Raw genomic sequence first — 461373 nt, forward strand, 5'->3', positions numbered from 1 at the left:
GGATGATTCCACGCTCAACACGACCTGTTACTACTGTACCACGACCTGAAATTGAGAACACGTCTTCGATTGGAAGAAGGAACGGTTGGTCAATTGCACGCTCTGGTTCAGGAATGTAAGTATCTAAGTGGTTTGCTAACTCAAGGATTTTTTCTTCCCATTCTGCAACGCCGTTTAATGCTTGTAATGCAGAACCACGTACGATTGGCGTATCATCACCTGGGAAGTCATATTGAGAAAGAAGTTCACGAACTTCCATTTCTACTAATTCTAATAACTCTTCGTCATCTACCATGTCGCATTTGTTTAAGAATACGATGATGTAAGGTACACCTACTTGGCGACCTAATAAGATGTGCTCACGAGTTTGTGGCATTGGACCATCTGTCGCCGCTACTACTAAAATAGCACCGTCCATTTGCGCCGCACCGGTAATCATGTTTTTAACATAGTCCGCGTGTCCTGGGCAGTCAACGTGTGCGTAGTGACGAGTTGGAGTATCGTATTCAACGTGTGATGTGTTGATGGTGATACCACGCGCTTTTTCTTCTGGCGCGTTATCGATTTGATCGAATGCACGAGCTGCACCACCGTAGTGTTTTGCTAATACGGTTGTGATTGCTGCTGTTAAAGTTGTTTTACCGTGGTCAACGTGGCCGATTGTACCCACGTTTACGTGCGGTTTTGTACGTTCAAATTTTTCTTTAGACATTTGTTTAGTTTCCTAGAAAATGCTCTATAAGCCATTCGACTTATAGAGCGGATTGTTACAAAAAATTATTTTTTACGCGCTTCAATTACTGCAGCAGCAACACTTGTTGGCGCTTCAGCATATTTTAATGGTTCCATTGAGTATGACGCACGACCTTGAGTTTGTGAACGTAAGTCTGTTGCATAACCGAACATTTCAGAAAGTGGAACTTCTGCATCGATTTTAACAACGAATTCGTTCGCTTCTTGACCATTAACCATAGCACGACGACGGCTTAAGTCACCGATTACATCACCAACATACTCAGGTGGAGTTTCTACTTCAACTTTCATGATTGGCTCAAGTAGAACCGGGTTTGCTTTAGCGAATGCTGCTTTAAATGCTAAAGAAGCGGCTAATTTAAACGCTAATTCAGATGAGTCAACATCATGGTATGAACCGAAGTGTAAACGTACACCAAGATCGACTACTGGATAACCCGCTAACGGACCAGATTTAAGCTGTTCTTGGATACCTTTATCAACCGCAGGAATGTATTCACCAGGGATTACACCACCTTTGATTTCGTTTACAAATTCATAACCAGGACCTTCTGGATCTAATGGATATAAGTCAATAACAACGTGACCATATTGACCGCGACCACCAGATTGTTTTGCGTGTTTACCTTCCACATCGTTAACACGAGTGCGGATCGTTTCACGGTAAGATACTTGTGGTTTACCGATGTTAGCTTCCACTTTGAACTCACGTTTCATACGGTCAACGATGATATCTAAGTGTAACTCACCCATACCAGAAATAATGGTTTCACCAGATTCTTCATCAGTGTGTACACGGAATGAAGGGTCTTCTTGAGCAAGACGACCTAATGCTAGACCCATTTTTTCTTGGTCTGCTTTAGTTTTAGGTTCTACTGCTACAGAGATTACTGGCTCTGGGAATTCCATACGCTCAAGGATGATTGGTGCGTCGATAGCACATAATGTATCACCCGTTGTTACATCTTTTAAGCCGATTGCTGCAGCGATATCACCCGCACGAACTTCTTTGATTTCTTCACGTTTGTTAGCGTGCATCTGTACGATACGACCAAAACGTTCACGTTTTTGACGAACTGAGTTTAATACTGTATCACCAGAATTAATTACACCTGAGTACACACGGAAGAAGGTTAAGTTACCTACGAATGGGTCAGTTGCAATTTTGAATGCTAATGAAGAGAACGGCTCATCATCGCTTGCTTTACGCTCACCTTGAGTTTCATCTGGGTTGATACCTTTAATTGCAGGAATATCAGTTGGTGCTGGTAAGTATTCAACAACTGCATCAAGCATTGCTTGAACGCCTTTGTTTTTGAACGCAGAACCACAGGTTACTAAGATGATCTCATTTGCTAATACACGTTGACGAAGACCAGCTTTGATTTCTTCTTCAGTTAACTCTTCACCGCCAAGGTATTTTTCCATTAATTCTTCAGTTGCTTCAGCTGCCGCATCTACAAGGTTTTGACGCCATTCTTCACAGTCTGCTTGCATATTCGCAGGAATCTCTTCATAAGTGAACGTCATACCTTGGTCAGCTTCGTTCCAGTTGATTGCTTTCATTTTGATCAAATCAACAACACCAGTGAAGTTATCTTCTGCACCGATTGGTAGTTGAAGAGGAACGGCATTAGCACCTAAGCGAGTTTTAAGTTGTTCAACAACACGTAAGAAGTTAGCACCTGTACGGTCCATTTTGTTTACGAACGCGATACGTGGAACTTCATATTTGTTAGCTTGACGCCATACAGTTTCAGACTGAGGTTGAACACCACCAACCGCACAGTAAACCATTACCGCACCATCAAGAACACGCATAGAACGTTCTACTTCAACAGTAAAGTCTACGTGTCCCGGGGTATCGATAACGTTAATACGATGTTGTGGGAACTGTTGTGACATACCAGACCAGAATGCGGTAGTTGCCGCAGAGGTAATGGTAATACCACGCTCTTGTTCCTGTTCCATCCAGTCCATTGTTGCTGCACCATCGTGTACTTCACCAATTTTGTGACTTACACCGGTGTAGAATAAGATACGTTCAGTGGTAGTAGTTTTACCAGCATCAATGTGCGCACTAATACCGATATTACGATATCTTTCAATAGGGGTTGTACGAGCCATTATTATAACCTTGTTAAGTTTAATATCAGTTTATATAAGGGTAAGGCTTCATCTAGGATGAAGCCCTTAAATTTTAAAAGCGTATTACCAACGGAAGTGAGCAAATGCTTTGTTAGCTTCAGCCATACGGTGAACATCTTCACGTTTTTTCACTGCTGCGCCTTTGTTATCTGATGCATCAGATAATTCATTTGCAAGACGTAAAGCCATTGATTTATCACCGCGTTTACGTGCAGCTTCAACGATCCAACGCATACCTAATGCGTTACGACGAACTGGACGTACTTCAACTGGCACTTGGTAAGTAGAACCACCAACACGACGAGATTTAACCTCAACAGTTGGACGAACGTTTTCAAGTGCAATTTCAAATGCTTCTAAAGGTTCTTTACCTGTGCGTTCTGCAAGTTTGTCTAACGCACCGTAAACGATGGTTTCAGCAACGGATTTTTTACCGTCTACCATTAATACATTAATAAATTTTGCAAGTAACTCTGAACCGAACTTCGGATCTGGAAGAATCTTGCGTGGTTCAACACTACGACGACGTGGCATTGCGAATTTCTCCGTATATTTAATCTTCAGGATATCCAAAACTCTATAAAAATTAACCGCACTTTAAAGTGAGCTAATGTGATACTGGAGTTTCTGATTTAAATTTTTACTAATTTAGACGTTTGGCCTTACTTAACGGAGTTCCATTAAGCTTTAGGACGTTTAACGCCGTATTTAGAACGACCTTGTTTACGATCTTTAACGCCTGCACAGTCTAATGCGCCGCGTACAGTGTGGTAACGCACACCTGGTAAGTCTTTAACACGACCACCACGGATAAGCACAACACTGTGCTCTTGAAGGTTGTGACCTTCGCCGCCGATGTAAGAAGTTACTTCAAAGCCATTAGTTAAACGAATACGACATACTTTACGTAATGCTGAGTTCGGTTTTTTAGGTGTAGTTGTGTATACACGAGTGCACACACCACGTTTCTGCGGGCAAGCCTCTAATGCAGGAACGTTACTTTTTACAACCTTTTTCACACGCGGTTTGCGTACTAGCTGGTTGATAGTTGCCATTAAAAAAGCTCCAGTTTAAATGTTATTCATAATAGAATGTTTGTTACAAAATCTATCTCTCCATCCAATAGACGGAAGAAATAGACGCTGAATTTTAATGGTTTCACCTAGTATTGTCAATATTTAAACAAAAATGGATCGCAGAGGATCGCTTGTCAAAAAAGCTACGCCAAATGAGCGGTCCTTTTAAATTAATTGCCTGTCTTTAGTTGGGGTTTTATAATTTTAACTAAAATAATTTTTGGGCAAAATTTATGTTACGTTCATTCCTCTACCATTTACGTTATTTTTATCATAAAAAGCTTCGACAAACGCATCGTATCTCTCATAAAACCCTAGAATTTATATGTCTACTAATTGGCGCAACATTCGTTGCACTCTTTTCCTTTGGATTCGCAAAACTCGCCGATATGGGACTTGAATTTAACGCTTATTGGTCTGCCAAATATCCTCTCGCCGTTTGGATCGTCTTGCCACTTGGTCTTGCATGCCTTACCTGGTTTACTGCTAAATACACGCCTTATGTTGGAGGCAGCGGTATTCCGCAAGTGATTGCATCTATCAATCTTCCTTATAGTGGCTATAAAACAAAGCTGGTCGAATTTCGTCAAACCATTTGGAAAATTCCACTTACTTTCTTTGCAATGGTTATCGGTGCGTCTGTTGGACGTGAAGGCCCTTCTGTTCAAGTGGGTGCTGCAGTCATGCTCGCTTGGGGAAATTTCTGTCGTAAATATAACTTTGCTTTCCGCGGATTAAGTACGAATGAACTCATTGCCACCGGTGCAGCAGGCGGTCTTGCTGCTGCATTCAATGCGCCTTTGGCTGGTGTCATTTTTGCCATTGAAGAGCTTGGACGAGGCGTGATGTTGCGCTGGGAAAGACGCGTATTGCTCGGCGTATTAGCAGCTGGTTTTATTTTGGTGGCGATTCAAGGCAATAGCCCTTACTTTCCTGCCTATAAAGGTGCAACTGCTATTCATTATTTATATCTTTGGCTTGGTATTTGTGGCGTGGTTTGCGGTGTGCTGGGTGGTATATTTGGGCGACTCCTTGCCAAAGGGCTTGTGGCTCTTTCGCCGATCAAATGGCGAGATTGGATCCGTAAACATCCTATTTATATTGCCTTATTACTTGGTTTAGTGTTGGCTACTATGGGCACCTACAGCGAAGGACAAACTTATGGAACAGGTTATGATGTTGTTGCAAGGGCATTAGAAGGACAACTCGTTTCACCTAAAGTTGGGATACTAAAACTCTTCGCAACGGTTACGACGTATTGGAATGGCATCGCGGGCGGAATTTTTACCCCCTCTCTCACCACTGGTGCGGGTATTGGTACCATGTTATGGGAAATAAGCAACGGCATGGTCGATCAACGTTTCTTGGTCATTTTATGTATGGCAGCTTTTTTAGCCGGCGGCACACAATCCCCAGTGACAGCCAGCGTAGTGGTGATGGAAATGACGGGGGCTCAACCTGTGCTGATTTGGCTCTTGATTTCCAGTATCATTGCCTCCATAATTTCGCGCCAATTTAGTCCAAAACCTTTTTACCACTTTGCGGCTGGACGTTTCCGCCAACGAATGCAGGAACAACAAGCAGAAGATCTTCGCCGTAACAAGATTCAAGAGAAATAAAATATGTCAGAAAATCAACCGCACTTTTATCGTGGACGCTTTTCCGTTGCGCCAATGTTAGATTGGACGACACGTCATTGTCGCTATTTTCATCGCCAATTTAGTAAACATGCGTTGCTTTATACTGAAATGGTTACGGCTCCCGCCATTATTCATGCGAAATACGATCATTTAGATTTTGATTTGCAAGAAAACCCAGTTGCCTTACAACTTGGTGGAAGTGATCCCGCACAGCTTAAACATTGTGCCAAATTAGCTCAAGAAAGAGACTATCATGAAATTAATCTGAATGTCGGCTGCCCTTCTGATCGCGTACAAAATGGTATGTTTGGTGCTTGCTTAATGGCAAAAGCAGATTTAGTGGCAGAATGTATTGCAGAAATGCAAAATGCCGTGAATATTCCTGTTACCGTAAAAACGCGTATTGGCATTGATGATTTGGATAGCTATGAATTTCTCTGCGATTTTATCGAAAAAGTTCATCATGCGGGCTGCCAAGAATTTATTGTTCACGCACGAAAAGCCTGGCTTTCAGGATTAAGCCCAAAAGAGAATCGAGAAATACCCCCTTTAGATTATGAGCGTGTTTATCAATTAAAGAAATATTTCCCACAGTTAACCATTGCAATTAATGGCGGCATTAAAACCATCGAAGAAATGAAACATCATTTGCAATTTGTTGATGGCGTAATGGTTGGGCGTGAGGCTTATCAAAATCCGTCGTTGCTGGGCTATGTTGATCAAATGCTTTTTGATGCTAATGCGGATATCGTCACACCAAGACAAGCGGTGAAAGCCATGTTCCCTTATATTGAAAAACAACTAAGTCAAGGTGTCTATTTAAATCATATCGTTCGACATATGCTTGGTGCATTCCAAAACTGTAAAGGGGCAAGACAATGGCGACGCTATTTAAGTGAAAATGCCTTTAAACAAGGCGCGGGAATCGAAGTGGTCGAAACGGCATTAAGCTTTGTGGAAACCAATTAAGCCTAAAACGCAAAGTGCGTTCAGAATTTAACAAATATTCTGACCGCACTTTTGTTTTCTGAGTATTTAATTAGCACTGATGTTTTTGACGATATGCCACTAAATCTTCAATTGTTAATACCGCATAACCAAATTTTTTCGCAAATTCGATAATTTCTGGTGCGCGAGCCATAGAGCCATCATCATTCGTGATTTCACAAATTACACCTGCCGGTTTAAAACCGCTTAAACGTGCTAAATCAACAGACGCTTCAGTATGACCACGACGGGCTAAAACACCACCTTCTGCCGCACGTAATGGGAAAACATGCCCAGGACGGTGAAGATCTGCCGGTTTTGCATGATCTGCAATTGCCGCTCTGATTGTAGTGACGCGATCTTGCGCCGATACACCTGTCGACACACCTTCTGCCGCTTCAATCGTCACGGTAAACGCAGTTTTATTAACGCTATTGTTATGCTCAACCATCGGTGGCAAATCAAGCTGTTTGCATTGTTCATCGGTGATACATAAACACACGATACCACTGCCATAACGAATAAGTTTTGCCATTTGTTCTGGGGTAATCGTTTCTGCTGGGAAAATTAAATCACCTTCATTTTCGCGATCTTCATCATCCAATACTAATACGCCATTACCTTGTTTGAATACGTTTAATGCGTTAATCACCCGCTCTTCGCTGGTCACACCAAATACAGATAAAATTGACTGATTCATCGTAATTTCCTTTGTTGTTACGTTAAAATTAACCAGAATCAGGGCTGAGAAATGCAAATAAATAGAACGGAAGTGGGAACCCAATCCGTTTTATTCTCTTTCATCCAGACTATACTGTCGGCTTTGGAATTTCACCAAATCTGCTAACCTTAAAACGATCCGAAACAATTTCGTCAAAAACATGATCAAAACTGCCCGCTCTTTTAAGCGCTCGTGGGCTATCACCACCGGTAGGGAATTTCACCCTGCCCTGAGAATGCAGGTCGTAGTATAACGCAAAATTTAGCTGTAAAAAATCATTCAATGAAAAATGTTTTTATTTGCACAAAGATTGCATAAAATAGGACTATTCAGCCACCTCCAGTGGTCATTTAGCGAAGGATACATTATGTCGAACCAACACGATAAAAAAGTGGGTGTGATTTTTGGGAAATTCTACCCTGTTCACACCGGCCATATTAATATGATTTATGAAGCATTCAGTAAAGTAGATGAGCTTCACGTGATTGTGTGTAGCGATATGGAGCGTGACTTAAAACTCTTTTACGATAGCAAAATGAAACGTATGCCAACAGTACAGGATCGTCTTCGTTGGATGCAACAAATCTTTAAATATCAACAAAATCAAATTCTTATCCATCACTTAGTAGAAGATGGCATCCCAAGCTATCCGAATGGCTGGCGAGCTTGGAGTGAGGCGGTAAAAAATCTATTTGAAGAAAAACAATTTAGCCCTACGATTGTTTTTAGCAGTGAACCGCAAGACAAAGCGCCATACGAACAATACTTAGGGCTTGAAGTTTCTTTAGTCGATCCTGACCGCTCTTTCTTTAATGTATCCGCCACGAAAATTCGTACTACTCCTTTCCAGTATTGGAAGTTTATTCCGAAAGAAGTCCGTCCGTTCTTTGCAAAGACTATTGCTATTTTAGGCGGCGAAAGCAGTGGAAAAAGTGTGCTAGTCAGCAAACTGGCGGCTGTATTTAATACCACCTCCGCCTGGGAATATGGTCGGGAATATGTCTTTGAGAAATTAGGTGGCGATGAGCAAGCCATGCAATATTCTGACTATCCACAAATGGCACTCGGCCATCAGCGTTATATTGATTATGCCGTCCGACACGCACACAAAATTGCTTTTATTGATACAGATTTCATCACAACACAAGCATTTTGTATTCAATATGAAGGAAAAGCTCATCCATTCTTAGACTCCATGATTAAAGAATATCCGTTTGATGTAACAATTCTCTTAAAAAATAATACCAAATGGGTGGATGACGGTTTGCGCAGTTTAGGTAGTCAGCAACAACGCCAACAATTCCAGCAATTATTGAAAAAATTACTCGATAAATATAAAGTACCCTATATTGAAATTGAGTCTCCAAGTTACTTAGATCGCTATAACCAAGTAAAATCAGTGATTGAAAAAGTGCTCAATGACGAAGTACTAGATGATCTGCAACATAGCAAACAAATTTTAGCAGAGAAATAAGGTGATTTTATTCGCAGGCGATCCGCACGGAAGTTACGAACATCTTTATCCTTTCGTGCAAGAGAATGACAATGTTGCCCTGATTATTTTAGGCGACTTGCAGCTTTCTTCGCCTGATGAATTAGATAGACTCGCACAACATTGTGATATTTGGTTTATTCATGGCAACCATGATAGCAAAACCGTTGCCGCATTTGAGGCGATTTGGGGGACACATTGGAAATCGCGTAATTTGCATAATCGTGTTGTTGAAATTCAAGGACAACGCATTGCAGGCTTAGGTGGCGTATTCCGTGGACAAATCTGGATGCCACCCAATAAACCGATGTATTTTGACCCCATCCACTATTGCCAATATAGCCCGCAAGAAAAAATTTGGCGTGGCGGTGTACCATTGCGTCATCGCACGTCTATTTTCCCTTCTGATATCGAAGCCATTGAAAACGAACAAGCCGATATTCTAATTTGTCATGAGGCACCGAAGCCCCATCCAATGGGATTTCGTGTGATTAATCAACTTGCTGAAAAATTAGGAGTAAGACACGTTTTCCATGGTCATCACCACGATAACGTCGAGTACAAGACAAATTTTCCTTATAAAATCACGAATGTCGGTTTTAGAAGTGTCGCAGACATACACGGAAATTATTTGTTAAAAACCATTGATGATCGAGAAAAATAACTAAATGAAGCGTTAATTCTTTTTGATAAAAAGAAAAGTTTGAAGAGAGAAGATGGCGCACCCGAAAGGATTCGAACCTTTGACCGCTCGGTTCGTAGCCGAGTACTCTATCCAGCTGAGCTACGGGTGCGTAGTGATGTTTTATTCTTCGTGACCATTTTAACTGATAGAGTCGATTTAAAATGGCGCACCCGAGAGGATTCGAACCTCTGACCGCTCGGTTCGTAGCCGAGTACTCTATCCAGCTGAGCTACGGGTGCAGAATAATAAAACTAAAAACAAATGGCGGTGAGAGAGGGATTCGAACCCTCGATGGAGTTTTTGACCCCATACTCCCTTAGCAGGGGAGCGCCTTCAGCCTACTCGGCCATCTCACCACAATCGGTTTGTGGGCGGTATAATACGTTTTTTTGAAAATAAGTCAAATCATTTTTTGTAAAAGCCGTTTTGGTTGCTTGATTTATCTACATTTTGCATAAATAAAGTGCGGTTGAAAAAACAAATAAATTTCTCACCGCACTTTAATCATATCTAACCTTTTAAAATTGCTCGTAAACGATCGAGCTGACTCGATGTTTGTTGTTGCTTCTGCTCTACCGTCAATTTTGGCTTATCTTTTTCCCATTGCACATCATCTTGCGGTAACTCTGCCAAGAAACGACTCGGCTCTGGGCGAATTAACTCACCAAACTGACGTCGTTCACGACAAAGAGAAAAAGTGAGCGTTTGTTGTGCTCGCGTAATGCCCACATAGGCTAGACGGCGTTCTTCTTCCACATTATCTTCATCGATACTGGTTTGATGAGGCAAAATCCCCTCTTCCATACCGATTAAATACACATGGGGAAACTCTAAGCCTTTGGAGGCGTGCAATGTCATTAATTGCACTTGATCACTCTCATCATCATCTTCACCTCGCTCCATCATATCGCGCAAGGTTAAACGGGTAACCACTTGATTTAAATTCATTGACTCATTCACTTCATCGCCTTTAAGCATATCCTCTACCCAGCTAAACAACGTCGCCACGTTTTTACTCTGCATTTCAGCGGCTTTCGGACTATTGGCATATTCATACAAATATTCTTCGTAATGCAATGAAGAAAGTAAAGAACGCACCGCTGTTTCAGGATCGGAACGTAAACTTTGATCATTCAACTCCACCATCCAACGACTAAATTTTTGCAAGGCATTATAGGCTTTTGGCGTGACTCGTTGCATGAGTTCAAACTCAAAAATCGCCTCAAATAAGCTGATATGTTTTTCCTGTGCCAACTCGCCTAATTTTTGCAGTGTTGCGGTACCAATTTCCCGTTTCGGTGTATTCACGATACGCAAAAAGGCTGCATCATCATCTTGATTGACCAACAAACGCAAGTAGGCCATCATGTCCTTAATTTCAGCTCGAGAGAAAAAAGACGTCCCACCAGAAATTTTGTATGGAATACGGTTTTGCATCAGTACTTTTTCCAATAGACGGGATTGGTGATTCCCCCGATACAAAATCGCATAATCCTTGAATTTAGTTTTACGGCTAAAACGATGAGCAATTAATTCCGCCACAATTCGTTCGGCTTCATGTTCTTCATTTTTCGCTTCAATGACTTGCAGTTTTTCACCTTCACCCAAGTTGGAAAAAAGCTTTTTGTCAAATACGTGCTCGTTGTTATCAATCAAAATATTGGCACAATGCAAAATACGATGAGTGGAACGATAATTTTGTTCCAATTTGATAACTCGCAAATGCGGAAAATCATCACGCAAGCGCACCATATTTTGCGGTCGAGCACCTCGCCAAGAATAAATGGATTGGTCATCATCGCCTACGACAGTAAAACATGCTCGCTCGCCAACCAGTAATTTGATGAGCTCATATTGGCTAGTATTGGTATCTTGATATTCATCCACCAACAGATAGCGGATTTTCTCCTGCCATTTTGACCGCACTTCTTCGTTCTGCCTGAAAAGTAAGGTTGGCAACATAATCAAATCATCAAAATCCAACGCATTATAAGCACGGATTTGCGCCGCATAACGCTCATAACATTTTGCAAAGGTTTGATATTTTGCCTCTTTCGCTAAGGCATAAGCCTGTTTTGGCGAAACCAAATCATTCTTCCAGTTGGAAATAACCGAGATTAATTCTCGCAATAAATCCTTATCTTCCTGCAACACATCTGCCGTCAGTTCTTTGAGTAAGGCAACTTGATCGTGCTCATCAAACAAGGTCATATTCGATTTAAAGCCTAAAGCTTTATATTCCCGTTTGATAATGTCGAAACCTAAGGTATGGAAAGTGGAAACAATCAATCCTTTGGATTTTTCTTTACCAATGGAATGGGCTACACGCTCTTTCATTTCACGAGCGGCTTTGTTGGTAAAGGTTACGGCGGCGATCTGTTTAGGTAAATAACCGCAGTGTTCAATCAAATGAGCAATCTTATTGATGATCACGCGAGTTTTGCCCGAGCCTGCGCCTGCCAGCACCAAGCAAGGCCCACTGACATATTCGACAGCCTGTTGTTGTTGAGGATTGAGTTTCATATCTTAATGCAAATTAATTTGACCACGCATAAGGCAATAATGCGGTATCTAATAAAAATGACAATGGCAAATCTAAAATAGGTAAGCCCCATTTTTGTGCCATCTCTAAATCATAAGCCGCCCCCGCATAAGGTGTGTATTTTTCCGATGGATCGATTAATTTCACCACCGTACCACAACCGGTTAACGCTAAAAGTGCGGTTAAAATCAGAAGTGTTTTTTTCATTCACGACGTGCTTTTAAAGCTAAATAGACGGCTTCCGGCACCAGTTCTTTCACATCACCATGATGTAAATAAATTTCTCGTACAATCGTGGAAGACACAAACGCCCATTTTTCTGTTGGTGGGAAAAACAAACTATCCACACCCTCGGTTAATAAACGGTTTAACGCGGCCAGTTGTAATTCATATTCGAAGTCCGTCGTTGTACGCACGCCACGAATAATGGCGGTAATCTTTTTCGCTTTGATTTCATTCGCGAGTAAATCATAGAATCCAAATACTTCCACATTGGGCAAATGAGCGACCGATTGACGCACCAGCTCAACGCGTTCTTCCAATGAGAACAATGGCTTTTTGCTCGGACTATTCGCCACCGCGACAAAAACTTTCGGGAAAATGACCGCACTTCGCGCAATAATATCTAAATGCCCGTTTGTAATCGGGTCAAACGTGCCAGGGTAAATTACGCTTGTCATTTATTGTTCTCCGAAATATGGGTTAAATAAGGATGAAGCAAATCTAAAAGACGCTGTAATGCGCCACGATTTTCGATTAATACCTCGTAACCTGCATTGCCTAAACGTTGACGCGCTCCTTTCGAATTCAATAACTTATCAATAATCTCTGACAATGCTTTTTCTGTTGAGTTGATTTGCAACACACCTTGCACTTCTAAGAGCGAAGTAAAAACTTCAGGAAAATTGAAGGTATACTTTCCACTCACAACGGGTAATTTAAATGCCAAAGGCTCTAAAGGATTATGTCCCCCATGTTTGACCAAACTTCCGCCGACAAACGCAATATCTGAAATACCATACATCAACATCAACTCACCCATGGTATCACCCAGAATCACTTGGGTATTTTCTGAAGGAATCCCCCCCGTTGAACGACGAATAAAGTGAAAGTTGGCTTTTTCAATTAAATCTGCCACAGGATTAAAACGTTCAGGATGACGAGGCACTAGCAATAACAGCAAATTCGGATGTTTTTTTAATAACAAATGATGCGCATGTAAAATAAGTTCTTCTTCCCCTTCGTGCGTACTCGCCGCAATCCAAACAGGACGATTTTTCACCCAATCTGCACTAAGCAGCGCAATTTTTTTTAATAAGTCATCACTAACGACAAGATCATATTTAATATTGCCTGTTAATCGTAGACGTTCTTTCTCGTAGCCTAACGCTAAATAGCGCTTTCCGCTGATATTGTCTTGTGGTGCAATCAAACTGATTTGAGAAAACATACGTTGCAAACATTGTTTCACTTTCCCATAACGTTTCGCTGAGCGTGCAGAAAGACGTGCATTCGCCACAATGAAAGGAATATTTCGATGAGCCAAACAATCAATCAAATTTGGCCAAAGTTCCGTTTCAATCACAATGAATACTTTAGGTTGAATAAAATCAATAAAACGATGAATGGCATCGGGCAAATCATAAGGCAGGTAACAATGCGTCACACTTTCCCCGAACGCGGCTTTTACTCGTTCAGAACCTGTAGGCGTAACGGTTGTAAACGTTATCGGTAAATGTGGATAATCTTGCTGAATACGCTTTACTAAAGGCGTTACAGCTATCACTTCTCCAACCGAAGCTGCATGAATAACTACGCCATTTTGCGCAGGCTTACTTAATCTTTCATAAAACCCGTAACGCTCACCTAAACGCTTTCGATAATTAGGCGACTTAATACTACGTAGTAGCATAAAAAACAATACTAAAGGCTGAATCAAGTACATCAGACTGGTATAAAAAAAACGCCACATAAAATAAATTCGGTTATACTGAAAAAAATTTCGGCTAGTATAACAAAAAAAGGATCAAAATATGCCAACAATTAGCGTTGCCATGATTGTCAAAAATGAAGCAACAAATCTTGCTCAATGTCTTGATACAGTAAAAGATTGGGTAGATGAAATCATTATTGTCGATTCAGGCAGTACGGATAACACCCAAGAAATTGCGGAACAATATGGTGCAAAATTTTATTCGCATTCTGATTGGCCAGGTTTTGGCAAACAACGCCAACGCGCACAACAATATGCCACCAGTGATTATGTTTTGTGGCTAGATGCCGATGAACGCGTCACACCAAGACTGCGTGAATCCATTCAACAAGCGGTTCAACAAGATGCGCCAAATAGGGTTTATGATATTCCGCGCGTCAGTGAAGTGTTTGGACGTGAAATTCGTCATTCCGGTTGGTATCCTGATTATGTGGTGCGTTTATATCGCACAAATTATGCAGGATATAATGATTCTCTGGTACATGAAAAAGTGGTTTATTCTGAAAACACAAAAGTACAGAAATTAACTGGGGATTTGGAGCATTTCACGTATAAAAGCATTCATCACTATTTGGTAAAATCCGCAGACTACGCCAAAGCTTGGGCAGATCAACGCCAAGCTAAAGGTAAAAAAGCAACATTGTGGCAAGGTGTCAGTCATGCCATCGGATGCTTTGTGAAAATGTACATTTTAAAAGCAGGCTTCTTAGATGGAAAACAAGGATTCCTGCTCGCAGTACTTTCCGCTCATTCAACTTTTGTGAAATATGCTGATTTATGGGAGCGTAACCAGCATTAATCAAAAACAAAAAGTGCGGTCAGATCAAAATCACCGCACTTTTTCTTTATCTAAACTTTTATTACAGAATGAATCGACTTAAATCTTCATTCTCAATCACTTCGCCTAAAGCATCAATTACATAAGCAGCATCAATATTAACAGTTTGACCGTCCATTTCACTCGCATCAAATGAGATTTTATCCATTAAACGCTCCATAACGGTATGCAAACGTCTTGCACCAATATTCTCCGTTTTCTCATTCACACGGAAAGCTGCTTCGGCAATTTTCTTAATAGCATCTTGTGTAAATTCAATGCTCACGCCTTCTGTTGCCATGAGCGCTTTATATTGCTCCGTTAAAGACGCATTTGGCTCAGTTAGAATGCGCTCAAAATCCTCTGCTGTTAATGCTGATAATTCAACACGAATTGGCAAACGACCTTGCAACTCAGGGATTAAATCCGATGGACGCGCCACTTGAAATGCACCCGATGCAATAAAGAGAATATGATCAGTTTTCACCATCCCGTGTTTGGTATTAACCGTTGAACCTTCCACTAATGGCAATAAGTCACGTTGCACACCTTCACGAGAAACATCCGCACCACTGTATTCGCCTTTTTTACAGATCTTGTCGATCTCATCAATAAACACGATACCGTTTTGCTCAACTGCATCAATGGCTTTTTGTTTCAATTCTTCTGGATTAATCAATTTTGCCGCTTCATCATCAATTAAGGTTTTTAATGCATCCTTAATTTTCATTTTGCGTTTTTTAGTTTTATCCGATCCCAGGCTTTGGAACATGGATTGCAACTGATTCGTCATTTCTTCCATGCCTGGAGGTGCCATAATTTCCACGCCCATTGACACACCCGCCGACACATCAATTTCAATTTCTTTATCGTCTAATTGTCCTTCACGTAATTTTTTACGGAAAGCTTGGCGAGTGCTGCTGTTAGTATCGTGGTTTTCGACTTCACCCCATTGATTTTTTGGTGGTGGCAGTAATGCATCTAAAATACGATCTTCCGCCGCATCTTCTGCTTTCGCACGATTTTTCGCAATTTCTTGTTGGCGAACCAATTTCATCGCGCTGTCCGTTAAATCACGGATAATGGAGTCCACTTCTTTCCCCACATAGCCCACTTCGGTGAACTTCGTCGCTTCCACTTTAATGAAAGGCGCATTGGCTAATTTTGCAAGACGACGCGCAATCTCGGTTTTACCCACACCTGTTGGCCCAATCATTAAAATATTTTTAGGGGTCACTTCATGACGAAGTGGCTCTTGTAACTGCATTCTTCTCCAACGGTTACGCAACGCGATCGCAACCGCTCTTTTTGCCTCTTTTTGGCCGATAATATGTTGATCTAATTCGGAAACAATTTCACGAGGGGTCATTTCAGACATAATTTTTCCTTACTTATTCGGTAATTCTTCAATAGTAAAATTCGTATTAGTGAACACGCAAATATCACCGGCAATTTTTAAAGATTTTTCCACAATTTCACGAGCTGATAAATCGGTATTTTCCACCAACGCACGGGCTGCCGATAATGCATAATTACCGCCAGAACCAATCGCTAAAATCTGATCAGCTTCCGGTTGCACCACATCACCAATACCGGTAATGATTAAACTTTCTTTTTCATCCGCTACAATCAGCATTGCTTCTAATTTGCGTAACGCACGATCGGTTCGCCAATCTTTGGCTAATTCCACCGCGGCTTTTAACAAATGCCCTTGATGCATTTCTAATTTACGCTCAAATAATTCAAATAAGGTGAACGCATCGGCTGTACCACCTGCAAAACCGGCTAAAACTTTGCCATTATATAAACGGCGTACTTTACGGGCATTCCCTTTCATCACAGTGTTGCCTAATGAAACCTGTCCATCGCCCCCAACAACCACTTGGCCATTACGACGTACGCTTACAATTGTTGTCATTCTTTTTATCCTTCTTTTAAGAAAAGTTATTCGTTATATGGCGTTCAATTCACCCAAATTCAAGGGGTAATTTTTCTTTGATGCTTTATTAAACAACTATCTCAAAAAAATATGACAAAGATCACTTTTTTAAATAGCAAACGATTGCTATTATTTCACACCCATATTTTAAAGTAATATGATTTGTTACAAGTAAAACAAACTACTTAATGAGGAAAACATGAAAAATTTACTTAAACTTTCTGCCATTGCAATTTTAGCAGCAAGCGCAGTCTCTACTTTTGCATCAAACAAAGAACCTTACACTGAACAAGGTACGAATGCTCGTGAAATGACTGAGCAAAAACCGATTCACTGGATCTCTGTTGAACAATTAAAAAAAGAATTGGAAGGCAAAGCACCAATTAATGTGAGCTTCGACATTGACGATACTGTACTTTTCAGTAGCCCTTGCTTCTATCACGGCCAACAAAAATACTCCCCAGGTAAACATGATTACTTAAAAAATCAAGATTTCTGGAATGAAGTAAATGCGGGTTGTGACCAATATTCTATTCCAAAACAAATTGCGATAGATTTAATTAATATGCACCAAGCACGTGGCGACCAAATTTATTTCATCACGGGTCGTACAGCTGGCGATAAAGATGGTGTGACCCCAGTGCTACAAAAAGCCTTTAATATTAAAGACATGCACCCTGTAGAATTCATGGGCGGTCGCAAGCTTCCAACTAAATATAACAAAACGCCAGGTATTATTGAGCATAAAGTGAGCATTCACTATGGTGACAGCGATGATGATATCCTCGCAGCAAAAGAGGCTGGCATTCGTGGTATTCGTTTAATGCGTGCGGCCAACTCCACTTACCAACCAATGCCAACGCTTGGTGGCTATGGTGAAGAAGTATTAATAAACTCAAACTACTAATCTTTATAAAAAAAGTGCAGATCACAGTGTAATCTGCACTTTTTTATTTCGCCACTAATAAAATTAGTTTTTTGCTGCTGCCGCAGCTTTCACGATGACGGCGAATGCAGGCGCTTTAAGTGAAGCTCCTCCTACTAATGCACCATCAATATCCGGTTGAGTAAATAATTCTGCTGCATTAGCATCATTAACCGAACCACCGTATTGAATGATGACTTGATCTGCTACAGCTTGTGATTTTGCTCCGATATGAGCACGGATAAATGCGTGAACAGCTTGAGCTTGTGCTGGAGTTGCGGATTTACCGGTACCGATTGCCCAAATTGGTTCGTAAGCAATCACTGCACCATTAAATGCTTCTACACCTAATGCGTTAATGACAGCATCAATTTGACGCGCACATACTTCTTCTGTTTTACCCGCTTCGTTTTCAGCTTCAGTTTCACCAATACATAATACTGGTACTAAACCTGCTTCTTTTAATGCACCAAATTTTTTTGCCACAAACTCATCGCTTTCCTTATGGTAAGTACGACGCTCGGAGTGGCCTATGATAATATATTTTGCACCGAAATCTTTCAGCATTTCAGTAGAAATATCGCCTGTGAATGCACCTTTCACATTTACATCTACATTTTGTGCACCTAAAGCAATTTGACTATTCGCAAGAGCTGTTTCTGCAATATCTAAATACATGACTGGCGGGGCAATAGCCACATCACAACCCGTAACCCCCTGTAATTCTACTTTTAAACCGTCAATTAACTCTTTGGTAAACGCTTTGCTACCATTTAATTTCCAGTTACCCATAACTAAAGGACGACGTGCCATTTTTATTTCTCCATATTAATAACATAAGATATGTTTAATATACCAAATTTTGCTGGCATTTCTTTGTGCAAAATCACATTTTAAAAAAATTTTCGCAGAAATGATGATTATTTTGCACTAAAAAGCTACAATCCACATACGGAATCGATAAAAAATAACCAATTTTTATACATAAAGCCCAAATAGGTCTGGTACCATGAAAATTTTCAAAGCAGAACAATGGAATATAAATGTACTTTTACCACTCTTTGAGGCATACCGGCTTGCTAATGGTATGACCAACAATCCCGACCGTACTTTAACTTTTCTCACTAACCGTATACGTTTTAATGAAAGTATCTTTTTTATTGCAGTAAAAGAAAATTCACAACCAGTCGGTTTTATTCAACTTTATCCTCGTTTGTCTTCTTTACGATTGCAACGTTATTGGCAACTCACTGATATTTTCGTACGAGAAGATATGTGCCAGCCTGATATTTATACGGCATTGATTTCAAAAGCAAAAGAATTTGTGCGTTATACGCAATCTAACCGTCTGGTTACGGAATTAGATCCAATACAACAAAGCATGTTAGAAAACGAAGGATTTAAATTAAACACGAAAAAGAATCTATTTGAATTAACTCTCTAATGCACACACTCCTCAATCAATATTGGGATTACTTGCGAATTGAACGACAAGTCAGTCCACATACGCTCATTAACTATCAGCATCAACTAAATGCCATTTTAGCCATTTTGGCAGAAAAAGGTATTGACCAATGGCAGCAAGTGAATCCTAGTGTGGTTCGTCTTATTTTGGCGGAAAGCCGTAAGCAAGGTTTAAAAGAAAAGAGCTTAGCATTACGTTTGTCTGCTCTTCGTCAGTTCTTCAGCTATCTTGTGCAGCAAGGTCAAATGAAAGTGAATCCGGCAACGGGGATTTCAGCGCCAAAACAAGGTACACATTTACCAAAAAATATTGATGCGGAACAGGTTCAAAAATTGCTTTCAAATGACAGCAAAGATCCTATTGATTTGCGTGATCGTGCCATGATGGAATTGATGTATAGCTCAGGGCTTCGATTATCTGAATTACAAGGCTTAAACCTCAATAGCATTAACATCCGTGTACGTGAAGTGAGAGTGATTGGTAAAGGAAACAAAGAGCGTATTGTACCTTTTGGGCGTTATGCTTCTCATGCAATTCAACAATGGTTGAAAGTTCGCCCTTTATTTAATCCCAAAAATGAGGCCCTTTTTGTGAGCCAACAGGGAAATCGTCTCACGCACCGTTCAATTCAAAAACGAATGGAAGCCTGGGGTATTCGCCAAGGATTAAACAGCCATCTTAATCCACACAAACTACGCCACTCTTTTGCCACTCACATGCTGGAAGCAAGTTCGGATTTGCGAGCTGTTCAGGAGCTTTTAGGGCACAGCAATTTGTCCACCACGCAAATTTATACGCATTTGGATTTCCAACATCTTGCTGAAGTGTATGATCAAGCCCATCCTCGAGCAAAACGAAAAAAATAAACAAAGCGCGGTCAAAAATCGTCATCTTTTTTAACCGCACTTCTAAATAAAAAAGCTACCTTTCGGTAGCCTTTATTCATTTTACTATAAGCTAAACGCTTGAATATAAGGAAGTTTACCTTTCTTCAGCATGTCTTCGATACCGCTTTGGTGATCATTTTCACCTAAACCACGTAATTCAAAGGTAACGCCAACACTGTTGTCATAAACCACATGATCGTTACGTTGATTCTGGCGACTGGTGACATAACGTCTCGCCCCTACGCCAACAGACCAACAGCACGAGTTATATTGTACACCCACATATTGCTCAACCGGTTTTTTCAACGCAATGTCTTGATAGTATTTTCCGACAAGCGCCCAGTTATCCGAGACTTCCCATGCGGCTACAACACCGACCTGTTTAATATCTTGTTGGTAACGGTTTGCGGAAGCGCCTAAATTTTGGTTGATATACTCTTTACTTGCGTAACGATAATTTAACTGAATCAGATTGTTCTTCATCGGGTTAAATTCCAAACTGCTATTTGCCAATGATGCTTTATCTAGCAAGGTATCATATTGGTAGCTACCGCGCCAATTCCATTTATCGCTCATTTTCCAGTTAGACTCTAACGCCCAAGAAGAAGAGGATCGTGGTGTACGATTTATGGAATTATCATCAATTTTTGATGCCGTTAAATAATAAACCTGCCCGGCTGAAAGATTGAAACGTTCATTTGTGTTTTGATCATAAAAACGGGTAGTTCCTCCTACCGTCACCTGGTTAGCCGATGAAATACGGTCTAAACCACTATAGCGACGATCACGAAATAAGGAATAATAATCTTGCTGAATTAACGCGGAATCATAACCAAAACCAAGATAATCATTGACCTGTTTTGAACCGATATTACTTTGATCTTTATACGGTCGATACAAATATTGAACTTGAGGTTCAAGCGTTTGTGTATAACCATCGAATAAAGTTTTGTTGTTCGCTAGAACCGTTTGCAACCCTACTTTTAATTGTGGCAATACACGATTGACTGATTTCTGAACATCTTCTGCTACTACAGAAGACCCTTTCTTCTGATTGTAATGCGTTGCATAAAGTTTGGTTTCAATATTCAAACTGCCATATTTATTTGACATGGCACTGGCTAAGCTGGGTTCTGCGTGAAAACGCCACGCCGTCGGCATTAAGGCGCTATCATTATCAAATCGAGCAGCTTGTGAAAACAATTTGAAATCAACCCGTCCATTTACCAAATCATTTTTATAATAATTGAAGTCCATTTGTGGCATCGTACGATACGGCCCAACGGAAACTTCATCAAAAATCTGAAACTGACGAGCTGAAATCGCAAAATTATAGTTTGGCTGATAATACGCAATACGAGCATGTTGGTTGGCATAACCGTCTGTGCTGCTGCCATAATCCGAATCAAAATCAGTGAAGTAGCGGTTATCACTGACTTTAGTATAATCAATATTCAAACGCCAATTTTCAAGAAAAGAAGAGTTGTGATTCCAATAAAATAAATGACGTTTACGACTCTCGCTGATATATTCATCGTAACGATCTCGTCCTAAATATTCGCCCGCAAGCTTACCCTCACCAACCGGTGTTAAATAACGGAACTCACCATTTAATTGCCAGCCACGCTGTGACATATATTTTGGTGCAAATGTAGCATCGTAATTTGGTGCAATGTTCCAATAAATTGGTTGTTTATACCAAAAGCCATCACGACTAGAATGACCGACTGTTGGCATTAATAAACCTGAACGACGACGATCACCAATCGGTAATTGTAGATAAGGAGTATAGAATACTGGCACACCTAATACTTTAAAACGTGCATGCCAAAATTCAGCATATTCTTCTTTAATGTGCTGACGAATCTCAGAGGCATCTACCGCCCAAGCATTATCATCTGGTAAACAAGAGGTAAATGTCGCATTTTTCATTAAGCGATAATCGTTACTTAATTCGATTTCTTGTGCTGTACCGCGACCTTGACGTCCTACAAGTTGGTAATCCGCATTAGTTACATTACCGTTTTTACTATCTAAATTAAAACTCGCATCATTACCTAATAGATTGATTTGATTGTCTTTATAATCAAATCCACCTCGCAAATAAGCCCAACGTTGGGCTTGTTCACCTTCACCAGTTTGTTTAACTTCAACTGAATTACCAACTAAATGTCGGTTTCCTTGTTTCAAATCCACATTGCCTTGATAAATCGCCAGGGTAGGCTGATTAATCTCTGCTTTATCTGCTTCAATATAAACCGGCAAATTATTGGCATCACCTTTCACGACCTCACCAGTAAAATGAGGCACACCAAGTAAACATTGAGCATGCAGATTTGCCAGACTTTGTTGACTATAAAGTGCGGTCAGAATTGAGATTGAAATTAAGGTATATTTTTTATTCATAATTCAGTTTTTATTCAGATGAAATTAAAGAGGATTATACTGGAATATCACTTACAACAACAGCCATTTATATGGTCGTTGACTAACCCCATAGATTGCATAAAAGCATAGCACGTGGTTTCGCCAACAAAGACGAAACCACGTTTTTTTAAGGCTTTAGAAAGTGCTTTCGATGCTTCTGTTTTAGCTGGCACAGATCGCAAATCAGGCACATCATTGACGATCGGTTTATGATTTACAAATGACCAAATAAAATCACTGAAATTTTCACCGCACTTTTCCATCGCCAAATAAGCTTTAGCATTTTTGACAATAGCCTCTAACTTGGCTCGATGGCGAATTAATCCTGTATTTTGCATACAAGCATCAATATCAAGTGCGGTCATTTTTGCGATTTTTTTCGGTTCAAATTGATGAAAGGCTACACGGTAAGATTCACGTTTTTTCAAAACCGTAATCCACGAAAGCCCCGCTTGCTGCCCTTCCAAACAAATTTTTTCAAATAGCTTTTGGCTGTCGAATTCAGGCTTTCCCCATTCATTGTCATGATAATCAATATAAATAGGTTGTTCGCCAACCCAAGGGCATCGAGTCATCATAACATCTCCTTTTTAAGCTGCTCATAAACTGCCACAAAATCTGGCATTACGCCTCGCCATAAATAGAAAGAATGTGCTGCTTGCGCGACCAACATTCCAAAGCCATCGTTAACATTGGTTAAACCTAAACTTTTGCATAATGCGATAAATGGCGTGTCTGTGCCTTTCGCATATTGCATATCATAAAAAGCCAAGCCCAATTTTAAAATTTCAGTATCAACTGTAGCTGTTCCACCACTTAATCCAGCTGAAGTCGCATTAATCACCAAATCATAAGTTTGTAGCGGAATAGCATCCATTGAGGCAGCTTGAATATTGCCGTAAGGCTGAAATCTTTCAGCTAATTCTTTGGCTTTCGAAAAAGTGCGGTTGGCAAGGACAATATTTTGTTGAGCTTGCAAAAGTGGCAATAATACGCCTTTTGTTGCTCCGCCCGCCCCCAAGATTAATACGAGCTGATTTGGACGAAGCCAATTTAAACGCTCCAAATCCGTCACTAAGCCAATCCCATCAGTGTTATCCGCATAAAGTTTTCCATCATCGAGTTTTTTGAGAGTATTGCAGGCTTCCGCCAGTTTTGCTCGTTGACTATATTCGTCTACCAGCTGATAAGCTCGTTCTTTAAAAGGCGAAGTAATATTGCAACCTTTTGCACCATCCTCAAAAAATGCCAAAAGCTGTTTTTCAAAAGTATCAAGATCACCTAATTTTGCAATGTATTCCATTGTTTGATGCGTTTGCGCGGCTAACTGACTTTGAATTAACGGAGATTTACTTTGCGCAATCGGATTCCCCCACACCGCATAAAGATCCATAAATTATCCCTGTCTAAAAAGTTGATTTGTGCGCAAATCTCGAATTTCGGATGGATTGAGTGCACCGCCCACAGTTTCATCTAATACTGGAAAATCTGCACCGAATTGTAACCGCACTTCATCGGCGGTGCGGCAAGGTGGCTCACCAGTCAGATTAGCGCTAGTCGAAGTTAATGCGAAACCCGTCAGTTCGCATAAGGCTTTCACAGACGGGTGATCACACAAACGTACTGCGATGCTATCAAATTTGCCTGTGAGAAAATACGAGGTTGTCGATTTAGCTGACACAATCCAAGTCGTTGGACGTTCATATTTACCTTGCAAGCGAGAAAACTGTTCATCGTTAATCTGTTCAAAATCAACAAAAGGACGGAAAAAATCCAAGCTAGGCGCCACTAAAATCAACCCTTTTTCCACTGGACGTTGCTTTAAATCAAGTAATTTTTTTACCGCACTTTCACTTTGCGGATTACAGCCCAAGCCAAATACAGCTTCAGTGGGATAAGCGACCACTTGATTTTGTCGAAGGGCGTTGGCGATTTGTTCTCTATTCATTTCACTCTTTTACTTTTATTGCTCAAAAATATGACGGCAAGTTTTATTTGCACACTGGAAAACTTGTTTCTCTCCATTTCTCTCTACATTGTCGCTTTTTAACAAGGAAAGTGGGAAATGGCACGTTGGGCAAGGCACGGTATAAGGCTTGGCAGGCAAAGAAAATTTACATTTAGGGAAATTATCACAGCCGTAAAAAATTTTTCCTTGGCGACCCCGACGAGAAATCAAATACCCCGTTTTACATTCAGGACAAGCAATTTTTTCCTCAGACTCAGATTCTTCCCGCACCACAAAATCACATTCAGGATAATGACTACAACCAATAAACATCCCAAAACTGCCTTGTTTCAACTGCAATAAATTACCGCACTTTGGGCAAATTTCATCAAGTGTTTTTAATACTTTATGCTCCGATCGTTGCAAAGGACGCAAATAATCACATTCAGGATAAGCAGAGCAACCTAAAAACAGTCCTTTTTTACCCTGTTTTATTTGTAAAGGCGCGCCGCATTGTGGGCAGTATTCTTCGTGTTTTGTATGTTGGAAAAGACTTTGACTCATACGCTATCCCTATGCTTGTAGCATTGCTTCCAATTCTTCCTGGGCTGCTAACCAATCCATTTCGACTTCTTCCAACGCTTTCTTCACCTCTACTTGCTGTGCCAAAAGTGCGGTCAATTTTTCTTTATTTTCTGCGCTGTAGAGTTCGGAATCAGCCAATTGGTTTTCAATCTCCGCAAGTTTGGAGGCATGCTTATTCATTTTTTCCTCCAATTGAGAGATTTGTTTACGAAGAGGCGCAGTTTGTTGGCGAAGTTCAGCTTCACGGCGTTTTTGTTCCTTACGATTTTGAACCGAATTTTCATTATCACCAACTTTTTCTGAGGCTTTATTTTCAGGCGTGCTGTTTTGTTCACTCAGCCATTTTTGATAGTCTTCTAAATCGCCTTTAAATTCTTCCACCTTTTTATCGTGAACTAAATAAAATTCTTCCACGGTATTGCGTAATAAATGCCGATCGTGAGATACCACTACCAAAGAACCTTCGTAATCCACCAGCGCTTCCGTTAATGCCTGACGCATATCCAAATCCAAATGGTTAGTTGGTTCATCAAGTAACAGCAAATTCGGTCGTTGCCAAACAATCAACGCCAACACCAAACGAGCTTTTTCACCACCTGAAAAGGATTTCACCGCTTGATTTACTTTATCGCCGTGGAAAGCAAAACTGCCCAAATAATCTCGAACCTGCTGCTCCGTTTGCTCGGGAGCAAGTTTCTGCATATGCCAGAGAGCGGATTCATCTGCGCGCAAAGTATCTAATTGATGCTGGGCAAAATAGCCAAGCTGAACACCTTTTGCCAACTGCACTGTGCCTGAAAGTGCGGTCAGTTCTCCCGCTAAAAGTTTAATCAAGGTTGATTTTCCCGCACCATTTTTTCCGAGCAAACCAATGCGCGAACCTGGCACTAAATTCAACTTAATTTTACTTAAAATTTCTACCGCACTTTCTCCACTACCATAACCCGCACTCGCCTGCTCAATCATCACTAAAGGATTCGGTAAGGATAATGGTGGACGGAATTCAAAAGTAAAAGGATTATCCACATAAGCCGGTGCAATCAGTTCCATACGCTCTAATGCTTTCATACGGCTTTGTGCTTGTTTGGCTTTGGTCGCTTTGGCTTTAAAGCGGTCGATATATTTTTGTAAATGAGAGATCTTTTGTTGTTGTTGACGATACATCGCTGTTTGTTGAGCCAATTTAGTTGCCCGTTGCACTTCAAAGGAAGAATAATCGCCCGTGTATTCGTTGAGCTTCTGATTTTCGATATGGAGGATTTTTGTCACAATCGGATCGAGAAAATCACGATCGTGGGAAATTAATACCAAGGTGCCTTGATATTGTACTAACCAACGTTCTAACCAAATAACCGCATCCAAATCCAAATGGTTGGTCGGCTCATCCAGCAATAATAAATCCGATGGACAAAGCAATGCTTGCGCCAAATTCAAGCGCATTCGCCAACCACCGGAGAAGGATTTCACTGGTTGAGCGATTTCTTCTTGGTTAAAGCCTAAACCATGCAATAGAGATGCTGCGCGAGATTGGATCGTCCAAGCATCCAAGGTTTCTAACTGCCCGTGAATACGTGCGATCGCATGGCCATCATTACGTTCATTGGCTTCGTTAAGTTCCTGCTGCAAACGGCAATATTCGCGATCCCCTTGAATCACATAATCAATGGCGGGAATATCCAATGCGGGCGTTTCTTGATTCACCCAAGAGACCCGCCAGTTGGATGGATAAGTGACCTCGCCACCCTCTGGCGTTAATTCTTTTTTTAATAGAGCAAAAAGAGAAGACTTACCGCAACCATTTTTACCTACCAAACCGACTTTTTGTTTCGGATTGATGGTTGCCGTGGCATTCTCGAGCAATTCGGTTTGCCCGCGCTTTAGGGAAATATTATTAAATACAATCATTTTTTCGAATACATCTGAATTTGTGCCTATTTTGCAATATTTTTCCTTTTCTCGGAACAGTCTATTCCAATTTTATCGATATTTCAGCCTGAAAAAACACGTATAATGACGCTCAACAAATCAATCACGAGGAAATAAAATGAAGCTCTCTATTCTTAATCTCGCCCCTGTTAGAGAAGGGCAAACTTATTTGCAAGCGGTTGAGTCTATGGTAAGCCTTGCAAAACATGCTGAGAACATTGGCATTGAACGCTATTGGATTGCTGAGCATCATAATATGAAAAATTTGGTGAGTTCAGCGACCGCACTTTTAATTCAGCATACGCTAGCCAATACGAGGACCTTGCGCGTGGGGTCAGGTGGTGTGATGTTACCGAATCATTCTCCTTATGTGGTGGCTGAGCAATATGGCACACTGGAGACGCTTTATCCAAACCGTGTTGAACTCGGTTTAGGACGTGCGCCAGGAACGGATATGCAAACAGCTGCGGCACTTCGTCGTGGGCGAAACAGTCTGGATTTCCCTGCGGAAATTGCGGAACTTCGTGGTTATTTTAAAGATAGCAACCCTGTTTCAGCTTACCCTTCCGCTGGCTTGAATATACCATTTTATATTTTGGGATCCAGCACCGAAAGTGCCTATCTTGCGGCAGAACTTGGCTTGCCTTATGCCTTTGCTTCACACTTTGCGCCACGCATGATGGAAATGGCGGTAGAGATTTACCGCAAAAACTTCAAACCATCAACTTATCTTGCTGAGCCTTATGTCATTTTAGGTGTGAACGCGATTGTTGCCAAAACCGATAAAGAAGCAAAACAACTGGTGACAACACAAACACTATTTTTCTTAAATGTGGTCACTAACGCACAACAAAATTTACAACCGCCTTTGGCATCAGAGGAAGATGTTTGGAAAGCTCAAATGCACGCCCAAAAGAAACCGCACTTTGGTCCAGTCGATTTCGAGGAGATCCCGATTTACAACCAAGAGCGTGCCGTAGTGGAACAAATGACTGCTTGTTCGCTTATCGGTAGTCCTGAAAGCGTGGATTTTCAACTCAAGCAATTACGTGAACGGTTGCATTTTGATGAAATTATGGCGGTGAGCTATATTTTTGATGAACAAAAACAAGCCCAATCTTATACGATGTTGAAAGCGATTGTGGATAAGCTATCGTGAAAAAAACCTGGCGAGATAATCTCGCCAGGTTTTTATGCCTTAACCATTTTCGTTAACAAGATCTCTTTTAGTTTGTTATATACCCATATCACCCGCTCGGCAACAATCGTTTGATATGGTCGATATAAATAAAGTTGCCATTTTTGCTTTTCAATTTCAGGGAAGAGCTCCACCAATTGACCGTTTTCTAAATAGGGATCACAAATACTGTTGATGAGATAAGAGCACGTGCGTCCAGCCAATGCTGATTGCAGTTCGCTTTGCACATCTGAGGCGAAAAAAATCGCGCGGTTTGGCATAAAGCGTTGTTCAGCATTGATTTGCCACTGCCAAATACGTTTAAGCTTAGGGTCAATCAAACCACTCAGCGGATAATTTTGAGCTAAATCTTGCAGATCTTTAGGAAAATCTAATCGCTTGAGCAAAGTTGGCGAAGCGACAATTTTTTCCGAAAAAGTGCAAATATGCTGCGCCACCCAATCCAACTCGGGTTCTTGACAAATTCGCAAGCCAATATCGATCTGGTCATCCACACTTTTGAGCTTATCAATGCCCACCCACCAGTCAATCGCAATATCCGGGTAAAGCTCAAGTGCAGTTAATAATTCAAACAAAATTTCATCGTTATAAGGCATCGGAGGCAAAGTAATTCTCACGACGCCTTGCATTGCTTTATCTTTCACATTGTTTATGGAAAATAGCCGTTCACCTTCCGCCAAATATTGTGTGGCTTTCGGCAAAAATTGTTCGCCAAACTCTGTTAGCTTGATATTTCGTGTGTTACGTTTAAACACACTTTCACCTAATAAAGCCTCAAGATCGGCGATCATTCTTGTTACCACTTGAGGTGAAACGGCAAGCCGCTGAGCCGTTTCGCGAAAATTTAAGGTTTCAGCTGCGGAGCAAAAATAGCGAAGAGCCTCTAATTTATTCATCATTATTCCTTTTTTAAGAATAGTTTATTCTCATTTTATTGATTTTCAGTTCAAAAAACTAGGCTATACTTCACATCATTACGACAAATAACCTGTTTTAAATTTTCTTTTAACATTAGGAGAACAAAATGGCAGATCTCAAAAGTCCTGTGGCAGACCGTGCAGAACATAATGCGTTTTTCCCTTCAACGTACTCATTAAGCCAATATGTGGCGAAAAAAACGGATTTCGACGGTTTTAAATTCAACAAACCTTACACAGGCGGCAAACACAAAATTTTAATGGTCGCATCAGACGAGCGTTATCTTGAAATGAAAAATGGCAAATTATTCTCAACAGGTAATCACCCTGTAGAAACAATGTTGCCAATGTTACACATTCACCACGCCGGTTTTGAAATTGAAGTAGCAACCCTTTCAGGTAACTCGGTAAAATTTGAAATGTGGGCTATGCCAACAGAAGATGAAGCGGTGATGGGCTTATACGAAACCTACTTGCCTAAATTCAAAAGTCCACGTAAATTAGCGGATATGTTGGCGGAAGTAACTGCGGAAGATTCGCCATACCTAGGCGTGTTCATCCCTGGTGGCCACGCAGCATTGCACGGCTTACCGTTCAGCACCGATATGAAAGCTGTGTTAAACTGGGCGCTTAAAAATGATAAATATATCATCAGCTTATGTCATGGCCCTGCGGCATTCTTAGCGGCAAGCGTGGGCGAAAAACCAGAAGATTTCCCATTCAAAGGCTATGAAATCTGCGTGTTCCCAGACGCATTAGATGAAGGCGCAAACGTGGATATCGGCTACATTCCGGGCAAATTACAATGGTTATTGGCTGAGCGTCTAGAAGCTTTAGGAATGAAAATATTGAATGAAGGCATTACTGGTCAAGTAAACAACGATCGTAATGTACTAACTGGTGACAGTCCACTCGCGTCGAATAATCTTGGTATTTTAGCGGCGAATGAGTTGTTAAAGAAAGTGGGACAATAAGCCTAAATCAAGAAAAAGTGCGGTGAAATCAGATTTCATCGCACTTTTTATTTATTAAGCCGATTTTATGTCTACTGAATTCCCCCTATTAGAAAATAGGCATCAGATTAACAACATTTTAAATCAACGAAAAATATTAATAAGCCGTTTCTATTGGTAAACCTGCCTTCTCCCAACCATCAAATCCCCCAATGACGCTAAACACATTTTCATAGCCTTGCTCAACGAGGAAAGTCGCCACATTTCGGCTGCTTATACCATGATAACAACTCACAATAATCGGGGAATCGAAATCCACCAACCCTTCAAATTGTAAAAAACTTTGGTTGGTTAAATGAAACGCCCCTTTCGCATGGGAATAGGTAAAACGTTGTGGATCCCGAATGTCTACAAGCATGGCGCCATTTTGCATCATTTCCCACGCTTGTTCTGGGCTAATTTCTTTAAACGACATGATTTTTTCCCTTTGCGCGCTGTTTATACACGCCATCAAAAATAATCAGGCTCATCGCCAATACTAAACAAATGAATAACGGATAGCTGTCCGCATCCATTTCCTCTCCAATCAAAAATGAAATAATCACCATCAAAATGGTTTCAACATAACCTAAAAGGCCAAGCAAATTCATCGGCAGCATATTGCTGGCAATAACGTAAGCGATTAATGCCGCACCACTAATAAGCCCGAGTAATACCAATAATCCCCAAATATTAGGATTCGATTCCTGTACGGTGGCAAAATCGGTTTGGAGTGCAAAGTAAACGCTTACTGGTAGTAATGCGATCATTTCTAAACAAAATGCGCCAAGATCGGTATTTTTTAAGGCTTTTCTTAGAGAGAAATAAGTCGTGTAGCCAACACAAATGACAATAGCTTCCCAAGATAAGCCACCTTTTAAAATGATGTTAGAAATCACTCCGATTGCCGCAATTAACACGGCAATGAATTTCAATGTTGAAATTCGTTCTTTAAAAATGATCCGCCCTGCGGCCACCATCACAATTGGCAACAATAAATAACCGAAAGAAACACTTAAGGAGCTACCATTATTGGGGGCCCACAAAAAGAGCCACATTTGATAACCCATTAATGCGCCACAAATAATATAGGAAAGGGCAAAGAGCGGTTGTTGTTTAATGCGTTTTAAATGCTCAACCAAAGCCTGTTTTTGTTTAAACATGATGACGGAAAGGGCAACAAAAGGGAATGTAAACAGCATTCGGTAACCGAAAATATCCGTGCCGCTGAGCGGTTTCAGCAGCGTGGAAAAATAATACATATAGCCAAATAAAAATGAGGCTAAAAGTGAAATGAGTACGCCTCTTAACATAATAAATCCTTAGGTTAATTTTGCTTATTATTTTAGTCTAACATCTCCCAAAATGCACGAATTAGGGGATTTGCTAAATTTCTTTTTTGCACACAAACACCTAAATCAAATGCCTCAATGGGATTGTCTAAATTTAAACGAGACACGTCTTTTGACATAGGGTTATTATCAATCACCACATCCGGCAACATGGCTAATCCAAAACCGAGCGCCACCATTGGCACGATACCTTCATGCCCTGCCACAGTGGCATAAATTTTTGGATGTTTAATGTGTTTGCTACGTAGCCATTGTTCAATACGCTGGCGTGCCATTCCATCTAACGGCAAAATGAAAGGCATTTGCTGCCAATTGATAGGTTCTTCTTGTAATAATTGTGTGGCTAAACAAGCGACTCGTGGTGCAATTAATGAAAGGGAAATATCATCAATCTTATAAAATTCCAATCCCGTCGGTAGATTGTTGGGTTTCCCTGCCAAAGCGAGATCCACTTGTTCTGATTGAATAAATTGCACTGCAGAGGCTGGGTCACCAGTCGTCAGTTGGATTTCAACTTTCGGATAACGAGAACGAAATTTGGCTAACACCTGTGGTAAGTGGCTATATGAAGCGGTTACTGAACAAAATAAGCGTAATTCTCCGCTTAATTCCGATGAATTATCCCGCAGTTGGCGCTTAAACTGTTGCCAGTTTTGCCATTCCGTTTTCGCAAATTGCAGAAATTTCTCACCTTGTTCGGTTAAACGCACTTGTCGATTATCACGAATAAATAAAGGCTGTTCTAATTCTTCTTCCATTCGTTGAATCTGACGTGAAAGCGTAGAGGGAGACATGTGGTTTTGGGTCGCAGTTTTGGCGAAGTTTTTTGTATCACTGAGGTGAATGAATATTTGTAGGTCGTTAAATTCCATAACTTTTTTATCTATAGTAAAAATTAATTTCTTCGTTTTTTTGTAGTGCCAAATCTCCCCCTACCCCTCTTTGCTAAAGAGGGGAATTCTTTAGTCAATTACTGGAAACTGGCTCATTTATATTTTTATATCATAATTACTTATTTGCATATTTCATTTGGATTACCGTAAAAATCAAGCAAAGAATCAAATGTTTTTTCAACATAAAAGAAACTTTAGTTAATCAGTTATAACTAATTCAGTTAGATTATTCATCACACCCATTAGCATATTTGATGTTAATTACTCGCACATCTTTGTATTTTGTAAAGAAATCCCCTCTTTAGCAAAGAGGGGTAGGGGGAGATTTGGTACTACAAAAACAAGAAATTCATTAATAAAAGCTCACCCAATTATTGCCAAAATTGCAACATTACATTCCCATAATATCACTTTACGCAATCATAAAAAATCCTATAATCAAACCACAACAAAAAATATGCAAACACAACATCATACAAAAATTAATCAACATCATACAAAGGATGAAAAATGGCTAACTATTTCAACACATTAAATTTACGCGAAAAATTAGACCAATTAGGTCGTTGTCGTTTTATGGATCGCGAAGAATTTGCAGATGAAGCAAACTTCTTAAAAGGCAAAAAAATCGTTATCGTGGGCTGTGGTGCGCAAGGTTTAAACCAAGGTTTGAATATGCGTGATTCTGGCCTAGATATTAGCTACGCCTTACGCCCTGAAGCAATTGCGGAAAAACGTGCTTCATTCCAACGCGCAACTGAAAATGGTTTTAAAGTAGGTACTTATGAAGAATTAATTCCAACTGCAGATTTAGTCGTAAACTTAACACCCGACAAACAACACTCTAAAGTGGTGGCTGATGTGATGCCTTTAATGAAAAAAGATTCTGCATTCGGGTACTCTCACGGTTTCAACATCGTTGAAGTGGGTGAGCAAATCCGTAAAGACATTACAGTTGTGATGGTTGCACCAAAATGTCCGGGCACTGAAGTACGTGAAGAATACAAACGTGGTTTCGGCGTACCAACATTAATCGCGGTTCACCCTGAAAATGACCCGAAAGGCGAAGGTATGGCGATCGCAAAAGCATGGGCTGCCGCAACTGGTGGTCATAAAGCAGGTGTTTTAGAGTCTTCATTTGTCGCAGAAGTAAAATCTGACTTAATGGGTGAACAAACCATTCTTTGCGGTATGTTACAAGCAGGTTCAATCGTATGTTACGACAAACTTGTTGCTGACGGTAAAGATCCAGCATACGCAGGCAAATTGATCCAATACGGTTGGGAAACCATTACTGAAGCATTAAAACAAGGCGGTATCACATTAATGATGGATCGCTTATCAAACAGCGCAAAATTACGTGCATTTGAACTAGCTGAGCAAATCAAAGAAAGCCTGGGCTTCTTATATTACAAACACATGGATGACATCATCAGCGGTCACTTCTCAGCAACCATGATGGCTGACTGGGCAAACGGAGACAAAGATTTATTCGCATGGCGTGAAGCAACCGGCAAAACCGCCTTTGAAAATGCACCAAAAGCAGACGGTATCAAAATTTCTGAACAAGAATACTTTGATAACGGCGTGTTAATGGTAGCAATGGTGAAAGCAGGTGTTGAATTAGCCTTTGATGCAATGGTGGCAAGCGGTATCTATGAAGAATCAGCTTACTATGAATCACTTCACGAATTACCGTTAATCGCAAACACCATCGCGCGTAAACGCTTATATGAAATGAACGTGGTCATTTCTGATACAGCAGAATACGGTAACTACTTATTCTCTAACGTAGCAACGCCAACTCTTGCTAAAGAAATCATCCCAACCTTACAAAAAGGTGACTTAGGTGAACCAACACCGGCAGTCGCTATCGACAACATCACTTTACGCGATGTAAATGATGCAATCCGTAACCACCCAGTTGAATTAATCGGTCAAGAGTTACGTGGTTACATGACAGATATGAAACGTATCGCTGTTGCAGGTTAATCATTAAATCGATAAAATTTAAGTCAGCTTATTCAATAAGTTGGCTTTTTTTATAATCCCAAGGAATTCATATGAAAAACAACAAAATTTTTAACCGCACTTTTAAAGTGAGCTTGGTGGCTGTGGCGTTAGGATTAGTAAATTCAGCGTGGGCTATTGATTATAAACTATATGAAGGTACCGTATATAAGAATCCGGAAAGAACTGACTCTGAAGTAAAAAATATGAATTTTAATTCAGATTATGGCTATGATTTAACAAATAAAAATAATCTTGCAGATGTATCTTTTCGGCTAAAAAATGGTTTAAAGAATGAGGATTATCCAACAGAATCATTAATTTTCCTCGATCCTCGATTTTCTAATGGATCTACCTCATTAGAAATCAAACCTAATAGCACTTTCACATTATCGAAAGCTTTTCCTGAAAGTTCGGTTTTTCATTTAAGAGATTCAAACCTTAAATTTCATTTCGGTAATATCAATTTATTTGAAGGGCTTTCTACAGTTGATGCAGATGGAGAGCCTGTTTTAGGAAATTCAGCATTTAATCTTCAAGGTAATAGCACCATCGATATTGATTCAGTTAGTATTGTTAGTTCAGCTAAAGAGAGCATAGGCTACCAACTATTTGATAAATCTACAGCAAATATTACCCACTCCTCTATTTTTCTGGGAGAAGATAGCAGCACTGCTATAGGTGCCGAAAACTCAACATTACATATCAAAAATTTAGATATCACGCTACAACCAGTTGGTATCGATAAATCAACGACTATTGCATACGCAGCTGAGAATACTACATTAAATATTGAAGACAGCTTGCTCACAATTGAAACGAAAGGTCAAAGTAAAGGTTTAGGTTTTGTACTTGATGGTGGCGTAACCAACATTACAAATTCTAACATTAAAAATAACACTGGAGATGTGGTTATTTTTACCAATAGACAAGATTCTCGAGATGAAACAAATAATTACGACTCAACTATCGTTAATCTAAAAAATACTAAAGTACCTGATGCAAAAGTGCTTGTAGGGTTAAACATGCCTGAACTAGCCTATACGGACTTAGCTGAAGGTGAAAAGACAAGTTCACCGAGATTTATTTTGAATGCAGATAACTCTCAGTTGAATGGTGTGGTAAAACAATACGACAACAAAAATAAAACGCCTGTTACATTAAACCTCACTAACAATTCTACATGGGGTTTAGTTAATAACTCAGAAGTAACTGACTTGCATTTAAATAATTCAGCCGTTTCCTTAACTAACACCAAAGCGCCTTACGCTGTATTAACTATCACGGGAAATCTTACTGGCTCTGGCACATTTAATCTTTACACCAATATTGAAAATAACAATTCAAATAAAATCATTGTTCAAGGCACTGCTGAAGGTAATCATAAAATTGGGGTAACGAACCAAGGCGCAAATGTTGCTAACGGTAAAGTGACACTTGTCGAAACCCATGGTGGTAACGCTGCATTTAGCTTAACGAACCCGAATAATCGTGTAGATTTAGGGGCTTACCAATACTTCCTCACAAAAGAAGGAAATAATTGGGTGTTAGCGAACTCTAAAAATGAAGTCACCCCAACTCCACCTGTTGCACCAGTTACACCAAGCAAACAAGTGGTGACTCCAAGCAAACCTGCAGTAACGCCTAGCACCCCAGTAGTAACCCCAAGTAATCCAGTAGTACCACCAGCAGTTCTACCAAGCGAACCGTTACTTTCAAACTTAGCAAATGCACAAGTTTCTCTTCGCCAAGCACAATTGCGTTTAGTGGAAGATGATTTAAGTGGCATCCATCAACGTCTAGGCGAAGTGAAAAACGGTGAAAAAGGTAATGTATGGGTTCGTAATGTGAATTCTCGCCAAAAATTAGCCGCACTTTCGACTGGTGAGAGTGAAACTGCTGGCTTTAAACAAAACGTACATAGCTTACAAGTGGGCGCTGATGCTGCTGTAACAGATAATCTCCGTGTTGGTGGATTTGTAGGTCGTAGCCAAGCTAACGTTGATTTCAATGGTCATTATGGTGATGGCAAAGTAAGAAGCAACAGCATGGGTTTATATGCAGCTTACCTTGCAGATAACGGTATTTATGTAGATAACATCGTGAAATACAGCCGTTTACATGCTAACTCAGATCACACTGAAAAACGCCATTACAACGCTTATACTATTTCGAGTGAATTAGGCAAACGCTTTAACCTTGCGAACGATTGGACAATTACTCCGCAAGCACAATTAGCGTGGACGCATATTTCATCACAAGAGAATGAAGATAGCTTATCTTCTGTGTATTCTCGAATTGGTTTACGTGCAGCCAAAGGCTTTGCATTAAGTAATGGTTGGAATTTACAACCTTACGCAGCAGTCAATGCAATTACCAGCAAAAACCGTAATAGCAAAATTCATTACGCAAACAGCGCACTTGATGTTGCAAGTAGCCGTGGACGTTTTGAAAGTGCGGTCGGTTTAAATGCGGGATTTGCCAACCACCGTATTGGTTTAGAAGTGAGCAGTGCAGATGGTAAAAACTTCGATAAACCTTATGCAATTCAAGCAGTTTATCGTTATCAATGGTAATATAAGAGGGCGGAGTAAAATCCGCCTTTTTTCTCTTTTTACTGAATAAATATATGTCAAAATCTTTCTCTTCTCACTCATTTACAACCAAACGAACGGCAAAACCTACTCGTTCATTTAAGCCAAAAGCAAAGCCACTTACATTAGAACAAACAATCGTTGTTTTATTTAATAAACCGTTTGATGTACTGACACAATTCACCGATGAAAGTGGCCGAGCTACATTAAAAGATTTTATTACCATTCCTAATGTGTATGCGGCAGGACGATTGGATCGTGATAGTGAAGGGCTGCTGATTTTAACGAATAATGGTGAAGTGCAACATCGTTTGGCGGATCCTAAGTTTAAAACAGAAAAAACGTATTTTGTGCAAGTGGAAGGCATTCCTGAAGAAACTGACTTAGACAAACTCCGCAAAGGCGTTGAATTGAAAGATGGAATGACGAAACCGGCAAAAGTGCGGTTGATTTCAGAACCAGATTTTCTCTGGCCTCGCAACCCACCTATTCGTGAACGTCAAAGTATTCCAACGAGCTGGTTGGAAATTAAAATTAGCGAAGGGCGTAATCGACAAGTACGTCGAATGACGGCACATATCGGCTTTCCGACATTGCGTCTCATCCGTTATCAAATGAGCCGTTTAACACTTGATGGACTAAGTAATGGTGAATATCGCTGTTTGAATGAAGAAGAAATGCGTGCGCTATTCAAACAACTTCATTTAAATAACGCACGTTAAGATTAGAAACGTTGAGCGGGTTGTGCGTTTTCAACTTGCACAAAAAAGCCTTTATCATTCAAGATAATGCTGTAATTCGTAACATATTTAACGCCATTAGTTCTAACTATAGCGTTACAACTCCGAATGCCTTGTTGTGGGTAAGATTGTGTTTCATGTGCTTGGATAATCTGTTTTACAGTCATTGGTGTATTAGTTGCAATACCTTGCTTGTGGAACGCATCAGATAATACGGCAAAAACTTTTGAATCATTACATCTTGGCACAACAACGGATTTTGTCACGGTATTCGTTGTTTTCTGACTAACAGCTTCCACGCTATTTTCAGTCACTTTTTCAACCGCTTTTGGTTCTGCTTTCTTCACTTCGGTTTTAGCCGCGGGTGTTTTTTTAGCAATCACTTTTTCAGGTTTAGCTGATTCTTTAACTGCACTTTGCTTACTTTTCGCTACCGTCTTTTTGTCTTTTACTGCAGTTTGCTTAGTTTCTTCTACTGGCTGTTTGCCTTTCGTTTTTGTCGACTCTGCTTTAGCGGCTTTATTTGTCGTTTTATTTTTCATTTTTTCTTTTTTCGTTACCGCTTTTTTCGCTTCGGCAATTTTAGTTGGCTTTTTCGCTTCTGCTTTTTTGGCATCGGCTTTCTTTTTCGCTGTTTTGACTACGGCTTTAGGCGTAGTGGCTTTCTTGACTTCCACTTTTTTAACTGCCGTTTTAACTGTCTTCGATTGAGTTGATTTTGCCGTATGATTTGGCGATGCAGCAAAGACCAAAACAGGTAACAAGGCAAAAATCACCGCAAGTAATTTTTTCATCCGTTATTCTCCTTAAACAAAAAGTGCGGTCAAAATTAACCGCACTTTGAAATCATTTATAAATTAAAGATAGTAGTGTTCTACGTAGTTTAATTTATCATCAAGTTTTAACACTAACGGTTGACCGGTTGGGATTTCAAAATCCATGATTTCCGCATCAGAAATACCGATAATGTGTTTTGCTAATGCACGAAGTGAGTTACCGTGCGCCACCACTAAAACACGTTTACCAGAAAGCATTGCTGGTGCAATTTGATCTTCCCAGAATGGTAACGCGCGTTCTAAGGTTAATTTTAAGTTTTCTGCGTTTGGTACCACGTCAGATGGGATGTTTGCATAACGACGGTCGTTATGGGCTGAGTTTGGATCTTTTGGATCTAAATCTGGAGGAGAAATGTCATAAGAACGACGCCAGATATGAACTTGTTCGTCACCGTATTGTTCTGCGGTTGCTTTTTTATCTAAGCCTTGTAATGCACCGTAGTGACGCTCATTTAAACGCCAGTTTTTCACTTGAGGAATCCATAATTGGTGAGATTCTTCTAACACGATGTTACAGGTTTTGATTGCACGAGTTAAAACAGAAGTGAAGGCAATATCAAATTCATAGCCTTTCTCGAACAATTTTTTACCTGCTGCTTTTGCTTCTTCTACGCCGCGCTCGGTTAAATTCACATCACGCCAACCGGTGAATAAATTTTTTGCGTTCCACTCACTGAAACCGTGACGAATGAATACTAATTCCATAAGGATCTCCTAAGTATTAATAAAAAAATGAATGGCTCTGTTATAGCAAAAAATCATTATGTTTAAAAGTAAAAAGGCGGCATTTACTGATCTTTCGCAAAAATTTGCCTGTAAACTTTTAGCCACTCAAAAATAATGCTAGTATCTGAGTTTTATTCCTCCTTTAGTTCTCTCAAGTTTAGATGTATGCAGCAAAGCAATCGTAGAAAAAAAATCTTATCAGCACTGGCCGCACTTTTTGCTTGCGGCCTGCTTGGCTTTTCATCTTTCGCGCAAGGCAACGATCTCAATCAAATTCAAAAACAAATTAAACAACAAGAATCAAAGATTGCTGAACAGAAGCGAGAACAAGCCAAATTACAAGCCAGTCTTAAAAATCAAGAAAGCAAAATTAACAGTGTTGTCGGTGAATTACGCGAAACAGAATTAAGCTTAAAAGAAATTCGCAAGCAAATGGCGGAAACCGAAAAGCAAATCAAGCAATTAGAAAAGCAAGAGCGTGTGCAAAAAGCGAAGCTCGCGAAGCAAATAGATGCCATTTATCGCTCAGGCGTAAATCCTTCTACCTTAGAAAGAATGCTTTCAGAAGATGCGAAAAAAGCCGAACGCATGAAACTATATTATCAGCACTTAAATCAAGTTCGCATTGATATGATTAACAATCTGAAAGCGACACAAGAAAGTTTAGCAAAACAGCGCGAAGCGATTTCAGGGCAACAAAAAAATCATCGCGATCAACTTTCTACACAAAAGAAACAGCAGCAAGAATTACAAAAAGCGCAACAAGAACGCCAATCTACATTAAATGCACTCAACAAAAACTTAACGAAAGATCAGAATAAGCTGGAAACGTTGAAAGCGAATGAAAATGCTCTTCGCCAAGAAATTCAACGTGCAGAACAAGCCGCTCGCCAACAAGAACAACGTGAGCGTGAAGCCCTTGCACAGAAAAAACAAGCGGAAGAAAAACGGACATCAAAACCTTACCAACCAACCGTTCAAGAACGTAAGTTGATTAATAGTACCAGTGGTTTAGGTACCGCAGCTCGTCAATACAGTCGCCCGGTTTCCGGTCCGACGTTACATTCTTTTGGCTCAATCCAAGCTGGCGAAGTGCGCTGGAAAGGTATGGTTATCGGTGCGCCAACGGGTACAGCGGTAAAAGCCATCGCAAGTGGTCGTGTCATTCTAGCAGGTCATCTTAACGGCTATGGTTATATGGTGATTGTGAAACACGGCGATAGCGACTTGAGTTTGTATGGTTTCAACCAAGCGGTATTTGTGAAGCAAGGTCAGCTGGTGTCTGCGGGACAAACCATCGCACAGGTGGGGAATACAGGTGAACTCTCTAAACCAGCGCTTTACTTTGGTATCAGCCGTAAAGGGGTACCTGTGAATCCGGCTGGGTGGATTAAATAATGGCAACATTCTTTCAAAGTGCGGTCAAAAATACGATTATTTTTTCAAGCGCACTTTTCTCTACATTTACTTTCGCACAAGGCAAGTTAGCCATTGTGATTGATGATATTGGCTATCATCCTAAAGAAGATGCAGAAATTTTAGCGATGCCAAAGGAAATCTCCGTTGCGATTATTCCTGCCGCACCCTATGCCAAAATTCGCAATCAGCAAGCGAAAGCGCAAAATCACGATATTCTCATTCATATGCCGATGCAGCCGGTCAGCAATATTAAAATTGAGGAAGGTGGTTTGACTTTAGGCTTGTCCGAAGCGCAAGTGAATGAGCGAGTAAAAAAAGCGAAATCTATTGTGCCAAACGCTATCGGAATGAATAATCATATGGGCAGTGCAGCCACGGCCGATGCCACATTAATGACTTATTTAATGACCGCACTTCGCGAGCAGCATTTATTCTTTTTAGATAGTCGTACTATCGGAAAATCAGTTGCAGGAAAAATAGCAAAAGAACAAGGCATACGTGTATTAGATCGCCATATCTTTTTAGATGACAGTGATAATTTAGTAGATGTGCAACGGCAATTTCAGAACGCAATTCAATATGCACGTAAACATGGCACTGCCATTGCTATTGGACACCCTCGTCCAAATACCGTAGCCGTATTAAAATCAGGAATCAAAAATTTACCCGATGATATTCAATTAGTCGGCATGGGAAGCTTGTGGCGAAATGAAAAAATCTTGCCACCTAAACCATTTATCTTAATTTTTAATGATATTCCTGCGCCAACTTCAGTCGCACCGTTTGAGCCAATCCCTTTATTACGGGGCGTGCCAAAATAACAAAAAAGAGCGGTTAAAATGATCTGACCCCAAAAAGTTAGACTGTTATTTAAAGGATTGTTTTCGATATTGTACCGGACTCAGTCCTTTTAATTTTAGTTGAATCCGTCGGTGATTATAGTAATCCAAATAATCCCTGACGGCATCAACTATCTCCTCTCTACTGTTAAATTCCCGACCATAAAAACATTCTGTTTTTAATCGTCCAAAGAAACTTTCCATTGCGGCGTTGTCCAAGCAATTCCCTTTTCTCGACATACTTTGAATGATGCCATGTTCAGCCAAGATTCGACGATAAGCCACCATTTGATATTGCCATCCCTGGTCTGAATGTAAAATGACACCACAAGCTTTATTTAATCCTTTGACGGCTTGCATTAACATGTCCTCTACTTGCGCCCAGTTTGGGGAATAGCTGAGATTATATGAAACTATCTCATTGTTAAATAAGTCTAAAATTGGGGATAAATAGACTTTGCTCCCATCTTTCGCCTTAAACTCGGTGATATCGGTCACCCATTTTTGGTTCGGGGCCGTTGCACTAAAATCGCGTTCAAGATGATTCGGTGCAATCACCCCTATCGTGCCTCGATAGGTCGTAAATTTCTTGCTTTTTCTTGACCGCACTTGAAGCCCAAGTGTCTGCATTAAACGTTGAACTTTTTTATGATTCACGCCTGGCAAGCAGGCATGAACACGTCGGTAGCCATAATCAGGATGGTTGGCTTTGATGCGTTTAATGGTCTTTTTCAACAACTCATCCTTATCCAGTTTAATCTGAAGTTTAGCAAAAAACGTACTACGCGCTAATTGTGCAAAGCCTAAAAGCCATTTTAACGGATAGCGTGTTCTTAACCTTTGGATAATTTCCGTTGCTCGGCTTCGTCCTGAAGTCTGAGCCTTCTCAACTCCTTTAGGTAGGCTACCTCCGCTTCAAGCTGTAAAATTCTCAGGCGTAAACGGTCTTCTTCAGTTTTGGGTGGCGGTGGCATTTTTGCATATTTGGGTTTCATCGGCGGTCGTCCTGATGGTTTACGGGGAATAAGTCCTTTTATGCCACTTTTTTCAAATCGTTTCAACCATGTCCCGACTAGGGAGTTGGAAGGAATATTGTAAAAACGCGCAGTTTCTCTAATACTCATTTTCCCATTCAAAATAGGTTGAAGAACCTGTAATTTAAATTCGATTGTGTAGTGTTTACCCATAAAAAAATCTGCACCTCAATTGTTGGTTTGTTGAGTCCAACTTTTGGGGTGCAGATCAAAAACTGCTCTTTTTTATCATTTTAAACTTGCCTATCGACTATTTCGTTCAAAGAACAAGACGGTTGCTGCAACACGTGAGTGAACGTTAAGTTTACGAAGTAAATTACGAATATGTACTTTAACTGTTTCTTCAGAAATGAAAAGCTGACCCGCAATTTGTTTGTTCGATAAACCTGTCGCAATTAAACGTAATACATCCATTTCTCGATCGGTGAGTGAATCAATGGGATCAACCGTATGTTTACGCTCTAAAAGTAAATTTTTGATCGAATCGCTTAAAATTACTTCGCCTTGTGCAATGCGTTTAATTTGCTCAAGTAACACATCCGGCTCAGTATCTTTCAATAAATAGCCATCAGCTCCCGCATCGATGAGCGTGAAAATATCATTTTTCGCATCAGACACGGTTAAGATCAAAATTCGTGCGTCAACACCCTCCGCACGCAACCCTTTAAGGGTATCTAAACCAGAGAGGCCTTTCATATTAAGATCTAAAATAATTAAATCCGGTGACTCTTGAATCGCAATGGAAATACCTTCTGTACCGCTTCCTACATCAGCGACAACTTCAAAATTCTCTTCTAATTCAACTAATTGTTTGATACCGCGACGCATCAATGGATGGTCGTCGATAATTAATACTTTTAACTTTTCTTGCATAATTTTCTCCAAGAGATGAGAGGGCGCACATTCTATCGCCTGAAGGCGAAAACGTCCACAGCCTTAGATTATTTCTCAATAGATTTTCAAACGAGGGATTCTATCGGGATTTTACCTATCTTCCAATGCATAGTTGCAGATATATTTGATTTATCTCAAATCATGCTTGTTTTGATTTAGCTAGTCGCAAGTCCTTTTGCTTTTAAATTTGAATGGCATAATACGCATGCCGTTTTCTATCGGATGCAATTGATAAAATTGCGGGTAATTAAAATTCCGTTGCACCATTTTATACGGATTTTTACAACCTTTCGAGCCGAGTGATTGATAAATCTGGTTCACTTCACGAACTTTATCATCTTTTAAGCCTTCGCATTGACGATAAATCTCGAGGCGATTCTTTTCATCTAACAAATAAACATTAAAGCTATTATCGGCATTATCTTCAAAGAAGAACTGTAAAAATCCTTCACTGGCAAATAAATCAATTTCAGGTGGATATCGGCGTGTTTCAGGAATAGTTTCTTTCTCTTCTAACTGAGTTGGTAAAACGTCTTCAAAATTGACCGCACTTTCTTTTCCACCGTCAATCGGTTGCAAGCTAATCCCTTTTTCTTCAAAGAAGAATTGCCAGTTTTTCCCAGCCACTCGTAAACGGGAATGCGTTGTTGGGCGACTATCACCTAATTGAATACTAATGCAACGATTAACCAAGGCGCTTACTAAATTTCGTAATGTACGATTATAATGTTTACTGTAACAAAAAATCTGTACAGAACGAGGTTTATTTACGCCTTGATAAATTTTATTAGAAAGCACCTTTAAAGCTAGCAAAATCGCATTTTGGCCTTCAAAATGTAAGGTTCGAATTTCATTCCACATATTACGGTAAGTGAAATCAATGCTACCGACTAAGCTCTGCTCTAATTGACCAAAACTGAATAAATCACTTGGCGAGATATTGGATTTAAGTTCTTCCACTTGCGCCGTTGGATCATTCACCAAGTTCACCGCAATGAAAAGATCTCGGATTTCACATTGCGAAGAAAGTGCCTCATTTGTCGGTACTTGACCATTTGTATGGGGGAAAAACAATCGTAAATCAGCGACAAAATTACGTAAAGTGAGTTGGTCGATATTTTGACTAATTAAATGTAAATGAGTTTCTGCCGTCAACAAGCGATTAAAATAAGCCCATGCAACAACCTTATTTAAACTTTCCCCATATTCCATTACACGTTCTTTCGAAAACATAATATGATGTGGCGGTTGATTGACCACATACCAACCATCTTTAAAGTGCTTATTGCCATGAATTTCAATGAATGTAAGATGATCTTCCGCTAAATTATGTGAAATTTGAGGATTCAGTAGTGTAATTTTACCGGGTAACTCTTCAAATGCCGTATAAAGTTTACGAGAAAGTACCGTGATATCTTGTGGGATCACGCTAGAATTAATTTTATGTTTGCGTGCAAAATCAACCAGGTTTCGATAACTCATCATCAAGAAACTCACCAAATTATTGTGACTTTCTTTTACCCGTTTGATTTTCCAAGTTGGGCGTTGATCCAATTCTTCAATGCGTTCTTTCGACCACCCCCATTCTTGCGCCATCATTTTCATATAAGAAATACGCCAATTTGATGCGTGGTATAATGCAAAATCTTCCGTTGCTTTCACATAAAAGCAAGAACGAACAAAATCAAGCCGCTTAAATTCTGAATGTGCAATCAAATATTGACTAATTCGCTCTAAAATCGCAATATAAGGATCAAAATGATGAGTAACTGTACGATAACCAGAAAGTAAATCTTCTTTAAATTGACGAGCAATCAGATGCGCATTTGGGTATTCTTGTGCATAGGTTTCTAACAATAAGATTTTCATCACCGATTTATAAGGCGAATCAATACCTTTATAAAGTTGCCACAAGCTTGCGCCAAAATACTCACTCGCAGAGAATTGCCCCAATCCACCAAAATCGACCCAATCATTTAAATTAAGCTCACCAGTCGCGACTAAACGAGCAACCTCTGCCTCATATCGTTTTTCATGCTCCACCCATAAATGGAGCCACAATAATGGCTTACCTGCAAGACGTACCGCAGAACGATAAAATTCTTCCAACAGCAACATATATTGCGCAGAACCGCTATTTTCTTTAGTTAATGGATCGGAATAACGTTCATTACGGAAGCGTTGTTGCGTCATCAAATAGAAGTGCATTTCTACATGAAATGTCGATGCCCATTGGCTAATTTTCTTTGTTTTTTCCGCTAAGCGCTGCTGATCTTGTTTAGACAAATCATCTTGATGGCAGATCCAAATATCTAGATCCGAAGCTGAGGTTTGGCTAATGGAGCCAAAACTTCCCATCACATAAATACCTAAAATCGGTGCAAAAACATCATCAGAATTGACCGCACTTTGCACACTTTCTGCAAGTTCAGAATGTTCTTTTGAAAGAAAATCTTGCTGATAATTGGACAGAATAAAATCGGCGATGCCTGCGGGGGCATCTTCCACATAACCCGGTAGAGTGGGATGATTAAGATGCAACAATAATGGCATCAAAGAGACGATGTGTCGGAAGGCATCTCCAGAGCCCAATAGTGCTCGCTCCAAACGACGTTTGTCTAGTGCGTCAATACTTTTTCGAGCTTCATTGAGATCGTATTTCAAGGCTTCCTACCTATGGCCAAATAACTGGTGTTAATGTATCACTTACCTAATCGGAAATCAAAAATTTAAATGATCTGACTTTTTGCCCTAAAAATGGTAGCATAGGGCATATTTCTATTTAAAATCAGCGGTATTTATGGCAGTACTTAAAACCTTAAAAATTGCAACCCGTCAAAGCCCTTTAGCACTTTGGCAGGCTAATTTTGTAAAAGATCAATTAGAAAAATTTCACCCAACGCTTTCTGTTGAATTAGTTCCAATGGTAACGAAAGGCGATGTAATCTTAGATTCTCCTTTAGCTAAAATTGGTGGAAAAGGCTTATTTGTTAAAGAGTTAGAAAACGCTTTACTTGAAAAACGTGCTGATATTGCTGTTCATTCAATGAAAGACGTTCCGATGGAATTTCCAGAGGGTTTAGGTCTAAGTGTAATCTGTAAACGAGAGGATCCGCGCGATGCTTTTGTGTCTAATACATACCATTCATTAGATGAATTACCCCAAGGTGCTATTGTTGGTACATCAAGCTTACGTCGTCAATGCCAATTAAAACAATTACGTCCTGATCTTGATATTCGCTCCTTACGTGGCAATGTGGGAACCCGATTAAGTAAATTAGACAATGGCGAATATGATGCCATTATTTTAGCCTCCGCTGGCTTAATTCGTTTAGGACTAGCAGAACGCATTGCCTCGTTTATTGAAGTTGAACAATCTTTACCGGCTGCCGGACAAGGAGCAGTGGGTATTGAGTGCCGTAATGATGATGAAGAAGTGAACGCATTACTCGCACCTCTTTCTGATACGACCACAACGACTTGTGTTTTGGCTGAGCGTGCAATGAATACCCGCTTACAAGGTGGCTGCCAAGTGCCAATCGGTGGCTATGCCATTGCGCAAAATGGCGAAATTTTCTTACGAGCACTCGTCGGAGAAATTGATGGTTCAGCGATTATTCGTGCGGAAGGTAAAAGTGCGGTTGAAAATGCCGAAGCATTAGGCGTGACCATTGCTGAACAACTTCTAGCACAGGGCGCAGATAAGATTCTGGCGAAGATTTACTCAGCATAGGAAATCACCATGGCCGTACTAGTTACTCGCCCAGATGAACGAGGAAAAGCTCTAGTTGACCAGCTGAATCAAGCCGGTATGGTTGCCTTGCATTTGCCTTTGCTTTCTATTGAAGCTGGTGCTGAGTTGGCACAATTACCGACGAAACTTAATCAACTAAAAAGTGGTGATTATGTGTTTTTGGTTTCAAAAAGTGCGGTCGATTTTGCGGATAAAACCCTGAAAGATATTGGCTTTAGCTGGCGTCAAGATTTACAATACTTTACAGTTGGACATAGAACGGCACAGTATTTTTCCTGTCAAACTGAATGTACTGTTCGTTATCCAATCACGTCGGAAAATACCGAAGGTGTATTAAATTTACCGCAAATGGCAGAATTAACCGATAAGAACTTGTTAATTTTACGTGGTAACGGTGGACGAGAATTATTACTCGAACAAGCGACACTACGCGGAGCAACTGTTGAGACAGTCGAATGTTACCAACGAGTACCGATTAGTTATAATAAGGAAGAGCAGACCAGTATTTGTATTCGTTCCGGTGTACAAACCTTGGTGGTCACAAGCCTTGAAATTTTACAGGCGTTAATCGAATTTGTGCCTGAAAATGAACAAAGTTGGCTAAAAAATTGCTATTTAGTCACAGTAAGTCAACGCATTGCGGATGTTGCAATACAACAAGGTTGGCATCATGTAGTGGTTTCCGCCGGTGCGGATAATCAAAGTTTACTTAATACCTTACTTAATGAAGTAACTCCCCTTTCTCACTAAGGAAAAGATATGACGAAAGAGAAATTAACCCCAGAAACAACAGATGAAATCCAAGCAGACGAAGTGCAAATTCAAGCTAAAGATCATGAACCTGTTGCACCTCGTACACAAACCGTTGTCAAGAAAACTGGTACGGGATTAAGTTTATTAGCTATTCTCATTGCACTTGGCGTGGGTGGTACAGGTTATTATTTGGGTCAAAAGCAAGTGGATGAATTCCAACAAAAATTGACCGCTCTTGAAGCTCAAATTAATCATAAATCGGCGACTTCGACGTCTGCTGAGGAAATAAAATTTGATACGACACAACTTACTCAATTAGAATCAGCGAATAAAGCAACGCAAGAAAAAATTGCCAAAGTAGAAGAGCTGATAAGTACTAAATCACACGAACTCGTTAGCTTACAATCACAAATTAATAAAGTGAGCGAGCAAGCTAATGCTCAGCAACCGACTGATTGGTTATTCTCAGAAGCGGATTTCTTGCTCAACAATGCACTGCGTAAATTAGTGTTAGATAATGACGTTGACACCGCAGTTTCACTCTTAAAACTCGCTGATGAGACTCTTGCTAAAGTGAATAACTCACAATCCGCAGCAATCCGTAGCGCAATCAATCAAGATCTGAAACAGCTTCACTCCGTTGCTGGCATTGATCAAAATTCGGTTATGCAAAAATTATCACAATTAGCTAATACAGTTGATGAATTATCTGTATTAGATGTCAATTTTGATGATGATCAAAATGCAACAAAGTTATCGAATTCTCTGTCTGATTGGGTTGAAAATGCAGAAAAGAGTGCAAACTCATTCTTAAATCATTTTATTCGCATCTCACCAAAACATGGCACTGATCGTAAAGAATTATTAGCACCGAACCAAGATATTTATTTGCGTGAAAACATTCGTTTACGCTTACAATTAGCGATTATGGCTGTGCCTCGTCAACAAAATGAGCTTTATAAACAATCTTTAGAAGCCGTCGCATCTTGGATTCGTAGCTATTTTGATACTAATGCTGAAGTGACTCAAAATTTCTTAAAATCAGTGGATGAATTATCTGAAGTATCCATCTATGTAGATGTACCAAGCCAATTACAAAGCTTAAGTATGCTTGATAAGTACTTAAATCGTACACCTTTAGATGTACAAACAGTCGAAATTAAAGCAGAAAAAGCGATTGATAATTCACCAACAAAAGAAGCAGTAAAACCGGCACCTGAAGCGAAAGCAGAAGAGCCAAAAGCTGAAGAAAAACCCGCTGAAGCACCAGCTGCACAACCGGCAACTGAACCCCAACAATAAGGATAGATAATGTTTAGAGTTCTCTTTTTAATGATCGCCTTACTTGCCGGATTGATTGCAGGGCCTTACCTCTCCGGTCAGCAAGGTTATGTCAGAATTGAAACGGCAAACACCGTGTATGAAATGTCACTCACCACATTAGTGATTCTCTTCATAGTCGCACTTGCGGTAATTTATGCTTTAGAATGGGCTATTACTCGGTTTTTCCGTCTAAGTAGCAGCACCTACAACTGGTTCTCTCGTCGTAAACGCGTGAAAGCACAACGTCAAACCCTTGAGGGACTGATGAAAATGAATGAGGGTGATTATGCTAAAGCAGAAAAACTGATTGGTAAAAATGCGAAACATTCTTCAGAGCCGGTATTAAATCTGATTAAAGCGGCTGAAGCTGCACAGCAACGTGGCGATGAATTCAGCGCAAACCGTTATTTAATTGAGGCGACGGAACTTACCGGTTCCGATAACCTAGTCGTCGAAATTGCTCGCACTCGAATTTTATTACAACAAAATAAATTACCGGCTGCGCGTAGTTCCGTCGATAGCTTGCTTGAAATGTCAGATCGCAACAAAGAAGTATTAAAACTTGCTGCTGAAATTTATAGCCGCTCTAAAGCTTATCAAGCACTTGATGGCATCTTAGATTTAATCGAAAGTTCTGGATTATTCTCAGCTGAAGAATTTAAAGCCCTTCAACAAGAAACAGAAAATGGCTTGTTAGATGAGAAAATGAATGAAGAAGGCGTTGAAGGTCTGCTTGCATGGTGGGAAGCTCAACCACGCCGTCGTCGCAATGACTTAGAGTTAAAAACAGCTTTAATTCAACGTTTGATTGATTGCAACGACCATGAGTCAGCTTATGAATTCACGCTTGAAATCATGAAGAAATTGGGTGATAACACCCCAATTAGTCATGAGCTTTGCACGCAAATCACTCGTTTACAAGCAGAAGATAACAGCAAACTGCTCAAACTAGTGGAAAAACGTGCAAAACGTGCCGATGAAAGCCAACGTTGTTGTCTCAATCGTGCATTAGGCTATCTTTATGTGCGTAATAACGATTTTGCTAAAGCAGCAGAAGCATTTAAAGAAGTCACTGCTTGCCCAACCGAGCTTCAACCAAATGATGTCATGATGGCGTCTTATGTATTCGAACAAGCGGGCGACAAAGCGGCAGCGGAAAAAATTCGTCAGGACAGTTTAAAATCAGCCATGTCTATTCAGGACAAACCGGCTGAAACACAAACTGAACCAAAAACAGACGAACAACCAACCGCACTTATTGCAAAACGTGATTAAAATAAACAACGACGGGGCTGAATAAAGCCCCGTTTTTTTCATTCCTAATCACCACTTATTTTATTTAAAACCCACTTCTTATTACATTTCATTATAAGTAATAAATTTCCATTCTTTTCTCACCGATTCAAAATTTTTTACTATATCGCCACGCAAACGATTAAATCATAAAAAATGAATTGGGATTATATTTTAACTGTCACACCACGTTTTGTTCATGCCACACTGATGACGCTTCATCTTGCCTTTTGGGGCATTTTATTGTCGCTGGTGATTGGTGTGATTTGTGCAGTGATTACCACCTATAAAGTCAAATCATTAACTTGGCTAGTAAAAGGCTATATTGAGCTTTCTCGCAATACGCCTTTATTGATCCAAGTCTTTTTTCTCTATTTTGGGCTGTCTAAAATTGGCCTGAAATTAGATGGGTTTACTTGCGGCATTATCGGCCTGGCATTTTTAGGTGGAAGTTATATGGCAGAAGCCTTTCGTAGTGGTCTGGAAGCGGTATCAAAAGGACAAATTGAATCAGCCTTAAGTATTGGTCTAACCCCTTTTCAAGCTTTTCGCTATGTGATTTTCCCACAAGCCTTTGCGATTGCGACACCTGCAATCGGCGCAAATTGCTTGTTCTTAATGAAAGAAACCTCAGTGATCAGTGCCGTTGCCGTAGCCGAACTGATGTTTGTAGCGAAAGAAGTCATCGGGCTCGATTACAAAACCAATGAAGCCTTATTTTTATTAGTGGTGTTTTATTTGATCATTCTATTACCGATGTCTCTGTTCATCAGTTATTTAGAACGCCGTACTCGGAGAGCAAAATATGGGGCTTGAGTTATTATTCCAAGGCAGCAACATTGAACGCTTGCTCAACGGTTTATGGGTGACGGCTGAAATTGCATTCGTTTCCGTCTTCTTCGCCTGTATTTTAGGTGTGATTTTTGGCGTAATCATGACAAACAGAAATCCCATTATCAAAGCCATTTGCCGCTTTTATTTAGAATTTATACGTATCATTCCATTATTAGCGTTACTTTTTCTCGCGTATTTTGGTTTGGCAAAATGGTTTGATATTCACTTAGATGGCATTTCTGTATGTATTTTGGTGTTTATTTTCTGGGGAACAGCAGAAATGGGGGATTTAGTGCGTGGTGCATTAACTTCCATTGAAAAACATCAAGTGGAATCAGCCTACGCTTTAGGTTTAACGCCGTTTCAAACCTTTGTGTACATTTTACTTCCGCAAAGTTTAAAACGTGTGACACCAAGTGCGATTAACCTCTTTACCCGCATGGTAAAAACCAGTTCCTTGGCAATGTTAATCGGTGTAGTAGAAGTGATAAAAGTCGGTCAACAAATTATCGAGCATTCATTATTTAGTAATCAATCGGCGGCGCTTTGGATTTACGGTGTCATCTTCGGCTTATATTTTGTGATTTGTTACCCACTATCCTTATTTTCCCGTTATTTAGAAACCCGTTGGGAAAGTTAATTTTAATTAGGAAAACACATGGCGTTATTAGAAATTAAAAACCTCGTCAAAAATTACGGTGATGTAGAAGCCCTCAAAGGCATCAATCTTTCTATAGAGAAAGGCGAAGTGGTCGTTATTTTAGGCCCATCGGGTTGTGGTAAAAGTACTTTTTTACGCTGCCTAAATGGACTAGAGGAAATAAAGCGCGGTCAGATTTTGCTGCAAAATGCAGGCGAGTTAGGTAAAGACATTCCTTGGGTTAAAGCGCGTCAACGCATTGGGATGGTATTCCAAAGTTATGAACTATTCGCTCATTTATCAGTGATTGACAATATTTTGCTCGGTCCTTTAAAAGTACAAAAACGCGATCGTGCAGAAGCTGAAAAACAAGCCGATGAGTTACTTAAACGCGTAGGCCTATATGATCGAAAAAATGCCTATCCACGTGAATTATCCGGTGGGCAAAAACAGCGAATTGCTATTGTACGTTCACTATGCATGAATCCTGAAATTATTCTGTTTGATGAAGTGACTGCCGCTCTTGACCCTGAAATGGTACGTGAAGTGCTTGATGTGATTTTAGGTCTTGCCAAAGACGGTATGACGATGCTCATTGTTACCCATGAAATGAACTTCGCCCGTCAAGTAGCTAACCGCATTGTGTTTATGGATAAAGGGCAAATCATTGAACAGGCAAAACCGGAAGATTTCTTCACGAATCCAACCACGGATCGTGCGAAAACATTCTTAAATATCTTAAATTATGAACCTAGAGGGACAAACTATGAAGAAAACATTTAAAACATTGACCGCACTTTTAGCCACTGCCACCTTAGCATTTAGCTTAACCGCGTGTAATGATAAAGAACCAGCTAAAGACGGAGCAAAAACAATCTCAAGCCTTGAGCAAATACAAAAAGATGGCAAAGTGCGTATCGGTGTATTTAGCGATAAACCACCATTTGGTTATGTTGATGCACAAGGCAAAAGCCAAGGCTTTGATGTCGAAATTGGTAAAGCGATCGGTAAAGACTTATTAGGTGACGAAAACAAAGTAGAGTTTGTTTTAGTAGATGCCGCAAACCGTGCAGAATACTTACTTTCTAAGAAAGTTGATATCATTCTTGCCAACTTCACTGTAACTCCAGCACGTAAAGAAGTGGTGGATTTTGCTAATCCATATATGAAAGTGGCACTCGGTGTCGTTTCAAAAGATGGTTCAGTCATTACTGATCTTGAACAATTAAAAGGCAAAACCTTAATCGTAGATAAAGGCACCACGGCTGATATTTTCTTCACCAAAAACTATCCAGATGTGAAGTTATTGAAATTCGAACAAAATACAGAAACCTTTGAAGCCTTACGTGATGGTCGTGGTGATGCATTATCTAATGACAATACCTTCTTATTCGCTTGGGCAAAACAAAATCCAGGTTATACCGTGGGCGTAAAAAACTTTGGTGATCAAGATGTTATTGCACCAGCTGTTCGCAAAGATGCACCTGAATTGTTAAATTGGTTAAATAACGAAATCCAAATCTTAGGCAAAGATGGTCGTTTAAAACAAGCTTACGAAAAAACCTTATTGCCAGTTTATGGTGATACCGTAAACGAAAGCGATATCGTGGTTGAATATAAATAATTTAACCCAATTCACTTCCCCTGTAATTTCCCCACAGGGGAAGTGAAAACCGCTTTATTTTTGACCGCTCTTTGGAAGATGCGGTGTAAATCTCGCCTTTAATGGCATTCTTTCCTGAATACGTTCCCGATTAATCTGTAACGCCGCCTCTGTGGCTTCATAGTCCAACCATAAACTTGGATCATCGGGTAACGTTTCATTCCAAATATACTGCACATTAAAGCCTCGCGCTTTACATTCCGCATGCAATACATCATACCGTTTCTTTAAAAACGCCAATTTATTAAAGAAAAAGCGCACATGCCCTTCACCTAATTTATATTCCGCAGGCTGTCCTTTCAAATGAAATTTACCTTTCGCCACGGCGTTAGGAATGCGGGTTAATTCACGATGTTCCGCTAAAAGATGCTGATCACAAAGCTCCTCAGGTGGAACAAGATTAATTCGAGTCATAAGCGATACCAAATAAAAAGGAACATAGTACGGGGCGTAAAGGTATTTGTCTATCTCATAATGAGGGCTTCGCAAAAGATTCATTCTTTTTCTTTGATTTTTACATGAGTCAAATCCTTGTTAAACTCACTAAAAATATCGCTATTGAAGGAATCCCTCATGTCTGTCAAAACATTTGAAAAATTGACTGCACTTTTAGCTTTCATCCTGATTTGTTATTAATTGCCGATCCTAGCTTGCTTTCTCGTTATGATGAATTAGCATTTAATGCAGGTACGTTAGAACGCTCTATTATTCTCAATACACAAGATTATGCCTCAATCGTTCAGCCCACATTAGTGGATGTCATAAAAACCGAATAGAGAAAAGATTGGTTGTCTTTCATTTGATTGATACAATGCTTCCGTTTTTCTATTAATTGGACATCTCATGAAAAAATATCTTAAAGCATTTATTCTTTTTCCGTTGATTATTCAAATTATCGGCACTATTGGTCTAATGTTTGCAAACAATGATGCTGATGGATTTCAGTCTTCAGCGATTACCGTCTTTATCGTGGCTGCGGCACCGACTTTTCTCATTGCACTTTGGGCTGCATTTCACCGTTATGCAAGTTATCACGTAAAAGCCATCGCATTGATTTCGGTATTAATTGGATTTTGTTATACCGTAATAGCAGGGCTTTTTTATGCAACGCTAGTGAATGACATGGGATTTGGCGAATGGTTACGTGCAGGAGGATTAGAAATTACCTGCTTAATGGCCGCAGGTTTGGCGCTTTATTCTGTTATGGTATTACCGCTCTTGTTACCGAAAGAACGCCCACTATAAGGCGATTTGAGGCGAATATTGAGCAGTTAAATCCACCAAATCTGCTAATGATATTGACCGCACTTTATTGTTTGACAAAAGTGCGGTTAAATTTCGGGCCAAAACATCTTGCTCCAACACAAAACATTGCCCTTTGCATTGAGTAAACATTTCCCCGTACTTTACCGCTAGCAATACGCCATCTTGCCATAAAACCATCGCATCATTTTCTGTGATTTCAGTCAAATAACGTTGAAGTTCTGTCTCAGAATAATGAGCTTGAGAAAAGGTATAAAGCATAATATTCCTTAAAACGTAAACACTTTTTCTGCTTGACTAAGTTTATTGATCAGCAAAGTGCGGTCAATTTTTTCAGCAGAAATCATGAGCTGTTCAGCTTGCAAATTGTATTGGTCGAGTGAATCGGCACAGACAAAGCGCTGTTCAATATCGTATAAATCTAATAATTTAAAGGTACGAATAAAATCTTTTTGTAGCAATAATTCAGGCTTTTGCCCATCGAGTAAATTTAATACGCCATCATCAATAAAAAAGACACCGATTTCCTCTTCATCACAAAATGCTGTCGCAGCAAGCAAAGCATCTAAACCTTCACGAGAAATCGCGTTTCCATGCGGTGCGGTACGAAATAAGAATGCTAGCTTCATAATGTCACCACCCGATCCGCTTTTAATGCCATCGCCATAAATTCACCTAAGCCTGTAATCTCAAAACCTTCTGCAAGATTCGTATAATCCGTATCTTTTGCTGTAAGCGCATCCACTACGCCACGACGTTGTGAAGCGGCTACACATAAATGCAAAGGAATATGATGTTGCGCTGAAAAGGCTTGCCAAGCTTGCGTGAGATTAAATTCATCATTGGCAGGATAAACCAAGCCATTGCCATTACTCACACCGTCTTGGAAAAAGAAAATTTGGCTAATGGCATGCCCTTTTTCGAGTAAAGCTTGGGCAAATTGATAGGTAAGAAAAGCCCCTTGTTTTCCATAAACGGGACTTTTCACGGCGAGAACATAGTTCATTACTCTTGCTCTTGTTTGATTTGACGAATATACAAATACACGGTGTGGCGAGAAATCGTGAGGCGATCAGCCACTAAATTGATCGCATCTTTAATATCAAAAATGCCTTTTTCGTAAAGTGAAATCACAATCTGGCGGTTCTTATTATTATTCGAAACCGAGCGATCTGCATTCACTTCTTCAATGGTTTTTTCTACCGTTTGTGCCACCAATTCTTCCACTGAACTTGCAAAATTGACGGAAGAGGTTTCATTTTGTTCCTGCGTTGGCATAAAGGACTGCATAAATTGAGAAACCGGCACATCCAAATTAATATTGATACAAAGTAAACCAATAATGCGTTGTTTGCTATTTCGAATAGCGATGGTCACAGACTTCATCAACACATTGCCTTTCGCACGCGTGAAATAAGGCTTAGACACACTCTCACTTTGCATATTACGCAAGGATTTCAGGGCTAAATCCGTAATTGGTGAACCCACTTGGCGATTGGTATTATGCCCATTGGCAATACAAATGGCGGAATGTTCAATGTCTTCCAAAGAGTGTAAGACGATTTCACAATGCTCGCCAATCAATGCGCTCACGCCATCAACTACCGCTTTATAGGAAATCAGAATAGCACGATCTTCATCGGTGAAAGGTTGTCTATCGGTTAGTATCATTTTTCAAATCTGGTAGGGAAAATGACCGCACTTTGGACAAAGTGCGGTTGAATTAAGGATTATTTTTTAGGATTAACGTCTAATACTTCAACTTCGAAGTAAAGTGTTGCATCAGGTGGAATTGAATCGCCTGCGCCTTGTTTGCCATAAGCTAATTCAGGTGGAATCACTAATTCGATTTTACCGCCTTTCTTCACTAACTGAAGACCTTCAGTCCAACCTTTGATCACTTGGTTTAATTTAAACTCAACCGGTTGACCACGTTCAACAGAGCTATCAAATACTTTACCATCTGGTAATTTACCGGTGTAATGTACTTTCACAGTATCTGTTGCTTTAATCGCATCACCTTTACCTGCTTCAGTAATTTTGTAAAGTAAGCCATCTTTAGTGCTTTTTACGCCATCTTTTTTCGCAAATTCAGCGCGGTATTTATCGCCTTCTTCTTTTGCGGCTTTCGCTTGTTGTTCTACTTTTGCTTTCGCTGCAGACACTAATTGCTCTTGAATACCATCTAAGGTTTGTTGAATTTTTTCGTCTTTACGAATATCAACTTTACCTTCTAATGCATCTTTTAAGCCATCTAAAATACGCGCATTGTCGTATTGAATGACTTCTTTTTGAGCCTCCACTAAATCTTTTACTTGGTTACCCATTAATGCACCTACAGCATAAGACGCATCACTTGCGCTTGGCGCTGCTTTATCTTCTGCAAAAACAGAACCTGAAACAACCGCACTTACCATAAGTGCAGCAAGAGAAAGCTTTTGAATTTTCAACATTTTGCTTGATCCTTTATAATAGAAACGGAATAGCGAATAGGTTAAATCGGATTGACCAAATTCACAACATTTTTTTAAAAATTAGAGAAATTTTATGCAAAATCAACAAATTTTAGAAGATCGCATCGCCGAACTTGAAATGAAAATTGCTTTTCAAGAACAACTTTTAGACGAACTCAACCAAGCATTAGTTCAACAACAATTTGATATGGATAAAATTCAACTTCAACTCCGCTATCTCGCCGGCAAATTAAAAGACATGCAACCTTCTAATATTGCCAGCCAAGCAGAAGAAACACCACCTCCGCATTATTAAACAACAAACCGCACTTTAACGTGCGGTTTACTTTTATAGGCTAATAAAGTGCGGTCAGTTTTAACCACATTTACAACCAAACAAAATAAGTCATACTGCCGATGATGGCGATACAGAATAGATTGAGAATCAAACCGACTTTCGCCATATCGAGTTGTTTCACATTTCCTGTTGCAAACACGATAGCATTAGGCGGTGTAGCGATTGGCAACATAAATGCACAACTTGCCCCACAAGCGATAATTGCGGCTAAAGCGATAGGCGGTAAATTCATAGATTGTGCCACTGAAATCACAATTGGCATAATCAACGCTGCACTGGCGGTATTCGACGTAAATTCCGTTAAGAAAATAATAAATGCCGTCATCACAAAGCAAAGTACCCAAAGTGGTTTGGTTTGCACAAACTGAACGATACTATCCGCCATAATCTTACTGGCACCAGAATCTTTCATCACAATACTGAGTGTTAAACCACCACCGAATAAAACGAGCACGCCCCATTCAACACGCTCTTGAATTTCTTTCCAACTCGCGACACCTGAAACACAGATAAAGATCACAACGCATAATGCAATCACCGTATCAAAGTTTTCGATTTTTTTCGGTAACTCAAGGAATGCACTAATCCACGGATTCAAGAGGGAACTGAAAAGTAACATAATCGCCATACCGATAAAGATCAGTAAGGTAATGATATTTTTTCGGTTAAAACTGACTTTCTCAAGTGATGGATTAAAATCCACAGAAAAGTCTGGACGTAAAATCATCCATAAAGAAAAAATCATTGAAGGCACAAGCAATACCATCACCGGGAAACCGTAGCCTAGCCATTCCGTGAAAGTCACTTGAATTTGAGATGCCAAAATCGCATTCGGCGCACTTCCTACTAATGTACCAATACCACCGATACTGGCACTAAATGCCATGCCTAACAATACAAAGGCATACAACCGATGGTTTTTCTCTGCATTGATACCTTTTAACATCCCCATCGTGAGCGGTAACATCATCGCCGCCACAGCAGTGTTGTTAATCCACATGGAAAGGAATGTGGTTATAGTGAATAGATAGGTGATAGAAAGTTTTAAGTTTCCTTTGGCCAAACGGATAATGTAATTCGCAATAATCTTGTCTAGGTTCTGAATTTGTAACACAGCAGCCACCACAAATCCCCCAAAGAACATATAAATAATTGGGGTAGAGAATGGTGCGAGCGCTTTTTGTGTATTAATCAAGCCCAATCCTATGGCCACGACAGGCACCATAAGGGATGTCACGGTAATATTAAAGGCTTCCGTTAACCATAAAATACCAATAAAAATCAGCAAGGCTAGCCCGCGATTCTCTTGAGCAGAAAACGGCAGTATTTTGATTAACACCAACATGAAGACAAAGTCTAAGGCAAGAATAATGAGACTTTTATATTTAGAGAGAAAGGTTTGTTGAGTTTGCATATACAATCTCCTATAAAACGATAGGGGAGATTATTAATTAGCATTTAACCGAAAAAATTGAAACATATATTTAACAAATTTGTGACACGCTTCAAACTATTTTTGTATATACAACAAACCGCACCTAAAAGTGCGGTCTGTTTTGCTTTCGTTTTCTATTGTTGCATACGAGCTTGAATACGTTCTGGCAATCTTAATCCAACGAGAGCAACAAGGGCAATTGTCCAGAATAAGGTCACATATACAAGAGCTGAACCAAGTCCGACTCTTTCACTAAGTGCGGCGGCAATCACAGGAGACACCCCACCACCGATCGCGGCAAAGTTATAGATGAAACCAATACCTGTGCTTCGCATTTCAGCCGGGAAGAAAGTCGCCATATATTTTGGTACTAAACCGGCAATCCCTAAGTTAGTTGCAAGTAAGAAGAAGAGTAACGCACCAAGCGCTAATACATTATTTTCTGGCAAATAGAATACTGGGAAGAGGAAGAAAAGTGATAACAATAAGCTATATACAAAGGTTTTCTTCTCACCCAATTTATCACCGATAAAGCCTGCGATTAAAGTACCGATGAGGATACCAAAGCCTGCCCAGAACATCAGTGATTTCACATTTTCAGCATAGCCGTTTTCTTTGAGGTAAAGTGGAAGCAAGCCCACTACCGGCCAGTTTACGGAGAAAATTGAATAGCAAACTAAGAAAATAATTAAGGTGATTGGTAATTGTTTTTTAGTGAACAGGTCAGTAAGTGGAACTTTATTCACTTTACCCGCTGCTTTCGCTTGTGCCCATTCTTCACTTTCAGGGGCATGACGACGAACATAGAGAACTAAGGCTACCGGTGCTAAACCGATGAAGAAAGCCATACGCCAACCATAAGTTTGAGATACCCAAGGAATCACTTGAGAGGCAAGAATATTACCAATGGAAAAGCCACTCACTAAAAACGCACTGGCTTTTGTACGTAAATGTTGTGGCCAGCTTTCAATGGCATAAGAGGAAGAACACGCATATTCACCTGCCATCCCCATACCGATAATCATACGGAAGATGAAAAGCCAAATATAACTGGTGGATAAGCCGCACAAGAATGTGCCGACGGAATACGTAATAATGGAAACGATCATCGCCAAACGACGACCATATTTATCGGCAAAACTACCAAAAATCGCCCCACCTAATGGACGAGCGACGAACGCTGCAAGTAATAATGTGGATGTTTCCGTTGTGCTCATGGCGAATTCCTTTTGAATATCCAAAAGCACATAAGTGATAAGCATATAATCGAAGCCATCAAAAACATAACCTAACCAAGCCGCAAATAACGCTTTTTTTTGCGTAGGACTGACTTCTTTATACCATGGTAATGATGTTGCCATAACAACCTCCCTTCCTTGTATTTGAGAATTTTGTGGTATAGATCACAGAATTTAAAATTACCGCTAATTTCTGCTTGCATAAATAAAGATAGGACGTATGATGTCTTATGTCAATCGAAGAGAATGAGAGCTGGATCACAAATTCAGAAAATAGATTAGAAAATGAGAACAGAAATGAAAAAAACAAGTAAAAAAGAAGCAAGTCTCGTTTTGCAGGATAAAATCAAATCGCTCATCATTAAACAAAATCTTAAATCTGGCGATTTGATGCCAACAGAAAATGAGTTGATTGAACAGCTTGGTGTGAGTCGTTCCAGTTTGCGTGAAGCCATTAAATCTTTAGAGGCGCTACACATTTTAGACATTCGCCATGGTGTTGGTACCTTTGTGAGTGAATCCTCTCTTGTGCCAATGATTCGCGGATTAAGTTTTCACACCCAACTGAATTTGCATAATGATCATAATCAGCTGATTAATATTTTGGATATTCGGGAAATTTTGGAATACGGTTTTGCCCCGATGGTGTTGGGAAAAATTAGCCAAGAACAGACCGCACTTTTGCAAAAATCAGTGGCCAATATGGAAAAAAATGCCCGTGAGCAAAAATTTTCACCTAAAGATGAATACCACATTCATTTAAAACTTTATGAACCATTAAATAACCCATTACTGATTCAATATTTAGATGCGTTTTGGCAAATTTATCAGCAAGTAGAAAAAGGCTTACCACCACCAATACTTTCTCCTGAAAAATTAGCCATGCAACACCGTGAATTAATTGATGCCGTAGAAGCGCATGATTTGGTGCGCATGCAACGCGCGATCTTGCAATATTTCCAAAGTATTCGCCAACGCTTACAACAAGGAGGGCATGATGCAAACTAATGGATTAAACATCGCCTTAATCGGCTGCGGCTTTTTTGGCGTTCAATTGGCTTCAGCATTTGATAAAGCCCAAGCAAACTTAATTGCAGTGACCGATATCAACCCTTCTCTTGCACAAAAACTCGCAGAGCAATACGGTAGCCAAGCCTTTTTTAGTGTAGAAGAAATGTTGGCAGAAACTAAAGCGGATTTAGTGGTTATCGCCACCCCAAACTATGCTCATTATTCCCCAGCTATCTTAGCGTTAAATGCCGGTTGTCATGTCTTTATTGAAACACCTTTTACCTTAAGCGCTTCTCAAGGGCAACATTTACGCCGTCTTGCTAAAGAAAAAGGCAAATTCATTTTTGTGGGCCATTTAGAACGTACGTTACCTGGCATGTTAAAAGTCAAAGCGGCTTTAGAACAAGGAAAATTAGGCAGAATTACGGTCGCACGAGCCATGCGTCAGCGTTGGATTGAAAACCTACCAAATAAAGAGTGGTGGAAATTAGATGCCAATCTTACGGGTGGTGAGCTTTTCCACCTCATTCATGAACTGGATTTACTCTGTTGGTTATTAGGCGATATTGAGGCGGTCTTTGCTCAAGCCGCTAATCAAGCGCATCTCGATACACCAGATAGCCGCGATGTGTTGCAACTGTTACTACGTTTTGAAAATGGCGTGTTAGGTTCGCTCGAAATGGGTACCGCTTATCGATTACACCAATGGGGCATTCAAATTCATGGTGAAAACGGTGTGATTGAAGTCAATTTCTTTACCTCAAGTGTCACATTTAATTATCTAGATGGAAAAATAGAACACGTTGATTTATTTGATGAATTTGAGGCTGATTTATCTTTACGCGAAAGTGCAAAAGGCACTCAGCAATATAATGTCACCCACGCACCTTGCCAACTTTGGTTAAGCCGAGCGGCTGAAATCGAAGTACAAAGCGTGGTAGAGCACTTAACGCAAGGAAAAACCAGCCCATTAAGTCTATGTTTAACTGAAGCCATCGAAGTTGCAGAAGCAGCGAAGCAATCCATGGTAACGGAAAAACAAATCTCAGTGAAAAAATAAGGAGTTTATTATGATGCGATATGGTGTTGTTGGCGTTGGCTATTTTGGTGCAGATTTAGCCCGTTTCATGAATGAATTTGATGATGCACAAATTACCGTAGTATATGACCCTGAAAATGGTGAAACCATTGCTCAAGAATTACAATGCTTAGCGGCAAAATCTCTTGAAGAATTGGTCACTTCCCCTGATGTGGATTGCGTGATTGTCGCCACCCCTAACTACTTACACAAAGAACCGGTCATTCTTGCAGCGAAAAACAAAAAACATGTTTTCTGTGAAAAACCAATCGCCTTAAGTTATCAAGACTGTGACGACATGGTACGTGCTTGCGAAGAAAATGGCGTTACCTTTATGGCTGGTCACGTGATGAACTTCTTTAACGGTGTTCACCATGCCAAAGAATTAATCAACCAAGGCGTGATCGGTAAAGTGCTTTATTGCCACACCGCACGTAATGGCTGGGAAGAACAACAACCAACCATTTCATGGAAAAAAATCCGTGAAAAATCTGGCGGCCACTTATACCACCATATTCACGAATTAGACTGTGTACAATTCATTATGGGTGGTATGCCAAAAACCGTTACCATGGCAGCCGCCAATGTTGCACACAAAGGCGAAAACTTTGGTGATGAAGACGATATGATTTTTGTCACCATGGAATATGATGATAATCGCTTCGCAGTTCTAGAATGGGGTTCCGCTTTCCGTTGGGGTGAGCATTATGTATTAATTCAAGGGGAAAAAGGTGCGATCAAACTTGATATGTACAATACCAAAGGTACCCTTCGTGTGGATGGAAAAGACACCTATTTCCTTATTCACGAAACCCAAGAAGAAGATGATGACCGTACCCGTATTTACAACAGCACAGAAATGGACGGTGCAATTCAATACGGTAAACCGGGCAAACGCACACCGCTCTGGTTGAGCTCTATCATGAAAAAAGAAATGCGTTATTTAAACGACATTCTTCATGGTATGGAACCAACTGAGGAATTTGTAAAATTACTCACCGGTGAGGCTGCCCGCGCTGCTATCGCTACTGCCGATGCATGTACCCGTTCTCGTTACGAAAACCGCAAAGTTGATTTAGCAGAAATCATCGGTAAATAAAAATAACGTAAAAATAAACCGCACTTTGGTTAAAAAATCAAAGTGCGGTTGTTTTTTTGGAATGTTTTTAAGAAACTTACGGCGATAACCGCTCTCTTTCCCATTTCCCCTCATTGTATAAATAACAAATTCGGTCATGTAAACGACTTGGGCGACCTTGCCAGAATTCAATGCGATCAGGAATCACAAGATAACCGCCCCAATGTGGTGGGCGTGGGACATTTAATGGGTGTTTTGCTGCAATCAATGCGGCTTTCGCTAATAAAGATTTGTGACTAGAAATGACCGCACTTTGCTCGCTGGCCCAAGCGCCAATTCGGCTGGTGTAAGGGCGCGTTGCAAAATATTCATCTGATTGTTCAGGCGAGATTTTTTCAGCTTTGCCCTCAATACGAACAGAACGTTCTAATTCAGGCCAAAAGAATGTTAGGGCAACGAAAGGATTATGCTCTATGGAGCGACCTTTTCGGCTGTGATAATTCGTAAAAAATACAAAGCCTTGTTCGTTCACTTCTTTCAACAGCACCATTCGACTTGTTGGTCGACCGTCTTCGTTGACTGTCGCAACATTAACACCTGTTGGCTCATTTACTTTGGCGGTAATGGCCTCGTTGAGCCATTTTTCAAATTGTTTTATTGGATTGGGATCGCAATCATGCTGAGAAAGCGCCTGTTTGCAATAATCTTCACGAATATCATGTAAGTCCATTTTCTTTCTCCTTTTGCTTGAAAACAAAAAGCCCTTGCAACTGCAAGGGCTAGTATAGTCCGTTAATTATTTACCATCAACACTCACGCCATAAAACGCATCGTAGCCGAATGGACTTTGTACGTAGCCTTTTACGCGAGGACTAAGTGGTGCGAAACCAACAGAATGCGCCACTGGAATCCATGGTGCTTGATCATGGAAAATCACTTGTGCTTGTTTATAAAGCGCTGCGCGCTCATCTTTATTGGTTAAGCCAATCGCTTTATCTAATAAGGCATCAAATTCTGCATTTTTGAAACGAGCAAAGTTTGAATTGCCGGCGTTAGCACTTGCAAGTAATGGAGAAAGGAAGTTATCCGGATCACCGTTATCACCTGACCAACCGAAGATACCTGCCGTTAATTCACCTGCTTTAGCACGTTTTTGATAGTCTGCCCATTCAAATGTGACTGGATTTGCTTTTACACCCACTTTCGCCCAGTCTGCCATCACAAGTTCAGCCATACGTTTTGGATTTGGGTTAGACGCACGTACCACTGGTTGAATCCAAAAGTCCGTTTCAAAACCGTTTGGATAACCTGCTTCCGCTAAAAGCTGTTTCGCTTTCTCTGGATTATACGGATACTCTTGAATTTCGTCGTTATAACTCCAAATTGTTGGCGGTAATGGGTTTTTCGCTGTAATACCTGCTCCTTGATAAACCGCTTCAATAATTGCTTTTTTATCTACAGCATAGTTCAATGCTTGGCGTACTTTCACGTTATCAAACGGTGCTTTTTCCGTATTGAATGCGATATATGCCACGTTCAGCCCTTTTTGCTCCAAAAGCTGTACTTTAGGATCAGTTTTCATTTTGGCTAAATCTGCCACGTTCGGGAAGAGAATTAAATCACAAGAACCTGCTTGTAACTTCGCATAACGCGTAGTGGCATCTGGCACGATGCTGATGACTAAGCGATCAAGTGGTGTACGACCTTTCCAATAGGTTTCATTTGCTACATATTGTGCCGCTTGGTCAGTTTTGTAATCCACAAAAATAAACGGACCTGTACCTACCGGTTTGTTATCGATCGTTTCTGGTTTACCTGCTTTCAGCATCGCATCTGCATATTCAGCGGAATAAATAGAGATAAAATCCATACCCAAGCTTGCTAAGAAAGTCGCATCTTTTTTATTCAAGGTGATACGAATGGTGTTATCATCCACTTTCTCTACTGATTTTAATAAATCTGGGAATTTCATCGCTTTGAAATACGGATAAGTCCCTTTTGATACATTGTGGTAGGGGTGGTTAGGATCTAACTGACGTTGGAAAGAAAAGACCACATCATCCGCATTAAAATCACGTGTTGGCGTAAATTCTTTTGTCGTATGGAATTTCACCCCTTTACGTAAATGGAACGTATAAGTCAAACCATCGTCACTGATCTCCCAGCTTTCAGCCAAGGCTGGCTCAAGGTCAGTTGAACCTTTTTTGAATTCAACCAAACGGTTATACACTTGTTGTGAACTCGCATTGTAGGATGTGCCTTCCATTACCAATGCCGGGCTAAAGCCAAGTGGTGCTTTTGCCGTACAGTACACAAACGTGTTATTGCCCGAAGGTTTTGCTGTTTCTGCTTTCGTACTTTCTTTTGCAGCAGAACCAGATTGATCACAAGCCGCTAAAAACAAACTCGCTGCAATAAGAGTTAAGGTCGCTTTTAATTTCATTAGTTGTCCTTCTTTAATTGGGTCAGATACCCAAACATGAATATAAAATCTTACTTAAGATATAAGCAAATCAAACTTTTACGAAATAAGAAAAAGATCTTTCTTATAACCAATTAGACTAAGGTATTCAAGATCAGCTTTTTTTTCGCAAATGATCCCCGTCTGTTTTGTGCAAATAGCTCAATATCCAAACTAATGCGATCGCAAAAACAGAAGTAGTCAGAAACGTGTAACTGAAAGCATGTTGTAGTGCTTCACCTTCGTTACCAATAAATTGACGATATAACGTTAAAATAATGGATGCCACCGCGATACCAAAGCCGATACCGACTTGTTGTACAATACTCAGTACTGTTGAACCTACACCGCCTTGCTCCTGTGATAGATCGCCAACAGTAAGTGTATTAATTGAGGTAAAAATCATCGACATACAGGCACCGTACCACATCAAATTACATATAATCCACATTGTTGATGATGAGGAATCAAGCCATGACATAGAAACCGTTGAGCCTGCCATTAGAAATGATGATAAAATTAATGTGGTTTTATAGCCTAGCCTATTTAAAATACGCCCAATAAAGCGTTTAAATACAACGGACATTAACGCAATAGGTGCAAGCAACCAGCCCGACACTTCAGCTGAATAGCCAAAGGAAAGTTGGAACATTAATGGCAATAAGAACGGCACAGCCGATCCAGAAAGACGAATAAAAATATTGGCCGCAATGCCTAATCGGAATGTTCTTGTATTGAAAAGAGATAACGGCAAAATGGCATGCTCATTACCCTTCGCATAAAAATAATAAGCTACCAATAATGCCATGCCAATCGCTAATGCACTGTATGTAGTTATTCGATCACTATGACTTTCACCCAGTAAATCAAGTCCGAGCGTTAAACCCACTAAACCAAACGCAAAGAGTAAAAAGCCCGTCCAGTCTAATTTACTTGCATTTCCTTTATAATTTCCCATCACTTTAGCCGCCGCCCAGAAGCCTAACATGCCAATAGGAATATTGATTAAGAAAATCCAATGCCATGACGTATGCTCCACAAGCCAACCACCTAAAATTGGGCCAAGAATCGGGCCGATGAGTCCTGCTGTTGCCATTAAATTCCAGGCATTAATTAATTGATTTTTCGGTACCGTTTGAATAATCGCAAGACGGGCAACAGGCATCATAAATGCCCCACCAATACCTTGGATAATTCGTGCGAGCACAAGAGTCTCGAGAGAGTTTGACATCGCACAAGCTACCGAGCCGAATACAAAGGTAAAAACAGCAGAACGGAAAACAGTGAGCGTACCGAATTTAGCCGCAGCCCAAGCCGTTAAAGGAATAAATAAGGCAACGGCAAGAGAATAGGCGATAATCGCCATTTGCATTTCAAAGACAGGGGTTTGAAGATCTGTTGCAATAGTTGGTAAGGCAGTATTTAAAATAGTCGCATCCAAGCTTTGCATAAACAAAGCCATGGAGGCCACCCAAGCCAGCCCTTTATAATGCTGACGCTCTATTACTGTGTCTTTTTCCACCATTGATAAATAAACTCGGCGATCTGTTCAATGTGATTAATATCTAATAAAGTGCGGTCAGTTTCAAGCGAATAATCCGTTGCTAAAGCCAACACGTTTTCATCTAATTCTGGCAAAGGTTTTGTCATCTCTTGTCGATGCAACAGAATCTTTTGAATAGGTTCTTCTTTAAATCCTTCCACCAAAACTAAATCTGTTAAATGACGATCAAATTGTTGGCTTAAATAAGCTAATGAAACCGGTTCTTGAGGCGTTTCTGTCATTAATGCCCAACGAGTATCACAAGCCATAATAACTTGTGCAGAACCCGCCTCTTTCATTCGCCAACTGTCTTTTCCTTCTTTATCCACATGGGCGTTGTGATGACTGTGTTTAATCACTGAAACACGTAAGCCTTTTTTAATTAATTGAGGAAGCAATTTTTCCAGCAATGTGGTTTTGCCACTACCGCTATAACCTGTGATGCCAAGAAGAGGAAGGGGATTATTCATTGTAAAAACCTTAAGAAAAATGACCGCACTTGATAAAACAAAACCCCGCAGGACGGGGTTTAGCTATTAAAATCCATTAGGTGAAGAAAGTATAGCAAGGGAAAACAAAATAGCAACTTTCTCACGTCTACTGAATTATTTTAGGAATGTCACGCCTTGTACAATTTGCTTAGCCGTAGCGATTGGAAGCTGACCAATAAACGTAATTTCTTTATCGCCTATTACTTTACTATAAATCGTGTAAGCGCCCTGTCTCCACGTATTTTCTTTTGCGGCAATACGATCTGCTTTATTAACATATAATGTAAAAGTGAAAAGCCCATCACTAAATAACGCATTTTCAATCACTTCTTCATTTATAGAATCTTGATTCTGACTCACCAACTCAAATCCTTGTGGTAACCAATCAGGTTTCCAATTGATTCTAAAGGATGATTCCTGCTTACTTTCATATAAAAACGGAGGAATGGAAACTTTATTAAGATAATCGGTTAAACCACGTAAACGGTTATCAATATACAAGGTGACAACACGAAATTGATCTAGTAAATTTCCTTCTCTATCCAACATATCTGCACGTAATAATAACCCATTATCTTCATCTAAAAAAACAAGATATTGATAGCGAAAATCATCTTTAGGCACAATACGAATTGTATCGACAATGCGTCCAGCCACTCGCCCTTTACCCATTTTAATAAAATCATAATACTGATTGAGCTTATTAAAATCAGTACGAATAACGGCAGGAAGAGCATCAACAATATATCCACTATTAATCGTAAACGCTTGAGAGCCTGGTTGAAAATAGCTAACTAAATTATCCCGTTGGATAATTTCTTGCTGTTCTCCATCGAGAGTGACTAGCTGAGCATAAACTTTCTGCTCTTGTTTAATATGACGATAACGAAACGAATCCATATTGGTTGGCGATGTTTGTACAAAAGCAACTTCATAATTTAAATCGCTCATCGCTTGTGACATCTTATTTAATGCCTGAAGAGAATCTTCAGCTAATACCGCAAAAGGCAATAAGCATAAGCCCAAAAGAGTCGTCAATTGAGAAGACATTTTCTTCATAAATAAACCTATCTATAAAAAAATTCACCACGCCTAAGGTGGTGAATTCAATTCATTGCAACAACTATTTAGCTTGATTACTACCTACATTTAAGCTATCTGCATGCATACGACGCTGTAATTCATAGTTTTGCAACATCGTACCAATACGGCGATTTTTTTGCTCAACCTGTTCCGAAGTCGCTACATCTTTGGTCGGAGCGTTGTAACTTACTTCTTGAACAGAATTGTTAAATGGTAAGGTTTGTAAAACTGGGTTTTCAGGTGTAACCGAGGTGCTTTTTGCATTGAATGATTGCACACCTACTACTGCCACTAAACACACACCTGCAGCCACGGCAATTTGTGTCATTGGTGCAAAGAATGCTTTTAATTTTTGCACGAATGGTAAACTGTCAGCTTCTTCTGGTGTTGGTTGAGAAACAGTAATCTCAACGTGTTTTACTTCTTCTAATTCAATTAAGTCAGCCATTTTCGCGGTAAAATCAGCACCTAATAATACTGGTGACTCTTTACGCATAACTGATCTTACTGCGTGATATGCCGCCCAAGATTCTTGTGAATCTTTATCCTGACAGAGTTGTTCCGTCAACTCGGCACTGACTTCTTCTCCATCCATATAGGCTGAAAGTAACTCTTTTTGCATTTTATAAACTCCGACTTTATTTTAACGTTGCATAAGCGGTTGTATTTTGTTCTCAATCACTTCCCGAGCACGGAAAATGCGAGAACGTACAGTGCCTACTGGACAATCCATTATTTCTGCGATTTCTTCGTAACTTAACCCTTCAAGCTCACGCAAGGTAATCGCAGTTCTTAAATCTTCTGGCAAACTGTGAATAGTATCAAACACCACTTTTTCTAATTCGCTAGATAACATTTCATTTTCAGGGGTATCTACATCACGTAGATGGGTTCCCACATCGTAGCTTTCGGCATCTTCAGCCAAAATATCTTCGCTCGGTGGACGGCGCCCCTGTGCCGTTAAGTAATTCTTTGCCGTATTAACGGCAATTCGATATAGCCAAGTGTAGAATGCACTATCGCCCCGAAAGGATTCAATGGAACGATAGGCCTTAATAAAGGATTCTTGTACAACATCTGGAATGTCGTTATGAGAAATGTAGCGGGTTAAAAGTCCGGCCACTTTATTTTGATAACGAGAAACCAATAAATTAAAGGCTTTTTTATCGCCTTGCTGCACTCTTTCTACCAAAGCCTGATCTGTTAGCTGTTCAGCCATATATCTCCTATGCTACGTCTAACACGCCTTCATATATTCAAGACAGCAAGCTATTGTTGCTTTATCAGACAGAGTTAAAATTGAAAAGTTCCTTATGTATAAAAAATTTCAAAAAAATTAACGGACATTCGTTTTCTGCATATCTTGGATATATTCAACCATCGCTTGCACTTCGGCATCGTCTGATTGACTGCCATTAAAAAACCACGAAAAAAGTTGTAAATCCGTGGCGGCAAGTAAACGAATAAAAATATCTTTTTTGTCGTCAGTCAGTTGGTCAAAATGCGCTTTATAAAAAGGCATGATGATTTTATCCAGCTCAAGCATACCTCGACGACAATCCCATTCAATGCGGAGTTTATTGTATTTATCCATAATTTCTCCCTAAATCATTGTAATTATACCTGATAAATGAAAAGTGCGGTTAAAAATTACCGCACTTTTTTAATCTAAGAATTGGCTATTCTGTCGCCTTTGGTTTAATCACCGCGTAAACCACACCGGTTAATAATGCTCCCGTTGCGATTGCACCTAAGTAGAGTAATGGCTCAGAAACAAACGGAATCACAAATAAACCACCATGTGGTGCTTGCAGAGAAATATTTAATGCCATTGAAATCGCACCAGCAGTTGCTCCACCGATAACCGAGCTAATAATCACACGCAATGGATCGGCAGCCACAAACGGCAATGCCCCTTCAGAGATAAAGCATAAGCCTAAGACAAAAGAAGCCTTACCTGCATCACGTTGATTACTGGTAAATTTACTGCGAGCAATCCAAGTTGCAATCGCCATACCAATTGGCGGCACCATACCGGCAGCCATAGCGGCAGCCATTGGAGTATGAACTTGAGAGGCTAACATTCCCACGGAGAACGTATAAGCTGCTTTGTTTACTGGACCGCCCATATCAATACACATCATGACACCGATAATCGCACCCAATACCATCGCATTAACCTCGCCCATGGATTTTAACCAATCGCTTAAGGTCATCATAATTTGTGAAACCGGTGGGTTAATCACATAAATCATGGCAAGGCCAACAATCAAGGTACCAAAGAGCGGGAGAATTAGAATCGGTTTTAAGGAAGTTAAACTTGCCGGCAATTTAATGGTTGCATTTAATCCTTTCACCACATAACCCGCTAAGAAACCGGCAATAATCCCACCTAAAATCCCGGCGCCCGCCGTGGTGGCTAACATACCGCCAATAAGACCTACTGCAAGCCCCGGACGGTCTGCGATAGAAAAGGCCACATAGCCGGCAAATACCGCAATCATCAAGTGGAATGCTGCGCCACCGCCAATATCCATTAAGGCTTTTGGAATACCATGAAAAATTGTTTCATCTTTGAAGGCTTCGATACCAAACATGAAGGAAATCGCAATTAATAGGCCACCGGCAACCACCAATGGCAACATGTGCGATACACCTGTCATCAAATGTTTATAGACACCTTTTTTCTCACCACTTTCTTCAGATTTTGCAGAAGATTTTGCTGTGCCACCTTCGTAAATTTTCGCTTCTTTAAATGCCTTATCGAATTCCTGTGCCGTTTTCTTTAAAGCCAAACCCGTTGATGTACGATACATCGGTTTACCTTGGAATTTATCTAACGGCACATCAATATCGGCCGCAACAAAGACTAAATCTGCTGCAGCAACTTCTTCAGGGGTAATTTCATTACCTGCGCCCACTTGGCCACGGGTTTCCACTTTGACCTGCCAACCTTGTTTTTTTGCATAGGTTTCAATGGCTTCAGCAGACATAAAGGTGTGTGCCACACCCGTTGGGCAAGCTGTAACCGCAACAATATTTTTGACGCCAGAAACGCCGCCAAATCCAACCGCACTTTGAGCCGGTTGAACATAGTCCACTGCTTGATTGAGTGCATTCGTCAGCGTTCCTTCAGGTGAAGCAATCAGCGCGTTTTCATTAGCTAAAAAGACTTTTTTGCCCACAAGATCAGCAGAGTTTGGCAAGCTAGATCCGAAAACAATCGCTAAATCCGCCTCTTTGGCTTGTTCAACCAGAGTATGATCGGCTTTTTTCGCTGCAACGCTCAATGCTTGGCGAAGTAAATAGGCTTTTGCCGCACCCATTTGCGGAGATTGAGTTAAAAACAAATTCATTACATTATCCTTCAATCACAGAAATTTTGACATTCGCCAGAATTGGCTCAAGCAAGGCGATATCGCTCACGCCCACATTGCTTTGTGAAACGGCAAAGGCGGAAACAGCACTTGCAAACGCTAAGGTTTCCGCTTGAGACAGGCCTTTTTCAATACCGTAAATTAAGCCTGCCACCATAGAATCGCCTGCGCCTACGGTGCTCACCACATTTTCACATTTAGGTGGTTGAGCTTGAATCACAGCCTGATCACTCAGCCATAAAGAACCGTTTACCCCCATCGAAATAATCACATTAGCAATGCCTTCTGCTTTAAGTTTTTTTGCTGCCACAATAATTTCATCAAGAGAATTTAACGGATGCCCAATCCACGCTTCCAATTCGCGATGATTCGGTTTCACCAACCAAGGATACGCTTTCAAACCAGCTGTGAGCGCGGCATTACTGCTATCTAATACGACTTTCACACCAGCTTGATGCAACTGATTAAGCCAATCTGCGAACAATTCAGGAGTGACACCACGCGGTAAACTGCCACATACCGCAACAATATCAACGTTTTGGCAATACGCTAATGAATCTGCTGTAAATTGCTGCCAAGCTTCTGGGGTGATTTGATAACCTAAAAAATTTAGATCTGTTACATCCGCTTCGGTTTCCGTAATTTTTACATTAATACGGGTTTTGCCTGCTACACGATGAAATTTGTCTTCCAATCCCTGTTTTTTAAATAAGGTTTCAAAATCACCGACGTTATCTTCCCCTAAGAAGCCACCAACGGCCACCTCTACGCCCAAATCTTTTAATACCTTAGCGACATTGATGCCTTTGCCTGCTGGGAAAATACCGAGAGTTTCAACGGTGTTCACTTCGCCGATTTCAATTCGAGGCAAACGCCCAACTAAATCATAAGCGGCGTTTAAGGTAATTGTTGCTACTTTTGCCATCACTTACCCCCGACCTTCACCTAAACCGTTTTCAATGACTGCACCAATACCGTCAATCGCTTGCTGAGCTTCTTCACCGCTGGCTACGAAACGTAGGCGATGACCTTTCACGACGCCTAATGCCACAATTTTCATCAAACTTTTTGCGCTGACTAATTGGGTGTCACGATCTAAGTTTTGTACCGCAACAGACGCATTATATTTTTTCACTTCATTAACCAGCACGGCACTTGGACGAGCGTGTAAACCGTGTTCATTACGAATCATAAATACCGCTTCAATGGCATCGGCTGGTAAGCCCGTGTTTTCTTCGTGGATTTGTGGTACATGCTCGCTGCTTACTTCAATGGTATCCGGTTCAGCCGGCGGTACGGCAGATACGCTTTCGCCAAGTCCACTCGCAATGATCTTACCTAGGGCTTCAATAGCTTGTTTCGCATCATCACCTTCCGCAATAAAACGTAAGCGATGACCTTGAGTCACACCCAATGCCACGATTTTCATTAAACTTTTTGCACTAACTGGTGCAGTTTCTCGAGTAAGGTTTTGTACCGTAATCTTGGAGATGAATTTTTTCACTTCATTGACGAGCACCGCACTTGGGCGGGCGTGCAAGCCATGTTCATTACGAACAGTAAAGGTGCCAATCACTGCACCTATAGCGATTTGACCTTCAGATTGAGCAGCTGCTACAACTGGCACTTTACCACCATTAAGTGCGGTCAAAATTTGCTGCGTATTACCACTTAATAAAATATTTTGGACTTCATCATCCAATAAACGCGCTAATGTCTCATTGATTTGATCGTTAACCGCCGAAATCGTCAACACACCTTTCACCGCTTTACCATTATGATTAAAAATGGTTTTCGCACGACTGAATGCCAAGGCATTTTTCACATTACCTGATACAGCATCTGTAACCCATAAACCTTTACCTAGTGGCAGAGCAGAATTGGAGACCACTTCAGAAACAAAGCTATTTTCAACCGCACTTTGCTGTTGTAATTTACCTGCATTGATGGCGGTAAGGGTGAGCAAACTTTTAGTTTCAATATCTAGACTGAATGTTTCTTCAGTCATGCTAAAAGAATCGCTTTCACCTAATAAAATGGCACGAAATTTTTCAACATCTGTTAATGTCGCTAACTGTGCTGCAGTGTCCTCATCGCCTAAAACATGTGTTAATTGACGAAGTAGAGCAAGATGCTCATCAGAACGGGCTGCAATACCAATCACAACATAAGCAATATTACCTTCTCCCCACTCAATACCTTGTGGAAATTGAAAAACTTGCACACCGGTTTTTGTCACCATCGAACGGGTTTCTAAAGTACCATGTGGAATCGCAATCCCATTACCTAAAAAAGTAGACGTTTGTTGTTCTCGTCCAAGCATACCTTGCAAATAGCCTTGTTCAACATTGCCAGCTTGCTCTAATGCACTTGCAGCCATTTCAATAGCTTGCTGCTTATTTGTTGCCGTAGCATTTAAATGAATGTTGCTTTCCGAAAGTTCTAACATTCTTGCTCCTTCACATTGATAATTTTCAAAAAAGAAAAACTGCTGATGAGATCACTCATCAGCAGCTCAAATAAATTATTGACTGGTACAGGCTTTAAGTAACATTTCGCTACCTTGAGAAATGTAGGCGTCATTCTCGCCTCGCACTTTGCCATTTTGCAAATCTCGCATTGCATCGTAAATTCCTTGTGTCACACTCAGTGAATCCACTTTTTGCCAACAATTTGCACTTAAACGACTGAAATTAGCTTGCAATGCCTCTGCATGTAGCACACCGCTATAGTAAGCATACACATCAGAATCATGCCCACCCGTATAAAGTTTCTCTTGAATTTGTTTAATTGGCACAACGATACGACCGAGATACCAATCATTTGCACCACTAGCAAAATTATCGACAAAGAAATGTTTTGTTACACGACCTTTATACGTTGCTACAGTCGCTTCATAAGAAGCTGCATAAGATTTTTGGTCAATTTTATCTTTATCTAAATCAATAACCTTCTTGTCTTTGCCCATAAATGGAATATAAGAGGCCATATCTGAAATCGAAGAACAACCTGCTAGCATTACTATCACAAAGAATACCGAGATTTTTTTAAACATTAAATTTTCCTTATTTATAGGCGGTTAAAACTGCCGTTAATTATACTTAGAATGAGGGGTTACGCAAGGTAGCACCTAGCACTACACAGATTCTTTAGTCATGCCATTATCTTTGATAATAGAAACTAAAATTTGATCAATTTTAAAATTCTCAGTATCGATGACTTCAAATTTATATTTATCGTATACGACAAAATCGGTTTTTTTCGGGATTTTACGTAACATATACATCATAAATCCACTGATAGTTTCATAATTTTCTTCATCAGGGAAAGATTCAATATCCAATACTCTCATCACATCTTCAAGCGGTGTTGCGCCATCAATTAACCAAGAGTTTTCATCTCTGCTCACAATTTGTTCTTCTTCGTTAGAAACCAATTCGCCCATTACAATGCTCATCACATCGTTTAAGGTAATTAAACCTACGACAAGCGCATACTCATTGACGATAATCGCAAAGTCTTCACCTGTAGATTTAAATAACTCCAATACCTCATATAATGACAGCGTATCCGGAATGAATAACGCTTTTCGTAATAAACGATTATCAGTTAAATCCACGACTTCCTGTTGAAGATAGAGCGTCAACAAAGTATGTGATTCTACATAACCTAAAATTTTGTCCAAACCATTATCACAGATCACTAATTTAGAATGAGAATCTGCTGATAAAGTGTTCAAGACTTCTTGACGAGTAAAAGTGCGGTCTAAAAACACAATATTTTCACGGGTCGTCATGGTTGAAGATACGGTTCGCTCTTGCATCTCAAAGATATTTTCAATTAAATAATGCTCTTGTGTTTTTAACACGCCTGCTTCTGCACCGGCTTCCACTATCGCGACAATATCTTCGGATGTCATATTATCTTCACGCGTAGTGGAAACTCTCATAAAACGAAATAAGACATTAGAAATACCGTCAAAAAACCATACGATAGGTTTTAAGAAAAAAATAAAGGCTTGCATAATGCCCACAGTCCGAAGCGCCACAGTTTCAGGGTTAATTAGCGCAAGGCGCTTCGGAATTAAATCAGCTAATAAAATAAATGTCGTGGTGACAATAAAAAAGGCAATCCACGATGAAGCCGGCTCAACCCACTCTGCCTTGGTATATTCATACAAAAAGTTTTGTAAATGAAGACTGATCGTCGCCTCACCAATTACACCACCAAGTACAGCGACCATATTTAACCCAATTTGCACTACCGTAATAAAACGGCCTGGATGCTCTTGTAGCTGTAAAACCTTTGCAGCATTAATATTGCCTTCATTTGCTAAAGTTTGTAATTTAATGCGTCTTGCCCCTGCAAGAGAAATCTCTGCCGATGACATAATTGCACTAATAATAATTAACACGATTAAAATAAAAATCGCGGCGGATAAACTCATAATATTCTCTTTATTGATTTAAAAAAAGTGGTCAATATACCACCTGTTTTTGATTCGAAATGTATTTAGGGCGCAACCTGCGCCCTGATAATTGATAGGGCTAGTTTTCGCTGTCAAACCAGCCACGCACAAATTGTACGGAAAGGAAAAGGGTAACTAATAAGAAAGCATAGAATACCCAAGATAAAATTGGATAGCTTGGTGTGATATCTCCACTAATTTCTTTCACCGAAACCGCATTGCGATATTCATCAAACATCGTCATACGCCAACCGTAATACTTGATTTGTACCAATTTGTTTTCATTACCCAAAGCTTGTACTTGAGCCTGCAAGTTGGCAGAACCAAATTTAAAATAGAATGGGAAACCCCAACGAGTATCTTCATTACGATACACCATGATTTTGCCATCATCATTTTGTGTATTAATAAAATACACATCACGAGTTGGGCCATCCGCTGGATTTACCTTAGTAATCGGACCATCTTTATCGACACGTTTGACCTCAACCCCCGTGACTCGAGTGACATCATAGTGGGGAAAAACATAGTTTACTACCGCAAACATCACACCATGAAAACTAAACACGACTAAAAATAAAAAATACTTTAAAAATTTCCGCATAAGACTCCCTGATTTATAATGAAGATTTATTGTACATTAATTTTAAACAAACGCTCGAAGTTTTGTGTACTAATTTGCGCAAATTCTTCTGCTGATAGCCCTTTTAACGCTGCCACATACTCACACACTTCACGTGTATAGGCAGGTTGGTTCTCTTTACCACGATAAGGCACGGGTGCTAAGTAAGGCGAATCGGTTTCAACTAACAAGCGATCTGCCGGTACATAACGAATGGCTTCACGGATACTTTCCGCATTTTTAAAAGTAATAATGCCAGAACAGGAGATGTAAAAACCTAAATCAAGTGCCTTTTTCGCAAAATCCAAGGTTTCTGTAAAACAATGAATTAATCCACCGCACTTTTCTGCATTGTACTCACGCAACATGGCAATGGTATCTTCTGGCGCTGAACGAGTATGAATAATCACAGGTTTATCCACTTCATTGGCAATTCTGATTTGATCCGCAAAAACCGTTTGCTGCAATGCCTTATTATCTGCACTGTAATAATAATCCAAACCAATTTCACCAATTGCAATCACTTTTTTATCTTGGGATAAACGTAATAAACGCTCGGCATCGTAAGGTTCTTCTTCAAGATCTAGTGGATGCACACCACAAGCCAAAGACACATTCGGAAATTTGGCTAATTCAGGATACGCTTTTTCAAAACGGCTTAATGTCACGCCAATGGCGAGTAAATGCTTCACATCTCGTGCATTGGCTTTAGCCACCACATCAGCAATATCTTTGTGTAAATTTTCATAATCCAATGCATCTAAATGGCAATGGGAATCTACGATAAACATAATTTATTTAGTCCTTAAATACGTCAGTAATTAACTTTGTCAAACCATCCAATAACATTAATTCAATATTAACGCCATTAATAGTGAGTAAATCCGATCTTACTTTGTGCATAATTTTATTTGCAGTTAATAATTCAAGGATCGTTTGCTCATCTGCAAATTGCGTTACACCTGTTTTAAGATCAAGTGTTTGCCAGCCGCTTTGAATTTCGAGTTTGTATTTAATGGCATCACTTAAAAACGCTAAAATCCAATCCACTTGCTGTAAAGTGCGTTCTTTTTCAAAGAAAGGTAAAATTTCCAAAGGCGAACGACGACGATAAAACAGCCAAAATTGACGTAGGAAATTCTTTCGTTGTTCAATTAATCCTTGCTGGAGTGTTTCCAATGCTAACAGCGGACGACCCAAATTCATCGCAAGTGCGGTTAATAATTCAGATGTTTCTGCCTGAAATTGAGAAGAAAGCCAAGTTAAGGCTTCCGCCTCCGTTGGCAAACTCACATTCCACACTTGGCAACGGCTGTAAATAGTTGCTAATAATGAAGAGGAAGGTTCTGTTTGCAATAAGAAATACGTATTCGGACGTGGCTCTTCCAAGGTTTTGAGCAATGCGTTAGCCGCTGCTTCCGTAAGACGTTCTGCCTCTTGAATATATACTAATTTATTGCCGTTTTGTTGCGCATGTTGGCTGACAACTTCATTAATCGCCCGCACCTGATCAACACCAATGTCTTTGCCTTCTTGAGAGGCTAAAACATGAAAATCAGGGTGGCTGTGCGCTGCCATTAAATGGCAAGCATGACAATGACCACAAGGTGCATTATCTGGTGTTTGACACATAATGCGTTTTGTTAAAGCATCAAACAAACCTTCAGCACCGAGACCTTGATCAGCTTTAATCAATAATGCGTGATGCCCCAAACCTTCGCTAAAAGTTTGGCTAATTTTGTGATAAGTAGGCACTAACCAAGGATAAAGTTCGCTCATTTTGCTTGTGAAACCCACCAATTTTTGACCGCACTTTGAATATCTGCTTGTACTTGTGCCAAAGGCTGACCTGCATTAATAATGGCGGCTTTTGGATTATTCTGTACCAACTCCAAATAACGTTGGCGAGTACGATGGAAGAAATCCAGTCCTTGTTGTTCAATTCGGTCTAATTCGCCACGACCTCTAGCACGAGCAAGCCCTTCTGCAGGATCAATGTCTAAATACAGTACAAAATCAGGCTCAAAATCGCCTAATACCATATTTTTTAAATTCGCCATCAGCGTTTGATCAAACTGACGGCCACCGCCTTGATAAGCCTGTGAAGACATATCGTGACGATCACCTAACACAATTTTGCCTTCTGCCAATGCCGGCTTAATCACATTTTCTACCAATTGAATTCGTGCCGCATAAAGCATTAATAATTCCGCTTTATCCGTAACAAGTTCTTCTGTTTCATGCTTAATTAAATGGCGCAATTTCTCCGCTAACGGGGTACCACCTGGTTCCCGAGTAAACACAATATCGCTTACACCAAGGGATTTTAATGTATCCATTATCGTTTGCATGGCGGTACTTTTACCTGCGCCTTCCAACCCTTCAATCACGATAAATTTGCCTTGCATTAGTGGGCTCCTTTTTGTTGGTTACGATACCAACGTAAATATTCTTGCACTGCTTTATTATGCTCATTCAGATTACGAGTAAATTTATGGCCACCACTTCCATCGGCAACAAAATAATAAAAGTCCGTTTTAGCGGGATGCGCCACTGCCTGCAAAGCACTTTCACTCACCATCGCAATTGGTGTCGGTGGTAAACCATCAATCATATAAGTATTATACGGTGTCATCGTTTCTAAATCTTTTTTACGAATATTGCCAGTATAGCTCTCACCCATTCCATAAATCACCGTTGGGTCAGTTTGTAATTTCATATTGGCTTTTAAACGATTAATAAATACGGAAGCCACTTGCGGTCGCTCCTCTGCAATCCCCGTTTCTTTCTCCACAATAGAAGCCAAAATCAACATCTGAGACGGATCCGTTAATGGGAGATTTTCATCGCGTTCACTCCATGCTTTATCCAAGGCTTTTTGTAAACGAGTAGTTGAACGTTTTAATAATTCAAGATCAGTCGAATTTGGGGTATAATTATAGGTATCTGGATACAACCACCCATCCATGTTATTCCATTCGTAAACGGCTTTTGTAACGGCTGGAATATCTAATAGAGTCATAATTTCTTTATCACTTTTACCTTGCAAGGTTTGTTTTAAGTGCGGTGCGTTTTCAAGGTTTTTACGCCATTCTTTGAACGTTTTCCCTTCAATAAACTGCACACTAAATTGCGCTTCCTTGCCAGAATTAATCATATCCAATAAATCCTGCAACGTTTTCACGCCTGTTAAAGAATAAGTCCCGGCTTTTACTTTGTTGAGCTGCGGTTGTAATTTCAATAACCAAGGTAATAAATCAGCATTATCAAGTATTTTTTCCTGCTCAAATAAAGTGGCTAGTTTACTACTCGTCGTTCCTCGATCAATTGTCAGCAATTGATTTTGAGATACATTTACTGGCGTATCAACAAAGGTTACCAATTTTTGATAAAACCAAAAGCCAACACCGCCTAAAATAAGCAGAAGAATCAGTAAAAAGACAAAAATTTTTTTCATGCGTCACTCATTTTATAAAAACGACAAAAGGGGCAAAAATGCCCCTTTATTCTAACGGTTTCTGTTATTTATCGAAATATTGAATATCAGCATTTTTACGTAATGCCTTCACCCAGTCTTTGGTCGCTTCTTGTAATTGACTATTCACGATCTGTTCGTAAGCTTTTTGGCGATACGCATCTTCTGTTTTATCGCCATCACGACTGCCCACTACTTCTAAAATATGCCAACCAAATTCAGATTTAAATGGTGCTGAAATGGTACCTTGTGGTGTAGTTTCAACCATTTTTGCAAATGGGCCCACATAAGCTTCTGGGAAGGCATAGCCTAAACTGCCGCCATTCGCGCCAGATAAATAATCTTTAGAGTATTTTAATGCCGCATCAGCAAATGTCGTTTTGCCGGAAATGATATCACGGCGAATACGCTCTAATTCTGCTTTTGCTTGCGCATCATTCAGTAATGGGTTTAATTTTAATAAAATATGACGAACTTTATACTCTTTACCCGTTACTTTCTTTGCATTACCTTTTGCCTTTGCCTCATCGAGCATTTGCTTACCTAGTGCATCTACTTGTTCACGGGTGACATCAACACTATTTTGAATGGCATGATTACGCACACCCGCCATTAACATTTGACGAGAGATTTGTTGTTTAAATGCATTTAGAGAAATACCTTGATAATCTAATGCATCTAAGAATTGACCATAAGTTAAACCATTTCTTTCGGCAATATCTTCCACAATGCGATTTACTTCCGCTTGGTTGACTTTTACTCCCGATTCTTTGATAGCCTTATCTGTCAGTATATCATCAATAATCTTATCTAATGCTGCTCGTTGACTACCTTTTTTACCCATTACTGCGTTTACTTGACTTTGTAAAATGGGTATACCATTCACTGTCGCCACAACGCGTTCTTCTGCTTGTACTTGTGAGAAAGCCAGTAAGCCGATCATCGCAAATAAGAAAGATTTTAACATTGATTTTTCCATTTTAGTTGTCTTTAAAAATAATAGGATAACGTTTCTTAGATTATCAATTTTATTAAAGGTTCACAATAGGCTAACCGCTATTTAGCCAATAGTGCTACACCATAACAACCATCAAGCTTTAATGTACGAACTTGAACTTGCTCCTCTCGAGACGTCGGCACATTTTTACCAACATAATCTGCCCGAATCGGTAATTCACGGTGTCCACGATCGACTAAAATCACCAATTCAATTTTAGACGCTCGCCCAAAATCCGTTAATGCATCCATTGCTGCACGAATCGTTCTCCCAGTAAATAACACATCATCAATTAAAATGACTTCTTTACCCTGAATATTCATATAACTTGATGCACCACTATACACCGGAGTTGGATTTTCAGGTTCGACATATTCTAAATCATCGCGATAAAACGTAATATCCAATTCCATCATTGGCAAAACTACGCCCTTTAATTCCTCAATACGACGTTGAATTAGTTCAGCAATTTCTGCCCCTCGACGTTTAATCCCAACCAAAATCACATTATTGAAATCCTGGTGCTTTTCAATAATTTCATGGGAAATCCGAGAAATGGTGCGTAAAAATCTATCCGCATCAATAATGATTTTTTCCATTTTATCCCTCACTTTTTTACACACTAAAATGTCATAAAAGTGCGGTCAGAAAAATACACATTTTTTAACCACACTTTTAACAGAATACTAACTAAACTCTAATTCTACCGCATTTTCACCCAATAAATTCACCAATTCTGTCAAAATCTCATCAGTTGGCATAATTGACCATTGAATTCCTAAACGCAGTAAGGCGCGACCTTTTGTACTTTGATAATATACGTTAATTGGTAAAGTTCCGCCACTAACAGGCGCTAACATTTCTTTCAGCTTTTTAATAAAACTTGAGCTAATCTGCTCTTCGGACAAGCTTACCGCCAAAGATTTCGCATAACGGGAACGCGCCTCATCTAAGGTCATTAGATCCCGTACTGACATTTTTAATCCACCAGAAAAATCGTCAAAACTCACCTGACCAGATACCACTACAACCGTATCTTTTTGTAGTTTTTCGCCGAATTGGTCTAAGCTTTCGCCAAATAGGGTTAGGTCTAAACGTCCTGAACGGTCATCAATGGTCGCGATACCAATTCGATTTCCTTTTTTCGTTGTAGCAAAGCGAGTTGATACTAATAAACCCGCAGCTGTGCTAATTTGTCCACGGCGATTTGGCGTGAGATCTTTTAATCGCGTAGCGCTGTAATGAGAAAGCTCTTTTAAATAACGACTTACCGGATGGCTACTTAAATACAAACCTAGAGTTTCACGCTCACCATCTAAAATTTGTTTTTCTGTGTAAGGTGGCGTGTGGGCATAAGCATTTTCGACTTCTTCGTGTGTTTCTGTCAGCACACCGAACATATCGGCTTGTCCCATGGCCTCATCTTTTGCATGCTGATCTGAAGCTTTAAGTGCATCTTCTAGATTCTTAGATAACGCCGCACGATGTGGCCCTAACTTATCAAATGCGCCCGACATAATCAGACTTTCAAAGGTCCGACGGTTAATTTTTTTCAAATCAACGCGAGCACATAAATCAAATAAATCTCTGAAAATCCCACCTTCATTACGAGCGGTAATCAATGCATCAATCGGGCCTTCACCTACCCCTTTAATGGCGCCGATACCGTAAACAATCTCACCATTTTCATTCACACTGAAATGATGTTTCCCTACGTTGATATCCGGTGGCGTGACTTTTAAGTCCATACGTAAACATTCATCGTACAAGCCAACAATTTTATCGGTATTATCCATTTCCGAAGTCATTACTGCTGCCATAAACTCAGCAGGGAAATGGGTTTTCAGCCAAAGGGTTTGGTAAGATACCAATGCATAAGCAGCAGAGTGCGATTTATTGAAACCATAGCCGGCAAATTTTTCCACCAAGTCGAAAATCTTCATGGAAAGCTCACCATCAACACCATTTTTTTCAGCGCCTTCTTTAAACACTGAGCGCTGTTTCGCCATTTCTTCCGGCTTTTTCTTACCCATCGCACGACGTAATAAGTCCGCACCACCAAGAGTATAACCTGCTAACACCTGAGCAATCTGCATGACTTGCTCTTGATACAAAATAATACCGTAAGTTGGCTCTAAAATCGGTTTAAGGCTTTCATGTTGATAGTTTGCATCAGGATAAGACACTTCCTCACGACCGTGTTTGCGGTCAATAAAGTTATCCACCATGCCAGATTGTAATGGACCTGGTCGGAATAACGCTACCAACGCGATAATATCTTCAAAACAGTCTGGCTGAAGGCGTTTAATTAAATCTTTCATTCCACGCGATTCCAACTGGAATACGGCGGTCGTTTCAGACCGTTTCAATAAATCAAAGGAATCGGGATCATCTAATGGAATAGCTGCAATATCGACTAGCGGTTTGCCTTCACGAGCAAGGCGGGCATTGATCATATCTAATGCCCATTTGATAATGGTGAGTGTACGCAAACCTAAGAAGTCAAACTTCACTAAACCGGCATATTCCACATCATTTTTATCGAAGTGGGTAACAGGATGAAGCCCCTCGTTGTCACAATAAAGTGGTGCAAAGTCTGTAATCAAAGAAGGGGAAATCACCACGCCACCCGCGTGTTTACCCGCATTTCGCGTTACCCCTTCCAGCTTACGTGCCATATCAATTAGGGCCTTGACTTCTTCATCTGAATCATATGCCACTTGTAACTGTGGTTCAGCCTCAAAAGCCTTGGCTAAAGTCATGCCGGGATCAGGGGGAATCATTTTAGAAATACGATCCACAAAGCCATAAGGATGGCCTAATACGCGCCCCACATCTCGAATTACCGCTTTCGCCGCCATGGTACCAAAAGTAATAATTTGCGATACTGCACCACGTCCATAGGTTTCTGCGACATGATCAATAACGCGATCTCGCCCATCCATACAGAAATCCACGTCGAAATCAGGCATGGAAACACGTTCTGGATTTAAGAAACGCTCAAAAAGAAGATCGAATTCAAGGGGGTCCAAATCGGTAATTTTTAGTGCATAAGCTACCAATGAACCTGCACCGGAACCACGTCCAGGTCCAACAGGAATATCATTGTCTTTTGACCACTGGATAAACTCCATGACGATTAAGAAGTAACCCGGGAAACCCATTTGATTGATCACATCGAGTTCGACTTGAAGGCGCTCGTCATATTCCGGTCGTCTTTCTGCCCGCAATTTTTCATCGGGGAATAAAAACGCCAAACGCTCTTCCAAACCTTCTTTGGCTTTCATCACCAAATAATCTTCCGTACTCAGGTCGCCTGTTGGGAATTTTGGGAGGAAATACTCGCCCAAACGCAAAGTGACATTACAGCGTTGCGCAATTAATACCGTATTTTCAAGCGCGGAAGGAATATCAGCAAATAATTGGCACATCTCTTCTTCTGAGCGGAAATATTGTTGTTCGGTATAACGTTTTGGACGTTTTGGGTCGTCTAGGGTGTAGCCATCATGAATAGCGACACGAATTTCGTGCGCCTCAAAATCATCAGGTCTAAGGAAAATAACATCATTCGTCGCTACAAGCGGCAAATCACGCGCCTCAGCCAGTTTTAATGCGGCCTGAATATAACGTTCCTCATCCGGACGCCCCGTTCGAGAAAGCGAAAGGTAAAAATGGTCAGGAAAAAATTCTTGATAAAAACTGACCGCACTTTCAATTTCGGAGGGATTTTCTTTTAGCAGTTTTTTACCCACATCACCCTGTGTGCCACCGGATAAAACAATCACACCATCACGATGTTCAATCAGCCATTGCAAATCGATATAAGGCAAATCAACATAACCGCGCTGATAAGCTTTTGAAAGCAATAATGTAATGTTTTTATAGCCTGCATTATTCTTGGCAAGTAACGTGAGTGTAAATAACTCCTCACCACATAACTCACTTTTAACATGTACATCAGCACCAATAATCGGCTTAATTCCTGACGAAAGTGTTTCGCCGTAAAAACGCACCACACCACAAAAATTGGTAAAATCAGTTAATGCTAATGCCACCATATTATCTGCCGCACAGGCTTTAACTAACGGCTTCACTTTCACAATTCCATCAATCATTGAAAAATCAGTATGTGTACGCAGATGGACAAAGCGAGGTTGGACTAGCATTCAAATTCCTTGTTAATTAAAAGTGCGGTTAATTTTAACGAGATTTTGTAAGAGGCTCAATAAAGCAAAATGCGAGGTCAAGCCCCGCATTTTAACTTATATTTATGATTATTTTCTAGCCAACGGTGGTACAAAAGTTAAGCCTAAATCCCAAGGTTGTTCAATCCAAGTATTTTGTGGAATATCAATTACGTAGTCATCTACTAGCTCTGCGCCGGCTGGTTTGGCAAATACTGTTACAAATTTTGCTTTCGGATACATTTCACGAATTGCACGAGCGGTATTTCCGGTATCCACTAAATCGTCTACCACAATCATTCCCTCGCCATCACCTTCTGCTCGATGTAATACATTTAATGCACCTTGCTGATCATGATCGTAGCTAGCAATACAAACCGTCTCTACAAAACGAATATTTAATTCTCGAGCAAGTACCGCTGCAGGAAATAAGCCTCCACGACTTACGGCTATAATTCCCTTCCATTGCGTAGCAGGAAGTAAACGTTCCGCTAATTTGCGGGCATGCATTTGGAACATATCCCAAGTAACTACATATTTTTCGCTCATAACAAATACCTTTAACTTTGTCGCTAAATAAAAAATTGTGGCGAATGATAACCTGAAATAGCGTTTTATGCTATGATTTCCGAAAAATTTTTAATGAAAAAAGGAGTTCATTATGTCAGAAATTACCACATTACAACCGCAATTACTTTGGAAATGGTTTGATCAAATTTGTGCGATTCCGCATCCTTCTCACCATGAAGATGCGCTCGCGACCTTTATTGTTAACTGGGCGAAAGAAAAACAATTTTTTGCTGAGCGTGATGAAGCCGGTAATGTATTAATTCGCAAACCTGCCACAGCAGGAATGGAAAAAAGCCAACCTGTTGTATTACAAGCGCACTTAGATATGGTGCCGCAAGCGAATGAAGGCAATCCACATAACTTCGCCCAAGATCCTATTCGTCCTTATATAGATGGCGATTGGGTGAAAGCACAAGGTACCACGCTTGGTGCAGATAATGGTATTGGATTAGCATCCACCTTAGCCGTACTAGAAAGTACCGATATTGCGCACCCTCCGCTTGAAGTGTTGCTCACCATGACTGAAGAAACCGGCATGGATGGAGCCGTACACCTTCGTCGTAACTGGTTAAAATCAGAAATTTTAATCAATACCGACACCGAAGAAATCGGTGAAATCTACATTGGTTGTGCTGGCGGAGTGAATGCGAATATTGAGCTTCCTATTCAACGTGAAAGCAATCCATTCAGCCATAGTTTGCAAATTAACTTAAAAGGTTTGCGAGGTGGTCACTCTGGTTGTGATATTCACACCACACGTGCGAATGCAATTAAAGTGCTAGCACGTTTATTAGCAAAACTCTCACAAAATCAACCGCACTTTGCCCTTGCAGAAATTCGCGGCGGTTCAATTCGTAATGCGATTCCACGTGAAGCCGCTGCAACGATTTGCTTCAATCATGATGTAGAAAGCATAAAAAGTGCGGTCAAAAATTTTGAAGTTTTACTGAAAGAAGAGCTTGCTATCGCTGAACCAAACTTAACCTTAACCGTTGAGCAAGTTGAAAACCCACAACAAACCTTCTCGCTTGAAACCACCCAAAAAGTGATTAATTTGCTGAACATCTTACCAAATGGCGTAATCCGTAACAGTGATGTCATCAAAAATGTCGTGGAGAGCTCATTGAGCATTGGTGTATTAAAAACCCTTGAAAATAAAATCGAAGGCACCATTCTTATTCGCTCATTAATTGAAAGCGGTAAAGAATATGTAAAAGAAACCTTAACTTCACTCGCCAAACTCACGGGGGCGACAGTGGAATTCTCTGGTTCTTACCCAGGTTGGAAACCGGTAAACGACACCGCAATTTTAGCCTTAATGAAAAAACATTATGCAGAAGTGCTTGGCAAAGAGCCTGAGATTAAAGTGATTCATGCAGGGCTTGAATGTGGCTTGTTGAAAGAACATTATCCGAACATTGATATGATTTCTGTGGGGCCAACCATTCGTAATGCGCATTCGCCAGATGAAAAAGTCCAAATTTCAACAGTACAAACATACTGGGAATTACTCACAAAAGTTTTAGCGGAGATTAAATAATCTCTCAGCAAAAAACAGAATACTTATCTGCTCCCCAAAGGTTGAACTAAGCTTCAGCTGATTAAGGAGCAGTTTTTTCAACTAGTTCAATGTATTTAACACTAACTAGCTAAGCACATTATGCATGTCGTTTTGCTGTTGATGTAAATGCAATTTTATCTGGCCGATAACTAATACTCCCATATTGAAACAGACGACCATCAGCCAAATAAGTCGTGCTCGTCACATTTACGACCATGTCATACTCACCAATATTTATCGCATTTTTTTCTTCTTCATTAGCATAACGAAAGACAATTTTTCGTTGTGAGTGGCTAATTTTTAATTTTAATTCGTTTTCCAAATAGTGATAAATAGAGTGTTCTGCAATTTCTCGACTAATAAACGGTACGATGCGGCGATCAAAATAAGAAACCTCATATTCAACGGCCTCTCCATCTATTTCACGCAAACGAGCAATGCGATAAAAATCGATCTGATCGTTGACGTTAAAAATATGCATCAGTTCTTCTTCACCTTGCACAATATACAAGCTAGTTAATGTCGTTTTAACATGGTGTGTTGAGGCACTATTTAGTTCGCTAACGGTTTTAATTTCAGAAAGTATTTGTGGTTTAGATAAGTCATGCTCTAAAACAATTGAATTTCGGCCTTGTTGCTTTTGAATATAGCCATCAATTTCAAGTAAAGAAAGCGCTTTTCGAATGGTATCTTTAGAAAAACCATAACTTTGCATGAGTTCATTTTCACTAGGAAGCTCTTGTAACGGTGCAAAATTACGATTGTTAATTTGGCTTTTTATATCGTTATAAACCTTCTTGTACTTGCTCATTTTTAATCCTTTTATCTACCATTCGTTCCATAGGTATAGCTATAGCATATCATAAAACCCAAAATGTTATACGTATAAAATATGATAAATATCACTCTTTTACGAAAATGACCTGACCTTTTACGTAAAAGTTATTGCGTTAAAATATGTTTAGGTTAGAATGAGCCCAAATGATAACTTCCTAGAGGAAATATTATGCTGACTCGTTCAAGTGGTGTTCTTATGCACATTACTTCTCTACCAAATTCATTTGGGATTGGTAGTTTTGGGCAATCTGCTTATGACTTTGTTGATTTTTTAGTTGAAACTAAACAAACTTATTGGCAAATTCTTCCACTTACCACCACCAGTTATGGTGATTCACCTTATCAATCTTTCTCTGCGATTGCAGGTAATACTCACCTTATTGATTTTGATTTATTAGCCCAAATGGGCCTGTTGAAAGAAGCTGATTATGCTTCAGTCAATTTTGGGGATGATCCAACTAGCGTGGATTATGAACGCATCTTCTATGCGCGCCGTCCGATTTTAGAAACGGCAGTGAAAACTTTTTTAGCGAATCAATCATTCCAAGCTGATTTTAAACACTTCGAGAAAAACAACCGCTTGTGGTTAAACAATTTTGCTGAGTTTATGGCAATTAAAGAGCATTTCGGTAATCAAGCATTGCAAAAATGGGATGATAAAAAAGCCGTTGCACGTGATCCAAGTGCATTGGAAAAATATCGCAGCATGTTGGCGGAGCAAATTCAGTACTTTAAAGTGACGCAATATTTCTTCTTCAAACAATGGACTGAATTAAAAAATTACGCAAATCAAAAAGGCATTCAGATTATTGGTGATATGCCGATTTACGTGGCGGCAGATAGCGTAGAGGTTTGGACAAAACCAGAACTCTTCCAATTAGATAAAGAACGCAATCCACTTGTTGTTGCTGGGGTTCCAGCGGATCAATTCAGTGCAACCGGACAGCTTTGGGGCAACCCGCTTTACGATTGGGAAGAGCATAAAAAACAAGGCTACACTTGGTGGATTCACCGCATTGAAGAAAGCTTCAAAATTTATGATGTACTGCGTATCGACCATTTCAAAGGTTTCTCTGATTATTGGCAGGTAGATGGAAAAGCAGAGGTTGCTAAAGATGGTAGCTGGCAGCCAGGCCCAGGTTATGACTTATTTAAAGCTGTTAAAGAGCAACTAGGTGATTTACCGATTATTGCCGAAGATTTAGGTAATATTGATGATAAAGCCAGAAAGCTACTTGCAGATTGTAACTATCCAGGCATGAAGATCCTGCAATTTGGCTTTGAAGATGTTAGCGGAAAAAGTTTAGATAGCCCGCATTATTGCATTCCGCATTCCATTGTTTATACCGGTACACATGATAATGATGTGACCAATGGTTGGTATAACAGCTTAACTGAACAACAGCAGCAATATATCAATGATTATACGCACCGCCGTGAGGATGAATCGATTTACCAAGCAATGATTCGTCAGCTCTTTGCGACGGTTAGCAATACTGCGATTGCCACAATGCAAGATGTTTTAGATTTGCCAGCCAGTTCAAGAATGAATGTTCCCTCAACAATTGGTGGAAACTGGCAATGGAGAATGCAGCAATCTGATTTAACACAAGATAAAAAAGACTTTTTAGCAAAAATGACCACGTTATATCAACGTGCGAATCAGGAAAAAAATAATGATGAAATTTAGTACATTTGTAAAAAACGAAACCAATAAATCGCTTGAACAATTAAGCGATAAAGACACTTATATTCAATTATTAAATTACGTAAAAACACTTTCTGCAGATAAACCAAAAAACACAGGTAAACGTAAGGTTTATTATATTTCTGCTGAGTTTTTAATTGGTAAATTACTTTCTAATAACCTGATTAACCTTGGTGTGTATCAAGACATCAAAACGGAATTAGAAAGTGCGGGCAAATCATTAAGCCATATTGAAGATATTGAGCCAGAACCGTCTTTAGGAAATGGTGGGTTGGGTCGTTTGGCTTCTTGTTTTATTGATTCCATGTCTACACTTGGCTTAAATGCTGAGGGAGTAGGTTTAAATTATCATTATGGTTTGTTCAAACAGGTCTTTAAAAAGAATGAACAACATGCCGAGCCTAATGATTGGATTGAGGATAGCTCTTGGTTAATTCCAACGGATATTAGCTATGATGTGCCATTTAAGAAATTTACGTTAACCTCTAAATTAGATCGCATTGATATTTTAGGTTATAAGAAAGACACGAAAAACTATCTCAATTTATTTGATATTCAATCAGTGAATTCTAACCTGATTAAAAATGGGATTGAGTTTGATAAAACCGCGATTGAAGAAAATCTAACTTTATTCCTTTATCCAGATGATTCAGATAAAAATGGCGAATTACTGCGTATTTATCAACAATACTTTATGGTATCAAATGCGGCACAATTATTAATTGATGAAGCGATTGCACGTGGCAGTAATTTACATGATCTAGCCGATTATGCCTATGTACAGATCAATGACACGCACCCTTCAATGGTGATTCCTGAATTAATTCGCTTATTAACGGAAAAACATCAGATTAAATTTGCAGAAGCGGTTGAAATTATACGTAATATGGTGGGCTATACCAACCATACAATTTTGGCTGAAGCATTAGAAAAATGGCCACTCGCTTATTTAGATGAAGTGGTGCCTCATTTAGTGGTGATCATTAAAAAATTAGATAAATTAGTGCGTGCCGAGTATAAAGATCCTGCCGTACAAATTATTGATGAACAAAAACGTGTGCATATGGCGCATATGGATATTCACTTTTCAAATTCTGTGAATGGTGTGGCGGCATTACATACAGAGATTTTGAAAAATTCAGAGCTTAAAGCGTTCTATGCGTTATATCCTGAAAAATTCAATAATAAGACAAACGGCATTACCTTCCGCCGTTGGTTAGAGTTTTCTAATCAGCCATTAGCGGCTTATATTAAAGAATTGATTGGTGATGAGTATTTGCATGATGCAACCAAATTAGAAAAATTGTTAGCCTTTAAAGGTGATAAAAAGGTTCATCAACAATTAGCGAAAATTAAGTTTGAAAACAAATTGGCATTAAAAGCGTACCTTAAAGAAAATAAAGGTATTGATTTAGATGAAAATTCTATCATTGATACGCAAATTAAGCGTTTCCATGAATATAAACGCCAACAAATGAATGCGCTTTACGTGATTCATAAATACTTAGAAATTAAAGCAGGTAAATTACCAAAACGTAAAATTACCGTGATTTTCGGTGGAAAAGCTGCACCTGCTTATATTATTGCTCAAGATATTATTCACTTAATTCTTTGTTTATCAGAGTTAATCAATAATGATCCTGAAGTGAACAAGTATTTAAACGTACATTTAGTGGAAAACTATAATGTGAGCGTGGCGGAAAAGCTGATTCCTGCAACCGATATTTCAGAACAAATTTCACTTGCCTCTAAAGAAGCTTCTGGTACAGGGAATATGAAGTTTATGCTTAATGGCGCGTTAACACTAGGCACAATGGATGGTGCTAATGTTGAAATTGCAGAATTAGCAGGCACTGAAAATATCTATACTTTCGGTAAAGATTCAGAAAGCATTATTAAACTTTATGAAACAGCGGGTTATGTTTCAAAAACGTATTATGAAAACGACAAAGAGATTAAAAGAGCGGTCGATTTTATTCTAAATCCTGCCGTGGTGAAATTAGGGAACAAAACACGTTTAGAACGTCTTTATAACGAATTATTGAATAAAGACTGGTTTATGACGTTAATTGACTTTAATGCTTATGTCGAAGCGAAAGAACAAATCTTAGCTGATTATGAAGATCAAGATAGCTGGAATGAGAAAGTGGTTCACAATATCGCAAAAGCGGGCTTCTTCTCATCAGATCGCACTATCGCTCAATATAATGCAGATATCTGGCATTGTGAGGGCTAAGGGGGGAAGCAATGAAACTACTTACCCTGAATGTACACGCTTGGTTAGAAGCTAACCAAGCGGAAAAAATAGAGATTCTTGCTGAGACGATTGTGGAAAAGGGTTATGACATCATTGCCTTACAAGAGGTTAATCAATTGATGTCGGCTCCTGCTATTTCGCCGACATTAAAGCAAGATAACTATGGTGTCATTCTATTGAATAAAATCAATCAACGCGTTGCACAAAAATATTCGTTTTTTTGGAGCAATTCGCATATTGGTTACGATAAATATGATGAAGGCATTGCGTTTTTAACCCGTTTGCCTGTCTATGATGTTGATGCATTTTATTGTAGCCAACATCAACGTCTTGACTCGATTCTCTCTCGTAAAATCATTGGTTTGACGGTGGAATATCAAGGTCAGTTAATTGAATGTTATTCTTGCCATATCAATTTGCCAAATTGCGATGGGGAAAACCAACTCGATAATGTTCGTTATATTGTAGAACGGAGTCAAAGTGCGAATCTTAAAATCTTGATGGGCGATTTTAATACCGATGCAATAAGCGATCAGCAAACTTATCAACAAATTAAATCCTTAGGTTTATTTGATACGTTTGAAATGGCAGAGCAAAAGGATAGCGGCATCACTGTAGAGAAAGCGATTGATGGCTGGAAAGGCCATAGTCAAGAAAAGCGATTAGATTATATTTTTTTAAACCAAGCAAAAAGGGTTTTATCCAGTCAGGCTATTTTTAATGGAAAAAATAAACCGATTGTTTCCGACCATTTTGGCGTAGAAGTAGCTCTCATCTTGTAGGAGAATAGATATGAAAAAAATGCTCAGTTTTGAGTTTTGGCAAAAATTTGGTAAATGCCTAATGGTGGTGATTGCCGTTATGCCAGCAGCAGGTTTAATGGTGAGTATTGGCAACTCACTGCCTTTGATTAGTGACGCAGAATGGCTGGCGCGTGTCGGAAACATTATCGCTCAAATTGGTTGGGGGATTATCGGTAACCTTCATTTATTATTTGCTTTAGCGATTGGTGGTAGCTGGGCAAATGAGCGTGCAGGTGGCGCATTTGCAGCGGGTCTTGCTTTCATTTTAATTAACTTAATCACTGGTCACTTCTTCGGTGTGAAAATTGAAATGCTAGCCGATCCAAATGCTCACGTAAGTACTGTATTTGCAGGCGAAATCCCAGTTGCACATTACTTTGTGAATATTCTAGGACAACCTGCATTGAATATGGGGGTTTTCGTCGGTATTATTGCGGGTTTTGTGGGGGCAACAACCTTCAATAGTTACTACAATTTCCGTAAGTTACCTGAAGTACTCACCTTCTTTAATGGTAAACGTTTTGTTCCTTTCGTTGTTATTTATCGTTCTGTATTAGTCGCTATCGTCTTATCGCTATTCTGGCCTTTAGTCCAAACCGGAATTAACCATTTCGGTCAATGGATTGCTAATTCACAAAACTCAGCGCCAATCTTAGCACCATTTATTTATGGTACCTTAGAGCGTCTATTACTTCCGTTTGGTTTACACCACATGTTGACTATCCCAATGAACTATACGTCATTAGGGGGTACTTATGAATTCTTAACAGGTGTACAACAAGGTAAACAAGTATTTGGTCAAGACCCGTTATGGCTTGCATGGATTTCTGACTTAATTAACCTTAAAGATGCGGGTAATGTAACCCAATATAACGAGCTACTTTCAACCGTGACACCCGCTCGATTCAAAGTAGGGCAAATGATTGGTTCAAGCGGTATCTTAATGGGCTTGACGCTTGCTATGTATATCAACGTAGATGAAGATAAGAAAAAACTCTATAAAGGTATTTTCCTTTCATCAGCACTTGCGGTGTTCTTAACAGGGGTAACAGAGCCAATCGAATACATGTTTATGTTTGTCGCATTACCACTTTATATTGTTTATGCGTTAGTACAAGGTTCTGCTTTTGCCATGGCAGATATCGTGGACTTACGTGTGCATTCCTTCGGTAACATTGAGTTCTTAACGCGTACACCAATGGCGATTAAAGCCGGCATTGGTATGGATGTAATCAACTTTATTTGGGTATCTATCCTATTTGCCGTTGCTATGTTCTTTATCGCGAACTTTATGATTAAGAAATTTAATCTTGCCACAGCAGGCCGTAATGGTAACTATGATGCAAAAGGTTCAGATGAAGCTTCTAGCGATGAGCCAAAAGTGGCAAATGCTAGCGCGCAAGTTATTCAAATCATCAACTTACTTGGTGGACGTAATAACATCGCAGATGTTGATGCTTGTATGACACGTTTACGTATTACCGTACATAATCCAGACTTAGTGGGTGATGAAGCAAGCTGGAAACAAGCGGGCGCAATGGGCTTTATCGTGAAAGGCTCTGGTATCCAAGCGATTTATGGGCCAAAAGCAGATGTTTTAAAATCGGATATTCAAGACGTGCTTTCATCAGGCATTAACATTCCTAAAATGTAATTCTACTTAAATATTGATTTTATCCCCGCTTTCAAAAGTGGGGATAAACCACTATTTGCAAGCACCTGTGCATCGGAACCTATCGCCACGCCTTTAGAGGCTGTTACAAGCGTTTTAACCCCAAGACCGATGGCATTTCCACCATTAACTTTTGTCGCTAAATCGTCTTTACCACCAATCGCAATATCACCATTTTTGACGGCTGTTACTTTCCAACCGATGGCGATAGATCCATTACCTTGCTCTTTAGCTGTACTATTTTTATCTCCTGCCGTCCCCCCTGCAATAGCAATAGCACCTCTGTCGTCAATTCTAACTAACATACTTCGATTATTATTAGCTGTTTTATCAGCTGTTACTGCAGCATAAGCGACATCACAGATTTGAGAAAAAAACAAGGCTAAAACGGATAGTTTAAAAAACTTTCCCGTTGTGGAATTTTTGATGAACTCGAGGATGAGGCTTTCGCTTCCCCTTTTGCTAATTAGGGAATCACTACTAATGATTGAGTTGTTTTATTCCAAATAATCTTGAATACTTTGTTCACTTTTCGATTATCCTGAATAATGATTAAAAATAAATTTATTTACAGTACAAAAAATACATGCTGCATAAATATACACATAGAAATGTTATTTTCGCTCAATAAGGCTAAAAAGCCTACAAGCAGATGAACCGATCAATTCTATGACAAATTAATGAATCAAACAAGAACAGAAAAAATACAATAATGAGAAGGCAGACCGACCGTGATCTTCAAGGTAATAAAAAAACCTATACACCAAGTGTGTATAGGTTTTTTTTATAATATATGCAATGCTTCAATACGTTTTTCTAGCGGAGGATGGCTCATAAAGAGTTCGCTACGTTTGCCGTTAATCATAAAGGCATTAAGTGAACCCTCCATCTCTTGCGGCTCATGAATTTGTTGTAAACGTTGCAATGCCGCAATCATTTTTTCTTTACCTACAAGCTGTGCAGAACCTGCATCTGCGCGGTATTCGCGATAGCGTGAGAACCACATTGCGATAATGCTCGCTAAAATACCAAATAAGATTTCTAACACCATTGAGACTAAGAAGTAAATGCCTGAGCTGCGGCTTTCTTCATCACCATTACGAGAACTTGCTACCACATTGGCAATCACGCGAGATAAGAAAATCACAAAGGTATTCAATACGCCTTGTAATAAAGTCATGGTTACCATATCACCGTTTGCAATATGTGATACCTCGTGAGCCAATACCGCTTCAGCTTCTTCTTCCGTCATGGAGTTTAATAAACCCGTACTAATTGCCACTAAAGAATTGTTTTTAGTTGCCCCCGTAGCAAAAGCATTCGCATCATTAGAATGGTAAATCGCGACATCTGGCATTGGGATGCCTGCTTGTTGTGCTTGACGGCGTACAGTTTCCACTAACCAACGCTCAGCCTGATTACGAGGTTCGGTAATTACTTCAGCCCCCACAGAGCGTAATGCCATGGTTTTTGATAAAAATAATGAAATCAATGATCCGGCAAAACCGAAAAGCATCGCCATAATTAAAATGCCACCTGTACTATTTCCTGCAATACCGGTCACATTTAAAATAATCCCTAACACAAGCATCACAGCAAAGTTAGTCGCTAAAAATAAAAGGATTCGCATCATAATAAAGTTCCTCAATAAAATAGAAAGTAAACACTGCAATAATGGAGAATTTTTTACAAAATTCAAGGTTAAACAAATAATTTATTGTAAATCTTCTAAGGTATTAAAATTTACAAATCGTCCTTCTTGTTCGTCAAATTGGACCGCAGCCGCGCCATTTTTGTTCATAAATTGTAATAAACGACGTTCACCTTCGTTTAAATAAGCGCGTAACTTCTCTTTAAGCTGAACGGACATCAAACAAAATGTCGGGTGCTCACGCGCTTTATCTTTTGCATAAGCCATTAAAGTGCGGTCATTTTTAACCGCACTTTTTAGTTTTTCTAATAAGTTTTGCGGAAAATACGGGCTATCACAAGGCACAAAAAGCACAAAATCCGTTTTAGCTTGTTCGAGTGCTGTTAACATACCACTCAATGGTCCCTGAAAATCAGGCAATTCATCTGAAAATACGGGAAAACCCCATTGTGCATATTCTGTGTGGTGACGATTAGCATTGATAGAAATATCAACCACTTGAGGTTGTAAGCGTTCAATCACATGGCTAATTAATGGTTTATTTTGTAAAAGCTGTAAGCCTTTATCTGCACCATTCATCCTCCGCGCTTTTCCTCCCGCCAAAATAACCGCACTTATTGTGTATTTCATATTTTCTTATTGCCTTATTTGAAGTATGATCTACCCTTATTTTTCTCCATTTAAAAGGAAATAGCAATGAAATGTAAGCGTTTAAATGAAGTATTGGAACTTTTACAACCTTATTGGTCTAAAGACCCAGATCTGAGCTTGTTACAAATTTTGCAAAAAATTGCTGATGAAGCAGGTTTTGATAAACCCGTAGCAGAATTATCTGATGAAGTAATTATTTATCATTTAAAAATGCACGGCACAGATAAACTTGAGCCAATCCCTGGCATCAAAAAAGATTATGAAGAAGACTTTAAAACCGCCTTGTTAAAAGCGCGTGGAATTATTAAATAAGGAAAACAAATGAAAAAAGTTTTATTTTTACTCGGTGCTTTATTTTCATTTAATGCATTCGCAGCCAACCTAGAAGAAGGCAAACAATACGTTCAAGTGAGTCAAACGGCTTCTGCACAACCAGAAGTGATTGAATTTTTCTCTTTCTACTGCCCACATTGTTATGCCTTTGAAATGGAATACCACATTCCAAAACAAGTTGCTGAAGGCTTACCACAAGGCACTGAATTTAAACAATATCACGTTAACTTCTTAGGTCGTCAATCTGAAAACCTCACTCGTGCATGGGCATTAGCGATGGCTCTTGGTGCTGAAAACAAAGTGAAAGCGCCTTTATTCGAAGCGGCACAACAAGATAAATTAAGCTCAATGGACGATATTCGCAAAATCTTCATTGATAACGGGGTTACAGCTGAACAATTTGATAACAACATCAACAGCTTTGCTGTAAACGGTTTAGTAAATAAACAAGTAAATGCAGCGGAACAGTTCCAAGTACGTGGCGTACCTGATTTCTATGTCAATGGCAAATACCGTGTAAACCCTGAAGGCTTAAATTACGACGATTTCGTCAAAGATTATGTAGAAACCGTGAAAGGTTTATTGCAAAAATAAAAAAAAATTGGTTTAATGCCTGCCGTTTTTAAATATAAAGAAGAGAGATGATTTTATGGCTGCTAGTTTCAGTGTTACTCGTCGTTTTTTTGACGACAAAAACTACCCACGCGGATTTTCCCGTCACGGTGATTATACAATCAAAGAATCCCAAGTATTAGAGCAATATGGCCAAGCGTTTAAAGCATTAGATTTAGGTGAACGCAATCCAGCGACACAAGAAGAAAAAGAATTTGTTGCATTTTGCCGTGGTGAACGTGCGCCGGAAACTTTCTTCGAAAAAACGTGGAATAAATATCGTACTCGCATCAACACCACAAAACGTGTTTACACCTTATCGGGTGATGTGAGCGAAGCGGCTTCTGGCGGCGAAGATTATTCTGGCGAATAATACATTTAAAAAGGCAGGCAGAAGCTTGCCTTTTGTTTTTTTATCAATCCCCATGCTTGCCAAGGACTGTGGGATATTTATCATTCAAATGTAAACATCAATGCAACTACCCATTTCCCAATATACCGAACTCCTGCAAAAAAAGACTGAAAAACTGACCGCACTTTTGCAGCCCTTTAACACCCCAGAAATAGCCGTGTTTGATTCGCCGACTAGCCATTATCGGATGCGTGCAGAATTTCGTATTTGGCATGATAAAGGCGATTTTTATCACATCATGTTTGATCAAAGCACATTGCAGCGTTATCGAGTGGATGAATTCCCAATTGCCAGCGAACTGATCAATCGCATGATGAAAACCTTACTGCCATTGTTAAAAACGCAGAAAGTATTACATAAAAAACTGTTCCAAATTGATTATTTGAGCACACTCAGCAATAAAATTATTGTAAGCCTACTTTACCACAAGCAACTCACTGAAGAATGGCAAAGCGCTGCAGCAAACCTAAAAGGTGAATTACAACAACTTGGTTTTGATGTGCAGCTGATTGGTCGTGCGAGTAAACAAAAAATCTGTTTAGAGCAGGATTTTGTCGATGAAGTGTTACCGGTGAAAGGGCGTAATTATGTTTATCGCCAAGTGGAAAACAGCTTTACCCAGCCTAATGCAGCTGTAAATTGCAAGATGTTGGAATGGGCGATTGATTGCACTCAAGGTTCGCAAGGGGATTTATTGGAGCTGTATTGTGGCAACGGCAATTTCTCTATCGCCCTTGCACAAAACTTCCGCAAAGTCCTTGCTACCGAAATCGCCAAGCCATCTGTTGCGGCTGCACAATTTAATATTGCGAAAAATGGTATAGATAATCTGCAAATTATCCGTATGTCGGCAGAAGAATTTACCCAAGCCATGAATGGCGTACGTGAGTTTAATCGCTTAAAAGGCATTGATTTAAAAGCCTATCAATGCAATACGATTTTTGTGGATCCACCACGAGCAGGGCTTGACCCTGACACGGTAAAACTGGTACAGAATTACGATCGTATTTTGTATATTTCCTGCAATCCACATACCCTTTGTGAGAATTTGCAAACCCTAAGCCAAACCCACCGCATTGAAAAAGCGGCGCTGTTTGATCAATTCCCTTATACAGATCATATGGAAAGCGGCGTATGGCTGGTGAGAAAATAAAAATTCAACTGCTTGCTGAAGCGGGAACATCATCAGAATTGACCGCACTTTGTTCCCCTTTTGGTATCGAGCATTGTACTGAAAGTCCGCTTGCATTGGTGCGAACCAAAACCCACCTTGCCCTGCGTAAACTGGATGAACCCAAGTTGGGCGATGTCTTTGTAAATTTCGTGGCTGGTGCGATGGCTCATCGTCGTAAATTTGGGGGTGGACGTGGCGAAGCTGTTGCCAAAGCTGTAGGCATTAAGGGCGCAGAATTGCCGAGCGTGATTGATGCCACAGCAGGACTTGGTCGAGATGCCTTTGTTTTAGCTTCTATCGGTTGCCAAGTGCGCTTAGTAGAACGTCATCCAGTAGTATATTTGCTATTGCAGGATGGACTCAACCGCGCCTATCAGGATGCAGAAATAGGTGAAATGATGCAACAAAATATGCAATTACTAGATGTTCATCATATTGCCAAACTTAATCCACAAACCGAGAGTGCCGATGTGGTGTATTTAGATCCAATGTATCCACATAAGCAAAAATCCGCCCTAGTTAAAAAAGAAATGCGTATATTCCAACATTTGGTTGGTGCAGATTTGGATGCCGATGAGCTCTTGACACCTGCGCTACAATTAGCCCGTAAACGCGTGGTGGTAAAACGTCCTGATTATGCGGAATTTTTAGCGCAAAAAGCGCCCCATGTTAGTCGTGAAACCAAAAACCACCGCTTTGATATTTATATGGGAGAAGCACAATGCTAAAAGAAAGTGCCGTTGTGATGAGCTATGATGCAGAAACCGGTCTTGCTAAAGTGAAATGTCAATCACAAAGCGCCTGTGGGGCTTGTTCGGCTAGAGAAGCCTGTGGAACAGCTTCCCTTTCTGAACTTAACGGAAAACGAGGCGAGCATATCTTCACGGTAGAAACTATCACGCCACTCCGTGCAGGCCAAATGGTAGAAATCGGTCTAGAAGAAAAATCCATGTTATTTTCTGCATTATTAATGTATATCGTGCCACTTTTCACGCTATTAGTTGCAACATTGCTTTCAAGTTATGTCAGTGAAAATGAGCTCATCCGTGCGATTTTTATCTTTATTTTGACTGCACTTTCTTTTGTTATTGTTAAACGATATACCCACAAACTCGGCCAACAAACAGAATTTCAGCCTGTTTTGTTGAGAGTGTTGTACTAAATAAAAAGAACGGCTGAAAACAATTAAATTTTCAACCGCTCTTTTGTACTTAGCTTATTACTACTCGAAAGGCCTACATGAAGATGTAGGCTTTTCTATTAAGATAATAATCTTTGTACTAAAGAAGTATAAATATTAACCCCAGTAAGCAATTGATTTTCATCGAAATCAAATTCAGCTTCATGATGACCTGCTGTGCGATCTGCACCAAGAATGAAGTAAATAGCTTTGCCTCCGTGTTCTTGTACACGTCTACCTAAAATAGTCGCATCTTCACTTGCATTGAAAGCATAATCTGAATTTACGTTATTTATTTGTAGTTGTTCAAGAGATATTTCTTCGATGAGTTTTATAAGTTCAACATCGTTATTCATATCCACTGCTTCACCTACAATTTCAGTTTCATACGCTACATCAAAACTTATGGAGATACCTTTGGCTATTTGCATGACTTGTTCAGTCATGTATTCATTAATTGCTTTATTTTCTCCCCGCACTTCTAATTGTAATTCAGCAGAGGATGGAATAACATTTCGTCCTTCACCCGCTTTTAGCACACCCACATTAATTCTTGTCATGCCTTCACCATGGCGTGCAATACCATGAAGTTGAGTGACTGTATGCGCTGCAGCTAATAAAGCATTATGGCCTAAATGGGGGGCAGCACCTGCATGTGCAGGTTTACCTTTGTAGCGAATATCAATTTTTGTAGTGGAAAGAAAATTTCTTGGATTAGCAATAACTGTGCCTGTATTCGCGCAAAAACTAATGTGTGAAGAAGCAAAATAATCTGCATCATCAATTATGCCACTTTGTGCAATGGCTGCTGCACCTCGAACACCTTCTTCTGCTGGTTGGAATACAATTTTTACTTTTCCAGTGAGTTTATCTTTGTTCTGAGCGATCCATAATGCAACACCTAAACCTATTGTAATATGTGAATCATGTCCACAAGCATGCATAAAACCATCGTTAATTGAGGCAAAACCTTCTTTATTTGGAATATGCTCTGGTGAGCGAGTTTCCGTTACATTCACACAGTCTACGTCAAAACGTAACGCGATGGTTTTCCCTGGTTTACCTGAATCAAATAATGCCACACAACCAGTATATCCTTCCATTTTTTCGAGCCATTTTTTATTAGCTCCATAGGCTTTTGCATTAGCTAAACCTTTATCTACTACTGCTTGTTTTCGTCCACGAACAAAGTCCGGATTTATAATTTGTTTGCCAAGAAAAATTTCAAAACAACCTAAGTCTTCTAAGTAATCCGCAATGCGAGAAGTTGTCCAAAATTCACTCCAGCCAATTTCTGGAAAACGGTGAAATTCACGACGCCATTTAACAAGTTGATTTAAATCTAAGTTCATTTTTTTCTCCTTTAAAAGTCTATAAAAACAGACCGCACTTAAATAAAGTGCGGTCAATTTTTTACTATTTCTACAACATAAATAATGCTAAGAATAAAACAGCAAGTATCATGCCTGGTGCGGTACGTTTTACCATTTCTACTGGACTTACCATAGCAAGGCCTGCACAAACAATAGTTACGCCTGCAATTGGTGAAGCTGTACGACCAATTGCACCAGCAATGGCTGCTGCCATACCAAGATTTACATGAGTGTAGCCGAGTTCTACAGCATGTGGTGTGACGGCACTGTTAAAGGCAATCGCTGCCGCATCCCCAGAACCTGTAATTAAGCCCATTAAGAATGGTCCAATTGTTGCACCCCAACGTACAAATTCGTTGGATTCTTTTAAGAAAGAAATTGCAGCATCAACTGCGCCCGTAGATTTTAAACCTGCTACAAATACACTGGCTGCAATGATGATACCAAGTACGTTTGCATAAGAATTTCCCATACCATTGAAAAATTCTTCAGTAATTTTTACTGGGGAAATTCGAGTGACGATAATGCCGTAAATTGCGCCAATGAGCATCGCTTGAGGCACACCCATTTTAGTCCATTCAAGACCTGGCACTTGTTGTAATGACGTTCCACCAATCACTAAAATAACTAATGGTATTAATGGTGCAAGGGCATAAAGTACATTGACGCCTTCAACAACTTTAATTTCACTTTCTTTTTGTTCTGCAAGATAAGCTTGGCGATGTTGTTCACCATAATCTTTAAAAACAAGCGCAAGAATTGTTAAAACAACAGCACCTATTGCTCCCGCAATCATGTTATATGGTGCATGTGAAAGGTTTACTTGAGCGATAGTTAAGCCTGACATTTCACTAATCATTGCTGAGTGAGAAGAACCTGGGCTCATCATTGATCCAAAAGTCCCTGCTAAAATAGCTGCCCCAGCAGTAGCTGGTCGAACACCCGCACTTTTTAAAACAGGAATTAATGTTGCACCAACCGCAGCTGCACAACCAGCAGCAGAAGGGATAGCAATATTAATGAAAAAGGTGATGACGGTTGCAATCGGAATTAAGAAGAATTTTAATCCGCTTAATGGTTTGGTAAGTAAATGCACTAGATGAGTATCACATTGAGTGTATTTCATTACATAAGCAAAACCCATACTAGAACAGATAGCCATAATTAATCCGCCAGATGTCATGCTTTTGGCAAAAGCATCTAATGCGCCCATTGGATTAAGCGTCAGAATGGACATTATTAAACCAACACCAATTAAAACGGTTCGGGTTTCGGCTTTTTTAATCAGAAAATAAATTGTGGCAATAATGCCAATCACTGCAACGATGGATTTAAATAATTCCATTATATGTTCCCTTTAAGTTAATAAGAAAAAGTTGTATTGATGTCAAATGTGCCACATTCCATATTTTCACTGAAGCACAAAATAGGATTTTCACCCAAAACAGTTGCCATTTCATTTTGTATATGAAGCGCAGAACCTTCAGGCAATGCATATACAAGTGTGGTTGGATTAACGAGTAAAAATTCTGCCAAACGTTCTTCTCGGCTTTCACCATTATGGCCTTGCATTTTACCTGAAATAAAGTGCGGATTAATTTGATGAGGAAAAAGTTGTAATGCTTGAAATGAAGGAGGATAAGTAATCGGCATATCATTAGTTGTCATAATAGATGCGCCCGCTACATTGGCCCCAGCACTCCAACCAAAATAAGGCGTACCGTTATTTACTTTTTCACGAATGATATCAATCAAATTGTGTTCATAAAGTTGTTTTAACAAACAAAATGTATTCCCGCCGCCAATAGCAATGACATCTGCTTGTTCAATAATATCTCGATGCTGTTTGCCACGATGAACGGAAACAATATTCATCCCTAAATCAGAAAGTGCATTTTGCACAGTTTTTTCATATTCATCAAAAGTGCGGCGTACCCCAGCATAAGGCACAAAAGCAATTGTTTTACCATTATAATCAGCCAAGAAATTTTGTAACCAAGGTATGGCATGTTCAAGATAACCTGTGTTCTTGTATTTTGAACTACTGAGCAGTAACATGTTTTTCATTTTCTACTCCTTTTTAGAGGCATTTAGCAATACCGATATTACGCTTAGAAAAGGTTAATTTTCAACGAAAAATTATTATTGTTTGACGAATATCAAAAAATAAACCGTGTCAGGAGAAAACTATGTCAATTAATCTTAATCGTGTTCAAAATTTAATTGAAAAACTGGCTTTTATTTCATGTTATATCAGTGAAAATGAGACCATCCGTGCGATTTTAATCTTTATGTTGACCGCTCTTTCCTTTGTCATGGTTAAACGTTACACCCGAAAACTCGGCCAACAAACAGAATTTCAGCCTATTTTGTTAAGAGTATTGTCCTAAATAAAAAGAACGGTTGAAAACAATTAAATTTTCAACCGCTCTTTTGTACTTAGCTTATTACTACTCGAAAGAGCCTACATTAAGATGTGGGCGTTTCTTTTTTAATTAGCTTGTGATTTTTTAAGATCAAATTTGTAAGAAACAAAACCATACAATGTCCAACCAATAAAGGTCACAATTGAACCATATAACATCGCTTGTTCACCGGCTGCATAAAGTGCATAGATACTATAGAGTGAACCAATAAAGGCAACAAAAACGGTTGTTTTATATTTTTGTGGCGCAACATTTTCCGCTTTCAATAACACTGCGAGAGCAGCCATTGAGAGTAAGTATGGGATGACGTTTGTAACCACTGCTAAGTCCACCAACACGTTAAATTGTTTATTTAATGATGGGCTGATTGTCATTAAAGAGAGTAAAGTTTGTAACGCAGTAATGGTAATCATACCAACAACAGGTGCATCTTTACTGGTAACTTTTTTGAAAAATGCTGGGAAATAACCTTCTTCTGCTGAAGATTTGAATACTTGAGCAATAGTGAACTGCCAGCCTAATAATGAACCAAAGCAAGACATCACCATTAAGCCCATGATAACTTTACCGACAGTTTCATCAAACATATGAGCAAAGGCTAAACCGAATGGCGCTGTTGAATTAGCGAGTTCAAGGTTAGGTACAATACCTGCAATCACGTTAGTTGAAACGATATAAATTACCGCTGCCCCTAAGGTACCACCAAGTACTGCGATTGGTACGTTTTTCTCTGGATTTTCAACGGCATCTGCGTTAGCACAAGCTGATTCTAACCCTAAGAACGCCCATAATGTCATTGAAATAGATACACCGATCGCTTCAAAAGTTGGTACGTTGTGTGGGTTCCAAGAGTTTACATACATTGAACCATCGAACCATTTCCAACCGATGATTGAAATACCTACCACAGGAATAATTACACCCCAAATGGTGAATGAACTGATATTACCGGTGATTCTTGCACCACCAAAGTTAAGAACGGTTGCAAGCCAAAGGGTGAAAATAGTCCATAATGCGATAGAAAGTGGAGAAAGGGTTGCACCTAGAAGCTCTGAACCATAACCCACCGCAGAAATCGCGATTGCTGTATTCGCAATAACTAATGATACACCGTAGGTGTAGTTTGCCATGAAGTTACCGGCTTTACCGAAAGAATATTCCGCATAACCGCCCATACCACCAGATTTTTTACTGAACATACCGCATTGTGCGAATGCGTAAGCTAAGGCTGTTGAACCAACGGCTGTTACAAGCCAAGAAACGATGGAGATAGTCCCAATTTCGGCCAATTTGGTCGGTAACATAATGATACCGGAACCCATCATATTAACCATGGTAAGAATGGTGAGTTGTACCACACCAATTTTATTACTTTTAGCACTCATAATTTATACTCCTACAAGTGCGGTCAAAAAATCAGATGTTTTTAACCGCACTTTTTTGTTTGTGCTGAGAGGGTTATGAAGAAGATCTTCACAACCTCACTTTATTAATAGTCAGTTAAAACATAGCCATATGCACGAGTACGTCCATCAGGGTCTTTTTGTAAGTAAACCCCTTGGATTTCAGGTGCGAAACCAGGTAATGTGTTGATCCCTTCTTCTAATGCAAGGAAATATTGTTGTGCTGTAGTGCTCCATTTTTCTCCTGGCACTACACATAACACACCTGGAGGGTAAGGTAACGCACCTTCCGCAGCCACACGACCAACAATATCAGTCAACGGAACGAGTTCAACTTTGTTACGCACTAACTCAATATTTGCATCATGTGGATTTAATACATATTCTGGTAATGTCGCTTTGCGGAACAAATCTTTTTGAAGTTGTTTTACATTGCGGCTTACATAAAGGTCATGCATTTCTTGGCATAATTGACGGATTGTGTAACCTTTGTAGCGGTCTTCGTTGTTTTTGTACACAGTTGGCAATACATCTTTTAATAAAGAGTCTTGCTTAATGTGTTTTTCAAACAAGGCGATTTGAGCAACTAAAGTTTGCATTTTGGTGAGGGTTTCTGCCGGAGTGAGCAAGAATAAGATTGAGTTCAAGTCACATTTTTCCGGAATAATACCGTTTTCACGTAAGTAGTTAGCAAGAATGGTTGCTGGTACACCAAATTCTTCATATTCACCTGTTTCTAAGCTAATACCCGGTGTGGTAAGCAAGAATTTACATGGGTCAACGAAGTATTGTTCATCAGCATAACCTTCAAATTTATGCCATGTATCTGTTGGGTGGAATTTGAAGAATTCGAGATTAGTTGCGATTTCTTCTGTGTCATAATCTTGCCATTTTTTACCTTTAATTGTGGTTGGAATAAATGGACGAATTAATTCACAGTGATTTAATACTAATTTACGTGCTTCGATACCGACTTTCACACATTCATGCCATAATCGACGACCAGCTTCACTACCTTGAATTTTCGCATTCACATCTAACGTAGCAAATAACGGATAGAACGGACTAGTTGACGCATGTAGCATAAAGGCATTATTGAAACGTTTGTGGTTTACATAACGATCTTGACCTTTAATGTGTTTATCTTTTTTGTGAATTTGTGAAGTTTGTGAGAAACCTGCTTGTTGTTTATGAACAGATTGTGTCACTAAAATACCTGGGTCATTTTCATTTAATTCAAGCAATAATGGCGAGCAGTCTTTCATCATTGGAATGAATTGTTCATAACCTACCCATGCAGAGTCGAATAAGATGTAATCACAAAGATGACCAATTTTATCTACCACTTGACGTGCGTTATAAATTGTACCGTCATAAGTACCTAATTGAATAACAGCTAAACGGAATGGACGTTTTTGGTTTAATTTTTCAGGCGCCACTTCTTTAATTAATGATTTCAAATAATCTTCTTCGAAGCAGTGACTATCGATACCACCAATGAAACCAAATGGGTTACGAGCAGTTTCTAAGTAAATTGGGGTTGCACCCGCTTGAATTAATGCACCATGGTGGTTTGATTTATGGTTATTACGGTCAAATAACACTAAATCGCCTGGAGCAAGTACAGCATTTAACGCAACTTTGTTTGAAGAAGATGTACCATTCAATACGAAGTAAGTTTTATCTGCATTGAATACTTGAGCCGCATATTTTTGTGCATCACAAGCTGCTCCTTCGTGAATTAACAAGTCACCTAATTTTACGTCCGCATTACAAATGTCCGAACGGAAAATGTTTTCACCGTAGAAGTCATAAAGGAAACGGCCTGCTGGATGTTTACGATAGTATTGACCACCTTGATGTCCCGGACAGTCAAAAGCAATATTACCCATTTCTACATATTCACTTAACATTTTGAAGAATGGAGGTAACATTTTTTCTTCATAAAGTTTCGATGCAGTTTCGATTTGACGGCTATAAAGTTTGATGTCATAACCGTTTAAATCTTGAATATGGTAAATAGAATCATAAAATTTTGGATCCACTTGTTGTTCTTCTGTTTGAACAACGAATACAGGAACGCCGAATTTTGTTGCTTGAATTCTATCGAGGTATTCACCTACATCACTTGAACTTAATACGATGGCTGCAACATCTGTAAAGTCTGTTTTAGCAATCTCAACTAATTCTCTATTTGTAGAGAAATATTGTTCAACTTTTGGGCTATATGCAATTTTTAAGTTTGGCATAATGAACTCCTTTATTTATTTTTGACGTAAAGTTACCCAGCATTATTAATTTTAATAATGCAATAGATTTATTTAGAATAAAACAACCCTCTCTAGTTTTTTATTATAAAAACCAAAGTAAGAATATATTTATTTTAAATTAAATAAGATTAAGTTAATTCCTAAAGATATTTCTTACCTGTTCTAGGCAATACAAAAATATCCAGAAATTAATCTGTGGAGACTCTCTAAACAGAGAGAACAACTCTGTTTAGAGAGCCGTGTTGGATGGTTTGTTTTGAGAAGCAAATAAAGAGTATGAGAAACAAGAACGATAAGATGGCATCATAATATGACGAGTGCGACGAATATGAGCCATTAAAGAACGACCTTTTATCGGATTAAACCGTAAAAGTCTTAATGCCTTTGTATGGACATATCTGTGTATATATGTACGAAATAGCATAGAAAAAATCCCTCTTTCTATCTAAACTAACCTTTGTTGGGTACATTCTCTGCTTGTGTAAATATTATGTCAATAATATTTTTCAAAAAACGTGATCATTATCAAAAAAATAAATTTAAATTTTACATAAAAATAAAACTACAAAAGTATGGAAATATTTTATCCTTAAAATGAGATGATAAATAAATATACCAATTTATCTAGATCCTTCCTAAGCTAAACTCGCAACCATTACTGCTTTAATTGTGTGCATACGGTTTTCTGCTTGTTCAAATGCAATGTTCATTGGCGATTCAAATACATCTTCAGTCACTTCAATACCATTAGCTAATTCAGGATATTTTTCAGCAATTTGACGACCAACTTTGGTTTCACTGTTATGGAAGGCAGGTAAGCAGTGCATAAATTTCACTTTTGGATTACCAGTGCGTTTCATTAATTCAGGTGTGACTTGATAAGGAAGTAATAATTTAATGCGTTCGCCCCAAGTTTCTAATGGTTCACCCATTGAAACCCACACATCAGTATGGACAAAATCTACACCTTTCACCGCTTTGTCGATATCTTCAGTTACAGCAATACGAGCACCGCTTTCTTTAGCAAATTTTTCGCACATTTCCACAAGACTTGCTTCTGGTAATAAAGCTTTAGGTCCACAAATACGAACATCCATACCTAATTTTGCACCAATTAATAAAAGTGAATTACCCATGTTATTTCGAGCATCTCCAATATATACATAGCTAATTTCACTTAATGGTTTGTCGCAATGTTCAATCATGGTAAGTACATCGGCAAGCATTTGTGTTGGGTGGAATTCATCGGTTAAACCATTGAATACTGGTACACCAGCATAATCAGCAAGTTCTTGAACGATACTTTGTTTAAATCCACGATATTCAATGCCATCATACATTCTGCCTAATACGCGGGCGGTATCTTTCATACTTTCTTTGTGGCCAATTTGAGAGGAGTTCGGGTCGATGTAGGTAACTTGTGCACCTTGGTCATAAGCGGCGACTTCAAATGCACAGCGTGTGCGAGTGGAGGTTTTTTCAAAGATGAGCGCAATATTTTTGCCTTTTAATTTTTGTTGTTCTGTGCCTGCATATTTGGCTCGTTTCAAATCTCGGGAGAGATCTAAGAGATATTTAATTTCACGTTCTGTGTGATGAACAAGACTCAATAGGTGTCTATTTTTAAGATTAAAAGCCATAGCGATCTCCTTATCGGATGCCATCAATAAATGGCTACCTTACTGTGAATGAAGTGATTTTTAGCGGATCGGATACCCTATTTTTGTCCCAAACGTGAAGTTTTGCAACCAAATTCAATCCTTTATTTGTGATGTTCATCACACTTCATCCTAGAACTTTATATTGCGCTTTCTTTATATATAAAAGAGATTTAAAATCCTGCCGATTCTCACACAACAGGAGTACATATGATCAACAGAAGAGATTTCATCCAACTTGGCGCAAGCAGCATTTTAGCGTTAAGTGCAAGCCGTTTTGCTTTTGCGAAAAGCGACACACAAGTCGATTTACGTATTGTGGCAACGACCGATATTCACAGTTTCTTAACTGACTTCGATTACTACAAAGATGCACCGACTGAGAAATTCGGTTTTACCCGTGCAGCAAGCTTGATTCGTCAAGCTCGTCAAGAAGTGAAAAACAGCGTTTTAGTTGATAACGGTGACCTAATTCAAGGTAACCCAATTGCTGACTATCAAGCAGCTAAAGGTTATAAAGAAGGCAAATCAAACCCAGCTGTGGATTGCTTAAATGCAATGCACTATGAAGTAGGCACATTAGGCAACCACGAGTTTAACTATGGCTTAGATTATTTAGCGGATGCGATTAAACAAGCGAAATTCCCTATCATCAATGCTAACGTAGTGAAAGTCGGTACCGAAGAGCCATATTTCATGCCTTATGTAATCCAAACAAAAGAAGTGGTGGATAGCCAAGGTAAAACGCATAAACTAAACATTGGTTATATCGGTTTTGTGCCACCACAAATTATGGTGTGGGATAAAGCGAACTTACAAGGCAAAGTAGAAACCCGCGATATCGTGAAAACTGCACAAAAATATGTGCCAGAAATGAAACAAAAAGGTGCAGATATTATTGTGGCACTTGCGCACACTGGCCCATCTGACGAGCCATATCAAGAGGGTGCAGAAAACTCAGCATTCTATCTTGCTGATGTACCGCACATTGATGCGATTGTTTTCGGTCACTCTCACCGTTTATTCCCAAATAAAGAGTTTGCAAAATCACCAAATGCAGATATTGCTAAAGGTACTGTGAAAGGCGTGCCTGAAAGTATGGCAGGTTACTGGGCAAATAACATCAGTGTAATCGACTTAACCCTTGCTCAACACAATGGCAAATGGTTAGTGGCTGATGGTAAAGCGGCTCTTCGCCCAATTTACGACGCTGAAAACAAAAAAGCAATTATAGAAAGTGACGCAGAATTGACCGCACTTTTAAAACCTGTGCATGAAGCCACCCGTGAATTCGTGGCGCAACCAATCGGTAAAGCCACCGATAACATGTATAGCTACTTAGCCTTAGTGCAAGATGATCCAACTATTCAAATTGTGAACCAAGCACAAAAAGCTTATGTTGAAAAAGTAGCACCAAGTGTTGCAGCAATGGCAGGCTTACCAATTTTAAGTGCAGGTGCACCATTTAAAGCAGGTGGACGTAAAAATGACCCTACTGGCTATACAGAGGTGAACAAAGGTGAATTAACCTTCCGTAATGCGGCAGATTTATATCTCTATCCAAATACCTTAATTGTGGTGAAAGCAACGGGTGAAGAATTGAAAGAATGGTTGGAATGTAGCGCAGGTATGTTCAAACAAATCGATCCTACAAGTGACAAACCACAATCTTTACTTGATTGGGAAGGCTTCCGTACTTATAACTATGATGTGATTGACGGTGTAAATTATGAATTCGACCTCACTCAACCAGCGCGTTATAATGGCGAATGCAAATTGATTAACCCGAGTTCACACCGTGTAGTGAATTTAACTTACCAAGGTAAACCGGTTGATCCAAAAGCAGAATTCTTAATTGCGACTAATAACTATCGAGCTTACGGTAATAAATTCCCAGGTACAGGCGATGCACACATTGTTTACGCTTCTCCTGATGAAAACCGCCAAATTCTTGCGGATTATATCAAAGCAGAAAGTGAAAAGCATGGCCATGTAAACCCAAGTGCGGATAAAAACTGGCGTTTTGCACCGATTAAAGGTAACGATAAATTAGATGTGCGTTTTGAAACCTCGCCAAGCGAACAGGCAGCGAAATTTATTCAAGATAATGCACAATATCCAATGAAGAAAGTCGGCACTGATGAAGTGGGCTTTGCGGTATATCAAATCGATTTATCGAAATAACAAAAAAGGGCGTGCTCAGCACGCCCTACTTATTTCAAAGTGCGGTCAATTTTGACCTTATTTCTCTTCTTTTGGAAGTCTAATTAAAGCAAAGATCAAGCCTCCCCAAATCACAAGAAGCGCCACAATCATCATTGCAATTGCAATACTTGTCATCTTTATTCTCCTTTTTCTTCAAGATTAAAGTTCTCTTCATTTTTCCATTTTAAGCGAGAAAGAATGAACGAAACGACTACAAGCAAAATTGCCATACCCCAACCAAAGGTATTTACGAACCAACTTGGATAACCTTCATAACCTTCTGTAAATACCTTCGCACCTTCACTAAATAACATAAAGGCAAGAATACCCGTGGTGATGACAATGCATAAACGCCATAAAAAACCGACTTTAAATGAAGAGCTTTGATTTAAGTGGTTGCCTAATAAGCCTAGCTTTTCATTTGCTACAATCACAATTAATGAAACAAATGCGACCGCTACAATACCAAAGTAGTTCACAAATTTATCGAACACATCAAGCATTGGTAAGCCGGTTGTGGTACCGAATAAAATTACTGAAACCACCATCATTGGTAAACCGACGATAAAGGTCACTTTTGAACGACGAATTCGAAGTTTATCTTGTACCGCAGAAATAATTACTTCAATAACAGAGATAAATGAAGTTAATGCTGCAAAGGTTAATGAACCAAAGAACAATACCCCTAACACTTCACCGAATGGTGCTTTATTAATAATAGTTGGGAATGCAAAGAAGGCTAAACCAATACCTCCTTTTGCCACTTCACTCACTTCTACACCTTGTGCGGTTGCGATGAAACCTAATGCTGCAAATACACCGATACCGGCAAGTACTTCAAAACTTGAGTTTGCAAAACCGACAACCAAACCGCTACCTGTCAAATCAGAATCTTTTTTCAAATATGACGCATACGTGATCATAATCCCGAAACAGATGGAAAGAGAGAAGAAGATTTGACCATAAGCCGCAATCCATACACTTGGATTAGATAATTTTGACCAATCTGGGGTAAATAACGCATTCAAACCTTTCTCTGCACCCGGTAGGAATAAAGAATAAACAACCAACGCCACAAACATCACCACTAAAACAGGCATTAAGATGTCTGCAGATTTAGAAATCCCTTTTTTAATACCTAAAGAAAGGACGCCTAATGCTACTAACCATACTGCGATTAATGGGCCTGTCACCATGCCAACAAACTCAAAGCTCACACCATTGCTGATATCGCCCATTTTTAAGAATTCGTGTAGGAAGAAATCAATTGGTTTATCGCCCCAGGCAGAATTAAGTGAGAAGTAGGTATAGCTTGCCGCCCAACCTAATACCACTGCATAGTAAAGCCCGATAATGACATTGACCATCACCTGCCACCAACCAAACACTTCAAAGTGCGGGTTAAAACGACGATAAGAAAGTGGTGCACCACCACGATGGCGATGACCGATTGCGTAATCTAAGAAAAGCAATGGAATACCGGCGGTTAAAAGTGCAATAAGATAAGGGATAATAAATGCACCGCCCCCGTTTTCATAAGTGGTATAAGGGAAACGCCAGATGTTTCCTAAGCCAACAGCGGATCCAATTGCCGCCATAATAAATGCTTTCCGACCAGAGAAGGTCTCACGCTTTGCGTTTGACTGCGCCATATTAAGTTCCTTTTGAATGAAGAAAGATTTCAATATAATGAATTCTAAAACCGAGTCAAGAACTCAATTTAAAGAGAGATTAAATTCAGTGAATTTTTTTCAAATTTAACTGTCTAATCACACAATTAAATTTTTATTTACACCAAACTGAAAAGGAAACATTTATGGATCTCAACAGCATTTTAAATCAAGTTTTAGATGTCGCTAAAAACTCTGCAAGCAAACTTGAAACCGGCAACCAAACTATTGACTCTATCACTAAAGTAGGTGGCGGTGCTGCATTAGGCGGTATTTTATCAATGATTTTAGGCCGTAGTGGTGGTGCAAGTTTAGCAAAATTAGGCTCACTTGCTGTATTAGGTAACCTTGCTTATCAAGCTTACCAAAACTATCAAAAATCCCAACAAAGCAGCCAACCAAACATCTCAGAAAATGCGTTTGATGTATTAAATTCATCAACTCATATCGATACAGGTGAATTAATTTTACGCACAATGATCGCCGCAGCGGCAGCAGATGGTGAAATTACTGAAGATGAAAAACAAACTATTGCAAACGAAGCAGGTAACAACCCTGAATTAGCACAATGGCTTGCACAAGAAATCCAAAATCCAATTTCTATCAACGAAATTGCACGTCTTGTAGGTAACGATACTGCACTTGCAAGCAATGTGTACTTAGCGGCTCGTTTAGTAAGCAAAGATTTATCTCGCAAAGAAATCATTTTCTTAGCAGACTTAGCAAAAGCGTTAGGATTAGACGATGCGCTTGTGGAACAATTAGAAAAACAAGCAGGTTTCTAATTTTACGCAAAGAAAACATCATGTTTTCTGACCGCACTTTTCATTCAAAAACACGATAATGTTTGTTATCGTGTTTTTTTCATTGGTTTTTTCGCGAAAACCTAACCAAAGGCGAAAAATTCCGCTACAATGCAAAACTTCAATATTCATAAAATTATTTAATAATCATAAAAACGGGAAGCAACATGACAGGCGCACAACTCATTATCGAATGTTTAAAAGCGCACGGTGTAACCGATCTTTTCGGCTACCCAGGCGGGGCAATCATGCCAACCTACGATGCAATTTATGACTCAGGTCTTGACCATCTTCTTTGCCGTAATGAACAAGGTGCCGCAATAGCCGCAATTGGTTATGCTCGCTCTACGGGTAAAGTTGGCGTATGTGTCGCAACATCAGGTCCAGGTGCAACCAACTTAGTAACAGGTTTAGGCGATGCCTTTGCTGACTCTGTACCAATCGTGGCATTTACTGGCCAAGTGGCCGCCCCACTTATCGGTACCGATGCTTTCCAAGAAGCCGATGTTTTAGGTTTATCTCTTGCTTGCACCAAGCACAGCTACATTGTGCAATCCATTGAAGAACTCCCCGAAATTATTGCCTCTGCTTTCCAAATTGCACAAAGTGGCAGACCAGGCCCTGTGTTAATTGATGTGCCTCGTAACATCCAAGTTGGCGATGTACCAGAACATATCAAACCCATTGTAAAACCTGTCGTAAAACCGACCGCACTTTCAGAATTAAAATTAGCTGAAGCAAAAGCGTTATTGACGCAAGCGAAAAAACCCGTGCTTTATGTCGGTGGTGGCGTAGGTATGGCAAACGCAACGCAAGCGGTCAGAAAATTCCTACAAATTACCAAAATGCCGTCCGTTTCGACATTAAAAGGTTTAGGCTCAATTGACCCGACCGATCCCGTTTATATGGGCATGATTGGTATGCACGGCACAAGACCAGCAAACATTGCCGTGCACGAATGTGATTTATTGTTAGTGTGCGGTGCACGTTTTGACGACCGTGTGACGGGTAAATTAGACAGTTTTGCGCCACAAGCTAAAGTCATTCATTGTGATATTGATGCAGCAGAAATCAACAAACTTCGTATGGCCAATGTTGCCCTTCAAGGTGATTTAATTCAAGCCTTAGAGGCTTTAAGTATTCCACTTGCAATCGATGATTGGCGTAAACACATCCAAATATTAAAAGCCAAACTCGATTTCACTTATATCGATAACGCAGGTAATCGTCCGATTAACCCGTGGTCATTGCTCAACACACTTTCTCAACGTAAACCTCAAAATGCGGTGATTTGTACTGATGTGGGCCAACACCAAATGTGGTCTGCACAACATATGCGTCATTTCGCACCAGAAAACTATATTACCTCTGCGGGCTTCGGCACCATGGGATTTGGTTTGCCTGCAGCGGTAGGTGCGAAAAAAGCACGCCCTCATGATGAAGTGATTTTGGTGACAGGCGATGGTTCATTGATGATGAACATTCAAGAATTGGGTTCAATCAAACGCGGCAAATTACCCGTGAAAATTTTGCTGTTAGATAACCAACGCCTTGGTATGGTGCGTCAATGGCAAGACCTTTTCTGGAATAAACGCCGTTCTGAAACCATTCTAGAAGATAACCCTGATTTCGTGATGTTAGCGAAAGCCTTTGATATTCCAGCTGAACGCATTGAGCGCGCTGATGATGTAGATGCGGCACTTAATCGTTTATTAAATAGTGAAACTGCCTATTTATTGCAAGTATGTATTCCACCTGAAGAATGTGTATGGCCATTAGTGCCACCAGGCGCATGCAACACAGATATGCTGGAGGAAATTTAAAATGAACCAATATACTTTTGACTTGATCGCTCAACACCGTCCAGAGGTTTTAGAACGCGTGTTACGCGTTATTCGTTTACGCGGTTTCACTGTGACTAATATGGATATGGCATTGGTAGAAACCCAAGTGCAGTTAAAAATCACTGTAAAATCTGACCGCACTTTTGATTTGTTGGTGAATCAGTTGGCGAAATTACCGGATGTATTAGGAATAAAATGATGAAAAAATTTATCTTACTTGTCATTTCTATTTTATTTGTATTTGGATGTACAACAACACAAGAAAAAGAAATATCTAAGCAAACAGAGGTGATTCAAGCCTTTTTTATTGCAAATAATAATATTTATGCTGTAGGAGATTTAAATAGCTATCAGTTCTCTTCTTCTAAATCAGAAGATGTGCGAAATTTCATTAATTTTTTAAATTCTAAAGATATGAAAGCTTTTAAAGAAGCACGCATAGATCGTATTGAAAAAAATAGTGAAGATAACAAAATTAAAGCATTGATATTTATTGAACTTGATAGCAAAAAATTGGCTAAAAAAGAGATAGAAAGTTTATTTAATAAACGTGATGTTTACAAATCATCTCAGGGAAATCCTGACTTACTTTTTGAAATAAGTCATGGTGAGCTTGTAAAACTTCAGAATAAAGATGAGATATTAATTAAAGGAAAGCTATCTAAACCATTAAAAACAAATTTTATTGAATATAAAAAATCAACAAGTTTTGATTATGAAGGAACCACAGATGGAGCTTCAATGGCTTTAGTTTGGGGAGGTGTTGCTATTCTTATGATTCCATTAGCAATTATTACATTACCATTTCAAGCTGTAGATTCTTTATCTAAATAATTGTATTTATAAACTTAATTATATCGAATAATTCAACGAACCCTAAAAATTTACTTGGAGAGATTATTTATGCCAAAACTACGTTCAGCGACCAGTACTCAGGGTCGTAATATGGCGGGTGCACGTGCCTTATGGCGTGCAACAGGGATGAAAGAAAATGACTTTGGTAAACCGATTATTGCGGTGGTGAACTCATTCACCCAATTTGTACCAGGACATGTTCATTTAAAAGACATGGGTCAACTAGTCGCAGCTGAAATTGAAAAAGCAGGCGGCGTGGCAAAAGAATTCAATACCATTGCGGTGGATGATGGAATCGCAATGGGCCACGGCGGGATGCTTTATTCCTTACCAAGCCGTGATTTAATCGCAGATAGCGTGGAATATATGGTTAATGCTCACTGTGCTGATGCGATGGTGTGTATTTCTAACTGTGACAAAATCACCCCGGGAATGTTAATGGCGGCAATGCGTTTAAACATTCCAGCAATCTTCGTTTCAGGCGGCCCAATGGAAGCGGGTAAAACGAAATTATCCGATCAACTTATTCGCTTAGATTTAGTGGATGCGATGATTGAAGCGGCAGATCCGAATGTAAGCGATGAGCGTATTGATGCGATTGAGCGTAGCGCTTGTCCAACTTGTGGTTCTTGCTCAGGGATGTTTACCGCTAACTCCATGAACTGCTTAACCGAAGCTTTAGGTTTATCTTTACCGGGCAATGGTTCTATGTTAGCGACTCATGCTGACCGTAAAGAATTATTCTTAAAAGCTGGTCGTCAAATTGTTGAGCTTTGCAAACGCTATTATGAACAAGATGATGAAAGCGTATTACCGCGTTCAATTGGCACCTTTGAAGCCTTTGAAAATGCCATGAGTTTAGATATTGCGATGGGTGGTTCAAGTAACACTGTTTTACACTTATTAGCGGCTGCTCAAGAAGCGGGTGTAGATTTCAAAATGGCAGATATTGACCGCTTATCACGCGTTGTGCCTTGCTTAAGCAAAATTGCACCAAATACTAATAAATACCACATGGAAGATGTACACCGTGCAGGTGGGATTATGGGCTTATTAGGCGAACTAGATCGAGCCGGATTAATCCACCGTAACACCAAAACCGTGTTAGGTATGACTTTAGAAGAGCAATTAAATCAATACGATATCATTCGTAACAAAGATGAAGAATTACATAAATTCTTCCGTGCAGGCCCTGCTGGTATTCGCACCACGCAAGCCTTCTCACAAGATTGTCGTTGGGATAGTGTAGATGATGACCGTGTAAGCGGTTGTATCCGTAACAAAGAAAATGCGATTTCTCAGGAAGGTGGTCTAGCGGTATTATTCGGTAACATCGCTAAAGACGGCTGTATCGTAAAAACTGCAGGTGTAGATGAGTCTATCTGGAAATTCACTGGCCGTGCAATCGTATTTGAAAGCCAAGAAGATGCGGTAGCGGGTATTTTAGGTGGCAAAGTTAAAGAAGGCCATGTGGTAGTCATCCGCTATGAAGGTCCAAAGGGTGGCCCGGGTATGCAAGAAATGTTGTATCCAACCAGCTACTTAAAATCAATGGGCTTAGGTAAAAAATGTGCTTTATTGACAGATGGTCGTTTCTCTGGTGGTACCTCTGGATTATCTATTGGTCATGCCTCGCCTGAAGCAGCTTCTGGCGGTGCCATCGGTTTAGTACATGATGATGATATTATCGAAATCAACATTCCAAATCGCTCGATTAACCTTAAAATCAGCGATGAAGAATTAGCAAAACGCCGTACCGAGCAAGATGCTAAAGGCTGGCAACCTGCTCACCGTGAACGTGAAGTATCCTTTGCATTAAAAGTATTTGGTCACTTCGCTACTTCTGCGGATAAAGGAGCTGTGCGTGATAAGAGTCTATTAAAATAATCTCTAATCATTCCTCCTCTCATAAAAGAGAGGAGGATAAAAATAAAGAAAAAATTAACCGCACTTCATCATAACAAATTAAGTATCATGAAAAATTTACTTACCAATCCTCAACCCTCTCAATCGGATTATGTTAACGCGATTGTTAAACTTGGCTCCAGAGTATATGAAGCCGCTACTGTAACCCCGCTACAAAAAATGGGAAAATTATCCGAGCGACTACATAATAATATTTGGATTAAGCGTGAAGACCGCCAACCAGTAAATAGCTTTAAGCTTCGTGGTGCTTATGCAATGATTTCTAGCCTTTCTGATGAACAAAAACAGGCTGGTGTCATTGCTGCTTCTGCGGGTAATCATGCTCAGGGCGTTGCTTTGTCAGCGAAACAGCTTGGATTAAAAGCATTAATTGTTATGCCACAAAATACACCTAGCATAAAAGTGGATGCCGTTCGTGGTTTTGGTGGCGAAGTGCTGTTACACGGAGCCAATTTTGATGAAGCCAAAGCCAAAGCCATTGAGCTTTCAAAATCTAAACATATGACATTTATCCCGCCGTTTGATCATCCATTGGTCATCGCGGGTCAAGGCACGTTGGCTATGGAAATGCTGCAACAAGTGGCTGATTTGGATTATGTCTTTGTTCAAGTTGGTGGTGGTGGCCTTGCGGCTGGCGTAGCGATTTTACTCAAACAATTTATGCCGGAAATTAAAGTGATCGGTGTAGAGTCCAAAGATTCAGCCTGTTTGAATGCCGCTTTAGAAAAAGGGGAACCCACAGATTTAGCACACGTTGCCCTGTTTGCTGATGGTGTAGCAGTAAAACGTATTGGTGATGAAACATTCCGCTTATGCCAGAAATATTTGGATGGTATGGTGTTGGTGGATAGCGATGAAGTTTGTGCCGCAATGAAAGATTTATTCGAAAATGTGCGCGCGATCGCTGAACCATCTGGTGCTCTAGGTCTAGCTGGTTTGAAAAAATACGTAAAACAAAACAATCTAGAAGATAAAAACATGGCAGCGATTTTATCCGGTGCCAACCTTAACTTCCATACTTTACGTTATGTTTCAGAACGTTGCGAAATTGGTGAAAACCGTGAAGCTTTATTGGCGGTAACCATGCCTGAGCAACCTGGTAGTTTCTTAAAATTTGCCCATGTCATCGGTAATCGAGCAGTAACAGAATTTAGTTATCGTTATGCAGATAACCAAAAAGCTTGCATTTTTGTTGGTGTGCGAACGACTAATGAAGCAGAAAAAGCAGACATTATTGCTGATTTAACGAAAAATGGCTTTGATGTTGAAGATATGTCTAATGACGACATTGCTAAAACACACATTCGTTACTTGATGGGTGGACGAGTTTCAAACCGTAATGAGCGACTTTATAGCTTTGAATTCCCAGAACAAAAAGGGGCTTTACTGAAATTCTTAGAAATATTAGGTAAACGCTGGAATATTTCATTGTTCCACTATCGTGCGCATGGTGCCGATTACGGTAATATCCTTGCAGCATTTCAATTAGAAGAAAAAGATAACACAGAATTTGAGCAAGCTTTAACACAACTCGGTTATGTTTATGAAGATGTAAGCGAAAGTAAAGCTTATCGATATTTCTTAAGATAGAAACAAAAAGAGCGGTCAAAATGACCACTCTTTTTTATTACCATAAATTTATCGTTTTGATTTAACGAGTTTTTCAGTAAGCTCGTAAGCACGAAGTTTCGCTAACTCTCTAGAAAGTTTCGCTACAAGTAGGTCATGATCTACATCAGAAATATGAGCCACAATATTTTCTTCTGCTTGGCGTTTTGCATTCAAAATGCGTTCAGCATCCAACTCTTCTCCACGAATTGCTACATCAGCGAGTACTGTTACAACTTTAGGTTGTATTTCTAAAAAACCACCTGAAACATAAATAACTTCTTCAGTTTCATTTTTAAGCGTAAATTTGATAATGCCAGGCTTAATCGCAGTAAGTAAGGGAGTATGACCAGGTAAAATACCAAGCTCTCCTTCAATACCCGTTGCTCTAAGTTGTGTTACATCACCTTCAAAGATTTTATCTTCGGCACTCACGATAATGAGTTTTAATGTTGCCATTTTAGTTCTCCTTCAATAACTTGAAGCGATTACATATTTTTGGCTTTTTCTAGCACTTCTTCGATCGAACCTACCATATAGAACGCTTGTTCTGGAATATGATCGTATTCACCGTCTAAAATACCTTTGAAACCACGAATAGTATCTTTTAATGATACATATTTACCTGGAGAACCGGTAAATACTTCAGCAACGAAGAATGGCTGTGATAAGAAACGTTCAATTTTACGAGCACGTGCCACCACTAATTTATCTTCTTCTGATAATTCGTCCATACCAAGAATAGCGATGATATCTTTTAATTCTTTATAACGTTGTAGGATACCTTGTACGCCACGAGCAACGTCATAATGTTCTTGACCCACGACTAACGGATCTAATTGGCGAGAAGTCGAATCCAACGGGTCAACTGCTGGATAAATACCTAAAGATGCAATTTGACGACTTAATACAACGGTTGAATCTAAGTGTGCGAATGTTGTTGCTGGCGATGGGTCAGTCAAGTCATCCGCAGGCACATATACCGCTTGAACAGAAGTAATAGAACCTGTTTTGGTTGAAGTAATTCGTTCTTGTAACACACCCATTTCTTCCGCTAATGTTGGTTGATAACCTACCGCAGATGGCATACGACCTAAAAGTGCCGATACTTCGGTACCTGCAAGGGTATAACGATAGATATTATCAACAAAGAATAATACATCACGGCCTTCATCACGGAATTTTTCAGCCATAGTTAAACCAGTTAATGCAACGCGAAGACGGTTACCCGGCGGCTCATTCATTTGACCATAAACCAAGGATACTTTATCTAATACGTTAGATTCGGTCATTTCATGATAAAAGTCATTACCTTCACGAGTACGTTCACCAACTCCCGCAAATACAGAATAACCAGAGTGCTCAATCGCAATATTACGGATTAACTCCATCATATTTACGGTTTTACCCACACCCGCACCACCGAATAGACCAACTTTACCACCTTTTGCGAATGGACAAATTAAGTCGATAACTTTAATCCCTGTTTCTAATAATTCTGTACTGTTAGATTGTTCTTCATAGCTTGGCGCTGCACGATGGATAGACCAACTTTCTTCTGCACCAATTTCACCCCGTTCATCAATAGGTTCACCCAATACGTTCATAATACGACCAAGGGTTTTTGTACCTACAGGCACTTGAATTGGGTTACCCGTGTTGTCCACTTTTAAGCCACGTTTTAAACCATCAGATGTACCTAATGCGATACAACGAACTACGCCGCCACCTAATTGTTGTTGAACTTCAAGGGTTAAACCTGATTCAACTTTTAATGCATCATAAACTTTTGGTACTGCATCTTGTGGGAATTCAACGTCAATCACCGCACCGATGATTTGAACAATTTTACCTGTTGCCATTACCGTTCCTCTTTTCGTTAAATTGCAGCCGCACCGGCGACAATTTCATTTAATTCATTTGTAATACTCGCTTGACGAGCTTTGTTATAAACTAACTGCAAGTCATTAATTAAGTTACCCGCATTATCTGTTGCCGCTTTCATTGCAACCATACGAGCAGCTTGCTCGGAAGCAAGGTTATCCACCACAGATTGATACACTTGTGATTCTAAATAACGAGTTAATAAGCTATTTAATAACGCTTTAGGATCTGGCTCATAAAGATAATCCCAAGTGTGTTGTCTTTGCTCTAAATTATCCGTTTCTAATTCTGGTAATGGTACTAATTGTTGATAAATAGGGGATTGAGACATCGTATTGATAAACTTGTTATAAGCAATATAAATCGCATCAATTTCACCTTTACGATAGGCCTCAAACATCCCATTTGCAACACCAAGCAATGCTTCCATTGCCGGATTATCACCGAGACCTGAGAGCTGTTCATTAACAGGCAATCCTAGTGAACGGAAGAAATTAATGCCTTTTGAACCAATTAATCCTAATTGAACATTAATACCTTTCGTTTTCCATTGTTTGATTTCTGTTACCACCGTTTTAAATAAATTTATATTTAAACCGCCACACATTCCTCTATCTGTAGAAACGACTAAAATGCCGACATTCTTCACATCTCTTTCTGCTAGAAATGGATGTTTGTAACCAACATTCGCTTTAGAGACATGGCTGATAACATTTCGTATTGTTTCAGAATACGGACGAGACGCTGCCATACGATCTTGCGTTTTACGCATTTTCGAAGTCGCCACCATTTCCATTGCCTTAGTAATTTTTTGTGTACTTTGTACGCTGGCAATTTTGGTTTTTATCTCTTTTGCACCTGCCATTTTATTTCTCCGTTACTTTTACCATGCGCTATTGGCTTTAAAATTATCCAAAATTGTTTTCAATGTGTTTTTAATCTCATCATTGTAATTACCAGTTTTGGTTAATTCAGCCATAAAATCGCCATGAGTACGGTATGCATAATCTAAAAGTGCGGTCTCAAAACTTGCAATTTTTTGCAATTCCACATCTTCTAAATAACCAAACTCAACAGCAAAAAGTACAATGGCTTGTTCAGCCACACTGAGGGGTGCATATTGTCTTTGTTTTAACAATTCAGTAACTTTTTCACCGTGCGTTAATTGTTTACGTGTCGCATCATCCAAATCAGATGCAAACTGAGCAAACGCTGCTAATTCACGATATTGAGCTAATGCAGTTCGGATACCACCAGCTAATTTTTTCACTACTTTAGTTTGTGCAGAACCCCCCACACGAGATACCGAAATACCAGGGTTTACTGCCGGACGAATACCTGAGTTAAATAAGTTAGATTCTAAGAAAATCTGACCATCGGTAATCGAAATTACGTTGGTTGGAACGAATGCAGAAACGTCACCCGCTTGAGTTTCAATAATAGGAAGAGCGGTTAAAGAACCTGTTTTTCCTTTTACTGCGCCTTGAGTAAATTTCTCTACGTATTCTTCATTTACACGTGCAGCACGTTCAAGCAAACGTGAGTGTAGATAGAATACGTCACCTGGATAGGCTTCACGACCTGGTGGACGACGTAACAATAATGAAATTTGACGATAAGCAACGGCTTGTTTTGATAAGTCATCGTAAACGATTAACGCATCTTCACCGCGATCACGGAAATATTCACCCATTGCACAACCAGCATAAGGTGCTAAATATTGTAACGCAGCTGATTCAGATGCTGATGCCGCAACAACGATTGTGTTTTCAAGTGCACCATGTTCTTCTAATTTACGTACTACATTTGCGATTGTAGACGCTTTTTGGCCGATCGCGACATAGATACATTTAATACCTGAATTACGTTGGTTGATGATTGCATCGATTGCTAATGCTGTTTTACCTGTTTGACGGTCACCGATGATTAACTCACGTTGACCACGACCGATTGGCACCATTGAGTCAACTGCTTTATAACCGGTTTGTACTGGTTGATCAACAGATTTACGATCGATAACACCTGGCGCAATAACTTCAACAGGAGAGAAACCATCGTTTTCAATTTCGCCTTTACCATCGATTGGTTGACCAAGTGTGTTTACCACTCGACCTAATAAACCACGACCAACTGGTACTTCAAGGATACGGCCAGTACATTGTACTTCCATACCTTCCGCTAAATCTGCGTAAGGACCCATTACTACCGCACCAACAGAATCACGTTCAAGGTTAAGTGCCATTGCGTAACGGTTGCCTGATAAGGCGATCATTTCGCCTTGCATCACATCGCTTAAACCGTGAACACGAATAATCCCATCGCTTACAGAAACAATCGTCCCTGTATTACGGGCTTCGCTCACTACATCGAATTGAGCGATGCGTTTTTTAATCAATTCACTAATTTCAGTTGAATTTAGTTGCATCTTGTATTCCTCTTATAATTGCAACTCATTTGCGAGACGAGCAAGTTGCCCACGGCTACTTCCGTCAATCACAAAGTCTTCAGTACGAATAACCACACCGGCAATCAGTGAGCTATCTACGTTGCAATTTAATTTCACTTTGCGAGCCAATCTCTTTTCCATTGCAGCTGCAATTTTTTCGATTTGTGTTGCATTCAATGGTTGTGCGGAAGTTACTTCAACTTCTGCAATAGCTTGGTGTTCTTCTACATAATGTTTAAATTCTTCAAATACAGTAGAAATCGCACTCAAACGCTTATTTTCAGCCATTAACCGAATAAGATTTTGCCCATATTGATCCAATTGTTCGCCACAAATAGAAATTACTGTATTAGCTAATTTCTGTGCAGAAAGAGAGCTACTTAAGTAAGCTTTTACCGTTTCATCTTCAGCTACGGCAGCAGCGAAACCTAACATTTCAGTCCATTTTTCGACCGCACTTTGTTCAATGGCAAAGTCGAATGCAGCTTTTGCATAAGGGCGAGCTATTGTAGTTAATTCTGACATAAGCTAAGCCTCTTATAACTCTGCAACTAATTTATCAATAATGTCATTGTTTGCCGCTTCATCAATAGAACGACCCACAATTTTCTCAGCACCAGCTACTGCCAATGAAGCTACTTTTACACTCAATTCTTCTTGAACACGTTTACGTTCTGCTTCTACTTCTGCATAACCTTGTGCAATAATTTTTGCTTTCAGTTCTTCGGCTTCAGCCTTCACTTCGTCTAACACTTCATTGCGACGTTTATTCGCTGCATCTAAAATTTCTTGAGCTTGTACTTTTGCAGCTGAAATTTCTTGTTCAACAAGATTTTTCGTATCTGCCTGCTCTTTTTTAGCTGCTTCAGCTGACGCTAAAGCGTTCGCAATTTGGCTTTGACGTGTTTCAATCGAATTAATAATTGGTGGCCAAACAAACTTCATACAAAACCACACAAAAAGTGCGAATGCGATAAGTTGACCAATCAATGTTGCATTTAAATTCACAACGTCCTCCTTACTATGCTTGTTTTACGTTGATAAGCAAATAAGGTAATTAGTGCAATAAACCGATGAATGGGTTTGCGAAAATGAAAAGTAATGAAATACCAACAGCAATCATTGCAATCGCATCCAAAAGTCCTGCCACGATAAACATTTTAGTTTGTAGGCTAGATGCTAATTCAGGTTGACGAGCAGATGATTCTAAAAATTTACCACCTAAGATCGCAAAGCCGATCGCCGTACCTAATGCAGCAAATGCAAGAAGGATTGATGCACCAATGATTGTCGCTGTAATTACAGTTTCCATAATGTTCTCCAATAGAAGTTAAGTTTAGCCCTAGAGCCGGTTAATAAAAAATTAATGTTCTGCTTTGTTATAAGCAATACTTAAGTAAACCACCGTCAACATCATAAAGATGAATGCTTGTAATGTTATTACCAAAATATGGAAAATAGCCCAAGCAAGATGTAATGGAATTCCTAATGCTGCAATCGCTGTATTAGCAGAATACATCACAGCGATAAGAATAAAGATTAGCTCCCCTGCATACATATTACCGAAAAGACGGAAAGCAAGTGAAATTGGTTTGGCTAATAAAGTGACAGTTTCAAGAATAAAGTTTACCGGAATAAATGCCCAATGATTAAAAGGATGCAGTGTATATTCTTTAACTAAACCACCAAAACCTTTTGATTTAATTGTATAGAAAAGAATAAGAAAGAATACACAGATCGACATACCTAATGTTGAACTGATATCAGCTGTTGGAACTGCTCTTAAATAATGAATACCAAAAAGACCTGCAAATTGAGGAAGAAAATCAACTGGAATCAAGTCAATAGCATTCATAATGAACACCCAACAAAAAATGGTTAAAGCAATTGGCGCAACCACATTACGAGGACCATGAAAATTTTCTTTCACAATACCATCAACCCAACCTACTATTATTTCAACCAAGCATTGCATTTTGCTCGGTACGCCTGTCGTGGCATTCTTTGCAATACGAGAAAAAATAAACAAAAAAATTACTGCAGATACGATCGAGAAAAAGAGCGTATCAACATGAACATTCCAGAAACCATCACCTGTTTTAAAAAAAGACAGATGATGACTGATATATTCAGAAGTTGTTTGTCCAGACATAGTCAACCCTTTGTAAAAAATTAAGATTTATTTAACAAAAACGGAATAAAATTATTCAACGCTAATGCTGTAAAAAAACCAATAAAAAATAATATAAAATGAGAGACTGAAAGCCATTTTAATGAACCTCCCACAAGCACAATAGTGAGTATAAACTTCACTATTTCGCCATAATAAAATGTTGTCAATTTTGCTGAGAACTCTTGTTTTCGAAAAAAAATAATATAAACAAAAACACAAAATGGTGCAAAAGCACAGACAAATCCTAAAGAAAAATCAACCGCACTTTTAGTCCACCAAAGTGTAATGAATAAACTTAATATAACAAGACACGCAGACTCAATTACTATCGCTTTTTTATATCGATTTCTAGCCTGCGTTAAAACTTTAGACATTATCTGATTTTTTTAATATAGAAACTGTTTAATTATACCCTTGCTGTGCAGAGTTTCAACTTTTAAACGACTAAAAAATGTTAAATAAATCACACTTTTAAAAAATTATTCATAAAATGTTCGTAAGAAAAGTGTTTTTTATCGCAAAACGATTAAATGTCGTTCACCTATCAGTTCTGGAACATATAATTCAATCACTTCTTGAATAGTATATTTTTTATTCAATTGATTAATTTCATCTTCCTGATAAATACCTTTTAAAGCATAAAAATATCCATCTTGTTTTGGCAAATGATGACACCAATCTGTCATATCTTTTAACGAAGCAAATGCACGACTTAATACTCCGTCAAATTTTTGTTCAGGTTGGTATTCCTCAACGCGGCTAAGAACAGATTCTACATTTGTTAGTCTTAACTCACGTACTGCATTTCGAATGAAGCTAATACGCTTACCTAAACTGTCTAATAAGACAAATTGCTTAGTAGGATTAATAATGGCTAAAGGCAGGCCTGGCAAGCCTGGACCTGTTCCTACATCAATAAAACGATCTCCTTGTAAATAAGGACTAACAACAATACTATCCAAGATATGTTTTACTAACATTTCTTGTGGATCACGTACAGAGGTTAAGTTATAGGCTTTATTCCACTTATGGAGTAATTGCACCAACTGGATCAGTTGATTTTTTTGTAGATCGGTTACTTGAATTTCTGCTTGAGCCAGTAAATTTTCGAGTTTTGCTTTCATTTTTCTATCTATCTTGTCTGTTTATAGTTATTCTACTTGAAAGAGCGGTTAAAATCCTTAGTGTTTTTATTTCATTAAATAATTTAGCCTACTAATTACATCTTTTTAATTTGTAATATAAAAAATGCGGTGAAAATTCACCGCATTTTTGCTTTCAATACCTGAGAGCTTTACTCCCCGCGTTTTAGCATGCCTTGTTTTTTCAAATTAACCAGAATAATTGAAATTGCTGCAGGGGTAATGCCTGAAATTCGGCTTGCTTGACCAATAGAAACCGGACGATGCTGTTCCAACTTCGCACGTACTTCATTAGATAAACCAGACACTTTGCTGTAATCAAAGTTAGTCGGAATTGCCGTATTTTCGTGGCGTTTTTGTTTTTCAATTTCTTCTTGTTGATGCTCAATATAGCCTTGATACTTAATAGCAATTTCCACTTGTTCTACGGCTTCTCTATCTTCCATTGCCGGTTGATATGGCGTTAAAGAAGTCAAAATATCGTAGGTCATTTCTGGACGGCGCAATAAATCTTCACCGCTGGCTTCACGCACAAGTGGGCTACCGAGCACTTTATTTGCTTCTTCTAAATATTCAGAACGCGGATGCAACCAGATGCTGCGTAAGCGTTGGCGTTCCTGTTCAATATTTTCCATTTTTTGATTAAAGCGCGCCCAACGAGCCTCATCAATCAAACCTAATTCATGAGCAATTGGCGTTAAACGAATGTCCGCATTGTCTTCACGTAATAACAAACGGTATTCTGCACGAGAAGTGAATACGCGATACGGTTCTTTGGTGCCAAGCGTGCAAAGATCATCCACCAATACGCCTGTATAAGATTGATCGCGACGTGGATACCATGCCTCTTTTTCTTGTACGTAAAGACCTGCGTTAATCCCCGCCAATAAGCCTTGTGCTGCCGCTTCTTCATAACCGGTTGTACCGTTAATTTGACCCGCAAAGAATAAACCCGAAATAGATTTAGTTTCTAACGTTGGTTTTAAGTCACGTGGATCAAAATAATCATATTCAATCGCATAACCTGGTTTAATAATGCGGGCTTTTTCCAAACCTTTCATGGAATTCACAATGCCCATTTGCACGTCAAACGGTAAACTGGTCGAGATCCCGTTTGGATATACTTCATTACTGGTTAAGCCTTCAGGTTCCAAATAAATTTGATGTGAATTACGATCCGCAAAACGCATTACTTTATCTTCAATAGATGGGCAATAACGTGGACCGATCCCTTCAATCACACCGGTATACATTGGACTGCGATCCAAGTTATTACGGATCACTTCATGGGTTTGTTCATTGGTATGGGTTATATAACAAGGAATTTGCTGTGGGTGATCATCCACTGATCCCATAAAAGAGAATACCGGTAATACGGCATCACCATGTTGTTTAGCCAATATATCGAAATTGATCGTGCGTGCATCAATACGCGGTGGGGTACCCGTTTTCAAACGATCTACACGTAAATTCAGATCACGTAAACGATGAGAAAGTGTAACAGATGCCGGATCACCAGCTCGGCCACCTGCATAATGTTCTAAACCAATATGGATCTTACCCGCTAAGAAAGTACCGGCAGTTAAAACCACCGATTTAGCGCGGAATTTAAGCCCCATTTTGGTTTCCACACCACAAACGCGATCTTGCTCAATTAAAATATCGGTTACTTCTTGTTGGAAAATATCTAAATTTGGTTGGTTTTCAAGTGCAATGCGTACTGCTTGACGATATAACACCCGGTCAGCTTGAGCACGAGTTGCACGTACAGCAGGTCCTTTACTGCTGTTTAAAGTACGAAATTGAATACCGGCTTTATCCGCTGCGTGAGCCATAAGACCGCCCATCGCATCAATTTCTCTTACTAAATGCCCTTTACCAATGCCACCAATGGCTGGATTACATGACATTTGTCCAAGGGTATCGACATTATGTGTCAATAACAGAGTTTTTAATCCCATACGTGCAGGTGCTAATGCCGCTTCTGTACCAGCATGACCGCCACCAACAACGATCACATCATAATTTTCGGTGTAAAACATATCTCTCTCTTTATCTTTAATTTGATCTTCGATCTAAAAATAGGCGCTATTCTACTGAAAATTACGTGTGCTTGAAAGTAAGAATTCAATCTATGATGAGAGAAGATCAAGTAGGTAATAAATATAAGATCTATTTATATATAAAGATCTTATTATTGTTACTATTAGGATCCGTTGATCTTGTGAGTAAGATCCTTTTCCTTTTTTAAATGAAAGAGTTAGATCATTTTAGATTGTGTTGAAATGTCTTTTGTTTAAGGTCTTTTTCTTGTGGATAATTCTTGATGTTATCCACAAGAAAAACAACCCTTATATTTATTCAGTGGAAAAGAACATTTTTTTGACAGGTTTTATTAAAGTTATCCACAGGTGATTTTTTTTGGATATGGATAAATAAAAAGCGATAAACTTAAATTATCGCTTTATTATGACTAAAGTGCATGAATAAATTGTGGTAGCCAATCTTCCGCAAATTGCTCTTGATCATCAACATGCAATATATCAATTTTTAAACTCTTGCAGATTTTGACCGCACTTTTTTCACTTAACTGTGTTTCGGCTTTATTTACGGCATGACAAAATGTATCGTAATCTGAATTGCCTAAGCCTACAACGGCAAAGCGGAGAGAAGAGAAATCTTTATCTGATGCCGCAATTTGTTCAAAAAGTGGTTTTAAATTATCAGGTAATTCACCTGCACCATGTGTTGAAGTGACGATCAACCAAATATTTTCATCAATCACCTCATCAAGCTCTGGTCCGTGGAAAAGAGTGGTAGAAAAACCTTGTGTTTTTAGCACATCTTCTAAATGCTCCGCCACATATTCAGCGCCGCCCAATGTACTACCTGAAATCAAACAAATATGCATATTGTTTCCTAATAAGAAAAAAGGCTTAGATTTTCTAAGCCTTTATAGTCATTATACGTTGTCAAATTTACCCAACAATGAACGAATGTGTTCTTGCCAGTTACGGTGTTCATTTTTCAGTTGCTCATTTTCATTTCGCAAGGCTTCTACTGCTTGTTGAGATTGATTTTTTTGTTCTTTTAATTCTTCTACTTCAAGTTGGAGTAATTGGATAGTTTCAACAGCTTGTTTAATTTTTTCTTCAAGCTGATCTAAAATTTCTAAAGACATAGTGATTTCCTTTTTAAAATAAGTCTGAAATGACTTTATTCTACCCACTTAATCCTATTTTTAAAAGCTTCTTATAAAAAATTATTAGGCAAACGTTTGCTTAATGATAAAATAACGAGACTTTTTGCATTGGGAGAGAAAAATGAATCGTGCATTAGCTATTGAATTTTCAAGAGTAACTGAAGCGGCTGCATTAGCGGCTTATACTTGGCTTGGTCGTGGTAATAAAAATGCGGCGGACGATGCAGCAGTCAAAGCCATGCGTTATATGCTAAATTTAATCCATATGGACGGTGAAATAGTGATTGGTGAAGGGGAAATTGACGAAGCACCAATGCTTTATATTGGTGAAAAAGTCGGGTCAGGTAATGGTGAACTCATTTCTATTGCGGTTGATCCGATTGATGGCACAAGAATGACGGCAATGGGTCAATCAAATGCCATTTCAGTGTTGGCTGCTGGCGGTAAACGTACTTTCTTAAAAGCGCCTGATATGTATATGGAAAAATTGGTCGTTGGCCCTGAAGTGAAAGGTATGATCGATTTAAGTTTACCGATTGAGCAAAACCTTCGCCGTGTGGCTTCTCGTTTAGGTAAATCCTTATCGGATTTAACCGTGATGGTACTCGCTAAACCCCGTCATGATGAAGTGATTAAGCAAATGCATAATCTAGGTATTCGCGTGATGGCCATTCCAGATGGTGATGTTGCCGCTTCGGTTTTATGTTGCTTACCGGATGCTGAAGTGGATATGGTTTACGGCATTGGTGGTGCACCTGAAGGTGTGGCAGCTGCCGCTGCAATTCGTGCATTAGGGGGGGATATGCAAGCTCGCCTTATTCCACGTAATGAAGTGAAAGGCGATACAGAAGAAAACCGTAAAATTGCCGCTGAAGAAGTTCAACGTTGTGAAGCCTTAGGTGTGAAGGTCAATGAAATCTTAAAATTAGAAGATTTAGTACGTGATGATAATCTTGTTTTTGCTGCAACAGGAATTACGCACGGTGAATTACTCAAAGGAATTTCTCGCCGTGGAAACTTGGCAACGACAGAAACCTTATTAATTCGTGGTAAATCACGCACCATTCGTAAAATCCAATCCATTCATTATCTCGATAGAAAAGATTCTGAAATCTATGAGATTTTAAGAAATTAGTGAAAATAAAAGAGCGGTTATAAAAAACAATGAATTTTTTGACCGCTCTTTTTATTTCTTACAGCATTTTCTTCAATTGATACAAATAAGCTAAGGCTTGTTTTGGACTTAATTCATCTGGATCAAGCTGCTCAATGGCTTCACGTAAAGCATCTGGCTCTGCTTCAAAAGCCAATTCACCTTGATATTGATTTAATGCTCTCAAATGTTGAATTTGTTGATCACCATTTTGTGCTGACAGTTTTTCTAATTGATGCAATTTTTGCTTCGCCAGTTTGATAACGGATTGAGGCACACCAGCCAGTGCTGCAACAGCAAGACCATAACTTTTACTTGCAGCCCCGTCTTGAACCGCATGCATAAAGGCGATGGTATTGTTATGTTCTAATGCATCTAAATGAATATTAGCAATGCTTTCAATTTGTTCTGGCAGTGCGGTGAGTTCAAAATAATGGGTCGCAAATAACGTAAGTGAACGAGTTTTCTTCGCTAACCATTCGGCACAAGCCCAAGCTAAAGAAAGCCCATCATAAGTAGACGTACCTCGTCCAATTTCATCAATCAGAACCAAACTTTGCGAAGTGGCTTGATGAAGAATGTTCGCCATTTCGGTCATTTCCACCATAAATGTAGAACGACCGGATGCTAAATCATCAGAGGCGCCAATTCGAGTAAAAATCCGATCAATTTGCCCGATAACCACGCTATCAGCCGGCACAAAACTGCCTATATACGCCATTAACGTAATTAAAGCCGTTTGACGCATATAGGTACTTTTACCGCCCATATTTGGGCCGGTAATAATTAATAAATGACGCTGCTGATTGAGATTCACAGGGTTAGCAATAAACGGGTCTTTTAAAACTTGTTCCACTACAGGATGACGACCATTTTCAATTTTTATACCAATTTCATCACTAAATTGTGGTGCAACATAATTTAAGGTTTCTGCTCGCTCTGCGAGGTTAACTAACACATCCAATTCAGATAATGCCAAGCTGGCTAACTGTAATTGACCTAAATGTGGCAACAATAAATCAAACAATTCATCATAAAGTTGCTTTTCTAAAGCAAGTGCCGCACCTTTTGATTTTAAAACCTTATCTTCATATTCTTTTAATTCAGGAATAATGTAACGTTCGGCATTTTTTAATGTTTGACGGCGAACATAATGAATCGGTGCTTTATGGGCTTGTCCTTGGCTAATTTGAATGTAATAACCATGCACCGCATTAAAACCAATTTTTAAGGTATCAATACCTGTGCTTTCTCGTTCACGTTGTTCTAAATTTTCTAAATATTGCGTTGCGCCAGCGGAAAGGGTTCGCCATTCATCTAATTCTGGATTATAGCTTTCAGCAATGACGCCACCATCACGAATTAATAACGGAGGGGTTTCAATAATTGCTTTTTGAAGTAGCTCGATTTGCGCAGAAAAATCATCAATTTGCGCAGAAAGTGCGGTCAAATTTGACGATGTTTTTGTATAAATCAGCGATTTTATCGGTTCAATTTGTTCTAATGCAGTACGTAAACGCGTGAGATCTCGAGGACGTGCGGAACGCAGTGCTACACGAGCAAGAATCCGTTCCATATCACCCACTTGTTGCAAATAAGGCTGCAATTCGTGATATAAATCTTGATCAATAATTTCACCAATGGTTTTTTGGCGTTTTAATAGAATGTCTGTTTGACGGATAGGTTGATGAATCCAACGTTTTAATAAACGGCTACCCATTGGCGTAACACATTTATCTAATACCGAAGCCAGCGTGTTTTCTGTGCCACCCGCAAGATTTTGAGTGAGTTCTAAATTTCGGCGTGTTGCGGCATCTAATTGAATATTATCGTTATTTTGAATAACACTGATGCTTTGAATATGTGGCAGAGAAGCACGTTGTGTTTCTTTCGCATATTGCAATAAACAACCTGCTGCTGCCAAGCCAAGAGGTGATTTTTCTACACCAAATGCACGTAAATCTTTCGTACCAAATTGACGATTAAGTTCTGAGATCGCGGTACTAAGTTCAAATTCCCAAATTGGGCGACGACGTAGACCTTTATAATGTTCGATAATGGCCATTTCGGCAAAATCTTCACAATAAAGTAATTCTACCGGATTAATACGCTGTAATTCAGCTTGCAAGGCTTCTTTTGAATGAGGTTCACAAAGCTGGAAACGTCCAGATGTCATGTCTAATGTGGCTAGACCAAATTTTTCTTTTTCCTGATAAACCGCCACAATTAAGTTATCTTGGCGTTCTGGTAAAAGCGCTTCATCACTCACTGTACCTGGTGTCACAATTCGTACAATTTTGCGTTCAACCGGCCCTTTTGATGTAGTGGGATCACCCACTTGCTCACAAATGGCTACAGGTTCACCTAATTGCACTAATTTTGCTAAATAACCTTCTACCGCATGATAAGGCACGCCAGCCATAGGAATTGGATTACCTGCTGATTGTCCACGTTTCGTTAAAGAAATATCTAACAACGCCGCCGCTTTTTTTGCATCATCATAAAAAAGCTCATAAAAATCCCCCATTCGATAAAATAATAAAATGTCAGGATTTTCTGCTTTTAACTTGAGATATTGCTGCATCATCGGCGTATGTTGCTCGAAATTATCTTGTAAATTCATGATGTTATCCAGTTTAAGTTTTTAACTTTTTGTCTAGCAAGTATAGGTTTTATGATAGAAGTAATGTGTTACTTTAAGCTGATTCTAATTTTCTACATCCACACTCAGTACTTCATCTTCTGTTTTTAACAGCGTATAGACATCTTTTAGCATTTCATTATCAATGTTGTAGCATCGCACTTGCAAGCGAACCTCGCCACTTGCTTGGTCTTTGACTGAGATATTTTCAATGCGGTAATCATGTTTCAATAATAAATCTGTCACTTTACTGATGCCGTTAGCAGAACTCAGTTGAATGGCTAAACGAGTACGTTTTTTGTATTTTTTGCGGCGAACATAACGTTGTACAATCGGACTAATACGGATGGCGATTAAAATCATTAAAGTAGCAATAATCGCATCAAAAATAAAACCCGCACCTGTTGCCACACCGATAGCCGCAGCTGCCCAAATAATGGCGGAAGTGGTTAAGCCTGAAATAGCATCATTTTTCTTGTGTAAAATTACCCCTGCGCCTAAAAAACCAATACCACTGATTACTTGTGCGGCAAGTCGCATAGGGTCAGTTCGGATATTATCTGAAACTTGCGCGTAATGTTCAGCAGCTTGAATGGAGACAATCGTGAGTACACAAGTCGTTACCGCAATAATAGCACAAGTTTTGACACCAACCGGTTTGTGTTTAAGTTCTCGTTCTAAGCCAATAATCCCGCCAAGAACAAGTGCGAGTAGCATTTTTCCGAGAATAATTAAATAAGCCATTTGTTCAAAAATAGTTGAAAAAAGAGAGAGATTTTCCATATTAATAATCAATATAAGTAAATAAAAATAGTACTTATTCTACCTGAAAAAAAGGCGTTAATGGGTAAATTTACTTTAATTATCGCCTTTCTGCTTGAAATTGAGTAAAATCTAAGGCTTTGAAAAATGACGATAGCTGAGAATAAATTTATGCAAAAATCAACGCCGAATATTGGCTTTGTAAGTTTAGGTTGCCCTAAAAATTTAGTGGATTCAGAACGGATTTTGACCGAATTACGTACTGACGGATATAACATTGTACCAAGTTATGAAAATGTAGATTTGGTGATTGTGAATACTTGCGGTTTTATTGATAGTGCTGTACAGGAATCCCTAGAAGCTATTGGCGAGGCGTTGGAAGAAAACGGACGTGTGATTGTGACTGGCTGCTTGGGTGCGAAAGAAGATCAAATTCGCCAAGTTCACCCGAAAGTATTGGAAGTGAGCGGTCCGCATAGTTATGAAGCAGTAATGGCTCAAGTACACAAGTATGTACCAAAGCCAGAGCATAATCCTTACACCAGCCTTGTACCAAAACAAGGAGTGAAATTAACACCAAAACACTATGCATATTTGAAAATCTCAGAAGGTTGTGATCATCGTTGTACATTCTGCATAATTCCTTCATTGCGTGGGGATTTAGAAAGCCGTTCTATCACGCAAGTATTGGATGAAGCAAAACGTCTTGCTGATGCGGGTGTGAAAGAGTTATTGGTAGTATCACAAGATACCTCTGCTTATGCAATGGATACACAACGCAAAGAAGGTGGTGTAAAAACGGCTTTCTGGAATGGTATGCCAATTAAAAATGACTTAATGACCTTGTGTAAGCAGCTTGGTAAATTAGGCATTTGGGTACGTTTGCATTATGTTTATCCTTATCCACATGTAGATGATTTAATTCCATTAATGGCGGAAGGTTTATTGTTGCCTTATTTGGATATTCCATTGCAACATGCGAGTCCAAAAATTTTAAAAGCAATGAAAAGACCAGGCAAAATTGACCGCACTTTAGAGCGCATCAAGCAATGGCGTGAGATTTGTCCAGATTTAACTTTGCGTTCAACTTTTATCGTGGGCTTCCCGGGTGAAACAGAAGAAGATTTCCAAATGCTATTGGATTTCTTAAAAGAAGCACAACTTGATCGCGTGGGCTGTTTCAAATTTAGCCCAGTAGAAGGTGCACCAGCTACTGAAATGGCTGACCAAGTGCCTGAAGAGGTAAAAGAAGAACGTTTCCACCGCTTTATGCAGTTACAACAAGAAATTTCGGCTGAACGATTAAAGCAAAAAATTGGCCAAACGCTTGATGTAATCGTGGATGAAATTGATGACGAAGGTATTATCGGCCGTACAAAAGCTGATGCACCAGAAGTTGATGGCTTAGTTTATATTGAAAATCTAAGTGGCACGCCTGTAAAAGTAGGCGAAGTTATTAAAGTCACCATCACTCATTCAGATGAATATGATTTATGGGGAACCTGTTAATTATGAATTTTATTTATTTTTTACTAAAGGAATTTAGAAATGGCAGAAGCACAAAAACAACCAAGTGTTATCCGTTTTGAACAGGAAGTAGCAGCAAAAAACTATGAATCAGCTTGCGTCGAATTGTTGGATATTTTAAACAAAATTGATACTAATTTTGGTGGTATAGAAGGCATTGAAATTGATTATCCTAGCCAATTAAATGATGAATTAGTACAAGATAAAATTAAGCATTTTTGTACCCGTGTAGCGGTAGCAATGAGCGAGCTATTTTCTGATCCTAAATTAGATATTTCTGAAGGTGGGGCGCAACGTTTCTTTACCTTACAACGTTGGATTAATATGATTTTTGCGTCATCACCATTTGTGAATGCGGATCATGTTTTACAAGCTTATAACCGCAATCCAGATAAAACCAATTTATCCGATTTCCATTTAGATAATACGAGATCATCATTAATTAAATTCTGTATTTTCTATCTGCCAGAATCTAATGTGAATGTTAATCTTGATGCTTTATGGAATTTAGATCCAGAGTTATGCGCATCGCTTTGTTTTGCGTTGCAATCACCACGTTTTATTGGTACAGAACAATCGTTTTCTAAGCGTGGTACGCTTTTACAATGGTTCCCTGAAAAATTAGCGACGATTGAAAACTTAAATAATGTGCCAAGTGCAATTTCACACGATGTGTATATGCATTGCAGCTACGATATTGCTGAAAATAAACACTGGGTGAAAAAAGCATTAAACCAAGTCATTCGTCGTCATTTATTGCAAGGTGGATGGACTGACCGCGATGTCACGAAATTAGGTGAGCGTAATGGCAAACCTGTCATGGTTGTATTATTGGAGCATTTCCATTCATCTCATTCAATTTACCGTACGCATTCTACTTCAATGATTGCCGCGCGTGAGCTTTTTCATTTAATTGGTGTGGGTAATGAAGCTGTAGATGCAGCAGGCCAAGCGGTGTTTGATGAATTCCATTTATTAAAAGGTGATAATATTTTTGGTAAATTGAATGAATTAAAAGAGATTTGTGAAAAAAATGGTGCAGCCGTTCTTTATATGCCAAGTATTGGGATGGATTTAACCACCATTTTTGCAAGTAACACGCGTCTTGCGCCGGTTCAAGTGATTGCTTTAGGCCACCCTGCTACGACACATTCTGATTTTATTGAATATGTGATTGTAGAAGATGATTATGTGGGGTCTGAAAAATGCTTCAGTGAGCAATTATTGCGTTTACCAAAAGATGCTCTGCCTTATGTGCCTTCAGCGCTTGCGCCACAATATGTAGAATATCGCTTACGTGAAAATCCTGAAGTCGTAAATATTGGTATTGCTTCTACCATAATGAAGCTTAACCCCTATTTCTTGGCGGCATTAAAGGCTATTCGTGATCGTGCGAATGTTAAGGTTCATTTCCACTTTGCTTTAGGTCAATCCAGTGGTGTGACACATCCTTACGTTGAGCGTTTTATTAAATCTTATTTAGGCAATGATGCGACAGCTCATCCACATGCACCTTATGATCAATATCTTCGTATTTTGCATAACTGCGATATGATGGTAAACCCATTCCCATTCGGTAACACGAATGGCATTATTGATATGGTGACATTAGGTTTAGTGGGGGTATGTAAAACCGGTGCAGAAGTCCATGAACATATTGATGAAGGGTTATTTAAACGTTTAGGTTTACCGGAATGGTTAATTGCAAATACGGTAGATGAATATGTTGAACGTGCTATTCGTTTAGCAGAAAACCATCAAGAACGTTTAGAACTTCGCCGTCATATCATTGAAAATAATGGCTTACAAACCTTATTTACAGGCGATCCAAGCCCAATGGGTAAAGTGTTACTTGAAAAATTTGAGGAATGGAAAGCAGCAAATTTAGCTGAAAAGCCAAAGAAAAAAGTGACTAAATCGACAACCATAAAAGAGAAGACTACAAAGTCTACTACGACAAAGAAAAGTGCGGTCAAATCTGAAGCTAAAACAAAGCCGAAAAAAACGGTAAAGAAAACCACGAAAAAAGCAGATAAATAATCAATAAATCCCCGAAAGGGGATTTTTTATTGAGAAAAATTAAACAAAGCCTCATTTTTTCTAAAAAAGCTTGATTTTGTAGCATAAAGCCTGTAATTAATAGACCCATTCAACACAACATAAAATAAGGAAAAACTCATGAAAAACGTCGGTTTTATCGGTTGGCGCGGAATGGTCGGTTCCGTATTAATGGATCGTATGGTGCAAGAGCAAGATTTTGCCAATATTAATCCAGTTTTCTTCACCACGTCTCAAGCAGGTCAAAAAGCCCCTGTGTTTGTAGGAAAAGAGGCGGGTGAACTTAAAAATGCATTCGACATTGAAGAACTTAAAAAATTAGATATTATCGTGACCTGCCAAGGTGGCGACTATACCAATGAAGTCTATCCAAAATTAAAAGCAACAGGTTGGGATGGTTATTGGGTTGATGCAGCGTCTGCACTACGTATGAAAGATGATGCGATTATCGTGCTTGATCCGGTAAACCAACACGTGATTTCTGAAGGCTTGAAAAAAGGCATTAAAACTTTTGTGGGTGGTAATTGTACTGTAAGCTTAATGTTGATGGCTATCGGTGGTTTGTTTGAAAAAGATTTAGTGGAATGGGTATCTGTTGCAACTTACCAAGCGGCTTCAGGTGCGGGCGCAAAAAATATGCGTGAATTGATTTCACAAATGGGCTTATTAGAACAATCGGTTTCAAGTGAATTAAAAGATCCTGCTTCGTCAATTTTAGATATTGAACGTAAAGTGACGGCAGAAATGCGTTCTGATAACTTCCCAACTGATAACTTCGGTGCAGCATTGGGTGGTAGCTTAATCCCTTGGATTGACAAACTTCTCCCTGAAACAGGACAAACTAAAGAAGAATGGAAAGGCTATGCAGAAACCAACAAAATCTTAGGTTTAAGCGACAATCCAATTCCTGTTGATGGTTTATGTGTGCGTATCGGTGCATTACGCTGCCACAGCCAAGCATTCACCATCAAACTGAAAAAAGACTTACCGTTAGAAGAAATCGAACAAATTTTAGCGTCTCACAACGAATGGGTGAAAGTAATTCCAAATGACAAAGAAACCACATTACGAGAATTAACTCCAGCTAAAGTAACAGGTACATTAAGTGTACCGGTTGGTCGTTTACGTAAATTGGCAATGGGTCCGGAATACTTAGCGGCATTCACTGTAGGTGACCAATTATTATGGGGTGCTGCAGAGCCAGTTCGTCGTATCTTAAAACAATTGGTGGCATAAGTTTACTTTCACTACAAAGGGCGTATTTACTACGCCCTTTTCATTGGAAAATTATGATCAGAGAACCTCATTTTCATCAATTTGCTCTTGCTGAGTTATTGCCTTTTTTTGAGCAATTTCCGACACAATATCTTTCTGGCGAACGAAATATCAAATTGGCTTATCGTCATTTGGTTCAGCCTGAAAGAGCGGTCAGAAAATTGATGATTTTGGTGAATGGTCGAGCAGAAAATATGCTGAAATGGACTGAGTTGGCTTATGACTTTTACCAACAAGGTTATGATGTTTTGCTTTTCGATCACCGAGGACAAGGTTATTCACAGCGTATTATTCCTCAAAAAGGGCATTTAGATGAGTTTCGTTTTTATATTGATGATATGGAAAAAATCATTGAAAAAACGACCGCACTTTATGCTTATCAAGCGCAATATATTCTCGCACACTCCCTCGGCGCTTTGATTTCTACCTATTATCTAGCCAATTACGATCATCATATTAAAAAGGCTGTGCTTTCTTCGCCTTTCTTTGGCGTTCCCATGAAACATCCGTTACGAGATGAAATCATCATTGCAACGATGATGGCATTTGGTCAAGGTCATCGCTATGTTTTTGGCAAAGGACATTACAAACCGGCAGATTTAAACCTTAATGAACTTAGCCATTCTAAAACGCGAATGAAATGGATGAACCGAGTTAATCGAAAACGCGATGCTATTCACTTAGGTGGCCCGACTTTCCGTTGGGTACATTTGTGTTTAAATGCAATCAAAGCGCTCCCTAAAATCATTCCAAGAGTGGAAACACCCGTGCTTATTTTACAAGCGGAAAAGGAAAAAATTGTAGATAACAAAAATCTTGAAAAATTGACCGCACTTTTTCCGTATGCAGAATCCATGCTTGTACCTCAAGCAAAACATGAAATCCTTTTTGAAAAGGATAACGTGAGAAAAGCCGTGCTTGAACGCGTTAATCAATTTCTTCATTCTTAAATTTTCCTAATTAGATTAAATACAAAACATTATATATTGATTTATATAATGTTTTTTTATTTTTATATCATGAGTGTTTAGCCTTTTATTGAGCAAGATCATAGTTTCTTTCTCACTATATGCCTACAATCCATAATACTTATTTGTAGTTATGTTTTTTTTGTCGTTTATATAGTTGGAGTGTCTATGTCAAAAATGAAGAAAATCATCACCGCACTTTGCTTGGCGGGTGTCGGCGCTGTGGCATTGTGGGGAACGCAGTGGGTTATGCATATGGAATGATATGAAAGCCAACGATTCAGAAACCTGTCGTAGCTGCCACAGTTTTGATGCAATGGAGCTTTCAAAACAAACTAAATTAGCAAAACAAACTCATACAGATGCTCAAACAAATGGCCAAACCTGTATTGATTGTCATAAGGGTATTGTTCACTTCCTTCCTGAAGTGCATGGCGATCAAAATGCGCAAAAATCCTCTGCCGTGCAAGGTAGCACTCTCTCTGATGGTTCAGCTATTTTTGCCACTGAAATGGTGAAAGCGACTAATGATAAAGGAAATGAGGTTCGCCTCATGCCTTATGCAGAATTAATGCAATGGAAAGTAAGGCCTTCCAACAACCAGATGTGGTGATTGTGAATGAAGTAAACTGGACGCCAACTGCGCGCATGGCAGATATTGTATTACCAGCAACTACCAGTTATGAACGTAATTCAAACAACCTAAACAGGCTGTGTAAAACCAATAAAAAACGACCGTACTTTGATTGATAGGATCAAAGTGCGGTCTTATTTTTAGTTGTTTTTTCTTGTTATTGTCAGCTCGTTACTATGCTTTGTGCATATTTCTCAGCAAAGCAATTTCCCGCTCTAAGCCTAGAATAATTTTATCTTTTTGTGCCAATAGCTCGTCTTTATGAGAAATAATTAATTGCAATTGTTGAATGGCTTTTTCTAAATTATCATTACCAACAGCGAATAAGAAATTATTTGAATTATTTGAATTTGTTGATTCTGTGACTGAATTATTAAAATAAACTTTTTCAGTTTCCCCATAAGAAAGCAGTTCGCAAATATCCATATCAAACACTTCAGAAATTTGCTCCAAACGTGGCAGATTTGAACGCACTTCACCTCGTTCAATTTTGGCATAACCGGTCACCGACATGCCTAATTTATCCGCCATATTTTCTTGAGATAATTGGTGTTGTTCACGTAATTGACGAATTTTTTCATTAATTTTCATATTCTACTCTCGCAGTGCAAATAGCTACCGCAACTCGGTAACCTTCTGTAATTGTTGGTTAATTGTACACAAATTAGCGAAAAATTATAATTCTTTTGCTTTTTAATCCCTAAATAATTTAAGGAATCCCGTATGAAACTCAAAAATCTTTCAATTGCAACCGCACTTTTACTGGCGTTAACCGGCTGTGGCAGCAGCGGTGGCGGAAACAGCGATAACCCCCCAACTACGCCCAATAACGAAATTCAAAACAACCAAACAACACAAAATCAAGCTAACACGCAACAGGCTGAACTCGATCGTTTAAAAACGCAACTTTCTCAAGCGCAAAATGAAAAGCAAACGGCAGAAGATAAACTTAAACAAGCCGAGCAGCTTTCTGCGCAAGATTTAAATAAAGCAAAAGCAGGTTTACAAAAAGCACAAGAAGAACTTGCAGCAGCACAAAAAGCATTAGATGAAAAACTCTCCTTAGAAAAAATGCTTACTCGTGATGAAGTATTTCAATTTGCATTACATAACGGTTTAAATACTGTTGATTCTAGCGAATTTGCAGATAATTTCAAAAATAACAGCAAATCATTTGTAACTGAACAGCTCGTTGAAGTTCACAAAATTATAGCGCTTAAACGTTTAGCAAGAAGCTATAGCTTATCCGAAGATGAAGTTCGCAATTTTGTAAACGCAAATAAAGACAAAACATTAAATGAAGCAAGAACATTACTTAATGATAAACGTACAGAAAGAGAAAATTTAATCAATGAATTAACTGCCCTTGCAAAGCAAAAAGGTTTAGAGGAGTGGGAAGCACGTAATTTTGCCTACGGTAAAAACTATACAGATAAAGAAAGTGCGGTCCAAGATCTCAATAATTACATTGCTGAGAAAGATAAACGTAAAACCAAAATCGATGAATTAATTAATCTTGCGAAAGAAAAAGGGTTAGATGATTGGGAAGCGCAGAATTTTGCTAATAGTAATATTGAAAATGAGCGAACTAAAGCATTGGAAAATTTAGATAATTTATTAATAGAAAAAGAGCAATCAGCAATTTTAGATGCAAAACGCAATATCATTAGAGAGGCGTATAAAACACCTGAAGGATTTACTCGAAAATATGACCCACAAGAAACTACATCTTCAAACGTTCGAGGAGAAGAATCATCCAAACAAACATCATATATAGATGTTTATAATCAAAAATATTCTATTGTTGTTGGTAAATATGAAGACTATAAAGACCTTAATGATCCGATGTACAATAGAGAAACATATAGCGTTTCTATACAACGCAATTATCTAAATGGAGTGAATACCAAAGATATACCTAATGAAGGTAAAGCGACTTATATCGGGACTGCTTTCACTAAAGATAGAGAAGGAATGCTTACATATAATGTAGATTTTGCCAATAAAAAAGGTGAGGGAAATATTACCGGTTTAGACGGTTTAGGTAATCTAACTTTACATGAAGGTAATTTAGCCGAAATCTACGGCAAAGATTGGGGTAAAGGCATATCTTCTGATATGACTTCTGATAAATGGACAAACATGAAAGGGGAATATTTACTGCTATTTTACGGAAAAAATGCTGAAGAAATTGCAGGTGTAGCCGAATTTGGTAAAGAAAATGTCTCTTATGATGATCAAGAGGTAAAAGAATTATTTAAAGTTGTGCCTAGAAACGGTGAACGTAATCTCCATTATTCTAGTAGCGATAATATCGCTATCGGCTTCGGCGGTACACGTGGCGAAATCCAAAAATAAACTTTTCCTTTAATATAAAAATGCCGTTTGAACCTCGGTTTAAACGGCATTACTTTCTAATCGACTATGAAAAAACTTCCTTATTTTATCATTCTACTTCCCTTAGCTACTCAAGCTGAAACCTTCCAAGCACCACAGCCTGTTTTCTTTGAAAAGAATATTGTGCCGAAAACGGAAGATCCACAGATAAAAACACTGGAGAAATCCACCGCACTTTCAGCACCGATGACATTTGAATCCAATGACAATACTCAAACTAAATTGGAAAAACTGATCAACTATAGTGTGGTAAAACAACAATGGGGAATATTGAAACAAACGTTGCCGCTTTATCAATCGGAACCTCAGCACGATGTCACGCTATATCGTTATGCCCTAGGGGCGATGTTGCGTGCGGAGCGCAACCATAAGCAAGCGATTCGTCTTTATCGGCAAATTGTTGATGAAAAACCGGAACTTGCCTATCCGCGTTTCGATTTAGGCGTGATGTTATTTGAAAATAAACAGTATCGCCAAGCTAAAGCAGAACTTGAGCGCGCTATGCCGGATTTATCTCCGCCTATGCAACAATTCGCCCAACGTTATTTGGCCACCATGAATGAACGCCAAGGCTGGAAAGCAGACGTAGAATGGCAATATACCCAAACCGACAACGTGAATAACGCGTCATCCCAACAAGATATTTTGTTAGGTAAATTGCGCTTTAAAAAAGACAAAGACTCTTTACCACAAAAAGCGCACGGCTTTCGTTACGGACTTGGGTTAAGCCGTGAAATCAATGTCGCCGGTAATCATTTTGTGACCTTAAACAGCCGTTTTGGCGGCGTGTATTACTGGGATAATCAAGATTATAGCGAAAAATCACTTTACGCCGCATTGGGCTATCGTCATCGTTCCGTCTTACAATCTTTAGGATTGACGCCATTTTTTGAGCAAAACTGGTTGGGTGCGCCACGTTATAGCCAAAATTATGGCATTACCGCAGATTTACACCGTGAATTAACCGCACTTTGGTCGCTCTCTGGTACGCTTTCCCACACGCAAAAACGTTATGCGGATGCCAATATTGCACGCCGTCATAACGGCTATATTAACGGCGCAACACTCGCATTAAGTTATCAGGCAAAACCGAATTGGTTACTTTTCGGTGGGATTGAAGGCAGCATGGATCGCAGCAAAGACAAAGCAGAGTCCTCACTTCGTCGAGGTGTCAATATCGGCACCGTATGGCAAATTAAGGATTTTGCTACCCGTTTAAGCCTGCGCTATGTGAAACGTTATTTTCGTGCAGAAAATTTCTATTTCCCAATGAAAAAACGACAAGATAAAGAATATGGTTTTAACGCCTCGCTGTGGTATAACAAAATGCAATGGAAAGGTTTTATGCCTAAATTAAATTATCGTTACCGCAAAATTGACAGTAATATCCCGGAATTTTATTCACGCACTAGCGGAGAATGGTTTGTGTCTGTCGAACGTAATTTCTAAAGGAAGTTACCCAAAATAAAATAGAAAACATGACCGCACTTTGATTTTCGCCTTCAAAGTGCGGTCTCTTTTCAAGGTATTTTCTCTTCACTTCGCTTTGTCCATCTATCAAATCAATTTTTTCTACCTTTCCTCATCACCGCTAAAATGTGATCTATCTCACAGTTTTAAGTCTTGTCTTGTGCTCAAATTGAACCACTGTCCTCTTTTGGGGACAAAATAGTAGAGACCTGACGATGTAAAAAGAGAAGGTATCACTTTGATTGATCACGTAGAAAAAGGAGAAAACAGATGACAAAAGATCTTAATGTCTTTGATAAACACTATGGTTTATTGATCAACGGCGAATGGACAAATGGCTCTGAGGGTAATACCTTAACAGCATATAACCCTGCAAATGGTGAAGCCTTAGCCACCTTTATTGACGCTACGGATGCAGATGTCGATGCTGCAGTGAATGCTGCGAAAGAGGCCTTTAAAACCTGGAAAAATACCAGCGCAACGGAACGAGCTACAATTTTGAATAAAATTGCAGATATTATTGACGAAAATACCGAATTATTCGCTTTACAAGAAACGTTGGATAACGGTAAACCGATTCGCGAAACACGCGCAGCAGATATTCCGTTGGCATCAGATCATTTCCGTTATTTTGCCAGTGTTATTCGCGCCGAAGAAGGTGTCGCAAACCAACTGGATAGCGAAGATTTGTCGTTGATTTTACGCGAGCCTATTGGCGTTGTTGGTCAAATTATTCCATGGAACTTTCCGTTCTTAATGGCTGCATGGAAAATAGCACCTGCATTGGCAGCAGGTTGTACCGTCGTGATTCACCCATCTTCCTCTACTTCATTGAGCTTACTTTCCTTAGCTCAAAAAATTAATCATTTATTACCGAAAGGTGTCTTCAATGTTATCACTGGTAAGGGTTCTAAATCTGGCGAATACATGTTGCACCATACTGGATTTAACAAACTGGCATTCACCGGTTCCACCGAAATCGGTAGAAAAATTGGTGTGGCTGCTGCTGAAATGTTGATTCCATCCACCTTGGAATTGGGTGGTAAATCAGCCAATATTTTCTTTGACGATATGCCATTTGATAAAGCATTGGAGGGCGCACAAAAAGGAATTCTCTTCAACCAAGGGCAAGTGTGTTGTGCCGGTTCACGTATTTTCGTACAAGAAAGCGTTTACGATAAATTTATCGCGGCACTAAAAGAAGAATTTAAGAAAGTTAAAGTCGGCTTACCTTGGGAAGATGACACGCAAATGGGGGCGCAAGTAAACGGAAATCAAGTTAAGGTTATTAGCAAGTATGTTGATATTGCTAAAGAAGAAGGGTGTCAAATTATCCTTGGTGGAGGTAAATCAACCGACCCGGCATTGGCTCGAGGCGAATTTTTCCAACCAACCTTAATTTTAGCGCCTGATAACAAAAAACGTGTGGCACAAGAAGAAATTTTTGGTCCGGTTGCTGTGGTAATCAAATTCAAGGATGAAGCAGATGTAATTAAAATGGCAAATGACAGTGATTATGGCCTAGGTGGTGCGGTGTGGACATATAACATTAATCGTGCGCTACGAGTTGCACGCGCACTTGAAACCGGTCGTGTTTGGGTGAACTGTTATAACCGTTTACCAGCTGGAGCTCCTTTCGGTGGTTATAAAACCTCTGGTATAGGTCGTGAAACCCATAAAATGATGCTTGACGCTTATACACAGGTGAAAAATATCTTCATCAGCACCCGTGAAGAGCGCGAAGGCATGTATTAATCATTCACTTTCTAACCTAAAAAACGACCGCACTTTGATTTGTATCTCAAAAGCGCGGTCAATTATTAAAGAGTTTTAAAACCTCTCAAAAATTAACCGCACTTTTGTATTTTCAAAGATACTTATGCTAAGTAAACCTTATAATTTTACATCTAACTTCGCGTAAGCTCGTTCTACTTTTTCTAATGCTTTTTCTACGGAAATATCACGAGCGAGTAATACACCTAAACGGCGATGGCCATTGACTTCGCCTTTGCCAAAAATACGAATATTGGTGTTTGGTTCAGCTAATACTTCGGTGATATTGCCAAATTGTACGTTTTTCGATTGACCTTCCACCACAATGGCTTTTGAAGCCGATGGGCTAATAAGAGTGATTTCTGGAATAGGTAAGCCTAAAATCGCACGGGCATGTAAGGCGAACTCAGATAATTCTTGAGAAATTAGCGTGACCATACCGGTATCATGTGGGCGAGGGGAGACTTCATTGAAGATAACCTCATCACCACACACAAACATTTCCACGCCGAAAATGCCACGACCACCTAATGCGGTGGTAATTTTCTCTGCTACGTCTTGTGCTTTTTTCAAGGCTGCATCAGACATGACTTGTGGTTGCCAAGATTCTCGATAGTCACCATTTTCTTGACGATGGCCGATTGGTGCTAAGAAGCTGGTGCCGTTGATGTGGCGAACGGTGAGTAAAGTGATTTCATAATCGAATTTAACAAACCCTTCTACAATCACGCGTCCAGCACCTGCTCGACCACCTTGTTGCGCGTAATCCCAGGCTTTTTGTAAGTCATCTTTGGATTTCAAAATACTTTGACCGTGGCCAGAAGAGGACATAATCGGTTTCACTACGCAAGGAATACCAATTTTTTCAACCGCACTTTGGAAGTCATCAAAGTTATCGACAAATTGATAAGGTGAGGTTGGCAATTTAAGCTCTTCTGCTGCTAAGCGACGAATGCCTTCGCGATTCATCGTAAGCTTGGTGGCTTTGGCGGTAGGTACAACATTAAAACCTGCTTTTTCTAATTCAATCAGCGTATCAGTTGCGATGGCTTCCACTTCCGGCACAATGTAATCTGGGCGCTCTTTTTCCACTAAGGCTTTGAGGGCTGCACCATCTAGCATGGAAATCGTATAAGCACGATGTGCCACTTGTTGTGCTGGAGCGTTTTCATAACGATCGACGGCAATTACTTCTACGCCTAAACGTTGTAATTCAATTACCACCTCTTTGCCTAGTTCACCAGAGCCAAGCATCATCACTTTAATAGCATTTGGGGTTAATGCTGTACCTAGGGTTGTCATGTTGTGTCCTTATTTTAAGAAAGATTCATCGAGTGCTAAATCGTCATTTTTATTAATCCCCACACCGCGAGAAATCACATTTTTAGCAATTTTATGTGCTTCTTCTAAAGAATGCTCAGTGTAAGTTCCGCATTGGTATTCATTTAATTCAGGAATTTGGTTTTGATCTTGCACGGTTAAAATATCTTTCATGGAAGCTAACCATGCATCAGCCACTTGTTGCTCGTTTGGAGTGCCGATTAATGACATGTAAAAACCTGTGCGACAGCCCATTGGGGAAATATCGATGATTTCTACATTGTCATTGTTTAAATGGTCACGCATAAAGCCCGCAAATAAATGCTCAAGGGTGTGAATCCCTTTTGGTGGGAGAATTTCTTTGTTTGGAATGCAAAAACGAAGATCAAAAACAGTGATGTCATCGCCCTTTGGGGTACGCATCGTTTTGGCAACTCGCACGGCAGGTGCGTTCATACGGGTGTGATCCACTTTAAAACTGTCGAGTAATGGCATATTTATTTCCTTTTAAATCATTAGTTTGTAAATTTTTTATATGTTTTTACAAATTCTTTGAACTTTTCTTTTTAGCGTCGGTCTTATAAAACAAGCAACTTGCAGTTGTTTTAATAAAATTGGTTCCTTAGGTTATTTGCCCCTTACTTGATAAGGGGCGTTTTTTTATCTGTTGAATATCAATTCGTCGTTATTCTAGCCCACAACCAGGTTATGTACAAAGGCTATTCACGGCTATGACACGAAAGGTAAACTGAAAAAGAGTAGGGCAATATAACGCAGTGCTTTTCCAATCGTCATAAAAATCAAACAACTTAGCCAATTTAAACGAAGCCAACCGGCTACCGCACAAAACACATCCCCGATAATAGGCAGCCAACTTAATAATAAAGTGATGGCGCCATAACGTTGTATTTTGTTTATTATCCACAAAGTGCGGTCATTTTTGCTATTAATTTTTGGAAACCATCGACCAATCCAGTAAGTGGTGAGGCTGCCAAGTGTATTGCCTGCGGTTGCCAGAAAAACAAGCCAAAAAATATCTGCACTTAATAATGAATTAACCAATACTTTTGGTACAGCAAGGGTAACAAAAACAATTTCAGAATTGCCTGGCAGTATGGTGGCACTTAAGAATGCACTGAAAAACATCAGACATAGTCCATAGGTTTGCCAAAAATTAGTCAAAAAGCTGAAAGAAAAAATGTCCCACATTAGGCTTTAATAATCTCGCATGTTCTGACGTCAAAAACATCCATGCCTGCACTTAATCCTGCTTTTACACCAAGATCGGCATCTTCAAAGACGATGCAGCGTGACGGTTCAGCTTTTGCCAGTTCTGCACAGCGTAAAAAGGTTTCAGGGTGGGGTTTGTGCTCTTTCACATCGTCAGCGCTGACAATGGCGTTAAAGTAACGTTCGATATCTAATTTTTGTATCAACATATCAATCAGTCTGCGGTTTGAACCTGACCCGAGCGCAATTGGTTTTTGTTGATAGTAATGACGCACCACGTCAAAAGTTGGGAGTAATTTTGATTCTGTTGGAATCAATTCATAAGAAAGTTTGCGTTTTGCTTGTATCACTTCATTTAAACGTTCTTGTGACATACCGGCATCTTGCATAATGGCTGAGGCGATAGTGCTCACGGTTGCGCCACCTAAATCATACATGATTTGGCTGTTAAAACGATAACCGAATTGTTCCCCTACTAGGTTCCATGCGCGTGCATGCACTGGCATGGTGTCGATTAAGGTGCCATCCATATCAAAAATCAAGCCATCATATTTTTCAAAAAGTCTGTTATCTATCATTTATTGCTTTCCTAGTTCGTAAATTTTTTCACTTTGTTTCAATTTTGTGATCTGTGCACTGGTAATTTTATGAAATAGCGGTAAAGTTATCCTATCTTAAAAAGGAATGTTATGTCGTTACCCAAACAATTAACCCGTTGGAAAATTCGCGGTCAGATTGATCAGGAAGTTATTGATATTATTCTGACTTTGCAAAGTCGCTTAGAGCATCATTGGCGCATTGATGTGTCCATTCCGACTGTCATCACACTCTTATTGCATATTGCCAACAGCCTTGCTCGCTTAAAACGAGGCGGTTGCGTTTCTCCGCTCCATCAATCCTTTTATGATGAAATGCAAAGTGCGGTTATTTTCCCTGATGTTTTAGAAATTCACCTCGATTTGCTTTCTTTTATTCCGCAAGACATCCCTGAAGCCGAACAGAGCTATTATCTCGCCAATATTTATAGCTTGCTGCTGGAGCAAGATAAAAAATAAGGGCATGAAAGCCCTTATTCTATCAGTTAAAAATCAAACTGAGTTCTAAATCTTTGAGTAAATTGCTTTCTAAGCGCAATTCATTCCACACTAACGGATTGTTATCCAGATAATGTTTCTCAAAGGTCAGTTCGCAAGTTTGTAAAGAGCGGTCAATTCTAAGATTAATTTTATCCGTGCTATCTGTCGCTTGGCGGGATTTATTTAAAATCACCGAAATGCGTAAAAGAAGCAGTAAAACAAGGACATCTTCATCTGCATAACGAGCAAAAATTGGTAAATCATTCTTTTTAAATGCACCCGTATGATAACGAACTAAATTCACCAATAAGCGTTGCTGCTCACGATCAAAACCGGGTAATTCCATATTTTGCAGAATATAAGCGGAATGTTTTTGTACATTGCGATGATTAATGACAATACCGACTTCTAATAAGCGTGCTGCCCAAATCAGTAGATTTTTCATTTCATCAGCAAGATACGGTTTTTGCCAATGGGTGTATTGGTTAATTAAGGTTTTTGCACTATTTGCTACGCGATCGGCTTGCGCTAAATCTAAGTTAAATTGTTCGGCAAGTCCTAATGCGGTACGCGTACGGATATCTGAAACTTGGAAGTTTTTTTCTAAGCTGTAAATCACTCCTTCTCGCAAAGCACCGTCAGAGTAGCGCATATTTTCTAAGCTAAAAACGTCAAAAACAGCACTTAAAATGGTCAAGCCTGGCACAAAGATATCCACACGATCAGAGTTTAGTCCCGCAATATTGAGCTCTTCAAAATGGGAAGCTTGTAAGGTTCGTTCAATTAAATTTTGTAAGCGTTCAGCGGTGATGATACCGTTTGGATCAAGGGTTGCAGTAATCACTTGGTACACGGTTTTGATCGTGCCAGATGAGCCGAGTACAGATTGCCACCCAAGTTTGCGGTATTCCCAGCTTAAATCTTCAATTTTATTGACCGCACTTTGGCGAGCTTGCTCGAAGTTTTCTTTTGAAATTTCTCCATTCGGAAAGAATTTTTTGGCAAAGCTCACACAGCCCATGTGACGACTTTCCGCCACTAAGGGGGTGAAATCATCACCGATGATCATTTCGGTCGAGCCACCACCAATATCAATGACCAGTTTACGTCCGTTTTCGGGTTGAGTGTGGCAAACACCCGCATAAATAGTTTTAGCTTCAGTTTGACCGCTGATGATATTAATGGGATAGGGAAAGACAGTGGCAGCCTGGCGTAAAAATTCATCATTATTGACCGCTCTTCGTAAGGTATAAGTTCCGACGACATTCACATCTTCTGGCGCAAAGCCTTGTAAGCGTTCAGCAAAAAGTGCAAGGCAATTTACACCGCGCTCAATGGCTTCTTGGCTTAATACATTGTGCTCGTCTAAGCCATCGGCAAGTCTCACTTTTTGTTTTAAACGAGAAAGCACCTGAATTGAGCCATTGATAATGCGTGCCACAATCATGTGGAAGCTGTTTGAGCCTAAATCAATGGCGGCAATCTCCCTGGCCTCACCTCGGTGATGAGGTTCTGCGAGTTGAGCCAGTTGCTTGTCATTATGCATGTTCTTTCCTAAAATTCAAATTGATACAATAAATCAAAAACTTGGTTTGTGCTAGAAACCGATTGGAAATAAAGCTGCGGCATTAAGCGATAACGTAAAGTCACTTCCGCCAAGCCATCAAACAATCCTACGCCGTATTTCACTTGTAAGCGTTTACCAATATTACCACTAACTTGTACTTTAGAGCTATCACCAACACCGGCAGTGCCTAAGTTTAAGTCTTGAATACCAAAGGCTTCGCCAATACCGCCGACGACTTTACCACTTTTCGCTAAACCTAAGCCAAGTAATGCCGCTCCCACAGAACCACCAGATCCCGCTTCACCACTGTTTTCTAATGAACGACCAGTTAATAAGTAAGAGAGTGCCTGATCTTGTGATTTTGCAGGATCAGAGAAGACGGTGACTTGTGGGCTAGATGCTATACCAATCACTTTTACCCCTGCGGTCACTTTACTGTCTTCCATAGCTTCTGGGTTACGAATCGCTTCAATATTTAACATCGGTTGTGAAGGTAAACCCGCGAAGCTAATTTGTCCTTTACGAATTAATAAATCCTGTCCAAAAGAAGCATAACGACCATTTTTCAGGTTAATTTGACCGAATAATCCTAGCTTACCTTTATCCTGTTTCACAGAAAGTAAACCATCCAAATTCGTTTTTAAACCATAGGCATTTAAATGCACATCATCACCGATTTTAATTTTTAAGTCAGATTGAATTTGCATACCGGATTTGGTTTCTGAAACAAATTGGCGATTGATGAGTTCTTCTTTACTTTTTCTTGGGCCATTTAAAATAACTTCATCTTCACTTACTGGCTCAGCATTGTCCGGTAAGCTTTCAATAGCAATTCTTGCCCATGGGATATCCACGTTTCCACTTAAATCCAAGTGTTTAGGTGACGCTTTGACAACCACATTCGGACTGACTTTTAATTTCGCCATAGACGGAATATCGACTTTGAAATTATCCGCTTGCGCTCTAACTTCTGCCGTCCAGTTATTCATGTTAGCCCAGTTAGCTCGCCCGTTAATATTAAGTTTGCTATCTGGTGTTTGAACATGACCATTTAAGGTTGAAGACGTACCATTAAAGCGGATTGCCACTTGTCCATCAGTCACATCAAAAGGTAGGCTTTTTAGTTTTGTTTTGACATGGCGAAGATCAAAATAACCGTTTAGCAATGGTTTTTCTAAATTGCCACCAAAACTTAAGCGAGAAACCACTTCACCATCCATGCTTTCACCGCTAGAGAGAAGTTGATTCGCTAAAGATAAACGTAAACCTTCAATAGTAAAGGTGCCGCCTAATTGTCGACCTTTACTTAAATCATTAATTTTTAAGTCCGTACCGATTCGACCTTGATTTTGAATATTAATGTTTGATTTCAGGGTTAAATTGTTATTTTGAATATTGGCATTCACGCTTAATTTAGGAATATCTAGCTTAAAGGTGCGGTAGTCTAATTTTTGCGCCACACCAATGTTATTACCTTCTACTGCTACATGTAGTTGTAACGGTTTATCACTGAACCACGCTACTTTACCTCGGCTTTGTAATTGACCTTTGAGCATGTTTTGTCCCATCAATTTATTCACTACATCTAAATTAATACGTTTCAGCTCAAAAGGGACTTCGCCGTTTTTCCCTGCCGTAAATTGTTGTGGAAAACACAAATCTAAATCTTGGTTAACCCAGCAGTGTGATCCGATGGTGGCTTGGATTTTTTTGTTGTCATAGGTCACCGGAATAGTTTGATTCACTTTAAAATCGCCGATGGGTGAGTTTAAATGTACCTGACTTAAATTTCCTTTCCATTGCTGAGAAGTGCGGTCAAAATTGCCGGTGATTTGTAAATTAGCTGCAACAGGTTCACCTTTTGATTTTAAGGTAAGGGTATGATGTTTCTCATCACCTGATGCATTCAAATCAATATTATATAATTTGATGCTATCGCCATAGCGGAAGTTTTCCGCTTTGACGTTAAGTTTACCTTTCACTTGCGGTTCACTGACAACATTACCTTTAATTAAGGCTTTGGATAAGTCTAACCCTTGGAAATGTAAGCCTTGCACCGTTAAATCGGTATTAATGGTTGGTGCCGTAAGCTTACCTAAAATCTGGGCTTTGCCAACGACGGAACCCGCTAAATCTTGCCATAGACCACGTAAATCAGGTGCATTGATATCCAAGTTTAAATCAGATTCTTCACCCAATATACCTTTAGCTGTGAGGTGATTATTACCATAGTTTAATTGTAAATTTGGAATATTCAGTAAAGCGTCATCACTCAACAAGAGACGACCTTTCAAGCTCAATGGTCGAGAAGAAAGACGACCAACTAAATCTACAGTAGGTACTTCTACTTTCCAATTGGCCACCCCAATGTGACCTTGTGAATGAATTTTCCCTGATAATACTGCTGGGATATCTGGAACATAAGGCTTAAGATTCATTTCCTGAAAATTGGCAGAAATATCCCATTGCACCCGATCTTGCCAGTTTGATGAACCTGAAAAATGAGCCGAACCTTCAGGATTATTTAAATTTAGTTCGTTAATTTTGATTTCATACAGCTTACCATCTGCATTTAAGTCAATTTTTGTAGGAGGAATATGATTCAATCCTTCTATTTCTCCAAGCGTTTTAAGGTGATAATTCAATAAGTCACCGGAAAGGTTGATATCAACATCGTTAATTTTGAGCGGTGCGAGGCTATCTGCAAAAGCGTATTGACCTTTTTTCGCTTTTAACTGCAGATTTAATGGCATTTTATCTTCAGCCAGTTTCACATTACCGGTTAAGGTCGCATCAAGTACGCCTTGTGTGGTTAATGAAAGTGCGGTTGTTTTTTTCAATGAACCCGATACATTGAGATCAACTTTGCTAGCAGGCAGAATGGTTTTGTCTTTTGATTTAAATGCTTGGAGATCAGATTTTAATGTGAGATCAACTGGAAAATCCTCATTGAGCTGGAGTTGCCCTTGGCTAGAAAGTGTACCGAGAGAGCTATCAATTTCAAGCTTTTGTAATTTCACTAAATGATCGGTGGCATCCGCTTGCAATTCTACTTTAGGCACAGTGATTTTTTGGGTTTCTTCACCTTTTTCATTGAGTGATTGATATTGCCAGTTTGTACCCAAAACACTTGGAATGTGCATATCAAAAGGCAAGTTCACCGCATTTAAATTACCTAAAAAAGCGGGAGTGAGTTTTTGCTCAATTTGCGCCCAATCAACGGGTTTAGCCGGTTCTTTTTTCTCCGGCTGAGGGGGATTTGCTTGAGTTTGGGTGACCGTTGAGAAAAGCACGTCTGAAATCGTGGTAGGCTCAAGGGTAAGGCCAGATTCATTGTTTAAACTGACCGCACTTTGAAATGACGAAAAGGTAATATTACTTTGATCGAGTTTCATATCAAAGTCAGTGACTGCCACATTTTTCACTTGTACAGAAACCGGGAAATGGATTTTTTCCATTGGACCACTTTCAGTCTGTTTCTCTTCAGAAGGCGGCATAACACTGGTATCAATGACGATTTTAGGCTGCGTTAAGCTGAGATCATCAACAATAATATCACCTGAAAGTAAATGAGCTAAATTCAGTTGTAAGCGCGCTTTAGGGAGAGACACATCTACGCTGGTTGTTTGAAAACGTAAATTCTCTAAGACCAAACCATCTTGTAACCCACCGCTGACTTGTTCAATAGACAAGCTATCGAGCATTTTATCGGCGAGTTGAATAAGTGCACGTTGTCCACTGTCAAAAAAAAGTGCTGTGACTAAGCCTAAAACAGGAACAAAAATGACCGCACTTCCGACACATAAAATTTTACGGTAGGTCTTTTTCTTTTTGATGGGTTGTGTGTTTTGGTTATCTGGTTGTTTTTCTTGTTCAGACATAGTCATACCCTAAATTTCAGCCCCTAAGCCGATATAAAATTGAATATTTTTGCTGTTATCTTTATCTCGAATTGGTGTGGCGATATCAAACTTAATCGCTCCTACTGGCGATGCCCAACGTACACCAACACCTGCACCGTGGCGTAATTCGGTTGCTTTATAAGAGTTAGCTGCTAAGCCAGAATCGGCAAATACCGCACTCCACCAATTAGGGTAAACCTGATATTGATATTCAAGGCTGCCCGCTAACAGATGTGATCCACCCACTAATTTTCCATCGTGATTTCTAGGTGAAATTTTCTTATAACCATAGCCTCGCACGCTACGATCCCCCCCCGCAAAGAAGCGTAATGCTGGTGGAATTTGACGAATATCTGCTGTATTTAAATAGCCGATCTCCGCACGTGTAATGAAGCGATGATTATCCGCGTAGGTTCTAATCCATGCTGTAGAGGCTTGTACTTTAAAGAAATTAATATCAGATATCCATGCCCGATTGCCTAAATCCACCGTAATTTTTTGGGAATCTCCCCAAGTCGGAAATTGCCCACCTTTTAAACGGGTGCGACTAAAGCCTCCCGTTGGATAAAACAAAAAGGTTTTATCAGCAAAGTCTGCTTGTGTAAAGCTGTCGTAACGGACACGAAGACCCGCAAAATATTGCCAGTTTTTACGGTTATTCCAGTAACGTAGTGCCGCAAAGGTAAGTGCTTTCGTATCTGTATCGTTTTTATTTTCTCTTTCATAACCTGTTGAAAACTCATAGTAATGGTGTAATGGATTTTTCAATAGCGGTATTTTATAAGTGGCTTCAAAGGTTTGTTTGGGTGAAGACACATAAAGGTTCGTGCGTAAACTATGTCCTCGGCTATTCATCCAAGGTTTTGTCCAACCGACTTGGACGTGAGGACCTGTATCAGTGGCAAAACCTACACCCAATTCCACTGCATTTTTCTTGCGTGGATAAAGTAACATTTCAATATCGACTAATTTTTCTTCTTCGCGGACATGAGGCTGTAAAAGTACTGAGCTAAACCAGTTGGTAGAAGAAAAATCGTTAGTTAATTCAGATAAATCGCTGACTAAATAAGGCTCGCCCGATTTAATGTTGAGCATATTGTGCAGATAGTCTTCGCGAATTTGGGAATGGTTGAATGTGATGTTGCCGTAATGATAACGAACGCCACTATCAAATAGCATACGCCACCATGCTTCATGAGTTTCTGGGCTGATTTCTAAGCGAGAAATTAGGAATTTTCCGTCAAGATAACCTCGAGCAAGGGCAAGGTTTGAAATGCTACTTTTATAAGTATTGTATTTTTGATGCTCAACTAACTCGCCTTTTTTGGGTAAGTTTTTACGGAGTGCTGTGAAGTTTTCGTCTTCTGCGGCTTCACCTGTAATTTCAACGTCTGTTCCAGCAATTTTGCTTGGCTCACCTGGAGTGACATTAGCAATGAGCAAATCTCGCTGACCTTTGCGTTTTTTCAATTCAAAGGTCACGGAAGAACCATAATAACCAAAGACTCGAAGCCCTTTATCGACAGCATCTGAAACTAATTGTTTATAACGATCTGAGCCATCCATTTCATCTTTATCAATGAGTTTGACATTCATATCCGTATTACGAATGGCACGTTCACCCTTGATTCCGCGGATCTCAATATCCACGGTTTGTTCTGCAAAGGTTGAAAAACTCATCCATCCAAGCAAAAGTGCGGTTATTTTTAATGATATTTTTTTCATTCTACTGGTAGCTAAACTATTAATAAAATTTTAAATAGATGCCTTAGTTTACCGATAAAATAACAGGATTACCAATGCAATTGTGAACGATAAAAGAATTTTAGACGTGATACTATTTACAGTATTAAGATTCAATAATGTGTGACTTCTTTGGATTGTTGAATTTTCTTAATAATGGGCGTTGCTTTGTCGCTCATTAAAAAATCAAATGTGCTTTGTGGCACGAGAGATTTAATGAGACGCCAATTTTTTTGTTGAATAGCTTGACGTACATTAGAGGCACTAATTGCTCGCCCATCTATTGTTTTGCGATTAACAATAATACATTCTATGCCATGCTCAGGCAGTTTTTGCTGCATGGCTTGGTTATAAATTTGTGTGACATGGCTAAAAGGTTCATCTCCCACGTAGCGACGTTGAATGCCAAGTGTTGCGGCAATGCGAGTAAAGATTTGTAAATCAATAGCAATGTGGCTTTGAATAACTGCATCTTCATCCTTTTGAAAATAGCTTGGGAAAGTAGCTTGACTAATAATATAGGAATCACTGTCATGTAAAACGACATTCGATAAATGAGCTATTCCCACTTGAATTAATTTTTTGCGTACCTCGTAAGGAAAAAAACTGCAATCTTCGCTTAGCATAAAGAGGTGGACTAAATCATTTTCAGCCGCTGCTTTTTCAATAAGATATTGATGTCCTAAAGTAAAAGGATTACAGTTCATGACAAGTGCTGCTATTTTAGGCGATAAACTTTGTGTTTTTTTTATGGCACTTTGTAGTTTGGTGAGATAATGTTGAAAACCATTCCGTTTATTTTCCATAAAAACAATTTGATTTGGGATGCGCACAATCTCTTGAAATCCAAGACTAGAAAAAAACTTTGCTGAACAATATTTAGTATAAAGGAAAAGGTGATTATTACCTTGTTCCATTTGTATATTGATTAAGTGGGTTACGATTTGGTTCATTAACCCTTCACCTTGATGCTCATGAGAAACAGTAAGGCAGCGGAGAGTATTGTTATAGCAGCTGCCAGTGGCGATAATGTTCATTTCATCATCAAACATGGCACAAGTATAATCTAAGTGTCTATCTCGACGAATACCTTCATCAATTAATAGCTGATCAATGGCCGAAAGGCTTGCGGTATCCGTTGGCAAGATTTTTCCAATACTATAGTTCATATGTTTAACCAAAAAGTAACAGGACCATCATTGGTGAGGCTCACTTGCATATCAGCCGCAAATTGTCCGTTGGCAACAGTGACTTTTTCTGCACATTTTTGTGAAAAATACTCATACAATTCGTTAGCCAATGCTGGTGCGGCACCTTTTGAGAAACTTGGTCGTAAGCCTTTTTGCGTGTCTGCGGCTAGGGTGAATTGTGATACTACAAGCACTTCACCACCGATTTGTTGCACATTTAAATTCATTTTGTCATTTTCATCGCTGAAAATACGGTAATTTAATACTTTCTCGGCAAGTTTATCCGCCTTGGCTCGGTCATCTTCTTTTTCTACGCCTAATAAAACCAATAATCCCTTGCCGATTTGCCCCACAATTTGACCTTCAACTTCCACTTTAGCCTGTGTTACACGCTGGATTAATGCAATCATTTTACTTCCTCTAAATTTGTTTGATTCGTTGACCGCACTTCTGCAAGCACTGCGGCTAATTGCGCACCTAATAACACTACTGTCCAGCTGATTTGAATCCACAATAACATGATTGGCAGTGTCGCCATGGCACCATAAATTAATTGATAAGACGGGAAGGTGGTGATGTACCAAGTAAAGGCTTGTTTCCCTAAGGTAAAGAAAATCGCCGCAATTAATGCGCCTGCTGCAGAATGTTTGATGCTCACTTTCTTATTTGGCACGACCATATAAATGAGCGTGAAAATGAACCAAGTAGAAAGAAATGGCACAAAGCTGAGGAGTTTTAAGCCAAAAGAGAGCGTTTCAGATTGCTCGAACATGGCTTTAACATAGGAACTTGCCGCAATGCTCGTACCGATTAAAAGCGGGCCGAGCGTTAAAATGAGCCAATAAATAGCAAATGACGTAAAAATCGGGCGATTACTAGTGTCTTGCCAAATACCATTGAGTGTTCGGTCGATGGAGTTAATGAGCATCAATGCCACTAAAATCAAACTCACAATCCCCACGGCACTCATTTGCTTGGAGTTACGGACGAATTCATCAATATATTGTCCCACAACATCACTCGCGGAAGGAGCGAAATTGGTGAAGATGAATTCTTTCAAGGCACCAGTGACTTCGTTAAAAACGGGAAAAGCAGAGAAAATTGAAAACACCACCATAATTAATGGCACGATAGCGAGCATGGTGCTGTAGGTGAGTGAACCGGCAGCTTGCGTTAATTTATTTTCTTGAGAACGCTGCCAGAATAATGCGAAAAAAGACGTTAAGGTCATTAGAGCAAGCCTCCGCAACAATGTTTAAATTTCTTCCCTGAGCCACAAACACAAGGCTGTTTATTGCTTGGGAGCGGTACAGTGGGATCAACAAAATACCAACGACCATCAATTTTTACAAAAAGAGAATATTCGTGATGCACTTGCGGCTGTTCGTTGCCTTGAAAATGTGCTTTAAATTCAACCGCACTTTGTGTTTTGGTTAAGGTTTCGGCTTTGACAATATCTAAACCGAGCCATTGCGTTTCATCAGCCCAATCTTGCAGAGCTTTTTCATCTAATAAGGTTTGTTGGCTTGGCACAGTGGTTTGCACAATATAAGGAATATTTTTGAGCACAAACGCGGAATAGCGGGAACGCATAAGTTGTTCCGCTGTTTCTGGAAACAGATTGTCTAAGTGAAAGCGTCCGCAACAATCTTCGTAAGAAAGCGAAGATTGGCACGGACAAAGTGCGGTCGTTTTAGCCGACATTTTAGGCTGCCTTTTGTAAATTACGTAATTGTGAATGAATAGAACGTTTAAATGCCGCCGCTAGTTCCTCAAGGGCTAAAGCTTCCTCTAATTCTGCATTGCTTGAAGGGGCAGAAAGTAACGTATTTAAGCGACGAATTGTCCATTCAGGATAAGGACGATGTTGCAAGACGAGTTCATCGCCTTGATGGATTTCTCCTTCCTCGATTACACGAACATACCAACCTGTCCAACCTGACTGACGAATCACCTCTCTTGCATGATCATTTTTGGTATTGTGAGATAAACGTTCGCAAGGTTTACGTGGTTGTGAGACTTCTAAAAGCGTGGTGCCAATTTTGTAGCGATCGCCCACACAGACATTATCTTCATGTAAGCCGGATACCACAAAGTTTTCACCATAAATCGCACTACCGTGAAAATCAAACTTTTCACCAAGTAGCGCGTTTAAAGCAGGGAAAGACACATCAGACATAAAAAATAAGGCTTTATCAACACCACCGTGATGGGCTTTTAAACCTACATCGTTACCTTCTGCACCCAGCGTGTGCACTTTTACCATCGGTACCGGTTTTTTACGGATAGCACTTTCATATGAGCTGCCATCAGGAAACGTTAAAGTTTCTATTTGTCCTGTTTTGATAATAAGAATGTTGGCGTTTGACATCTATTTTTCCCGCTTTTAATTAGTTTTGAGAAATTATACCGTAAAATTACTTAAATTTTGACCGCACTTCGTTTTTTCCTTATCATTCCTCTTAAATAAAACCAACAAAGCAAAGGAATCTTTATGCAATATTCTCTCGCGCGTACCGAACAAGGTCAAACCTTTGGTATTACTGCAAAAATGGCAAACCGCCATGGCTTGATCGCCGGTGCTACAGGGACGGGGAAAACTGTCACACTACGTAAAATGGCAGAGGCGTTCAGTGATGATGGTGTGCCAGTCTTTTTGGTAGACGTAAAAGGCGATTTGTCCGGTTTAGTGAAAGCGGGCACATTCAGTGGCAAAGTGGCAGAACGTATTGAGCAATTTGATTTAGGTGGAGAGAGTTATTTAAATGGCTATCCTGTGTCATTTTGGGATGTATTCGGTGAAACAGGCATCCCACTTCGCACCACAATTTCTGAAATGGGACCATTACTGCTTTCCCGTTTATTGAATTTAAACGCGACCCAAGAAGGCTTATTAAACCTCGTATTCCGTGTGGCAGATGATAAAGGTTTGCTACTCATTGACTTAAAAGATTTACGCGCCATGCTTAAATTTGTGGCAGAGAATGCAAAAACCTTCCAAGTAGAATATGGTAATGTTTCAGCCGCGAGTGTGGGCGCGATTCAACGTGCTTTACTGACCCTTGAAAATGAAGGGGCGACCAATCTTTTTGGTGAGCCGGCATTAAATCTTGAAGATTGGTTACAAACCCGTGATGGTCGTGGTGTGATCAATGTTTTAAATTCTGAAAAATTAATTAATTCCCCAAGAATGTATAGTGCGTTCTTGCTTTGGTTGATGTCTGAATTATTTGAACAATTACCAGAAGTCGGCGATCCGGATAAACCAAAATTTGTGATGTTCTTTGATGAAGCACACTTACTCTTTGATGGCGCACCGAGTGTGTTGGTGGACAAAGTGGAACAAGTGGTTCGCTTGATCCGTTCTAAGGGCGTGGGGATTTATTTTGTGACCCAAAATCCATTAGATTTACCGGATACCGTGTTAGGCCAATTAGGTAACCGCGTACAACATGCGTTACGTGCTTTTACACCACGTGATCAAAAAGCGGTGAAATCTGCAGCAGAAACGTTCCGTTCAAATCCAGCTGTTAATGTGGTGGAAACCATTTCAACTTTAGGTGTGGGTCAAGCATTGATTTCATTTTTAGATGAAAAAGGTATGCCAACGCCAGTTGAAGTGGCTTACGTGTACCCACCTAAAAGCCAACTTGCCCCTATTACTGAAGAAGAGCGAGCTACTTGGGTGAAAGACGATGAGCTTTATGCCTTCTATAAAGATTACGTGGATAATGAGTCAGCTTTCGAGGTATTAAATGCTCAAGCGGATTTAGCCGCAGTGCAACAAAAACAAGCCGAGCAAGCTCAGCAAGAGGAAGAAAGCGGTTTATTTGGTAGCTTAAGCCGTATGATTTTTGGAACACAAAAACGCGGGGACAAACTTTCTCCGACAGAACAAATTGTGAATAGCGTGGCAAAATCAGTTGGTCGCAATATTCGTAATGAAGTGACCAAACAAATCATGCGTGGTATTCTAGGTGCATTGAAAAAATAACGAAAATTTGACCGCACTTTGCGGCAAGAATGATAAAAAGGAGATTGTTATGTCTGATGTATTTCACTTAAACCTAACTAAAGCACAACTGAAAGGTGCCACATTAGCTATCGTGCCGGGTGATCCTGCGCGTAGTGAACGTATTGCTAAAAAGCTTGAGAACCCAGAGTTTCTTGCAAGCACACGTGAATACACTTCTTGGTTAGGCTATTTAAATGGTCAACCGGTAGTCGTATGTTCAACCGGTATTGGCGGCCCTTCTACGTCTATCTGTGTGGAAGAGCTGGCTCAGCTTGGTGTGCGTACATTCTTACGTATCGGTACAACAGGCGCAATTCAACCACATATCAATGTAGGTGATGTTCTTGTTACAACGGGTGCTGTTCGTCTTGATGGTGCAAGCCGTCATTTTGCCCCAATTGAATATCCAGCGGTAGCAAATTTTGAATGTACCACGGCACTTTTCAATGCGGCTAAAGAAAAAGGTATTGAGCCATTTGTAGGGATTACCGCGTCTTCTGATACCTTCTATCCAGGTCAGGAACGTTATGATACTTACAGTGGTAAAGTATATCGTGACTACCAAGGCTTATTAAAACAATGGCAAGATCTCAATGTGATGAACTATGAGATGGAATCAGCCACATTATTTACGATGTGTAATGCCCTTGGCTTACGAGCTGGTATGGTAGCAGGTGTGATTGTGAATCGTACACAACAAGAAATTCCAAATGAAGCGACCATGAAAGATACGGAAGATAAAGCAATATCTGTCGTGGTGGAAGCAGCAAGAAAATTGTTAGCGTAATATGTAAAAGGCGTTTTAATAAAAACGCCTTTATTTTTTCATCATATAAAAACAAATGAATTCTGCTCGATTCTAAAAAAAATTTTATCTCAATATTCAATTTTTTCTCAAAATGCTACAAAAATGTGATGCACGTCACAAAATACACTTTCCTTTTCCATTAAAATTTTAAACCGTATTTTTACTAGAAAGGATTCATTATGAGCAGTACAACAAATCTTTCATCAAGAATGAATGGTATGAATAGTCGTTATTCAACCGAAATTAAAAGTAAATATTTAAAATATCAGCTTCATTCTCTGATCGGTGTTTTTATTGGTTATATGTGTTACTACATAGTCCGTAATAACTTCGTATTATCCACTCCCTATTTAGCAGAAAAACTAGAACTTTCTAAGACGCAAATTGGTTTGCTCACCTCATCTTTACTTATTACGTACGGGTGTAGCAAAGGTGCAATGAGTATCTTAGCAGATAAAGCGAACCCTCGCTACTTTATGGCTTTAGGGCTTCTTCTTTGTATTCTTATTAATATTATGATGGGGTTCTCAACAAGCTTCTATTTATTCGTAGGATTAGTCATTTTATTAGGGGTATTCCAGGGGATGGGGGTCGGTCCTTCAATTATTACCGTTGGGTATTGGTATCCACGTAGTCAGCGTGGGCGCGCAAGTACAACCTGGAATGTATCACATAATTTAGGTGGTGGTATTGTTGCGCCTATTGTAGGTGCTAGCCTTGCTTATCTCGGTTCTGAACAATGGGAAATCTCGACTTATGTTGTACCAAGTATCATTGCCTTAATAGGTGTTTTCCTTGTGTTATTTTTTGTAAAACGCCGTCCTGCTGAAGAAGAACTACCAACTGTTGAGGAAATGTATAACGAAGAAACGGTTAATACAAAATTAAAAGGTCATTTATCTGAAAAACCAGAAAACATGACTGCATTCCAAATTTTTTATCAATTTGTCGTTAAAAACCCTAATTCTTGGTATCTTGTTGGTGTTGATATTTTCACCTACATGGTTCGTTTTGGTATGTTAACTTGGATTCCACTTTATCTTCTTAAAGAAAAAGGCCTTACTAAAACAGATATGGGCGCTGCATTTATGATTTTTGAATGGGCAGCTATTCCATCGACGCTCATTGCCGGATGGTTAATTGATAAATTTTTCCGTGGAAAAATTATGTATTTACCAATGATTTGTATGACAATTGTTTTCTTCTGTGTATTTGGTTACATGAACTCAGAATCCATTTTTGCCATTATTTTATTCTCTGCAATCGTTGGCTGTTTGGTCTATATTCCTCAATCCATGGTTGCAGTACAAGCAATGGAAGTTATTCCTAGTTTTGCATTAGGATCTGCAGTAGGGTTACGTGGATTTATGAGTTATATTGTTGGTTCTACATTCGGTACAACATTGTTTGGTTTTGTTGTAGATAAATTTGGTTGGAGTAGTGGATTCTATACCATCATGTGTGGTGCGGTGATGTGTTTTATTTTCTGCTATTTATCTCACCGTGGCTTGCAAAAAATTCTTAATACATAATAAATAAAAAAGGCGTTTTGAATTAAAACGCCTTTTTTAGTGAGCCTTAACTATTTGCCCTTGCAAAAGCAGCCGCTTCAGCGATTAATTGGTCATCAGGTCGAACCCCAGTGTAGCGCTCAAATTGTTCGACAGCTTGTAGCACAATCACTTCTGCACCAGAAATGGTTTGTTTACCTTGCTGTTGAGCAAATTGGATAAACGGTGTTTCAGCAGGAATCGCCACCACATCAAAAGCGGTTTGAGCTTGTTGAATAAGATTTTCAGGAAAGGCGAGATCAAATTCTTCTTTTCCATCCTTCATCCCAATTGGCGTAACGTTGACTAAAATGTCTGCCGATTGATTATCTAAAGATGAGGTATATTCATAGCCATAAAGTGCGGCTAAATTTTTACCTGTTTTTTCATTTCGAGCAAAAATTTTCAGATGCTCAAATCCACTGTTTTTAAAGGCTGCGACAACCGCTTTCGCCATACCGCCACTGCCTCGTACAATCACGCGACTATTTTTATCTAATTGATATTCTTGGATAAGTTTAACAATCGCAATATAATCGGTATTGTAAGCACGAAGAAAGCCTTGCTCATTCACAATAGTATTCACAGACTGAATGGCTTGTGCAGAAGGGGATATTTCATCTAAAAATGGCATGCAGCTTTCTTTAAAAGGCATTGAAACCGCACAACCTCGAATACCAAGTGCACGAATGCCTTTGATCGCATTTTCAATATCTGTAGTGGTAAAGGCTTTGTAGATAAAATTAAGTCCTAGTTTTTGATAGAGATAATTATGAAATGTGGTACCAAAATTACCTGGTCTGCCAGAAAGAGACATGCAAAGCAGGGTGTCTTTATTTATCATTCGGATATCCTTAGATATTTAAATTCATATCATCAGCAGTAAAATATTGATTCATTTCAAAAGCAGGTTTAGCATCTTTATCTTTACCGATAATTCGTGCGGGTACACCCGCAGCAGTAGCACATTCAGGCACGGGTTGAAGTACGACAGAGTTGGCGCCTATTTTGGCATATTTGCCCACTTCGATATTACCGAGAATTTTCGCTCCCGCCCCAATCATTACGCCTTCTCGTACTTTTGGATGGCGATCGCCTGATTCTTTACCTGTACCGCCAAGTGTGACACCTTGCAAGATAGACACATCATTTTCAATCACTGAAGTTTCGCCGACGACAATACCGGTAGCGTGGTCAAACATAATGCCGTGCCCAATTTTAGCCGCAGGGTGAATATCCACATCGAAAGCTACGGAAATCTGATTTTGTAAATAAAGTGCGAGTGCTTTTCGATTTTGATTCCACAAATAATGGGTAATACGATAGCTTTGAATGGCGTGAAAACCTTTTAGATAAAGCAATGGGGTAGACCACAATTCCACAGCGGGATCGCGGTGGCGCACAGCTTTAATATCACAAGCAGCACAATCAATGATATTAGGCTCGGCTTGATAGGCTTCTTCAATAATTTCACGCAGCGAAATTGCTGGCATGATAGGGTTAGCCAGTTTATTCGCAAGCAAATAACTCAAAGCGCTGCCGAGATTTTGATGCTTTAAAATGGTGGAATGGAAAAAGCTTGCGAGCATAGGCTCGCATTCTGCTAGTTCTTTTGCCTCTTGGCGAATGTGTTGCCATACTTCTAGTGTCATTTTTTCTCCTTATTCGCCTTTTCGTGCACGACCCAATAAGCTTAATGCGACGTCTTGTGCACTTTTACCACAAAAGAGCATTTGGTAAATTTGCTCTGTAATTGGCATTTCTACGCCTTGTCGTTGTGCTAATAAATAAGTTTCTTTGGTGTTATAAAACCCTTCCACGACTTGACCAATTTCATCCATAGCTTGTTGGCTATCGGTACCTTTACCAAGCATTAAACCAAATCGACGGTTACGGGATTGGTTATCGGTACAAGTGAGCACTAAATCTCCTAAACCAGACATACCCATAAAGGTTTGTGCATTTGCGCCCATTGCTACGCCCAAGCGAGTAATTTCCGCAATACCACGGGTAATCAATGCGGTTCTCGCATTGGCACCAAATCCCATACCATCCGAAATACCCGCCCCTATCGCAATCACGTTTTTAATGGCACCACCTAATTGAACGCCGATTATATCTTGATTTACATATACCCGAAAATGCTGACTGCAATGAATTCGCGCTTGTAATTCTAAGGCAAACTTTTCATGACTAGAGGCAAGGGTAATCGCCGTTGGCAAACCTTGAGCCAATTCTTTCGCAAAAGTAGGACCTGAAAGCACCGCTGTCGGAATTGCTTTACCTAAGGTTTCTTCCACTACTTCTTGTAGTAATCGGCCGGTGTTGCGTTCTAATCCTTTGGTAGCCCAAATTAAACGATGATCAGGTTTTAAGTGCGGTCGAATTTTTAAGAGAATTTCGCCGAAAGCGTGACTTGGTACCACAATTAAAATGTCTTTCGATTGCTCAAGGGCAGTTTTCAAATCTAATTCTAAATACAAACTTTCAGGAAATTTAATATCAGGCAGAAAGCGACGATTTTGACGTTCCTGTTGCATTTGATGAATATGATCGGGATTGTGCCCCCAAAGATAGGTTGGCGAACCATTACGAGAAAATGAGATAGCGAGTGCTGTTCCATAAGAACCGCAACCAAGAATAGTAATTGGAGATTGGGATGTATTCATTTCAATCACCTTAAAAAAATAAAAGGGCAGACCATATCGCCTGCCCTTATCAAAATTAATGTTGGGTTTCTGGATTTTCTTCTACTTCGGCTGCAGCTTGCTGCTTATTCATGTATTCAATGAATAACGCATCGAAGTTTACCGGAGAAAGGTTTAATGCTGGGAATGTTCCGCGGTTGACTAAGTTAGAAATTAGTTCGCGCGCATAAGGGAAAAGCATATTTGGGCATTGAGATGTTAAGCAGTGCGCCATTTGAACATCTTCTAAACCGCTGATTGTAAATACACCAGATTGTTTCACTTCACAAATAAACGCTACATCACCAGAATCTTCCATGGTCGTTTCTACGTTGATGTTTAACGTTACTTCGTATAAATCTTCGCCCACTTGAACGGCTTCAGTGCTTAAATCAAAGCCAAGTTTTGGTTTCCATTCTTGGTGGAAAATATGAGGAAGATTTGGTGCTTCAAAAGAAACATCTTTTACATAAATACGTTGAATTTGAAGTACGGCTTCTTGTTGTTCTTCAGAGGCTACTTCAGGTTGTTGATTTTGTTCAGACATAGAGGATCCTTACTTATGTTTTTTTACTAATGGTAAATTTGCACCAGACCAAGCCGTTAAACCGTCTTTTAATACATAGACTTTTTCAAAGCCTTGTTTGGTTAAAAGCTCTGCAGATGTGGAAGAAGAAACACCGTTGATATCCACAATGATAACGGGCTTTCCTTTGTAATGTTCAATTTTTCCTACATTTTGATTTTTAATTTCTGTCGGAAGCAAGTTTACACTGTTAATAATATGACCACCTCGGAATTCATCGATAGGACGTAAGTCAATCACAACCGCCTCTTCGTCGTTTATTAAGCGAACGGCTTCTGGATTAGTGATGACGCGATATTTTTGTGTTGCACTTTTAAAAAAGGTGAAAAGTGTCATAAAAAGGACAGCAAACCATGCGATTGTTAAAAAAGTGTGTTTTTGAGCAAATTCAATTGCTTGAGGCATAAATTCTTGCATGTTGTTCTCAACTTAATTTTTGATAATGAATAAGAGTTTATCTTCAGATGAAATAAAGATTTAAGTATAACCGTACTTTGGTTATCTTTCAAAAAAATTCTCAAGTAAACGCAGGGGTGGCGAAAGCTTATACAATCATATGGCTAAAAATGTGATCGGGATCATAAATAGGTTATCTTGGTATTTATTCTCTACCTAATTAGGTAGAGAATGCCGATACTTTAATGAGTTAGTTCAAGGGGAATAAAATGAAATTCAAAAAATTAACCGCACTTATGATGGTTGGATTAGGTTTTTCTGTAGCACAAGCAGCAGAATTACCTAATATTACAATTTTAGCGACAGGCGGCACCATTGCCGGAAGTGGTGAAACTGCAGTTTCTTCTACTTATAAAGCAGGACAACTCAATATTGAGGCATTAATTGATGCAGTGCCTGAAATTAAGCAGCTAGCCAATGTAAAAGGTGAGCAAATTGTAAAAATTGGTTCACAGGATATGAGTGATGAGGTGTGGTTGAAATTAGCTAAAGCGATTAATACACAATGTAAAGACACCGATGGTTTTGTGATTACTCATGGTACAGATACGATGGAAGAAACCGCTTATTTTCTTGATCTGACTGCGAAATGTGAAAAACCGATCGTGTTGGTCGGTGCGATGCGTCCAGCAACAGAAAAAAGTGCGGATGGTCCATTAAATCTTTATAATGCTGTCGTGGTGGCATCTGATAAAAAATCAGCTGGCCGCGGCGTATTAGTAGCGATGAATGATGAAGTATTAGGGGCGCGAGATGTAACTAAAATGAGCACCACTGCTGTACAGACGTTTCATTCACCAAACTATGGCACGCTAGGCTATATTCACAATAGCAAAGTGGATTACGAGCGTTCGCCTGAAAGTAAACATACCGTAAACACACCGTTTAACATAGATAAATTAGACAGTTTACCGCAAGTTGGCATTGTTTATGCTTATTCTAATGCACCAATTGAACCGTTAAATTCATTATTGGATGCAGGCTATCAAGGTATTGTTTCAGCGGGTGTAGGTAATGGTAACGTGAATGCCGCACACTTAAAACGTTTAGAAAAAGCGGCGAAAGATGGTGTTGCAGTGGTACGTTCTTCCCGTGTGCCCACCGGTTATACAACACGTGATGCTGAAGTAGATGATTCTAAATATGGTTTTGTTGCTGCTGGTACGTTAAATCCGCAAAAAGCGAGGGTGTTGTTGCAACTTGCTTTAACGAAGACTAAAGATCCAAAAGTGATTCAGCAATATTTTGAAGATTTCTAATTTAGCAACATAAAATGTGTGGAAAATAATTGCACATTTCTATGCAAGATATTGAAATTTTTTGATCTAAATTATGGAATGCGTACCTATTTATTGTTATATTTACGTACGTTTTATTATATGACAACGATTTTTTATTGACTTAGGGGGTCAGTATGTCTGCAATGTTTTTATTGCAATTTGCCATTGTGCTATTGTGTATTTTAGTGGGCGCTCGCGTCGGAGGTATTGGTTTAGGAGTATTTGGTGGTTTAGGACTGGCCATTCTCTCGTTCGGTTTTGGTTTAAAACCCGCAGGCTTACCAATTGATGTGATGTTTATGATTATGGCTGTAGTTTCAGCGGCAGCTGCAATGCAAGCTGCGGGTGGTTTAAATTATATGATTAAAATTGCGACTAAAATTTTACGTCGTAATCCTAAACATATTACTTTTATTGCGCCAGCCGTGACGTGGTTATTTACATTTTTGGCGGGTACTGGTCATGTTGCTTATTCTGTTTTACCGGTTATTGCGGAAGTCAGCCGTCAAAATGGCATCCGTCCTGAACGTCCACTTTCAATGGCTGTGATTGCTTCTCAGTTTGCAATTGTTGCAAGTCCTATTGCTGCAGCAGTGGTGGCAGTCGTTGCTTATCTTGAACCTCAAGGTATTCATCTTGGTGATGTGTTGATGATTACTATTCCAGCGACTATTTTAGGTCTTTTCTTAGCTTGTATCTTTGTTAACAAAATAGGGAAAGAACTTAAAGATGATCCAGAATATCAACGTCGCTTAAAAGATCCGAAATATGCTGATGCATTCAATTCAACAACCGATACAAACGAATTTGAAGTGAGTAAAACAGCTAAAATCTCTCTTTCCTTATTCTTATGTGGTGCTTTACTCGTTGTGTTAATGGGTGCAGTGCCTTCTTTACGTCCAGTATTTGATGGTAAACCGATGGGGATGGCTCATACGATTGAAATCATTATGCTATCTATTGGGGCATTAATTATCTTTACTTGTAAACCGGATGGCACAGAAATAACTAAAGGTTCCGTATTCCATGCGGGCATGCGTGCCGTTATAGCCATTTTTGGTATTGCTTGGTTAGGTGATACGTTGATGCAGGCACATATGGTAGAAGTAAAAGAAATGGTGAAAGGCTTAGTGGAAACTGCACCATGGACATTTGCTTTAGCGCTATTCGTGTTATCTGTTTTAGTTAATAGCCAAGGCGCAACAGTAGCAACATTATTCCCACTTGGTATTGCATTAGGTATTCCTGCGCCTGTCTTAATTGGGGTATTTGTTGCAGTAAATGGTTACTTCTTTGTGCCTAATTATGGTCCTATTATTGCGTCAATTGATTTTGATACAACGGGTACAACTAAAATTGGTAAATATATTTTCAATCATAGTTTTATGTTACCAGGGCTATTAAGTATGGTCTTTAGTCTAGTTATTGGTTTATTACTTGCAAATGTTTTATTATAAAATTTATAGCTAGCTAAAACGGTGCATATTGTTTTATGCACCGTTTTTTATTTTTTTATGAAACTTATTAATCAGATTTTGTTCTAATAAGTATTCTATTTTTATAAGGAAAACCAATGAAATTATTTAAAATCCTTTTTGCTGCATTAATTGCTTATGTGCCAACAGCATGGTCTGCGGCGGATTACAATATTAAATACAGCTCAAATTATTTAATGCCCGCTTATGTGCATTTTAAGGCTGATGGTTCACAATATTCAGTCAATGCGAAAATTAATATTCCGTTGTACAACATTGTGTTTACTTCTCGTGGTTCACAAACTTCGAGCCAATTTAAAATGGTGAATTATCAAGATGTACGTAATGGTAAGTCTTATGCTATTTCTAAAATTTCGCCAACAATAATTGAATACGGTAAAGTGAAAAATGGATTAGAAACCGAGCCGTTAAAATTACCAACTTTTGATTTATTCACCATGGCATTTCAGTTGAGTTATTACGATAAATTGCCAACCAGCTTCCAAATTACAAATGGTAAAAAACTTTACCCAATGGAAAATGTGAATGTGAAGAAAGTAGAAAAACAGATCCAATATAATAAGCAAACTGTGACGGAAATCACTTATTCATTTAAAACAGGTAATAAGGATATTATGGTGAAGAAATTCTCAGGTGAACAATTTCCACGTTATATCAAATACACCAGAGATGGTGATGATTATGAGTTAGAGTTTGATGAGTTTGTTAAATAACATCAGATGAGAAAAAGAAGCCACGAAAGATTGCGTGGCTTTTTATTTTATAGCTTATTGTGCATACATAAATACTTGAACGAGAAGAAGTATCGATGAGATAACAAACTGACAGCCTACGATCGGCATGACAAATTTCAACCATTTGTTGAATGGAATACCAAGCATTTGTAGCGTGACAAGGACTAATCCTGTCGGTGCGAGGAACAACATAATATATTGTCCCCAGTTGTAAGCCGATACAACAATGTCTCTCGGGATGCCAACGGTATCAGCCAGCGGAGCCATAATTGGCATGGCGAGTACGGCAAGACCTGAAGATGAAGGTACAACTAACCCTAAGAAAATGAAGACCAAGAGCTGACCAATAATAAAGACGCCACCATTCATTCCACCGACAAGATGTGTCATATAATCGAGAATCGTGTCTGAAATCATTCCTTGTTCCAGAATGATATTGACTGCTCGAGCGAGTCCGATAATCAATGCGACGCCGACTAATTCAGAGGCACCATGAGTAAACCCATTTACGACATCTTTTTCAGGCAATCCGCTGATGAACATAATAATAATGGTTATGGCTAGGAAGGAAGCCGCCATTTGAGGAAACCACCAGCCCCCAAACATAACACCCCATACCATGAGAGGAAAGGCGCCACTAAATAGAATCAGAATCAGTTTTCTTCTAAAGGTAAATTCAACGGTTGCATTGGGATCGATATCTTTCATATAGAGATCATAGAAGGCTTGGCGATCGTCATACGTATAAGAAAATTCAGGATTGGCACGCAGTTTTTTACAATACCAATACATGTAAGCAATCACACACGCACCACCAAGAATAAGTCCCAATGTACGAAATCCCATTCCTTCCGTGAATGGAATACCCGCAGCATTTGAGGCAATGACAACGGAGAAGGGATTGATTGTAGAGAATGCCGTTCCCATTGAGGCGGCGAGGAATATGGCACCAACACAGACAATGGAATCATAGCCTAAGGCTAAAAAGACAGGAACAAGAATTGGGTAGAAGGCTACTGCTTCTTCCTCAATGCCACAAGCCGTACCGCCTAACAGCATTAACACACAGACAGCAAAGACAACGGAGAATTCATTTCCTTTCGTTTTTTTGGTGAGAGACATTAATCCGGCATTGAATGCTCCTGTTTTGTTTATCACACCAATCATTCCACCGAGTATGAAGATAAAAATCATAATATCCGCGACTTCAATGGTGCCATCCACCATGGCGTGAATCATATCTGTAATGCCTTTTTCGTGTTGTTCAATGCGTTGATAGGTATCGGGGATAGCAATCGGCTTTTTGATAATGCCGTTGGTGAAATGAGAAAGTTGAATTTTGATATTGAGTTGATTAAGCGTTTGTTCTGTTGCTGGATAGCTTTGATCGGGAATTCCGTGGGTTTTGACAATAAAATGATGTTCGGTGTTGTCGTAGGAAAGTTTAGAGTAGGACCCTGAGGGAATAAGCCAAGTAAGACCAATAGCAATAAGAAGAATAATAAAGAGAATGCTAAATGCAGAAGGGAACTTCATCTTTTTCTTTGATGTTTCCATTATGGAGAACTCCTAGTGTTCGGATTAGTGGATAAGCCGAGCGCGTATTCTACATAAAAAGAACCTCAAAGCAAAGAGTGGTTTTTTATAAAAACAATAATATCAGGGTGAGCAATCGTTTACCTAGGCCAGGCTCGGTTGTAATTAAACCTGGCTTAAGTCTATTTTATTTAGGAAAATTGAGTAATTTTTTCACTCAAATCATCCAACATTTCATAACGTTTTCGATACATAGAACGTTTTTTGCTGGCGATTTCTTCCAGTGGTTTGCGGGTGCTTTCAAGCGGTAATTGCCAATATTGACCTTTTAATTGCCCTTGGTTTTCTTGCCAGAATTCATCGTAATTGAATAGAATTTTACTGCGTGCAGATAAACGGTATTTACCTTGTGAAGTGTGAGGAATACCGATTAATTCATATTGCCATTTTTCAGCTAGTAAGCGGAAAACATTCATCAACATAAACATTGGACGAACACCGTGTAATTCTTTTGTGGTTTGTTTTACCGCTTCTTGCGCCTCTTCATAAGAAGGGCCTTGAATTGAGGCGATAAGTAATTTATTTGGCTTTAAGAAGGTGAAAGAAGCATCATAAATGCTACGCCCATCATTATCTTTTAAGTTAATGGAAAAATAACCTTCAAAAGGATCAATCTGGTTGATATTGAAATAGATACCAAGCTGATCTGTTAATTGTGCCAATAAAAGGGATTTTTCTTGTAGCAATTTTTTACAAAATTCTACGCCCATTTTTTCTTCAAGCATTAACAGACTATTGGTAATGGCATTGAGTCGCTCTGTTGCAGAAAAACGTTTGTCACAATAGGTTGCGAGCAATGCATTAAAACGATATGGATTTTGTTGAAAAAGCGGAATCCAAGTTTGGTTTGTATTTAAGAAATTAACCAATGCATCACATTGTTTTTTAAATAAAAATTTGCGTCCATAATAACGGGCTTTATCCCTTAATTGTTTTTTTAATGGATGATTACAAGAATCGGGCAGTAATTCTTGAAAGGTCGCGAAAGTAATAGTTTGTTTTGCTGTCATAATGGGTAAAGTGCAGTTATTTTTTCAAACGTTTTTATTAGGTAAAATCATGCTGATTTTTAACCGCACTTATTGTACCTGTATTCCATGGTTTTTCCAATTAACCATCAATAAAGGTGGTTCTTTACTTGCCTATTTTTCGATTTCTCCTTAATATGCCAAATCCTACCTTGAATTTATGCAACTCATCCCCATATTCAATGAAATTATAGAATTGATGTAAGAGAGATAACTATGAACGCCAAAAGAACTCAACAACGTACACTTCCTGTATTGCCATTACGGGATGTTGTCGTTTTCCCTTATATGGTGATGCCACTTTTTGTTGGGCGCGCAAAATCGATTAGCGCCCTTGATGAAGCCATGAATGAGTGCAAACAATTATTATTGGTGTCACAAAAGCAGGCTGATTTAGAAGAACCTACCGTTGATGATGTATTCGATGTCGGGACGATTGCCAATATTATTCAATTATTAAAATTGCCAGACGGCACAGTGAAAGTGTTGGTGGAAGGGCAACAGCGCGCGAAAATCAATCAATTAAATGATGGTGAAGACCATTTTTCTGCGGAAGTCACACCGATTGAAACCACGTTTGGCGATGAAAAAGAATTAGATGTGGTGAAGGCAGCCGTTTTAAATGAATTTGAAAGTTATCTGCAACTTAATAAAAAAATCCCTGCAGATGTTTTAGGTGCGCTTCAACGCATTGATGATGCTGATCATTTAGCAGATACCATGGCTGCGCATATTCCAGTGACCGTTCGCCATAAACAAAGCGTGTTAGAACTGGCAGATGTGCAAGAGCGTTTAGAATACTTGCTCGGCATGATGGAATCTGAAGCAGATATTCTTCAAGTTGAAAAACGCATCCGCGGCCGTGTGAAAAAACAAATGGAGAAAAGTCAGCGTAACTATTATCTTAGCGAACAAATTAAAGCGATTCGCAAAGAAATGGACGAAGGCGAAAGCGAAGATACTATTGATGAAGTTGAGCAACTTCGTCAAAAGGTCGAAGCGGCAGGTATGCCAGCAGATGTGCGTGATAAAGTAGAAAGCGAGTTACAAAAACTCAAAATGATGTCAGCAATGTCGGCTGAAGCGACAGTGGTGCGTAGCTATATTGAATGGATGCTTCAAGTGCCATGGCATAAACGTACCAAAGTGAAGAAAGATATCGCAAAAGCTCAACAGGTTTTAGATGCGGATCACTATGGTTTAGAACGAGTGAAAGAACGTATTTTAGAATACCTTGCGGTGCAAGCGCGTTTAAACAAAATCAAAGGACCAATCCTTTGCTTAGTGGGGCCGCCAGGGGTAGGTAAAACCTCACTGGGTCAATCTATTGCGAATGCAACAGGTCGTAAATATGTACGCATGGCATTAGGTGGGGTACGCGATGAAGCAGAAATCCGCGGTCACCGTAAAACCTATATTGGTGCATTGCCGGGTAAATTGATTCAAAAAATGGCAAAAGTTGGTGTGAAAAACCCACTCTTCTTGCTTGATGAAATTGATAAAATGTCTTCGGATATGCGTGGTGATCCCGCATCAGCCTTGTTAGAAGTGCTTGATCCAGAACAAAATACCACCTTCAACGATCACTATCTTGAAGTGGACTACGATTTGTCTGATGTGATGTTTGTGGCAACCTCAAATTCCATGAATATTCCAGGTCCATTGTTAGATCGTATGGAAGTGATTCGTCTTTCTGGTTATACCGAAGATGAAAAACTGAATATTGCGATGCAACATTTGTTACAAAAACAAATTGAACGTAATGGATTGAAAAAAGGCGAATTAACCATCGAAGAAAACGCGATTTTAGATATTATCCGTTATTACACCCGTGAAGCTGGTGTGCGTGGATTAGAGCGTGAGATTTCTAAAATCTGTCGTAAAGCAGTGAAGAATTTATTGGTCAATCCAAAAGTGAAATCGATTACCGTTAATTCAGACAACTTGCATGACTATCTTGGTGTGAAACGTTTTGAATTTGGTAAAGCGGATACCCAAAACCGTGTGGGCGAAGTAACAGGCCTTGCGTGGACAGAAGTGGGTGGTGACTTACTAACCATTGAAACTGCTTCAGTAGTAGGTAAAGGCAAATTAACCTTCACCGGTTCATTAGGCGATGTGATGAAAGAATCTATCCAAGCAGCCATGACCGTAGTCCGTGCACGTGCTGAAAAATTGGGTATCAATTCTGAATTCCATGAAAAACGTGATATTCACATTCACGTACCAGATGGCGCAACACCGAAAGATGGCCCAAGTGCAGGTATTGCAATGTGTACGGCATTGGTTTCTTGCTTAACGGGTAACCCAGTGCGTGCCGATGTCGCGATGACTGGTGAAATCAGCCTACGCGGTAAAGTATTACCAATTGGCGGATTGAAAGAAAAATTACTTGCGGCACATCGTGGTGGCATTAAAACCGTATTGATTCCAAAAGATAACGTGAAAGATTTGGAAGAAATTCCTGGTAACGTAAAAGAAAATCTTGCGATTCATGCGGTAGAAACCATTGATGAAGTGTTAGGCTTAGCGTTAGAAAATCCACCAGAAGGCATTGAGTTCGTGAAAGTGGAAACGAAAGCGAAAGCACCACGCCGTAAAGCTGCGACTAAAACAGCAAGAGCGGTCAATTAATGACTCATTTTTAGGGCTTGTGAAAACAAGCCCTTTTGACTTTTAATTATGCAAAAATTTCCCCCTCTTTCCCTTTATGTGCATATTCCCTGGTGTGTGCAGAAATGCCCTTATTGTGATTTCAATTCGCATGCACAGAAAGGCGCAATTCCTGAACAAGAATATGTGCAACATCTGATCGCCGATCTTGAGGCAGACTTAGAGAAATATCAGGCTAGTATTCAAAATCGTCCACTCCATTCAATTTTTATTGGTGGTGGCACGCCGAGTTTATTTTCAGCGGAAAGTATCAAGTTGTTATTGGCAGAAATTCAACGTCGTATTCCTTTTTCAGAGAATATTGAAATAACTATGGAAGCTAATCCAGGCACAGTGGAGGCGGAGCGTTTTAAAGGCTATGTGGATGCTGGTGTAACACGTATTTCCATGGGCATCCAAAGTTTTAATGACGATAAATTACAACGTTTAGGACGTATTCATAATGCGGAGGAAGCTAAAAGTGCGGTCAGTTTAGCGAAAGTTTCTGGGTTAAAAAGTTTCAATCTAGATTTAATGCACGGCTTGCCAAATCAAGCACTTGAGGAAGCGCTAGATGATTTGCGACAAGCCATTGAGCTTGCTCCACCACACCTTTCTTGGTATCAGCTCACCATTGAACCGAATACCATGTTTGCTTATCGCCCGCCTACATTGCCGGATGATGATGAGCTTTGGGATATTTTTGAGCAAGGCCATCAGCTTTTAACCGAAGCGGGTTATCAACAATATGAAACATCCGCTTATGCAAAGCCGGGCTTTCAATGTCAGCACAATCTGAATTATTGGCGATTCGGGGATTATTTGGCGATAGGTTGTGGTGCACATGGAAAACTGACTTTTCCTGATGGCGATATTTTACGTTTTTCTAAAACGAAGCATCCAAAAGGCTATTTGCGTGGTGAATATCTTTATGAAGAAAAATACGTGGAAAAAAATGACCGCGCTTTTGAGTTCTTTATGAATCGTTTTCGTTTATTGGAAGCCGTGCCAAAACAAGAGTTTGAATATTACACAGGGCTTTCGCAAAGTGCGGTCAAAAATCAAATTGATTTTGCGATCCAGCAGAATTATATTGTGGAAACACCTGATTATTGGCAGATCACCGAACATGGGAAATTGTTTTTAAACGAACTATTAGCGCTTTTCTTAGATGAATAAAATTTTTTCATCATCACGAATAAATTTTTACACTTGTTTATTTAATAGGGTCATATTAAAGTAAAGCAAACGTTTACGTTATTATTCAAAATTTAAAAGGGACAGAGAAATGGATCAACTAGAAATGAAAAAATTAGCGGCACGCGCAGCGTTAAAATATGTTAAACCCGATACGATTGTTGGTGTAGGAAGTGGCTCAACAGTGAATTGTTTTATTGAAGCTTTAGGTGAATTAAAAGATCAAATTCAAGGTGCGGTAGCCGCATCTAAAGCCTCAGAAGAATTATTGCGTAAACAGGGCATTGAAGTGTTTAGTGCTAACGATGTATCCAGTTTAGATATTTATGTAGATGGCGCAGATGAAATCAATCCACAAAAAATGATGATCAAAGGCGGCGGTGCGGCATTGACTCGCGAAAAAATTGTGGCCGCTTTAGCGAAAAAATTTATTTGTATCGTGGATTCCAGTAAACAAGTGGATGTTTTGGGTACGACCTTCCCATTACCAGTAGAAGTCATTCCAATGGCACGTTCACAAGTCGGTCGTAAATTAGTTTCTCTTGGCGGCGCGCCTGAATATCGTGAAGGTGTAGTAACGGATAACGGTAACGTGATTTTAGATGTACATAACTTCGCCATTTTAAATCCAGTGGAAATGGAAAAAGAATTGAATAACGTAGCTGGTGTGGTAACAAATGGTATTTTTGCCTTACGCAGTGCGGATATTGTGATTGTTGGTACACCAGAAGGCGCAAAAGTCATCGATTAATAAAAATAAGGAAGCAAACATGACAAACAAAGTGTCACTCGACAAATCAAAAATTAAATTTGTGCTATTAGAGGGCGTGCACCAAAGTGCATTAGATACCTTGCATGCCGCAGGCTACACCAATATCGACTTTTACAAAAAAGCTTTAGATGGTGATGAGCTAAAAGAAGCGATTAAAGATGCGCATTTTATCGGCTTACGTTCTCGTACTAATTTGACTAAGGAAATGATTGAAGCTGCGCCGAAACTTATTGCCATTGGCTGTTTCTGTATCGGTACCAACCAAGTGGATCTTGATGCGGCAAAAATGCGCGGGATTCCAGTATTTAATGCCCCGTTCTCCAATACACGTTCTGTGGCTGAATTAGTGTTGGGTGAAATTTTGCTCTTAATGCGCAATATTCCTCAGGCAAATGCGGATGTGCATCGTGGTTTATGGAATAAATCTGCCGTGGGCTCTCATGAAGTACGTGGTAAAAAACTCGGTATTGTGGGCTATGGCCATATCGGTTCGCAATTAAGTATTATTGCGGAATCTTTAGGGATGGAGGTGTATTTCTACGATATCGAAAATAAATTACCATTGGGTAATGCTAAACAATTGCACACACTTGAAGAGTTATTGGGTTTTTGTGATGTGATTTCGCTTCATGTACCTGATTTACCTTCAACCCGAAATTTAATGAGTGCTGAACGTATTGCACAGTTAAAACAAGATTCAATTTTGATTAATGCGGCACGTGGTATGGTAGTAGATATTGATGCTTTAGCCGCAGCGCTTGAACAAGGCAAAGTCCGTGGTGCGGCGGTTGACGTATTCCCTGTTGAACCCGCTTCAATCAATGAAGAGTTTGTTTCACCATTACGTAAATTTGATAATGTGATTTTGACCCCGCATATCGGTGGTTCAACCGCAGAAGCCCAAGAAAACATTGGTTTTGAAGTTGCGGGTAAATTTGTGAAATATTCTGATAATGGTTCAACTCTTTCTTCCGTGAATTTCCCAGAAGTATCTTTACCTGAACACCTTGGCACAAAACGTTTACTTCATATTCACGAAAACCGTCCGGGTGTATTAAACAAATTGAACCAAATTTTTGTTGAAGCTAATCTCAATATTGCGGCGCAATTTTTACAAACCGATCCAAAAATTGGTTATGTCGTCGTTGATATCGAAACAGATGATGCGTCTCCGTTATTAGCTAAACTTCGTGAGATTGAAGGCACAATTAAAGCACGAGTATTGTTTTAATGTGAAAAATTAAGCGAAAACTGACCGCACTTTGTGTGGGATAGAACGCAAAATGGGCAAAGTAGGTTATCTTACTTTGCCCATTTTTATTAACTGTTTGCGACTTACATTATTTCATCATAGCATTAAATAGATTGCGGCGATCAGAATTAAATGTCGGCTGTGCGGTTGGGATGGATAAAACCATACGCAAACAATCTTGCGTAAGTTGAACCGCCTGTTCATTAGTCAGATTCGGGTCGAGTGGTGAATGTAAGGAACAGCTTAAATATTGCGGTACATTTTCAAGACTACTAACGGTGAAGGTTAGCGCTTTGTACGGCAGTTGAACAGTGAGTTTATCACCTAATTCACGCGGTTCCCATTGTTGTTGAGGACCTGGCAGAATCACCACACTCATCAGCCACGGGGTTAATACTGTACCAATCCATTGGTCTTCAAATAAAACAAATTTAGGGCAAAAACATTCAATGCCTTTGTGATAGAAAGGGAGATCTTGCATTTCAGGCACAATGTTTTTCATTTCGGTAAGGAAAATATCTGTTGGGTTTTCTTCAAAGCCAGTGACAGAGGTTAAAAGTGCGGTAGAGTTTTCAGGTGTTTTTTCGTGTCGATACATGGTTTATTTTTCAATATTAATAAGATTAAAGCATAGCAGGTGAAATCTTAAAGAAAGTCCCCCTCTTTTCTAAAGAGGGGAATCTAGATTCAAACCGTATTCCTTAATGACTTGATTTAACGTTTCAAAAACCTTTGGCAACACGTTTTGTATTGTTTCCGTCAAACCAATTCCAGATTCTAGCGATTCTGGTTGGATGCCGATGAGGCAAAGGTGTTTTGGGAATTCATCCGTTAATTTCATTGCAGAAAGTACATCACAAATGCCGAGTTGATGTGGTGAAATTTTGCGAGAGAAAAAGGTAGGCACCTGCTCATCATGTAACACGATAATTTCACCTGGTTGTTTGTTAGCAAGCACAGCATCGACAATAATCAAATGCTCACGATTTGCCATCGCATCCAGCAATTCCATGCCACAAGTACCACCATCGATGATGTCAAAGTGCGGTTGAATTTCAAGGCGATTTTCAAGCTCCTGCACAACGCGCACACCGACACCTTCATCGCTTAACAAAATATTGCCAACGCCTAGAATTAACGGCTTCATTACAACACCTTCACTTCAGTCACTTCACCGTTTTCGGTATTAACTACGTGCACGGCACAAGACATACAAGGGTCGAAAGAGTGAATGGTTCTGACTACTTCTAATGGTTTAGTCGGATCAGCAACCGGTGTACCAATAATGGAAAGCTCATAAGGGCCCATTTGGTCTTGTTCGTTACGTGGACCTGCATTCCATGTAGATGGTACAACGGCTTGATAGTTTTCAATGCGACCGTCTTTGATGACAACCCAGTGAGAAAGCATGCCACGTGGTACTTCACCGAAACCAACACCACGGAATTCACCGCTTGCTGGGATATTAGTTTTAATATACGCCGTCATATCACCTTTAGCGATATTATCAATGAGCATTTGCCATTGAGCACTTAAAATATCGTTGAGCGCACAGCAATGTACGGTACGACCGATAATACGTCCAAGGGTAGAATGTAATTGATCGGTGGTTAAAGTATTACCGGTCAATTTTTCATAAATGCCTTTTAATTCATTGAAGTGGTTGACAGTTGGTGTGTCATTCGTAGCTAAACCACACATTAAATAGGCGAGAGGGCCCACTTCGACGACTTTACCGTAGAAAGTTGGGGCTTTTACCCAAGAATATTTACCGTCATCCTGCCATCCGGTATATTTCGGACGAGTTAAACCAGCCCACGGTTCTAATGGTTCATCATCTTCGTACCAAGCGTGTTTACCGCTCTCTTTGATTCCTTTTACAACGAACTCATCTTTTTGTTGGTCGATAGGACGGAAAGTGGATAAATCGCCGTTTTCGATATAACCACCTTTTAACATGAATTTAGAGTTATCTGCATCAATTGGGTATTCTGGTACAGATAAGTAGTTGCCAGATGTTTTGCCTAAGCTTAACCATTCAGGATAGTAAGCCGCAAATACTGCTGCATCTACTTTATACACTTGGTTAATGAAGTCAGTTAAGCGATCGATACAAGCTTTCACGAACATGAGACGTTCTTGGTTTAGTACCGCTTGGGAATCTAAGTTAATTGGGTTTGCTACACCACCAATCGCCAAGTTTTGAATGTGTGGTGTTTTACTACCGAGTAATGCGACTACACGGTTAGCATCACGTTGACATTCAAGGGCTTGCAAATAGTGCGCGACGGCAATGAGGTTGACTTCTGGTGGAAGTTTCATTGCAGCGTGACCGAAGTAACCGTTAGCGAAAATACCAAGTTGTCCACTATCCACTAATGCTTGAATTTTTTTCTGTACATTGCGGAATTCGTTAGCACTGTTTAATGACCATGTAGAGACACCTTTTAGCATATCTGCTGCTTTTTCAGGATCAGCTTGTAGCGCAGCGGTGATATCCACCCAGTCCATCGCAGAGAGTTGATAGAAGTGCACGATATGGTCATGGATACTATGTGCAGCAAGAATCATGTTACGAATGTACTGTGCATTGACGGGAACTTTAGCACCAATAGCATCTTCTACGGCACGTACGCTGATAATCGCGTGTACTGTGGTACATACGCCACAGATACGTTGCATAATCATCCATGCATCACGTGGGTCGGCACCTTTTACGATATTTTCCATTCCACGCCACATGGTTCCTGAGGACCAAGCATTGGTGACGACACCATTTTCAATTTCGCAATCAATACGTAAATGACCCTCAATACGGGTAATTGGGTCAATTGAGATACGTTTTTTTTCTGACATTATTCTGCTCCGCTAACTTTTTTGCTGAATGCCGCTTTTTCGACAATAATTTTTTCTGAGTCTTCGGTATGTTTTTCTTTAAATACCGGCAATACAGGGAATAAACGAATGATTAAAATATATGCACATACTTCAATAGAAACGAAGCCAATTGAAATAAGCAATTCTTCCGCTGATGGGAAATATTGATAACCATTGCCCGGGTTATACATGATAAGCGAGTAGTTCATACGCCATAATGCTGCACCGAGTAACATGCTTAATGCCGAAATAAATAACCAACGGGAATCTGATTTTTTCTCCCCAAGGAAGAGGGTTAGTAATGGTAATACCATCAACCAGACTTCCATCCAGAACATCCATGCTTCAAATTGAGTTAATTTATCGAAACCTACAACCATTTGCAGTTTGTCGTGATAAATCAACTCACCAAAACGCACCGCTAAGAAACAGAAAATTAATCCTGCGGTAACGCGTGCAAGTTGAGTGAATAAATGACGTTCATCTGGCGTTTTTCCTGCAAGACCCGCTTTAACTAAGGAGCCTTCAAAGATCACGATAGAGAAGCCCATAATGAATGCAGTCAGTAAGGAGAGTATCGGTAAAACTTCATAGCTTTGCCATACCGGATGGACTTTATGACCAGCCACAATCATCAAGGAACCCATAGATGATTGGTGCATCATCGGCAATAAGGCACCCAAGGCAATAATGAAAAACATGATTTTATTGAGTTTATTAAACCATTTTTTCAAGCCAAAGAAACCAAGCCATACAGGGGCAAATTCTAGGGTTACCACGATGATATACACCGTCATACAAAACGCCGTTTCAAATAGAACGGAATTTGTGTTGAACTGACCTGGAATGTAGAAATATGGCAAATGCCAATAACGTCCCATATCAATGGTGATAGATAAACCACCAAGGGAATAGCCGAATAAACTTGCAAGCAATGCTGGGCGAACAAGAGCGTGATATTTCCCTTTATTGAAAATGTACACGGTCCAAGCGAGAGCCCAACCACCACAGGCAAATCCTGTACCGACAAGTAAGTCAAAGGCAATCCATAAACCCCAAGGATAACCGCCATTAAGTGCGGTCACGGAACCAATACCAAACACTAAACGTTTTAAAATTAATAAAACGCAAAGCACGGCAAGTGGTGCAAAAAAGAGAATTGCGGCAGAAACAAGGCGACCGCCCACCGGACGTGGATTACTCATGATGCTCATCCTCCGCTTCTTCCATTTCCTTGCGTGCCTGACGCATGGCTTCTTTTTGTGCTGCAATACGCTCAGCAATTTTATCGCCGTGCATATTTTTGTAAGTCATAAAGGTTAGACCCGCAAGTGCCACTAACGGTAAGGCTAAACCGCGATACAAGAAGTGTTGTAAATGCGCGGCACGAGAACCTGTTGAGACTTCATCTAAGTCTGGTAAACCAAGATTAGCAAAAGGTACACTACTTAAGGCGAGCACCTGTGTACCACCACCTTCTTTTTCACCGTAGATGTGATATTGATATGCCGGTACGGTAGCACGGTATTTATCTGTACTGTTGACGCTTTGACGCGGGTAATCATATTCAGTACCACGTAATAAGCTTAAACGACGTTTAGCTTCAGCTAATAATTCTTCACGTGTACCAAAAATAATGGCACCCGTTGGGCAAACATGACAACAACCAGGTAATTCGCCTTTATCTAAGCGTTCAACGCCTTTTTGGTTACAGAGTTCACATTTGCTGATTTCACCGAATGGATTGTCATAGTCGTATTTTGGCACATCAAACGGACAACCTACCATGCAATAACGACAACCAGTACAAATATCGGGATCATATTTTACGATACCGGTTTTTGGATCTTTGGTAAGGGCTTGAACCGGGCAAACCGCAACACAGTTAGGATCAACGCAATGCATACATTGTTTTTTCACGTAAGCATAGCCGTTTTCTGTTTTATCTTTATTTGTGCCGTCACCATCACTCCATACTTGAATCACGTTACGAGTAAATGGAGTGAGTTTGTCGTTATTTGACCAAGTTTGATCACCTTTTGGATTCACAGGTGTGTGGTTTACGTTTTGACATTCAGCTACACATGCTTGACAACCTACGCAAAGGGTAGAGTCGTAAAGCATTCCTAGTGCGCCAGGAATGGGCTCAACCGTTTCCGTTGCCTGCACACTCGACACAGGCAAGGAGGAAGCGATTCCGCCAAGCATACCAGCTTTTAGAAATTTTCGTCTATCCATCTTATTTACCTGTATGTTGTTCTTTCTCTGCGGCTTTAGCTTCGGAACGGGCTTTATGTTGAGCGCTTAATTCGCGTAAGGTCACAACACTCACGCCTGCTAGGATTGCAGCTGCACCACCTAATAAGCCAATGGCGGTCATGGTTGCACCTGAACCTTCGGTATTATTCACATCTGGTTTTTCAACACGCGGTGTTGGGTTTTCTACGCCTGCTAATTGGAAAATACCTTTGGTAAAGCCGACACCTTTTTCGTTACAACCATAGCAAGGGTGTCCGATACCGACTGGCCAGTTATTACCGCCGACATCACAGAATTCTAAAGTAGAGCAGTTACCGTAAGTTTCTGGTCCTTTACAACCGAGATGATATAAACACCAACCGTTGCGGTGACCATAATCGCCGTATTCTTTAGCGAAGCGACCTGCATCAAAGTGTGGACGACGATAGCAGTTTTCGTGAATTAAGCGATCGTAAGCGAATAATGGACGATTTAATTTGTCCATTGCGGGTAGTTTCTTATAAGTAAGAATATAAGCGACAGTTGCAAGGAAGTTGTGTGGATTGGGTGGGCAGCCTGGAATATTAATCACTGGTGTGCCTTTTGGTAATACTTCAGATAGGCTGCTTGCGCCAGTTGGATTGCCACCGCTAGAAGGTACGCCACCCCATGCCGCACAAGAACCGATCGCAATAATCGCTGCAGCACCTTTAGCGGCTTCTTGGATGTGTTCTACAATCGGTTTGCCTGCTACCATACAATAGACGCCGCCGTCTTTTACCGGAATAGATCCATCTACGACTAAAACATATTTTCCATAATACTGTTTAATTGCATTGTGTTTGTTATCTTCAGCTTGTTCCCCAAAGGCTGCAGAAAGAGTTTCGTGGTATTCTAAGGAAATCATTTCCAATACCAAGTTTTCTACTGTTGGGTGGGTCGCACGTAGCAAGGATTCAGTACAACCCGTACATTCCTGCGCACCAATCCATAATACTGGTGGACGTTTAGGTTCGGTTAAAGCAGTGGTTATTTCTGCACTTGCCTTTGAACTTAACCCCATAGTCGCTGCAAGTGCGGTACATAACTTCATAAAATCCCGACGGGAAACTTCTACTAAAGCAGAAAATAATCCATCACTTCGTTGCATATCATCACTCCAATTGGCACGTTATTTGCATGGTTATTTTGTCTATAATATGCCTTGATAAGGTGAATTTATTTGATCATAATCAAAAATATTCTTATTTTTATAATAGAGTAAAGCGTAAACCTCAGTTTGTATTGGTTTCCGCATAAAATGTTTTACTGAAACAAGGGGAGAAAGGGAGATTAATTTGGAATAGATAAAAAAATGGACAAGTAGATTATCTTACTTGCCCATCTTGATAAGTTAGTTATTAGCTATTTGTGCTTTTTTACGCTCTAAACGTAATACACCTAAATGCGTCATATAGCAGCAGAAAATACAGCCAGCTACAGCGAATAATAATAGGTAGAAACCTGCATCCCAACCGAATTTATCAGCCAAAATACCAAATAATGCAGTACCAGAGAAACTACCTAAAATGTAACTTAATAAACCACGTAAACCCGTTGCTGAACCTGCTGCGAAAGAAGGAACTAGCTCGATAGTTTGAAGTGAAGATAAGAACATTGGAACATAAATTAAGCATCCAATAATACCTGCACCGATGGTTACAGTTATTAAGTCACTACCACCCCAGTAAACAAACATTGCTGCGCCCACACCGAATAAGGTGATGATAGCAAGTGGCATACGGCGACCTTTGAAATAAGTATCAGTTAACCAACCTGCTAATAGCGTAGAAGGAATTGCTGCCCATTCAAAGATAGCAAATGCTGTCCCCATTTGAGCTTTAGTGAAACCTTTAGTTTCTAACAAATAAAGTGGTAGCCAGGTTAATACACCAAAACGGATCATATAAGTGAATACGTCGATAAAAGAAACAAACCACACATTAATGTCTTTCACAATGTAATCACGGAAGATTTCCCATGTGGTTAAGTTGACGTTTTCTTCTTTTGTGACAACTAATTCTTCATTTTCACTTTCAAGAATTTTTCCAACTGGTGGTAAGCCTTCATTGTAAGTACGACCCGCACCAAAGATGTAGAAAATAATCGCAACAATAGTAGCAATTGCTACAGGTACAATAAAGTGTGCGGCTTGCCAATGCTCTTGACCCAACCAAGCGATACTTGCACCCGCAATTGGGGCGACTAAACCACCACCTACGTTGTGAGAGATATTGAATATAGCGGTTGTTACACCACGAGATTTACGTGGGAACCAGCTTGCTAGTACGATGTACGCTGGACCAGCACCCATCCCTTGGAAGATACCATTAAGTACACAAAGGAATAAGAATGCCCAAAATGATGCACTGAAGCCCATCATTAAGTTTACTGCTGCCGACATCATTAAGCCGAAAATCATAAAGTGTTTCGGATTTGATTTATCTGCGATTGCAGACATGAAACCTTTACTTAAACCATAAACAATTAACATGGTACCGGAAATAAAACCGATATCTTTTTTGGTGAAACCAAAATCGCTAATTAATTCAGGAGAAGAAAGAAGGAAGTTATTACGTAAAATGTAGAATGCTGCATAACCAATAAAAATGCCAAATAATGCATGCCATCTTAAGCGATTATAACGCTCTCTAATTTCAGTATCAGGAACAGGTGTACCTGGATTAGACTTTAGGAATGAAATCATGTGATAATCCTTTAATTTTTAGTACAACAAAACTCATTTCTATACAAAAAATGAGGTAGCGTCGTAATATAAGGAGAAAAATCGAGATGTCAAATAAAAAAATAACACAAACTTTGATCTGCACCCCAAAAGTTGGACTAACCAAACCAACAATTGAGGTGCAGATTTTTTATGGGTAAACACTACACAATCGAATTTAAATTACAGGTTCTTCAACCTATTTTGAATGGGAAAATGAGTATTAGAGAAACTGCGCGTTTTTACAATATTCCTTCCAACGCCTTAGTCGGAACATGGTTGAAACGGTTTGAAAAAAGTGGCATAAAAGGACTTATTCCCCGTAAACCATCAGGACGACCGCCGATGAAACCCAAATATGCAAAAATGCCACCGCCACCCAAAACTGAAGAAGACCGTTTACGCCTGAGAATTTTACAGCTTGAAGCGGAGGTAGCCTACCTAAAGGAGTTGAGAAGGCTCAGACTTCAGGACGAAGCCGAGCAACGGAAATTATCCAAAGGTTAAGAACACGCTATCCGTTAAAATGGCTTTTAGGCTTTGCACAATTAGCGCGTAGTACGTTTTTTGCTAAACTTCAGATTAAACTGGATAAGGATGAGTTGTTGAAAAAGACCATTAAACGCATCAAAGCCAATCATCCTGATTATGGCTACCGACGTGTTCATGCCTGCTTGCCAGGCGTGAATCATAAAAAAGTTCAACGTTTAATGCAGACACTTGGGCTTCAAGTGCGGTCAAGAAAAAGCAAGAAATTTACGACCTATCGAGGCACGATAGGGGTGATTGCTCCTAATCATCTTGAACGCGATTTTAGTGCAACGGCCCCGAACCAAAAATGGGTGACCGATATCACCGAGTTTAAGGCGAAAGATGGGAGTAAAGTCTATTTATCTCCAATTTTAGACTTATTTAACAATGAGATAGTTTCATATAATCTCAGCTATTCCCCAAACTGGGCGCAAGTAGAGGACATGTTAATGCAAGCCGTCAAAGGATTAAATAAAGCTTGTGGTGTCATTTTACATTCAGACCAGGGATGGCAATATCAAATGGTGGCTTATCGTCGAATCTTGGCTGAACATGGCATCATTCAAAGTATGTCGAGAAAAGGGAATTGCTTGGACAACGCCGCAATGGAAAGTTTCTTTGGACGATTAAAAACAGAATGTTTTTATGGTCGGGAATTTAACAGTAGAGAGGAGATAGTTGATGCCGTCAGGGATTATTTGGATTACTATAATCACCGACGGATTCAACTAAAATTAAAAGGACTGAGTCCGGTACAATATCGAAAACAATCCTTTAAATAACAGTCTAACTTTTTGGGGTCAGATCAAATTAACCGCACTTTTATTTCGCAAAATAGTCAGTTTTTTGCTATAATTCGGCATGATTTTCATTACAAAATAGAGAAAAAATATGTCAGAAACACCGGTTACAGAAAATGCTTATGGTGCATCAAGTATTAAAGTCTTAAAAGGGCTTGATGCGGTTCGGAAACGTCCGGGCATGTATATTGGGGATACTGATGATGGTACAGGCCTACACCATATGGTGTTTGAGGTGGTGGATAATGCGATCGATGAAGCCCTTGCGGGTCATTGTTCCGATATTATCGTGACCATTCATGATGATAATTCTGTTTCCGTACAAGATGACGGCCGTGGTATTCCGGTAGATATCCATCCAGAAGAAGGTGTTTCTGCAGCAGAAGTCATCATGACAGTACTTCACGCGGGCGGTAAATTTGATGATAACTCCTATAAAGTATCAGGTGGTTTACACGGCGTGGGTGTTTCGGTGGTAAATGCACTTTCTGATAAATTGCAATTAACCATTCGTCGTCAAGGTCACGTGCATGAGCAATTCTATCACTTAGGTGAGCCTCAAGGGCCTTTAACCGTTATTGGTGAAACTCAAGCGACAGGTACAACAGTGCGTTTTTGGCCAAGTCCAGAAATCTTTGCAATTACAACTTTCGATTACAAAATTTTAGCAAAACGCTTACGTGAGCTTTCATTCTTAAACTCTGGTGTATCCATTCGTTTAATCGATAAACGAGATGGCACGGAAGATCACTTCCATTATGAAGGTGGTATTCAAGCGTTCGTTGAGTATTTAAATAAAAATAAAAATCCAATTCACCCAAAACCATTCTATTTTTCAGCCGAAAAAGACGGTATTGGTGTGGAAGTCGCATTGCAATGGAATGATGGCGTAAACGAAAATGTTTATTGCTTTACCAATAACATTCCACAACGTGATGGTGGTACACACTTAGCCGGTTTTCGTGGCGCATTAACCCGTAGTTTAAATAGCTATATGGAAACTGAAGGGTTACTGAAAAAAGAGAAAGTGAGCACATCAGGTGATGACGCACGTGAAGGTTTAGTGGCGATTATCTCAGTGAAAGTGCCCGATCCTAAATTCTCTTCACAAACAAAAGACAAATTAGTGTCTTCTGAAGTGAAAAGTGCGGTTGAATCTGCCATGAATGAGCGTATGCAGGAATATTTATTAGAAAATCCAGCCGATGCAAAAATCATTGTAAATCAAATTATTACGGCTGCACGTGCGCGTGAAGCGGCTCGTAAAGCCCGCGAAATGACTCGTCGTAAAGGCGCATTAGATATTGCAGGCCTTCCGGGTAAATTAGCGGACTGCCAAGAAAAAGACCCAGCTCTTTCGGAGCTTTACCTCGTGGAGGGGGATTCTGCAGGTGGTTCGGCAAAATCAGGTCGTGATCGTAAAACTCAAGCAATTTTACCGTTAAAAGGGAAGATTCTTAACGTTGAAAAAGCACGTTTTGACAAAATGCTTTCTTCTCAAGAGGTGGGTACATTAATTACGGCGCTAGGCTGTGGTATTGGCCGCGATGAATATAATCCGGATAAATTACGTTATCATCACATCATTATCATGACCGATGCTGACGTGGACGGTTCACACATTCGTACTTTATTGTTGACTTTCTTCTATCGTCAAATGCCGGAATTAATTGAGCGTGGTTATGTGTATATAGCTCAGCCACCACTTTATAAAGTGAAAAAAGGTAAACAAGAGCGTTATATCAAAGATAACGACGAAATGGTGCAATATGAATTAATGCTTGCGTTAGATGGCGCAGCGTTACATATCAGTGCTAATGCACCAGCAATGAATGATTTAGTGTTCGAGAAATTATTGAGTGAATATAACAATGTTCAAAAATTAATTACTCGTTTAAGTCGTTATTATCCAGAGCCATTATTGCAAGGTTTGGTTTACCAACCACAATTAACTGTTGATTTAATGCGTAATGAAAGTGCGGTTGAAAATTGGGCGAATGCTTTTGTTGCATACTTAACTGAAAACGAAACAGAAGCGCATTTATATTCCGCAAGAACGCAATTTAACAGCGAACGTCAAGTATATGAAGCCGTTATTACCGTACGTAAACATGGTATTGATACAGATTACTTCATCAACTTTGATTTTGTGACGGGTAATGAATTTGCGAAGATTTCTACATTCGGTCAGCAAGTCAATGGCTTGCTTGAAGAGGGAGCATATGTCACTCGTGGTGAAAAAACACAACCCGTTCAATCATTTGAACAAGCGGTCGAATGGTTGATGAAAGAATCTCGCCGTGGCCTTGAAATCCAACGTTATAAAGGGTTGGGTGAAATGAATGCTGAGCAACTTTGGGAAACCACCATGGATCCAAATGCTCGCCGTATGTTAAAAGTATCGATTAAAGATGCTGTGGCAGCAGACCAACTCTTCACCACATTGATGGGAGATGAAGTTGAACCGCGCCGTGAATTTATCGAAATGAATGCGTTAAGAGCAAACTTAGACGTTTAGTCTAATACTCAAAATATCATTAAAAATGACCGCACTTAGGGAAACCAAGTGCGGTATTTTTTTACTTAATATATAAATAAAAATAATTTTCAATTAGATCTATTATTTATTTATATTCTTGACTATAATTTTTACGACTTATATCGCTTAAGGACAATAATACGAAATAGACTCGTTTTTAGTTGTCAGATTGATATCAAAGTACGCATAGTAATGTGCGTACTTCTTTTTTGTTTTTAGGAGCAATCATTATGATGATAGATAAACGCCTAATTAACACGGTGGCCGATAGTAAAAAATGGATTGGCGTCACGGTGTTGTGGAATTGGGTGGCATTAGTTGGCGGGATTATTAGTGCCGTCGTGTTTTCTTATATTTTACAGGCTGCTTATTTTAAAGAGTTGACGATGTCAAGTGCGGTGGGTTTAGGTGTGATTTTAATTGCGGCATTGGCACTGCGTGCTTTTGCGGGTAAAAAATCAGTACAGGCGTCTTATTTTGCCAGCACAAAAGTGAAGCATGAATTGCGTAGCCTTATCTATCGTAAATTGGCTTCTATGCCGCTTAATCAAGTGAATCAACAATCCACTTCAAGCATTATCCAAGTGGCATCAGAAGGTGTAGAACAGCTTGAAATCTACTTTGGGCGTTATTTGCCGCAGCTTTTTTATAGCTTGCTTGCTCCCCTAACTCTCTTTGCTTTCCTGATTTTTTTCAGTTTTAAAACAGCCATTATTTTATTAATTTGCGTGCCGCTTATCCCTATGTCGATCATTGCGGTGAATAAAATTGCGAAAAAACTTTTGGCAAAATATTGGTCGATTTATGTGGGATTAGGCAGCAGCTTTTTAGATAACCTACAAGGTTTAATCACGTTAAAAATCTATCAAGATGATGCTTATAAAGCGAAAGAGATGGATAAAGAGGCTGAGCATTTCCGCAAAATTACCATGAAAGTGCTTACCATGCAGCTTAACTCGGTTTCTCTTATGGATTTACTTGCTTATGGTGGCGCAGCAATTGGGATTTTAACTGCATTATTGCAATTCCAAGATGCACAACTCAGCGTGTTAGGCGTGATTTTATTTATTCTACTTTCCTCCGAGTTCTTTATTCCACTTCGTTTGCTTGGTTCATTCTTCCATGTGGCGATGAATGGCAAAGCGGCTTCAGATAAAATTTTCACATTGCTTGATACGCCAGTGGAAACCCAACAAAGTGTGGTAAATTTTGAAGCCAAAAATAACGTTCAAGTAGAAATTAAAGATCTACATTTTGCGTATTCTGCAGAAAAACCGGCCATTCAGGGTTTGACTTTAACGATTCAACCAAACCAACTTTCTGTGTTTGTGGGTAAAAGTGGTTGCGGTAAATCAACCTTGGTTTCGTTGTTGATGGGCTTTAATAAAGCGCAACAAGGTGAGATTTTGTTTAATGGACAAAACGCCTCAGAAATAGACCGCACTTCTTTCTATCAAAAAGTATCGTTGGTGAGCCATAGCAGCTACGTGTTTAAAGGCACATTGCGTGAAAATATGACGATGGCGAAAATTGATGCCACAGACGACCAAATTTATGCGTGTTTAGAACAAGTGAATCTTGCCCACTTTATACGCGAAAATGGCGGATTAGATATGCAATTATTAAGCCGTGGTGCGAATTTATCGGGCGGTCAGATTCAACGTTTAGCCCTAGCGAGTGCTTTATTACACAATGCGGAGCTTTATATTTTTGATGAAGCGACCAGTAACATTGATGTGGAAAGTGAAGAAATTATTTTGCAGTTCATTCAACAATTTAAACAACAAAAAACCATTGTGATGATATCTCACCGCTTGGCGAATGCCGTGAATGCCGACTGCATTAATGTGCTTGAACAAGGCAAATTGATTGAGCAAGGCACACACGAAACCTTAATGGCAAAACAAGGTGCGTATGCTGAAATGTTCCAACAACAAAAAGATTTAGAACAAATTAGAGAGGTGGCAAATGCGTAAAAATGGTTTTGTTGTGATGGGGCATTTGTTGAAATTAGTGACTCCACTCGCACATATTATGGCGTTTACCATTACTATGGGTACGCTCGGTTTCCTTGCTGCCATCTTTATTATGGTGCTGGGGGCGATGGGGTTAGTGAACCTTTTAAACTTTGATACCCATTTAAGTTTCTCTGGAATTTTGACCGCACTTATCGTGTTGGCGGTGGCTCGTGGCGCATTGCGTTATTTAGAGCAAATGTCAGGACACTACATCGCTTTTAAATTATTGGCATTATTGCGTGACAAAGTGTTTTCTTCTTTGCGCCGTTTGGCTTTTGTGAAGTTGCAAGATAAACAAGCGGGGCAATTAGTGTCACTAGTAACCAATGATATTGAATTGCTCGAAGTGTTCTATGCGCACACTATTGCACCGATTATGATTGCGTTCTTTACTTCTGCGATTTTATTGTTGGTCTTTGCTCATCTTTCAGGCTGGTTTGTGGTTGTGGCATTAGCTGCTTATTTAACGGTAGGTGTGATTCTACCAATTATCACCACCAAATTGGCGCGTGAAGATGGCAGACGCTATCGTGAATTAGTAGGCGAAATGAATGATTTCTTCCTCGATAGTGTGCGAGGTATGAAAGAAATCCAACTTTTTGGCTACGCGAAACAACGTTTAGATGAAATTCAACAACGCAGTCAAAAAATTGATACAGCTTTCGAACGCATTAAAGACCAAGAAGCAAAAGTGCGTGTTTATACTGAAGTAGCAGTATCTGTTTTCAACATTATTATGCTGTTTACTGGTTTAATTTTATTTAGCTTAGATAAAATTGATTTCTCAGCCTTTTTAGTTGGTGTGATTTTATTGATGTCGAGTTATGGTCCTGTTATCGCCTTAAGTAACCTTTCAAGCAACTTATTACAAACTTTGGCTTCAGGTGAGCGTGTATTGAGCTTGCTAGCAGAAGAGCCTGAATTAAAAGACGTAGAAAGTGCGGTAGATTTAAAAGATGTTTCTCGCATTGATGTCGAGAATGTAAACTTCGCTTACGGTGAAGAACAAATTTTATCGGATGTGAGCTTATCTGTGAAAAAAGGTGAAATCTTAGGTATTCACGGTAGAAGTGGTAGCGGTAAAAGTACCTTGTTGAAATTACTGATGCGTTTTTACGATCCTAAATCAGGTAGCATCAAAATTAACGGCGAAACTTTACCGAATATCAACACCCGTAGTTTGCGAGACAATATGGCGTACATTACCCAGCAAACCTATATTTTCAACGAAACCATTGAAGAAAATATTCGTCTTGCGCGCCGTGACGCAACGTTAGAAGAAATTATGGAAGCAGCGAAGAAAGCATCAATTCATGATTTCATTTTAAGCTTACCACAAGGTTATCAAACAAAAATGACAGAATTGGGCGGCAATCTGTCTGACGGTGAAAAACAACGTATCGGTATTGCCCGAGCATTCTTGCACAATGCGCCGATTATTTTGCTTGATGAGCCAACCAGCAATTTAGATAGCTTAAACGAAGCGATGATTTTAAAATCGTTGCTGAATGTGAAAGCGGAAAAATTGATTATTCTCGTGAGTCATCGCCAATCCACCATGGCTATTTGCGATCAGGTGATTGGCATTGAGAATGGAAGAATGTCGTAAGACAGTGAGAAAAAGAGCGGTCAGTTTGATCTGACCGCTCTTTTTTATTTTCTTAATTTCACTAACTCAACTTCGTGATTTTCACCTTTTCTAAGAATGAGATTGGCGCGCTCACGAGTCGGCAGAATATTTTGTTTTAAATTCAATCCATTAATGTTATCCCAAATGTTGCTAGCCGTTTCAATCGCTTCTTGCTCAGAGAGATTAGCGTAATGTTTAAAATAGGAGTCAGGATTTGTAAAAGCACTTTGGCGGAATTTTAAGAATCGCTTAATATACCATTCTTTAAGAAGTTTTTCGTCTGCATCCACATAGATAGAAAAATCTACAAAATCAGACACGAAAGTTTGTCTAGTTTTGCTTGAACCTGTTTGCAAAACGTTTAATCCTTCTAAAATCAAAATATCCGGTTGATCGACAATATTAAATTGATCTGGAATGATATCGTAAGTCAAATGAGAATAAATTGGTGATTTTACTGATGGCTTACCTGATTTGATATCAGCTAGAAATTGAATTAACTTGGCCGTATCATAAGAAATCGGGAATCCTTTCTTTTGTAAGAGGTTCTTTTTTTTCAGTTTTTCCAGCGGCAAGAGAAAACCATCGGTAGTAATGAGATCTACTTTCCGCTCAAAGGGCCAATAGGTGAGCAGTGATTGTAAAATGCGCGCTGAAGTACTTTTCCCGACCGCAACGCTTCCTGCAATACTAATGATATAGGGAACTTTAGGACGTTGCCCGCCAAGAAATCGATTTAAAACTGTTTGGCGGCGAAGGTTTTCATCAATATAGTAGTTGATTAGGCGTGCAAGCGGTAGATAGATAGTACTTACTTCATCAAGAGAAAGCTCTTCATTAAAGCCTAAAAGTGGCTTTAGATCTTGCTCCGTTAATTTTAGCGGAACAGATTTTCTTAATTCTGCCCATTGCTGGCGGCTAAAGTTTAAAAAAGGGATAAATTGTTCAGTAATATTCACGGTGTTTTATGTATAGACAGAAAAACTGGACAAAATATACCCTATAAATGAAGAATGATCATTGATTTTCATTAAAATTGATAAATTTTGTATTCTGGCAATATATTTTTGCTTGTAAATTAGACGAATGATCAAAAAAAACTTTTTTTTTAAAAAAAAAGCTTGTCAGAAGTAAAAAATTCCATATAATACGCCTCACTTGCTTACGACATGCCGACTTAGCTCAGTAGGTAGAGCAACTGACTTGTAATCAGTAGGTCACCAGTTCGATTCCGGTAGTCGGCACCATTCTTAGTAAACAAGTATTCATTTAGCGTGGAGGGGTTCCCGAGCGGCCAAAGGGGGCAGACTGTAAATCTGTTGGCTCAGCCTTCGAAGGTTCGAATCCTTCTCCCTCCACCATTTTCTAAATGAATTCTGATGGGACAGATGAATTTAGGACTGCGGGCATCGTATAATGGCTATTACCTTAGCCTTCCAAGCTAATGATGCGGGTTCGATTCCCGCTGCCCGCTCCAAACGCTGATATAGCTCAGTTGGTAGAGCGCACCCTTGGTAAGGGTGAGGTCGGCGGTTCAAATCCGCCTATCAGCACCAGCCTTAAAAATTCCTCTCTCCTTTATTAAATAGTAATGATTTTATTGGTTAATGTGGTTTAATTTACCCATCGATAACCGTGTCTATTTAGAGGGACTCTTTAAATGTCTAAAGAAAAATTTGAACGTACAAAACCGCACGTAAACGTGGGTACAATCGGCCACGTTGACCACGGTAAAACAACTTTAACAGCAGCAATCACAACCGTATTAGCAAAACACTACGGTGGTGCAGCTCGTGCATTCGATCAAATCGATAACGCGCCAGAAGAAAAAGCGCGTGGTATCACCATCAACACATCACACGTTGAATACGATACTCCAACTCGTCACTACGCACATGTTGACTGCCCAGGACACGCGGACTATGTTAAAAACATGATTACCGGTGCGGCGCAAATGGACGGTGCTATTTTAGTAGTAGCGGCGACAGATGGTCCAATGCCACAAACTCGTGAGCACATCTTATTAGGTCGCCAAGTAGGTGTACCTTACATCATCGTATTCTTAAACAAATGCGACATGGTAGATGACGAAGAGTTATTAGAATTAGTAGAAATGGAAGTGCGTGAACTTCTTTCTCAATATGACTTCCCAGGTGATGATACGCCAATCGTACGTGGTTCTGCATTACAAGCATTAAACGGCGTTGCAGAATGGGAAGAAAAAATCCTTGAGTTAGCAAACCACTTAGATACTTACATTCCTGAACCAGAGCGTGCAATTGACCAACCGTTCCTTCTTCCAATCGAAGACGTGTTCTCAATTTCAGGTCGTGGTACAGTAGTAACAGGTCGTGTTGAGCGTGGAATCATCCGTACTGGTGATGAAGTTGAAATCGTAGGTATCAAACCAACAGCGAAAACAACTGTAACCGGTGTTGAAATGTTCCGTAAATTACTTGACGAAGGTCGTGCAGGTGAAAACATTGGTGCATTATTACGTGGTACTAAACGTGAAGAAATCGAACGTGGTCAAGTGTTAGCGAAACCAGGTTCAATCACGCCACACACTGACTTCGAATCAGAAGTGTACGTATTATCAAAAGATGAAGGTGGTCGTCACACTCCATTCTTCAAAGGTTACCGTCCACAGTTCTATTTCCGTACAACTGACGTAACTGGTACAATCGAGTTACCAGAAGGTGTGGAAATGGTAATGCCAGGCGATAACATCAAAATGACAGTAAGCTTAATCCACCCAATCGCGATGGACCAAGGTTTACGTTTCGCAATCCGTGAAGGTGGCCGTACAGTAGGTGCTGGTGTTGTTGCGAAAATCATCAAATAATTGATGCATTAACTGTAACAAGTTAGATAAAAAGGCGTATCTTTCGATACGCCTTTTTGTTTTTTATCAATGAATATCGTTTTTATGATAGAAAGTGCGGTAAAAAATCGTGTTGTTTTGGTATGATACAGACTCATTTTTTATATAGGTGGTTTTATGCAACAACTTCCATTTAAAGCCGTGGTTTCTGATCTTGACGGTACATTACTCAATACCAATCATGTAATTGGTGATTTCACAATTGAGATATTAAATAAATTAGAACAAAAAGGTGTTGATATTATTTTAGCGACAGGCCGTAATCACACGGATGTTTCTTCTATTTTAGGTAAGATTGGAGCGAAGCATGCTGTAATGATTACTTCCAATGGCGCGAGAGTACGAGACCTAAAAGGTAACCTTATTTATAGCAATAGTCTTCCAGAAGAAATCGTGCTTGAGTTGTATAAAATCCCTTTTGATCGTACCAAGATTTGTATCAATACTTATCAAGATGATGGCTGGTTTATCAATATAGATGTGCCTGAATTAGCAAAATATCACAAGGATTCAGGTTTCATGTATGAGGTGGTTGATTTCACAAAACACCATGGAAGAGGAACTGAAAAAGTATTTTTTATTGCTCGTGATCCGAAAGATCTTGTAGAACTAGAAGATTATCTTAGAACGCATTTTGGTGATAAAACGACGATTGTTTATTCTGCTGTGACTTGCTTAGAGGTCATGAACAAAAATGTATCTAAAGGTGATGCATTAGCTCATCTATTAGAAAATAGAAATTATGGATTAAAAGATTGTATTGCTTTTGGAGATGGTCAGAATGATGTTGAAATGCTTTCTTGGGCTGGTAAAGGTTATGTGATGGCGAATGCCGATCCTCGTCTAAAAGAAGCTTGCCCTGAATTAGAAGAGATTGGGTTCAATAAAGACGAAGCAGTAGCCAAACATCTGGCGGAGCTTTTTGGTATCAAATAAATGTTTCAGTCAATCATTCTTGTGAGCACAGGTGCAGCCATCGGTGCATCCTTACGATGGGGATTAGGTCTTTGGTTGAATTCACTATTTAGTACACTTGCATTTGGTACACTTGTGGCGAACTTTATTGGCTGTTTTTTGATGGGGATTTTAGTGGCAGCCTTTTGGTTATTTCCTCAATTTAGTTCTGAATGGCGATTATTCTTAGTGACTGGATTTCTTGGGGCTCTCACCACCTTTTCTTCTTTTTCAGGCGAAGTAATAGAACTTTTTTTTAAAGAAGAATGGGTAAATGGATTGTTTGTTTTAGTGAGCCATTTAGTTGGTTGTTTAATTTTTACAGTATTAGGGATTTATTTCTTTAGACTCATCAGTCTTCTATTCCATTTTCGATAAAATCGCTAAATTCTTCAGAATAAAATCCATGAGAGAGCATATACTGCCAAATCTTTTGTTTGCTTTTGATTGGTTGAGGTTCTGCATAGTTAGGAAACTTTTTGTGTAGAACCTTTTCTGCTATTTCAATCCAATTAATTTCACTTTCTGTGAGGACTTCATTGATTACCTCTGAAGATACACCTTTAAGTTGACGTAACTCTTGTTTGATACGATTTGCACCATACCCACGTTGCGAACGTGCGTGTAAATAATTTTCAGCAAATCGTTTATCATTTTGCCAGTTTTTTTTCTGGCAGTAAGCAATCGTTTCATCGATCTCATCTTCTGTAAATGCTTTTTCCCGCATTTTATTGCGTAGTTCAAATTCGCTATATTCACGTCGAGCAAGTAAATTAACAACATAGCTCAAGGCAAGAGAAGACATAGAAATTCCTTTTAGGTGAAATACGGTTGAAATGAAAAGTGCGGTCAATTTTGACCGCACTTTTAGTGATTAGAAATCGCTTTCTGCGTCATCATTAGATTGTTCAATATCAGCCATTAATGCTTGTTCTGGGTTAGCGACTAATTCAGCACGAAGCTTCGCTTCAAGTTCGTCTGATTTAGCAGGATTTTCATGTAACCATTTCATTGCATTAGCTTTACCTTGACCAATTTTTTCACCGTTATATGCATACCACGCACCAGATTTCTCAACAAGTTTGTGTTTAACGCCGAGTTCAATCAATTCGCCTGCTTTAGAAATACCTTCTCCATAAAGAATTTGGAAATCTACTTGGCGGAAAGGTGCGGCTAATTTGTTTTTAACTACTTTAACACGAGTTTCGTTACCAATGATCTCATCTCCATCTTTAACTGAACCAGTACGACGGATATCTAAACGAACAGAAGAGTAGAATTTTAGCGCGTTACCACCAGTTGTGGTTTCTGGGTTACCAAACATGACACCTATTTTCATACGAATTTGGTTAATGAAGATAACGAGACAGTTTGCATTTTTGATCTGACCGGTTAATTTACGTAGTGCTTGAGACATCAAACGCGCTTGTAAACCCATGTGTGAATCACCCATTTCACCTTCGATTTCAGCTTTTGGGGTAAGTGCAGCAACAGAGTCCACAATGACCACATCTACCGCTCCAGAGCGCACTAAGGCATCACAAATTTCAAGTGCTTGTTCACCGTTGTCTGGTTGGGAGACTAAGAGCTCTTTAACATCAACACCAAGTTTTGCTGCATAAATAGGATCAAGTGCATGCTCCGCATCTATAAATGCACAGGTTTTACCTACTTTCTGTGCTTGAGCGATAACAGATAAAGTTAAGGTTGTTTTACCAGAAGATTCAGGTCCAAAAATTTCAACAATACGACCCATTGGTAAACCACCAATACCAAGAGCTACATCAAGACCTAAAGAACCAGTTGAAACAGATTCTACATCAAGGGCTTGAGTATCGCCCAATTTCATAATTGAGCCTTTACCGAATTGCTTTTCAATTTGACCAAGTGCTGCGGCGAGCGCTTTTTGCTTTTCTTCTTGAGTTGCCATATAAAACCTTCTTAAATAGAGTTATCTAAATTTGGTTAGATTATATCTGTATTGATGTACAGTATCAAGGAAAAATTTTTCCTTACTGAAAAAATGTGAACTAGATTCCAAGTTTTAGACTAATGTAGTAGCCATAGCCATATCAAAAATACTTATCGTAAATATAGCGTTTATGATAATTACTTATATAAGAATAATTTTAGTTATTATTGATTGTTATTTTACTATCTTCAATGAGTTTAAGTATCTAATTATAAAATTATTTTTCATTATCTAATTACCTATTTAAAAATAAATTTTATATTTGCGATCTATCTCACAAAATTGAAAATTTCTCTTCGTTACACTTAATCGATTATGGTATAACTATTCTATAGAAGTACTTCTTAGTTATAGATAAATAAACTTTACTCTAAGGGGAGCTTTAAAATGAAAATCCTACCGATACCTAATGATAATATTACCAAAGTATGTGATTTGCTAAATCAACTTATTGGAGATGTGACAAGTAAGAATCTATTTACGGGATATGGCTTGTTTCATAAACAAAAAGATATGTTTGCTGTTTGGGTAAACAATAAAGTTTACTTGCGAGCTAAGGATGAGCTTTCAATAAAATTAAAAGGACTTGGATGTAAATCTTTTACAACAAATGAACTCAATAAGCGTTTTGTATTATCTGATTATTATGCTTTAACCGAAAGTATCTTAAAGGATAACGTTCTAATGAGAACGTTGATTATTCTTTCAATTACTCAAATAAGGAAGGAGAAACTCGATTTTGCGCTATCTAATGTTGGGCGAATTAGGGACTTACCAAATTTATCGATAAAGTATGAACGAGCATTAAATAAAGTAGGGATTGACAATGTCGATACTTTACGAAAAATTGGTGCTGAAAATGCGATTGTTCGTTTGAAGAAAGCGGATATTAGTGCAAGTGAAGCTTTTTATTGGCGACTTCGCGGAGCTTTGGAAAATCGTAATTGTGAGTTTTACACTGAAAAAGAGAAGGAAAGAGGCCTTAGTAAACTTAATGAAATACTCTCCGCAAATGGATTTAGACGTTGTAAACGAGCGTCTAAAAAGGTTAGTTAGAGAGTATTACGCAAAGGAATTCATGCCTAAAAAATAATCGGTTAACGAGTTTTTTTAAAAAATCACTTGCAAAGAATTCTGAAATGCCTATAATACGCCCCACACAACGACGCGCTGTTGTGAATCTTAAGAAAAACCAGTGCGTCGTTATTTTTTGCTCTTTAACAATATATCAGACAATCTGTGTGGGCACTTGTTGATTGACTTGTTTTAAAAATATTTTTTAATTTTGAAGTCTTAATAGGTGCTAACTAGAAATTCATAATACTTTTTAAGTAGTGACATTTTATGTCAGCAGTATTGAGCGATTGAACTTGAATTGAAGAGTTTGATCATGGCTCAGATTGAACGCTGGCGGCAGGCTTAACACATGCAAGTCGAACGGTAACATAAAGAAGCTTGCTTCTTTGATGACGAGTGGCGGACGGGTGAGTAATGCTTGGGAATCTGGCTTATGGAGGGGGATAACTACGGGAAACTGTAGCTAATACCGCGTAATATCGAAAGATTAAAGTGTGGGACCTTCGGGCCACATGCCATAAGATGAGCCCAAGTGGGATTAGGTAGTTGGTGAGGTAAAGGCTCACCAAGCCGACGATCTCTAGCTGGTCTGAGAGGATGACCAGCCACACTGGGACTGAGACACGGCCCAGACTCCTACGGGAGGCAGCAGTGGGGAATATTGCGCAATGGGGGCAACCCTGACGCAGCCATGCCGCGTGAATGAAGAAGGCCTTCGGGTTGTAAAGTTCTTTCGGTAGCGAGGAAGGTGGTTAGTTTAATAGGCTAGCCAATTGACGTTAACTACAGAAGAAGCACCGGCTAACTCCGTGCCAGCAGCCGCGGTAATACGGAGGGTGCGAGCGTTAATCGGAATAACTGGGCGTAAAGGGCACGCAGGCGGACTTTTAAGTGAGGTGTGAAAGCCCCGGGCTTAACCTGGGAATTGCATTTCAGACTGGGAGTCTAGAGTACTTTAGGGAGGGGTAGAATTCCACGTGTAGCGGTGAAATGCGTAGAGATGTGGAGGAATACCGAAGGCGAAGGCAGCCCCTTGGGAATGTACTGACGCTCATGTGCGAAAGCGTGGGGAGCAAACAGGATTAGATACCCTGGTAGTCCACGCTGTAAACGATGTCGATTTGGGGGTTGAACTTTGAGTTTGGCGCCCGTAGCTAACGTGATAAATCGACCGCCTGGGGAGTACGGCCGCAAGGTTAAAACTCAAATGAATTGACGGGGGCCCGCACAAGCGGTGGAGCATGTGGTTTAATTCGATGCAACGCGAAGAACCTTACCTACTCTTGACATCCAGAGAACATTCCAGAGATGGATTGGTGCCTTCGGGAACTCTGAGACAGGTGCTGCATGGCTGTCGTCAGCTCGTGTTGTGAAATGTTGGGTTAAGTCCCGCAACGAGCGCAACCCTTATCCTTTGTTGCCAGCGATTCGGTCGGGAACTCAAAGGAGACTGCCGGTGATAAACCGGAGGAAGGTGGGGATGACGTCAAGTCATCATGGCCCTTACGAGTAGGGCTACACACGTGCTACAATGGCGTATACAGAGGGAAGCGAGAGTGCGAGCTGGAGCGAATCTCACAAAGTACGTCTAAGTCCGGATTGGAGTCTGCAACTCGACTCCATGAAGTCGGAATCGCTAGTAATCGCAAATCAGAATGTTGCGGTGAATACGTTCCCGGGCCTTGTACACACCGCCCGTCACACCATGGGAGTGGGTTGTACCAGAAGTAGATAGCTTAACCTTTTGGAGGGCGTTTACCACGGTATGATTCATGACTGGGGTGAAGTCGTAACAAGGTAACCGTAGGGGAACCTGCGGTTGGATCACCTCCTTACCAAAAACGAGAGACAATAAGTGTCCACACAGATTGATTGATATATTGTAGAAAATGAATGAAGAGAGAAAAGTGCGTAAGCAAAGTGTAAGATAGAGTATCTTTATTTGTTGTCCCCATCGTCTAGAGGCCTAGGACATCGCCCTTTCACGGCGGTAACCGGGGTTCGAATCCCCGTGGGGACGCCAAATAAAGATAACTTTATTATCTTCTGTTCTTTAACAACCAGGAAACAAGCTGAAAAACTGAAGAGACTTTCAAGTCCTTAAAGGATAAGAAAAAGTCTGAGTAAGAATAAAATCTTGATTGAACAAAAGCAATCAAGTGTTTAGTTGAAAACACAACATCAAGAATTTTTGAGGTTGTATAGTTAAGTGACTAAGCGTACAAGGTGGATGCCTTGGCAATCAGAGGCGATGAAGGACGTGCTAATCTGCGAAAAGCTTGGATGAGTCGATAAGAGGCGTTTAATCCAAGATGTCCGAATGGGGAAACCCAGTAGATGAAGAATCTACTATCACTTACTGAATACATAGGTAAGTGAGGCAAACCGGGAGAACTGAAACATCTAAGTACCCCGAGGAAAAGAAATCAACCGAGATTTCGTTAGTAGCGGCGAGCGAACGCGAAGGAGCCTGTTAGTGATAATGACAGAGACAGAGGAACAAGCTGGGAAGTTTGGCGATACAGGGTGATAGCCCCGTACTCGAAGTCCAGGTCATGGTACTAAGCTAATGATAAGTAGGGCGGGACACGTGATATCCTGTTTGAAGATGGGGGGACCATCCTCCAAGGCTAAATACTCCTGATTGACCGATAGTGAACCAGTACTGTGAAGGAAAGGCGAAAAGAACCCCGGTGAGGGGAGTGAAATAGAACCTGAAACCTTGTACGTACAAGCAGTGGGAGCCTGAAAGGGTGACTGCGTACCTTTTGTATAATGGGTCAGCGACTTATATTTTGTAGCGAGGTTAACCGAATAGGGGAGCCGAAGGGAAACCGAGTCTTAACTGGGCGAATAGTTGCAAGGTATAGACCCGAAACCCGGTGATCTAGCCATGGGCAGGTTGAAGGTTGGGTAACACTAACTGGAGGACCGAACCGACTAATGTTGAAAAATTAGCGGATGACTTGTGGCTGGGGGTGAAAGGCCAATCAAACCGGGAGATAGCTGGTTCTCCCCGAAATCTATTTAGGTAGAGCCTTGAGCGGACACCTTCGGGGGTAGAGCACTGTTTCGGCTAGGGGTCCATCCCGGATTACCAACCCGATGCAAACTACGAATACCGAAGAGTGATACTCAGGAGACACACGGCGGGTGCTAACGTCCGTCGTGGAGAGGGAAACAACCCAGACCGCCAGCTAAGGTCCCAAAGTCTATATTAAGTGGGAAACGAAGTGGGAAGGCTTAGACAGCTAGGATGTTGGCTTAGAAGCAGCCATCATTTAAAGAAAGCGTAATAGCTCACTAGTCGAGTCGGCCTGCGCGGAAGATGTAACGGGGCTCAAATATAGCACCGAAGCTGCGGCATCAGACGAAAGTCTGTTGGGTAGGGGAGCGTTCTGTAAGCGGAAGAAGGTGAATCGAGAGGTTTGCTGGACGTATCAGAAGTGCGAATGCTGACATAAGTAACGATAAAACGGGTGAAAAACCCGTTCGCCGGAAGACCAAGGGTTCCTGTCCAACGTTAATCGGGGCAGGGTGAGTCGGCCCCTAAGGCGAGGCTGAAAAGCGTAGTCGATGGGAAACGGGTTAATATTCCCGTACTTGGATAAACTGCGATGTGGGGACGGAGCAGGTTAGGTTATCGCACTGTTGGATATGTGCGTTTAAGTTAGTAGGTGTGAAGTTTAGGCAAATCCGGACTTCTTTAACACTGAGAGATGATGACGAGGCTCTACGGAGCTGAAGTAACCGATACCACACTTCCAGGAAAAGCCACTAAGCTTCAGGTTTATCTAAACCGTACTGAAAACCGACACAGGTGGTCAGGTAGAGAATACTCAGGCGCTTGAGAGAACTCGGGTGAAGGAACTAGGCAAAATAGCACCGTAACTTCGGGAGAAGGTGCGCCGGCGTAGATTGTAAGGGCTTGCCCCTGAAGGTTGAACCGGTCGAAGATACCAGCTGGCTGCAACTGTTTATTAAAAACACAGCACTCTGCAAACACGAAAGTGGACGTATAGGGTGTGATGCCTGCCCGGTGCTGGAAGGTTAATTGATGGTGTAATCGAAAGAGAAGCTCCTGATCGAAGCCCCAGTAAACGGCGGCCGTAACTATAACGGTCCTAAGGTAGCGAAATTCCTTGTCGGGTAAGTTCCGACCTGCACGAATGGCATAATGATGGCCAGGCTGTCTCCACCCGAGACTCAGTGAAATTGAAATCGCCGTGAAGATGCGGTGTACCCGCGGCTAGACGGAAAGACCCCGTGAACCTTTACTATAGCTTGACACTGAACATTGAATTTTGATGTGTAGGATAGGTGGGAGACTTAGAAGTAGTCACGCCAGTGATTATGGAGTCGTCCTTGAAATACCACCCTTTAACGTTTGATGTTCTAACGAAGATTACGAAACGTGGTCTCGGACAGTGTCTGGTGGGTAGTTTGACTGGGGCGGTCTCCTCCCAAAGAGTAACGGAGGAGCACGAAGGTTTGCTAATGACGGTCGGACATCGTCAGGTTAGTGCAATGGTATAAGCAAGCTTAACTGCGAGACGGACAAGTCGAGCAGGTACGAAAGTAGGTCATAGTGATCCGGTGGTTCTGAATGGAAGGGCCATCGCTCAACGGATAAAAGGTACTCCGGGGATAACAGGCTGATACCGCCCAAGAGTTCATATCGACGGCGGTGTTTGGCACCTCGATGTCGGCTCATCACATCCTGGGGCTGAAGTAGGTCCCAAGGGTATGGCTGTTCGCCATTTAAAGTGGTACGCGAGCTGGGTTTAGAACGTCGTGAGACAGTTCGGTCCCTATCTGCCGTGGGCGTTGGAGAATTGGTTGGGGCTGCTCCTAGTACGAGAGGACCGGAGTGGACGCACCACTGGTGTTCCGGTTGTGTCGCCAGACGCATTGCCGGGTAGCTAAGTGCGGAAGAGATAAGTGCTGAAAGCATCTAAGCACGAAACTTGCCAAGAGATGAGTTCTCCCTGTTTTTAAGACAGTAAGGGTTGTTTAAGACTAAGACGTAGATAGGTCTGGTGTGTAAGCGGTGTGAGCCGTTGAGCTAACAGATACTAATTGCCCGAGAGGCTTAACTATACAACGCTCAAGGGTTTTTGAGGTTGTGAGATTAAAATAAAAAACTCAGAGAAGAAAGAGAAGAAGAAAGTTTTTAGGTGAATCAGCTTGTTTGGTTGTGAGACGCTAGAGATAGCGGAGCAGAGAGAAATAGAAAAGTTATTAAAGGAATAATCCTGGCGGCGATAGAGCGGTGGTCCCACCTGACCCCATACCGAACTCAGAAGTGAAACGCTGATGCGCCGATGGTAGTGTGGGGTTTCCCCATGTGAGAGTAGGACACCGCCAGGTACTGAATGTAGAACCCCGAGCTGAATGGCTTGGGGTTTTTGTTTATGGAGTTTTCAATATTTTAGCAAAGCGTTGATTCTATGATACAATCATCGCTGTAATTTTTATAAAACAAGAGAAAATATGACCGCACTTAATGTATTAATTTATCCAGATGATCACCTAAAAATTGTTTGTGAGCCAGTTGTCGAAGTCAATGATGACATTCGCAAAATTGTAGATGATATGTTTGATACGATGTACCTAGAAGAAGGCATTGGTCTTGCTGCACCACAAGTAGATATTTTGCAACGTATTATTACGATTGATATTGAAGGTGACAAACAAAATCAGTTAGTGTTGATCAACCCAGAAATTTTGGCTTCTGAAGGTGAAACTGGGATTGAAGAAGGTTGTTTATCTATTCCAGGATTCCGTGCTTTAGTGCCTCGTAAAGAAAAAATCACGGTAAAAGCGTTAGATCGTCATGGAAAAGAATTTACGCTTGATGCAGATGGTTTATTAGCAATCTGTATTCAACATGAGATCGATCATTTGAACGGTATTTTATTTGTGGATTATCTTTCACCATTGAAACGTCAACGTATCAAAGAAAAATTAGTGAAATATAAAAAACAAATTGCAAAACAATAATCAAAAGTGCGGTATAAAATGACCGCACTTTTCCTATCAACGCCATAACGTAGAACATTATGAAACCATTGAATATCATCTTTGCCGGTACACCGGACTTCGCAGCACAACATCTTGCTGCACTCTTAAATTCACATCATAATATTATTGCTGTTTATACGCAGCTAGATAAACCGGCTGGCCGTGGTAAAAAATTGCAAGCGAGTCCTGTAAAGCAATTAGCAGAACAGCATCAAATTCCGGTTTATCAACCAAAATCCTTGCGTAAAGAAGAAGCACAAGCAGAGCTTAAAGCGTTAAATGCTGATGTAATGGTTGTTGTCGCTTATGGTTTGATTTTACCTCAAGCAGTGTTAGATATGCCTCGTTTAGGTTGTTTAAATGTGCATGGCTCTCTCTTACCACGTTGGCGTGGCGCAGCACCTATTCAGCGCTCTATTTGGGCAGGTGATCAACAAACAGGTGTGACAATTATGCAAATGGATGTGGGTTTAGATACTGGCGATATGTTACATAAAGTGTATTGTGATATTGATGTGCAAGAAACCTCTGCCTCGCTTTACCATAAGTTAGCTGAAATTGCGCCGTCTGCATTGATTGATGTTTTAGATCATTTGGAAGAAGGGAAGTTCATTGCGGAAAAACAAGATGATAGCCAAAGTAACTATGCAGAGAAACTTTCCAAAGAAGAGGCTAAATTAGATTGGTCGCTATCGGCAGCCCAGCTTGAACGTAATATTCGCGCGTTTAATCCTTGGCCGATTAGTTTCCTACAATTAACCGATGAGCAGGGTAATGAACAAACCTTAAAAGTTTATGTTGCTGCCGTGTTGCCACATGTAGATAAGCCCGCTGGGACGATTTTAAGTGTCGATAGAAAAGGTATCCAAATTGCCACGAAAGAAGGCGTTTTAAATTTATTGCAACTTCAGCCCGCAGGCAAGAAACCTATGTCTGTGCAAGACTTCCTCAATGGTCGAGCAGATTGGTTCCAGGTTGGTAAGGTTTTAAACTAATGGTATTTCAACGCAAAAAAACGGGAAAATCGACCGCTCTTTCGGTACGCGCTATTGCTGCTCAAGTGATTTTACAGGTTTTAGATCAGGGTAAGTCCTTATCAACATTGCTTCCTGACGTGCAATCGCAGGTAAAACCACAGGATTTACCTTTATTACAGGAAATCACCTTTGGTATTTGTCGCGTATTACCTCGTTTAGAAAATATTATAAAAAAACTATTAGATAAGCCATTGAAGGGTAAAACCCGCATCGTGCACTGTTTGCTATTGGTGGGATTGTACCAGTTACTTTATATGCGCGTGCCCGCTCATGCGGCTGTGGATGAAGTGGTGAACGCCACAAAATCATTAAAATCGGATAGTTTCCGTGGTTTGGTTAATGGTGTACTGCGTCGCTTCTTACGGGAACAAGAGGATATTCTTGCTGTAGTAGATAAACATTGGCAAACGCTTCATCCTGAATGGTTTGTGAATAAACTCAAAAAAGCTTATCCGAATTGGCGTGAAATTATTGAGGCGAATAACCAAAAGCCACCAATGTGGTTGCGGGTCAATCAACAGCAAAATAACACGAAAACTTACCGCACTTTGTTGGAAGAGCAAGAGATAGCAGCGTTTGAATGTGATAATCCACATGCTTTGCGCTTAGCTCAACCACTTTCGGTCACAAAGTTGCCAAATTTTGCACAAGGTGCGGTGACAGTTCAGGATCTCAATGCACAATGGTCTGCTTTGTTGCTTGAGCCACAAAATGATGAATTAATTTTAGATGCTTGCGCGGCGCCAGGTGGGAAGACTACACATATTTTAGAAATGGCACCGCAAGCGAAAGTGATTGCGCTTGATGTCGAGGCTCATCGCTTAAAACGCGTCAAAGAAAATCTTGCCCGTTTGAATCAACAGGCGACGGTTGTTTGTGGTGATGCGACCGAGCCTGAAAAGTGGCTTTCAGAAATAGATTTAAGTGGAGCATCCTTTGATCGTATTTTATTAGATGCACCTTGCTCGGCAACAGGGGTGATTCGTCGTCATCCGGATATTAAATGGTTACGTCAAGAAACGGATATTGTTCAATTGGTTGCCTTGCAAGGACAAATTCTAAAAGCGCTTTGGGTAAAATTGAAACCTAATGGCATTTTGCTTTACGCGACTTGCTCGGTGCTTCCTGATGAGAACAGTCAGCAAATACAGCATTTTTTAGCTGAAACACCCGATGCAGAATTAATGCTATTGCCGTTTGAACAAACGGAAAATACGATTGGAATCCAATTCTTACCACAAGAGAATAGCGGGGATGGGTTCTATTATGCAAAATTGAGAAAACGGTTAGCTTAAATGAATTTGCCTTTAATTGATGTCGTCATTCCTTGCTATAACGCTGAACAAACGCTTGTTCGTGCAGTAGAGTCTGCGTTGCTGCAAGGTAATCTTGGCCGTCTTTGGCTGATTGATGATACGTCTACAGATAATACATTTGTATTAGCCTTACAGCTTGCCGCGCAATATCCTGACAGAATTTCTGTCGAGCAAATGCCGAAAAATAGTGGTGTCGCGATGGCTCGAACTTGGGGCGCAATGCTCTCTGCTAAAAGTGCGGTCGATTTTGTTGCGTTTTTAGATGCGGATGATGCATACGAACCTGGAGCATTGGAAGTGGCTGCGGCAACCTTTCATTTTCAGCCAGATACATCGGTGGTGAGATTGGCGTTAAAACCGATAAATTTAGCCCAACGCTATGCAGAACATCCTAATTTTGATCAAGCATGGCAATATATGCGTATGACCTGCGGGGGAAATATCGTTATCAATAAAGCTTTTTTCTTAGCTTGTGGCGGATTTCCAACACATCAATTATTCCGAGAGCTCGGCGGTGAAGATGGCGCATTAGGTATTGCGACGACTAAAACTGCAAAAGTAGCTACATTATTTGAAGATGTAGGCGTATTGCATTTTTGTCGTGAAGGTATGCATGCAGAACGTTTGCTCGATGGTCTTTTATTTAATAAACAAGATCCTTCGATTACTACAGAAAAAATGGCAGAAGCTGAACAAGTCACAGCGACCATTTGTCGCCGTATTGAGGCATTAAAGTGCGGTCTAAATTCAGCTGAAATTGGTATCCGACCTTTGGTTGTGGAGAGAACAGAATGAAAATAATCATCTTAGGTGCAGGGCAAGTAGGGACAACACTTGCAGCAAATCTAGTGAGTGAAGATAACGATATCACACTAGTCGATAATGAATCCCAACATTTGCAGAATTTGCAAGATAAGCATGATTTACGTGTGGTTAAAGGTTCGCCTTCTTCCCCCAAGATTTTACGAGATGCTGGGGCAGCAGATGCAGACTTGATGGTTGCCGTAACCGCATCTGATGAAACTAATATGATCGCTTGCCAGTTGGGATATACCCTTTTTAATACCCCAACACGTATTGCGCGTATTCGTAATGCGGAATATTTGCGTGAGAAAGATAAATTATTTAATGATGAAAATGTACCAATTGATCATCTGATTTCACCAGAAAATTTAGTTACAGATGAGATTACTCGTTTAATTGCTTATCCAGGTGCGTTGCAAGTGGCGTATTTTTCCAATAATCGAATTAGCATTGTGGTTGTAAAAGCGTATTATGGTGGTCCTTTAGTGGGTTATGCATTATCTGCTTTTAAAGAGCATATGCCACATATTGATTGCCGGATCATTTCAATTTTACGTAATGATAAATTAATTCGCCCGCAAGGTTCGACTATTATTGAGGCGGGAGACGAAATTACCTTCATTTGTGCGACAGAGCATATTAAAGCGGTGATGAGTGAGTTGCAACGCCTTGAGAAAACTTACAAGCGTATCATGATTGTGGGCAGCGGGAATATTGCCTCAGGTGTAGCCAAACAGCTAGAAGATAAGTATCAAGTGAAACTTATTGAGCGAGACGGTGAAAAAGCAAAAGTCTTGGCTGAGAAACTCTCTAAAACCCTTGTTTTCCATGGTGATGCTTCTGACCAGAATTTACTTTTTGAAGAGCATATTGAGAACGTCGATGTCTTTTTATCATTAAGTGCGGACGATGAAGCCAATATTATGTCGGCATTACTGGCAAAGCGTTTAGGGGCGAAAAAAGCGATGGTACTGATTCAACGCATGGCATATATCAATTTGATTCAAGGTGGAACCATTGATATTGCGGTTTCACCACAACAAGCGACAATTTCTGCTTTATTAGGACATGTGCGTAAAGGGGATATCAAAAACGTGGCATCTTTGCGTCATGGTACTGCGGAAGCCATTGAACTTGTGGTACATGGCGATTTGACCACATCCAATGTGGTTGGAAGACAGATTGGCGATATTAAACTTCCAGTTGGTGCAATGATTGCGGCAATTTTACGTAAAAATGAGGTTATCATTGCACGTCGTCAGGTGACCATTGAAGAAGGTGATAGTGTCATTGTTTATATTAATGACAAGAAATCTGTGTCAGAAATAGAAAAATTATTCCAACCGAGTGCATTTTTTATTTAAATAACAATTTACTTTTTAATCTTAAAACCTATAATACGCATTCTTTTAATTTTTAAACCAATATAAAGGAATATTTATGAGTTTTATTAAAGAATTCCGCGAATTTGCAATGCGTGGTAATGTAGTTGATATGGCAGTCGGTGTTATTATCGGTGGAGCTTTTGGTAAAATTGTTAGTTCACTTGTAGCTGATATAGCAATGCCTGTATTAGGTATTTTAACTGGTGGTGTAGATTTCAAAGATTTAAAAATCACGTTAGCAGAAGCGGTAGGTGAAACTCCAGCAGTAACATTAAACTACGGTGCATTTGTTCAAAACGTCTTTGATTTCATCATCATTGCATTCGTAATCTTCATGATGATCAAAGGTATCAATAAAGTGAAAAAACCAGTAGAAAAAGTGAAAGGACCTTCACAGGAAGAATTACTTACTGAAATTCGCGATTTATTAAAAAAATAATAAGAATTTAATGTGAATAAAAAAGGTTGGTATTTTACCAACCTTTTCTTTTACTTCAAATTTAAGCTTTGAGTAACAATGCAACAGCTTCACAAGCAATCCCCTCACTTCTACCCGTAAAGCCAAGTTTTTCTGTTGTGGTTGCTTTAACATTGACTTGCTCAATATCACAATGTAAATCTTCCGCAATCTTCCCTCGCATTGCATCGATATGAGGACGCATTTTAGGGGCTTGTGCAATAATGGTCACATCCACATTACTTACTTTATAGCCTTTTTCTTGTACTTGGCGGAATGCTTCTCGTAATAAAACACGGCTATCTGCATTTTTATATTGCATATCGGTATCAGGGAAGAGTTTACCTATATCTCCTAATGCTGCCGCACCTAATAAAGCATCTGTTAAGGCATGTAAGGCGACATCACCATCAGAATGGGCAATAAACCCAGTATGGTAAGGCACTTCAACGCCACCAATAATTAAAGGGCGATCTTCACCAAAGGCATGAACATCAAACCCATGTCCAATTCGTATCATAGAGTTTTCCTTGTTAAATAAAATTCGGCTAAAGCTAAATCTTCTGGACGTGTCACTTTAATATTATCACTCCTTCCCGCGACTAAGTGCGGTTTAAATCCAGCCAGTTCCATCGCAGAGGCTTCATCTGTAATATTGGCATCTTGAGAGAGCCCCTGTTCAAGTGCATTTCTTAATAGATCGCAACGGAAAAATTGAGGGGTTTGTGCAAGCCAAAGTTCAGTGCGATCTTCTGTTTTAATAATATCTTGTTGTTTATTCGCACGTTTAATCGTATCTACTGCTGGAATGGCCAAAATAGCGCCTTGTTCATCATCGATTTGGAGCAATTTATCTAAATCTTGGTTTGTTAAACAAGGTCTAGCCGCATCATGCACTAACACCCATGCTTGGTTATTTTTAATTGCTTTTAGCCCATTTAGAACTGACTTAGCTCGTGTTTTACCACCTTCAACGAGGGTGATGTTTTGATGAGGAAATAAAGCTATTTCTGAAAGATAGGGATCATTTTTTCCTACCGCAAGAATAACGTGATTGATTGCAGGGTGGGATAGAATGACAGAGAGTGTATGTTCCAGAATCGTCTTGTCTAAAATTTTCAGATATTGCTTAGGTTTATTTGCCTGCATACGGCTTCCAACACCCGCAGCAGGTATGACGGCAATAATTTCACGCTTCATTATTTATGCTCTTTGACGATGTGATAGAACACTTCATTTGGTTTGACCATATCATGATTCATGCGAGCACGTTCTTCAATAGATTCAAATCCCTTTGTGAGTCCTTGAATTTCAGCAGAAACCATTTGATTTCTTTGTGAGAGCTTTTCATTTTCAGCTTTATTCTCTTTGATTTGGGCGGCGACATCTTTGTAATCAAAATAGCCGTTTTTACCAAACCAAAGATCGTACTGAAAGAGCACGAGAATACCCACTAAAATTCCAATGAAAAGACGCATAAATTACCTATTATTTCTGAAAACCTAGGATAGTTTATCGTGAAATGCCGTGAAATGCGATGAAAAAGTGCGGTTAAAAATAAGATGATTTTCGAAATGAGGTCATTGTGCTTATGGGGTAATTTTAAAATAAAAAATGTGATCTATCTCACAAATTAGTTATAAAGTTTGATAAACCCATAGCCACTGCCTGAATAGGCTTGTTATACTTTTGCCTGCCATTATAACGTTTTAACAAAAGGAACAATCAATGAAAACAACATTAAAACTTACCGCTATTGCAGCGATGTCAGCATTTATTTTAACTGGTTGTGCAACTCAAGATAAGAGTGCAGAAGCGGATGCACAGCTTCAGCAACAAGCGGTATTAGGCCTAAACTGGATTCAACAATCAGGCGAATACCAAGCACTTTCTTACCAAGCATACAATGCGGCAAAAGTGGCATTTGATCACGCTAAAGTGAAAAAAGGTAAGAAAAAAGCTGTTGTGGTGGATTTAGATGAAACTATGTTAGATAACAGCCCTTATGCTGGCTGGCAAGTCCAAAATAACAAACCGTTTGATGGTAAAGATTGGACTCGTTGGGTAGATGCTCGTCAATCAGGTGTGGTACCAGGCGCAGTAGAATTCAATAACTATGTAAATACCCACGGCGGTAAAATGTTCTATGTGTCTAACCGTAAAGACAGTAATGAAAAAGCGGGAACTATTGACGATATGAAACGTTTAGGCTTCAACGGTGTGGAAGAATCAGCATTCTACTTGAAGAAAGACAAATCTGCAAAAGCTGCTCGTTTTGAAGAAATTGAAAAACAAGGTTATGACATCGTACTTTATGTTGGCGATAATTTAGATGATTTTGGTGATGCAATCTACGGTAAACAAAATGCAGAACGTCGTGATTTTGTGATTCAAAATAAAGCAAAATTTGGTAAGACATTCATTGTTTTACCTAACCCGAACTACGGTGGCTTTGAGGGTGGTTTAGCAAAAGATTACTTCAAAGGTGATTCAAGTAGCAAAGTGAAAGCACGTTTAGATGCGATTAAAGCTTGGAATGGTCAATAATTCCTATCTTATCATCAATAAACACCCACATGATTGTGGGTGTTTTTATTTCTGTAGAAAAGTGCGGTCTATTTTTGTGTCATTTTTTCTTTATGGGCAGTGAAGTCACCACCTTTGGCAAGCATACGAAGTTGTAAGATAACACGCTCTTTTAACAAATCTTGTTCAGCTTTGGTCATATCTAAGGCATTAGAACCTGCTGTGAATACAATGGTTACCATACCTTCAGCCTGAACATAAGATACATATTGCGAGTAGTGGTTTTTCTTCGCAATGTATTCAGCCAATTCATCAACAAAGTGCTTGATTTCACGAGCAGCTGCGGTACGGAAAGCTTGAGAAGTGCCCGAACTTTCACGTAAGAGCAAACGGAATACGTTGGTACTGTGGGTAATAAACTCAAAAAAAGTTTCCACGGAGACACGGATCACACTACCACCAGCATCAATACGTTTGCGAGCTTGACGCATTAATTGACGGAGGGTTAAACCGGCTTCATCAACCATTTCTAAGCCGAGCTCATCCATATCGCTAAAGTGGCGATAGAAAGAAGTCGGTGCAATACCTGCTTCACGTGCCACTTCACGTAAACTCAGATTAGAAAAACTTTTTTCTGCACTTAATTGATTGAACGCTGCACCAATTAAGGCTCGACGGGTTTTTTCTTTTTGAATAGCTCGAACACCAGCCATTTGGTTTTCCTCAATCTATAATAAATTATTTTTATTCGCTAAAATAGATTTGACTTGTTTACTGACTGCTCGAGCAACACGTTCATAACGATTACGCAATGGCGAACCTGGGCGGTAAACTAAGGCAATGGTACGGGTTGGTTCTGGAGAATGGCAAGGGATATATTTGACGCCTTCGCGTGTTCCCTCATTTAATACCGCAAGTTCAGGCATAAAGGTGATGCCTGCATTGGCTGCCACCATGTTACGCAAAGTTTCAAGGCTAGTTGCCTGGAAGTGAGAATCTTCTTTGGCGCCTGCTGTAAAACAATAATCGAGTGCTTGATTACGTAAACAATGCCCGTCATCTAGCATGAGCATTTCTTGCCCTTTTAAGGTATTCATGGCAATTTTGCTTTCTGATGCCCATGGATGCTGTTCTGAAACTGCTAGTAACATTTTTTCATCAAAAATAGGCACTTCGATAAAGGCTTCAGTTTCGGCTACACGAGCGACAATCGCACAATCTAAGCGCCCAGTCTCCAATTGTTCTAATAATTGGTGAGTTTGGGCTTCGTAAAGAAATACTTCTAAATCTGGGAAAGTTTCTTTCAATGTTGGTACAATATAAGGAAGTAGGTAAGGACCAACAGTTGGGATGAGTCCGATGTGTAATGGTCCTGTCATTTCTTTACCTTGATTACTAGCCATTTCTTTGAGTAATTTTACTTCGCGTAATACAGTGCGAGCTTGATCGACAAGTAACATACCTGATTGCGTGAAGAGTACTTTACGGCTAGTACGTTCAAGTAAAACAATGCCTAATTCATCTTCTAGTTTGCGAATTTGGCCACTTAAAGTGGGTTGGCTAACATTGCAAGAATCCGCCGCTCGGCGGAAATGTTTAAACTCGGAAAGGGCTACTAAGTATTCTAAATCACGGATATTCATAGGGTTCTCACTTTATAGAATATGTCAATTAAAAGGATAGAATTAATTGATTATGACTATATCATAAAACTTGCTATAATGCCTATAAAGTTTTTAGGACAACTTAATTTAACTAACAGAGGAGACACATTATGTCTAATATGGAAGGAAAAAAAGTTCCACAAGTTACATTCCGCACTCGTCAAGGCGATCAATGGGTTGATGTAACCACATCCGAGTTATTTGATAACAAAACAGTTGTCGTTTTTTCATTACCTGGTGCTTTTACGCCAACTTGTTCATCATCTCATTTACCACGTTATAACGAACTTGTGCCTGTTTTCAAACAATATGGTATTGATGATATTTTAGTCGTGTCAGTAAATGATACGTTCGTTATGAATGCTTGGAAAGAAGCAGAAGATGCAAACAATGTAAAATTCATTCCTGACGGTAATGGCACCTTCACTGAAGGTATGGGGATGTTAGTCGGAAAAGATGATTTAGGTTTTGGTAAACGTTCTTGGCGTTATTCTATGCTTGTAAAAAATGGCGTTGTAGAAAAAATGTTTATTGAACCAAATGAACCTGGCGATCCATTTAAAGTATCTGATGCTGATACCATGTTGAAATATATTGCACCCGATTTCCGAGTACAAGAATCAATCGCAATCTTCACTAAACCTGGTTGCCCATATTGCGCGAAAGCAAAACAACTTTTACATGATAAAGGCTTAAGCTTTGAAGAAATCGTATTAGGGCATGATGCCACAATCGTGAGTGTGCGTGCAGTTTCTGGCCGATCCACTGTACCACAAATCTTTATTGGGGGTAAACACATCGGTGGTAGTGACGATTTAGAAAAATACTTTGCTTAATTGATTGTTAGGTAGGAAATTTTTTATATTTTTGATTGTTAGGAACATAATTTGAAGGGAGCACAAGCTCCCTTTTTGTTGTTTGTGATTTTGTTTTTATATTCTTAAGCATTAAAGCCAATGCAGCAAACCGAAACTAAAACAATGTAAAAAATGACCGCACTTAGTAGCAATAATTTTACGGCAAGTTTAGGTTTATGCTGATGTAATTTATAAAGTAAACGCGCAACCAAAACCAAAACAAAGGGATACACCCAAAAGATAATCGAGAAAAGATCGATCTGAAAGTCGCTTAATGTTGGGTTTTTCGCAAAAGCAGTGGAAAGCAGAGAGGCCATAGGCCAGAGTAAAATGGGTAAACAAAATGCCGCGATTCCCCAAGCGAAGCCACTAAATCCTGTCGGCATAGTTTGTTTTTTCATAATGAACCTTATATGATTGACGAAAAATAAAAAGGAATATAACAAATGCCGTCTTTATTTGATAGTGAAACCGATGCGTCAGAAGAGAGAAAAGTATTGAAACGCACATTGAGCGCACAAAAAATCACGTTTATTTTGACCGCACTTTGCGCAGTGATTTATCTCTTGCAGAATGTAGGGTTTGAAGAGCCAATGATGGATTTATTCCATTATCCTGCTTATTCTTGGGAAGATCAGGAAATATGGCGTTATTTCACACATACTATTGTGCATTTGTCGGTACCTCATATTTTATTTAATCTTTCGTGGTTCTGGTTATTTGGTGGTGCGATTGAACGCCGATTTGGTTCTTTCCATTTTTTATTATTGGTCTTAGTGTCTGCTGCAGTGAGTGGCGCTGCACAGAATTACTTTACCGGTCCTGTCTTTTTCGGATTATCTGGTGTCGTGTATGCGGTGTTAGGTTATGTGTTGGTGGTGGACAAATTGCACCCGCATAGCTTTGACTTACCGGAAGGTTTTTTTACAATGTTACTGGTAGGTCTTCTCTTTGGCTTTATTAGTCCGTTGTTTGGTATTAATATAGGCAACGCAGCTCATGTTTCAGGCTTTATCTTAGGATTGGTTTGGGGATTTCTGCAGAGTAAAATTAATAGTAGAGCGTTTAGCTAATTCAACTGTATAGACATTTATATGAAACAATCATTACGCCATCAGAAAATTGTTGAGCTTGTGACGCAAAAAGGCTATGCCAGCACAGAAGAGCTGGTTATCGAATTAGAAGTTAGTCCTCAGACAATTCGACGCGATCTGAATATTCTTGCAGAGCAAGATTTAATTCGTCGTCATCATGGTGGTGCGGCACCTTCTTCTACCGCAGAAAATTCAGATTATATTGAGCGTAAACAATTTTTCCCTTCCCAAAAAAGTGCGATTGCCCGCAAAGTGGCGGAATGTATTCCAAATGGCGCCTCCTTATTTATTGATATTGGTACAACACCTGAAGCCGTGGCAAATGCCTTGTTAAATCATGAGCGTTTACGCATTGTGACAAATAATCTCAATGCTGCTCATTTATTACGTCAAAATGAAACCTTTGATATTACGATGGCGGGAGGTTCTTTGCGTAAGGATGGGGGAATTATTGGTGAGGCAACGGTTAATTTTATTTCGCAATTCCGTTTAGATTTCGGGATTCTGGGTATTAGTGCAATCGACCTTGATGGTTCATTATTGGACTATGATTATCATGAAGTCCAAGTGAAACGTGCCATTATAGAAAGTTCTCGTCAAACGTTATTAGCGACCGATCATTCAAAATTTTCTCGACAAGCCATTGTGCGATTAGGGGAGCTCAAAGACGTGGATTATCTTTTTACTGATGATGTGCCAAAACAAATTGAGGATTATTTAGAAAATAGCAATACAAAGTTAGTGATTTGTAAATAGTCTAAATAGGAAGTGCGGTCAAAAAAATAACCGCACTTTTTTGTAAGCATCCCTGCTTAGCCACTGCTGTTTCGACCAATTCAAAATTAACTCTATTCATGTCAACATCCTTATTGATATAAGATAAAGCTAATTTTGCTGCATATTAAATTGTTAAATTTTAGAGATAAAAACGGACGGCAAATCATTTGACTGCCAATTTTTATTTAGGACTACGGGGAAGGTTTGCTTGAAGCGTCAAGAAAGACAAGAGCTTGATAGATCAAGTAGAGCACATCGAGATCCCTCTCTAAATGTAATTTATTTATACTGCTATTTTTAAAAAAAGGGAATATTAAAATTACAAATATGTGATCGAGATCACAATTTAAATGCAAAAAGAAAGCCACTTATTTTGGTTTAGAAAATAAGCGACTATTTTACTGATTTTTTATCAATTTAAATTCACGGCCCCTTCGTAACCTAGCTGTCGCCAAGCTTCATAAATCGTCACTGCGACTGAGTTGGATAAGTTCATACTGCGGCTATTTGCAGTCATTGGGATACGGATTTTTTGCTCCATTGGCATGCTATCTAAAATAGACATGGGAATACCACGAGTTTCAGGGCCAAACATCAAATAATCCCCTAATTCAAATTGCACTTCGTTATGTGCAGGGCCGCCTTTAGTCGTTAGCGCAAAAAGACGTTGTGGTTTTTCACTTTCTAAAAAGGCTTCAAAGGTTTTATGCTTTTTGATTTCGGCAAATTCATGATAATCCAAGCCGGAACGACGTAATTTTTTATCATCCCATGTAAAGCCTAGTGGTTCGATTAAATGAAGGCGAAAGCCAGTGTTCGCACAAAGACGAATAATATTTCCCGTATTTTGTGGAATTTCAGGTTCGTATAACACAATATCTAACATAATAATTTCCTAATCTTTTTGATACAGGCGATAACTCACCATGCCTGCAGTTTTCTCTTTCAGTAGTTGCCAATTGTCAGGCATGCTAAGCGGTTTGTCTTTTTCTGTTTCCACATAAATCAATGCATGGGGTAACAGCCAATTCTTTTCCTCCAAGAGAGTAATTGCTTGTTCTGCTAAGCCAAAATGAAAAGGTGGATCTAAAAATACCACATCAAAGTGCGGTTGATTTTGCACTTGTTTTAAAAATTCTAAACTATTTTGATTGATTACCTGAGCTTGTTCACTCGTTGTTTTTAGCGTTTGCAAATTTTTCTTTAATTGGTTTGCCACATTTTTATCTAACTCTAAAAACGTCACCTGTTTCGCTTGGCGAGAAAGGGCTTCAAAACCAAGTGAGCCACTGCCTGCAAAGCAATCAAGACAATGGCTATCCACAATGTAAGGCATCAACCAGTTGAATAAGGTTTCTTTTACGCGATCGCCTGTTGGACGCAAACCTTCTGCATTTAAAACCGGTAATTTTCGCCCTCGCCAAAGACCTGCGATGATTCGAACTTCGCCTTTGGCGTTTTGAACTTGCATTTTTTTCATAAAGAAACAGATTTGTAGTGAAAATTGTGCTTAGTTTAGACGATTTTTTGTTAGAATAGTCAATATTTTTTACAGATTTGTGTTTAAGAGAAGAATTTATGTCAGAAGAAAAGAAAAAAGGTGGATTTTGGGCCTCTCTTTTTGGTCGCAATAAAAAGCAAGAAGAACAAAAAATTGAGCCAATTATTGAAGAGCCATCTGTCGAACCTGCCGATGTTTCACCTGAGGAAGAAATTGTTCACGCTGGAGAGAACATTCAATTAGAGCAAGTTGAACAGGAAGAATTACAGGAATTAGCTGAACAACTGCAACAAGATAAAGCAGAAGGGGGCGTTGTTGAGCATCTTGAACCTATCGTAGAACAAGTGATTTCACCTGAAAGTGCGGTCAATATTGAACCTGTTTTAGATACACCAGTGATTGAAACAATTGATGAAGAAACAGTAAAAACAGAAGAAATTGCTACCGTACTTCCTACGGAAGAGCCAACAGAAAGCATTATTGAACAAGATAATGTCATTGAAGATCTTCCTGTGGTTGAAGCCGAGATTGAATCTGAAATTGTTGACGATGTTAAAGACGAATTACGTTCAGATATCAATACCGAAACGCAAGAAAAACCAAGTGAAGGCGGCTTTTTCAGCCGTTTAGTTAAAGGCTTACTCAAAACCAAACAAAATATTGGTGCGGGTTTCCGATCTTTCTTTTTAGGCAAGAAAATTGATGATGATTTGTTTGATGAGTTGGAAGAGCAACTTTTAATTTCCGATATTGGCGTGCCAACAACTAATAAAATCATTAAGAATTTAACGGAGCATGCAAGTCGTAAACAATTACAAGATGCGGAATTACTTTACCAACAACTTAAAGTTGAAATGGCGGAGATCTTAAAACCTGTTGCGCAGCCGCTAGTTATTGATACGACTAAAAAACCGTATGTTATTTTGATGGTTGGCGTGAATGGTGTAGGTAAAACAACCACAATTGGTAAGTTAGCTCGTAAATTCCAAAATGAAGGTAAATCAGTCATGTTAGCAGCAGGGGATACTTTCCGTGCCGCAGCAGTCGAACAACTTCAAGTATGGGGTGTGCGTAACAATATTCCGGTAGTGGCACAAAGTACGGGTTCAGATTCAGCGTCAGTCATTTTTGATGCGATGCAATCTGCCGCAGCACGTAACATTGATGTTTTAATTGCGGATACGGCAGGACGTTTACAAAATAAAAATAATCTCATGGATGAATTGAAGAAAATTGTTCGTGTCATGAGAAAATATGATGAAACCGCACCGCATGAGATTATGCTTACGCTTGACGCAGGTACAGGACAAAATGCGATTAGCCAAGCAAAACTCTTTGATGAAGCGGTTGGGTTAACCGGTATTTCATTAACTAAGTTAGACGGCACAGCAAAAGGTGGCGTGATTTTCGCTATTGCGGATCAGTTTAATTTACCAATTCGCTATATTGGTGTAGGCGAAAAGATTGAGGATTTACGCAAATTTAATGCAGAAGAATTTATTGAAGCATTGTTTGTTCACGAAAATGAAGAATAAAAAGGAATAATAAAGTGATTCGATTTTCAAATGTCTCTAAAGCTTATCACGGTGCGACTCAGCCGGCCTTGCAGGGTTTGAATTTTCATCTTCCTGTTGGAAGTATGACTTATCTTGTTGGGCATTCAGGCGCGGGTAAAAGTACCTTGCTTAAATTAATCATGGGAATGGAAAAGGCGAATGCTGGTAATATTTGGTTTAATGGCCATGATATTACGCGTTTGTCTAAGTATGAAATCCCATTTTTACGCCGCCAAATCGGTATGGTTCACCAAGATTACCGTCTATTAACGGATCGTAGCGTGGTAGAAAATGTGGCGCTGCCATTGATTATTGCTGGCATGAACCCGAAAGAAGCGCATACACGTGCATTGGTTGCGTTAGATCGCGTGGGTTTACGCAGTAAAGCGAATTATATGCCGCCACAAATCTCAGGTGGGGAACAACAACGCGTAGATATCGCACGTGCAATCGTGCATAAACCGCAACTTTTATTAGCGGATGAGCCGACAGGCAACTTAGATGGAGAACTTTCTTTAGGGATTTTCAATCTTTTTGAAGAATTTAATCGTTTAGGCATGACAGTATTAATTGCAACACACGATATCAATTTAATTCAACAAAAACCAAAACCATGTCTTGTACTTGAACAAGGCTATTTACGCTATTAAGGATAAAAAATGACAAGACGTATTGATGCTTCTTTTGGCGTGCAAACTGCCTATACATTGCGTTCGGTTTGTAGCGATTTGTTAAAGTGTAAATTTGGTACATTGCTCACAATTCTTGTTATTGCCGTGTCTTTAACAATTCCAACGGTGAGTTATTTGTTATGGAAAAATTTACATTTAGCGACGACTCAATTTTATCCGGAAAGCGAACTCACAATCTACTTACACAAAAATTTAAGTGAAGAAGATGCTAACTTAGTGGTGGAAAAAATCCGTCAACAGGAAGGCGTGGAATCTTTAAATTATGTTTCTCGCCAAGAAAGCTTAAAAGAATTCAAAAGTTGGTCTGGTTTTGGTGAAGAATTAGAGATTTTAGATGATAATCCATTACCGGCAGTCGTGATGGTGAAGCCGTCTAAAGACTTTAATGCATCTGAAAAACGAGCAGAATTACGTACCAACTTAAATAAAATTAAAGGGGTGCAAGAAGTTCGTTTAGATAACGATTGGATGGAAAAATTGACCGCACTTTCGTGGTTATTTGCGCATGTGGCAATTTTCTGCACGGTTTTGATGACCATTGCGGTATTCCTTGTTATCGGAAATAGTATTCGCTCGGATGTCTATAGTAGCCTAGCAAGCATTGATGTGATGAAACTATTAGGTGCTACAGATCAATTCATTCTTCGTCCTTATCTTTATACAGGCATGATTTATGCGGTGTTGGGCGGATTGGTTGCAGCACTCTTTAGCAGTCTTATTGTAGGATACTTTACATCAGCGGTGAAATATGTAACGGATATCTTTGCGGTGACATTTGAGCTCAATGGATTAGGCATTGGTGAGCTAATCTTCTTATTAGTCAGCTGCTTGATTATGGGTTATGTTGGTGCTTGGATTGCTGCAACAAGACATATTGCAATGTTAGATAACAAACTATAGATTTCATTTATATTAAAGTGCGGTCATTTTTTATCTTGTTTTCATCTGAAAAACATTCGGGAAAATGACCGCACTTTTTTGTATGTGGAAATTAATTGAACAAAAAGCTTGCATAATTAGGTGTTTTTGTGTAATATCCACGGGCTTTCAGATATTGAAAGCCGTTTAATGTAATCATTTATTAAACGAGTATTACGATATGTAATACTAACAATGTTTCCGATTTGGAGACTATATAACAGGTAACTTACACCTCCTTTTCTATTTTGAAGTTAGAATTGTGATTGGTGTTAGTTTTTTATTAGCTAAATTTTATTGGAGCTCTGGTCTAATGCAGAACCAAAGAATCCGTATCCGCTTAAAAGCTTTCGATCACCGTTTGATCGATCAATCTACTGCGGAGATCGTAGAAACAGCTAAACGTACTGGTGCACAAGTTCGTGGTCCAATCCCTTTACCAACTCGTAAAGAGCGTTTCACCGTGTTGATTTCTCCACACGTGAACAAAGACGCGCGTGATCAATACGAAATTCGTACACACAAACGTTTAGTAGATATCGTAGAGCCAACAGAAAAAACTGTTGATGCATTAATGCGTTTAGATTTGGCTGCCGGCGTGGACGTGCAGATCAGCCTAGGTTAATTAAGAGGTTATTACAATGATTGGTTTAGTCGGTCGTAAAGTTGGTATGACCCGTATCTTCAATGAAGACGGTGTTTCAGTACCAGTTACCGTTATCGAAATCGAAGCCAACCGCGTAACTCAAGTTAAAACTCTTGAAAACGATGGCTATACTGCAGTTCAAGTTACTACTGGTTCTAAAAAAGCGAATCGTGTAACTAAACCTGAAGCAGGTCATTTCGTGAAAGCAGGTGTTGAAGCTGGTCGCGGTTTATGGGAATTTCGTACTGAAGGTGATGAATTCACTTTAGGTCAAGAAATCAATGTTGACATCTTTGCAGATGTTAAAAAAGTAGATGTTACTGGTACTTCTAAAGGTAAAGGTTTTCAAGGTGGTGTTAAACGTTGGAACTTCCGTACTCAAGATGCTACACACGGTAACTCTTTATCACATCGTGTACTTGGTTCTATTGGTCAAAACCAAACTCCAGGTCGTGTGTTTAAAGGTAAAAAAATGGCAGGACATTTAGGTGCTGAGCGAGTAACCGTTCAATCACTTGAAGTTGTTCGTGTAGATGCTGAGCGTAAATTGCTATTAGTAAAAGGTTCTGTACCTGGTGCTATCAATGGCGATGTTATCGTTAAGCCAGCAGTTAAAGCATAAGTCTAGGAGATAGAGATGGAATTACAAGTTGTAGGTGCAAATGCACTAACTGTTTCTGAAACTACCTTCGGACGTGAGTTTAACGAAGCTTTGATTCACCAAGTTGTTGTTGCTTATGCAGCAGGTGCTCGTCAAGGTACTCGTGCGCAAAAAACTCGTGCTGAAGTGTCTGGTTCAGGTAAAAAACCTTGGCGTCAAAAAGGTACAGGTCGTGCTCGTTCTGGTGATATCAAATCACCAATCTGGCGTTCTGGTGGTACAACCTTCGCGGCTAAACCACAAGATCACAGCCAAAAAGTGAACAAGAAAATGTACCGTGGTGCTATCAAAAGCATTCTTTCTGAATTAGTTCGTCAAGACCGTTTAGTTGTTGTTGAGAAATTCGAATTAGATGCACCAAAAACTAAAGTTTTAGTACAAAAATTAAAAGATTTAGCAGTTGAAGATGCGTTAATTATCACAGCAAGTTTAGATGAAAATCTATTCTTAGCGGCACGTAACTTATATAAAGTTGATGTACGTGATGTTCAAGGTATCGATCCAGTTAGCTTAATCGCTTTCGATAAAGTGATTGTTACTGTTGACGCTGTGAAACAAATTGAGGAGATCCTAGCATGAGTCAAGAACGTTTGCTAAGCGTGCTACGTGCACCGCATATCTCTGAAAAAGCAACTAACAATGCTGAAAAATCTAATACTGTTGTACTTAAAGTTGCTTTAGATGCGAACAAAGCTGAAATTGCTGCTGCTGTTGCTCAATTATTTGAAGTAAAAGTTGACTCAGTTCGTACTGTGGTTGTTAAAGGTAAAACTAAACGCCGTGGTAACAAAATGGGTCGTCGCAGCGACTGGAAAAAAGCTTATGTAACTTTAGCCGAAGGCCAAAACTTGGACTTCGTGGACAGTGCAGAGTAATCGGAGGAAATTAGAGAATGGCTATCGTTAAATGTAAGCCGACCTCCGCTGGTCGTCGTCACGTTGTTAAAATCGTGAACCCTGAATTACACAAGGGTAAACCTTACGCGCCTCTTCTAGATACTAAATCTAAAACTGGTGGTCGTAACAATTATGGTCGTATTACCACTCGCCACATCGGTGGTGGTCATAAACAACATTACCGTTTAATCGATTTCAAACGTAACAAGTTAGATATCCCAGCGGTTGTTGAACGTTTAGAATATGATCCAAACCGTTCAGCTAACATTGCTTTAGTGCTTTATAAAGATGGTGAACGCCGTTATATCTTAGCACCTAAAGGTTTGTCAGTTGGCGATCAAATCCAATCTGGCGTTAACTCACCAATTAAGGTGGGTAACTCATTACCAATGCGTAATATCCCAGTTGGTTCAACAGTACATAACGTCGAATTAAAACCAGGTAAAGGCGGTCAAATCGCTCGTTCTGCTGGTGCTTATGTACAAATCATCGCTCGTGAAGGCAACTATGTAACTTTACGTTTACGTTCAGGCGAAATGCGTAAAGTATTAGCTGAATGTGTTGCTACAATCGGTGAAGTTGGTAACTCAGAACATATGCTTCGCGTATTGGGTAAAGCTGGTGCTAACCGTTGGAGAGGCATTCGCCCTACAGTTCGTGGTACTGCAATGAACCCAGTAGATCACCCACATGGTGGTGGTGAAGGTCGTAACTTTGGTAAACACCCAGTAACTCCTTGGGGCGTTCAAACTAAAGGTAAGAAAACTCGTCACAATAAACGTACTGATAAATTCATCGTACGTCGTCGTGGCAAATAATTTAAATTAATAAGAGGATAAGCCATGCCACGTTCTCTCAAGAAAGGTCCTTTCCTTGACCTACACTTGTTGAAGAAGGTAGAGAAGGCGGTGGAAAGCGGGGATAAAAAACCAATCAAAACTTGGTCCCGTCGTTCAATGATCATTCCTTCAATGATCGGATTGACCATCGCAGTCCATAATGGTCGTCAGCACGTTCCTGTTTATGTATCTGATGAAATGATCGGCCATAAATTAGGTGAATTTGCACCGACTCGTACATACCGCGGTCACGCGGCAGATAAGAAAGCTAAGAAATAAGAGGTAAATAGATGGAAACTATCGCAAAACATCGTTACGCTCGCACTTCTGCCCAAAAAGCTCGCTTAGTTGCCGATTTAATTCGTGGTAAAAAAGTTGCGCAAGCATTAGAAATCTTAACTTTTACTAACAAAAAAGCTGCGGCTTTAGTGAAAAAAGTATTAGAGTCTGCTATTGCTAATGCAGAGCATAATGATGGTGCAGATATCGATGATCTTAAAGTTGCTAAAATCTTCGTTGACGAAGGTCCTAGCATGAAACGTGTTATGCCACGTGCTAAAGGTCGTGCAGATCGTATTTTAAAACGTACTAGCCACATTACTGTGGTTGTGTCAGATCGTTAATAAGTAGAGGAATAGCAATGGGTCAAAAAGTAAATCCAAATGGTATTCGCCTAGGTATTGTAAAACCTTGGAACTCTACTTGGTTCGCGAATACACAAGATTTCGCCGACAATCTTGACGGTGACTTCAAAGTACGCAAATTCTTAAATAAAGAATTAGCAAACGCTTCGGTTTCACGTATTACTATTGAGCGTCCAGCTAAAAGTATTCGTGTAACAATTCACACAGCTCGTCCTGGTATCGTTATTGGTAAAAAAGGTGAAGATGTTGAAAAATTACGTAACGCAGTGTCTAAAATTGCTGGCGTTCCGGCTCAAATTAACATTGCTGAAGTGAAAAAACCGGAATTAGATGCAAAATTAGTTGCAGACAGCATCGCTTCTCAATTAGAACGTCGTGTAATGTTCCGTCGTGCTATGAAACGTGCGGTACAAAGCGCAATGCGTTTAGGTGCTAAAGGTATCAAAGTTGAAGTTAGCGGTCGTTTAGGTGGTGCAGAAATCGCACGTTCTGAATGGTATCGTGAAGGTCGTGTACCTCTACATACTCTTCGTGCGGACATCGATTATAACACTGCAGAAGCTCATACTACATACGGTGTAATTGGCGTTAAAGTATGGATCTTCAAAGGTGAAATTTTGGGTGGAATGGCTGCAGTTGCGCAATCAGAACAACAACCTGCCGACAAGCCTAAAAAGGCTCCGCGTGGCAAAGGTCGTAAGTAAGGAGAAACGCTAAATGTTGCAACCAAAACGTACAAAATTCCGTAAAGTTCACAAAGGCCGTAACCGTGGTATCGCGGGTGGTACAGAAGTTAGCTTCGGTACATTCGGGTTAAAAGCAGTTGGTCGTGGTCGTTTAACCGCTCGTCAAATTGAAGCGGCTCGTCGTGCAATGACGCGTGCAGTTAAACGTCAAGGTAAAATCTGGATCCGTGTTTTCCCAGATAAACCAATTACTGAAAAACCATTAGAAGTCCGTATGGGTAAAGGTAAAGGTAACGTTGAGTACTGGGTAGCCTTAATCCAACCGGGTAAAGTACTTTATGAAATGGATGGTGTGTCTGAAGAGATCGCAAGACAAGCATTTGCATTAGCTGCTGCTAAATTGCCAATCAAGACCACCTTCGTAACTAAGACGGTGATGTAATGAAAGCTCAAGATTTACGTACAAAAAGTGTTGAAGAGCTGAATGATGAATTAGTGAACCTTTTAGGTGAACAATTCAAATTGCGCATGCAAACAGCCACCGGTCAGCTTCAACAAACCCATCAGGCTAAACAAGTGCGTCGTGATATCGCACGCATTAAAACCATTTTAACTGAGAAGGCGGGTGAGTAATGACTGATAAAATTCGTAGCGTACAAGGTAAAGTTGTTAGCGACAAAATGGAAAAATCTTTCGTTGTTGCTATTGAACGTAAGGTAAAACACCCGTTATACGGTAAATTTATCCGTCGTACAACTAAATTACACGTACACGATGAGAACAACGAAGCCAAATTAGGTGATGTAGTAGAGATTCGCGAATGTCGTCCTCTCTCTAAAACCAAATCTTGGACTTTAGTTCGTGTTGTTGAGAAAGCAGTTATTGCTTAATTAACAAGTTAAAATAAAAGCCAATGGTTTATACCGTTGGCTTTTTTCTTTCCAAAGTTTGCTAAAAAGTCATAAAAATTTGACCGCACTTTAAGCACTCTGATTTAAGCATAAAATTTTAATTGCGTTTCTTGCTTGATTTTGGTAAACTCCGCCACCTATCCGCCATATACCTTTCTAAGGTATGGATAGGTTCGTCCCGAAAGGGTGTATTATTAACTTAACGGAGCATAAAATATGATCCAAGAACAGACTATGCTGGATGTTGCCGATAACTCTGGTGCTCGCAGTGTAATGTGTATCAAGGTTCTAGGTGGATCGCACCGTCGTTATGCTGCTATTGGTGACATTATCAAAGTTACTGTGAAAGAAGCAATTCCACGCGGTAAAGTTAAAAAAGGTGATGTATTAAAAGCAGTTGTTGTGCGCACCAAGAAGGGTGTTCGTCGCCCAGACGGATCAGTCATTCGCTTCGATGGTAACGCTTGTGTAATTTTAAACAATAACACAGAGCAACCAATCGGTACTCGTATTTTTGGACCGGTGACTCGTGAACTTCGTTCTGAGAAATTCATGAAGATCATTTCTTTGGCACCAGAAGTACTGTAAGGAGAAGTGAGAAATGGCTGCAAAAATTCGTCAAAACGATGAAGTAATCGTACTTGCCGGTAAAGACAAAGGCAAGCGTGGTAAGGTAACTAAAGTGTTACCAAACGGTAAAGTGTTTGTTGAAGGTATCAACATCATCACTAAACATGAGAAACCAGTTCCTGCTTTAGGACAAGCTGGTGGTTTAGTGAAAAAAGAAGCGGCTATTGATGCTTCTAACGTTGCGATTTTCAATTCAAAAACAAACAAAGCTGACCGTGTAGGTTTTAGATTCGAAGATGGCAAAAAAGTACGTTTCTTCAAATCTAACAATGAAATTATCTAACAAACTGGAGTAATGCGATGGCGAAACTGCATGATTACTACAGAGATCAAGTAGTAAGCGAGTTAAAAAATAAATTCGGCTACAAATCTGTCATGCAAGTCCCACGAATCGAAAAGATTACCCTGAATATGGGTGTGGGTGAAGCATTGACCGATAAGAAATTGCTAGACAACGCAGTAGCGGACTTAGCAGCAATTAGCGGTCAAAAACCTTTAGTAACTAAAGCTCGTAAATCTGTTGCTGGCTTTAAAATCCGTCAGGGATATCCAATCGGTTGTAAAGTAACACTACGCGGTGAGCGTATGTGGGAGTTCTTTGAACGTTTAATTACAATTGCTGTTCCACGTATTCGTGACTTCCGCGGTTTAAGCGCAAAATCATTTGATGGTCGTGGTAACTACAGCATGGGTGTGCGTGAACAAATCATCTTCCCTGAAATCGATTACGATAAAGTAGATCGTGTACGTGGTTTAGATATCACTATCACAACTACTGCTAAGAATGATGAAGAAGGTCAAGCACTACTTGCTGCCTTTAATTTCCCATTCCGTAAATAAGGCAGGTTATAATGGCAAAACAATCAATGAAAGCACGCGATGTAAAACGCGTTAAATTGGCTGAAAAATTCTTCGCTAAACGTGCAGAATTAAAGAAAATCATTTCTGATGTCAATGCCTCTGACGAAGATCGTTGGGATGCAGTGTTAAAATTACAAACTTTACCACGCGATTCTAGCCCTAGTCGTCAACGTAACCGTTGCCGCCAAACTGGACGTCCTCACGGCGTTTTACGTAAGTTTGGTTTAAGCCGTATTAAGGTTCGTGAAGCTGCTATGCGCGGTGAGATCCCTGGCCTTAAAAAAGCGAGCTGGTAATATACCACTTTATTTTGGAATCGGAGAAAAAGTACAATGAGTATGCAAGATCCAATCGCAGATATGTTGACCCGTATTCGTAACGGTCAAGCTGCGAACAAAGTTGCAATCAATATGCCTTCTTCCAAGCTAAAAGTGGCAATTGCCAACGTATTAGCTGCTGAAGGTTATATCGAAAGCGTTAAAGTTTTAGAAGGTGCAAAACCTGAGTTGGAAATTACTTTAAAATATTTCCAAGGAAAGCCGGTTGTAGAAAGCATCCAACGTGTAAGCCGTCCTGGTCTTCGTATTTACAAACGTAAAGACGAATTACCAAAAGTTATGGGTGGTTTAGGTGTTGCTGTAATTTCTACATCTAAAGGTGTTATGACTGACCGTGCAGCTCGTCAAGCGGGCTTAGGCGGTGAGATCATCTGTTACGTAGCTTAATAGAGGGGTAGGAAAATGTCTCGTGTTGCAAAGGCACCTGTTAATATTCCTGCCGGCGTTGAAGTTAAACTCGACGGTCAGCTATTAACAGTAAAAGGTAAAAATGGCGAGTTATCTCGCGCAATTCATAAATCAGTTGAAGTTAAACAAGATAATGGTCAATTTACTTTCACTCCACGTGAAGGTTTTGTTGAAGCGAATGCTCAATCGGGTACAGCTCGTGCATTAGTTAATGCAATGGTTATCGGTGTTACTGAAGGCTTCACTAAGAAATTACAACTAGTGGGTGTTGGTTACAGAGCTCAAATTAAAGGCAACGCAGTTGCATTAAGTTTAGGTTTTTCTCACCCTGTGGAGCACACTTTACCAGCAGGTATTACTGCAGAATGCCCTTCACAAACGGAAATCGTTTTAAAAGGTGCTGATAAGCAGTTAATTGGTCAAGTTGCAGCAGATATTCGCGCTTATCGCCGTCCTGAGCCTTATAAAGGTAAAGGTGTACGTTACTCTGATGAAGTAGTACGTATGAAAGAGGCTAAGAAGAAATAATTAAGGTAACACTATGGATAAGAAATCAGCTCGTATCCGTCGTGCAGCTCGTGCACGTCATATGATGAGAGAGCAAGGTGTAACTCGTTTAGTTATTCACCGTACTCCGCGTCATATCTACGCACAAGTTATTGCACCAAACGGTTCAGAAGTGCTTGCCGCTGCTTCAACTGTTGAAAAAGCAATTCGTGAGCAAGTTAAATATACCGGTAATAAAGATGCCGCAGCAGTAGTAGGTAAACTTGTTGCTGAGCGCGCATTAGCAAAAGGCGTTAAAGACGTTGCTTTTGACCGTTCCGGTTTTAAATATCATGGTCGTGTCCAAACTTTAGCGGACGCTGCACGTGAAGCTGGTCTACAGTTCTAATGAGGTAAATTGAGATGTCAAACATCGAAAAACAAGCTGGTGAACTGCAAGAGAAGCTAATCGCAGTAAACCGTGTATCAAAAACTGTAAAAGGTGGTCGTATTATGAGCTTTACTGCTTTAACAGTAGTAGGCGATGGTAACGGTCGCGTAGGTTTTGGTTATGGTAAGGCTCGTGAAGTTCCAGCAGCGATCCAAAAAGCGATGGAAAAAGCACGTCGCAATATGATTAATGTCGCTTTAAATGAAGGTACATTACAACACCCTGTTAAAGGTGTTCACACTGGTTCTCGCGTATTTATGCAACCAGCTAGCGAAGGTACGGGTATCATCGCAGGTGGTGCAATGCGTTCAGTGTTAGAAGTTGCTGGTGTACGTAACGTTCTTTCTAAAGCGTATGGTTCAACCAACCCAATCAACGTTGTTCGTGCAACTATTGATGCATTAGCAAATATGAAATCACCAGAAATGGTTGCTGCTAAACGTGGCAAAACCGTTGATGAAATTTTGGGGTAATTGATAATGGCTAAAACTATTAAAGTAACTCAAGTTCGTAGCGCAATTGCTCGTTTACCGAAGCACAAAGCTACCTTGCGTGGTCTTGGTCTTCGCCATATGCACCATACTGTTGAGTTAATCGATACTCCGGCAGTACGTGGTATGATTAACCAAGTTTCATACATGGTTAAAGTAGAGGAGTAAGAGAATGCGTTTAAATACTCTATCTCCGGCTGAAGGTGCTAAGCACAGTGCAAAACGCCTTGGTCGTGGTATTGGTTCAGGTTTAGGAAAAACTGGTGGTCGTGGTCATAAAGGTCAAAAATCTCGTACTGGCGGCGGTGTTCGTCGTGGTTTCGAGGGTGGTCAAATGCCATTATACCGTCGTTTACCAAAATTTGGTTTCACTTCAATGAAATCAGCTGTAACTGCTGAAGTTCGTTTAAACGAATTAACAAAAGTTGAGGGAAATGTTGTCACTTTAGAAACATTAAAAGCTGCGAACATTTTAACTAAAGATATTCAATTCGCTAAAGTTATCTTAGCTGGTGAAGTGAAATCTGCAGTTACTGTACGTGGTTTACGTGTGACTAAAGGTGCAAAAGCAGCTATCGAAGCTGCTGGCGGTTCAGTTGAGGAATAATTAGCAAATGGCTAAACAACCAGGTTATCAAAGCAGAAGTACTAATAGTGGTACTGGTGAACTAAAAAGCAGATTGCTTTTTGTATTAGGTGCACTTATCGTTTATCGTATTGGTTCTTTTATTCCGCTTCCTGGTATTGATGCCGCCGTGCTAGCTCAATTAGTTGAACAACAAAAAGGCACCATCATTGATATGTTAAACATGTTCTCTGGTGGTGCATTGAGCCGAGCATCAATTTTAGCATTAGGTATTATGCCGTATATCTCGGCATCTATCGTGATGCAATTGCTTGCTACGGTTTCACCTGCTTTAGCAGAATTGAAGAAGGAAGGCGCAGCAGGACAAAGAAAAATCACCAAGTATACTCGTTATGCAACGGTGGTTTTTGCTACTATCCAAGCTATCGCCATTTCTACCGGTTTACCGAATATGTTGCCACAGTTAGTGCCAAATATCGGTTTTACTTTTTACTTCACTGCAGTAGTGAGTCTTGTGACCGGAACCATGTTCTTAATGTGGTTAGGTGAGCAAATTACTGAAAGAGGTATTGGTAACGGTATCTCAATTCTTGTTTTTGGTGGTATTGTTGCAGGGTTGCCACATGCAATTATCGAAACAGTTGAGCAAGCTCGTCAAGGACAAATGCATCCTTTAGTTCTTCTACTAATCGCTGCTATTGTTTTTGCAGTAACTTATTTTGTTGTCTTCGTAGAACGTGGACAACGTAGAATTCGTGTTGAATATGCTAAGCGTCAACAAGGACGCCAAATTTTAGGTGGTCATTCAACGCACTTACCATTAAAAGTTAATATGGCAAACGTAATGCCCGCAATTTTTGCTTCAAGCATTATTTTATTTCCTGCTACATTGACACAATGGTTTGGTCAGAATGATAAGTTTGAGTGGTTAAATGACTTATCCATGTTGTTGAATCCTGGACAACCTTTATATCTTCTTGTTTATGCGGTAGCGATTATTTTCTTCAGTTTCTTCTACACTGCAATGCAATATAATCCGCGTGATACAGCAGATAATCTAAAAAAATCTGGTGCATTTATCCCAGGAATTAGACCAGGTGAACAAACATCACGTTACATTGATAAAGTAATGACTCGATTAACATTAATTGGCGGTCTTTATGTAACGTTCGTATGTTTAGTCCCTTATATTATGACATCAGCATGGGATGTTAAATTCTACTTCGGTGGTACTTCCTTATTAATCGTTGTTGTTGTAATTATGGATTTTATCGTGCAAGTTCAGAGTCACTTAATGTCGTCTCAATATGAATCTGCGTTAAAAAAAGCAAACCTTAAAGGTTTTGGACAGTAATTGTTCATTTAAGTAAAAAGGATAAGCAATGAAAGTTCGTGCTTCCGTTAAGAAGATGTGTCGTAACTGTAAAATTGTTAAACGTGAAGGTGTTGTTCGTGTATTATGCAGCGACCCTAAACATAAACAACGTCAAGGTTAATTAACATTTCTTCTTGCAAAGAACCGGTTGAGTAGTTATACTACTCAACTCATTTATGTCCTTGGTATTCTGTTTGAGTATCCTGAAAACGGGCTTTTCAAGATCAGAATACCAAATTAGTTAAAATAATAGGAGTGCATAGTGGCCCGTATTGCAGGCATTAACATTCCTGATCACAAACACGCTGTAATCGCTTTAACTGCAATTTACGGTATCGGTAAAACTCGTTCTAAAAGCATTTGTGCTGCAGCGGGTATTGCTGAAGATGTTAAGATCAGCGAATTGTCTGAAGAGCAGATTGACAAACTGCGTGACGAAGTTGGTAAATTTACCGTTGAAGGTGACTTACGTCGTGAAGTAACACTAAACATCAAACGTCTTTTAGACTTAGGTTGTTACCGTGGTTTACGTCATCGTCGTAGTTTACCGGTACGTGGTCAACGTACTAAAACTAATGCGCGTACCCGTAAGGGTCCACGTAAGCCGATCAAAAAATAGTCGGGGTAAATAAAGAATGGCTAAAACACCAGTTCGTGCACGTAAACGTGTAAAAAAACAAGTTGTAGATGGCGTAGCACACATTCACGCATCTTTCAATAACACAATCGTTACCATTACTGACCGTCAAGGTAATGCTTTAGCTTGGGCTACAGCAGGTGGTTCAGGTTTCCGTGGTTCTCGTAAATCTACCCCGTTCGCTGCACAAGTTGCTGCAGAACGTTGTGCTGAAATCGTTAAAGAATTTGGCTTAAAGAACTTGGAAGTTATGGTTAAAGGTCCGGGTCCCGGTCGTGAATCAACAATCCGTGCATTAAATGCAGCGGGTTTCCGTATCACGAACATCACTGATGTGACTCCGATTCCTCATAACGGTTGTCGTCCACCGAAAAAACGTCGTGTTTAATGGCGTAATAGGATAGTTGGAGAAAGAAAATGGCAAGATATTTGGGCCCTAAACTCAAGCTCAGCCGTCGTGAAGGCACTGATTTATTCCTTAAATCAGGTGTGCGTGCGATTGATTCAAAATGTAAAATTGATACAGCACCAGGTCAACACGGTGCTCGTAAACCGCGTTTGTCTGACTATGGTAGTCAATTACGTGAAAAACAAAAAGTTCGTCGTATCTATGGTATTTTAGAACGTCAATTCCGTAACTACTATAAAGAAGCAAACCGTTTAAAAGGTAATACTGGTGAAAACTTACTAGTATTATTAGAAGGTAGATTGGATAACGTTGTTTATCGCATGGGATTTGCTGCAACTCGCGCAGAAGCTCGTCAATTAGTGAGCCACAAAGCGATTGTCGTAAATGGTCGTGTTGTAAATATCCCATCTTTCCAAGTTTCTGTAAATGATGTCGTTGCTGTTCGTGAGAAATCTAAAAAACAAGCACGTATTAAAGCATCATTAGAATTAGCAGAACAAAGAGAAAAACCAACTTGGTTAGAAGTTGATTCTGCGAAAATGGAAGGTGTGTTCAAACGTGTTCCTGAACGTTCTGATTTATCAGCAGACATTAACGAACATCTGATCGTTGAGCTTTACTCTAAATAATAGTTAAGCTTAAAAGCAAAGAGAGGATAAAATGCAGGGTTCTGTTACAGAATTTTTAAAACCACGCTTAGTAGATATCGAGCAAATTAGCTCTACTCATGCTAAGGTGATCTTAGAACCGTTAGAGCGTGGCTTTGGTCATACTCTAGGGAATGCATTACGTCGTATCCTTCTGTCTTCAATGCCAGGTTGTGCTGTAACTGAAGTAGAAATTGATGGCGTACTGCACGAATATAGTAGTAAAGAAGGTGTTCAGGAAGATATTCTTGAAGTTCTTTTAAACCTTAAAGGTCTAGCGGTTAAAGTACAGAATAAAGATGATGTTATTCTGACATTAAATAAATCTGGAATTGGCCCTGTTGTTGCAGCTGATATCACCCATGATGGTGATGTTGAGATTGTTAATCCATCACATGTAATCTGTCACTTAACAGACGAAAATGCGTCTATTAATATGCGTATTCGTGTTCAACGTGGTAGAGGTTATGTACCTGCATCTGCTCGTACTCATTCACAAAATGAAGATCGTCCAATTGGTCGTTTATTAGTGGATGCTTGTTATAGTCCGGTTGACCGTATTGCTTACAATGTTGAAGCAGCACGTGTTGAACAACGTACTGACTTAGATAAACTAGTTATCGAGTTAGAAACTAACGGGACTATTGATCCGGAAGAAGCAATTCGTCGTGCAGCAACAATTTTAGCAGAGCAACTCGATGCATTCGTTGATTTGCGTGATGTTCGTCAACCTGAAGTCAAGGAAGAAAAACCGGAATTCGATCCGATTTTATTACGTCCTGTTGATGACTTAGAGTTGACAGTTCGTTCTGCTAACTGTTTGAAAGCAGAAACAATTCACTATATCGGTGACTTAGTACAACGTACAGAAGTTGAGTTATTAAAAACGCCTAATCTTGGTAAGAAATCTCTTACTGAAATTAAAGACGTTCTCGCTTCACGTGGCTTGTCACTTGGTATGCGCCTTGAGAATTGGCCACCAGCAAGTATTGCTGAAGACTAGTTTGGTCATAGGTTAAGATTTTTCTGAGAAGGATAAGATCATGCGCCATCGTAAGAGTGGTCGTCAACTAAACCGTAATAGCAGCCATCGCCAAGCGATGTTCCGTAACTTAGCAAGTGCTTTAGTTAGTCATGAAATCATCAAGACTACTTTACCAAAAGCTAAAGAATTACGCCGTGTAGTTGAACCGTTAATTACATTAGCAAAAGAAGATAGCGTTGCAAACCGTCGTTTAGCATTCGCTCGTACTCGTAACATCGAAACTGTTGCGAAATTATTCAATGAATTAGGTCCACGTTTTGCTCAACGTGCAGGTGGTTACACCCGTATCTTAAAATGTGGCTTCCGTGCAGGTGACAACGCTCCAATGGCGTACATTGAGTTAGTTGATCGTCCAGAAGTTGCAGAAGCAGCAGCGGAATAATAATTTGTTATAAAATAAAAAGGCTCACTTATGTGAGCCTTTTTTATATTTCTTTTTCTAAAATTCAGCTTTAGCTTTGAATGTCATTTTTTCACCTGTGATAGGGTGCGTAATCGTAAGTTCTTCTGCATGTAAGCATAAGCGAGGTGATATCGATTTAGCTTGTGGGTGAGAATAAAACTTGTCCCCTAAAATGGGATGTCCAAGTGCGAGCGTATGTAAACGAAGTTGATGCGAACGTCCTGTGATTGGGGTCAGTTTAACTCGAGTACAGTTAGTTGGTAACCGTTCTAAAACTTCATAAAAAGTGACCGCTCTTTTGCCAAATACAAAATCAATGCGTTGGCGCGGGCGATTTTCCCAATCACAAATCATAGGAAGATTAATTTCCCCATTATCTCGTTCTAAGTGTCCCCATACTAAAGCTTGATAATATTTCTTTGGCTCACGTTCACGGAATTGACGTTTTAACTCTTTATCTGCCGCTTTACTTAATGCAAATAGAATAATCCCACTTGTGGCCATATCTAAACGGTGTGCGGGTTCACAAAATCCAAATTTCTCTTTCACTCGGCTCATTGCACTGTCATAGTATTCGGGTTGATTGCCAGGGACTGAAAGTAAACCGCTCGGTTTGTTTACTACGCAGATATGATTATCTTGATAGATAATATCTAAATAAGGTTCTAAAGGGGGATGGTATTCAATAAGTGCCATATTATTCCTTGTTTGTCACTATTACCCGAAGGCTATCTAATCGCCAGCTTGCTTTACTTAACTCTTCCAGAGAAAGCACGCGTTGTTTTTCTAATACATCAATTTCTGCCTGGCGAATATTTTTATTTACAGCTTTTAAGGCGATAAGTCGATTGAGCTCAGAGGTCAATGTTTGATCTGCTAATTTACCGGCTTCTCGAATTTGAGCTTGTGCAATTTCAGTTATTTTGTGATCGCCTAGTTTAATTAATTGCTCAATATTTGGACGAGCCATTTTGACCATTTTATTCGTAATGTTTTTACCTAGCGGCTTAAGTTTATTTTGCAATGTATCAAAATTAACTTGTCCGGCGAGATCGTTTCCTTTGCTATCCAGCAATAAGCGAACAGGTGTAGGCGAAAGAAAACGATTCAGTTGCAAACCTTTTGGTGATTGGCTTTCAATCATATAAATCAATTCAACCAACAGAGTGCCAGCAGGCAGCTGTTTATTGACTAATAATGCCATTGATGCCTTGCCAATGTCACCAGAAGCGATTAAATCAATGCCTTGGCGTATCATTGGATGATCCCAGGTAAGAAATTCTAATTCTTCACGCGCAAGGGCAAGTTGTCGGTCAAAAGTTACTGTAACACCTTCTTCTTTTAATCCAGGAAAATCAGGAACAAGCATGGTGCCCGTTGGTGTGATAACAATGCTGTTTTCACCTAAATCATCTTGTTCTACACCAATAATATCAAATAAATTCAGTGCAAAATCGACTAATTGTGGTGAATTATCTGTTTGAGCGATTTCTGCTGCAAGTCGTTGTGCCTTTTCTCCACCATTAGAATTTAATTCTAACAAACGATCGCGTCCTTTCTCTAAGGCTAAGCGCAATGCTTTTGCTTGTTTTTGCGTTTGGAGAATAAGTTGCTCAAAATCCGCTTTATTTTCTGACCGCACTTTTAGTAACGATTCATATTGTTCAAACAATGTCATGCCAATAGGGCAAGTTTGTTCAAAAGCATTTAAACCTTCATGATACCAACGTGCTAAATCTTGCTGCTCAGAGTTTGCGAGGCAAGGTACGTAAATTTGTACGTCTTGCGTTTGTCCAATACGATCTAAACGGCCAATACATTGCTCAAGTAAGTCAGGATTCTCTGGTAAATCGAAGAGTACGAGATGACAAGCAAATTGGAAGTTTCGCCCTTCAGAACCAATGCTAGAACTCAGTAAAACTTGAGCACCATTATCGGTATCGGCAAAATAAGCCGCCGCGCGATCTCGTTCAATGATTGACATTCTTTCATGGAAAACAGCACTGCGAATGGCTTCTTTTTCTCGTAAAATTTGCTCAAGTTGAATTGCTGTTTGTGCAGTTTTACAAATGACTAAGATTTTTTCATTTCGGTGTGATTTTAGGAAATCAATTAACCAATGAATTTTTTCATCTACTTCAGCCGCATCAATTGTGACTTGGTGATAAACCCTGTGCGGGAAACCTTTTACACCTTGGCGTGTATTGCGAAATAAAATACGGCTTGTACCGTGTCGATCGATGAGATTTTGAATGAGTTCTTGTCGTGCCGCTTGCTTTTCGTCGTCATTATGACAGGCTAAGGCTTTAAATAATGGTTCGACATCCTGCTCATGAAGTAAATTAGAAATATGATTTTTTTCGTCCGCACTTAGCGGCTTCTCTGAGAGTAAAGATTGCACGGCATCCGCAACAGGTTGATAATTTTCCTGTTCTTTTAAGAAGGCTTGGTAATCATAAAAACGCTCAGGATCAAGCAAGCGCAAGCGTGCAAAATGGCTTTCCAAACCTAGTTGTTCAGGCGTTGCAGTGAGTAATAAAACAGACGGAATAGCGTTCGCTAATTGTTCCATCAATAAATAAGCGGTGCTTGGTGCATTTTCAGACCAAGCCAAATGATGCGCTTCATCGACAATTAAACAGTCAAATTCAGCTTCAATGGCTTGTTGTACGCGATGAGGATGTGCTTTTAGCCAATCTAATGCGCAGATAATTAAGCTTTCCGTGCTAAATGGATTGATGGCTTGCTCAGCAAAATCCTCACAACGTTCTTCATCAAATAATGAAAAATGTAGATTAAAACGACGAAGCATTTCGACAAGCCATTGATGCTGCAAGGTTTCCGGTACAATAATTAATACACGTTGTACTTTTTCAGCAAAAAGTTGATTTTGCAAAATCATTCCCGCTTCAATAGTTTTACCTAACCCCACTTCGTCCGCTAAGAGCACGCGAGGATTGATACGATTTCCTACCTCTTGTGCAATATGAAGTTGATGAGGAATTAAACCCGCACGATTGCCTCGTAAGCCTCGCAAAGGCGATTGAAATTGAGCTTGTTGATGCAGAAGGGTTTGATAACGCAACGCAAAATGTTCACTGCGGTCAATTTGTGCTGAAAAGAGGCGATCTTTTGCCTGGCTAAAAGAAATTATCGGGGAAAGTTCTTTTTCATTGACGATAATCTCTTCGCCTTGCGCATTTTTGACTAAATAAAATAAGAGACCATTCATTTCCTGAACATCAAGGACTTCACCTTGCCAACCCGCTTGGTGATGAAGTTGTTCTCCTTTATTTAATGCAATTCGGGTTAATGGCGCTTGTGTCACCGCATAAATTCGGGTTTCATCTGTGGCAGGAAAGTGAAGGGTTACAGAACGGAAATCTAAGGCTGTAATCATCCCTAATCCGAGGCTATTTTCTGTTTCGCTAATCCAACGTTGACCGATTGCAAATGACATCATCTTCCTCTTAATGAATCTCTTAAAATGGGGCGATATTGTAGTCTGATTATAAGGGAAAGCAAGGCATGGACATCTAAAAGCATGAAAAATAAAGTGTGATTTTTCTCACAATAATTAAATTAAATGTCACCTAGGCTTTACTTTAAAAAAGTGCGGTGTAAAAATGACGTACTTTCTCATAAAATAGGAGTGTTCCATGAATTGGACAGAACGACTTAAAGAAGAATTTTTATCCGGTTGGAAGCCTTTTGAAGTGGCATGGGTAGTTATTTTCCTTGCCGCGCAAATTATTGCTTATGTTCTTGCGCCAGATAGCCCATTAGGCATGATTTCGGGTATTGCAGGTATTCTCTGTGTGGTATTGGTGAGTAAAGGAAAAATTAGCAACTATTTCTTTGGGCTTATTTTTGCTTACACCTATTTTTATGTCGCATGGGGAAACAATTTTCTTGGCGAAATGAATACGGTGCTCTATGTGTATATCCCATCACAATTTATCGGTTATTTTATGTGGAAACAACACATGCAAAACGATAATGGTGGTGAAAGTGTAATTGCCAAAGCTTTGACGCCAAAAGGTTGGGCAATTTTACTCGTGAGTGTTGGGATCGGTACATTTTGCTTTGTACAGGCGTTAAAAGCAGCAGGCGGGAGTTCTACGGGATTAGATGGTTTAACCACGATTATCACCGTAGCAGCGCAATTATTGATGATTTTGCGTTATCGTGAGCAATGGTTATTATGGATTGTCTTAAATGTGCTTTCCATTTTACTTTGGGCAGAGCAGCCAGCGATGTACTTAATGTATAGTGCTTACTTACTTAACTCATTATATGGTTATTATAACTGGACAAAGCTCGTCAAAGCGGAAAGCCACTAATCACATCAATTAAAAAGGGCATAGTAATATGCCCTTACATTTTCAAATAGAATGCCTTCGTTAACGCAATAAATGCTTCGGTGTACTGATTGTTTTCGTCATAAATCACCAAGCTATCTTTTACCTGTGGTAAATGCTCTCGGCTAAACGTGAGTAACATTCGTTGTGGATCTTTCCCTATTTTTGTCATGACATCTGTCTGCTTAATACAATAAAGTGCGGTTGAATTTATCAACGTTTTCCCCGCCTCATAAGGCAAGACAAAACTGATTTTTCCTTTTTCGGATAAATAACTTGCCGCCCAATTTAGCCAATCTAAATGACTTTGTTGAACATAACGGGCAAGGGCTCGTTCGTCATTTTTACATTCCACACCTTGCGCAAAATAAGGCGGGTTAGCCACAATTAAATCAAATTGATGTGCTGTTTGTTGGCAATAAGTTTGCACATCTTGGTGTGTTAAATGAAGACGATTGTGCCATGGCGAGGCCTGGAAGTTTTCTTGTGCTTGTTGTGCTGCAAGGAGATCAAGTTCAACGGCTTCAATTTGGCAATGCTCATGACTTTGTTGGGCGAGCATTAATGCAACCAAGCCTGTGCCAGTTCCCATATCAAGAATACGATGACAATCAGACACATCCGCCCAAGCCCCCAGTAAAATGCCGTCAGTGCCGACTTTCATTGCACAATGTTGTTGATTAATATGGAATTGTTTGAAGGTAAAGCTGCTCATAAAATCTTGCGGAAAATGACCGCTCTTTCAGGTATAATCAGCCCCAATTTTAACAAATTAACGCAAAATAATGAATTTATCTCCATTTGAAGAATTCGATCTTTCCGCCGAATTATTAAAAGCCTTAGAAAAGAAAGGCTACACTCGCCCAACTGCCATTCAATTAGAAGCAATTCCTGCTGCCATGGAAGAGCGTGATGTGCTCGGTTCTGCACCAACAGGCACAGGCAAAACTGCTGCATTCTTATTGCCAGCGATTCAGCATTTATTAGATTATCCGCGTCGTAAGCCAGGCGCGCCTCGCATTTTAATTTTAACACCAACCCGTGAGTTAGCGATGCAGGTTGCAGAGCAAGCGGAAGAGTTAGCGCAGTTCACGCATTTGAAGATTACAACCATTACTGGCGGTGTAGCGTATCAAAATCATGGAGAAGTATTTAATTCAAATCAGGATATCGTGGTGGCAACACCGGGTCGTTTATTGCAATACATCAAAGAAGAAAACTTTGATTGTCGTGCGGTAGAAATGCTGATTTTTGATGAGGCGGATCGCATGTTGCAAATGGGCTTTGGCCAAGATGCGGAGAAAATTGCCGCTGAAACGCGTTGGCGCAAGCAAACTCTTCTTTTCTCAGCCACCTTAGAAGGGGAGCTATTAGTTGATTTCGCAGAACGTTTATTGAATGATCCGGTAAAAATCGATGCTGAGCCAAGTCGTCGTGAGCGCAAGAAAATCAACCAGTGGTATTATCACGCCGATAGCAATGAACATAAAATTAAGTTGCTTGCACGTTTTATCGAAACCGAGAAAGTGAGTCGTGGTATTGTATTTGTCCGTCGTCGCGAAGATGTGCGTGAGCTGTCTGAAACCTTGCGTAAACGAGGCATTCGTTCCACTTATTTAGAAGGCGATATGGCGCAAACACAACGTAATAATGCCATTGATAAATTGAAATTGGGAGTTGTTACTGTGTTAGTAGCCACTGATGTGGCTGCTCGTGGGATTGATATTGATGATGTGACGCATGTCATGAACTTCGATTTACCTTATAGTGCAGATACCTATTTACATCGTATTGGTCGTACGGCTCGTGCAGGGAAAAAAGGCACCGCCGTTTCTTTTGTCGAAGCACATGATTACAAATTACTCGGTAAAATTAAACGCTATACGGAAGATCTTTTGAAAGCACGTATTTTAGAAGGATTAGAGCCTCGCACTAAACCACCGAAAGATGGAGAAGTAAAATCCATGTCTAAAAAGCAAAAGGCGCGTATTAAAGAAAAGCGTGAAGAAAAGAAAAAATCAGAGGTGAAGAAGAAAGCTAAACTGCGTCATAAAGATACGAAAAATATAGGTAAACGCCGTAAACCAAGCGCAGAAAAAACAGATGATAAATAATAAAAAAATAACCGCACTTATTAAGTGCGGTTATTTTTTTGACTATTTATTGACTTGGCTACCGATTACGCCACCTAATGCGGCACCACCTAATGTGGTTGCGGTATTACCACCAAGCATATAGCCTGCTGCACCACCGATAGCGGCGCCAGCTGTTGTATTTTTCTGAGTGCGGTTCATATTTCCACATGCTGCAAGAGAAATAACAGTCATCGCGATAACAAGTGATTTTCCAATTAATTTCATAGGATCTCTCCGTGTTTAACATATAAAACTATCTATATTGATAGTAATCCGTAAGACAAACAGAGATGAATGAAAGTTCAAAAATATGCGTTTTTCGATGTTTTTCTGAACAATTAAATATATTGAATGTTAATCTTTAGCTTGATCTAATACTTTCGCTACCACTTTCAAATATTCAATTGCCAATCCATAGTGTCCTGTACTGGCATTAAACACTAAATCTTCACTTAATACACCACAAGGCATATCCTCGGGGATCTTACCGTCCTCATAAGCTTGATAATCTTCTCGCCAATCACCATCAAAATAATAGTGTTCTAAGGTTTTCATTTTTGGTAAGAAGGCTTGCCATTTTTCAAGAAATTGTTCTGTTTCGACTAAGAAACTCTCTGCTTCATTAAGAAGGTTTTCCATTTCTGAAATTTTATCTAAGCGTGATTGAGGTAACATAGGTTTCTCCAAACTAAGGTAAAAATAAACCGCACTTTATGCGAACAAAGTGCGGTGAGTTTATCATGCGTTTTTAGATTTACACATCATAAGTGGTAGATGCTGTGTTACCACCGCGGCCTGTCCAGTTGGTGTGGAAGAATTCACCACGAGGTTTATCAGTACGTTCATAAGTGTGAGCACCGAAGTAGTCACGTTGTGCTTGCAACAAGTTTGCCGGTAAACGTGCTGAAGTATAGCCATCTAAGAAAGTGATTGCAGAGGCCATACAAGGCATTGGGATACCCACTTCGATCGATTTTGCCACCACTTTACGCCAGTCGCTTAATGCGTTTTCTAAAATGCCTTTGAAGTAGCTATCTGAACCTAAGAAGATTAAATCTTGGTTCGCTTCGTATGCATCACGGATGTTACCTAAGAAACGGCTACGGATAATACAACCTTCACGCCATAATAATGCCGTTGCGCCGTAGTTGATGTTCCAGCCAAATTGTTCAGAGGCTTCACGAATCAGCATAAAGCCTTGTGCGTAAGAAATAATTTTAGACGCCAATAAGGCTTTACGCACCGCTTCAATCCACACTTTTTTGTCGCCTTCAACTGGTTGAATTGTTTTGCCGAATAATTGATTAGCGGCAACACGTTGATCTTTAAATGAAGAGACGCAACGAGCAAAGACAGATTCAGTGATTAAGGTTAATGGAATACCGAAATCTAATGCATTGATACCCGTCCATTTACCTGTCCCTTTTTGACCTGCGGTATCTAAGATTTTTTCAACTAATGGTTCACCATCAGTATCTTTATAACCAAGAATATCGGTGGTGATATCAATTAAATAGCTATCAAGTTCAGTTTTTTTCCATTCTGCGAAGATAGCTTGCATTTCTTCATAGCTTAAGCCTAAACCTTCTTTTAAGAATTGGTAAGCTTCACAGATTAATTGCATATCGCCATATTCAATACCATTATGAACCATTTTCACAAAGTGGCCAGCACCTTCACCGCCAACCCAGTCACAGCAAGGCTCACCTTGTTCGGTTTTAGCAGAGATTGCTTGGAAGATAGGTTTAACATATTGCCATGCTTCTTGATTACCGCCTGGCATAATAGATGGTCCATGACGCGCACCTTCTTCACCGCCCGAAACACCCGAACCGATAAAGCGAATGCCTTTTTCGGCCAATGCTTTTACACGACGATTTGTATCTGGGTAGTTAGAGTTACCGCCATCAATAATGATGTCGCCTTCTTCTAAGTGCGGTAATAATGCCTCAATGAATTGATCCACTACATCACCCGCGCGCACCATTAACATCACTTTACGTGGTTTTTCTAATTTAGAAGCTAAATCTTCTAAAGAGTATGCGCCGATAATATTGGTACCTTTTGCCGCACCTTGCAAAAATTCATCCACTTTTGACGTGGTACGGTTATATGCCACAACTTTAAAGCCATGATCGTTCATATTTAAAATGAGGTTTTGCCCCATTACGGCTAAGCCGATAACACCGATGTCGCCTTTTACTGACATTGTTTTCTCCTGTTGATAAGAGGAATCGCCCACTGTAATTTGTTATGATGTTACTGGTAGGCTAATCCTACATTGTGTTTAATTTGATTATTTTTGCATAATGTAATGCATTTCTACATTTTTCGCTTTTGCTGCTTTTTCTAGATCTGCTTTATCGCTTTCACTATCTCCAACAAGGTATAAAGATACATCTTTGCCGACCTTTTCTGCATTATTTAGTCCATACATAGCAACTGCTTTATTCACAGATTGACTGTTCCCTGCAATTCCGATATGTAAATTATCTGTAGCTAAAAGAGATACGAGTCGTTTTCCTGAAGTACCACCTGCGGTTCTAATCGTTGCTACAAGCATTCCATTTGAAACTGGGTTTCCTGCTTCTGGAACTTGAAGCATTACTGAGCGATTATCTTTTGGCATTTGTGCCGCTAACTGATCTAAAGATGGCCCAGATGAACAAGCAAATAACAAAGTTGAAGTAAGTAGTACAAACAATTTTTTCATTTTTGTCTCCATATCATTCTAATAAATTAACTCTTCATCCACGCACTCATGTGTTGCGTAAACCCAATATGCGGATAGTAATCCACCGCTTGCGGAGCAGATAAAAGCACAATTTTGGCTTGTGGGTGCAAGGCTTGTTTAGTGTGTTCAATTAACTGCAAACCGATACCTTGTTTTTGATATTGTTCATCAACCGCTAAATCAGATAAATAACAGCAGTAGGCAAAATCCGTCACCGAACGCGCCACACCCACTAATCGTTCACCATCCCAAGCGGTGACTAATAAATCCGCATGATGCAACATCGCTGCGATGCGTTTTTCATCCTCTAACGGACGGCGTGCCCCTAGCGTTGTTTTATTTAGCAGTGCAATAAATTGTTTAACTGAAATCGGTTCATTCACTTTGTAGTCTATCATTTTGCAAGCCTGTAATATTTGATACTCAACTTGTTATAGCAATTTAGCTGCTGCTTTATCCAAATACCATTCCGTCACCCCATTTTTTGATTTAATTTTGGCAGCAGGGTAAGGCAGATTTTCTGCAGGCGTCGTTTGGATCTCTTTTAAAATGTCCGCTTTGCTTTCGCCAGTGACCAAATAGGTAATGCGTTTGGCTTGTTCAATCAGTTTGGTTGTTTTAGAAATGCGGATTTGACCGCTTTCAGGGTGTTTTGCAATGACAGCAAGGTTTTCATCATCAAAATTGGTTTGATGTGGGAAGAGAGACGCGGTATGACCGTCTGTTCCCATACCTAAAATAATCCAATCAAAAACACCGTTTGGAATGACCGCACTTAATTCTTCTTCGAAACGTTTTAGCTCAAAGTGTGGTTCATTTTCACCACGAATTCGATGAATATTTTCTGCCGGAATTTGAATGTGATCAAATAAAAGTTTTTGCACTTCACCATAGTTGCTTTCAGGATTAGATGGTGGAACCATGCGATCATCACCCCACCAAAAATGCAGATTTTTCCAGTTAATTTGTTCCGAATAAGGCGTTTTGGCTAAGGTTTTGAATAACAACTTAGGTGTTGATCCGCCAGAAAGAGAAATATGCACAGGATGATTTAATTGACTGTAAATCACAAATTCTTGAGCAATTTTATCGACTGCGTGTTGAGCCGTTGGGAAGCTGATAGAGTTCATTGATTTTCCGTTGGGCTTTAGCCCACAATTTATTATATTCGATATTAAGAGAGGTGGGCTTTAACCCACCCTACATTAGATTAATTAAACTTTTTTCTTCATTAAACCTGTCGGTTTACGCCACACTTTACCTTGTTTTGCAATTAATTTATCGGCTGCTACAGGGCCCCAAGTACCCGCTTCATATTCGTGAATACGCCCACCATTCGCTTTGTAATCTAAAATCGGTTGCACAAATTTCCATGCAGCATGCACAGCATCAGTACGAGCAAACAAGGTTGCATCGCCTTTCATCGCATCTAATAATAAGCGTTCATAAGCGGTTAATACTTGTGCACCTGCTAAATCCGCATAACGGAAATCCATTGACACTTCTTTTGCTTCAAAGCCTGCGCCTGGTTTTTTCAAGCCGAAACGCATTGAAATGGCTTCATCGGGTTGAATGCGAATGATCAATTTATTTTCTGGTGCATTTTGGCTGAATACAGGATGTGGCGTAGTTTTAAAATGAATCACAATCTCTGTCACACGTGCCGGCAAGCGCTTACCTGTACGTACATAGAAAGGTACACCTGCCCAACGCCAGTTTTCGATTTCACAACGTAAGGCCATAAAGGTTTCAGTGCGAGAGTTAGCTGGTACGCCTTTTTCTTGTAAATAGCCTTTGACTTCTTTGCCATCAATTTCGGCTGCGGTGTATTGACCAAGCACTAAGTTGTGTTCAACATCATCTTGCGTTAATGGGCGTAAAGAATGCATGACTTTGGCTACTTCATCACGCATTGAGTTCGCATTGATGATTGCAGGAGGTTCCATGGCAACCATGGCTAAAACTTGTAATAAGTGGTTTTGGAACATATCACGCATTGCACCGGATCCATCATAATAACCACCACGCTCTTCTACACCCATTGATTCAGCACCGGTAATTTCCACATAATCAATGAAATTACGGTTCCAAAGAGGCTCAAACCACCCATTTGAGAAACGTAAAACAAGTAAGTTTTGTACAGTTTCTTTACCAAGATAATGATCAATACGATAGATTTGATGCTCTTCAAAGAAACGATGAATTTGAACGTCGAGTTCTTGCGCTGTTTTTTCATCGTAACCAAAAGGTTTTTCGACAATAATGCGCTTCCAACCCTCTTTTTCTGTATTTAAACCGTGAGCTGCAAGGCATTCTGGAATCACACCATATAAGCTTGGTGGCGTTGACATATAGTAAAGGGTATTGCCATTCGTTTGATATTTAGTATGTAATTCTTCTAAACGAGGTACTAATTTACCGTAATCAGCCGCATCAGATGTATTTATGGCTTGATAATAGAGATGGCTACAAAAAGCGTCTAGCGTTTCTGGCGTAGTTTCTTCTGTTTTAAGTAGCGCTTCACGCATTTTTTCACGGAAAGTGTCATTGTTTAATTCTGAGCGCGCGACACCCAATACAGAAAATTGGTTCAGGCGACCAAATTTGAAAAGATTGTAAAGTGCTGGAATGAGTTTACGGTGGGTTAAATCACCAGAAGCACCAAAAATCACGATACAGTTATTATTCGTTTGCATATTATTCCTTATTGTTCCGAGTCGGTTATTTTAAATAATGTAATATATTACTGCACTTTACCAATCGAGCCAATCAATTAAATTGAAAGACAGATGCCCAATTTTGTGTATTATCTGACACCATCACAAAGTTTGGATTAATTAAACTTTCACGCTGGTTATAGGTAAGTGGCTGAAATTGTGGATCGAAAATTCTACCATTGATTTCAGCTAATAAAATTTCAGCGCCTGCAGTGTCCCATTCGCCGGTTTTGCCGAGGCGAATATAGCAATCAACCGCTCCTTCTGCGACTAAGCCACTTTTTAAACTACTTGAACCGACCACCGTAAATTCGCATGCTAAATTCTTCGCTAAAATTGATCGCACTTTTTCTTGTGAGGTGGTGGCACCTACGGCGATTTTTAAAGGTTTTGTGAGATCAATTTTTCGTGGTTGTAAGGCTTTTATCTCTTTGTCGGTTTGTTTGAAAGCCCCGAAACTTTTCATGGCGTAATAAGTGATATTTAGAATAGGAAAGTGAATGACGCCAAGTATAGGTTGGTGGTTTTGCACGAGTGTAATTAAGACCGAAAATTGATCCGTGCGATTAATAAATTGCTGAGTGCCATCAAGGGGATCGATCAACCAATAGGTTTGCCAAGTTTGACGTTGTTCAAACGGAATATTGCAATTTTCTTCTGAGAGAACAGGAATATCAGGGAAAAGAGCGGTTAGTTTTTCGATTAAAAACTGGCTGACAAATAAATCTGCTTCTGTCACAGGTGTGTTATCCGATTTAGTTTGTATTGCCACATTCTGTTGATAAAAACGAGCCAAATGTTTTCCCGCTTCATTGGCGAGCGAGCGGACTTGATCGAGAAGAGATTGAGATAATTGCATAATTTTCTCTTATAAAAATAGGCTATCGGAAGATAGCCTATGGTGATTGATTATTGGGCTTTTTTCGCTCGTAGCACACGAGAAGCGAAAATGACGATACCAAAGATAAATACGGCAAGACCGAGTAATTCACCCATATTATCCCAGTTTTCTAACGCTAAGGCTAATGGCGCTTCAGAACCGCCAGATGTCACAGAAGCCGCGATAATGAAGGCTAAGATAACACCCATTAAGCTTTCGCCCACGATTAAACCGGCAGCGAAAAGTGTACCAAAACGTTCAGCTTTTTTCTCCACTTCAGTATTGTGAGTTCGTTTTGCATAGTTCTTAATATGACGAGAAATAAGCCATGCCATCACGGCACCAACTACAACTGGCATATTAATTGATGGTGGAAGATAAATACCAATACCTACTGCTAAAACAGGTAAGGCAAAGCGACCGTTGCTGGTTTTACGCATAAATGCATCAACAATGATTAACACCACACCCAAACCTACACCACTTAAAATGTAAGTCCACTCTAATTGGTTGGTGAAAATACCTTTTGAAATAGTGGTCATAATGGTTGCTTGTGGTGCAGAAAGTGCTTGTGTTGGATCCATATCTGGACGAGGTAATGCACCCGTGAAACCATAAGCGTGGTATAAAATCTCTAATACCGGTGCAATCACTAATGCACCAACAAAACAACCAATAATCAATGCAACCTGTTGTCTCCAAGGGGTGGCTTCAACTAAAAGACCGGTTTTTAAGTCTTGTAAGTTATCGTTTGAAATGGTTGCTGTGGTTAATACGATAGATGCGGTGAATAAGGTCAATGCGGTTAAGAATTTTTGACCGTCTGCCGTTTCAAATAAACCACTGCTTTTACCAATTGTCACTAAAACAAGTGAAATCACGATAACGGAAATAATTCCGATACCTGAAATTGGGCTAGAAGATGAACCAACTAATCCCGCCATATAACCCGATGCCGCTGCGACGAAGAAGCCAATTAGCACCGCAAGTACAGTACAAACTACCACTAATAACACGGCAAGTTCAGCAGAGATTGGTGCGGCTGCAACGAAGTGATATAAGGAAATCACGATTAATACGACAGTCGCCAACAAAATATAAATAATGGTTTTTGGTGATAAGTCGATATCAATACGATGTTCGGATTGTGCTTGTGAGCCTTTTAACATACGGAAAGAATGAATCATTCCCTCAATCATTGGTTTGAGAAGGATTAATAATGTCCAGATTGCAGCAATACCGATAGTGCCTACACCAATAAAGCGAACTTTGGTTTTCCATTCCGTCATCGCATAACTTACAATAGAAGCATCGGTTGGCATATCACCTGTCGCCGTGAAATAAGGTACAGCTACACCCCAAGCGAGAAATGTTCCAAATAACATTGCAAGACCGCCTACAATACCAATTAAATAGCCGGCACCAACTAATGCGAGAGAGAAGCCCATCGGTAGTTGAAAAACCGCCTTACCATTGGAAAACCAGGCACTTGCACTATCAGACATGACACGTAATGCGTTTGTTAAGAATGCAACAACACTTGCAAAAATACCGCCGTAAGCGATATCTTTTACACCGCTATCGTTTTCATTATTGTTACCTGCTTTTAAAATTTCAGCTGCTGCCACACCTTCAGGATAAGGCAGGTCACTGTTCACCACCATTGCACGACGTAATGGAATGGTAAATAGTACGCCTAAGGTGCCCCCAGAGGCGCAGATAAGTACAGTTTGCCAGAATGGGAATTCCTGCCAGTAACCCATCATTAATAGGCCTGGAAGAACGAAAATAACAGAAGATAAGGTCCCCGCTGATGAAGCTTGGGTTTGCACCATGTTATTTTCTAAGATACTGGAGTCCTTGAAGAATTTTAAAATTGCCATAGAGATTACGGCAGCTGGGATGGAGGAGGCAAATGTCATCCCTACTTTAAGACCTAAATAAACGTTAGAGGCAGTGAAAATCACTGTGATTAACGCACCGAGGAATATTCCTCGAAAGGTCAATTCTTTTAAATTATCATGCAACATAGATTGTCCTATTTATTTTGAAAAATGACTATACATTCTCAAAAAAAGAATATTTATTCAAGTTTTATTTAAAGTTAATCGCTTATGATTAGAATTTATCTAAATTTCTTCGAGTTATTTACGTTTTTTTAAATAATCTCGTAAGGTATAAAGTGCGGTTAAGTTTCTCGCCTCATTAAATTCGTCACTCACCAACAATGTGTCAAGTTGAGATAAAGGGTAACGCACGATTTCTAATGGCTCTGGTTCATCTCCTTCCAGTTGATTTGGATATAAATCTTCACCTAATAAAACGTGCATTTTATGCCCCATGATTTGTGGATTGATCTTCATCGTGCGTAAAAATGTCCATATTTTTGCCCCAAAGCCAATTTCTTCCTGCAATTCGCGATTCGCACTTTGTTCGGGTGTTTCCCCTGTATCCATTCCACCTTTTACAAAACCTAATTCATATTGTTCCGTTCCAACAGCATATTCGCGAACCAGGAGCAGATCCTCTCCATCAATTGCAATCACCATGACTGAATCTCGATTGAAAGGGCGAAAACGTTCGTAAGTACGGTCAATTCCATTGGAGAATTTGAGATCAACAGCTTGAATTTCAAACAGGCGAGATTTTGCCACGGTGGAAATGGAAAGAATATATGGAAGTTGTTTTTTCATGATATTAGCCCTATTATCTTGTCATTGACTCATCATACGCAAAGTGAGAGAAATAGGAAGAGTTATGGTAGAAAATAACGAAGTACGATTAGATAAATGGCTTTGGGCGGCACGTTTTTACAAAACTCGTAGCATCGCGAAAGCGATGATTGAGGGGGGAAAAGTCCATTACAACGGTCAACGAGCCAAAGTAAGTAAAAATGTAGAAATCGGTGCCATGATTAAGTTACGTCAAGGCAGTGATGAAAAAGAAATTGAAGTGATTGCGTTGAATGACCAACGCCGTGGTGCTCCCGAGGCACAACTACTTTACCAAGAAACGGCTCAGAGTGTGAAAAAACGCGAAGAAATGGCATGGGCAAGAAAAAATAATGCACTTTCAATGCCACATCCTGATCGTCGTCCAAACAAAAAAGAACGTCGAGATTTATTGAAATTTAAACACCAAGATGAATACTAGAAAATAAAAATGCAGATCAAGGTGATTTGCACTTTTTTTATCTGTCTGAAACCATTTTAATTTTTAAAAAGCTCCTGGGAATATGCTAAAATTTTTCTGTTTCCAGGAGCTTATTTATGTCAGAACTCACGTCTAATCAATATTTAATCATCATTGCCGTGCTGGTTTTTATCAGCATTGTGATACTTTTTCTATTAAGCCGCAGCAAACGAGATACGCAAGAATTACAACAAGACCTCAATAAAACCATCGGCGATTACAATCAATTAGCTGGGCGTTTTGACTCCTTAAGTGCGGTTAAAAATCAACTAGAACAACAAGCCGTTAAATCCCAAACGCATGCGGAAGGCTTGCAAACTCGCCTTAATGAACGTGATGAAAAAATCCAATATTTAGAAAAAGAATTGGATGAAGAACAGCGCCGACACGATCAAATTGGTGGACAAATCACCGCATTAAAAGAACGCTTTGGGATCGCATCCGCACAAGCCGAAAGCTTGCAAGGTCAATTACAACAAGCGCAAGAAAATGTACTACGAAAAGAACAAGAGCAGCAAAAAACACAGGAAAAATTGACCGCACTTTCACAAGAATTAACGGAGCTCAAAACCACCCTTTCCGAAAAAGAAAAGCATTTTGCCGAACAGCAACAGCATATTGAGCAATCCAAACAACAGCTAGGCGTGGAATTCCAAAATCTGGCTAACCGCATTTTGGAAGAAAAAAGCCAATCCTTTAATCAAACCAATCAAACCGCATTGGAAACCTTGTTGAAGCCTTTCCGAGAACAAATCGAAGGCTTCCAAAAACGAGTCAATGAAATCCATTCAGAATCTGTAAAAGGCAATGCGGGCTTAGAAGCGGAAATCAAAAAGGTATTGGAAATTGGCTTAAATATGTCGCAAGAAGCCAATAATTTAACTTCGGCATTAAAAGGTGAAAAGAAAACCTTAGGCAACTGGGGAGAAGTACAACTAGAACGCGCACTTCAGTTGGCAGGCTTGATTGAAAACGTGCATTACAGTGCACAAGCCTATTTTAAAGATGAACAAGGCGGACGAAACTATCCTGATTTTGTGCTCAATTTACCTGATGAGAAAAATATTATTATTGATAGCAAAATGTCATTGAATGCTTACGAAAGTGCGGTTAATTCTGAGGATGAATTTGAACGTGAGCGTTTACTAAGGGAGCATATTAAAGCCCTGAAAAATCACATTGATGACTTGCATCGCAAGGATTATAGCAATTTAATTGGCATGCGCAGTCCTAATTTTGTCTTGATGTTCATCGCTGTGGAACCTGCTTATATTGAAGCCTTAAAATTAGACCCAAGTCTGTTTAATTATGGCTACGAGAAAAATGTGATTATGGTTTCGCACACGACCCTCATGCCAATTTTACGTACTGTGGCGAATTTGTGGCGTATTGAGCGCGGTAATGCGGAGGCTAGAGAAATCGCAGAAAAAGCAGGCGAAATTTACAACCAGATTTGCCTGGTGGCAGAACGTTTAAACAAACTGGGGAATACCCTTTCTACCGTGAGCAATCAATACAACAGCACTGTCACTGCTCTTGTAGGACAGCAAGGTTTAGTGGGGAAAGTGGAACGGTTTAAAGACTTATCAGCGAAAGCTAACAAGAGCATGCCAAACGTTGAATTGCTCAATAATGACGTGGATTTCACGCGCCTATCCCTTATTACTATGGATAATGAAGAAAAATAAAATATATCTGTTGAATTTTTCTTTAAAAGTGGCTATTTTCTTGCCGCTTTTTTATTTTAATTTTATTTGTGAGGAATTTTATGGCTACGGAACAAAAAGACATCACGGATCCATGTGCAAAATATAACGAACAGACTAGTTTTCTAAGCAAAACAATTTTTGCAAGTCGTTGGTTACAAGTGCCTATTTATTTAGGTTTAATTGTTGTTCAAGGTATCTATGCCTACAAGTTTATGAAAAACTTGTGGTATCTTATCACCAATGTCAATGAAATGGATGCAGACACCATTATGCTTGCCGTACTCAATCTCATTGATGTGGTAATGATTGCTAACTTATTAGTCATGGTAACATTAGGTGGTTATGAGATTTTCGTTTCAAAACTGCGCACGAAAAACCATCCAGACCAACCTGAATGGATGAGCCATGTGAATGCGACCGTGCTGAAAGTCAAACTTTCTATGTCAATTATCAGCATTTCGTCTATCCACTTATTGCAAACCTTTGTGAATGCCTCAAAAATTTCTGAAAAAACGATTATGTGGGAAGTGATTATTCATTTAGCTTTCTTGCTCTCTGCGATTGCGATGGCTTATACCGACAAAATTCTCTACAGTACAAGCCATAAAAATCATTAATAAAAAAATGCGATCAAACTTGACCGCACTTTTTTTGTCTCTAGATTAAGATTAGTGACCGCCACAACCACAGCCACCATGACCGTGTCCGTGATCATGATCGTGTTTATGACCACCGCCACAGCAACCGCCGTGTCCATGATCGTGATCATGGTGATGATGACCGTGACTACCACAACCGCAGCCGTGACCATCTTCGTCATCATGATGGTGGTGGTGATCATGTGCGCCATGTACATGACCGTGAGCAATTTCTTCTAATGTTGCTTCACGAGTACCAACAACTTCAACAGTGAAGTGTAATTCTTGGCCCGCTAACATGTGGTTACCATCAACCACCACTTCATCGCCATCGACTTCCGTGATCACAACAGGAACAGGGCCGATATCTGTGTCAGCTAAGAAACGCATACCAACCACCACTTCATCTACACCTTGGAATACCTCTTTTGGTACACGTTGAACCATGTTTTCATTGTATTCGCCGTAGCCTTCTTCTGGTTGAACACGCACTTCAAATTTGTCGCCAACGTCTTTACCTTCTAAGGCATTTTCAAGACCAATGATTAAGTTATTGTGGCCTTGTAAATATTCTAATGGTTGATTTGCTGGTGCTTCATCAACTAATACACCGTCTTGAGTACGTACTTGGTAAGCGATACTCACAACCGTATTTTTTGCTACTTTCATCTTGTTTTCCTTATTAAAAAAATCGTCATTCATTGTATAGAAAATTATTCTTTAAGCAATGCAATTCGTGCATTCACACTGACTTTAATTTTCTCTTTGCCACTTTGAGTGTAAGTTTCATCTTTTTGATCTGAGTAAGAGAAACTTTTTGCCATCATTGCCTCTGCAGCATAAGGGCGAAAATCATTTGCGGAATCATTGGCAGAAGACACCTCAAGGCTTTGTGTGTGATAACCTTTCATTTGCAAAGATTCTTGAATTAAGAGTGCTTTATCTTTAACTTTCGCTAAAGCTTCTTTGGTTAATTCATTTTCTAAGCTATTTAATTTCTCACGTGAAATAGACGCGTTTACGCGATCAATGGCTAATACGCCATCTAATTCATGCACTAAGGTTGATAACACTTGAGAATCTTTACTTTCTAAGGTTAATTCTGCACGCGTAATCCAGCCTTGTTGTTTGCCTTTATTATCATAGCGAATCCAAGTATTACGAGAATTGTCCTTAATTTCAACCGCGCTTTGTGCTTTTGCGAGATCAATGGCTTTATTCATTTTTTCCGCCATGCTTTTATTGAGCGCGGATAAATCATTGCCTTCCGCTTGGTAAAAAAGGGACACTTGCAATAAATCACGTTCTACTTCTTTTTCTACTTCAACACTAAAGCTAACATCCGTTGGTTGATGAGATACGGCTTCTGAAGCAAAAGAAGTGATAGGTAAGGCAAGCAATGCCAAAAAAAGTGCTTTGAGTTTCATTTTTTATTTAACCTAGGTTGGAATAAAAATTAAGGGCGTTTGATACGCCCTTGTGATTATTAATGTAAACGTTCATCACTATCTTCGACATCTTCATCGTCAAAAAATTCACCATCGTTACCGTATTCATCATCCTTGGCATTCGGATCTTCGAAATACGTGCCCCAGCCATCATAAATGCCTTTGTATTTTTCTACTAATGGTAAAATTTCTTTTTGTTGTGCATCAATAATTTCAGGTTTTAATTCTACTTCACTGATAATGTCAAAACAGAAAATGACCTTGCCATTTTCATCTTCAAATTCTTCTGCTTCTGACACTTCATAGCCCGCTTTGAAAGCATCCACGGCAATTTTTTCTAAGATATCAAAATCATAATGGGCGATGTGATGTTCGATAATATAAAGGGCATCCGGATCGCTACCGTCATTTAATAAATCCGTAATGATTTCACGGGTTTCTTCTTGGAGTTCGTTAAAGTTCGTCATAAGGCATTCCTTTTGTCAGAAAAAGTACGGTCATTGTAGGGGATAAAGATGAAAATGTCGCTAAAAATTTATGCTCATTTCAGTTTGCCTTGAGGGGGCGGAAAGGTTAAAATTCTAGGCAAATAAATTGTGCTTAACATGCCCAGCTGATCACGCTATTTATTGCAGCGAAAAAAGTTGGGCTTTCTTATTTTAGAACGAAAAAAATGGTCAAACATCTCCCTTACTTCACCTTAAAAACACCACCAAAAACAACCGCACTTTTAAAGCAAGAATTTGCTGATTTTATTGTTAAAGAAGATCTGGGCTATGAAATGTCAGGTGAAGGCGAATTTGTGGCGGTAAAAATTCGTAAAACGGATTGTAATACGTTGTTTGTGGGCGAAAAACTTGCCAAGTTTGCGGGTATTTCTGATCGAAATATGGGGTATGCAGGTTTAAAAGATCGTCATGGCATTACAGAACAATGGTTTTGTTTGCAAATGCCGGGGAAAGAAACGCCTGATTTTAGCCAATTTCAATTAGAAGGCGTCGAGATTTTAGATGTCACTCGCCACAATCGTAAAATTCGCACGGGTAGTCTTCAAGGAAATGCCTTTGAGATTTTATTGCGCGGTGGAAAAGAAAGTGATGAGTTAAACGAACGCTTAAATTTTGTGGCGAAATATGGTTTCCCTAACTACTTCACCGAACAACGTTTTGGGCGTGATGGTCATAATCTGACTCAAGCGATTCATTGGGCGAAAGGAGAGATTAAGGTCAAAGATCGTAAAAAACGCAGTTTTTACCTTTCAGCGGCTCGTAGCGAAATTTTTAATTTAGTTGTGGCAGAACGAATTAAACAAAATGTGGCAGATCAGGTTCTAAGAGACGATATTGTGCAATTAAACGGATCGCACAGTTGGTTTAAGGCCGATGAAAATGAAGATTTAGCGGTTTTACAGCAACGTTTAAACGAGCAAGATATTTTATTGACTGCGCCTTTAATTGGCGAAGAAAATTTATCTGCAAGTGCGGTCGAAAATCAAGTGGTTTTAGAACACCAGGTTTTCCAAGAATTAATGAAACAAGAACGAATGAAAGCCGCTCGCCGCCCTTTATTGATGCAGACAAAGGATTTCCATTGGTCGTTTGTTGAAGAAGGATTGAAGCTCTCATTTTATTTGCCGGCAGGAAGTTATGCCACTGCATTGGTGCGAGAGTTAGTGAATATTAAGGAAGAAGAATAATGCGAATTTTAGTCAGTAATGATGACGGTTTTCACGCCGAAGGGATTCAAGTTTTAGCAAAAGAATTACGAAAAATTGCCGATGTGGTGATCGTCGCGCCGGATCGGAATCGCAGCGCAGCATCAAGCTCATTAACACTTGTTGAGCCGCTTCGCCCTCGTCATTTAGATTGCGGTGATTACTGCGTGAATGGCACTCCTGCAGATTGTGTGCATTTGGCCTTAAATGGTTTTTTATCTGGTCAAGTGGATCTTGTGGTATCAGGTATTAATGCGGGTTGTAATATGGGGGATGATACGATTTATTCCGGTACTTTGGCCGCAGCATTGGAAGGGCGTCATTTAGGATTGCCAGCCATTGCCGTCTCTTTAGATGGTCGTCAGCATTATGAAACAGCCGCTCGCGTAGTGTGTAATTTAATTCTGAAATTACATCCTCAATTATTGAATAAACGCGAAGTGATCAATATTAATGTGCCAGATTTGCCCTACGAAGAACTTAAAGGCATCAAAGTCTGTCATTTAGGCTATCGCACATCTGCAGCTGAAGTGATTAAACAAGAAGATCCTCGAGGCGAAAATATCTATTGGATTGGTCCGTCAGGTTTGCCGGAATATGATGGTGAAGGAACAGATTTCCATGCGGTAAAAAATGGTTATGTTTCCATTACGCCAATTCAAGCCGATCTTACGGCTCATCAGTCAATTGCTGCTTTACAAGATTGGCTGGAAAGTGAATAATGTGCCATTTTGAAACGAATTTTTCCCCATTGAACCCATGAAGGATAAGTGAATGAATATTTTTGGTGCGATGTACGATAAAACGATGCAATGGTCAAAACATCGCTTTGCCGTGTTTTGGTTATCCTTTGTGAGTTTTATTGAAGCTATTTTCTTTCCAATTCCACCCGATGTGATGTTGATTCCAATGTCAATGTCAAAACCGAAAAGTGCGTTTCGTTTTGCGCTTTATACAGCGGTCGCTTCTGTAGTGGGGGGAATGATTGGTTATGCTATCGGCTATTATGCCTTTGATTGGGTTCAAGGTTATATTCAACAATGGGGCTACCAGGCTGCTTGGGAACAAGCTATGGAATGGTTTAAAGAATGGGGCGTGTTAGTGGTCTTTGTGGCCGGTTTTAGCCCGATTCCTTATAAAGTTTTCACCATTTGCGCCGGTGTAATGCAAATGGCGTTTATCCCCTTTGTGATTACCGCATTTGTGTCGCGTTTTGCTCGTTTTATTTTAGTGGCAAAACTCGCCGCATGGGGCGGAGAAAAATTCGCCGCGAAATTACGTAAATCCATTGAAGTCATTGGTTGGAGTGTCGTTGCTTTAGCTGTGATCATTTATATTATTTTAAAATAACAGGATGACCTTTTTTATGAATAAATTATGCTTTATTATCTCGAGTGCATTGCTGATTTCAGCTTGTACGGGAGAGCCGAAAAAACAAGATCCCGATGCATTACCCGATGGTATTATGCAACCAGTAGAAGGAACGGGAGCCGTTGCCGGTGGTAGCTTCATGCCGGAAATTGAAAAGAATTCGATGCCAAATCAAATGAAATAAAGAAATAAATTTAATATCAAAGGAAGAATAAATGAAAAAATCGTTTTTATTGCTCCCTGTGAGTATCGCTATTTTAACAGCTTGTAGTTCCAATAGTCCTGCACCAATCGAAAATGTGGATGGCACCCTTTCTCCTGGTGTAATGCAACCTGTCGATAATAATTCTAGCGGTACATGGCAGCCAGAAATTCAACGAAATACCATGCCAAGCACAATGGGCAGCAGTGTACCAACGGGAACTCAAGCACCACAACCACGTTTCCAACCGACTTATCAGCCGGTACAACAGTCTACAGCAACTCAACCACAGCCTGCTCCAGCTCCGGTTCAACCGCAAACAAAAACAGTAACCAAAACGGTTTCTGATTGCACCAGCTCTGGCGCAATTAACGTGCCGCGTAATCCAAATACCAACGCACCAGATTACAGCCAAATTCAAAAAGGTTCATACAAAGGAAATACCTATAAAGTAAATAAAGGCGATACCATGTTCTTAATCGCTTACTTAACGGGTATGGACGTAAAAGATTTGGCGAGCATGAACAATATGAAAGAACCTTATAGCTTAAGTGTGGGCCAAACGTTAAAAATTTCAAATTGTTCAACTAAAACAATCACCACAACGGTTCCAGTGAAAACCACCGCACCAGCGGCACCTGCTGAGCCAGAAGTAACTTATACACCAGGTGCTAATGGCACACAAATTGGTTCTGATGGTACGGTGATTGGTCCGATTAAATCCGGCGTAGGTGGTGCAGTTTCAGCACCCGTTTATACCAATACACCGAGCATGCCAGCAACGACGACTACCACACAAGTGGCGACCACAAATAATATGCCTGTTAATGCGAATGTTGTCGCGCCTATTGCGTCCAATATTGCGTGGCAATGGCCAACCCAAGGTAACGTGATTCAAGGTTTCTCTAATACCGATGGTGGCAATAAAGGGGTTGATATCAGCGGTTCTCGCGGCCAAGCGGTTAAAGCTGCGGCGAGTGGTCGAGTTGTTTATGCGGGTAACGCATTACGTGGCTATGGTAACTTAATCATCATCAAACATAACGATGATTTCTTAAGTGCTTATGCGCACAACGACAAGATCCTTGTGAGCGATCAACAAGAAGTGAAAGCGGGTCAAGAGATTGCGAAAATGGGTAGCACAGGAACCAATGCTGTGAAACTTCACTTCGAGATCCGTTATAAAGGTAAATCTGTGGATCCAGTTAGATACTTACCGAGAAGATAATCTTTTCTCAGAAAAAAGTGCGGTTAAAAATGACCGCACTTTTTGTTATACTCTTACCAATTTTTTCTCAATGCTTAGAATCTAAGGTTAATTCAATGCGTACAAGTCAATATTTATTCTCAACATTAAAAGAAACCCCAGCTGAAGCGGCTATTGTGAGCCATCAATTAATGCTTCGTGCGGGGATGATTCGTCCTCTTGCTTCTGGTCTCTATAACTGGATGCCAACCGGCTGGCGTGTGCTTCGTAAAGTAGAAAAAATCATTCGTGAAGAAATGGATAAAAGTGGCGCACTGGAAATCCAAATGCCAGTAGTGCAACCAGCAGAATTATGGGAGGAATCAGGCCGTTGGGAACAATATGGCCCAGAATTACTACGTTTTGTGGATCGCGGAAACCGTAACTTTGTATTGGGTCCAACACATGAAGAAGTGATTACGGATTTAGTTCGTCGCGAAGTGTCATCATACAAACAACTTCCGATCAATTTATACCAAATTCAAACCAAATTCCGTGATGAAGTGCGTCCTCGTTTTGGTGTAATGCGTTCGCGTGAATTTATCATGAAAGATGCGTATTCTTTCCATGCGGATCATGCTAGCTTGCAACAAACTTATGATGTGATGTACCAAACTTATAGCAATATTTTCAATCGCTTAGGTTTAGATTTCCGTGCAGTACAAGCGGATACCGGTTCTATCGGTGGTAGTGCATCACATGAATTCCAAGTGCTAGCAAACAGCGGTGAGGATGATGTGATTTTCTCTACAGAATCGGATTACGCTGCAAACATCGAACTAGCGGAAGCGGTGGCAATTGGTGAGCGCGCCGCGCCAACGAAAGCGATGGAATTAGTTGATACGCCAAATGCCAAAACAATTGCTGAGTTGGTGGAACAATTCAATTTGCCAATTGAGAAAACGGTCAAAACCTTAATTGTAAAAGGGGCAAACGAAGAGCAACCGTTGGTGGCATTAGTCATTCGTGGTGACCATGAATTAAATGAAATTAAAGCAGAAAAATTACCTGAAGTGGCTTCACCATTTGAGTTTGCAGACGAAGCGGTTATCAAAGCCAAAATCGGTGCAGGTGTGGGTTCATTAGGCCCTGTTAATCTCAATATTCCTGTGATTATTGACCGTTCAGTGGCATTAGTGTCTGATTTCAGTGCAGGTGCAAACATTGATGGTAAACATTACTTCAATATCAATTGGGAACGTGATGTAGCTTTACCAAAAGTGGCGGATATTCGTAACGTAGTTGAAGGTGATCCAAGCCCAGATGGTAAAGGTACCTTATTGATTAAACGTGGTATCGAAGTCGGCCACATTTTCCAATTAGGTAAAAAATACTCCGAAGCGATGAATGCAACTGTTCAAGGTGAAGATGGTCGTCCAATGGTCGTCACCATGGGATGTTACGGTATTGGTGTAACGCGTGTGGTGGCTGCGGCGATTGAACAACATTTTGATGATCGCGGTATTGTGTGGCCAACAGATGAAATTGCACCATTCACTGTAGCCGTTGTGCCAATGAATATGCACAAATCTGAAAGCGTTCAAGAATATGCCGAAGAATTGTACCGCACTTTACAAGCACAAGGTGTAGAAGTGATCTTTGATGATCGTAAAGAACGCCCTGGTGTGATGTTTGCTGATATGGAACTTATCGGTGTGCCACACATGGTGGTGATTGGTGAGAAAAATCTTGTAAACGGTGAAATCGAATACAAAAATCGTCGCACCGGTGAAAAACAAATGATTGCAAAAGAGCAGTTGTTAGATTTTTTGAAAGGACAAATTAAAGCTTAATTAAGTCTTTGATGATGAAAAAAAGGAGATTGAGACATCCACTTCAATCTCCTTTTTTATTATCGATTAGTAATTGTTTGAGGTATTACCAGAAACACCCGTTACAATCGCAATGCCTGCGCTTGCGCCAATTCGAGTAGCGCCTGCTTCAATCATCGCTAGGGCGGTTTGAGTATTACGAATACCGCCAGAGGCTTTCACGCCAATGTTGCCTACCGTTTTCTTCATTAATGCCACATCTTCTACGGTTGCCCCGCCTTTATTGAAACCCGTTGAAGTTTTAACGAATGCCACACTCAATGCTTTACAGATTTCACAAGCTTTTACGATTTCTTCTTTGGTGAGTAAGCACGTTTCTAAAATCACTTTAAGTGGCACGCCATGACAAGCGGTTAATACAGCTTGAATATCGTCTTTTACAGCATCCCATTTATTTGATTTAATCAAACCGATATTAATTACCATATCGATTTCACCCGCACCCGCTTTGATGGCTTCTTGGGTTTCAAACGCTTTGACAGAGGATAAGTTGGCACCAAGTGGAAAACCGACTACCGTACAAATTTTAACGTTTGAGCCAGCAAGTTTTTCTTTGGCTAAAGGAATATAACCTGAATTAATGCAGACGGAATAAAAGCCGTATTGAATGGCTTCATCACAGAGTTTAAGAATATCCTGTTCTGTTTTTTCTGCAGTAAGGGCAGTGTGATCAATATATTGTGCTAATTGTTTACTATTCATCTTTTTTCTCCTGATTTAATTATGTCTCATTAAGGACAATTATTTTTTCGCATAAAAATTTTTAGGTAATTCTTTATCACATATCAGTAAATCGAATTGGTTTAAATCACCAATATATGCTTTTTTTACTTGATTTATTTTTGTATGGTCAAAAACTAATATATTTTTTCTACTTTTTTTCATTGCTATTTTTTTTACTTTTGCTTCATCATAATTAAAACAACTGACACCAAATTCGTTGCTGACGCCAGCGGCCGAAATAAAAGCTTTTGTCGTGAGTATTGATTCGACTTCTGAATTATTGACGGGTGTAAAAAATGAATTATGGTTAGAGTAAATTCCCCCCGCTAATATTACCTCACAATGGCTTTTCTCTTTTAATATAGTAAAGGTATTGAGCGAGCAACAAAGTGCGGTGAATTTTATCTCTGAACTAATTTGTGATGCAATAAATGGAATAGAGGAACCGCAATCAAAGAAAATAATATCACCGTTTTCAACAAGATCCGCAGCCAGTTTACCAGCCACCATTTTTTCTTTCAGGTTTTTCGTTTCTTGTTCAAAAATTAAGTAATTCGTTTCATGATAATTTTTAGGATCTCTCACGATGTGGCCGCCCAGTAAAACTAAAGGACATCCTTCTGTATTTAAGTCTCTTCTTAAGGTCATTTCGGATACATTTAATATATTTGCCGCATCTTTTAATTTTATCGAACTCATTGTCGTTAATATGAATTCGAGGCTTTTTAGTCGAGTATTGCTTTTTCTATCCATCATCATGTAGAACTTCTTATTTTCTTCCTGGTTATCATATCACAAAAATTTTTTCTAGAACTGTGATCTTTGTCACTTTTTTAACATTTTTTGAGTATTATACTATTGTTTAAATAAAATGTTACTTTATTAACAGCTAGAATGGAGGTCGTATGGATATTGCAGTTATTGGTTCAAATATGGTTGATCTGATTACATATATAGATCGGATGCCTAAGTTGGGTGAGACACTTGAAGCTCCTAGCTTCAAGATAGGATGTGGAGGTAAGGGTGCTAATCAAGCAGTAGCTGCTGCTAAGTTAGGATCGAATGTGATGATGTTAACAAAAGTTGGAGATGATTTGTTCGCTGATAACACATTAAAAAACTTTCAACGATATTCCAACATTCGAGCACAGAATTTGCAGTAATCACGGCATCCCGATTTCTTCATGTTACTTTCATACATAAGTAACTCAGCAATGGGTTGCTTTATTTTTTAATTTAATGTTTAAAATAAATAAGATTATTTAATTGAAGCATTTTAAATTCAGCGAGTATTTGATAATAAATTATAAATAGCATAAAATTAATCATATAAATTTTGTCATCTTAAGTACAAATATGAAAGTAGTTCATCAGTATATTTATTCGGTAATGATATTTGCCTGCCTTCCTAATTCTCTTTTTGCTAATCAAACTGCAAACTTCTCTCGCTTAAATCAAATCGATGCAACGCAACAACAACGACAGCAACACATTCAACAAGCACAAGATAAAATATTGCAATCTCAATCTGATGTACGTTTAGATACCACCAATAATGAAAGATTGACATTATCAAACCACGAAATCCCCTGTTACTCGGTCCATCGTATTAGTCTCGTCGATTACTCCACAACGCCTACTTCCTCTGAAAGCCAATTCCAATGGGCGTTTGATAAAGCAGCTCATGATTTAAACTTAATCTTACCACACTGTTTTGGCGGTGAAGGTTTAGGTATTTTAATGAAGCAAATTCAAAATCGTATCATTGAAAAAGGTTATGTTACGACAAGAGTGGTGACCCAAGAGCAAGATTTGCGTTCAGGGACGTTAACACTCACGGTGATTCCAGGTAAGGTGGGGAATACATTAGTTTCCGACAGTGGCAATGTCCCCCGCTTCACACGTTTGCATGCGTTAACAGGACTTACCTTTTCGAAAGGCGATGTTTTAAATGTGAGGGAGATTGAACAATCCCTTGAAAATCTCAAGCGTGTTCCGACCGCCGAAGCCAATATTGAGATATTACCAAGTGAAACGGATGTCGGTGTCAGCGATATTAAAATCAGCTACCAACAAGCATTCCCTTTCCGTATTAATCTTGGTTTAGATGATTCAGGCTCTACTTCAACAGGTAAATACCAAGCTTCAGGTACACTCTCTTTAGATAATCTGTTTTCAGCCAATGACCTGTTTTATACCAGCTTCACCCACAGTTTAAAAAGTAGCGATGACGAAGCCGGAAAGCGTGCGACAAAAAATCTCACATTTTACTATTCTATCCCGTTTGGTTATTGGACACTTTCTGCTTTACAAACCTATAACCGTTACTATCAAGAAGTCTTCGGTGCTTTTAATAATAACTACCTGTATGCTGGTAAAAGTAATACCACTAAGGCAACACTTTCTTATTTACTTTACCGTGACAGCAAACGTAAAACTTCGATTTCAGGCTCGTTTTGGTCTCGCCAATCGCAAAATTATATTGACGGTGCAGAAATTGAGGTACAAAAACGTCGTATGGCAGGATGGGAAGCAGGCATTTCTCATAAAGAATATATCGGTGATGCAACCCTTGAGCTATCGGCAAATTATAAGCGAGGCACTGGTGCAAGAGGCTCGATTGAAGCACCTGAAGAGCTTTGGGGGGAAGGTACATCTCGCCCTAAAATAATGACTGCCTCCATTGAGCTAACCAAGCCATTTATGTTAGGTGAACAACCGTGGCAATATCAAAGTAGTTGGAATGCTCAATGGAATAAAACCCCTCTGATTGCCCAAGACCGTTTTAGTATTGGTGGGCGTTATACGGTGCGTGGTTTTGATGGCGAGTTAACTTTGTCCGGTGAGCGAGGTTGGTTATGGCGTAACGAGTTAGCTTGGAATGTGAATCAGAAAGGGCATCAGCTTTATCTTGCCCTAGATGGTGGACGGGTGATGGGTTGGTCAACCGAATCACAGCTTGGACATCATTTAATGGGTGCTGCGCTAGGCTTAAAAGGTGGCTTCGGTGGATTTTATTATGATGTTTTTGTTGGCAGACCTATCCGTAAGCCTGAGGGCTTTAGAACCTCTGATGCGGTAGCAGGTTTTAATATTGGATACAGTTTTTAATGGCTGATTGTCTTTCATTGGTTATTGATGTTTCGGAGTGAAAAATGAATAAAAAATGTTTCTGTGTAATTTTTAGTAAAACCCTTCAACGCCTTGTGGTGACGTCTGAATTAGCAAAATCAGAAGGTAAATCTACGGAGTCGTCCGCTTTTGGCTTATCGCACATTTTTGCCCAAATCCGACCGCTTACCTTTAGCCTTTATTGTGCATTAGGCTTTGTAGCATTCTCTAATTCGGCATTAGCCAATCTGATTATTCAAGCCGATAAATCCGCCCCAAAAAATCAACAACCGATAGTACTACAAACAGCGAACGGTTTACCGCAAGTCAATATTCAAACCCCGAACGACAAAGGGCTTTCACATAATAAATATGCCAAATTTGATGTTGATACCAAGGGGGCGATTTTGAACAACAGCCGCACCAATGTGCAAACACAGCAAGGCGGTTTGATTACGGGCAATCCTTATTTGGCGAGAGGGGAAGCTAAGGTCATTTTAAATGAAGTCAATTCCTCCGACCCCTCAGTGTTAAAAGGCTATGTGGAAGTAGCAGGCAAAAAGGCGGATGTGATTATTGCCAATCCGTCTGGTATTCATTGCGAAGGGTGTGGGATTATCAACTCTAACCGTGCAACGCTCACAACCGGTAAACCACAGATTAAAAACGGCAACTTAGAAAGCTTTGTGGTGGAAAAGGGTAAGGTCAAAGTATCGGGCAAGGGGTTGGATAACAGCCGAGTAGATTACACCGAGATTATTGCTCGAGAAACGCAAGTCAATGCCGGTCTTTGGTCTAAAAAAGAAGCTAAAGTGATTACCGGTAAGAATACGGTCAAGCAGTTGGAAACTTCGGCAGATTTACAAATTATTCACAACAATCAACCGCTTGCGGATGAACCACGCCCACAGGTGGCGGTGGATGTTGGCGAGTTGGGCGGCATGTACTCGGGCAAAATTCATCTTATCGGCACGGAAACAGGCGTGGGCGTGCACAATGCCGGACATATTGGGGCGAGTGCGGAAACCCTCAAAATTGACAGCGAAGGTCGCATTGTCAATACCGGAACTTTAAACGCCAACCACGCCGTTCAACTAGCAGGCACAAAAGGCATTGAAAACCGAGGTAAAATCGAAAACCGCCAAGGCGACATGACCTTTAACACGGCAGCCGATATTCAACAAGATGGTTCTGTAGTCGCACGTGGCGGTCATATTCATCAAACGGCAAACCAAGCCATTCACCAGCAAGGTGAAACAGTGGCGAAAGGTCATATCACCTATAAGGCACCAAGTGTTACCGCTTCAACGTCATCACTGATTGCCTCAGGTGTTGAAGTCAAAGATAGCGAACAAGGTGAAGTTCGCACACTTGGAAATCAATCGGCTCAAGGTAAGTCGATTACTGTTATCACCACAGGGAAAACCTCATTACAAGGTAAAAATGTGGCTTCGGGCAATATCAATGTCAGCAGTTCGGAAGCCGATTTAGACAACAGCCACACTTCTGCGCATGCAGTCAATATCAATGCATCTCAAGGTAAAATTCAAGCTAACAATGCAATCTTGATTGCCAATGCCGAGTTAGCCTTAATCGCGCCAACCTCGCTTGAAACTCAACATAGTGATGTAAAAGCAGAAAAAATCACGACGAAACAACGTTCATTGAATACAAAAGGAGCTACTTGGGAACAAACGGGCACAGGCGAATTAAAACTGGATGTTGCAGATACATTACACAATAGCGGCGGTACCTTTAAAACTCAAGGGGATTTAACCGTTAATGCCCAAGGCGTGAATAACCAACAAGGGCGTTTGATTGCGAAAGACAAACTGACGATCAATACCGAGCGTGGTAAATTAGATTCGACACAAGGCTTATTGGTGGCAGAGCAAGATATTGCTATCAATTCGGGTGAATTGATTAATGATGGCGGCTTAATTCAATCTAATCAAAATGTTGCTATTAATACCCAAGGACAATCTCTATCTAATAAACAGACCTTAACGGATGCCCAAGATAAGGGTATTGTTGCACTTGGAGAAGTGAATATTCAGGCAGGAAATGTAGTCAACCGACAAGGGCGGATCGTCAGTGTAGGCAAACAGATTATTAATGTTGCCAATGTCGATAATCAGCAAGGTTTGGTTTACACGCAGGACAATTCAACTTTAAATGCGAAAAATCTTTCTAATGATGAAGGTAGTATTCGTGCTGTTAAACAGGCTGATATCACATTATCTGATAATTTAAATCAGCAAAATGGTGCCATTAAAGCTCAGACATTAAATTTGACTGCAAATACACTGAATTCACTCACAAAAAGTGTCATTTCGGCGGATGATCTTAATATCATCACGTCAAATGAATTAAGCAATAAAGATAGCCATATTATTGCGAAGTTAAATGGTGATATTCAAACCGGCAGTACATTAAACAATAAGAATGGAACGATTGGCAGTCAGGAGCGTTCTTTCATTATCAATACGCATCAGCATCGTTTAGAAAACGAACAGGGAAATATTATTGCTGCTCAAAATATTGATATTAACAGCGGGGAAATCAACAACAATCAAGGATTAATCTCAGCAAATGAGATTGCTATTAATAGCAATAATCAGTCAATTAATAATCAAAAAACCGTATTGAAAAAGCAAGGTAGTAAAGGGATTATTGCACAACATTCATTAACTCTGCATTCAAATTCTTTGAATAACAATAATGGGAATATTCTTTCACGCAATAATGTCACCGTAAATACGGCATCTCTCATTAATCATCAAGGTGAAATACGTACACAATCACAGCTTGATTTGCATACTAATACTCTCGAACAGAACAACGGTTTAATCACTGCAAATACTGTTAATTTGGTTGCTGATGCTATTAAATCAAATAAACAAAGCGAAATAAGCGGCAATCAAGTCAATGTGACTGCACAAACGCTGGATAATCAAGAGAGCAAACTGATTGCACGCCAACTAGCACATGTTGATGTAAAACAAGGTATTCAAAATCAAAATGGCATCCTTGCCAGCCTTGGTGAAAAGCTCACGATTAATAGCAATCAATCCGATATAAATAATACGGGCGGCATGGTTTTAGCGCAAAACGGCACACTGAAATTAAATACGAATATGCTTAATAATAAACAGGGGAGTATTCGTGCCAAAATAGCAGAAATTTTTGCGCAAAAAACCTTAGATAATCGCAATACTCTTGCAGATAGCCAGCAAGGTATCATTGCCACTGATTTGAGTTTAAAAGCGAAGCAACTTGATAATCAAGTCGGACGTATTACAGCGTTAAACAGCACCGCACTTCAAGCTTCTGATATTCAAAATCAGTCAGGTGAAATTTTAATGGTAAATGATGGTTCGCTGAATGCAGATAAAATCAATAATCAAGCCGGCCAAATTGCCTCTCTGTCTGCCAATTTAAATATTACGACACAAACAGCATTAAATAATCAACAAGGTACGATCAAGGCAGAAAATATGCTTACCTTGATGACCAAAGGATTAGAAAATCAACAAGGCAAGGTGGTTTCATCCAATCAATTACTGCTCAAAACAGATCAACAACAGATTGATAACCAACAAGGCACCTTATTCGCCAAGAATAAGGCCGATATTCACTCGGGGAATATTAATAACCTAAACGGTCTCATTCGAGCAGACGATTCACTCTTAATTGAGGCTTACCAAAATGTCATTGATAACCGATATACCCAAGATGCTTTAAAGGGAATTGTTGGATTGCGTAGCATGGTTTTACAAGGTGTCACTACGCTATTTAATCAGCAAGGTAAACTCTATGGTGGAAATACGCTTAATATCACGACAGCAGAAGACATACAAAACCAGCAAGGAATTTTTCAAAGTCAGGGAGATTTAACACTCTCTACACAGTCAGTAAATAATCAAGAGGGTAAGATTTCTTCTCATGTAGCCAATATTACAGCGAAAACAATCAATAACCGCGCAAAATCTGAGCAAGGTTCGTTAATTTATGCAGATAAATTAACCCTCAATACCGAGCAGCTTGATAACCAAGGCACAAAAGCAAAAGATAAATCACCGGCACAAGGTATTCAAGGTCAAGATATTGTCATCCAAACGTCAACATTAAATAACCAACAAGGTGGCATTTATAGTGCGAATAATGTCTCTATTACCTCAAATAATCATTTGAATAATAGCGAAGGAGAATTGTTGGCGGTGAACACCGTGGATGTCTTAAACGGTAACAATTTAATGGTAAATAATGAGAAAGGGCTTATTCAAGGTAATAAAACCGTTAATTTAAATGCAACAGGTTTGGCATCTGAAGGCAATATTAAAACAAAGGGCGATCTGAATATCGCATTAAAAGAGAGTTTTATCTTAAATAATGCTTTTGAAGCAAATAATCTAACGTTTAAAACGGAAGGTAACTTCACGAATAATACTGAGCAGAGAGTTGCCAATAAAATGACGATTTCGGCAAATCATATTGAGAATCGTGCCAATGCAGAGCTTTCATCAAATGAGACAACGCTGAATTCAACGAACTTAATAAACCGAGGGTTGATTGATGGCGTTAACACCGTTATCAAGAGCTCAGCCGTAACAAATATCGGCACAGGACGAATTTACGGTGATCATTTAGCAATTAATGCTGCAACAGTCGAAAACTTGGCCGAAACCGTCAATGGAGAGACGAAAGCGGCTACGATTGCGGCAAGAGAGCGCCTAGATTTTGGGGTAAATACGTTAATTAATCAAGATGGTGCTTTAATTCTCTCCTTAGGTAATACCGTGATAGGTAATACATTAGATAAAAATAATCATGCTGTTGGAAAGGCGAATTTAATTCAAAATGATAGTGCAACAATTGAATTGTTAGGCAATGCAGTGGTTAATGCCCAAAATGTGATTAACCGAGATACTAAAATCAAAACTCGAATCAGAGAAGAAAAAGAAACGTTTGATTTATATGGTAAAGAAAATGCTACTACTGAGAAAGTTTCTGAATGGTATCGAGTTGGTGTAGATGGAGAAATGGATCATGCAAACGGGAAACGTAAAAAAAGTGCAACCTTTACGTTTTATGATAGAGACAAAGGGAGCATTTCTTCGCATAAAGGGGATTATTGGCAACGTCGAGAGTTTACCCAAACACGCTATATCCCGGAAATTTATGATGAATCTCCTGCTAAATTCCTTGTGGGCGGAAACTTACACCTTAATAGCGAAAATACACTCAATCAATATAGCCAACTTTTAATTGGAGAAAGATTATATTTTAATGAACAAAATATTTCACAATCAGATGAAAACATTGATTCAAACAATGGAAAACTCGTGAATGAGGATTTCACCGCAATACAGAGTGTAGATGAGCAAGGTTATTTTTATCGTTATAAGCAGGATAGACGGAGATCAGGAAAAGGAAGAAGACATAAAAATTTCTTAGATAGAAAGATACTAAATGTGATTAATGAACAATCTTCAAAAGAGCTGCATTTTAATCTTGTACTCAACACGATCGGCACCCCAATCACATCCAGTACCACTGTGGATGAGAAAACCAAAGTAAAAGATATTCAGTTAGATACAGTCTCTGTTATGTCAAATAGTGCGGAGAGTCCAAATGGGATTTCTATTGAACGATCACCATTAAATCCGTCTATCGGCAAGCATACCGAAATGACACTGACACCGACCATAAATAACCATAATGTGATTAGTTCTGGGCAGGTCATCGCTAAATTACAGACCGCCGTTGAAAAAGTTGATCCTCAAGACTTATCTAGCATGACCATGCCAATGGTAAAAACCCATTTGACAGAAGTGCGTTTACCACAGTCCAGCCTGTATAAAATCAATCCGGATGCTCCGAACGGCTATCTGGTGGAAACTGATCCAAAATTTACTGATCGTAAACGCTGGCTCAGTTCCGACTACATGTTTGAACAGCTTCGTTACAATCACGATAACGTACATAAACGTTTAGGCGACGGTTTCTATGAACAGCGTTTAATCAATGAACAAATTAACCAGCTCACCGGTCGCCGTTATATTGAGGGTTACAATAACGATTTCGCACAATATCAAGCGTTAATGAAGAGTGGTGTGGAATACGCTAAACAATTTAACCTTGCCTTGGGTGTGGGCTTAACGGCGAAACAGATGTCGGAGCTGACGACCGATATGGTGTGGTTAGTTAATAAAGAAGTCACGCTTGCAGACGGACGTAAAATCACCGCCCTTGTACCACAAGTGTATTTAGTTGCACGAGATAGCGATATTAGTTCCCGAGGTGCAGTGATTTCAGCCAATCAAATAGAGGGCAATGTGGGCGAACTAAACAATAGCGGTGTAATAGCCGGACGAGATTTAATCCAGATTCATTCGAGTCAACTGCAAAACGAAGGCTCGATACTGGGGGATACGGTTGATTTATCCGCTCAACAAAACCTGATTAACCTCGGTGGACGCATTGAGGCGGTAAAATCCCTCTCGCTGTCGGCGGGGAAAAATTTAGACATTAGCAGTACGCTTTCCTCTTCAGAAAGTGCTGACGGCAATGTTGCCCGCACGGTGTTAGACCGTCTTGCCAGCGTGAAAGTCACCGGCGCAGGCGGCCATTTGGCATTACACAGCAATGAGAACCTGACGATAAAAGCGGCCGATATTGAAAGCCAAGGCAGCTTAAGCGCAACGGCAGGGAATATGTTAAACGTGACGACATTAGCGGTGCGCAATAAAGAATATTACAACGGCGATGCGGATAACTACTATCGTTTAGCGCAACATTCGGAAGTCGGCAGTAGCCTTAAAGGCAAGGATGATGTAACGCTTGTGGCGAAAAAGGATGTCCGGCTACGCCAATCGAATATCGGTAGTGAAAAGGGCAACGTACTTATTAGCTCACAACAAGGGAATATACAGGTTGAAGCCGGGCGCGAAGAGGAACAACTGGCAAGCGCTTCAAAATCCGTGAGCAGAGGTCGCTTCGGGTTGAGTAAAACGACGGAGATACGTCGTCATGAACACCATATTGAACAATCGGTGAGCAGTAACATTGACGGAAAAACAGTAAATCTTATTGCCTATCAAGGGAATGTGACGGTGCAAGGCTCAAATGTGGTGGGAGAAAACGGCTTAACGGTGCGGGCGAAAAACATCGACATCAAAGAAGCGGAAAACAAATTTTATTCCGATGATTTTCACAGCAAGAAAAAATCAGGCATGTTGGGCAGAGGCCTAGGGGTTACGTTTGGTGCCCAAAAGCAAACGCTAGAAAGCGATAAAACGAAGTTTTATGCCCAGGGCAGCCAAGTGGGGAGCTTAAACGGCAACGTCACCCTCATCGCAGAGAATCATTACACTCAAACGGCAAGTCAGGTGAGTGCAATCAAAGGCGGCGATGTAAATATTCTGGCTAAAAAAGTTGATATTAAAGCGGCTGATGACAAATATGAAACCAATACCAAACAAACCTTTGAACAAAAAGGTGTAACTCTTGCGATTACCTCCCCTGTTATTTCTGCTATTCAAGCAGTACAAGGCGCAGTGCAATCAACTAGACAAGTAGGTGAGAGTAAGCATGGTCGTGTGAATGCGATGGCAGCAGCTAATGCTGGTTTTGATGCTTATCGTGCAGCTGATAGCGTAATGAAAGCTGGCGACTCTATTCAAAAAGCAATGAGTAATAGCGATGTGGATTCCGTAGTAGGGGCACAAATCACTTACGGCCAACAAAAGAGTGAATCACGCACGCATACTGAAGGCAAAACCGCGGCCAAATCTCAAGTGAATGCAGACGGCAAAGTAAATATAGTGGCAACGGGTGCAGGAAAGGATTCCAACATTAATATTGAAGGTTCAGATATCTCAGGCAAACAAGGCACGACTTTGATGGCAGACAATCAAGTAAACATCAAAGCAGCAGAACAAAACCACCAAGAACGTAGCACTAATAAATCGCGTGGCTTTAATGCAGGGGCAGCCATTAAAGTGAGTAATGGTGAGGCTGCCGGGGTTACTTTAGGCGGTAATCACGGAAAAGGCTATGGCAATGGTGATGAAACTACTTATGTTGCTAGCCATGTAGGTGATAGTCAAAGTAAAACCGTGATTAATGCAGGTGGTGATGTCACTCTTGCAGGCAGTCAAGTGAAGGGTAAACGTGTTGAATTGGATGCGAAAAACCTCAATATCGAGAGCTTACAAGATAAATCTCGCTACCATGGTAAACAAATGAATGTAAGTGGTAGTGTGACAGTAGGCTATGGTTTTGCCGCAGGTGGTGGTTTCAGTAAATCAAAAATCAATGCTGATCATGCAAGCGTGAATGAACAGGCAGGAATTTATGCTGGTGATGAAGGCTATGATGTGAATGTAAAAAATCACACAGATTTAAAAGGTGCATTGATTACGTCTACCCAAAAGGCTGAAGCAGATGGCAAAAACCATTTTAGCACTGGCAGCATTACTCATTCAGATATTGAAAATCACTCAAATTATAGTGGCAGCAGTTTTGGTGTGAGTGGCAGTGTGTCAGCTAACTTTGAAACACCATTTGGCGAAAATGGTGCAGCTCAAAGTACAAAACAAGCCACGGATAAAGATGGTAATCTGCTTTATACCGATAAAAATGGCAACAAAACTGTTAATTCTAAAGGAGTAGATGGAAAAGAGAACACCAAGAAATTGGCTGAAGGCAAGGAATCTCTTCAATTCTCTTATGGCATGGGCTATGGTAAAGATTCCGATAGTCAATCTAGCACAACAAAAAGTGGTATTAATACACAAAATATCATTATTAAAGATGAAGCAGAGCAGTTAAAACGTACAGGTAAAACGGTACAAGAAGAAATTGCTGCGATTAAAACCGATATCACTACAGAGAGTGCACCAAGTCAAAGTGGCAAATTAGAGAATCGTTTTGATAAAGATGATGTTCAAAAAGAGCTCGATTTCCAACGTGAGGTGACAGAGAAATTTGGACCAAATGTTGTGGAAGCAGGAAGTTTGCTTGCTAATAAATTTGGCGAAGAAGCGAAAGCGAAACGTAATGAAGCCGCAATTGCGTTAGAAGAAGCAGAAAAAGCCAAGGCAGAAAACAACAACGAAACTAACCGAGCTTTAGTCAAACAAGCACGAGATAATTTTGAGACAGCGAGTCGCAAAGCTAAAGAATGGGAAACAGGTGGAAGTCAACGCCTTATCATTGATTCAGCATTAAATGTTATCAGCACCGCTTTAGCCGGCAGACCGGCAGCGGAGGTGGTGGCTTCAGGATTATCACCTGCGGTGAATAATCAAATTAAGAAAGCGACGACAGATGCAAAAGGTAATGTGAATACCGCGCTCAATTTGACTGCTCATGCACTTTGGGGCGCGGTAGAGGCTTATGCGGGCAATCGTAATGTTGCTGCGGGTGCGGCAGGTGCAGCAGGTGGAGAGGCTGCGGCTCATTTCCTCGCCTCGACACTTTACAATAAATCACCTGAAAAGCTTAGCGAAGAAGAAAAACGTACGGTATCGTCTTTAAGTCAAGTAGCAGCAGGTATTGCTGGTGGTAGTTTATCAGATAGCTCTGATGGGGCGATTATTGCGGCTAAAACGGCGAAGAATGCGGTGGAGAATAATGAGCTCTCAATTCGTGATAACGAGCGCGTGGCTAAACTTGAAGAAAATCTTGATAAACGTGGTTATTTATACCCTGCTGAATTAGAAGAGGCTAAAAAATTACTCAACAAAAGTGATTTAGTGGATTTCTTACTAAGCAAGGCGCAGAAAAATAAAGGTAACCTACATCCTGAATTGAAAAAATATCTTGATACTTACCTTTCAGAAATAGCATGGGATATTGTGCATACTGAAGCAAGAAATGGTGTTCACATTACACATGAAGAAGCAATGAAACGCCTATATGACGTAGATTTATCAAAACAGATGAAGCCTCATTACCCATCATTGGTGAATGCGATAGAAAAAGATAAAGTTTTAAATGGTAACTGGTCAAGAAAGCTTGAGAAATCAAACTTAGAAGCTATCGCACTATTTGGCGGACCGGGCGCTGGCACAGCTTTAGTGAAAGGTGTAACCATGGTTGAGAATGTAGCGGTAAATGTAGTTAAAAATACTGCGATAAATGTAGGTGATAAAGCGTTTGTTGCTGCAGTCAAAGTAGAGAACAAGCTGAATAAGACGTTGCCAGTTGTAAATGATGCACTCAATAAAGCCTATGTAAATGGACAATTAACTTATGCGGATATTGTCGGAAAAGGTGTTAATGGTGCGAGAGAATATGTTCGTACTGGTGTGAAAAATATGGGGGAGCAAGGAACGAAAGTAGCTCTAACTAATGCCGTAGCAGCTGGAGGTATTAAAGCTGGTTTTGAGGCAAATGATTATGCTAATGGGAAGTCGTTAACAAGAGATAACTTATTGAAATCTACTAAAGAGGTTGGATATTCATTCTTTTCAGCTGGAGCAACTACAGGTATGCCAATGCTTCCTGTTATTGGGCTAGGAGTGACTGTTGATTGGGCTAAAGATAGTGGGGACTATGATATTGTTAAAACAACAGGAAGCAATATCTTAAGCTCAGGGCTTGAAAATAAATTTGGACATTATACGGGCTTTCCTCTTATAAAAGAGGCAATGACAAATTCTTTTGAAAAATATTATGAACAATTGAAGGAGGCAAATAAACATGAGAAATGATTTTTTTCTTGTTTTGAAAATGTCATTGATATCAATTTTATTTATGTATGCATTAGCTTTATACAAGTTTAACTTTGATTTTAGTAAGGTTAGTTTATTAGTGACATTAAAATGGTTTCCCTTAATATTGGTTTTGCTTCTATTCTGTTTTTACTTGAGTAAAAATATGAAAAATAAATAATGATTATGCTTTATAAGTTTACTTTTATAAAGTTATGTTGTTTAAAACAATTAAACTTTACGATCTTAATTGTTTAATAATTAGTTAGATTTTTAATTTTTGATTAAGAAAATTTAAAGTATCTAGGTGTAAAGTGCGGTCAATTTTCAAAGAGTTTTTAAAACTTCTCAAAAACTGACCGCACTTTTGTATTTTTAATGATACTTATGTTAAGTAAATCTTATAATTTTACATCCAACTTCGCGTAAGCACATTCTACTTTTTCCAATGCTTTTTCCACGGAAATATCACGAGCGAGTAACACATCTAAACGGCGATGGCCATTGACTTCGTCTTTTCCGAAAAAGTGAATATTACTATTAAACCTAAACTCTGCATTGGTGTATAGTAAAGATTCCGATAGCCAATCTAGCACAACAAAAAGTGGTATTAATACACAAAATATCATTATTAAAGATGAAGCAGAGCAGTTAAAACGTACAGGTAAAACGGTACAAGAAGAGATTGCGGTGATAAAAACCGATATCACTACAGAGAGTGCACCAAGTCAAAGTGGTAAATTAGAGAATCGTTTTAATAAAGATGATGTTCAAAAAGAACTTGATTTCCAACGTGAGGTAACAGAGAAATTTGGACAGAATGTCGTGGAAGCAGGAAGTTTGCTTGCTAATAAATTTGGCGAAGAAGCGAAAGCGAAACGTCATGAAGCTGCAATTGCGTTAGAAGAAGCAGAAAAAGCCAAGGCAGAAAACAACAACGAAATTAACCGCGCTTTAGTCAAACAAGCACGAGATAATTTTGAGACAGCGAGTCGCGAAGCCAAAGAATGGGAAATAGGTGGAAGTCAACGTCTTGTCATTGATTCAGCATTAAATGTTATCAGCACCGCTTTAGCCGGCAGACCGGCAGCGGAAGTGGTGGCTTCAGGATTATCGCCTGCGGTGAATAATCAAATTAAGAAAGCGACAACAGATGCAAAAGGCAATGTGAATACCGCGCTCAATTTGACAGCTCATGCACTTTGGGGCGCGGTAGAGGCTTATGCAGGCAATCGTAATGTTGCTGCGGGCGCGGCGGGTGCAGCAGGTGGTGAGGTTGCGGCTAATTTCCTTGCCTCGACACTTTACAATAAATTACCTGAAAAGCTGAGCGAAGAAGAAAAACGTACGGTATCGTCTTTAAGTCAAGTAGCAGCAGGTATTGCTGGTGGTACTTTATCAGATAGCTCTGATGGGGCGATTATTGCGGCTAAGACGGCGAAAGATTCAGTGGAGAATAACAGCATGGCTGATGACGTTCATCCTAGTGATGAGCGTAAGCAAAACATTGAAATGTATGCCAAGGTTTTATTCAATGGAGATGAAGATAAAGCTAAAGAATATCAAGAAGGCCTAGAGCTTGCTGAAGCTCAAGGGCAAATTGATAGTGTTAAAGAAACAGCAGATGCAGTTGTTAATTTAGATGATACCGTTGTGTCTTTATGGGAAGCAATCTCAAACCCAGGGAAGACCTATAATAATGTTGTGGTCTCGTTGAAAGATTGGGATGAGGCTTATGCGCTTGCCCTTCAAGAGAATCCAAAACTCGCGGGAGAAATGCAAGGCTACCGCCAAGGTAAAATGAAAGGTGTTTCAACTGGAGGAGTGGTTCTAAGTGGTGCGGGATTAGCTATGGTTGAAGGGATCTCTAAGATTACAGATATAGCTAAATCAGGAAAATTAAACTTATCAAGAAAAGGTATACCTAATAGTCAAATAGGTATTCAATGGGGGAAAGGGATTTCAAATCAAGGTAAACCATGGGAAGCTTATGTTCAATCGAAGCTTCCAGATGGCTCAATAAACTTAAATGATATCAAACCTAATTTTAAAACCTTTGATCATCTTCTTCCTGATGGTACAGCAATAAGTTCAAAAACAATGGATACGGTTGGTTCAAAAACTTACCAAAATCCATCAAAAATTACTTATACATTGAATAAGTATGTTGATGATATGATTAACTTCAAACAAGATCAAAAAGGAGAGTTTATTGTTTATGCAAAAAATATTAAAGCAAGAGAATTATATTTAGCAATTCCAGTTAAAACATCAAAAGAGCAGATGAAAGCTATAGATAAATCTATAGAATACGCTAGATCGAAAGGAACTAATATTATTGTTAATAAGGTAAATTGATATGAATAAACCAAAAGCTGTTTCAGTTAGAGTGAATAATGAATTCTTATTAGTGACCTCTATTATTAGAGGGATGATTGGAATGACAGATCCAGATCAAGATTTTGTTTTTAATAAAGTGGATATTACAGACTCATACTTTGGCAAGTTGGTTAAAGAAAAACTTGATGAAAGCAGAGAAGTATCCCTCCAGGAATTTCAGGCTATTTTTAATTCTGAAAAAATGAAAGGACTACAAAAAAATCTCGAAGAGGAGATGAAAAAACGCTATGGATACAAAAATAAAAAATCTATCTATAAGGATATGTCTTTTTTATCTTTAGAACAGGATGATTTATATATAACTATTTCGCCTCTTCATCAAGATTCTTTAGATGGAAGTACAGGGATTTCACTTCCTGACAATTCACCATTAGAATTTAAATATGACAAGAATATTTCAGATGAAGAATTAGGAAAAGCCATAAGACAAGCCTTGACGTATTGTACGAGTATTTATCGGTAAGATATTTCCTCAAAATATAAAGTGCGGTTAATTTTAAAGAATTTTAAAACCTCTTAAAAACTGACCGCACTTTTTGTGTTTTAAAAGATACTTATGTTAAGTGAATCAACTATTATAGCAGGTGTAGATAAATCAAATGGTAAAGTTGTGTTATTACCAGTTAGAGTTCCTAATAAGAAGTAGTCATACGAGGTCAATATGGAAAAATATAAAGTGTTTTTAGGTGGCGATATTGCAAAGACTTACAGTGATGCTAAAAAATTTACCTTGGAACGGGTTAATTCGTTTTCAGATAATTCTTATCTCGTATTATTTCAAAGAATAAAATTAATTGATGAGTTTCGTGGGGATGTGTTTTTTTCAATTGGTTTATTAGATGACTATCATCGTGCATTAGCCTCTAAGCATTTATTAGAAAATGATATTTCAGGATTTAAAGAAAATGCTTCTATTGCAGGTTTCTTAAGTATTTTATCTGAATATGATTTTCAATGGGCGTACAACGGAATTAATACAAATTTCTTTTTTATGAGTTTGCTTTCAGATAATCAAAAGTTAATTGATTATTTAATTAAACATCGTGATGAAATTGTGGATATTTCAGTCCCCTATAAACGTACTGATACCAGACCTTTTTTTAATGCGAACACTTTATTGGCGTTAAGTGGCGATTGGCAATTATTAAAAGAGCGCGCACTCACGTTCTTAAATGATGAGAAAAAAGCCCGTGGTGATTTAAAGCGCATTCCTGATCATGAATTTTATGTGGCACTAGCAGATAAAAATATAAAAGGAATGCAAGAGGCTTTAGATAAATTACTCGAACTTAAGCTTGCTAAACGAGCAGCAAAAGACACACTTTTACATTTTGATTTTTACTTGCAACCGCAAGTTTTAATGTATGCCAAAATCGCAGCAATCCACGGTTTTGATTTGGGTATTGATAGCCCTATAGCGCCAAAAGAATTGATTGATATAAATCCATTAGCAGAATATAAAATTCCTTATGATTTTATGAAATCATTTGATTTTGATGCACCCCATCAAGTTTGGGTAAATTATGTCAAACAAAGAATGGAAGAAGCGAAGCAAAAGAAAGTTGAAAATAAAAAAGGATTTTGGGCTTCGCTGTTTGGTAGATAAGTCGGGAATGATAATAAAAGTGCGATCAAAAACATAAGCAATTTTGACCGCACTTTTGTATTTTCAGAACTACTTATATTTAAGCCAATCTTATAATTTCACATTTAACTTATCGTAAGAGCGTTCTACTTTTTCTAATACAGCCAATCTAGCACAACAAAGAATGGGAAACAGGTGGAAGTCAACGCCTTATCATTGATTCGGCATTAAATGTTATCAGCACCGCTTTAGCTGGCAGACCGGCAGCGGAAGTGGTGGCTTCAGGATTATCACCTGCGGTGAATAATCAAATTAAGAAAGCGACAACAGATGCAAAAGGCAATGTGAATACCGCGCTCAATTTGACTGCTCATGCACTTTGGGGAGCGGTAGAGGCTTATGCGGGCAATCGTAATGTTGCTGCGGGTGCGGCAGGTGCAGCAGGTGGTGAGGTTGCGGCTCATTTCTTAGCGTCAACACTTTATAATAAATCACCTGAAAAGCTTAGCGAAGAAGAAAAACGTACGGTATCTTCTCTAAGTCAAGTGGCAGCAGGTATTGTTGGTGGTACTTTATCAGATAGTTCTGATGGGGCAATTATTGCAGCTAAGACAGCGAAGAATGCGGTGGAGAATAATGCGCTTACTCAAGGCAATATTCATAGTGCTTATCAACGTTTGTTGAATGGTGAAGATATTGAAGTTGTTCTCCGTGATTTAGAACATTTAAGCCAAAAGGAACGAGCTAAATTACTTGCCGATTGTGATGCAGCATGCCGACAAGTGGTGCCAAGCTTATTAATGGCTGCAAATGATTTTTCAGAAGAGCAGGCTATTGCGCTAGGTAGTATCTTATCGAAAATCCCGGCAGAACAACGTTCACGTGTTGATATGCTTGTTCAAGCAGAAAATAGTAAAACGCTTGAGGCTATAGAAAACAGTAAGAGTGATGTGGAAAAACATATTGCTTTGGCTGTTAAGGTAATGAGATTTTTCCAAGCAGAGAATGCTGTTTCGGGAGGAAAGCCAAATAAACCTAAGACAACAAGCATACATAGTGAGAATAAAGATTACTCGAAAGATGTAGCTAATCTAGGAGTAAATCGAAATAAAGGATTAAATGAAAGGATTTCTAATCGCCAAAAAAATCATTACATTGATGAGCAACAAGCAGCTAAAAATGTTCATAAGGTTACTGCGCCAATTGATTTTGATGGGCATATATTAAATGTTGAGATTAATAAAAAAGGAAAATTGGTTGGTGGACATAGTATAGCCAATGGAAATATTAATTTTAAATCGAAGGGAAAACCAAATTCACAAGGAGTATATGAAGCAGAAATTCAGTATATTAATCCTAAAAATCAGAAAGTTTTGACTAAAAAATCAACGATGTTTCCTGATAACTGGTCAGCGAATAGAGTTAAATATGAAGTCGATATGGCGTATAAAAATCGAAATGAATATATTAGCCCTCAAAATGGAAAGGTTATGTGGGAATCAACTACACCTAGTGGTGTTAAAGTAACAGGTTATAAGGAACCTAAAGTAACAGTTTACCCACTAATGAAATAGGAGCTAATTATGAATTTTAAGTTTTATTGGTATATATCGTCTACATGGAAAGATGGTGTTTTGAGACCTCGTTGCTCAATATTAAATGTAGATGAGGCTTTAAATATAGTTAATTTTTTGATTGATGATGAGGGATTAGGTATAGGTCATTTGCAAAAGTGGATAAAAAATGGTCTTGAAGAGATTGATAAAATATCTAAAAAAGAAATTTCTGAATATGATATGTGGGGACAAAGCTTAGGTGCGCTAATCTCATTAGATAAAGTAACTATTTATTGGGGGGATGAAGAATATCCTGATGATTATCTTGAGTTTGACCAATTTAAGATTATTTTATCTAAGTGGTATGACTTCTTACTATCTGAACCCAATATAAGTAATGAAGTTTATTTTTCAGTTTAGATTAGAGGTATTTTATGACAGTCATGATCGGTGGACATTCCGCCTTAGGCAATATACGTGTTGAGCGGATATTATACACTTATCCAAATGGCGTATATCTTGCACAGATTTCCGCCTTTGATAGTGAAACTAATCAATATATTGTGAAGACCAATAATAATGGGGAGACCTTGATGTTTCCTCAAACGTGGACGGCAGATCGTATTAAAGTGGAAATTAATTCTGCTTATATGAATCAAGTAGATGATTTAGATCCTATTCGTAAAGCTGAAGGTATGTGGGTTGGTGTTTCAAATTCAGGCGTGCGTATAGAAGGTTATACCTATCCTGTCGTCACGGCTTTTCCAAGTGCTGAGCAGGAGTGAAGATGAAACTTATTTTTACGTATATTCAGCATAAAGGGCAAATTATTCCAACTTGCTATTTAGAGGAAAATCACCAATTAAATCCATTAACCGGCTATTTGAATGATCCAATGGGGGGACCAAATTATTTCTCTTTTTTAGATCATTCATTGTCAATTTTGACGGATGATACAATTCAAGAATCGGATATTTCTTCTAATTCTTGGGGTGTAGAGTTGATGAACGATGAAGTGAATTTTTATTTTCTCTTTGCTCAAGAAGAGGAGTCTCTTTATCTTACGTTGCCTCGTGGAATAATGATTGATGTGTTGAGGTTATGGCTGATTTTCCGAAGTCAAGAACCCGAAGAAGGCTTAACACAGCGGTTAGAATTTTAAGTTGAAAGTGCGATCAATTTTCAAAGAGTTTTTAAACCTTTCAAAAATTGACCGCACTTTTGTATTTTAAAGATGCTTATTTTAATGAAATCTTATAATTTCACATCCAACTTCGCGTAAGCACATTCTACTTTTTCCAATGCTTTTTCCACGGAAATATCACGAGCGAGTAACACATCTAAACGGCGATGGCCATTGACTTCGTCTTTTCCGAAAAAGTGAATATTACTATTAAACCTAAACCTTGCATTGGTGTATGCAAGCAAAAGGCATTTCTGCTGAATCATTAAAATCAGGTGTTCTAGAAAATCATCAAAATTATTTGCTACAGGCAAAAATTCAGCCTAAACAGCTTGAGAATGAATTAAAAGTTACTAAACCTAAAAATATGACTGTTGATTTATCAGGAAAACCAGTTGAAAAAGTGAAATCTGTTAAATCATCAAATCTTGAATTATAACCGCAGGGGGCATTATGAAATTTAAAGTTACACTTCGTTCATCAGTTCCATTTACTCGATTAGGAGAGTTAAGCAAGAGTATTGAGGTGGAAGCCGAGAATATCGAGGAGGCTAAACGTCGAGGGCATACCTTAATTGCTATGGAAAACGGCAAAACCTACCCTATCTTTGGTGTATCTGTTGAAGTCGAAGAAATTTAATTAAAAAAATTGCCCTGGCGTATCCGCTAGGGCAATTTTTTTACTTTTTCTAATCTTTCAAAATTGATTCAACGATATCTTGTACTTCAGATAAAATATAGTTAGGCACAGATTCAACTTTTTTTGCATTTCTATTTCTAAAATCAACCATTCGAGTTTGGTATGCAATAATCACACCTTGAGTTTGACAGCCAGTTCCACTTAGTGTTACTGCAAAGCCGTTATCTCTAGCAAGAGTTGCATTTCCTTGTGTAATAGGGGCTATCATCATAAATCCTAGTTTGTGAAATTCGCTATTGCTTAATACTAAAGCAGGGCGTCTTTCCCCTTGTAGTTCATTTCCTACAACTGGATTTAAGCAAATGGTAATAATGTCCCCTTTTTTAAATGTAGATCCAGCCATTAAATTTCGTTTCCTATTGGCGTGAGTGAATCCCACTCTTCAACGGTGGGTAATTGTTTAAATGAAGTCATTGCAAGACGTTCATTTAAGGTTAATCGTCTTTTTTCATTTGGATTATTAGGAATAATCACTACTTTAATTGTATTGTTGTTAATTTTTTCTAATTCTAAAAAATCTCCCATATTTAAATTCATAGCATTAGTAAAATCTTTTGGTAAACGGATTGCTTTACTATTGCCCCATTGTTTCACTTGTAGTCTTATATTCATATTGTTCATATAGCTGATAAAACTCTTATCCTTTGCTGCACCAAAAGATAAGCCAAAATTCAGCTTCTCCTTATCATGTTAATTTCCCCACAGGTATCATTTAATGATACAGTGCTAGTATATAATCTTGTTTATTCTTATGTCAAATAAAAAAATTGCCCTGGCGTATCCGCCAGGGCAATTTTTATTATTTCTTATCGAACTCAAATTCGACTTTCTTTTCAGCTTTATTGAGCTTCAATAATCGAGTAGTCTTTGCGTTGTTGGAACACTGGCTCGTCAAAATAAATGATTTTGTCGGCAATAAATGGTTTTACTTTTTCCATAATGACAATTTCTTTTAAGGCGACCGACGTATTTTTGTAGTTGATTGTGCCTAAATCAACAATCTCTTGTGGTAACATCAACGCACGGCGTTCTTTTTTTGGTGTTACGTTACGAGTACGTTTACCTCCTGAATAGGAATAGCTTGTTTCTTTGGTTTTAACTGTTTTATAGCCTAATGTTTCGCTAATTTCTCTTGTCGTTTCATCTACGTCTTTTGGTGGGTAAACAAGACGGATTGTGCAGTTTTTTCGTAGATTGTCAGCTCTCTCTTTGCCATAGAGTTTAGGGCTGCATAATTGAGTATGATCTTGCACTATAATTAAATAGCGCACGTTATAGCCAGCCGTAAAATGCTTCCATTCAAGCTCATAGATGTGATTATAAGGGGCTTGAGAGCATTATCGAGAAAGGACTAACCCCTTTATCTCTAAATTCAGAAAAGGAGTACAAAATAGATTTCTCTTTCAATAAAGAAGAATCTGAAAAATTAGGTCAAAAGTCTTATGATGTTTTGGTAAATGGAGTAAGAGCTGATAATCTTCTAAAGAAAGATAGCCAGCTCTCAAAGGCACTCGAGGGGCTGGCTACGCATAAGGATATGCAGCAAAAAGGCATAACCGCAGAAGCCTTAAAATCAGGAACAATCCAGCCGTTAATGCTGATAATGAATTTAAGGTAAATAGACCTGAAGCAAGAACAATTAACGCCACAGACTCCAAAATTGAGCCTAAAAAGCAAGAGCTTCAGGCTCAAAAGGCTAAGAGCTTTTCTCTATAAATGGAAATCCCCAAAGGGCAAAAACTAGCGTAGTCTGTTTTTGTTCTTTGGGGATTCAGCAACGACCGCAGGGAGGCGGTAGCTATTTTATTTTCTTTTTGTATCGGCTTATTGTTGCTCTCGACACTTCATATTTTTTTGATAATTCATTTATTGATAATTTCTTTTTTATATCTTTTACAAGTCTTTCTTCTATCTTTTCTGATAACTTTTTAGGTCGTCCGCCGATTGCTTTTAAATCTCCTGATTCCACTTTTGCCAGCTTTCCGCCTTGTGTTCTTTCTACAATAAAATTACGCTCTAATTCGGCGAATAACCCCAATAGATGAATCATAGCCATAGTCATCGGATCCTTGCGTTTCGTGGTGTCTATTGATTGATTTAATGCAATGAAGCCGATTTTATTTTCCAATAAAAAATCTAGCATTTTTAAGCATTGGCTTAGGCTACGCCCTAGCCTATCAAGTTTTGTAACTACAACTGTATCGCCCTCTCGAATATAATTGAGCAACTCATTGAGCTGCTCTTCGTTTTTTTCGGCTTTGCCTGAATGCTTACCTGAAAAGATTTTTTTACAGCCAACTTTCTCAAGTTCGGATATTTGCTCATTTAAGTCTTGCTTTAATGTGCTAACTCTTGCGTATCCTATTTTAGCCATTTTTTTTATGTTTTTTTACATTTAAAATAAATTTGTAAAATTCACCGTGAGTAATGTTTTGAGTGCTTGTTCTACCCAAATATGATTTAGCTTCTTCTCCCCATTTTCTCAATATTTTTCTATTCTCTTCATTATTTTTCCAGTTATATTGAGACAAGATATAATCTATTTCGTGATCTTGAGAGAAATTGATGTATTCCCAATCTGATTTTCTAACCATAGTTCCTCCTGTTATTTTTGGTTGCATATAATTATCATCGTGAATAAACTCAAATTTCGATGTTTCAAAAGTTAAAAACTTTTGCGCTACCTATAATATACCTTTTCAAAACTTATACAATATAGTTTTGTGCTAGCCAATAAATTTATTTTAATCTTTCGATATGTTTTTGGGGCTTACCCCACGCTAAAGCGTGCGGTCGGGCTATATTTTTAGGCTTCAGACTGTGGCATTCTGCCTTTGCTTCAACTCTAAAAACTCAACCTCTTCAATGTAGCCAGGAACGCTAAAGCATTCTTGGCTACATATTGAGTTTTCGCCCTTTCGGGTAACTATCCCTAAGCCGATAATTCGAGGACTATTTTTATGCCTCTTATATGCTTTCTATGTGTTTTTTATCCGCTTTTATTCTTTAATCATTCCTTTCATCTGTCGCCTTTTACATCGAGCGGTAGCACGCTCCGCAAGGTTTCGGCAGGAGGGGAGGTAAGGCAGGCTATCCGCTGGTTACTTCCGCACGCCCGAAAATATCAGCCAGCCACGAATCACGCCCAGCAGGTTTACCGCTTCGCTCCATTAAGGCTTGCAGCCTTAATAATCCGCAACTTTTAGCCGGACGGGATTTAACCCGTATTTATACCAATCAATTAGAGAACCAAGGCACGATTTTAGGCGAAACGGTTGATTTATCTGCTCAACAAAACCTGATTAACCTCGGTGGACGCATTGAGGCGGTAAAATCCCTCTCGCTGTCGGCGGGGAAAAATTTAGACATTAGCAGTACGCTGTCTTCTTCAGAAAGTGCTGACGGCAATGTTGCCCGCACGGTGTTAGACCGTTTTGCCAGCGTGAAAGTCACCGGTGCAGGCGGTCGTTTGGCATTACACAGCAATGAGAACCTGACGATAAAAGCGGCCGATATTGAAAGCCAAGGTAGTTTAAGCGCAACGGCAGGGAACATGTTAAACGTGACGACATTAACGGTGAGCAATAAAGAGTATTACAACGGCGATGCGGATAACTACTATCGTTTAAAGAAAGAACAACTTCAGATGGTTCAATTCGGATTGAAAATCATGCTAGTGACCCAGTAGGTAGTATGCCGATTTTATTGGGGGGAAATACTGCAACGACATCTGAAAATAATCTCAATAAAGGTTGGATTGCACGTATTAGCGATATATTTGGTGACAATTCATCAGTACATAATTGCCATGGCTTAGGACAACGGCAATGTATTACTGATGGATATCGAACTGAGGGAGATCTTAAAATGGGAAATGAGCAAACCATTTTTAATTTAAATAAATCAAAAGGAGAATGATATGAAGATTCTATTTTTTATATTTGGTTTGCTAACAATCAATGCTTGTTCTTTTGGAGGATTTCAACCTCCACCACCACATGATCATTGGCGTTTGCATAATTCTAAGATTTTATTTCCAACCTTAGATCCTCAAAGAATTAATAAATATCTTGACAGAAGAGAAAAAGACATGTCGGATTGTGGTATGGATTATGTGGTAGGAGAAAGTGATAATCCGGAGGTAAATCTTTGTTTAGAGAAAAAAGGCTGGTATTTAGAAGGTGGACTAATCTGTGAAGAAAAAACAATGTGGAATAGACCTGCATGTATTCAATGGCGAAAAAAAACATAGCAAACCTGATGCTAAGCCTTGGCAGTAATTAACAAAGGTGTTTAAAAGTGCGGTCAATATTCAGTGAATTTTAAAATCTCTTGAATATTGACCGCACTTTTCTAAAGGCAAGATCTGCCGCTAGATAGCGCGTCTCCTGACGCGTGCTTGAATCTAACTAAAATAGACAAACTGAATAAAGTTGTTAATGAAAATAGTAAAAATCTGAATTAAATCAATTTGATGTTTTAAGCGCGCGTTAGGAAACGCGCACTATCTGAGGCTTTATCCGATGTAATGTCATCAGATATGTTTGAACTTTTGATGAAAATAGGAGGTAAATAAAATGAGATACACCTTATTTCTTCTTTGCTTTATATTAAACGGATGTTGGTATTCAAACGGATGTTTTTATACTCCACAAATGGTTAATTGTGTTGATAAGGGGAAAGAATATCCATTAATTGCAGGATATCAAAAAAAAGAACTACTAGGGCATACAAACTCAAAACAACGATAAAAAGATTTTGTTTCTTGTGGAGGAAGGGATGGTGATATAAATCTACACTACTATCCGCAAAACTATCAAATAAATGACAAAAGATATAAAAATCTTGATGAATGTATGAATACTAAGGGGTATATATATCTTTCTCCCGCTGAATGTGGCTATCAAGATCCTAAGTGGGATAAGGGAAAATGTAACTTATAAAGCATTGAATTTATTATTTAAATAGAGTGTGGTCAATTTTCAAAGAGCTTTAAAACTTCTCAAAAATTGATCTGCACCCCAAAAGTTGGACTATACAATGAGGTCAAAAATGTTGATGCGGCAATTGCATTATTAAATGCGGGAGCGGATAACGTATTTATAGCAAAATATCTGTAATTTTGACCGCACTTTTCTAATCGATTACAATCCACTTATCCTAGCTCATGAAATTTTATTGTGAAAATTAAAACCTTATTAAAAAATGCGATTTCGCTCTTGCTGACGTTAATTATCGTCAGCAGTATTCTCGATTTTATTCGTAAACCCAATATTCCCCCTGAAATCAATGCGACAGCACTTTATGATTTACAGGGGAATGCCTTCTTTTTGCCTCAATTAGATCAAGCTAAGCCGACAATCATTTATTTCTGGGGAAGTTGGTGTGGTTATTGTCGTTATACTTCTCCAGCGATTAATTCACTGTCAGAGGAAGGCTATCCGGTAATCTCTGTCGCACTACGTTCGGGGACAAATAAGGACGTGGAGGATTATTTAAAAACCCATCACTATCAGTTTACAACGGTGAATGATCCGCAAGGCAAGATTGCGGATCAATGGCAGGTGAATGTGACACCAACAATTATTATTTTAAATAAAGGAAAAATGGATTTGGCCACAACGGGCTGGACAAGTTACTGGGGCTTAAAAGTGCGGTTGTTTTTCACAGAGTTTTTTGGCTAAGCGGTACAAAATCTATTACAATACACAGACTTATTTTAAAGAGGGCAGAATTATGATTATCGTAACAGGTGGCGCCGGTTTTATCGGCAGTAATATCGTTAAAGCATTAAACGATATGGGACGCAAAGATATTTTAGTGGTGGATAACTTAAAAGACGGGACTAAATTCATTAACTTAGTGGATCTTGATATTGCGGATTACTGCGATAAAGAAGACTTCATTGGATCTATTATTGCTGGTGATGATTTAGGCGAAATCGATGCGGTATTCCATGAAGGGGCATGCTCAGCGACCACTGAATGGGACGGCAAATACATCATGCATAATAACTACGAGTATTCAAAAGAGTTATTGCATTACTGTTTAGATCGTCAAATTCCGTTCTTGTATGCATCAAGTGCGGCAACTTATGGCGATAAAACTGAATTCCGTGAAGAGCGTGAATTTGAAGGCCCATTGAATGTGTACGGTTATTCTAAATTCTTATTCGACCAATATGTGCGTGCGATTTTACCTGAAGCGCAATCACCGGTATGTGGTTTCCGTTATTTCAACGTGTATGGTCCGCGTGAAGGTCACAAAGATTCAATGGCAAGTGTGGCATTCCACTTAAATAACCAAATCCTGAAAGGCGAAAATCCAAAATTATTTGCAGGCAGTGAACATTTCCGCCGTGATTTCGTTTATGTAGGTGATGTGGCTCAAGTCAACATTTGGTGCTGGCAAAATGGCATTTCTGGTATCTTCAACTGTGGTACCGGCAATGCCGAGTCTTTCGCAGAAGTGGCGAAAGCGGTAATTAAATTCCACGGTAAAGGCGCAGTGGAAACTATTCCATTCCCAGAGCATTTGAAATCTCGCTATCAAGAATATACGCAAGCAGATTTAACGAAACTTCGCGCAACTGGCTACGACAAACCATTTAAAACTGTCGCGGAAGGTGTGGCTGAATATATGGCTTGGTTGAATAGAAAATAAATTATTAATGTAGTAAATCCCCTATAGACTCTCGGTATAGGGGATTTTGTTTAGTATAACTGTGATAAATGTTTTAAATAACGCTCGTAAGCACTTTGATAATTTTTCACCTGTGATAAGTTGGGGTAAGTTTTGGAGTTTTCATCTAAGTGAATGAAGGTTTCACATAAAATTTTTAGTTCTCCTTCTCCATTTGCCCACATAGCTTGAATTGCTCCTCCTAATGCAGCAGCTTCTTCTTCCTGCAAACATACCACTTCGGAATTCATCACATCAGCAACCATTTGCCGCCAAAATGAGCTTTTCGCTCCACCTCCAATTAGGCGAATTTGTGAGGTTTTGAGTCCTGCTTGATGAAATAAATCTAAGCCATAGCGAAGCGTAAAAGTGGCACCTTCCATCATTGCTCGACAAAGATTTTCTCGTGTGAAATTACTTGAATCTAATCCTAAAATACTCGCTTTTGTATTGGGTAAAGGTGGAACTCTTTCACCATTAAAGAATGGCAAAATAGTGATGCCATTCGCACCGATAGGTGCTTGTTGAGCAAGTTGATTTAATTCTTCAATATCAATATTGAGCAAATTCATTAGCTGTTTATTTGAGGAGGTTATATTCATAACACAAACTAGTGGTAACCAGCCATTATTACTTGAACAAAAATTTGCGATCATTGGTGGTAAATTAAGTAATGGCTTTTGCGTATAAGCATACAAGGTACCAGAAGTACCGAGACTCATCGTAGCAATCCCTTCTCGAATATTTCCTGTACCAATTGCTCCCATCATATTATCGCCTCCACCTGTGGAGACGATGACATTATCATTAAAACCAAATAAAGTCGCAATTTCAGGTTTAATCACACCGATTTTTTGTTCGGCAGAAAGTAATTTAGGTAACACTTCATCCATATTTAATTCTGGCGCAAGATATTTGAAGACTTCTCTTTTCCATTCTCTTTTCACAACATCGAAATAACCACTACCGGAAGCATCACCAAATTCAGTGCAGAATTTTCCTGTTAGCCAATAATTTAGATAATCGTGTGGCAGCATAATTTTGCGAATATTGGCAAATTTGTCAGGATAATTTTGACGAAACCAACTCAGTTTTGAAGCTGTGTAACCAGTTTGGCAAATAATACCTAATTTTTCAAATACGGCTGTTTGTCCGCCTAATTTTTCGATCAGTATATCATTTTCCGTAGCGGTTTCTGTATCACACCAAAGCTTAGCCTTATATAGAGGACGATCATTTTTATCTAACATTACTAGTCCATGTTGTTGTCCTGAAATGCCTATTCCCTTCACTAATTTAGGTGAAAAGTGCGGTGAATTTTTTGCCTGTTTCAATGCACTCTGTAATGCTTGTTGTAATGCCTCAATCCACCAATTTGGTTGTTGTTCACGTCTTCCATTGGATTGTGTAATTAATTCATGTTTTGCGTAACCAACTCCAATCACTTTTTTTTGGACAGAATCAAGCACTATTGCCTTTGTCCCTTGTGTACCACAATCAATTCCTATATACATAATGTCTCCTAAAATAAAAAAGTGCGGTGAAATACAACCGCACTTTTGCTTCATTTTTAGCTATAAATAACTTGGTTTACCAAATTTTCCAAATATTCTTGCTGACCTGAAACTGGTTTTGGCGCTAAATCTTTTTGTTGGACTAGTTGCGCAAGTGTTTCAAGTGAAGTTTTTCCTTGCAAAATATGTTGGCCAAGTTCACTATTCCAACCTGCATAGCGTTCATTAACAATTTTTTGTAAGGTTTCCTCTTGTAACATTTTTGCTGCACGTTTTAAGGATAATGCCAATACATCAATTGCACCGATATGAGCGTAAAATAAATCATAAGGATCAATACTTTGTCGGCGAATTTTCGCATCAAAATTAAAACCTCCAGTAGTAAAACCACCATGTTTTAAAATTTCATACATAACTAACGTGTTTTCTTCAACACTATTTGGGAATTGGTCGGTATCCCAGCCTAATTGTGGATCGCCACGATTAGCATCAATTGAGCCAAAAATATCTAATGCACAAGCTGTTGCAATTTCATGTTGAAAGGTATGGCCAGCAAGCGTCGCGTGGTTAGCTTCAATATTAACTTTAATTTCTTTTTCTAAACCAAATTGTTTTAGGAAACCATACACTGTTGCCACATCATAATCATATTGATGTTTAGTTGGTTCTTGCGGTTTTGGCTCAATTAATAATGTACCTTTAAACCCAATTTTATGCTTATGTTCTACCACCATTTGCATAAAACGACCAATTTGTTCACGTTCACGTTTCAAATCGGTATTCAATAAAGTTTCATATCCCTCACGCCCACCCCATAATACGTAATTTTCTCCACCTAAACGTTGAGTGGCATTCATCGCATTAAACACTTGTGTTGCAGCCCAAGCAAAAACCTCAGGATTAGGATTGGTTGCTGCACCAGACATATAACGAGGATTAGTAAAACAATTTGCAGTTCCCCATAAGAGTTTTACACCCGTTTCTACTTGTTTGCGTTCTAAAATATCAACAATATGATGAAAATTTTGTACATATTCCCGCACTGAATTACCTTCAGGTGCAATATCGACGTCATGAAAACAATAATAAGGCACGCCTAACTTATTCAAAAACTCAAAAGCAATATCGGCTTTTTGTTCTGCGCCAGCAAGCAAATTTGGATTTTTCTGCCAACTTCGTTCCAAAGAACCTAGCCCAAACATATCATTCCCATTCCAGCAAAAGGTATGCCAATAACACACAGCTAAGCGTAAATGTTCAGCCATAGTTTTACCTAAAATTACTTGATTAGCATCATAATGTTTAAAAGTAAAAGGATTTGTGGATTTTTCTCCCTCAAAGGAGATTTTTTCAATTTTATCGAAATAGGTTGTCATAACATTTTCCTCTCTAGATGATGAAATTTTTCGTATTTTTGTGAAAAACTAGCTTTTCATCAATTATGTTATTTAATTTTTCTATGTTGATTATTTGCAACTGTGGAGTGGATCACAGTTGTGAAAAAACGTAATAATGGAGAAAGATTTTATAATTGAAAGCCTTTTTTAAAGTGTGAAAACTAACAACTGGAGCAATAACTAGTCCTTCACTTAACTATTGAGGTATCAATATGAAAATCAAATCAGCTTTACTTACCCTTGTTGGTGCATTAACTGTATTTAGTAGTTCTGCCCATTCCAAAGATCTTAAAATTGGTTTATCCATTGATGATTTACGTTTAGAAAGATGGCAAAAAGATCGAGATATTTTCGTAAACAAAGCAGAATCAATGGGTGCAAAAGTATTTGTCCAATCTGCGAATGGTGATGATTCAGCACAAATTTCTCAAATCGAAAATATGATCAATAAAAATATTGATGTATTAGTAATTATTCCTCATAACGGTGAAGTATTAAGTAACGTTATTTCTGAAGCTAAAAAGGAAGGAATAAAAGTATTAGCGTATGACCGTTTAATCAATAATGCAGATTTAGATTTTTATGTTTCCTTTGATAATGAAAAAGTGGGTGAACTACAAGCTAAAAGTATTGTGGCTGTAAAACCAGAAGGTAATTATTTTTTAATGGGGGGATCTCCTGTAGATAATAATGCAAAATTATTTAGAAAAGGGCAAATGAAAGTATTAGATCCTTTAATTGCCAGTGGGAAAATTAAGGTTGTAGGAGATCAATGGGTTGATTCTTGGTTAGCTGAAAAAGCGTTACAAATTATGGAAAACGCATTAACAGCTAATAAAAATAATGTGGATGCTGTTGTTGCATCTAACGATGCTACTGCTGGAGGTGCGATTCAAGCCCTTAGCGCACAAGGCTTATCCGGGAAAGTCGCAATTTCTGGGCAAGATGCAGATTTAGCTGCAATTAAACGTATTGTCAATGGCTCGCAAACTATGACTGTTTATAAACCAATTACGAAACTTGCAGATAAAGCGGCAGAAATTGCGGTTGAATTAGGTAAGAATGAAAAAGTAGAAGCTAATGCAGAACTGAATAATGGCTTAAAAAATGTTCCTGCGTATTTACTTGATCCTATCGCTGTTGATAAACGTAATATTAATGAAACTGTAATTAAAGATGGTTTTCATACTAAGGAAAGTATTTATCACTAACTTTAAGAGGGAAGAGAAAACTCTTCCCTTACCTCTTAGGGAGTTAAGATATGGCATTGTTGGAAATGAAACATATCACAAAAAAATTTGGTGATGTGACCGCACTTCATAATATATCTATTGAATTAGAAGCGGGGGAAATTTTATCTTTATGTGGTGAAAATGGATCTGGAAAATCTACATTAATGAAAATACTTTGCGGTATTTATCCTTGTGGAGATTACAGCGGTGATATTTACTTTTCTGAAAGTGAACTAAAAGCAAGGAATATTAGAGATACTGAAGAAAAAGGCATTTCAATTATTCATCAAGAACTTACTCTCGTAAAGAATATGTCTGTATTGGAGAATATTTTTTTGGGTAACGAAATAACCCATAAAGGTTTGACAGCAGATAATGAAATGTACTTACGTTGCAAAAATTTATTACAGCAGGTGCAATTAGATGTCGATCCCAATACACGAGTAGGAGAATTAGGTTTAGGGCAACAGCAATTAGTTGAAATAGCTAAGGCTTTAAATAAACAAGTAAGACTTCTTATCTTAGATGAACCAACGGCTTCACTTACCGAAAAAGAAACGGAAATTTTGTTAAATCTTATTAAGGATCTTAAAGCACACAATATCGCTTGTATCTATATTTCCCATAAACTCAATGAAGTTAAGGCGATATCTGACAAAATTTGTGTCATTCGTGATGGTGAACATGTTGGTACGAAAGACGCTTCAACAATGACAGAAGATGACATTATCACCATGATGGTAGGTCGGGAAATTACCTCACTTTATCTACATGAACCTCATGAAATCAAAGATGAAATTTTACGAGTAGAAAATCTTTCTGCTTGGCATCCAATCAATACACATATTAAGCGTGTTGATAACGTAAGTTTTAGTCTTCATGAGGGGGAAATTTTAGGTGTTGCAGGTTTAGTTGGTTCAGGTCGTACAGACATGGTGCAATGCTTATTTGGGTCTTATGAAGGTAAGTTTGAAGGAAATATTTTTATCAATCAAAAACAAGTAAATATCAAAAATTGTGCCCAAGCGATTGAACATAAAATTGTGATGGTTCCTGAAGATCGGAAGAAACACGGCATTGTTTCTATTATGGGAGTTGGCAAAAACATTACGCTTTCTTCTTTGAAATCTTATTGTTTCGGAAAAATGGTAGTTAATGAAGCAAAAGAAGAGCAAATAATTGGCTCAGCCATCAAACGACTAAAGGTGAAAACTTTTTCACCAGATTTGCCAATAGGACGACTTAGTGGCGGTAATCAACAGAAAGCGATCCTTGCAAAATGTTTATTGTTAAATCCTAAAATACTGATTTTAGATGAACCAACAAGAGGAATTGATGTTGGTGCGAAATATGAAATTTATAAGTTAATTAACCAATTAGCACAAGAAGGGATTGCTATTATTGTCATTTCATCAGAACTACCAGAGGTTTTAGGCATTAGTGATAGAGTTCTTGTTATGCATCAAGGTAAACTTAAAGCTAGTCTTATCAATACTGCTCTTACTCAAGAACAAGTTATGGAAACAGCAATTAAGGAGTAATCTATGTTTAAGTTAAAATCCGTAAATTTACAAGTTTACATTATGTTAATAGCTATTGCAGTCATTATGGCATTCTTTAGTGTTGCTACTGATGGCGCTTATTTAAGTGCAAGAAATATTTCTAACTTGTTACGCCAAACTTCAATTACTGGCATTCTTGCAATTGGAATGGTTTTTGTCATTATTTCTGCTGAAATTGACTTATCTGTTGGTTCACTTATGGGCTTACTGGGAGGATTTGCAGCTATTGCCGATGTTTGGTGGGGCTTTCCATTACCTGTAACTATTATTGCAACAATTGCTCTTGGTTTAATTTTTGGTATTTGGAATGGTTGGTGGGTGGCTTATCGCAAAGTGCCATCCTTCATTGTTACACTTGCAGGTTATCTCGCATTCCGTGGAATTTTGATTGGTTTGACTAATGGCACAACTGTATCTCCTATTAGTGGAACTATGACAGTTATTGGGCAAGGTTATTTATCAGATATTGCAGGGTTTATCTTAGGTGGTATTGCAGTTATTGGATTTGTTCTTTGGGGAAATTATCAACGTAGAAGTCGCCAGCAGCTTCAGCTGGAAGTGTCTGCATTATCAAAAGATTTTACGAAATATGCTTTGTTTGCAGTAATTGTATTAGGAGCAATTTATTTACTTAATGATTATCGTGGCATTCCATTTCCTGTTTTAGTACTGGCAGTTCTTGCAATCTTAGGGTTATTCCTCTCTCGTAAAACTTCATTCGGCCGCCACGTTTATGCGATTGGTGGCAATATTGATGCGGCAAAATTATCTGGTATTAATGTAGAGAAAACAAAACTGATTATCTTTGCAATGAATGGTGTGTTAGTTGCAATAGCAGGGTTGATTTTAAGTGCTCGTTTAGGTGCAGGCTCACCATCGGCAGGGCAAAATGCAGAACTAGATGCGATTGCAGCTTGTGTCATTGGAGGGGCAAGCTTAGCTGGTGGTGTAGGAAGTGTGTTTGGGGTTGTTATTGGCGCACTTATCATCGCATCGCTTGATAATGGTATGAGTATGCTTGATGTGCCAACTTTTTGGCAATATATTGTCAAAGGTGCCATTTTGTTACTTGCTGTATGGATAGATACTAGTAATAAGAAAAAGATGTAATTATTAATTTTAAACCGTCATTTATAAAATGGCGGTTTTTTAATTTTATAGAAATGGTTACCTAACATACTGCTTTCTAGATGATGAAGTTTTTCATCTTTTTATGAAAAAACAAGTTCTTATCCGTTACATTATTTAATTTTTTATAGTGATTATTTACAATTGTGGACTAGATCACAGTTGTGAAAAAAAGTAATAGATAAAGTAGTTTTAGTAATTTTAATTCTTTTCTTCTTTGACTAAAGTAAATTTTCCTTATGTATCAGGAGGAATAATGAATAATTTTTATAATTTTGATGTGATTATTGATCGCCTAAATACGTTTAGTGCTAAATGGAATGTAGATAATGATATTATTCCAATGTCTGTTGCGGATATGGATATTCCAGCACCTCAAATAATGATAGATGAATTAGAAAAATTTAATCGTTTAGGAATTTATGGTTATACTGAATTACCAGCCGATTATTACAAGATAATCAGTGATTATATTTTCGAACAATATCATTATTCTGTTCTCTCTGAAAAAATTGTATTTTGCCCAAGAATAATCCAAGCCATATCTATTTATATACGAGCATTTACAAAAGAAACTGATGGGATATGTATTCTATCACCTTCATATGGTCCAATATTAAACACGATAAAATTAAATGACAGAAAATTATATCAATGTCCTTTGGTTTATGAGAATAGAAAGTATCGTATTGATTTTAATTTATTAGAGGAATGTTTTGAACATTCTAAAGTATTTGTTTTAATTTCTCCTCATAACCCAACTGGAACGATTTGGAACAAAGAAGTCCTTATTAAAATTATAAACTTAGCTAAAAAACATAATGTATTTATCATTTCCGATGATGTCCACGCAGACTTTACACTAACAAATGACTCCCACTATTTAATATCATCATTAGATGAATGGGTAGCAAATCACTCAATGATCTGTTTATCCCCAGCAAAAACTTTTAATATTCCTGGATTGGAAATAGCTAACCTAATTATTGAGAATAAAGAAATTCGAGAAAAATTTATAAAAGAAATGATGGCATTAGGTATACATAATCCAAATTATTTCTCTATACCAGCTATTATTTCGTTATATAAATATTGTACTGACTGGGTAATCTATCTAAAAGAATACATAAAGAATAATAAGAAGATAGTAAAAGAATTTTTCAATGAGTATATTCCATTATTAGATATTACCGAAAGTGATGGAACTTATTTACTTTGGATAAACTATAAAAAGCTAAGTATAAATGAAAATGAATTAGCTTATTGGATTAATAATTTATCAAGAGTAAAAGTATCTTTGGGTAGTGAATTTGGCAAAGAGGGAGACGGTTTCTTTCGTATGAATGTCGCTATGCCTAGAGAAAAATTATTAGAAGCATTGAATCGAATCAAAAATGGGTTTTGTTTATTAAACAATAGGGAGATTTAATATGAAAACCACTCATCGCACAAGAATGCCAACAACATTAGAAGCTTTTTCACCAATCATTGTGATGCTATTACTGTTAGGGCTTGGGTATGCTTTATTTGATTTGCCAGCTGAGCCATTAATGATTATTTCAACGGTATTTGCTGGTTTTTTAGTTATTAAATTAGGTCATTGCTATTTAGATATTTTAGACGCTATTTCAGAAAAAATAGCTAAAACAATGCCTGCGCTATTAATTTTAATTACTGTAGGATTATTAATTGGAACTTGGATTAGTGGAGGAACAATTCCTATGATGATCTACTACGGACTAAAAGCGATATCACCAGAATATCTTTATGTGACAGCCTTATTCCTTACTGCTATTGTTTCCATTTGTACTGGAACCTCTTGGGGGTCAGCAGGGACTGTTGGTGTGGCATTTATGGGAGTTGCGATTGGATTAGACGCCAATTTGGCTGCTACGGCAGGTGCTGTGGTGGCTGGTGCGTATTTTGGAGATAAATTATCGCCATTATCTGATACAACCAATATTGCATCTGCAGCTGCTGGCGTAGATTTATATGAGCATATCGCTCACTTACTTTATACAACATTACCATCCTTTATTCTTTCGGCTACTGTCTATGTGGTATATGGTTTAAACTACGATTTTTCTAATGTGGCGACTCCAGAAAAAGTAAATACAATGATTCATGAGTTAGAGCAAGTTTATCATTTTAACTTTCTATTACTTATTCCAGTCGCTATTGTATTATGGGGATCTATTACTAAGAAACCGACTATTCCAGTGATGTTATTATCAGCATTTATCGCAATTATTAATGCTATCTTAATTCAAAAATTCTCTCTATCTGATGTGATTAATAGCGCAGTTAATGGATTTGATACCTCAATGATTCACCATACTTCAGTTAGCTCTGATTTAAGTCGTTTGTTGAATCGTGGTGGAATGAACTCAATGATGGGAACACTATTAATTTGTTTCTGTGCATTGTCATTTGCAGGTGTATTACAATTGAGCGGTGCATTAACCGTGATTATTCAAAAATTACTCACCTTTGTTCATTCAACTCTTTCTTTGATTATTACAACGATTCTTTGCGGTTTAACAATGATTGGGGTTACTTGTAATGGGCAAATTTCTATTCTAATTCCAGGAGAAATGCTTAAAGATGCGTATGTAGAAAAAGGATTACATCCAAAAAATCTAAGTCGAACAGCAGAAGATTCCGCAACAATTATTGAACCTATTTTGCCATGGACTGCCGCAGGTGCATATATGGCAGGCACATTAGGTGTTGCAACATTGTCTTATTTACCTTGGGCAATTTTATGTTGGAGCGGTATTATCTTTGCTATTATTTATGGTGCAAGTGGAATAGGTATTGCGAAGCTAAAAAAATAAATGTGGTATTGGATATAAAAATGGCCAGTTATTCTGGCTATTTTTATCTTGAAGCTAAATATCTTTTCTATTATAACTTAAATAGCAATTTCCCATAGATAAGGATATAAAATGACGGAACAATACTACAAAATTGCCCTCTTATTTAATGCAAACAAAGTATATGATCGGCAGGTAGTGGAGGGTATTGGACAATATATTCAGGCATCGCAATGTATGTGGGATATTTTTGTAGAAGATGAATTTATCTATCATACTGATACCATTAATCAACTTTCTATTGATGGCATTATTGCAGACTTTGATGATCCAAAAACTGTTGAATTATTGCAACACACTCTTATTCCTACTATAGCAGTTGGTGGATCTTATAAACAAGCTGATTTTTATCCGCACTTTCCTTATGTAGCAACAGATAATATGGCATTGGTTGAAATGGCTTTATCTCATTTACAGGAGAAAGGACTGTCACAGTTTGCATTTTATGGTTTGCAAGTAAATACTCATAAGCATTGGTCTATAGAACGAAGAGATGCTTTTGTAGAGTTGATGGAGAAAAATCATTACCCTATTTACCTATATGAGGGTGTGCAGGTTCATGCTCAAAATTGGTTGGAAGAGCAACAAAAGCTAATTGTCTGGTTAAAATCTCTTCCTTCTCATACTGGTATTATTGCTGTTACGGATGCGCGTGCTCGTCATTTATTGCAGGCTTGTGAGTACAGTAAAATTGCTGTACCTGAAGAGCTTTGTGTGGTTGGTATTGATAATGAAGAATTGATCCAATATTTATCGCGTGTGTCCCTTTCCTCCGTAGAACAAGGCACGAGAGAGATTGGTTATCAAGCTGCGAAATTATTACACAAATTACTCAATGGTCAAAAAGTTTCACATACCCCTATTTTAATTCCACCGATTACCGTTCACTCTCGAAATTCTACAGATTATCGATCATTAACAGATCCGCTTGTCATTCAAGCAATGCATTATATTCGTCATCGTGCCTGTCATCGAATTAAAGTAGAACAAGTTTTAGATCATCTTGAAACCTCACGTTCTAATCTTGAACAACGTTTTAAGAATGAAATGAATAAAACAATTCACCAAGTCATTCACGAAGAAAAAATTTCCCGAGCAAAGAATTTATTACAACAAACAGATATTTCTATTCAAGAAATTGCTGAGATTTGCGGCTATCCATCAATTCAATATTTTTATTCTGTGTTTAAGAAAGAATTTGAAATGACTCCTAAAGAGTTTCGACTAAATTGTTAAAGGAGCATATTTTTATTCAACTCTGTGCCATAATAACAAGTATTTTTGACCGCACTTTTATCTGAAAGACAGAAAATGAATATTCTAATTATTGGCCCCTCTTGGGTTGGCGATATGATGATGTCGCATAGTTTGTATCAACAACTCAAACTGCAATATCCAACTTGCCAAATTGATGTGATGGCACCGAATTGGTGTAAGCCGTTGTTGGCACGCATGCCGGAAGTACGCAATGCTATTGAAATGCCGCTCGGGCACGGCAAATTTGCCTTGTGTGAACGTTATCGTTTAGGTAAGGCATTACGCAATCAATATGATATGGCGATTGTGTTACCAAACTCCTTGAAGTCAGCTTTTATTCCTGCTTTTGCAAAAATAGCAGTGCGTCGTGGCTGGAAAGGAGAAAGCCGTTATTTCTTGCTTAACGATTTACGCAATCATAAACGGGATTGCCCTATGATGGTGCAACGTTATGTTGCGTTGGCCTTTGAGCAAAATGCGGTACCGAAAGCGGCTGATATTCCTGTTCTAAAACCTTATTTAACCGTTGATCCCACTCAACAAGCAGAAACCTTAAAAAACTTTGAAAAACAGACCGCACTTTTAGGCGAACGTCCGATTATTGGTTTTTGTCCTGGAGCTGAATTTGGTCCAGCTAAACGTTGGCCTCACTACCATTATGCGAAATTGGCCGAAATGCTCATTGAAAAAGGCTATGCAGTGGAATTGTTTGGTTCACCAAAAGATGTGGAAGCAGGAGAACAAATCCGCAATGCATTGCCTGTTGAACAACAACCATTTTGTTTAAATTTAGCGGGACAAACTAATCTGAATCAGGCTGTGGATTTAATTGCTCACTGTACAGCAGTAGTGAGCAATGACAGTGGCTTAATGCATATTGCCGCTGCGACAGACCGTCCGTTGGTTGCGCTTTATGGTCCAACGAGCCCAACTTATACACCACCATTATCTGATAAAGCCGTGATTATTCGTTTAATTGAAGGTGGATTGATTAAAGTCCGTAAAGGCGATAAAGAGGGCGGTTATCATCAAAGCTTGATTGATATTACGCCGGACATAGCATTAGAAAAATTAGAGGCATTATTAGCAAAATGAACCCTCTCCGCATACACTTACAATTAATTGGAATGGTGATTTTATGGGGCGCCTCTTGGCCTTGGGGACGAGTGGTTGCCCAAGCCATGCCGACGTTTATTGCTTCAAGTTTGCGATTTTTTTTCGCCATTATTCCACTCATTGTTTGGCTATATGTGGCAAATCGTTTCAAATATGCTAAACAACTCCGACCTAATCAATGGGTGGGATTATTTTTAACCGCATTGCTTGGAATTTTTGGTTATTCGACTTTCTTTATTTGGGGGTTGAAATATGTACCTGCCGGTCAAGGAACTGTGGTGGTGGCATCTAATCCAGTATTTACGATGTTTTTTGCGATTTTATTGTTTAAAGAAAAATGGAATCGCTGGGTTGTATTAGGCATGATTATTGCGATTAGCGGTTCTTTGTTAGCGATGACAAAAGGTCACCCAACAGATTTTTTACAACATTTTGGATTTGGGCAAATGTTGTTGCTGGGTGCTTTAGTTTGTTGGGTTGCCTATACGTTATTAGCCCGTAAAGTGCTCACGAAAATAGATTCGTTAACTGCTACCACTATTTCTTCAACTCTGGGCTTTGTTATGCTGACTTTAGCGGCGCTATGTACGGAAAATATCACAGATTGGGCAATAGTACTGCAATTAAACGGAGCACAATGGTTCAGTTTACTAGGCCTTGCTTTTGGTGCGACTGTACTCGCCTATGCATGGTATTTTGATGGTGTGAAACACTTAGGTGCAGGCAATGCCTCAGCTTACATTATTCTTGTGCCGATTTTAGGCATTTTATTTTCAGCCGTTTGGTTGAATGAACAAGTGGATTCCTCCTTAATTGTTGGTGGTATTTTAGCCGTATCAGGTCTCGGTATTATGCACTGGGGAAGAAGGTTAATTAAATGAAAGTATGCGTAATCAAAACTTCTTCCATGGGCGATGTAATCCATACTTTGCCGGCATTGACTGATGCGCAGCGTGCTATTCCTAATCTCTCTATCGATTGGGTGGTGGAAGAGAATTTTGCCGAAATTCCATGTTGGCATTCTGCAGTGAATCAAATCATTCCAATTGCCTTAAGACGTTGGCGAAAATCGCCTTTTTCGGCTCAGACCAAAAACGAGTGGAAATCTTACCGCACTTTATTGCAAGAAAATCAATATGATGCTGTGATTGATGCGCAAGGGCTGTTTAAAAGTACCTTTTTTGCGACACGCTTAGCTAATGGCATTAAACATGGCTATGATCGGAAAAGTATCCGTGAGCCGATTGCTTCATTTTTCTACGATAAAAAATATGCGATTTCTTATCAACAACATGCCGTAGAACGTATTCGTCAGCTTTTTGCACAAGCCTTATCTTATCCATTACCGAAAGAGAAAGGGGATTATGACATTGTGCGTCATTTTATTTCTGCAGATTCTATCAAACCTTATGTGATCTTTTTTCATTCTACGACTAGAGATGAAAAGCATTGGCCAGAACATGAATGGCGAAATTTAATTAAAAAACTGACCGCACTTTCAGTTCAAGTGCGTTTACCTTGGGGAAATGAAAAAGAAAAGGCAAGAGCAGAGCGATTAGCCACAGGTTTATCTCATGTGGTCGTTTTACCTAGACTTTCATTAAATGAATTAGCTGACCAAATTGCTAATGCGAAAGCGGTGGTATCCGTGGATACAGGGCTTGCTCATTTAACTGCTGCATTGGATAAAGCGAATATTACGCTTTATGGCGCAACTGATCCGACCTTAATTGGCTGTTATGGTAAAAATCAACATTATTTAACCTCAAACTCAATGGAAAATATTACTTCAGACCAAGTATTTTCTACCCTTAATTTATTAATTAAATAATTGAATATGTATTTATCTGGATTAAATTTAGTTAAAATATTGTTTATTTTCAGATAGTTGTCTAAATTTAAGGTTGACCTCTGGAGTTGTGGTGTATAAACTGGGAAAAGTTCAATTTTTTATTAACTTTATTAAATCATAAGGAAATCGTTATGAAAAAAGCTCTTCTTGCTTTATCTGTCGCAGCATTAGCAACAGGTTCTGCGCAAGCATATAACTTCCATATTGACCAAACGGGAACTGATGTGGACTTTTATGGTTCTTTACGTGTTAAATGGGAAAGCACCTCTAACAAAACTAACTATGTAAATGGTAATGTAACTAAAGAACACATCAACCACGCAGTTGATAATAACGGTTCTCGTTTCGGTTTTAAATTAAAACAAAGCTTATTAGACAACGATTTCTATGTGCTAGGTCGTGCTGAATGGCGTATGCGTGGTGAGGCTCCTTCACAGCATGACTTTGATCATGTTTATACCCATCAACTTTACGCTGGTTTTGGACATAAAAAATTCGGTGAGTTAACTTACGGTAATATGACAACCATTACTGATGATGTAAGACAAACAGATTTGCCAAATACTTATAGCCTATCTGATGGTTTATTAGATACTTCTGCACGTCGTGTCACCCAGTATGTTTATCATGGTAACTACGGTTCAAATAAAGTGAAATTCGGTGCATACTATGGTGATTCAAGCAAACGTAATATGAAAAACCTTGATTTAGTGAATAAACGTAAGAATGCTTGGGGTACAGGACTTATCTTTAACCATAAAATTGATGATATCCAAAATATAACTGTAGCAGCGGGCTTCACTCGTGAAATGGCTAAAAATACTGATAATTCTTCATTCTACCGTAATGCCTATGGATTAGGTTTAGCATATCATTTTGTTCACACTACCTATGGCTTAGATTTAGAGCGCCAAACTATGAATAACCAAGGATATAAACGTATTAAAAACGAAGTACGCACAGTTATTCGTCACAGTTTAAACGAAAATTGGAACGTGTATGAAATGTATGCATATAAAACGCATAAACATAGTCGTAATAAGGACAGATCTCACCAATTTATGGTGGGTACTGAATATTATGTGTATAACCAAGGCTCTTTGAAAGTGAAACCATTCATTGAATGGCAAGCAATTCGTAATAAATTCGAAAACAATACGGTAGATCGTAGTCGTGATTTCAAAACGGTTATTGGTTTACGTGCATATTGGTAATTCATCAATTCAATTGAATAAAACGAGCGGATAGTGAAAGCTATCCGCTTTTCTTTTGGCTTGTAATTTTGATTTTCATCCCCATAATACTGCACAGACTCAAAGTGTGGTAACAAAGCGACATCTTTTTTTGAACATTCACGATTTATGAGCAAAATTGACCGCACTTTTACTCAAAAGAATAAATAGGAACAAATAATGAATTACATTCAAGACAATGACAAACTTTACCGCTACCTTTTCCAAAACCGTGCTGTGCGTGGTGAATGGGTGCGATTAAACCAAACTTTCACTGATACCTTGAATACCCATCATTATCCAAAAGCGGTACAAAGCTTATTGGGTGAGATGATGGTGGCGACGAATTTGTTAACTGCAACATTAAAATTTAATGGCAATATTACGGTTCAAATTCAAGGTGACGGCCCATTAAAATTAGCCTTAGTTAATGGCAATGATCAACAACAGATCCGTGCATTAGCCCGTGTGCAAGGTGATATTCAAGATGGTATGAGCCTTCATGATATGATCGGTAAAGGCGTATTAGTAATTACGATTGCTCCAACTGAAGGTGAACGTTATCAAGGCGTTATCGGTTTAGATAAACCAACCATTACGGAATGTTTAGAAGACTATTTTGTCCGTTCAGAGCAATTACAAACCCAGCTTATTATTCGCACGGGTGAATATGAAGGCAAACCCGTGGCGGCAGGGATGTTGTTACAAATTATGCCAGATGGCCAAGGTATGCCAGAGGATTTCGAGCATTTAACCACATTGGCAGCAACCGTAAAAGATGAGGAGTTATTTGGATTACCCGCCGAAGAATTACTATATCGTTTATATCATGAAGAAGTGGTAGAAGTTTTTGAACCGCAAGCTGTTTCTTTCTTCTGTGGTTGCTCACCTGAGCGTTCAGGAGCAGCATTATTGCTGATTCCAGAAGCTGAAATTGATGAAATTTTAGAAGAGCATAAAGGCAGCATTGATATGCAGTGTGAATGTTGTGGCACACATTATTTCTTCAATAAAGAAGCCATTGATAAACTTAAACAAGCCCAATAAGAAAAATCCCCGTTCATGATGACGGGGATTTTTTTATGGTTGAACTTGTTCCAAACAATGTTTGATAGCGTCTGGAATCGAGCCACCATGATTTTTATTGGGAATAGAAATAAACGCTACGGAATTGCCTTGTTTTTCCAATATTTTTGCTAGTTGATGTGCATTGATTGTTCGCATTTGTTTCCGTTGATTAATACGCTGTAATTGTTCTTCAGTCATATTCGGATCTTCTTCAGGATGCTCTTCATAATAGCCTAATGTAATCAGAATATGTGATGGTTTTTGGCTAATCCATTGCTCATTTTGAGGTAAAAATGAGCCGTTTCCCCACCAAAGAGAAGGGCTTGCCAATGTGTAATGTTGAAATAAATCTGGTTGATGGCAGAGCACGTACAATCCAAATAATCCACCAAAAGAATGACCAAAGAAATATTGTTTTTCTTTATTGATATCGAAATGCTGTTCAATATAAGGCTTTATGTCTTGTTGAATAAAACGTAAAAAATCGGCAGCTTTTCCTCCTTTGGTAAATTCAGCACCTTCTGCAGGAAAAGTGTAGTCTCTAGTGCGTTCTTCAATGACGTAGGCTTTGTCAGAGACATAACCGATACCAACAATAAGCGGGAGGGGTTTATTGGGATTGACAGCATTCACCGCCATTGGAAATTGAGCATTGCCATCTAAGGTGTAAAGTGCGGTCAGTTTTTGCGATGTTTTTGGCGGTACCGCAATAAACAAACGGTAATGTTTGTCTTCAAAGGTAAAATCTTTTTGTTGAATTTGATACATTTTTTTCATGTTTTCTTGAATAGGAGGAATCTTAAAGTCGGGTTCTGCTTGCGTGCTTTGCGTAAAAATTAGCAGACAAAATAAAAAGAGTAAACGCAGAAATGAGAGCATTGTTATTTAATTTTAAGTTGAGAATGGTTATCACTATATCTAAAAACTAAAGATAAAATCAACTTCACTTTATATTTACAACAAAAACACCCTAAAAAGAGGTATAAATTTCCAATAAATGTTCAAAAATTTGATCTAGTTAACATTTTTTTTCTGGCAATTACCCTAAAATAATTACAGGAAAAATTTTTAAACTTTAATTAAGAGGTGAATTATGACTGATGTTAAAAACGTAATTAAAGAACTTGAAGCTGTTGGTATTCATGATATCAAAGAAGTGGTTTATAACCCAAGTTATGAACAACTTTTTGAAGAAGAAACGAAACCAGGTTTAGAAGGCTTTGAAAAAGGTACGCTTACCACAACAGGCGCAGTGGCAGTAGATACAGGGATCTTTACTGGTCGTTCACCGAAAGACAAATACATCGTTTTAGATGATACCACAAAAGATACTGTGTGGTGGACTTCTGATGTGGCGAAAAACGATAACAAACCAATGACTCAAGAAACTTGGTCAAGCTTGAAAGGTCTTGTGACTAAACAACTTTCTGGTAAACGTTTATTCGTGGTTGATGGTTTCTGTGGTGCAAGTGAGCAAGATCGTATTGCTGTGCGTATTGTCACTGAAGTAGCATGGCAAGCGCACTTTGTTAGAAATATGTTCATTCGCCCAACAGAAGAACAATTAAAAACCTTTAAACCAGATTTCGTGGTTATGAACGGCTCTAAATGCACCAATCCTAACTGGAAAGAACAGGGTTTGAACTCTGAAAACTTTGTTGCATTTAACTTAACGGAGCGTGTTCAATTAATCGGTGGTACTTGGTACGGTGGCGAAATGAAGAAAGGTATGTTCTCAATGATGAACTACTTCCTACCACTTAAAGGTGTAGGTGCAATGCATTGTTCTGCTAACGTAGGTAAAGACGGTGATGTAGCAGTATTCTTCGGTTTATCAGGTACAGGTAAAACTACGCTGTCTACCGATCCGAAACGTCAATTAATCGGTGATGATGAACACGGTTGGGATGATGTAGGTATCTTTAACTTTGAAGGCGGTTGTTATGCGAAAACTATCCATCTTTCTGAAGAAAATGAACCGGATATCTACCGTGCAATCCGTCGTGATGCGTTATTAGAAAACGTCGTTGTTCGTGCTGACGGTTCAGTTGATTTCGATGATGGTTCTAAAACTGAAAATACTCGTGTGTCTTACCCAATTTATCATATTGATAATATTGTTAAACCAGTATCTCGTGCTGGTCACGCAACGAAAGTCATTTTCTTAACTGCGGATGCATTCGGTGTATTACCGCCAGTGTCTAAATTGACACCAGAGCAAACAAAATACTACTTCTTATCGGGTTTCACCGCTAAATTAGCTGGTACAGAGCGAGGTATTACCGAACCAACGCCAACCTTCTCAGCATGTTTTGGTGCAGCGTTCTTAACTTTACACCCAACACAATATGCTCAAGTGTTAGTTAAACGTATGCAAGCTGCCGGTGCAGAAGCATATTTAGTTAATACAGGTTGGAACGGTACGGGTAAACGTATTTCAATCAAAGATACTCGTGGTATTATCGATGCTATCTTAGATGGTTCTATTGAAAAAGCGGAAATGGATGAGTTGCCAATCTTTGATTTAGCGATTCCAAAAGCATTACCTGGCGTAGATTCTGCGATCTTAGACCCACGTGATACTTATGCGGATAAAGCACAATGGGAAGCGAAAGCGAAAGACCTTGCAGGACGTTTTGTGAAAAACTTCGAAAAATATGCGACTAACGCAGAAGGTAAAGCGCTTATCGAAGCAGGTCCAAAAGCTTAATTAGATTAGTATCTAGTTAAAATATCGATAAAAATAACCGCACTTTGGTTGATAAATCAAAGTGCGGTTTTCTTTATATTAGAAATTTTTTTCATAGGATAGTAAATTGTAGTATTCCCAAATGTTCTTCTAAAAGATAGAAATTCTGGAGTCTCTATTTGAAGGCAAGGAAAATCTCATTTCGTGAGTTACTATTATTTCTCTCAGAAATATATTTATGATACGGGCAATATTCCCACTACAGTGTTAAAAAATATACTACAGTAAGCTTATATCGACAGATCTTTATTCAACACCAGGGAATAAATGCACGGTACACTTAGTTTTTACATCTATTGTATTTGAATGTTAGCTTAATCTATGGAGAACACTTACGGCAATAATGATGACTAATGAACCTATCCAGAAATTTAGGCTTGGTACGTTATCCCAGAAGAGCCAGTCACAGATGCTGGAGAAAATCACGCCAGTAAAAGCAAAAGGCGTAATGACATTTGCAGGGGCGTATTTAAAGGCGCGAGTGAGTAATAATTGGAAAATAAGACCGAATCCGCCTACCAAAAGCAGTAATGTGAATCCATGTAGTGTTGGTATTTTCCACTGTGCGATGAAAAAGAGTGGTAATAAAATCGAGCCTAGCAAGTGGAAATAAAACACGATATTTTTAGGTGAGTTGTGTTTATTGAGCTCTTGTAAACTGATAAACGCCATCGCAGCCAATACTGCAGCACCTAACGCATAGCCTACATGGATAGGGTTGATATTCATTGAACCGTTGGTCAGCATAATGATGGATACACCAATAAAACCCATAAAACTGCAAGCTAATACTTTTAATGGCGTTCTGACTTTAAAGAAAAACAGTAGTAAAGGCACAAAAAGTGCGGACGTATTCATCAATAAAATCGCAATGGAAATCGGTAAATATTTAATCGCGTAGAAGGTTAGCAACATACTGGCAATGCCGGCGAGGTTGCGCAAAATGAGAAATTTCCATTGCGACATATCGACTTTGAAATCTCCATCTTTAATCAAAAAGGGCAAGAGAAAAACAAAACCAATAAAGAAGCGGGAAAATAAAATTTCACTGGACGGTAATTCATCTGAGGCGTATTTTACAAAGACGCCCATTAAGGCAATGCTGATGTAAGCTAACATCATACAAACAACAGCTTTTTGATAATTATTGCGGAGATGTATGTTTGGCATAAGGGTTCCTTGCACAAAGTGCGGTAAAAAATTGCCTTATTTTGTAAGAAAATGGGCTTGTCTTCGTCTAATGAAATGTAAGCTGAAGATTTTTCTATAATAAGGAAAGAAAATGAAATATACAAAAACATTTCTCATATTGACCGCACTTTTTGGCGGTTTGCAAAGTAGTTTAACGTATGCTGATCACACAGAATCATCAAAGGAGCAAAAAATGACAATGGAAAGCAAACAAGAACAACAAATTATTTATCTTGCAGGTGGCTGCTTCTGGGGATTAGAAGCTTATATGGAACGCATTCAAGGCGTGACTGATGCCGTTTCTGGCTATGCCAATGGAAAAGGCGATACCACGAACTATCAATTATTACATGCGACAGATCATGCTGAAACCGTGAAAGTGACTTATGATCCAAACAAAATTTCGCTAGATAAATTGCTGCAATATTATTTCCGTGTTATCGACCCAACCAGTATCAATAAGCAAGGCAATGATCGTGGCAGACAGTATCGCACCGGCATTTATTATCAAAACGAACAAGATAAAGCTGTTATTGAGGCAGCATTAAAAACCTTACAAAGCAAATATCAAGAACCGATTCAAATTGAAGTAGAACCGCTGAAAAATTATGTGGAGGCGGAAGAGTATCATCAGGATTACCTCAAGAAAAATCCAAATGGCTATTGTCATATCGACATCAAAAAAGCGGATGACCCATTAATTGATGATAAAAAATACCCAAAACCAAGTGATGCAGAATTAAAGCAAAAATTGACCGCTCTTCAATATGATGTGACACAAGGCAAACATACTGAACGTTCTTTTAGTAACGAATATTGGGATAATTTCGCGCCTGGTATTTATGTGGATATCACCACGGGAGAACCGTTATTTTCTTCCAAAGATAAGTTTGAATCTGGTTGTGGCTGGCCAAGTTTTACCAAACCGATTGCCGCTGAAGTGGCGGAGTATCAAAGAGATAATAGCTTTAATATGACTCGCATAGAGGTGTTAAGCCGCAGTGGTCATGCCCATTTAGGCCATGTGTTTGACGATGGTCCGCGTGATAAAGGTGGTTTACGTTATTGCATCAATAGTGCGTCGATTAAGTTTATTCCATTAGATGAAATGGAAAAACAAGGTTATGGCGATTTGATCCCTTTTGTGAAATAAGAGGAAAAAATGAAAAAAGTATTGACCGCACTTTTATTGTTTTTGAGTCCATTGAGTTTTGCTCAAGAAAAGGTGGCTTTGGCTGATGTTCCCTTGAAAACGTTGGATACTCAAACCGTCTCCTTATCGCAATATCAAGGAAAACCGCTTTATATCAAAATGTGGGCATCTTGGTGTCCAATTTGCTTAGCGGGTTTAGCTGAAATTGACGATCTCAGTGCTGAAAAGAATCTTGATTTTAATGTGATTACGATTGCCTCACCTGGACAAAAGAACGAACAAAATAGCCCAAAATTTATCAATTGGTATAAAGGTCTGGACTACAAAAATATTACCGTATTATTGGATGAAAATGGAGAAATTATTAAACGTGCTAATGTATTAGGCTATCCGTTTAATTTACTATTGGATAAGGATTTAAACCTTATTAAAGCACAACCAGGTCATTTGAATTCAGATCAAATTAAACAATTTGTGAAGGAATAAAAAAAGTGCGGTCAGATCATTTTGGACCGCACTTTCATTGAGACATTATCAATTGGTTTTCAATTTATTCCAGTATTTTTCATAAATATCAACAGCCTCACCGACATCTCCTTGCATAATACCTTTTTCAACATTTTCAGCCGATGGGAATAAGGTTGGGTTATTGGCTATTTCAGGTGAAAGCAATGCTTTTACGCCTTCATTTGGCATAGAGAAGCCCATTTTTTCCACCACTAATTTCGCATTTTCAGGACGAAGTAAGAAGTCGATAAATTTATAAGCTCCTTCAGCATTGTTCGCACCTTTTGGAATCGCATAGTTATCCATCCAGAAAACGGCACCTTCTTTTGGATACACAAATTGGAGGCTTGGGTTTTCTTTGTGTGCTAAATAAGCTGAACCGTTCCATAACATCCCGATAGACGCTTCACCTTGTACATACGGCACTTCTGGCGAATCAGAGTTAAAGGTTACCACATTTGGTAACAATTTCACTAAGCGCTCATAAGCCGCTTTGATCTCTTCTTCATTTGTAGTATTTGGTGATTTTCCGTCTAAGACTAATGCGATATGGAACACTTCACGCGCATCACTGGTTAATAATACTTTGCCTTTATATTCTGGGTTCCATAAATCCGCCCAGCTTGTGATTTTGCTTGGATCAATATCATCCGCATTCACGCCGATACCGGTTAAGCCATAAACATAAGGCAGAGAATATTTGTTATTTGGGTCAAATTCCTTATTTAATAAGTTTGCCGGAATTTGTTTAAAATTACTTAATTTGCTGTGATCAAGCTCTTGTAACATATTTTCTTTCGCCATTTTATTGACGTAATAGCTTGATGGGAAAACTAAATCGTAACCGCTGCCTGTACTAGAGGTCAGCTTCAATTTAGCATACATTTCTTCATTACTTTCAAACGTAGAATAAATCACTTCGATGCCCGTTTCTTTGGTAAATTCTGCAACCAAATTGGATGGGACATAGTCAGTCCAGTTGTAAACATACAATTTTTCAGCAGCAAGTGCTGCAGAGGTTGCAGCGAATGCAACGGCAGAAAGGCAAAGTGATTTGATGTATTGAACAGCATTTTTTTTCAATTTATTGACCTCCTCAGGACAATCAAAATAAACCTTAAGTAATTGTTTACTTATATAAACTTTCTGAGTATAGCACCTTTTTTGCAAAAGGTTTGACATATTTTTCTATCAGGGTAAGATTTCCCTTATCTCAATTTTATGTTAATTAATCATCAATTATGCTCGAATTTGCACATCAAGAACACATCAAATCTTATTATCTTGACAGTCGGAATCAAACTTTTGAACTGATGCCTCTCACTCAACAAGAAGAGGCAGATGTTTGTGTCATCGGTGCGGGGTTTTTTGGTTTATCTGCAGCGCTTGAATTGGCGGAAAAAGGTAAAAAAGTGGTTGTCCTAGAAGGTGCGAGAGTCGGATTTGGCGCATCCGGCAGAAGTGGCGGTCAAGCTATCAATGGTTTTGAAGAAGGCATTGATGAATATATTGCTCAAGTGGGCTTTGATAAAGCGAAAAAACTTTGGGATATGTCGCTAGAAGCCATTGATATTATTGATGAACGTATTGCGAAATATGGTATTCAATGTGATTGGAAAAAAGGCTATGCCACATTGGCGTTAAATGAACGTCGTATGGACGATCTCATTGAAATGGAAAAAGCAAGCCACGCAACTTTTGGTTATGACAAAATGCAACTTTGGGATAAAGCCAAGCTTAAACAACATTTAGGCAGTGATATTTATGTGGGTGGTTTATACGATAGCAATTCAGGCCACTTACACCCACTTAACTATTGCTTAGGCTTAGCAAAAGCCTGCTTAGATTTAGGTGTGCAGATTTACGAACAATCCCCAGTTGTGGATTTAGTGGAAAAATCAGGTTGCATTGAAGTCAAAACCGATAAAAGTGCGGTCATTTCTCAAGATGTTATTTTAGCCACCAATGCTTATATTGATGCACTACCGAAGTCCATTCATCACGGTATTAATCGTAAAATCTTACCAGTCGAGAGCTTTATTATTGCGACCGAACCTTTAGATCAAGCTACAGCGGATTCGGTGATCAATAATGGCATGTCTGTTTGTGATAACAATATTTTGCTCGATTATTATCGTTTGAGTGCGGATAACCGTTTGTTATTTGGTAGTGACTCAAGCTCAGAAAAAGATATGGTGCAAATTATGCGTGGCAATATGTTGCATGTCTTCCCGCAATTAGAAAATGTCAGAATTGACTATGGTTGGGCTGGGCCGATTGATATGACACTAAATGCAAGCCCGCATTTTGGTCGTATCTCACCGCATATTTACTTTGCGCAAGGTTATTCTGGTCATGGCGTCGCACTAACAGGACTAGCAGGACGTATTATTGCAGAAACGATTTTAGGCAATGACGAACGTTTAAGTGTTTTTGAAGGGTTAAAAGTTCCATCTTTTTATGGTGGTAAACACCTTAAAAACTTAGCGACTAAAATTGGTGTGCAATATTACAAATTCCTCGATCGCTATCGTTAAACCAAGAAAAGCGAAAGGCGTGTTTGATACACGCCTTTATTGTTTTTGATAATCTTAAGGCTTAATGTCTCGCAAAATTGGATTTTGCATGGAAATCAGAGTTTCCGTTGATTGAATTTCATCAATCAGCTGAATCTTAGTTGCTAGTACGGAATGTAATTCAGCAATCGTGTGTGTCATCACTTTAATGAAAATGGAATAGTTGCCTGTTGTATAATAGGCTTCAACTACTTCATCAAAGGTTTCGAGTTTTTTAATCACCTTGTCATAGTCTTTTGCGCTTTTCAAAATAATGCCGATAAAACAGCACACATCGTAACCTAACTTACGCTCGTCAATAATTGCTTTTGTACCTTCAATCAAACCAGATTGGCGCATTTTTTCTACGCGAACATGAATAGTTCCTGGGCTCACACCAAAGTTTTTGGCCATTTCAGCATAAGGTGTACGGGCATCTTTGGTCAGTACACGAAGAATTTGTCGATCAAGTGTATCGATATTGTGCATAAAACACCCCTGTTAGATCTTTTTCAAAATATCTTCTTTATTTTTGATAATATTCAATATTTGAAACAATGTAAAGAAATTACTTGAAACAAATTGCAATTTTATTGAATAATGCACAACAAATCTTACCGGTTATTATAAAAAGAAGGATAAATATGAAAAAGACGTTTATTTTACAACAACAAGAAATTAGCTTTGTGAAGAACACCTTTACTCAAAACTTAATTGAACAACTTGGCATCATTGAAGTGCAAGGTCCAATTCTTAGTGAAGTTGGCAATGGTATGCAAGATAACTTGTCAGGTATTGAGAAAGCGGTTCAAGTAAACGTGAAATGTATCCCAAATGCGGTTTATGAAGTTGTTCACTCATTGGCTAAATGGAAACGTCATACTCTCGCACGTTTCCATTTTAAAGAAGGTGAAGGCTTATTTGTTCACATGAAAGCATTACGTCCAGACGAAGATTCATTGGATCCAACTCACTCTGTTTATGTGGACCAATGGGACTGGGAAAAAGTGATTCCTGAAGGTCGTCGTAACTATGCTTATTTAAAAGAAACGGTACGTTCTATTTATCGTGCAATCCGTTTAACTGAATTAGCAGTAGAAGCGCGTTTTGATATTCCATCAAGCTTGCCAAAAGAAATTACATTCATTCACAGTGAAGATTTAGTAAAACGCTACCCAGATTTAAGCGGTAAAGAACGTGAAAATGCCATTTGTAAAGAATATGGCGCAGTGTTTTTAGTCGGTATTGGTGGCAAATTATCAGACGGCAAACCACATGATGGTCGTGCACCAGACTACGATGACTGGACAACTGAATCCGAAAACGGCTACAAAGGTTTAAACGGCGATATTTTGGTATGGAACGCTGAGTTAGGTAAAGCATTTGAGCTTTCTTCAATGGGTATTCGCGTAGATGAATCCGCATTACGTTTACAAGTTGGTTTAACTGGTGATGAAGAGCGCTTAAAAATGGATTGGCATCAAGATTTATTAAACGGAAAATTACCTCTCTCCATCGGTGGTGGTATCGGTCAATCTCGCTTGGCAATGTTGTTGCTTCACAAAAAACACATTGGTGAAGTTCAATCAAGCGTATGGCCAAAAGAGATGTTAGAACAATACCAACACATTCTTTAGTTAACCTACTAGCAGCCATTTAGAGATGGTAAAGTAATCTCTGAATGGCTAACTAAGCGAGTAGTTTCTTTTATTGAGAATTTGACTGGTCATTTTAGTCGTTTATCATCGAATTAAGACTGACTAAAGAATCATTTGTGGCATATAGAGAAGTAAATGGTTTCGATAATCAATGGTGATCTAAATTGCGATGATGGCCGATCAATTTAATTAAAATCAAAAGAAAAGGACGGAGTCTAATATATCGACGTCAGTCCTTAAGTGAATAGTGTAGCTTTTAGGTGAGATCAAAATAGAAATTTTGATCTCATTTTATTATCAGTCAGAAAAGATTATTCCGCATCTTCTTTTGCCCATTCTAATGAGCGTTTAACAGCTTTTTTCCAACCTTTATACCGACGTTGACGTTTTTCATCATCGTTATCAGGCGTAAAAGTTCGTTCTACACGTGCTTTGTCGTGAAGTTCATCGAGGTCTTTCCAAAAACCAACCGCAAGACCGGCAAGATAAGCAGCACCTAGTGCGGTCACTTCTTTTACGACAGGTCGTTCAACATTCACATCTAAAATATCTGCTTGGAATTGCATCAAGAAGTTATTGTTAGTTGCCCCCCCATCAACACGTAAATATTGTAGGCGTTGATTCGAATCAGATTGCATGGCCTCCAATACGTCACGGGTTTGATAAGCGATTGATTCAAGGGTTGCTCGTACAATATGATTACGGTTTGCACCACGAGAAAGACCGAAAATAGCTCCTCGAGCATACGGATCCCAATATGGTGCGCCTAAACCAGTGAAGGCAGGAACAACGTACACACCGTTACTGTCTGGGACTTTTTGAGCAAAGTACTCAGTGTCGTTGCTGTCATGAACGATTTTAAGTTCATCACGTAACCATTGAATGGAAGCACCTGCAATAAATACAGAACCTTCAAGTGCGTATTCAGGTTCACCTTTGGCGTTACAAGCGATGGTGGTTAATAGGCCATTTTTAGAGGTAATAGCTTTATCACCAGTGTGTAGCAGCATAAAGCAGCCTGTACCATAGGTATTTTTCGCTTGGCCTGCGTGTGTGCATAGATGACCGTAAAGTGCCGCTTGTTGGTCACCTGCAATACCCGCAACAGGAATACGTACGCCACCTTTACCCCCGATGTTGGTTTGACCATACACTTCTGAAGAATTACGGACTTCAGGTAACATAGAACGTGGAATATTTAATAATTCCAACATTTTGTCATCCCATTTTTTTGTATGAATATTAAATAACATGGTACGGGATGCGTTGGTGTAATCCGTTACGTGAGCACGCCCTTGGGTTAATTTCCACACAAGCCAGGTATCGACGGTACCAAATAGAAGCTCGCCACGTTCCGCTTTTTCGCGCGCGCCTTCTACATTGTCTAAAATCCATTTTACTTTTGTACCCGAGAAATAGGGGTCCACCACTAAACCTGTGGTGTTGCGGATATATTCTTCATGACCATCCGCTTTCAGTTTGTCAGTAATATCGGCAGTACGACGACATTGCCACACAATCGCGTTATAAACCGGTGTGCCGGTTGCTTTTTCCCATACGATGGTGGTTTCACGTTGGTTAGTAATACCAATTGCTGCGATTTCGTCAGAGGTAATGCCTGCTTTTGCAACGACTTCGTTTAATGTTGAACTTTGTGTTGCCCAAATTTCCATTGGATTATGTTCCACCCAGCCTGCGCGTGGATAAATTTGTGTAAATTCACGTTGGGCAATTTCGACAACATTTGCATCATGATCTAATAATACTGCGCGGGAACTTGTGGTGCCTTGATCTAAAGCGATGATATATTTTTTGTCTGTCATGATTCTATTCCTTAGAGTGATTGAGACACTCATTCGATGAATGAAGAAATTTTGAGCTTAAACGAACAAATTGCGAACCTAATTTAATCAAATTCGAATTTAATTGGAATAAGTAATATTAGATTTTGTGATGGATTTCACAGATTTTTTCTTCAAGTCACTGAATGGTTGCGTTAACGCAAAAAAATTATGTGATCGCTGTCGCGTTTTTAGAAATAGATCGATTTTATCTATTGAATTAATTGGTTAAAACTAGATAATAGCACCCGCTCACTTTGAGTATCTCAATATTTGAACAGACAACGAACTGAATTGCAAAGAAAGATTTTTATAATAAAATCATCATGTTAATCATTATTAGGAGATTCTCTTATGAATGCCTATTTTGCAGAATTATTTGGCACAGCACTTTTAATCCTGTTAGGTAACGGTGTGGTGGCTAACGTATGCTTAAATAAAACGAAAGGGCAAAGTTCTGGTTGGATTGTGATTACTACCGCGTGGGCATTTGCGGTGTATGTAGCGGTTGTTGTAACGGGACCTTATAGTGGGGCACACTTAAATCCTGCGGTAACACTTGGTGTGGCAATGAAAGGGGCATTTGCTTGGGAATTGGTACCAGGCTACATCGCAGCACAAGTAGTGGGCGGCATGGTAGGTGCGTTGTTGGTTTACATTCTCTATAAAGATCACTTTGCAGCAACCGAAGAAGAGGGCTTAAAACGCGCTTGTTTTTGTACTGAACCAGCAATTCGTAACTATCCAATCAACTTAGTAAACGAAATTGTTGGTACCTTTGTGCTTGTCTTTGTGATTTTCTATCTTGCTGGAGCAAATATTACCTTACCAGGCACAGCAGAAAGCACGCCAATTGGTTTAGGTTCTATCGGGGCATTACCCGTAGCGATTTTAGTTTGGGCAATTGGATTAAGTTTAGGTGGTACAACAGGTTATGCGATCAATCCAGCCCGAGATCTTGGTCCACGCTTAACCTTAGGTCTCTTCCTTGGTGGTACATTAAAAACTAAAGCTGACTGGAGATACAGTTGGGTTCCGGTTGTAGGTCCATTTATCGGGGCAGCTTTAGCTGCAGTATTCTATAATGTCATTATGTAATTTATTCAAACGAAATTGATAAGAGTAGGACATAATCTGCACCTCAAAGTAGGTGTCCAGATTTTGGGGTGCAGATCAAAGGGCGATCAAAATTCATGATGTTTTTTTGACCGCTCTTTTTATATTTAAGGTTTGATTAAATACAATAATCTTCAAATTCGATTGGCATTTTAGCCTGCAATAAGAATTGTTTAGTACGCTCTTGCTGTGGATGACTGAAGAATTCAGCCGCGGTATTTTGTTCAACAATATGACCATTTTCCATAAGAATCACACGATCTGCCACATCTTTGGCAAAATTCAATTCATGGGTGACGATAATCATTGTCCAACCTTCTTGTGCAAGCATTTTGAGTGCCTGTAACACTTCACCAACGAGCTCCGGATCGAGGGCAGAAGTGGGCTCATCTAATAAGATAATATCGGGTTTAACTGCTAAAGCTCGGGCAATTCCTACACGTTGCTGTTGACCACCAGAAAGTTGAGAGGGATATAAATCCGCTTTTGCTTTCAAACCAACTTTTTCCAATAATGCCAAGGCTTTTTCATGTGCAATCTCTTTTGGTTGTTTTTGCACAACCACCATTCCTTCCATCACATTTTCAAGTGCCGTGCGGTGGGGAAATAGATTATATTGTTGGAACACCATTGAGGAACGACGACGTAATTTTAATTCATCGGATTTGCTGATCTTTTTGCTGAAATCAATAGTTAAGCTTCCATCGGTAAATGCTAATACCCCTTTTTCCGGGCGTTCGAGCAAATTTAAACAGCGTAAAAAAGTGGTTTTGCCTGAACCTGACGGACCCAGAATGGCAACCACTTCACCTTTATTAATTTCAAAATCAATGCCTTTTAACACAGGGTGGCCATTAAAACTTTTCTGAATATTCGTGACTTTTAACATAACCAGTCCTTATAAATGGCGAGAAAGACGTTTTTCTAAACGTGTTTGTCCCATCGATAGCACAAAACAGAATACCCAATAAATGAGAGCCGCTTCACTATAAATTAAAATAAATTCGTAGTTTTCAGCCGTGATGTTTTGCGCCACACGGAATAATTCAGCTATCCAAACGAGTGAAGCAAGAGAAGTATCTTTCACCGTGCTAATAAATGTGTTTGATAGTGAAGGGACGGAAATACGTAAAGCTTGCGGCATAATGGTACGCACGAAAGCTTGTGTGTAATTCATGCCTATCGCATAAGAAGCTTCCCATTGACCTTTAGGAATAGCAAGAATGGAGGCTCTCACTGTTTCTGCGGCATAAGCACCAATATTAATGGAGAATGCAATAATTGCAGTTGGGAAAGGCTCAAGTTTGATGCCAACTTCAGGTAAACCGTAGAAAATAATGAAGATCTGCACCAACATTGGCGTACCACGAATAATTGAAATATAAGTGCGGCAAATGCCCTGCAGAATTTTGGTCATTAAATTGGGATGCGGTAATGTGCAAATCACAGCCACAATAACAGCAATGAATAAACCGCAAAAGAAGGAAATTACCGCTAGGGGAATCGTATATAAAATTGCCCCTTCCATCATAGGCCAAAACGAGCTGATTACATAATCAGCTCGTTCTGCGGTCATAAATGGAAGGCTTGCTAACCAATTATTGAGTAATGTCATCGCCAAACCATTTGATTGAAATTTGTTTTAACGTTCCGTCTTTGCGTAGTTCTTCAAGTGCTTGGTTTACTTTCGCAATAAGCGGTTCTTCACCTTTCAAGAAAGCAAAACCGGTCGGGATTTTTTTATCACTTTCTACAGCAATTTTTAAGCCTGCATTAGGTTGTTTTTTGAAGTAATCTAACACCGCGAGTTTATCATTTACAGTTGCGTCAACACGACCTTGTTTTACTGCTTCAAGGTTTTGCGCCAAGCTATCAACGGTTACAATAATTGCACCATTAGCACGAGCATCTTTGCTCCAGTTACTAGTTGCAGATTGTGCAGATTTTTTACCTTTTAAATCAGGGAATGATTTAATGCTATCGTTATCAGCTTTCGTCACGATTACACCAGCAGAGTAGTTATAAGGTGCACTGTAATCATATTTTTTTAAACGTTCTGGGCTTGGATTGGTTTGGTTTGCAATAACATCAAAGCGTTTTGCGTTTAAACCTGCATACATACCGTCCCAAGCGGTTTCTTTGAATTCGACTTTCCAACCTAATTTTTGTGCGACATTTTCGATAATTTCCACATCAAAACCCGTTAACTTGCCATCTTTGTCGTGGAAAGTGAATGGTGCGTAAGTTCCCTCAGTACCGACTAATAAGGTTTTAGTTTGTTCAACGCGATCAGCAATTTCACCTGCGTTAGCAAAAGTAGAAAGAGCTAATCCAGCCGCTAAAAGTGCGGTGCTAAAAAATGATTTTTTCATAAGTGTTCCTTTATTTACATCTAAAAGTGAAATAGTGAGGCTTAATCACTAAGCCTCAATTCCTTCAAATAACGCCGTACTTAAATAACGTTCTGATGCAGAAGGTAAGATCGCGACGATTAATTTATCTTGGAATTCTGGTAGTTTTGCTAAGCGGTCAGCTACTGCCACAGCGGCTCCAGAGGAAATACCCGCAAGAATCCCTTCTTCAGCCATTAAACGGCGAGCGGTAGCAATCGCAGTATCGCTATCTACAGTTTCCACGCGATCAATTAATGATAAATCTAAGTTTTTCGGAATGAAGCCCGCACCGATACCTTGAATTTTGTGTGGACCTGGTTTTACTTCTTGGCCTGCAAGGGTTTGGCTAATAACAGGTGATTCTGTTGGTTCAACCGCCACAGAGGTAATTTTTTTACCGTGATCGAGTTTGATCGCACGAGAAATACCGGTAATTGTACCACCGGTACCCACACCAGCAACCACAACATCGACTTTACCTTCCGTATCTTTCCAAATTTCTTCACCAGTAGTTTGACGGTGAATGTCAGGGTTAGCCGGGTTTTCAAATTGTTTTAGCATCACATAATGATTTGGATTAGACGCCACAATTTCTTCTGCTTTAGCGATTGCACCTTTCATCCCTTTTGAGCCTTCAGTGAGCACAAGATTGACGCCTAAACCACGTAATAAACGTTTACGTTCAAGACTCATGGTTTCAGGCATGGTTAAGGTGATTTTATAACCGCGCGCAGCAGCTACATAAGCTAAAGCAATACCAGTGTTACCACTAGTCGCATCAACAATTTCTTTTCCTGCCGTTAAAATGCCATCTTTTTCCGCTTGCCAGATCATGTTGGCACCAATACGGCATTTCACGCTAAAGCTAGGGTTACGACCTTCAATTTTTACGATAACGTTACCATTGTGTCCGAAATGTTTTAAACGAACTAATGGCGTATTACCGATTGAGTATGAGTTATCTGCATAAATTGTCATTTTACTGTCCTTTTATATTTTGGAATGAGTTGATGCAATAGTTATAACACCAGCTTTTAAATTCAAAAAATAGTTAATAGCTATATTTTATAACTAAATGCTATTTATTCACGATGCTGTTTCCCGAAGGCTTAATTTCCGTACTAGTAGAGCCAGTCACAATTTGTGTTGAACCTGAAGTGCGGTCAAAATTCATATCAAATTTTAATTGTGAGCGATAATTTTCGACCCACATTACAGTCGCGCCACAGACTGCAACGGGAATAACGACTAAATTCACAATCGGTAATGCGGTACAAAGGGTGATTAATGCTCCGAATGTCAGGCTTTGTATGCGTCTTTCACCTAATGCGTTTTTCATAATGCCAAAAGAAATTTTATGATTATCAAATGGGTAATCACAATATTGAATTGCCATCATCCAGAAAGTAAATAAGAAGGTCAGTACCGGAATAATGGTTTGTCCGATAACAGGGATAAAACTCAATAAGAACAAGCCTACAAATTTCGGTAAGCTGTACCATAGTTTTTGCCATTCACGATTTAGCATACGTGGCACATCTTTCATAATTTCGGCAAAACCATCATCATTAACTGCTTCACCGGTCAGCATTTTTTCAACTTTTTCTGCCAATAATCCATTAAACGGCGCGGCAATAAAGCCTGAAAGCGTTGTAAAGGCAAAATAGAAAAATAAGAGAATTGAGCCAATAGACAACACAAGCAAAATCACGCTTAAAAAGCTTAGCCAATCTGGAATAAAGCTCATCACCCAGTCAATCATCGTGGAGATTTGTGAAACAAATAGCCAAAATAAGCCTGTAAGTAGAACGACGTTAAGTAAAATTGGCATAATCACAAAACGGCGGAGACCTTTTTGCGTAATAAAATGCCAACCCATTACGAAATGATTGAAAGCAGATTTTATTTCATTTTGATCGATCATCATTGTTCCTTTGAATTGAAAAGTAAAAAGCACAAAATCTCACAGAAAGACAATGTTTTTTGAGAAAAATTCCATTTTGTTCCTTTTAATATCTTGTTTGTATCCCTATTTTTTCACTTGGTGAAATGTGATAGGATTAGCAAAAATTATTGCGTCAAGGAGCAACAAGAATGGATTTGAATACCATTTTGATCATTTTAGGAGTGATCGCTTTAATTGCCCTAGTGGTACACGGATTATGGTCAAATCGTCGAGAGAAATCAAAGTATTTTAAAAATGCGAATGCATTTAATCGCACTTTTAAAAGTGAGGAGGTCAATCCTTTTTCGCAAGCGGCCGATGTCAATGCGGATATCTCTTTAACGCATAGTGCAGAGAGCGTACAAACAGTACAGCAAACTACTGATCGATTCAATGTTATGCCACAGGTGGTGAGCCAGGTTGAAGAGCAACGAACCCAAGAGGATGCTCGTCAAACAGAAAAAAGTGTCGATGATATAAAAATCTCCTTACCAAATCAGTCTGTTTATGAAATCGAGTCTGTTCAATCACCTTCAGCATCGCAATCCGAGTCTGCAGCTTATCTTGACGCTAATGAGCAGTCGAAGCGTCGTGTAGTAGAAATGACAATCGAAGAATTAGAAGCGCAAAGCAATGATTTTGATGGTGTGAATTCTTCTTCGCCTGAATTGCGTGAGCAGTTAGCGGAAATGTCATTAAGTTCACAGAATGCTACACATGACAATGTGCATTTTAATTATCATGAACCTGTCGAAGTAGAGAAACCAAAACAAACCTCTGGTTTTGTTCAACTTTATGTGATTTCGAATCAAAATCGTGACTTTTATGGACCGCAATTATCACAATCTTTGGAAAATCTTGGTTTTATTTTTGGTGAACATCAAATGTATCATCGCCATTTAGATTTGAGTGTAGCGAGTCCTGTATTATTTAGCGTAGCGAATATTGAACAGCCAGGTACGTTTGATTATTACAATATGGCTGAGTTTTCAACCATTGGGATTGTGTTCTTTATGCAATTGCCATCGCCAGGTAATAATTTGGCTAACTTACGTACCATGATTCGCGCAGCGAAAACTATTGCAGAAGATTTAGGTGGTGTAGTGCTGACTGAACAACAAGAAATTTTTGATGATGTAGCAGAGCAGGATTACTTATCTCGCATCGCATAAAACGCACTAAAAAATAACCGCACTTTGGGCGAGCCTATGGTTCGCCCATTTTAATTCAATGAACAAACTGTTAGAGAACATTATGAGCCTTCAGCAACAAATTGATAAATTACGTCAGGATCTTCGTCGTTATGAATATGAATATCATGTATTGGATAACCCAACGATTCCTGATGCAGAATATGACCGTTTATTTCATCAACTTAAAGCCTTAGAAGCCGCTCACCCGGAACTCATTACGGCAGATTCACCTACTCAACGTGTGGGCGCCAAACCGCTTTCAGGTTTTGCACAAATTCGTCATGAAATTCCAATGCTATCTTTGGATAATGCCTTTTCAGACGAGGAATTTTATGCATTCGTAAAACGTATTGAAGATCGTCTTATTCGTTTGCCTGAACCTCTTACTTTCTGCTGTGAGCCGAAATTAGATGGTTTAGCGGTGAGTATTTTGTATGTGAATGGCGTACTGACTCAAGCCGCAACCCGTGGTGATGGGACAACAGGGGAGGATATTACCGCGAATATCCGTACAATTCGAAATATTCCCTTGCAACTTTTAATGGACAATCCACCTGCACGTTTAGAAGTGCGTGGTGAAGTGTTTATGCCACATGAAGGCTTTGAGTGTTTAAATCAACGGGCTTTAGAGAAAGGCGAGAAAACCTTTGCTAATCCACGTAATGCCGCAGCAGGTTCGTTGCGACAGCTCGATCCAAAAATTACGAGTAAGCGTCCATTGGTATTGAATGCTTATGGTATTGGTATTGCAGAAGGGGTGGATTTACCAAATACGCATTATGATCGGTTGCAATGGTTGAAGTCTATTGGGATTCCGGTAAACCCAGAAATCCGTTTATGTAACGGCACAGATGAAGTGTTGGATTTTTATCGTGATATTCAAAATAAACGCAGTTCTCTTGGCTATGATATTGATGGTACTGTGCTGAAAATTAATGATATTGCGTTACAAGAGAAATTAGGTTTTATCTCCAAGGCGCCACGTTGGGCGATTGCTTATAAATTCCCTGCGCAAGAAGAATTAACTCGCTTAAATGACGTGGAATTCCAAGTAGGCAGAACGGGTGCAATTACCCCAGTAGCAAAATTAGAGCCGGTATTTGTGGCAGGGGTAACGGTAAGTAATGCCACATTGCATAATGGTGATGAAATTGAACGTTTGGATATTGCTATTGGCGATACGGTAGTGATTCGCCGTGCGGGCGATGTGATCCCACAAATTATCGGCGTATTACATGACCGTCGTCCAGCAGATGCAAAACCAATTGTTTTCCCAGAAACTTGTCCTGTATGTGATTCAGCCATTGTTCGTATTGAAGGTGAAGCGGTAGCGCGTTGTACGGGCGGTTTGTTCTGTGCAGCACAGCGTAAAGAAGCGCTTAAACATTTCGTTTCTCGCAAGGCCATGGATATTGATGGCGTAGGGGGCAAATTGATCGAGCAGTTAGTGGATCGTGAATTAATTCATACGCCAGCCGATTTATTCAAGTTAGATTTAACCACGCTAACCCGTTTGGAAAGAATGGGCGTAAAATCTGCTGAAAATGCCTTAGCCAGCCTTGAAAAAGCAAAAAATACGACGTTAGCACGTTTTATTTTTGCTCTAGGGATTCGTGAAGTGGGTGAAGCAACGGCATTGAATTTAGCAAATCATTTCAAAACCCTAGAAGCGTTACAAAATGCAGATTTAGAAGCCTTACAACAAGTACCGGATGTAGGAGAAGTGGTGGCAAATCGTATTTTAGCGTTTTGGCACGAGCCACATAACGTGTCTGTGGTGAATGATTTGATCGCTCAAGGCGTACATTGGGAAACAGTGGAAACTAAAGAAGTAACAGAAAATCGTTTTAAAGGCAAAACGGTTGTGTTAACCGGAGCCTTAACTCAAATGGGACGCAATGAAGCTAAAGCCTTATTACAAGACATGGGCGCGAAAGTGAGCGGCTCGGTTTCAGCAAAAACGGATTTTGTGATTGCCGGTGATGCGGCGGGTTCTAAGCTCACAAAAGCACAAGAATTAGGTGTTACTGTGCTAACGGAAGAAGAGTTCATTGCAGAAATTCAGTCATAGTTAAACGGTTAGAAAACAAAATGGGGCGCAGATGAATACGCCCCATTTTTTATCTCAAAAATACGCTCAAAATTGACCGCACTTTATCCTGCTACCGCCGGTAGGTAACCTGCCTGAATTAAGAATGGCACAATCATAATCGCCACACCAATGACTAATGCAATCACTAAAGCTACATTACCACCGATTACACGATAAGGCAGATTTGGATTTGCTTGACGTGTTTTCCATGCTAGTCCAATAGGTAAAATCAAGCAATAGAAGGCACAGAGTAAACCTGCATAGCTTAATGCGGCGATAAAGCCTTCAGGATAATACAAGGCGAACGCAAGTGGTGGAGTGAAGGCGGCAACAGTCAGTGTTAAACGGTTGTGTGGCAATTTGTAACGTTTAAATAAATCGCCTAAACCTTCAAATACGCCGAGCATCACACCTAGGAAAGAGGTGATTAATGCAAGAGCTGAGAATACACGCACGATCTCACCCATGATGTGGGAGTTCGTGATTTGACGTGTTGCATTGACTAATCCATTAAGGGTTGGATCTGCCTGTAATACTTGCACAAATTCATTTTGACTTAATACGCCGTGAGTCGCTAATTGCCACACTAAATAAGCCACAAGTGGAATCGCTGTACCAATTAAAATTGCTTTACGGAATTGAGTAACACTACCATCTAAATAGCTGTTTACGCTGCCCATGATGATGTGGAAGCCAAAGGAAGTAAAGAAAATTGGTGCTGCAGAAATCACGAAAGCATAATTTAAAGGTAAGGCCATTAGGTTATCGACAGACACTTTTGGTAACATCATGAATAACACAAAAGCAAAGGCAATTAATTTACCGATGAACAGAATGCGAGTGGCACCATCAACGCCTCTTGTACCGACAACAACAAAGGCACCGAGTACAACGGTAAATAAAATGATTGAAAGTTCGGAGGAAAGACTTTCAAAGCCAAAAGCGGTTGGTAAGCCCGATAATAATGAGCCGCCTCCAGTAATGTAGGCCGCAGAAAGGGCGTAAAGTAAAATGAGCAAGCTAAAAGTGGCTAAAACACGCCCAGTGATGCCGAAGTATTTCTCAGCGAGAGTCGCTACACCATCATTCAGGCGATCGGCTGTTTGATAGACCTCAACAAAAAGCAAGCCGCTATAAACCAAAAGTGCCCATAAGCCGACTAATAATAAAACCGTATAACTAAAACCAATACCGGCAGAGGTTAATGGCATCGCGAGCATTCCTGCACCGATAGTTGTACCGGCAATAATTAATGCGCTACCGAATGTTTTGTTTTTTAGCATAAAATAGTTCTCCGAGTATAAAAGTGAAAAATGAGGTTAAAGTTGACCGCACTTTTCTTTGTAATGATAGCGGCAAACCGAAAGATAGGAGTCGTTTCCACCAATTTGGATTTGTTCCCCTTCCTTAATGACTTCGCCTTGTTCATTTAAACGTAAAACGAAATTGGCTTTCCGTCCACAATAACAGATTGTTTTTAATTCTTCTAGTTGATCTGCCCAAGCAAGTAGATACTTACTACCTTCAAATAGCTCAGCTTGGAAGTCGGTACGCAAGCCATAACAAAGTACAGGAATTTTCAGTTTATCCACGACATCGCTTAATTGATAGACTTGTTGTTTCGTTAAAAACTGGGCTTCATCAACCAAAACACAATGAATGTTTTCTTGTTGTAAACGTTTACTCACTTCGACAAAAAGGTCACTCGTTGACGTAAATAAATTGGCGTCTTCATGAATACCAATACGCGACGTGACTTTGCCTAATCCAAAGCGGTCATCAATGGCTGCCGTATAAACCATAGTGTTCATATTGCGTTCACGATAGTTATAGGAAGACTGTAGCAACGTGGTTGATTTGCCCGCATTCATCGTAGAGTAGTAAAAATAGAGTTTTGCCATTATTTAATCACCCATTTCCAGAAATAATAGGCAATAAATCCTGCAACAGGTGGACAGGCTGCGAGCATAAAGGTGCCGTAAGTTACACCACCGCTAACCATTTTTCCGGCAGCTGAAAGCGCGCTAACGATATCACCACTTGGTGTGGTAAAAATCCATGCGCCAATAATCGCGAGCACTAAAAAACAAGCAATGCCAGCTGCACGCATGGCTCTCACTTTAATCATATTTTCCATATTTTTCCTTAAATTGCAGGGAGTTCAGTCATCGCCCAACGTGGTTTTACATCAATGGCGAGATCGCTATGCTGACCTTGTTTTAAGCGTAAAAAGCCCGTATAGGCAATCATGGCACCATTATCGGTACAAAATTGAGGTTGCGGATAAAATACTTCACCACCAAGATTTTTCATCATTGTGCCAAGGGTTTCACGTAATTTTTTGTTTGCACTCACCCCGCCAGCAATCACTAAACGCTTATAGCCGGTTTCTTTTAAGGCACGTTTACATTTGATTGTGAGTGTATCCACGACGGAATCTTGGAAGGCAAAGGCAATATCTGCTTTGGTTTGTTCGGTTAATTCGCCTTCTTGTTTGATTGCCTGATTAATGGTGTTAGCCGCTGAGGTTTTTAAACCTGAAAAGCTAAAATCAAGGCCAGGGCGATCCGTCATTGGGCGTGGAAATACAAAACGATCTGGTGATCCTTTTTCGGCTAAACGTGAAAGTGCCGCACCGCCAGGATAATCTAACCCTAATAATTTCGCGGTTTTATCAAAGGCTTCACCTGCCGCATCATCAATAGATTCTCCAATGACTTCATATTTTCCTACGCCATCAACGCGCACTAATTGCGTATGTCCACCTGAAACTAAGAGGGCAATAAATGGAAAGTGTGGTCGATTTTCATCAAGCATTGGCGCAAGTAGATGACCTTCCATATGGTGTATGCCAATAGCGGGTACATTCCAGGCATAAGCCAGTGAGCGAGCAATTGTTGCACCCACTAATAATGCACCCACTAACCCAGGACCACTTGTATAGGCAATACCATCAATTTGATCAGCGGTTAAATTGGCTTCTTCTAATGCGGCTTTGATTAATGGCGCCGTTTTGCGAATGTGATCTCGGGAAGCCAGCTCAGGTACGACACCACCATAATCTGCATGTAAGGCAATTTGCGTGTAGAGTTGATTGGCAATTAAGCCTTTGTCTTCGTCATAAATCGCGACACCTGTTTCATCACAGGAGGTTTCGATTCCTAAAATACGCATTTTCTTCTCATTTTATTAAAAAAATTGGCAAAGATTTTACCTTGTTTAGCCCACTTAAACCAGTTCAAACGCCAAATTTTCAGCAAATAGGCGATCTTTTCTTTGCTTTTGCGGGGAAGATCGATTAGAATTGCGTCCTTTATTGAATTTGCCGTTCATTCGGCAGTAATAAAAATTTAAAATTGCAATTAAATTAAACTCATTGAGGTGATTGGCTTATGCCTGTAATTAAAGTACGTGAAAACGAATCATTCGACGTAGCTTTACGTCGTTTCAAACGCTCTTGCGAAAAAGCTGGTATTTTAGCAGAAGTTCGCGCTCGTGAATTCTATGAAAAACCAACTACAATCCGTAAACGTGAAAAAGCAACGCTTGCTAAACGTCACGCTAAACGTAATGCTCGCGAAAATGCGCGTAATACCCGTTTATACTAATTTGTAGTATTTTCTAACTCGAGTTAAGACAAACCGTGAAACCTTTTTGGAATCACGGTTTTGCCATTTTAAATTCATCGAAAAAGTCACGCTAAATCAACCGCACTTTCGCATCATATTCAGGAGGACAAGGCAATGAAAGGCTTAATTCCGCGCCAGTTTATTGATGATCTGCTGACAAAATCGAATATTGTTGATGTAATTAATGCACGCGTGAAGCTGAAAAAAGCGGGACGCGATTATCAAGCTTGTTGTCCGTTTCATCACGAAAAAACACCCTCCTTCACGGTCAGTGAAAAGAAACAATTCTATTATTGCTTTGGTTGTGGCGCAAAAGGCAATGCCATTTCATTTTTAATGGATTACGACAAATTAGAATTTGTTGAAGCCGTTGAAGAACTTGCCGCTTCTGCCGGACTTGAAGTACCTTATGAAAAACGCCCAAATCAATTCGGTAATAAACCGGATGTGAGCTATCAGACAAAACGTAATTTATATGATTTGATGCAAGAGATAGCATTGTTTTATCAAGCTCAATTACCGTTAAATATTCCAGCTCAAAGTTATCTTCAGCAACGTGGTTTATCACCCGAAATTATCGAACGTTTTCAAATCGGTTATGTGCCCAATGCGATGGATACGGTGTTGCGTCAATTCGGCAAAAATCGAGAAGAACAGAAAAAGCTGTTTGATTTAGGTATGCTTTCTCGCAATGATCGTGGCAATGTGTACGATAAATTCCGTAATCGTATTATGTTTCCGATTCGGGATAAACGTGGTCGTACGGTCGCTTTTGGTGGACGTGTTTTAACGGATGAAAAACCCAAATATTTGAACTCACCCGAAACCATTACATACCATAAAGGTAATGAACTGTATGGTTTGTATGAAGCCTTACAAATTAATGATGAGCCAGAAAAACTATTAGTGGTTGAAGGCTACATGGACGTAGTGGCATTGGCGCAATTTGGTGTGAATTATGCAGTTGCATCCCTTGGAACATCGACGACCTCGGAGCAAATTCAATTATTGTTTCGTTCAACAGAACAAGTCATTTGCTGCTATGATGGCGATCGAGCGGGTAGAGATGCCGCTTGGCGTGCGCTTGAAAATGCGTTGCCTTATCTGGAAGACGGACGACAAATTAAGTTTATTTTCCTACCAGATGGACAAGATCCGGATACTTATATTCGCCAATTTGGTAAAGGAAAGTTTGAAGAGTATATTGATCAGGCCCAATCTCTCAGTGAATTTTTATTTGCGCATTTAAGTCCGCAAGTCGATTTCTCCACCCAAGAAGGGCGGGGCAAATTAATGGCTCTGGCTGCGCCATTGATTCGTCAGATTCCGGGAGAATTGCTACGTTTATCATTACGAAATATGTTGGCACAAAAACTTGGACTTTTTGATCAATCACAGCTTGAGAGTCTGATTCCAAATCAAATAGATAAAGTGGCTCAAATACCTAAAATACAATCGCAAACTATTAAAAAAACGCCAATGCGTGTAGTAATTTCGCTGTTGTTGCAAAATTCACGACTAGTGAATCGCATTTCTGATTCTGGTTTGCAAGCTTTGAAGTATGAAGCCGGTTACGAATTATTAGAAAAATTGACTGCGCTTTGTCGTAAACGAGAAGGAATAACGGCAGGACAGATTTTAGAATATTTCCGTGATACAGAATTCAGTAAGCCCCTTGAAATATTAGCCTCTTGGGATCATCTATTAAATGACTTAGAAATCATTCATGCATTCTCTCAAAACTATCGTCGATTGAATATTCAAGCGATTGAAAGAGATATTGAAATGCTTATTGCTAAAGAAAGGGCAGAAGGATTAACGGATCAAGAACGAGCAATTTTAGTGAATTTGCTCAAGGGAAAAGAAGCGCAGAAAAAACAGTTAGTTAATCCGTCATAACAATGGTAGAATCTCCTGTTCAAAACAAGGGCTTTTATCTTCCAAAAATAATGCAAAATGGGAATAAAAATGGAACAAAATCAACAATCTACCGCCGAGCAATATTCAGAACAAATTGAACAGCTTATGGAATTAGGTCGTACGCAAGGTTATTTAACTTATGCAGAGATTAATGACCTGCTTCCAGAAGATGTCATCGATCCAGAATATTATGATAAGTTGTTACAAACTTTACAGCATGATGCTGGTATTCCGGTTCTTGATGAAGCACCGGAAAGTGATGAAATGATGTTGAATGACACGATTCCGGATGAAGATGCGGTGGAAGAAGCAACGCAGATTTTATCAAATGTGGAATCTGAGATCGGTCGTACAACGGATCCTGTGCGTATGTATATGCGTGAAATGGGTACCGTTGATCTTCTCACGCGTGAAGATGAGATCAGTATTGCAAAACGTATTGAAGAAGGAATTGATGAAGTCCAAAGTGCGATAGCTGCCTATCCAGAAGCGTTAACTGAATTATTAGATAATTACGATCAAATTGAAGCGGGGAATTATCGTTTAGCTGATTTAATAACTGGCTTTGTAGATCCAAACGTGATTGAAGAGGAAAATGCAGATACAGATATTGAAGAGCATTTTTCTGATGAGGATGAAAGTGGAGAATCTAATACGGTTATTGATGACAGTGATGATGAAGAGAATGAAAACGATAGCGGTTCAAGTTCAGATGACAGCGATTCAGATAACAGTATCGATCCTGAGGTAGCTCGTGAAAGATTTGCGACATTAAGAGAGCAACATACTAAAACATTAGCAACGATTGCAAAATACGGACGCAGTGGTAAACGAGCAAAAGATCAAATCGAATCACTAGCTGAGATCTTTAAACAATTTCGTTTAGTACCAAAGCAATTTGACGCGCTTGTTTTGTCGATGAAGAATATGATGAAACGCGTACGCTTTGAAGAACGTCAATTACAGAAAGTGCTTGTTGATATCGCGGGTATGCCAAAAGATGAATTCGAAACACTTATTACAACGAGTGGAAGCAATGATGCTTGGGTAGCTAAAGCATTAAAATCAACTAAGCCTTGGGCAAAACGTTTACCAAAATATGAAGAGCGTATTCGTTTATCTTTAGATAACTTAGCGAATATTGAACAGCAAACTAATCTTACCATCCAACAAATGCGTGAGATTTGTGATGCTGTATCACGTGGTGAACAAAAAGCTCGCCGTGCGAAAAAAGAAATGGTTGAAGCCAACTTGCGTTTGGTGATCTCTATTGCGAAAAAGTATACCAACCGTGGTTTACAATTCTTGGATTTAATTCAAGAAGGGAATATCGGTTTGATGAAAGCGGTAGATAAATTTGAATACCGTCGTGGCTATAAATTCTCTACTTATGCAACATGGTGGATTCGTCAGGCGATTACTCGTTCTATTGCGGACCAAGCACGTACAATTCGTATTCCTGTTCATATGATTGAAACGATTAATAAATTAAATCGTATTTCTCGTCAAATGTTACAAGAAATGGGGCGTGAGGCGACACCGGAAGAGCTTGCTGAACGCATGGGCATGCCAGAAGATAAAATTCGTAAGGTGCTTAAAATTGCGAAAGAGCCAATTTCAATGGAAACCCCAATCGGTGATGACGATGATTCACATTTAGGTGATTTTATCGAGGATTCAACCCTTGAATTGCCATTAGATTCAGCAACCGCACAAAGCTTAAAAGTAGCAACTCATGAAGTGTTAGAAGGTTTAACACCGCGTGAAGCAAAAGTATTACGTATGCGTTTTGGTATTGATATGAATACCGACCATACACTCGAAGAAGTGGGTAAACAATTTGACGTAACTCGTGAGCGTATTCGTCAGATTGAAGCGAAAGCATTACGTAAATTACGTCATCCTAGCCGTTCTGAGACATTAAGAAGTTTTTTGGATGAGTAATTGTTTATTTATATAAAAAGAAAAGGCAGATATCTCTGCCTTTTTTATTTGATTAAATTTGGTTATTTACCGCGAAATCACATTCCTTTAAAATACGCGCCTTTCTTCATTTAAAAACAAAAAAGGAACTTTATGGAAGAATCTCAAGAACTCGAAAAACTGCCTCGCGTGGTGACAGGTGTATTAAAAGTGGTATTAAGTTTTTCACTTATTGCTTTAGCTGTCGTATTGATCATTGCATTAGCTAAAATTACCTATACGTTAGCGATCATGGTATTTAATACATCAAGCGTAGTGCCTTATGATGTTGCTGAACAAGCAGTGATGTTTTTCTTATACTTCGGTTTTATTGGCCTTATTGTGCAATATTTTAAAAGTGGCTATCACTTTCCTTTGCGCTATTTTATTTACGCAGGGATTACGGCCATGTTGCGCCTGATTATTGTGAATCATGAGAGCTCCGTTGATACCATCTTATTCGCAGGCGCGATTTTAATTATGGTTATTGCACTTTGTTTAGTGTTGTATTCCAATAAAATTAAAATTTAAAAGTGCGGTCATTTTGACCGAGATTTTGGAATGGATTATTCCGGCACAATCCATTCCATTGTCCAACTTCCTGTACCTTCAGGGACGAGTGTTTGAGTTAAATAAGGCAAAATAACATTCATTTGCTGTTCTAATTGCCAAGGTGGGTTAATCACCACCATTCCACTTGCGGTCATACCACGTTGATCGCTATCAGGACGAACAGCCAATTCAATTTTCAAAATTTTACGAATTCCCGTTGCTTCTAATCCTTTAAAAATGCGTTTTGTTTGTTGACGTAGAACCACAGGATACCAAATCGCATAAGTGCCTGTCGCAAAGCGTTTATAACCTTCTTCGATCGCTTTAACTACCAAATCATAATCTTCTTTTAATTCATAAGGTGGATCAATAAGCACCAAACCTCTGCGTTCTTTTGGTGGAAGTGTCGCTTTGAGTTGTTGGAAACCATTTTCTGATTTTGTGGTGATATTCTTAAACTCTTTGAAATTATTGCGCAATAATGGAAAATCGCTCGGATGTAATTCGGTGAGCAAAGCGCGATCTTGTGAACGCAATAATTGAGCGGCAATCATTGGCGACCCAGCATAATAGCGTAATTCTTTGCCACCATAATTGAGCTTCTTAATAATTTCCACATAGCGAACAATTTCTTCGGGTAAATCTGTTCTTTCCCAAAGTCTGCCTATTCCTTCTTTATATTCGCCCGTTTTTTCTGATTCGTTAGAACTTAAACGATAGCGACCCACACCAGAATGGGTGTCGAGATAGTAGAAACCTTTTTCTTTTAGTGAAAGATTTTCTAGAATCAGCATTAGTACAATGTGCTTAAGCACATCGGCGTGGTTGCCAGCATGAAAACTGTGGCGATAACTTAACATAGTTTCTCCTTTATGATGAGAAAAGTACGCTCAAGATTGATGGTATAACTTTTCGGTAGAAAAAATATTATCACTTGAAACACTAAAACCTTTGAAGGGATTTGAATTCAAGGGGATATTCATGATGTCAGAATTTTTTATAATCCGGTAACTTATGGGGAAGCAAATTAAAGGACTAATAATATATTATATACTTACAGAGAATCTAGTTTTTTATTATAAATACTTTTGTCGTCTTATTTTACAAGGTAAGGAGTCATTTCTAGAACGTTGAATATAACACTTGAAAAGTGAGTCTATAATTTAACTTATTATTTTCATTACTTAAATTGACTCCTGAGGACTAAACAAAAAAATCTAAACTAAAGTTAATATCATTTCCTATTGTTTTATTTTTAATTGCGATATAAAATTCTTTCAAATTTTAGTCGGGGTGCCACAAGGTGGCTGAGATGATACCCGTGAACCTGAAACAGTTAGTACTGACGTAGGAAACTAATATGCCAAAATATTTTCTCATTCTTCATACCTATTTTCACTCCTTTTCTGCCGTTACCTTTAGTTATTAATCCTTAGGTTAATGCTATGGTGAATATTCAGGATCTTAGTCTTGCTTTTGGAGAGCAAGTACTATTTGAACACCTTGATTTAACGCTTTTGCCTAATGAGTGGGTCAGTTTACTTGGCTGCTCTGGTGTAGGTAAATCAACGCTTTTGAGATTAATTGCAGGGCTTGAAATACCAGGAAAAGTTCAAGGCAATATCACCTCCCATCCTCATATTCGAGTGGCATGGTTACCGCAAAAAGATACCCTTTATCCTTGGCTTTCAATTGTTGATAACGTCCAATTAGAAAACGTACTATTTGGAAATAAATCTGCAAAAACCACCATTCGAGCCAAAGTATTACTTGAACAAGTGGGTATGTCAGAGCATCTGCATAAAAACAGTGCTCAATTATCTGGAGGGCAAAAACAAAGAGTGGCGCTCGCTCGAGTATTAATGCAAAACGCTGATTTAGTTTTACTTGATGAACCATTCTCTGCCCTTGATGCGATTAGTCGTTACCAATTACAAAACTTGGCCTATGAACTATTAAAAAATAAATCAGTATTATTAGTTACCCATGATCCTCAAGAAGCATTACGCTTAAGCCAACGTATTTTTGTATTACGTTCACCGCAGCCTAATCAATCAGCATTATCCGATGTTATAAAACCTGAAGGTAAAGCACCACGAGATCTAAACCAAAATAATTTGTGGATGCTCCAACAGCAATTATTGAACGAGTTATTAGAGGGAAAAAGATGAAACTTAACCTTCTTAAACCGCTCTTTATTGGAGTTATATTGCTTTGTCTATGGCAACTTATTGGTGTATTCGGTGATTTGCCCCATTACATATTTCCTTCTCCACAAGCTGTATGGTTGCAATTAACTTCTCATTCAGAACTACTTTGGCAACATACACTAATCACCTTAATTGAAATTGGCTTAGGGCTGCTACTGGGTTTTCTTTTTGGATTGTCATCAGCCCTATTACTCTCTTTTTCGCCTAAAATATCGTCCTTACTGTTACCGGTTTTAGTGATTTCTCAAGCAATTCCTGTTTTTGCTATCGCTCCGATACTCGTACTTTGGCTAGGTTATGGCATGCCGTCAAAAATTGTTATGGCTATTCTCATTATCTATTTCCCTGTAACTGCAGCTTGTTACGATGGCTTACGCAATACACCTAAAGCTTGGATTGATCTCGCCAAAACATTCCAGCCATCCCCTTGGCGTTTATTACTTAAAGTACGTTTACCAGCCGCTTTACCCGCATTTGCATCAGGCTTTCGCATTGCTGTTTCAGTCGCACCAATTGGCGCTGTAATCGGAGAATGGGTGGGTTCATCAGAAGGGCTTGGCTATTTAATGATCTACGCCAATGCTCGTATGCAGGTGGATTTAATGTTCGCTGCGTTGCTGATCTTAGTCGTGATTTCACTTTGCTTATATTTCAGCATCGATTGGCTACTACGCCGTTTTATTTGGCACGTTTAACACTTCATGACAAAAGGAGACAAAAATGAAGAAAATCATCCGTTATTTCAGTCTTTTAATTGGACTCACCGCCAGTTTTACCAGCTTAGCAAAAGAGAAAATCAGCTTAATGCTTGATTGGTATGTGAATCCTGACCACGCAGCAATCATCGTTGCTCAACAAAAAGGCTTTTTTGAAAAAAATAACTTAGACGTCGATATTATCGAACCCGCTGATCCATCGTTACCGCCTAAATTGGTTGCTGCAGGAAAAATGGATTTAGCCATTAATTATCAACCTCAACTTTATCAACAAGTTGCAGAAGGATTACCTTTAGTAAGAGTGGGGTCTCTCATTTCTAGTCCATTAAATAGCGTTGTGGTGCTTAAAAATAGTAACATCAAAACACTGGCCGATCTGAAAGGAAAAAAAGTGGGCTATTCAGTTAGTGGTTTTGAAGATGTGTTGCTCGACACGATGCTTCGCTCTATTGAACTCAGCAATCAAGACGTAAAATTAGTAAATGTGAATTGGTCACTTTCTCCTTCTCTTTTAACAGGACAAGTCGATGCGGTCATCGGGGCATTCCGTAATTTTGAACTGAATCAGATCCATTTAGAAAAACAAGAAGGCGTGGCATTTTTCCCAGAACAATATGGTGTACCGGTTTATGATGAATTGATTTTAGTCGCAAACAAAAACAATCTTGCCTCTAAAAAAATTTCCGATTTTTTGACCGCACTTGAACAAGCCACAACCTATCTACAAAGCCATCCAGCTGAAGCATGGCAAGCTTTTGTGAACCATAAGCCAAAAGAACTCAATACAGAATTAAATCAATTAGCCTGGAAAGATACCTTGCCTTTATTAGCAACAAAACCTCGTCAATTGGATGCCAAACGTTATCAACAAATGGCGGAATTTATGCATCAAAAAGGCTTGATTCCAAAAGCACTTGAATTGAAAGACTATGCCATCGAATTACAGTAAGGGAAAATGATGATTGAACGACTCATTCAGCAAGCGCAACCTTATTGGAAGCAATATGTTGAGCATGAATTTGTGCAACAACTTGCAAAAGGCACCTTGCCCAAAGCTTGTTTTCAGCACTACTTAAAACAAGATTACATCTATCTTTTCCATTACAGCCGTGCTTTTGCCTTGGGTGTGTTCAAGGCAAGAAATTTTGCTGAAATGGACATGCCGCGTAAAACGCTCGACATTCTTTGCCAAGAAATCCAATTACATTTGGATTACTGTCGTCAATGGGAAATTAGTGAGCAGGAAATATTCGAAACTCCAGAAAGTTTAGCATGTATTTCCTATACACGTTACCTGCTTGATTGTGGAATAACGGGCGGCTTACCAGAGCTATATGCTGCCGTGACGCCTTGTGCTTTAGGTTACGCACAAGTCGCCCACTACATCACAGAAAATTATCCAAAACTACCAAGCAATCCTTATCAAGCGTGGATTGACGCATACTCAGCACCAGAATATCAACAAGCCGCACAAGAAACGGTTGATTTTCTTACCGTACTTTGTGAGCCACTTAATGATTCTCAACTCGCTAATATCCAACAGATTTTTACCACAGCCACTCGAATGGAAATTGGATTTTGGCAAATGGGATTGGATTTAGCATAAAAAATGAAGGTGTAAAATGAAATCAGTTTATTTATCAAAAATTCGTGAACAGAATCCGTTGATTCATAATATTACTAATATTGTTGCAGCAAATTTTAGCGCCAATGGTTTGCTCGCTTTAGGTGCGTCACCATTGATGTCAGCCAACATAGAGGAAATGGTTGAGGTGCCGAAAATCAGCCAAGCATTGGTAATCAATATCGGCACGCTTATCGGTAAAGAACGAGAGGCTATGTTACTAGCGGGTAAAACGGCTAATTCTATAGGCATTCCTGTCGTGCTTGATCCTGTTGGAGTGGGCGCCACTCGTTACCGACAAGAAACAGTCCGTCAGTTATTGGCGGAAGTAAAATTTGCCCTAATTCGAGGTAACGCTGGCGAACTTGCGGCGATTGCAGGTGCAGATTGGCAAGCAAAAGGCGTAGATGCGGGGCAAGGGAAAACGAATCTACAAGAAACCGCTCAACGTGTTGCACTACGCTATGACTGTACGGTGTTAATTAGTGGTGAGGTTGATATTATCAGTAATGGAAAGCAAACGGCTACCATCCATAACGGCACACCATTATTCCCCAAAGTCACCGCATCGGGGTGTTTATTAAGTGCAGTATGCGCAGCATTTTTAGCTGTTGATGAAGGTAATCATTTTTCTGCGATAGTCGAAGCCTGTGCCGCTTACACCGTTGCAGGGGAGCTTGCGGCTAAAAACTTAACCACGCAAGTCGGTCAGTTCCAAATTTGCTTGCTTGATAAATTGGCAGCCTTAACACCTGATTTAATAGAACAAAACGCGGAGGTGAAATATGTCTAACATCGCACAAACGTTAACTATCGCTGGTTCTGACAGTGGCGGTGGTGCCGGCATTCAAGCCGATCTGAAAACCTTTCAAATGCAGGGCGTATTTGGCACTTCAGTGATTACTGCTGTCACTGCACAAAACACACTTGGCGTATTTGATATTCACCCTATTTCATTGAAAACAATTCAAGCACAACTGGAAGCGGTAAAAAATGACTTTCAGATTGCAAGTGCCAAAATTGGTATGCTTGGCACAGCAGATATTATTGAATGCGTTGCTGATTTCTTAAAAAATCGTCCATTCGGCACATTAGTTATCGATCCTGTCATGATTGCAAAAGGTGGTGCGCCATTATTGCAACAACAAGCGGTTTCCGCACTAAGCAAATATTTATTGCCACTTGCCGATGTGATTACGCCAAATATTCCTGAGGCAGAAGCTTTAACTGGTTTTAAGATTTCTGATACAGACAGCATTCAACAAGCCGCATTAGACTTGCAAAAACAAGGCGCAAAGAATGTGATTATTAAAGGCGGACATTCACTCAATTCACAAAGTCAGCAATGCCAAGATTGGATCCTTTTACAAAATAGTGAACATTTTGTTTTAGAAAGCCCTCGTTTTGATACGCCACATACTCACGGCACAGGCTGTACTTTTTCAGCTTGCTTAACAGCTGAATTAGCCAAAGGCACACCATTAAAAAGTGCGGTAAAAACAGCTAAAGATTTTATTACGGCAGCCATATCTCACCCATTGAATATTGGTCATGGGCATGGGCCAACAAATCATTGGGCTTACAGTCGCCTTTAAGGATTGAAAGATGAACAATATTCAAGAAATTTTACTGCTCTATTTTGTAGCAGGCACACAAGATTGCCGACATTTAGGTGATAATCCAGCAGAAAACTTGCTCTTTGTACTAAAACAAGCTTTAGAAGGTGGCATTACCTGTTTTCAATTTCGCGATAAAGGCAAATTCTCATTAGAAAATTCGCCAGATGAACAACGATCCTTAGCCATTAAGTGCCGAGACTTATGCCGTCAATATAATGTGCCATTTATTGTTGATGACAATGTTGATTTAGCATTGGAAATTGAAGCGGATGGAGTTCATGTTGGACAAAGTGATACGCCCGTAAAAACGATTCGAGCAAGAAGTAATAAGCCTCTGATTATTGGTTGGTCTGTTAACCGTTTAGATGAAGCAAAAATTGGAGAAGAATTATCTGAAATTGATTATTTCGGTATTGGTCCAATTTTTCCGACTCAGTCAAAAGAGAATCCCAAACCCACTCTTGGAATGGCGTTCATTCAAACATTGAGAGATGCAGGAATCACCAAACCACTTGTGGCGATTGGTGGCGTAAAACGAGAACATGTGAAAACCTTACGGAAATATGGCGCTGATGGTGTTGCAGTTATCACGGCTATAACTCAAGCGAATGATATAAAAGTAGCCACTCAAGCCCTGAAGGAAGAAAGTAATGCAAGCAACCAATAATCCAAATAGCTTAAAACGAGTCGCAATGGCAACAATGATTGGCACGGCGATTGAATATTTTGATAACTACATTTACGCAATGGCTGCCGTATTGATTTTCAATCATCAATTTTTCCACGCTTCAGATCCTCTTTCAGGACAAATTGCTGCGCTTTCTACGCTAGCGCTGACTTTTATTGCTCGTCCTCTGGGGGCAATATTATTCGGACATTTTGGCGATCGCTTAGGAAGAAAAAATACCTTTGTTATGAGCCTGTTAGTAATGGGAATCTCAACCATAGTGATCGGCTTATTACCGACTTATGACAGTATTGGTATTTGGGCTACGATCCTACTTTGCTTATGCCGTATCGGGCAAGGCATTGGTTTAGGTGGCGAATGGGGCGGCGCTGCATTAGTGGCAATCGAAAATGCACCTGAAGGAAAACGTGGTTGGTATGGCACTTTTCCACAATTAGGCGCACCTCTAGGATTACTACTTGCCAATGGTGTCTTTTTACTTATTACCGCGCTTTTTGGGCAAGCAGCAATGACTGACTGGGCATGGCGAATTCCATTTCTTTCCTCTTTTGTATTAGTTGCAATTGGTTTGTATGTTCGATTAAAGCTTACGGAAGCACCAATATTTATTGCTGCACTTAACAAGCCTAAACCTAAAGCTTTACCGATGATGGAAGTGATCGTTACTCATTTCAAACCATTTTTCTTAGGCATGTTGATCTGCATTGCAGGCTATGTGCTCTTTTATATTATGATCGCTTTCAGCCAAATTTATGCAAAATCTACTCCAACCGTATCGGAAGCTGGTTATGCAATGGGATTAGGTTTCTCACCACAAATTTTTACTGCTTTATTAATGTGTAGTTCGATTTCATTAGCCATTACAATTGCTATTTCAGGCAAATATATCGATATCATTGGACGAAGAATTTGGTTAATTTGGACAACCTTTGGCGTGGCTATTTTCGGCTTAGCCTTGCCATATTTTCTCGATAATGGAACAACTACCAGTTTATTTTGGTTCTTGATGATAGGAATGGGGTTAATTGGTATGGGATACGGCCCCCTTGCGAGTTTCTTACCTGAATTGTTTCCAACACATGCTCGTTATTCCGGTGCATCGTTGACCTACAATATTTCAGGCTTATTCGGTGCTAGTGTAGCAGCAATTATTGCATTACCATTGAATGCGAATTATGGCTTAAAAGGTGTTGGAATTTACTTAACCTTAAATGCTATATTGAGTTTAATTGGGTTATGGTTTATTACGGAAACAAGAGATAAGCACCTGCGCTAGATGAATTTATCAAACTTAAAATTTCACTAATATTGAAAATATTTTGAGTAAAAGAATGCCTTTCACAAATTCAGTTCGGAAAGGCATTTAAAATTAACTACACTTTTAGTATTTTAATCAGTACTAGAATAATTCTTCTGGTTGCGTTGCAGGAATTGCATCTTTGATTTTTCCAGTGCCGCCATTTAAACGTTGTTGTAACTCTGGTGGAACATAATATCCACGCTCTTTCATTTCTGCAATGTAAGTACGTTTAGGCTCGGTACCGACGATAAAGTATTCTTTACGGCCACCACCTTCAGAGAGTAAACCAGAGTTACTATCAATGGTTTTTTCCATGATGTTTGGTGGAAGTGTGAGTTGACGTTCTGGTACATCAGAAAGTGCAGCTTTCATATAAGCAACCCAGGCAGGCATTGCGGTTTTCGCACCCGCTTCACCTTTACCTAATACGCGTTTGTTATCATCGAAACCGACATAAGTCGTGGTCACTAAGTTAGCACCAAAACCTGCATACCAAGCAACTTTCGCACTATTGGTGGTACCGGTTTTACCACCTATATCACTACGCTTAATACTTTGAGCAATACGCCAGCTGGTACCTTTCCAACTAAGTCCTTGTTCACCATAAATCGCCGTATTTAATGCGCTGCGAATTAAGAAGGCTAATTCACCACTGATCACACGAGGTGCGTATTCTTGTTTTGCTGCACCGTCTTTCGCATCCGCCATTAAATCAACAGAACCGTCATTTAATGCGGATGTTTGAAGCTCTGGCAAGTCAGGTACATTCTCAGGTTGCTGATCTCCCTCACCTTCATCTGTATCGGTGTTGCTATTACCTTTAGCAGATTTTAGATTGTCAGGGTTAGCCACTTCTGCGATATCTTTAAAACCATCAATTTTATCTTTAGTTTCACCATAAATCACCGGAATGTCGTTACAGGTAATACAAGCAATTTTCGGGTTCGCAATAAATAAATCTTTACCGGTATTATCTTGAATTTTTTCGATAAGATAAGGATCAATTAAGAAACCACCGTTATCAAATACCGCATAAGCACGTGCCATTTCCAATGGAGTGAAGGATGCCGCACCTAATGCAAGCGCTTCACTGGCAAAATATTGGTCACGTTTGAATCCAAAACGTTGTAAGAAGTCAGCCGTAAAGCCAACACCTGCGGTTTGTAGTGTTCGGATTGCAATCATGTTTTTAGATTGACCTAAACCTACACGTAAACGCATCGGACCGTCATAACGATCAGGTGAGTTTTTCGGTTGCCACAAAGGTTGTCCTGGTTTTTGGATAGAGATAGGACTGTCTTGCAATACGCTTGAAAGTGTTAAACCTTTTTCTAACGCAGCGGCATAGATAAATGGTTTAATTGAAGAACCGACTTGCACTAAAGATTGGGTTGCACGGTTAAATTTACTTTGTTCGTAACTAAAGCCACCCACCATGGCTTCAATTGCACCATTATCGGAGTTTAATGAAACTAATGCAGAGTTAGCGGCTGGGATTTGACCTAAAATCCATTCACCGTTATCACGTTTACGAATCCAAATTTGTTCGCCCACTTTAACCGGTGATCTTCCCGCCCAACGCATTGCATTAGAAGAGAGCGTCATTGTTTCATTATTGGCTAAAAGTAATTCTGCCCCATTCTTACCTAATGCGGTCACTGCTGCTGGAATGAATGGTTCTGAATCAGGTAATTTTTTCAAGAAAGCGACAATACGTTCATTATCCCATGGGGCTTCACCTTTTTTCCAAAGTGGTGCACCGCCACGCCAGCCATGACGCATATCATAATCAATCAGGTTATTACGAACGGCTTTTTGTGCTTCTGCTTGATCTTTTGAGAGTACAGTCGTGAAGACTTTATAACCTTTGGTATAAGCATCTTCTTCACCAAAACGTTTTACCATTTCTTGACGAACCATTTCAGTTACATAGTCTGCACGGAACTCAAATTTAGCACCGTGATAGCTTGCGACGATTGGCTCTTTAATCGCTGCATCATATTCTGCTTTGGTGATTTTATTCTCATCAAGCATTCGACTTAAAACCACATTTCGACGTTCTTCCGCACGTTTTGGCGAATAGAGTGGATTCATGGTAGAAGGCGCTTTTGGCAAGCCAGCAATGATCGCCATTTCAGAAAGCGTTAATTCATCTAAGTTTTTACCAAAGTAGGTTTGTGCAGCAGCCGCAACGCCATAAGAACGATACCCTAAGAAAATTTTATTTAAATAGAGTTCTAAAATTTCTTGTTTGCTTAAGGCATTTTCAATTTCAATGGCCAATACCGCTTCGCGAGCTTTACGAATAATGGTTTTTTCTGGCGTTAAGAAGAAGTTACGCGCAAGCTGTTGCGTAATGGTACTTGCCCCTTGAGATGCACCACCATTGTTGACGGCAACAAAAATCGCACGAGCAATACCGATAGGGTCTAAACCGTGATGTTCATAAAAACGGCTATCTTCTGTCGCTAAGAAGGCATCCTGTAAGCGTTGAGGTACATTTTCCAATTTTACTGGAATTCGGCGTTGTTCACCGACTTCACCGATTAATTTGCCATCAGCCGTATAGATTTGCATTGGTTGTTGCAATTCAACGGTTTTTAGGCTCTCAACCGATGGTAAGGAGGATTTTAAGTGAAAATACAGTACACCACCGGCGACTAACCCCAGTATACATATCGTAAATAGGGTACTTAATATTAATTTTGCGATCCGCATCGTAAAATTCTCTTTGGTTTAATGAATATTCTTGAAATGACACTTATGATTTTGCTTGCCAAGTATAAAAGATTTATTCGTTGAAGAATAGGAAAGAATATGAAGATTCCCAACAGAAAGCATCTAAAACAAGCAATTGGCTTAATAAAACAACAAGATATATTTTCATTTGTTTGGCTAGATGAGTTACATCGTGTTCAATCTGTTTGTTTAACTGGGCAACAAGGCGATATTTTTTCTCAGTTATTACCTCATTTACCCCAAAAAAGCAGCCAATATTGTTTTATTGGTGCTATTTCACCTCATTTGACTTGGTCTAAAACGCTTATTCTACCGCAGATACTCAATACCCAAGAATGTGAACAACAATGTCGTTTTATTTTGCAAAAAGAGTTACCGATTCCTTTGGATGAATTATGGTTTGATTATCTGACCACGCCATTAAAACAAGGTTTTCGTTTGGATATAACGGCTATTCGGATACAAAGTGCAAAGGCTGAATTAGCAAAATATCTACCGTTAAAATTGACCGCACTTGATTTACTGAATCACAGTATTTTACGTGCATTTTATGCCATTTTAGGCCAAGAGCCGACTAACACCTTATTTTTATATCAAGATCAGCAAGGTTGCCTTGCTGTTTGTGAACGATTGCAACAAAGGCAGGTTTTGCAATCTCAAAGTAATTTATATGAACTTTATCAACAATTCGTCCAACGATTCCCTGAAACGATAGAACAAGTTTATGTATACCAAACACCCGATATGTTGAATTCACACGCAATCCAATTACTGCCTACGAATTGGCAACGCATCGAAACAGATTTACCTTTTATCGCTTTAGGTAATGCACTGTGGCAAACCGATTTGAAACTCGTGGATTTATCCTCAAAAAACAATCACACTTTTGCCTCCAGACAATTCGGAGAGTGGTGATGTTTAGCCTTAATTTATTGCCTTGGCGCTTAGAACAACATCAAAAGGCTTTTCGTCTTTTTATGTGGCAAAGTTTAATTTGGCTCGTTTGCTCAGTATTGATTCTTTTGGGATTGAGCCAACTTAACACACAACAATTGCAAGTTCTAAATCAGATAAAAGAAAATCTGATACAGATAACGAATCAAGTTCATCAAAAACGCATTCAAGTTCAACAACTACAACGAGACTTGAAAGAAATGAATGAACTGACTGAAATGGATACAGAATATGTGTATCGCATGCTTAATTTATTAAGTGAGCTACCATTACAACAAGGCGAGTTAGATGAATTTACGCTCAATGCTAAGCAAGTTGTGCTTTCAGGGATGACAGAAAGCCAAAAAGAATTTGAAGCGATACATCAATTTCTTAAACAGCATTTTACAACGGTTAATTTGACCAAGCTTGAACCAGTGCAAAGTCAGTTATTCTTTCAATTTGATATCCAGTTATCGGAGTCTGTGCAATGAGAGGTCTTATCAATGAGATTGTTCAAAAAAGTGCACAAAGTTGGTTTGGGAGATGGCTTCGATTACCTCAAATGGTTCATGCTACCTTTTGGTTGAGTTCATTAAGTGCGGTCATCTTTTTACCTGTTTTTCGTTATGTTGAAAATAACCATGAACGACATCGACTTGATACAGAATTGAGTTTTCAGCAACAAGAGTGGGATAAACAGGAAAAAATTTTTCAGGCTTTAAAGCAAAAATTAGGAACTCAACAACTTTCTCCTGAACTCGCTAATTCAGTTTTACCGATCAATCAGCATGTTCAGACGTTATTAAATGGGCGACTTCGAGCGTTGGATTTACGTTGGGATTTTTCTCAACAAACTTTGTTGCATTTGTCGTTACAAGGCTATTTTGTCGATTTACAGCAATTTTTGACCGCACTTTTAAGGGATATTCCTATACTTTCTGTCACTCAATTAAGCATTGAGAAATTAGATGAAGAAGAAAATGCGTCTATTACAGGCGAGTTAATTTTCCAACTAAATAAGGACAAGTAATGAAAAAGCTCTTCTTAATCTTGATTGCAATTTTTTCTGTATCAGCATTTTCACGAGATCCTTTTGTTCGGAAACAAAGAGAACAAACCGAATATCCAAAAGAGGGGCTCACCCTACCGCTAGTGTCGGCTTGCGTGTATTCGGAGCTGAGACTGGCGGAGGAACGCCCATTGGCTCAGTTACACATTGTGGGTGTCGTGCAATACGGGAAACAGGCAGAAGTGTTCTTTAATGATGATGGGGATATTCTTTCCGCTCAAGTAGGACAGAGAATTGGAAAGGAAGCCTATTTAATCGAAAAAGTGAGTAAAAATAGCGTGACGCTTCAAAGTTATAAAGCCGGGCAATGTGAACAAACGACCTCAATCATAATGAGATTTTAAAATGATAAAGCAGAAAATAAAAACAAAGTGCGGTCAGTTTTTAATGTGTTTTTTGATCCTATGGACAACTTACTCATCGGCAGAAAGTCGCATCTTTTCACTTCGCTTAAAACAAGCTCCCATGGTGGCTACACTTTAGCAAATTGCTCTTGAGCAAAATACCAATTTAATGATTGATGATGAATTAGAAGGAACGCTTTCATTGCAATTAGATAACGTAGATTTTGATCGTTTATTGCGTGCTGTCGCAAAAATCAAAGGACTCTCTTTTTATCAAGAAAATGATATTTATTATTTAGGCAAGGCTTCTCAACATGAACAATATACTGAAAAAATGGATGAACCAGTAGCAATCGTCGGCGAAAGTTTGCCTAGTGAAATGCCACTTGTGAGTACAACGGTTAAATTGCATTTTGCCAAAGCTTCTGATGTGATGAAATCGTTAACAACAGGGAGTGGTTCTTTGCTTTCACCTAGCGGCACAATTACATTTGATGATCGAAGCAATGTGTTACTGATTCAGGATGATGCACGTTCTATCAAAAATATCAAAAAATTAATTGCAGAGCTGGATAAACCCATTGAACAAATTGTCATCGAAGCACGTATTGTGACGATTACTGATGAAAGCCTGAAAGAGTTAGGTGTACGTTGGGGCATTTTTAATCCGACTGAGGCTGCCCATCGAGTGAGTGGCAGTCTAGATGCGAATGGTTTTAGTAATATCAGTAATAATTTAAATGTGAATTTTGCGACAACAGTCACGCCAGCTGGCTCATTAGCACTTCAAGTCGCTAAAATTAATGGCCGATTATTAGACTTAGAATTGACTGCACTTGAACGTGAAAATAACGTAGAAATTATTGCGAGCCCTCGCTTACTCACGACCAATAAGAAAAGTGCAAGTATCAAACAAGGGACGGAAATTCCTTATGTAGTGACGAACGGGAAAAATGACACCCAATCAGTGGAGTTTCGAGAAGCTGTGTTGGGATTGGAAGTCACACCGCATATTTCAAAGGATAATAATATCTTATTGGATTTATTAGTCAGTCAAAATTCCCCGGGAAACCGTGTGGCTTATGGGCAAGGTAACGAAGTCGTGTCTATTGATAAACAAGAAATTAATACACAAGTTTTTGCTAAAGATGGGGAAACGATTGTATTAGGTGGTGTATTCCACGATACGATCACAAAAGGAATTGATAAAGTGCCGCTATTGGGTGATATTCCAGGTATTAAGCGCTTATTTAGTAAGGAAAGTGAACGTCATCAAAAGCGAGAGCTTGTAATTTTTGTGACTCCTCATATTTTAAAACAAGGTGAAAGAATGGAAATGGCTAAGAAAGAAAAGCATTTTAAGCAAATTGAAAAAGCGAAAAAATAAAGTGCGGTCAATTTCTCTGATGTTTTCTCATTTTTTTCAATTTAGCTGTGTGTATTGCAAGGGATCTATTCATCTTGGTCGAAATGGATTGTGCAGTCGATGTCAGAAGCAAATTAAAACTTTCCCTTATTGTGGGCGATGTGGTTCACCCTTGCAGCATTATGCAATGGGCTGTGGACATTGTTTGAGAAATGAACCCGCTTGGGATCGTATTGTGATTATTGGGCATTACCTCGAACCGCTTTCTTCACTTATTCATCGTTTTAAATTTCAAAAACAGTTTTGGTTAGATCGCTGTTTATCGCGTTTGCTTTATCTTGCGGTGAGAGAGGCAAGACGAACGCATGAGCTCTTTCTGCCACAGGCGATTATCCCTGTACCGCTATATCATTTTCGACAGTGGCAACGTGGCTATAACCAGGCTGATTTATTAGCGAACTGGTTGAGTCGTTGGTGTGATGTGCCTAACTGTCATCATGTGGTGAAACGAATTAAACACACCCACACTCAGCGAGGTTTAAGTGCGAAAGATCGACGATATAATCTACAAAATGCTTTTACAGTGAATACCAAAAAGTCTTTTCCTTATGAACGTGTTGCGTTGGTGGATGATGTGATTACAACCGGCTCAACGTTGGCAGAGATAGCCAAACAGCTTCGAAAATTAGGCGTAAAAGAAATTCAAGTGTGGGGCTTAGCGAGAGCCTAAATTTTTAAAGATAGGATTTATCTATATTTATAAAAATAGGAATAAATATAGAAAAAATTACCATATAGGAGTATCATTCTTGATATATTGCATCAAGTATTAGGATTTTATTTATGGAACAAATTTTTATTTCAGATGCTGCACAAGCACATTTTCGGAAACTTTTAGATACACAAGAAGAAGGTACCAATATTCGTATTTTTGTTGTGAATCCGGGTACGCCAGGAGCAGAATGTGGCGTGTCTTATTGCCCACCAAATTCAGTTGAAGCGACTGATACTGAAATGAAATACGATACTTTTTCAGCATTTGTAGATGAAATTAGTTTACCGTTTTTAGAAGATGCGGAAATTGATTATGTAACAGAAGAGCTCGGTGCTCAGCTTACTTTAAAAGCACCTAACGCAAAAATGCGTAAAGTTGCAGATGATGCGCCTTTAATTGAGCGCGTAGAGTACGTGATCCAAACACAAATCAACCCACAATTAGCCAGCCATGGCGGTAAAATCACGTTAATTGAAATTACCGATGATGGTTATGCTGTTCTACAATTTGGTGGTGGCTGTAACGGTTGTTCAATGGTTGATGTCACCTTAAAAGACGGGGTGGAGAAACAGTTAGTTTCGCTCTTCCCGAATGAATTAAAAGGTGCACGAGACGTAACAGAACACCAACGTGGTGAACATTCTTATTATTAAGAATAGAAGAAAAAAGAGGGCGAATGATTCGCCCTTTTATTTTTTAAGCGGCAGATAATTTCTGTAACAACCTATCCATCGCCCGATATCCTAGCGCTTCTGCTAAATGAGGTTGTTGTATTTCTTTGTCACCATTTAAATCAGCAATTGTGCGTGAGACTTTTAAAATCCGATGATAGGCTCTCACTGAAAGTCCAAGCTTGTTCAGTGCATTCTCAAGGAATAATGAATCTTTATCTTGTAATTTACAGTCTCGTTCAATTTCTTTGCTTGAAAGATACGCATTGATTTTACCGGCTCGAGCAAGTTGCATTTCCCTCACTTTTAACACTTTTTCTCGTACTTGTTGGCTTGTCTGACCTCTATCTCCTGTATTCTGTAAGCTGCCTTGTGGCAGAAGCGGTACTTCAATAGATAAATCAAAGCGATCTAAAAATGGCCCCGAAAGTCGGTTTAAATAACGCATCACTTGCTGTGGCGAGGTGCGATTATGTGTTCCAGTGTAATGCCCGGTTGGACTTGGATTCATCGCGGCAACGAGTTGAAAACGAGCGGGGAATTGGATTTTTGCATTGGCACGTGAAATAATAATTTCTCCACTTTCTAATGGCTGGCGAAGTGCATCAAGCACTTTACGCTCAAACTCAGGCAATTCATCAAGAAAAAGTACGCCGTTATGTGCGAGCGATATTTCGCCTGGTTTGGGAATGGTTCCTCCACCTACTAAGGCAGGTAATGAGGCGCTATGATGTGGTGCTCGAAACGGACGTTGTTTCCAGTTATGAAAATTTAATTCATTTTGTACTAAACTCGTAACCGAAGCGGTTTCAATCGCTTCTAAATCCGTCATTTCAGGTAGCAATGCAGTGAGACGACTTGCCAACATGGTTTTACCCGTCCCAGGTGGCCCTAAAAAGAGTAGGTTGTGCTGGCCTGCGGCAGCTATTGTCAGTGCTCGTTTAGCGTGTTGCTGACCAATAATATCGGTCAAATCTAAGTGATTTTTAGCTGAAAATCCGACCTCACTTTCTTGTGCGAGTAATGAGGCCAAAGGTAATTTTTCTTGATTATTTAAGAATTGCACAACTTCTAACAGGTTTTTAGCGAAATAAGTCTCTTGCTCTGAGACAAGTGAAGCTTCATTGGCATTTTGATAAGCGATAATGGGGGCGCGTTTCGCTTTTTGTGCTGCTAAAATAGCAGGAATCACACCGTGTACACCGCGTAATTCACCCGTTAATGCAAGTTCACCAACGAATTCAAACTGTTTTAAACGGCTGCCATCAAGTTGATCTGATGCAGCTAAAATACCGATTGCAATGGGTAAATCAAATTGTCCCCCTTCTTTGGGTAGATCGGCGGGTGCAAGGTTAACGGTGATACGTTTGGCAGGATATTTGAACTGGGCATTTATTAATGCACTTCTGACACGATCTTGCGCTTCTTTTACGGTTTTTTCAGGTAGACCAACTAAGGTAAATCCAGGCTTTCCGTTACTTAAGTGTACCTCAATGGTAACAAGAGGGGCTTGTACACCCATTGATGCACGGCTATAAACAATGGCAAGAGACATTCAGATTCCTTAAAGTGCGGTCAAAAATAATTAGATTTTCGCACTATAAAAAAAGCACAGAATGAAATCATGCATCCTATGCTTTTTTTGCGATCGAGATCGCAGAAATCATTTTTTTCTTGATAAAAAGCTACACAAAAAGTGGGGCAAACCAACCATCTAATTTGGCCGCTAATTTATCAATACCAATTTTATTTTGTGCAGAAAAAGCCTCGACTTGAATATCACCTTGGAAGGGTAAAATAGCTTCACGCACCATTTTGACTTGTTTGCTACGTGCGCTTTGGCTGAGTTTATCCGCTTTAGTTAAAAGTAACATAACCGATAAATCAGCAGAAACAGCCCATTCAATCATTTGTTGGTCGAGATCTTTTAAAGGGTGGCGAATATCCATTAAAACAACAAGTCCGCCTAAACATTCGCGTTTTTGCAAATATTCCCCAAGGGATTTTTGCCACTCGATTTTCATTTTCTCAGGAACAGCAGCATAACCATAGCCGGGTAAGTCCACCAGTTTACAATTCGGCTCTACTTCAAAAAGGTTGATGAGCTGTGTACGACCAGGTGTTTTAGACGTTCTGGCTAAGCTTTTTTGATTGGTTAATGCATTAAGTGCGGTTGATTTTCCTGCATTTGAGCGTCCTGAAAAAGCAATTTCAATCCCTGTATCTTCTGGGATAGAACGAATATTGGGCGCACTCGTGAGAAAATGAGTTTTATGATAATTCAGTTTAATTTCAGACATAATAGTTCCTTTTATCAATTGACCCTAGCATATCACAAATAAAAAATTGCTGAAATGATGAGAGAATGCGGACTTTGCATGATTTAAACATTTTTAATTAATTAGGTATTCCACAAGAATATCAAAATAAATCGCGTTTTATTCAAAATTCTCATATGTTGTAGAATTTGTAATTTAAATTCTCTTGTGCAGTGTTTATTTATAAAAAAATCTGCATCTCAATTGTTGGTTGGTGAGTCCAACTTTGGGGGATGCAGATCATTTTAACCGCACTTTTTGCTTTATAAGACTTTTAAACAAGCCACAAAATGGCTGTTGTTTTGGCTGGTGAAAGGTGGTTTTTGTTTCGCACAATTTTCATCAGCTTTCAGACAGCGGGTACGGAACACGCAACCAGACGGCGGATTAATTGGCGAAGGCAAATCACCTTCAAGTAATTCGATGGATTTATTGCGTTCCAATTTTGGATCGGGAATTGGAACTGCAGACATTAAGGCTTTGGTATAAGGATGTTTGGTATTGTTATATACCTCCTCATCGCTGCCTAATTCCATGGCATTGCCTAAATACATCACCAACACGCGGTCAGAAATATGTTTTACCACCGCTAAATCATGAGCGATAAAAATTAAGGAAAGCCCCATTTCTTTTTGCAGGGATTTCAATAAATTCACCACTTGAGCCTGAATCGACACATCTAACGCAGAAACGGGTTCATCACAAATGATCATTTTAGGCTCAATGATTAACGCGCGAGCAATACCGATACGCTGACATTGGCCCCCTGAAAACTCATGCGGATAGCGGTTAATCAAGTTGGGTAAAAGCCCGACTTTCAACATCATTGCTTGCACTTTTTCTTTCACTTCTGCAGCACTTAAGTGCGGTTGGTAGATCTTTAATGGCTCAGCAATGATTTCGCCAATATTCATTCGCGGATTGAGAGAGGCGAGCGGGTCTTGGAAAATCATTTGAATGTCTTTACGCGTTTCTTTCCATTGTTTTGCTGATTGTTTTCGTAAATTTTTACCAAGCCACAAGATTTCCCCTTCACTCGCTTCGACTAAACCGATAATAGCGCGTGCAAGTGTGGATTTACCGCAACCAGATTCACCCACTACGCCGAGGGTTTCACCCGCGTAAAGTTTAAAAGACACATCCTTCACTGCTTTTAAGGTTTGCGGTTTGGCGAAGAAAAGAGATTTCTCATTTTTAATTTTAAAACTGACGCCTAAGTGATTGACTTCAAGGAGTAATTCTTTGTTGTTTGAGACTGTCATAGGGTAAATTTCTCCACGGGTAACCAACAATTGCGTAATTGACCTTCATTAAATGCGGTCAGTTTTGGCGCAGTTTGGCATTGTTCGGTAGCAAATTGGCAACGTGGTGAGAACGGGCAACCTTTTGGCAAATGCAGTAAATTCGGTGGATTACCAGGAATGGTTACCAAGTGTTCTTCATTGCCGTCTAAGCGAGGAATCGCATCCATTAAGCCAATGGAATAAGGATGAGTCGGATGATAGAAAATTTGTTCTGCCGTGCCGTATTCCATGGTTCGTCCAGCATACATCACCATGACTTGATCGCAGATACCTGCCACTACACCAAGATCATGGGTAATCATAATAATCGCAGTATTAAATTCGCGTTTTAACTCATTTAACAAGGTCATGATTTGTGCTTGAACCGTCACGTCCAAAGCAGTGGTTGGTTCATCAGCAATGAGTAGTTTTGGACGACATAGTAAGGCCATCGCAATCATCACTCGTTGACGCATACCACCCGAAAATTCATGAGGATACATGCCCATGCGTTTTTTTGCTTCTGGCATTTTAACTGCATCCAACATTTTCACGGATTCGGCAAAGGCAGTTTGTTTATCATAACCTTTGTGCAGTTGCAGCACTTCAATGAGTTGTTCACCGATTTTCATGTATGGGTTGAGTGATGTCATTGGATCTTGGAAAATCATGGAAATTTGCTCGGCGCGGATTTTATTCAACTCAGCATTCGGTAAATTAACTAATTCTTTACCTTCAAAAATGGCCGAACCTTCCACTTCACCGTTGGCTGCCAATAAACCCATTAAAGCAAAGGCTGTTTGTGACTTACCAGAACCACTTTCACCTACAATACCGAGCGTACTCCCAGCATTAAGCGTAAAGTTTAACTCATTCACTGCTGTGACGACGCCATCTGGTGTTTTGAAGCGAACGTAGAGATTTTTTACATCTAATAAAGGATTCATTATTCGCTCCTATCTATCTTTCGGATCGAGTGCATCACGCAACCCGTCACCGATAAAGTTAAAACAAAATAGGGTAAGGCAAAGGAAAAATGCCGGGAAAATTAATAACCAAGGCGAGACCTCCATTTGTGCAGCTCCATCACTTAAGAGTGCACCCCAGCTACTCATTGGCTCTTGAGTCCCTAATCCTAAGAAACTTAAGAATGATTCAAATAGAATGAGTCCAGGTACTTCAAGTGAGGCATACACTGCTACTAAGCCTAATACATTCGGAATAATGTGTTTCAAAATGATTTGGCGACGAGGTACGCCACAAACAATGGCGGCTTCGACGAATTCTTTATTTTTTAGGCTGAGGGTTTGTCCACGCACGATACGTGCAAGACCAAGCCAAGCAATGGCCCCGATTGCGATAAAAATTAAGAAAATGTTTTGGCCAAAAAGGGTCACTAACAAAATGACGAAAAACATAAATGGAAATGAGCTGAGAATCTCTAAAAAGCGCATCATCAACATATCTGTTTTACCGCCTACATAACCGGAAATAGCCCCATAAATTGTGCCTATAGTTACGGAAATGAAAGCACCAGCAATACCGACCAATAAGGAAATACGTCCACCGATAGCAGTACGTACCAATAAGTCGCGACCCGAGGCATCGGTACCGAAGAAGTGATAGCCTTCCATTGTTGGTGGGGAGCTCATCATATTCCAATCGGTATCTTCATAGGTAAAGGGGAAGAACCAAGGCGCTACGGTAATAAATACAATAATAAACGCTAGAATAATCAGACTGGCAACGGCCGCTTTGTTGCGGAAAAAACGGCGTTTCGCATCTTGCCATAGACTGCGGCCTTCTAGTTGCATTTCTTCAATACGGTCAGCCACTTGTTCCACAAAATCCGCATTTTTCTGATTAATCGGCTGAGTACGATAATCTGTCATAACTTATCCTTAATAACGAATTTTTGGATCGATGATGGCGTATAAAATATCCACAATCGCATTAAATAAAATGGTTAATGTGCCCACTAAAATAGTGAGACTCAAAACTAAAGAATAATCGCGGTTTAATGCGCCGTTTACAAATAATAACCCCATGCCAGGTAAACCAAATACGCTTTCGATAACCATTGAGCCGGTAATAATCCCTACGAAAGCGGGGCCTAAATAGGTTATCACGGGTAAAAGAGCAGGGCGCAAAGCATGTTTTAAAATGATTCTTGAAGTAGAAAGTCCTTTAGCTTTGGCGGTCCGAATAAAGTTGGAATGCAGCACTTCAATCATCGAGCCACGCATGATACGCGCAATCCCTGCAACATAAGCGATAGTTAAGGAGGCTACAGGTAAGATCATATACATAGCGGTACCTCCGTTCCAACCGCCAGCGGGTAGCCATCCCAAATAAATGGCGAAAATCAGCACTAAGACTGGTGCGAAGACGAAGCTTGGCATAATGACGCCAAGCATCGAGAAACTCATCAAAATATAATCCCAACGACTATTTTGATTGAGCGCAGCGAGCGTACCCGCTGTTACCCCTAATACGACAGCAAAGGCGAAGGCCACCATGCCCAATTTAATGGAAACCGGGAAAGCAGACGCGATTAAATCATTGACTGATTGGTCTTTATATTTAAAAGAGGGACCAAAATCTCCTTTGGAAAGATTTTCTAAATAAAGGAAATATTGTTTATATAATGGTTCATTTAAATGATACTTCGCTTCGATATTCGCCATCACTTCTGGCGGATAAGCACGTTCAGAGGTGAACGGGCTACCAGGGGCGAGGCGCATCAAAAAGAAAGAAAAAGTAATTAAAATAAACAGCGTCGGCAAGGCTTCCAACAGCCGTTTAAAAATAAACTTGAGCATAACAACTCCAACAAAATGGGCGAAAAGTGCGGTCAAAAAACACGACGATTTTTAACCGCACTTAAATACTAGCAACGAATTAATGTTTAATAATATAAAGGTTACGTAAGTAGATGTGATCTTGCGGATCTTTGCCTGAATAACCTTTTACGTAAGGTTTCACTAAGCGTGGATTCACATAGTTAAAGATTGGTACGATCCCGTAATCTTTTGCAAGAATTTCTTCGGCTTTCGCATAAGCTTTTGCACGACCTTCTGCATCCGTTGCGACATAAGATTCAGCAATGGCTTTATCATATTCTGGGTTCGCGTATTTCGCGGTATTGTTACTCGAATTAGATAAGAAATAGTTGCCGAATGTTGTTGCTTGGTTGTAATCCGCATTCCACCCAGCACGCGCCACATCATAACGACCTGCACGACGGCTATCGATGTAAGTTTTCCACTCTTGGTTTTCTAATTTCACATCAATTAAACCTTTAGTGTTCGCTTTCCACATAGAAGCTGCAGCAATAGCCACTTTTTTGTGATTTTCATTGGTATTGTAAAGAATGCTGAATTTCAATGGATTTGCTTTGCTGTAACCAGCTTCTTCTAAGAGTTTAATGGCTTCTTCATTACGTTGAGCCATCGGTTCTTTTGAATAAGTAGGTTGTTGAATGAGATGACCTTCTTCGATGTAAGTTGGGGTAAACACATAGGTTGGTGTTTGACCTTGACCCAATACTTTATCGGTGATCACATGACGATCAAGGGATAAGTTCAAGGCTTTACGAATATTCACGTTATCAAAAGGCGCTTTCTTGTTGTTTAATTCATAAGAATAAGTTGCTAGGGTACGAGTAATGTATACTTCACCTGGCAATTCTTTTTGTAATTTAGCGAATTGTTCAGGCGGTAAACCATAACTGGTCATGTCTAAATCGCCCGCACGATAACGCGCCACATCGGTACTCGGGTTCTCAATAGCGAGAAATGTTGCGCTATTGATTACGGTTTCTTTATCGTTCCAATAAAGTGGGTTACGTTCAAATTCGATTTTTTCGTTAATGATGTGGTTAGCGAGCTTATACGCACCGTTACCCACGTAGTTTTCTTTTTTCACCCATGCATCACCCAATTTTTCGACTACTTTTTGTGGTAATGGCAATAAGGATTGGTGAGTGGTTAAACTGACCGCATAAGGCACAGGATTGGTTGCATGAATAACAAAGGTGTAATCATCTTTTGCTTCCACGCCTAATTCAACTGGTTTTTTCTTGCCGTCAATAATGTCTTGCGCATTTTCAACTTGTAAATAACTTAAGTAGCTCGCGTAAGGTGCGGCAGTTGCAGGATCCACTAAACGACGCCACGCAAATACGAAGTCGTGTGCAGTAACAGGATCGCCGTTTGACCATTTAGCATCTTTACGTAAATGGAATGTCCAGGTTTTGAAGTCAGGTGTATTTTCCCAGCTTTCAGCCACACCCGGTTGAAGTTTACCTTCAGAGTCTGAGGTGACTAAGCCTTCAAGTAATTGATAAGCGACGTTAGATTCCGGCACACCTTCGGTTTTTTGAGGGTCAAAACTTTGTGGTTCAGCCCCGTTATTGATCACGATATGTTGTTTTTCATTTAATTGTGTTCCCTCAGGTACTATAACTGCTTGCGCAGAATAGGAAAGAGCAAGAGTGATTGCAGAGAAGAGTAGTTTGTGTTGCATTTGAGCCTCCTTGTTATTAGGTGATATTTTTATAAGAGTCTTCCACTTATTAGCTCAAAAATTTATTTTTGTAAAGATTTGCAAGGGGATTATTTGAACAAATATTGAGTTTTGTGATTTGTGTCTAATAAATTGCGAAAAAATTGCTAAAAGTGATGATATGAGAAAGGAAATCTACAATGTATTGGTTTTTCCTATCGTAAATATTTTCCTTGATAAATTACCTTTTTAAGGTTAATTATGCTATCGTAGCCCAATTAGATTTAAACAAGTCCATTCAAGGAGAATACAATGACAACACAGTTAGATTCACTTCGTAATATGACCGTCGTCGTAGCGGATACTGGCAATATTGATGCAATCAAAAAATATCAACCACAAGATGCAACAACAAACCCATCTTTAATTTTAAGTGCTTCAGCATTACCACAATATGCCCTATTAATTGATGAAGCGGTTGCTTATGCAAAAGCACAAAGTGCAGATAAAGCACAACAATTAATTGATGCAGAAGATAAATTAGCGGTAAACATTGGCTTAGAAATTTTAAAAATTGTTCCAGGACGCATTTCAACAGAAGTAGATGCTCGCCTTTCTTACGATACTCAAGCAACCGTTGAAAAAGCACGTAAACTTATCGCACTTTATAATGCGGCGGGTATTTCAAATGATCGTATTTTGATCAAAATTGCTTCAACATGGCAAGGTATCCGTGCGGCAGAAATTCTTGAAAAAGAAGGTATTAACTGTAACTTAACCTTATTATTCTCTGAAGCGCAAGCTCGTGCGTGTGCTGAAGCGGGTGTTTATTTAATTTCGCCATTTGTAGGTCGTATTTTAGACTGGTACAAAGCAAATACCGATAAAAAAGAATATGCTCCAGCAGAAGACCCTGGCGTAATTTCTGTTACCAAAATCTATAATTACTACAAAGAATATGGCTACAACACCGTTGTGATGGGCGCAAGCTTCCGTAATGTAGGAGAAATTACTGAACTTGCAGGTTGCGATCGTTTAACCATTGCACCGGCATTACTCAAAGAATTACAAGAAAATTCAACCGCACTTGTACGCAAACTAGACTACAAAGGTGAAGTAAAAGCGAAACCTCAACCATTAACTGAAGCGGAGTTCTACTGGCAACATAATAGCGATGCGATGGCTGTTGAGAAATTAGCGGATGGTATTCGCAAATTTGCAGTTGACCAAGAGAAACTAGAAGCAATGCTTTCAGCAAAACTATAATTTTGAAAATATGAAAGTGCGGTTAGAAATAACCGCATTTTTTACTCTTATCATAAAATGTTCTAACTCTTAATAATTAGAACTTGACTAACTCACCAAAGTCATTGAAAATTCAAGACAAGTTTTGCTAAAGCAAAATGGGAACTGCCACTCTTAATGCAAAGTGCGGTTATTTTTTCTTTTTTCGGAGCAAATATATGTCAGGTATTTTTGAACAAACTCCTGCTAATCGTCGTCGTTATGGCGTAGCGATTTTTGTAGGTATTATTGCAGGTTTAATTTCTGCGTTCGTAAAATGGGGTGCAGAGCATCCATTCCCACCGCGTAGCCCAATCGATTTCTTCGCAGAAGCATGCAAAGTGGACATCACAGGGTTAAGCCAAGATCAAGTTCTTCAAGTTTGTTCACGTGCATTCTTAAATCCTCCCCACGTATTTTTACGTGATTATCTAGGTATTGACCCAACTCAAGCAGCTTTCACTTTTGCAGATCATGGTTTTGATTGGATTGGTGTGACTCATATTACTTTCTCATTAGTATTTGCTATCGCTTACTGTTTAGTGGCAGAACGTTTCCCTAAAATCAAATTTTGGCAGGGTATTGGGGCAGGTTTAATCGCCGATATTTGCGTACACTATATTACTTTCCCTGCGTTAGGTTTAACCCCACCTGTTGCAGAATGGCCGTTGTATGAGCATATTTCTGAATTAGTGGGACACATTTTCTGGTTCTGGACTATTGAGATTATTCGCCGTGATCTACGTAACCGTATTACTCACGAGCCAGATGCAGAAATTCCATTAAAAAATACAACAGAATAATCAATCTTTTTGAGTAAAAATGCCACCAATAAAGGTGGCATTTTTACTGACACTGAAATCCAAAATATCGTTTTACAAGAAAGTTAGTGCTAGAATTTAAATAAATTTTTTGTAGTTATCTTTCAAGTTGGTTAGAATAAAGACAATTTTTTGTGATAGGAAAGTGGAATGAAAAAAACACCTTTACTTGCGGTCGGCTTAATGGCAACAGCTGTATTAACGGGTTGTGCAACCAAAGCTGATGGTGAACGAAATGATAAATTAGAAAGTTTTAACCGTACGATGTTTGATTTTAACTATAAAGTGATGGATCGCTATGTGTTAGAACCTGCAGCAAAAGGTTGGCGTGATTATGTGCCAACACCAGTCACAAAAGGTCTATCCAATGTGGCAAACAATTTGGATGAGCCAGTGAGTTTTGTTAACCGTTTATTAGAAGGTGAGCCAAAAAAAGCCTTTGTTCACTTCAACCGTTTTTGGATTAACTCAACCTTTGGTCTCGGAGGCTTATTTGACTTTGCAAGTGCAAGCAAGGAATTACAGGTTTATGATCAACGTAGCTTTGGTGAAACATTGGGCACCTATGGTGTAGATGCAGGTACTTATATTGTATTGCCAATTTATAATGCGACGACGCCTCGTCAATTAACGGGGGCAGTAGTTGATGCAGCTTATACCTATCCTTTCTGGAATTGGGTAGGCGGTCCGTGGTCACTCGTAAAATATGGTGTGCAAGCGGTAGATAAACGCTCTAAGACATTGGATCAAACAGAGTTGCTAAATCAAGCACAAGATCCTTATGTTACTTTCCGCGAAGCTTATTATCAGAATTTAGAATTTAAAGTAAATGATGGTAAAGTGAAAGAAAGTTCACAGAAAGAACTGTCTGATGATGTATTAAAAGAAATAGATTAATTTGGCAAAAAGTGCGGTTGTTTTTACCGCGTTTTTTAAGGTAACGAAAAAGAAAGGGAGAATAATCATGTCTAATTATGGAATTAGTATTAAAGTCAATCCTATTCATACTAAAAAAGCCCCAGCAGCAATTGGTCCTTATGTTCAAGCGGTAGATTTAGGTAATTTAGTTTTAACATCGGGGCAAATCCCTGTCAATCCAGCAACGGGTGAAGTACCAAAAGATATTGTGGCTCAGGCGCGTCAATCGTTAGAAAATGTGAAAGCGATTATTGAAGAAGCTGGTTTGAAGGTGGGTGATATTGTTAAAACTACAGTGTTTGTGAAAGATCTTAATGATTTTGGTGCGGTAAATGCAGAGTATGAGAAATTCTTCAAAGAAAATAATCATCCGAATTTTCCTGCTCGTTCTTGCGTAGAAGTTGCTCGCTTACCAAAAGATGTTGGTTTGGAAATTGAAGCAATTGCTGTAAGAAAATAATCGCAAAGTGCGGTTGAAATCTGCAGATTTTTTCGACAATATACTTTACAAGAGCGAGATTAATCACTATAATCTCGCTCCTAAATTACGCTTAGCGTAAAATTTCTGGTTGGTGCTTGACCTATTCAAGCCCCGTCCAAGACCGTAGGGAATGGTTTGCAATAATCGTCTTAATAATCCTACGTAGATGGTGAACAGAATAAGAATATTTCTTGCTTCTGGGCACCGAAGTCGTCCTAGTCTGAAAGATAACTCTTTCGATGAGGTAAATTAATTCCGAGAAATCGGAGTGTATTCAGGAGCTAAAAGCCAATGGCATTAAATCTTCAAGACAAACAAGCAATTGTTGCTGAAGTAAATGAAGCAGCCAAAGGTGCACTTTCAGCAGTAATCGCGGATTCTCGCGGTGTAACTGTTGATAAAATGACTGAATTACGTAAAGCAGCTCGTGAAGCTGGTGTAACAATGCGTGTTGTTCGTAATACTTTATTACGTCGTGCGGTTGAAGGCACTGATTTCGAATGCTTACAAGATACGTTTGTAGGTCCAACACTTATCGCATTCTCTAACGAACACCCAGGTGCAGCAGCACGTTTGTTCAAAGATTTTGCTAAAGCAAACGATAAGTTTGAAATTAAAGGTGCAGCCTTTGAGGGTAAGATCCAAGATGTTGAATTCTTAGCAACATTACCAACTTACGAAGAAGCAATTGCACGTTTAATGGGCACAATGAAAGAAGCTGCGGCAGGCAAACTTGTTCGCACTTTTGCGGCATTACGCGACAAATTACAAGAAGCAGCTTAATCATTAAGCGTTTCTTACTTCATTTAACTTTATTAATTTTAGGAATTGATTGTTATGTCATTAACTAACGAACAAATCATTGAAGCGATTGCTTCTAAAACTGTAACTGAAATCGTTGAATTAATTACAGCGATGGAAGAGAAATTCGGCGTTTCTGCAGCAGCATTAGCAGCAGCTCCAGCAGCTGGCGGTGCAGCAGCAGCGGCAGAAGAAAAAACTGAATTCGACGTAGTTCTTGCTGAAGCTGGTGCTAACAAAGTAGCAGTTATCAAAGCAGTACGTGGTGCAACTGGTTTAGGCTTAAAAGAAGCTAAAGACTTAGTTGAATCTGCTCCAGCTAACTTAAAAGAAGGCATTTCTAAAGAAGAAGCTGAAGCACTTAAGAAAGAATTAGAAGAAGCTGGTGCAAAAGTAGAAATCAAATAATTTTTGATTCTCTTATGTCCTGTTTCTCAGGCTTAATGGCTGGTGGTTTACCATCAGCCATTTTGTGCTATCAAAAACGGCACAAAAACAGATAGGCATTTTCCGTTTAATGGTATCTGTTTCCACTTAAATTAATCAGACGTTTTAATTTAAGTAGCCCACTACAGAAGTAAGGTTCAGAGTGCGGTATCTAAAACGGCGTCAATCTCCGATATAAATAAAAAAACGTCAATCAATTTGACCGCACTTTTCTTTATATCAACTCGGTCTCACTAAAATTTACAGAGGAAAACCAATAATGGGTTACTCCTATACTGAGAAAAAACGAATTCGTAAAGACTTCGGCAAACGTCCGCAAGTTTTAAATGTACCTTATTTATTAACTATCCAATTAGATTCTTTTGATAAATTCATTCAAAAAGATCCTGAAGGTCAACAAGGCTTAGAAGCTGCATTCCGTTCTGTTTTTCCAATCGTAAGCAATAACGGTTATACAGAATTACAATATGTTGATTACCGTTTAGAAGAGCCAGAGTTTGATGTACGTGAATGTCAAATTCGTGGTTCCACTTATGCGGCAGGGTTGCGAGTCAAATTACGTTTAGTTAGCTACGATAAAGAATCTTCATCACATGCAGTAAAAGACATCAAAGAAAGCGAAGTGTACATGGGAGAAATCCCATTGATGACTGATAATGGTACCTTTGTGATCAATGGTACCGAGCGTGTTATTGTTTCACAATTACACCGTAGCCCAGGCGTATTCTTTGATTCTGATAAAGGGAAAACACACTCTTCAGGTAAAGTGCTGTATAACGCACGTATTATCCCTTACCGTGGGTCTTGGTTGGATTTCGAATTTGATCCAAAAGATAACTTATATGCACGTATTGACCGTCGTCGTAAATTACCAGCAACCATTATTTTACGTGCGTTAGGTTATACGGTTGAAGAAATCTTAAACTTATTCTTTGATAAAGTAACTTTCGAAATCGCTGGCAATAAATTACTCATGACATTAGTGCCAGAACGTCTACGTGGTGAAACGGCGACATTTGATATTGAAGCAAATGGCAAAGTATATGTTGAACGTGGTCGTCGTATTACAGCTCGTCACATCAAAGCATTAGAAAAAGATAATGTGACACAAGTTGAGGTGCCAACGGAATACATTATTGGTAAAGTTTCTGCAAAAGATTATGTTGATCTTGATTCTGGAGAGATTATTTGTCCAGTTAATAGTGAAATTTCATTAGAAGGATTAGCGAAGTTATCTCAAGCGGGCTATAAAGTCATCGAAACATTGTTTACTAACGATTTAGATTATGGTCCATATATTTCTGAGACATTACGCGTTGATCCAACTTACGATCGCATAAGCGCATTATATGAAATCTATCGTATGATGCGTCCAGGTGAACCACCTACACCCGAATCTTCAGAAGCGTTATTCAATAACTTATTCTTCTCTGCAGAACGTTATGATTTATCTGCAGTAGGTCGTATGAAGTTTAATCGCTCGTTAGGTATTCCTGAAGGCGAGGGTACGGGTATTTTAAGTAACGACGATATCATTGGCGTGATGAAAAAACTCATCGACATCCGCAATGGTCGTGGTGAAGTGGATGATATCGACCACTTGGGTAACCGTCGTATTCGTTCCGTAGGTGAAATGGCAGAAAACCAATTCCGTATTGGTTTAGTTCGTGTAGAAAGAGCGGTTAAAGAGCGTTTATCTTTAGGCGATTTAGATGCGATCACGCCACAAGACTTAATTAATCCAAAACCAATTTCTGCGGCAGTGAAAGAATTCTTTGGTTCTTCACAACTTTCGCAATTCATGGACCAAAACAATCCATTATCAGAAGTGACACATAAACGTCGTATTTCTGCATTAGGTCCAGGCGGTTTAACGCGTGAACGCGCAGGCTTTGAGGTACGTGACGTACATAACACCCACTATGGTCGTTTATGTCCAATTGAAACTCCTGAAGGTCCAAACATCGGTTTGATCAACTCACTTTCTGCGTTTGCTCGTACGAACGATTATGGTTTCTTAGAAACCCCGTATCGTAAAGTAGTGAATGGTCAAGTAACCGAAGAAATTGAATACTTATCTGCAATTGATGAAGCAAACTACATCATTGCACAGGCGAACTCAAATCTTGATGAGAACAATCGCTTTACTGATGCATTCGTTACTGCGCGTGGTGAGCGTGGTGAATCTGGTCTTTATAAACCAGAAGAAATTCATTATATGGACGTTTCAACTCAACAAGTGGTATCTGTGGCTGCAGCGTTAATTCCATTCTTAGAGCATGACGATGCGAACCGTGCCTTAATGGGTGCGAACATGCAACGTCAAGCGGTTCCAACTTTACGTGCTGATAAGCCGTTAGTGGGTACAGGTATGGAAAAACCAATCGCACTAGACTCAGGTGTGGCGGTTGTGGCGAAACGTGGTGGTACAGTTCAATACGTTGATGCTTCTCGTATCGTTATCAAAGTAAATGAAGACGAAACTGTAGCAGGCGAAGCAGGTATTGATATTTATAACTTAATTAAATACACCCGCTCTAACCAAAATACCTGTATCAACCAAATTCCTTGTGTGAATTTAGGCGATCCAATTAACCGTGGTGAAGTATTAGCTGATGGTCCTTCAACAGATTTAGGTGAATTAGCATTAGGTCAAAATATCCGTGTGGCGTTCATGCCTTGGAACGGTTATAACTTCGAAGACTCAATGTTAGTTTCTGAGCGTGTTGTACAACAAGACCGCTTCACGACAATCCACATTCAAGAATTATCTTGTGTGGCACGTGATACTAAATTAGGTTCTGAAGAAATCACTGCGGATATTCCAAACGTAGGTGAATCTGCATTAAGCAAATTGGATGAATCAGGTATTGTTTATGTGGGTGCTGAAGTGAAAGGTGGTGACATCTTAGTCGGTAAAGTCACCCCTAAAGGCGAAACTCAATTAACACCAGAAGAAAAATTGTTACGTGCAATCTTCGGTGAAAAAGCATCTGATGTGAAAGACTCTTCATTACGTGTACCAAACAGCGTAAGTGGTACTGTAATTGACGTTCAAGTCTTCACCCGTGATGGCGTAGAAAAAGACAAACGTGCATTAGAAATTGAAGAAATGCAGTTAAAACAAGCTAAGAAAGACCTTTCTGATGAATTAGAAATCTTAGAAGCTGGCTTGTTTGCTCGTGTACGTAATGTGCTTATTGCAGGTGGTATTGATGCGGCTCAATTAGATAAAATGGATCGCACTAAATGGTTAGAGCAAACCATTTCAGATGAAGAAAAACAAAACCAATTAGAACAGCTTGCTGAGCAATATGAAGAATTACGTAAGGAGTTTGAACACAAACTTGAAGTACAACGTAAGAAAATCATTAAAGGCGATGACCTTGCACCAGGCGTATTAAAAGTGGTTAAAGTTTACCTTGCGGTGAAACGTCACATCCAACCGGGTGATAAAATGGCGGGTCGTCATGGTAACAAAGGTGTTATCTCGAAAATTAACCCAGTTGAAGATATGCCATACGATGAGAATGGCCAACCTGTTGAAATCGTATTGAACCCACTGGGCGTACCATCTCGAATGAACATCGGTCAGATCTTAGAAACCCACTTAGGCTTAGCGGCGAAAGGTATCGGTAATCAAATCAATGCGATGATCAAACAAAAACAAGATGTTGAGAAACTTCGTGGCTATATGCAAAAAGCATACGATTTAGGTCATGGCGCACAAAAAGTTGATTTAAGCACCTTTAGCGATGACGAAATCATGCGTTTAGCGGAAAACCTACGTAAAGGTTTACCGGTAGCAACACCAGTGTTTGATGGTGCTGATGAGCAAGAAATCAAAGAAATGTTGAAACTTGGTGGCTTACCAACTTCAGGTCAGATCACGTTATACGATGGCCGTACTGGTGAGAAATTCGAGCGTCCAGTAACCGTAGGTTATATGTACATGCTCAAATTGAACCACTTAGTTGATGACAAAATGCATGCTCGTTCAACAGGTTCTTATAGTCTTGTTACTCAACAACCACTTGGTGGTAAAGCACAATTCGGTGGTCAACGTTTCGGTGAGATGGAGGTATGGGCACTTGAAGCATACGGTGCTGCTTACACCTTACAAGAAATGTTAACTGTGAAATCCGATGACGTGAACGGCCGTACGAAGATGTATAAAAACATCGTCGGTGGCAACCAACAAATGGATCCGGGTACACCGGAATCTTTCAACGTAATTATGAAAGAAATCCGTTCACTTGGTTTGAATATCGAGCTAGACGAAGAGTAATCGACAAACCGGTCTTCCCCTGTACGCAGGGGAAGCAAAAGGAAGAAATCGCCGAAGTGCGGTTAAAAAACAAAATATTTTTGACCGCACTTTGAAACCCTTAACTCCGACAGGAGACTATTTGTGAAAGACTTAGTTAAGTTTTTAAAAGCACAATCAAAAACCAGTGAAGATTTTGATGTGATTAAAATTGGGTTAGCTTCTCCAGACATGATCCGTTCTTGGTCATTTGGTGAAGTTAAAAAACCTGAAACAATCAACTATCGTACGTTCAAACCTGAGCGTGACGGTCTTTTCTGTGCACGTATTTTCGGGCCAGTAAAAGATTACGAATGTTTATGCGGAAAATATAAACGCTTAAAACACCGTGGTGTGATTTGTGAAAAATGTGGTGTTGAAGTAACACAAACTAAAGTGCGTCGTGAACGTATGGGCCACATTGAATTGGCTTGTCCAGTTGCACACATTTGGTTCTTAAAATCACTTCCGTCCCGTATCGGTTTATTACTTGATATGCCGTTACGTGATATTGAGCGTGTGCTTTACTTTGAAATGTACATCGTAACCGAACCGGGTATGACCGATTTAGAACGTGGACAGTTATTAACTGAAGAACAATTCCTTGATGCAGAAGACCGCTGGCAAGATGAATTCGAAGCGAAAATGGGTGCTGAAGCAATTCAAGATTTACTTAAAGGTATTGATCTTGAAGTGGAATGTGAAAAATTACGTGAAGAGTTACAAGAAACTAACTCTGAAACAAAACGTAAGAAAATCACTAAACGCTTAAAATTATTAGAAGCTTTCCAACAATCTGGTAATAAACCAGAGTGGATGGTGATGACTGTATTACCAGTACTTCCGCCAGATTTACGTCCGTTAGTACCATTAGATGGTGGTCGTTTTGCAACTTCGGACTTAAACGATTTATATCGTCGCGTAATCAACCGTAACAACCGTTTAAAACGTTTATTAGATTTAATCGCACCAGATATTATCGTGCGCAACGAAAAACGTATGTTACAAGAATCTGTTGATGCTTTATTAGATAATGGTCGTCGTGGTCGTGCGATTACAGGTTCTAACCGTCGTCCATTGAAATCACTTGCGGATATGATCAAAGGTAAACAAGGTCGTTTCCGTCAAAACTTATTAGGTAAACGTGTTGACTATTCAGGCCGTTCTGTAATCACTGTAGGTCCATACTTGCACTTACACCAATGTGGTTTACCGAAGAAAATGGCATTGGAATTATTCCGTCCGTTTATCTATGCAAAATTAGAAAGCCGTGGTTATGCAACTACAATCAAAGCGGCTAAGAAAATGGTTGAGCGTGAAGACGCGATCGTTTGGGATATCTTGGCAGAAGTTATTCGTGAGCACCCAATTCTATTGAACCGTGCACCGACACTTCACCGTTTAGGTATCCAAGCGTTTGAACCACTTCTAATCGAAGGTAAAGCAATCCAGTTACACCCGCTCGTTTGTGCGGCGTTCAACGCGGACTTCGATGGTGACCAAATGGCGGTTCACGTACCATTAACACTTGAAGCTCAGTTAGAAGCACGTGCGTTAATGATGTCAACCAACAACGTACTTTCACCTGCAAACGGTGATCCTATTATCGTTCCATCACAAGACGTGGTGTTGGGTCTTTACTATATGACCCGTGAAAAAGTGAACGGTAAAGGCGAAGGCATGTTATTGCAAGATCCGCGCGAAGCTGAAAAAGCATATCGCACAGGTGAAGCAGAATTACATTCTCGCGTTAAAGTACGTATTACTGAATATGTGAAAAATGAAGCAGGCGAATTCGAAGAGAAAACCACATTAACCGATACCACTATCGGTCGTGCAATCTTATGGATGATCGCGCCAAAAGGTATGCCTTATTCATTGTTTAACCAAACATTAGGTAAAAAAGCAATTTCTAAACTTATCAACGAAGCTTATCGTCGTTTAGGTTTGAAAGAAGCAGTAATGTTTGCTGACCATATTATGTATACCGGTTTTGCTTATGCTGCACGTTCAGGTTCTTCTGTGGGTATCGACGATATGGTTATCCCAGAGAAAAAATACGAAATTATTTCTGCAGCGGAAGCTGAAGTGGCTGAAATTCAAGAACAGTTCCAATCTGGTCTTGTAACAGCGGGTGAGCGTTATAACAAAGTCATCGATATTTGGGCTGCAGCAAATGAGCGTGTAGCGAAAGCAATGATGGAAAACTTATCTCAGGAAGAAGTCATCAACCGTGAAGGTAACCCTGAGAAACAAGCTTCTTTCAACAGCATTTTTATGATGGCTGACTCCGGTGCGCGTGGTTCTGCAGCTCAGATTCGTCAGTTAGCAGGTATGCGTGGTTTGATGGCGCGTCCAGATGGTTCGATCATCGAAACCCCAATTACAGCGAACTTCCGTGAAGGTTTGAACGTACTTCAGTACTTTATTTCAACCCACGGTGCGCGTAAAGGTTTGGCGGATACCGCATTAAAAACAGCAAACTCTGGTTACTTAACTCGTCGTTTAGTTGACGTAGCGCAAGACTTAGTGATCGTTGAAGATGACTGTGGTACACACGAAGGTTTAGTCATGACTCCATTAATCGAAGGTGGAGATGAGAAAGTTCCACTTCGCGAATTAGTGTTAGGTCGTGTTGTGGCTGAAGATGTGTATAAACCAGGTACAGAAGAAGTCTTAATTGCACGTAACACTTTATTAGATGAAAAACTTTGTGATGTGTTAGATGCAAACTCAGTGGACAGCGTAAAAGTACGTTCTGTTGTAACTTGTGATACTGACTTCGGTGTATGTGCGAAATGTTACGGTCGTGACTTAGCACGTGGTCACCTCATCAATCAAGGTGAAGCAGTTGGTGTTATCGCTGCTCAATCTATCGGTGAGCCAGGTACACAGTTAACCATGCGTACGTTCCACATCGGTGGTGCAGCTTCTGCAGCAGCCAAAGAATCTAGCGTACAAATCAAAAACAACGGTACTTTACACCTTGCTAACGCAAAATTCGTTGTTAATGACGAAGGTAAATTAGTGTTAACTTCTCGTAATACTGAATTAACCGTAACTGATGCATTTGGTCGTACGAAAGAACATTATAAAGTGCCTTACGGTACTGTATTGAACAAAGCTGACGGTCAAGAAGTGTCTGCTGGTGAAACAGTGGCAAACTGGGATCCACATACTATGCCAGTAGTCTCTGAAGTATCTGGTTTTGTGAAATTCGTTGATATCGTGGATGGTTTAACTGTAACTCGTCAAACGGATGAATTAACCGGTCTTTCTTCTATTGTGGTACAAGACGTGGGTGAACGTGCAACAGCAGGTAAAGATTTACGTCCAACTATTAAATTAGTTGATGCAAAAGGTAACGATATCTTCTTACCTGAAACTGACGTTATTGCACAATACTTCTTACCAGGTAAAGCAATCGTAAGTTTAGATGACGGTGCGGAAGTGAAAGTGGGTGAACCACTTGCACGTATTCCACAAGAATCTGTGGGTACTAAAGATATTACCGGTGGTCTTCCACGCGTTGCTGATTTATTCGAAGCTCGTAAACCGAAAGAACCTGCTATCTTGGCAGAAATTTCAGGTATCGTGTCCTTCGGTAAAGAAACTAAAGGTAAACGTCGCTTGCTAATCACCCCAACTGAAGGTGAAATCTACGAAGAAATGATTCCAAAATGGCGTCAACTCAACGTATTTGAAGGCGAGATGGTAGAACGTGGTGATGTGATTTCTGATGGTGCAGAGACTCCACACGATATCTTACGTTTACGCGGTGTTCGTGCTGTAACTGAATATATCGTGAACGAAGTGCAAGAAGTTTACCGCTTACAAGGGGTAAAAATTAACGATAAGCACATCGAAGTTATCGTACGTCAAATGTTACGTAAAGCAGTCATTACGAAAGCTTATGACAGCGAATTCCTTGAAGGGGAACAAGTTGAAGTGGCTCGCGTGAAAATTGTGAACCGTAAACGTGAAGCGGAAGGTAAACCACCAGTTGAATTCGAACGTGAATTACTTGGTATTACCAAAGCGTCATTGGCAACAGAATCCTTCATTTCTGCGGCATCGTTCCAAGAAACCACTCGTGTGCTTACTGAAGCAGCGGTGGCAGGTAAACGTGATGAATTACGCGGCTTGAAAGAGAACGTAATCGTAGGTCGTTTAATCCCAGCTGGTACTGGTTTTGCATATCACCAAGGTCGTCACAAAAAACGTATTGTAGACGATGTTGTGATTAAATTGTCTGAAGACGATGAAGCAGCAATTGCTGATGAATTCGTGATGACAGCAGATGATGCAACAACTAACTTAGCAGAAATGCTTAATATGGCAGATGATGCAGAGTAATCGCTAATCAATAAAAGAAAACCCAAGTTTAAACTTGGGTTTTTTATTATCTTAATACAGAAAGAGCGGTTAGGTTTTGATGAATTTTTCTTTTGGAAAAGTATTGTAAAATGACCGCACTTTCTTTTCATCAATAAAAAGCCACCCTAATGGATGGCTTTGAAATATTGTACTTCTAAGCTAAGATTACCAGCCTTTTACAACACCATCTTTAAAGTGTTTTTTCGCTTCTTGGTAAACTTCTTCAGTTTGGTACGCTTTGACGAAATCTTGGATCGCTTTGCTGTCTTTGTTATCAGTACGTGCAACGATGATGTTTACGTATGGAGAATCTTTATCTTCTACGAAGACACCGTTATCTTGCGCATTTAAACCAACTTGACCCGCATAAGTATTATTTACAACAGCAAGATCAACATCATCTAGTGCACGAGCGGCAACAGAAGTATCTACTTCAGAAATTTTGAAGTTTTTCGGATTTTCAACAATATCAGCTACAGTTGAAAGAAGGTCGTTAACATTTTTAAGTTTGATTAAACCTTGTTTTTCTAGAAGAATTAATGCGCGACCGCGGTTTGACGGATCGTTTGGAACAACGATTTTAGCACCTTCTTTTAAATCATTTACATTTTTAATAGTTTTAGAATAACCAGCAAGTGGGTAAACAAAGGTGTTACCAACGATCACTAAGTTATTTAAGCTTTTTGCTTTTGCATCTTCATCTAGGTAAGGTTTGTGTTGCATTGCGTTAGCATCTAAATCACCTTTAGATACCGCAGTGTTTGGTAATGCGTAGTCATTGAATAAAACAAATTCAACATTTAAGTTGTATTTATCTTTTGCGACTTTTGCAGCAGTTTCAGCTACTTGGTGCTCAGGACCCGCCATTACACCAACTTTGATTGATGTTGCAGTAGGTGTAGTTGATGCTACATCTGCTTTTTTCTCTTCTTTACACCCTGTTAATACTAATGCTGACGCAATAGCAGTGATAGCAAATAAGTTTTTTAATTTCATGTTTTTTCCTTGTTGTGAATAAAATACTATAGAAAATAATTAACGGTGATCCACTCGTTTTGCGAGCGTGTCGCCTAATTTTTGACTGAGCATCACGATAATCACGATAACAATCGTTGCCGCCCAAGTTACCGATGGCATATTGCGATAGACACCATAGTTAATGGCGAGGCTTCCTAAGCCGCCACCGCCTTGCGTTCCCGCCATTGCGGTATAGCCAATTAATGTCACGAAAGTGAGCGTAATAGCATTAATTAGCGTAGGTAGGGATTCAGGCAAATAGAATTTACGAATAATTTGCCAATTGGTTGCACCCATTGCTTTTGCGGTTTCAGTTAAACCCATTGGAATCTCAAAAAGCGCATTACTTGTTAGGCGAGCAAAAAATGGTGTTGCCGCCGCACTTAATGACACAATCGCTGCATTAGAACCAATGCTCCCGCTAGGAAGTAACCAACTGGTAAGCGGAATTAAAGCAAGTAACAAAATAATATAAGGGATTGAACGTCCAATATTAATAATGACATTTAAACACGCATTGAGCTTTTTGCTTTCTAAAATCGCCCCTTTATTGGTTAAAAAGGTTAAAAAACCTAATGGTAAACCTAATAAAGCTGCAATTAATGTTGATAAGACCGACATATAAATTGTTTCAACGGTAGATACCGTTAATAAATTAGCAAAATTATCGGGAAATTGTTGGCTAAGTGTTGCCCATAATTCATTGAACATAGCCTAGTACCTCTACTCGAACATTATTTTCCATTAAATAGACCTTAGTTTGTGTAATTGCATCTTCATCACCTTCAACTTCTGCAATAGTAAAGCCGAATTTAACGCCACCGGCATAATCAATTTGTGAAGTTAAAATACTGAGTTCGACACCAAACTTTTTCGATGCTTGAGAAAGTAGTGGCGCATCGACAGAGCGACCAGTAAATTCAAATTTGATAATTGGGTAAGATCTTGCATGTTTGGGACTATGAGATAAATTTTCCAAGTATTCTTCTGGCAACGAGATATGGAAAGTAGAACTAATAAATTCTTGAGCTAACTTTGTTTTTGGATTAGAGAAAATTTCGCTAACTGTGCCTTGTTCAACGAGACGGCCTTTATCAATTACTGCAACTTGATCGCAGATTCGTTTAACCACTTCCATTTCATGGGTAATAAGAAGAATTGTAATGCCTAAAGAGCGGTTGATTTCTTTTAATAATTTTAGAATGGATTGTGTTGTAGCGGGATCTAATGCGCTAGTAGCTTCATCACATAATAATACTTTGGGATCACTTGCAAGTGCTCGAGCAATGGCTACACGCTGTTTTTGGCCGCCTGAGAGATTAGCTGGATACACATTATGTTTATCACTTAATCCAACAAGCGCTAAAAGTGCGGTTGTTTTCTCTTGAATTTCTGCTTTTGATTTATTTTCTAATTCAAGTGGTAACGCTACGTTTTCAAAAACGGTTCGAGAGGTCAATAAATTAAAATGTTGGAAAATCATGCCGATTTGGCGGCGTGTTTTCACTAATTCAGCGTCAGAAAGTTGAGTTAAATCTACGCCATCGATGATTACGGCACCGTGAGTTGGTCTTTCTAATAAGTTTACACAACGGATCAGCGTACTTTTGCCCGCACCAGAGGCACCAATGACCCCACAAATCTGTCCTTTAGGCACATGTAATGAAACATTATCAAGTGCAGTCAGTTTTTTATCTGGAAGTGTAAAAATCTTCGTAATATTATTTAGCTTAATCATATAAGCCCTTGTCGTCAGTTAATATCTAAGTTTAATCTGTATTCTAGACGTCTAGATTGCTATGTCAATATGTTAACGGATCTTTTTTAGATTGATTGGTTATGACTTATTATTGCTAATGTAGAAGATAAAGGAGATAATTTGCCTTAAGAAGAAGGTAAATAAGAAAATATATGAAGAAAGCTATTTTTTTAGATCGAGATGGTACCTTAAATATCGACCATGGTTATGTTTATAAAATTGAAGATTTCCAATTTATTGAAGGCAGTATTGATGCACTAAAAGCGCTAAAAGAACTGGGATACCTTTTAGTTTTAGTGACGAATCAATCAGGTATTGCTCGTGGATATTTTTCAGAAGAACAATTTTTGCAGCTTACAGAATGGATGGACTGGTCATTGGCTGATCGTGGTATTGATTTAGATGGTATCTACTATTGTCCTCATCACCCGGAAGGGAAAGGCGAATATAAAGAAGACTGTGCATGTAGAAAACCAAAATCAGGCATGTTATTAGAGGCGATTAAAGCACTAAAAATCGATCCTGCGCAATCTATTATGGTTGGCGATAAGATTGAAGATCTTAAAGCGGGTATTGACGCAAACGTGAGAACAAATATTTTAGTACGAACAGGTAAACCTATTACAGAAGAAGGAGAGAATCTCGCTGATTATGTTTTGGATTCTATTGCAGATTTACCAAGAATAGCAAAGCGATTAATTAAATAACAAAAATAATCTATTTTTTGAGCGAATAGACGAAAAGATATTCAATTAAGAAAAAAATCACATTTTTTACAAAAAAGCACTTGCAAAGAATTCTGAAATATCTATAATACACCGCACACAACGACGCGCTGTTGTGAAACGTAAGAAAATCCAGTGCGTCGTTATTTTTTGCTCTTTAACAATATATCAGACAATCTGTGTGGGCACTTGTTGATTGACTTGTTTTAAAAATATTTTTTAATTTTGAAGTCTTAATAGGTGCTAACTAGAAATTCATAATACTTTTTTAAGTAGTGACATTTTATGTCAGCAGTATTGAGCGATTGAACTTGAATTGAAGAGTTTGATCATGGCTCAGATTGAACGCTGGCGGCAGGCTTAACACATGCAAGTCGAACGGTAACATAAAGAAGCTTGCTTCTTTGATGACGAGTGGCGGACGGGTGAGTAATGCTTGGGAATCTGGCTTATGGAGGGGGATAACTACGGGAAACTGTAGCTAATACCGCGTAATATCGAAAGATTAAAGTGTGGGACCTTCGGGCCACATGCCATAGGATGAGCCCAAGTGGGATTAGGTAGTTGGTGAGGTAAAGGCTCACCAAGCCGACGATCTCTAGCTGGTCTGAGAGGATGACCAGCCACACTGGGACTGAGACACGGCCCAGACTCCTACGGGAGGCAGCAGTGGGGAATATTGCGCAATGGGGGCAACCCTGACGCAGCCATGCCGCGTGAATGAAGAAGGCCTTCGGGTTGTAAAGTTCTTTCGGTAGCGAGGAAGGTGGTTAGTTTAATAGGCTAGCCAATTGACGTTAACTACAGAAGAAGCACCGGCTAACTCCGTGCCAGCAGCCGCGGTAATACGGAGGGTGCGAGCGTTAATCGGAATAACTGGGCGTAAAGGGCACGCAGGCGGACTTTTAAGTGAGGTGTGAAAGCCCCGGGCTTAACCTGGGAATTGCATTTCAGACTGGGAGTCTAGAGTACTTTAGGGAGGGGTAGAATTCCACGTGTAGCGGTGAAATGCGTAGAGATGTGGAGGAATACCGAAGGCGAAGGCAGCCCCTTGGGAATGTACTGACGCTCATGTGCGAAAGCGTGGGGAGCAAACAGGATTAGATACCCTGGTAGTCCACGCTGTAAACGATGTCGATTTGGGGGTTGAACTTTGAGTTTGGCGCCCGTAGCTAACGTGATAAATCGACCGCCTGGGGAGTACGGCCGCAAGGTTAAAACTCAAATGAATTGACGGGGGCCCGCACAAGCGGTGGAGCATGTGGTTTAATTCGATGCAACGCGAAGAACCTTACCTACTCTTGACATCCAGAGAACATTCCAGAGATGGATTGGTGCCTTCGGGAACTCTGAGACAGGTGCTGCATGGCTGTCGTCAGCTCGTGTTGTGAAATGTTGGGTTAAGTCCCGCAACGAGCGCAACCCTTATCCTTTGTTGCCAGCGATTCGGTCGGGAACTCAAAGGAGACTGCCGGTGATAAACCGGAGGAAGGTGGGGATGACGTCAAGTCATCATGGCCCTTACGAGTAGGGCTACACACGTGCTACAATGGCGTATACAGAGGGAAGCGAGAGTGCGAGCTGGAGCGAATCTCACAAAGTACGTCTAAGTCCGGATTGGAGTCTGCAACTCGACTCCATGAAGTCGGAATCGCTAGTAATCGCAAATCAGAATGTTGCGGTGAATACGTTCCCGGGCCTTGTACACACCGCCCGTCACACCATGGGAGTGGGTTGTACCAGAAGTAGATAGCTTAACCTTTTGGAGGGCGTTTACCACGGTATGATTCATGACTGGGGTGAAGTCGTAACAAGGTAACCGTAGGGGAACCTGCGGTTGGATCACCTCCTTACCAAAAACGAGAGACAATAAGTGTCCACACAGATTGATTGATATATTGTAGACAATATCGAGCAGAAAGTCGTTATTCCCTTGGGTCTGTAGCTCAGGTGGTTAGAGCGCACCCCTGATAAGGGTGAGGTCGGTGGTTCAAGTCCACTCAGACCCACCACTCAAACTGAGTGAGTGATGAAGGTGAATAAGGTAATAAATAAACGATGACATGGGGATATAGCTCAGCTGGGAGAGCGCCTGCCTTGCACGCAGGAGGTCAGCGGTTCGATCCCGCTTATCTCCACCACTTATCATCGTTAAGTAAATTGAGTTTTTACACTTAATGAGTTTATTTAACGATGATAACTGAAAATGTTATTTCTGTTCTTTAACAACCAGGAAACAAGCTGAAAAACTGAAGAGACTTTCAAGTCCTTAAAGGATAAGAAAAAGTCTGAGTAAGAATAAAATCTTGATTGAACAAAAGCAATCAAGTGTTTAGTTGAAAACGCAACATCAAGAATTTTTGAGGTTGTATAGTTAAGTGACTAAGCGTACAAGGTGGATGCCTTGGCAATCAGAGGCGAAGAAGGACGTGCTAATCTGCGAAAAGCTTGGATGAGTCGATAAGAGGCGTTTAATCCAAGATGTCCGAATGGGGAAACCCAGTAGATGAAGAATCTACTATCACTTACTGAATACATAGGTAAGTGAGGCAAACCGGGAGAACTGAAACATCTAAGTACCCCGAGGAAAAGAAATCAACCGAGATTTCGTTAGTAGCGGCGAGCGAACGCGAAGGAGCCTGTTAGTGATAATGACAGAGACAGAGGAACAAGCTGGGAAGTTTGGCGATACAGGGTGATAGCCCCGTACTCGAAGTCCAGGTCATGGTACTAAGCTAACGATAAGTAGGGCGGGACACGTGATATCCTGTTTGAAGATGGGGGGACCATCCTCCAAGGCTAAATACTCCTGATTGACCGATAGTGAACCAGTACTGTGAAGGAAAGGCGAAAAGAACCCCGGTGAGGGGAGTGAAATAGAACCTGAAACCTTGTACGTACAAGCAGTGGGAGCCTGAAAGGGTGACTGCGTACCTTTTGTATAATGGGTCAGCGACTTATATTTTGTAGCGAGGTTAACCGAATAGGGGAGCCGAAGGGAAACCGAGTCTTAACTGGGCGAATAGTTGCAAGGTATAGACCCGAAACCCGGTGATCTAGCCATGGGCAGGTTGAAGGTTGGGTAACACTAACTGGAGGACCGAACCGACTAATGTTGAAAAATTAGCGGATGACTTGTGGCTGGGGGTGAAAGGCCAATCAAACCGGGAGATAGCTGGTTCTCCCCGAAATCTATTTAGGTAGAGCCTTGAGCGGACACCTTCGGGGGTAGAGCACTGTTTCGGCTAGGGGTCCATCCCGGATTACCAACCCGATGCAAACTACGAATACCGAAGAGTGATACTCAGGAGACACACGGCGGGTGCTAACGTCCGTCGTGGAGAGGGAAACAACCCAGACCGCCAGCTAAGGTCCCAAAGTCTATATTAAGTGGGAAACGAAGTGGGAAGGCTTAGACAGCTAGGATGTTGGCTTAGAAGCAGCCATCATTTAAAGAAAGCGTAATAGCTCACTAGTCGAGTCGGCCTGCGCGGAAGATGTAACGGGGCTCAAATATAGCACCGAAGCTGCGGCATCAGACGAAAGTCTGTTGGGTAGGGGAGCGTTCTGTAAGCGGAAGAAGGTGAATCGAGAGGTTTGCTGGACGTATCAGAAGTGCGAATGCTGACATAAGTAACGATAAAACGGGTGAAAAACCCGTTCGCCGGAAGACCAAGGGTTCCTGTCCAACGTTAATCGGGGCAGGGTGAGTCGGCCCCTAAGGCGAGGCTGAAAAGCGTAGTCGATGGGAAACGGGTTAATATTCCCGTACTTGGATAAACTGCGATGTGGGGACGGAGCAGGTTAGGTTATCGCACTGTTGGATATGTGCGTTTAAGTTAGTAGGTGTGAAGTTTAGGCAAATCCGGACTTCTTTAACACTGAGAGATGATGACGAGGCTCTACGGAGCTGAAGTAACCGATACCACACTTCCAGGAAAAGCCACTAAGCTTCAGGTTTATCTAAACCGTACTGAAAACCGACACAGGTGGTCAGGTAGAGAATACTCAGGCGCTTGAGAGAACTCGGGTGAAGGAACTAGGCAAAATAGCACCGTAACTTCGGGAGAAGGTGCGCCGGCGTAGATTGTAAGGGCTTGCCCCTGAAGGTTGAACCGGTCGAAGATACCAGCTGGCTGCAACTGTTTATTAAAAACACAGCACTCTGCAAACACGAAAGTGGACGTATAGGGTGTGATGCCTGCCCGGTGCTGGAAGGTTAATTGATGGTGTAATCGAAAGAGAAGCTCCTGATCGAAGCCCCAGTAAACGGCGGCCGTAACTATAACGGTCCTAAGGTAGCGAAATTCCTTGTCGGGTAAGTTCCGACCTGCACGAATGGCATAATGATGGCCAGGCTGTCTCCACCCGAGACTCAGTGAAATTGAAATCGCCGTGAAGATGCGGTGTACCCGCGGCTAGACGGAAAGACCCCGTGAACCTTTACTATAGCTTGACACTGAACATTGAATTTTGATGTGTAGGATAGGTGGGAGACTTAGAAGTAGTCACGCCAGTGATTATGGAGTCGTCCTTGAAATACCACCCTTTAACGTTTGATGTTCTAACGAAGATTACGAAACGTGGTCTCGGACAGTGTCTGGTGGGTAGTTTGACTGGGGCGGTCTCCTCCCAAAGAGTAACGGAGGAGCACGAAGGTTTGCTAATGACGGTCGGACATCGTCAGGTTAGTGCAATGGTATAAGCAAGCTTAACTGCGAGACGGACAAGTCGAGCAGGTACGAAAGTAGGTCATAGTGATCCGGTGGTTCTGAATGGAAGGGCCATCGCTCAACGGATAAAAGGTACTCCGGGGATAACAGGCTGATACCGCCCAAGAGTTCATATCGACGGCGGTGTTTGGCACCTCGATGTCGGCTCATCACATCCTGGGGCTGAAGTAGGTCCCAAGGGTATGGCTGTTCGCCATTTAAAGTGGTACGCGAGCTGGGTTTAGAACGTCGTGAGACAGTTCGGTCCCTATCTGCCGTGGGCGTTGGAGAATTGGTTGGGGCTGCTCCTAGTACGAGAGGACCGGAGTGGACGCACCACTGGTGTTCCGGTTGTGTCGCCAGACGCATTGCCGGGTAGCTAAGTGCGGAAGAGATAAGTGCTGAAAGCATCTAAGCACGAAACTTGCCAAGAGATGAGTTCTCCCAGATTATAAATCTGTAAGGGTTGTTTAAGACTAAGACGTAGATAGGTCTGGTGTGTAATCGGTGCGAGCCGTTGAGCTAACAGATACTAATTGCCCGAGAGGCTTAACTATACAACGCTCAAGGGTTTTGGGTGTTGAGAAGACGAAACAAACTCAGAGAAGAAAGAGAAGAAGAAAGTTTTTAGGTAAATCAGCTTGTTTGGTTGTGAGCGCTAGAGATAGCGGAACAGAGAGAAAAGTTATTAGAGGAATAATCCTGGCGGCGATAGAGCGGTGGTCCCACCTGACCCCATACCGAACTCAGAAGTGAAACGCCGATGCGCCGATGGTAGTGTGGGGCTTCCCCATGTGAGAGTAGGACACCGCCAGGTACTGAATTAGAACCCCGAGCTGAATAGCTTGGGGTTTTTGTTTTTAGATTGGATTTAAATAAACTAAAAGTGCGGTCAAAATCAGAAGAGTTTTATTATTAAAAGATGTTTAAATCTTTTAATGAGAAAATATAGGTGGAATGGTACAATCACCAAAATTTTTTATAGGATAAATAACACAAATGGCTCGTAAAAAGAAAAGTCGTAAAATTAGCGATATTATGCCAATTCGTAAATCGGATAAGAAACCTGAAGCACCGAAGCTATCAGGTAAGAAATTAACACGTTATGAATTAGATGCTAAAGCAAGAGAAGATAAGAAAAAACGTAAACATAAAGGTTTAGCATCGGGTTCTCGTCATAGTAACGCTGAGCAAAATAAGCATAATCAAGTCGTTGAACAAAAAGATCCGCGTATTGGCAGTCGTAAAAAGGTTCCACTGATTGTTGAATTTGTGAATAAACCTGAGAAAGGGATGACAATTCCAGTAGTCAAAGAACCGAAAAAACTTGCGCCTGAAGTTGAGTTAGAACGTTTAGAAAATAATGAAATTCTAAATGAATTGTTGGATGCCTTAGATGAAGGTAAAACGATTAGTAAAGCTGATCAACAATTTGTGGATGAATGCTTAGATCGTATTGCTCAGTTAATGGAAGAATTAGGTATTCAAGATGAAGAAGAGACAGAGGATGACCTCTATCGAACTTTCGAGAAAATTGACATCAACCAATTCAGATAATTGTCATGTGGCCGATTATTTTAAGTATTATTGCTTTGGGAATTATTGCTGGCGTATCATTTTATGCTTTCAAATTACTGAGGAAGTTACGCGAGCAAAACACTCTCATCAAACAGGCTAAAATAGCACGTACAAAACGCCTAAAAGAGAGTATGGTAATTATCGCTAAAGCGATGCAAAATGGAGATTGTAACCATTCAGAAGGGGTGATTCGTTTATCAATGCTTTTACTCCCTTTTAGACAATCTTTGCAGCCATATCAAGCGATGTATGCACTTTATAATATTGTAAAAGAAATGCCTACGCATGAAGCTCGGAAAGCATTGTTAAAAAAAGAAAGAATGAAACTCGATCTTGAGCGAGAAAGTGCAGAAGCAAAATTTGAAGAAGAAATTATGTTGGAGTTACGTCAGTTTTTAAATGACGTAGAGAAATTTGGGGAAGCTTAATGTCTGAAATTATTTGGGATCTTGCGTTAATTCAAAAATATAACCAATCAGGACCTCGTTATACATCTTATCCAACTGCATTAGAATTTAATGAAAGTTACACAAACGAAGATTTTATTGCAGCGGCTAATCGTTATCCGGAAAGACCACTTTCCCTTTACGTACACATCCCGTTTTGTCACAAACTTTGCTATTTCTGTGGCTGTAATAAGGTGATTACTCGTCATCAACATAAGGCGGATATTTATCTTGATTACCTTGAAAAAGAAATCAAAGCGCGTTCAGAATTATTCAAAAATCGTATTGCGACTCAAGTGCATTGGGGTGGCGGTACACCGACTTATTTGACAGAAGAACAATCTGCTCGTTTGATGAAGATGCTTAAAGACCATTTTACGATTGCGGATAATGCAGAAGTCAGTATTGAAATGGACCCACGCGAAATTGAACTCGATATGCTTGATCATTTACGCAATATTGGTTTTAACCGAATCAGTATGGGCGTACAAGATTTCAATAAAGCGGTTCAAAAAGCGGTAAACCGTGAACAAGATGAAGAGTTTGTGAATGCATTACTTGTTCGTGCTCGTGAGTTAGGTTTCCAATCTACTAATCTTGATTTAATTTATGGATTGCCACTTCAAAATGTAGAAAGTTTTATGTTCACATTACATAAAGTGATTGAATTGAATCCAGATCGTTTAAGTATCTTTAACTATGCTCATTTACCAAGTCGATTTGCGGGACAAGCAAAAATTAAAGAAGATCAATTACCGGCACCGGAAACAAAATTAGAAATCTTACAGAAAACGATCGAAACCTTAGGCAATGCAGGCTATAAGTTTATCGGTATGGATCACTTTGCTAAACCAGATGATGAATTAGCAATTGCTCAAGAGAAAGGTGTTTTACACCGAAATTTCCAAGGCTATACCACGCAAGAAGAATGTGATTTGCTCGGTTTAGGTGTATCAGCCATTAGTTTATTAGGCGATACATATGCTCAAAACCAAAAAGAATTAAAACATTATTATCATGATGTAGAAAATTCAGGTATTGCACTGCATAAAGGTTTAGCAATGACGGAAGAGGATTGCTTACGCCGTGATGTGATTAAGCAATTGATTTGTAACTTTAAGCTTGATTTTGCACCAATTGAAAAACAATATAATATTGATTTCAGAAAGCACTTTGTTGAAGATTTAAAGTTATTACAGCCATTACTTGAAGATGGATTAATTTCTGAAACAGAAACAGGCTTACAAGTTTCGCCTAAAGGTCGCTTATTAATCCGTAATATTTGCTTATGCTTTGATACCTATTCAAGAGCAGCAGCTAAACGACAACAATTCTCTCGAATTATTTAATCATACAAAAACGGTCAAGACTTATATCTTGACTGTTTTTCTTTCAATCTACTTATTTCACTATGCTTTCTAGTGCCCATAATTCGCTGAGATTTTCTCTGCGACGAATTAAGTGAGCTTTGTCTCCATCCACTAACACTTCAGCCGTACGTGGACGAGAATTATAGTTTGAAGACATACTTGCACCATAGGCACCCGCAGATCGTTGAGCAATATAATCACCTTCAGCAATGGCGAGCTCACGCTGTTTACCTAAGAAATCAGAGGTCTCACATACTGGGCCAACAACATCATAAATGGCTTTTTCACGCTCTAAAGTGCGGTCAATTTCAATGATGTTCATATAAGCTTCATAGAGTGCAGGGCGAATCATGTCGTTCATGCCGGTATCGGTAATCGCGAAGTTACGGCTTTCATTACTTTTTAGGTATTGAACTTTAGCCACTAAAATCCCCGCATTCGCCGCAATCGCTCGACCAGGTTCTAGAATAATTTCGAGATTTTCATAGCCTTTTAATTTATTCAGTAACGCTGCGGCATAATCACTGGGATGTGGCGGTGTTTCATCAGTATAAGTTACGCCTAAACCGCCACCGAGATCTAAGTGTTTTAACATGATGTCATCTTCTTTTAACTGTTCTATTAAACGAATAAGGCGATCCGTTGCATCTAAGAAGGGTTGTAATTCAGTCAGTTGAGAGCCAATATGGCAATCCATACCGGTAATTTTTACATGAGGTAAGGTTGCTGCTAATTTATATACTTCAAGCGCTTCATCTACGCTCACACCAAATTTATTCTCTTTTAATCCAGTGGAAATGTAAGGATGTGTATGGGCATCGACATCGGGGTTTACGCGTAAAGAAATAGGGGCTATTTTACCCATTTCGCCAGCAATTTGGTTGATATGATGTAATTCCGCAACAGATTCTACATTAAAACAACGAATGCCTACTTCTAATGCTCGCATAATTTCGGCACGAGATTTTGCCACACCAGAAAAGACCACTTTTGAAGCCTCTCCGCCAGCTGCTAAGACACGTTCTAATTCGCCCTGTGAAACAATATCAAAGCCTGATCCTAATTTTGCCATTATATTTAATATACCAATATTGGAGTTGGCTTTTACGGCATAGCAAATTAAGTGCGGATGCTCTCCTAAGGCTGAATCAAAGGCATGCCAATGGCGCTCAAGCGTGGCACGAGAATAAATATAAAGCGGTGTGTCAAATTCTTCAGCAAGTTGTTTGACGGGTAAATCTTCAACATAAAGTTGCTCGTTTTTATATTGGAAAAAATCCATGAGGAATCCTTTAAGTGCGGTCAGTTTTTATTGTGTTTTTTGCGTGCTTTGCGATTGTTCTTTTTCAGGGAAATATAATGATCCTTTTACACCACAACCTGTAGCCAAAGTACAGAATGCACCTAATAACAAAATAGAAAGTAATTTTTTCATTTTTCAATCTCTCTAATAAGTAAAATCTGCCTTTGCCAACGAGGCGAAAGGCTTTATAATTCACGGCATTCTATCAGATTTAATCGGAAAATTTTATGAATGTTGCAGAATTTCACCAAAATGTTGAACAGGTTTGGCAAAAAATTGAAGAAGCGTTAGAGAATCAAGATTGCAATGTGGATTGCGAAACACAAGGTTCGGTATTCACGATCACATTTGATGATCGCTCACAAATCGTCATTAATAAGCAAGAACCGCTTCTTGAGCTTTGGCTTGCGAGCCGTTTGGGCGGATTCCATTTTGCCTATAAAAATAATGATTGGGTGGCAAATGATGGTAAACGCTTTTGGGATTCTTTAACCGAGGCGGTTGCTGATCATGGAGAAACGGTAACATTCTAATGGCCGAACTCGCGGAACATGCCCCGCAAAAAACAGACTTAAAAACGACCGCACTTACTACGTTGCGGTCTGTTTTTGGTTACCAATCTTTCCGCAAAGGGCAGGAAGAAGTGATTCATGCTGCATTAAGCGGTCAAGATGCCTTAGTGGTGATGGCCACAGGAAATGGCAAATCCCTGTGTTATCAAATTCCAGCACTTTGTTTTCCCGGTCTCACATTAGTGATTTCGCCTTTGATTTCTTTAATGAAGGATCAGGTAGATCAACTCCAAGCAAACGGCATTGAAGCCGATTTTCTAAACTCTAGTCAGAAGCCAGAACAACAACAGCAAGTTGAAAATAAGCTGATTTCAGGTCAATTAAAATTATTATATGTTTCGCCTGAAAAAGTGATGACAAACAGCTTTTTTCAGCTGATTTCTTATGCTCAAATTTCCTTTATTGCCATTGATGAAGCGCACTGTATTTCACAATGGGGTCATGATTTTCGCCCTGAATATACCCAACTTGGCGGCTTAAAAGCAGCGTTTCCAAATGCGCCAATTATGGCATTAACGGCGACTGCGGATTACGCGACAAGACAGGATATTCTCACTCATCTTGAATTAGACAATCCTCACAAGTACATTGGTAGTTTTGACCGTCCGAATATTCGTTATACGTTGGAAGAAAAGTTTAAGCCGATGGAGCAGCTTACGCGTTTTGTGTTAGCTCAAAAAGGCAAAAGTGGCATTGTGTATTGCAATAGTCGTTCGAAAGTGGAACGTATAGCAGAAACTTTGCGAAATAAAGGCGTGTCGGCTGCAGCGTATCATGCAGGGATGGAAACCGCACTGCGTGAACGCGTCCAGCAAGATTTTCAACGAGACAATGTTCAAGTTGTGGTTGCGACGATAGCGTTTGGCATGGGGATTAATAAATCTAATGTGCGTTTTGTCGCCCATTTTGATTTGCCGAGAAGCATTGAATCATATTACCAAGAAACTGGTCGTGCGGGGCGAGATGATTTACCTGCGGAAGCGGTGCTTTTCTACGAACCGGCTGATTATGCTTGGTTACAGAAAATTCTGCTTGAAAAGCCAGAGACGCCACAACGTCAAATTGAGCAACATAAATTGGAAGCCATTGGTGAATTTGCCGAAAGCCAGACTTGCCGCCGTTTAGTGTTACTCAATTATTTTGGTGAATATCGTCAAACGCCTTGTCAAAACTGCGATATTTGTCTTGACCCGCCGAAGAAATATGATGGCTTAATTGATGCGCAAAAAGTGATGTCGACGATTTATCGTGTGGGTCAATGTTTCGGTGTGCAATATGTGATTGCGGTATTGCGAGGGATGCATAACCAAAAAATTATGGAACGTCAGCATGATAAGTTAAGTGTTTATGGCATTGGTAAAGATAAAAGCAAAGAACATTGGCAATCTGTGATTCGACAACTGATTCATCTTGGTTTTATTCAACAAGTGATCGGTGAGTTTAATAGTGCCACGCTTCAGCTCACAGAAAGCGCTCGCCCTGTTTTAAAAGGTGAAGTGCCGCTTGAATTGGCGATGCCACGCATTTCATCTATTAATAAAATTGCGCATACGTCTCATAAAAATACGGTAGCAAATTACGATAAAGATCTGTTTGCTCGCTTACGTTTCTTACGGAAGCAGCTAGCGGATAAAGAAAATATTCCACCGTATATTGTCTTTAACGATGCAACATTACAGGAAATGGCACAATATATGCCAACAAGTAATATTGAAATGTTACAAATTAATGGCGTAGGATCGATCAAATTAGAACGCTTTGGGCAGCCGTTTATGGCATTGATTCGAGAGCACAAAGCAATTCTAGAAAAGGCAGAAAAAGAATAAGTGCGGTCAAAAAACAAAGAATTTTTCGACCGCACTTTTTTTCTAGCTTGCACTTACATTTTGTTCATCGCGTAATTGACGGTCAAAGACTTGTGCACAATCATCGGTACCCGAACCATACCAAGTAGTATCACGTAATGCCACTTCACCTTTACGGTATTTTTCCACTTCGCTTTTCTTCACCAAATAACCCGTTACACGAATTAAATCGGTGTTTTTAAGATAAGTCGTGATGTAGCGGTAACCTTGTGCAAATGAACCATCGATAATATCAACGACGGCATCTAAATGATCCACATAGGTTTGGTCAAAGGCAAATAAATCTCCTGTACCTGATGGGAAGTACTTATGGAATGGTGCCGATTGTTTTAAATGAGCTAATAATGTTGGTTCTTCGCCCACACGAATGCGATGTGCAGGCGCATTACGTTTATCTTCTTCATGATTGCTTGCACCCACTTGCGCATGTAATAAATAACGGTTGCCCGTGCGTTCAGCATACACGCCTTCATGGTTATCTGTGACTTCTTTTAATTTATCCATAATCAAGGTTGCAATTTCATCACCGCGTTGGCTTTTACCAAAGGTTTCATCTAAGCCTTCTTGTTGCAATAAATGATTTGCCGCATCTGCGAGGCCAACAATGGCAAACATTCCTGTAAAATTAGTGCGTTTGATAAACCCTTCTTTTTCGAGGAATGAGGTATTGAAGAAGTTGCTTTCTTCCACGACAAATTTATGGCGTTTATCCATAGTGGAGAGCGCGCATTTTGCAACACGAGGTAAAAGTTCATTGACCATTTCATCCACGGTTTTACAAGCACGAGCAATAGTTCCTAAGCGCAAGCGAGTGAGCGTATAAGCACCGCCACATTCAGGGAGTGCGTTATAGCAGCTTGCAATACCATATTGTTCGCCTAAGTCAGAAATGTAGTAAGCATCATTGGCAAAAGACGGTTTAGAAACCAATAAGCAGGCTTTTGCCGCTAATTCTGCGAATTCACGACTTGTTTTGCTTTTATCGTAACGAATAGTCATATTTGGTGTTGGCGCTTCCAACTCAATCACCGCTTTTAAAATCAAACGCCCTGCTTTGGTGTCATAAGGCCCAATATTGGCATGACAGAATGAATCTGGCACGGTTTTATCCACATGATTTAAGAAACGTTTAATTTTGATGTAGTCTTGTTCTTCATCGGTAATAAACGGGTCAAGTAGCATGTCTAATCGCCCAATGTAAACCGGGAATGTGGTAATGGAGGGCACGTGGGAATATAAAATCAATAAGCCATCTAATGCTTCATCAAGATCTTTTGGTGCGGGCAATTCAAGGAATTCACAGCCTTTTTTAATATACACATTGTAATCCGGCAAAATATAACGTGGGCGATAAATCGCATAGCCTTCGTTTAAATCACAGATCATTTGATTTTGAAGGAATTGCCATTCTTCATCCGTATAGCCTAATAATTCACGAGGATCAAATAATCGCTCGGCAATATTGCCTAAACACATGAGTTTTTGTTGATAGGTAAGCGTGTTGGATTTTACGGTATCCAAAATATCTTGAAGAGATGCAAGCATAATAATGTCCTGATTAAAAAGGGTAGCTTATTTTAAGTCAGTGAATGAGTAATGACAATTTTGACAATGTGATCCGCATCACATTTATGATATTTATCAGTCAATTCGGTTATATCATATGAAGTTAAAATGTTTGGGTTTTATCGGGTTTCCCATTATGATGTTGGCGTTAAACATAAACAGGAATAATATGAAAAAAGCACGGGTGATTCCCCACACCAGTTGGGCAGCCAAATCGCTATGGTCAGTCGAAGGTAAAACCATGTCGATGCTCTTATTTGCATTGGCAATACTGGGCATTGGAGATGGCTTAATTGTGCTCGCTAATTTGGGCTCTTCACCTTGGACCGTGCTTTCTCAAGGTGTGGCATTACAAGCTAAGGTGAGTATCGGTTGGTCATCATTTTGGATTAGCTGTTTGGTAATGTTAGCCTGGATTCCCTTCAAATTAAGGCTTGGGCTTGGCACCATTCTGAATATTATTGTGATTGCCTTTTTCCTTGGCTTAACCACGAAAATTGTGCCAGAACCAACCGCACTTTTTAGCCGAATTTTATTCGGTGGAATTGGGCTTTTACTTTATGGATTAGGGACGGCATTGTATTTAACCTGTCATCAGGGGGCAGGCCCGCGGGATGGTTTAATGGTGGGGCTTTGTCAACGTCTTCATTTAAAAGTGGGGATTGTGAGAACAAGCCTTGAAGTGTCGGTTTGTGTGTTAGGTTATATTCTCGGCGGCACAGTCGGAATTGGTACCGTTGTTTTTGCCGCCGCGATAGGTTGGATAGTGCAGTTATGCTTAAACTCAATTGCTCGCTTGCCACATCTTCCGCACGAAGGGGATAATCTCCACTAAGGCATCATCAATAGAAATTAAACCTAAATTCATTTCCTCTTTCCCTTTTGGCGGGCAGAAAGCAAGATGTTTGTCTGCATCGTTAATCGGTTTCCAACGACGAGGCTGAGATGACCGACTATTTGGATAGAATCCGATTGTTGGCACATTGAATGCACTGCTTAAATGCAATGGTCCAGTAGAGCCCGCAATGAATAAATCCGCGCAAGCCAGAGAGTGTGCAAAATCAACCAATCCTTTATTCTTATCGTAAACAACCACATTTGGATTGTCGATTTTTGCTGCTAACTCATGGGCTTTTTCACTTTCACCAGGTCCTGCTGTTAAGATAATCTGGCAATCAAATTCGCTTAACAAACCTTGTATCAATTGAGCATATTGCGACAATGAGAGACTTGTTGCTGAACCACCTGTTCCGCTATGCACAAACACCCATTTTTTATCTGCCGATAAACCGAATTGTTTTTGAAGAAAAACACGTTGATTTTTAACCGCACTTTCAGGAAGTGAAAGGTAAGGTGGTTTGGGTTCCACAATCGGCATATTGTGTTTTTTTAAGAACGCCCGAACCAAATCTTGATTGTATTCTGCTTCAGATTTTTCTGAGCGTGAACGGCGTTGTGTTAAACGATGGTTATAAAGGATTTGCACCCATTTCGTTGCAGGCGCAAGACGATAAGGAATCCCACTTTTCCACGCTAATTTACCGTTATGGGTATTGGAAAAGAAGCTAATCATGCCATCAAATTGCTGCTCTTTGATTTCTTTAACAAGACGATTAAAATCCGCTTTGTCGTTCTTGGCACTATCAATGATGACATTATCTAAATAGGGGCAAATTTGAGCCAATGGGGCTGTATAAGCCGGTACAAGTGCAGTTAGTTTTAGCTCGGGATTTGAGGCTTTCAACATCGCAAAAGCCGGAAACGCCTGAACAAAATCCCCTAGTTTATCGTTACGAATGACTAAAATTTTCATTATTCTGCCTTTTGCCGTGTTCTTATTGCGGTATAAAACACAATCGTTAAGAAAAAGTAAAAAATAGTACCTGAATTATGTACCAAGAAACCTTGGCTTAAGCCATAGATCATCACAGATAAAATATGGGCAATGCCTAAAGTGGCAATCAGCTTGACCTCATCATTCGTGGTTTTTAGACCTTTCATAAAGGCAAGTAGAGGAATAAATAACACAGCGAGCAAGGCGAGTAGTCCAACTATTCCTCGTTTTGAGAGGTCGTCTAAATATTGATTATGGGCATGCGTAAATTGTCCAATGTCACCCGTGACAATTTTTTCTTTCGTATCTAACTTACGCTTTTCTGTCGCCCCTTGAATGCCCCAGCCAAATAAAGGCTTTTCTTTTGCCATTTCAAGTGCACTTTTCCACATTTCAAAACGCGCACCTAGAGAAGTATTGCCATCATTATTATCTAAGTAAAGTTGGATATCTTTTCGTGCAACGTCAATCCGTTCCATAATTCGGTTATTGGGCATTTGGCTAATGCCAACGCTTGCTACGGCAATGATTCCAAAGAAAGTCAGGAAAAAACGTTTCGAAAGAGAATGGCGATAGATATAAAGGATAACAATAAGTAAGATAGGTAATGTCACCCATCCTCCACGAGCAGTGGAAAGTAAACTTCCTATGATGCCACATAAACCACCAATAACACTAAGAGCGGTTAATTTTATGTCTTTTTTCTGATGGGCATAGAGGGCAATAACTAGGCTAAAAATACCTAATGACATAGAAATGTCACCACCTTGAATATGCATAATTCGAGGATTTTGCTCTGGTCGTAAATTCAACATAAATTTATCATAAAGTGCAACACAGGTGGAACTCATTCCACCAAGAGGAATCGCATAATTCAAAACGCAAGTTTTGATTGGGTATTTTAATAATAAAAACAAGATAGGAATTAAGAAAACTACTCGACTTGCCGTATCGATATCGCGCATTTTCCCTCCATGAATGAAGAGGGACAAAATAAATGTAAAGAAATAAAAAAGGTAACTATAAATTAACCATTTGTCCACTTTTGATAAGTTTAATAGTGTTCTCTTGATTAAACTATAAATGCCATAACCTAAACTGATTAACATCAGTAAAACTGGTGCTGCATTATACCCACCCTTGACAATAAAAATAGAAAGAAAGAATAGTGTTACCGCAAAATTTATGATGGTGGGTAACCAATTTTGTTTTGTTATGTACATAGATAATGGCCGATATTTTGGGGGAGATTACATTAAAAAACCGCACTAGAAAGTGCGGTCTTATTTTAGTCTATTTTTATGGATTATAAAACATCAACGCAGTTTAAGTCTTCGAAAGATTGTTCTAAGCGTTTAGACATAGATTCTTCCATTTTACGTAACCAAACACGTGGATCGTAGTATTTTTTGTTTGGCGCATCTGGGCCTTCTGGGTTACCTAATTGACCTTGAAGATAAGCTTCATTTGCTTTATAGAAGTTCAAAATACCATTCCAAGATGCCCATTGAGTATCTGTATCAATGTTCATTTTGATTGCACCATAACTAATTGCTTCACGGATTTCTTCGCGACTAGAACCAGAACCACCGTGGAAAACGAAGTTAATTGGTTTAGCAGGAAGGTTGCGTTCTTTTGCAACGAACTCTTGTGATGCACCTAAAATAGATGGTTTTAATTTTACGTTACCTGGTTTGTAAACACCGTGTACGTTACCGAATGCTGCTGCAACGGTAAAGTTAGGGCTTACAGGGTTTAATTGGTCGTAAACATAAAGCACATCAGATGGTTGAGTATATAAACGAGATTCATCGACATCTGAGTTATCTACGCCATCTTCTTCACCACCGGTAATACCGATTTCGATTTCAAGGGTCATACCTAACTTGTCCATACGAGCAAGGTATTCACGGCAGATTGCCATGTTTTCTTCCATTGGCTCTTCAGATAAGTCAAGCATGTGAGAAGAGAATAATGGACGACCAGTTTCTGCAAAGTGTTTCTCACCCGCTTCAAGTAAGCCATCGATCCATGGAAGTAATTTTTTCGCCGCGTGGTCAGTATGAAGAATAACGGGTACACCATATTCTTTGGCTAAAGTATGAACGTGTTTCGCACCTGCGATCGCACCTAAAACATCTGGACGTGCCCCGGTGGTTGGTTTGATACCTTTACCTGCGTAGAAAGCTGCACCACCGTTTGAGAATTGGATAATTACTGGCGCTTTTACACGTGCAGCGGTTTCCAATACCGCATTTACGGAGTCAGAGCCCACGCAGTTCACTGCAGGGATTGCGAAGTTGTTTGCTTTGGCATAAGCAAAGATTTTTTGTACATCTTCACCTGTTACTACACCTGGTTTTACGATATCTAATAATTTAGCCATAGTTGTGTTTCCTTTTGTTTTGGAGGATTCATTCCTCCGTTTGAAAAATCAATATTTATCCCCTCTGTGCAGAGGGGATAGAAGCCATTTAATTAACCGTTCGCACGTTTTTCAAGAATTTCTACTGCTGGTAATACTTTACCTTCAACGAATTCTAAGAATGCACCGCCACCGGTAGAGATATAAGAGATTTTATCTGCAATACCGAATAAATCGATAGCTGCTAGAGTATCACCGCCACCTGCGATAGAGAATGCATCGCTGTTTGCAATCGCGTGCGAAATAATTTCAGTCCCTTTACGGAAGTTAGGGAATTCAAACACGCCAACTGGACCATTCCATAAAACAGTTTTTGCATTTTTGATGATTTCAGCTAATTGTTCAGCAGATTTATCACCGATATCGAAGATAGATTCGTCATCTTTTACTTCAGTCACTGATTTTTCTGTTGCAGGTGCAGTTTCAGAGAATTCAGTACCAACACGTACATCAACCGGAACAGGAATATCTGTGCTTGCGGCTAATTCTTTTGCTACAGGGATTAAATCTGCTTCATATAATGATTTACCCACATTGTGGCCCGCTGCTGCAATGAACGTATTTGCAATACCACCACCCACGATAATTTGGTCAGCAATTTTTGAAAGAGAGTTTAATACTTCTAATTTAGTGGAAACTTTTGAACCGCCTACGATCGCAACCATTGGGCGAGCAGGTTCTTTTAATGCTTTACCTAATGCATCTAACTCAGCCGCTAATAATGGACCTGCACAAGCGATTGGTGCAAATTCTGCAACACCGTAAGTTGATGCTTGCGCACGGTGAGCGGTACCGAATGCATCCATCACGAATACATCGCAAAGTGCGGCATATTTTTTACCTAATTCAGGATCGTTTTTCTTCTCACCTTTGTTTACACGCACGTTTTCTAAAACAACGATTTCGCCTTCTTTAACATCCACACCGTTTAAGTAGTCTTGCACTAAACGCACATTGAAACCTGCGTTTTTTAAGTAATCAACAACCGGTTGTAAAGAGTCTTCAGGTTTGAATTCGCCTTCAGTTGGACGACCTAAGTGAGAGGTAACCATCACTTTTGCGCCTTTCTCTAAAGCCAGTTTTAACGTCGGGATAGTCGCACGAATACGCGCATCAGATGTCACTTTGCCATCTTTTACCGGTACGTTTAAGTCCGCGCGAATAAATACACGTTTACCTTGTAAATCTAAATCGGTCATTTTGATTACTGACATAATCTTTCCTCTTGGGTTAGTTAAAATTAAACTTGAATATTATACCTAGTTCTGACTAGGTTGTAACGATGTAGATCAAATAAAAAAGCGAATTATGCTTATTTTTGGCAATCGATTACTTCCCACTGGCGATTGTAACAAATGAATAGTTCATTATGGCTCGCCCCTAAATAAGCGCCTTTTAATTGCGGATTATGTTGCTTCATCCATTGAAATAATTCTTTACGGCTTAATTGTTCGTTTGGCAAAGAAAGCGATTCAAATAATGCTTTCTCTTGTTTGAAATAAGCTTCCGCTGAATCAAACGCACAGCTACCGTGTTTTTTCCATTCGCCTTGCAACAATTTTGCGCCTGGCGAGATTGAAAGATAAGGTTCGAGGGTTTCAATTGGAAGAGGCGCTAAATCACCTTTACAAAAACGTGGGTGATCCGTAACAGAGCGCGCATTCGCATTTTGTGGCCATAAGCCATGCACTACCCAGCCAAATTGATTTTTTGTACTACATTGATACTGCGCTGAATCAGGTAGATTATTGCCATATTGCGCACGTTGTTTTTCACAGAATGCGGGTGACCAAGATAAGGCCAACATATAATAATCAACAGGGGCATTTTTATTTTGCCCAATAGCATCATCGCGCATGATGACATCATAATTACCAAAATCTTTGGTATTTTTGACCGCGCTTTGACTTTGTTGTTGTGTAGTTGTTGGGGTTGGTTTGGTGTCTTTTTTGTGTTCAGTAAAATATTGCCAAATGCTAAATGCGGCAAGGGCAATAAGGGAAAGAGTGGAAACCTGTTTTTTCATAAAAATCCTGTTTAAATTTTGTCAATTTTGCTTTTGTCGGCTATAATTCGCCGCTTTCTCATATAAAGGAATGGTATGGCGTTACTGATCACAAACAAATGCACAAACTGCGATATGTGTCTCCCCGAATGTCCGAATGAAGCAATTTCAATCGGCGAGGAGATCTATGTGATCGATCCTGTACTTTGTACGGAATGTGTTGGTCATTATGACACGCCAACCTGCCAAAAAGTTTGCCCAATTACAAACTGCATCAAGCCAGATCCTGAGCATCAAGAAAGCGAAGAGCAGCTTTGGGAACGTTTTGTGATGATTCACCATTCGGATAAGTTGTAGAATTTACCTGATCTTTTTCTTTTCGTCCAATGACTATGAATAAAACGAAGTTAATTAAAATCGCCATCATTCTGATTTATTTGTTCAGTCCAATTGATATTTTGCCTGAAGCGGTGCTTGGCCCATTAGGTTTGGTGGATGATGCGGCAGCCATTGCTTTATTAATTCGAATTTTATTGAAAAAATAAAAACTTGAATAAAATCAACCGCACTTTGCTTTTCTCATTCTTGCAAAATCCCGTCAATTTCTCTAAACTACGCGTCGGAATATTTCTTTCCTCATCATTTCACTTTAAACGCTACCCGTGAGTAGCAAAAGGGACTTCAATCATGACAAACGTCAATCAATATGGCTGGAAAGCCTTGATTGGATCTTCTGTCGGCTACGCGATGGATGGATTCGATCTTCTTATTCTTGGATTTATGCTTAGTGCCATTTCGGCCGATCTTAATTTAACTCCTGCACAATCGGGCTCATTAGTCACTTGGACACTTATTGGTGCTGTAGTGGGCGGCATTGTATTTGGCGCATTAAGCGATCGTTACGGTCGAGTACGCGTGCTAACTTGGACAATCGTCCTCTTCGCTGTATTTACCGGTTTATGTGCAATCGCACAAGGCTATTGGGATTTATTAATTTATCGTACTATTGCGGGTATCGGTTTGGGCGGTGAATTTGGTATCGGTATGGCATTAGCCATTGAAGCTTGGCCTGCAAAACACCGCGCAAAAGCAGCGTCTTATGTGGCATTAGGTTGGCAAGTGGGAGTGTTAGCGGCTGCGTTACTCACCCCTGTATTGCTTCCACATATCGGCTGGCGCGGCATGTTCGTTGTTGGTATCTTCCCAGCGTTTGTTGCTTGGTATTTACGTACCCGTTTACACGAACCTGAAATTTTCTCACAAAAACAGACCGAACTTTCAACCCAAAAAATATCGAAACTGGAATCTTTCAAACTCTTAGTAAAAGATAAAGCAACTACAAAAGTAAGCCTTGGTATAGTGGTTTTAACGTCTGTACAAAACTTCGGTTACTACGGCATTATGATTTGGATGCCAAACTTCTTATCTAAACAACTTGGCTTTAGTTTAACGAAATCAGGTTTGTGGACGGCTGTTACCGTATGCGGCATGATGGCAGGGATTTGGGTTTTTGGTCGCTTAGCGGATAGAGTTGGGCGTAAACCAAGTTTCTTATTATTCCAACTTGGTGCAGTGATCAGCATCATCACTTACTCTCAATTAACTGACCCAAGCGCTATGTTGGTGGCTGGTGCGTTCTTGGGGATGTTCGTAAACGGCATGATGGGCGGTTATGGTGCATTAATGGCAGAAGCTTATCCAACAGAAGCACGTGCAACGGCACAAAATGTGTTGTTTAACTTAGGTCGTGCTGTTGGTGGTTTCGGACCAGTTGTGGTTGGAGCGATTGTCTCCGCGTATTCATTCAGCATTGCGATTGCTTTCTTGGCGGTGATTTATGTGATCGACATGGTAGCGACAGTCTTCTTTGTGCCAGAATTAAAAGGCAAAGAATTAAGCTAAGTGCGGTCAAAAAAATTTAAGTTTTGAAAACATCGGGGTTAAAACCGATGTTTTTTATTTGTGAAAAATCAGCCAATTTCAACCGTACTTTATGCTAAACTATAAGCAATTTTCCCAATTTTGAAGAATTATCGTGTACGCTAAACGTTCAGTTTCTACCCGTATTGCTAAATATTTATTTGTAGTCATTATCTTCATGGGCATTATTAGCTCATTGAGTTTGCTCGTGATGGCCAGTAATAAATCGGATGCGGAAGCCATTAATATTTCAGGTTCTTTGCGTATGCAAAGTTATCGACTATTAACGGAAATGGAACGTTCGCCGGATACAGTCGAACAGAATCTGGTGCGTTATCAACGTAGCCTCAATGCAGAGGCCTTGCTTTCTGTGCAGAATCAGCTTTTCGCACCTTCAGGGGTGAGGGAATCCTATCAAAAAATTCTAAAACGCTGGGCAGTGATGTCCGATTTCGCTCGTGCACATCAAATCGAAAAATATCATGCAGAACTGAAAAGTTATGTACAAGATGTCGATGATTTCGTGTTGGAATTACAACGCTTTGCTGAACAAAAATGGATTAGTGCGGTTTCTGTGCTATGTGTTTCAATGCTATTGATCCTTGCGATGGTGTCTCATGTTATTTGGTATATGAAGCTCGAAGTCGTGAAGCCTTTAGAGCAGATGACCAAAGCCAGTATGCAAGTGCAAATGGGGCAGTTTAAACATATCCAGCTTGATACAGAAAGTGGTAACGAGCTTGGTGTTTTGGCAAAAGTGTTTACGCAAATGTCATCGGAATTAGGGCGACTTTATTCCCGTTTAGAAGATGCGGTAAATGAGCAAACGCAAAAGTTGCGTCAAACTAACCGCTCTTTAACAACACTTTATCAAAGCTCACAGTTACTTACGCCCACGAAGATTAATGATAAAATTCTCAGCCAAGTGCTCAATCATATTCGTGTCAGCGAACATTTACGCTACATTGAGTTAGAAATTTTCGGATCAGAACATTGGGAAATTTCTTTTGGTCAAAAAGATCCTAAACAATCACTTCAAGTCGAAGAACTTTCCATTGAAAATGAAAACTTAGCAGTGCTCTCATGGCAAGCCGGTTTACCTTGTCCCGATCCGCGAATGATGAAAAACTTAGGGCAAATGGTGGCAAAAGCGTTGTATTCACACAAAACGCAACGCCAGCAAGAGCAACTCTTATTGATGGAAGAGCGGTCAATTATTGCACGGGAATTACATGACTCGTTGGCACAAGTGCTGTCTTTCTTACAAATTCAATTAACGCTGTTAAAGCATAATTTGAAGAAAGAAGACGAGAAATCAAAAGAAAAAAGTATTGTCATCATTGGTGAATTTGAACAAGCTTTATCAGATGGTTATTCTCAATTACGAGAATTATTGGCGACCTTCCGTTTAACGGTGCAAGAAGCCAATTTACAGGTTGCCTTGGAACAAGTTATCGAAAGTTTGCGCTCACAAACGAAGATGCAAATGACTGTGGACTGCAGTTTGCCATCGCAAAGTTTAAATCCACAAGAATTAGTGCACGTTTTGCAAATTGTGCGTGAAGCAACGCTGAATGCGATTAAACACTCAAAAGGCACGCTGATTGAAGTGAAAGCGCATATTAATGCCGAGGGTGAATATGAAATTCTTGTGCAAGATAATGGTGTCGGGATTCCGACATTAGATGAGCCAGAAGGGCATTATGGTTTAAATATCATGACAGAGCGTAGTCGACAATTAAATGCTCAGTTCAGTATTTCAAAAGGGGAGCAAGGTGGTACTATCGTAAAAATCACGCTTCCTCACACATTTTTTTAAGGAAAGTTCATGCAAAGTTTACAACCGTTTCACACCTTCAATATTCCAGTAAATGCGCGTGAAATTATTGAAGCCACATCGATTGAACAAATCCAACAAGCTTGGCAAAAAGCACAAGCTGAAAATCTACCTGTCTTATTTTTAGGACAAGGCAGCAATATGCTGTTTTTAGACGATTTCCAAGGTGTTGTAATTGTTAATCGTTTATCGAGTATTCAACAGAGAGAAGATAGCGATTACCATTATTTGCATGTCAATGGTGGCGAAAATTGGCATCAGTTGGTGGAATGGTCACTCTTGCAAGGAATTAATGGTTTAGAAAATCTCGCACTCATTCCTGGTTGTGCTGGTTCAGCGCCGATTCAAAATATTGGTGCGTATGGCGTAGAATTTAAAGATGTGTGTGATTATGTGGATGTATTGAATCTCAACACGGGCGAACAATTCCGTTTACAGGCGAGCGAATGTGAATTTGGTTATCGTGAAAGTATTTTTAAACATCGCTATGCGCAAGGTTATGTGATTACAGCGGTTGGATTGAAATTAACCAAAAATTGGCAACCGATTTTAAAATATGGCTCATTAGTGAATTTTGATCCTCAAACTGTAACGGCAAAACAAGTGTTTGATGAAGTGTGCCATATTCGCCGTAGTAAATTGCCCGATCCTAAAGAGTTTGGCAACGCGGGCAGTTTCTTCAAAAATCCTGTGGTGAGCGCCGAGCAATTTGCGAAAATTCAAAAACAGGTCGAAAATCTACCGCACTTTCCACAATCGGATGGCTCTGTGAAACTTGCAGCAGGTTGGTTAATCGATCAATGCCATTTAAAAGGTTTTCAAATCGGTGGCGCGGCGGTTCATCAACAGCAGGCTTTAGTGCTGATTAATAAAGGCAATGCCACTGGACAGGATGTTGTTAAGCTAGCACATCATATCCGTCAAACTGTAGCGGATAAATTTGGTGTGTATTTACAGCCAGAGGTACGCTTTATGGGCGCAAATGGCGAAGTGAATTCAGAGCAAGCCATTAGTTAATTTATAGAGGAAAGCCATCATGAACTTTAAAGACATTTTAGAGGCTTTACCAAGCATTGATCATTTAACAGGTTTAGACGTATTAAACGGTAAAACCGTGATTCATCATATTCCTGCTGCACCGGGCAAACTTGGCTCGCTTCGTCTTTATCATGCGTTAGCAGAAAAATTTAACGGAAAATTAGACCGCACTTCTGCACAACAAGGCATTGAATGGTTTGCAGAGCATGTAGAAGATGCGAAACAAAATCCTGGAAAACACCCGAATATTGATTTATTGTTTAAAGTGGTGGCAGAGGATGTGGTTTATTCGCTTGTGCCATTAAAATAATTTGAAAATTTTTAGTGGTTAATCTGAACTTTCAATCGTTAAAAACTGTCAAATAAAACAAATTGAGGTATAATGACAACAGTTGTTATACAATAACAAATAAGTAATGAGTCGGGGCCTAGCTCCGCATGCTGTGAGGAGAAGAATGAATAAAGAAACTCAAATGATGTTAGTACCTCAAGGTAGCATCGAAGGTTATATTCGAGCAGCAAACGAATATCCGATGCTAACTGCAGAGGAAGAAAAAAGCTTAGCTGAACGTTTGTATTATGAAGGTGATATTGAAGCAGCGAAAAAGTTGGTTTTATCACACTTACGTTTTGTTATTCATGTTGCGCGTGGTTATTCAGGTTATGGATTACCGCAAGCAGATTTAATTCAAGAAGGTAATATCGGATTAATGAAAGCGGTAAAACGTTTTAATCCGGAAGTGGGTGTTCGCCTTGTGTCTTTTGCGGTGCATTGGATCAAAGCTGAAATCCATGAATATGTCCTTCGCAACTGGCGTATTGTGAAAGTCGCGACCACGAAAGCACAACGTAAATTGTTCTTTAACCTACGTAAAACTAAACAACGTTTAGGTTGGTTCAATGAAAACGAAGTGGATATGGTGGCGAATGAGCTTGGCGTATCAAAAGAAGATGTCATCGAAATGGAATCCCGTATGACAGGGGCTGATGTAGGCTTTGATTTGCCAACAGACGATGATGACGAAGTTTATGCACCTTCTTTATATTTAGAAGATAAAAGCTCAAACTTTGCGGCAGAACTTGAAAGCGAAAACTTTGAAGAACAAGCAACAGAAAAGTTAGGTACAGCCTTAGCAAATCTTGACGAACGTAGCCAAGATATTATCAAAGCGCGTTGGTTAGATGATGATAAAGCCACCCTTCATGATCTTGCAGCAAAATATAATGTGTCTGCAGAACGTATTCGTCAGCTTGAAGCAAACGCACTGAAAAAACTTAAAAGTGCGGTTGATTTCTAAGCCATTTTGATAAAAAGAAAACCTGTCGATTATCGACAGGTTTTTTTATTTATTTCTTTTTGGATTTTCCCCACATTTTATCTTCTTGGCCTCGCCATAAGCGCTGAATATTGTCGTGGTGACGATAAATCAGCAAACAGCAAACTAAGGCAACGGGGAAGGTAAATTCCGGTTTAAGCCACCAAACATAAAATGGTACGAGAAGTGCTGTGATAACCGCACTTAATGAAGAATAGCGACTAATTAAGAAGACTAACAACCAAGTGCCAAGCGTTGAACCAGCGACGCCCCAAGAGATGGGAGCAATAGCGCCAAATGCGGTCGCTACACCTTTCCCGCCTTTAAATTGAAAGAAAATAGGGAAGATATGTCCTAAACACGCACCCAAGGCAACCATGCCTAATTCAAATTGCGTGAGTCCTAAATAATACCCCGCCCAAACCGGTAACATCCCTTTTAAAATATCGCAAATTAATACTGCAAGCGCCGCCCAACGTCCGCCAATACGCAATACATTGGTCGCACCAGGATTATGAGAGCCATTTTTTCGTGGGTCAGGCAAGCCTGCTACCTTACAAATCAAAATTGCACTGGAAATCGAACCCAGTAAATAAGCAAAAATCATATAAAAAAGGGCAAATAGGCTCATTTTGTGCTCCACAATCTTGATTGTATTTGAAAAACTTGTTCGTTATTTTAACCAAACTTGATAGCATAAGCCCACTATATTTTTACAGGAATGAGAGATGGATCGTATTTTTATTGAAGAATTAGTGGTCTTCGCACAAATTGGCGTGTATGACTGGGAGCAACAAATTAAACAAAAGCTCGTTTTTGATTTGGAAATGGCATGGGATTGTCAAAAAGCCGCAGAAACAGATGATGTGCAATACTGCCTCAATTATGCCGAAGTCAGTCAATTTATTTTAGATTATGTCCAAGCTAAGCCATTTTTATTGATTGAGCGTGTGGCTTATGAAGTAGCAGAGCAATTACAACAACGTTTTGGGATTTCATGGTTACGCCTCAAATTAAGCAAACCTAAAGCGGTTGCGCAAGCAAGTAATGTCGGAATTATTGTAGAACGAGGCGAGTTGAAATAATCGCTGAAAATTGACCGCACTTTGGAAATATCAAACCAAAGTGCGGTTAATTTTTTAAGTGTTTTTTAATGCCAAGCGAAATGCTCCAATTCCGCTTTTTAGCACAAGAATACTCAATATCATACTGGCTAAGGGATCCACCCATTGCCATCCGAGAAAATAAGCGCTCAATCCTGAAAGAATCGCGATAATGGAGCCAAATAAATCTGTTAATACATGCAGATAAGCGGCTTTGATATTAAGATTGTCATGATCACTTTTCAACATTATCCAAGCAACGAAAAGATTAACGAGTAATCCTAGCGATGCCACTCCTAGCATTGGTAATGCCATCATCTCGATGGGATTTTGCCAGCGTTGAATGGCTTCAACTAAAATCATCAATGCCACAACAATCAATGAGCCGCTATTAAGTAGGGCAATGTATCTTTGTTTTTGAGTAGATAGAAACAACGCTAGCAAGGCTAAAAATAACGATAAACTATCATTTGCCATGTGACCCGCATCAGCCATGAGAGCCAAGCTGTTAAACCAATAGCCGCCAACAAATTCGACAACCATAAAGCCGGTAATGATGGCAAAACTGAGCGCTAAGATTTTTTTATCTTGTGGAATATGTTCATGAGATGAATGGTCATGATGTTCATGGGAATGGTGGTCGGACATAATGCTCCTCATTGTGTCTTTAATTAACTTGAGATAAAGTATAAAGTCCGTAGCAACTACAAGGTCAAGGCTTGATTTTAAAAAAATGAAGATTCACGAACTCAGCAAACAAAGCGGTATTCATTTAGAAACTATTCGTTATTATGAAAAAATGGGTTTAATGCCGGAGCCTAAACGGCTGGCAAATGGTTATCGAGATTATGATGAAGCCAGTTTGAAACAATTAAAGTTTATTAAAACCTGCCGAGCGTTAGATTTTAGCTTGGCCGAAATTAAATTTTTTAATGAGATGAAAACGCAGCAATCTCAACATTGTGAAGTGGATAGTATGTTGGCAAAACATTTGGTTTCAGTCGAAGAAAAAATTGCCGAACTGACTGAAATTAAACATTTCCTACAAAGTTTAATTACCGAAGATGATCATCAAGCTGCTGATTGTAAAGCCATGGCACAATTAAAAGCCTATTAAGTGCGGTCTAAAAAATATCAAAAATCCGCACATTGATGTGCGGATTGGTCATTACTCCGGATCATCCGTAAAGGCATTGTTTCGGAATATCGGCACAAAGGTGGCCAAATACAGTATAAACACAATGGCAATTAAAATAGCGGGAATCGTGATAAAAAACAGCTCGTCCACATACATTAAACAAGCTCGGGAAAGTGCCGCTGTGAAAAGACAAAGCACGGCAAGGTGGCAGAGTTTTGGATAATCCAGTTTCGTAAAGCCACTATGCCATAATCCCGCAGTGAGCCAAATCATCATCATACTGCCGAGAATCCCGCCGAGTGTCACCATGTGTAACGGATCGGCAGTAGGCTCATCAATTAATTTATTTATGCCAATCCACAAATAACCAATCGCGGCGAACAGTTGAAGGACATAATAAGTGCGTACGTAATGTTTACGTAGCAGTTCGTGATGATGTAATTCGCGTAACTTGGCAAGCAAGATAAAGCCAACGGCAAAGGCAGTAAACGCAGCTGTTTGCGCAGGCAACCAAAGCTCTGCTGTGGTATGAAGTAATAAAAATGTAATTGCGATATTTTTATACACGACATTCGGGATAAATACGGGATCTTTCAATGTACTTTCTTTCAGCGCCTCTGCGCCTAATAGAATGCTGACTCGAATTGATACAAACATCACTGCCGCCATATTCAAATGCACCTGTGCTCGCAATAATTTCAGACTATCAGTCATGGCGTAAGCCGTCTGGCAAACAGTAAATGCAGCAAGTAACATCAGTAAAGTAAAATTGTCAGTATTGCGATCCAACCAAAACAGCCAAGCACAAAAGAGTAACAACGCGAGCCAATAAGCTGCCACTAAAAACGAGGCGGTTTGCGGGGAAAATGGCAATAACACCAATCCTGCAAGCAAGAGCACCGATAAAATCGTCGCAATAGGTTTTAAATTACCTTTGTAATTTGTCCATTCGAGCATGGAAGCCGTCAGAAAGCCGCCGTATGCGGCTGGTAGCATAAATTCTAAGAAAATTTTGCGGTGTAGGATGAGATCATCGGGGCTGATGAAAAAGCTCAAGGCACCAACAATCGCAAGAATGGCAGCTCCGACAAAAAAGGGTCGCATCGGATGGGTAAAGAAATTATTCATAGTAATGGATTCCTTGAAATTCGCGTGCGACTACGGTTTCTTCAAAGGCTGAATTGCGTTCGGATAATGGCGTTGGCAAGGTAATCACATTTTGCACATCCATCCCTTTTGGAGAAAGCTGCATAATCTCTCGGCTTAATCGAGCTGCTTCAAAACGATCGTGCGTCACTAAAATGCAAGCCATGCCTTGCTGCTCAATTTTTTCCACTAACATAGCGGCTAAAATATCCCGTAAATCGCGATCCAAACCGACAAAAGGTTCGTCCAATAAGGCTAAATCACAGCCACATAGCAATAGACGCAAAAATGCCACGCGTTTTGCCATACCGCCCGATAATTCGGTCGGGTATTTATTCAAATCCCCCGAAGAAAGCCCGATCTTTTCTGCCAGCGCAATGATTTCATTTTCATTAGGATTATCCATAAAAATGGCGATATTCTGCATAGCAGTGAGATTTTCTAATAGACGATTTTCTTGAAACAGAAATCCCGTTTTACGGAATGTATTATTGATTTCGCCTGATTTTGGTGTTTCTAAACCTGAAATTAAACGCAGTACAGTAGTTTTGCCACAGCCACTAGGGCCGAATAAGGTTTTCACTTCGCCCGGTTGTAAATCCATACTGAAATCGCGCACGATAGGATCGCGGAGAATTTCAAAACGCACATTTTTTAAACTCAGCATTATCTTCTCCACGGCATAAATAGGATTTCCAATGGCTTGGTAATCAAATATTCAAAGAGGGAAACAAACACAATCACCAACAACACATAAGCCATGACCGTTGATGTATCTAACATGGCTCTGGCATCGGCAATCTGTGCTCCTACACCCTCATTAGCTCCCAAAAGCTCTGCCATAATTACCACTTTTACGCCCATCGCAACCGCGACGCCAATACTGGAAATCACATAGCCCGTGAGATGGGGAACATACAAATAGCGGATTTTTTTCCACAATCCGAGTTTGTACGCATCAAACAATTCTTCATGTTGTTTGTTTACACTTGCCATGCCCATGGCTGCACTGGCAAAGGTCAGCGGGGCAACTAAAACGATAATGGTAAATAGCACACTTGGATTACCAAAACCAAACCAAAATAACGCCATCACGACCCAAATAATTGGTGGCATGGCTAATAAAATCATAATGACGGGTTTAAGCAATGCCATAGCGGTTTTAAAGCTTCCCGCAATCAGCCCTGCCGCTAAGCCTGCGACTAATGCAATGGCAATACCCACCACAGAACGCCATAATGAAATACCGATTTCGTTTTGTTGGAAATGCTCGAGCAGCTCAAGGGCTTTTTGAAAAACATCCGAGGGAGCAGGCAGCATAAATTCACCAAATACTGAGCTGCCCCAAGCCCACAAAGCAACAACCATCATCGCCACACTCAAGCCGGTAAAACCGCTCCAGAGGTAGTCGATGATGTAAAACAGGACAGGTTGTGGTTTACGGATTTTGTCAGTTTTAATCATGTTATGTGATTCAGTTTCCAATTAAGCCAAGAAGAATTTATCATCTGGTAATTTACCACCTAAGAGTTTTGGATTGAACGCCATCAAGGTTTCATAGAATTGCATGATTTCATTTTTCAGTTCACTGGCTTTGGTTACCGTTAAGCGCGCACCGTCTAAGCCCATTTCAATAGCGGCTTCTGGTGCTGGCAGATAATTAGCGCCAATTTCAGCCGCACTTTTGCGGTTAGCCATAATCCAGTTTAACGCATCACTTAAATCTTGGTGAAGTAGATCAAACTCAGCCTTGTGTGCGTGGAAGTATTCTTCGTTAGCAATAATGCCCGCCATTGGAATAAGCGGTTTCGTGTTAAACGCTTGACCCCATTCTTTCACTAAATCGAAGCCACGTACAATCTCTGTACCGACGATTTTAGCTTTCTGCACAACCGCACTTGCCATTGGTTCTGGCAAGATGGCCGCATGGAAATCTTTAAGCAAGAACAACCCAATTGCTTCAGTTGGCGTTGCCGCATAGGTGATATCCACTTTATTAATATCAATATTCAGTTTTTTCAGTAGAGCCTGCAATACGATGTCTGGCATATCGTTTTTAAATGGCACAAGGATTTTTTTACCCACCAATTCTTGCGGTGAAGTAATGGCACTACCTTTACACATCAACTGCGTAATCCCATTGGTGAGAATATTCACCATGCCAACTTGTTGCCCCTGATTACGTAAATTCACGCCGACATTACTTGGGCTCATCATCACTTTAAATTGCCCACTTGCTACACCCGCACGCAACTGATCAGGCGAACGCCAAATCTCTAATGCTACATCCGCTTGTTTGGCTAATTTACCTTGTGCTGCCGCCACCGCAATGGTTACACTTGGCATTGCGGGTGCGCCATAAATGGTAAATTGCTCTTTTGTTGCCGCAAAGAGAGAAGGCGACATGCCCGCTGCCGTAAGTGCTGCGCTCATTCTTAAAAAATCACGTCTATTCATTGTCATGGTTATCTCCTTATAATGAAACAAGTCTAATACTTGTATTTTGATAATGGTTTTCATTTATTATCTTACTCGTTGTGACTAAAGTAAAGAGAGACAAAAGTGCGGTCAGATTTTTAGGTGTTTTTTAATTTCTTTTAAATTTTGACCGCACTTTGGAAATATCAAAACAAAGTGCGGTTAATTTTCAAGGTATTTTTTACCGTGAAATAATATGCGCCAGTTCCACTTTTAACTCAAGTAAATTCTTGCATAGTCATTCCTGAATATATGTTCTTCGTTTCGGAATAATGACAAGAATTAATTCTAATAGATAGATAAACTAATGCGTTATCAAAATTATGACATTGTTAGCCTGGCTTAAACTGTCATGTCTTTCTACTTTATAAAAGCCCAAGGTTATTTTATGTAACTTTTTAGTCTAAAAATCCTTTATTATCTCTCTTGAATTTCAATGTATTATGGTGTTAAATCAGCACATATTATAAGGGTATAAAATGATAAAAATAAGTTGTAGGAATTTATGTGCCAATTACTCGGAATGAACTGCAATACGCCGACGGATATTGTCTTTTCTTTTGAAGGTTTCCGTCGTCGTGCGGGTCTTACTGATTGCCATTCAGATGGCTTCGGTATCGCTTTTTTTGAAGGTCGCGGTGTGCGTATTTTTCGCGATAACCACGCTGCATCTCAATCCCCAATTGCGGATTGTGTAAAACAATACAATATTAAATCACTGAACGTGATCGCCCACATTCGTAAAGCAACACAAGGAGGGGTCACGATTGAAAACACCCATCCCTTTATTCGTGAAATCTGGGGCGAAAACTGGGTGTTTGCTCACAATGGTAATTTAAAAGAATTACCCGATATGTCTGAGAATTTCTGTCAGCCTATTGGCTCAACTGATTCAGAAGCTGCATTTTGTTATATGGCGGAATATTTGAAAAATCGTTTCCGTCGTAAACCGTCTGAAATGGAAATTTTTAGCGCGATTCAAGATATTGCTAAATCGCTCTCAGAAAAAGGCACCTTTAACTTCATTCTTTCAAACGGAGAATGGATGATCGCCCACTGCTCAACTAATTTGCATTATTTAACGCGTAAAGCCCCTTTTGGTAAAGCGCATCGCATTGATGATGATGGTGTTATCGATTTTAATGATTATGCGAAAGATGGCGACAAAGTCACGATCATTACGACTTTCCCGCTCACCAAAGATGAACCTTGGGTCAAAATGGAACATGGTGGGTTTGTTTTCTTCAAAGAAGGAGACAAAATAGCTGAGGTCGTCGGTGTGGCTAAAGAAATGGAAGATGATGGCACATTAGGCAATCGCGCAGCAGCCTAATAACAAATCACAATAAAAAGTGCGGTCAAAAACATTAGAGATTTTGACCGCACTTTCTTTATCTGTAATTAACGCATTGTCACAAATTCTTCAGAACCTGTTGGGTGAATCGCTACGGTATTATCAAAGTCTGCTTTCGTTGCGCCCATTTTGATTGCCACGGCAAAACCTTGGATCATTTCATCCACACCAAAACCAATACCGTGTAATCCCACAATTTTCTCTTCTTTGCCAACACAAACTAACTTCATTCGGCAAGGTTGGCGATGATCTGTTACAGCGGTGTACATAGCTGTGAAAGAGGATTTATACACTTTCACATTTTCTTCGCCATATTGCTCAATCGCTTGCGGTTCAGTTAAACCCACCGTACCAATTGGCGGATGGCTGAATACCACAGTTGGCACTAAGTTATAATCTAAATGTTCAGTCGGTTTATTATTAAATAAACGCTCAGATAAGCGACGACCTGCTGCCACGGCAACGGGTGTTAATTCAATACCACCTTCGATAATATCTCCCACAGCATAAATACCAGGCACGTTTGTATTTTGATATTTATCGACAATAATTTGTCCACGAGAATTGGTTTTCACGCCCGTTACTTCAAGATTAATCACATCCGTTGCTGGTTCGCGACCTATCGCCCAAATTAACGTATCTACCGTGGTTTCACGACCATCTTGTAATTTCAAGGTAAGTGAACCATCGGAATTTTTTACGACTTCTTCAGGCAACGCTTTGGTATGTAATTGAATTCCATCTTGTGCTAACACTTCAACTAATGTCTCTACAATTAATGGATCCTGATGACGCAATGGAGCGTGTTGGCGCACAAATAAATGGGTTTCGCTACCTAAACTATTTAAAACACCTGCTAATTCAACAGCAATATAACCCGCACCGACTACTGCAACACGTTTTGGTAATTCATTTAAAGCAAACACGCCATTTGAATCAATCCCGTATTCTGCACCTTTTACCGCAGGAATACTTGGACGACCACCAGTAGCAATTAAAATATGATCTGCTGTCACTAATTCTGTTGAACCATCTGCATAGCTCACTTCAATCGTTTTCGCATCTTTAAAGCGAGCAAAACCATTTAGAACATCTACATTATTTTTTGCTAATACATTGTTGTAAGAGGTATGAATACGACCGATATAAGCTTGACGACTCTCGACTAATTTCGCGTAATCAAACTTTTTCACTTCTACATCAAAACCATAAGCCGGTGCATAGCTATTAATTGCTTCTGCAACTTGTGCACCATAGAACATCACTTTTTTCGGTACACATCCCACATTCACGCAAGTACCACCTAAATGTTTTGCTTCAATAATGGCACATTTTTTACCGTAGCTTGCCGCACGGTTAATTGAGGCAATCCCGCCAGAACCACCACCAATCGCAATATAATCGTAATGTTTAGTCATTGTAATAATCCTTTTTTTACTCACTTAAATTTTCTCCTATTTTGCCTAAAAATGAGGAAGAAAGCTATAAATTGATGTAATTGGAATTGTCTATATGAAAAAGGGGAGGGTTGATCGTTTTCAGCATAAATTTCAACATACAAAGTAGATTTTCGTTATAATGCTGACTTGCACTCTAGCAAATAAACCGCATTGAATTATCTTAAAAGATAAAAAACTCAAAAATTAATCAGCCTATCTAAGGAATAACCTACATGGCGATCTGGAAAAAGACATTCACACTTAATCAACTTAATGAAATGAGTAAAAACTGTGCTATAGAACATTTAGGTATTGAGGTTTATGCGGTTGGAGAAAACTGGATTGAGGCCAAAATGCCTGTAGATCATCGCACAATACAGCCTTTTGGTTTGCTACATGGGGGCATATCTGTTGCCTTGGCCGAAACTATTGGATCTCTGGCAGGATTTCTCTGTGTAGAAGAGGGACAAATAGTTGTCGGCTTAGACATTAATGCGAATCACCTCCATTCAGTAAAACAAGGTTTTGTGATTGCTAAGGCAATCCCTATTAGTTTAAGTAAAAATATCCATGTATGGCAAATTGACATTCGTGATGAACAAGATAAACTTTGTTGCGTTTCTCGATTAACGCTTTCTATTAAACATTTATGAATAAAACTCAAAAAATCGGTGTTATCTTAGCCAATCTTGGTACGCCGGATGAACCTAACGCCAAAGCAATTTCACGTTATTTATGGGAATTTCTCACAGATCCTCGAGTGGTAGATTTACCCCGTTGGAAATGGTATCCCCTTTTAAAAACTATTATTTTACCGATGCGTTCTAAACGTATTGCACAAAATTATCAAGCTATTTGGACCGCTCAAGGCTCTCCGCTGCTCGCTATTACAAAGCAACAACAAACAGGTTTACAAGCTTATTTGACTGAACAAGGCATCAATGCACAAGTCGAAATTGCCATGACTTACGGCAATCCTTCGATGCAAAGTGCGGTCAAAAATTTACTCAAAAATGATGTAGAACGCATGATTGTGTTGCCACTTTATCCACAATATTCTAGCACCACAACAGGCGCATTAATCGATGCGTTTAATCGTGTCATTGCACAAGAACGTAATATTGTGCCTTTTGAGTTTATTCATTCTTATCATCTTGATGAAAACTACATTAATGCGTTGGTAGATTCCATCAAAGTGCGGTTAAAACCCGATGAGTTTTTGCTTTTTTCTTATCATGGCATTCCATTACGTTATGAGAATATGGGCGATTATTATCGTCAGCATTGTAAACAAACCACGATTGCCATTGTGGATAAATTAGGTTTAACGGAAAACCAATGGAATATGACGTTCCAATCTCGCTTTGGCCGAGAAGAATGGTTACAACCTTATACCGATCACTTTTTAGAAGAAGCAGCTTCTCAAGGGATTCAAAAAATAGCGGTAATTTGCCCAGGTTTTTCGGTGGATTGCTTAGAAACCTTAGAAGAAATTGAGGTTGAAAATAAAGAAACGTTCTTAAATCACGGCGGTGTGTCTTATCACTATATCCCTGCATTAAATGCAGAAAAAGCCCATATTGAAATGATGGGGAAATTGGTTTTGGATAGATTGAAATAATTAAATCTCCCCTTAACCCCCTCTTTACGAAATAGGGGGGAGATTTTAATGGCAAATAAATGCTCTCCATTCTTAGCCCTCTCAAATACTCCCAATAAAATCACTAAAATCAACATCATAAAAAAGCCCTTCTTTTGTAAAGAGGAGTTTGGGGAGATTTAAAAAAGGTTTGGGGAGATTTAAAAAAAACAAACAAAAAGACGAACCTTTCGATTCGCCTTTTAAGATTTTCTTCTAATCAAAAATTAGAAGTATACACGCATACCTACACCGATAGCTTTGTCGTTAATCTTCGCTGAGTAAGTATAACCACCATTTGTATTGGCAGTGTATTTTTTAACAGTTGCGTATTTACCTTCTAAGAATACAACAACTTGTTTATGAAGCTTATAGTCAGCACCGAGTAAGAAGCCGTGAGTTTTTGCTTTATTGCTATCTTCAACTTTTACATGCTCGTATAAGTAGTTACCATATACTTTAGATGTTGGAAGTACTTGATATTCAAAGCCAGGCGACACGTAGAATTTATTTAATTTAGCGTTATCATTTTTATCATGAGCATAACCAAAGTCACCGATTAATTTGAAATCATTAATGGTATAACCTAAGGATGCTAAGAAACCATCCAAACGGTGAGAATGTGCTGCGTTAGTTTCAAAGTTGGTATGACCATAAGCTAAACGAGCATCAAGAGCACCAGCTTCGTATAATGCACCTACTGCAAATGCATTTTTTAGACCAACTTTAAGCTCTCTACCTTTATCATTATGGCGTTGACCAAAATTATAGTTAGCACTTAATTGTAAACCTTCAATAGCTTTATAGTCATAACGAATGACGCCAGTGCCTGAAGTAGGAATATAAGCACCTTTTGGAATTAATCCATATTCGTAGTCATTTGTTTGGTTTAAATCATCTGCAATAGTCACTTGACGACCAAATGTGATATCACCAGTTGCTTTGCTACCTAAACCGACGTAAGCACGTTTAGCATAAAGACCACCAAATTCATCGCGAGAATCTGTATCATCAAAACGGAATTCTAAACGACCTAACGCATAGAAATCATTATCTAGGTTATGTTTTACTTTCACACCAAAACGAGATCCTGCGTTACGTAAAGCAGAGTTTGCGGTTCTAGTTGATTCACCCGTTTGTTGATTCGTTTCTTTCGCTTTTGCTTTTTCTAAAATTAAACGAAGAGAACCACTTAACTCAACTTTAGTACCTTCGTTATCATAAACTATTGTTGCATTTGCTGCTGAAGCGGCAACAGCGGAAACGATTAATGCTGCTAGTGTCTTTTTCATAATTGTTATTCCTTTGGGTTATGCTCTACGATTTTTGATTGAAGCAATTTTTCATAAAAAGTTCAATCTCCGAAATAGACGCCACAAATATTACAAAATAAATCTACACTGTCAATGGGCTCATGACATCAATTTTCTAAAATCAGATCAAGATCACATTTTTCAAACAATAAAGTTTGCTTTTTAAGCAATCCCAAATTGACTTACTGACATTTTAAATATTTGGCCAGATCGATTCCTTGTTTTATTTATTCTTTATAATCGCCTAAGTGTCGAAGAAATAATGGGTATTTGATAGCGTTAAGCACACTCCACTGAAAATGAAATCACCTCTTTAATACTTTTAGCACCTAATGCAATCATAATTAAACGATCGACACCTAAAGCCACGCCTGATGTATTGGGAATCCCTGCTTGTAATGCCGCCAGGAAGCGATGATCGATTTCACGTTGTGGTAAGCCTGCTTTTTCGCGTAGGCGGTTATCTTGCTCAAAGCGGTGTTGTTGTTCACGGGCATCAGTTAACTCGTGAAAACCATTTGCTAATTCTAATCCTTTATAATAAAACTCAAAGCGTTCTGCCACACGACTATCTTCTGGACTAAGTTGTGCAAGTGCAGCTTGTGAAGAGGGAAAATGATATACAGCAACAGGTGCTTCTTGCCCGATATTAGGTTCTACCACTTCGCTGAATAAAAATTGTAATAATGTGTCCCTGTCTTCATTTTCATCTGCCATGAAATGGTGTTTACGAGCCGCTTCAACTAATTCTTGACGAGTTGCAGAAAGTGGGTCTAATCCTACATATTCTTGAAATACGAACTGATAACTTAAGGTTTCTGCGGGTTTACAATCAAGAATTTGTTGTAATAAATCATCCACTTCATTCATCAGACGATACATATCAAAGTACGGTCTATACCATTCAAGCATGGTAAATTCTGGATTATGCCGATTGCCAGCCTCCTCATTACGGAATACTTTACCAATTTGAAAAATTGGCCCACTGCCAGCAGCCAGTAAACGTTTCATGTGATATTCCGGACTAGTGGAAAGCCAGAGTGTTTTTGATAATTCGCCAAAAGGTGCAATAAATTCGGTACTAAAGGTGGAAAGATGGAGATCGGTTACGCCAAATTCGCTTAAAACAGGTGTTTCTACCTCTAATAATCCACGATCAGTAAAGAATTCGCGAATATCAGCAATAATTTTTGCACGAGCCAGTAAATTTTTTATTGGAGCAGAAGGTTGCCATAGTGTTTGTTCATCGCTAAGTGCGGTCATTTTTTTCTCCATTTTGGGCACTAAGAGGAATGAGATTATTGTAAACAAGAGCGATTTTTAACTCAATAATCCAATTGAAGGGTTTATAAACGAAAACAGTTATCATCCCAAAATATATAAAAACTAACTTTTTTGAGTTAGATCACACTTTTAGTATTTTATCCGTTTATTCAGGAAAAAAGGTTACTAATTTGTAAACAAAAATGGCAGAATGGTAGCATGTTCCCTATTGCTTTTATTAGGGCGTTTCATTTTTTTACTTTTAATTGGAGGATATCGTGCAAACGGTTAATGTCGATATTGCTATTGTTGGTGCCGGTGGCGGCGGTTTACGTGCAGCAATTGCAGCAGCAGAAGCAAACCCTAACTTAAAGATCGCATTAGTTTCTAAGGTTTATCCTATGCGTAGCCATACGGTTGCAGCAGAAGGTGGTGCGGCCGCAGTAATTAAAGAGGAAGATTCCTACGATAAACACTTCCACGATACCGTTGCTGGTGGTGACTGGTTATGTGAACAAGATGTGGTGGAATACTTCGTTGAACATTCTCCAGTGGAAATGACTCAACTTGAACGTTGGGGTTGCCCTTGGAGCCGTAAAGCAGATGGCGATGTGAACGTGCGTCGTTTCGGTGGGATGAAAATCGAACGTACTTGGTTTGCGGCAGATAAAACGGGTTTCCACTTATTACACACACTTTTCCAAACATCTACTCAATATCCACAAATTCAACGCTTTGACGAGCACTTCGTTTTAGACATCTTAGTTGATGATGGCCACGCTCGCGGTATGGTGGCGATGAATATGATGGAAGGTACACTTATTCAAATCAACGCAAATGCGGTTGTGATTGCAACTGGTGGTGGTTGTCGTGCATTTAAATTCAACACCAACGGCGGTATCGTAACTGGTGATGGTTTATCAATGGCATATCGTCATGGTGTTCCTCTTCGTGATATGGAATTTGTGCAATATCATCCAACCGGCTTACCAAACACCGGTATCTTAATGACTGAAGGTTGTCGTGGTGAAGGCGGTATCTTAGTGAATAAAAACGGCTACCGTTATTTACAAGATTATGGTCTAGGCCCTGAAACCCCAATCGGTAAACCTGAAAACAAATATATGGAACTTGGTCCACGTGATAAAGTTTCACAAGCGTTCTGGCAAGAATGGAAAAAAGGCAACACCTTAAAAACGGCAAAAGGTGTTGATGTGGTTCATCTTGACTTACGTCACTTAGGTGAAAAATATTTACATGAACGTCTTCCATTCATTTGTGAATTAGCCAGTGCTTATGAAGGTGTAAACCCAGTTAATGAACCAATCCCTGTACGTCCTGTTGTTCACTACACCATGGGTGGTATTGAAGTGGATTACAACAGCGAAACTCGCATTAAAGGTTTATTTGCTGTGGGTGAATGTGCGTCTTCTGGTTTACATGGCGCAAACCGTTTAGGTTCTAATTCGCTTGCAGAATTAGTGGTTTTAGGCCGTGTTGCAGGTGAATATGCCGCACAACGTGCAGCAGAAGCACAACCTGCAAACCGTGCAGCAGTTGATGCGCAAGCGCAAGATGTTGTAGCTCGCCTTGAAGCACTTTATAACCAAGAAGGTAACGAATCTTGGTCTGAAATCCGTGACGAAATGGGTACCGTAATGGAAGAAGGTTGTGGTATCTACCGTGACCAAGAAAGCATGCAAAAAGCAGTAGATAAAATTGCTGAGCTTAAAGAACGTTATAAACGTATTCGTGTTGCAGACCGTTCAAGCGTATTCAATACCGATGTGCTTTACACCGTAGAATTAGGTTACATCCTTGATGTAGCTCAATCTATTGCAAACTCTGCAATTGAACGTAAAGAGTCTCGTGGTGCACACCAACGCTTAGACTACACTGAACGTGATGATGTGAATTATTTACAACACACCCTTGCTTACTACAATGGCGATGATGCACCGCGTATTGAATACAGCCCGGTGAAAATCACTAAATCTCAACCAGCAAAACGTGTTTATGGTGCTGAAGCAGAAGCGGCAGAAGCGGCTGCGAAAGCTAAGGAGCAAGCAAATGGCTAATTCACCGGTAATGACTGTAGAAGTATTACGCTACAACCCAGAAAACGATCAAGAGCCACATTTAAGCTCTTATCAAGTACCTTATGATAATCAAACCTCTCTTTTAGATGCGTTAGGTTACATTAAAGATAAACTTGAACCGTCTCTTTCTTATCGTTGGTCTTGCCGTATGGCAATCTGCGGTTCTTGTGGGATGATGGTCAATAACAAACCAAAATTGGCTTGTAAAACGTTCTTACGTGATTACAGTGGCCACATGCGTATTGAACCATTAGCAAACTTCCCTATTGAACGCGACTTAGTGGTTGATTTAAGCCACTTTATCGAAAGCTTAGAGGCAATTAAACCTTATATTATTGGTAACGAAGCACCAGCATTAGATGGTAAACCACATCCATCGAAAGAATTGCAAGTAAGCCGTACTAAACAAACTCCGGCACAGCTTGAAAAATATCGTCAATTCTCAATGTGTATTAACTGTGGTTTATGCTATGCGGCTTGTCCGCAATTTGGTTTAAATCCTGAATTCTTAGGCCCAGCAGCAATTACGATGGCACACCGTTACAACCTTGATAACCGTGACCATGGTAAAGCTCAACGTATGCCATTATTAAATGGTAAAAACGGTGTTTGGAGCTGTACTTTCGTGGGTTATTGTTCTGAAGTGTGTCCAAAACACGTGGATCCAGCTTCTGCAATCAACCAAGGCAAAGTGGAAAGTGCCAAAGATTATGTTATCTCAATGCTAAAACCAAAAGGCTAAGGGGAAGAATATGTCAGTAACAGTAAGTAAACGTAAAAAATATGTTCGCCCAATGACGGCTACTTGGTGGCAAAAATTGGATTTCTACAAAGCGTATATGGTGCGTGAAGCAACCTCTATCTTTGCTGTATGGTTCTGTATCGTATTGCTTTATGGCGTACTTTGCCTTGCAAGCAATCCTGTTCCAGGTCTAGGCATTATTGATTTCATCGGCTTCTTAAGAAATCCAATTGTGGTGTTCTTAAATATCATCACATTAATTGCGACTTTATATCACACAGCAACTTATTTCGTGATGACACCAAAAGTGATGAACATCATTGTTAAAAATGAGCGTTTACCACATCACGTGTTAAGAAATGCACTTTGGGCAGTTACAGCTGTGATTAGTGTTATCGCATTAATTTTAGTTTATATGTAGGGAGAGAAAAAATGGTCGAACAAAATCCAAAACGCTCTGGTGAACCACCAGTATGGTTGATGTTTGGTGCTGGCGGGACTGTCAGTGCGATTTTCTTCCCTGTGGTAATCTTAATCCTTGGTTTATTGTTACCATTCGGATTAATTGATCCACATAACTTAATTACATTCGCTTATTCTTGGATCGGAAAATTAGTTATCTTAGTTTTAACAATTTTCCCTATGTGGTGTGGTTTACACCGTATCCATCATGCGATGCACGATCTTAAAATCCACGTGCCAGCAGGCGGATTTATCTTTTACGGTTTGGCAATGATTTACACAATTTGGGTGTTATTTGCTGTATTAGGTTTGTAATTTAAAACAACACTAAATGGATAAATAAAAGTGCGGTCAAAAAAATGATCGCACTTTTTTTATTCTTTAAGCATAACTAAAATATTTTCTTAATCCAGAAAAACAAAAAACCCGACATTACGTCGGGTTTTCTTTTATCAAAAACTTTGATAATTATTCTGCAACAACGATAACATCTAATGTTGCAAATACTTCACCGTGAAGTTGGAAACGAACATCGTGATCACCAAGAGTACGGATTGGACCATTTGGTAAACGAACTTCGCTTTTCGCAATTTCAACACCAGCTGCAGTTACGGCTTCTGCTACATCACGAGTAGTGATTGCGCCGAATAAACGACCTTCATCACCTGCTTTAGATGCGATGGTAACAGAACCTAATGCAGTCACTTGTGCTGCACGAGCTTGAGCTGCTGCTAAACTTGCTGCTGCCGCTGCTTCTAACTCTGCACGACGTGCTTCAAAGTGTTCAATGTTAGCTTTAGTTGCCATAACTGCTTTACCTTGTGGGATTAAGAAGTTACGAGCGAAACCAGATTTAACATTAACTTGATCACCTACGTTACCTAGGTGAACGATTTTATCTAAAAGAATTACTTGCATTTCCTAACTCCTTCTTAATTGTGATGAGAATCAGAGTAAGGTAATAACGCTAAATAACGAGCGCGTTTGATTGCGCGTGCTAATTGGCGTTGGTACTTCGCACGAGTACCGGTAATGCGGCTTGGTACAATTTTGCCGCTTTCAGAAATGTAGTTCTTTAATGTAGCGATATCTTTGTAATCGATTTCAACAACATTTTCCGCTGTGAAACGGCAGAACTTACGACGACGGAAATAACGTGCCATTTGGCTGTCTCCTAATCTATAAATTCGATTTGCTCGGCATGCAATACTAACTGCGTTAAACCATTTGAGGTTTTATGTGAAGTAATAAACCCCACCACAAGAAGTTTACTGCCGACCGTAATGCTTTGAGTTTTTTCTATTAACTGATTGCCACTGACTTGAACTGGCATCTTTAACCACGCTTGGCGTGATAAACCACTTTCGACTTGTTCGGAACGATGTTCCAGCCAAAATTGGCAATGTGCAATCCCGTTAGGGCTTTTGCTTCGCTTGGGTAATTGACACACTGTGCCGATTAACGAGAAGCGATTATCAAGTTTTGAATTACTCTTCAGCATCCTCAAAATCGTTGTTTTCAACTTCAGCTAAAGGTTTACGTTCTTCTTTAGCCGCTTTCATTGGGGACGCTTCGGTTACGGCGTGCTTAGTATGGATAACAAGACTGCGTAATACAGCATCGTTATAACGGAAAGTCGTTTCTAGCTCGTCGATGACTTGTTGAGGCGCTTCTACATTCATAAGCACGTAGTGTGCTTTGTGTAATTTGTTAATTGGGTACGCTAATTGACGACGACCCCAATCTTCTAGGCGATGAACTTGACCACCAGCTTCTTTAACAGAACCTGTGTAACGTTCGATCATACCTGGTACTTGCTCGCTTTGGTCCGGATGAACCATAAACACGATTTCGTAGTGACGCATTACTGCTCCTTACGGGTTAATCAGCCTTTGACGTAGACTAGCCACCAATCTGCAAAGGCAAGGAACGAAAAAATGAACGTGGCTAAGGATGCCGATTATACAGTTTTTTTTCTAGACTTCAAATCATTTGCATGCTTTTCAAACAAAAAAACCGATATTAACAACATCGGTTTTCTTTTTTATTTCTAAATTAACGACTACGGAAAATGATACGACCTTTGCTCAAGTCATAAGGTGTCATTTCTACCGTTACTTTATCGCCTGTTAAAATACGAATATAATTTTTACGCATTTTACCTGAGATGTGTGCAGTTAATACATGACCATTTTCTAATTCAACACGAAACATGGTGTTAGGTAAAGTTTCTAAGATTGTACCTTGCATTTCAATGCAATCTTCTTTTGCCATTTTATCCTCTAAAATTATGATTTTTTTGACCGCACTTTTTGCGGGTTATAAATGAAAAACGGGCGGATTATAGCCGTTTTTGGCGTTAGACGAAAGATTAAAATGGTATTTTGTTGAAATCCTCATTCTTTTTTTAATAATTCAATTATATATAATGTTTCAACGCTGGATCAGATAGAAAATTTCATTTAGCATACAAAATATAGAGAAAAGATAAGGCGTTTGAGTCTTATGCCGCCTTCCTTTCTAAAAGGATAACAGCGCTATCTTGAAAATAGCTAAAGCAATTTTACGATGGTTTGATAAAATTATATGTAAACAAATGACTTCAACTAAGGGCTATTTATGGCTATACCTAAAATAATTGTAATTAGTTTAAAACATTCAAAAAGAAGAGAAAATATTGCTAAACGCCTTTCCGGTTTGGGGTTGGACTTCAGTTTTTTTGATGCAACAGATGGGAAAAAACTATCCGCTTCTGTATTAGAATCTGTCGATTATGATTTCTATCCAAAACACTACTTATCACCTAAGCCATTAACACTCGGCGAAATTGGTTGCGCAATGAGCCATATTAATGTTTATGAATATATTATAGAAAACAATATTGAAAGTGCTATTGTTCTTGAAGATGATGCTATAGTTTCACATTATTTTGAGGAAATTGTTCAGGATGCGTTAAATAAAGTTGGAAAAAAATATGATTTGATCTTTTTAGATCATGGTAAAGCCAAATCATATCTTTGTAAGAAAAAACTTTATGAAGGCTATCGACTTGTACATTATAAGTCTCCTTCGAAAAATTCTAAGCGGTTTATTACCTGTACTGCCGCATATTTAATTACACAATTGGGCGCTTCAAAATTGCTTAACTATGCTTATCCTGTACGAATGCCTTCAGACTACTTAACAGGACTTATTCAAAAAAACAAAATGAATGCCTATGGAATCGAACCACCTTGTGTATTCAGAGGTTTGAGTATTGATTCTGAAATAAATCAAGTTGAAGAGAGATATGAATAAGTTAAAAGCCCTAAGATTAAAAATAGGGAAATGGATACTCGATAAATCATCGAGAGTAAATAATCCCCAAAGTTTAGAACATCCTAAGAGTTTCTTATTTTTGCGACAAGATGGGAAAATTGGCGACTATATCGTGAGCTCTTTTGTTTTTCGAGAGATAAAGAAATTTAATCCATTGATAAAAATTGGTGTTATCTGTACGAAAAAAAACGCTTATCTATTTCAAAAAAATAAAAATATTGATGAAATTTATACTGTAAAAAAAAGAAATATTTTAGACTATATCAAAAAGGGGCTATTAATTAGAAAAGAAAGATATGATGTTGTCATTGACCCAACCCTCATCATTAGAAATCGAGACTTGTTGCTCTTGAGGATAATCAATGCTCATAATTATATTGGCTATCAAAAAGAAGATTATAATATTTTTAACGTAAATATTACTAAAGATAGCCATTTTTCAGAAATTTACAAAGAAGCTTTAGCTAAATCAAACATTAATTTAAGTGATGATAGCTATGATATTCCGCAAGATGACTTAATTAAAGAAGAAATTCTCCAGTTTATTACGGATAATAAGTTAAATAATTTTATTGCCATTAACTTTTATGGAAATGGGAAAAATAGAAAGTTTGATGATGCTCACATTATAGATTATTTAACATATATTAAAGACTTTTATAAGCATCAGTTAGTCTTGCTTGCAACGCCGGATACTCATGAACATTTAAGTCGTATCGCTAATCAATTTAATGATGTGTTTGTTTATTCAAGTCATCATATAATGATCTATCATACTATTGAATTAATTAGAAATTGCACACAGCTTATTTCGGTTGATACATCCACCGTTCATATTGCTTCAGGGTTAAATAAAGCGATGATTTGTATTTATTCGCGAGACAAAGACAATTTTATACATTGGCATCCCAACTCCAAGAATGTGTGCCATATTCTGCATTACAACGATAATGTGAATGAGCTCTCCCCGAGAGAAATAAAACCAGAGTGGTTAGATATTTAAAGATATAAAACCACAAGCTTTATTATTTATTAGACTATCTTTATGAACACAAAGAAACATTTAGGCCATACAGCCCGCAAACGCTTTGGTCAAAACTTTTTACATGATACTTCTGTGATTCAAGGTATCGTGGCGGCGATTTACCCACAACCCAATCAATTCTTAGTGGAAATTGGTCCGGGGCTTGGCGCCTTAACAGAACCGGTTGGTGAACTTGTCGAGCATCTGACTGTGGTAGAGCTTGACCGAGACCTTGCAGAACGTTTACGTCATCATCCATTTTTACATCAAAAGCTCACCGTGATTGAAACGGATGCCATGCAATTTGATTTTGGTGAGCTTTATACAAAAGAAAATTTGGCAGAAAAAGGTCAGAAATTACGTGTATTTGGTAACTTGCCTTACAATATTTCCACCCCATTGATGTTCCACTTGTTTAAGTATCATGATGTGATTCAAGACATGCACTTCATGTTACAAAAAGAAGTGGTAAAACGCTTATGCGCAGGACCAAATAGCAAAGCTTACGGCCGTTTAACCATTATGGCGCAATATTTCTGCCAAGTGATGCCTGTACTTGAAGTGCCACCTTCTGCATTTAAACCTGCACCGAAAGTAGATTCAGCTGTTGTGCGTTTAATTCCACATAAAGAATTGCCGCACCCTGTAAAAGATTTATATTGGCTGAACCGTGTTTGCTCCCAAGCGTTTAATCAACGTCGTAAAACATTGCGTAATGCACTCTCAACGTTATTTTCACCTGAAAATCTGACCGCACTTGACATTGATTTAAATGCACGTGCAGAAAATTTGGCTATCGTAGATTATGCACGTTTAGCAAACTGGTTAGCGGATAATCCTCCTGCTGATATTAATAAAGATGAAATTTTAGATTCAGAAGAATAAAAAGAGCGGTCAAAATGATCTGCACCCCAAAAGTTGGACTCAACAAACCAACAATTGAGGTGCAGATTTTTTATGGGTAAACACTACACAATCGAATTTAAATTACAGGTTCTTCAACCTATTTTGAATGGGAAAATGAGTATTAGAGAAACTGCGCGTTTTTACAATATTCCTTCCAACTCCCTAGTCGGGACATGGTTGAAACGATTTGAAAAAAGTGGCATAAAAGGACTTATTCCCCGTAAACCATCAGGACGACCGCCGATGAAACCCAAATATGCAAAAATGCCACCGCCACCCAAAACTGAAGAAGACCGTTTACGCCTGAGAATTTTACAGCTTGAAGCGGAGGTAGCCTACCTAAAGGAGTTGAGAAGGCTCAGACTTCAGGACGAAGCCGAGCAACGGAAATTATCCAAAGGTTAAGAACACGCTATCCGTTAAAATGGCTTTTAGGCTTTGCACAATTAGCGCGTAGTACGTTTTTTGCTAAACTTCAGATTAAACTGGATAAGGATGAGTTGTTGAAAAAGACCATTAAACGCATCAAAGCCAACCATCCTGATTATGGCTACCGACGTGTTCATGCCTGCTTGCCAGGCGTGAATCATAAAAAAGTTCAACGTTTAATGCAGACACTTGGGCTTCAAGTGCGGTCAAGAAAAAGCAAGAAATTTACGACCTATCGAGGCACGATAGGGGTGATTGCACCGAATCATCTTGAACGCGATTTTAGTGCAACGGCCCCGAACCAAAAATGGGTGACCGATATCACCGAGTTTAAGGCGAAAGATGGGAGCAAAGTCTATTTATCCCCAATTTTAGACTTATTTAACAATGAGATAGTTTCATATAATCTCAGCTATTCCCCAAACTGGGCGCAAGTAGAGGACATGTTAATGCAAGCCGTCAAAGGATTAAATAAAGCTTGTGGTGTCATTTTACATTCAGACCAGGGATGGCAATATCAAATGGTGGCTTATCGTCGAATCTTGGCTGAACATGGCATCATTCAAAGTATGTCGAGAAAAGGGAATTGCTTGGACAACGCCGCAATGGAAAGTTTCTTTGGACGATTAAAAACAGAATGTTTTTATGGTCGGGAATTTAACAGTAGAGAGGAGATAGTTGATGCCGTCAGGGATTATTTGGATTACTATAATCACCGACGGATTCAACTAAAATTAAAAGGACTGAGTCCGGTACAATATCGAAAACAATCCTTTAAATAACAGTCTAACTTTTTGGGGTCAGATCAAAAATGGCAACCTATTTCGTTGGTGATTTGCAAGGCTGTTATGATGAATTACAGCTTTTATTAGCGCGTGTAGATTTCAATCCTACGCAAGATAAACTTTATCTTGTGGGGGATCTTGTGGCCCGTGGGGATAAATCACTTGAATGTCTTCGTTTCGTAAAATCACTTGGTAATGCAGCACAAACTGTACTAGGGAATCACGATTTACATTTAATTGCGACCGCACTGGGTATTAAAAAGGTAAAACCACGTGATCGTGTTGATGCGATTTTTAATGCCCCCGATTGTGATGAACTGATTCATTGGTTACGCCATCAGCCCCTACTTGTGCATAATGAAGAATTAAACTTCCTGATGGCACACGCAGGTATTTCGCCTGATTGGGATTTGGAAACTGCGAAAGCTTGTGCAGCTGAAGTTGAACAGATTTTACAGCACGGCGATTTTCATTATCTTATTGAAAATATGTATTCTGAACAGCCTGATCGCTGGTCGCCAGATTTACAGGGCTTAGCGCGTCATCGTTACATTATTAATGCTTTCACTCGAATGCGTTTTTGCTATTTAGATCATCGCTTTGATTTTGCTTGTAAATCCTCTTTAAAAGATGCACCAGCGGAACTCACGCCTTGGTTTAATTTAGATAATCCACTTTATAAACAAATTCCCATTGTCTTTGGGCATTGGGCAAGTTTAGTCGATGAACCCACTCCACAAGGTATTTATGCCCTAGATACTGGTTGTGTATGGAATAATCGAATGACTATGTTGCGCTGGGAAGACAAACAATGCTTCACACAAAGTGCGGTCAAAAATTACAGTGATTTTTAAGGAAATGCTATGCTCTCTCTTACGGCTGAATCTTGTGAACTGTTCAATATTCCTTTCTACCAATTTGCCCAAATGAAAAAATTCTGCCCGGAAGATATTCCGGCGATTAAAGCGGATTACAAATTACATTGGGATAACTGGAAAGCGATTATTCAAGAAGTGGCAAAGCAGCTTGGCACACCTTTTGCGAAGCCGCATATTGAAAGTTGGACCAATGGCTGGCAAGTACGGGCGCATTTCTTCGCTTATTTTAAATACGAGTTTAATCAAAATTCTGCAGCAATCTTTTCCGTGCTATTAAATCGTCGTCGATTAAGAGTGTGCTTAGATTGGCATTGCTATCGTGCAGATCGCTCACAAATTAATGTGCAACAATATAATCAGTGGCTTGAGCAATTTGATTTCAAACAATTTGCTGATTTTGATATTTGGCGAGAAGATGAAAGCGAATATGATGATTTTCGCCAAGTGAAGCGCATTTCTGAAAAGGATCTTCTCTTGCGTTCAGATGAGGATTTTTGGTGTATTGGAAAAAGCATTGAAAAAGCTGAACTTCATCAAATCGATCCCGTTTCATTTATCACAAGAACCATTCAACAATTGCAACCGCTTTATGATCGCTGTCATCAATAAAGTGCGGTCATTTCCATTAAATTTTTTCGTCTTTTTATTTGTTATGCTATCATTACATTAGTTTAACATTTTTAACAATTTTGCTTTTAGGAGTACTTTATGAAAAACGTCGTGATCGTTGGCGGTGGCGCCGGCGGCATAGAGTTAGCGACATTTTTAGGCGATAAATTAGGTCGCAAAAAACAGGCTAAAGTGACGCTTGTGGATCGCAATGCGACCCACTTGTGGAAACCCTTATTACATGAAATTGCCACAGGTGTGATGGATGATGGCACCGATTCTCTGAGTTATCGTGCACACGGTAAAAACCACCATTTTAGCTTTGAGCAAGGTTCAATCACACGTATTAATCGTGAGCAAAAATATGTTGAACTTGCTCCTGTTTATGGGCAAGAAGGCGATATGCTCGTGGTTGCACGTCGTATTCCTTATGATTACTTAGTAATTGCGATCGGTAGTAAATCGAACGATTTCAATACAAAAGGCGTGGCTGATAACTGTATTTTCTTAGACAGCTCTGATCAAGCACTTCGCTTCCAACAAAGAATGTTGGAATTATTCCTTAAATTTTCAGAAAACCGTGTATTAGACGATATTGGTGAAGAAGAATTTAAACAGAAATTAGTCGATGAGAGCAAAGTCAATATTGCGATTGTTGGTGGTGGTGCAACTGGCGTGGAATTAACCGCAGAGCTTTATCATGCGACTGAAGACTTATCTTCTTATGGTTACGGCAAAATCGATAATTCTTGCTTGCAAGTCACCTTAGTTGAAGCGGGCCAGCGCTTACTTCCAGCGTTACCTGAAAATTTATCTGCTGCGGTATTAGATGAATTGCAAGAAATGGGTGCAAATGTGAAATTAAATACGATGATCACAGAAGCCCAACCAAATACACTTATTACCAAAGATGGCGAAGAAATCAAAGCTGATCTGATTGTGTGGGCAGCGGGTGTTCGCACCTCAACGGTGACACAGCAATTCGATGGATTAGAGCTTAATCGCATCAATCAATTAGTGGTAAAAGATACTCTTCAAACCACGGTTGATGACAGTATTTTTGCCATTGGTGACTGTGCGGCATTAATGCAACCAAACGGTAAATTAGTCCCGCCAAGAGCGCAAGCGGCACACCAAATGGCAAAAGCTTGTGCAAAAAATATCTTTGCACTTTTTGAGCAAAAACCATTAAAAGCATTCAAATACAATGATAAAGGGACCTTGGTTTCTCTTTCAAGCTTTACCGCATTGGGTAGCATTTCAAATAAATTTGGGAAAAATCCACTGACTGTTCAAGGTAAATTTGCACAGTTTGCGTATTTATCCTTATATCGTATGCACCAACATGCTTTGCATGGATGTATTAAGATCGGCTTGATTATTTTAGTGGATAAACTTAACCACTATTTAAAACCAAGATTGAAATTACATTAAGAGAACACTAAGTTTATATATGAGCAGTTTCTAGAAACTGATATATTGAGTTAAGGCCTGACAACAATATTATATCGTTGTCAGGCCTTTTAATTTTAGTTAAAACGTATAATTGACATTTAAACGAATGTCTCGACCTGGCTCAGGTAATGTTGATATCCCTGCACGTTGACTATGGCTTCGATAATATTTGTAAAACGCATTATCTAGAGCAAGATTCACATTAATATTTTCAACCGGTTTCCATGTAATATAGAAATCACTTACCCCATATCCAGGGCGTTTAGTGGTTGTTGCACCACCGCCACGATTATTCGTTGTTGAGTCATAACTGGTATGTTGTACAAAGCGACCTTTCCAGCCAATTTCAATATCAGGTTGAGTAAAGCGATAAGATACGCCTGTTGTCCAAGTACGTCCAATCGGAATAGCTGTCACGGTACTATCTACTGTTCTGCCATCTAATTCAGGTTTACTATAAGCTACACCTGCACGTAATGTTAAACCTTCATATTTGTAAGCTGCACCGACTTCATATCCGTGGTTTCTTAGCTTGCCTGCATTTTGGATTTCGTAAAAACCAGGACGAATAAGTGTAAATGCGTGAGTATCTTTTACCGTTTGCCAGAAATAGCTTCCATTTAACGAGAAATTATCGGCTAGTTTGTAATTGAAACCCACTTCTGCATTACGGGATTTCTCTGGTTTAATATTTGATGCTATTGAGTAAATCGCTGTCTTACCTCGAGTTGAACCTGACGATAGCATTACTTCATGGAAACGAGGGCTTCGTGTTGCATAGTTTAAGCTTGCATTAAAACTTAGATCATTATTCGCTTCATAAATTAAACCAACACTCGGATTTACACTTCCCTTATGAGATTTTTTGCCATTCATTGCTCGGAAATCAAAGTGATCATAACGTAATCCGGTTGTTAAAGTAAAAGCACCTAAACCCCAGATACCTTCTGTATAAACACCGACATCACGTTTCTTTTGAGTTTTCATTTGAACACCGTTTTGTACGGTGAGCGAATTAGGTTTACCCTCTTGATCACGATAATTAACACCGTATTTAATAAGATGAGACTGTCCCACTGCGCTTTCTAAATTTAAATTTGCCCCATTAGCAATTAAACGTGTTTTTGAATTCTCACTTGGCTCTTTACGATTAATCACAGAATGATACACATTGGCTTTAGCATTAGTCACAAAGCCCATATTCTTACCATTCCATTCTAAATTTGTCGTATCATTTTGTGTTATACGATAGCGAGGAGCATTATTTGCCTCATTATTGTCTTGCGCAAAATCAAACTCTTCACGAAGGGCACGAACACCATAATGACGTTCTTGACGATGACTGACTTCGATTCTGTGGTTTTCATTGACATCAAAACCAAGCTTAGCTAATAAGCCACGCTGTCCTAATGCACTATTTTTTACTTTATAGCCATTACCGTCTTTATAATCACGTTCAGTCACAAAATTAGCAGAAATTAATGCATCTACAGGGCCAGCTTTAGAATAAACCGTTGCCCCTTTAGACCAGCCACTATTTGAACTTACACCTGCATTAACTTTGAAGCCGATATCTTGTCCTTCTTTGAGCAAATCTTTTGCACTCACTGTTTCTGCAACAATTGCACCGCTTGTAGCTCCAATTCCAGCACTTGCTGAACCCGTCCCTTTTTGCACATCAACACGTTTTAATAAAGACGGATCAAACATGAAACGACCTTGGTGATGGAATAATTGTGCATCGGTATAAGCACCATCAATTTTTACATCAACTTGATCTTGTCCCATACCACGAATTGTAAACCATTGTGAGGTACCACGACCGCCACCAAAATTAATTGCTGGTTCATCCTTTAATAAACCTTTTAATTCGGTCTCAGTGCTACGCTCCATTGTTTTTGTCGTAATCACATTGGTTTTACTTTTTGCCCCACTATTTTCGGAAACAACATTAATCACATCTAGTTGTTCTTCAGCTTGGACATTCGCTGCAATAAACACAGCAAGTGGCAATAAAGCAAAATTTGCTTTCTTCATAAGTACACCTTTAATAAAATTAAAATGATAACAATTATTATTTATTTTTATATGTTGAGTCAAGATTTCTTTGCGTTTTTGTTGTCTAAGTTGGCTACATATAAAAAAGCCCTGTATAAACAGGGCTTGAATCATCTTTTATTACTTAGAAAGTATATTTTACTGTTGCGTAATAAGCACGACCAGGTTCGTTATAAGTATGAGCATTGTAATTTGTACTGCTTGATGAACGATAAATGCGTTTATCAAATAAGTTACTTACGCCAACACGAATGCTGATTGTATCTTTCCAATTATAACCCGCACTTAATCCCCAAACTGCATAGCCACCAATATCTTCTGAGCCAGCAAGTTGATTAACGTATGTATTGTTACCATTTTCCATACGGTTTTCTGGATTTTTACGGGATTTTTGTTTACCGTATTGCGTATAAGTTAACATTGCATCCAAACTATCGGTAATTTGATAACTTAAGCTTGAATTCAAGGTATATTTCGGCACGATAGAAAGCGGGTTACCTGTATCTTTATTTTTGGTTTTATGCATATAAGTGAAGTTATTCACCCAGTTTAATTTATCTTGGATTAGTGGTAATGTCAGATTACCTTCAAAACCTTCAATCACTGCGCGGTTTGCATTACCCCATTTATACACATAGTTACCTAAGTTAGTTAAACCGATAAATTCACCATCAGATACGATTTTATTACGATAATCATTACGGAAGTAAGCTACAGAAGCAAGAAGTCCATTTTTATCATATTCAATTCCGATTTCTTTATTCCAGCTGGTTTCCGGTTTAATGTCGCTATTACCTTGGAAATAACAAGTTTTATTATTTGGTACATTCGTTGGACAACCTTGACCTAAGGTAAATAGCAAGTAATTTGGGTTAGTTTGATAAAGGTTCGGTGCTTTATAAGCTCTTGCAATCCCACCTTTAATTCTCCAATCATCGTTGAGGCTTTGTAAGAAGTTTAATCCACCGCTTACATTAGAACCAGAATAACTGTTATAATCATAACGTAAAGATGGCGTTAGGATAGTAGATTGGGTTGCTGAAATATTATCTTCAACAAATACTGCCCATTCCGTTTGGCTGCTATGACCACCTCGTACATTTGAGATACCGCTTGGTAGGCGTTCTTTCAAATCATAAAGCACCTTCCCTGTTTTTTTATCTCGTCGTCCACCAAGTAACTGTGTCATAGAAGCGTCATCATCTAAACTGCTATGCGCACCTTCAAAACCAACTGTCAGCATATGATCTACACCCAAGGTAAATGGAATATAGAATTCTGAACTAAAACGTGTATTTTTAAGAATGGAATCGCTAAAAGCTGATGTACTCGAATAACTGCCCTCTGGACCACCTGCTAAGTATTCTGGTAAACGGCTGTTTTTCGTTTTATCAAAAGTAATATAGGTTTTATTGTCAAAATGATCGAATTTACCTTCATAGGTTAAAGCATAGTTTTGACGATATAAACGAGCAGTTTCAGCTTTGCTTCCTGCCAAGGTTTTGGTTTCAGGATAGTTTTTATTATTGTAAAGCCCTGCTGAGCTATTTTGTGTATCACCGTTATAAATATTACCTTGACGGTTAAAACCAGAATCCAAGGTTAATTTATTTTTCTCATTGATATTCCACACTAAACGGCCATTAATATCTTTATTACGTACACCTTCACGACCGGCAATAGCAGGATCGCCATTAATACCGACTTCATCCGCTTGCGTTTTGTTCCAGTTACCATATAAACGGAATTGCAATACGTCTTTAATTAACGCTCCGCTTAGATTAAAACCGACACGGTTCGTTGCGCCTTCGTCGCTATCTTCGGGTTGGTTGGTGTAATAACTTAAGCTCCCGTGTAAATCATTGGTAACAGGTTTAGTGATAATATTTACCACCCCACCCATTGCACCTGAGCCATAGCGTGCAGCCGAAGGACCACGTAATACTTCAATTTTTTCAATCGCTTCAACTGGTACCCAGTTACTGTCGCCACGAGAGTTACGCTCACCACGCACACCATAACGTTCTGCATTACGAGAGGTGACTGGTTTACCATCCACTAAAATCAATGTATTTTCTGGTCCCATACCACGAATATCAATTTGACGTTTATTTCCGCGTTGTCCTGTAGATGAGTTACCCGTTAAATTAACACCTGGCATAGTGCGTAATACTTCAGAAATATCATTTGTCGCTGGGCGTTTCTCTAAATCTTTTGCTGTCACAAGAGAAGAACCAAGTGATTGTTTTACCTGATCTTCCGCAGTAACTTTAATTTCCTCAAGTTTCTCTTCTGCATAAGAATAGTTTGAAAAAAGCGCGATGGTTAAAGCACTTAATGCGAAGAATGATGTTGTTTTTAAATGATTGGATTTATACATTGAAATGCTCTCCTGGCATATGTGGAATAAATAATGTCCGAGAATTCTAGTACAATATAATTTCAGTGTAAATAACAATTCTTATCATTTTTATTGAATTTAAATAAAATACCTAATTTTTAACCGCACTTTCTTGCAATCCCAATAAATTCTAGTATTATTCACGGCTCGCCAATTTGGCAGATTTATTTCTCATGTCGGGTTCCCTACCCCCGATTCACCAACTAAAAAGGTCTTAAAATGAAAATTAATACTCCGATCTTCAATGATCAACAAAAACGTTTTGCTTTAATTTTATTAAGCTTGTTTCATATCTTTATCATCACAGCCAGTAACTATTTCGTTCAAATTCCCTTTGAAATCAATTTAAAATTGACCGCACTTGGTTTTGCTGATGATTTCTCATTCCACAGCACATGGGGCACACTCACTTTTCCATTCATTTTCTTAGCCACTGATTTAACGGTGCGTGTATTTGGGGCGAAAGAAGCACGTTGGATCATCTTTATCGTGATGCTCCCTGCGCTTATCGTGAGTTACATTGTTTCGGTTGTTTTTTCTAATGGACAATATCAAGGCTTAGGTGCATTAAGTGAATTCAATATGTTTGTTTTCCGTATTGCCCTTGCTAGCTTCTGTGCTTATGTATTCGGACAATTATTAGATGTGTTAGTTTTCAATCGCTTACGCCAATTAAAAACATGGTGGATTGCCCCGAGTAGTTCAATGACATTTGGCTCTCTTGCTGATACTTTTATGTTCTTTGCTGTAGCGTTTTATCAAAGCAGCGATCCTTTCATGGCAGAGCATTGGTTTAGCCTTGGATTTGTCGATTATTTATTTAAATTATTTGTTGGCATTATCTTATTTGTACCCGCTTATGGCGTGGTGCTTGGTATGATTTTGCGTAAGCTTCAATCACTGACAAATTCTCAATATGAATTGAAAATATAACGAGGATAAAAGGCGTGTTAAACACGTCTTTTTATTTCTGTTCATACACAGATATTTCTTCGGAATGTTGACTCACAGATTACCAAGTATTATGGTAACTATTTGAATGATTATAATAATGCCATTGATTATCTCATTGAACAAGTATGATACCAAGGCAACCCATATCTGCTAGCATCAAATTTGATGCACCGAATAAGAAAGGATGGCTATTTGATGATGGTTGTTCAAATTTTACTAAAATTTGTACTTTCTTTTTCACCCAAACCGTGTCTTTCCAGGCAAGCTCCGACGCATCGACGTTGACGTCATCTTGGCTTTCAATAACAAATTTAGCGCCTTGAATGGTAAAGCCGACAGGCAGAGAGCTGTTGATGATCCAACGTTCGACAGTACCGACTTTAGCCGAAATATCAACACGGCGCGGGTCAAAGCGTTGTTTGTTGATTAAGCCATTCGTGACATCCAATTCAAAGGTGCGTTCTTGGGCGATTTTACTTTCGAGCATAGCCGTGGCATCAGTATTAAATTGCTCATTCATTTTTTTACTGAAAGCTGAGATTTGACCTTGTGGGCGAAGTTCTAAAACGGTGTTATCTGCAAAATCATTTCCCGAACTGAAGACATTTTTGATTTTGTCGAAAATACCACGTTTCGCTCCAGAAATGAGAGATATGTTTTCACCTTTATCTAAATTGACTAACACTTCAGCTCGTTCACCTGGTGCAAGAATGAGAGAATTAATCGCTTTACCTTGAGGTAAAAAACCTAAATCCTTCGCAATGAGCAACATGTCTTGTTCATTATCTAAACGGAGATCATAGGCTCTTGCTAATGACGCATTGAGCAAACGCAAACGCACCCAGCCGCGAGGGACGTCAAGATAAGGCGCTTCTTGTCCATTAACGAATAGACGATTACCGACAAAGTGCGGTTGATTTTGCTTAAATAATTGTAATCCGTCGCCGTTAAATTCCATGTCTTGTAAGATTAATGGAATATCGTCCACGCCATATTTATGAGGAAGTTGTGATTTTAGGCTTTGATCATCTTCAATTAACCACATTCCCACAATGCCGCGATAGGTTTGATAGGCCGAGTTTGCCAGGGTGGCAGAGCGATACCAGCAAGTCGCGGCAGGTTGCTCTATTGGAATAATTGGTGCCCAAGATTCCCCTTTTTTGAGGACTTTTGCCGCGCCACCAAATAATTCGCCACTGGCTTGTAATCCCTGAATAGAGAGAGCAATACTTTGTGGCAAATTGTTGTGATAATTAAGTTTTGCAAAGGAACCCGATTTGATGCGAATAGTGGGCCCAAGATAATTGCCATTAAAGCCCCATACACTGACACTATGGGAGCCGTCTAACTTGTAGCCGGTTTCTTCCATATTAAGAATAATGGGGCGACCACGTTTCGCTTCCATCAACGGGGGAATAGTTAATTTTTCGCGGGATGCCGCTAATACTGATTGAGGAGTGGCAGCAAGTGCGGTTGAAATTGCGGTAGTTTTTAATAATTGGCGACGAGAAAGACGCAACATATTATTTTCCTTGTGCAATTTCATCATCGAGTTCAGCGATACGTTTTTCCATTAAATCGTGGCAGTAAGTAGCAAGTTCGCGAACATTGTCTTTTGTGTAGGATGATACATCAATCGGATCCATCATTTCACAAATCACTTTACCGTTATCCCAACGATTTAAATCAATTTTTTTATGCGTCGTCGAACACACAACGGGCACGATTGGCACACCAGCTGCAATTGCTGCATGGAATGCCCCTGTTTTGAATGGCAATAAGCCGCGACCACGGCTACGAGTGCCTTCAGGGAACATCCAAATTGACAGGTTGTCTTTATTGATGCGACGAGCAAGTTCCGTCATCGTGCTGTGTGCTTTAGAACGATTTTCACGATCTAAGAAAATATTGCCCGTCACCCAATATAAAATACCGAAAAAAGGAATCCAAATTAGGCTTTTTTTACCTACACTCACCGTGCGAGGGAGTACCATGTAAGAGATGGTCACCATATCGAAATTATTTTGGTGGTTACCGATATAAATACAACGCGGCATATTCTCTTTATTTTGTGGAAAACGGTGTTCTACTTCTAAGCCAAATAATGGGTATAAGCGACCAAACCAGCGAGCCACAATGCCCACATTGCTTGGATTTTTGAAACGAATAAAGGAATAGATCGTACCGAGCACACAAATTAAAATACAACAAAGTGCAACGATGAGAATTCTGGCGATTTTTAACATAGAAAATACCTAATTAAAATTTTTGGAAAGTATAGCAAATTACACAAAAATGTGTGCTAATCTAATGAAAAAAATGACGGAATAGTTATGAAACCCATTTATTTTATTGCAGATCTTCATTTGAGCGAAACGCATCCGGAATTAATCGCACTTTTTAATGATTTTATGAAAACCAAGGCACAAGAAGCCCAAGCGGTTTATATTTTGGGGGATCTTTTTGATTTTTGGATTGGTGATGATGAGACCTCACCTTTAATTTCACAAGTAAAACAGTTGATTAAAAACCTGACAGGAAAGGGCATTGTTTGTTATTTCATTCATGGCAATCGAGATTTTCTCGTCGGGAAAAAATTTGCACAAGATTGTGGTTTAACATTATTGCCTGACTATCATTGTGTTGATCTTTATGGTGTGAAAACCTTAATTTGTCATGGCGATACCTTATGTATTGATGATGTGAAATATCAGCAATTTCGTCGAAAAGTGCATCAAAATTGGCGACAAAGACTGTTTTTATGTTTGCCACTAAAAGTGCGGTTAAAAATTGCAGAGAAAATTCGCGCGAAGAGTAAACAGGATAAGCAATATAAGTCGCTGGATATCATGGATGTGAATTTAGCGTTTACGGCACAAACTGTGAAAGAATTTGGTGTTGAACGGTTAATTCACGGCCATACACATCGAGAAGGCATTCATCAGGAAAAAGAGTACACACGAATAGTGTTAGGCGATTGGCGAAAGGATTATGCCTCAATTTTGGAAGTGACAGAAAACGGTTATCGGTTTATTTAAACAAAAAGCACAGGATTAAACCTGTGCTTTTTTGTATTAAAATGCGCTAATTTTCAACCGCACTTTATTCTACGGTTACCGATTTCGCTAAGTTACGAGGTTGGTCTACGTCGGTTCCTTTAATTAATGCCACATGGTATGACAATAATTGCATTGGAACGGTATAGAAAATTGGTGCAACAATTTCATTCACTTTTGGCATGGTGATGATTTTCATGCCTTCGCTAGGCGTGAAGCCCGCTTCTTTATCCGCGAAAACATAAAGTTGGCCGCCACGCGCACGTACTTCTTCAATGTTTGATTTTACTTTTTCAAGTAATTCATTGTTTGGCGCAACTACAATAACCGGCATGTCCGCATCAATTAAAGCGAGTGGACCGTGTTTTAATTCACCAGCTGCATAAGCTTCTGCGTGGATATAAGAAATTTCTTTTAACTTCAATGAAGCTTCTACCGCGATAGGGTAGAACTCGCCACGACCTAAGAAAAGTGCATGGTTTTTTTCTGCAAAGTCTTCTGCTAATGCTTCAATGTCTTTATCAAACGCAAGGGCTTTTTCAATTTCAGCTGGAAGTGATTGTAATGCTTTCACAATTTCCACTTCTTTTTCGTTTGAGATATTACCTTTTACTTTACCAATCGCGGTCACCAACATTAATAATGCTGCCAACTGAGTGGTAAATGCTTTGGTTGATGCCACACCGACTTCAACGCCTGCACGTGTCATGAAGGCAAGATCAGATTCGCGTACTAAAGATGAACTTGATACGTTACAGATCGTTAAGGCCGCCATGTAACCTTTTTCTTTTGCAAGACGAAGTGCGGCAAGAGTATCCGCCGTTTCACCTGATTGAGAGATAGTCACTAACAAGCTATTTGGATGAGTCACGAATTTGCGATAGCGGAATTCAGATGCGATTTCGACATCACAGCTCACGCCAGCAAGTGCTTCAAACCAGTAACGAGCTGTCATACCTGCATTATAAGAGGTACCACAAGCGACAATTTGAATGTGTTCAACTTTTTCTAAGATTTCTGATGCGCCATTACCGATAGCATCCACAATCACGTTATTGTGAAGGATACGACCTTCCATGGTATTGATTAATGCATTTGGTTGCTCATAGATTTCTTTTTGCATGAAATGGCGGAATTTGCCTTTTTCTGCGGCATCATTTTCAAGGTTAGATTCGTGTACTTCACGTTCTACTTTTTGACCATTCGCATCGTAAATATCCACAGTACGACGTGTAATTTCGGCAATGTCGCCTTCTTCTAAATAAATGAAACGACGAGTCACGCTTAATAACGCAAGTTGGTCAGATGCCAGAAAGTTTTCACCAATCCCTAAACCAATTACTAATGGGCTGCCTGAACGTGCTGCAACTAAATGTTCTGGATGTTCGCGATCTAATACCACCATACCGTATGCACCGGTAAGTTGTTTTACAGTTTTTTGTACGGCTTCAAGTAGAGTAGAGGCTGAACGCATTTCCCATTCAACTAGGTGAGCGATCACTTCTGTATCGGTTTGAGAATTGAACACATAACCACGAGATTTAAGCAATTCACGTAATTCTTCATGATTTTCGATGATGCCATTATGTACGACAGCAAAGTTACCCGAAGTATGTGGGTGAGCATTGGCTTCAGATGGTTCACCATGAGTTGCCCAACGTGTGTGCGCAATCCCTGTACCACCGATTAATGGTTTTACTGCAACTGCTTCATCAAGGGCTTTTACTTTACCCAAGCAGCGCACGCGGTGTAATTCATGGTTTGGATCCACGACAGCAACACCCGCAGAGTCATAACCACGATACTCTAAGCGGTGTAAACCATTAATTAAAATTTCTGCTACATCACGTTGTGCTACCGCACCAACAATACCACACATAGTTTTTCCTTATTTACTCAAATTAAAAGTCTTGTTTTTCTGACCGCACTTTATGCCACATCTACACAAATTACTTCTACGCCTTGTGCCATTATGGCGTCTTTGTCGGCCTGAGATAATTTGTTATCGGTAATCAGTACATCAATTTGCTGCCAGGTTAATTCCACATTTGGCATTTTTCTGCCAATTTTTTGTGATTCCACCATCACAATCACTTCACGAGATACTTCAGCCATCACTTGGCTTAAGCGAACTAACTCATTGAATGTTGTTGTCCCTCGTTCTAAATCAATGCCATCGGCTCCAATGAATAATTGGTCAAAATCATAAGAACGTAGCACTTGTTCGGCAATCTTGCCTTGGAAGGATTCAGAACGCATATCCCAAGTGCCTCCCGTCATTAAGAGCGTCGGTTCATTTTCGAGTGAGCGTAATTCGATTGCCACCGAAAGCGAATTTGTCATCACAATTAATCCTTGCTTGCGATTAAGTTGTTTAATCAATGCAGCGGTTGTACTGCCACTATCCACAATAATGCGATTGTGATCACGAATACGTTCTGCAGCTGCCTTTGCTAAGACTAACTTTCGTTGCGAAAGTTCATCATCTTGTTCTTCTTCGATGATTTCTTGTGGCATTAAAATAGCACCACCGTATTTACGAAGAAGAAAACCATTACTTTCCAATGCAGTGAGATCTTTTCGAATTGTCACTTCAGAGGTGTCAAATAACTGTACTAGCTGTTCTACACTGACTTCACCTTGTTCTTGTAGCAGTTGCATAATGGCATGTCTGCGTTGTTGGGTATTTCGGTGTTGAATGTTTCGTTTCATTATTTATGTTCCGTAATAAGTTTCGGTTCGGAATTATATCGACAAAATGATGATTGTAAAGCTAAAATTTAGACAATAAAAAACCCTGACAAAGCAGGGTTTAATTTTAATTCGTTTTAAAACAAATTATTTAATTGCGTCTTTTAATGCTTTACCAGATACGAAAGCAGGTACTTTCGATGCGGCGATTTGGATTTCTGCACCTGTTTGTGGATTACGGCCAGTACGTGCTGCACGTTGGTTAACTTTGAATGTACCGAAACCAATTAATTGTACCGATTCACCTTCTTTAAGGCTGTTGGTGATAGCGTCTAAAGTTGCTTCTAATGCAGCTTTAGCTTGTTTTTTGTTTAATTCAGCTGCACTTGCAATCGCATCAATTAAATCTGTTTTGTTCATAAATTTGTACCTTCTGTTAAATTAAAATTTGATTTTATTTAGCTAAGTCTAGCCGTTATTAGCTAACGCTCGGTAAAGGATAATCGAACTTTTTAGGAAATAAAAGCATGATTTGTAAAAATTGTGACAAATCTCACGTCATTGCTCGATTTTTATACCGATGTTGGAGATTCCGTCCTGCTTAATCTCGTTTCGGAGAGATAAAATTAGATCGATATCTCGTTTTTCGCAGTCTTTGAGTAATCTATAGATTTGCCATTGTAGATCAAGTTCTTCTTCAATTTCTTCATGGCTTTTCAGTTCGCTTTCAGAAAGATTACGGTTTTCTTGGGTTTCTAACAAGGAACAAATTGTGCCTAACGAAATTTGGCTGATTTGAATCGCTTTTTCGAGCGTCTCGCCTGCGATAATGGCATGCAATAATTCACCTAACGCTTCACAAGCATCGAGAGCGGGTACCACACCAAAGAAGTCATAATTATTCACATCAGGAATAATCTCTTCGAGCTTCTCTAATTGGTTTTCGAAATTGATTTTCGCCCCTTTAACGGTTAGAAATTCCCACACTAAATTTAAAATGTTGTGATAGGTCTTTTCTGCTTGTTCCTGTTCGGTCATTTGACAAAACAAGGTAAAATTCGGCGCCATACGTTCGCATAAGCAGGCCATAAAGGTCAGATGTTGCCAGCTTTCAACATTTTCGAGACGCTTGTGAATTGGGTTTCGCATTTTTTTCTCGCTTATTTATGATAGGCTTTAGAAAATTCGTGAATGGCATCCACGAAGATTTTTGGTGCACTTTCCGGCACGTCTTGGTGGATTCCATGACCTAAGTTAAATACATGTCCGCTGCCTTGACCAAAATCGGATAAAATTGACCGCACTTCTTGCTCGATACGCTCTGCAGGTGCATATAACACACTTGGATCCATATTGCCTTGTAGCGCCACTTTATGACCCACACGCGCTTTTGCATCCGCCAAATTAACTGTCCAGTCTAATCCTAGCGCATCGCAGCCTGTATTAGCCATGGCTTCTAACCATAACCCGCCGCCTTTAGTAAATAAGGTTACCGGTACTTTACGACCATCGTGTTCACGAATTAAACCATCGACGATTTTGTGCATATATTGCAGAGAGAAGTCTAAATATTCACGATGACCTAACACACCGCCCCAAGTATCAAATACCATGACCGCTTGTGCACCTGCTTTGATTTGTGCGTTTAGGTATAAAATCACGGAATCCGCCACTTTATCTAATAAAAGATGTAAGGTTTGCGGTTCGGCATACATCATTTTTTTGATTTTATTAAAGGTTTTGCTGCTACCACCTTCAACCATATAAGTTGCCAGTGTCCACGGGCTACCAGAGAAACCAATCAGTGGCACTTCGCCTTTTAGTTCGCGACGAATTGTACGCACAGCATTCATCACATATTGAAGTTCGCCTTCAGGGTCAGGAATCGGTAAATTTTCGACCGCACTTTTGTTTTCAATTGGATGAGCAAATTTCGGGCCTTCACCTGCACCAAAACTTAAGCCTAAGCCCATTGCATCAGGAATAGTTAAAATATCTGAGAATAAAATAGCCGCGTCTAAAGCATAGCGACGAAGTGGCTGTAAGGTAACTTCACAAGCTAAATCCGCATTGCGGCAAAGAGACATAAAATCGCCCGCTTCTGCACGTGTTGCTTTATATTCAGGCAAATAGCGTCCAGCTTGGCGCATCATCCATACGGGTGTCATATCCACTGGTTCACGTAATAAGGCTTTTAAATAACGATCATTTTTTAATTCAGACATGGACTTTCCTTTATCTATTTTGTTCCGCTTTGCAAAGTTCAAGCGTAGCATTAATTAATTTGAGTGCGATAGTACCTGTTGGCGGTAATTCTGGCAAGGGGGCAGCGCTAGAAAACCATTGTGCATCATGCAGTTCTGTTTCTTGCAGTTGAATTTCTCCGCTGTCGTAATCAGCTAAAAATCCCACCATTTGTGAATTAGGGAATGCCCAAGGTTGGCTCCCGAAATAGCGAATATTTTTAATGCGAATACCCGTTTCTTCAAAGACTTCGCGGCGAACCGCATCTTCAAAGGTTTCGCCCACTTCCACAAAGCCCGCTAACGTGGTGTATATACGCGCTTTACCTGGCGTGTAATGGCGTTGATGATTGGCTAACAAAATCTCTGTGCCACGGCGAACGGCGACAATAATCGAAGGGCAAATAACGGGGTAAGTACGATAGCCGCAACTTGTGCATTGAATCGCAAGCTCATCGTGAGTTTGTTCCGCTTTTTGACCGCACTTTCCGCAAAATTGATGGGTTTTCAGAAAATGATTAATTTCCACACCTCGGCTTAATAAATGAAAATCTTCAGTTGGTAAAGATAACAAACTTCGTAAGGAAAGGTATTCTCGTTCATCTTGATCATTTTCTGCCACAAGCCATAAAGATTGTGATTTCCATTTCCCGAGCAACATTACTTTTTGCGTTATGAGGCCGAGTTCCTTTGCTGTTCCAAAAGGCAGATCATTTTCCTGCCAATAAAGAGTCGATCCTTTGGTGAATAGCCAATATCCCTGATCTTCCGGCTGAATTGCTTTCATATTTTTCTCTTTTTTATTTCAAAAGTGCGGTCATTATAAAAGGGATTTTTCGGAAAAACGAATTTAATTTCTGTGATAAAAATAGCTAGTCAGTTTTCGTTGTGCTACAGTGGTAGCTTGTTTTTCTCTTTAAAATTAGGAATGACAAATGTCTTTTTTCTCTTTTGCTTTTTTAGAAAATGCGATGTCTTTTGAAGGTTATTTTAAATATATCGCCATTTTTGTCTCGTTAGGTGCATTGCTTGTGGTGACAAGCTTATATTTACGTCATCGGTTACAAACCAAATATCGCGATCTCAGTATTATCTTTCTTTTATTAATTATTTTCTTGCTCGGTGTGCAATATAAGCAATATGAGCGAAATGAAGTCTATGCAGCTGATATCTCTAGCGTGGTGACATTTTTAAATTCGGTGAAAGACAGTCAAAATTTACAGAAAGAAGATATTCGTACCAATAGCCGTACATTAATGAACGGCATGATTTTAAATATTCGGGATCAGTATTTCGAAGTCCATTTTAATAATGATTTTTCAGCGTATACCTTATCCCCAATTAACTTAGTAAACCCTAATATTACTGTGATTGATAAGGAGGATAAATAATGGATGGCTACACATTATTAGGCTTAAAATTGGCCATGGGTATTGTTGGACTCGTACTTCAAATTCACTTAATGGGCAAAGGCAACCTCGCGCCGACCTCCGCGATGGATCAGGCACAAAACTTTGTGCTGGGTGGCATCATTGGTGGTGTGATTTATAGTGATAGTATTGGGGTATTTCAGTTCTCTTTAGTACTCGTACTTTGGACATTATTGATTTTTACCCTTCGTTTTATCAAAAACCATAACCAATTAGTTAAATCGTTGATTGATGGTAAACCAGTTCCGGTGATTTCAAACGGCAAGGTAAAAACTGCTGAATGTATGAAAAACGGTATTACTGCTTATGACCTCATGTTTAAGTTACGTGCTGCCGGTATTTATGAAATCAAAACGGTTAAACGTGCGGTATTTGAACAAAATGGACAACTTTCGATTATTCGATACGGTGATGATGATTTACGTTATCCATTAATTATTGATGGACAATTAGATGATGATGTTTTAGAAATTATTGATCGTGATGAAGAATGGGTTAAAGCTGAGTTAGAAAAACAGAACATGACGATTGAGCAAGTGTATATTGGCGAATACTTGAATGGTCAGTTAGTGGCACATGTATATGAAAACAAATAAAAGAGATCGCACCTGTTGCCGTTCGCGAATTTTGAGAAACGTAACCGCTAAATGTGAGAAATTTAAAACACTTCAAGTTTCTCATTTTTAGCGGTTAAAATCCACGAATTTTGAGAAATAAAACGCCCTTTAAATCATCATTAAAGGGCGTTTTTATTTTAAGTCTTAGAACTTATAAACCATGTTATCTTCGTACTTTCCGGAATAACTTGCTGAAGCCTTAACAACAACGCGTTCTGAGTTGTAAAAAGCCTCCCAATTATTAACTTTATCCTCTACCATGTATTCGATAAAGCGAACAAACTCACTCTTTGTTGAGCTGAAGAATACATAAGGAGGGCGCGTGAGGTTGATTAATCGGAGGAAGTCGATTAAATCAAAGTACGTCGCCTGTTTATAGCTTTCCTGGCGGGTGCATAAATATGGTGGATCTAGAACAAATAAGGTTTTAGGGTAGCCGCTAAATTTAGGTAAAAGCGTGTGGAATGACTCGCGTGTAATCTCAAGCCCATCTAAATATCCATCCGCTTTCGGATAATCAGACTGTCTAACACAATGCCAAAAATCATTCTGAAATAGATCATCCAATGTTGCCACTTGTTGGCCACTAAACAGAAGCCAGCTCGCCAGACTATTCAGGTCAATATAACCTTTGAAATTTTGAATGATTTTGATACATTCCGCCTTACATTCCTTCGTCAATTTTTTGTTTTTTTGCGTAGCGTTACCGACTACCGCGTAAAGCTGCGCGCGAAGTGCATTAATGTCGTCAATATATTCTAATCGCTCAGCATACCCATCGAAGTCGTTATAAATTACGCATGCTTTAGGCTTGAGTTGTTTAGCGACATGGCTTAATAAACCACTCCCGCCAAATGTATCAATGATAGTCCAGCCTTCACCGTCGTTTTTAATATTCGCGTTTAAAACTTCTTCGAATCGCTTTAAAAACATTCGCTTTGCCCAACAAATGGTAGTGGAGCTTGTTTAAACATAGTACACTCCGTTTGTTTGTTTGTTTGTTTGTTTGTTTGTTTGTTTGTTTGTTTGTTTGTTTGTTTGTTTGTTTGTTTGGCATTGTATCTATCCTTTTTTAAAAATCGTTGCCAGTTGATTTGGGCTGAATCGCCAACCTTGGTCGCCGCCTTTGATTGCGTTGAAACACCACTCGGAGCAAAAATACTTACTGCGTTTTTGCTTAATGCCCAGCACGATACCTAACGCCCCCCACCAGTCGTATTTACAACCCAAAGTGCGGTCAAAATAGGCCTTGATTTGTTCCTCAGTAACATTGTTGAGTGGGATTAAATCCCATTTTGTGTTATCGGATACATCAATCTGTTTGCAACGCACACCGCCATCTTGTACCGATGAGGAGTAGCAGTCATATACTGTCTCATGCTCATAATGATGCCCATTGCCAAACTCAATACGCTCAATGGCAATTTCACAATGCGAATATTTGCCTTTGGTAAAAAATCGAGTAATGCAGTCAGCAATTGCTTTGACTGGTTCTTTAAGCCAGTCACGCTTGTGTTTGTACATCGCCAAATAAAACTTAGCCATTTTGGTATGCCTCCATCAAGTTATTCATTTGTTTGATGATGTCGTCATAAGTTGCTTGCATTTGCTCAAGCGTTAAACCTGGTGCTTTGAGCTCATATTTACGCATACGTTGGTTTGCTAGTTCGACCTGTAATTTCTCAAGCCCAGCCGCTTGCACTAAAATCAAATCTGTTGCGGCTTTGTTGTTTAAGCCTGCACGTTTTGCGAAGTCTGTGACATAACGACTGCATTCGCCCTCATAATTTGCGGCTTTAAAGGCTTCTGCCGCTGCTTGGCGTTCGCGATACTCACTCTCAAAGCGTGTCCAAGTGCTGTAGATTTTTGCCGCGTGCTCATCGATGTTGGCGATAAGTTGAGTTTGGCTGTCGGCTAAAAGTGCGGTTTGTTTTTCGGCTGAAATTTCCCAAGTCAGCGTATCTAGATTTAATATATGTGCCGCACTAGGTTGTGGGTCAATTAGTACAGGGTAGCCTGTTTTGTCTGCGATGATTTGCTTGCCTTGAGATTGTCCGTTAAGTAGCTCAATATATTTATCTTGGCTAATTTCTACCGCACCTTCTGGCACAAAACCACCATAAGAATCATCAAAAAAGCCATCTTTAAAATACATTGTCATTATTTCCATCTCCCAATTGCTAAAAATTGCATATCCCAATCACCTTGTTCTCCGCCTGGATCGTATAGGTAATAGTAATAAGTCGACCCATTTGACTTAGTCTTTATGTCCATTTGGAATCTATCTACAAGCCTATAATCTTCTACCGCCTTGCCGTTCCCGAATACCATTGGGGCCGCCACAAATGATACTGCCCAATTAAATGAATAAACCGTGCCGTGCGAATACCCACCTCTGAAGTTGACTGTATTGGTCTGTATCATCGTCCCATCTGGATATTTTCGAATCTCAAAGTTGCCGATTTTTTGGTAGAAAAAATCGGTATCGAGCAACACAGTACCACCACGCTCTGGCATCAAAATGCTATACATATCCTGATTCCAAAACTTAAATGCATTGCCTTCACGCTCAAATCGCATGGATTTACCATCTGGTTTGAGAATGCTTAAACCGCCGTAGTGCCCAGAGCTTGTGACTTGAACATAATCATAAGATTGTTGGTGGGTATTATTTAAGCTTTTACCTGAGCCTGTTACCACATCAGCTGCAGATCTAAAGTTTCCGTTGTGTGCAAACTCCCACCATTTTTCTCTACCATTGTCCTCAATGAGATGGATAATCCCAGCACCAAACTGATTTCTTGCACCAGGCGTAGTGTATCCAAATGAAAATGCAGACCCCCATCCATCCCCATTTAATACCTTACCTTTTAAATATGGAAAATATGTATTTGAGCCATTAGCATTACCCGCATTGACATGATAAGGTGCCTCTGTTTGCCATTGTTGACTGTAGGCTCCTTCGCCTCGTTTTTGACTCCCAAACCATTGAGCACCAAGACCACTCTCGGCTGAAAAATTTGCTCCATCAAAGCCAAATCGTTTTTTGGTTGCTCCATAGGCAATGTAGGCATCATTTGCATTGCCTGTTGTTTGCAATCCAACGGTCTGCCCCATGTCAACATCAATTAACTTCGTATCATCGCCGATTTGCACAAAGTTGTTATTATTTGTTGGGTCATTGACGATAAGATTTGGCACGGTGAGATTGCCCGTCATTGTATCGCCTGATTTAGCGACACGGGTGTTGGCGTTGTTGTTGGCATTATCTGCCGCTCGTTGAGCATTATCTGCCGCATTTTTCGCATCCACGCCTTTATCATAAGCCGTTTTAACCGCTTTTGATGTTGCTACATTATTTTCATCGTTGCTATTGACTGCGGATGATCGTTTGCTAAGAGGGATATAGTTATTTAACGCAAGCTGCACCGTCGCAATCAGTTGCGCGAGTTTTTTACCTGCTTTAGCTGTCAATACCAAACCATCACTATCAATACCGGTATCGCTAGTCGCTTGCCAAATACCTTTTTGTGTTATTGAACCTGCCGGTAATTTATGACTATGGCCGGATTCATCAGCCGTGCTTGTGCTATCTGCAGTTAAATCTTTCGGTGCGGATTTCTTACCAAATAGCTCCAATGTCTTTTTAAGCCATAATGTACGATTGGAGAGTTGTTTAATGGGTTTATTTGTAATGCCATTCTCACCGCCAAGCACAGGGTCGTTTTCTTCAATTTGATAAACTCCGTCTTCCCACTTTTCTTGTTCTTTTAAATTAGCCATAACTATCCTTTAAATGAGGTTTAAATCTAGTTTGAACCGTGGTTATAACTGCCGTTATAACGGGCTTTGTTGTTGTAACGTAGCGGTACGGATTTATAATCCAGTACGGCTAATGTGCAACGTGCTGGGGCGAAATTACGTAAAATCTTACGTAGTTGTTGCGCTTGGTCATTGGTAATCGGTTGATTTAGTCGAATGGCGTAATAAGCCCATTTATCACTTAACGGTATCGTCTGCACAAATTTATGCTCATAAGTCCGTGCTTTTAACCCTTCATCAATTTCAATTTCACCGAAACCTAAGCGCCGCAACACTTCACGAATCGACCATGGCGTGCCTTTGTAACGATGCAATTCGATCGCGACCTTAATTAAACTGCGTTTCGAATTATCACTTTCGGCTAAAAACGCGCCGTCATAACCAGTCACACTCCATTTTTCAGCAAGTAAAGGGATAAACTCATCATCGAGTAATTCAACTAAGGTAGTCATCACTTTACTTTTATCTAGATCTCGCATACGAGCGCTTAAATCTGCCAGAGATTTATACTTAGTTTCACGCGAAATGACGTCTGCATAAGTTAAGCTAGCCATTACTGCGCTCCTGAGCAACTTCAACATTAATCGCAGTACAGTTTGCCCATTCTGTTTCACTAACCACAATTTTTGCCGGCTCAATCAAATTGACGTCATATACACCTTCCACTCGTAACGCACTGATAATTGCAGATGGAACAACATCAATGCCAAGTTTCTTGGTTTTGTCAGATAAATACTGTTGCAAAGCCTCACGGGCTTTGGTTTTTACAATATCTTCACGATATCCATCGAGTAACGTTAATGTTGCATTAATTTGGTAGTCTCGTTTGGTCGGTGCTATCACTTCCACGGTATCGCACAATGGACGACGGCGTTCCGGGCTGACGTATTGTTTAACATCATTAAGCAAACGACTGTCAGGCAAGCCCGTTTTTGTGAGTACGGTAATGCGCACTAAACCGCCACGTGGATTGGAGACATTCACATCGGCAATGTCTTGCGATACAGCGCGGGTGTGATAATCGTAAGCGGCAACGGAACCACAACTGGTAAAGGCCTCCGGTGCGGCAAGAATTCGCTTGCGGTAGTCGTCATCTTCTTCACGCGCTAAACCACCACTTGGCACATCAATGTTGGTGACAGTGATTTCGCCCGCAAAATTGACCGCACTTTTTAGTGTTTTTACGCGCCCAAGCTCCCAACCATTGCCAGCAGTACCGGCTTTATTGCAAGCAGCTTCAATTTCGACGTAAGCGATAAGCGGTGTAATCACATCATCATTCAGTGTAATAAATTCAATGTCATCGCTAACGGCAACGCGCGTGCCTTTCGGGATTAAAACGGACGGGTGATCACCTTTAATATTAAAGCGTAGAATCGTGCGAGCCGGTTTATCCAGCAAACGATAGCAACCAAAAGTTTCGCCGCATAAATCCAAAGCAAGTCCCGTGGCGTATTGTGGAAATGTTTGGCGAAAGGCTTCGTTAATACCTTGGCGCGCTAGGCTCTCACGCAGTGCATACACGTTGATAAGTAAACGTTCAATGTGTGCTGGTTGTAAGATTTTGCCGGTACGTTTTTCATACTGCGCAATAGCGTCGCGCAAAATGCTTTCTACGTTGTCATCAACGACTTTCACATCATATCTATTCATTGGGCGACCCTCGTGACGTAAATTTCGCGATACACATCCTCGGTAAGTGACCAATAAATCACAAATTCAAAGTGCGGAGCCATGCCATCAACGTCCACTGAATCAATGTTGATGCGTTTTTCCCAACGTTGCAGAGCAAGTGTGATTTCCCGCACGATGTTGGGAATGGCAATGTCTTCGGGCTGGTCGATATATTGAAAGTGATCGGAGCCGAATTCAGGACGCAACACATCTGTTCCTTTCATCGTGGAAAGAATATGGTCAATGCACTGATGAATGTCATTAACGCCTTGCACTGCTTGAGAATCAAGACTTGGTGCAAGTTGCCAGTGTGTTGTGAGGAGTGTGTTTTGTGTGTTCATAGCCTTGATGATACAAGGCTATGCTGAAGAGTGCTTTTAAAGCGATTTAAAGAAGTGGGCTATTCCGGAAGGCCTGTTTTACCGCCGGAGTCGCCTGGATGTTTGTGAGAGCCAAGCTCAATAGTGCCTTGTTTAACTTTTGGCGCAGATACTTCAGTGCCGGACGTAATTTTTCCTGACACGGCTAGTTTTCCGCTAATTGACGTATCAGCATTGATTTTTACACCCCCGCCAGCGGTTACGGTAACGCTACCGCTTGTGTTGATATTAATCTCGCCACTTTTACGATTGTGCGAAATCACCGTCCCGTTTGTAAACTTTTTCACCCACATGTTGTTATCATTCGCCGGCGTGGTGTCTTTCTCGTTGTAAATTGCTCCCAGCACACAGCCACCTTCCCCGCGCGCATCAAGTAACAATGCCACCAATTCGCCCTCATCAGGCAGACAATAAAACTGATTGCCGCCAGCATTAGGCGTTAAATAAGACAACCAGGCTGTTTCTAAATCTTCAAGCGCGGGAATTTTGCACCGCACTTTATGGTTCGCGGTATCAACCGCTGAGACAATGCCTTCTTGATAAGTTGCACCAAAGTCATGCGTTTTCATTTATTCCCCCGCTTTATTTTCCGTTAGTGCGCCTGTGCTAAGCAAATCATCCGGGATAAACTCTAGCATTCGCACATCAATACTTGTGGTATAGCCGCCACCCCGGGTAATACTATGCCGGGATGATTTTATTAAATATTTCCCACTAAAAATGCCGAGGTTGCGCAGTAATATTGTGCTGCCGGCCACGAGCTTAGGATTGCCGACCAGAATGATATTTCCCGCCGTTTGGTCTTCATTTTGCTCTGCCAGCGCCGCATCGGCTCGTGCATCAATCTGCTCCTGGGTTTCCCCACGGGTAACAATCTTCAACGTGTCCCCGCTTGCCGCCTTGGCTTGTTTCATCTTTTCGCGCAACGGCTTTGCTTTTTTACGCTTCTTGATGACCTTTTTCCCTGTAGCATCATATCCACTCACATCAACTTCCTTGGCCGTATCCTTGATTCTATCGCGCAAGGTAATCGATATTGTATCTCGCTCTTCAAGCGCCGCCACGACTTCTTCTTTGCCTAGCTCGTCTTTATCCGTGAACACAAGCTGATCACCCACTATCTTAAAGCTGTGATGATATTCTCTTGCCAATCTTGCCAAAAACTCCACATCACGCTCTTGATATTGCGTTACGCGCTTAACTGGAATGGGCTTAATTGTCCCGACTACTTTTAACTTTAATTTTTCTGCAATAATGCTCACTATTTGCTTGAGTGTTGTGTTTTCATAGGCTTTAGGCTTTAACGTGCGATTTGCCTTTCCAACACCTGTACTCAACGCCTTGATTTGAATATATGAAGGCCGGTAGTTATATTCCACCTCGTCAATTTCAAACGCCCCAATATCGGCCAGCAGCGCCCCTTTGTAACCAATAGCCGCCTTTAATTTATCCCCTTGCGTTGGATACCACTGCCGCACCCATTTTCCGCTAATATCCTCAAACGTTAGCGTCAGCTCGTCTGACTCGCCCTCAAGATTATCGGTGTACGCCAGCTCAATTAAGTGGGGTTCAATGTCAGCGGTAATATTGGTTTTTTCGTATAAAATGGAAAAGTCAGGGGTTGGCACGTTACTATTCATTATTACCTCTCAACCATGGCGGCATTGATTCATTATTTGTAGGCTTAATATTTAGCACCGGAATATAAACCGTTGCCCCTGTTGGCAGCACTTCGCATAATCCTATATGCGGATTGGCATTAATAATGCGTTCAAAGTCCAAAGCATTGCCATAATAGTAATAGGCAAGGTTGTCCCAACGCTCGCCTTGTTTTACGGTATGTTTAAGTACGGTTTGTTGGGTCATCAATTACGTCCTCATCTTTTCGCAATACTATCCAGGCGGTCATTCTAGCCGCCCGTTCGTCAGCTTGAACACTGAGATCATCATAAACATCAAAATGGCTATCTGCTTTTGTGCCAAAAACGCTCCAATCTGAACCTTCATTCATTTCGCTGAACTCATTTCTCATGGTTTTAATTTCGTTCATCATAGCCGACACGTCATTGGCAAAACCCTGTACTTCTTCACTCATATCCCCGAGCGCAGACAATCCAAATCGAACACCTTCAAATGCTTTACTTAGACCTGACACTTCCCCAAATCCACCTAAAGCCGCATCTAGATTACCTAATACCCCAGGCAAGTAAGATATAGCAGCCAGAGGATCATTGGCTAGCTGTCTAACTGTCTGCACGGTTTCTCTGACGTCATTTACCACAACCATAGATTTTTTATAAACCGCAATGCCTTTTTCGAGCATCCCTTTTACTCCGTTAAAACCAGCCATAAATGCTGGCGGCAGCATAGACCCAAGTAAAGAGCCTCCACCAATATTTAATGCTGCGCCTAAAGGGTTATCTTCAATATCGCCTACAAATTCCCGCAAGCTAATATTCATCTCGCGGCATAGGGCGTTCCCGAACTTATCTGTAAACAAGGTGACCGATGATATATCGGTGATCACAAAATTGCCCTTATACTTACCGCGGCCAATAATCAATGGCAGCGCATCTTGTTTTGATTTTGCCCCTAACAATTCCTGGTAGCGGCGCTCAACACCGCCAAGCGTATGATGTAAGCGAATAGCAAAATTAAGCTCTGTGAGCTTCTCGCCCATAGCTTGCAAGCGGGGTTTTCCTTTTAAGACCGCATGCTCTGCGAAATCTGCTGCATGGGTTTCGTTGAAGTCAGTTAAATCAACAGGCTCAAATGCCACGCTTCCTAACATAAAGTACATTAATATGCTCTCCGTTGTTGTTGGTCTAACACGCGCTTCAACATTATTTCGAACTCACTTAAACTCATCTTTAAGCCTTGTTGAACCTGGTTTAAAACGCCGTTTCCGTCACCATTTGAACCGCCATTGACATTGATTGTCGGGTTAAAATTCACCACCACACTATTGTCAGCCCTAGCGGCTTGTGGCATGACGTCCGCACGATTGAGTGGCTGATAATTGGCAAGAACGCCTGTGTTATGGGTCACACCATTTAACCCCACAGCCCCCGCAAGGTTATCTGACGCCGCTTCTGCGATGGATGTTGATTTATCCATCCCAATCGCTAGCCCCTCCACAACATTCACGCCATAACCTTTAAAAACCCGGCTTGGCGAATGAATACCCAGCTTATCAGCAAACCACCCCTTAATGCCGTCACCTAAATCAGAAACAATCTTTTTCGCTTCTTCCCAGGCGTTTTTAATACCGTTCACTAGTCCGTCTATCATATTTCGGCCAAAATCCATAAATTTCGATGGCACATCAATGCCAAACCAGGAAAGTACTGAAGAAAAGACCTGTTGGAATAAAGCCAAAGGCGACCAGCTTAGAATGGCCGATGTGATATTTCCGATGCCGGATGTGAAGAAATTGCTGATATTTGTCCAGGCGGTTGAGCAGAAATTTGTGATACCGCTCCAGGCGTTAGAAAACACCCCGGAAACCTTGCCCCATAATTCAGAGAACCATGGCCCAACTTTAGCCCAATTCTCATAAATCAAATACGCTGCAACCGCAATCCCCGTAATGATTAGCCCGATTGGATTGGTAAGCAATGCACGGCTCATCATCAAGATCGCTTTTCCAAACATCATTGCGCCTTTTATCACGTAGCCCATTAAATAGCCAATCCCAAGTGACAGTTTGCTGATTGCGGAAAATAAAACGTTCCCTAATAATCCCCCCAGGAATTTTCCCGCCTTAATAAACGGCAATAACCCGGCCGCCACAAAAGAAAATGCAGAGTGAAGCGTTAATAAGCCGCCCACAACCGCTGCAACACCACCGCCAATCGTTAATACCCATTCCATAATTTGTGGGTTGGTTTCCACCCATTTTGTGATGCTATAAATGACTGGTGTGATATTTTCCACAAATGAAGAAATCACCAGCAAAAATGCTGATCCAATTTTGGTGGCCAATTCCAAAATGCTGCTTTTTAGCTTGGTGAGCTTGTTTTCCGTGGTGTTACTGCGGTTTTCAAACTCGCGCTGCATTGATCCGATATATTTTAAATTCCCTTGCTCATCGGTTTCTTGTAATAACCCTAACTGGCGGTTGTATTCCCCGGTGTTTTGCGCGAGTAACAATACATCGTCGGCATATTGTTTACCAAATATCTTGGCGAGAAGCGGATACTGTTTATCTTTTGGCATCTGTTTCACTTTTTCAATGAAAGAAGAAATCGCACCTTGCGCATCTTTATTCATCGCAGCGGCGAAGCTTTTTGTCGTAAATCCTAGCTGCTTTAACTCTTTCGCATGCTCACCAGCTTTAAGTTGTAAAAATGATGACGACATACCTTTCACTGCTTGCGCGGCAAGCTCAGGTGCTTTACCCATTGAAAGGAAGGTAGATCCTAGCGCAGCGGATTGCTTTTCGGAAAGCCCAAGCATTCGTGTATCAGAACCCACCCGAGTAATGACATTTACAATATCTTTCGCTTTCGCGTTGGCATTATCTGATAGGTGGTTAATCACATCCCCGAATTGAGCCATCTCTGTAATTGGTTTACCTAGCACGTTAGCCATAGTCGCCATCGCTTCACCAGCATCACCAGCCGCCATATCAAACGCCACCCCCATTGTGGCCGCGTCCTTAGCATATCCGAGTAGATTTTCCCGCGCCACGCCAGATTGACCGCCAGCTGCAACAATAGCGGCAATTTCTTCCCCAGCCATAGGGATTGTGCGGGTTAGTTTAAGAATATCGTCGCCCATCTCTTTAAATTGAGCTGGCGTGTCAAAGTTTACGACCTTTTTAACATCGGCCATCGCGCTTTCAAACTTAATTGCGGGGTCTGCCAACCCGCGAATAGTCCCCATAGTAGCTGTAACGGATGAAGCTAGCGCTGCAAACCCAGCCACTCCTGTTTTAGCCAGCGCGCCCATCTTTTTAGACGTACTAAGGCTTTGGTCTTGCAATATTTTAAAACTATTGCAAACAGAACGGATGCCCTTAACCGCACCTGTCACGCCGGCTGTAATGACTAATCCTATTGCTAGATTGTTTGACATGTTTTATAGTCCCGTTTAATTAATAAGGAGGAAGAAATGACAAGAGAAAAATGGGTAGAAAACACACAGGCTGTTTTATTGCTCGCCCTTGTTTTAAGCTATCTCGGCAGCCTTTATCATTTTTTAGTTTTTTATTCAGAAAGTAACTCGCTCTCATGGGTTTCCGTTTGCGTATCTGCTTTTTTGTTTGCACTACCGTGGACATTGGCCGGATTCCTGGTAATGTTTTCGTGTAGAGTAATTATCATCTCGCTTTTTGGCTTATTCGCCACGCTTCAAACCCTACTTAAACACTAAACAAAAAGCCGCTTAAATAGCGGCTTTTGTGTACCTTGCTTTAATCTGCCGCTCCGCTTGAATAATCCAACGTTCAACATCATCAAGCGTCATTTCTTCCAGCTCGCTTGGCTGGAATCCAAACCAAAAGGCCAAGTCTGCCAGGGCTGCATTGAGGCTTTCCGCGTTTACTTTCCCTTTTGCATTTTCTCAACAATTTTTGATGCTGCTTGGAAGTCTGCAATATCAAGCTCGTCAATATCTTCAGGCACTAAGCCTGTGACGATTGCAAGCAAACTCACCGCCATTTCGGTTTCGGTTTTACCTGTCATTTTGCGGATATCACGCACTTTAGGACGGCGAATTTTTAACTCGG

General features: G+C 39.6%; 444 protein-coding genes, 10 tRNA genes, 6 rRNA genes, 9 pseudogenes and 2 riboswitches (2 of these 471 only partly in view). Of the genes and pseudogenes, 242 read left to right on the top strand and 227 right to left on the bottom strand.

Features of this window, described 5'->3' with window-relative positions:
- From tuf (EL215_RS01995) to rpsL, 4 genes are all read right to left on the bottom strand, one after another.
- A protein-coding gene (gene tuf / locus EL215_RS01995) for an elongation factor Tu (protein ID WP_005635637.1) crosses the window boundary here: on the bottom strand, positions 1-712 show its 5' portion. It extends 473 nt beyond the left edge of the window; the window shows 712 of its 1185 coding nt (coding positions 1-712); the start codon lies at positions 710-712; the stop codon falls past the left edge of the window.
- 65 nt (positions 713-777) lie between these two features.
- A complete protein-coding gene (fusA, locus tag EL215_RS02000) occupies positions 778-2880 on the bottom strand; it encodes an elongation factor G (protein WP_049356775.1) in 2103 nt (700 codons plus the stop codon).
- 84 nt (positions 2881-2964) lie between these two features.
- Positions 2965-3435, bottom strand: a complete 471-nt coding sequence (rpsG, locus tag EL215_RS02005) for a 30S ribosomal protein S7 (protein ID WP_005699184.1) — start codon at positions 3433-3435, stop codon at positions 2965-2967.
- A gap of 146 nt (positions 3436-3581) precedes the next feature.
- On the bottom strand, positions 3582-3956 hold the full coding sequence (gene rpsL / locus EL215_RS02010) for a 30S ribosomal protein S12 (protein ID WP_005543325.1): 375 nt from the start codon (positions 3954-3956) through the stop codon (positions 3582-3584).
- 254 nt (positions 3957-4210) lie between these two features.
- Between rpsL and EL215_RS02015 the strand changes: the two genes are divergently transcribed.
- Together EL215_RS02015 and dusA are read left to right on the top strand one after the other, a co-directional pair.
- Entirely contained in the window at positions 4211-5596 is a 1386-nt protein-coding gene (locus tag EL215_RS02015) for a chloride channel protein (RefSeq protein ID WP_126469855.1), read from the top strand.
- Between the two features lie 3 nt (positions 5597-5599).
- A complete protein-coding gene (dusA, locus tag EL215_RS02020; protein ID WP_126469857.1) occupies positions 5600-6586 on the top strand; it encodes a tRNA dihydrouridine(20/20a) synthase DusA in 987 nt (328 codons plus the stop codon).
- 70 nt (positions 6587-6656) lie between these two features.
- Here the strand turns inward: dusA and ribB are convergent, their stop codons facing one another.
- Entirely contained in the window at positions 6657-7304 is a 648-nt protein-coding gene (gene ribB, locus EL215_RS02025; protein WP_126469859.1) for a 3,4-dihydroxy-2-butanone-4-phosphate synthase, read from the bottom strand.
- Between the two features lie 88 nt (positions 7305-7392).
- Positions 7393-7566: riboswitch (FMN riboswitch) on the bottom strand.
- A 126-nt stretch (positions 7567-7692) separates the two neighbouring features.
- Here ribB and nadR point away from each other — a divergent pair.
- Positions 7693-8799 (top strand): multifunctional transcriptional regulator/nicotinamide-nucleotide adenylyltransferase/ribosylnicotinamide kinase NadR, encoded by a 1107-nt coding sequence (nadR, locus tag EL215_RS02030; RefSeq protein ID WP_126469861.1) that lies wholly within the window; start codon positions 7693-7695, stop codon positions 8797-8799.
- Position 8800: 1 nt separating this feature from the next.
- The gene (locus tag EL215_RS02035; protein ID WP_126469863.1) at positions 8801-9481 is read left to right on the top strand and encodes a metallophosphoesterase family protein; all 681 of its coding nucleotides are present in this window, start codon (positions 8801-8803) and stop codon (positions 9479-9481) included.
- Positions 9482-9534: 53 nt separating this feature from the next.
- On the opposite strand, the gene EL215_RS02040 is transcribed toward EL215_RS02035, so the two are convergent.
- The 7 genes from EL215_RS02040 to waaA form a co-directional block, all read right to left on the bottom strand.
- Positions 9535-9611 (bottom strand) — tRNA-Arg (locus EL215_RS02040).
- Between the two features lie 53 nt (positions 9612-9664).
- Positions 9665-9741 (bottom strand) — tRNA-Arg (locus tag EL215_RS02045).
- A gap of 23 nt (positions 9742-9764) precedes the next feature.
- Positions 9765-9858, bottom strand: a tRNA-Ser gene (locus tag EL215_RS02050).
- A 154-nt stretch (positions 9859-10012) separates the two neighbouring features.
- The gene (rep, locus tag EL215_RS02055; RefSeq protein ID WP_126469865.1) at positions 10013-12025 is read right to left on the bottom strand and encodes a DNA helicase Rep; all 2013 of its coding nucleotides are present in this window, start codon (positions 12023-12025) and stop codon (positions 10013-10015) included.
- A gap of 13 nt (positions 12026-12038) precedes the next feature.
- Positions 12039-12251 carry a lipoprotein gene (locus EL215_RS02060; protein WP_005694824.1) on the bottom strand — a complete coding sequence of 71 codons (213 nt, stop codon included), beginning with the start codon at positions 12249-12251 and terminating at the stop codon, positions 12039-12041.
- Positions 12248-12724: a pantetheine-phosphate adenylyltransferase gene (gene coaD, locus EL215_RS02065; protein WP_126469867.1), complete on the bottom strand. Its 477-nt coding sequence runs from the start codon at positions 12722-12724 to the stop codon at positions 12248-12250. Before coaD ends, EL215_RS02060 begins: the two co-directional genes overlap by 4 nt.
- Positions 12721-14016, bottom strand: a complete 1296-nt coding sequence (gene waaA, locus EL215_RS02070; protein WP_049356791.1) for a lipid IV(A) 3-deoxy-D-manno-octulosonic acid transferase — start codon at positions 14014-14016, stop codon at positions 12721-12723. Before waaA ends, coaD begins: the two co-directional genes overlap by 4 nt.
- A 61-nt stretch (positions 14017-14077) precedes the next feature.
- Between waaA and EL215_RS02075 the strand changes: the two genes are divergently transcribed.
- Positions 14078-14836, top strand: a complete 759-nt coding sequence (locus tag EL215_RS02075; protein WP_049356792.1) for a glycosyltransferase family 2 protein — start codon at positions 14078-14080, stop codon at positions 14834-14836.
- Positions 14837-14897: 61 nt separating this feature from the next.
- On the opposite strand, the gene hslU is transcribed toward EL215_RS02075, so the two are convergent.
- Positions 14898-16232 (bottom strand): ATP-dependent protease ATPase subunit HslU, encoded by a 1335-nt coding sequence (gene hslU, locus EL215_RS02080; RefSeq protein ID WP_049356794.1) that lies wholly within the window; start codon positions 16230-16232, stop codon positions 14898-14900.
- A 9-nt stretch (positions 16233-16241) separates the two neighbouring features.
- Positions 16242-16772 carry an ATP-dependent protease subunit HslV gene (gene hslV, locus EL215_RS02085; protein ID WP_005695137.1) on the bottom strand — a complete coding sequence of 177 codons (531 nt, stop codon included), beginning with the start codon at positions 16770-16772 and terminating at the stop codon, positions 16242-16244.
- A gap of 220 nt (positions 16773-16992) precedes the next feature.
- On the opposite strand from hslV, the gene aphA reads away from it, so the two are divergent.
- Positions 16993-17700: an acid phosphatase AphA gene (gene aphA / locus EL215_RS02090; protein WP_049356798.1), complete on the top strand. Its 708-nt coding sequence runs from the start codon at positions 16993-16995 to the stop codon at positions 17698-17700.
- Between the two features lie 63 nt (positions 17701-17763).
- Here aphA and tpiA read toward each other — a convergent pair whose 3' ends face one another.
- On the bottom strand, positions 17764-18531 hold the full coding sequence (tpiA, locus tag EL215_RS02095; RefSeq protein WP_049356800.1) for a triose-phosphate isomerase: 768 nt from the start codon (positions 18529-18531) through the stop codon (positions 17764-17766).
- A 196-nt stretch (positions 18532-18727) separates the two neighbouring features.
- Between tpiA and EL215_RS02100 the strand changes: the two genes are divergently transcribed.
- Positions 18728-19162: a GNAT family N-acetyltransferase gene (locus tag EL215_RS02100; RefSeq protein ID WP_126469870.1), complete on the top strand. Its 435-nt coding sequence runs from the start codon at positions 18728-18730 to the stop codon at positions 19160-19162.
- On the top strand, positions 19162-20049 hold the full coding sequence (gene xerC / locus EL215_RS02105; RefSeq protein WP_126469872.1) for a tyrosine recombinase XerC: 888 nt from the start codon (positions 19162-19164) through the stop codon (positions 20047-20049). The genes EL215_RS02100 and xerC overlap by 1 nt, the downstream gene beginning before the upstream one ends.
- Before the next feature lie 84 nt (positions 20050-20133).
- Here xerC and lptD read toward each other — a convergent pair whose 3' ends face one another.
- The 6 genes from lptD to EL215_RS02135 are packed head-to-tail and all read right to left on the bottom strand — an operon-like array spanning position 20134 to position 26935.
- Positions 20134-22476 (bottom strand): LPS assembly protein LptD, encoded by a 2343-nt coding sequence (gene lptD, locus EL215_RS02110; RefSeq protein WP_126469874.1) that lies wholly within the window; start codon positions 22474-22476, stop codon positions 20134-20136.
- A 47-nt stretch (positions 22477-22523) separates the two neighbouring features.
- Positions 22524-23075, bottom strand: a complete 552-nt coding sequence (locus EL215_RS02115; protein ID WP_126469876.1) for a DNA-3-methyladenine glycosylase I — start codon at positions 23073-23075, stop codon at positions 22524-22526.
- Positions 23072-23890 (bottom strand): shikimate dehydrogenase, encoded by an 819-nt coding sequence (gene aroE / locus EL215_RS02120; protein WP_126469878.1) that lies wholly within the window; start codon positions 23888-23890, stop codon positions 23072-23074. Before aroE ends, EL215_RS02115 begins: the two co-directional genes overlap by 4 nt.
- 3 nt (positions 23891-23893) lie before the next feature.
- The gene (locus EL215_RS02125; RefSeq protein WP_126469880.1) at positions 23894-24445 is read right to left on the bottom strand and encodes an L-threonylcarbamoyladenylate synthase type 1 TsaC; all 552 of its coding nucleotides are present in this window, start codon (positions 24443-24445) and stop codon (positions 23894-23896) included.
- 15 nt (positions 24446-24460) lie between these two features.
- Complete coding sequence (locus EL215_RS02130) at positions 24461-25009, bottom strand: DNA topoisomerase family protein (protein ID WP_126469882.1); 549 nt, start codon at positions 25007-25009, stop codon at positions 24461-24463.
- A 9-nt stretch (positions 25010-25018) separates the two neighbouring features.
- The gene (locus tag EL215_RS02135) at positions 25019-26935 is read right to left on the bottom strand and encodes an ABC transporter ATP-binding protein (protein WP_126469884.1); all 1917 of its coding nucleotides are present in this window, start codon (positions 26933-26935) and stop codon (positions 25019-25021) included.
- Positions 26936-27074: 139 nt separating this feature from the next.
- Here EL215_RS02135 and EL215_RS02140 point away from each other — a divergent pair, with 139 nt between their 5' ends.
- Positions 27075-28115 (top strand): LLM class flavin-dependent oxidoreductase, encoded by a 1041-nt coding sequence (locus tag EL215_RS02140; protein WP_126469886.1) that lies wholly within the window; start codon positions 27075-27077, stop codon positions 28113-28115.
- 32 nt (positions 28116-28147) lie between these two features.
- On the opposite strand, the gene EL215_RS02145 is transcribed toward EL215_RS02140, so the two are convergent.
- Positions 28148-29050 carry a LysR family transcriptional regulator gene (locus tag EL215_RS02145; RefSeq protein WP_164757089.1) on the bottom strand — a complete coding sequence of 301 codons (903 nt, stop codon included), beginning with the start codon at positions 29048-29050 and terminating at the stop codon, positions 28148-28150.
- A gap of 128 nt (positions 29051-29178) precedes the next feature.
- Here EL215_RS02145 and hchA point away from each other — a divergent pair, with 128 nt between their 5' ends.
- Positions 29179-30045, top strand: a complete 867-nt coding sequence (gene hchA / locus EL215_RS02150) for a glyoxalase III HchA (protein WP_126469890.1) — start codon at positions 29179-29181, stop codon at positions 30043-30045.
- A gap of 136 nt (positions 30046-30181) precedes the next feature.
- Here hchA and glpE read toward each other — a convergent pair whose 3' ends face one another.
- The 3 genes from glpE to ilvY are packed head-to-tail and all read right to left on the bottom strand — an operon-like array spanning position 30182 to position 32287.
- Complete coding sequence (gene glpE, locus EL215_RS02155; RefSeq protein WP_126469892.1) at positions 30182-30499, bottom strand: thiosulfate sulfurtransferase GlpE; 318 nt, start codon at positions 30497-30499, stop codon at positions 30182-30184.
- Positions 30489-31376, bottom strand: a complete 888-nt coding sequence (gene rarD / locus EL215_RS02160) for an EamA family transporter RarD (protein WP_126469894.1) — start codon at positions 31374-31376, stop codon at positions 30489-30491. The genes glpE and rarD overlap by 11 nt, the downstream gene beginning before the upstream one ends.
- A 32-nt stretch (positions 31377-31408) precedes the next feature.
- Complete coding sequence (gene ilvY, locus EL215_RS02165; protein WP_126469896.1) at positions 31409-32287, bottom strand: HTH-type transcriptional activator IlvY; 879 nt, start codon at positions 32285-32287, stop codon at positions 31409-31411.
- A gap of 531 nt (positions 32288-32818) precedes the next feature.
- Between ilvY and ilvC the strand changes: the two genes are divergently transcribed.
- The 3 genes from ilvC to EL215_RS02185 all read left to right on the top strand — a co-directional run bounded on the left by ilvC (position 32819) and on the right by EL215_RS02185 (position 37634).
- Positions 32819-34300: a ketol-acid reductoisomerase gene (ilvC, locus tag EL215_RS02175; RefSeq protein ID WP_126469898.1), complete on the top strand. Its 1482-nt coding sequence runs from the start codon at positions 32819-32821 to the stop codon at positions 34298-34300.
- Positions 34301-34371: 71 nt separating this feature from the next.
- Entirely contained in the window at positions 34372-36894 is a 2523-nt protein-coding gene (locus EL215_RS10355) for an autotransporter outer membrane beta-barrel domain-containing protein (protein WP_232013313.1), read from the top strand.
- Positions 36895-36947: 53 nt separating this feature from the next.
- Positions 36948-37634 (top strand): rRNA large subunit pseudouridine synthase E, encoded by a 687-nt coding sequence (locus EL215_RS02185; protein WP_126469900.1) that lies wholly within the window; start codon positions 36948-36950, stop codon positions 37632-37634.
- 2 nt (positions 37635-37636) lie between these two features.
- On the opposite strand, the gene EL215_RS02190 is transcribed toward EL215_RS02185, so the two are convergent.
- Both EL215_RS02190 and EL215_RS02195 read right to left on the bottom strand, forming a co-directional pair.
- Positions 37637-38446, bottom strand: coding sequence for a hypothetical protein (locus EL215_RS02190; protein ID WP_126469902.1), 810 nt, complete (start codon positions 38444-38446; stop codon positions 37637-37639).
- Positions 38447-38509: 63 nt separating this feature from the next.
- Entirely contained in the window at positions 38510-39193 is a 684-nt protein-coding gene (locus tag EL215_RS02195) for a 2,3-diphosphoglycerate-dependent phosphoglycerate mutase (protein WP_005694847.1), read from the bottom strand.
- Positions 39194-39379: 186 nt separating this feature from the next.
- Here EL215_RS02195 and envC point away from each other — a divergent pair, with 186 nt between their 5' ends.
- Positions 39380-40612 carry a murein hydrolase activator EnvC gene (gene envC / locus EL215_RS02200; RefSeq protein WP_126469904.1) on the top strand — a complete coding sequence of 411 codons (1233 nt, stop codon included), beginning with the start codon at positions 39380-39382 and terminating at the stop codon, positions 40610-40612.
- Positions 40612-41454 carry a divergent polysaccharide deacetylase family protein gene (locus EL215_RS02205; protein ID WP_049356836.1) on the top strand — a complete coding sequence of 281 codons (843 nt, stop codon included), beginning with the start codon at positions 40612-40614 and terminating at the stop codon, positions 41452-41454. The genes envC and EL215_RS02205 overlap by 1 nt, the downstream gene beginning before the upstream one ends.
- 45 nt (positions 41455-41499) lie before the next feature.
- Here the strand turns inward: EL215_RS02205 and EL215_RS02210 are convergent, their stop codons facing one another.
- The 4 genes from EL215_RS02210 to EL215_RS02225 all read right to left on the bottom strand — a co-directional run bounded on the left by EL215_RS02210 (position 41500) and on the right by EL215_RS02225 (position 46064).
- Entirely contained in the window at positions 41500-42321 is an 822-nt protein-coding gene (locus tag EL215_RS02210) for an IS3 family transposase (RefSeq protein WP_126469737.1), read from the bottom strand.
- Positions 42306-42659, bottom strand: a complete 354-nt coding sequence (locus EL215_RS02215; RefSeq protein WP_126469735.1) for a helix-turn-helix domain-containing protein — start codon at positions 42657-42659, stop codon at positions 42306-42308. Before EL215_RS02215 ends, EL215_RS02210 begins: the two co-directional genes overlap by 16 nt.
- 90 nt (positions 42660-42749) lie before the next feature.
- Entirely contained in the window at positions 42750-43379 is a 630-nt protein-coding gene (locus tag EL215_RS02220; RefSeq protein ID WP_049356838.1) for a response regulator, read from the bottom strand.
- A gap of 180 nt (positions 43380-43559) precedes the next feature.
- The gene (locus tag EL215_RS02225; protein ID WP_126469906.1) at positions 43560-46064 is read right to left on the bottom strand and encodes a class I adenylate cyclase; all 2505 of its coding nucleotides are present in this window, start codon (positions 46062-46064) and stop codon (positions 43560-43562) included.
- 136 nt (positions 46065-46200) lie between these two features.
- On the opposite strand from EL215_RS02225, the gene hemC reads away from it, so the two are divergent.
- The 8 genes from hemC (at position 46201) to EL215_RS02265 (ending at position 53621) form a co-directional block, all read left to right on the top strand.
- Positions 46201-47133, top strand: a complete 933-nt coding sequence (hemC, locus tag EL215_RS02230) for a hydroxymethylbilane synthase (protein ID WP_126469908.1) — start codon at positions 46201-46203, stop codon at positions 47131-47133.
- Positions 47134-47142: 9 nt separating this feature from the next.
- The gene (locus tag EL215_RS02235) at positions 47143-47904 is read left to right on the top strand and encodes a uroporphyrinogen-III synthase (protein ID WP_049356843.1); all 762 of its coding nucleotides are present in this window, start codon (positions 47143-47145) and stop codon (positions 47902-47904) included.
- A 9-nt stretch (positions 47905-47913) separates the two neighbouring features.
- Complete coding sequence (locus EL215_RS02240) at positions 47914-49209, top strand: uroporphyrinogen-III C-methyltransferase (protein ID WP_126469910.1); 1296 nt, start codon at positions 47914-47916, stop codon at positions 49207-49209.
- Positions 49210-49218: 9 nt separating this feature from the next.
- Positions 49219-50505 (top strand): heme biosynthesis protein HemY, encoded by a 1287-nt coding sequence (locus EL215_RS02245; protein ID WP_049356846.1) that lies wholly within the window; start codon positions 49219-49221, stop codon positions 50503-50505.
- Between the two features lie 174 nt (positions 50506-50679).
- Entirely contained in the window at positions 50680-51339 is a 660-nt protein-coding gene (locus EL215_RS02250; protein WP_049356848.1) for an amino acid ABC transporter permease, read from the top strand.
- Positions 51329-51997 carry an amino acid ABC transporter permease gene (locus EL215_RS02255; protein ID WP_049356850.1) on the top strand — a complete coding sequence of 223 codons (669 nt, stop codon included), beginning with the start codon at positions 51329-51331 and terminating at the stop codon, positions 51995-51997. Before EL215_RS02250 ends, EL215_RS02255 begins: the two co-directional genes overlap by 11 nt.
- Before the next feature lie 18 nt (positions 51998-52015).
- Positions 52016-52780, top strand: a complete 765-nt coding sequence (locus EL215_RS02260; protein WP_049356852.1) for an amino acid ABC transporter ATP-binding protein — start codon at positions 52016-52018, stop codon at positions 52778-52780.
- Positions 52764-53621 carry a cysteine ABC transporter substrate-binding protein gene (locus EL215_RS02265; protein WP_126469912.1) on the top strand — a complete coding sequence of 286 codons (858 nt, stop codon included), beginning with the start codon at positions 52764-52766 and terminating at the stop codon, positions 53619-53621. The genes EL215_RS02260 and EL215_RS02265 overlap by 17 nt, the downstream gene beginning before the upstream one ends.
- A 54-nt stretch (positions 53622-53675) precedes the next feature.
- On the opposite strand, the gene EL215_RS02270 is transcribed toward EL215_RS02265, so the two are convergent.
- Positions 53676-54074, bottom strand: a complete 399-nt coding sequence (locus EL215_RS02270; RefSeq protein WP_126469913.1) for a pyrimidine dimer DNA glycosylase/endonuclease V — start codon at positions 54072-54074, stop codon at positions 53676-53678.
- A 194-nt stretch (positions 54075-54268) separates the two neighbouring features.
- Here EL215_RS02270 and EL215_RS02275 point away from each other — a divergent pair.
- Positions 54269-54436 (top strand): annotated as a pseudogene (locus tag EL215_RS02275) (YbaK/prolyl-tRNA synthetase associated domain-containing protein); the annotation flags it as partial.
- A gap of 67 nt (positions 54437-54503) precedes the next feature.
- Complete coding sequence (locus EL215_RS02280; RefSeq protein WP_126469915.1) at positions 54504-54905, top strand: HI_0559 family membrane protein; 402 nt, start codon at positions 54504-54506, stop codon at positions 54903-54905.
- Here the strand turns inward: EL215_RS02280 and tusB are convergent.
- Genes tusB through fkpA form a run of 5 tightly spaced genes read right to left on the bottom strand, consistent with a single transcriptional unit; the run spans position 54900 to position 57376 of the window.
- Positions 54900-55184 carry a sulfurtransferase complex subunit TusB gene (tusB, locus tag EL215_RS02285; RefSeq protein WP_126469917.1) on the bottom strand — a complete coding sequence of 95 codons (285 nt, stop codon included), beginning with the start codon at positions 55182-55184 and terminating at the stop codon, positions 54900-54902. The two genes, EL215_RS02280 and tusB, sit on opposite strands and share 6 nt — an antisense overlap.
- An 8-nt stretch (positions 55185-55192) precedes the next feature.
- Positions 55193-55552, bottom strand: a complete 360-nt coding sequence (gene tusC / locus EL215_RS02290) for a sulfurtransferase complex subunit TusC (RefSeq protein ID WP_126469919.1) — start codon at positions 55550-55552, stop codon at positions 55193-55195.
- Positions 55549-55929, bottom strand: a complete 381-nt coding sequence (gene tusD / locus EL215_RS02295) for a sulfurtransferase complex subunit TusD (protein ID WP_126469921.1) — start codon at positions 55927-55929, stop codon at positions 55549-55551. The genes tusC and tusD overlap by 4 nt, the downstream gene beginning before the upstream one ends.
- Positions 55929-56594, bottom strand: a complete 666-nt coding sequence (locus EL215_RS02300; RefSeq protein ID WP_080969761.1) for a helix-turn-helix transcriptional regulator — start codon at positions 56592-56594, stop codon at positions 55929-55931. Before EL215_RS02300 ends, tusD begins: the two co-directional genes overlap by 1 nt.
- Before the next feature lie 59 nt (positions 56595-56653).
- Complete coding sequence (gene fkpA / locus EL215_RS02305; RefSeq protein ID WP_126469923.1) at positions 56654-57376, bottom strand: FKBP-type peptidyl-prolyl cis-trans isomerase; 723 nt, start codon at positions 57374-57376, stop codon at positions 56654-56656.
- Positions 57377-57470: 94 nt separating this feature from the next.
- Here fkpA and EL215_RS02310 point away from each other — a divergent pair, with 94 nt between their 5' ends.
- Complete coding sequence (locus tag EL215_RS02310; protein ID WP_005699194.1) at positions 57471-57692, top strand: SlyX family protein; 222 nt, start codon at positions 57471-57473, stop codon at positions 57690-57692.
- Between the two features lie 70 nt (positions 57693-57762).
- On the opposite strand, the gene EL215_RS02315 is transcribed toward EL215_RS02310, so the two are convergent.
- Positions 57763-59148 (bottom strand): SLC13 family permease, encoded by a 1386-nt coding sequence (locus EL215_RS02315; RefSeq protein ID WP_126469925.1) that lies wholly within the window; start codon positions 59146-59148, stop codon positions 57763-57765.
- A 155-nt stretch (positions 59149-59303) separates the two neighbouring features.
- The gene (locus tag EL215_RS02320) at positions 59304-60530 is read right to left on the bottom strand and encodes an MFS transporter (protein WP_126469927.1); all 1227 of its coding nucleotides are present in this window, start codon (positions 60528-60530) and stop codon (positions 59304-59306) included.
- 174 nt (positions 60531-60704) lie between these two features.
- Between EL215_RS02320 and EL215_RS02325 the strand changes: the two genes are divergently transcribed.
- From EL215_RS02325 to EL215_RS02335, 3 genes are read left to right on the top strand one after another with little or no spacing between them, the layout of a single operon-like run.
- Complete coding sequence (locus EL215_RS02325) at positions 60705-61415, top strand: FadR/GntR family transcriptional regulator (protein WP_049373731.1); 711 nt, start codon at positions 60705-60707, stop codon at positions 61413-61415.
- Positions 61405-62478 carry a Gfo/Idh/MocA family protein gene (locus EL215_RS02330; RefSeq protein WP_126471983.1) on the top strand — a complete coding sequence of 358 codons (1074 nt, stop codon included), beginning with the start codon at positions 61405-61407 and terminating at the stop codon, positions 62476-62478. Before EL215_RS02325 ends, EL215_RS02330 begins: the two co-directional genes overlap by 11 nt.
- 10 nt (positions 62479-62488) lie before the next feature.
- Complete coding sequence (locus EL215_RS02335; protein WP_126469929.1) at positions 62489-63595, top strand: Gfo/Idh/MocA family protein; 1107 nt, start codon at positions 62489-62491, stop codon at positions 63593-63595.
- 76 nt (positions 63596-63671) lie between these two features.
- Here EL215_RS02335 and pdxH read toward each other — a convergent pair whose 3' ends face one another.
- The 22 genes from pdxH to gpt all read right to left on the bottom strand — a co-directional run bounded on the left by pdxH (position 63672) and on the right by gpt (position 86824).
- Complete coding sequence (pdxH, locus tag EL215_RS02340; protein WP_126469931.1) at positions 63672-64304, bottom strand: pyridoxamine 5'-phosphate oxidase; 633 nt, start codon at positions 64302-64304, stop codon at positions 63672-63674.
- A 66-nt stretch (positions 64305-64370) separates the two neighbouring features.
- The gene (locus EL215_RS02345; RefSeq protein WP_126469933.1) at positions 64371-66017 is read right to left on the bottom strand and encodes an ABC transporter substrate-binding protein; all 1647 of its coding nucleotides are present in this window, start codon (positions 66015-66017) and stop codon (positions 64371-64373) included.
- 133 nt (positions 66018-66150) lie between these two features.
- On the bottom strand, positions 66151-67560 hold the full coding sequence (locus EL215_RS02350) for an MDR family MFS transporter (protein ID WP_126469935.1): 1410 nt from the start codon (positions 67558-67560) through the stop codon (positions 66151-66153).
- A complete protein-coding gene (gene mobB, locus EL215_RS02355; RefSeq protein WP_126469937.1) occupies positions 67539-68048 on the bottom strand; it encodes a molybdopterin-guanine dinucleotide biosynthesis protein MobB in 510 nt (169 codons plus the stop codon). Before mobB ends, EL215_RS02350 begins: the two co-directional genes overlap by 22 nt.
- Before the next feature lie 135 nt (positions 68049-68183).
- On the bottom strand, positions 68184-69128 hold the full coding sequence (gene rseB / locus EL215_RS02360; protein WP_126469939.1) for a sigma-E factor regulatory protein RseB: 945 nt from the start codon (positions 69126-69128) through the stop codon (positions 68184-68186).
- 64 nt (positions 69129-69192) lie between these two features.
- Positions 69193-69774 (bottom strand): sigma-E factor negative regulatory protein, encoded by a 582-nt coding sequence (locus EL215_RS02365; protein WP_126469940.1) that lies wholly within the window; start codon positions 69772-69774, stop codon positions 69193-69195.
- 21 nt (positions 69775-69795) lie between these two features.
- Positions 69796-70371: an RNA polymerase sigma factor RpoE gene (gene rpoE, locus EL215_RS02370; RefSeq protein WP_014064431.1), complete on the bottom strand. Its 576-nt coding sequence runs from the start codon at positions 70369-70371 to the stop codon at positions 69796-69798.
- Positions 70372-70488: 117 nt separating this feature from the next.
- Positions 70489-70746, bottom strand: a complete 258-nt coding sequence (locus tag EL215_RS02375) for an FAD assembly factor SdhE (protein ID WP_049366673.1) — start codon at positions 70744-70746, stop codon at positions 70489-70491.
- A gap of 85 nt (positions 70747-70831) precedes the next feature.
- Entirely contained in the window at positions 70832-72508 is a 1677-nt protein-coding gene (locus EL215_RS02380) for a fructose-specific PTS transporter subunit EIIC (protein WP_126469942.1), read from the bottom strand.
- A gap of 4 nt (positions 72509-72512) precedes the next feature.
- Positions 72513-73454: a 1-phosphofructokinase gene (gene fruK / locus EL215_RS02385; RefSeq protein WP_126469944.1), complete on the bottom strand. Its 942-nt coding sequence runs from the start codon at positions 73452-73454 to the stop codon at positions 72513-72515.
- A gap of 3 nt (positions 73455-73457) precedes the next feature.
- Positions 73458-74978: a fused PTS fructose transporter subunit IIA/HPr protein gene (gene fruB, locus EL215_RS02390; protein ID WP_126469946.1), complete on the bottom strand. Its 1521-nt coding sequence runs from the start codon at positions 74976-74978 to the stop codon at positions 73458-73460.
- 75 nt (positions 74979-75053) lie between these two features.
- A complete protein-coding gene (locus EL215_RS02395; RefSeq protein WP_049356898.1) occupies positions 75054-75584 on the bottom strand; it encodes an HI_0449 family lipoprotein in 531 nt (176 codons plus the stop codon).
- A gap of 81 nt (positions 75585-75665) precedes the next feature.
- Positions 75666-76976 carry a polyamine export protein PaeA gene (locus tag EL215_RS02400; RefSeq protein WP_049356900.1) on the bottom strand — a complete coding sequence of 437 codons (1311 nt, stop codon included), beginning with the start codon at positions 76974-76976 and terminating at the stop codon, positions 75666-75668.
- Positions 76977-77076: 100 nt separating this feature from the next.
- On the bottom strand, positions 77077-77601 hold the full coding sequence (locus tag EL215_RS02405; protein ID WP_049356902.1) for a DUF1523 family protein: 525 nt from the start codon (positions 77599-77601) through the stop codon (positions 77077-77079).
- Between the two features lie 26 nt (positions 77602-77627).
- The gene (locus EL215_RS02410) at positions 77628-78410 is read right to left on the bottom strand and encodes a YchF/TatD family DNA exonuclease (protein ID WP_126469948.1); all 783 of its coding nucleotides are present in this window, start codon (positions 78408-78410) and stop codon (positions 77628-77630) included.
- A gap of 7 nt (positions 78411-78417) precedes the next feature.
- Positions 78418-79398 carry a DNA polymerase III subunit delta' gene (locus EL215_RS02415; protein WP_126469950.1) on the bottom strand — a complete coding sequence of 327 codons (981 nt, stop codon included), beginning with the start codon at positions 79396-79398 and terminating at the stop codon, positions 78418-78420.
- A complete protein-coding gene (gene tmk / locus EL215_RS02420; RefSeq protein ID WP_126469952.1) occupies positions 79395-80027 on the bottom strand; it encodes a dTMP kinase in 633 nt (210 codons plus the stop codon). Before tmk ends, EL215_RS02415 begins: the two co-directional genes overlap by 4 nt.
- A complete protein-coding gene (mltG, locus tag EL215_RS02425) occupies positions 80027-81076 on the bottom strand; it encodes an endolytic transglycosylase MltG (protein WP_126469954.1) in 1050 nt (349 codons plus the stop codon). The genes tmk and mltG overlap by 1 nt, the downstream gene beginning before the upstream one ends.
- Positions 81077-81140: 64 nt before the next feature.
- Positions 81141-82073 carry a peptidylprolyl isomerase gene (locus EL215_RS02430; RefSeq protein WP_126469956.1) on the bottom strand — a complete coding sequence of 311 codons (933 nt, stop codon included), beginning with the start codon at positions 82071-82073 and terminating at the stop codon, positions 81141-81143.
- Between the two features lie 77 nt (positions 82074-82150).
- Complete coding sequence (gene pyrR / locus EL215_RS02435; RefSeq protein ID WP_049356914.1) at positions 82151-82690, bottom strand: bifunctional pyr operon transcriptional regulator/uracil phosphoribosyltransferase PyrR; 540 nt, start codon at positions 82688-82690, stop codon at positions 82151-82153.
- Between the two features lie 87 nt (positions 82691-82777).
- On the bottom strand, positions 82778-86257 hold the full coding sequence (gene dnaE / locus EL215_RS02440; protein ID WP_049356916.1) for a DNA polymerase III subunit alpha: 3480 nt from the start codon (positions 86255-86257) through the stop codon (positions 82778-82780).
- Positions 86258-86365: 108 nt separating this feature from the next.
- On the bottom strand, positions 86366-86824 hold the full coding sequence (gpt, locus tag EL215_RS02445; protein WP_049356918.1) for a xanthine phosphoribosyltransferase: 459 nt from the start codon (positions 86822-86824) through the stop codon (positions 86366-86368).
- A 112-nt stretch (positions 86825-86936) separates the two neighbouring features.
- Here gpt and EL215_RS02450 point away from each other — a divergent pair, with 112 nt between their 5' ends.
- A complete protein-coding gene (locus EL215_RS02450) occupies positions 86937-88385 on the top strand; it encodes an aminoacyl-histidine dipeptidase (RefSeq protein WP_126469958.1) in 1449 nt (482 codons plus the stop codon).
- A gap of 118 nt (positions 88386-88503) precedes the next feature.
- Here EL215_RS02450 and EL215_RS02455 read toward each other — a convergent pair whose 3' ends face one another.
- Complete coding sequence (locus tag EL215_RS02455; protein WP_126469960.1) at positions 88504-89217, bottom strand: UTRA domain-containing protein; 714 nt, start codon at positions 89215-89217, stop codon at positions 88504-88506.
- A 195-nt stretch (positions 89218-89412) separates the two neighbouring features.
- Between EL215_RS02455 and malQ the strand changes: the two genes are divergently transcribed.
- The 4 genes from malQ to EL215_RS02475 are packed head-to-tail and all read left to right on the top strand — an operon-like array spanning position 89413 to position 95665.
- Complete coding sequence (gene malQ, locus EL215_RS02460) at positions 89413-90933, top strand: 4-alpha-glucanotransferase (protein WP_049356923.1); 1521 nt, start codon at positions 89413-89415, stop codon at positions 90931-90933.
- Entirely contained in the window at positions 90920-93187 is a 2268-nt protein-coding gene (glgP, locus tag EL215_RS02465) for a glycogen/starch/alpha-glucan family phosphorylase (RefSeq protein ID WP_232013314.1), read from the top strand. Before malQ ends, glgP begins: the two co-directional genes overlap by 14 nt.
- Before the next feature lie 11 nt (positions 93188-93198).
- Positions 93199-93990 (top strand): endonuclease/exonuclease/phosphatase family protein, encoded by a 792-nt coding sequence (locus EL215_RS02470; protein ID WP_126469962.1) that lies wholly within the window; start codon positions 93199-93201, stop codon positions 93988-93990.
- A 10-nt stretch (positions 93991-94000) separates the two neighbouring features.
- On the top strand, positions 94001-95665 hold the full coding sequence (locus tag EL215_RS02475; protein ID WP_126469964.1) for a PTS transporter subunit IIBC: 1665 nt from the start codon (positions 94001-94003) through the stop codon (positions 95663-95665).
- Positions 95666-95667: 2 nt separating this feature from the next.
- Here the strand turns inward: EL215_RS02475 and EL215_RS02480 are convergent, their stop codons facing one another.
- The 3 genes from EL215_RS02480 to mobA form a co-directional block, all read right to left on the bottom strand.
- Complete coding sequence (locus tag EL215_RS02480) at positions 95668-95988, bottom strand: hypothetical protein (RefSeq protein ID WP_126469966.1); 321 nt, start codon at positions 95986-95988, stop codon at positions 95668-95670.
- Positions 95989-96467: 479 nt separating this feature from the next.
- On the bottom strand, positions 96468-97319 hold the full coding sequence (gene htpX / locus EL215_RS02490; RefSeq protein WP_197721754.1) for a protease HtpX: 852 nt from the start codon (positions 97317-97319) through the stop codon (positions 96468-96470).
- Positions 97320-97397: 78 nt separating this feature from the next.
- Positions 97398-97964, bottom strand: a complete 567-nt coding sequence (gene mobA / locus EL215_RS02495) for a molybdenum cofactor guanylyltransferase MobA (RefSeq protein ID WP_126469970.1) — start codon at positions 97962-97964, stop codon at positions 97398-97400.
- Between the two features lie 66 nt (positions 97965-98030).
- Between mobA and EL215_RS02500 the strand changes: the two genes are divergently transcribed.
- From EL215_RS02500 to EL215_RS02525, 6 genes are all read left to right on the top strand, one after another.
- Positions 98031-98297: a YihD family protein gene (locus EL215_RS02500; RefSeq protein WP_005694923.1), complete on the top strand. Its 267-nt coding sequence runs from the start codon at positions 98031-98033 to the stop codon at positions 98295-98297.
- A gap of 9 nt (positions 98298-98306) precedes the next feature.
- Complete coding sequence (gene dsbA, locus EL215_RS02505; protein ID WP_126469972.1) at positions 98307-98912, top strand: thiol:disulfide interchange protein DsbA; 606 nt, start codon at positions 98307-98309, stop codon at positions 98910-98912.
- A gap of 55 nt (positions 98913-98967) precedes the next feature.
- A complete protein-coding gene (locus EL215_RS02510; protein ID WP_126469974.1) occupies positions 98968-99303 on the top strand; it encodes a MaoP family protein in 336 nt (111 codons plus the stop codon).
- 100 nt (positions 99304-99403) lie between these two features.
- Positions 99404-100495 carry a tRNA (uridine(54)-C5)-methyltransferase TrmA gene (gene trmA, locus EL215_RS02515; protein WP_126469976.1) on the top strand — a complete coding sequence of 364 codons (1092 nt, stop codon included), beginning with the start codon at positions 99404-99406 and terminating at the stop codon, positions 100493-100495.
- Complete coding sequence (locus EL215_RS02520) at positions 100477-101244, top strand: class I SAM-dependent methyltransferase (RefSeq protein WP_126469978.1); 768 nt, start codon at positions 100477-100479, stop codon at positions 101242-101244. The genes trmA and EL215_RS02520 overlap by 19 nt, the downstream gene beginning before the upstream one ends.
- On the top strand, positions 101238-101678 hold the full coding sequence (locus EL215_RS02525; protein WP_164757048.1) for a SoxR reducing system RseC family protein: 441 nt from the start codon (positions 101238-101240) through the stop codon (positions 101676-101678). Before EL215_RS02520 ends, EL215_RS02525 begins: the two co-directional genes overlap by 7 nt.
- A gap of 98 nt (positions 101679-101776) precedes the next feature.
- Here the strand turns inward: EL215_RS02525 and EL215_RS02530 are convergent, their stop codons facing one another.
- From EL215_RS02530 to pepE, 3 genes are all read right to left on the bottom strand, one after another.
- Entirely contained in the window at positions 101777-103048 is a 1272-nt protein-coding gene (locus EL215_RS02530; protein WP_126469980.1) for a M20 family metallo-hydrolase, read from the bottom strand.
- Positions 103049-103118: 70 nt separating this feature from the next.
- Positions 103119-104414, bottom strand: a complete 1296-nt coding sequence (dcuC, locus tag EL215_RS02535) for a C4-dicarboxylate transporter DcuC (RefSeq protein ID WP_005635328.1) — start codon at positions 104412-104414, stop codon at positions 103119-103121.
- A gap of 17 nt (positions 104415-104431) precedes the next feature.
- On the bottom strand, positions 104432-105136 hold the full coding sequence (pepE, locus tag EL215_RS02540) for a dipeptidase PepE (protein WP_164757049.1): 705 nt from the start codon (positions 105134-105136) through the stop codon (positions 104432-104434).
- A 176-nt stretch (positions 105137-105312) separates the two neighbouring features.
- Between pepE and EL215_RS02545 the strand changes: the two are divergent.
- A pseudogene (locus EL215_RS02545) lies at positions 105313-105459 on the top strand (SoxR reducing system RseC family protein); the annotation flags it as partial.
- 101 nt (positions 105460-105560) lie between these two features.
- On the opposite strand, the gene potE reads toward EL215_RS02545, so the two are convergent.
- The 4 genes from potE to EL215_RS02565 form a co-directional block, all read right to left on the bottom strand.
- Positions 105561-106880, bottom strand: coding sequence for a putrescine-ornithine antiporter (gene potE / locus EL215_RS02550; protein ID WP_126469982.1), 1320 nt, complete (start codon positions 106878-106880; stop codon positions 105561-105563).
- A gap of 104 nt (positions 106881-106984) precedes the next feature.
- Positions 106985-109147: an ornithine decarboxylase SpeF gene (gene speF / locus EL215_RS02555; protein WP_126469984.1), complete on the bottom strand. Its 2163-nt coding sequence runs from the start codon at positions 109145-109147 to the stop codon at positions 106985-106987.
- 250 nt (positions 109148-109397) lie between these two features.
- The gene (gene speFL / locus EL215_RS10420; protein ID WP_100059562.1) at positions 109398-109592 is read right to left on the bottom strand and encodes a leader peptide SpeFL; all 195 of its coding nucleotides are present in this window, start codon (positions 109590-109592) and stop codon (positions 109398-109400) included.
- A 211-nt stretch (positions 109593-109803) separates the two neighbouring features.
- A complete protein-coding gene (locus EL215_RS02565; RefSeq protein ID WP_126469986.1) occupies positions 109804-110808 on the bottom strand; it encodes an ornithine carbamoyltransferase in 1005 nt (334 codons plus the stop codon).
- Positions 110809-111036: 228 nt separating this feature from the next.
- Between EL215_RS02565 and cpdB the strand changes: the two genes are divergently transcribed.
- Positions 111037-113010 carry a 2',3'-cyclic-nucleotide 2'-phosphodiesterase gene (gene cpdB / locus EL215_RS02570; RefSeq protein ID WP_126469988.1) on the top strand — a complete coding sequence of 658 codons (1974 nt, stop codon included), beginning with the start codon at positions 111037-111039 and terminating at the stop codon, positions 113008-113010.
- A gap of 57 nt (positions 113011-113067) precedes the next feature.
- Here cpdB and EL215_RS02575 read toward each other — a convergent pair whose 3' ends face one another.
- Positions 113068-113166, bottom strand: coding sequence for a methionine/alanine import family NSS transporter small subunit (locus tag EL215_RS02575; RefSeq protein ID WP_049355588.1), 99 nt, complete (start codon positions 113164-113166; stop codon positions 113068-113070).
- 2 nt (positions 113167-113168) lie between these two features.
- Positions 113169-114683, bottom strand: a complete 1515-nt coding sequence (locus tag EL215_RS02580; RefSeq protein ID WP_126469990.1) for a sodium-dependent transporter — start codon at positions 114681-114683, stop codon at positions 113169-113171.
- 164 nt (positions 114684-114847) lie between these two features.
- Here EL215_RS02580 and EL215_RS02585 point away from each other — a divergent pair, with 164 nt between their 5' ends.
- The 6 genes from EL215_RS02585 to ilvA all read left to right on the top strand — a co-directional run bounded on the left by EL215_RS02585 (position 114848) and on the right by ilvA (position 121719).
- Positions 114848-115486 carry a tellurite resistance TerB family protein gene (locus EL215_RS02585; RefSeq protein ID WP_126469992.1) on the top strand — a complete coding sequence of 213 codons (639 nt, stop codon included), beginning with the start codon at positions 114848-114850 and terminating at the stop codon, positions 115484-115486.
- 185 nt (positions 115487-115671) lie between these two features.
- Positions 115672-117327 carry an acetolactate synthase 2 catalytic subunit gene (gene ilvG, locus EL215_RS02590; RefSeq protein ID WP_126469994.1) on the top strand — a complete coding sequence of 552 codons (1656 nt, stop codon included), beginning with the start codon at positions 115672-115674 and terminating at the stop codon, positions 117325-117327.
- 1 nt (position 117328) lies between these two features.
- Positions 117329-117547 carry an acetolactate synthase 2 small subunit gene (ilvM, locus tag EL215_RS02595; RefSeq protein WP_126469996.1) on the top strand — a complete coding sequence of 73 codons (219 nt, stop codon included), beginning with the start codon at positions 117329-117331 and terminating at the stop codon, positions 117545-117547.
- On the top strand, positions 117544-118182 hold the full coding sequence (locus EL215_RS02600) for a hypothetical protein (protein ID WP_126469998.1): 639 nt from the start codon (positions 117544-117546) through the stop codon (positions 118180-118182). The genes ilvM and EL215_RS02600 overlap by 4 nt, the downstream gene beginning before the upstream one ends.
- 69 nt (positions 118183-118251) lie before the next feature.
- Entirely contained in the window at positions 118252-120090 is a 1839-nt protein-coding gene (gene ilvD, locus EL215_RS02605) for a dihydroxy-acid dehydratase (RefSeq protein ID WP_126470000.1), read from the top strand.
- An 87-nt stretch (positions 120091-120177) separates the two neighbouring features.
- Complete coding sequence (ilvA, locus tag EL215_RS02610; protein WP_126470002.1) at positions 120178-121719, top strand: threonine ammonia-lyase, biosynthetic; 1542 nt, start codon at positions 120178-120180, stop codon at positions 121717-121719.
- A 48-nt stretch (positions 121720-121767) separates the two neighbouring features.
- Here ilvA and EL215_RS02615 read toward each other — a convergent pair whose 3' ends face one another.
- The 13 genes from EL215_RS02615 to zapB form a co-directional block, all read right to left on the bottom strand.
- Positions 121768-122196: a F0F1 ATP synthase subunit epsilon gene (locus EL215_RS02615; RefSeq protein ID WP_126470004.1), complete on the bottom strand. Its 429-nt coding sequence runs from the start codon at positions 122194-122196 to the stop codon at positions 121768-121770.
- 29 nt (positions 122197-122225) lie between these two features.
- Entirely contained in the window at positions 122226-123599 is a 1374-nt protein-coding gene (gene atpD / locus EL215_RS02620) for a F0F1 ATP synthase subunit beta (protein WP_049355597.1), read from the bottom strand.
- 17 nt (positions 123600-123616) lie between these two features.
- Positions 123617-124486 carry a F0F1 ATP synthase subunit gamma gene (gene atpG / locus EL215_RS02625; RefSeq protein ID WP_126470006.1) on the bottom strand — a complete coding sequence of 290 codons (870 nt, stop codon included), beginning with the start codon at positions 124484-124486 and terminating at the stop codon, positions 123617-123619.
- A gap of 18 nt (positions 124487-124504) precedes the next feature.
- On the bottom strand, positions 124505-126046 hold the full coding sequence (gene atpA / locus EL215_RS02630; protein WP_126470008.1) for a F0F1 ATP synthase subunit alpha: 1542 nt from the start codon (positions 126044-126046) through the stop codon (positions 124505-124507).
- 12 nt (positions 126047-126058) lie between these two features.
- Complete coding sequence (gene atpH, locus EL215_RS02635) at positions 126059-126592, bottom strand: F0F1 ATP synthase subunit delta (protein ID WP_049375149.1); 534 nt, start codon at positions 126590-126592, stop codon at positions 126059-126061.
- A 12-nt stretch (positions 126593-126604) separates the two neighbouring features.
- Positions 126605-127075, bottom strand: a complete 471-nt coding sequence (atpF, locus tag EL215_RS02640) for a F0F1 ATP synthase subunit B (RefSeq protein WP_126470010.1) — start codon at positions 127073-127075, stop codon at positions 126605-126607.
- A 49-nt stretch (positions 127076-127124) separates the two neighbouring features.
- Positions 127125-127379 (bottom strand): F0F1 ATP synthase subunit C, encoded by a 255-nt coding sequence (gene atpE / locus EL215_RS02645; protein ID WP_005629249.1) that lies wholly within the window; start codon positions 127377-127379, stop codon positions 127125-127127.
- A 51-nt stretch (positions 127380-127430) separates the two neighbouring features.
- On the bottom strand, positions 127431-128219 hold the full coding sequence (gene atpB / locus EL215_RS02650) for a F0F1 ATP synthase subunit A (protein ID WP_126470012.1): 789 nt from the start codon (positions 128217-128219) through the stop codon (positions 127431-127433).
- 20 nt (positions 128220-128239) lie between these two features.
- On the bottom strand, positions 128240-128614 hold the full coding sequence (locus EL215_RS02655) for an ATP synthase subunit I (RefSeq protein WP_126470014.1): 375 nt from the start codon (positions 128612-128614) through the stop codon (positions 128240-128242).
- 138 nt (positions 128615-128752) lie between these two features.
- Positions 128753-129364, bottom strand: coding sequence for a 16S rRNA (guanine(527)-N(7))-methyltransferase RsmG (rsmG, locus tag EL215_RS02660; RefSeq protein ID WP_126470016.1), 612 nt, complete (start codon positions 129362-129364; stop codon positions 128753-128755).
- 170 nt (positions 129365-129534) lie between these two features.
- On the bottom strand, positions 129535-131424 hold the full coding sequence (gene mnmG, locus EL215_RS02665) for a tRNA uridine-5-carboxymethylaminomethyl(34) synthesis enzyme MnmG (protein ID WP_126470018.1): 1890 nt from the start codon (positions 131422-131424) through the stop codon (positions 129535-129537).
- 431 nt (positions 131425-131855) lie between these two features.
- On the bottom strand, positions 131856-132293 hold the full coding sequence (mioC, locus tag EL215_RS02670; protein ID WP_126470020.1) for an FMN-binding protein MioC: 438 nt from the start codon (positions 132291-132293) through the stop codon (positions 131856-131858).
- Positions 132294-132344: 51 nt separating this feature from the next.
- The gene (gene zapB / locus EL215_RS02675) at positions 132345-132563 is read right to left on the bottom strand and encodes a cell division protein ZapB (RefSeq protein WP_126470022.1); all 219 of its coding nucleotides are present in this window, start codon (positions 132561-132563) and stop codon (positions 132345-132347) included.
- A 142-nt stretch (positions 132564-132705) separates the two neighbouring features.
- Between zapB and glpX the strand changes: the two genes are divergently transcribed.
- Positions 132706-133719: a class II fructose-bisphosphatase gene (gene glpX / locus EL215_RS02680; RefSeq protein ID WP_126470024.1), complete on the top strand. Its 1014-nt coding sequence runs from the start codon at positions 132706-132708 to the stop codon at positions 133717-133719.
- Between the two features lie 58 nt (positions 133720-133777).
- Here glpX and mutS read toward each other — a convergent pair whose 3' ends face one another.
- Together mutS and EL215_RS02690 are read right to left on the bottom strand one after the other, a co-directional pair.
- Positions 133778-136360, bottom strand: a complete 2583-nt coding sequence (gene mutS / locus EL215_RS02685; RefSeq protein ID WP_126470026.1) for a DNA mismatch repair protein MutS — start codon at positions 136358-136360, stop codon at positions 133778-133780.
- An 84-nt stretch (positions 136361-136444) separates the two neighbouring features.
- A complete protein-coding gene (locus tag EL215_RS02690; RefSeq protein WP_126470028.1) occupies positions 136445-137161 on the bottom strand; it encodes an MgtC/SapB family protein in 717 nt (238 codons plus the stop codon).
- 150 nt (positions 137162-137311) lie between these two features.
- Here EL215_RS02690 and rimO point away from each other — a divergent pair, with 150 nt between their 5' ends.
- The 6 genes and pseudogenes from rimO to EL215_RS10450 form a co-directional block, all read left to right on the top strand.
- Positions 137312-138649: a 30S ribosomal protein S12 methylthiotransferase RimO gene (rimO, locus tag EL215_RS02695; protein WP_126470030.1), complete on the top strand. Its 1338-nt coding sequence runs from the start codon at positions 137312-137314 to the stop codon at positions 138647-138649.
- Between the two features lie 39 nt (positions 138650-138688).
- Positions 138689-140707 (top strand): UDP-glucose:protein N-beta-glucosyltransferase, encoded by a 2019-nt coding sequence (locus EL215_RS02700; RefSeq protein ID WP_126470032.1) that lies wholly within the window; start codon positions 138689-138691, stop codon positions 140705-140707.
- Between the two features lie 138 nt (positions 140708-140845).
- Positions 140846-141961, top strand: coding sequence for an aspartate-semialdehyde dehydrogenase (asd, locus tag EL215_RS02705; protein ID WP_126470035.1), 1116 nt, complete (start codon positions 140846-140848; stop codon positions 141959-141961).
- 53 nt (positions 141962-142014) lie between these two features.
- A complete protein-coding gene (locus tag EL215_RS02710) occupies positions 142015-142950 on the top strand; it encodes an alpha/beta fold hydrolase (protein WP_126470037.1) in 936 nt (311 codons plus the stop codon).
- A gap of 271 nt (positions 142951-143221) precedes the next feature.
- A pseudogene (locus tag EL215_RS02715) lies at positions 143222-143557 on the top strand (NapC/NirT family cytochrome c); the annotation flags it as partial.
- Positions 143554-143661 (top strand): annotated as a pseudogene (locus EL215_RS10450) (molybdopterin-dependent oxidoreductase); the annotation flags it as partial. The pseudogenes EL215_RS02715 and EL215_RS10450, both read left to right, overlap by 4 nt.
- A gap of 115 nt (positions 143662-143776) precedes the next feature.
- Here the strand turns inward: EL215_RS10450 and EL215_RS02725 are convergent.
- The gene (locus tag EL215_RS02725; protein ID WP_126470039.1) at positions 143777-144193 is read right to left on the bottom strand and encodes a helix-turn-helix domain-containing protein; all 417 of its coding nucleotides are present in this window, start codon (positions 144191-144193) and stop codon (positions 143777-143779) included.
- Between the two features lie 132 nt (positions 144194-144325).
- Here EL215_RS02725 and EL215_RS02730 point away from each other — a divergent pair, with 132 nt between their 5' ends.
- From EL215_RS02730 to EL215_RS02740, 3 genes are all read left to right on the top strand, one after another.
- Positions 144326-145960: a factor H binding protein domain-containing protein gene (locus EL215_RS02730; RefSeq protein WP_126470041.1), complete on the top strand. Its 1635-nt coding sequence runs from the start codon at positions 144326-144328 to the stop codon at positions 145958-145960.
- A 66-nt stretch (positions 145961-146026) separates the two neighbouring features.
- The gene (locus tag EL215_RS02735; RefSeq protein WP_126470043.1) at positions 146027-147448 is read left to right on the top strand and encodes a surface lipoprotein assembly modifier; all 1422 of its coding nucleotides are present in this window, start codon (positions 146027-146029) and stop codon (positions 147446-147448) included.
- Between the two features lie 291 nt (positions 147449-147739).
- The gene (locus EL215_RS02740; RefSeq protein WP_111387728.1) at positions 147740-149224 is read left to right on the top strand and encodes an aldehyde dehydrogenase family protein; all 1485 of its coding nucleotides are present in this window, start codon (positions 147740-147742) and stop codon (positions 149222-149224) included.
- Positions 149225-149362: 138 nt separating this feature from the next.
- Here the strand turns inward: EL215_RS02740 and purT (EL215_RS02745) are convergent, their stop codons facing one another.
- The 4 genes from purT (EL215_RS02745) to EL215_RS02760 form a co-directional block, all read right to left on the bottom strand.
- Entirely contained in the window at positions 149363-150544 is a 1182-nt protein-coding gene (gene purT, locus EL215_RS02745) for a formate-dependent phosphoribosylglycinamide formyltransferase (protein ID WP_126470045.1), read from the bottom strand.
- Between the two features lie 9 nt (positions 150545-150553).
- On the bottom strand, positions 150554-151057 hold the full coding sequence (gene luxS / locus EL215_RS02750; protein WP_126470047.1) for an S-ribosylhomocysteine lyase: 504 nt from the start codon (positions 151055-151057) through the stop codon (positions 150554-150556).
- A gap of 234 nt (positions 151058-151291) precedes the next feature.
- On the bottom strand, positions 151292-151771 hold the full coding sequence (locus EL215_RS02755) for a YqaA family protein (RefSeq protein ID WP_126470049.1): 480 nt from the start codon (positions 151769-151771) through the stop codon (positions 151292-151294).
- Positions 151771-152370 (bottom strand): beta-phosphoglucomutase family hydrolase, encoded by a 600-nt coding sequence (locus EL215_RS02760; protein ID WP_049355615.1) that lies wholly within the window; start codon positions 152368-152370, stop codon positions 151771-151773. Before EL215_RS02760 ends, EL215_RS02755 begins: the two co-directional genes overlap by 1 nt.
- Positions 152371-152481: 111 nt before the next feature.
- Here EL215_RS02760 and EL215_RS02765 point away from each other — a divergent pair, with 111 nt between their 5' ends.
- The gene (locus EL215_RS02765; RefSeq protein ID WP_126470051.1) at positions 152482-152847 is read left to right on the top strand and encodes a hypothetical protein; all 366 of its coding nucleotides are present in this window, start codon (positions 152482-152484) and stop codon (positions 152845-152847) included.
- 22 nt (positions 152848-152869) lie between these two features.
- On the opposite strand, the gene ppx is transcribed toward EL215_RS02765, so the two are convergent.
- From ppx to EL215_RS02805, 8 genes are all read right to left on the bottom strand, one after another.
- Positions 152870-154414, bottom strand: a complete 1545-nt coding sequence (ppx, locus tag EL215_RS02770) for an exopolyphosphatase (RefSeq protein WP_126470053.1) — start codon at positions 154412-154414, stop codon at positions 152870-152872.
- Positions 154415-154422: 8 nt separating this feature from the next.
- Positions 154423-158322 (bottom strand): autotransporter assembly complex protein TamB, encoded by a 3900-nt coding sequence (locus EL215_RS02775; RefSeq protein WP_420026298.1) that lies wholly within the window; start codon positions 158320-158322, stop codon positions 154423-154425.
- A gap of 3 nt (positions 158323-158325) precedes the next feature.
- Positions 158326-160062 carry an autotransporter assembly complex protein TamA gene (locus EL215_RS02780; protein ID WP_126470057.1) on the bottom strand — a complete coding sequence of 579 codons (1737 nt, stop codon included), beginning with the start codon at positions 160060-160062 and terminating at the stop codon, positions 158326-158328.
- 131 nt (positions 160063-160193) lie between these two features.
- The gene (gene citC, locus EL215_RS02785; RefSeq protein ID WP_126470059.1) at positions 160194-161249 is read right to left on the bottom strand and encodes a [citrate (pro-3S)-lyase] ligase; all 1056 of its coding nucleotides are present in this window, start codon (positions 161247-161249) and stop codon (positions 160194-160196) included.
- A complete protein-coding gene (dtd, locus tag EL215_RS02790) occupies positions 161246-161680 on the bottom strand; it encodes a D-aminoacyl-tRNA deacylase (protein ID WP_126470061.1) in 435 nt (144 codons plus the stop codon). Before dtd ends, citC begins: the two co-directional genes overlap by 4 nt.
- Entirely contained in the window at positions 161677-162501 is an 825-nt protein-coding gene (locus tag EL215_RS02795) for a virulence factor BrkB family protein (RefSeq protein ID WP_126470063.1), read from the bottom strand. Before EL215_RS02795 ends, dtd begins: the two co-directional genes overlap by 4 nt.
- The gene (locus EL215_RS02800) at positions 162501-162974 is read right to left on the bottom strand and encodes a YchJ family protein (protein ID WP_126470065.1); all 474 of its coding nucleotides are present in this window, start codon (positions 162972-162974) and stop codon (positions 162501-162503) included. The genes EL215_RS02795 and EL215_RS02800 overlap by 1 nt, the downstream gene beginning before the upstream one ends.
- A gap of 1 nt (position 162975) precedes the next feature.
- Positions 162976-163641, bottom strand: a complete 666-nt coding sequence (locus EL215_RS02805; protein WP_126470067.1) for an MOSC domain-containing protein — start codon at positions 163639-163641, stop codon at positions 162976-162978.
- A gap of 123 nt (positions 163642-163764) precedes the next feature.
- Between EL215_RS02805 and EL215_RS02810 the strand changes: the two genes are divergently transcribed.
- The 3 genes from EL215_RS02810 to EL215_RS02820 all read left to right on the top strand — a co-directional run bounded on the left by EL215_RS02810 (position 163765) and on the right by EL215_RS02820 (position 167625).
- A complete protein-coding gene (locus tag EL215_RS02810; RefSeq protein ID WP_049355625.1) occupies positions 163765-165264 on the top strand; it encodes a helicase HerA-like C-terminal domain-containing protein in 1500 nt (499 codons plus the stop codon).
- A 49-nt stretch (positions 165265-165313) separates the two neighbouring features.
- A complete protein-coding gene (udp, locus tag EL215_RS02815) occupies positions 165314-166072 on the top strand; it encodes a uridine phosphorylase (protein WP_049355626.1) in 759 nt (252 codons plus the stop codon).
- Between the two features lie 200 nt (positions 166073-166272).
- The gene (locus EL215_RS02820; RefSeq protein ID WP_049355627.1) at positions 166273-167625 is read left to right on the top strand and encodes an MFS transporter; all 1353 of its coding nucleotides are present in this window, start codon (positions 166273-166275) and stop codon (positions 167623-167625) included.
- A gap of 46 nt (positions 167626-167671) precedes the next feature.
- On the opposite strand, the gene EL215_RS02825 is transcribed toward EL215_RS02820, so the two are convergent.
- From EL215_RS02825 to EL215_RS02845, 5 genes are read right to left on the bottom strand one after another with little or no spacing between them, the layout of a single operon-like run.
- Positions 167672-168487, bottom strand: coding sequence for a shikimate 5-dehydrogenase (locus tag EL215_RS02825; RefSeq protein ID WP_049355628.1), 816 nt, complete (start codon positions 168485-168487; stop codon positions 167672-167674).
- A gap of 10 nt (positions 168488-168497) precedes the next feature.
- Entirely contained in the window at positions 168498-169295 is a 798-nt protein-coding gene (gene cysE / locus EL215_RS02830; RefSeq protein ID WP_049355629.1) for a serine O-acetyltransferase, read from the bottom strand.
- A 9-nt stretch (positions 169296-169304) separates the two neighbouring features.
- Positions 169305-170312, bottom strand: coding sequence for an NAD(P)H-dependent glycerol-3-phosphate dehydrogenase (gene gpsA, locus EL215_RS02835; protein WP_126470069.1), 1008 nt, complete (start codon positions 170310-170312; stop codon positions 169305-169307).
- Positions 170313-170367: 55 nt separating this feature from the next.
- Positions 170368-170877, bottom strand: coding sequence for a protein-export chaperone SecB (secB, locus tag EL215_RS02840; RefSeq protein ID WP_049355631.1), 510 nt, complete (start codon positions 170875-170877; stop codon positions 170368-170370).
- A gap of 9 nt (positions 170878-170886) precedes the next feature.
- On the bottom strand, positions 170887-171333 hold the full coding sequence (locus tag EL215_RS02845) for a rhodanese-like domain-containing protein (RefSeq protein WP_049355632.1): 447 nt from the start codon (positions 171331-171333) through the stop codon (positions 170887-170889).
- Positions 171334-171581: 248 nt separating this feature from the next.
- Here EL215_RS02845 and ansB point away from each other — a divergent pair, with 248 nt between their 5' ends.
- The 3 genes from ansB (at position 171582) to EL215_RS02860 (ending at position 174861) form a co-directional block, all read left to right on the top strand.
- The gene (gene ansB, locus EL215_RS02850) at positions 171582-172631 is read left to right on the top strand and encodes an L-asparaginase 2 (protein ID WP_126470071.1); all 1050 of its coding nucleotides are present in this window, start codon (positions 171582-171584) and stop codon (positions 172629-172631) included.
- Positions 172632-172786: 155 nt separating this feature from the next.
- Positions 172787-174109 carry an anaerobic C4-dicarboxylate transporter gene (locus tag EL215_RS02855; RefSeq protein ID WP_049355634.1) on the top strand — a complete coding sequence of 441 codons (1323 nt, stop codon included), beginning with the start codon at positions 172787-172789 and terminating at the stop codon, positions 174107-174109.
- A gap of 116 nt (positions 174110-174225) precedes the next feature.
- The gene (locus tag EL215_RS02860; protein ID WP_126470073.1) at positions 174226-174861 is read left to right on the top strand and encodes a hypothetical protein; all 636 of its coding nucleotides are present in this window, start codon (positions 174226-174228) and stop codon (positions 174859-174861) included.
- A gap of 54 nt (positions 174862-174915) precedes the next feature.
- On the opposite strand, the gene EL215_RS02865 is transcribed toward EL215_RS02860, so the two are convergent.
- Entirely contained in the window at positions 174916-176439 is a 1524-nt protein-coding gene (locus tag EL215_RS02865) for a YfcC family protein (protein ID WP_126470075.1), read from the bottom strand.
- 170 nt (positions 176440-176609) lie between these two features.
- Positions 176610-177488 carry a VirK/YbjX family protein gene (locus tag EL215_RS02870; RefSeq protein ID WP_126470077.1) on the bottom strand — a complete coding sequence of 293 codons (879 nt, stop codon included), beginning with the start codon at positions 177486-177488 and terminating at the stop codon, positions 176610-176612.
- Positions 177489-177722: 234 nt separating this feature from the next.
- Here EL215_RS02870 and lon point away from each other — a divergent pair, with 234 nt between their 5' ends.
- The 4 genes from lon (at position 177723) to serA (ending at position 183358) form a co-directional block, all read left to right on the top strand.
- Complete coding sequence (gene lon, locus EL215_RS02875; protein ID WP_126470079.1) at positions 177723-180140, top strand: endopeptidase La; 2418 nt, start codon at positions 177723-177725, stop codon at positions 180138-180140.
- Between the two features lie 48 nt (positions 180141-180188).
- Entirely contained in the window at positions 180189-181337 is a 1149-nt protein-coding gene (gene hemW / locus EL215_RS02880; protein ID WP_126470081.1) for a radical SAM family heme chaperone HemW, read from the top strand.
- 109 nt (positions 181338-181446) lie between these two features.
- A complete protein-coding gene (rpiA, locus tag EL215_RS02885; protein WP_126470083.1) occupies positions 181447-182106 on the top strand; it encodes a ribose-5-phosphate isomerase RpiA in 660 nt (219 codons plus the stop codon).
- A gap of 19 nt (positions 182107-182125) precedes the next feature.
- Positions 182126-183358 (top strand): phosphoglycerate dehydrogenase, encoded by a 1233-nt coding sequence (gene serA / locus EL215_RS02890; protein ID WP_126470086.1) that lies wholly within the window; start codon positions 182126-182128, stop codon positions 183356-183358.
- A 109-nt stretch (positions 183359-183467) separates the two neighbouring features.
- Here serA and hybE read toward each other — a convergent pair whose 3' ends face one another.
- The 7 genes from hybE to EL215_RS02925 form a co-directional block, all read right to left on the bottom strand.
- Positions 183468-183977 (bottom strand): hydrogenase-2 assembly chaperone, encoded by a 510-nt coding sequence (gene hybE / locus EL215_RS02895; RefSeq protein WP_126470088.1) that lies wholly within the window; start codon positions 183975-183977, stop codon positions 183468-183470.
- Positions 183978-184046: 69 nt separating this feature from the next.
- Positions 184047-184526 (bottom strand): HyaD/HybD family hydrogenase maturation endopeptidase, encoded by a 480-nt coding sequence (locus EL215_RS02900; RefSeq protein ID WP_126470090.1) that lies wholly within the window; start codon positions 184524-184526, stop codon positions 184047-184049.
- Positions 184526-186235 carry a hydrogenase 2 large subunit gene (hybC, locus tag EL215_RS02905; protein ID WP_126470092.1) on the bottom strand — a complete coding sequence of 570 codons (1710 nt, stop codon included), beginning with the start codon at positions 186233-186235 and terminating at the stop codon, positions 184526-184528. Before hybC ends, EL215_RS02900 begins: the two co-directional genes overlap by 1 nt.
- Entirely contained in the window at positions 186235-187461 is a 1227-nt protein-coding gene (gene hybB / locus EL215_RS02910; protein ID WP_126470094.1) for a Ni/Fe-hydrogenase cytochrome b subunit, read from the bottom strand. Before hybB ends, hybC begins: the two co-directional genes overlap by 1 nt.
- Positions 187454-188494, bottom strand: a complete 1041-nt coding sequence (gene hybA / locus EL215_RS02915; protein WP_126470096.1) for a hydrogenase 2 operon protein HybA — start codon at positions 188492-188494, stop codon at positions 187454-187456. Before hybA ends, hybB begins: the two co-directional genes overlap by 8 nt.
- Position 188495: 1 nt before the next feature.
- The gene (gene hybO / locus EL215_RS02920; protein ID WP_126470098.1) at positions 188496-189644 is read right to left on the bottom strand and encodes a hydrogenase 2 small subunit; all 1149 of its coding nucleotides are present in this window, start codon (positions 189642-189644) and stop codon (positions 188496-188498) included.
- 243 nt (positions 189645-189887) lie between these two features.
- The gene (locus EL215_RS02925; protein ID WP_126470100.1) at positions 189888-191240 is read right to left on the bottom strand and encodes an MFS transporter; all 1353 of its coding nucleotides are present in this window, start codon (positions 191238-191240) and stop codon (positions 189888-189890) included.
- Between the two features lie 171 nt (positions 191241-191411).
- Here EL215_RS02925 and EL215_RS02930 point away from each other — a divergent pair, with 171 nt between their 5' ends.
- The 5 genes from EL215_RS02930 (at position 191412) to cydC (ending at position 198755) form a co-directional block, all read left to right on the top strand.
- Positions 191412-191765, top strand: coding sequence for a helix-turn-helix domain-containing protein (locus tag EL215_RS02930; RefSeq protein ID WP_126469813.1), 354 nt, complete (start codon positions 191412-191414; stop codon positions 191763-191765).
- Entirely contained in the window at positions 191753-192571 is an 819-nt protein-coding gene (locus EL215_RS02935) for an IS3 family transposase (protein WP_232013322.1), read from the top strand. The genes EL215_RS02930 and EL215_RS02935 overlap by 13 nt, the downstream gene beginning before the upstream one ends.
- Before the next feature lie 109 nt (positions 192572-192680).
- Positions 192681-195107, top strand: a complete 2427-nt coding sequence (gene gyrB, locus EL215_RS02940; protein ID WP_126470102.1) for a DNA topoisomerase (ATP-hydrolyzing) subunit B — start codon at positions 192681-192683, stop codon at positions 195105-195107.
- Between the two features lie 251 nt (positions 195108-195358).
- Entirely contained in the window at positions 195359-197104 is a 1746-nt protein-coding gene (locus EL215_RS02945) for an ABC transporter ATP-binding protein/permease (RefSeq protein WP_126470104.1), read from the top strand.
- Positions 197097-198755: a thiol reductant ABC exporter subunit CydC gene (cydC, locus tag EL215_RS02950; RefSeq protein ID WP_126470106.1), complete on the top strand. Its 1659-nt coding sequence runs from the start codon at positions 197097-197099 to the stop codon at positions 198753-198755. The genes EL215_RS02945 and cydC overlap by 8 nt, the downstream gene beginning before the upstream one ends.
- Before the next feature lie 44 nt (positions 198756-198799).
- Here the strand turns inward: cydC and coaA are convergent, their stop codons facing one another.
- Positions 198800-199735, bottom strand: coding sequence for a type I pantothenate kinase (gene coaA, locus EL215_RS02955; protein ID WP_126470108.1), 936 nt, complete (start codon positions 199733-199735; stop codon positions 198800-198802).
- A 212-nt stretch (positions 199736-199947) separates the two neighbouring features.
- On the opposite strand from coaA, the gene EL215_RS02960 reads away from it, so the two are divergent.
- The 7 genes from EL215_RS02960 (at position 199948) to crcB (ending at position 202992) form a co-directional block, all read left to right on the top strand.
- Positions 199948-200023 (top strand) — tRNA-Thr (locus EL215_RS02960).
- 29 nt (positions 200024-200052) lie between these two features.
- Positions 200053-200137: transfer RNA gene (locus tag EL215_RS02965), tRNA-Tyr, on the top strand.
- A 41-nt stretch (positions 200138-200178) separates the two neighbouring features.
- A tRNA-Gly gene (locus EL215_RS02970) sits at positions 200179-200253 on the top strand.
- Positions 200254-200256: 3 nt separating this feature from the next.
- Positions 200257-200332: transfer RNA gene (locus EL215_RS02975), tRNA-Thr, on the top strand.
- Positions 200333-200436: 104 nt separating this feature from the next.
- The gene (tuf, locus tag EL215_RS02980; RefSeq protein ID WP_005635637.1) at positions 200437-201621 is read left to right on the top strand and encodes an elongation factor Tu; all 1185 of its coding nucleotides are present in this window, start codon (positions 200437-200439) and stop codon (positions 201619-201621) included.
- A gap of 156 nt (positions 201622-201777) precedes the next feature.
- Positions 201778-202596, top strand: coding sequence for a Cof-type HAD-IIB family hydrolase (locus EL215_RS02985; protein ID WP_126470110.1), 819 nt, complete (start codon positions 201778-201780; stop codon positions 202594-202596).
- Entirely contained in the window at positions 202597-202992 is a 396-nt protein-coding gene (crcB, locus tag EL215_RS02990) for a fluoride efflux transporter CrcB (protein WP_126470112.1), read from the top strand. It abuts the gene before it with no gap.
- Here the strand turns inward: crcB and recX are convergent.
- Both recX and recA read right to left on the bottom strand, forming a co-directional pair.
- Complete coding sequence (gene recX / locus EL215_RS02995; protein WP_126470114.1) at positions 202967-203419, bottom strand: recombination regulator RecX; 453 nt, start codon at positions 203417-203419, stop codon at positions 202967-202969. The genes crcB and recX overlap by 26 nt on opposite strands.
- 69 nt (positions 203420-203488) lie before the next feature.
- Positions 203489-204544, bottom strand: coding sequence for a recombinase RecA (gene recA, locus EL215_RS03000; RefSeq protein ID WP_126470116.1), 1056 nt, complete (start codon positions 204542-204544; stop codon positions 203489-203491).
- Positions 204545-204973: 429 nt separating this feature from the next.
- Here recA and EL215_RS03005 point away from each other — a divergent pair, with 429 nt between their 5' ends.
- The 11 genes from EL215_RS03005 (at position 204974) to mscL (ending at position 216668) form a co-directional block, all read left to right on the top strand.
- The gene (locus EL215_RS03005) at positions 204974-205642 is read left to right on the top strand and encodes a TfoX/Sxy family DNA transformation protein (protein ID WP_126470118.1); all 669 of its coding nucleotides are present in this window, start codon (positions 204974-204976) and stop codon (positions 205640-205642) included.
- A gap of 316 nt (positions 205643-205958) precedes the next feature.
- A 16S ribosomal RNA gene (locus EL215_RS03010) occupies positions 205959-207498 on the top strand.
- Between the two features lie 112 nt (positions 207499-207610).
- Positions 207611-207686 (top strand) — tRNA-Glu (locus tag EL215_RS03015).
- Positions 207687-207866: 180 nt separating this feature from the next.
- A 23S ribosomal RNA gene (locus tag EL215_RS03020) occupies positions 207867-210763 on the top strand.
- Positions 210764-210917: 154 nt separating this feature from the next.
- Positions 210918-211033 (top strand): 5S ribosomal RNA (rrf, locus tag EL215_RS03025).
- The 16S, 23S and 5S rRNA genes sit together here with 1 tRNA gene alongside, the layout of an rRNA operon.
- Before the next feature lie 123 nt (positions 211034-211156).
- Positions 211157-211666, top strand: coding sequence for a peptide deformylase (def, locus tag EL215_RS03030; protein WP_126470120.1), 510 nt, complete (start codon positions 211157-211159; stop codon positions 211664-211666).
- Between the two features lie 59 nt (positions 211667-211725).
- The gene (gene fmt, locus EL215_RS03035) at positions 211726-212682 is read left to right on the top strand and encodes a methionyl-tRNA formyltransferase (protein ID WP_126470122.1); all 957 of its coding nucleotides are present in this window, start codon (positions 211726-211728) and stop codon (positions 212680-212682) included.
- Complete coding sequence (rsmB, locus tag EL215_RS03040; RefSeq protein WP_126470124.1) at positions 212682-214019, top strand: 16S rRNA (cytosine(967)-C(5))-methyltransferase RsmB; 1338 nt, start codon at positions 212682-212684, stop codon at positions 214017-214019. The genes fmt and rsmB overlap by 1 nt, the downstream gene beginning before the upstream one ends.
- On the top strand, positions 214020-214835 hold the full coding sequence (locus EL215_RS03045; RefSeq protein ID WP_126470126.1) for a glycosyltransferase family A protein: 816 nt from the start codon (positions 214020-214022) through the stop codon (positions 214833-214835).
- The gene (gene trkA, locus EL215_RS03050) at positions 214832-216208 is read left to right on the top strand and encodes a Trk system potassium transporter TrkA (RefSeq protein ID WP_126470128.1); all 1377 of its coding nucleotides are present in this window, start codon (positions 214832-214834) and stop codon (positions 216206-216208) included. Before EL215_RS03045 ends, trkA begins: the two co-directional genes overlap by 4 nt.
- Before the next feature lie 76 nt (positions 216209-216284).
- Positions 216285-216668, top strand: coding sequence for a large-conductance mechanosensitive channel protein MscL (gene mscL / locus EL215_RS03055; protein WP_126470130.1), 384 nt, complete (start codon positions 216285-216287; stop codon positions 216666-216668).
- A gap of 61 nt (positions 216669-216729) precedes the next feature.
- On the opposite strand, the gene ispF is transcribed toward mscL, so the two are convergent.
- Genes ispF through ftsB form a run of 3 tightly spaced genes read right to left on the bottom strand, consistent with a single transcriptional unit; the run spans position 216730 to position 218164 of the window.
- Positions 216730-217206 carry a 2-C-methyl-D-erythritol 2,4-cyclodiphosphate synthase gene (ispF, locus tag EL215_RS03060; RefSeq protein ID WP_049357220.1) on the bottom strand — a complete coding sequence of 159 codons (477 nt, stop codon included), beginning with the start codon at positions 217204-217206 and terminating at the stop codon, positions 216730-216732.
- Positions 217203-217886, bottom strand: coding sequence for a 2-C-methyl-D-erythritol 4-phosphate cytidylyltransferase (gene ispD / locus EL215_RS03065; protein ID WP_126470132.1), 684 nt, complete (start codon positions 217884-217886; stop codon positions 217203-217205). The genes ispF and ispD overlap by 4 nt, the downstream gene beginning before the upstream one ends.
- Positions 217886-218164, bottom strand: a complete 279-nt coding sequence (ftsB, locus tag EL215_RS03070; RefSeq protein WP_126470134.1) for a cell division protein FtsB — start codon at positions 218162-218164, stop codon at positions 217886-217888. The genes ispD and ftsB overlap by 1 nt, the downstream gene beginning before the upstream one ends.
- Positions 218165-218414: 250 nt before the next feature.
- Between ftsB and EL215_RS03075 the strand changes: the two genes are divergently transcribed.
- Positions 218415-219233, top strand: a complete 819-nt coding sequence (locus EL215_RS03075; protein ID WP_049357226.1) for a 5'-nucleotidase, lipoprotein e(P4) family — start codon at positions 218415-218417, stop codon at positions 219231-219233.
- 68 nt (positions 219234-219301) lie between these two features.
- Here the strand turns inward: EL215_RS03075 and fabR are convergent, their stop codons facing one another.
- Together fabR and oxyR are read right to left on the bottom strand one after the other, a co-directional pair.
- A complete protein-coding gene (fabR, locus tag EL215_RS03080; RefSeq protein ID WP_049357228.1) occupies positions 219302-219925 on the bottom strand; it encodes an HTH-type transcriptional repressor FabR in 624 nt (207 codons plus the stop codon).
- A 15-nt stretch (positions 219926-219940) separates the two neighbouring features.
- The gene (gene oxyR, locus EL215_RS03085) at positions 219941-220855 is read right to left on the bottom strand and encodes a DNA-binding transcriptional regulator OxyR (RefSeq protein ID WP_126470136.1); all 915 of its coding nucleotides are present in this window, start codon (positions 220853-220855) and stop codon (positions 219941-219943) included.
- 131 nt (positions 220856-220986) lie between these two features.
- Between oxyR and pgdx the strand changes: the two genes are divergently transcribed.
- Positions 220987-221712: a hybrid peroxiredoxin PGdx gene (pgdx, locus tag EL215_RS03090; protein WP_126470138.1), complete on the top strand. Its 726-nt coding sequence runs from the start codon at positions 220987-220989 to the stop codon at positions 221710-221712.
- Positions 221713-221816: 104 nt separating this feature from the next.
- Here pgdx and EL215_RS03095 read toward each other — a convergent pair whose 3' ends face one another.
- Positions 221817-222134 (bottom strand): DUF5389 domain-containing protein, encoded by a 318-nt coding sequence (locus EL215_RS03095; protein ID WP_126470140.1) that lies wholly within the window; start codon positions 222132-222134, stop codon positions 221817-221819.
- Between the two features lie 96 nt (positions 222135-222230).
- Here EL215_RS03095 and EL215_RS03100 point away from each other — a divergent pair, with 96 nt between their 5' ends.
- Positions 222231-222806, top strand: a complete 576-nt coding sequence (locus EL215_RS03100; RefSeq protein ID WP_164757090.1) for a rhomboid family intramembrane serine protease — start codon at positions 222231-222233, stop codon at positions 222804-222806.
- A 21-nt stretch (positions 222807-222827) separates the two neighbouring features.
- Positions 222828-223583, top strand: a complete 756-nt coding sequence (locus EL215_RS03105; RefSeq protein WP_049357243.1) for a DeoR/GlpR family transcriptional regulator — start codon at positions 222828-222830, stop codon at positions 223581-223583.
- Positions 223584-224016: 433 nt separating this feature from the next.
- Here the strand turns inward: EL215_RS03105 and trmL are convergent, their stop codons facing one another.
- Together trmL and rsmD are read right to left on the bottom strand one after the other, a co-directional pair.
- Complete coding sequence (gene trmL / locus EL215_RS03110) at positions 224017-224490, bottom strand: tRNA (uridine(34)/cytosine(34)/5-carboxymethylaminomethyluridine(34)-2'-O)-methyltransferase TrmL (RefSeq protein ID WP_126470144.1); 474 nt, start codon at positions 224488-224490, stop codon at positions 224017-224019.
- 9 nt (positions 224491-224499) lie between these two features.
- The gene (gene rsmD / locus EL215_RS03115) at positions 224500-225084 is read right to left on the bottom strand and encodes a 16S rRNA (guanine(966)-N(2))-methyltransferase RsmD (protein ID WP_126470146.1); all 585 of its coding nucleotides are present in this window, start codon (positions 225082-225084) and stop codon (positions 224500-224502) included.
- 98 nt (positions 225085-225182) lie between these two features.
- Here rsmD and ftsY point away from each other — a divergent pair, with 98 nt between their 5' ends.
- The 31 genes from ftsY to rplQ all read left to right on the top strand — a co-directional run bounded on the left by ftsY (position 225183) and on the right by rplQ (position 242300).
- Positions 225183-226640 carry a signal recognition particle-docking protein FtsY gene (ftsY, locus tag EL215_RS03120; RefSeq protein WP_126470148.1) on the top strand — a complete coding sequence of 486 codons (1458 nt, stop codon included), beginning with the start codon at positions 225183-225185 and terminating at the stop codon, positions 226638-226640.
- Between the two features lie 14 nt (positions 226641-226654).
- Positions 226655-227311 carry a cell division ATP-binding protein FtsE gene (gene ftsE, locus EL215_RS03125; RefSeq protein ID WP_049363949.1) on the top strand — a complete coding sequence of 219 codons (657 nt, stop codon included), beginning with the start codon at positions 226655-226657 and terminating at the stop codon, positions 227309-227311.
- Positions 227312-227320: 9 nt separating this feature from the next.
- On the top strand, positions 227321-228253 hold the full coding sequence (gene ftsX, locus EL215_RS03130) for a permease-like cell division protein FtsX (protein WP_126470150.1): 933 nt from the start codon (positions 227321-227323) through the stop codon (positions 228251-228253).
- A 331-nt stretch (positions 228254-228584) separates the two neighbouring features.
- The gene (rpsJ, locus tag EL215_RS03135; RefSeq protein ID WP_001181005.1) at positions 228585-228896 is read left to right on the top strand and encodes a 30S ribosomal protein S10; all 312 of its coding nucleotides are present in this window, start codon (positions 228585-228587) and stop codon (positions 228894-228896) included.
- Between the two features lie 16 nt (positions 228897-228912).
- Positions 228913-229539 carry a 50S ribosomal protein L3 gene (gene rplC, locus EL215_RS03140; protein WP_049357253.1) on the top strand — a complete coding sequence of 209 codons (627 nt, stop codon included), beginning with the start codon at positions 228913-228915 and terminating at the stop codon, positions 229537-229539.
- Between the two features lie 15 nt (positions 229540-229554).
- A complete protein-coding gene (rplD, locus tag EL215_RS03145; protein ID WP_005695085.1) occupies positions 229555-230157 on the top strand; it encodes a 50S ribosomal protein L4 in 603 nt (200 codons plus the stop codon).
- A complete protein-coding gene (gene rplW / locus EL215_RS03150; RefSeq protein WP_005632756.1) occupies positions 230154-230453 on the top strand; it encodes a 50S ribosomal protein L23 in 300 nt (99 codons plus the stop codon). The genes rplD and rplW overlap by 4 nt, the downstream gene beginning before the upstream one ends.
- Before the next feature lie 17 nt (positions 230454-230470).
- Positions 230471-231292: a 50S ribosomal protein L2 gene (gene rplB / locus EL215_RS03155; protein ID WP_014064570.1), complete on the top strand. Its 822-nt coding sequence runs from the start codon at positions 230471-230473 to the stop codon at positions 231290-231292.
- A 24-nt stretch (positions 231293-231316) separates the two neighbouring features.
- Entirely contained in the window at positions 231317-231592 is a 276-nt protein-coding gene (gene rpsS / locus EL215_RS03160; RefSeq protein WP_005539416.1) for a 30S ribosomal protein S19, read from the top strand.
- 11 nt (positions 231593-231603) lie between these two features.
- A complete protein-coding gene (gene rplV, locus EL215_RS03165) occupies positions 231604-231936 on the top strand; it encodes a 50S ribosomal protein L22 (protein WP_005625897.1) in 333 nt (110 codons plus the stop codon).
- Positions 231937-231953: 17 nt separating this feature from the next.
- A complete protein-coding gene (gene rpsC, locus EL215_RS03170) occupies positions 231954-232661 on the top strand; it encodes a 30S ribosomal protein S3 (protein WP_049357257.1) in 708 nt (235 codons plus the stop codon).
- Between the two features lie 13 nt (positions 232662-232674).
- Entirely contained in the window at positions 232675-233085 is a 411-nt protein-coding gene (rplP, locus tag EL215_RS03175; protein WP_005695088.1) for a 50S ribosomal protein L16, read from the top strand.
- Positions 233085-233276 carry a 50S ribosomal protein L29 gene (rpmC, locus tag EL215_RS03180; RefSeq protein ID WP_049357259.1) on the top strand — a complete coding sequence of 64 codons (192 nt, stop codon included), beginning with the start codon at positions 233085-233087 and terminating at the stop codon, positions 233274-233276. Before rplP ends, rpmC begins: the two co-directional genes overlap by 1 nt.
- The gene (rpsQ, locus tag EL215_RS03185) at positions 233276-233533 is read left to right on the top strand and encodes a 30S ribosomal protein S17 (protein ID WP_005695091.1); all 258 of its coding nucleotides are present in this window, start codon (positions 233276-233278) and stop codon (positions 233531-233533) included. Before rpmC ends, rpsQ begins: the two co-directional genes overlap by 1 nt.
- A gap of 237 nt (positions 233534-233770) precedes the next feature.
- The gene (gene rplN, locus EL215_RS03190) at positions 233771-234142 is read left to right on the top strand and encodes a 50S ribosomal protein L14 (RefSeq protein WP_005619403.1); all 372 of its coding nucleotides are present in this window, start codon (positions 233771-233773) and stop codon (positions 234140-234142) included.
- Positions 234143-234155: 13 nt separating this feature from the next.
- The gene (gene rplX / locus EL215_RS03195; RefSeq protein ID WP_049357261.1) at positions 234156-234467 is read left to right on the top strand and encodes a 50S ribosomal protein L24; all 312 of its coding nucleotides are present in this window, start codon (positions 234156-234158) and stop codon (positions 234465-234467) included.
- A gap of 17 nt (positions 234468-234484) precedes the next feature.
- Positions 234485-235024, top strand: coding sequence for a 50S ribosomal protein L5 (gene rplE, locus EL215_RS03200; RefSeq protein ID WP_005625881.1), 540 nt, complete (start codon positions 234485-234487; stop codon positions 235022-235024).
- 11 nt (positions 235025-235035) lie between these two features.
- On the top strand, positions 235036-235341 hold the full coding sequence (gene rpsN / locus EL215_RS03205) for a 30S ribosomal protein S14 (protein ID WP_014064572.1): 306 nt from the start codon (positions 235036-235038) through the stop codon (positions 235339-235341).
- A gap of 36 nt (positions 235342-235377) precedes the next feature.
- Positions 235378-235770, top strand: coding sequence for a 30S ribosomal protein S8 (gene rpsH, locus EL215_RS03210; protein WP_005625877.1), 393 nt, complete (start codon positions 235378-235380; stop codon positions 235768-235770).
- 15 nt (positions 235771-235785) lie between these two features.
- On the top strand, positions 235786-236319 hold the full coding sequence (gene rplF / locus EL215_RS03215; RefSeq protein ID WP_126470152.1) for a 50S ribosomal protein L6: 534 nt from the start codon (positions 235786-235788) through the stop codon (positions 236317-236319).
- 13 nt (positions 236320-236332) lie between these two features.
- Positions 236333-236686: a 50S ribosomal protein L18 gene (gene rplR, locus EL215_RS03220; RefSeq protein WP_005695097.1), complete on the top strand. Its 354-nt coding sequence runs from the start codon at positions 236333-236335 to the stop codon at positions 236684-236686.
- A gap of 14 nt (positions 236687-236700) precedes the next feature.
- Complete coding sequence (gene rpsE / locus EL215_RS03225) at positions 236701-237201, top strand: 30S ribosomal protein S5 (protein WP_005695098.1); 501 nt, start codon at positions 236701-236703, stop codon at positions 237199-237201.
- Positions 237202-237207: 6 nt separating this feature from the next.
- Entirely contained in the window at positions 237208-237387 is a 180-nt protein-coding gene (gene rpmD, locus EL215_RS03230; RefSeq protein WP_046339253.1) for a 50S ribosomal protein L30, read from the top strand.
- Positions 237388-237391: 4 nt separating this feature from the next.
- On the top strand, positions 237392-237826 hold the full coding sequence (rplO, locus tag EL215_RS03235) for a 50S ribosomal protein L15 (protein ID WP_049357268.1): 435 nt from the start codon (positions 237392-237394) through the stop codon (positions 237824-237826).
- Positions 237827-237833: 7 nt separating this feature from the next.
- Positions 237834-239159 carry a preprotein translocase subunit SecY gene (gene secY, locus EL215_RS03240; protein WP_005695101.1) on the top strand — a complete coding sequence of 442 codons (1326 nt, stop codon included), beginning with the start codon at positions 237834-237836 and terminating at the stop codon, positions 239157-239159.
- 28 nt (positions 239160-239187) lie between these two features.
- The gene (rpmJ, locus tag EL215_RS03245) at positions 239188-239301 is read left to right on the top strand and encodes a 50S ribosomal protein L36 (protein ID WP_005625868.1); all 114 of its coding nucleotides are present in this window, start codon (positions 239188-239190) and stop codon (positions 239299-239301) included.
- A gap of 141 nt (positions 239302-239442) precedes the next feature.
- Complete coding sequence (gene rpsM / locus EL215_RS03250) at positions 239443-239799, top strand: 30S ribosomal protein S13 (protein ID WP_005548758.1); 357 nt, start codon at positions 239443-239445, stop codon at positions 239797-239799.
- Positions 239800-239815: 16 nt separating this feature from the next.
- Positions 239816-240205, top strand: coding sequence for a 30S ribosomal protein S11 (rpsK, locus tag EL215_RS03255; RefSeq protein WP_005543603.1), 390 nt, complete (start codon positions 239816-239818; stop codon positions 240203-240205).
- 29 nt (positions 240206-240234) lie between these two features.
- Positions 240235-240855 carry a 30S ribosomal protein S4 gene (gene rpsD, locus EL215_RS03260; RefSeq protein WP_005625866.1) on the top strand — a complete coding sequence of 207 codons (621 nt, stop codon included), beginning with the start codon at positions 240235-240237 and terminating at the stop codon, positions 240853-240855.
- A 31-nt stretch (positions 240856-240886) separates the two neighbouring features.
- Positions 240887-241876, top strand: a complete 990-nt coding sequence (locus EL215_RS03265) for a DNA-directed RNA polymerase subunit alpha (RefSeq protein ID WP_005695102.1) — start codon at positions 240887-240889, stop codon at positions 241874-241876.
- Positions 241877-241916: 40 nt separating this feature from the next.
- Positions 241917-242300, top strand: coding sequence for a 50S ribosomal protein L17 (gene rplQ, locus EL215_RS03270; RefSeq protein WP_005695104.1), 384 nt, complete (start codon positions 241917-241919; stop codon positions 242298-242300).
- Positions 242301-242357: 57 nt separating this feature from the next.
- Here rplQ and rluA read toward each other — a convergent pair whose 3' ends face one another.
- Both rluA and rapA read right to left on the bottom strand, forming a co-directional pair.
- Positions 242358-243017, bottom strand: coding sequence for a bifunctional tRNA pseudouridine(32) synthase/23S rRNA pseudouridine(746) synthase RluA (rluA, locus tag EL215_RS03275; protein WP_126470154.1), 660 nt, complete (start codon positions 243015-243017; stop codon positions 242358-242360).
- Position 243018: 1 nt separating this feature from the next.
- Positions 243019-245781 (bottom strand): RNA polymerase-associated protein RapA, encoded by a 2763-nt coding sequence (gene rapA / locus EL215_RS03280; protein WP_126471992.1) that lies wholly within the window; start codon positions 245779-245781, stop codon positions 243019-243021.
- A 199-nt stretch (positions 245782-245980) separates the two neighbouring features.
- On the opposite strand from rapA, the gene pnuC reads away from it, so the two are divergent.
- Positions 245981-246664 carry a nicotinamide riboside transporter PnuC gene (gene pnuC / locus EL215_RS03285; protein ID WP_049357277.1) on the top strand — a complete coding sequence of 228 codons (684 nt, stop codon included), beginning with the start codon at positions 245981-245983 and terminating at the stop codon, positions 246662-246664.
- A 34-nt stretch (positions 246665-246698) separates the two neighbouring features.
- Here pnuC and EL215_RS03290 read toward each other — a convergent pair whose 3' ends face one another.
- Positions 246699-247397: a tRNA1(Val) (adenine(37)-N6)-methyltransferase gene (locus EL215_RS03290; protein ID WP_164757050.1), complete on the bottom strand. Its 699-nt coding sequence runs from the start codon at positions 247395-247397 to the stop codon at positions 246699-246701.
- Positions 247398-247467: 70 nt separating this feature from the next.
- On the opposite strand from EL215_RS03290, the gene srmB reads away from it, so the two are divergent.
- Positions 247468-248796 carry an ATP-dependent RNA helicase SrmB gene (srmB, locus tag EL215_RS03300; protein WP_126470158.1) on the top strand — a complete coding sequence of 443 codons (1329 nt, stop codon included), beginning with the start codon at positions 247468-247470 and terminating at the stop codon, positions 248794-248796.
- A gap of 42 nt (positions 248797-248838) precedes the next feature.
- Here the strand turns inward: srmB and EL215_RS03305 are convergent, their stop codons facing one another.
- The 10 genes from EL215_RS03305 to nudE form a co-directional block, all read right to left on the bottom strand.
- Positions 248839-249042 (bottom strand): YMGG-like glycine zipper-containing protein, encoded by a 204-nt coding sequence (locus EL215_RS03305; RefSeq protein WP_049357284.1) that lies wholly within the window; start codon positions 249040-249042, stop codon positions 248839-248841.
- 129 nt (positions 249043-249171) lie between these two features.
- Entirely contained in the window at positions 249172-249492 is a 321-nt protein-coding gene (locus tag EL215_RS03310) for a DUF4298 domain-containing protein (RefSeq protein ID WP_126470160.1), read from the bottom strand.
- A gap of 79 nt (positions 249493-249571) precedes the next feature.
- Positions 249572-251026, bottom strand: a complete 1455-nt coding sequence (gnd, locus tag EL215_RS03315) for a decarboxylating NADP(+)-dependent phosphogluconate dehydrogenase (protein ID WP_126470162.1) — start codon at positions 251024-251026, stop codon at positions 249572-249574.
- Positions 251027-251113: 87 nt separating this feature from the next.
- On the bottom strand, positions 251114-251530 hold the full coding sequence (locus EL215_RS03320) for a hypothetical protein (protein WP_032828078.1): 417 nt from the start codon (positions 251528-251530) through the stop codon (positions 251114-251116).
- A 26-nt stretch (positions 251531-251556) separates the two neighbouring features.
- The gene (locus tag EL215_RS03325) at positions 251557-251949 is read right to left on the bottom strand and encodes a GNAT family N-acetyltransferase (protein WP_126470165.1); all 393 of its coding nucleotides are present in this window, start codon (positions 251947-251949) and stop codon (positions 251557-251559) included.
- Between the two features lie 33 nt (positions 251950-251982).
- Positions 251983-252681, bottom strand: coding sequence for a 6-phosphogluconolactonase (gene pgl, locus EL215_RS03330; protein ID WP_126470167.1), 699 nt, complete (start codon positions 252679-252681; stop codon positions 251983-251985).
- Between the two features lie 84 nt (positions 252682-252765).
- Positions 252766-254247 (bottom strand): glucose-6-phosphate dehydrogenase, encoded by a 1482-nt coding sequence (gene zwf / locus EL215_RS03335; RefSeq protein WP_126470169.1) that lies wholly within the window; start codon positions 254245-254247, stop codon positions 252766-252768.
- 73 nt (positions 254248-254320) lie between these two features.
- On the bottom strand, positions 254321-255130 hold the full coding sequence (cysQ, locus tag EL215_RS03340; protein WP_164757091.1) for a 3'(2'),5'-bisphosphate nucleotidase CysQ: 810 nt from the start codon (positions 255128-255130) through the stop codon (positions 254321-254323).
- A gap of 47 nt (positions 255131-255177) precedes the next feature.
- Positions 255178-257178: an OPT family oligopeptide transporter gene (locus EL215_RS03345; RefSeq protein WP_126470173.1), complete on the bottom strand. Its 2001-nt coding sequence runs from the start codon at positions 257176-257178 to the stop codon at positions 255178-255180.
- 114 nt (positions 257179-257292) lie between these two features.
- Positions 257293-257841 (bottom strand): ADP compounds hydrolase NudE, encoded by a 549-nt coding sequence (gene nudE / locus EL215_RS03350; protein WP_126470175.1) that lies wholly within the window; start codon positions 257839-257841, stop codon positions 257293-257295.
- Between the two features lie 64 nt (positions 257842-257905).
- Here nudE and hslR point away from each other — a divergent pair, with 64 nt between their 5' ends.
- The 3 genes from hslR (at position 257906) to EL215_RS03365 (ending at position 260666) form a co-directional block, all read left to right on the top strand.
- Positions 257906-258301, top strand: coding sequence for a ribosome-associated heat shock protein Hsp15 (gene hslR / locus EL215_RS03355; RefSeq protein ID WP_126470177.1), 396 nt, complete (start codon positions 257906-257908; stop codon positions 258299-258301).
- A gap of 116 nt (positions 258302-258417) precedes the next feature.
- Positions 258418-260028, top strand: a complete 1611-nt coding sequence (rmuC, locus tag EL215_RS03360; RefSeq protein WP_049357306.1) for a DNA recombination protein RmuC — start codon at positions 258418-258420, stop codon at positions 260026-260028.
- Positions 260029-260108: 80 nt separating this feature from the next.
- Positions 260109-260666, top strand: coding sequence for a TIGR00645 family protein (locus tag EL215_RS03365; protein WP_049357308.1), 558 nt, complete (start codon positions 260109-260111; stop codon positions 260664-260666).
- Positions 260667-260717: 51 nt separating this feature from the next.
- Here the strand turns inward: EL215_RS03365 and slyD are convergent, their stop codons facing one another.
- The 3 genes from slyD to rraB are packed head-to-tail and all read right to left on the bottom strand — an operon-like array spanning position 260718 to position 262602.
- Entirely contained in the window at positions 260718-261356 is a 639-nt protein-coding gene (gene slyD, locus EL215_RS03370) for a peptidylprolyl isomerase (RefSeq protein ID WP_049357310.1), read from the bottom strand.
- Between the two features lie 44 nt (positions 261357-261400).
- Complete coding sequence (locus EL215_RS03375) at positions 261401-262114, bottom strand: SIMPL domain-containing protein (RefSeq protein WP_126470179.1); 714 nt, start codon at positions 262112-262114, stop codon at positions 261401-261403.
- A gap of 59 nt (positions 262115-262173) precedes the next feature.
- A complete protein-coding gene (gene rraB / locus EL215_RS03380; protein WP_126470181.1) occupies positions 262174-262602 on the bottom strand; it encodes a ribonuclease E inhibitor RraB in 429 nt (142 codons plus the stop codon).
- Between the two features lie 206 nt (positions 262603-262808).
- Here rraB and truD point away from each other — a divergent pair, with 206 nt between their 5' ends.
- The 6 genes from truD to proS all read left to right on the top strand — a co-directional run bounded on the left by truD (position 262809) and on the right by proS (position 268461).
- A complete protein-coding gene (truD, locus tag EL215_RS03385) occupies positions 262809-263831 on the top strand; it encodes a tRNA pseudouridine(13) synthase TruD (protein ID WP_126470184.1) in 1023 nt (340 codons plus the stop codon).
- Positions 263831-264571, top strand: coding sequence for a 5'/3'-nucleotidase SurE (gene surE, locus EL215_RS03390; RefSeq protein ID WP_126470186.1), 741 nt, complete (start codon positions 263831-263833; stop codon positions 264569-264571). Before truD ends, surE begins: the two co-directional genes overlap by 1 nt.
- Before the next feature lie 52 nt (positions 264572-264623).
- Positions 264624-265199: a YqaA family protein gene (locus tag EL215_RS03395; protein WP_049357320.1), complete on the top strand. Its 576-nt coding sequence runs from the start codon at positions 264624-264626 to the stop codon at positions 265197-265199.
- A gap of 16 nt (positions 265200-265215) precedes the next feature.
- A complete protein-coding gene (locus tag EL215_RS03400; RefSeq protein ID WP_126470188.1) occupies positions 265216-265404 on the top strand; it encodes a hypothetical protein in 189 nt (62 codons plus the stop codon).
- Between the two features lie 31 nt (positions 265405-265435).
- Positions 265436-266650 (top strand): murein hydrolase activator NlpD, encoded by a 1215-nt coding sequence (gene nlpD / locus EL215_RS03405; RefSeq protein ID WP_126470190.1) that lies wholly within the window; start codon positions 265436-265438, stop codon positions 266648-266650.
- Between the two features lie 95 nt (positions 266651-266745).
- A complete protein-coding gene (gene proS, locus EL215_RS03410) occupies positions 266746-268461 on the top strand; it encodes a proline--tRNA ligase (protein WP_126470192.1) in 1716 nt (571 codons plus the stop codon).
- 66 nt (positions 268462-268527) lie between these two features.
- Here the strand turns inward: proS and deoC are convergent, their stop codons facing one another.
- Together deoC and deoR are read right to left on the bottom strand one after the other, a co-directional pair.
- A complete protein-coding gene (gene deoC / locus EL215_RS03415) occupies positions 268528-269202 on the bottom strand; it encodes a deoxyribose-phosphate aldolase (protein WP_126470194.1) in 675 nt (224 codons plus the stop codon).
- Positions 269203-269241: 39 nt separating this feature from the next.
- Positions 269242-269976 carry a DNA-binding transcriptional repressor DeoR gene (gene deoR / locus EL215_RS03420; protein ID WP_126471996.1) on the bottom strand — a complete coding sequence of 245 codons (735 nt, stop codon included), beginning with the start codon at positions 269974-269976 and terminating at the stop codon, positions 269242-269244.
- A gap of 152 nt (positions 269977-270128) precedes the next feature.
- On the opposite strand from deoR, the gene EL215_RS03425 reads away from it, so the two are divergent.
- From EL215_RS03425 to EL215_RS03435, 3 genes are all read left to right on the top strand, one after another.
- A complete protein-coding gene (locus EL215_RS03425; RefSeq protein WP_354669543.1) occupies positions 270129-270386 on the top strand; it encodes a PfkB family carbohydrate kinase in 258 nt (85 codons plus the stop codon).
- A gap of 193 nt (positions 270387-270579) precedes the next feature.
- Entirely contained in the window at positions 270580-272334 is a 1755-nt protein-coding gene (locus EL215_RS03430) for a ShlB/FhaC/HecB family hemolysin secretion/activation protein (RefSeq protein WP_126470196.1), read from the top strand.
- A gap of 44 nt (positions 272335-272378) precedes the next feature.
- A complete protein-coding gene (locus tag EL215_RS03435; protein WP_126470199.1) occupies positions 272379-283055 on the top strand; it encodes a two-partner secretion domain-containing protein in 10677 nt (3558 codons plus the stop codon).
- Between the two features lie 401 nt (positions 283056-283456).
- Here the strand turns inward: EL215_RS03435 and purT (EL215_RS10370) are convergent.
- A pseudogene (gene purT / locus EL215_RS10370) lies at positions 283457-283597 on the bottom strand (phosphoribosylglycinamide formyltransferase 2); the annotation flags it as partial.
- A 19-nt stretch (positions 283598-283616) separates the two neighbouring features.
- On the opposite strand from purT (EL215_RS10370), the gene EL215_RS03450 reads away from it, so the two are divergent.
- The 7 genes from EL215_RS03450 to EL215_RS03480 all read left to right on the top strand — a co-directional run bounded on the left by EL215_RS03450 (position 283617) and on the right by EL215_RS03480 (position 289758).
- Positions 283617-285413, top strand: coding sequence for an endonuclease toxin domain-containing protein (locus EL215_RS03450; protein ID WP_232013316.1), 1797 nt, complete (start codon positions 283617-283619; stop codon positions 285411-285413).
- A gap of 1 nt (position 285414) precedes the next feature.
- Entirely contained in the window at positions 285415-285918 is a 504-nt protein-coding gene (locus EL215_RS03455; protein WP_049356735.1) for a contact-dependent growth inhibition system immunity protein, read from the top strand.
- Positions 285919-286116: 198 nt separating this feature from the next.
- The gene (locus tag EL215_RS03460) at positions 286117-287061 is read left to right on the top strand and encodes an Imm49 family immunity protein (protein ID WP_126470201.1); all 945 of its coding nucleotides are present in this window, start codon (positions 286117-286119) and stop codon (positions 287059-287061) included.
- A 254-nt stretch (positions 287062-287315) separates the two neighbouring features.
- Entirely contained in the window at positions 287316-288614 is a 1299-nt protein-coding gene (locus tag EL215_RS03465) for an EndoU domain-containing protein (RefSeq protein ID WP_126470203.1), read from the top strand.
- Between the two features lie 9 nt (positions 288615-288623).
- The gene (locus tag EL215_RS03470) at positions 288624-289016 is read left to right on the top strand and encodes a hypothetical protein (RefSeq protein ID WP_126470205.1); all 393 of its coding nucleotides are present in this window, start codon (positions 288624-288626) and stop codon (positions 289014-289016) included.
- 14 nt (positions 289017-289030) lie between these two features.
- Entirely contained in the window at positions 289031-289381 is a 351-nt protein-coding gene (locus tag EL215_RS03475; protein ID WP_126470207.1) for an EndoU domain-containing protein, read from the top strand.
- 2 nt (positions 289382-289383) lie between these two features.
- Positions 289384-289758, top strand: a complete 375-nt coding sequence (locus EL215_RS03480; protein WP_126470209.1) for a DUF5376 family protein — start codon at positions 289384-289386, stop codon at positions 289756-289758.
- A 92-nt stretch (positions 289759-289850) separates the two neighbouring features.
- On the opposite strand, the pseudogene purT (EL215_RS03485) reads toward EL215_RS03480, so the two are convergent.
- Positions 289851-289991 (bottom strand): annotated as a pseudogene (gene purT / locus EL215_RS03485) (phosphoribosylglycinamide formyltransferase 2); the annotation flags it as partial.
- A 23-nt stretch (positions 289992-290014) separates the two neighbouring features.
- Here purT (EL215_RS03485) and EL215_RS03490 point away from each other — a divergent pair.
- Together EL215_RS03490 and EL215_RS03495 are read left to right on the top strand one after the other, a co-directional pair.
- On the top strand, positions 290015-290218 hold the full coding sequence (locus EL215_RS03490) for a hypothetical protein (protein WP_126470211.1): 204 nt from the start codon (positions 290015-290017) through the stop codon (positions 290216-290218).
- A gap of 14 nt (positions 290219-290232) precedes the next feature.
- The gene (locus EL215_RS03495; protein WP_049356739.1) at positions 290233-290418 is read left to right on the top strand and encodes a hypothetical protein; all 186 of its coding nucleotides are present in this window, start codon (positions 290233-290235) and stop codon (positions 290416-290418) included.
- A gap of 49 nt (positions 290419-290467) precedes the next feature.
- On the opposite strand, the gene EL215_RS03500 is transcribed toward EL215_RS03495, so the two are convergent.
- The 5 genes from EL215_RS03500 to EL215_RS03530 all read right to left on the bottom strand — a co-directional run bounded on the left by EL215_RS03500 (position 290468) and on the right by EL215_RS03530 (position 293072).
- The gene (locus tag EL215_RS03500) at positions 290468-290821 is read right to left on the bottom strand and encodes a type II toxin-antitoxin system PemK/MazF family toxin (protein ID WP_049356742.1); all 354 of its coding nucleotides are present in this window, start codon (positions 290819-290821) and stop codon (positions 290468-290470) included.
- Positions 290821-291090, bottom strand: coding sequence for an AbrB/MazE/SpoVT family DNA-binding domain-containing protein (locus EL215_RS03505; protein WP_049356744.1), 270 nt, complete (start codon positions 291088-291090; stop codon positions 290821-290823). Before EL215_RS03505 ends, EL215_RS03500 begins: the two co-directional genes overlap by 1 nt.
- 227 nt (positions 291091-291317) lie before the next feature.
- Positions 291318-291749 carry a type IV secretory system conjugative DNA transfer family protein gene (locus tag EL215_RS03510; RefSeq protein ID WP_049356747.1) on the bottom strand — a complete coding sequence of 144 codons (432 nt, stop codon included), beginning with the start codon at positions 291747-291749 and terminating at the stop codon, positions 291318-291320.
- Positions 291750-292276: 527 nt separating this feature from the next.
- Positions 292277-292852, bottom strand: a complete 576-nt coding sequence (locus EL215_RS03525) for a recombinase family protein (protein ID WP_126470213.1) — start codon at positions 292850-292852, stop codon at positions 292277-292279.
- Positions 292845-293072: a hypothetical protein gene (locus EL215_RS03530; protein WP_049356753.1), complete on the bottom strand. Its 228-nt coding sequence runs from the start codon at positions 293070-293072 to the stop codon at positions 292845-292847. The genes EL215_RS03525 and EL215_RS03530 overlap by 8 nt, the downstream gene beginning before the upstream one ends.
- An 827-nt stretch (positions 293073-293899) precedes the next feature.
- Between EL215_RS03530 and EL215_RS03535 the strand changes: the two genes are divergently transcribed.
- From EL215_RS03535 to rfaD, 5 genes are all read left to right on the top strand, one after another.
- Positions 293900-294166 (top strand): hypothetical protein, encoded by a 267-nt coding sequence (locus EL215_RS03535; protein ID WP_126470215.1) that lies wholly within the window; start codon positions 293900-293902, stop codon positions 294164-294166.
- 5 nt (positions 294167-294171) lie between these two features.
- Complete coding sequence (locus tag EL215_RS03540; RefSeq protein ID WP_197721748.1) at positions 294172-294396, top strand: hypothetical protein; 225 nt, start codon at positions 294172-294174, stop codon at positions 294394-294396.
- 1 nt (position 294397) lies between these two features.
- Complete coding sequence (locus EL215_RS03545; RefSeq protein ID WP_232013317.1) at positions 294398-294730, top strand: hypothetical protein; 333 nt, start codon at positions 294398-294400, stop codon at positions 294728-294730.
- A gap of 928 nt (positions 294731-295658) precedes the next feature.
- Positions 295659-296162 (top strand): protein disulfide oxidoreductase, encoded by a 504-nt coding sequence (locus EL215_RS03555; protein ID WP_126470219.1) that lies wholly within the window; start codon positions 295659-295661, stop codon positions 296160-296162.
- A 52-nt stretch (positions 296163-296214) separates the two neighbouring features.
- Positions 296215-297141 (top strand): ADP-glyceromanno-heptose 6-epimerase, encoded by a 927-nt coding sequence (gene rfaD, locus EL215_RS03560; RefSeq protein ID WP_126470221.1) that lies wholly within the window; start codon positions 296215-296217, stop codon positions 297139-297141.
- A 50-nt stretch (positions 297142-297191) separates the two neighbouring features.
- On the opposite strand, the gene xylB is transcribed toward rfaD, so the two are convergent.
- Both xylB and xylA read right to left on the bottom strand, forming a co-directional pair.
- Positions 297192-298673, bottom strand: a complete 1482-nt coding sequence (xylB, locus tag EL215_RS03565; RefSeq protein WP_164757051.1) for a xylulokinase — start codon at positions 298671-298673, stop codon at positions 297192-297194.
- Positions 298674-298729: 56 nt separating this feature from the next.
- On the bottom strand, positions 298730-300049 hold the full coding sequence (gene xylA / locus EL215_RS03570) for a xylose isomerase (protein ID WP_126470225.1): 1320 nt from the start codon (positions 300047-300049) through the stop codon (positions 298730-298732).
- 233 nt (positions 300050-300282) lie between these two features.
- Between xylA and xylF the strand changes: the two genes are divergently transcribed.
- From xylF to hslO, 11 genes are all read left to right on the top strand, one after another.
- Positions 300283-301281 (top strand): D-xylose ABC transporter substrate-binding protein, encoded by a 999-nt coding sequence (gene xylF / locus EL215_RS03575; protein ID WP_012055404.1) that lies wholly within the window; start codon positions 300283-300285, stop codon positions 301279-301281.
- A 50-nt stretch (positions 301282-301331) separates the two neighbouring features.
- The gene (xylG, locus tag EL215_RS03580) at positions 301332-302843 is read left to right on the top strand and encodes a D-xylose ABC transporter ATP-binding protein (protein ID WP_126470227.1); all 1512 of its coding nucleotides are present in this window, start codon (positions 301332-301334) and stop codon (positions 302841-302843) included.
- Between the two features lie 3 nt (positions 302844-302846).
- On the top strand, positions 302847-303974 hold the full coding sequence (locus EL215_RS03585) for a sugar ABC transporter permease (RefSeq protein WP_111691925.1): 1128 nt from the start codon (positions 302847-302849) through the stop codon (positions 303972-303974).
- A gap of 274 nt (positions 303975-304248) precedes the next feature.
- Complete coding sequence (locus EL215_RS03590) at positions 304249-305421, top strand: MalY/PatB family protein (protein ID WP_126470229.1); 1173 nt, start codon at positions 304249-304251, stop codon at positions 305419-305421.
- A gap of 1 nt (position 305422) precedes the next feature.
- Entirely contained in the window at positions 305423-306829 is a 1407-nt protein-coding gene (gene nhaC / locus EL215_RS03595; RefSeq protein ID WP_012054497.1) for a Na+/H+ antiporter NhaC, read from the top strand.
- A gap of 111 nt (positions 306830-306940) precedes the next feature.
- On the top strand, positions 306941-308104 hold the full coding sequence (locus EL215_RS03600) for a XylR family transcriptional regulator (RefSeq protein WP_012054498.1): 1164 nt from the start codon (positions 306941-306943) through the stop codon (positions 308102-308104).
- A 75-nt stretch (positions 308105-308179) separates the two neighbouring features.
- Entirely contained in the window at positions 308180-309220 is a 1041-nt protein-coding gene (waaF, locus tag EL215_RS03605) for a lipopolysaccharide heptosyltransferase II (RefSeq protein ID WP_126470231.1), read from the top strand.
- Positions 309217-310122 carry a DMT family transporter gene (locus EL215_RS03610; protein ID WP_126470233.1) on the top strand — a complete coding sequence of 302 codons (906 nt, stop codon included), beginning with the start codon at positions 309217-309219 and terminating at the stop codon, positions 310120-310122. Before waaF ends, EL215_RS03610 begins: the two co-directional genes overlap by 4 nt.
- Complete coding sequence (gene rfaC / locus EL215_RS03615) at positions 310119-311072, top strand: lipopolysaccharide heptosyltransferase RfaC (protein WP_126470235.1); 954 nt, start codon at positions 310119-310121, stop codon at positions 311070-311072. The genes EL215_RS03610 and rfaC overlap by 4 nt, the downstream gene beginning before the upstream one ends.
- 152 nt (positions 311073-311224) lie before the next feature.
- Positions 311225-312307: a porin gene (locus tag EL215_RS03620; RefSeq protein WP_126470237.1), complete on the top strand. Its 1083-nt coding sequence runs from the start codon at positions 311225-311227 to the stop codon at positions 312305-312307.
- 198 nt (positions 312308-312505) lie between these two features.
- Positions 312506-313372: an Hsp33 family molecular chaperone HslO gene (hslO, locus tag EL215_RS03625; protein WP_126470239.1), complete on the top strand. Its 867-nt coding sequence runs from the start codon at positions 312506-312508 to the stop codon at positions 313370-313372.
- 33 nt (positions 313373-313405) lie between these two features.
- Here hslO and EL215_RS03630 read toward each other — a convergent pair whose 3' ends face one another.
- On the bottom strand, positions 313406-314272 hold the full coding sequence (locus tag EL215_RS03630; protein ID WP_420026299.1) for an alpha/beta hydrolase: 867 nt from the start codon (positions 314270-314272) through the stop codon (positions 313406-313408).
- A 214-nt stretch (positions 314273-314486) separates the two neighbouring features.
- Between EL215_RS03630 and pckA the strand changes: the two genes are divergently transcribed.
- Complete coding sequence (gene pckA / locus EL215_RS03635) at positions 314487-316103, top strand: phosphoenolpyruvate carboxykinase (ATP) (protein WP_049357113.1); 1617 nt, start codon at positions 314487-314489, stop codon at positions 316101-316103.
- Between the two features lie 348 nt (positions 316104-316451).
- Here pckA and EL215_RS03640 read toward each other — a convergent pair whose 3' ends face one another.
- On the bottom strand, positions 316452-317312 hold the full coding sequence (locus EL215_RS03640) for a DMT family transporter (protein WP_126470241.1): 861 nt from the start codon (positions 317310-317312) through the stop codon (positions 316452-316454).
- A 112-nt stretch (positions 317313-317424) separates the two neighbouring features.
- On the opposite strand from EL215_RS03640, the gene msrAB reads away from it, so the two are divergent.
- Both msrAB and EL215_RS03650 read left to right on the top strand, forming a co-directional pair.
- Positions 317425-318486, top strand: a complete 1062-nt coding sequence (msrAB, locus tag EL215_RS03645) for a bifunctional peptide-methionine (S)-S-oxide reductase MsrA/peptide-methionine (R)-S-oxide reductase MsrB (protein WP_049357116.1) — start codon at positions 317425-317427, stop codon at positions 318484-318486.
- Positions 318487-318495: 9 nt separating this feature from the next.
- On the top strand, positions 318496-318972 hold the full coding sequence (locus tag EL215_RS03650; protein WP_126470243.1) for a redoxin family protein: 477 nt from the start codon (positions 318496-318498) through the stop codon (positions 318970-318972).
- Between the two features lie 48 nt (positions 318973-319020).
- On the opposite strand, the gene EL215_RS03655 is transcribed toward EL215_RS03650, so the two are convergent.
- Positions 319021-320052, bottom strand: a complete 1032-nt coding sequence (locus EL215_RS03655) for an extracellular solute-binding protein (RefSeq protein ID WP_420026301.1) — start codon at positions 320050-320052, stop codon at positions 319021-319023.
- Between the two features lie 182 nt (positions 320053-320234).
- Between EL215_RS03655 and EL215_RS03660 the strand changes: the two genes are divergently transcribed.
- The gene (locus tag EL215_RS03660; protein ID WP_126470247.1) at positions 320235-321530 is read left to right on the top strand and encodes an NAD(P)/FAD-dependent oxidoreductase; all 1296 of its coding nucleotides are present in this window, start codon (positions 320235-320237) and stop codon (positions 321528-321530) included.
- Between the two features lie 54 nt (positions 321531-321584).
- On the opposite strand, the gene asnC is transcribed toward EL215_RS03660, so the two are convergent.
- Positions 321585-322037 carry a transcriptional regulator AsnC gene (gene asnC, locus EL215_RS03665; RefSeq protein ID WP_126470249.1) on the bottom strand — a complete coding sequence of 151 codons (453 nt, stop codon included), beginning with the start codon at positions 322035-322037 and terminating at the stop codon, positions 321585-321587.
- A 155-nt stretch (positions 322038-322192) separates the two neighbouring features.
- On the opposite strand from asnC, the gene asnA reads away from it, so the two are divergent.
- Positions 322193-323185: an aspartate--ammonia ligase gene (asnA, locus tag EL215_RS03670; RefSeq protein ID WP_049357124.1), complete on the top strand. Its 993-nt coding sequence runs from the start codon at positions 322193-322195 to the stop codon at positions 323183-323185.
- Between the two features lie 332 nt (positions 323186-323517).
- Here the strand turns inward: asnA and glpK are convergent, their stop codons facing one another.
- Positions 323518-325029 (bottom strand): glycerol kinase GlpK, encoded by a 1512-nt coding sequence (glpK, locus tag EL215_RS03675; RefSeq protein ID WP_049357125.1) that lies wholly within the window; start codon positions 325027-325029, stop codon positions 323518-323520.
- A 372-nt stretch (positions 325030-325401) separates the two neighbouring features.
- On the opposite strand from glpK, the gene EL215_RS03680 reads away from it, so the two are divergent.
- Complete coding sequence (locus EL215_RS03680; protein WP_049357127.1) at positions 325402-326145, top strand: MIP/aquaporin family protein; 744 nt, start codon at positions 325402-325404, stop codon at positions 326143-326145.
- A gap of 136 nt (positions 326146-326281) precedes the next feature.
- On the opposite strand, the gene EL215_RS03685 is transcribed toward EL215_RS03680, so the two are convergent.
- From EL215_RS03685 to cysZ, 5 genes are all read right to left on the bottom strand, one after another.
- A complete protein-coding gene (locus EL215_RS03685; protein WP_126470251.1) occupies positions 326282-327052 on the bottom strand; it encodes an amino acid ABC transporter ATP-binding protein in 771 nt (256 codons plus the stop codon).
- A gap of 9 nt (positions 327053-327061) precedes the next feature.
- Positions 327062-327778, bottom strand: coding sequence for an amino acid ABC transporter permease (locus EL215_RS03690; RefSeq protein ID WP_005697396.1), 717 nt, complete (start codon positions 327776-327778; stop codon positions 327062-327064).
- Positions 327762-328535, bottom strand: a complete 774-nt coding sequence (locus tag EL215_RS03695; RefSeq protein WP_049357133.1) for an amino acid ABC transporter substrate-binding protein — start codon at positions 328533-328535, stop codon at positions 327762-327764. Before EL215_RS03695 ends, EL215_RS03690 begins: the two co-directional genes overlap by 17 nt.
- Positions 328536-328583: 48 nt before the next feature.
- Positions 328584-329534 (bottom strand): cysteine synthase A, encoded by a 951-nt coding sequence (gene cysK, locus EL215_RS03700; RefSeq protein WP_126470253.1) that lies wholly within the window; start codon positions 329532-329534, stop codon positions 328584-328586.
- A gap of 100 nt (positions 329535-329634) precedes the next feature.
- Positions 329635-330480 carry a sulfate transporter CysZ gene (gene cysZ / locus EL215_RS03705; RefSeq protein ID WP_126472002.1) on the bottom strand — a complete coding sequence of 282 codons (846 nt, stop codon included), beginning with the start codon at positions 330478-330480 and terminating at the stop codon, positions 329635-329637.
- A gap of 170 nt (positions 330481-330650) precedes the next feature.
- Here cysZ and zipA point away from each other — a divergent pair, with 170 nt between their 5' ends.
- Together zipA and ligA are read left to right on the top strand one after the other, a co-directional pair.
- Positions 330651-331673, top strand: coding sequence for a cell division protein ZipA (gene zipA, locus EL215_RS03710; RefSeq protein ID WP_126470255.1), 1023 nt, complete (start codon positions 330651-330653; stop codon positions 331671-331673).
- Between the two features lie 82 nt (positions 331674-331755).
- The gene (gene ligA, locus EL215_RS03715; protein WP_197721749.1) at positions 331756-333765 is read left to right on the top strand and encodes an NAD-dependent DNA ligase LigA; all 2010 of its coding nucleotides are present in this window, start codon (positions 331756-331758) and stop codon (positions 333763-333765) included.
- A gap of 83 nt (positions 333766-333848) precedes the next feature.
- On the opposite strand, the gene EL215_RS03720 is transcribed toward ligA, so the two are convergent.
- From EL215_RS03720 to tsaD, 4 genes are read right to left on the bottom strand one after another with little or no spacing between them, the layout of a single operon-like run.
- Positions 333849-335069, bottom strand: coding sequence for an aromatic amino acid transport family protein (locus EL215_RS03720; protein WP_126470257.1), 1221 nt, complete (start codon positions 335067-335069; stop codon positions 333849-333851).
- Positions 335070-335105: 36 nt separating this feature from the next.
- Positions 335106-335687 carry a thymidine kinase gene (locus EL215_RS03725; RefSeq protein ID WP_126470259.1) on the bottom strand — a complete coding sequence of 194 codons (582 nt, stop codon included), beginning with the start codon at positions 335685-335687 and terminating at the stop codon, positions 335106-335108.
- Positions 335687-335923, bottom strand: a complete 237-nt coding sequence (locus EL215_RS03730) for a hypothetical protein (protein WP_126470261.1) — start codon at positions 335921-335923, stop codon at positions 335687-335689. Before EL215_RS03730 ends, EL215_RS03725 begins: the two co-directional genes overlap by 1 nt.
- Positions 335924-335931: 8 nt before the next feature.
- Complete coding sequence (gene tsaD, locus EL215_RS03735) at positions 335932-336960, bottom strand: tRNA (adenosine(37)-N6)-threonylcarbamoyltransferase complex transferase subunit TsaD (RefSeq protein ID WP_126470263.1); 1029 nt, start codon at positions 336958-336960, stop codon at positions 335932-335934.
- Positions 336961-337178: 218 nt separating this feature from the next.
- On the opposite strand from tsaD, the gene rpsU reads away from it, so the two are divergent.
- The 4 genes from rpsU (at position 337179) to psiE (ending at position 341828) form a co-directional block, all read left to right on the top strand.
- Positions 337179-337394, top strand: coding sequence for a 30S ribosomal protein S21 (gene rpsU, locus EL215_RS03740; RefSeq protein WP_005694732.1), 216 nt, complete (start codon positions 337179-337181; stop codon positions 337392-337394).
- 135 nt (positions 337395-337529) lie between these two features.
- The gene (gene dnaG / locus EL215_RS03745) at positions 337530-339314 is read left to right on the top strand and encodes a DNA primase (protein ID WP_126470265.1); all 1785 of its coding nucleotides are present in this window, start codon (positions 337530-337532) and stop codon (positions 339312-339314) included.
- Positions 339315-339383: 69 nt separating this feature from the next.
- A complete protein-coding gene (gene rpoD / locus EL215_RS03750; RefSeq protein WP_126470267.1) occupies positions 339384-341279 on the top strand; it encodes an RNA polymerase sigma factor RpoD in 1896 nt (631 codons plus the stop codon).
- Positions 341280-341411: 132 nt separating this feature from the next.
- Positions 341412-341828: a phosphate-starvation-inducible protein PsiE gene (psiE, locus tag EL215_RS03755; RefSeq protein WP_005694726.1), complete on the top strand. Its 417-nt coding sequence runs from the start codon at positions 341412-341414 to the stop codon at positions 341826-341828.
- Positions 341829-341863: 35 nt separating this feature from the next.
- Here the strand turns inward: psiE and EL215_RS03760 are convergent, their stop codons facing one another.
- Positions 341864-342709: a 23S rRNA (adenine(2030)-N(6))-methyltransferase RlmJ gene (locus EL215_RS03760; protein WP_126470269.1), complete on the bottom strand. Its 846-nt coding sequence runs from the start codon at positions 342707-342709 to the stop codon at positions 341864-341866.
- Positions 342710-343128: 419 nt separating this feature from the next.
- A riboswitch (TPP riboswitch) is annotated at positions 343129-343220 on the top strand.
- 74 nt (positions 343221-343294) lie between these two features.
- Here EL215_RS03760 and EL215_RS03765 point away from each other — a divergent pair.
- From EL215_RS03765 to EL215_RS03800, 8 genes are read left to right on the top strand one after another with little or no spacing between them, the layout of a single operon-like run.
- Positions 343295-344020: an ABC transporter ATP-binding protein gene (locus tag EL215_RS03765; RefSeq protein ID WP_126470271.1), complete on the top strand. Its 726-nt coding sequence runs from the start codon at positions 343295-343297 to the stop codon at positions 344018-344020.
- A complete protein-coding gene (locus EL215_RS03770) occupies positions 344017-344754 on the top strand; it encodes an ABC transporter permease (RefSeq protein ID WP_126470273.1) in 738 nt (245 codons plus the stop codon). Before EL215_RS03765 ends, EL215_RS03770 begins: the two co-directional genes overlap by 4 nt.
- 25 nt (positions 344755-344779) lie before the next feature.
- Positions 344780-345724, top strand: coding sequence for an ABC transporter substrate-binding protein (locus tag EL215_RS03775; protein WP_126470275.1), 945 nt, complete (start codon positions 344780-344782; stop codon positions 345722-345724).
- Between the two features lie 9 nt (positions 345725-345733).
- Positions 345734-346381, top strand: a complete 648-nt coding sequence (gene tenA, locus EL215_RS03780; protein WP_049357160.1) for a thiaminase II — start codon at positions 345734-345736, stop codon at positions 346379-346381.
- A gap of 16 nt (positions 346382-346397) precedes the next feature.
- Complete coding sequence (thiM, locus tag EL215_RS03785) at positions 346398-347192, top strand: hydroxyethylthiazole kinase (protein ID WP_126470277.1); 795 nt, start codon at positions 346398-346400, stop codon at positions 347190-347192.
- On the top strand, positions 347185-347994 hold the full coding sequence (thiD, locus tag EL215_RS03790) for a bifunctional hydroxymethylpyrimidine kinase/phosphomethylpyrimidine kinase (protein WP_126470279.1): 810 nt from the start codon (positions 347185-347187) through the stop codon (positions 347992-347994). Before thiM ends, thiD begins: the two co-directional genes overlap by 8 nt.
- Before the next feature lie 10 nt (positions 347995-348004).
- On the top strand, positions 348005-348685 hold the full coding sequence (gene thiE / locus EL215_RS03795) for a thiamine phosphate synthase (RefSeq protein ID WP_126470281.1): 681 nt from the start codon (positions 348005-348007) through the stop codon (positions 348683-348685).
- Positions 348669-349982 (top strand): MFS transporter, encoded by a 1314-nt coding sequence (locus EL215_RS03800; protein WP_126470283.1) that lies wholly within the window; start codon positions 348669-348671, stop codon positions 349980-349982. The genes thiE and EL215_RS03800 overlap by 17 nt, the downstream gene beginning before the upstream one ends.
- 123 nt (positions 349983-350105) lie before the next feature.
- Here the strand turns inward: EL215_RS03800 and EL215_RS10455 are convergent.
- Both EL215_RS10455 and EL215_RS03805 read right to left on the bottom strand, forming a co-directional pair.
- Positions 350106-350798, bottom strand: a pseudogene (locus EL215_RS10455) (penicillin-binding protein 1A); the annotation flags it as partial.
- A 75-nt stretch (positions 350799-350873) separates the two neighbouring features.
- Positions 350874-352724, bottom strand: a pseudogene (locus EL215_RS03805) (penicillin-binding protein 1A); the annotation flags it as partial.
- A gap of 99 nt (positions 352725-352823) precedes the next feature.
- On the opposite strand from EL215_RS03805, the gene EL215_RS03810 reads away from it, so the two are divergent.
- The 7 genes from EL215_RS03810 (at position 352824) to nfuA (ending at position 357888) form a co-directional block, all read left to right on the top strand.
- On the top strand, positions 352824-353660 hold the full coding sequence (locus EL215_RS03810) for a pilus assembly protein PilM (protein ID WP_126470287.1): 837 nt from the start codon (positions 352824-352826) through the stop codon (positions 353658-353660).
- Positions 353660-354172 (top strand): PilN family protein, encoded by a 513-nt coding sequence (locus EL215_RS03815; protein WP_126470289.1) that lies wholly within the window; start codon positions 353660-353662, stop codon positions 354170-354172. Before EL215_RS03810 ends, EL215_RS03815 begins: the two co-directional genes overlap by 1 nt.
- Positions 354169-354711 (top strand): competence protein ComC, encoded by a 543-nt coding sequence (locus EL215_RS03820; protein WP_126470291.1) that lies wholly within the window; start codon positions 354169-354171, stop codon positions 354709-354711. The genes EL215_RS03815 and EL215_RS03820 overlap by 4 nt, the downstream gene beginning before the upstream one ends.
- Positions 354711-355094, top strand: coding sequence for a pilus assembly protein PilP (locus EL215_RS03825; RefSeq protein ID WP_049357176.1), 384 nt, complete (start codon positions 354711-354713; stop codon positions 355092-355094). Before EL215_RS03820 ends, EL215_RS03825 begins: the two co-directional genes overlap by 1 nt.
- 169 nt (positions 355095-355263) lie before the next feature.
- Positions 355264-356481, top strand: coding sequence for a type IV pilus secretin PilQ (locus tag EL215_RS03830; protein ID WP_420026300.1), 1218 nt, complete (start codon positions 355264-355266; stop codon positions 356479-356481).
- A 19-nt stretch (positions 356482-356500) separates the two neighbouring features.
- Positions 356501-357190: a ComF family protein gene (locus EL215_RS03835; RefSeq protein WP_126472006.1), complete on the top strand. Its 690-nt coding sequence runs from the start codon at positions 356501-356503 to the stop codon at positions 357188-357190.
- Between the two features lie 113 nt (positions 357191-357303).
- Entirely contained in the window at positions 357304-357888 is a 585-nt protein-coding gene (gene nfuA, locus EL215_RS03840) for a Fe-S biogenesis protein NfuA (protein ID WP_005694707.1), read from the top strand.
- A gap of 43 nt (positions 357889-357931) precedes the next feature.
- On the opposite strand, the gene EL215_RS03845 is transcribed toward nfuA, so the two are convergent.
- From EL215_RS03845 to EL215_RS03875, 7 genes are all read right to left on the bottom strand, one after another.
- Positions 357932-359461, bottom strand: coding sequence for a YifB family Mg chelatase-like AAA ATPase (locus tag EL215_RS03845; RefSeq protein WP_126470293.1), 1530 nt, complete (start codon positions 359459-359461; stop codon positions 357932-357934).
- Positions 359462-359591: 130 nt separating this feature from the next.
- A complete protein-coding gene (gene yihA / locus EL215_RS03850; RefSeq protein WP_126470295.1) occupies positions 359592-360206 on the bottom strand; it encodes a ribosome biogenesis GTP-binding protein YihA/YsxC in 615 nt (204 codons plus the stop codon).
- A 281-nt stretch (positions 360207-360487) separates the two neighbouring features.
- Entirely contained in the window at positions 360488-361486 is a 999-nt protein-coding gene (gene oppF / locus EL215_RS03855) for a murein tripeptide/oligopeptide ABC transporter ATP binding protein OppF (RefSeq protein WP_014064663.1), read from the bottom strand.
- Positions 361483-362454 (bottom strand): ABC transporter ATP-binding protein, encoded by a 972-nt coding sequence (locus EL215_RS03860; RefSeq protein ID WP_126470297.1) that lies wholly within the window; start codon positions 362452-362454, stop codon positions 361483-361485. Before EL215_RS03860 ends, oppF begins: the two co-directional genes overlap by 4 nt.
- A 9-nt stretch (positions 362455-362463) precedes the next feature.
- Positions 362464-363399 (bottom strand): oligopeptide ABC transporter permease OppC, encoded by a 936-nt coding sequence (gene oppC, locus EL215_RS03865; RefSeq protein WP_070868471.1) that lies wholly within the window; start codon positions 363397-363399, stop codon positions 362464-362466.
- A 9-nt stretch (positions 363400-363408) separates the two neighbouring features.
- Positions 363409-364329, bottom strand: a complete 921-nt coding sequence (oppB, locus tag EL215_RS03870; protein ID WP_049357190.1) for an oligopeptide ABC transporter permease OppB — start codon at positions 364327-364329, stop codon at positions 363409-363411.
- Positions 364330-364408: 79 nt separating this feature from the next.
- Entirely contained in the window at positions 364409-366034 is a 1626-nt protein-coding gene (locus tag EL215_RS03875) for an ABC transporter substrate-binding protein (protein WP_126470299.1), read from the bottom strand.
- Between the two features lie 291 nt (positions 366035-366325).
- On the opposite strand from EL215_RS03875, the gene tal reads away from it, so the two are divergent.
- From tal to rpoC, 8 genes are all read left to right on the top strand, one after another.
- Positions 366326-367279: a transaldolase gene (gene tal, locus EL215_RS03880; RefSeq protein WP_126470301.1), complete on the top strand. Its 954-nt coding sequence runs from the start codon at positions 366326-366328 to the stop codon at positions 367277-367279.
- A 197-nt stretch (positions 367280-367476) separates the two neighbouring features.
- Positions 367477-368100 carry a YagU family protein gene (locus tag EL215_RS03885; RefSeq protein ID WP_049357194.1) on the top strand — a complete coding sequence of 208 codons (624 nt, stop codon included), beginning with the start codon at positions 367477-367479 and terminating at the stop codon, positions 368098-368100.
- A gap of 168 nt (positions 368101-368268) precedes the next feature.
- Complete coding sequence (locus tag EL215_RS03890; RefSeq protein WP_126470303.1) at positions 368269-369015, top strand: MlaA family lipoprotein; 747 nt, start codon at positions 368269-368271, stop codon at positions 369013-369015.
- Between the two features lie 67 nt (positions 369016-369082).
- Positions 369083-369496 (top strand): RidA family protein, encoded by a 414-nt coding sequence (locus tag EL215_RS03895; protein ID WP_126470305.1) that lies wholly within the window; start codon positions 369083-369085, stop codon positions 369494-369496.
- A 312-nt stretch (positions 369497-369808) separates the two neighbouring features.
- Positions 369809-370300, top strand: a complete 492-nt coding sequence (gene rplJ / locus EL215_RS03900) for a 50S ribosomal protein L10 (protein WP_005694693.1) — start codon at positions 369809-369811, stop codon at positions 370298-370300.
- A gap of 54 nt (positions 370301-370354) precedes the next feature.
- Positions 370355-370726, top strand: coding sequence for a 50S ribosomal protein L7/L12 (rplL, locus tag EL215_RS03905; RefSeq protein ID WP_126470307.1), 372 nt, complete (start codon positions 370355-370357; stop codon positions 370724-370726).
- 298 nt (positions 370727-371024) lie between these two features.
- The gene (gene rpoB / locus EL215_RS03910; protein ID WP_126470309.1) at positions 371025-375053 is read left to right on the top strand and encodes a DNA-directed RNA polymerase subunit beta; all 4029 of its coding nucleotides are present in this window, start codon (positions 371025-371027) and stop codon (positions 375051-375053) included.
- A 123-nt stretch (positions 375054-375176) separates the two neighbouring features.
- The gene (gene rpoC, locus EL215_RS03915; protein WP_005697359.1) at positions 375177-379427 is read left to right on the top strand and encodes a DNA-directed RNA polymerase subunit beta'; all 4251 of its coding nucleotides are present in this window, start codon (positions 375177-375179) and stop codon (positions 379425-379427) included.
- Positions 379428-379613: 186 nt separating this feature from the next.
- On the opposite strand, the gene EL215_RS03920 is transcribed toward rpoC, so the two are convergent.
- The 3 genes from EL215_RS03920 to metN are packed head-to-tail and all read right to left on the bottom strand — an operon-like array spanning position 379614 to position 382203.
- The gene (locus EL215_RS03920; RefSeq protein ID WP_049357202.1) at positions 379614-380444 is read right to left on the bottom strand and encodes a MetQ/NlpA family lipoprotein; all 831 of its coding nucleotides are present in this window, start codon (positions 380442-380444) and stop codon (positions 379614-379616) included.
- Between the two features lie 39 nt (positions 380445-380483).
- Positions 380484-381176 carry a methionine ABC transporter permease gene (locus EL215_RS03925; RefSeq protein ID WP_049357203.1) on the bottom strand — a complete coding sequence of 231 codons (693 nt, stop codon included), beginning with the start codon at positions 381174-381176 and terminating at the stop codon, positions 380484-380486.
- Positions 381166-382203, bottom strand: a complete 1038-nt coding sequence (metN, locus tag EL215_RS03930; RefSeq protein ID WP_049357205.1) for a methionine ABC transporter ATP-binding protein MetN — start codon at positions 382201-382203, stop codon at positions 381166-381168. The genes EL215_RS03925 and metN overlap by 11 nt, the downstream gene beginning before the upstream one ends.
- 173 nt (positions 382204-382376) lie before the next feature.
- Between metN and gmhB the strand changes: the two genes are divergently transcribed.
- The 9 genes from gmhB to hemN all read left to right on the top strand — a co-directional run bounded on the left by gmhB (position 382377) and on the right by hemN (position 391034).
- Positions 382377-382931, top strand: a complete 555-nt coding sequence (gene gmhB, locus EL215_RS03935) for a D-glycero-beta-D-manno-heptose 1,7-bisphosphate 7-phosphatase (RefSeq protein WP_049357206.1) — start codon at positions 382377-382379, stop codon at positions 382929-382931.
- A gap of 331 nt (positions 382932-383262) precedes the next feature.
- Positions 383263-384802, top strand: a 16S ribosomal RNA gene (locus EL215_RS03940).
- A gap of 82 nt (positions 384803-384884) precedes the next feature.
- Positions 384885-384961, top strand: a tRNA-Ile gene (locus EL215_RS03945).
- Positions 384962-385014: 53 nt separating this feature from the next.
- Positions 385015-385090: transfer RNA gene (locus tag EL215_RS03950), tRNA-Ala, on the top strand.
- Between the two features lie 231 nt (positions 385091-385321).
- Positions 385322-388218 (top strand): 23S ribosomal RNA (locus tag EL215_RS03955).
- 144 nt (positions 388219-388362) lie between these two features.
- Positions 388363-388478, top strand: a 5S ribosomal RNA gene (gene rrf, locus EL215_RS03960).
- Positions 388479-388660: 182 nt separating this feature from the next.
- Entirely contained in the window at positions 388661-389218 is a 558-nt protein-coding gene (gene yihI, locus EL215_RS03965; protein WP_049368284.1) for a Der GTPase-activating protein YihI, read from the top strand.
- A 5-nt stretch (positions 389219-389223) separates the two neighbouring features.
- Complete coding sequence (locus EL215_RS03970; protein WP_126470311.1) at positions 389224-389667, top strand: DUF2489 domain-containing protein; 444 nt, start codon at positions 389224-389226, stop codon at positions 389665-389667.
- The gene (gene hemN, locus EL215_RS03975) at positions 389667-391034 is read left to right on the top strand and encodes an oxygen-independent coproporphyrinogen III oxidase (protein ID WP_126470313.1); all 1368 of its coding nucleotides are present in this window, start codon (positions 389667-389669) and stop codon (positions 391032-391034) included. The genes EL215_RS03970 and hemN overlap by 1 nt, the downstream gene beginning before the upstream one ends.
- A gap of 52 nt (positions 391035-391086) precedes the next feature.
- Here hemN and lysA read toward each other — a convergent pair whose 3' ends face one another.
- Both lysA and lptM read right to left on the bottom strand, forming a co-directional pair.
- Positions 391087-392337, bottom strand: a complete 1251-nt coding sequence (gene lysA, locus EL215_RS03980) for a diaminopimelate decarboxylase (RefSeq protein ID WP_126470315.1) — start codon at positions 392335-392337, stop codon at positions 391087-391089.
- Positions 392338-392364: 27 nt separating this feature from the next.
- Positions 392365-392490 (bottom strand): LPS translocon maturation chaperone LptM, encoded by a 126-nt coding sequence (gene lptM, locus EL215_RS10375; protein WP_126470317.1) that lies wholly within the window; start codon positions 392488-392490, stop codon positions 392365-392367.
- A gap of 95 nt (positions 392491-392585) precedes the next feature.
- Here lptM and cyaY point away from each other — a divergent pair, with 95 nt between their 5' ends.
- Positions 392586-392891: an iron donor protein CyaY gene (cyaY, locus tag EL215_RS03990; RefSeq protein WP_049356201.1), complete on the top strand. Its 306-nt coding sequence runs from the start codon at positions 392586-392588 to the stop codon at positions 392889-392891.
- On the top strand, positions 392891-394756 hold the full coding sequence (gene recQ, locus EL215_RS03995) for a DNA helicase RecQ (protein ID WP_126470318.1): 1866 nt from the start codon (positions 392891-392893) through the stop codon (positions 394754-394756). The genes cyaY and recQ overlap by 1 nt, the downstream gene beginning before the upstream one ends.
- Before the next feature lie 42 nt (positions 394757-394798).
- On the opposite strand, the gene EL215_RS04000 is transcribed toward recQ, so the two are convergent.
- Positions 394799-396340 (bottom strand): YjjI family glycine radical enzyme, encoded by a 1542-nt coding sequence (locus tag EL215_RS04000; RefSeq protein ID WP_126470320.1) that lies wholly within the window; start codon positions 396338-396340, stop codon positions 394799-394801.
- Positions 396341-396530: 190 nt separating this feature from the next.
- On the opposite strand from EL215_RS04000, the gene EL215_RS04005 reads away from it, so the two are divergent.
- Complete coding sequence (locus EL215_RS04005) at positions 396531-397196, top strand: membrane protein YczE (protein ID WP_126470322.1); 666 nt, start codon at positions 396531-396533, stop codon at positions 397194-397196.
- On the opposite strand, the gene EL215_RS04010 is transcribed toward EL215_RS04005, so the two are convergent.
- From EL215_RS04010 to EL215_RS04030, 5 genes are all read right to left on the bottom strand, one after another.
- Positions 397146-398177, bottom strand: coding sequence for a glycosyltransferase family 9 protein (locus EL215_RS04010; protein ID WP_126470324.1), 1032 nt, complete (start codon positions 398175-398177; stop codon positions 397146-397148). The genes EL215_RS04005 and EL215_RS04010 overlap by 51 nt on opposite strands.
- Positions 398174-399160 carry an O-antigen ligase family protein gene (locus EL215_RS04015; protein WP_232013318.1) on the bottom strand — a complete coding sequence of 329 codons (987 nt, stop codon included), beginning with the start codon at positions 399158-399160 and terminating at the stop codon, positions 398174-398176. Before EL215_RS04015 ends, EL215_RS04010 begins: the two co-directional genes overlap by 4 nt.
- A gap of 341 nt (positions 399161-399501) precedes the next feature.
- Positions 399502-400581 (bottom strand): class II fructose-bisphosphate aldolase, encoded by a 1080-nt coding sequence (gene fbaA, locus EL215_RS04020; RefSeq protein ID WP_126470328.1) that lies wholly within the window; start codon positions 400579-400581, stop codon positions 399502-399504.
- Between the two features lie 92 nt (positions 400582-400673).
- Positions 400674-401834, bottom strand: a complete 1161-nt coding sequence (gene pgk, locus EL215_RS04025; RefSeq protein ID WP_126470330.1) for a phosphoglycerate kinase — start codon at positions 401832-401834, stop codon at positions 400674-400676.
- Positions 401835-401932: 98 nt separating this feature from the next.
- Positions 401933-402646, bottom strand: a complete 714-nt coding sequence (locus EL215_RS04030) for a ribonuclease T2 family protein (protein WP_126470332.1) — start codon at positions 402644-402646, stop codon at positions 401933-401935.
- 75 nt (positions 402647-402721) lie between these two features.
- Here EL215_RS04030 and EL215_RS04035 point away from each other — a divergent pair, with 75 nt between their 5' ends.
- The 7 genes from EL215_RS04035 (at position 402722) to rpoH (ending at position 408718) form a co-directional block, all read left to right on the top strand.
- On the top strand, positions 402722-402982 hold the full coding sequence (locus EL215_RS04035; protein ID WP_014064693.1) for a YfhL family 4Fe-4S dicluster ferredoxin: 261 nt from the start codon (positions 402722-402724) through the stop codon (positions 402980-402982).
- Positions 402983-403017: 35 nt separating this feature from the next.
- Complete coding sequence (locus EL215_RS04040; RefSeq protein WP_005696968.1) at positions 403018-403170, top strand: DUF1232 domain-containing protein; 153 nt, start codon at positions 403018-403020, stop codon at positions 403168-403170.
- A 142-nt stretch (positions 403171-403312) separates the two neighbouring features.
- Positions 403313-404527: an MFS transporter gene (locus EL215_RS04045; RefSeq protein ID WP_126470334.1), complete on the top strand. Its 1215-nt coding sequence runs from the start codon at positions 403313-403315 to the stop codon at positions 404525-404527.
- A 133-nt stretch (positions 404528-404660) separates the two neighbouring features.
- Complete coding sequence (narQ, locus tag EL215_RS04050) at positions 404661-406364, top strand: nitrate/nitrite two-component system sensor histidine kinase NarQ (RefSeq protein WP_126470336.1); 1704 nt, start codon at positions 404661-404663, stop codon at positions 406362-406364.
- A 9-nt stretch (positions 406365-406373) separates the two neighbouring features.
- On the top strand, positions 406374-407399 hold the full coding sequence (gene murB / locus EL215_RS04055) for a UDP-N-acetylmuramate dehydrogenase (protein WP_126470338.1): 1026 nt from the start codon (positions 406374-406376) through the stop codon (positions 407397-407399).
- Between the two features lie 19 nt (positions 407400-407418).
- Positions 407419-407730 (top strand): DUF2322 family protein, encoded by a 312-nt coding sequence (locus EL215_RS04060; RefSeq protein ID WP_126470340.1) that lies wholly within the window; start codon positions 407419-407421, stop codon positions 407728-407730.
- A 145-nt stretch (positions 407731-407875) separates the two neighbouring features.
- The gene (gene rpoH, locus EL215_RS04065) at positions 407876-408718 is read left to right on the top strand and encodes an RNA polymerase sigma factor RpoH (RefSeq protein ID WP_126470342.1); all 843 of its coding nucleotides are present in this window, start codon (positions 407876-407878) and stop codon (positions 408716-408718) included.
- Positions 408719-408767: 49 nt separating this feature from the next.
- Here the strand turns inward: rpoH and plsY are convergent, their stop codons facing one another.
- Positions 408768-409367 carry a glycerol-3-phosphate 1-O-acyltransferase PlsY gene (gene plsY / locus EL215_RS04070; protein ID WP_014064698.1) on the bottom strand — a complete coding sequence of 200 codons (600 nt, stop codon included), beginning with the start codon at positions 409365-409367 and terminating at the stop codon, positions 408768-408770.
- A gap of 97 nt (positions 409368-409464) precedes the next feature.
- On the opposite strand from plsY, the gene folB reads away from it, so the two are divergent.
- On the top strand, positions 409465-409821 hold the full coding sequence (folB, locus tag EL215_RS04075; protein WP_049356175.1) for a dihydroneopterin aldolase: 357 nt from the start codon (positions 409465-409467) through the stop codon (positions 409819-409821).
- Between the two features lie 54 nt (positions 409822-409875).
- On the opposite strand, the gene EL215_RS04080 is transcribed toward folB, so the two are convergent.
- Positions 409876-410487 (bottom strand): cation diffusion facilitator family transporter, encoded by a 612-nt coding sequence (locus EL215_RS04080; RefSeq protein ID WP_049356173.1) that lies wholly within the window; start codon positions 410485-410487, stop codon positions 409876-409878.
- Between the two features lie 85 nt (positions 410488-410572).
- Between EL215_RS04080 and EL215_RS04085 the strand changes: the two genes are divergently transcribed.
- Complete coding sequence (locus EL215_RS04085; protein ID WP_049356170.1) at positions 410573-410956, top strand: MerR family transcriptional regulator; 384 nt, start codon at positions 410573-410575, stop codon at positions 410954-410956.
- Positions 410957-411007: 51 nt separating this feature from the next.
- Here the strand turns inward: EL215_RS04085 and EL215_RS04090 are convergent, their stop codons facing one another.
- From EL215_RS04090 to EL215_RS04105, 4 genes are read right to left on the bottom strand one after another with little or no spacing between them, the layout of a single operon-like run.
- Positions 411008-412105, bottom strand: coding sequence for an NnrS family protein (locus EL215_RS04090; protein WP_126470344.1), 1098 nt, complete (start codon positions 412103-412105; stop codon positions 411008-411010).
- Entirely contained in the window at positions 412098-412790 is a 693-nt protein-coding gene (locus EL215_RS04095; protein WP_178160800.1) for an ATP-binding cassette domain-containing protein, read from the bottom strand. Before EL215_RS04095 ends, EL215_RS04090 begins: the two co-directional genes overlap by 8 nt.
- On the bottom strand, positions 412790-413587 hold the full coding sequence (locus EL215_RS04100) for an ABC transporter permease (protein WP_049356167.1): 798 nt from the start codon (positions 413585-413587) through the stop codon (positions 412790-412792). The genes EL215_RS04095 and EL215_RS04100 overlap by 1 nt, the downstream gene beginning before the upstream one ends.
- A 21-nt stretch (positions 413588-413608) precedes the next feature.
- Positions 413609-414586, bottom strand: coding sequence for an ABC transporter substrate-binding protein (locus EL215_RS04105; RefSeq protein WP_126470346.1), 978 nt, complete (start codon positions 414584-414586; stop codon positions 413609-413611).
- Between the two features lie 520 nt (positions 414587-415106).
- On the opposite strand from EL215_RS04105, the gene EL215_RS04110 reads away from it, so the two are divergent.
- Positions 415107-415934 carry a class II glutamine amidotransferase gene (locus tag EL215_RS04110; RefSeq protein WP_126470348.1) on the top strand — a complete coding sequence of 276 codons (828 nt, stop codon included), beginning with the start codon at positions 415107-415109 and terminating at the stop codon, positions 415932-415934.
- A 68-nt stretch (positions 415935-416002) separates the two neighbouring features.
- Here EL215_RS04110 and gorA read toward each other — a convergent pair whose 3' ends face one another.
- Positions 416003-417373: a glutathione-disulfide reductase gene (gorA, locus tag EL215_RS04115; RefSeq protein ID WP_126470350.1), complete on the bottom strand. Its 1371-nt coding sequence runs from the start codon at positions 417371-417373 to the stop codon at positions 416003-416005.
- A 254-nt stretch (positions 417374-417627) separates the two neighbouring features.
- Here gorA and EL215_RS04120 point away from each other — a divergent pair, with 254 nt between their 5' ends.
- Both EL215_RS04120 and hemH read left to right on the top strand, forming a co-directional pair.
- On the top strand, positions 417628-418047 hold the full coding sequence (locus tag EL215_RS04120) for a hotdog fold thioesterase (RefSeq protein ID WP_049356160.1): 420 nt from the start codon (positions 417628-417630) through the stop codon (positions 418045-418047).
- Positions 418044-419015 (top strand): ferrochelatase, encoded by a 972-nt coding sequence (hemH, locus tag EL215_RS04125; protein WP_126470352.1) that lies wholly within the window; start codon positions 418044-418046, stop codon positions 419013-419015. The genes EL215_RS04120 and hemH overlap by 4 nt, the downstream gene beginning before the upstream one ends.
- Positions 419016-419260: 245 nt before the next feature.
- Here the strand turns inward: hemH and EL215_RS04130 are convergent, their stop codons facing one another.
- Together EL215_RS04130 and epmA are read right to left on the bottom strand one after the other, a co-directional pair.
- Complete coding sequence (locus EL215_RS04130; protein ID WP_049356155.1) at positions 419261-420325, bottom strand: porin; 1065 nt, start codon at positions 420323-420325, stop codon at positions 419261-419263.
- Between the two features lie 300 nt (positions 420326-420625).
- The gene (gene epmA, locus EL215_RS04135) at positions 420626-421609 is read right to left on the bottom strand and encodes an elongation factor P--(R)-beta-lysine ligase (RefSeq protein WP_126470354.1); all 984 of its coding nucleotides are present in this window, start codon (positions 421607-421609) and stop codon (positions 420626-420628) included.
- A gap of 278 nt (positions 421610-421887) precedes the next feature.
- On the opposite strand from epmA, the gene frdA reads away from it, so the two are divergent.
- The 4 genes from frdA to frdD are packed head-to-tail and all read left to right on the top strand — an operon-like array spanning position 421888 to position 425227.
- Entirely contained in the window at positions 421888-423687 is a 1800-nt protein-coding gene (frdA, locus tag EL215_RS04140) for a fumarate reductase (quinol) flavoprotein subunit (RefSeq protein WP_126470356.1), read from the top strand.
- A complete protein-coding gene (locus EL215_RS04145) occupies positions 423680-424450 on the top strand; it encodes a succinate dehydrogenase/fumarate reductase iron-sulfur subunit (protein ID WP_005696861.1) in 771 nt (256 codons plus the stop codon). Before frdA ends, EL215_RS04145 begins: the two co-directional genes overlap by 8 nt.
- Before the next feature lie 10 nt (positions 424451-424460).
- The gene (gene frdC, locus EL215_RS04150; protein ID WP_126470358.1) at positions 424461-424871 is read left to right on the top strand and encodes a fumarate reductase subunit FrdC; all 411 of its coding nucleotides are present in this window, start codon (positions 424461-424463) and stop codon (positions 424869-424871) included.
- An 11-nt stretch (positions 424872-424882) separates the two neighbouring features.
- On the top strand, positions 424883-425227 hold the full coding sequence (frdD, locus tag EL215_RS04155) for a fumarate reductase subunit FrdD (protein WP_049356147.1): 345 nt from the start codon (positions 424883-424885) through the stop codon (positions 425225-425227).
- 153 nt (positions 425228-425380) lie between these two features.
- Here the strand turns inward: frdD and rplI are convergent, their stop codons facing one another.
- From rplI to infA, 5 genes are all read right to left on the bottom strand, one after another.
- The gene (rplI, locus tag EL215_RS04160; protein ID WP_014064775.1) at positions 425381-425830 is read right to left on the bottom strand and encodes a 50S ribosomal protein L9; all 450 of its coding nucleotides are present in this window, start codon (positions 425828-425830) and stop codon (positions 425381-425383) included.
- A 14-nt stretch (positions 425831-425844) separates the two neighbouring features.
- Positions 425845-426075: a 30S ribosomal protein S18 gene (gene rpsR, locus EL215_RS04165; RefSeq protein ID WP_005696867.1), complete on the bottom strand. Its 231-nt coding sequence runs from the start codon at positions 426073-426075 to the stop codon at positions 425845-425847.
- Between the two features lie 11 nt (positions 426076-426086).
- Positions 426087-426413 (bottom strand): primosomal replication protein N, encoded by a 327-nt coding sequence (gene priB, locus EL215_RS04170; RefSeq protein ID WP_005627623.1) that lies wholly within the window; start codon positions 426411-426413, stop codon positions 426087-426089.
- Complete coding sequence (gene rpsF, locus EL215_RS04175; RefSeq protein ID WP_005627620.1) at positions 426400-426777, bottom strand: 30S ribosomal protein S6; 378 nt, start codon at positions 426775-426777, stop codon at positions 426400-426402. Before rpsF ends, priB begins: the two co-directional genes overlap by 14 nt.
- A gap of 190 nt (positions 426778-426967) precedes the next feature.
- On the bottom strand, positions 426968-427186 hold the full coding sequence (gene infA / locus EL215_RS04180) for a translation initiation factor IF-1 (RefSeq protein ID WP_049356144.1): 219 nt from the start codon (positions 427184-427186) through the stop codon (positions 426968-426970).
- A 345-nt stretch (positions 427187-427531) separates the two neighbouring features.
- Between infA and EL215_RS04185 the strand changes: the two genes are divergently transcribed.
- From EL215_RS04185 to EL215_RS04220, 8 genes are all read left to right on the top strand, one after another.
- Positions 427532-428209 carry a glycosyltransferase family 25 protein gene (locus EL215_RS04185; protein WP_126470361.1) on the top strand — a complete coding sequence of 226 codons (678 nt, stop codon included), beginning with the start codon at positions 427532-427534 and terminating at the stop codon, positions 428207-428209.
- A complete protein-coding gene (locus tag EL215_RS04190) occupies positions 428202-429233 on the top strand; it encodes a glycosyltransferase family 9 protein (protein WP_126470363.1) in 1032 nt (343 codons plus the stop codon). The genes EL215_RS04185 and EL215_RS04190 overlap by 8 nt, the downstream gene beginning before the upstream one ends.
- A gap of 42 nt (positions 429234-429275) precedes the next feature.
- Positions 429276-430139 carry a 16S rRNA (adenine(1518)-N(6)/adenine(1519)-N(6))-dimethyltransferase RsmA gene (rsmA, locus tag EL215_RS04195; protein ID WP_126470365.1) on the top strand — a complete coding sequence of 288 codons (864 nt, stop codon included), beginning with the start codon at positions 429276-429278 and terminating at the stop codon, positions 430137-430139.
- A 72-nt stretch (positions 430140-430211) separates the two neighbouring features.
- Positions 430212-430565 carry a helix-turn-helix domain-containing protein gene (locus tag EL215_RS04200; RefSeq protein ID WP_126469735.1) on the top strand — a complete coding sequence of 118 codons (354 nt, stop codon included), beginning with the start codon at positions 430212-430214 and terminating at the stop codon, positions 430563-430565.
- Positions 430550-431371: an IS3 family transposase gene (locus EL215_RS04205; RefSeq protein ID WP_126469737.1), complete on the top strand. Its 822-nt coding sequence runs from the start codon at positions 430550-430552 to the stop codon at positions 431369-431371. Before EL215_RS04200 ends, EL215_RS04205 begins: the two co-directional genes overlap by 16 nt.
- 29 nt (positions 431372-431400) lie before the next feature.
- A complete protein-coding gene (apaH, locus tag EL215_RS04210; RefSeq protein ID WP_126470367.1) occupies positions 431401-432228 on the top strand; it encodes a bis(5'-nucleosyl)-tetraphosphatase (symmetrical) ApaH in 828 nt (275 codons plus the stop codon).
- Positions 432229-432237: 9 nt separating this feature from the next.
- A complete protein-coding gene (locus EL215_RS04215; RefSeq protein ID WP_126470369.1) occupies positions 432238-432861 on the top strand; it encodes a glucose-6-phosphate 1-dehydrogenase family protein in 624 nt (207 codons plus the stop codon).
- A 99-nt stretch (positions 432862-432960) separates the two neighbouring features.
- A complete protein-coding gene (locus EL215_RS04220; RefSeq protein WP_126470371.1) occupies positions 432961-434295 on the top strand; it encodes an NAD(P)/FAD-dependent oxidoreductase in 1335 nt (444 codons plus the stop codon).
- A gap of 99 nt (positions 434296-434394) precedes the next feature.
- Here EL215_RS04220 and EL215_RS04225 read toward each other — a convergent pair whose 3' ends face one another.
- Complete coding sequence (locus EL215_RS04225; protein ID WP_126470373.1) at positions 434395-436353, bottom strand: TonB-dependent receptor domain-containing protein; 1959 nt, start codon at positions 436351-436353, stop codon at positions 434395-434397.
- A 145-nt stretch (positions 436354-436498) separates the two neighbouring features.
- A complete protein-coding gene (locus EL215_RS04230) occupies positions 436499-438754 on the bottom strand; it encodes a FepA family TonB-dependent siderophore receptor (RefSeq protein ID WP_126470375.1) in 2256 nt (751 codons plus the stop codon).
- A gap of 240 nt (positions 438755-438994) precedes the next feature.
- Between EL215_RS04230 and EL215_RS04235 the strand changes: the two genes are divergently transcribed.
- The gene (locus EL215_RS04235; RefSeq protein ID WP_049356131.1) at positions 438995-439708 is read left to right on the top strand and encodes a 7-cyano-7-deazaguanine/7-aminomethyl-7-deazaguanine transporter; all 714 of its coding nucleotides are present in this window, start codon (positions 438995-438997) and stop codon (positions 439706-439708) included.
- 133 nt (positions 439709-439841) lie between these two features.
- Here the strand turns inward: EL215_RS04235 and EL215_RS04240 are convergent, their stop codons facing one another.
- Both EL215_RS04240 and EL215_RS04245 read right to left on the bottom strand, forming a co-directional pair.
- Entirely contained in the window at positions 439842-441251 is a 1410-nt protein-coding gene (locus EL215_RS04240) for a multicopper oxidase domain-containing protein (RefSeq protein ID WP_049356129.1), read from the bottom strand.
- Position 441252: 1 nt separating this feature from the next.
- The gene (locus tag EL215_RS04245) at positions 441253-441975 is read right to left on the bottom strand and encodes a 1-acylglycerol-3-phosphate O-acyltransferase (protein ID WP_049356127.1); all 723 of its coding nucleotides are present in this window, start codon (positions 441973-441975) and stop codon (positions 441253-441255) included.
- An 87-nt stretch (positions 441976-442062) separates the two neighbouring features.
- Here EL215_RS04245 and lpxH point away from each other — a divergent pair, with 87 nt between their 5' ends.
- Positions 442063-442767, top strand: coding sequence for a UDP-2,3-diacylglucosamine diphosphatase (gene lpxH / locus EL215_RS04250; RefSeq protein WP_126470377.1), 705 nt, complete (start codon positions 442063-442065; stop codon positions 442765-442767).
- 64 nt (positions 442768-442831) lie between these two features.
- Here the strand turns inward: lpxH and glmS are convergent, their stop codons facing one another.
- The 6 genes from glmS to nudC form a co-directional block, all read right to left on the bottom strand.
- The gene (gene glmS / locus EL215_RS04255; RefSeq protein WP_126470379.1) at positions 442832-444664 is read right to left on the bottom strand and encodes a glutamine--fructose-6-phosphate transaminase (isomerizing); all 1833 of its coding nucleotides are present in this window, start codon (positions 444662-444664) and stop codon (positions 442832-442834) included.
- A gap of 50 nt (positions 444665-444714) precedes the next feature.
- A complete protein-coding gene (locus EL215_RS04260) occupies positions 444715-445497 on the bottom strand; it encodes a DeoR/GlpR family DNA-binding transcription regulator (protein ID WP_126470381.1) in 783 nt (260 codons plus the stop codon).
- 126 nt (positions 445498-445623) lie between these two features.
- Complete coding sequence (locus EL215_RS04265; RefSeq protein ID WP_049356119.1) at positions 445624-445896, bottom strand: non-specific DNA-binding protein Hbs; 273 nt, start codon at positions 445894-445896, stop codon at positions 445624-445626.
- Positions 445897-446034: 138 nt separating this feature from the next.
- A complete protein-coding gene (locus EL215_RS04270; protein WP_126470383.1) occupies positions 446035-446625 on the bottom strand; it encodes a YjaG family protein in 591 nt (196 codons plus the stop codon).
- An 11-nt stretch (positions 446626-446636) separates the two neighbouring features.
- Positions 446637-447701, bottom strand: coding sequence for a uroporphyrinogen decarboxylase (gene hemE, locus EL215_RS04275; RefSeq protein ID WP_126470385.1), 1065 nt, complete (start codon positions 447699-447701; stop codon positions 446637-446639).
- A 10-nt stretch (positions 447702-447711) separates the two neighbouring features.
- On the bottom strand, positions 447712-448506 hold the full coding sequence (gene nudC, locus EL215_RS04280; protein WP_126470387.1) for an NAD(+) diphosphatase: 795 nt from the start codon (positions 448504-448506) through the stop codon (positions 447712-447714).
- A 148-nt stretch (positions 448507-448654) separates the two neighbouring features.
- Here nudC and EL215_RS04285 point away from each other — a divergent pair, with 148 nt between their 5' ends.
- Together EL215_RS04285 and EL215_RS04290 are read left to right on the top strand one after the other, a co-directional pair.
- Positions 448655-449110 (top strand): DUF3290 family protein, encoded by a 456-nt coding sequence (locus tag EL215_RS04285; protein WP_126470389.1) that lies wholly within the window; start codon positions 448655-448657, stop codon positions 449108-449110.
- On the top strand, positions 449110-449745 hold the full coding sequence (locus tag EL215_RS04290; protein WP_126470391.1) for a DUF421 domain-containing protein: 636 nt from the start codon (positions 449110-449112) through the stop codon (positions 449743-449745). Before EL215_RS04285 ends, EL215_RS04290 begins: the two co-directional genes overlap by 1 nt.
- A gap of 165 nt (positions 449746-449910) precedes the next feature.
- On the opposite strand, the pseudogene EL215_RS04295 reads toward EL215_RS04290, so the two are convergent.
- From EL215_RS04295 to EL215_RS04350, 12 genes and pseudogenes are all read right to left on the bottom strand, one after another.
- Positions 449911-450740 (bottom strand): annotated as a pseudogene (locus EL215_RS04295) (hypothetical protein).
- 88 nt (positions 450741-450828) lie between these two features.
- The gene (locus tag EL215_RS04300) at positions 450829-451311 is read right to left on the bottom strand and encodes an enoyl-CoA hydratase (protein ID WP_126470395.1); all 483 of its coding nucleotides are present in this window, start codon (positions 451309-451311) and stop codon (positions 450829-450831) included.
- Positions 451304-451927: a hypothetical protein gene (locus EL215_RS04305; RefSeq protein WP_126470397.1), complete on the bottom strand. Its 624-nt coding sequence runs from the start codon at positions 451925-451927 to the stop codon at positions 451304-451306. The genes EL215_RS04300 and EL215_RS04305 overlap by 8 nt, the downstream gene beginning before the upstream one ends.
- The gene (locus EL215_RS04310; protein WP_126470399.1) at positions 451927-453549 is read right to left on the bottom strand and encodes a phage tail protein; all 1623 of its coding nucleotides are present in this window, start codon (positions 453547-453549) and stop codon (positions 451927-451929) included. Before EL215_RS04310 ends, EL215_RS04305 begins: the two co-directional genes overlap by 1 nt.
- Before the next feature lie 26 nt (positions 453550-453575).
- Positions 453576-454142, bottom strand: coding sequence for a phage tail protein (locus EL215_RS04315; protein WP_126470401.1), 567 nt, complete (start codon positions 454140-454142; stop codon positions 453576-453578).
- Complete coding sequence (locus tag EL215_RS04320) at positions 454135-455241, bottom strand: baseplate assembly protein (RefSeq protein ID WP_126470403.1); 1107 nt, start codon at positions 455239-455241, stop codon at positions 454135-454137. The genes EL215_RS04315 and EL215_RS04320 overlap by 8 nt, the downstream gene beginning before the upstream one ends.
- On the bottom strand, positions 455238-455603 hold the full coding sequence (locus EL215_RS04325; protein WP_126470405.1) for a GPW/gp25 family protein: 366 nt from the start codon (positions 455601-455603) through the stop codon (positions 455238-455240). The genes EL215_RS04320 and EL215_RS04325 overlap by 4 nt, the downstream gene beginning before the upstream one ends.
- A gap of 59 nt (positions 455604-455662) precedes the next feature.
- On the bottom strand, positions 455663-456211 hold the full coding sequence (locus EL215_RS04330; RefSeq protein ID WP_126470407.1) for a phage baseplate assembly protein V: 549 nt from the start codon (positions 456209-456211) through the stop codon (positions 455663-455665).
- Positions 456212-457282 (bottom strand): phage late control D family protein, encoded by a 1071-nt coding sequence (locus EL215_RS04335; RefSeq protein ID WP_126470409.1) that lies wholly within the window; start codon positions 457280-457282, stop codon positions 456212-456214.
- Positions 457275-457508: a tail protein X gene (locus EL215_RS04340; protein ID WP_048750473.1), complete on the bottom strand. Its 234-nt coding sequence runs from the start codon at positions 457506-457508 to the stop codon at positions 457275-457277. Before EL215_RS04340 ends, EL215_RS04335 begins: the two co-directional genes overlap by 8 nt.
- A complete protein-coding gene (locus EL215_RS04345; protein WP_126470411.1) occupies positions 457486-458442 on the bottom strand; it encodes a phage tail protein in 957 nt (318 codons plus the stop codon). The genes EL215_RS04340 and EL215_RS04345 overlap by 23 nt, the downstream gene beginning before the upstream one ends.
- On the bottom strand, positions 458442-460721 hold the full coding sequence (locus tag EL215_RS04350) for a phage tail tape measure protein (RefSeq protein WP_126470413.1): 2280 nt from the start codon (positions 460719-460721) through the stop codon (positions 458442-458444). Before EL215_RS04350 ends, EL215_RS04345 begins: the two co-directional genes overlap by 1 nt.
- 36 nt (positions 460722-460757) lie before the next feature.
- On the opposite strand from EL215_RS04350, the gene EL215_RS04355 reads away from it, so the two are divergent.
- Positions 460758-461018: a hypothetical protein gene (locus EL215_RS04355; RefSeq protein WP_126470415.1), complete on the top strand. Its 261-nt coding sequence runs from the start codon at positions 460758-460760 to the stop codon at positions 461016-461018.
- 12 nt (positions 461019-461030) lie between these two features.
- On the opposite strand, the gene EL215_RS04360 is transcribed toward EL215_RS04355, so the two are convergent.
- On the bottom strand, positions 461031-461153 hold the full coding sequence (locus tag EL215_RS04360) for a GpE family phage tail protein (RefSeq protein ID WP_126470417.1): 123 nt from the start codon (positions 461151-461153) through the stop codon (positions 461031-461033).
- A 32-nt stretch (positions 461154-461185) separates the two neighbouring features.
- Positions 461186-461373, bottom strand: partial view of a phage tail assembly protein gene (locus EL215_RS04365; protein WP_126470419.1) — the 3' portion only. Its footprint extends 61 nt past the window's final position; the window shows 188 of its 249 coding nt (coding positions 62-249); its start codon lies beyond the right edge, outside the window — the gene reads right to left on this strand; it ends in the stop codon at positions 461186-461188.

This window comes from Haemophilus parainfluenzae, assembly GCF_900638025.1.
Lineage (GTDB): Bacteria > Pseudomonadota > Gammaproteobacteria > Enterobacterales > Pasteurellaceae > Haemophilus_D > Haemophilus_D parainfluenzae_J.

Excerpts from the sequence above, each read along its gene's own strand:
- fusA (WP_049356775.1), bottom strand. The coding sequence starts at position 2,880 with ATGGCTCGTACAACCCCTATTGAAAGATATCGTAATATCGGTATTAGT.
- rpsG (WP_005699184.1), bottom strand. The coding sequence starts at position 3,435 with ATGCCACGTCGTCGTAGTGTTGAACCACGCAAGATTCTTCCAGATCCG.
- rpsL (WP_005543325.1), bottom strand. The coding sequence starts at position 3,956 with ATGGCAACTATCAACCAGCTAGTACGCAAACCGCGTGTGAAAAAGGTT.
- EL215_RS02015 (WP_126469855.1), top strand. The coding sequence starts at position 4,211 with ATGTTACGTTCATTCCTCTACCATTTACGTTATTTTTATCATAAAAAG.
- dusA (WP_126469857.1), top strand. The coding sequence starts at position 5,600 with ATGTCAGAAAATCAACCGCACTTTTATCGTGGACGCTTTTCCGTTGCG.
- ribB (WP_126469859.1), bottom strand. The coding sequence starts at position 7,304 with ATGAATCAGTCAATTTTATCTGTATTTGGTGTGACCAGCGAAGAGCGG.
- nadR (WP_126469861.1), top strand. The coding sequence starts at position 7,693 with ATGTCGAACCAACACGATAAAAAAGTGGGTGTGATTTTTGGGAAATTC.
- rep (WP_126469865.1), bottom strand. The coding sequence starts at position 12,025 with ATGAAACTCAATCCTCAACAACAACAGGCTGTCGAATATGTCAGTGGG.
- EL215_RS02060 (WP_005694824.1), bottom strand. The coding sequence starts at position 12,251 with ATGAAAAAAACACTTCTGATTTTAACCGCACTTTTAGCGTTAACCGGT.
- coaD (WP_126469867.1), bottom strand. The coding sequence starts at position 12,724 with ATGACAAGCGTAATTTACCCTGGCACGTTTGACCCGATTACAAACGGG.
- waaA (WP_049356791.1), bottom strand. The coding sequence starts at position 14,016 with ATGTGGCGTTTTTTTTATACCAGTCTGATGTACTTGATTCAGCCTTTA.
- EL215_RS02075 (WP_049356792.1), top strand. The coding sequence starts at position 14,078 with ATGCCAACAATTAGCGTTGCCATGATTGTCAAAAATGAAGCAACAAAT.
- hslU (WP_049356794.1), bottom strand. The coding sequence starts at position 16,232 with ATGTCTGAAATGACCCCTCGTGAAATTGTTTCCGAATTAGATCAACAT.
- hslV (WP_005695137.1), bottom strand. The coding sequence starts at position 16,772 with ATGACAACAATTGTAAGCGTACGTCGTAATGGCCAAGTGGTTGTTGGG.
- aphA (WP_049356798.1), top strand. The coding sequence starts at position 16,993 with ATGAAAAATTTACTTAAACTTTCTGCCATTGCAATTTTAGCAGCAAGC.
- tpiA (WP_049356800.1), bottom strand. The coding sequence starts at position 18,531 with ATGGCACGTCGTCCTTTAGTTATGGGTAACTGGAAATTAAATGGTAGC.
- EL215_RS02100 (WP_126469870.1), top strand. The coding sequence starts at position 18,728 with ATGAAAATTTTCAAAGCAGAACAATGGAATATAAATGTACTTTTACCA.
- xerC (WP_126469872.1), top strand. The coding sequence starts at position 19,162 with ATGCACACACTCCTCAATCAATATTGGGATTACTTGCGAATTGAACGA.
- lptD (WP_126469874.1), bottom strand. The coding sequence starts at position 22,476 with ATGAATAAAAAATATACCTTAATTTCAATCTCAATTCTGACCGCACTT.
- EL215_RS02115 (WP_126469876.1), bottom strand. The coding sequence starts at position 23,075 with ATGATGACTCGATGCCCTTGGGTTGGCGAACAACCTATTTATATTGAT.
- aroE (WP_126469878.1), bottom strand. The coding sequence starts at position 23,890 with ATGGATCTTTATGCGGTGTGGGGGAATCCGATTGCGCAAAGTAAATCT.
- EL215_RS02125 (WP_126469880.1), bottom strand. The coding sequence starts at position 24,445 with ATGAATAGAGAACAAATCGCCAACGCCCTTCGACAAAATCAAGTGGTC.
- EL215_RS02130 (WP_126469882.1), bottom strand. The coding sequence starts at position 25,009 with ATGAGTCAAAGTCTTTTCCAACATACAAAACACGAAGAATACTGCCCA.
- EL215_RS02135 (WP_126469884.1), bottom strand. The coding sequence starts at position 26,935 with ATGATTGTATTTAATAATATTTCCCTAAAGCGCGGGCAAACCGAATTG.
- EL215_RS02140 (WP_126469886.1), top strand. The coding sequence starts at position 27,075 with ATGAAGCTCTCTATTCTTAATCTCGCCCCTGTTAGAGAAGGGCAAACT.
- EL215_RS02145 (WP_164757089.1), bottom strand. The coding sequence starts at position 29,050 with ATGAATAAATTAGAGGCTCTTCGCTATTTTTGCTCCGCAGCTGAAACC.
- hchA (WP_126469890.1), top strand. The coding sequence starts at position 29,179 with ATGGCAGATCTCAAAAGTCCTGTGGCAGACCGTGCAGAACATAATGCG.
- glpE (WP_126469892.1), bottom strand. The coding sequence starts at position 30,499 with ATGTCGTTTAAAGAAATTAGCCCAGAACAAGCGTGGGAAATGATGCAA.
- rarD (WP_126469894.1), bottom strand. The coding sequence starts at position 31,376 with ATGTTAAGAGGCGTACTCATTTCACTTTTAGCCTCATTTTTATTTGGC.
- ilvY (WP_126469896.1), bottom strand. The coding sequence starts at position 32,287 with ATGGAATTTAACGACCTACAAATATTCATTCACCTCAGTGATACAAAA.
- ilvC (WP_126469898.1), top strand. The coding sequence starts at position 32,819 with ATGGCTAACTATTTCAACACATTAAATTTACGCGAAAAATTAGACCAA.
- EL215_RS10355 (WP_232013313.1), top strand. The coding sequence starts at position 34,372 with ATGAAAAACAACAAAATTTTTAACCGCACTTTTAAAGTGAGCTTGGTG.
- EL215_RS02185 (WP_126469900.1), top strand. The coding sequence starts at position 36,948 with ATGTCAAAATCTTTCTCTTCTCACTCATTTACAACCAAACGAACGGCA.
- EL215_RS02190 (WP_126469902.1), bottom strand. The coding sequence starts at position 38,446 with ATGAAAAAATTACTTGCGGTGATTTTTGCCTTGTTACCTGTTTTGGTC.
- EL215_RS02195 (WP_005694847.1), bottom strand. The coding sequence starts at position 39,193 with ATGGAATTAGTATTCATTCGTCACGGTTTCAGTGAGTGGAACGCAAAA.
- envC (WP_126469904.1), top strand. The coding sequence starts at position 39,380 with ATGCAGCAAAGCAATCGTAGAAAAAAAATCTTATCAGCACTGGCCGCA.
- EL215_RS02205 (WP_049356836.1), top strand. The coding sequence starts at position 40,612 with ATGGCAACATTCTTTCAAAGTGCGGTCAAAAATACGATTATTTTTTCA.
- EL215_RS02215 (WP_126469735.1), bottom strand. The coding sequence starts at position 42,659 with ATGGGTAAACACTACACAATCGAATTTAAATTACAGGTTCTTCAACCT.
- EL215_RS02220 (WP_049356838.1), bottom strand. The coding sequence starts at position 43,379 with ATGCAAGAAAAGTTAAAAGTATTAATTATCGACGACCATCCATTGATG.
- hemC (WP_126469908.1), top strand. The coding sequence starts at position 46,201 with ATGGCAGTACTTAAAACCTTAAAAATTGCAACCCGTCAAAGCCCTTTA.
- EL215_RS02235 (WP_049356843.1), top strand. The coding sequence starts at position 47,143 with ATGGCCGTACTAGTTACTCGCCCAGATGAACGAGGAAAAGCTCTAGTT.
- EL215_RS02240 (WP_126469910.1), top strand. The coding sequence starts at position 47,914 with ATGACGAAAGAGAAATTAACCCCAGAAACAACAGATGAAATCCAAGCA.
- EL215_RS02245 (WP_049356846.1), top strand. The coding sequence starts at position 49,219 with ATGTTTAGAGTTCTCTTTTTAATGATCGCCTTACTTGCCGGATTGATT.
- EL215_RS02250 (WP_049356848.1), top strand. The coding sequence starts at position 50,680 with ATGAATTGGGATTATATTTTAACTGTCACACCACGTTTTGTTCATGCC.
- EL215_RS02255 (WP_049356850.1), top strand. The coding sequence starts at position 51,329 with ATGGGGCTTGAGTTATTATTCCAAGGCAGCAACATTGAACGCTTGCTC.
- EL215_RS02260 (WP_049356852.1), top strand. The coding sequence starts at position 52,016 with ATGGCGTTATTAGAAATTAAAAACCTCGTCAAAAATTACGGTGATGTA.
- EL215_RS02265 (WP_126469912.1), top strand. The coding sequence starts at position 52,764 with ATGAAGAAAACATTTAAAACATTGACCGCACTTTTAGCCACTGCCACC.
- EL215_RS02270 (WP_126469913.1), bottom strand. The coding sequence starts at position 54,074 with ATGACTCGAATTAATCTTGTTCCACCTGAGGAGCTTTGTGATCAGCAT.
- EL215_RS02280 (WP_126469915.1), top strand. The coding sequence starts at position 54,504 with ATGAAAAAATATCTTAAAGCATTTATTCTTTTTCCGTTGATTATTCAA.
- tusB (WP_126469917.1), bottom strand. The coding sequence starts at position 55,184 with ATGCTTTATACCTTTTCTCAAGCTCATTATTCTGAGACAGAACTTCAA.
- tusC (WP_126469919.1), bottom strand. The coding sequence starts at position 55,552 with ATGAAGCTAGCATTCTTATTTCGTACCGCACCGCATGGAAACGCGATT.
- tusD (WP_126469921.1), bottom strand. The coding sequence starts at position 55,929 with ATGAACTATGTTCTCGCCGTGAAAAGTCCCGTTTATGGAAAACAAGGG.
- EL215_RS02300 (WP_080969761.1), bottom strand. The coding sequence starts at position 56,594 with ATGATACTAACCGATAGACAACCTTTCACCGATGAAGATCGTGCTATT.
- fkpA (WP_126469923.1), bottom strand. The coding sequence starts at position 57,376 with ATGTTGAAAATTCAAAAGCTTTCTCTTGCTGCACTTATGGTAAGTGCG.
- EL215_RS02310 (WP_005699194.1), top strand. The coding sequence starts at position 57,471 with ATGCAAAATCAACAAATTTTAGAAGATCGCATCGCCGAACTTGAAATG.
- EL215_RS02315 (WP_126469925.1), bottom strand. The coding sequence starts at position 59,148 with ATGCAAACTCAACAAACCTTTCTCTCTAAATATAAAAGTCTCATTATT.
- EL215_RS02320 (WP_126469927.1), bottom strand. The coding sequence starts at position 60,530 with ATGGCAACATCATTACCATGGTATAAAGAAGTCAGTCCTACGCAAAAA.
- EL215_RS02325 (WP_049373731.1), top strand. The coding sequence starts at position 60,705 with ATGAAAAAAACAAGTAAAAAAGAAGCAAGTCTCGTTTTGCAGGATAAA.
- EL215_RS02330 (WP_126471983.1), top strand. The coding sequence starts at position 61,405 with ATGCAAACTAATGGATTAAACATCGCCTTAATCGGCTGCGGCTTTTTT.
- EL215_RS02335 (WP_126469929.1), top strand. The coding sequence starts at position 62,489 with ATGATGCGATATGGTGTTGTTGGCGTTGGCTATTTTGGTGCAGATTTA.
- pdxH (WP_126469931.1), bottom strand. The coding sequence starts at position 64,304 with ATGGACTTACATGATATTCGTGAAGATTATTGCAAACAGGCGCTTTCT.
- EL215_RS02345 (WP_126469933.1), bottom strand. The coding sequence starts at position 66,017 with ATGAAATTAAAAGCGACCTTAACTCTTATTGCAGCGAGTTTGTTTTTA.
- EL215_RS02350 (WP_126469935.1), bottom strand. The coding sequence starts at position 67,560 with ATGGTGGAAAAAGACACAGTAATAGAGCGTCAGCATTATAAAGGGCTG.
- mobB (WP_126469937.1), bottom strand. The coding sequence starts at position 68,048 with ATGAATAATCCCCTTCCTCTTCTTGGCATCACAGGTTATAGCGGTAGT.
- rseB (WP_126469939.1), bottom strand. The coding sequence starts at position 69,128 with ATGAAGAAAATGTCTTCTCAATTGACGACTCTTTTGGGCTTATGCTTA.
- EL215_RS02365 (WP_126469940.1), bottom strand. The coding sequence starts at position 69,774 with ATGCAAAAAGAGTTACTTTCAGCCTATATGGATGGAGAAGAAGTCAGT.
- rpoE (WP_014064431.1), bottom strand. The coding sequence starts at position 70,371 with ATGGCTGAACAGCTAACAGATCAGGCTTTGGTAGAAAGAGTGCAGCAA.
- EL215_RS02375 (WP_049366673.1), bottom strand. The coding sequence starts at position 70,746 with ATGGATAAATACAATAAACTCCGCATTGAATGGGATTGTCGTCGAGGT.
- EL215_RS02380 (WP_126469942.1), bottom strand. The coding sequence starts at position 72,508 with ATGAATTTGTTTTTAACTCAATCTCCGCAAATGGGTGCGGCAAAAGCC.
- fruK (WP_126469944.1), bottom strand. The coding sequence starts at position 73,454 with ATGGCAAAAGTAGCAACAATTACCTTAAACGCCGCTTATGATTTAGTT.
- fruB (WP_126469946.1), bottom strand. The coding sequence starts at position 74,978 with ATGTTAGAACTTTCGGAAAGCAACATTCATTTAAATGCTACGGCAACA.
- EL215_RS02395 (WP_049356898.1), bottom strand. The coding sequence starts at position 75,584 with ATGTTTAAAAAAATCTCGGTATTCTTTGTGATAGTAATGCTAGCAGGT.
- EL215_RS02400 (WP_049356900.1), bottom strand. The coding sequence starts at position 76,976 with ATGAGTTTATCCGCCGCGATTTTTATTTTAATCGTGTTAATTATTATT.
- EL215_RS02405 (WP_049356902.1), bottom strand. The coding sequence starts at position 77,601 with ATGCGGAAATTTTTAAAGTATTTTTTATTTTTAGTCGTGTTTAGTTTT.
- EL215_RS02410 (WP_126469948.1), bottom strand. The coding sequence starts at position 78,410 with ATGTTTATCGTAGATTCCCATTGCCATTTAGATGCATTGGATTATGAA.
- EL215_RS02415 (WP_126469950.1), bottom strand. The coding sequence starts at position 79,398 with ATGAGCGAACTTTATCCTTGGTTAGTGCCTACTTATCACAAAATTAGC.
- tmk (WP_126469952.1), bottom strand. The coding sequence starts at position 80,027 with ATGCAAGGCAAATTTATCGTGATTGAAGGGTTGGAAGGCGCAGGTAAA.
- mltG (WP_126469954.1), bottom strand. The coding sequence starts at position 81,076 with ATGAAAAAAATTTTTGTCTTTTTACTGATTCTTCTGCTTATTTTAGGC.
- EL215_RS02430 (WP_126469956.1), bottom strand. The coding sequence starts at position 82,073 with ATGGAAAAATCAATGTTAAAATCTTTCTTATTTGCGATGATCGGCTTA.
- pyrR (WP_049356914.1), bottom strand. The coding sequence starts at position 82,690 with ATGGAAAAAATCATTATTGATGCGGATAGATTTTTACGCACCATTTCT.
- dnaE (WP_049356916.1), bottom strand. The coding sequence starts at position 86,257 with ATGCTAGTCCAACCTCGCTTTGTCCATCTGCGTACACATACTGATTTT.
- gpt (WP_049356918.1), bottom strand. The coding sequence starts at position 86,824 with ATGAGCGAAAAATATGTAGTTACTTGGGATATGTTCCAAATGCATGCC.
- EL215_RS02450 (WP_126469958.1), top strand. The coding sequence starts at position 86,937 with ATGTCAGAAATTACCACATTACAACCGCAATTACTTTGGAAATGGTTT.
- EL215_RS02455 (WP_126469960.1), bottom strand. The coding sequence starts at position 89,217 with ATGAGCAAGTACAAGAAGGTTTATAACGATATAAAAAGCCAAATTAAC.
- malQ (WP_049356923.1), top strand. The coding sequence starts at position 89,413 with ATGCTGACTCGTTCAAGTGGTGTTCTTATGCACATTACTTCTCTACCA.
- glgP (WP_232013314.1), top strand. The coding sequence starts at position 90,920 with ATGATGAAATTTAGTACATTTGTAAAAAACGAAACCAATAAATCGCTT.
- EL215_RS02470 (WP_126469962.1), top strand. The coding sequence starts at position 93,199 with ATGAAACTACTTACCCTGAATGTACACGCTTGGTTAGAAGCTAACCAA.
- EL215_RS02475 (WP_126469964.1), top strand. The coding sequence starts at position 94,001 with ATGAAAAAAATGCTCAGTTTTGAGTTTTGGCAAAAATTTGGTAAATGC.
- EL215_RS02480 (WP_126469966.1), bottom strand. The coding sequence starts at position 95,988 with ATGTTAGTTAGAATTGACGACAGAGGTGCTATTGCTATTGCAGGGGGG.
- mobA (WP_126469970.1), bottom strand. The coding sequence starts at position 97,964 with ATGAAATACACAATAAGTGCGGTTATTTTGGCGGGAGGAAAAGCGCGG.
- EL215_RS02500 (WP_005694923.1), top strand. The coding sequence starts at position 98,031 with ATGAAATGTAAGCGTTTAAATGAAGTATTGGAACTTTTACAACCTTAT.
- dsbA (WP_126469972.1), top strand. The coding sequence starts at position 98,307 with ATGAAAAAAGTTTTATTTTTACTCGGTGCTTTATTTTCATTTAATGCA.
- EL215_RS02510 (WP_126469974.1), top strand. The coding sequence starts at position 98,968 with ATGGCTGCTAGTTTCAGTGTTACTCGTCGTTTTTTTGACGACAAAAAC.
- trmA (WP_126469976.1), top strand. The coding sequence starts at position 99,404 with ATGCAACTACCCATTTCCCAATATACCGAACTCCTGCAAAAAAAGACT.
- EL215_RS02520 (WP_126469978.1), top strand. The coding sequence starts at position 100,477 with ATGGCTGGTGAGAAAATAAAAATTCAACTGCTTGCTGAAGCGGGAACA.
- EL215_RS02525 (WP_164757048.1), top strand. The coding sequence starts at position 101,238 with ATGCTAAAAGAAAGTGCCGTTGTGATGAGCTATGATGCAGAAACCGGT.
- EL215_RS02530 (WP_126469980.1), bottom strand. The coding sequence starts at position 103,048 with ATGAACTTAGATTTAAATCAACTTGTTAAATGGCGTCGTGAATTTCAC.
- dcuC (WP_005635328.1), bottom strand. The coding sequence starts at position 104,414 with ATGGAATTATTTAAATCCATCGTTGCAGTGATTGGCATTATTGCCACA.
- pepE (WP_164757049.1), bottom strand. The coding sequence starts at position 105,136 with ATGAAAAACATGTTACTGCTCAGTAGTTCAAAATACAAGAACACAGGT.
- potE (WP_126469982.1), bottom strand. The coding sequence starts at position 106,880 with ATGAGTGCTAAAAGTAATAAAATTGGTGTGGTACAACTCACCATTCTT.
- speF (WP_126469984.1), bottom strand. The coding sequence starts at position 109,147 with ATGCCAAACTTAAAAATTGCATATAGCCCAAAAGTTGAACAATATTTC.
- speFL (WP_100059562.1), bottom strand. The coding sequence starts at position 109,592 with ATGCTATTTCGTACATATATACACAGATATGTCCATACAAAGGCATTA.
- EL215_RS02565 (WP_126469986.1), bottom strand. The coding sequence starts at position 110,808 with ATGGCTTTTAATCTTAAAAATAGACACCTATTGAGTCTTGTTCATCAC.
- cpdB (WP_126469988.1), top strand. The coding sequence starts at position 111,037 with ATGATCAACAGAAGAGATTTCATCCAACTTGGCGCAAGCAGCATTTTA.
- EL215_RS02575 (WP_049355588.1), bottom strand. The coding sequence starts at position 113,166 with ATGACAAGTATTGCAATTGCAATGATGATTGTGGCGCTTCTTGTGATT.
- EL215_RS02580 (WP_126469990.1), bottom strand. The coding sequence starts at position 114,683 with ATGGCGCAGTCAAACGCAAAGCGTGAGACCTTCTCTGGTCGGAAAGCA.
- EL215_RS02585 (WP_126469992.1), top strand. The coding sequence starts at position 114,848 with ATGGATCTCAACAGCATTTTAAATCAAGTTTTAGATGTCGCTAAAAAC.
- ilvG (WP_126469994.1), top strand. The coding sequence starts at position 115,672 with ATGACAGGCGCACAACTCATTATCGAATGTTTAAAAGCGCACGGTGTA.
- ilvM (WP_126469996.1), top strand. The coding sequence starts at position 117,329 with ATGAACCAATATACTTTTGACTTGATCGCTCAACACCGTCCAGAGGTT.
- EL215_RS02600 (WP_126469998.1), top strand. The coding sequence starts at position 117,544 with ATGATGAAAAAATTTATCTTACTTGTCATTTCTATTTTATTTGTATTT.
- ilvD (WP_126470000.1), top strand. The coding sequence starts at position 118,252 with ATGCCAAAACTACGTTCAGCGACCAGTACTCAGGGTCGTAATATGGCG.
- ilvA (WP_126470002.1), top strand. The coding sequence starts at position 120,178 with ATGAAAAATTTACTTACCAATCCTCAACCCTCTCAATCGGATTATGTT.
- EL215_RS02615 (WP_126470004.1), bottom strand. The coding sequence starts at position 122,196 with ATGGCAACATTAAAACTCATTATCGTGAGTGCCGAAGATAAAATCTTT.
- atpD (WP_049355597.1), bottom strand. The coding sequence starts at position 123,599 with ATGGCAACAGGTAAAATTGTTCAAATCATCGGTGCGGTGATTGACGTT.
- atpG (WP_126470006.1), bottom strand. The coding sequence starts at position 124,486 with ATGGCAGGTGCAAAAGAGATAAAAACCAAAATTGCCAGCGTACAAAGT.
- atpA (WP_126470008.1), bottom strand. The coding sequence starts at position 126,046 with ATGCAACTAAATTCAACTGAAATTAGTGAATTGATTAAAAAACGCATC.
- atpH (WP_049375149.1), bottom strand. The coding sequence starts at position 126,592 with ATGTCAGAATTAACTACAATAGCTCGCCCTTATGCAAAAGCTGCATTC.
- atpE (WP_005629249.1), bottom strand. The coding sequence starts at position 127,379 with ATGGAAACTGTAATTACAGCGACAATCATTGGTGCATCAATCCTTCTT.
- atpB (WP_126470012.1), bottom strand. The coding sequence starts at position 128,219 with ATGTCTGGACAAACAACTTCTGAATATATCAGTCATCATCTGTCTTTT.
- EL215_RS02655 (WP_126470014.1), bottom strand. The coding sequence starts at position 128,614 with ATGTCTAAAGTTTTAACGCAGGCTAGAAATCGATATAAAAAAGCGATA.
- rsmG (WP_126470016.1), bottom strand. The coding sequence starts at position 129,364 with ATGAAAGCAAAACTCGAAAATTTACTGGCTCAAGCAGAAATTCAAGTA.
- mnmG (WP_126470018.1), bottom strand. The coding sequence starts at position 131,424 with ATGTTTTACACCGAAAATTATGATGTGATCGTTGTTGGTGGCGGTCAT.
- mioC (WP_126470020.1), bottom strand. The coding sequence starts at position 132,293 with ATGCATATTTGTTTGATTTCAGGTAGTACATTGGGCGGCGCTGAATAT.
- zapB (WP_126470022.1), bottom strand. The coding sequence starts at position 132,563 with ATGTCTTTAGAAATTTTAGATCAGCTTGAAGAAAAAATTAAACAAGCT.
- glpX (WP_126470024.1), top strand. The coding sequence starts at position 132,706 with ATGAATCGTGCATTAGCTATTGAATTTTCAAGAGTAACTGAAGCGGCT.
- mutS (WP_126470026.1), bottom strand. The coding sequence starts at position 136,360 with ATGAATTTACAAGATAATTTCGAGCAACATACGCCGATGATGCAGCAA.
- EL215_RS02690 (WP_126470028.1), bottom strand. The coding sequence starts at position 137,161 with ATGGAAAATCTCTCTCTTTTTTCAACTATTTTTGAACAAATGGCTTAT.
- rimO (WP_126470030.1), top strand. The coding sequence starts at position 137,312 with ATGCAAAAATCAACGCCGAATATTGGCTTTGTAAGTTTAGGTTGCCCT.
- EL215_RS02700 (WP_126470032.1), top strand. The coding sequence starts at position 138,689 with ATGGCAGAAGCACAAAAACAACCAAGTGTTATCCGTTTTGAACAGGAA.
- asd (WP_126470035.1), top strand. The coding sequence starts at position 140,846 with ATGAAAAACGTCGGTTTTATCGGTTGGCGCGGAATGGTCGGTTCCGTA.
- EL215_RS02710 (WP_126470037.1), top strand. The coding sequence starts at position 142,015 with ATGATCAGAGAACCTCATTTTCATCAATTTGCTCTTGCTGAGTTATTG.
- EL215_RS02725 (WP_126470039.1), bottom strand. The coding sequence starts at position 144,193 with ATGAAAATTAATGAAAAAATTCGTCAATTACGTGAACAACACCAATTA.
- EL215_RS02730 (WP_126470041.1), top strand. The coding sequence starts at position 144,326 with ATGAAACTCAAAAATCTTTCAATTGCAACCGCACTTTTACTGGCGTTA.
- EL215_RS02735 (WP_126470043.1), top strand. The coding sequence starts at position 146,027 with ATGAAAAAACTTCCTTATTTTATCATTCTACTTCCCTTAGCTACTCAA.
- EL215_RS02740 (WP_111387728.1), top strand. The coding sequence starts at position 147,740 with ATGACAAAAGATCTTAATGTCTTTGATAAACACTATGGTTTATTGATC.
- purT (WP_126470045.1), bottom strand. The coding sequence starts at position 150,544 with ATGACAACCCTAGGTACAGCATTAACCCCAAATGCTATTAAAGTGATG.
- luxS (WP_126470047.1), bottom strand. The coding sequence starts at position 151,057 with ATGCCATTACTCGACAGTTTTAAAGTGGATCACACCCGTATGAACGCA.
- EL215_RS02755 (WP_126470049.1), bottom strand. The coding sequence starts at position 151,771 with ATGTGGGACATTTTTTCTTTCAGCTTTTTGACTAATTTTTGGCAAACC.
- EL215_RS02760 (WP_049355615.1), bottom strand. The coding sequence starts at position 152,370 with ATGATAGATAACAGACTTTTTGAAAAATATGATGGCTTGATTTTTGAT.
- EL215_RS02765 (WP_126470051.1), top strand. The coding sequence starts at position 152,482 with ATGTCGTTACCCAAACAATTAACCCGTTGGAAAATTCGCGGTCAGATT.
- ppx (WP_126470053.1), bottom strand. The coding sequence starts at position 154,414 with ATGCATAATGACAAGCAACTGGCTCAACTCGCAGAACCTCATCACCGA.
- EL215_RS02775 (WP_420026298.1), bottom strand. The coding sequence starts at position 158,322 with ATGACTATGTCTGAACAAGAAAAACAACCAGATAACCAAAACACACAA.
- EL215_RS02780 (WP_126470057.1), bottom strand. The coding sequence starts at position 160,062 with ATGAAAAAAATATCATTAAAAATAACCGCACTTTTGCTTGGATGGATG.
- citC (WP_126470059.1), bottom strand. The coding sequence starts at position 161,249 with ATGAACTATAGTATTGGAAAAATCTTGCCAACGGATACCGCAAGCCTT.
- dtd (WP_126470061.1), bottom strand. The coding sequence starts at position 161,680 with ATGATTGCATTAATCCAGCGTGTAACACAGGCTAAAGTGGAAGTTGAA.
- EL215_RS02795 (WP_126470063.1), bottom strand. The coding sequence starts at position 162,501 with ATGACCTTAACGTCTTTTTTCGCATTATTCTGGCAGCGTTCTCAAGAA.
- EL215_RS02800 (WP_126470065.1), bottom strand. The coding sequence starts at position 162,974 with ATGTCGGCTAAAACGACCGCACTTTGTCCGTGCCAATCTTCGCTTTCT.
- EL215_RS02805 (WP_126470067.1), bottom strand. The coding sequence starts at position 163,641 with ATGTCAAACGCCAACATTCTTATTATCAAAACAGGACAAATAGAAACT.
- EL215_RS02810 (WP_049355625.1), top strand. The coding sequence starts at position 163,765 with ATGCAATATTCTCTCGCGCGTACCGAACAAGGTCAAACCTTTGGTATT.
- udp (WP_049355626.1), top strand. The coding sequence starts at position 165,314 with ATGTCTGATGTATTTCACTTAAACCTAACTAAAGCACAACTGAAAGGT.
- EL215_RS02820 (WP_049355627.1), top strand. The coding sequence starts at position 166,273 with ATGAGCAGTACAACAAATCTTTCATCAAGAATGAATGGTATGAATAGT.
- EL215_RS02825 (WP_049355628.1), bottom strand. The coding sequence starts at position 168,487 with ATGATAAATAAAGACACCCTGCTTTGCATGTCTCTTTCTGGCAGACCA.
- cysE (WP_049355629.1), bottom strand. The coding sequence starts at position 169,295 with ATGACACTAGAAGTATGGCAACACATTCGCCAAGAGGCAAAAGAACTA.
- gpsA (WP_126470069.1), bottom strand. The coding sequence starts at position 170,312 with ATGAATACATCCCAATCTCCAATTACTATTCTTGGTTGCGGTTCTTAT.
- secB (WP_049355631.1), bottom strand. The coding sequence starts at position 170,877 with ATGTCTGAACAAAATCAACAACCTGAAGTAGCCTCTGAAGAACAACAA.
- EL215_RS02845 (WP_049355632.1), bottom strand. The coding sequence starts at position 171,333 with ATGCAAGAATTTATGCCTCAAGCAATTGAATTTGCTCAAAAACACACT.
- ansB (WP_126470071.1), top strand. The coding sequence starts at position 171,582 with ATGAAATTCAAAAAATTAACCGCACTTATGATGGTTGGATTAGGTTTT.
- EL215_RS02855 (WP_049355634.1), top strand. The coding sequence starts at position 172,787 with ATGTCTGCAATGTTTTTATTGCAATTTGCCATTGTGCTATTGTGTATT.
- EL215_RS02860 (WP_126470073.1), top strand. The coding sequence starts at position 174,226 with ATGAAATTATTTAAAATCCTTTTTGCTGCATTAATTGCTTATGTGCCA.
- EL215_RS02865 (WP_126470075.1), bottom strand. The coding sequence starts at position 176,439 with ATGGAAACATCAAAGAAAAAGATGAAGTTCCCTTCTGCATTTAGCATT.
- EL215_RS02870 (WP_126470077.1), bottom strand. The coding sequence starts at position 177,488 with ATGACAGCAAAACAAACTATTACTTTCGCGACCTTTCAAGAATTACTG.
- lon (WP_126470079.1), top strand. The coding sequence starts at position 177,723 with ATGAACGCCAAAAGAACTCAACAACGTACACTTCCTGTATTGCCATTA.
- hemW (WP_126470081.1), top strand. The coding sequence starts at position 180,189 with ATGCAAAAATTTCCCCCTCTTTCCCTTTATGTGCATATTCCCTGGTGT.
- rpiA (WP_126470083.1), top strand. The coding sequence starts at position 181,447 with ATGGATCAACTAGAAATGAAAAAATTAGCGGCACGCGCAGCGTTAAAA.
- serA (WP_126470086.1), top strand. The coding sequence starts at position 182,126 with ATGACAAACAAAGTGTCACTCGACAAATCAAAAATTAAATTTGTGCTA.
- hybE (WP_126470088.1), bottom strand. The coding sequence starts at position 183,977 with ATGTATCGACACGAAAAAACACCTGAAAACTCTACCGCACTTTTAACC.
- EL215_RS02900 (WP_126470090.1), bottom strand. The coding sequence starts at position 184,526 with ATGAAGCCGTTAATTCTAGGCGTTGGCAATATTTTGTTAAGCGATGAA.
- hybC (WP_126470092.1), bottom strand. The coding sequence starts at position 186,235 with ATGTCAGAAAAAAAACGTATCTCAATTGACCCAATTACCCGTATTGAG.
- hybB (WP_126470094.1), bottom strand. The coding sequence starts at position 187,461 with ATGAGTAATCCACGTCCGGTGGGCGGTCGCCTTGTTTCTGCCGCAATT.
- hybA (WP_126470096.1), bottom strand. The coding sequence starts at position 188,494 with ATGGATAGACGAAAATTTCTAAAAGCTGGTATGCTTGGCGGAATCGCT.
- hybO (WP_126470098.1), bottom strand. The coding sequence starts at position 189,644 with ATGCAACGAAGTGATGGATTATTTTCTGCTTTAGTAGAAGTTTCCCGT.
- EL215_RS02925 (WP_126470100.1), bottom strand. The coding sequence starts at position 191,240 with ATGATTTCATTCCTAAAGTCTAATCCAGGTACACCTGTTCCTGATACT.
- EL215_RS02930 (WP_126469813.1), top strand. The coding sequence starts at position 191,412 with ATGGGTAAACACTACACAATCGAATTTAAATTACAGGTTCTTCAACCT.
- gyrB (WP_126470102.1), top strand. The coding sequence starts at position 192,681 with ATGTCAGAAACACCGGTTACAGAAAATGCTTATGGTGCATCAAGTATT.
- EL215_RS02945 (WP_126470104.1), top strand. The coding sequence starts at position 195,359 with ATGATGATAGATAAACGCCTAATTAACACGGTGGCCGATAGTAAAAAA.
- cydC (WP_126470106.1), top strand. The coding sequence starts at position 197,097 with ATGCGTAAAAATGGTTTTGTTGTGATGGGGCATTTGTTGAAATTAGTG.
- tuf (WP_005635637.1), top strand. The coding sequence starts at position 200,437 with ATGTCTAAAGAAAAATTTGAACGTACAAAACCGCACGTAAACGTGGGT.
- EL215_RS02985 (WP_126470110.1), top strand. The coding sequence starts at position 201,778 with ATGCAACAACTTCCATTTAAAGCCGTGGTTTCTGATCTTGACGGTACA.
- crcB (WP_126470112.1), top strand. The coding sequence starts at position 202,597 with ATGTTTCAGTCAATCATTCTTGTGAGCACAGGTGCAGCCATCGGTGCA.
- recX (WP_126470114.1), bottom strand. The coding sequence starts at position 203,419 with ATGTCTTCTCTTGCCTTGAGCTATGTTGTTAATTTACTTGCTCGACGT.
- recA (WP_126470116.1), bottom strand. The coding sequence starts at position 204,544 with ATGGCAACTCAAGAAGAAAAGCAAAAAGCGCTCGCCGCAGCACTTGGT.
- EL215_RS03005 (WP_126470118.1), top strand. The coding sequence starts at position 204,974 with ATGAAAATCCTACCGATACCTAATGATAATATTACCAAAGTATGTGAT.
- def (WP_126470120.1), top strand. The coding sequence starts at position 211,157 with ATGACCGCACTTAATGTATTAATTTATCCAGATGATCACCTAAAAATT.
- fmt (WP_126470122.1), top strand. The coding sequence starts at position 211,726 with ATGAAACCATTGAATATCATCTTTGCCGGTACACCGGACTTCGCAGCA.
- rsmB (WP_126470124.1), top strand. The coding sequence starts at position 212,682 with ATGGTATTTCAACGCAAAAAAACGGGAAAATCGACCGCTCTTTCGGTA.
- EL215_RS03045 (WP_126470126.1), top strand. The coding sequence starts at position 214,020 with ATGAATTTGCCTTTAATTGATGTCGTCATTCCTTGCTATAACGCTGAA.
- trkA (WP_126470128.1), top strand. The coding sequence starts at position 214,832 with ATGAAAATAATCATCTTAGGTGCAGGGCAAGTAGGGACAACACTTGCA.
- mscL (WP_126470130.1), top strand. The coding sequence starts at position 216,285 with ATGAGTTTTATTAAAGAATTCCGCGAATTTGCAATGCGTGGTAATGTA.
- ispF (WP_049357220.1), bottom strand. The coding sequence starts at position 217,206 with ATGATACGAATTGGACATGGGTTTGATGTTCATGCCTTTGGTGAAGAT.
- ispD (WP_126470132.1), bottom strand. The coding sequence starts at position 217,886 with ATGAAGCGTGAAATTATTGCCGTCATACCTGCTGCGGGTGTTGGAAGC.
- ftsB (WP_126470134.1), bottom strand. The coding sequence starts at position 218,164 with ATGCGTCTTTTCATTGGAATTTTAGTGGGTATTCTCGTGCTCTTTCAG.
- EL215_RS03075 (WP_049357226.1), top strand. The coding sequence starts at position 218,415 with ATGAAAACAACATTAAAACTTACCGCTATTGCAGCGATGTCAGCATTT.
- fabR (WP_049357228.1), bottom strand. The coding sequence starts at position 219,925 with ATGGCTGGTGTTCGAGCTATTCAAAAAGAAAAAACCCGTCGAGCCTTA.
- oxyR (WP_126470136.1), bottom strand. The coding sequence starts at position 220,855 with ATGAATATCCGTGATTTAGAATACTTAGTAGCCCTTTCCGAGTTTAAA.
- pgdx (WP_126470138.1), top strand. The coding sequence starts at position 220,987 with ATGTCTAATATGGAAGGAAAAAAAGTTCCACAAGTTACATTCCGCACT.
- EL215_RS03095 (WP_126470140.1), bottom strand. The coding sequence starts at position 222,134 with ATGAAAAAACAAACTATGCCGACAGGATTTAGTGGCTTCGCTTGGGGA.
- EL215_RS03105 (WP_049357243.1), top strand. The coding sequence starts at position 222,828 with ATGAAACAATCATTACGCCATCAGAAAATTGTTGAGCTTGTGACGCAA.
- trmL (WP_126470144.1), bottom strand. The coding sequence starts at position 224,490 with ATGTTAGATATTGTGTTATACGAACCTGAAATTCCACAAAATACGGGA.
- rsmD (WP_126470146.1), bottom strand. The coding sequence starts at position 225,084 with ATGAAAAAAATGCAAGTTCAAAACGCCAAAGGCGAAGTTCGAATCATC.
- ftsY (WP_126470148.1), top strand. The coding sequence starts at position 225,183 with ATGTCAGAAGAAAAGAAAAAAGGTGGATTTTGGGCCTCTCTTTTTGGT.
- ftsX (WP_126470150.1), top strand. The coding sequence starts at position 227,321 with ATGACAAGACGTATTGATGCTTCTTTTGGCGTGCAAACTGCCTATACA.
- rpsJ (WP_001181005.1), top strand. The coding sequence starts at position 228,585 with ATGCAGAACCAAAGAATCCGTATCCGCTTAAAAGCTTTCGATCACCGT.
- rplC (WP_049357253.1), top strand. The coding sequence starts at position 228,913 with ATGATTGGTTTAGTCGGTCGTAAAGTTGGTATGACCCGTATCTTCAAT.
- rplD (WP_005695085.1), top strand. The coding sequence starts at position 229,555 with ATGGAATTACAAGTTGTAGGTGCAAATGCACTAACTGTTTCTGAAACT.
- rplW (WP_005632756.1), top strand. The coding sequence starts at position 230,154 with ATGAGTCAAGAACGTTTGCTAAGCGTGCTACGTGCACCGCATATCTCT.
- rplB (WP_014064570.1), top strand. The coding sequence starts at position 230,471 with ATGGCTATCGTTAAATGTAAGCCGACCTCCGCTGGTCGTCGTCACGTT.
- rpsS (WP_005539416.1), top strand. The coding sequence starts at position 231,317 with ATGCCACGTTCTCTCAAGAAAGGTCCTTTCCTTGACCTACACTTGTTG.
- rplV (WP_005625897.1), top strand. The coding sequence starts at position 231,604 with ATGGAAACTATCGCAAAACATCGTTACGCTCGCACTTCTGCCCAAAAA.
- rpsC (WP_049357257.1), top strand. The coding sequence starts at position 231,954 with ATGGGTCAAAAAGTAAATCCAAATGGTATTCGCCTAGGTATTGTAAAA.
- rplP (WP_005695088.1), top strand. The coding sequence starts at position 232,675 with ATGTTGCAACCAAAACGTACAAAATTCCGTAAAGTTCACAAAGGCCGT.
- rpmC (WP_049357259.1), top strand. The coding sequence starts at position 233,085 with ATGAAAGCTCAAGATTTACGTACAAAAAGTGTTGAAGAGCTGAATGAT.
- rpsQ (WP_005695091.1), top strand. The coding sequence starts at position 233,276 with ATGACTGATAAAATTCGTAGCGTACAAGGTAAAGTTGTTAGCGACAAA.
- rplN (WP_005619403.1), top strand. The coding sequence starts at position 233,771 with ATGATCCAAGAACAGACTATGCTGGATGTTGCCGATAACTCTGGTGCT.
- rplX (WP_049357261.1), top strand. The coding sequence starts at position 234,156 with ATGGCTGCAAAAATTCGTCAAAACGATGAAGTAATCGTACTTGCCGGT.
- rplE (WP_005625881.1), top strand. The coding sequence starts at position 234,485 with ATGGCGAAACTGCATGATTACTACAGAGATCAAGTAGTAAGCGAGTTA.
- rpsN (WP_014064572.1), top strand. The coding sequence starts at position 235,036 with ATGGCAAAACAATCAATGAAAGCACGCGATGTAAAACGCGTTAAATTG.
- rpsH (WP_005625877.1), top strand. The coding sequence starts at position 235,378 with ATGAGTATGCAAGATCCAATCGCAGATATGTTGACCCGTATTCGTAAC.
- rplF (WP_126470152.1), top strand. The coding sequence starts at position 235,786 with ATGTCTCGTGTTGCAAAGGCACCTGTTAATATTCCTGCCGGCGTTGAA.
- rplR (WP_005695097.1), top strand. The coding sequence starts at position 236,333 with ATGGATAAGAAATCAGCTCGTATCCGTCGTGCAGCTCGTGCACGTCAT.
- rpsE (WP_005695098.1), top strand. The coding sequence starts at position 236,701 with ATGTCAAACATCGAAAAACAAGCTGGTGAACTGCAAGAGAAGCTAATC.
- rpmD (WP_046339253.1), top strand. The coding sequence starts at position 237,208 with ATGGCTAAAACTATTAAAGTAACTCAAGTTCGTAGCGCAATTGCTCGT.
- rplO (WP_049357268.1), top strand. The coding sequence starts at position 237,392 with ATGCGTTTAAATACTCTATCTCCGGCTGAAGGTGCTAAGCACAGTGCA.
- secY (WP_005695101.1), top strand. The coding sequence starts at position 237,834 with ATGGCTAAACAACCAGGTTATCAAAGCAGAAGTACTAATAGTGGTACT.
- rpmJ (WP_005625868.1), top strand. The coding sequence starts at position 239,188 with ATGAAAGTTCGTGCTTCCGTTAAGAAGATGTGTCGTAACTGTAAAATT.
- rpsK (WP_005543603.1), top strand. The coding sequence starts at position 239,816 with ATGGCTAAAACACCAGTTCGTGCACGTAAACGTGTAAAAAAACAAGTT.
- rpsD (WP_005625866.1), top strand. The coding sequence starts at position 240,235 with ATGGCAAGATATTTGGGCCCTAAACTCAAGCTCAGCCGTCGTGAAGGC.
- EL215_RS03265 (WP_005695102.1), top strand. The coding sequence starts at position 240,887 with ATGCAGGGTTCTGTTACAGAATTTTTAAAACCACGCTTAGTAGATATC.
- rplQ (WP_005695104.1), top strand. The coding sequence starts at position 241,917 with ATGCGCCATCGTAAGAGTGGTCGTCAACTAAACCGTAATAGCAGCCAT.
- rluA (WP_126470154.1), bottom strand. The coding sequence starts at position 243,017 with ATGGCACTTATTGAATACCATCCCCCTTTAGAACCTTATTTAGATATT.
- rapA (WP_126471992.1), bottom strand. The coding sequence starts at position 245,781 with ATGTCATTTGCAATCGGTCAACGTTGGATTAGCGAAACAGAAAATAGC.
- pnuC (WP_049357277.1), top strand. The coding sequence starts at position 245,981 with ATGAATTGGACAGAACGACTTAAAGAAGAATTTTTATCCGGTTGGAAG.
- EL215_RS03290 (WP_164757050.1), bottom strand. The coding sequence starts at position 247,397 with ATGAGCAGCTTTACCTTCAAACAATTCCATATTAATCAACAACATTGT.
- srmB (WP_126470158.1), top strand. The coding sequence starts at position 247,468 with ATGAATTTATCTCCATTTGAAGAATTCGATCTTTCCGCCGAATTATTA.
- EL215_RS03305 (WP_049357284.1), bottom strand. The coding sequence starts at position 249,042 with ATGAAATTAATTGGAAAATCACTTGTTATCGCGATGACTGTTATTTCT.
- EL215_RS03310 (WP_126470160.1), bottom strand. The coding sequence starts at position 249,492 with ATGTTACCTCAATCACGCTTAGATAAAATTTCAGAAATGGAAAACCTT.
- gnd (WP_126470162.1), bottom strand. The coding sequence starts at position 251,026 with ATGTCAGTAAAAGGCGACATCGGTGTTATCGGCTTAGCCGTAATGGGG.
- EL215_RS03320 (WP_032828078.1), bottom strand. The coding sequence starts at position 251,530 with ATGAAAAAATTGTTTGTACTACTTACTTCAACTTTGTTATTTGCTTGT.
- EL215_RS03325 (WP_126470165.1), bottom strand. The coding sequence starts at position 251,949 with ATGATAGACTACAAAGTGAATGAACCGATTTCAGTTAAACAATTTATT.
- pgl (WP_126470167.1), bottom strand. The coding sequence starts at position 252,681 with ATGAACTCTATCAGCTTCCCAACGGCTCAACACGCAGTCGATAAAATT.
- zwf (WP_126470169.1), bottom strand. The coding sequence starts at position 254,247 with ATGCAAACGAATAATAACTGTATCGTGATTTTTGGTGCTTCTGGTGAT.
- EL215_RS03345 (WP_126470173.1), bottom strand. The coding sequence starts at position 257,178 with ATGTTGCATGATAATTTAAAAGAATTGACCTTTCGAGGAATATTCCTC.
- nudE (WP_126470175.1), bottom strand. The coding sequence starts at position 257,841 with ATGAAAAAACAACTTCCATATATTCTTTCCATTTCCACCGTGGCAAAA.
- hslR (WP_126470177.1), top strand. The coding sequence starts at position 257,906 with ATGGTAGAAAATAACGAAGTACGATTAGATAAATGGCTTTGGGCGGCA.
- rmuC (WP_049357306.1), top strand. The coding sequence starts at position 258,418 with ATGTCAGAACTCACGTCTAATCAATATTTAATCATCATTGCCGTGCTG.
- EL215_RS03365 (WP_049357308.1), top strand. The coding sequence starts at position 260,109 with ATGGCTACGGAACAAAAAGACATCACGGATCCATGTGCAAAATATAAC.
- slyD (WP_049357310.1), bottom strand. The coding sequence starts at position 261,356 with ATGAAAGTAGCAAAAAATACGGTTGTGAGTATCGCTTACCAAGTACGT.
- EL215_RS03375 (WP_126470179.1), bottom strand. The coding sequence starts at position 262,114 with ATGAAACTCAAAGCACTTTTTTTGGCATTGCTTGCCTTACCTATCACT.
- rraB (WP_126470181.1), bottom strand. The coding sequence starts at position 262,602 with ATGACGAACTTTAACGAACTCCAAGAAGAAACCCGTGAAATCATTACG.
- truD (WP_126470184.1), top strand. The coding sequence starts at position 262,809 with ATGGTCAAACATCTCCCTTACTTCACCTTAAAAACACCACCAAAAACA.
- surE (WP_126470186.1), top strand. The coding sequence starts at position 263,831 with ATGCGAATTTTAGTCAGTAATGATGACGGTTTTCACGCCGAAGGGATT.
- EL215_RS03395 (WP_049357320.1), top strand. The coding sequence starts at position 264,624 with ATGAATATTTTTGGTGCGATGTACGATAAAACGATGCAATGGTCAAAA.
- EL215_RS03400 (WP_126470188.1), top strand. The coding sequence starts at position 265,216 with ATGAATAAATTATGCTTTATTATCTCGAGTGCATTGCTGATTTCAGCT.
- nlpD (WP_126470190.1), top strand. The coding sequence starts at position 265,436 with ATGAAAAAATCGTTTTTATTGCTCCCTGTGAGTATCGCTATTTTAACA.
- proS (WP_126470192.1), top strand. The coding sequence starts at position 266,746 with ATGCGTACAAGTCAATATTTATTCTCAACATTAAAAGAAACCCCAGCT.
- deoC (WP_126470194.1), bottom strand. The coding sequence starts at position 269,202 with ATGAATAGTAAACAATTAGCACAATATATTGATCACACTGCCCTTACT.
- deoR (WP_126471996.1), bottom strand. The coding sequence starts at position 269,976 with ATGGATAGAAAAAGCAATACTCGACTAAAAAGCCTCGAATTCATATTA.
- EL215_RS03425 (WP_354669543.1), top strand. The coding sequence starts at position 270,129 with ATGGATATTGCAGTTATTGGTTCAAATATGGTTGATCTGATTACATAT.
- EL215_RS03430 (WP_126470196.1), top strand. The coding sequence starts at position 270,580 with ATGAAAGTAGTTCATCAGTATATTTATTCGGTAATGATATTTGCCTGC.
- EL215_RS03435 (WP_126470199.1), top strand. The coding sequence starts at position 272,379 with ATGAATAAAAAATGTTTCTGTGTAATTTTTAGTAAAACCCTTCAACGC.
- EL215_RS03455 (WP_049356735.1), top strand. The coding sequence starts at position 285,415 with ATGAATAAACCAAAAGCTGTTTCAGTTAGAGTGAATAATGAATTCTTA.
- EL215_RS03460 (WP_126470201.1), top strand. The coding sequence starts at position 286,117 with ATGGAAAAATATAAAGTGTTTTTAGGTGGCGATATTGCAAAGACTTAC.
- EL215_RS03470 (WP_126470205.1), top strand. The coding sequence starts at position 288,624 with ATGAATTTTAAGTTTTATTGGTATATATCGTCTACATGGAAAGATGGT.
- EL215_RS03475 (WP_126470207.1), top strand. The coding sequence starts at position 289,031 with ATGACAGTCATGATCGGTGGACATTCCGCCTTAGGCAATATACGTGTT.
- EL215_RS03480 (WP_126470209.1), top strand. The coding sequence starts at position 289,384 with ATGAAACTTATTTTTACGTATATTCAGCATAAAGGGCAAATTATTCCA.
- EL215_RS03490 (WP_126470211.1), top strand. The coding sequence starts at position 290,015 with ATGCAAGCAAAAGGCATTTCTGCTGAATCATTAAAATCAGGTGTTCTA.
- EL215_RS03495 (WP_049356739.1), top strand. The coding sequence starts at position 290,233 with ATGAAATTTAAAGTTACACTTCGTTCATCAGTTCCATTTACTCGATTA.
- EL215_RS03500 (WP_049356742.1), bottom strand. The coding sequence starts at position 290,821 with ATGGCTGGATCTACATTTAAAAAAGGGGACATTATTACCATTTGCTTA.
- EL215_RS03505 (WP_049356744.1), bottom strand. The coding sequence starts at position 291,090 with ATGAATATAAGACTACAAGTGAAACAATGGGGCAATAGTAAAGCAATC.
- EL215_RS03525 (WP_126470213.1), bottom strand. The coding sequence starts at position 292,852 with ATGGCTAAAATAGGATACGCAAGAGTTAGCACATTAAAGCAAGACTTA.
- EL215_RS03530 (WP_049356753.1), bottom strand. The coding sequence starts at position 293,072 with ATGGTTAGAAAATCAGATTGGGAATACATCAATTTCTCTCAAGATCAC.
- EL215_RS03540 (WP_197721748.1), top strand. The coding sequence starts at position 294,172 with ATGCCGATTTTATTGGGGGGAAATACTGCAACGACATCTGAAAATAAT.
- EL215_RS03545 (WP_232013317.1), top strand. The coding sequence starts at position 294,398 with ATGAAGATTCTATTTTTTATATTTGGTTTGCTAACAATCAATGCTTGT.
- rfaD (WP_126470221.1), top strand. The coding sequence starts at position 296,215 with ATGATTATCGTAACAGGTGGCGCCGGTTTTATCGGCAGTAATATCGTT.
- xylB (WP_164757051.1), bottom strand. The coding sequence starts at position 298,673 with ATGTATATAGGAATTGATTGTGGTACACAAGGGACAAAGGCAATAGTG.
- xylA (WP_126470225.1), bottom strand. The coding sequence starts at position 300,049 with ATGACAACCTATTTCGATAAAATTGAAAAAATCTCCTTTGAGGGAGAA.
- xylF (WP_012055404.1), top strand. The coding sequence starts at position 300,283 with ATGAAAATCAAATCAGCTTTACTTACCCTTGTTGGTGCATTAACTGTA.
- xylG (WP_126470227.1), top strand. The coding sequence starts at position 301,332 with ATGGCATTGTTGGAAATGAAACATATCACAAAAAAATTTGGTGATGTG.
- EL215_RS03585 (WP_111691925.1), top strand. The coding sequence starts at position 302,847 with ATGTTTAAGTTAAAATCCGTAAATTTACAAGTTTACATTATGTTAATA.
- EL215_RS03590 (WP_126470229.1), top strand. The coding sequence starts at position 304,249 with ATGAATAATTTTTATAATTTTGATGTGATTATTGATCGCCTAAATACG.
- nhaC (WP_012054497.1), top strand. The coding sequence starts at position 305,423 with ATGAAAACCACTCATCGCACAAGAATGCCAACAACATTAGAAGCTTTT.
- EL215_RS03600 (WP_012054498.1), top strand. The coding sequence starts at position 306,941 with ATGACGGAACAATACTACAAAATTGCCCTCTTATTTAATGCAAACAAA.
- waaF (WP_126470231.1), top strand. The coding sequence starts at position 308,180 with ATGAATATTCTAATTATTGGCCCCTCTTGGGTTGGCGATATGATGATG.
- EL215_RS03610 (WP_126470233.1), top strand. The coding sequence starts at position 309,217 with ATGAACCCTCTCCGCATACACTTACAATTAATTGGAATGGTGATTTTA.
- rfaC (WP_126470235.1), top strand. The coding sequence starts at position 310,119 with ATGAAAGTATGCGTAATCAAAACTTCTTCCATGGGCGATGTAATCCAT.
- EL215_RS03620 (WP_126470237.1), top strand. The coding sequence starts at position 311,225 with ATGAAAAAAGCTCTTCTTGCTTTATCTGTCGCAGCATTAGCAACAGGT.
- hslO (WP_126470239.1), top strand. The coding sequence starts at position 312,506 with ATGAATTACATTCAAGACAATGACAAACTTTACCGCTACCTTTTCCAA.
- EL215_RS03630 (WP_420026299.1), bottom strand. The coding sequence starts at position 314,272 with ATGCTCTCATTTCTGCGTTTACTCTTTTTATTTTGTCTGCTAATTTTT.
- pckA (WP_049357113.1), top strand. The coding sequence starts at position 314,487 with ATGACTGATGTTAAAAACGTAATTAAAGAACTTGAAGCTGTTGGTATT.
- EL215_RS03640 (WP_126470241.1), bottom strand. The coding sequence starts at position 317,312 with ATGCCAAACATACATCTCCGCAATAATTATCAAAAAGCTGTTGTTTGT.
- msrAB (WP_049357116.1), top strand. The coding sequence starts at position 317,425 with ATGAAATATACAAAAACATTTCTCATATTGACCGCACTTTTTGGCGGT.
- EL215_RS03650 (WP_126470243.1), top strand. The coding sequence starts at position 318,496 with ATGAAAAAAGTATTGACCGCACTTTTATTGTTTTTGAGTCCATTGAGT.
- EL215_RS03660 (WP_126470247.1), top strand. The coding sequence starts at position 320,235 with ATGCTCGAATTTGCACATCAAGAACACATCAAATCTTATTATCTTGAC.
- asnC (WP_126470249.1), bottom strand. The coding sequence starts at position 322,037 with ATGCACAATATCGATACACTTGATCGACAAATTCTTCGTGTACTGACC.
- asnA (WP_049357124.1), top strand. The coding sequence starts at position 322,193 with ATGAAAAAGACGTTTATTTTACAACAACAAGAAATTAGCTTTGTGAAG.
- glpK (WP_049357125.1), bottom strand. The coding sequence starts at position 325,029 with ATGACAGACAAAAAATATATCATCGCTTTAGATCAAGGCACCACAAGT.
- EL215_RS03680 (WP_049357127.1), top strand. The coding sequence starts at position 325,402 with ATGAATGCCTATTTTGCAGAATTATTTGGCACAGCACTTTTAATCCTG.
- EL215_RS03685 (WP_126470251.1), bottom strand. The coding sequence starts at position 327,052 with ATGTTAAAAGTCACGAATATTCAGAAAAGTTTTAATGGCCACCCTGTG.
- EL215_RS03690 (WP_005697396.1), bottom strand. The coding sequence starts at position 327,778 with ATGACATTACTCAATAATTGGTTAGCAAGCCTTCCATTTATGACCGCA.
- EL215_RS03695 (WP_049357133.1), bottom strand. The coding sequence starts at position 328,535 with ATGAAAAAATCATTTTTTAGCACCGCACTTTTAGCGGCTGGATTAGCT.
- cysK (WP_126470253.1), bottom strand. The coding sequence starts at position 329,534 with ATGACAATTTATGCAGATAACTCATACTCAATCGGTAATACGCCATTA.
- cysZ (WP_126472002.1), bottom strand. The coding sequence starts at position 330,480 with ATGATCGATCAAAATGAAATAAAATCTGCTTTCAATCATTTCGTAATG.
- zipA (WP_126470255.1), top strand. The coding sequence starts at position 330,651 with ATGGATTTGAATACCATTTTGATCATTTTAGGAGTGATCGCTTTAATT.
- ligA (WP_197721749.1), top strand. The coding sequence starts at position 331,756 with ATGAGCCTTCAGCAACAAATTGATAAATTACGTCAGGATCTTCGTCGT.
- EL215_RS03720 (WP_126470257.1), bottom strand. The coding sequence starts at position 335,069 with ATGCTAAAAAACAAAACATTCGGTAGCGCATTAATTATTGCCGGTACA.
- EL215_RS03725 (WP_126470259.1), bottom strand. The coding sequence starts at position 335,687 with ATGGCAAAACTCTATTTTTACTACTCTACGATGAATGCGGGCAAATCA.
- EL215_RS03730 (WP_126470261.1), bottom strand. The coding sequence starts at position 335,923 with ATGGAAAATATGATTAAAGTGAGAGCCATGCGTGCAGCTGGCATTGCT.
- tsaD (WP_126470263.1), bottom strand. The coding sequence starts at position 336,960 with ATGCGTATTTTAGGAATCGAAACCTCCTGTGATGAAACAGGTGTCGCG.
- rpsU (WP_005694732.1), top strand. The coding sequence starts at position 337,179 with ATGCCTGTAATTAAAGTACGTGAAAACGAATCATTCGACGTAGCTTTA.
- dnaG (WP_126470265.1), top strand. The coding sequence starts at position 337,530 with ATGAAAGGCTTAATTCCGCGCCAGTTTATTGATGATCTGCTGACAAAA.
- rpoD (WP_126470267.1), top strand. The coding sequence starts at position 339,384 with ATGGAACAAAATCAACAATCTACCGCCGAGCAATATTCAGAACAAATT.
- psiE (WP_005694726.1), top strand. The coding sequence starts at position 341,412 with ATGGAAGAATCTCAAGAACTCGAAAAACTGCCTCGCGTGGTGACAGGT.
- EL215_RS03760 (WP_126470269.1), bottom strand. The coding sequence starts at position 342,709 with ATGTTAAGTTATCGCCACAGTTTTCATGCTGGCAACCACGCCGATGTG.
- EL215_RS03765 (WP_126470271.1), top strand. The coding sequence starts at position 343,295 with ATGGTGAATATTCAGGATCTTAGTCTTGCTTTTGGAGAGCAAGTACTA.
- EL215_RS03770 (WP_126470273.1), top strand. The coding sequence starts at position 344,017 with ATGAAACTTAACCTTCTTAAACCGCTCTTTATTGGAGTTATATTGCTT.
- EL215_RS03775 (WP_126470275.1), top strand. The coding sequence starts at position 344,780 with ATGAAGAAAATCATCCGTTATTTCAGTCTTTTAATTGGACTCACCGCC.
- tenA (WP_049357160.1), top strand. The coding sequence starts at position 345,734 with ATGATTGAACGACTCATTCAGCAAGCGCAACCTTATTGGAAGCAATAT.
- thiM (WP_126470277.1), top strand. The coding sequence starts at position 346,398 with ATGAAATCAGTTTATTTATCAAAAATTCGTGAACAGAATCCGTTGATT.
- thiD (WP_126470279.1), top strand. The coding sequence starts at position 347,185 with ATGTCTAACATCGCACAAACGTTAACTATCGCTGGTTCTGACAGTGGC.
- thiE (WP_126470281.1), top strand. The coding sequence starts at position 348,005 with ATGAACAATATTCAAGAAATTTTACTGCTCTATTTTGTAGCAGGCACA.
- EL215_RS03800 (WP_126470283.1), top strand. The coding sequence starts at position 348,669 with ATGCAAGCAACCAATAATCCAAATAGCTTAAAACGAGTCGCAATGGCA.
- EL215_RS03810 (WP_126470287.1), top strand. The coding sequence starts at position 352,824 with ATGAAGATTCCCAACAGAAAGCATCTAAAACAAGCAATTGGCTTAATA.
- EL215_RS03815 (WP_126470289.1), top strand. The coding sequence starts at position 353,660 with ATGTTTAGCCTTAATTTATTGCCTTGGCGCTTAGAACAACATCAAAAG.
- EL215_RS03820 (WP_126470291.1), top strand. The coding sequence starts at position 354,169 with ATGAGAGGTCTTATCAATGAGATTGTTCAAAAAAGTGCACAAAGTTGG.
- EL215_RS03825 (WP_049357176.1), top strand. The coding sequence starts at position 354,711 with ATGAAAAAGCTCTTCTTAATCTTGATTGCAATTTTTTCTGTATCAGCA.
- EL215_RS03830 (WP_420026300.1), top strand. The coding sequence starts at position 355,264 with ATGATTGATGATGAATTAGAAGGAACGCTTTCATTGCAATTAGATAAC.
- EL215_RS03835 (WP_126472006.1), top strand. The coding sequence starts at position 356,501 with ATGTTTTCTCATTTTTTTCAATTTAGCTGTGTGTATTGCAAGGGATCT.
- nfuA (WP_005694707.1), top strand. The coding sequence starts at position 357,304 with ATGGAACAAATTTTTATTTCAGATGCTGCACAAGCACATTTTCGGAAA.
- EL215_RS03845 (WP_126470293.1), bottom strand. The coding sequence starts at position 359,461 with ATGTCTCTTGCCATTGTTTATAGCCGTGCATCAATGGGTGTACAAGCC.
- yihA (WP_126470295.1), bottom strand. The coding sequence starts at position 360,206 with ATGTCTGAAATTAAACTGAATTATCATAAAACTCATTTTCTCACGAGT.
- oppF (WP_014064663.1), bottom strand. The coding sequence starts at position 361,486 with ATGACAGTCTCAAACAACAAAGAATTACTCCTTGAAGTCAATCACTTA.
- EL215_RS03860 (WP_126470297.1), bottom strand. The coding sequence starts at position 362,454 with ATGAATCCTTTATTAGATGTAAAAAATCTCTACGTTCGCTTCAAAACA.
- oppC (WP_070868471.1), bottom strand. The coding sequence starts at position 363,399 with ATGACAGATTATCGTACTCAGCCGATTAATCAGAAAAATGCGGATTTT.
- oppB (WP_049357190.1), bottom strand. The coding sequence starts at position 364,329 with ATGCTCAAGTTTATTTTTAAACGGCTGTTGGAAGCCTTGCCGACGCTG.
- EL215_RS03875 (WP_126470299.1), bottom strand. The coding sequence starts at position 366,034 with ATGCAACACAAACTACTCTTCTCTGCAATCACTCTTGCTCTTTCCTAT.
- tal (WP_126470301.1), top strand. The coding sequence starts at position 366,326 with ATGACAACACAGTTAGATTCACTTCGTAATATGACCGTCGTCGTAGCG.
- EL215_RS03885 (WP_049357194.1), top strand. The coding sequence starts at position 367,477 with ATGTCAGGTATTTTTGAACAAACTCCTGCTAATCGTCGTCGTTATGGC.
- EL215_RS03890 (WP_126470303.1), top strand. The coding sequence starts at position 368,269 with ATGAAAAAAACACCTTTACTTGCGGTCGGCTTAATGGCAACAGCTGTA.
- EL215_RS03895 (WP_126470305.1), top strand. The coding sequence starts at position 369,083 with ATGTCTAATTATGGAATTAGTATTAAAGTCAATCCTATTCATACTAAA.
- rplJ (WP_005694693.1), top strand. The coding sequence starts at position 369,809 with ATGGCATTAAATCTTCAAGACAAACAAGCAATTGTTGCTGAAGTAAAT.
- rplL (WP_126470307.1), top strand. The coding sequence starts at position 370,355 with ATGTCATTAACTAACGAACAAATCATTGAAGCGATTGCTTCTAAAACT.
- rpoB (WP_126470309.1), top strand. The coding sequence starts at position 371,025 with ATGGGTTACTCCTATACTGAGAAAAAACGAATTCGTAAAGACTTCGGC.
- EL215_RS03920 (WP_049357202.1), bottom strand. The coding sequence starts at position 380,444 with ATGAAATTAAAAAACTTATTTGCTATCACTGCTATTGCGTCAGCATTA.
- EL215_RS03925 (WP_049357203.1), bottom strand. The coding sequence starts at position 381,176 with ATGTTCAATGAATTATGGGCAACACTTAGCCAACAATTTCCCGATAAT.
- metN (WP_049357205.1), bottom strand. The coding sequence starts at position 382,203 with ATGATTAAGCTAAATAATATTACGAAGATTTTTACACTTCCAGATAAA.
- gmhB (WP_049357206.1), top strand. The coding sequence starts at position 382,377 with ATGAAGAAAGCTATTTTTTTAGATCGAGATGGTACCTTAAATATCGAC.
- yihI (WP_049368284.1), top strand. The coding sequence starts at position 388,661 with ATGGCTCGTAAAAAGAAAAGTCGTAAAATTAGCGATATTATGCCAATT.
- EL215_RS03970 (WP_126470311.1), top strand. The coding sequence starts at position 389,224 with ATGTGGCCGATTATTTTAAGTATTATTGCTTTGGGAATTATTGCTGGC.
- hemN (WP_126470313.1), top strand. The coding sequence starts at position 389,667 with ATGTCTGAAATTATTTGGGATCTTGCGTTAATTCAAAAATATAACCAA.
- lysA (WP_126470315.1), bottom strand. The coding sequence starts at position 392,337 with ATGGATTTTTTCCAATATAAAAACGAGCAACTTTATGTTGAAGATTTA.
- lptM (WP_126470317.1), bottom strand. The coding sequence starts at position 392,490 with ATGAAAAAATTACTTTCTATTTTGTTATTAGGTGCATTCTGTACTTTG.
- cyaY (WP_049356201.1), top strand. The coding sequence starts at position 392,586 with ATGAATGTTGCAGAATTTCACCAAAATGTTGAACAGGTTTGGCAAAAA.
- recQ (WP_126470318.1), top strand. The coding sequence starts at position 392,891 with ATGGCCGAACTCGCGGAACATGCCCCGCAAAAAACAGACTTAAAAACG.
- EL215_RS04000 (WP_126470320.1), bottom strand. The coding sequence starts at position 396,340 with ATGCTTGCATCTCTTCAAGATATTTTGGATACCGTAAAATCCAACACG.
- EL215_RS04005 (WP_126470322.1), top strand. The coding sequence starts at position 396,531 with ATGAAAAAAGCACGGGTGATTCCCCACACCAGTTGGGCAGCCAAATCG.
- EL215_RS04015 (WP_232013318.1), bottom strand. The coding sequence starts at position 399,160 with ATGCGCGATATCGATACGGCAAGTCGAGTAGTTTTCTTAATTCCTATC.
- fbaA (WP_126470328.1), bottom strand. The coding sequence starts at position 400,581 with ATGGCTAAATTATTAGATATCGTAAAACCAGGTGTAGTAACAGGTGAA.
- pgk (WP_126470330.1), bottom strand. The coding sequence starts at position 401,834 with ATGTCAGTAATCAAAATGACCGATTTAGATTTACAAGGTAAACGTGTA.
- EL215_RS04030 (WP_126470332.1), bottom strand. The coding sequence starts at position 402,646 with ATGAAAAAACAGGTTTCCACTCTTTCCCTTATTGCCCTTGCCGCATTT.
- EL215_RS04035 (WP_014064693.1), top strand. The coding sequence starts at position 402,722 with ATGGCGTTACTGATCACAAACAAATGCACAAACTGCGATATGTGTCTC.
- EL215_RS04040 (WP_005696968.1), top strand. The coding sequence starts at position 403,018 with ATGAATAAAACGAAGTTAATTAAAATCGCCATCATTCTGATTTATTTG.
- EL215_RS04045 (WP_126470334.1), top strand. The coding sequence starts at position 403,313 with ATGACAAACGTCAATCAATATGGCTGGAAAGCCTTGATTGGATCTTCT.
- murB (WP_126470338.1), top strand. The coding sequence starts at position 406,374 with ATGCAAAGTTTACAACCGTTTCACACCTTCAATATTCCAGTAAATGCG.
- EL215_RS04060 (WP_126470340.1), top strand. The coding sequence starts at position 407,419 with ATGAACTTTAAAGACATTTTAGAGGCTTTACCAAGCATTGATCATTTA.
- rpoH (WP_126470342.1), top strand. The coding sequence starts at position 407,876 with ATGAATAAAGAAACTCAAATGATGTTAGTACCTCAAGGTAGCATCGAA.
- plsY (WP_014064698.1), bottom strand. The coding sequence starts at position 409,367 with ATGAGCCTATTTGCCCTTTTTTATATGATTTTTGCTTATTTACTGGGT.
- folB (WP_049356175.1), top strand. The coding sequence starts at position 409,465 with ATGGATCGTATTTTTATTGAAGAATTAGTGGTCTTCGCACAAATTGGC.
- EL215_RS04080 (WP_049356173.1), bottom strand. The coding sequence starts at position 410,487 with ATGTCCGACCACCATTCCCATGAACATCATGACCATTCATCTCATGAA.
- EL215_RS04085 (WP_049356170.1), top strand. The coding sequence starts at position 410,573 with ATGAAGATTCACGAACTCAGCAAACAAAGCGGTATTCATTTAGAAACT.
- EL215_RS04090 (WP_126470344.1), bottom strand. The coding sequence starts at position 412,105 with ATGAATAATTTCTTTACCCATCCGATGCGACCCTTTTTTGTCGGAGCT.
- EL215_RS04095 (WP_178160800.1), bottom strand. The coding sequence starts at position 412,790 with ATGCTGAGTTTAAAAAATGTGCGTTTTGAAATTCTCCGCGATCCTATC.
- EL215_RS04100 (WP_049356167.1), bottom strand. The coding sequence starts at position 413,587 with ATGATTAAAACTGACAAAATCCGTAAACCACAACCTGTCCTGTTTTAC.
- EL215_RS04105 (WP_126470346.1), bottom strand. The coding sequence starts at position 414,586 with ATGACAATGAATAGACGTGATTTTTTAAGAATGAGCGCAGCACTTACG.
- EL215_RS04110 (WP_126470348.1), top strand. The coding sequence starts at position 415,107 with ATGTGCCAATTACTCGGAATGAACTGCAATACGCCGACGGATATTGTC.
- gorA (WP_126470350.1), bottom strand. The coding sequence starts at position 417,373 with ATGACTAAACATTACGATTATATTGCGATTGGTGGTGGTTCTGGCGGG.
- EL215_RS04120 (WP_049356160.1), top strand. The coding sequence starts at position 417,628 with ATGGCGATCTGGAAAAAGACATTCACACTTAATCAACTTAATGAAATG.
- hemH (WP_126470352.1), top strand. The coding sequence starts at position 418,044 with ATGAATAAAACTCAAAAAATCGGTGTTATCTTAGCCAATCTTGGTACG.
- EL215_RS04130 (WP_049356155.1), bottom strand. The coding sequence starts at position 420,325 with ATGAAAAAGACACTAGCAGCATTAATCGTTTCCGCTGTTGCCGCTTCA.
- epmA (WP_126470354.1), bottom strand. The coding sequence starts at position 421,609 with ATGACCGCACTTAGCGATGAACAAACACTATGGCAACCTTCTGCTCCA.
- EL215_RS04145 (WP_005696861.1), top strand. The coding sequence starts at position 423,680 with ATGGCTAATTCACCGGTAATGACTGTAGAAGTATTACGCTACAACCCA.
- frdC (WP_126470358.1), top strand. The coding sequence starts at position 424,461 with ATGTCAGTAACAGTAAGTAAACGTAAAAAATATGTTCGCCCAATGACG.
- frdD (WP_049356147.1), top strand. The coding sequence starts at position 424,883 with ATGGTCGAACAAAATCCAAAACGCTCTGGTGAACCACCAGTATGGTTG.
- rplI (WP_014064775.1), bottom strand. The coding sequence starts at position 425,830 with ATGCAAGTAATTCTTTTAGATAAAATCGTTCACCTAGGTAACGTAGGT.
- rpsR (WP_005696867.1), bottom strand. The coding sequence starts at position 426,075 with ATGGCACGTTATTTCCGTCGTCGTAAGTTCTGCCGTTTCACAGCGGAA.
- priB (WP_005627623.1), bottom strand. The coding sequence starts at position 426,413 with ATGCTGAAGAGTAATTCAAAACTTGATAATCGCTTCTCGTTAATCGGC.
- rpsF (WP_005627620.1), bottom strand. The coding sequence starts at position 426,777 with ATGCGTCACTACGAAATCGTGTTTATGGTTCATCCGGACCAAAGCGAG.
- infA (WP_049356144.1), bottom strand. The coding sequence starts at position 427,186 with ATGGCAAAAGAAGATTGCATTGAAATGCAAGGTACAATCTTAGAAACT.
- EL215_RS04185 (WP_126470361.1), top strand. The coding sequence starts at position 427,532 with ATGGCTATACCTAAAATAATTGTAATTAGTTTAAAACATTCAAAAAGA.
- EL215_RS04190 (WP_126470363.1), top strand. The coding sequence starts at position 428,202 with ATGAATAAGTTAAAAGCCCTAAGATTAAAAATAGGGAAATGGATACTC.
- rsmA (WP_126470365.1), top strand. The coding sequence starts at position 429,276 with ATGAACACAAAGAAACATTTAGGCCATACAGCCCGCAAACGCTTTGGT.
- EL215_RS04200 (WP_126469735.1), top strand. The coding sequence starts at position 430,212 with ATGGGTAAACACTACACAATCGAATTTAAATTACAGGTTCTTCAACCT.
- apaH (WP_126470367.1), top strand. The coding sequence starts at position 431,401 with ATGGCAACCTATTTCGTTGGTGATTTGCAAGGCTGTTATGATGAATTA.
- EL215_RS04215 (WP_126470369.1), top strand. The coding sequence starts at position 432,238 with ATGCTCTCTCTTACGGCTGAATCTTGTGAACTGTTCAATATTCCTTTC.
- EL215_RS04220 (WP_126470371.1), top strand. The coding sequence starts at position 432,961 with ATGAAAAACGTCGTGATCGTTGGCGGTGGCGCCGGCGGCATAGAGTTA.
- EL215_RS04225 (WP_126470373.1), bottom strand. The coding sequence starts at position 436,353 with ATGAAGAAAGCAAATTTTGCTTTATTGCCACTTGCTGTGTTTATTGCA.
- EL215_RS04230 (WP_126470375.1), bottom strand. The coding sequence starts at position 438,754 with ATGTATAAATCCAATCATTTAAAAACAACATCATTCTTCGCATTAAGT.
- EL215_RS04235 (WP_049356131.1), top strand. The coding sequence starts at position 438,995 with ATGAAAATTAATACTCCGATCTTCAATGATCAACAAAAACGTTTTGCT.
- EL215_RS04240 (WP_049356129.1), bottom strand. The coding sequence starts at position 441,251 with ATGTTGCGTCTTTCTCGTCGCCAATTATTAAAAACTACCGCAATTTCA.
- EL215_RS04245 (WP_049356127.1), bottom strand. The coding sequence starts at position 441,975 with ATGTTAAAAATCGCCAGAATTCTCATCGTTGCACTTTGTTGTATTTTA.
- lpxH (WP_126470377.1), top strand. The coding sequence starts at position 442,063 with ATGAAACCCATTTATTTTATTGCAGATCTTCATTTGAGCGAAACGCAT.
- glmS (WP_126470379.1), bottom strand. The coding sequence starts at position 444,664 with ATGTGTGGTATTGTTGGTGCGGTAGCACAACGTGATGTAGCAGAAATT.
- EL215_RS04260 (WP_126470381.1), bottom strand. The coding sequence starts at position 445,497 with ATGAAACGAAACATTCAACACCGAAATACCCAACAACGCAGACATGCC.
- EL215_RS04265 (WP_049356119.1), bottom strand. The coding sequence starts at position 445,896 with ATGAACAAAACAGATTTAATTGATGCGATTGCAAGTGCAGCTGAATTA.
- EL215_RS04270 (WP_126470383.1), bottom strand. The coding sequence starts at position 446,625 with ATGCGAAACCCAATTCACAAGCGTCTCGAAAATGTTGAAAGCTGGCAA.
- hemE (WP_126470385.1), bottom strand. The coding sequence starts at position 447,701 with ATGTCTGAATTAAAAAATGATCGTTATTTAAAAGCCTTATTACGTGAA.
- nudC (WP_126470387.1), bottom strand. The coding sequence starts at position 448,506 with ATGAAAGCAATTCAGCCGGAAGATCAGGGATATTGGCTATTCACCAAA.
- EL215_RS04285 (WP_126470389.1), top strand. The coding sequence starts at position 448,655 with ATGTCTTTTTTCTCTTTTGCTTTTTTAGAAAATGCGATGTCTTTTGAA.
- EL215_RS04290 (WP_126470391.1), top strand. The coding sequence starts at position 449,110 with ATGGATGGCTACACATTATTAGGCTTAAAATTGGCCATGGGTATTGTT.
- EL215_RS04300 (WP_126470395.1), bottom strand. The coding sequence starts at position 451,311 with ATGGCTAAGTTTTATTTGGCGATGTACAAACACAAGCGTGACTGGCTT.
- EL215_RS04305 (WP_126470397.1), bottom strand. The coding sequence starts at position 451,927 with ATGACAATGTATTTTAAAGATGGCTTTTTTGATGATTCTTATGGTGGT.
- EL215_RS04310 (WP_126470399.1), bottom strand. The coding sequence starts at position 453,549 with ATGGCTAATTTAAAAGAACAAGAAAAGTGGGAAGACGGAGTTTATCAA.
- EL215_RS04315 (WP_126470401.1), bottom strand. The coding sequence starts at position 454,142 with ATGGCTAGCTTAACTTATGCAGACGTCATTTCGCGTGAAACTAAGTAT.
- EL215_RS04320 (WP_126470403.1), bottom strand. The coding sequence starts at position 455,241 with ATGAATAGATATGATGTGAAAGTCGTTGATGACAACGTAGAAAGCATT.
- EL215_RS04325 (WP_126470405.1), bottom strand. The coding sequence starts at position 455,603 with ATGAACACACAAAACACACTCCTCACAACACACTGGCAACTTGCACCA.
- EL215_RS04330 (WP_126470407.1), bottom strand. The coding sequence starts at position 456,211 with ATGAAAACGCATGACTTTGGTGCAACTTATCAAGAAGGCATTGTCTCA.
- EL215_RS04335 (WP_126470409.1), bottom strand. The coding sequence starts at position 457,282 with ATGAATAGTAACGTGCCAACCCCTGACTTTTCCATTTTATACGAAAAA.
- EL215_RS04340 (WP_048750473.1), bottom strand. The coding sequence starts at position 457,508 with ATGACCCAACAAACCGTACTTAAACATACCGTAAAACAAGGCGAGCGT.
- EL215_RS04345 (WP_126470411.1), bottom strand. The coding sequence starts at position 458,442 with ATGTACTTTATGTTAGGAAGCGTGGCATTTGAGCCTGTTGATTTAACT.
- EL215_RS04350 (WP_126470413.1), bottom strand. The coding sequence starts at position 460,721 with ATGTCAAACAATCTAGCAATAGGATTAGTCATTACAGCCGGCGTGACA.
- EL215_RS04355 (WP_126470415.1), top strand. The coding sequence starts at position 460,758 with ATGACAAGAGAAAAATGGGTAGAAAACACACAGGCTGTTTTATTGCTC.